Origin of the sequence: Ulvibacter litoralis (assembly GCF_900102055.1) — a bacterium.
Taxonomy (GTDB): Bacteria; Bacteroidota; Bacteroidia; order Flavobacteriales; family Flavobacteriaceae; genus Ulvibacter; species Ulvibacter litoralis.
The window spans coordinates 403,700-865,072 of the sequence record NZ_FNBA01000002.1; the positions used below are offsets into that span (position 1 = coordinate 403,700).

Consider the following 461,373-nt stretch of genomic DNA (forward strand, 5'->3'; position numbering starts at 1 on the left):
GACTTGAAATTCCACCATTTTTTATAGAGTGTGATTACCTTATTTTAGATTATAGAGATAATACAGCATTGGATAATGATCCGAACGAGCGAGATGTTTTACGGACATATGTCAATTTTTTCGATTATCAATTAGTAGTTAGCAATGACCCTTTTTACCACATTGCAAAAATAGAATGTACTGTGTGTACATCTTTTTCATCAAATGTTAGACCCGATTTTTGGACAGATTAATTATGTATAAAAAAAATATATTTATTGCTTTATTTTGTTTCAGTATAGCTGTAACGGCTCAAGTTTCTAAAAAAGAAGTTACAAATCATGCGACTCTTTTTCCGAAGGAAACTACGCAATTGGTAACAAATACTACTGTTTTATTAGCAGGGGAATCCTTATTATACAAAATTGATGCACTTACGGCTGCGAAAGGAACAAGCAACTTGAGTAAGGTTGCCTACGTAACCATGAAGAGTGAAAAAGATTCAGTCGTGTTTTTCCACAAACTGAAACTTGTTGATGGAATGGCAAATGGAGATTTCTTTATTCCTGCAACCTTAAAAACAGGAATCTATCGTTTGATGGGCTATACAAATTTTTCAAGAAATAATGCTGAAAATGCATTTGCTGAAAAAGAAGTGTGTGTAATTAACTCTTTTCAAGCGAACGATGTAACGCCTAAAACGAAGAAGAATCTTGTAACGGTTAAAGCAGATTCAACGGGTTCAGAAATGAACAATACGTCTAATTTTAAAGGAATTTCAATAGCGCCAAGTCAAACCAACTATGGAAAACGTACATCAGTTTCATTAACTGTTAAAAATACAGTTAATACAAGTGGTTATGGAACCTATTCCGTTTCTGTTCGAAAAGTAGACGGAATACAAGTAACAAAAGCTATAAAGAATACTGCAGTAACAGCTACAACTAATACAAACACATTTTTTATTCCTGAGGTACGAGGAGAAATTCTTTCAGGGCGTGTAGTAGCAATTAATACAACAGTTCCCGTAAAAGATGTTACGTTGGGATTAACCATTCCTGGAGAACATTTTATTTATAAAACAGCCACAACAAATGCTTCGGGTCATTTCTTTTTTTCTATAGATGAAGCTTATTCATCTGCAAATTGTGTGCTTCAGATAGATGCTCCTAATAAAGAAGCCTATACAATTGTGCTAGATTCCAAAGAAATTGAAACAGGAGCATCGAATCAAGCTGTAATTCTAGATAAAAGCATTGCCCCTTGGTTGCAAGAACGCAGTATTCAATTACAGATAGAGAATGCTTATTTTAATGCAAATACCCTTCAAATTGTACCTGAGGCACCAAGTGTTCCGTTTTATAATTCATTAGGAACAGAATACGTTTTAGACGATTATACGCGTTTTAAAACCGTAAAAGAAACTTTTATAGAGGTGGTGACACTTGCGGGAGTTAGAAGCGAAGATGGTGTTTCAAAGTTTGTCGTTTTTGATGCGTACGATCCAGATAGAATGGCACAGTTTAGTAGTTTGCCTCCATTGGTTTTAATGGACGGAATGTTAATTCAAGATGCAACCGAGGTGCTAGATTATAGTCCATCTAATATTAAAAGCATTCGTGTGGTTTCTAAGGCGTATCGCTACGGAATGAAACTGTACAGCGGAATTATCGCTATTACAACTACCAAAGGGGATTTTAAACCCCGACTTAAAGGCGACTTTATCACTACATTTCCAATGCAAAGTTTGGAACCTACAAAACAAATAAAAGCTCTAGATTATACGTCTAATTCGTTGCAAAGAATTCCAGATTACAGAAATCAATTGTATTGGGAGCCTTCTCTTACTATTGACTCCGATAGCGTTTCGTCGTCTTTCTACACATCAGATGTTACAGGAACATTTGAAGTGGTGTTAGAAGGGTATTCAAACGAAGGAACCTATGTGTATACAACTAATTACTTTACAGTAGAGTAGTAGCGTTTGGTTTTATTCTTCGGAATGTTTAGTCCACCAGTTTGTATGTGGCGTGTTCTGATGAATCACAATTGCTTCGCCAATAATAGGCGTTGCCAAGTGTACATTTTTTTCTGAAGCCGCTTTCGTAACACGTTTAATGGGATCATCCCAATCGTGCAATGCTAGTTTGAAAGCACCCCAATGAATAGGAAGAAGTAATTTCCCTTGAACGTCTACCGTCGCTTGTGCTGTTTCTTCTGGCATCATGTGTATTAAAGGCCATTGTGCATCGTACTGTCCACATTCCATAATCGCAAGGTCAAAAGGCCCGTATGTAGCGCCAATTTCTTTAAAATGGGTGTCGTAGCCAGAATCACCACTAAAGTAAATGTTGCTGTTTTTTCCTTTAATGACCCACGAACTCCATTGTGTGCTAGATCGATCTGTAAGTCCGCGACCCGAAAAATGACGCGACGGAGTGGCAACAAGTTGAATACCTTCAAACGAAATAGTTTCCCACCAATCGAGTTCTGTTATTTTTTCTGGCGCAACGCCCCACGATTTTAAATGAGCGCCTAATCCTAAAGGCGTGTAAAAATGGGTTACACGGTCTTTAATTTTTTTTATGGTTCCATAATCCAAATGGTCGTAATGATCGTGCGAAAAAATAACTGCATCAAGTGCTGGAATGTCTTCAATTGCTAACGGAAGTGTATCGTTAAAACGGCTGCTTCCTAATAAAGGGTGGGGAGCAGGAACAGATCCTAACATCGGATCTAAGAAAATCTTTTTTCCATCCATTTCTAGGAGTAGGGCAGAGTGTCCAAACCACGTTATTTTAGTGATGGAGTCTTCCGTATTTGCAATGGTTTCTGGGGTAATTTTTTTTACAGGAATACTCCAATTTGGGACTTTATTTCCCTTGGTGAAGTATTCGCCCAAAGTTTTCATGTAGTTTATATCACCTTCGACCTTGGTTTCAGATAGATTGTAAAACTTTCCGTCTTTAAAGTGCTTCGACGTTTGTATTCTTTCTAAATCGGCTCCTTTTGGTTTTGCTCCAAATTCCGAAGAAAAATTGATAAAAAGGAATGCAATCAATACAATCATTCCGATAAGAGAAGCTATTATACCTAGAATCATTTTAAGTGCTTTAAATAATGTTTTCATGTGTTTTAAACATATAATTCGCTAGGATGCTAGCAATTGGCTAAGATACGAATACCCAAAACTGAATATGGGTTAACAAAACTATAAAATTAGTTGCTTGAATTGAAGTGGTGATTTTATTCAAAAACGGCAACAGCTCTTACGGGAGAACCTGTTCCGCCTCTTATTTTTAGGGGCAAAGCGATAAAACGGAAGCGACCACGATTTACTAGAAGGTGAAGATTTACCATGTTTTCGTAGTGTGTAAATCCAAGTTCTCCACAAATTTTATGAACCTCTTTATTTGAAACCTTCGGAACTCCAGGCGACATGGTTTCAACCCCAAAAGCGACAATTTCTTTACTTCCCAACAAACGTGCAGCTTCCGCTGTAATTCCAGGACCATTTCCCCAATTTTCAGTGCCATAGGTTTTTCTGAAGTGATCGGTGCAAAGCAATACGGTATCTCCTTTTTTAATTTCAAGTTGTGCTTTGAGACAGGCTTCTTCAATTTCCGAAGCAGTAATTAATTCTTTAAAACCTTTGTGCGAAAAATCCAAACAAATTCCTTCCGTATAAAACATGCTCAGGGGCATGGTGTCTATCGATTGTCCTTCGTATTCGCGTCCCATGTGATTGATGGCATCAACATGAGTTCCTGTATGTTCGCCTAATTCTAGTTTGTAAACACTAGGTGTAACCGTTGTTGCATCGGGTAAATTTTCCCATTGTTCGTGGGTGGCGTGAATGCTCATTTTTACTTCTGGAAGCCCATTAAACACCGGCATTTCATGATAAATTTCCTGACTTAAATCTATAATTTCTGGCATTGTTATTTGGTTAGAGGTCAATTTCAATTTTATACGAGTCAAGCAAACCGATGACTGACGGAATTGAAAATTTGGCGCCTTTCAGTTTATTTTTTTCTGGGTTGATAGAGTAGTTGAATGCCGTTCTAAAATCTGTTTTTACTAAAATGGACGCATCAAAATTGGCGTTTTGCAAATCACAATTTGAGAACGATGCAGCAGTTAAATCACAGTTTGAAAAATCTACTTCGGAAAGTTTTGAATCTAAAAACTGAGTTTTGGTTAGTTTTACCCCATAAAAGGAGGAATGTTGCAACTGACAGGCTTCAAAGCGTACTGAAAACCCAAAGTCACTACATTTATCAAAAGGAAATCCTAGTAATTTACAGCCTTTAAAAGTAGCGTCTTGAAAAGCTGTTTTTACTACTGTGGTCGAACTAAAATTACAATCTACAAATTCACACTCCATGAAGCGCACTTCAGAAAGATTGCAAGCAGAGAAGTTACAGTTAGTAAACGTACAAAGCTCATAGTCTCCTTTAATAAAGGGTGTTTCTGAAAAATCGATATTATGGAAGGACTCTTCTTCTACGATATGATAACTCATAAATACTGTTTGTTATTTAGCCGTGAATGGTTTCAGAAGTACCGTAGCTTTTTATAATTTCTCCTTCAAATTCGATTAACGCTTTCCAGCGTTTTTCAACATCAATACCTTCGCCATATTTCCGAGCAAACCCTAAAAAAGTAGTGTAATGTCCTGCTTCGCTAATCATTAAATCGCGATAAAATTGAGACAATTCAGGGTCTTTAATCCGTTCTGAAAGTAATTTAAAACGCTCGCAGCTTCTCGCTTCAATCATTGCTGAAAATAATAACCGATCTACCATGGCTTGTTGTCGGTTTCCGCCATTGCGCGTAAATTGAAACAATTGGTTTACGTAATGGTCTTTACGTTCGCGACCCAATTTATAGCCGCGTTTTTTAATAATTTCGTGCACCATTTCAAAATGTTCCAACTCCTCTTGCGCCAATTTTAGTAGATCGGTTACTAAATCTTCGTGCTCAGAATTTAGCGTAATAATTGTGATCGCATTGGTCGCGGCTTTTTGTTCGCACCAAGCGTGATCTGTAAGAATCTCTTCGATGTTCGACTCTACAATGGTTACCCAGCGTGGGTCTGTTGCTAATTTTAATCCGAGCATTGTTTCATTTTTAAGGGTTATAACTCATCGGAGGTTTCTTTCTGTCCGGTCATCATTAAATAGGCTTTCAAAAATCCATCTATAGCACCGTCGAGCATGGCATCTGTGTTTCCTGTTTCGTAACCTGTACGGACATCTTTTACCAATTTATAAGGGTGAAGCACGTAATTACGTATTTGTGATCCCCATTCAATTGCCATTTTACCACTTTCAATTTCGGCACGTTGCGCTTGTTGCTTTCGGAGTTCTATTTCGTAGAGCTGCGATTTAAGCATTTGCATTGCTTTTTCGCGGTTTTCTAGTTGCGAACGTGTTTCGGAGTTGTGAATGACAATTCCGCTCGGCTTGTGCGTTAAAATAGCTTTAGTCTCAACTTTATTTACATTTTGCCCCCCGGCACCGCTACTTCGTGCAAAATCCCAAGAAATATCAGCTGGGTTGATGTCAATTTGTATCGAATCGTCTGCTAATGGGTACACATATACGGAAGCGAAACTTGTGTGTCTTTTCGCATTGCTATCGAAAGGAGAGATGCGTACAAGACGATGCACTCCATTTTCACTTTTTAGCCAACCAAATGCATAATCACCTTCAATTTCTAAGGTAACTGTTTTAATACCAGCGACATCTCCAGATTGAAAGTTGAGTTCTTTAACTTTAAAACCATTTTTTTCGGCCCACATTAAATACATACGCATGAGCATTTGTGCCCAATCGCAGCTTTCAGTACCTCCAGCGCCAGCTGTTATTTGTAGCACAGCACTTAAATCATCACCCTCTTCGCTTAGCATGTTTCTAAACTCCAGTGATTCTGTGGCTTCAGAGGCTTTATTGAAAAGTTTTTCTACTTGTTCGGAGGTTCCTTCACCTTCTTTAAAGAACTCGAACATAATTTCGGCTTCTTCAGTAAGTGTAACTGCCGTTTCGTAGTCTGTAACCCATTTCTTTTTATTCCGAAGTACTTTCATGAAAGCTTCGGCTTCTTGAGGGTTATTCCAGAAGTTAGGATCGAAGGTTTTTTCTTCGTCGTTTGAAATCTCTATTCGCTTCCCGGCAACGTCAAAGATACCTCCTTAACGCGTCCTGGCGATCTTTGAGATCTTTAATTTGATCTTGTGTAATCATATATTTTATTTGTAGCTATTAGTAAACGTTTGTCCTGTAAAAATAAGTGAACTAGTTGCAAGTTGAAAGTGATTTAGCTTCGAATTAAGTTTTTTTTTAAAAGCTTTCTTTCACTTCTTATTGTATATTTGTCTAATAATCTCATTTTGGGTGGTGTATGTGGCTTTTAGAGTTTAGATATACCTTTTTATAAATTCCTGTTTGTTAGGATTTATTTTGTTAGTTTTATTACTCCCCATGAACTGTAATAATTTGTATGAATGAGTGTTGTTTTTTTCGCTTTATTTCGCTTACTAAGGGCGCAAGTACTTCAACTAAATTTTTTTATTGTTCCGTATATTTTAAAGAGTTTTTCTTTTAATAGAATGCCCTTAAGATAAATGTTTGGATTACATTAAAAATAATGCTTACTCTTGATAATTTAATTGCTAATAGCTTTTACTATATTATATTTGTGAAATTTCAAAGACTGTAAACATATAATGAAATCTTTATTATTTAGTATATTCATGTTGGTGAGCGTTTTTTCCTATGCTCAGCACGATGAAGCCTATTTAAATGGTTTGGTTTCTGGTTTTACAAGTAGTCTAAAAAGTAAAAATATTGACACGTATTTAATCTCAAAGCGTTATTGTATCGGTAACATTGAAATCTTTCAATTAGGAGATGGTAGCTTATGTGCTTCTAAAAGCACTTATTTTGAAGTATATCTCTTTTGGCTAGAAGGAGAAGTGGCAAAAATTAAAAAAATAGACAATTGCGGTTTGTACACTACTTTAGAATTGTCTAATTCGAATATTATGGATTTTATGGGTATTTATAAGAATGATATCAAGCAAAATCCTGTAAAGCATTACCAATTTGCTTCTAAAGGCAGTGGTCCTATCCAAAGCACTGAAATTCATTCTTGCTCACGCGTTATTGAATATAGAGATGGAACAGGATTAGAGATTAACCAATTGTATAATCTCTTTGATATTACCAATGATGCCATGGAAGAAAATATAAATTTTGAATATAATAACACTTTGAACATCATTTCGTTAGATGAGATGATGAGCAATGCGATCGAAAAGGTAGAAGATCAATTTAGAAGAGAATAACTCAGATTTTTATGCATATAGATTTACGTAGCGACACTGTTACACGCCCCAGTAAAGAGATGTTAGCAGCAATGATGACTGCTAAAACAGGAGATGATGTTTATAAAGAAGATCCCACTGTAAATGAGTTAGAAAGCCGAGTAGCAAAAATGTTTGGGATGGATACAGCCTTATTTTTTCCATCAGGAAGCATGGCAAATCAAGCGGCAATTAAACTTCACACACAACCTGGAGAACAACTTATTTGTGATAAATGGGCACATGTCTATAATTACGAAGGAGGGGGAGTGTCCTTCAATAGCGGTGTATCATGTAAGTTGGTAGATGGTGACAGAGGGATGATTACAGCAGCGCAAGTAGAAGAAGCTATAAATCCGCCAGATTTTTATCATAGTCCGTTAACGACTTTAGTATGTTTAGAAAACACGACGAATAAAGGAGGGGGCGCTTGTTACGATTTTGCTGAAATTGAAAAGATACGTAAAGTATGTACGGCTAATAACTTAGGGCTACATTTAGATGGAGCGCGACTCTTTAACGCGCTTGTAGCTAAAAATGAAGATGCGAAAGACTACGGAAAGGTTTTCGATACCATTTCTATTTGTTTTAGTAAAGGACTTGGAATTCCGTTAGGAACGGTGTTGGTTGGGAATAATGATATCATGCAAAAAGCAATTCGCGTTCGTAAAGTGTTGGGGGGTGGAATGCGCCAAGTAGGTATTATTGCAGCTGCTGGTTTGTATGCTTTAGATACAAATGTAAATCGTTTGGCTGAAGACCATCGTAAGGCTTCAGAAATAGCTGAAACGCTTCAGAAGCAAACTTATGTAAAAGAGGTAGAGCCTACAGAAACAAATATTGTTATATTCTACTTAACCGATGCTGTTTCCGAAGAAAAATTTATGGACGACCTACTTCAGAAAAATATTAAGATAAGTAATATGGGGCAAGGGAAACTTCGTATTGTAACACATTTAGATTATACAGACCCCATGCATGAGTTGTTTTTGAAAACATTAAATACTTACAAATAAAAAGAAGCTTCTCTACTAGTATGTAAGAGAAGCTTCTTTTTATTTTGAAAATATAACTATACTTCCTTTGTTTCTGCGCCTGGGGCATTCTTCTTTACAGACTCAATACCGTTATTCATACCCGATTCTGAAGCATACATTTGGCTACTTCCTACGATTTGACCGTTGGTAGATGTTATGTTGAAATGGAATTTTCCGTTTTTGGCTGTTTTACGTTCGAAACGAGCATCGTCTGCACAATTTTTCTTTACAGATTCTATACCGTTAGTTGCTGAAGCTTTAGAAGCATACATTTGGCTAGACAATATTACTTGTCCGTTAGAAGCTTTTAATACAAAGTGATATTTATCTTCATTTTTTTTTAATTCAAACATAGGTGCTTTTTTAAATAATTAGACTTGAATTCATCCTATAAATATCGAAAAAAAATACTAGTATTTTGAGATTTTACACAAAAAAAAACTTCCATTTTTAAAAGAACAACGGAGTTTGCACTTCATCCTGTTTTAAGCGCAACTAGTCGAAAACCCTTGGTTGTCAGGGAATTTTGTTGTGAATATTGAGTAAATTGAAGTGTTCATGCATTAATTTTGCAGCATAATCAATAAACCATTTAAACATTCACAAACATGAAAAAAATTATTTTATTAGGTCTTTCCCTGTTAGTTGCGAACGTAGCTTTCTCTCAAGACCTTCCGACAAACCCTGAACCTGGTAAATGTTACGTACGTTGTGTAACACCAGATATTTGGGTAAACCAAGAAGTTACTGTAGAAGTTTCACCATCTTATAAAAAATTAAGTGTTATCCCTGCACAGTATAAAAAGGAAACGATTACTGTTGATTCTAAAGATGCAGGTCAAAGTTTAGAAGTAATTCCAGCACAATACACTACTGAATCATTTAGTGTTGTAACAAAAGAAGCTTCACAGCGCCTTGTGAAAGTTCCTTCTCAAGTTACTACTGAAACAGAAACGGTAACTACTAGTGAAGCAAGCTATAGTTTACGTGTAGTTCCTGCTAAATATGAAAACAGAGATTTTGAAGTTGTTGTTCAACCAGCATACCAAAAAGTTGAAATCATTCCTGCTGTTTATGAAACAAGAGATGTAACAATTACAGTAAAAGAACCATCTCAACGTTTGGAAGTTATTCCAGCTGAATGGGGAACTGAAACATTAACGTACAAAAAGAGAGAGTACGGATCTACTATTAAAACGACTCCAGCAAGATTTAGATCAGATTCTGAAACTATTGAAGTAAAGCCAGTTACTGCTCGTTGGGAAATGAGTGATACTCCAGCTGCAGAATGTGCTTCTAGCGATCCTAACGATTGTAGATACTGGTGTTATAAAGGTGTTCCTGCAGAATATACTACTGTAAGTGTACAGCGTTTAGATTCTGATGCTTCTTTCGTAAGAACATCTGATTGTGATAGTGCAAGTGGAAATAGCAACGACTGTGGAATGGGTACTTATACTAGAACTACATTAGTTAGACCAGCTACTACAAGAGTTATTGATATTCCTGGAGAAACTAAAACAGTAAAAACTACTGTAATGGTAACACCTCCAACAACAAGAGTTATTGAAATTCCAGAAGTAAGAAAAACAATCTCAAAAAGAGTAATGGTAACGCCTCCTACTACTGAGAGAATTGAAATTCCTGCTGAAACTAAAACAGTAAAAAGAACAGTTATCTCTAACGAATCTACTAGAGTTGAAGGTATCGATTCTCAATCTACTACATTCAAGAAAACAGTAATGTCTACACCTCCTACAACAAGAGCAATTGCACTTAAAGGACAAAACAAGACATTAGAAGTAACTAAATTAGTATCTGATGCTAGAGTTGAAGAAACAGTAGTTCCTGCTGTAACTAAAACTGTAACCAAAGAAGTATTGCAAACAAAAGGTGGACTTACAACTTGGAAAGAAGTTGAATGTGCTCTAGTTGAATACCAAGCTCTTCCAATTAACTGGAACTTAGGTAGTGCAACACTTACTCCAGAAGCTAAAAGAATTATCGATACTCGTTTAATGCCAGTTTTACAAGAAAACCAAGGGGTTAAATTAGAAATTGCTTCTCATACAGATTCAAGAGGTGGTGTTACAGCTAACCAAGATCTTTCTGAAAGAAGAGCGCAATCTGTTGCTAGATACCTTGAGTCAAAAGGTGTTAACGGTAGTTTATTAGTAGCAAATGGATACGGTGAAAAGCGTTTGAAAAACAGATGTGCAGACGGTGTTTCTTGTACTGAGCGTGAGCATTCTGTAAACAGAAGAACTGAGTTTAGATTAATTAACAACTAATTAGTTGTCTTAAATAATCATACCTAGATATTTTAAAAGAATTCCCAATTTTTTGGGAATTCTTTTTTTTTTGTACCATCTTTGGCACAAATTATGCTAATTTTCATTTAAATTTACTAGCGTATGAAGCCCTTTCTTGTTATTATTTTTCTAATGTTTTCAGCTTTAAGTTTCGGACAAGAAACTGAGTCAAGTCTTAACTGGCTTACGAACCTTGAAAAAGCAGAAAAAATTTCGCAACAAACAAATAAACCTATTTTGCTATATTTTACTGGGAGTGATTGGTGTCCTCCGTGTAAAGGATTAAAAAAAGATTTTTTTGAAACTGAAGAGTTTGCTGCGAGAGCAGATAAATATGTGTTGGTTTTAATTGATTTACCTCGCAGAATGGATATTGTTTCTGAAGAACAATTAGTTTACAACAAAAAAATAGTGAAGAAGTATAACAAAGACAACTCTTTCCCTAAGTTATTAGTATTAAATCACTCAGGAAAAGAATTGGGTATGCTTTCTGGATATAGCTCTTATAGTACTTATCAAGATACAAGCTATCATTTCGCTTTCGTAGATAAGTTTGCGAGTAGTAACTAATCTATTTGAATAAATCCATTCCAGGAATGTTTGGCATTCCTTCTTTAGCAACTGCAGAAACTTCAGCTTCGTTTATTTGAGTAGCTTTCGCAATAGCCTTATTAAGTGTTAATATTAGATAATCTTCTAATTGCTCTTTATCTTCTAAAAGCGAGTCGTCAATTTGTATTGATTTTATTTCGCGATTAGCAGTTAGAGTTATTTTTAATAAGTTATCGCTACTGTTCTCGTCTATTAAAACTGTGTCCAATCGTTTTTTAGTGGCTTCAACTTTTTCTTGGGTTTCTTTTAGTTTACCCATCATTCCCATTAAATCTCCAAACATAATTTTGTGTTTTTAATTTGTTGCAAATTTACTACTTTGTACGATAACTAATCAATATTTTCAATTATGAAAAATATAGCAGTTGTGTCCATTGTTTCTATTATTTTTGCATCCGCTTGTACAACAAATAAAACTTCAGAAAAAATAATGAACATAACACCCCCTAAAGCCGATAAAATAGCTAAGAATCTAGAAATTCACGGCGATTCACGTGAAGATAATTACTATTGGCTTAATCAGCGTGAAGATGAGGAGGTGATCGATTATCTTGAGAGAGAGAATGATTACTACGATAAGATGACAGCGCATACAAAGAAGTTTAAAGAAGACTTGTTTGAAGAAATGAAGGGGAGAATTAAAGAGGATGATGAATCTGTTCCTTATAAATTAAATGGATATTACTACATCACACGCTACGAAAAAGGAAAAGATTATCCAATTTACACTAGAAAAAAAGGAACCTTAGAGGCGCCTGAAGAGATTATTTTTAATGTAAATGAAATGGCTGAAGGTCATTCGTATTACAATTTAAATGGTTTTAGTGTTAGTGAAAACAATAAGCTGATTTCTTTCGGAGTAGATACAATAAGTCGCAGGAAATACACCATCTATATTAAAAATTTAGAAACAGGTGAGATTTTGCCAGAAAACATTCCGCTTACCACAGGAAGTGCTACTTGGGCAAACGATAATAAAACACTTTTCTACACACGAAAAGATGAGCAAACACTGCGTTCCAACCAAATCTTTAGACATACATTAGGAACCGATCCTAAAGACGATGCCTTAATTTTTACTGAAGAAGATGAAACCTTTGGAACCTACGTTTACAAAACAAAATCAAAAAAGTATCTAGTAATTGGTTGTTATAGTACGCTTACTTCAGAGTTTCAAGTATTGGACGCTAGTACGCCAAACGAACCCTTTACGTTGTTTCAGCCACGTGTACGAGGTTTAGAATATAGTATTTCGCATTACGGAGATAGTTTTTACATACTGACCAATAAAGATGAGGCAATCAATTTTAAATTGATGAAGACTTCAGAAAAAAACACAACCCAAGAGCATTGGGTAGATATGATTCCGCATCGCAAAGATGTGCTACTCGAAGACATTGATATTTTTAAAGATTATTTGGTGGTGAGTGAGCGTACCAACGGTTTAAATATGATTAATGTGAAGCGTTGGGACCAAAAGGAAGATTATTATTTGCCTTTCGACAACGAAACCTATACGGTTGGAACAGGCGGAAATGCAGAATTTGATACAGATATTCTTCGCTATGGGTATAACTCATTAACAACTCCTTCATCAACGATCGATTTCAATATGAAAACGAAAGAGAAGGAGGTGAAAAAAGAAACCAAAGTCTTAGGCGGAAAGTTTAATAAAGAAAATTACGAATCGAAGCGAGTTTGGGCAACCGCTACCGATGGGACTAAAATTCCTATTTCGATGGTGTACCGAAAAGGTATGGAACAGAACGGTAAAAATCCATTTTTGCTATATGCATACGGTTCTTATGGATCAACGGTAGATCCTTATTTTTCATCTGTACGACTAAGCCTGTTAGATAGAGGATTTATTTTTGCTATCGCACATGTTAGAGGAGGGGAGTATTTAGGAAGACAATGGTATGAAGATGGAAAACTTCTCAAGAAAAAAAATACATTTACCGACTTTATCGATGCTTCAAAGTTTTTGATTGCTGAAAATTATACATCTAAAGACCATCTATATGCTTCAGGAGGATCTGCTGGAGGATTATTAATGGGGGCAATAGTGAATATGGCTCCAGAAATATATAACGGTGTAATAGCATCCGTACCTTTTGTAGATGTTGTAACCACGATGTTAGATGATAGTATTCCATTAACAACAGGTGAATATGACGAATGGGGAAATCCTAACGAACCTGAGTATTATGAATATATGAAATCGTACTCACCTTACGATAACGTAGCACCATTAGCGTATCCAAATATGTTGGTAACAACAGGTCTACACGATAGTCAGGTGCAGTATTGGGAGCCAGCCAAATGGGTGGCAAAACTTCGAGAACTTAAAAAAGGAACTTCGGTTTTACTGCTTCAAACTAATATGGAAGCTGGTCATGGAGGGGCTTCGGGGCGTTTTGAAGCCTTAAAAGAAGTCGCGATGGATTATGCCTTTTTATTGGATTTAGAAGGAATAACGGAGTAATAAAAATTAATTATGTATCTTTGTACCGTTTTGAATTAAAGATTTATAACTCAAAATTTGTTGCAAAATTCCCTTTATGAGAGAACAAATACAAGCCCACGATAGTATTTTAGATTTAATCGGTAATACGCCTTTAATAAAATTAAAAACTATCGCAGCTAAGATGAAAGGTAACTACTATGCAAAAGTAGAAGCTTTTAATCCTGGGCATTCTTCAAAAGATCGCATTGCACTTTATATTATAGAGCAAGCAGAAAAAAAAGGCATTTTAAAGCCTGGAGATACAATAATAGAAACAACAAGTGGAAACACAGGTTTTAGCATCGCAATGGTAAGCATCATTAAAGGCTATAAGTGTATTCTAGCTGTAAGCTCTAAATCTTCAAACGATAAGATTGACATGCTTAAAACAATGGGTGCAAAAGTATATGTTTGCCCAGCCCATGTAAGCGCTGACGATCCTCGTTCGTATTATGAGGTTGCAAAACGTCTTCACGAAGAAACAGAAGGTTCGGTATATATTAATCAATATTTCAACGAACTAAATATAGATGCACATTACAGTTCTACGGGACCAGAAATCTGGAACCAAACAAATGGTAAGATTACACATTTGGTAGCTTGTAGTGGTACAGGAGGAACTATTTCTGGAACAGCTCGCTTTCTAAAAGAACAAAATCCCGATATTAAAATTATAGGAATTGATGCTTTTGGATCTGTATTGCAAAAATACCATGAAACAAGAGAGTTTGATTCTAACGAAATTTACCCATACCGAATTGAAGGTTTAGGTAAAAATTTAATACCAACTGCTACCGATTTTGATGCCATTGATGCCTTTGTAAAGGTAACTGATGAGAGTAGTGCGCACACCGCTCGCGAACTAGCTAAAACAGAAGGTTTATTTGTTGGTTATACCAGTGGCGCAGCAATGCAAGGCTTAAAACAATTAGAAGAAGAAGGAGAATTTACAGACGATAGTAATATTGTTGTCATTTTTCCAGATCACGGTTCTCGTTATATGAGTAAAATTTATAGCGACGATTGGATGTCTGAACAAGGATTCTTTGATGCTAAAACAGAAGCATCTGTTGGGATAGAATACATCAAATAATTGTACAAAATATAAAGGTAAAGCTCTTCATTCACGTGAAGAGCTTTTTTTATGTTCATTTCTTCCTTTAAAATGGCATTGTTATGAAAATTAATTTGATTAATTTTGTGCCTTATTCTGAAAAACAGAAGTTTAATGAGAGACTTATTTGATAAAATATATAAAGATAAAGGTCCATTAGGAAAATGGGCAGAACAAGCTGAAGGCTATTTCGTATTTCCAAAACTAGAAGGACCTATCTCTAATAGGATGGGCTTCAAAGGAAAGAAAGTAATTACATGGAGTATTAATGACTATTTAGGATTAGCAAATCATCCTGAAGTTAGAAAAGTAGATGCTGAAGCAGCTGCAGAATATGGTTCGGCATACCCAATGGGAGCTAGAATGATGAGTGGTCATACTGATCTTCACGAGCAGTTACAAACCGAATTGGCTGCCTTTGTACATAAGGAGTCTGCATATCTTTTAAACTTTGGATATCAAGGAATGGTTTCTACCATTGATGCATTGGTGTCTAAAGACGATGTTATTGTATATGATGTAGATGCACACGCTTGTATTATAGACGGAGTTCGTTTGCATTTAGGACAGCGTTTCACGTACAAGCATAACGATATGGAAAGTATCGAGAAAAACTTGCAGCGTGCTACGAAAATGGCTGAGAAAACGGGTGGTGGAATTCTTTTAATTTCTGAAGGAGTTTTCGGTATGCGTGGAGAGCAAGGAAGACTAAAAGAAATTGTAGCACTTAAGAAGAAATATAATTTCCGATTTTTTGTAGATGATGCACATGGTTTTGGAACTCTAGGTAAAACAGGAGCAGGAGCAGGTGAAGAGCAGGGAGTTCAAGATGAAATTGACGTGTATTTTGCAACATTTGCAAAGTCTATGGCAAGTACAGGAGCTTTTATTGCTGGAGATGAAGAAATCATTAATTACCTTAAATACAACTTACGTTCTCAAATGTTTGCTAAATCATTGCAAATGCAATTGGTGGTAGGAGCATTAAAGCGTTTGGATATGTTACGCACGATGCCAGAGTTAAAAGCAAAACTTTGGGAGAATGTAAATGCGTTGCAAAACGGATTAAAGGATAGCGGATTTGATATTGGTACTACACAAAGTTGTGTGACTCCAGTATATCTAAAAGGAAGTATCCCTGAAGCAATGGCTTTAGTAAAAGATTTGCGTGAAAATCACGGAGTATTCTGTTCTATTGTTGTGTATCCAGTAATTCCTAAAGGATTAATATTATTACGTATGATTCCAACGGCATCTCATACAATGGACGATATAAACGAGACCTTAGAGGCTTTCTCTTCTATTAGAGAGCGTTTAGAGAATGGAACTTACAAACGTCTTTCTGCTGCTGTAGCAGCTGCTATGGGCGAATAAAACCAAATACATACTTATCGAAAAAGCCATCAGTTTTAAATTGATGGCTTTTTTTATCTTTAATAATAAGTAGTGATGCCTTATAAATCTTTCTTGTAAGTACTGCGTTCTTTATGTTGTACAGGGCTGTAATCTTTCCAAAGTAACTGAACTGCTGTGTTTTCAATCAGTTCTGGATTGGTTTCTACGGTTTGTATGCCTTTCGCATTAAACAGAAGTTGCATTTCTTCAAAAATAATTGCTGTAACTCCTTTTCCTTGGTATTCTGGATCTATTCCGATTAAATAAAAGGCAGCTTTTTCATTTTTCTTCTGGGCTTTCAGAATATGCATCCATCCAGTGGGAAACAATCTACCATTTGCTTTTTTTAAGGCTTCGGAAAAAGAAGGCATTACCACAGAAAAAGCGATTAATTTTTCATCTTTATCCTTAATGCACGTAATATAATCGGGGTGAATGAAGGAGAAGTACTTTTCTTTGTAATAATCTATTTGGTATTGCTGAATAGGTACAAACGTTTGTAATGTGTTGTAGGTTTTGTTTAATAACCCAAACATGTCATTAACATACGGTAAAATTTCTTTTTTGTTTTTGAAGCGTATCACAGTTAGTTGATAGCGTTCGCGTATAATTCGAGAAAACTTCTTTACTTTTTCAAAAGCTTCATCAGGGATGCTCAATCTGTATTCTACCCAAGTCGCTTGCTTTTCAAATCCTAATTGTTCAAAGTGTTTTTGGTAATAAGGGTAGTGGTACCATGTAATCATAGTGTTTAACTCGTCAAATCCTTTGGTTAGAATCCCGGCCTTTTCCATGTTTGAGAATCCTACAGGTCCTTCAGCATACTCTAAGTTGTGGGCTCTACCCGTTTCATACACCTTTTCAAGCAATGCTTTGGTGACTTCAATATCATCAATCATGTCTAACCATCCGAAGCGAACTTTTTTCTTTCCTACTTCTTCAATTTCTAAATGATTAATAATAACAGCGATTCTACCAACAGTTTTACCCTCTTTGATAGCTAAATAATAATCAGCATCTGCATTCTTAAAAACAGGATTTTTAGACGTATCTAGGGTTTCCATTTCGTCTTTAATTAACGGTGGAACCCAGTATTCGCAATTTTTATACAGTTGAAACGGGAACGTTACAAATTGCTTTAATCCTTTTTTTGATGTAATTTTTTGTAGTGTAATCATAAATAATATAGACTATAGCTTCGTCACGCTTTTACCGCCACCATCATCTTCAAAGCCATCTTTTCTTTTCTTCTTTTTATCTTTTTTGGTGTCTAGGTCTTTTTCTGTCTGCTTATCTTTCTTCAGCTTACGACCCTCTTTTCCTTTTTCTTCAATATATTCATCGGTATCGTGCATGTCGAAACGATACGCAACGCCAACTCTTCCGTAGAGACGGGAAGGAGTATCTTTAAAATTTAATAAGATAGAAGCATCTACGTGAAAATTCTTATTCACCAATGCAGCGGCACCCCCTCTAAATAATTGATCGGCGTAAAAATCACTTTTAAACCCTTGATTTTCTATGAATACTGAAAACCAATCGGTAAGTGTATGTGTTAGTGTAAGAATGTATCCATACGATGGAGTGTCAGTAGTAATACGATCTACCACAATATTGGTAACGAATACAAATCCACCCACCCAATTGTTTTGCGTTGAAAGCACAAATTTTGGACTAATACTACTGTCAGGTTCTAGTGTAAATGGATTGTCGGCAAAATCGAAATTTGCTCCTGCGTAAAATGAAATGGCTGGAACTAAATCTGCCCATTGAAATTTATAATTTGCTTTCCAACTGTATAAATTAGGTCCTTTAAGTTCCATTTTTCGATATGGATCATAAAAAAGGTACTTAGCACCAATGGTATTGCTTCTAAAATTACTTTGTTTGTAGGTATATGAGTTGGCACCGCGATTGTCGGTAACCGATTGTGATTCAAATTCACCAATAATACTTACTTCTAATTCTTCTCTCCAAAAACCATAACGAATCGCATAATCAAAGCCAAAAGCACTAGTTTCTGTTTCTTTTAAGCGATGTTCTTCACTTCCTAACGCAAATCCACCTTCTAGCTGCAACACATTTGTACCCACAGAAAACGCGCCTTGAGATGCACCAGGTCTGTTGTTATTAATGGTTTCGGTGTATTGAGCCATAACAGGACTCAAGGTAAGAAGTAGTATAATGGAAAGACAAAACGGAGTAGTCTTCATAAAGTTTAGGTTTGTTCCAAAGATATAAGATTTTATCATTTATTTAATAGTTCATTTTTTTCTTTTTCTACAGCAATTCTTACTTTTGAAAAAGATATTAATTAGTATGATGACTTTTCTAAAAACGATATTAATAGTCCTTCTGGTATATTACGGGTTAAAGTTTTTACTGAAACTTACAGGGCCTTATTTAATGCGATATGTAACCAAAAAAGCAGGGCAAAAATTTGAACAAGCTTTTGGAGGTGCTCAAAACGGAACCTCTCAGCCTAGAGAAGAAGGAAGTGTTATTATTGATAAAATGCCTTCATCCAAAACTAAAGGTACAAATACAGTTGGAGAATATGTAGATTATGAAGAAATAGACTAGTCTTCGTTATTTTGTGTTGTAACTACCTCTTTCTAGTAGATTTTTTATAATTTCCCCAATTGTTATTTATTCCTTTTCTATGCAATATTCTATAAAGAAATTACTACCTCATTTTATTGTTATACTCCTTTTTGTAGTCGTTGCACTCGCTTACTTTAGTCCTGTTTTACAGGGAAAAATGATTTTTCAAAGTGATATCGCACAACACAATGGTATTGCAAAGCAATTACGAGACTATCGTAAAGAAACAGGGAAAGAAACGTATTGGACAGATACGGCTTTTGGCGGAATGCCAACGTACCAATTAGGTGCAAAATACCCACATAACTATATTAAAAAATTAGATTTAGCACTTCGCTTTTTACCGCGTCCTGCAGATTATCTATTCTTGTATTTTATAGGAATGTACATTCTATTTTTAGTTTTAAAAGTAGATTACAAACTGGCCTTTTTAGGAGCACTCGCCTTTGGGTTTTCCACCTATTTAATTATTATTTTGGGTGTAGGACACAATGCGAAAGCCCATGCGATCGCCTATATGCCTTTGGTGCTTAGCGGAATTGTACTCACATTTCGAGGAAAGTATTTCTACGGATTTTTACTTACCGCTGTCGCAATGGCATTAGAATTGGTTTCAAATCACTTCCAAATGACGTATTACTTACTGTTGCTTGTTCTTTGTTTGGGAGTTGCTTATTTAATAGATGCTTTCAGAAAAAATATGTTGCCTCATTTCGGAAAAGCTATACTCGTATTGCTAGCGGCTGTCATTGTTTCTATTGGTTTGAATGCCACCAATATATTGGCAACCAAAGAATATGCAGATGCCTCTACGCGAGGAAAGAGTGAATTAACAATAAACCCAGATGGAAGTCCGAAAGAAGCCACCAATGGATTGGAGTACGACTATATCACAGAATACAGTTACGGAAAATTAGAGAGTTTTAATCTCTTTATCCCACGATTTATGGGAGGAGGCTCTGGCGATCCATTGCCTGATGATTCGAAAGCCTTTGATGAATTGTTAAAATTAGGTGCTTCACCGCAAGAAGCTGGCGAAATTGTGAGTCAGTTGCCTGTATATTGGGGAGATCAGCCTATCGTTGCTGCACCTGCGTATCTTGGAGCGGTTATTATTTTCTTAGCCGTTTTAGGTTTGTTTTTAGTTAGAGGCCGATTGAAATGGTGGGTTACAGGAGCATTTGTATTAAGTCTTTTATTGTCTTGGGGAAAGAACTTCGACTTTTTAACCGACTTTTTTATTAATTACGTTCCTTTATACAATAAGTTTAGAGCCGTTTCGTCCATTCAGGTTATTATAGAATTAGTGGTGCCTGTTATTGCAATTGTTGGATTGCAACAATGGTTCAATGCTTTTGAAAGAGACGAAGAAAAAAAGAAAGCATTGTTGTATTCTTTAGGAATCGTAGGAGGACTTTCGGTACTTTTTATTCTTTTTAAATCAACATTATTCAGCTTTAGTAGTCCGTATGATGTAATGATTCGTGAGCAATTAGGAACACCTTTAGTAGATGCACTTCGTGATGACAGAGCTAGTTTGTTTACTTCAGACACTTTGCGTTCATTGGCGTTTGTATTAGGAACAGCAGGCGCTTTATGGTTCTTCTTGAAAAATAAGATTTCAGAAAAAATTACTTTTGCATTGCTAGCTGGGTTGATTGTTTGCGATCTTGTTTTGGTAGACCGCCGTTATGTAAATAACGAAGATTTTGTGCAAGCGAGAACGATGGAGCAACCTTTTCAAAAGACAAAGGCTGATGCACAAATTTTAAAAGACGATGGTAATTACCGCGTGTACGATGTTACCGTAAATCCTTTTAATAGTGGTCGCGCTAGTTATTATCACAATGCGCTAGGAGGGTATCATGCTGCAAAACCAAGAAGAATACAAGAACTTAGCGATTTCTATTTGAGTAAAGGAGATCCTGGAATTTTGAATATGATGAATGTAAAATACATCATCACAGAAAATAAAGAGTACGAATCTGTCGTGCAAGAAAATCCATATGCGAATGGAAGTGCTTGGTTTATTCAAAATGTAATACTCGCAGAAGATGCCAATCAAGAGATGTTGCTTTTGGATAGTTTAGATACGAAGACAACAGCTGTAATTCATAAGGATTTTATTGCTGAAATTCCAACCAATAAAGTAACTCGCGATAGCACTGCAAGTATTGACTTGGTTCGTCATGAGCCACAACATATTGTGTATGAAACAGCTTCCACAACAGAACAAATAGCCGTTTTTTCTGAAGTGTATTACCCAGAAGGATGGAATGTATATATAAATGATACACCAGCCACGTATTTTAGAGCCAATTATGTGTTACGAGCAATGCGAATTCCTTCCGGTAATAATAAAATAGAATTTAAGTTCGAACCTACAGTAATACAGACGGGGAGTACTATCAGTCTTGCTAGTAGTATTGTTTTTCTACTCATTTTTGGTGGTGGTCTATGGTATTATTTTAGAAAGAAGGAACAGCCTACTAACTCTTAATTACTGTGAAGCGCGCTCTAATTATTACTTATTATTGGCCTCCCGCTGGCGGTCCTGGCGTGCAACGTTGGCTTCAGTTTGTTCGGTATTTTAATGACTTCGGAATTGAACCCGTAGTATTTGTACCCGAAAATCCACACTATCCCTTACAAGATGCTAGTTTTGAAGCGTTGGTACCTGAAACGACTGAAATTTTAAAATTTCCCGTAAAAGAACCGTATCGCTTGGCAGGATTTCTTTCAAAAAAGAAGACAAAACAAATAAGCAGCGGAATAATCTCTAATAAAGAGCAATCTGTGTTGGAAAAAACGATGCTCTATGTGCGGGGTAACTTTTTTATTCCCGACGCTCGTGTAGGTTGGGTAAAACCTTCCGTGGCATTTTTAAAAAATTATATTTCTGAACATCCCGTAGAAACTATTATTACAAGTGGTCCGCCGCATAGTTTACACTTAATTGGTATGGAACTTCAAAAGGCATTTCAATTAAAATGGATTGCCGATTTTAGGGATCCTTGGACTACCATACATTATCATAAGTCGCTTCGGTTGACAAAAGCTTCAGAAAAAAAACACAAAGATTTAGAAAAAAAAGTACTCAATACAGCAGATGCTATTGTGGTTACGAGTCCGACCACCAAAAAGGAATTTAGCCTTTTAACATCAAAACCAATTCACGTAATTACCAATGGATATGTAGCTTCCGAAGAAATGCATCCTGTTTTGGACACCCAGTTTTCAATGGCGCATATTGGTTCATTATTAAGTGAGCGCAACCCGAAGGTATTGTGGAAGGTTCTCTCTGAAATTGCTTCGGAAACACCCTCGTTTCAAAATAATTTAGAAATTGTTTTAGCAGGAACCATTAGCGACGAAGTATTTGAAAGTATATCTAAATTTGGTTTGAAAGATAATTGCAAACATTTGGGGTACGTTTCTCATGATGAAGCGTTGAAACTACAGCATAATTCGCAAGTCTTGTTGCTTATTGAAATAGATAGTCCAGAAACGCGTGCCATTTTACCAGGAAAGATTTTTGAATACTTGGCTGCTTTTCGTCCCATTTTAGCAGTAGGACCAAAGGGAAGCGATATTGAAGGCATTTTAACGGAAACCAAAAGTGGTGTGTTTTATAATCCTTCGGAAGAAAAGGAGTTGAAAAAACAAATTCTTCAATGGTATGAAGCGTATTTAGACGGAACTCTTTCGGTTGCTTCAGAAGGCGTTGAAGCGTATAGTAGGAGGGAACTTACGCGAAAAATGGCGGCTCTTATAAAACAAGTATAAAAGCGAAATCCCTGCGCTTCATCAAAGATGAATTACAAGGATTTCTAACTAACCAACCAAAAAAATCTTAATGTCTTCTACTTGTTGTAGTACTGCGTGCATTTGAGTTTGTACTACGTTTCGTAGTTGTAGCTCTAGCAGTTGTATTTCTAGTAGCACTTCTCGTGCTAGTTGTTCTTGCTGTTGTAGCTTTTCTAGTGCTACTTGGAGTTACGGAGCTTCTCTTTTGAGGAGTTGCAGTGGTAGCTCTTTTTGTTGTACTTCTTCGTGTTGTTGAAGCATTGTTTTGTCCAGAAGTTCTCGTCGTATTTCGTACAGTCGAACTGTTTTTAGTAGTAGAAGCTCTTTGAGTTGAAACACTTGAATTGTTTCGCTTCGTTGTATTTGCTGTGCTTCTACGTGTTGAACTTGCTGTTTCACTCTTACGAGGTGTTGTTGCTCGTGTCGTTGTAGTATTACTTCTAGTGTTCGCAGTTGTTGCTCTTCTAGTTGTAGCAGTACTTCTTCTAATATCTGTCGCCATCGTATTTCTACGGTTTGCGTTGTATTCTCTATTTACTGCAGTTCTGCCGTTTTTATAATGTACATAACTTCCAGGTCTGTGAAAACTTCTTCGTGCATTTTTATAGGCTACATTCGATCTATTGTAGTAATAGTTTCTATGTACACTATAACTGTATCGTACAGGAGCGTAGTGTGTGCGGTATGGGTAATCGTACACGATGCAACTTGAAAATATTGGTTGCACATAATAGGCATGCCATGGGCGGTAAACGTAAAATCTGTTGTACACGTTAATATATCCTGTATATCCTGCATAATACCCGCGATGGTCATAATTGATGCGTAATCCACCTACACGAACAATACGTCTATCATTGTATTGAATATCTACGTTACCTGCTTGTGTAATACGTCCGTAGCCATCGTAATAAATTGGCACATCTTCAATTTGTATTACAGCACCATAATCGTCATACTGTACATACATTTCGTAATCGCGACCAGAGTTAAAGCTAATATTCACATTGGGAGTGTTTACTTGAACTTGAGTTCCGTTGTTTCGACCTATGTATGCAAAATCGAATTCACCATTTGCGAAAACTGAAAATTCTACACCACCTTCTTCAAAGATGTACACTTTACCATCGTAATTTGTAATGGTGTATGCTTCGGAAACTTCTGAAGTTGCCTTTGCTGTTATTCCTATTAAAAGGAAACTGAGTACTAGTGTTGCTAATTTTTTCATAACTGTAATTTTTAAGTTGTACTTGCTTTGTTTTCTTGGTCAGCCTTGTACGCTTATGTAATTACAACGACCGTGCCAAGAATTTCAACCTTGTGTTATGAACAGTGTTTTAAGGGGTTTAAAGCGTTTTTGTTTTGTAAAGAACTATTTTAGCGAAGCACGTATCTTTCCGAAGTAAACAAAAAAAACCGCCGAAACTTTTAAAAGAATCGACGGCATTTAACTAACCAACCAAAAAATATGATAGAATAATAACTCTTAGTAGCAAGAAATTATTCTAATATGTAGAAAGCAAGCATCGTGCCAAGATTTTAAAAATAGAAAGCTGCTTTAGCTAATTATTTACTAAATTTTCTCTTTCAAATAAGCAGCGGTAAACGATTCCTTTACTTTAACTAATTCTTCAGGAGTTCCTTGCGATAATACTTGTCCGCCAAGTGAACCACCTTCAGGACCTAAGTCAATAATATAATCAGCACATTTAATAAGATCCAGATTATGCTCTACCACAATAACGGTATGACCTTTATCTAGCAACGCATAAAAGGAGGCTAATAATTTTTTAATGTCGTGGAAATGCAACCCAGTAGTAGGTTCGTCAAATATAAAAACAGCCTTTTCTTTCGTAGTTCCTTTCACTAAAAAAGAAGCCAGTTTGATACGTTGTGCTTCCCCGCCCGAAAGGGTAGAAGAGCTTTGTCCTAATTGTACGTAGCCCAAACCAACATCTTGCAGCGGTTTTAGTTTTTTAGTGATTTTAGTTTCATTGTGAAGTTCAAAAAAACCAATAGCATCATCAACCGTCATGGTAAGAACGTCGTCAATGTTTTTATTGTGAAATTTTACTTCAAGTACTTCTTTTTTGAAACGCTTTCCATTACAAGTATCACACACTAAATGTACATCGGCCATAAACTGCATCTCGATAGTAACTTCACCATCTCCTTTACAAGTCTCACAGCGTCCACCATCAACATTAAATGAAAAGTGCTTTGCTTTGTAAGCTCTAATGTCCGAAAGTTTTTGATTGGCAAAAAGGTTTCGAATATCGTCGTATGCTTTTATATAGGTGACAGGATTCGATCTACTAGAGCGACCTATCGGATTTTGATCGATAAACTCAATGCTTTTAATATTTTTAAATTCACCTTCTAAGGCCGTAAACTGACCAGGTTTTTCACCAAAACCACCAATTTCTCTGTGCAATGCTGGATATAGTATCTTTTTTACTAATGTACTTTTTCCACTTCCTGAAACTCCTGTAACTGCTGTAAAAACACCTAAAGGAAAGGTAACATCAATATTTTTTAAATTATTTTGTCTTGCTCCTTTAATATGAATTGCATCTTTCCAGGTTCTTCGTTTCTTCGGAACCTCAATAGAAAGGGTGCCGTTTAAATACCCCGCAGTTAGTGAATCCGATTTTAAAATAGCTTCATAGTTTCCTGTTGCCATAACTTCACCACCAAAAGTTCCTGCTTCTGGTCCGATATCGATAATTTCGTCGGAAGCTTTCATAATATCTTCGTCGTGTTCTACGACAATCACGGTGTTTCCTAAATCACGAAGCGATTTTAATACGTCTATAAGGCGTTCAGTGTCTTTTGGATGCAATCCGATGCTTGGTTCATCTAAAATATACATAGAGCCTACAAGACTACTTCCTAGCGATGTTGCAAGGTTGATGCGTTGTGATTCTCCTCCCGATAACGTATTCGATTTTCGGTTTAAGGTTAAATACCGTAGGCCTACATTCATTAAAAAGCCTAAGCGGTTATTAATTTCAACCAACAGGCGTTTCGCAATTTGTTGGTCGTGTTCTGAAAGTTTTAAATTTTTAAAGAATTCAGCAACTTCATCTAAAGGTAAGCTTACTAACTCCTGAATTGAGGTGTTATTAATTTTCACATATCCAGCTTCAGGGCGTAATCTATTTCCTTTACAGGTTGTACATTTCGTTTTTCCACGATAGCGAGATAACATCACGCGATTCTGAATTTTATAGCTCTTCGCTTCTAAGTCAGCAAAAAAGGAATTTAATCCTTGAAAATATTTATTTCCATCCCAAACTAGTTGTTTTTGTGCTTCTGAAAGTTGAAACCAAGGTTTGTGGATTGGGAAATCAAATTTATAGGCATTGTTTACCAGCTCGTCACGATACCAGCTCATGCTTTCTCCACGCCAAGCGAAAATAGCGTTTTCATATACCGAGAGTCCTGTGTTAGGGATTACTAAATCTGTGTCAATTCCAATTACATCACCGTAGCCTTCACAGGTTGGACATGCGCCAAACGGATTGTTAAAACTGAATAAGTGTACATTGGGTTCAACAAATACAACACCATCGGCTTCAAATCTATTGTTAAATTCGGTGCGTTTTCCTTCTGAAAGTTCTTCAATATACAACTCACCTTTTCCTTCAAAAAAAGCAGTTTGTGTAGCATCGGCTAAGCGATTGTAGAAATCTTCATCATTCTTAGTGATAATTCTATCTACGACTAATTCGATGTTCTTCGGAAGCTTTTGTTCTTTTAATTCATCAATACGTACCACGGTGTCTTTAACTTTAACACGTGCATATCCTTGTTGGGCCAATGCCTGAATTTTATTCTCCATGGTTCTTCCTTCTTCCAAATGAATAGGAGCGAGGAGGAGCAGTTTTTCACCTTCTGGGTATTCTTTTATAAATTTAATAACATCGGTAACGGTGTCTTTTTGTACTTCTTTCCCAGAAATAGGAGAAATGGTCTTACCGATACGCGTAAATAATAATTTAAGATAATCGTAAATTTCGGTAGAGGTTCCTACGGTAGAACGTGGATTGGTTGAGTTTACTTTTTGTTCAATAGCTATTGCTGGAGCAATACCTTTAATAGCGTCCACTTTTGGCTTGTCTAATCGACCTAAAAACTGTCGTGCATAAGACGATAAACTTTCTACATACCTGCGTTGCCCTTCAGCATAAAGTGTGTCGAAAGCGAGGCTAGACTTACCACTACCCGAAAGTCCAGTAATTACCACGAGTTTATTTCGAGGAATTACAACGGTGATATTTTTTAAGTTATGAAGCTTAGCGCCCTGAATTAAAATATTCTTTTTAAGATCTACTGTTTCCGTATTCAATACTTGTATTTTTTAAAGGAATTTTACAAAGATAACACATAGAATTTGTGTTATCTATTTTGCATTAATTATAATTAGATAAAGAAATATTTAACTTTATTTTTGCATTTGTCGATAGTTTGTTGTTATATTTACGGCTCTAACGATATTAATTTAAATTATTGCCTATAGCATATCATTACTTTTTATAATTAAGAACACAGTAGCTAAAGAACCCATTATGGGTTGTTTGTATAAAAAAAAGTATTGATATGAAAAAAAGCACAAACTCAGATGCGCTTTTAGTAAGTGCATATATGCAAGGCGATGAATCTGCACTTAGTGAGTTAATCACAAGACACAAACAACGAATATTCAGTTTTATATACTCTAAGGTATTTGATCGTGATGTATCTGAAGATATTTTTCAGGATACCTTCATAAAGGTTATTAATACACTTAAAAGAGGCGCTTACAATGAAGAAGGTAAATTTCTTCCTTGGGTAATGCGTATTGCTCATAATTTGGTAATCGATCATTTCAGAAAAAATAATAGAATGCCAAAATTTGAGAATAGTGGAGATTTTAATATTTTCTCAGTATTGTCAGATTCTTCTTTAAATGCAGAAAAAAGCATGATAAAAGGGCAAGTTGAAAATGATGTAAGACGTCTAATTGAAGAACTTCCTGAAGATCAAAAAGAAGTGCTAATGATGCGTATTTACAAAGATATGAGCTTTAAAGAAATTAGCGAACAAACAGGGGTAAGTATCAATACTGCCTTAGGTAGAATGCGTTACGCTCTTATAAATTTGCGTAAAGTAATTGAGAAGCATAACATTATATTAACGAACTAATACAATAAAGTATTTTTTGCGGCGTTATTTAGAAACATTAACCTCAAAATAATGTTATATGCAAAAAATGTACTCTGAAACTTCACGTGAGGAGCGCGTGAATGAAAATTTAGCTCCGAAAGAAGGAACGATTCGTTTTCTTCTGGATTATTCTAAGGCTTTAAGTGTTATAGATTATAATAAATTGAAGTTTGAAGCACTTCTAAACTAAACTTTGACCCTCCTTTGTTTTATATAAAGGAGGGTTTTTATGTTTAGAGTCTTAGTTGAAAAAAGATTTATTTTTTCTTCTGAAGATTTTCTGCTATAACCGATTTTCTTCCTATAGTTGATGTGATAATATCTTTTTCAAGATTCCATCCTCTTGCAGGAGAATACTCCCGACCATACCATATTATCTGTAAATGAAGATCGTTCCAAAGTTCTTTTGGAAACAATCTTTTAGCATCCTTTTCTGTCTGAACTACATTTTTTCCATTTGTAAATCCCCAACGGTATAACAATCGATGAATATGCGTATCTACTGGAAATGCAGGAATCCCAAACGCTTGCGACATTACCACACCCGCAGTTTTATGACCCACTGCAGGGAAAGATTCTAACGCCTCAAAACTAGCGGGAACTTCACCGTTATAATCTTCAATTATCATTTTCGACAATCCATAAATTCCTTTCGCTTTCATAGGAGATAGCCCTACAGGTTTAATAATCTCTCGAATTTCTTCTACGGAAAGTTTTACCATATCATACGGGTTGTCGGCTACTTTAAATAGGAGAGGCGTAATCTTATTTACGCGTACATCGGTGCTTTGCGCTGAAAGTAATACGGCAATTAACAGTGTATAAGGGTCTTTGTGGTCTAACGGAATCGGAATTTCCGGATAGAGTTTTTGTAATGTGTTAATTACGAAGTCAACTTTTTCCTGCTTGTTCATTTTTGGTTACTTTTATACAAAAATAAGCGAATGGACACATTAAAAGAAGGAAGTAAGGTACCAAACTTTACAGTAAATGATCAAGACGGAAATCCAATTTCATTAACAGACTATGCAGGAAAGAAATTAGTTGTCTTTTTCTACCCAAAGGCAAGTACTCCTGGTTGTACAAATGAAGCGTGTAATTTACGAGACCATTACAAAGAATTACAAGATGCGGGATATCATTTATTGGGTGTAAGTGCCGATTCTGAAAAAAGACAAGGGAATTTTAAAACGAAATACGAATTTCCATTTCCGCTCTTAGCAGATGTTGATATGGAAGTGATCAATGCATTCGGAGTTTGGGGACCGAAAAAATTTATGGGTAGAGAATACGACGGGATTCACCGTAAAACCTTTATTGTAAATGAAGAAGGTATTGTAGCTCGCGTAATTGATAAGGTTAAAACTACCAATCACGCGGCACAAATATTAGAAGATTAAACAGTCGTTTTCTTTGAATTACAACTGAAGAGTGATTTACTTTTAATTATTTCTGAAACTCCTTCAGGAAGCATTTTTTCCCAGCCTTCCTCACCAGATTCAATCTTAGAAAGAACTTCTCTTGAGAAAATATTAAGTATATCGGGGTTGTAGTTGTCTATATCGACTACTTTCCCGTTGTACTTAAAGAATTTGTACAATTCCTTCATACGTGGGTGAACCTTCAAGTTTTCACTCGTAGTAAATTCTCCGGTTTTAGCATCCTTCATTGGATACAAGTACACTTTTAAGTCTTTAAAGAATAACTTTCCGAAGGCTTCCAAAATACCACCACTTAAATGACGGTAATATTTCTCGTCAAAAACGTCTACAAGGTTGTTCACACCCATCGCGAGACCGATGCGCATTTTTGTATAACGAGAGAAATATTCTACTAGTTTGTAGTATTCTTGGAAATTCGAAATCATTACAGTATGTCCAAGGGAGCATAGCAAACGAGCGCGATCCATGAAATCTTCCTCATCTATTTCTCCCTCTGCACGAAGGTTCGATAAGGTGATCTCAAAAATAACTTCGGTTCTGTCTTTTTCCACCCTGTTTTCTTCCAAAAACATTTCGTACGATTTATTGTACATGTCGATGTTTACTTTGGTTACAGGACGAAAACTACCTCTTAACGCTAGTATGTTTTTTTTATATAAAATTTTTGCTGGCAGAATGTTATGTCCGTCAGGTCCAAACATAACAGCATCAGTCATTCCGTTTTTAATAAGCTGAAGACTCATTAATCGGTTGTCTACATTTTCAAAATTAGGACCAGAAAAGTTAATGGTATCAATTTCAATTTTGTCTTTATCGATGTGATCGTATAAATAACGGAGTAGTTTTTTAGGAGTGTCGTATTTGTAATACGCACCATAAATAAGGTTTACTCCTAGAATCCCTAAGGTAATTTGCTGCAACATGGCGTCGTTTTCGTGAAAACGTACGTGCAATGTTATTTCATTATACTCTTCGTTAGGGTCTATTTGGTACCGAATACCAATCCAACCGTGTCCTTTGTATTTTTTAGCAAAATCGATGGTTGCTACCGTGTTGGCGTAGGCGAAAAATAATTTGGTAGGATGTTTTTCTCGAATAATTCGCTCTTCAATTAAATTGATTTCATGCGAAAGCATTTTTTTAAGGCGAGACTCAGTAACATACCTTCCGTCTTTTTCAATTCCATATATGGCATCACTAAAATCTTTGTCGTATGCAGACATCGTTTTAGCAATGGTTCCAGACGCTCCACCAGCTCTAAAAAAGTTTCGAACAGTTTCCTGTCCCGCACCAATTTCGGCAAAAGTACCGTAGATGTTTTCGTTTAGATTTATTCGTAATGCTTTATTTCTAATGGAGGGAATATCTTCAAATTCTTTATCTCCTGAAATGTGATCTGGCATAGCAACGATGTATTATTTTTTCTTACGAACAAAGGTAGTAAATACAATAGGCAAACAAAAAAAATACTGTTATTTTTGTACAGATGAATTCAAGTATAACCGTTACATTTTTAGGCACAGGAACTTCACAAGGAATCCCTGTAATAGGCAGTGATCATCCTGTCTGTAAAAGCACCAATCCAAAAGATAAAAGACTGCGAGTTTCTGTGATGTTGCAATGGGATTCTGCAACCTATGTAATAGATTGTGGTCCTGATTTCAGACAACAAATGCTTCGTGAAAATGTCTCTAAAGTGGATGGCATCTTGCTTACTCACGAGCATAGCGATCATACAGCAGGTATTGATGATATTCGTCCATTCAATTTTAGACAAGGTAATATTCCTTTCTTTGCTGAAAAGAGGGTGTTTGATGCGTTGAAACAACGTTTTGCTTATATTTTTGAAACTGAAAATAAGTACCCTGGCGCTCCAACAATAGATGAAATAGAAATTGATAAGGATTCTGTTTTTACGCTAGCAGGGAAAGAAGTTATCACAATTGAAGCATTACACAATACATTGCCTGTTTTAGGGTTTAAAGTAGGCGGATTTACGTATTTAACAGATGTAAAAACTATTGCTGAAACTGAAATAGAAAAAATTAAAAACACCGATGTATTGGTGATAAATGCCTTACGAGAAGCACCGCATCAATCACATTTCAACTTAGCGGAAGCATTGGCATTTATTGAAACGGTAGCTCCTAAAAAAGCATATTTAACACATATTAGTCATTTATTGGGTTTTCACGACGAAGTTGAAAAACAATTGCCTAACAACGTACATTTGGCGTACGACACCTTAAAAATTATAGTATAGTTATGAGAAAAAGTATTTTTATGTACTTGTTTTTTTTCGCAGTATTGTTTATCATTTTTCAATACATGAATGAAAAAACCATTTTTGAATCACAGGAAAGACAAATAACAAGTCTTACCGAAAAGGCAGTGAAAGCAGCTGATTCTGTAGAAACATTAAACAATCGAGTGCTTGACCTTAATTACTTCACCTTACAAGGGAATGAAAATGCGGTTTCTTATTTTGAAGGCATAGGATTGGATGCCCAGAAAGTAGAAGCGATGGTGTCAGATATTATCTACGATAAGAATGTAGAAGCAGGAGGGAACTCATTAATTCCAATGGAAGGGATTAATGGCGTAATGCGTATTAACAAACTTAAGTTTTTAAATCATAAATGGATTCTAGCCGATTTTTCAGACGGAACACATTGGGGTGAAGTTGTTATCGAATATTTCTTTGATGAAAAGAATGAGCTTCATTTAAAAACATTGTCTTCTACGCTCTATCCTTCAAAATAAATTTGAAGGATTTACAACACTTTCCGAAGTAAAAAATTAGCAATTCTTTTTAGAAAGCCATTCCTTGAATTCATAAAAATTTTGAGGTGACACACCGTGGCCAACTGGAAATTCAGAATAGGTGCAATCAATCCCTAACTTTGCTAAGAAAGGCTTCGTTTTTTGTGCCCACGCTAACGGAATTACCTGATCTACGGTTCCGTGAGAAGTGTAGATGTTTAATGTACTCAAATCCTTTTCAGCATAGCCGTCTAGCAATAAGTCTTCATTAATATAACCGCTCAAACCAATTACATTCTTTACTTTTTCAGGATAACTTAGCGCTACCGCAAAACTTAAAATGGTTCCTTGACTAAATCCTAAAAGCGTTATATTGTCTTTCTGAATGTTGTACTTTTCAATAATCTCATCGATACATTTCGCAATTAAATCGCGTGATGCAATAGCTTGTTCTGTATCGCTAAACTTTCCGTCGGTGGCATCAAAATAAATGTTGTACCAAGCATTTCCATAAGGCTGCATTGGGATTGGTGCTTTTAACGAAATAATAGTGTAGGTATCTGGAAGTTCAGTTGCAAAGGAGAATAAGTCGTTCTCGTCACTACCAAAACCATGGAGCATAATGATGACTGGAGAGGCTTCAGAAGGGTTTGCAGGTGCTTTGTAGTTGTGTTCTAATAAAAGAGTTTGCTTCATAATTATATATAAATAATGTCGTTAACAGCTAAAATATTCAGCAGCTAACGACATTACAAATTTAGTATAATTTAAGGGTTTATCCTATGCCCTTAAACCAATCTTGAAACTGAGCTCCTAATAAGGGAACTAATTTTTTCTCTCCTTGAACGGCTCCTACAAAACCTAATACCCAAAATACCAAAATGGCTATTTGTATAATCCAGCTTAATATTGCAATACCAACAAAAGAGGCAACTACAGAAAGAGCAATTGCTGTTATAATGATTCCTAAAGATTGTCGAAGATGAAAGGCACCAAGATCTGTCTTGTCTTTATCGTGCATGATGTAAGCGATAATCCAGCCTATAAGCGTGATGTAAGAAATGATAGCAATGGTTTTACCGTCGCTTTTAGAAACTTCTGTCATTGTGAGATTGTTTTAATGGTTACTATTAAAGTATATAAATATACGTTATCTAGTCTAGAAATGTAAACCATTGTTGAAATTTCTCACTTATAAATGGAATCCCTTTTTGCTGATTTGTAATCGCCATGAGTAAAGAATATGCCCAAAGCACAACTGTAATCCAATATACATAAATTCCCATTTCGTAGTTTTGAAGCGCTACAGAAGCAAATAAAAAGATAACCAACCCGAACATGTTTTTAACATGCCAAGTCACAAAAGGATGTTTGTCTTCTCTATTTACAAAAAAGGCAATAAGCATCCCTATAAATGTTAAGTAGGCAATTACGGCGTATTTTTTTCCAAGAGGTGCGTTGCTCATTTAGTTTTGAATTACAAGTTGTTTGTTTGCGTAAATCCCGTACGCTTTTCCTTTTAGTTTGCTGTTTAAAAAAGCTGCGTTTTTTGAAGTAGAAATAATATCATTTTCAGTAAACGTCCAATCACCATTCGGATTGAAAAGTGTGATATTGGCTTCAATTCCTTCTGCAATCGCTTCAGATGGAACTCCGAATGTGGTTTTCAAAGCCGTTAAACGTGAAATCGTTGTTTCTAAATCGATTACACTATTTAAAGCGCCAAAGCAACTCTCCAGACCAATGCTTCCGAAGTGTGCATGATCAAATTCTACTTTTTTGTGCTCAATATCGATAGGATTGTGATCGCTCGTAATTGCATCGATAGTCCCTTCTTTTAGCCCTTTTCGAAGCGCTTTTACATCTTCTATAGTTCGAAGTGGGGGCACTATTTTAAAATTGGTATTGAAACTTTCTAACACAACATCTGTATGGTACACATTCGAAATAGCAACAGTACAGCTAACGTTTAATCCTTTCTTTTTGGCGTCTTTGATAAGTTGCACCGATTTTTTTGTTGAAATAGTCGGAATGTGTAATCGACCTCCCGTATATTCTAAAAGGTATAAATCTCTTGTAATTTGAAGCTCTTCGGAAAGTGCCGGTATTCCTTTTAAGCCCAATTTGGTACTATTAATACCTTCGTTTACCATTCCGTTCCTCGCGACGGAGGCATCAAAAGGAAACGATTGTACGAGTCCGTTGAAGCCTTGCGCATATTGCAATGCAATTTTTAAAAGATTGGCATTGACAATCGGTTTTTTATAATCGTAGAAGGACACAGCGCCTTCGTTTTGCATATCGTATAATTCGGACAAATCGATACCGTTACTTCCCATGGTTAAAGCGCCAATAGGGTAGAGGGATACTGCGTTTCCTGCAGCTTTCGATTTTAAAAACTGAATATTAGCCTTGTTGTCTGTAACAGGAAAACTATTTGCGTTTACAGCAACTTGTGTAAATCCGCTTAAAGCAGCCGTTTTAAGTCCGTTTACAATTGTTTCTCGCTCTTCAAAACCTGGTTCTCCGAACGAAACACTTGTATCAAACCAACCTTGCGAAATGTGTAAATTGGGAAGTGAAACTTCTGTCACCTTTTTAGAGTTGGGAATAGAAGCGGCAATTTTTGAAATCGTTCCATTTTCAATAAGTACATCTCGTTGTTTGAGATGGAATTTGCTTGAGGAATCAACAATCGTAACCGATTTTAGTAAAATATTCATTTTAGTTGGATATGTGTTGATGTATCATTTTTATAGCTAATTCTTTTTAAACTTTAAAATTAGCATTTCTAAGAGCAGAAATAGCAGTGCAAAAATAACAAACCATTTCCAAAAACTGTTGATTGTGTTCTCCTTTGAGATGTTAGTAAACAGCGCGTCTATATTTTTATACGTTGTAACACCATCCCAAGTAGTAGCATCGGCATATTGCAAATGACTCTCGCTGCGATTGTAGTTATAACTTATATTTTCAAGAAACTGCTCTTTGCGTTTTATTTGAAAAATCCCTGCATTCGTAGGCATTTCGGTGGTCGTAATATTAACTTGATTGGCTTTTGTTTGCTGTAAAGGAATAAAACTATTAATACTGTCTTGAAGGGTTAAAATTTCATCTTGAATCAATGCTACGGGAACTGAAAAAGTGTTTTGCTGTCCAATGTTGTAATACAATTTTGGAAGCTTCAAGCTTTGCTGTGCCATATTGTAAAGCGTAGGCACGATTAAAGGTGAATTCTGAAAGTTTGAATTTTCCGAGTTAATCGCAGCAGTACTTATATAGGTGTTTTGCTTCTGAAGAATAAAGGGTTTTCCATCTTCAAACTGAAGCACAGCTGTGGCATTACTACTAGCGTCGTAGTATGAATTTACTTTCGGATATTGAAAATTTACCACTCTTTTTTCGAAAACATCGCGGTATAATGGATGGTCGAATACAATTTGTGTAATTTGTTTTTCTTGTTTTCTTTCTTCGGAAAAATTACCGATTGAGAAGCTGTTTAGAAGTGTATTAAAACTTGTGATATTGGTTTCTTCTGAAGGAATCACAAAAAGGCTTCCGCCATTATCGCTGAACGATTTTAATGCGGTCGTTAAAGAAGTAGGAATGTCTTTTACTTCGTTTACCACGATGAAATTTTGCGTAGCAATATCGTTGTAATTTAGGCTGTTGAACGATTCTTGTTGGTATTCAAACTCTGGCTGATTGAACAAGCGTTGTAAGTAATTTGCGTTTCCTTCATTTATCGATAATACTTTAATCTTCTGAGGGGTATTAATACTAAAATATAAGGTATTGTCGAACGTTAGATTTGGATCGTTAATTTCTAATCTTCCCTTAAAAGTTTCCGAAGTATTGATATCGAAGGTAATGGTGTTTTTGGCCGTTTCACTAAAATCGACAGCAGTTTTAGCGATTAATGTAGCGCCATTATACAACGAAATAGGAACGGTTTGCGTGTTTTTGGCAAGTGACGATACCACAACATTCAGTTTTGTAGTCGTTGTGTTTTTTGTGTCGATATAAGCAGTGTCTATCGCAATATTTGACATTGCATCAGGTTTTAGCTGTACTGCATCTATGGTAAGGTCTTGCGGTGTTTCAGGAAAGGCTTCCTTCAGTTGGAAATCTGAAATATACACTAGACGCTTAAAACTTCCTTTCTCTTTTGAATACAACTGATTTGCTTTCAGTAATACTTCCGAAGGACTTAATTGCTTTTGTGAATACGAAACTTTCAGCAGCTCACTTTTAAAGTCTTGAGGTGCTGCATTTTTTCTTGAAAAATCATTCGTAAACCAGCTTATTTTTTCAGAACCAGTTCGTTCGTATATCTCTTTGATAGCACGTTGTAATAACGGTCCTTGCGACCCTTTGGCTTGCATGCTAAAGGAATTGTCAAGATACAGAACAGTCTCTTTATTAGTGTTTAAAGCCGTTTTTGAAGCGGTAAAAGGTTGTGCAAATGCAAGAATAAGACACGCTAAGGCACCTAAACGCATTAAGAGGGTGAGCCATTTTTTAAGTTGTGAACTTTTTCTGGTCTGAATGGTTACCTTTTTTAAGAAGGCTACATTGGTAAAATCTACTTTTTGGAATCGCCGAAGCTGAAAAAGATGAATAATAATAGGAATGAGTAAGAGAAAAAGGGCGTAAAGAAGTTCTGGGTGTTTAAACTGCATTCCTAAAAATATTTTTCAAATATATAAAATGCTATGTAATTATAGTTACTTCTTTAAGGTAAAGGTAAAAGTACTTCCTTTATTTATTTCAGAATCTAGCCATATTTGTCCGCCAAGTTTTGTAACAAGGCTATACACAGTGGCTAAACCAATTCCGGTGCCTACATTTCCATTTCTATCTTTTGTGCCAGAGGTTTTAAACATTTCAAAAATATCTTCTTGAATGTCTTCATTTACACCAATACCATTGTCTTTTATAATAAATTTATGGAAGGCGGGACTTTCAGAATACGAAATATTCACGATAAGTTGCTCCTTATCGTTGTATTTTAATGCGTTATCTACAAGATTTAAAATTATTTGGGTAAGCGCAGCCTTATTTACATTTTTAATGGTCCCAACATTAGGGTACGTAAAATGTATATTGTCAAGAACAAGCATTTCTTTAATTTCGTTAAACAAGTCTGAAAAAGCAATGTCTTCTTTTTTAATATCTAGTAATTCGCCTGCATTGTAAAAATCTAAAATTCCTGTAATGTAATTTTTTAGCGTCAATGAGGATTCTTCTATGTATTCTAAGTACTGAAGAGAGTCTTCATTTAAGTTGCCTTCATTTTCGTCTCTTAATAAGCGCGTAAGTGAGGTAATATTAGCTAAGGGCGATTTTAAATCGTGAGAAACCAAATGTGCAAATTGGTGTAAACGTTCGTTGCGTTTTTGTTGTTCAATTTGATACTCAAGTAATGCATTGTTTTTTGAATGTAACTCAAATAAATTAACAACCTGCTTTGATAATAAAATAATAGACTTTATTTGTTTGTACGAGAGTTTTCGGGGTTTTGTATCATAGATGCAAAGGGTACCTAGCGGATATCCATTTTTATTAATTAAAGGTGCTCCAGCGTAAAAAACAGTCCCAAATTTTTGGAGAATAGGATTGTCCTTAAAGCGTTCATCTTTTCGTGTGTCTTCAATAATAAAAACTTCTTTTTCTTGTAAAATTGCGTGTGCACAAAGAGATAAATCCCTTGGAGATTCTTTAATTGCTATTCCAAAATGAGATTTTAAAAAATTACGATCAGAATCAAGTAAGGTGATTAATGAAATTGGTACTTCGCAGATGGATGCTAATAACGAAGTTATATTGTCAAAATCCTTTTCAGGTAAAGTGTCCAATAAATTGTACTGTTTTACCTCTGCAAGTCTTTCGATTTCATTTGTGGGCTTTTTTGGGGGAATCATAGGTAATTGGTTATGATTATAAAGATACAATACAATAAAGTCTAGACTTTGTTAAGATTATAATAAAAGTTAGATAACAATCTACTAAATTTTTAATTACTTAAAACGAACGAGAGATATTAGTTAAAATTTTTCAAAAACCCCTAATCCAAACAAGGCAAAATCGTATTTAACAGGATCGTTGGCATCTAATTTCCGAAGAGAAGTATCTAACTCTACTAGTGCTTTTCCATCATTTTGTTTCCGAGTTAACAACTTTAATTTTCGCGCAACGTTTCCAGAATGCACATCTAACGGACAAGATAGTTGCGCACTTGAAATCGAATTCCAAAGTCCAAAATCTACGCCTGTCGTGTCTTTCCGTACCATCCAGCGCAAAAACATATTGATTCTTTTTGCTGCGGAATTTTTTAAAGGATCACTAACGTGTTTTTGGGTTCTAGGAAGGTGTGGTAAACTAAAAAAGGTGTTCTTAAAATGATGAATCGCTGGCTGAAGGCTATCAGCTTCTGCATACTTCGAAAAAACACCTTCTAGTCCGTCGTGGTTTAGATAGATGTTTTGCAATGCTTTCATAAAATAAGCGAGATCTGTTTCATTAAAGGTTCTGTGTACAAAGCCTGAAAGGTGTTCTGTGTCTTTATCTGAAAAATTTAGCACAAAATCATACGGAGAATTCCCCATGATGTCTAACAATCGTTTTCCGTTGTTTATAATGCTTTTTCGGTTTCCCCAAGCAATAGTGGCCACTAAAAAACCTGCGATTTCAATGTCTTCTTTTTCTGAAAAATGATGCGGAATTTGAATCGGATCACTCTCTATAAAATTGGTCGTATTGTATTGTACAACTTTCTCGTCTAGAAACTCTTTAAGCTCGTTTTTTGTCATTTATAAAACAATTCTACCGTCTTGCATCACCAATTTCCGATCTGCCATGGCAGCTAATTCTTCATTGTGTGTAACAATTACAAAGGTTTGTCCAAACTCATCACGTAGTTTAAAAAACAAGTTGTGAAGATTTTCAGCGCTTTCGGTATCTAAATTACCACTTGGCTCGTCGGCCAATATAATGGCTGGATTGTTAATTAACGCTCTTGCTACAGCCACACGTTGTTGCTCTCCTCCCGACAATTCATTCGGTTTGTGTGACTCTCTGTGTGAAAGCCCTAAGAACGATAATAATTCTTTGGCTCTTTTTTCGGCTTCAGACTTAGGGGTGTTTTTAATAAACGCCGGGATACACACATTTTCTAAAGCTGTAAATTCGGGCAATAGTTGATGAAACTGAAAAATGAAACCAAGATTTTCATTTCTAAACTTTGCCAAATTTTTTCTACTAAGTGTCGAAATATCTGTCTGATTAATGGTTAGGGAGCCGCCGTTTGCATCAATAGAGTCTAGGGTACCTAAAATTTGAAGGAGTGTCGTTTTTCCAGCTCCAGACGCACCAACGATCGAAACTATTTCACTCTTTTTTATCTGTAAGTCAACCCCTTTTAACACGTGAAGTGTGTCGTAATATTTATGAAGGTTCTTTGCTATAATCATTCAGAATCGTTTATCGTGTGAAAGTAGTATTTTCGTGGTTATTATCCAATAAATAGGAGCGAAGGCTTTTCAGAAAAGAGGGAATTATTCTTTTTTTTACAATACAACGTACTGGTCTGTAATTTTTCCGAAGAAAAAGGACTGATAAACTGAAAACAATAGTGCTTAATTGCCTATATTTAATTTTAATAAACAATTGCATAAATAGAAAAACATACATGGGATCTTATAAATTCTTTGAAGAATACAATCACGAAGTAACTGACGATTTAAAAAATAATTATTCCGATATTTTAAAAGGTATTGGTGAAGATGTAACTCGCGAAGGGATTGTGAAAACACCCGAACGCGCTGCAAAAGCAATGCAGTTTTTAACCTCTGGGCATTGTCAAGATCCAGCCGAAATATTAAAAAGCGCCATGTTTGCAGAGTCGTATAACGACATGGTTATTATAAAAGATATTGAATTGTATTCCCTTTGCGAGCACCATATTTTGCCATTCTTCGGAAAGGCACATATTGCATACATTCCGAACGGTCATATTGTTGGACTGAGTAAAATACCAAGAGTGGTAGATGTGTTTGCACGTCGATTACAAGTACAAGAACGATTGACACACGATATTTTGGAATGTATAAACGATACTTTAAAACCAAAAGGTGTTGCTGTTGTAATTGAAGCGTCTCACATGTGTATGATGATGCGTGGCGTTCAAAAGCAGAATAGTATGACAACGACTTCAGGTTTTCGCGGACAGTTTGAAAAAATTGAAACTCGAAACGAATTTTTAAAATTAATAAGTTCCGATTTGTCGTAAGGCGTTACTATTTTGGAGGGCTAATTCTTACGAATGAAAATATTTGAAACCGAACGATTAATTATTAAGACTTTAGAGAGTAAAGATCAAAGCCATTTTACAGAATTGTTGTCTGATCCTAAAATTATAGCGCCCATTCCGCAGCCAAAATTTACTGAAGTACAGCTGTTACAAAAATTTCAAGAGAACCTGAATTTAACAGTAAGCGATTTACAAAAAGAAAGAAGTATTTGCGGAATTTTTGAAAAAGGAAATCCTGAAATGATCGGACTTTGTCTTTTTCTAACGAACGACGAAAAAGATAAAGAATTAGGATATCGTTTTAGAGTCCCGTATTGGGGAAAAGGATACGGAACAGAAACTACTAAAGGGATCATTGATTACTATTTCAATACGTTACAGGTAGCTAAAGTTACAGCAGATGTTAATATAGAAAATTTAGGTTCTGTAAACATTTTGAAAAAGTTTATGAAACCTGTGAAGGAGTTTTTTAACGAAAGAGATAATTGCACAGATAGACGCTATGAAATTGAAAAAGAGAATTGGCTTTATTAATAGATAGCAAATAGTGATGAAATTATTTGCAAGGTGCTTTTAAAGAGAGTAACCTTTCAAACACAAATGATTACTCGTTTGAAACCTACTCGATATTGAATAATTTTTGGTATGTTTCTTGCGTTATGATATTGTGTAAACTATAACACAACAACAGAATGGAAAAAGAAAAATATAATTTACTTCGCAAAGGTATATTCTACGATATCGTGGGAATGGTAACGATGGCGATTCCGGTAGTAGGTCCTTTTTTGGATATACTTTGGGCACCATTTGCAGCTAAACAAATGTCAGAAATGTACGATGGTAACGAAGGTAAAATAGCCTCAGTTATTGTTTTTGTTGAAGAAATTCTTCCTATGTCAGATGTAATCCCAACCTTTACGCTTATGTGGTTGTACACATTTGTTTGGAAAAAAGAAAAGCGAGAAACACGCCGTACCATAAAGGTCAAGGCAGATAATTAATAAAAAAAACTCCTTAGCAAATCGCTAAGGAGTTTTTTTTGTTACAAGAATAGCTTCACTGAAGCTTGAATGTTTCGGCCTATGTTTTCTACACCATCTTCCTTTAATCGCGAAAGATGCGACACATAACTCTCATTGGTAAGGTTGGTGACTGTAAGTCCGAGTACGGCACTTGTTTTCCCCATTTCAATCGTACTTCCTACACCTAAACTTAAAAGATTGTACCCTTCCGAGGTGGTTTCAAAATCACTCGGATTTTTCTGATCAAAAGTGTTTTGTAAGGAGATAAAGCCAAACGGTTTTTTCAATAGTTTTCCATCTCTTAATTCTACACGAAATGTATTCCGAAGTGTGTTTGCTGGGATTAATGGTAAATAACCACCATCGTTAAGTTTTCCAGTTACGGTTTCAAAACTACTCTCAAAATGCAACCAATCTAAAGGGTGCGGATGAATATGAACTCCAAACTCTCCTCCGTACAGATTAGCATTGTCTTGTGAATAGTTAAATACAGGAGCATCATCGATAGTTAAATCGGTAGGAGCTATAAAAATATAGTCTTGAATTGCATTGTAAAACCCATTGGCAGAAACTTCAAAGTGTTCGTTTCTAAAAGCTACGGAAAGATCAAGTTGGTAATTTTGCTCGTTGTTTAAATCGGTGTTTCCAATTTCATACCGATTGGTTCCTTCATGAACTCCGTTTGAGGCTAATTCGGCAAGATTAGGCGCTCTAAATCCACTGGCAAGATTCAATCGCCCTGTAATGGTTTCAGAAAAATCAACCTTTGCGCCAATGGCAGCGTTAAAACTGGTAAAATCTCTATCGATGGCAGGAATGTATTCCTGTTCCGAAGCTTCTCCAACAGCTTCACTTTCAATCGCTCTATGGTCAAAACGAATTCCACCTTGCAAATCGATGTTCTCTAAATGGTAGTGGGTGGTTCCCATTACACCAATATCGGTCACAGTTGCATCAGGAATTAACACTTCTTCTCCAAAGTTTTCGTTCTTCTGAAACATCCCTTGAACGCCCACAATAGTTTCAAATTGTCCAAAGTCTGGCAAGTAATACTTTGCATCGTAATTAAAAGTATTTAATTTTAACTGAAGGGCAGGAGTCACTTCTTCTTCAAACTCTCTACGATCATTAAATGTGTAACCTACTTTAACATCCAAACTCGATTTTTCAAAAAAGAGTTTGTTTTCCCAACTTAAAATATGGTTGTCAATCTCTTGATAAGGATCTAACAATTCTTTCGAACTGCTTTGTTCTCCAAGCTCTTCAGGAATTCCAATGTTCGAACGATTGTAATTGTAACGCAAGGTAGATTTTAGCATAGAACCTTGATATTGAAGGCCTGCTTTAAGGTCTTTTTCGTTAAAACGGGTGTTGGTCACCTTGTATTCGCTTCCTGTTTCGTAGTCGCTATGTGCAGCATACGCACCTCTCGCTAAAAATTTAAGCTTTTCTCCAGATGTTTTTACACCAATAGTTGTTGCTGTACCTAATGTATTCGAAAAATACGAACTCTGTACATCGGCATGTGTTTCATTGCGATGTGCAAATTTTTCCGGATTAATATACAAAACGCCTCCTAAGGCATCGCTTCCGTAGAGCAAAGACGCAGGACCTTTAATTACTTCAACACTTTCAATACCTGCTTCGTTAATTCCTAAGCCGTGTTCGTCTCCAAATTGCTGGTTTTCCAATCGGATTCCTTGTGTGTAAGTAAGCACTCTATTCGAGCTAAGTCCTCTAATTACGGGCTTTCCAATCCCAATTCCAGTACTAATACTTGAAACACCAGGAATATTTGTAATTCCGTCGGCCAAAGTAACAGCTCCCTTCGAATTTAAATCATTCACAGCAACACGTTCAACTTTCATTACGTTGTCGCTTTGCAATTTGTGAAAGGGGGTAGAAATGATTACTTCTTCAATTTCTACAGCGCTTTCGGTCATTTGAACATCTAAAGTTGTGGTTTCACTTTCTGAAAATGAAATTTTTTGCGAAAGTGTTGCGTATCCTTGTAATGAATAGACTACGGTATAGGTTCCCTTCGGAATATTGATGATGGAGTAGGTACCGTCAAAATCGGATACGGCTCCTTTTTCTAACTTCGGAAAGTAAACGGTTGCGACTAATGGCTCGTTAGTTTGTTGGTTGGTAATTTTACCAGACAGAATACTTTGTGCGCTTGCTCCTGAAATGCTAAGGCATAATAATAGCAAGAAACATGTATATTTCATATTTTCTTAATTTATATTTTTTAATACTTGTAAATAACTGGGGAATTAAGAAAGTTGAGGCGGTCCTCGTAGGTAGTAGTGATGATGTATGGTATTATTTTCTGAAGCTTCATAAATAGTTACTAACTTCGGAAAGCTTTCAGAAATAATAAAATCGGGAAGGGTAGGGGTGTTAAAGGTGACGACTGAAAAATGAAAGTCACAAAGAGAACAGTCTAACTTTTTTTCATGAAGGTGTGTACTTACCTCGGTGCAAAAGGTATGTTCGTGCTCATCTAACGAGTGAATAAACTGAATAGCAACAGGAAACAGTAATGCTAATGTTAGTAAAACTGAGGCAACCTTATGCGTTATTTGGTCTTTACAATTCACTAGTCTTTAAATAGAAATCCGAGCCCAAATCGTTTGAGCATTTTTTTTTCAAAGGTCCAAAAAAAATGAAACTCTCCAAAGAGCCAACCAAAAAACACTAAAAGAACTTGATAAATTGGGAAAACGATTAAAATACGGATGGTCCAATAGATAAAAGCGCCCACTGCATCCGTAATTCCGATGGCTTCAGTTAGGGGGCCGGCAAGTTTGGCCGACGTGCTTCCAGTAATGGCAAATACAATGAATATTACGATTAGTTGCCAGTTGCTATCAATGCCCCAGCGTTCTTTAAGTTTCTTCAATAGTGTTGTACTATAATTTTTGTTTGTATTTTTTCTGAAAGTATAAGAAGTAATTATACAGCATATAATTTACTTCTAGTCCGTACGAAGTACCTATATTATAATCAATTTCTAGTGGATATAATGCCGTTGAATAATTAAATGGATTTCGTACACGGTTGTTGTATTCACTTACAAAGAATCGGTTTTTATTTTCAAGAAATGTAAGTCCGTAATATCCTTTGGGAGGTTGTGTTTGTATCCAAGAGTTAAAACCTGGTTCAATAATGAGTATTTCGTATTCAAGACTATCATTTGCAATACGAACGGTGTCATTTACAGCAGTTGTAGTATCGGAAGTATTTTTCACCGTCGATTTTCCAGATTCACAACTGTAAATTCCAAAAGCAACAATTAAAAGAGAAACAAGATACTTCATACTTGTGTTTTTTATAAAATTACTAATTTGAAAGCATTAGGATAGCTGTTTTAACTTCCTTTAACAAAAAAGCCATTCACAAGTGCGAATGGCTTTTGTTTTATAATAAAGAGATTCTAGGCTTATTTTCCAAATAATCCTCCAAGAAGACCGCCTAAACCACTTTTTTTCTTTTGTCCGCCTAAAACCATTCCAGCAACATCATCGATAATACTACCGTCGCCATCTGCATCTAATAATGATTCTATAAAGCTTTGATCGTCATTTGATTGACTTCCTCCGCCCATTAAGCCTCCCAATAAGTCTCCAAGACCATTAGAATCACTTACGTTGTTTTGACGTGTTTCTTTTCCTAAAACTCCCATAAGAATAGGAGCCGCTACTTTTAATATTTGTGCTACAGAAGCTGCATCTACACCAGATTTCTGGCTAAGTGCATTTTCTACTTTTGGTTGGCTTCCACCTAAAATGTGACCTAAAATTCCAGCACCGTCTTGTTGTACAGATTCATCTACACCACCACTAAATAAACCACCAAGGTTGTCTAAAATACCACCATCGTGTTTACTATTTAAGGCTCCTAATAATCCAGCAGCTCCATCTGGAGTTGATGCATTTTTCTTCATAGCTCCTAATAAGAATGGCATTGCCATGCTTAATACTGTAGCAGTTTTGTCTGTTGATTGTCCGGTTTGAGCACTTGCGCCGCTAATAAGCTGCTTACCCATGTCACTGTTTAATAAGTCTAAAATTGAAGCCATTTAAAGTTGTTTTTGTTAATAAGATTATAAATATAGTAAAAATGTTAAGCATTTATTAAAATACTTACTATCTGATTAGCAAGTTCTGTGCCAATTCTATCTTGAGCTTCATTTGTTGCCGCTCCAATATGAGGAGTTAGCGATATCTTGGTGTTCATCAGTACTTTAATTGCTGGGATGGGTTCGTTTTCGAAAGTATCTAATCCAGCAAATGATAATTTTCCGCTATCCAAAGCTTCCACAAGCGCAACTTCGTCGATAACACCTCCACGAGCAGCATTGATTAAGGCAGCACCGTCTTTCATTTGTTCAATTTCTTTTTTACCAATTACATATTCCTTTTGCGCCGGAACATGAAGGGTAATAAAATCACTGTGTTTAATTAATTCAGAAACAGGTTCTGTTTTAATTTTAAGCGTTACTTGTTGTCCGTCGTAAAAATCTAAGGTAATATCCGCCTCTCCAACGTGACTATCACTTGCAATTACTTTCATTCCGCAGCCAAGTGCAATTTTAGCTACTTCACGACCAATACGTCCAAAACCAATAATTCCAATGGTTTTACCTCTTAATTCGCTCCCCGCAGCATAATTCTTTTTCAAATCTTTAAAATGACTATCACCATCTAAAGGCATATTTCTGTTCGAATCGTGTAAATAGCGTACTCCTGTAAATAAATGCGCAAATACCAATTCGGCAACAGAAGCTGAAGAAGCTGCTGGAGTGTTAATTACTTGTAGTCCTTTTTCACGTGCGTAGTCAACATCAATATTGTCCATACCAACACCACCACGACCAATTATTTTAAGGCTAGGGCAGGCGTCAATAAGTTCTTTTCGTGCTGTAGTTGCGCTTCGAACTAATAACACATCAATTTGATGTTCATTGATGTAATTTGCTAATTGCTCTTGTGCTACTTTTACGGTAATTACTTCAAAACCTGCTTTTTCAAGGGCTTTTACTCCAGATGTTGAAATTCCGTCGTTTGCTAATACTTTCATGCTAAAGGGTATTTTGTGTATTTTATTATGATTTTTTTTCTAAGTCTTGCATTACATCGACCAATACTTGTACGCTTTCTAATGGCAATGCATTATACATAGAGGCACGGTAGCCACCAACGCTTCTATGACCGTTTAATCCGTTTATTCCAGCAGCCTTCCAAGATGCATCGAAGGTGTCTTTTAGACTGTCGTTTGCTAGTGAAAAAGTAGCATTCATTTTAGAACGATCTTCCGCATTTGCTACAAAACCGTTAAATAATGGGTTTCGGTCAATTTCGGTATAGAGAAGTTTTGCTTTTGCGTTGTTTATTTTTTCTATTTCTGAAATCCCACCGTTTTCTTTTAACCATTCAAGGGTTAACATAGAAACATAGATAGGAAATACAGCAGGCGTATTAAACATACTGTCTTTAGAAATATGTGTTTGATAATCTAACATGGAAGGAATGGTTCTTGAAACTTTTCCAAGAATATCTTCTTTTACAATTACAAGGGTTGTTCCAGAAGGTCCCATGTTTTTTTGTGCTCCTGCATAAATCAAATCAAATTTTGAAAAATCCAGCACACGAGAAAATATATCACTACTCATGTCGCAAACTAGTGGAACATTGGTTTCTGGAAACTCTTGCATTTGAGTTCCAAAAATTGTGTTGTTACTAGTGCAGTGGAAGTAATCAACGTCTGAGGGGATGGTATAGTTTTTAGGTATATAATTAAAATTAGCGTCTTTTGAAGAGCCAACGATGTCGATTTCTCCAAATAGTTTCGCCTCTTTAATCGATTTGTCCGCCCAAGTTCCCGTATTTAAATAGGCTGCTTTTTTCTCTAATAAATTATAGGCAACCATTAAAAACTCTAGACTTGCGCCACCGTGTAAAAACAGCGCTTTATATCCTTGATTTTGAAGGTTTAAATGTTCTAAAACCAGTTCACGTGCATTTTCCATCACATCGACAAAATCTTTACTACGGTGTGAAATTTCGACTAACGAAAGATCTAAACCATTAAAATTGGTAACCGCTTCTGAAGCTTTTTGCAAAACAGATTGTGGTAAAATGCATGGACCAGCACTAAAGTTGTGTTTTTTCATAATAAGATTTGTATAGGTACAAAGATGTAAATTATGCCTTTATTTAAGGTTAATTAAACGATAATTTATTAAGAGAGTTTCAACAATTTAACCTCTTTTAAAAACTTCGTAATCTGAGGGTTAAATTTTATGAAATCTATAAAAATAGCTACAATTCGAGTATAAATTTTAAGGTATCCACACCATCTGCGTAATCCCACAGCTGCGGCGATTGTGCCATACCGAAATCTATTTCATTTTCAATTCCTGTTTGTCCTACAATGCATTGTATCTTTTCAGCTTCAGAAGTAAGAGTCACTTTTAACGAATCTAGGTCTGTGTAATACTCATAAAATAAGACCGAAATAGGGGAAGACATGCCTTCATCTTCTTTCAGTAATAAAAATTCATTGTCTAATATGTTAAACAAGCTCATTAAATAAACGGCCTTGTTATAATCGTAGTTATTAATGTATTTGTTGTTGTCAACCATTTGTTTCCACGAATACATTCCGTTAAAAAATGGATCCATATAGTATCCTTCAGGAAAATATATTTTTGAAACATTACGACATCCTAAACCGAAATAGCGAAATACATCGTGAGCGAGTGCTTCAAGTTGTGCTGGGGTTTCGTTTCCTGTTAAAACGGCTATCGAATTTCTATTTTTTCGAATGATATTGGGGTATTTTCCGAAGTAATAATCAAAATAACGAGATGTATTATCGCTTCCAGTCGCAATTACAGCATCAAAATTTTCTAGTTTTCCTTCTGAAAAAGCAATATACGCTTCAAATCTAGGTTCGATCGCTATAATATACTTAGCGATAAAAGGGAGTAGAAGTTTGTCGTTTTTTGAAAGCTTGGCCAATACCTTATTTCCGCTAATTAGAACAGAAAGAAAGTCGTGAAAGCCCACCAACGGAACATTTCCAGCCATGACAATCGCAATTGTTTTGGGTGTTGTGGTGTTAATCGTGTAAGCAGAAGTCCACTGTTTTAAGTTTGCTTCGGAAAGCGCTTCCGCCCAACTTTTGCAGGCGAATTGAATATTATCTGTTGTAAACCAACCGTTATGATGGTGCGCTGTAGCTATAAGTTGACGCATTGAATCGTAAAAACGATCGTTGTGTTGAAGGTTTTGTTGTTTCGATGCTGTTTCCGAAGAAAATTGATTTAAAAATTTTCCTAATTCAACAAAAGCGTTAATTCTTTCCTGTAATTGCATATTAGTTTGGAGTTGCCCTTTTAAGGCATTAAATTTGCACAAAGTTATAAAAATCAATAGCGATGGCAATTATAATAACAGATGAATGTATTAACTGTGGCGCATGTGAGCCAGAGTGTCCTAATACTGCTATATACGAGGGTGCAGATGATTGGCGTTATGCTGATGGAACAGATTTAAAAGGAAAATTAGTACTTCCTAATGGAAAGTCGGTAGATGCCAATGAAACGCAAGAACCAGTAAGTGATGAAATTTATTACATTGTTGCAGATAAATGTACCGAATGTAAAGGATTTCACGAAGAACCCCAATGTGCGGCTGTGTGTCCTGTAGATTGTTGTGTTCCTGATGATAATCACGTAGAATCTGAAGAGGTTTTACTTGGTAAACAAGCATTTATGCATCACAAATAAGAGTATATTTTAAGGAATAAAAAAAGGCTTCGGAATTTCCGAAGCCTTTTTTATTAGAGGGGTTCACTATATTATAATTTACTCTTCTTCATTATTTTTTTCTCTTTCATTTCTATCTTATAAATAGTCGATGTGATATCATCGGTATCGGCATTATAGCTTTCAACTACGAAATTACCTTCTGTATCAAAGTATCCAAAAGAGCTTTCTCCATTTTGAGATAAAATATAGTATCCATCTCTTGAAGAAGGTCTAACAATCGCGTGATCGTTTTTATCGGTTCCGGTTAACGAAACAATTTTGTATCCGTTGTCTTCATTCTCGAACATATAGCTTTTACCTTCGTTGTTGTAACTTACTTCCGTGTTTGCTATAGTGGGTGTTATTGTAGTGCTAAAGTTGTTTCGATCAACTTGCCCTTCAATGGCAATCGATTGCTTTTCAGTGTTAGTAACAGCCTTTGTTGAAACATCGACTCCTTTACTATTTTTTACTGTTGTTTTAGTAACTGTTGTTTCCTGTTTTTCATTTACATTTTCTTGTGCAAACGTTGTAGAAAACGCTGCCAATGCAAATACAATCATTATCTTTTTCATCTTGGTGTTTTTTAAAATTAGTATGCCACAAATGTAGCGTAAGAAGCTGTTAATAAGCGATAAGGCATTGATAAGACTTTGCTAAAGTTTCATCGTTTTAACTCTTTTTATGATAAAAATTCATAAAATAGACTGTAAAAAACAAAACTCCATCGATTAAGATGGAGCTTTGACAACATAATGATTTGGAAATCAAAAAAATCGTGAGTTAAAAGTTATAATTTATACGACTGTAGAAGTATGCTCCTCCAAAGCCCATTTGAACAGAATCCCAGTATCCACCGCCTTCAGTCCAATCGTCTTGTTGGTCTGGATATACATTGAATAAGTTATTAGCTCCTACGTTTAGTTTTAGATTATCAGATAATTCATATCCTAAATTAAGGTCGGTAACTATTTTAGCTGTGTACGTATCTGTAGCAGCTATAATTTGGTTGTCAAATCCACCGTAATCTGCTGGATCTTCAAAAGCTTGGAAGTCGATTAAAGCGACTTCTGCAAAACGAGTGATGTTAAGACCTGCGTTAAATTTACTACGGTTGTAGTTAATCATTGCGGTAATTTTACTTTCTGGCGCAGAAGCTAGTAAAAAGGCTTTGTCTCTTTCTCCAAAAAACGTTTGCTCGTCTAACGCACCATTTTTCACATCTTTTATAACCATGTTATTGAAGTTGGCTAATAATGATATCCCGATGTGATTGTCATTAAAAGTTTCTTTATACGTAAGTACTAAGTCTAACCCTGTTGTTTCAGTATCGGCTCCATTGGCAAAAAATTGTGCCGAATCTACATTTGGAAGCGAAGGAGCTGCGAAAGTTCCTGTTAATACAATTCTATCTTTCACATCGATATAATATAAATCTGCTGTCGCTGTAAATTTTGAAAAGTTAGCTGTAAAACCCAAACCAGCGTTTAAAGATTTTTCTTCTTGTAACGCACCAATACCAAATGATTTTGTTACGGGACTGTTGTTTGGTGATAATAACTGATCGCTGGCAACACCTCCAATAAAGTTTGTAAAACGAAGGTTGTAGTAAATCTGTGCCAATGAAGGTGCTCTAAATCCAGAGCTCAAAGAACCTCTAAGATTCATATTGTCTGAAACCTTGTAACGCGTTGCTAATTTTCCGTTTAATGTTCCACCAAAATCACTGTAATTCTCGTAACGAGCGGCAACACTAACTAAAAAGGCGTCTGTAAGATCAAATTCACCATCTGCATATAACGAACCATTCGATCTGCTTCTGTCCACTTCGTTTGCTGGGCCATACCCTGGAAATCCTTGAGAACCTCCTGCACGAACATCTCCCGAATCTGGATCGATTGGTTGTGTTTGTGTTGTTGGGTCGGTAATAAGTATTCCGTTTACGTCGTAAGTACCATAAGACCCTTCTTCCCCTGCGAAAATGGTAAAGCGTTCGGTTCTGTATTCTGCTCCAAAGGCAAGGTTCATTCCGCTTAAAACATCGTCATAATATTTAGAAAAATCAGCGTTTAATGTGTTTTGCGAAAGACTGTGTCCTCCAGCGTCGAAGTCGGTAGGAGAAGCCCCTTGTAGCGATGCATTTAGAGTTCCTTTAATGTAATAATGGAAATTGTTTTTACCATAGGTATTGCTAATATCTACATTCCATCCTGAGCCCGTTTTGGTACGAACCCCAGCTGATACTGAGTTATCTAAAATGATAGAAGTAATTCTAGGCGTATAACCGTTTGGATAAATTGAGGTTACTACTCGCGCTCCATCGTTTCTTGTAAATGCATAAGCATCTGTGTCTCTATAGTTTCTTCCTCCGAAGGCATATACTTCCGTGTTATCTGAAACTGGAATACCTACGTTTCCGAAGAAATTAAATCCTTCAATAGCTGCTTCCCCAAATCCTTTTCTAAAATCGAAGGTTGGACGAAGCGTTTTCTTCTTATTAATGTACTCTGTAGTGAAGTTTGCAAAACCACCTTTTTCTCCAATTCCGAAGCCATAATTCGCGCCAAGTTTGAATGAACCACCATCGAAGCTTTTGTCTTCTCCAATCGCATTTCCGTCTTGATGTGTGTCTAACCTGTAGCCGTCGGTATTCCATAACCCGTAGGCGCCATCGGCAAAAGCACTGGTATCAACATCGGCATTGGTGCTGTAAGCTCCGTAGCTAATACTTCCGTTTAATTCGTCTACATCGTCTTTAAGAACAATATTAATTACACCAGCAATGGCATCACTACCGTATTGTGCGGCAGCTCCATCACGAAGTACTTCAATACGTTTGATAGACGTAGCGGGGATAGCGTTTAAATCGGTTCCTGTGTTTCCTCGACCTCTTGTTCCGAAGACATTTATAAGGGATGATTGGTGTCTTCTTTTACCGTTAATTAATACTAGCGTTTGATCGGGACCTAAACCTCTTAACGAAGCTGGGTCAATATGATCGGCACCATCAGAGCCAGATTGTTTGCTGGCGTTGAAAGAAGGTGCTGCGTATTGCAAAAGTTCATTGATTTCTACTTTTCCTAGTTGTACGATGTTGTTTTCAAAATCGATGACATCAATAGGCACAGCGGTATTAATAGCTGTTCTTTTCGGACTTCTAGATCCAACAAGCATAATAGTGCTTAGTTCTTCACCTTCCGAAAGGGTTACTTCTATATAGGATTGACCGTTAATTGGAATTTCTTCAGTAGTATATCCGATGTAACTAAAAACTAAAATAGCATTGTCTGCAACGTTTATTGTAAATGAGCCGTCTTCCGAAGTGATTAGACCATTGCTGGTTCCTTTTTCTATCACGTTTACAAACGCAAGTGGTAAGTCTGAGGTGTCAGTAACAGTACCTGTTACCGTATTTTGCGAAAATGAGATTCCGCAGCATAGTAAAAAAATAAGTTGAGTAATTTTTTTCATAGTGGTTTGTTTAGTTTGTGTTAATTTATTGTAAAGTTTCTATAAAGTTATGATAATTAATTGATACTGTTTATTCTATTGGCTTTTTTATGATCAATCTTTTGGAGACTGTTTTTTGTGCTTAGCGTACGTCAATTAATTTATCTAATTTTAGAAAAAGTACTTTATATGCCTGTTTGGTTACATATTACTCTTATTGTTTTAATTACTTATATAGTAATAAGTGTGCTATTGTATTATTTGCAAGACTATTTTTTATTTAAACCTGAAAAGCTTCCGAAAGATTTTCAGTTTCTGTATGAGAATCAGGTAGTGGAGGAGTATAATATAGAAACCCGTGATGGTGCCATTATTAATGGTTTGCATTTTAAAGTTGAAAATCCGAAGGGAGTTGTGTTGTATTTAAAGGGAAACTCTAAGAGCATCAAGGGGTGGGGAAAATTTGCAGTCGATTTTACACGTCATAACTACGATGTGATTATGGTCGATTATAGAGGCTTCGGAAAGAGTACAGGGAAACGCTCGCAAAAGGCCATTAAAAGAGATTTGCAATTTATTTATAATACCATAAAAGAAGAAGTTTCAGAAAAATATATCATTCTCTACGGAAGGTCACTCGGCTCTGGCTTCGCTACAAAATTGGCGTCTATGAACAATCCGAAACTCTTAATTTTAGATGCTCCTTATTACAGCTTAACCAAAGTGACAAAACGCTATATGCCTTTTATGCCACTATCTTTAATCATCCGATATCCCATGCCGACCTACAAGTGGTTGAAGTATGTAAAATGCCCCATTCGTATTGTTCACGGTACCGACGACAAGTTAATTTCATTTAAAACGAGTATCAAGTTATCGCAAATTAAGCCCAAACAAACACGCTTGTATCCTATTATAGGTGGCGGACATAAAAACCTGAATACATTTGAAGAGTATCACAAAGTGTTGAGTGAGATTATTACAGGGCGAGAAAAACCAATTGATTTAACAACAACGAGCATAGGTGTGAAGCACTCCAAAAAATAGCAGGATGCGGAATATTAAAAAAGTTAGTGTATTTATCCTTTCTATAGTACTTTTGGGCACCATTGGATTGTACTTTATGCAAGAACGCCTTATTTTTCTACCTACCAAATTACCACAGGATTACACCTATCATTTTTCGGAAGCTTTTTCTGAAGTCTTTATTGAAACTGAAGATAATGCACGTTTAAACGCAATTCATTTCACAGTTGAGAATCCGAAGGGGGTTTTGTTGTATTTCCATGGAAACGCAGGCGATTTGTCTCGTTGGGGAGAAATCACTTCCTATTTTACCACGTTACAATACGATGTGTTGGTGATGGATTTTAGGACCTACGGAAAGAGCACGGGAGCCCTTTCTGAAGAAAATCTATACCGCGATTCGCAGTTATGGTACAATTGGCTATTGCAGACGTATGCTGAAGATAAAATAACGGTGTATGGAAGATCATTAGGAACCACATTTGCAACCTACGTGGCTTCTGAAAACAATCCGAAGCAATTGTTGTTAGAAACTCCTTTTTACAACCTTGAAGAAGCTGCTCGAAACAGAATTCCGTTTTTGCCGTTGAAGTATTTGTTAAAATACCACTTTCCTTCCAACGAGTTTATGGAAGCGGTAAGCTGTCCAGTTACTATATTTCACGGTACGTCCGATAGTGTTGTTCCGTTTGAATCGGGAAAAAAACTTTCAGAACTCATTCCAGAAAAGAGACGTACGTTTATTACCATACCCGAAGGCGAACACAATAATTTAAAAAGCTTTCCCGCTTATATTGAAGCAGTTTCCGAAGCATTAAAATAACTTTCCTTAAAAGGTTATTCAAATTTTTTAATCAATTCGTTCACCTTTTTTTCCGTTTCGGCAAATCGTTGTTGTTTTAAAATACGTTTTGGCGCAGCAGCTCTTACTTCACAATCACTAATACTACAGCTTTCACAAGTCACACCCACTCTTTGTTTTGTGAGGCTGTGTTTGGCTAAGAAAGGATACTTTTTCTGCAATGCAGGAGTTAGTAAAATACCAATACTAATACTTCGGTAATGACCATTTTTAAAAGGGTCTGGCGTTGCCGATGAAAAGACTAAGTACTCATTATTGCTGTTTTCGTAGTGTGAAATTTGCGACTGGTATACATGGTCTTTTTTTGTTTCTGAAATTTCTACTAAGGTTTTTAGTGAAATCCAACGTCGGCAATAATGTTCGTTCATTTCGTTGGCATGTGGCTCTTGATGATGCGTTATATGTAGCTCTTTTTTTAAATGAAACTTATCTTCACCTGCTTTGTGAGTAAATCGTAAAAAGAATAGATTTTTAAAATTAAAATCGTTGGGAAGGATATTGGTTAACCGTTGGTAAAAGGATTCTGGAGATGCGTTAAACGAGCTCATCATTTGTGTAAAAGCGGGGTCGGTCCATTCGGGAAGACTTAAAAACTTTTTTACTTCCTTCTGAAGTCTTTTCCTCGGAATACTCAAAGCACCGGCAAAATAGGAAGCATGGAAGTTGTGAAGTACTTCGTCAAAACTTTTGTACTCAATCCAACTGAAGGTGTAAGGGCGAACAGTAATGTTTAAATAGTTGTATCCAATTTCCTTGGCGAAGATGAACGTTTTCTGCGCTTCGTCTATTTGTGATGAAAGCAGGAGTTTTTTAGATTTAGGAACATAGATAGAGCGCAGGCTATCCAGGCCTTTTGTTTGATCTATTGCGTCCAAGACAATAGTGTAACCAAACTCTTCGGTTAAAATTTCTTCCAATTCGGAACTTTCAATGTTTTTTGAAAGATCTATTTGATACGCCTCTGCAAAACGAATGACAGCCGCTTCAATATCTGGAAAAAAATTGTTTTCTGCTTCTTGATGAGAACGTAGCGAGGCCAAGTAAAATCCTTCAATTCCGACGTTGTAGTTTTGGGCAATTTCAATAATGGTACTTATAAACGCATTTACTTTGGCAGGAGCATTCGAAATAATATTAATAAGATCGTTTTCTGCAATACCGAATAAATCTAAAGGAATTTCTTTTAAAATTCCGGACTCTAAAATTTCTCCAATAGGGGCTAAATTCTTATCCATTTTCGTAGAAACCATCTCATCGTAGGTGATTTCTAATTTTTCAGCAAGAATTAAAATTTTGTCCCGCTTCGGATATTTTTTTCCATTCTCAATTTCGTTGAGATATGATTTTGAAAGTCCTGAAAGCTTCGACAAACCAAATAACGACAAGTTTTTCTTGTTTCTAATTTGCTTCAGTTTTAACCCGAAAATAAGCCGAATGTATTCCTCTTTTAATACCATAAAAACAAAGATACTCATTAGTTGCGAATATATTTTAAAATAATTTATTTCAATTTTAGCGAACGTTCGCTTGTTTTGTAAAGTTTTTTGTTTTAGTATTGTAGTGTATTAATTAAATAAGTAGATGTATGTCTTTAGTAATGAATCAACAAAAGCTAGGCTTTAATACTGCCGTTACAAATTATTACCCTGAGATTTTAACCGATGAAGCCATGGAGTTTTTAATTTTGCTCCACGAAAATTTTAATGCACAACGTATTTCTTTATTAGAACGAAGGAAAAAAGAACAGAATTTGTTTAATAAAGGGAAGAAGCCTGGATTTCCAGTTGAAACCAAAGCGATTCGGGAAGGGAATTGGATGGCTGGAAGTATTCCTTCCGATTTAAAAGATAGGCGTGTTGAAATTACAGGGCCTACCGATCGTAAAATGATGATTAATGCACTTAATTCTGGTGCGAAAACCTTCATGGCCGATTTAGAAGATAGTACGTCGCCAACGTGGAGAAATGTGCTTGACGGACAAATAAACTTGCGAGATGCGGTTTCTAGAACAATCTCTTTTAAAAATAATACCAATGGGAAGCGGTATCAATTAAATGAGCAAACAGCTACCTTGTTAGTGCGTCCGAGAGGATGGCATTTAAACGAGAAGCACCTACTAATTAATAAAGAAGAAGCTTCTGCGTCTTTGGTGGATTTCGGATTGTTCTTTTTTCATAATGCGAAGCAATTACTTAAAAATGGGACGGGGCCTTATTTCTACTTACCGAAACTGGAACATTATTTAGAAGCGCGTTTGTGGAATGATGTGTTTGTTTTTGCACAAGACTATTTAGGAATTCCGAAGGGAACCATTAAAGCGACGGTTTTAATAGAAACCATTACCGCTAGTTTTCAGTTGGATGAATTTATTTTTGAGCTGAAAGACCATATCGTTGGTTTAAACTGTGGTCGTTGGGATTATATATTTTCTTATATCAAAAAGCTAAGAGCGCATGACTTGGTGACACCAGATCGCGCTGAAGTTACCATGCAGACTCCTTTTATGAAGGCGTATTCCCTGCGAGTGATTCAAATATGTCACAAACGCGGAATTCATGCCATAGGAGGAATGGCGGCTCAAATTCCTATTAAAGAGGATGATGCAGCAAATAACGCAGCTCTTGAAAAAGTTAGAAGAGATAAGGAGGCAGAAGTGTTAAATGGGCACGACGGAACTTGGGTGGCGCATCCTGCTTTAGTTGCCATTGCAATGGAGGTTTTTAATACACACATGCCAGAAGCCAATCAAATCGAGAAGCAAATTGAAGGACTTACAATTACTGCGGAAGATTTAATAGAGCAGCCTGAAGGACAATGCACAGAAGCTGGAGTACGAAAAAATATCAATGTCGGAATCCTATACCTTTTATCGTGGCTTAACGGAAATGGTGCGGCTGCGTTGTATCATTTAATGGAAGACGCTGCTACGGCAGAGATTTCGAGAGCGCAATTGTGGCAATGGCTGAAGCATAAAGTAGTTTTAGAAGACGGTCGGACGTTAACAAAATCACTTTATACTGAACTACGTACCGAAGAGTTGAAAAAGGTGGAAGCTTATATAACGAAGAGTAAGATGCCAGACACATTGTTGGGAACTGCACTTCAGTTATTTGACGACCTGGTCTTAGCAGATACATTTGAGGACTTCCTTACTACAAAAGCATACGCGTACTTATAAGAAGGAAGTTCCGTAATAACATACATATCATTTTGAATAATTTAAGTCATTCCGAAGAAGGGATGCAGTATACTATTGTCAAATTTTAATTATTAATCTAAACATCGTTACTCATGAAAACAGAAGAAAGAATTCAGAAATTAGTTACAGATTGGACGTTAAACCCACGTTGGAAAGGTGTGGAGCGTCCTTATACTGCTGAAGAAGTTGTTAAGTTGCAAGGAAGCTATGCAATCGAGCATTCGATTTCGAAACTTGGTTCTGAAAAACTTTGGAAAAAATTAAACAGTCAGGATTGGGTGGCAGGATTAGGTGCCTTAACAGGAAATCAGGCTATTCAAGAAGTGGAAGCTGGTTTGGAAGCTATTTATTTAAGTGGTTGGCAAGTGGCTGCCGATGCTAATGTGGCGGGAGAAATGTATCCAGATCAGTCGTTGTACCCTGTAAATAGTGTGCCGCAAGTAGTTAAACGTATAAATAATGCGTTGTTGCGCGCCGATCAGATTCAGTCAGTGAATGGCGTGAAAGATAAAAAGGATTATTTAGTACCTATCGTCGCCGATGCGGAAGCGGGCTTTGGAGGGAATTTGAATGCGTTTGAATTAATGAAGGCGATGATTCAGAGTGGTGCTTCGGGAGTTCATTTTGAAGACCAATTATCATCTGCGAAAAAATGTGGCCATTTAGGAGGAAAAGTGTTGGTGCCAACACAGGAGGCAATTAATAAATTAGTAGCAGCGCGGTTGGCAGCAGATGTAATGGGAGTGCCTGCGTTAATTATTGCACGTACCGACGCAGATGCAGCGAATCTATTGACTTCTGATGTAGATGAAAGAGATCGCAAATTTGTAACAGGTGAGCGTACTGCTGAAGGATTTTTTCATGTTCAAAATGGATTGGCACAGGGGATTGACCGCGGATTGTCCTATGCACCCTATGCAGATTTGATATGGATGGAAACATCGACACCAAACCTTGAACAAGCAAAAGCGTTTGCTGATGCAATTCATGCAGAGTTTCCGGGGAAGCTGTTAGCGTACAATTGTTCTCCTTCGTTTAATTGGGCGTCAAAACTTTCCGTAGCAGAAATGGAAACGTTTAGAGAAGATTTAGCGGCAATGGGGTATAAGTTTCAGTTTATCACCTTGGCAGGTTTTCATGCTTTAAATACAAGTATGTTCGAATTATCTATGGCGTATAAAGAACGAGGTATGGCTGGATATTCAGAATTACAAGAACGTGAGTTTGCATTGCAAGACAAAGGATTTAAAGCGGTAAAACACCAATCGTTTGTAGGGACCACCTATTTTGATGCAGTGCAGAATGTGGTAACAGTCGGAAAAGCATCAACAGTAGCGATGAAAGATTCAACAGAAGAGGCGCAATTTTAAAGTAGTTTGAATAGGTTTCATTAAAAAAAAAAGCCCGTTTCGAAAGAAACGGGCTTTATGGTATTTCAAAAAATTGAAATCTATTGGTTGTCAACTTTTGCTTTCGCTGCTTTTTTAGCTCTAGCCTTTGCTCTAGTTGTTTTTTGTTTTGCTTCTATTTCTTGCTGGTCTGCGCCTACTATAGGTGCTTGTGCTCTTTTTCTTCTAGTTGCAGCATTTGCGGGAGCTTTTTTAGCGTCTGCTTCAGTTGCTGTTTTTGCATCTGCGTCTTGTGAAACTTCAGTTTTTGCTTTTTGAGCTGCTACTACATCTGCGTCTTGTTGCGCATTCATTGTAAACGCCGAAAGAACTATTGCCGCTAAGGCGAATTTTAAATTTTTCATTTAGTATGGTAATTATAGGTTTATTTGTTAAATGTACATAGTTTTTGTTAAAGTTATGTGTTATTCATTAAAATTTATTTTTGCTGCTTCTGAAAAAAACGACTTAAAAAAAGATAGTATGTGTTTGATTGAAACTGTATATTTGCACCTCAAAATTTCGAAATATGAAAGCAGGTATTGTAGGATTGCCAAATGTTGGAAAATCAACTCTTTTTAATTGTTTGTCAAATGCAAAAGCGCAAAGTGCAAACTTTCCCTTTTGTACAATCGAACCGAATATAGGTGTTGTAAACGTTCCAGATTCTAGGTTGTTAAAACTGGAGGAATTAGTAAATCCAGAACGCGTATTGCCTGCTACTGTTGAAATTGTAGATATCGCAGGATTGGTAAAAGGAGCGAGTAAAGGAGAAGGATTGGGAAATCAATTTCTTGGAAATATTCGTGAAACGGATGCTATTCTACACGTTCTACGTTGTTTTGATGATGATAATATTGTGCACGTAGATGGGAGTGTAGATCCTATTCGCGATAAAGAAACAATTGATATCGAGTTGCAATTGAAAGATCTTGAAACAACCGATAAGAAACTTGAAAAAGTAAAACGTGCATCACGTACGGGAAATAAAGATGCTCAGAAAGAAGAAGCGGCTTTATTGAAAGTGAAAGCTGGTTTAGAAGCCGGTGTTTCTGTTCGTGCTATCGATTTGTTAGATTCTGAAAGAGAAGAGTATATAGACCAGATGCAGTATATTACAGATAAGCCTGTAATGTATGTGTGTAATGTAGATGAAGCTGGAGCGGCAAATGGAAATGAATATGTAGAAAAGGTTCGCGCTGCTGTGGCTCCTGAAAACGCAGAAGTAGTTGTGTTGGCAGTAGGAACTGAAGCTGATATCACCGAATTAGAGACTTTTGAAGAACGTCAGATGTTTTTAGAAGACTTAGGCTTAGAAGAGCCAGGTTCTGCTAAATTAATTCGTGGCGCTTATAAATTATTAAACTTACAAACCTATTTTACGGCAGGTGTGAAGGAAGTCCGTGCTTGGACCATTCCTGTAGGTGCAACAGCACCACAAGCTGCAGGGGTTATTCATACCGATTTCGAAAAAGGATTTATTCGTGCCGAAGTCATTCGATATAACGACTTTGTGACGTACGGAAGTGAAGCTAAAGTTAAAGAAGCGGGTAAGATGGGAGTAGAAGGTAAAGAATATGTTGTAAGTGATGGAGATGTAATGCATTTCCGTTTCAACGTATAGTTAAAGCCTCTTGTAGGTTCTATTCCTTTATAGCTTTCTCTTTAACGAGAGACTGTCAATTTTACGTATTTCTTTCCGAAGAAAAAAAGCTAAGTGCGTTACTAACAATAGGTTTTTATTTATTGTTAATTACTTTCCTAGATTTCAGTTTTTAATGTAACACGATAATTTTATATTCGTGCCTACACCCTATACTTTATGGCAGAAAGCGATTACACAGAAGACAATATACGTTCACTGGATTGGAAAGAGCATATTCGTATGCGCCCTGGGATGTATATTGGGAAGTTAGGAGATGGTTCTTCTCCAGATGATGGTATCTATATTTTACTAAAAGAAGTGCTCGATAACTGTATCGATGAGTTCGTGATGGGCGCTGGAAAAACCATCGAGATAAGAATTAAAGATAAAGAAGTGAAGGTTCGTGATTTCGGACGTGGAATTCCGTTAGGGAAAGTTGTGGACGTAGTGTCTAAAATGAATACCGGTGGAAAGTACGACAGTCGTGCCTTTAAAAAATCGGTAGGACTAAACGGTGTAGGTACCAAGGCTGTAAATGCGCTTTCTTCATTTTTTAGAGTAGAGTCGGTTCGTGATAACCAAACGAAATATGCAGAATTCTCTCAAGGGGAGTTAGAAGTAAATTCAGAAATTGAAGAAACTTCAAAACGAAAAGGAACCAAAGTAACTTTTGTTCCCGATGAGGTCATCTTCAAAAATTACAAGTACCGCACAGAGTATATCGCGAAAATGCTTAAGAACTATGTGTATCTTAATCCTGGATTAACGATCGACTTTAATGGGGAAAAGTTTTTTTCTGAAAATGGGCTGAAAGATTTATTAGAAGATAATATTTCTGAAGAGGACATGGTGTATCCTGTTATTCATTTGCGAGGAGACGATATTGAAGTCGCAATCACACATAGTAAAACACAATACAGCGAAGAATACCACAGTTTTGTAAATGGACAGAACACAACGCAGGGAGGGACGCATTTAGCAGCCTTTAGAGAAAGTGTTGTAAAAACCATTCGTGAGTTCTTCGGAAAGAATTACGAAGCGAGTGATGTGCGTAAATCAATCGTATCTGCGATTAGTATAAAAGTAATGGAGCCCGTTTTTGAGAGTCAGACAAAAACGAAACTTGGTTCTACCGATATGGGAGGCGAATTGCCAACCGTACGAACGTATATTAACGATTTTGTTAAAACACAACTGGATAACTTCCTTCATAAAAATCCTGATGCTGCTGAAAAAATGCAACGCAAGATTATGCAAGCAGAGCGGGAGCGTAAGGAACTTTCAGGGATCCGGAAACTGGCGAAAGATCGTGCTAAAAAGGCGAATCTTCACAATAAAAAATTACGCGATTGCCGAATTCACTTAGGAGATACTAAGAAAGAACGGAATCTAGAGTCTACATTGTTTATTACCGAGGGAGATTCGGCAAGTGGGAGTATTACCAAGAGTAGGGATGTAAATACACAAGCCGTTTTTAGTTTGAAAGGAAAGCCGTTAAATAGCTACGGACTTTCAAAAAAGATTGTGTACGAGAATGAAGAGTTTAACCTCTTGCAGGCGGCATTGAACATAGAAGAGTCGATGGAGGATCTTCGGTATAACAATATTGTAATTGCAACCGATGCCGATGTGGATGGAATGCACATACGCTTGTTGTTAATTACGTTCTTCCTTCAGTTTTTCCCAGAATTGATAAAAGAAGGACATTTGTATATATTACAAACGCCTTTGTTTAGAGTTCGTAATAAAAAGAAAACCATTTATTGCTATTCCGAAGAAGAACGAAAGGATGCCATGGAAGAGCTAAAGCCAAAACCTGAAATAACACGATTTAAAGGGCTTGGGGAGATTTCTCCCGATGAGTTTGTTCATTTTATTGGTGCAGACATTCGCTTAGACCCTGTTATGTTAGATAAGGCAATGAGTATTGAAGAGCTGTTGTCGTTTTATATGGGAAAAAATACCCCTGACCGACAAAAATTTATTATTGATAACTTGAAGTTTGAAGTTGATAAAATTGAAAGCTAATGACTGCTAAAACTATAAAAATAGTATTCCTTTTAACGGTTCTGGTTAATTTAGCGGTAAGCTGTGATACAAATAATGATTGTGAAGCGATTTTACCCATAGAGCCTACGGCGAGTTTTAGTGTTGTGGATTCAAATGGTGTTAATTTAATAGGCGAAGAGTTAACATATCAGTTTGAAGATATTCGAATTTATAATGACACCTCAGAGTTGTTTCTTTATTTTGAAAACACGCAAGAAGAAGCGGTTCTTTATTTTGACTATACAGAGATGGTTTCAGGAGAAGCGTATAGCCTTCAGTTGAGTGCCTCAGAAACAGATGCTCTTGTTGTTGATTTTTTTATCCGCGAAGGAGACTGTTTTGATATGAAACTAATTGATAAAGTAACGGTTAATGACAATCAAATCGAATTTGGCACCCAGTCATTTGTAATTGTAAAGTAATCTGTTTTAAATAAAATTTTATAAAACTGTGGACGAAACTCCAAACAACGAAGAAGAAATAAACCAAGGACCAGATTACTTGGGCGAAAACGAGGATACTTCTGGCGATACAATAACGAAGGTTACGGGCATGTACCGTGATTGGTTTTTGGATTACGCCAGTTACGTAATCCTAGAGCGTGCAGTACCTGCTATTGAAGATGGATTTAAGCCGGTACAGCGACGGATTATGCATTCTTTGAAAGATTTGGATGATGGGCGTTACAATAAGGTTGCGAATATTGTAGGGCATACGATGCAGTATCACCCACACGGGGATGCGAGTATTGCAGATGCCATGGTTCAAATCGGACAAAAAGATTTATTGATAGACACGCAAGGAAACTGGGGAAATGTACTTACAGGCGACCGTGCTGCGGCGTCTCGTTATATTGAAGCAAGACTCTCTAAGTTTGCGTTAGACGTCGTTTACAATCCGAAAATTACCGAATGGCAAGCGTCGTATGATGGACGAAGAAAAGAGCCTATCAATCTTCCAGTAATGTTTCCTATGCTTTTGGCACAAGGTGCTGAAGGGATTGCGGTCGGACTCTCAACCAAAGTATTGCCACACAACTTTATCGAGTTAATTGATGCGTCTATCAAGCACTTGCAAGGGAAACGTTTTACCTTGTTGCCGGATTTCCCTACGGGCGGAATTATGGATGCAACTAATTATAACGATGGGTTGCGCGGCGGAAAGATACGTAGTAGAGCGCGTATCAATCAATTAGACAAAAACACCTTGGTGATTACTGAAATTCCTTTTGGGACCAATACATCATCGTTAATCGATTCTATATTGAAGGCCAATGATAAAGGAAAAATTAAAATAAAGAAAATTGAAGATAATACAGCTGCCGATGTGGAAATCTTAATTCATATTCCGGCAGGGATCTCTCCAGACAAAACTATAGATGCGCTATACGCTTTTACAAACTGCGAATCCTCAATTTCACCTTTAGGATGTGTTATTGAAGATAACAAACCACTTTTTGTGGGAGTTTCTGAAATGTTGCGTCGTTCTACAGATCGTACAGTGGAGCTTTTAAAAAGTGAATTGGAAATCCAATTGCACGAATTAGAAGAGCAGTGGCATTATGCTTCCTTAGAACGTATTTTTATTGAAAATAGAATCTATCGTGATATTGAAGAAGAGGAAACTTGGGAAGGTGTAATTAGTGCAATTGATAAGGGATTGCAGCCACACATTCAACATTTAAAGCGTGCTGTAACCGAAGATGATATTGTGCGTTTAACAGAGATTCGTATCAAGCGTATTTCAAAATTCGATATTGATAAAGCGCAGCAAAAAATTGATGCGTTGGACGATAACATCGCTCAAGTAAAGCATCACTTAAACAATTTAATTGAATACTCGATTGATTATTTCAAGCGTTTGAAGAAGGATTATGGAGAAGGGAAAGAGCGTAAAACTGAAATTCGTGTGTTTGACGATATTGAAGCAACAAAGGTTGTTATTAGGAATACAAAGCTATATGTAAACCGAGAAGAAGGTTTTGTGGGTACGAGTTTGCGTCGTGACGAATATGTTACAGATTGTAGTGATATTGACGATATTATAGTTTTTACGGAAAGTGGACGAATGATGGTTACCAAAGTAGATGCGAAAACATTTATTGGTAAAGGAATTGTACATGTCGCTATTTTCAAGAAGAAAGATGCTAGAACAATCTATAATTTAATTTACCGAGACGGACCCAAAGGTGCGACCTATGTAAAACGATTTTCGGTAACTAGTATCACTCGTGATAAAGAATATGATTTAACTGCGGGCACGAAAGGCTCTAAACTACTTTACTTTACGGCTAATCCAAATGGAGAAGCTGAGGTGGTAACGGTATTGCTTCGTCAAAGCGGAAGCATCAAGAAATTAAAATTCGATTTAGATTTTGCCGATTTATTAGTGAAGGGGCGTGGCTCTAAAGGAAATATTGTCACAAAGTATTCTGTAAAACGAATAGAGCTTAAAGAAAAAGGATTGTCTACATTAAAACCGCGTAAAATTTGGTTTGATGAAACTGTGCAGCGTTTAAATGTAGATGCACGAGGCGAGCTTTTGGGTGAATTTAGAAAAGAAGATCGATTATTGATTATTAATCAGAAGGGAATCGCTAAAACGGTAATTCCAGAACTAACACTTCATTTTGATAGTGATATCATAGTTTTGGAGAAATGGGACCCAAAGAAACCTATTTCTGCAATTTATTGGGAAGGTGAAAAGGAATTGTTTTATGTAAAACGATTTTTAATAGAGCATCCAGATCGTGAAGATTTAATTATAACAGAGCATCCTAAATCCTATTTAGATCACTTGTTTACAGATTATAGACCTATGGCTGAGGTTGTATTTGCTAAAACAAGAGGGAAAGATCGACAAGAGAACTTAGAAATCAACCTGGAAGAATTTATTTCTATAAAAGGGATTTCAGCTATGGGGAATCAATTGACAAAAGATAAAGTTTTGGAGATTAACGAATTGGAACCACTTCCGTATGAGCCGCCAACTCCTGTTGCTACTGAAAACTTAGAGGTTGTTGATGAAGAAGACGTTGTTTCGTCTCAAGACGGTTCAGCTTCAGAAAAGCCTGTAAAACCTTCCGAAGGAGAAGAACCTCCTACTGACGATGAAGGACAAACCTTGCTATTTTAGGACGTATTATGAAGAAGTTCTTTTCAGAATTTAAAAATTTCGCAGTAAAAGGAAATATGGTCGATATGGCCATCGGTATTATTATGGGTACCGCCTTTAACAATGTGGTGAATGTATTGGTGAAGAAGATATTTATGCCGCCTTTACTGTACTTCACGAATAAAGTAAGTTTCGAAAATCAAAAATACGTACTTCGTGTAGCAAGTGAAGACAGCAGTGAAATTTCCATTGGTTACGGAGAACTTATTGAGGTGAGTATCGATTTTTTTATTATCGGACTCACAGTTTTCCTAGTGGTAAAAATGATGAATCGATTTAGAAATAAATCTGACGACCCTAAAAATAAGGAAGTAGAGACTCCTAAAAACATTCAGTTATTGTCAAATATTGAAAAACTGATCGAGGAACAAAATAATTTACTAAAGAGAAAAAAAGAGTAATTACTCCTTCAATAACTTCTTAAGACCTGTAAACAAAGCATTTTCTGCAGCGTCATAACCTCCATCGGCTGTAAATAACGCTTTCATTTCATCTATAAGCGCGTCAATCTGTGCTTCGGAAAGATTTAAACGTGCGATAGTCGATTCAATTTTTTGAATACTTTGATAGTCGTTATCGTTTTCAAACTCTTTATGAATGGCTTTATAGTCCGCTCTATCCACTTTAGAGCGAATGAGCTCGATTTCCTCTTCTGTTTCGATATAATCGGCATTTGCACAATATAACAGCAAATAAGCGCTTAATTCCTTTTTAGTCCATTGTGTGGTGAATTCGTTCATGAGTTTATTGTTTTAAATTATTTATCGAGTTCTTTTTCAGGAGTAGTTGTGACAATCCCAGAGGTCCTTTTTCGGTATTTCATATTGATAAATTCAATAAAAAGAGAAAAAGCAATTGTAAAATACAAATATCCTTTCGGAATGACACCTACTTCTGAACCAAAAATTTCAAGATGCGATAGGTGTGCACCTTCAGCAATCAACATAAAACCAATTAGTATTAAGAAGGAAAGTCCTAGCAATTGAACGGTAGGATGCTCATTTACAAAACGTCCTACAGGCGCTGCGAAAATCATCATTATTAGTACCGAAACAATCACTGCGATAACCATAATGATAAGTGCATCGGTGGGTGAGTTTCCGACTCCATTTGTCATTCCAACCGCGGTCAGAATAGAGTCAAAAGAAAAAACGATGTTGATTAAGCAAATTTGAATCACAGCTTTGGAGAGTGTTGTAGCACGTCCTTTTTTTACTTCTCGCTCGTCGTGACCTTTGTCTTCTACTTTTTCATGAATCTCGTTGGTGCTTTTGTATAGTAAAAACAAACCTCCAATAAATAGAATTACTCCTTGTCCGCTAATTCCTGCTTTAACCCAAGGAAGATTGATGTGCCAGAAAGGGGCTTCCATCGCTACGAGCCAAGAAATTCCGAACAATAGGATAATACGAATAATCATCGCCAAGAAAAGACCAATATTTGTGGCTTTTTTTTGATGTTCTTTAGGAAGTTTACTGGCGGCAAGCGATATAAATATAATGTTGTCGATTCCTAATATTATCTCAAGAAACGTAAGGGTTAATAACGCAATGAGTGCGTCTGGAGAGGTTAAAATTTCAAACATAATGGTTAGTCGGTTAATGGTTTGTTTTGAGAAACTTTTTTGGCAGTACCTTTTTGTTTTGTTGATGAGCCAACGGTGTTGTATTCAAAAGTATATTCATTTTCAGCGGTACTGAGTATCTTCATATGAATGGCTTTCTTTTCGGCCTGGTTCTTCGGATTCAGTTTTTGAACAATGTATTCACAATCATTAATCCAACGTACGGATGATGTATCTGCCTTTCCTTTAAAATAATCAATTTCTATCGAATCGTTGCGAACAAAAGTTGTGGTAAGGAGTTCGGTACCTACAAGGGCTTCAAACTCGAAAGTTCCAGATTTGTAGTCGGTACAATTACGTTCTACGTTATAACAGCTTTGTAATAGGAAAAGGGAAAGTACGAGGAGTAAAAATCGCATAGAATTATTTTTATACGAATTTCTGAAAAATTACGGAAACATTTTAATTTTCATACACTTTAAAAGTTCCGTCATTATAAAAAATTACAATACGTTCAATTCCTTTTTCTGAATGCGAAATTTTTGGGTCCGAAAAAATTGGAGGAGGAGTGGTTTTTGGAGTGGAGTCTGAACTTGAGTTGGAATCAAATGAAATGGTTTCTTGTGCAGGTTTTGGTTTTTCAATCTGCGGAATAGTGCTTTTAGGAAAACTTCCTTTTCCATTTAGTAGCCAATATAATTCTACTTCAGGATACTTCTGAAGGACCTTCAAAACAAATTCTAAACTGGGCTTATTTCTACCCGATAGGAGGTGAGAAATTGTGGAACGATTGAACTCAATTTCTTCTGAAAAAGCAGTAGCAGACACCCCGTAATAATCGAGCACTTTTTGTAATCTTTTAGCAAAATCTGAAGTGTTTACCATTGTAAACTGTTGTTTGAGGATTTAACGTTTACAAATGTAAATTATTACTTCAGAACCCACAATGTTTAATGAATATATTTAAAATAAGTATAAATAACCACTTCATATAATAGCACTTAACTAACTGAAATAAAGTATTTTATAATGTATTTGTAGCGTAAGAGTGGTTTTCGGTATAAAGAAATGTTAAAGGTGAGTGTTACTGTTTACAACAATACACAAAAGAAGGTGAAAAACTTGTTTACATTTGTAAACTTATGATTGTTTACATTTGTAATCAAACAAAAAAAGACTATGAATATCACAACTTGGTATGCTTCAAATTACGAGTCTCAATTGCGAGATAGGTATATAGATTTAGCGCACATTTCACCATTGCTTTCTTCGTATAAAAACCAATTTAAAATTGCTTCTATAGGTGTTTCAGAAAACGGAAAAGACATTCCAATGGTCACTATTGGATCGGGAAAAAAGAAGGTTTTAGGGTGGTCGCAAATGCACGGAAATGAAGCAACAACTACCAAAGCAATTTTTGATTTTTTGAAGTTTATTGCTCAAAAGGAATTCTTTCAGAAAGAAATAAATGAGTTTTTAGCGCATTATACTTTTTATATTATTCCAATACTTAATCCAGATGGAGCTTCTTTATATACACGTGTAAATGCAAATAAAGTCGATTTAAATAGAGATGCACAGGAGACAACTCAAAATGAAAGTAGAGTATTGCAATCGGTTTTTAATGAACTTCAACCAGATTTGTGTTTAAACCTTCACGATCAACGTACTATTTACGGATTGGCTACAGGATTACCAGCTACAGTTTCCTTTTTAGCTCCTTCCGCAGATAAAGAACGCAGTATAACACCTGCTAGAATCGTTGCTATGGAGCATATCGTGCGTATGAATAGAGCTTTGCAGCAATACATTCCAGGGCAAGTAGGGCGCTATGACGATGGTTTTAATGCAAATTGTGTGGGTGATACCTTTCAGATGGCTGGAGTGCCTACGATACTCTTTGAAGCGGGACATTATGCATTGGATTATAGTCGTGAAACAACTCGATCGTTTATATTTTATGCCTTTTTAGAGTTGTTTGACATTACAAATCAGTCTGAAACTCCTGTGACTTATGAAGATTATTTTAAAATACCGCAGAATAATCTTACATACAATGATGTTGTTCTTAGAAACGTTCGGGTTGATGCTTATAAGCAGCCAATAGCTGTCGCCATTCAATATGTAGAAGAATTAGAAGGAGATGTCATTAGTTTTAAACCTATTGTCTCTAAAATAGGGGGCTGCGACGAAATAAAAGGGCACAAGGAGATTGATTTAAAAGGGAATGGAATTTTGATAAATTCGCAAGAAAATATTTTTGAAGATTTAATTATTTCGACAATTGTTAGTAAAATGGATAATTCTGTTATAAATATTTTAGTAAAATGACTTTTTATTGAGTTAAGCGTATTATTTTTACATATCTAAAAAATTACTACAAAAAAAAATATGGCAAAATTTAAATTAGATGACACCGATCACCAAATTCTCGATATGTTAATTGAGAATACTCGAACTCCTTTTACAGACATTGCAAAAAAATTACAAATTTCGGCAGGAACCGTACACGTTCGTGTTAAGAAAATGGAAGAAGGAGGTATTATTACAGGTTCTTCGTTACGTCTTAATTATCAAAAACTAGGATACTCATTTATCGCGTATGTTGGTATTTTTCTACATAAAACATCTCAAACGCAATTTGTATTGGAGCGTCTTGCGTCAATACCACATGTAACTGTAGCGCACGTTACAACTGGAAAATTTAATATTTTCTGTAAAATTAGAGCGAAAAATACAAGTCACGCAAAAGACATTATCTATTTAATCGATGATATTGAAGGTGTAACGCGTACTGAAACTATGATTTCATTAGAAGAAAGCATAAATGATAAGAAACGTTTAATGCATTCAATTTTTAAAGAATTTTAATTCCTTCGGAATTCTATCATACTTTAAAACCTCTGTATATACAGAGGTTTTTTTATACTTTTAAGAAAAATTACAGACAATGAAATCACCACAAATACCTTCAAACGAATATGCACCTTACTTTAAAAGGTATATAGATTTAGTTTCCAATGTTTCTTTAGTAGAGGCTTTGCGTAACGGAGAGCAAGCTATACCGGCTTTCTATGCGTCAATTCCGGATTCAAAGTTGCATTTTAAATACGCTGAAGGAAAATGGACGCCGAAAGAAGTTTTATTACATATTATAGATACTGAGCGTGTTTTTTGTTATCGCGCCTTGTATTTTGCGCGTGCCGAAAATGCTTCTCTAGAGGGTTTTGATGAAAATGTATTTGGTGCCAATTGTAAGGCAAATACGCGTAGCATTGATGATTTAATCGAAGAATATAAAACGGTTCGCGCTGCTACCATAAGTTTATTTAGCAGCTTTAATGAAACGACGCTTTTAAAAGGAGGGAAGTCAAATTCTAATTATTCAACGGTTCGTTCGTTAGGTTTTATTGTTTGCGGACATGAAATACACCATCAAAACATTATAAATGAACGCTATTTATAAATAAAAAAAAGAGGCCATTGGCCTCTTTTTTTTATTCTTCTTCGTCAAACTTTTTCTTGTCTGGCATTTCGCTTATTGGCTCGTTGTAATCGTTATCATCATAGTCATCTTCATCAAAATTAGCCATACTAGTTTCTAGTCTTGAGCTTACTTTTACTAAGTAGATAGTATCTTCTGTACGAACTTCAACAGCGTCAACAGTCTCATTTTTAGCGTTTTTAAATCTAATTACATTGTCATCGTCATATCCGTCAGGATACTTTTCAACTAATAGAGATAGGATCTCTGGAGTTAGTTTCTTAAAATCTACTATTATTCGTTTCATCGCTTTTGAGGCTTCTATGATTATGGGGATAAATCTAATTAAAAATTAATAACAATAAATAAAAACAGAATTATTTTTTAGTGATTTTTATAATATTCAAACGCTTTATAAATTAAGTCGTTAGGAACTTCGCAGTTTACTTTGTGTTTTCCGATAGCATGTAAAAGCACAAAAAGAACCTTTCCGTTGCTGTTTTTCTTATCGTAGATGAGCAGTTTTATGATTTCTTCAATGTCATTTTCAGTAAAAGTTACCTTCGGAAAGTGATGTAAAATGGTTGTTGTTATTTCGTTCATTTTTTGCTTCGGAAAGGAAAGTAACTCAACTGAAAGATATGTGGCGAGAATTAAGCCTATCGCAATAGCTTCACCGTGTAACAATGTTTTTTTGTCTGAATGTTCTAAACAATACGATTCTATGGCGTGTCCTAAGGTGTGTCCGTAATTCAGTGTTTTCCGAAGTCCTTGTTCTGTAGGGTCTTCAGTTACTACATTGTTTTTTATGAGTACCGAATCCCAGATTAACGCGTCTGTTTCCGAAGTATTTTCAAAATTAAATGCCCTAGTTCTTTGCCAGTATTCTTCCGAAGTAATTAATCCGTGTTTTAGCATTTCAGCAAAACCAGAAGTAATCTGTTCTTTGGGTAATGTAGTAAGGAAATGAGTGTCGATAATGACACATTTCGGATTTCTAATTATTCCAACTTGATTTTTAATTACTCCTAAATCGACTCCGTTTTTCCCACCTACCGAGGCGTCAACCATTGCTAGTAGTGATGTTGGGATGTTTATAAATTCAATACCACGTTTATAAGTTGAAGCTACAAAACCACCTAAATCGGTAACGACACCACCTCCAAGATTGATTAGTAATGTTTTTCGATCCGCATTTTTTTCTGAAAGCGTTTCCCAAAGTGTTACGCAGGTAGTGATTGTTTTGTGTAATTCTCCTTCAGAAATGGTCAAAACTTCTAGCTGTATTGCAGTTGAAATTTTCTCCTTAAAATATGGCAAACAATAGTTGTGGGTGTTGGTATCCGTAAGTATAAAAACTTTTGAAGGATTAATATTTTCAATTTCTTTTATGAGCGATTCCCAGGTCTCTTTATTGCCATAAACCGAACCTCGCTCTTTGAGAATTTTTTTCATACACTTGAACCTTATTTTGTTTTTAATTAGATGTCAAATCTAACTATATTTGTGAACATTATTTTCACTATATGGTATCAAAAACTCTTTTTAATAATACAGAAACAGCTTTTAGACTTAAAAGCGATTCTGAATTAGAACGCGCGTACTTTCTTTTTAAAATGATTTCGAAAGAACCGTTAGTTCGAATTGGAACTGCGGCTACAAAGTTCGCGTTAAATTTACACTTACCTGTAGAAGGGTTAATTCGTTCTACTGTTTTTGATCATTTCTGTGGAGGTGTAAATGAAGAGGACTGTTTATCGGTGGTTGATAGCTTGTATGGAGCAGGGGTGAGTTCTGTTTTGGATTACTCGGTAGAAGGAAAGGAAGAAGAGGCACAGTTTGATGCTACACGAGACATGATTTTAAAATTAATCCGTTTTGCGGATGAAAAAAAGGCAATGCCTTTTTCTGTTTTTAAACCCACAGGTTTTGGGCGTTTTGCTTTATGGGAAAAAAAATCGGCAGGAAAAGAATTAACTGCTGCTGAAATTTCAGAATGGCAGCGAATAGTAGATCGATACGATATTGTCTGTAAAACAGCACATAGCGCAGGGATTTCACTCTTAATTGATGGAGAAGAATCATGGATGCAAACCGCAGCCGATGATTTATGTGAAGCTATGATGGAGAAATACAATAAGGAAACACCTATCGTTTTTAACACCTTGCAATGCTATCGTTGGGATCGTTTGGATTATTTAAAAGAACAACACGCCAGAGCAAAAGCAAAGGGGTATAAATTGGCCTATAAAGTCGTTCGCGGGGCTTATATGGAAAAAGAAAATGATCGCGCTGAAGAAAAAGGATATCCAACTCCCATTTGTGAGAGTAAACAAGCTACGGATGAAAATTTTGATGCAGTAATGAAATATATAATTGGTAATTTGGATGCTATGTCATTGTTTATAGGAACTCATAATGAAAATAGTAGTTATTTAGGAATGGAATTGTTAGAAGCAAAAGGAATTGCTAAAACAGATTCTAGAGTTTGGTTTGGCCAATTGTACGGAATGAGCGATCATATTAGTTATAATTTAGCAGCAGAAGGTTATAATGTAGCCAAGTATATTCCTTTTGGACCTGTAAAAGACGTAATGCCATACTTAATTCGTCGTGCTGAAGAAAATACATCTGTCGCTGGACAAACAAGTAGAGAGCTTTCATTATTAAAAAAAGAAAAGGAACGAAGAAAACTTTAGTGTTTTCGTTCCTTTTTTTTAATTGGGGAAGTATTTTAAAAACAGCTAAGAGATCTTCACTTGCATCAACTCCCCAGTTAAACTTAGTTCAAAGATCCCTTTCGCTGTTATGTAATTTAATTGACAACACTTCAAACTTCTTAACTATTGAGGTTAAAACCAAATGCTCGTAATCGAGATTCTTGAATTATTGGTCTTTATTCGTGAATTACGACCATAGATATATAGAGGTTTGTAGGTAAATCTGTAAATTATAAAACATAAAAGTATCCCCTTGTAAGTACGAGGTTTATAAGACTTTTATGTTTTTTTATAGTTTTATTTTTTAATTTATATCAATGAGATTATTTTTTCTTTTTTTATTATTGGGTTTGTCGGTTACGGCGCAAGACTATTCTATAGAAAAATTACATGTACTAGACGACGAAGAGTTATTAAGTTTATTTAATAAGGTTAGTAATGATTCAATAAAAGCAGAGCGAATTGCAAGGGTGTATCTTGAGAGAGCCCGTAGTCAAAACGATACAATTAAAATGGCGAGGGGGTATGATCGTTTGGCTAGAATTTTTAACCCTGAAACAAATCTAAAATTTGCAGATAGTGTTATCGAACTCACTAAAAACATAGATAATATAACATATCCAGCGTTGGGTTATATGATTAAAGGGTATATCTATAATCAAATAGGAGATTTAAAACTGGAAGTTAAAAACATAATTATAGCTTATGATTTATCTGTAGATCGTGAGAATACATCGCAACAAGTTTTTCTCTTAAACTCATTGATAAGAACAAAGTCTATTTGGGGCAATAAGTTAGAGGCGCTAAAATTGCAAAAGAAGAGGCATTCTATATTAAATGATAAAAAATATTTAGAAGGAATATTAAATTCAACTAGAAAAGGAGCTGTTGGTTTTGCTAAAGATATTTACCTTGAGAATGAATTGTCTTCTAATCAGAATTTTGTGTTATGTTATTTGGGATTGAAAAAATTAGATTCAGCTTATTTGTACCTTAAAAAGGGACTCAGCAAAGCAGATAGTTATAATGGTTATAATAATAGTAAATCATACTACAAAGAATGGTTCCTTGAAATGTCTATCGAAATTAATTATTATTTAAAAAAATATGAAAAATCAATAAATATTAGTGATGAATTATTGTTCAATGGATATGATTTAAATAACTCATCATTATTAAATATTAATTTGTTTAGAGGTTTAAGCTTAATAAAAACTAATAATTTAGAAAAAGGAATTTTGAATTTAAAAATAGCTGATTCGATAAGTGAATTTGAAAGTATATTGCCGTCACAGAGAATTGTTTATGAAGGGTTGTTTGATTATTATAAAAGCATTGGCGATTCTCAAAAACAAATTGTTTACTTAAATAAGCTACTATATATCGATAGTGTTTTTAATGAAAATTACCAGTATTTTGAACCTAATCTAATTAAGAACTTTGAAACACCTAAACTGTTAAGAGAAAAAGAGGAGTTGATTAGTGATTTAGAAGAAGATAATATTCGATCTAGAAATAACATGTATCTTGGATTGGCGGTTCTTTTCATCTCTTTTATTGCATTAGGGTATTACATTAATAGGCAATTAGTATATAAAAAAAGATTTGAATCCTTAATAGCGAGGCAAAAGGACAATAAGGGGCATTTGAAAGAGAAGAAATCTCTCTCTTCTGAAATATCACAAACAGTGCTCAAAGGTATTCTTGAAGGACTTGATAAATTTGAAAAAGAAAAGAAATACTTGTCTAAAGATGTTTCATTGCGAAGTTTGGCTAATTTATGTGATACAAACCCACGTTACCTATCGAAAGTAGTCAATAATGAAAAAAATAAAAATTTCAGCAAGTATATTAATGATTTGCGTGTAGAATTTGCTTTTAAAGAATTAACGGAGAATCCAACATTTCGAAAATATACTATTAAAGCTATTGCTGCTGACTGCGGTTTTAAAGGAGCAGAGTCTTTTTCAAAGCGATTCTACGAGCGATACAAAGTGTATCCTTCGTATTTTATAAAAAAGCTTGAGGAATAAAATAAAATTAGTCAGCGTTGTATACTTTTAGTACAGTAGCCTGTTCTTCACAGTTTTCAACTCTAATTTTTAAATTAGTATCAGAAATAGTCCCTTCTATCACATATTGTTTGCAGGAGTCAAGTTTGGTATTGCTTTCAGAGAATAAAACGGACCCTTTTCTAAGGAGTGTGGCTATTGCTGAAGTATCTAATCCTTTTTCAGAAAGAGAAATAATACTTTCTTCGGAAAATAAGCGAGGTTTAATTCTAATATTTTTTAATGTTCTTGCTTCTGGGCCATAATCACAAGAAGTCTTTTTGCCTCCTAAAAAGAAAAAAAGAATGATAAGGCCAATGGTAAATCCTCCTAAATAAAATCCTAACCGATAAATAAACTTCATAGAATAAGTAAAATTAGTTTTGTGTTTTTAAATTAGAAAATTAAAAGGTTTAGATCGCTATACGGCATGTCAAACCAATCACCAACAGCTTTATTGGTTAAAATTCCACGGTAAAAGTACAAACCATTCTTCAGACCGCTGTCAAATCTAATCGCATTTTCAATTCCTCCATATTCTGATATGTTTAATAGGTAAGGTGTGAAAATGTTACTGATTGATATAGAGGCAGTTTTAGGGTATCTAGCAGGGATATTAGGTACTCCGTAATGAATAACGCCATTTTTAATAACGGTAGGTTTGTCATGTGTCGTCATTTCCGTAGTTTCGAAACAACCGCCCATATCAACACTAACATCAATAATAACGGCCCCTTTCTTCATGTTTTCAACCATTGTTTTAGAGACAATAACAGGGGAGCGATTATTACCACGTACAGCCCCAATAGCAACATCACAACGTCTAAGGGCTTTTAAGAGATTTTTTGGTTGAATGGTAGAAGTATATATTGTTTGACCTAAGTTGTTTTGAAGCTTTCGGAGTTTTGTTATAGAACTGTCAAACACTTTTACGTTAGCTCCGAGTCCAATAGCTGACCTTGCTGCAAACTGTCCTACTGTTCCGGCACCAATAACAACAACCTCTACAGGGGGGACTCCACTTATATTTCCAAAAAGTAAGCCATTGCCTTTTTCTGCATTAACCATTAATTCTGCTGCTATTAAAACAGCAGCAGTTCCTGCGATTTCACTCAATGCTTTAACGGCCGGATATCCATTGTCTTCATCTTTGATAAATTCAAAAGCCAAGGCGGTAATTTTCTTTTTTGCTAAGGCCTCAAAATAACTTTTTTTCCTTGTTTTAAGTTGAAGCGCGGAAATTATAACCGATTTTGGCTTAATAAGTTTTATTTCTTCAATGGTAGGGGGTTCAACCTTAAGTATAATTGGACAAGCAAATACTTTATCGGTATCGCTTGTTAATAAAGCTCCAGAATCACTATAATTAGCATCGCTAAAACCAGCTTCAATACCAGCTCCTTTTTCTATTAACACACGGTGACCGTTTGAAACTACAGCTGCAACTGCATCTGGTGTTAAACATATCCGTTTTTCTTGAAAATAGGTTTCTTTAGGGATTCCAATGAATAATTCGCCCTTTTCCCTTGCAATTTCGAGGGTTTCTTCTTGCGGAAGTAATTGTGCTTTGGTGAATGGTGATATAGACATGGACTGTTTGTTAACAGAACCAAGTTACATATTTAATCTTAAAAAGTGAAGAGAAATATTTATTGAAATAAATCTTTAATTTGTCCCCAAACTGATTTTTTCTTTGCTAATTCTTCTTCAAATGATTGAAAGTCATTTTCACGTACTTGATTAAATATTTTAGCTCTAATCAGGTAGACAGCTGGCACAAGAATCATCATTAAAGGAAATATATAGACTAACTCTAGTTCATCTAAACTGTTACTTTCATTGATCACGCCCCATAGCTGAAATGAGTACATGGCGATAGGTACTAGAATGATCCAGTGCCACCAGTGCTTACAGGTTAAAAACCAGAGTAATAATAAGTATAGAGGGATGAATTTTCCAGTAAAATACCAAGCATAAGCATAGAAACTTGGGAAACTTGTATTTAATGTAAAAAAAGAAGTTTCCAAAGTCTGAGACTCTGGAAAACTTCTATAAGAATAAAATAAGATTGGTGATAAGGCAATTAATAAAACAATAATACCACCAATGACTAAAGACTTTCTATCCGTTTTGTAATGGCTTAAGTGTTTTGTCGACTTGTTGTTCGGTTTGTCCATTTTCGATGTTCTCTGGAGTGCAGGATGCAAATAATCCAAGTCCAAAAATTGCTACGATAAAAAGGTTTCTTGCTACTTTCATAATATTTGTTTTTGTGAGGTTAATAGTACAAACCTAGCACGAAAAAAGACAAGTATCTGAATTATGTTGTCCGTATCTTTATTAGTTTTTTTTTGGACAATAAAATATCCTTTAAAAATAATGCGATTTGGGGCAGCTATTTAAAAATCAGGAGAGTATGCAAATATGTTATCGTTTCAATTTTATTTCATGGGCTCTAATTTTACGGTCCTACTTCCGTTAGTGTTTTTTATTAATTGAATTTTAGTACTTTTTTCTGGCAATAAATTCGCGATTTTTTCTGGCCATTCAATTAAATTCCAATTATCGGAATCTAAATATTCTTCAATTCCAAAATCAAGCGCTTCTTCTTCTGATGTTATTCGATAACAATCAAAATGGAATAATTTATCGGTTTGTGTTTTGTATTCGTTTACAATTGAGAAGGTTGGGCTACTTAATGTGTCGGTAACACCAATTTTTTTAGCAAGTTCTTTAATAAGTGTCGTCTTACCAACACCCATTTCACCATAAAATAAAATGGTTTTGAATGGTGCACTTAATAATATTTGGTCAGCGATTTGGGGTAAATCCTTGATCATAAATGTTACTTGCATAGGTAAATTTAATTGCGCGTAAATGTAACATATTATTCGGATTATTTGTATAAAAAACCGACGAACTACACTAATGAAAGAATAAACCTACATTTATTTTGGATCTAGTACTACAAAAGGAATAATCATTTCTTCTAATGAAACGCCACCATGCTGGTAAGTATTACGGAAATAACTTACATAATGGTTGTAGTTATTTGGATAAGCGAAAAACATTTCACCTTTAGCAAAAATAAAGGAACTACTCATGTTTATTGAGGGTAAGTGTATGCTGCTAGGGTTTTTAGCTTCTAATACATCTTTCGTTTCATACGTAAGGCTTCGACCTGTTTTATAACGAAGATTTAAGCTTGTGTTTTTGTCTCCAATTACTTTTGATGGATTTTTTACATTTATGGTTCCATGATCTGTAGTAACGATTAATTTAAAGCCTAACTGTGATGCTTGTTGAATAATTTCCATTAAAGGAGAATTCTTAAACCAACTTTGTGTTAATGATCTGTAAGCCTTGTCGGTAGACGCAAGTTCTTTTATAACTTCCATTTCAGTTTTGGAATGCGACAGAATATCCACAAAATTATACACCACAACCGTTAAGTCTTCGTCTTTATGACTTTTAAAGCTATCTACTAATTTTTTTCCTTGTTTTAAACTTGAAATTTTATGATAACTCCAGTTAAGCTCTAGACCAAGGCGTTTTAATTGAAACCTCAAGAACTCTTCTTCGTGTAGATTTTTTCCACCTTCATCAGTATCATTCAGCCATAAGTCTGGATGTTTCTTTTCCATATCGCTAGGCATCAATCCACTAAAAATAGCATTTCTAGCATATTGAGTAGCTGTTGGAAGAATTCCGTAATACATTTCTTCACTATTCTTTTTGTAGTTGTTGGCTAAGAAAGGTTCAAAGGCTTTCCATTGATCGTAACGTAAATTATCAACTACGACCAATAACGTAGGTCTGTTGTCTTTTAACTCAGGAACCACTTTGTCTTTAAACAGGGTGTGAGACATGGTTGGTTTGTCTGCGTTTTTCTCAAACCAGCTTGGGTAATTCTTATCAATAAACTTACAGAATTGCGAATTAGCTTCCGATTTCTGAGATTCTAAAATTTCGAACATTCCAGAATCCTCGATGCCTTCTAGTTCTAATTCCCAATACACCAACTTCTGATACATATCTGCCCACTCTTCATAAGAGTTTACCATCGATAAGTCCATTGCTATTTTACGAAACTCTTGTTGGTAATTAGACGTTGTTTTTTCAGAAATTAATCGAGAGTGGTCCAAGTTTTTCTTCAGACTTAGTAAAATCTGATTTGGATTTACAGGTTTGATAAGGTAATCTGCAATTTTAGAGCCTATGGCTTCTTCCATGATATATTCCTCTTCACTCTTAGTAATCATCACAACAGGAGTAGAGGCTTCGTATTCTTTTAGTTCGGCAAGTGTTTCTAAACCAGTAAGTCCTGGCATATTTTCGTCTAGAAAAATAATGTCAAAATTCTGTTTTTTAACTTCTTCAAGCGCTTCAGTTCCACTTTGTGCTTTCGTCACTTTGTAATTCTTATTTTCTAAGAATAAGATGTGCGGCTTTAATAAATCAATTTCATCATCTACCCAAAGTATTTTTATGTCGCTCATATATGTATATTTGTTTATTAATTTTAGAAAGTGCCACTTTTATAAGAAGCTGCTTACTAGATACCAAAATTAGTTCCGAAGTCGTTCAAAACTCAATCCATCAGTATTAATTAAAAGTTAAAGTTTGAATCCACAAAACAAACTCAAAATAGTAAACGATCCAATCTATGGTTTTATTACCATACCAAGTCCGTTACTATTCGATTTAATAGAGCATCCATACTTTCAGCGGTTACGCCGTATTTCTCAAATGGGAATGTCATATTTGGTATATCCAGGAGCACACCACACTCGATTTCACCATGCGTTGGGAGCTATGCATTTGATGCAAAAAGCAATCTATGTGCTTCGTTTAAAGGGTGTTGAAATTTCAAAAAAGGAGGAGGAAGCCTTGAATATTGCAATTTTATTACACGATATTGGTCACGGACCTTTTTCGCATGCTATGGAGCATAGCATTGTTGAAAATGTGAGTCATGAAGAGATTTCATTGTTGTTTATGGAAGAATTGAATGCTCAGTTTAACAACAGATTAACGTTTGCAATTTCAGTTTTTAAGAATGAATATGAACGTAAGTTCTTACATCAGCTAATTTCGAGTCAGTTGGATATGGATCGGCTGGATTATTTACGACGCGATAGTTTTTACACGGGAGTTTCAGAAGGGTCTGTAAACTCAGAACGGTTAATCACAATGCTTAATGTAAAAAACGATCTGCTTGTTGTTGAAGAAAAAGGCATTTATTCCGTAGAAAAATTTATCGTTGCACGAAGGTTGATGTATTGGCAGGTGTATTTACATAAAACAAGTCTTGTAGCTGAACAGTTGTTGCTTCGAGTTTTAAAACGAGCAAAAGAGTTGACACAACAAGGAGTAGAGCTTCCCGCAAGTGCTGCATTGTCTTTTTTTCTGAAAAATCACGTTACTATTGAAGGTTTTTCAGTCAAGGTATTAGATACCTTTTCTAAGCTTGACGATTACGATATTATTTCGTCCATGAAGTCTTGGGTTTCATCTGAAGATTTTGTGTTACGCAGTCTTTCAGAAATGCTTTTAAATAGAAATTTGTTGAAAGTTAAGATGAAAAGCAAACCGTATGCTTCAGAAAAAATAGAAGAACGTAAAAAAACTTTTCAGAAGAAACACAACCTATCTGCTAATGAAGCATCTTATTTCGTATTCGGTGGTGAAGTGTTTAATCAGGCCTATAATATGGAAACAGAAACAATTAACTTGTTAACCAAAACAGGAAAAGTAGTGGATGTGGCTAAGGCAAGTGACCAATTAAACCTTGAAGCGCTATCAAAAAAAGTGGTAAAATATTATCTATGTTATCCTAAAAGCGATTACTAAACCTTTTTTTCTATTTTTGCAAGAATGAAATGTAGCCAATCACAAATACATATTTCTATTACTCGTTTAATTAGTAAGGATACATTTCAAATCAATACCAACCAATGAAATTTACAGCAGCTCAAATAGCAGGCATTTTAGAAGGTGTAGTGGACGGGAATGAAGAAGTAGAAGTATCTAAACTTGCTAAAATAGAAGAAGGAAGTGAAGGAAGTTTAACCTTTCTCGCTAACCCTAAGTACACACCTTATATCTATACAACAAAAGCATCTATTACAATTGTAGATAAAGACTTTGTTTTAGAGCATCCTATAACTACCACCTTAATACGCGTAGAGAATGCTTATAAATCGTTTTCTAAGTTGTTAGAATACTACAACCAAGTAAAGATGAATAAAACAGGGATTGAAAAACCTGTATTTGTTTCTGAAAGTGCTACCTATGGGGAGAATATCTACTTAGGAGCTTTCGCGTATGTTGGGGATAATGTGACTATTGGAGATAACGTAAAAGTATATCCCAACGCATATATTGGTGACAATGTTAAAATTGGAAATAATGTAACTGTATTTGCAGGGGCTAAAATCTATTCTGAAACAGTAATAGGAGATAACTCTGTAATACATAGTGGAGTGGTAGTAGGAGCTGATGGTTTTGGATTTTCTCCAAACGAAAAAGGGGAATACATAAAAGTACCACAAACAGGAAATGTTATTATTGAAGCCAATGTAGATATAGGTGCAGGAACGACTATAGATCGTGCAACTTTAGGCTCTACTGTGATTAAAAAGGGAGTGAAGCTTGACAATCAAATTCAAATAGCTCACAATGTTGAGATAGGTGAAAATACTGTAATTGCTGCACAAACGGGTATCGCTGGATCTACCAAAATTGGCAAGAATTGTATGATTGGTGGACAAGTAGGAATTGTTGGACATATAACTATAGGTGACAATGTCAAAATTCAGGCGCAAAGTGGAATAGGACGAAATGTGAAAGATAATGAAACATTGCAGGGGTCACCAGCGTTAAGCTATGGCGATTTCAATAAAAGCTATGTTCACTTTAAAAATCTGCCAAAAATAATGGATCGATTTAATACCTTTGAAAAAAAACTGAATAATGAGTAACGCAATGGTAAAACAACGCACTATAAATAAAGAGGTTACTTTAACAGGAGTGGGTTTACACACTGGAAAGGAAGTAACATTAACTTTTAAACCAGCTCCAGAAAATCACGGATATTCTTTTGTTCGAATAGATTTGGAAGGAAGTCCTGCTATTAAAGCGGATGCTAACTATGTTGTAAATACACAACGTGGAACTAATTTAGAAAAAGACGGAGTTAAAATACAAACTTCAGAACATGTTCTTGCAGCATTAGTGGGAATGGAAGTGGATAACTGTATTTTAGAATTAAATGCTTCGGAACCGCCAATTATGGACGGGTCTTCTAAGTTTTTTGTTGAAGCTATTGAAAAAGCAGGAATTGTAGAACAAGCGGCTTGCAGAGAAGAGTATGTTGTAAAAGAAGTTATTTCGTATTTAGATGAAGAAACAGGAAGCGAAATAATTGTAATGCCGTCAGATGAGTACCAAATTACAACAATGGTCGATTTCGGAACGAAGGTTTTAGGAACTCAAAATGCTTCTTTAAAGCATATCTCTGACTTTAAAGATGAGATTTCAGATTCTAGAACATTTAGCTTTTTGCACGAAATTGAAATGTTGTTGGAGCACGGACTTATTAAAGGAGGGGACTTAAACAATGCAATTGTATATGTAGACAAAGAATTGTCTCCTGAAACAATGGAGAAATTACGGTCTGCATTTGGAAAGGATAAAATTTCAGTGAAGCCGAATGGTATTTTAGATAATCTTACGTTGCATCACCCAAATGAAGCCGCACGTCATAAATTATTAGATGTTATTGGCGATTTAGCTTTAATAGGAACTCGTATTCGAGGGAAAATTATTGCGAACAAGCCAGGACATCACGTTAATACACAGTTTGCAAAAAAACTTTCAAAAGTTATAAAACTAGAAAGTAGAAATAAAGCTCCTAAAATAGATCTTTCGGTACCGCCTGTAAAAGATGTGAATCAAATCATGGACATGCTTCCGCATCGTCCACCGTTTTTGTTTGTAGATAAAATTCTAGAAATGTCAGACTCTCACGTGGTGGGGCTTAAGAATGTAACAATGAACGAACCGTTTTTTGTTGGACATTTTCCTGGAGCACCTGTAATGCCTGGTGTTATAATAGTAGAAGCTATGGCGCAAACAGGAGGGATATTAGCGTTAAGTACGGTTCCAGATCCTGAGAACTACCTTACGTATTTTATGAAAATAAACAATGTAAAGTTTAAACAACAGGTAAACCCTGGAGATACGCTTATATTTGATTTAAAATTAATGTCACCTATACGTCGCGGAATTGTTCTTATGAATGGTCAAGCGTATGTAAATGATAAACTAGTCGCTGAGGCAGAATTGATGGCTCAGATAGTAAAAACTAAAAATATATAAATGAATCAGCCTTTAGCATATGTCCATCCGGGCGCGAAGATTGCCAAAAATGTAGTAATAGAGCCATTTACAACTATTCATAACAATGTTGTTATTGGTGAAGGAACCTGGATAGGGTCTAATGTGACTATTATGGAAGGTGCTCGAATTGGTAAAAATTGCAACATATTTCCCGGTGCAGTTATTTCTGCAATTCCGCAAGATTTAAAATTTCAAGACGAAGATACTATTGCCGAAATCGGTGATAATACCACCATTCGTGAGTATGTTACTGTAAATAGAGGTACTGTAGATAGAGGTAAAACGGTTGTTGGTAAAAATTGCTTGATCATGGCGTATTGCCATATTGCACACGATTGCATCGTTGGAGATAATTGTGTGTTTTCTAACAATAGTACATTGGCAGGACATGTAACAGTGGGTGATTTTGTTATTTTAGCTGGAATGACAGCTGTTCATCAGTTTTGTATGATTGGAAATCATGCTTTTGTAACAGGAGGGTCTTTAGTTCGTAAAGATGTGCCGCCGTTTGTTAAGGGAGCTCGTGAGCCACTTTCGTATGTAGGGATTAATTCAATTGGGCTACGCCGAAGAGGGTTTACTCCTGAAAAGATTAGAGAAATTCAGAATATCTATCGTTTGCTGTACCAACGTAACTATAATAATACGCAAGCCGCAGAAATTATTGAAGCTGAAATGGAAGCGACACCAGAAAGAGATGAGATTCTTCAGTTTATAAAAAATTCGAAAAGAGGAATTATGAAAGGGTATTTTAGTAATAACTAAGAAATTAGGTTAAAACGAGTATCTTTCCGAAGAAAATAAATAATAAATAGATAGTTCGACGCAATTATCAAAAACAATAAAGTATAAATGGCAACAAGTTCAGACATTAGAAAAGGATTATGTATTAGGTATAACAATGATATTTATAAAATCATTGAATTTTTACACGTTAAACCAGGAAAAGGACCTGCATTTGTTCGAACTAAACTTAAAAGTGTAACTTCTGGGAAAGTAATTGATAATACTTTTTCTGCAGGACATAAAATTGATGATGTTCGTGTTGAAACACATAAATTTCAATACTTGTATAATGAAGGACCAACCTATCATTTTATGAATACGGAAGATTACTCTCAAATTCAACTTGAAAAGGATGCGTTAGATACTCCTGAGTTGATGAAAGAAGGTGAAGTAGTGACTGTCATTATTAATACTGAAGATAATGCGCCACTTTCAGTTGAAATGCCAGCACATGTTATTTTAGAAGTGACTTCTACAGAGCCTGGTGTAAAAGGAAATACTGCTACTAATGCAACAAAGCCTGCTGTAGTGGAAACTGGAGCAGAGGTAAATGTTCCTTTGTTTATCAATGAAGGTGATAAGATCCGAATTGATACTGAAAAAGGAAATTACCAAGAACGTGTAAAAGAATAATTTAGAAGCGTAGCGTGCGAGTTTATACTGTTATTTCTTTATATTTAAAGCTAATTTTAGCTAATTATGAAATTTAAAAATCCCCAAACATTAGAAGCAATAGCTGCAATAATCAACTGTGATTATGTAGGACATGCCGATTTTTCTGTGTTGGGTATGAACGAAATTCACGTGGTGAGACCAGGTGATATTGTTTTTGTAGATCATCCTAAATACTACGATAAAGCACTCGAATCGCAAGCTACAATTGTTCTCATTAATAAAAAAGTTGACTGTCCTGAAGGTAAAGCACTTTTAATTTCTGACGACCCTTTTCGCGATTTTAATACCTTAACCAATCATTTTAATCCGTTTATAGCAGCGAGAGCTGTTATTGCAGATTCGGCTGTTATTGGTGAGCATACGATTATTCAGCCAAATGTTTTTGTTGGAAACAATGTAACTATTGGTAAAAACTGTTTAATACATGCCAATGTCTCCATTTACGATAATACGGTAATAGGAGATAATGTAACCATACACTCAGGAACAGTACTTGGAGCCGATGCATTCTATTATAAAAATAGACCTGAAAACTTCGATAAGTTAGTAAGTGGAGGAAATGTTGTTATTGAAGATGATGTTGATTTAGGAGCTTTGTGCACTATAGATAGAGGGGTTACGGCTTCTACTATTATTGGTGCAGGTTCTAAGTTAGACAATCAGGTACACGTTGGGCATGATACTGTAATTGGTAAGCGTTGTTTAATAGCTTCGCAAGTAGGAATTGCAGGGTGTGTGCTTATTGAAGATTTTGTAACTATTTGGGGGCAGGTGGGGATTACCAGTGGTGTAACTATTGGTGAGAAAGCAGTAATTTCTGCTCAAAGTGGTGTAAGTAAATCGTTGCCAGGGCATAAATCCTATTTTGGAACTCCTGCTGATGATTTTAGAAAAAAATACAAGGAATTAGCATCTATTCGTTTAATTCCGGATATTATTGATAAGTTAGATAAACTGTAATAATGAAAAGCGCAAAAGATATTATAAAAGACTTTTATAGGTCGGACATTCTAAAAGATGATTCTGTTTTAACAACTTATTTCCACCCAGATTTAGAACTAATTTGGAATAGTAATGATGGGTTAACAGTTATGAATAGAGATGACTTGGCTTCTTTGTTTTCTGAAATTCGTCGCACTTATGACGATATTAGAGCAGAGGTGAGTCATGTTCTTGCGGATGAAAATTTCGTGACAATTCGTTATAAATACTATATAAGAACTATTGAAAACCCTGATGAGGAATTAGGAATAGCTCATTTTATTGCTATTTGGGAAGTAAAAGACGGAAAAATCTACAGAGGACATCAAGTTAGTCAGCCTGCAACAGATAAAGATGATACTAATAAATCTTATCATAAGGTTAAAGTATAAAATAGCGGAAAACTTCCGTAAAAAAAGTATATTTGCAATCAACTTCTAAAGCTAGCGCGGAGGAAGTTTTATTTTTTTAAATTCATTAAAAACGTAGAAAAAGAATGAGTGTTTTAGTTAATAAAGATTCAAAAATAATTGTACAAGGATTTACAGGTAGTGAAGGTACTTTTCACGCTGGGCAAATGATCGAATACGGAACCAATGTTGTAGGAGGTGTAACGCCAGGAAAAGGGGGTCAAACTCATTTAGACAAGCCTGTTTTTAATACAGTAGAAGAAGCTGTTAAACAAGTAGGAGCAGATACAACTATTATTTTTGTACCACCAGCTTTCGCGGCAGATGCAATCATGGAAGCAGCAAATGCTGGAATTAAAGTTATTATAACTATTACAGAAGGAATTCCTGTAGCCGATATGATTAAAGCTGCAGACTACTTAAAAGATAAAGATTGCCGTTTGGTAGGGCCTAACTGTCCAGGTGTAATTACACCAGGAGAAGCTAAAGTTGGTATTATGCCAGGTTTTGTATTCAAAAAAGGAAAAGTAGGTATTGTTTCTAAATCAGGAACACTAACGTATGAAGCTGCAGATCAAGTTGTAAAACAAGGATTAGGAATTACAACTGCGATTGGTATTGGTGGAGATCCAATTATTGGAACCACAACTAAAGAAGCAGTAGAGTTATTAATTAACGATCCTGAAACAGAAGCTGTTGTTATGATTGGTGAAATTGGAGGTCAGTTAGAAGCTGATGCCGCACAATGGTACAAAGCGTCTGGAAGTAAAAAGCCTATCGTTGGTTTTATTGCAGGTGAAACTGCTCCAGCGGGAAGAACAATGGGGCACGCAGGTGCGATTGTTGGTGGAAGTGATGACACTGCACAAGCTAAAAAGAAAATTATGAGAGAATGTGGAATTCACGTTGTAGATTCTCCTGCTGAAATAGGAAAAAGAGTAGCTGAAGTTCTTGGCTAATATTCTTAAAAAATAGAAAAAAAAGCCCTGTTAAATTAGCAGGGCTTTTTTTATGGAGAACACACAGCGATTTATTATATTTGATTTTATTCCAAAGAAATTATCTAAGACTATGAAATTATTAGAAGGGAAAACAGCTATTATTACCGGAGGAAGCCGCGGAATTGGGAAAGGAATTGTAGAAACCTTTGCACAACACGGTGCAAATGTTGCATTTACGTATAGTTCTTCTTCGGAAGCTGCTGAAGCTTTGGCTGCCGAGCTTTCAAAAACTGGCGTGAAGGCTAAAGCATACCAAAGTGATGCTGCAAGTTTTAGCGAATCTGAGCAATTAGCCGCTACCGTTCTTGAAGATTTTGGAAGTATAGATATCTTAGTAAATAATGCCGGAATTACAAAAGACAACCTATTAATGCGTATGTCTGAAGCAGATTTTGATAAGGTTATTGAAGTTAACTTAAAGTCTGTTTTTAATATGACTAAAGCGGTACAACGTACTATGCTTAAACAACGCAAGGGTTCTATTATTAATATGAGTTCGGTAGTAGGCGTAAAGGGAAATGCTGGACAAACTAATTATGCAGCTTCTAAGGCTGGAATTATTGGTTTTTCAAAGTCAGTAGCTTTAGAGCTTGGTTCTCGTGATATTCGTTGCAATGTGATTGCACCAGGTTTTATTGAAACCGAAATGACCGGAAAATTGGACGAAGCAACCGTACAAAGTTGGAGGGATGCTATTCCTTTAAAGCGAGGCGGTTCTCCAGAAGATATTGCAAATGCATGCGTCTTCTTAGCAAGCGATTTATCAGGGTATGTTACCGGTCAAGTTTTGAACGTGGACGGAGGAATGCTTACTTAACAGACAATCCCTTCACTGTTCTAAATTTACAGTAAACACCCTTACCACATTTATGACAGCAGAAACTATTCTTTTTATAGGTATTGCAGGAATTTTTTCCTTGGCAGTTTCTGTATTCATGTATGGCTATAAAACAAAATACAAAGGGATGTTGCGCTGGGTTTTTGGAGTGCTTCGATTTGTAACTTTATTTTCAGTATTGCTATTATTGATTAACCCGAAGTTTAAAACGGAAACGTATACCGTTGAAAAACCGAAACTTCCAATTTTAATTGATAATTCGGCCTCTGTAGTTGCGTTAAATCAAAAAGAGAATGTAGAAGCACTTTTGAAGCAGTTGCAAGAAAATCCTGATCTTAACGATCGTTTTGATCTTTCTTTTTTTTCCTTCGGAAATGATTTTAGAGGCTTAGATAGTTTGTCTTTTTCTGAAAAGAATACGAATATCTCTAAAGCTTTGGCATCTATTAATGAGTTGTTTAAAAATGAAACAGCGCCAACAGTCTTAATTTCTGATGGAAACCAAACCTTAGGAGCGGACTATGCGTTTTCTTCAGCAACATTTAAAAATCAGATCTTTCCCATTGTATTGGGGGATACTACAAAACACACCGACTTAGCTATTGAGCAGCTTAATACCAATAGATATGCTTTTCTGAAGAATCAGTTTCCAATAGAAACGATATTGGTGTATAATGGAACGGGAAGCGCAAACAGTCAGTTTATTGTAAAACAAGGTGCTTCAGTTGTGTACCGTAAGCCAGTTTCATTTTCAGAAACAAACAATACGCAAACAATTTCGTTTACACTTCCTGCTACTAGTGTCGGACTTCAGAAATATACAGCACAGTTAGTTGCTTTGCAAGACGAGAAAAATACGTCTAATAATGTGAAGCAGTTCGCGGTAGAAGTAATTGATCAGGCAACCAATGTATTGATTGTAAGTAGTATTGTTCATCCAGATGTGGGTGCTTTAAAAAAGGCAATTGCTTCAAACGAGCAACGCACAGTACTAATTAAAAAGCCTTCAGAAGCAGCTGCATTGCTTAATGATTATCAGTTAGTGTTGCTGTATCAACCAGATAGAAGCTTTTCAACGGTATATTCAGAAATAGAAAAACTTAAAAAGAACACGTTTGTCATTACAGGACTCGAAACAGATTGGAACTTTTTAAATAACATTCAGAAAAACTATTCCAAAGAAATAACAAATCAGACGGAAGATGTTTCTGGGATTTTAAATGTGAATTACGGAACATTTGCGGTAGACGATTTAGCTTTTGAAGCCATGCGTCCACTTAAAACCTTATTTGGCGCGTTAGAAATCACGGTGCCTCACGAGGTTTTGTTAGAGCAGTCTGTAGATGGTTTTTCTTCTGAAACGCCTATGCTTGCGACCATGGAGCTTAATGGAGTTAGAAATGCGATTTGGGACGGTGAAGGACTTTGGAAATGGCGTGCACAATCCTTTCTGAACGATAATAGCTTTGAAACCTTTGATAATTTTACGGGTAAGTTAGTGCAGTATCTTGCGTCTAACAAACGTAGGAGTAGGTTAGAGGTGAGTAATGAAACGTTTTACTACAATAACAATCCAATTAAGATTTCGGCGCAGTATTTTGATCAAAATTTTGTGTTCGATTCACGTGCTTCCTTGTCGATAAATGTGACAAATTCTGAAACGAAAGAGAGAATTACCTTTCCGTTGCTGTTAAAGAATAACTTTTACGAAGTGGATTTAAATAGTTTAAATGCAGGCTCTTATTTATTTACAGTTTCGGTAAATGATCAAACAGTTGCTCGTAGCGGAAGTTTTACAATTCTAGACTTTAATGTAGAGCAACAGTTTTTAAATGCAGATGTTGCTAAGCTTCAGTACATAGCGAACACTAGTAACGGAGCTACGTATTTTGTATCGCAGGTAGATCAGTTAATGAGCGATTTAACAAAGGATAATAGGTACCAACAAATTCAGAAAAGCGAACAAAAAGTGATACCTTTAATCGATTGGAAGTATTTACTTGCCATTATAGTTCTTTCCTTAACGGCAGAGTGGTTTATGAGGAAATACAATGGATTAATTTAATTTTTAAAAATATACTATGGAGAAATTACCTAAAATTGGAATACCAGTTATTATAATTGCTATTCTTCTTATTATTTTAATAGCAAAATCTGCTATAACGATCGAATCTGGTCAAGCTGGAGTTCTATACAGAACTTTTGACAATGGAGTTGTAACTGACGAGCCACCTCTAGGGGAAGGGTTTCATGTAGTGGCACCTTGGAATAAAGTGTTTGTTTACGAAGTACGTCAGCAAGAGCTTTTTGAGAAATTACGAGTATTGTCTTCTAATGGTTTGGAGATTCAAATTGACGCTTCAGTCTGGTATCAGCCTGTTGTTAGTGATTTAGGGAATTTACACCAAACATTAGGTGAAAACTACCTACAACGTGTGATTCAGCCAGCTATACGAAGTGCTGCAAGAAGTGTGGTAGGGCGTTATACACCTGAACAATTATATTCTAGTAAGCGTGATGCTATTCAAGATGAAATCTTTGAAGAAACGAAAAAGATATTGACGAAGCAATATGTTCAACTAAATGAAATTTTAGTACGTGATGTGACACTTCCAACAACGATAAAAGAAGCAATTGAGCGTAAGCTAAGACAAGAGCAAGAGTCGTTAGAATATGAGTTTAGATTGGTAACAGCTTCTAAGGAGGCAGAGAAAGTGATTATTGAAGCGCAAGGTAAGGCAGAGTCAAACCGTATTCTTAGTGCTTCGTTAACAGATAAGATTCTTCAAGATAAAGGGATCGATGCTACTTTAAAGCTTTCAGAATCACCAAATACAAAAGTAATTGTGATTGGAGCAGGGGATAGTGGACTTCCTTTAATTCTAGGAGATAACTAAAAAGATTCATCAACTATAAAAAAAGCCGCTTCTTAACTGAAGCGGCTTTTTTTATACAATCTTTTTCCAAAGTTTAATTAGTAAGGTAGCACAGATTATGGTGGTAACGGCTAATGCTACGGCGGGAAAAATGTTTCCGTAGATAAAATATCCTGTAGCAAATAAGAAACTATAGGTTCCAATAATCCCGAGGAAGAAGGCTATTATTTTATATCCGATATTGTGAAACTTAGATTCTTTTCCATAAACTAAGTTTTCAAAAGTAGTTATGGTTTTAGTATCGGTTGGCTTTGTAAGAAGCGTCGCTAAAATCCATCCCAAAGTAGTAATCAAAACACCTAGTACTAATTGCCAGTGCCCTTCTAGTTCAAATAAAGGTGTCTCTAGTTTTTTATTAATAAAAAAGAATACTGCGATTAAGAAGGATACAACCATTGCTGTAATCTCACTATATGGGTTGATTCGTTTCCAGAACCATCTTAAAATAAAGAGTAATCCTGTTCCTGCACCAATTTGTAATAATAGATCAAAAACATCTTTCGCAGATTTTATATAAAATGAAAATAAGGCTGCGCAAAGCATTAATAATACGGTTGAAATACGTCCTACCAGTACTTTTTGTTTTTCTGAAGCTTCTTTATTAATAAACCTTCCGTAGAAGTCATTGACAATATAGGAGCTTCCCCAATTGAGTTGTGTGGAGATGGTGCTCATAAAAGCAGCGATTAATGATGTTAAAACAATTCCAATTAGCCCTGCGGGTAAATAGGTCATCATTGCGGCGTACGCAACATCGTGTCCTTGCATTTCAGCATTTAAATTTGGAAATGCTGTAGAAATACTTTCAAGGGTAGGGAATAGTACTAGTGAAGCTAAACCAACTAGTATCCACGGCCATGGACGAATTGCATAATGCGCAAAATTGAAAAATAGGGTTGCCCAAGTAGCATTTTTTTCATCTTTAGCGGCTAGCATTCGTTGTGCAATATATCCGCCTCCTCCAGGTTCTGCTCCTGGATACCAAGTACTCCACCATTGTACAGCAAAAGGGATGATAAATAAAGTAATGAGCATTTCGGTATTTGAAAAATCGGGAAGTATATTTAATTTACCTGAAACATTTTCGTGTGTTAGTAAATTTTGTAATCCGCCAATTTCAGGAATATTTATAATATATATGGTAGCCCATATAGATCCAACCATTGCAATGATAAACTGAATAAGATCGGTGATTAATACTCCTTTTAGTCCTCCTAACGAAGAGTATATCACTACAATAATAGAAGAGTAGAGAAGGGCTTCCTGTTGTGATATACCTAATAAAATGTTTGCAATTTTTGCGCCGGCCAAACAAACTCCAGCCATCGTGATAATGTTAAAAATAACCCCTAAGTAAATGGCTCGAAATCCGCGTAAAAAACTTGCCGATTTACCTGAATAACGAAGTTCATAAAACTCTAAGTCGGTATTAATACCAGAACGGCGCCATAATTTAGCGTAAAAGAAAACAGTTAACATTCCGGTGAGTAGCATTGCCCACCAAACCCAGTTTCCAGAAACACCGCTGGTTCGAACCAATTCTGTTACAAGTCCTGGAGTGTCGGCAGCAAAAGTTGTGGCTACCATGGAAACTCCAAGAAGCCACCATGGCATGTTTCGCCCAGACAGGAAAAACTCTTGGGTGTTTTTCCCCGATTTTTTTGAAACAACAATTCCGATGATAAGGAAAAGAATAAAAAAGGAAATGATTAAAACCCAATCAATAGTTGCTAATTGCATAAGATGTATTGTGGTATTTAGTTTTGGTTTAATGCTTCAGCCTGTCCTACCCAATCGTCACGTTCTATTCTTCCAGGAAAAAAATCAATGAGATCGGTAATAATTCGAATATCAGATTCTTTTAATTTACTTACTTGATCAAAATTATAAATTCCAATCTCGTTAAGTTTTAGTTCTATGTATGGGCCAACTCCTTTAATGCGCGTAAGATTGTCTTTATTGTTTTCATCTCCATAACCAAAGCTTTCAAAATCTAATTCGGGCATTGATCTGTTGTAGGTTACATAATTAGATCGTGTTTTTTCTAAAGTATCTTGATATAAAGAGGTAATGGGCTTTGTAAATGGGTTGTTTCTTTTCGATTCTGGCCTCTGGGATTTAACTTCAGTATAGACAGTGTCTATCCCTTTAATCCTTTTAGAAATAATAGATTCGTTAACTTCTTTTTTTAAGCGTTCAATAAGTCCTTTGTATTTATTTTTTTGAAACCACCAGGCAGAGAAATATCCAATTAAGAAAGTACTTAACATCAATATAAATATCCCGATATAATCGGGTAGAGTATTTATAAAATCTGTAAAATCTGTCATTGTTTTTTAGTAATATACTACAACTACACGCCTGTTCATCGTTCTTCCTGCTTCTGTATTATTTGCTTCAATAGGTTCTGACTCTCCTTTAGAAGAAGATTTAATTTTAGAGTTACGAATTCCTCCTTTAGCAATTAAATACCATTCTACCTGTTTGGCATAGTCCAAGCCCATTTTATAGTTATCTATTTCATTTCCAATGTTGTCTGTGTGTCCAATAAGTTCAATACGTACATCTGGATTGTCTTGCACTACTTGTTTAACTTCAGCTAATAGTTCTTTTAAATTGTCGTTTATGAGTATTCCTGAATTTGAAAAAGTAGGATATACTGTTTTGGTGTCGGGGAGTCTAGTTTTTAATTCCTCAACCCTGTTTTGGTCTAAAGGTTTGAATAAAATAGAAATACTATTATCGAAAAAGCCTTCTTCATTAAATTCGAGTGCTTTAATAATTGGTTTCACCACTATATTTTCATTCGGAATCCCCACACTTAAAAGAACTTCTTTTATTTTTTCTCCTCTTTTGATGCCTAAATTCGGAGATTCAAAATTTTCCGAAGCGCTATAAAGAGAGTTGATGTGTACTTCTGTATCGGGATGCTCTTGTAAGTATTTTTTAGTTTTGTATTTAAATTCAATAATTGCTGCAGGAATAAAAATCTCACTGCTATTTTCTAATATGGATACATTTTCTGAATACATGAAAATGATATCTCCATCGACAGTAACTCCTTTTAGACCAGATATTTTAGTTTCTTTATTCTTGTTGTATTCTTTGATGGCTCGAATGGATTCTGCTTTTTCAATGGAGTCTTTTTCTCTCTTGGTGCTCGTTTTTATAAGCTTTTCTGTCTTTACGGACATCGATTTATCGGTGTTTTGATACGATGAATAGAGCCATAGGCCAAAAAATGACCAAACTAGAAAGACAATAAACATGATTAAAAAATTCTTCATCTACATAAGATTACTGAAAATCAGTAATTTGTATTCAATTGGGTGATTAAAACAAATCTATGAAATTTCTTACTTTTTTCTATTAATAACATCACTTGTTTTTAACATTATTTTGAACAATAAATTGCCCTATTCAAAATAGTATTTTATTCAATCAATTTTTTACCTTTATTTCTAAACAGAAACGTAGAGTACCATGGCAAAACGACGCAAAAAGAGAGTTGCATCTAAAAAATCTAAAAATTTCCAGAATTCTGTCCCTGGAACAGTGGTTTATACGGGTGAAAAAGAAAGCACACACATTTCTTTAGATATTATAGATTACTCTAAGGATCACTTTTTAAATGTTAAAACTGAAAATATAGAAGATGCCTTTAAATACAAGGGTTCTGAAAATATTACATGGATAAATGTAGATGGTCTTAATAACGCTAAAACCATTGAAAAGTTAGGGGCGCATTATAACTTACATCCCTTAATTCAAGAAGATATTGTCACTACAAATCAACGCCCAAAAATCGATGAATATGAAGGCTATCTATTCATTGTTTTTAAAATGCTGCATTACAATGAAAATAATGAATTTGTGAATGAACATGTAAGTCTTGTTTTAGGAGAAGATTATGTGGTTACGTTTCAGGAGTCTGATGGAGATGTTTTTGACGGACTTAGAGATCGTTTAGAAAATGCCAAAGGGCGAATTCGAAACTCGGGGCCAGACTATCTAATGTTTGCGATTATGGATGCTGTTGTGGATAATTACTTTAGTGTAATTGAAACTTTAAGTGCTAAAATTGAAGAAATTGAAGATCAGCTCTTTGAGGATAACGTAGATTCTGGTTTGGTACAGGATATTCAGGAAATTAAAAAAGAAATTTTACGAATACGAAGAGCGGTAATTCCGTTGCGAGAAGTGATTAATAGATTGGAAAAAATAGACTCTCCTCTAATAGAAAACGTGACACAAAATTACATTCGTGATTTATACGATCATATTATTCAAGTAAGTGAAAGTGTCGATATTTATCGAGAAATGATTTGGGGGTTAATGGATATGTACATGTCTACCATAAGTAATAAAATGAACGAAGTAATGAAGGTGCTTACCATTATGGCTTCTATTTTTATCCCTTTAACTTTTATGGCAGGTATTTATGGGATGAACTTTGAATATATTCCCGAATTGCATTTAAAATACGGATACTATTACTTATGGATTGCAATGATTTTGGTGTTCTTAGGAATGCTGTGGTATTTTAAAAGAAAAAAGTGGTTATAGTTATAACTAAAAACACTTCCCAATTACTTTATTCTAGGGAGTGTTTTAGTTTTTCTTGAATTTAAATTAATTAATCCATCCCTTCTGTGTAGCGCCTTTGCTGTAGTAGTATAGAAATATAGCAATCGCTATAATGATGATGGGCATCACAATGCCCATTCCAATTCCGAATACTTTAACAGAATCTGTTGCGAATGTAGAAAACCCCATTTGTATTAAAACAGCAACCAACGATACGGCAAACGTAGCAATGGCAAGTTTCTTTTTTAGAATTAAAAACAAACATCCTAAAGTTCCTGTTATTACTCCAATGCCAAATACAACGTGCATCCACGAAGGACCAGCGTCTAATACTTGGAGCTGTTCTAGGGTGTATTGCGCTCTAAATGATGCGCTATTTGTTACCGTTAGAAAAAAATTATAGACTCCCATGAGATTCCATATGAGTCCGACAATGGCTATAATCCAAAAGCTTGTACCGGGTTTGTTTGCTGTCATACTGTTTTGTTTTTAAGGTTGTTATCTCTAAAAGTACAACTTTTATCGTATTTTTTTAAATGAATTCTATTTGTATAATGCGATTCTAATACTTTTTGTAATTTCATAAATTAAAATCTAACGTTAAAAAGAAGCGCTAATGCCTGTGACTATTCCTAAATCCTCTTTTAATTTTTTATTGAAACTTAAAAAGAATAATCATCGCGATTGGATGCAAGAGCATAAGAGTGATTATTTAGCAAACGAAAAAATGCTTAAAGCTTTTTATGCTTCAATTGAAGAAGAACTCAATAAAACAGACAAGATAGATAAGCTGAAGGTATTCAGAATTAATAGAGATGTGCGTTTCAGTAAAAATAAAACGCCGTATAATGTACATCGAAGTGTTGGTTTTTCTAGAGATGGTGCGCATAGAAGAGGGAGTTATTATTTACGATTAGAGCCTGGAAATTCAGCAATAGCAGGTGGTTTTTTTAATCCGAATCCTGCCGATTTACTACGTATTCGAAAAGAAATTGAATTGGATGCTTCCGAAATTCGTACTATTCTAAACCAAAAAGAATTTAAAAAAGCATTTGGTAATTTTGACCAAGCAAATACAGTTAAAACAGCACCTAAAGGTTTCAGTAAAGAAGATGAAAATATTGATTTGATTCGATTGAAGAACTTTATTGTGGTTCATAAGTTTCCAGATGATGTGGTTTTTTCCGAAGATTTCCAACAAATTGTAGTACAGCACTTTTTATTAATGCGTCCTTTTTTCGATTATATGAGTTCTGTTTTAACGACAGACCTTAATGGAGAGTCTTTGTTGTCATAGTATTTTATAGAGAAAGATTTGATAATTATAAGTCAAATAACTTATAATATTGTTTTATAAGCTAAATAGCTTATATTTGTTTTTTATAGGTTTAAAGGCTTATAGATAAGCAGCGGCTAGTGTTGCTTCGAATTTGATTAATTTTAAGAACTATGAAGAATATAGCGATACTTAGTGGCGATTTAATTAATTCTTCGGAATATGAGTCAACTACACTAAAAGCAGTCGTAACTACTTTAAAGAAAGAGTTCGCTGTCATTGAAGCACAATATCCAGGAGAGCGTATATCGTTTTCTATATACCGTGGCGATAGTTTTCAAGGTGTGGTTGAAAATCCAGTACTAGCATTAACCATTGCACTTCAAATTAAAGCGGCAGTAAACGCAGTAACGAATGCGGAAGTCTCTAAAAGTACGACACCCATAGCGGGAATTCGTATTTCTATAGGAATAGGGGAGGCAACCTATCAAAAAGATGCATTGGCAGAAAGCAATGGAGAGGCTTTTCAGTATTCTGGAAGAACATTGGATATAATGAAGGCTGAAGGAATGAAAATGGCTTTAACAACGGCAAATGCAGATGTAAATTCAGAATTTAAGGTTCAATTAAAGTTTTTGGACGCCACCACAGACCGTTGGTCTATAGCTTCAGCAGAAGTTGTTTATTTTCTACTGAAAGGCTATAAAGAACAAGAAATTGCAACCGAATTGAGTAGAAGTCAGGCAGCAATTAATCTTCGGAAAAAAGCGGCAGGATGGGACGAAATTAAATTATTATTAGAACGCTACACGCAAGTAGCTCAACAGTATTTTGTATGAATCCAGCATTAGTTTTAGTCTTACAACTTGTTTTGGCGCATGTAATAACCGATTTTGTTTTACAGTCGGAAAAACTGATAAAGCAGAAGCGAAAGAAGAAAGCAAAAGCACCCTTTTTATTTATACACGCAGGTATTTCGGGATTGTTAACGTACGTAATTGTTCAGGATTGGAGTATGTGGGGAGTGCCTGTTGTAATTGCGGTGACTCATTTTTTTATAGACTTGTGGAAGCTTCAGAAGGAAGATGATTCGCTTCACTACTTTTTGTTAGATCAATTGCTTCATTTACTCGTTTTGCTAGGAGTATGGTTGTATTTGACGGAAGGTTTTTCAGAAATACTTCCGTTTATCGCTTCCGTATTTACTTCCGAAGAAATCTTACTTATAGGAATAGCATACTTATTGGCTATTTTTCCCGTAGGTTTTATTGTAGGGAAAGCAACACAACGTTGGCAGGAAGAAATTGCTGGCGATGAAGGGAAGTTTCCAAGTTTAAAAAAAGCAGGACGTTATATTGGAATTTTTGAACGCATTTTAGTGCTTACTTTTATACTAACGGGGAATTTTTCTGCAATTGGATTTTTAATTGGTGCTAAATCTATTTTACGATTTAGTGATAAAGGAAAGAGTGGTGCTCGTAAACAGACAGAATATGTGCTAATTGGGACTTTAATGAGTTTCTCGCTTACAATTATTATAGGAATACTTTGTAATTACTTACTTGGAATATAGGCATAAAAAAAGCTCCTTAATTTAAGGAGCTTTTTAAAATATATGTGTGTAAAATTATTTTATTCTGAACGTAACTCTTCTCACTAACTGTCTAGCAGGAGATGAAGTTTTGTCTACTGAATTATCTACACCACCACCTCTAGAGGTAAGTCGGTTTGCAGAAACTCCTGAAGCTACTAAGATATCGTATACCTTTTTCGCTCTTTTTTCAGATAATGTATTGTTGTAAGCTTCTCCGCCAATCTCATCAGCAAATCCAACTAATTCTGCATTAACTGATGGATTTTGCTCCATATATCTAATTAAGTAGTTAATCGCTTCTAATGAATACGTCTCTGGAGTAGTGCTGTTAAACTTAAAGTAAACATTTACATATCCTTTGTCTAAAAGATCTTTGATGCTTAAGCTTCCGTTATTGCTACCTTCAAGAATACCACCTTCACCTTTTTTAGCGTAACGTTGGTCTAATGAATTCTCAATCTCATCTGGAATACCGTTTTTGTTAAGATCTACAGCAATCCCTTTTGAATCTACAGCAACACCAGACATTGTATTTGGCTCACGGTCTAAGTAATCTGGAACACCATCTTGATCTGAATCAATAAGGTCAGTTTCTACTTTAGATAATCTCTCTTCTAAATCAGATACTGTGTCTTCAAATTCTTGTTCTTCAAAATACCAATCAGCATGCTTTTCAGCTTTTCCTAAGTAGTATGTAATTCCGATAGAAGTGTTTACAGCAAAACCATTAACGCCTCTTTCGGTGTTTAATTGAGTACCATCCCACGTACGGTATTGTCTGGTGTTTCCGATTACAGAAACATCACCTGTAAGCACAAGGTTGTTTGTCATTTTAATTTGCGGTGTTATACCTCCCATAATATGTAGCATATTATCGTTATTTAGGTCTAACGGTTCTTTGTAGTCATTCATAGAGAAACCACCACCCGCGTGTAATAACAATCCGAAGGTATTCGTCCAGTCGTTGAAGTTTAAAATGGCTCCTAAATTAGCAACCCCTTGCAATGACCCTCTGTAATTGGCTGTTTTAAACGCTAAAGAGCTGTCGTCATTTTCAATGGTAGCGTATCCACCTTCTAATTTCAAACCAAATTTGTTGTTAAACATGTATCTAACGCCTAAACTTGCTTGTCCAAAACTTGGTGTTTGGGTGTAATATCCTGGTGCAAATTGCCCTGTTGGTTTGTGAACACCAGCGGCAAGTTCAATACTCCATTTGTTGTACTTAGATACTTCTTTTTCTTGCTCCTGATTTTGTTCCTGAGCGTAGGTAATAGAGGTGGTTAATCCTAAAAGGAATACACCTAATAATACTTTTTTCATGTTCATTTTTCTTTTAAAAAATTGCAACGGCAAAAGTACTGCCTTTAGAATTAAGAAAACAACGAATTGTAGGAATTTTACAAAGGTTTAACCTTTACAAATAAAGGGATGCAAGAGTATTTCCTACAAATTTAGTAGGGCGCTGATAAATAGCATATTAGCTAATTATAAAGATGATAAAATGGAGCTTTCAGCAAGCTGTAACAAGTTGTCTTTTAACCGTTCTTTAACAATATTCATCATTCGTTTGTTCAACGCGGACGAATTTTCGGTGTAAATGGTGTATTCATTTAGTGTAAAATGACCAATTATAATCCCTTTTAATGCGTTTCTAAACTTTATATCTTTTTGAACAGCATTTTCGATATATTCCAATTGTTTTTCTACGGAAAGTGTGTGAAATATATTTTTATGTTTCCAAACATAATTTTTAAATACAGCCACCAATAAATCATTTTGTAATTTAATGATTGGACGTAGTGTATTATTTTGAAATGATTCAGCAGAAGTCATCGAAGGAGTTACTTTTGCTGAAGAGATTTGTGGGCGAATATGCTTCAAAACTTCATCACGAGTTTTCATAACTTTGAGTTTTACTAAAATTAGCGATTCTTACACCTTTCTGAAGCGGTATTCTAATTAGTTATAAACATTTGTTTCAACAGTTTTAGGGTTAAAGTCATCTTAAACATTCGCTGTATTTTGCTTCTTTTAAGTACTTTTAAAATAAAAACAATGGCAACAATAACCTCCGTAAATCCTTACACAGGTTCCGAAATTGAAACCTTCACGACACATACTAAAACAGAAATAACTCAATTATTAGAAAAAGCAAACGACCAATTCTACACATGGAGAGAAACCACTTTTTCAGAACGAAAAAAACGGATGATAGCGGCAGCTTCAGAATTGAAAAAAAACAAACAGGAGTATGCGGAAACGATGACGCTTGAAATTGGAAAACCCATTTCTCAATCCATTGCCGAAATCGAAAAATGCGCATGGTTGTGTGAGTATTATGCTGAAAATGCTGAAGAACAGTTAAAGGATGAAGTTATAAAGACAGATGCCTATAAAAGCTACACAAGTTTTGAGCCTTTAGGAGTTGTATTGGCTGTAATGCCATGGAATTACCCGTTTTGGCAAGTATTTCGTTTTGCAGTTCCTGCGTTAATGGCAGGAAATATAGGCGTATTAAAACATGCTTCAAATGTATTTGGAAGTGCATTGAACATTGAAAAAGTGTTTTCAAATGCGGGATTTCCGAAGCATTGTTTTACGACTTTATTAATAGGAAGTAAAGAGGTTGAAGCCATCATTGAAAATCCAATTATAAAAGCGGTCACCCTAACAGGTAGCGGGCCAGCTGGGGCTGCTGTCGCTGCTACTGCAGGCGCACAAATTAAAAAATCGGTGCTAGAGCTAGGAGGGAACAATGCATTGGTTGTTTTTAACGATTGCGATATGGATAAAACCATTGCAACCTGTGTTCAAGCCCGCTATCAAAATACAGGGCAAAGCTGTATTGCAGGGAAACGATTGTTGGTTTCTGAAGCTATTTCTGAAGAATTTATTGAAAAATTATTACTGAAAGTCCGCGAATTGAAAAGTGGCGACCCGATGGATCCAGATACTTTTATTGGTACGTTGGCGCGTGAAGATTTGGCAATAACGATAGAAGAACAAGTTCAAAAATCGTTGAAGCAAGGTGCCAAATTAGAACTAGGAGGGAACCGTCAAGGCGCTTATTTTGAACCGACTGTACTGAGTAATGTTTCTGAAAAAATGGCTGTTTTTGCTGAAGAAACTTTCGGACCCGTATTATCGGTAACTACTTTTAAAGATGTAGATGAAGCCATCGCGTTGTCTAACAATTCACGCTTCGGACTGGGTGTTTCTCTGTTTACTAAAGATATAGAAGCTGCTGAAAAAATGGCATTTTGTTTTGAAGAAGGCGCTGTTTTCATCAATGAATTGGTAAAAAGCGATCCTAGATTGCCTTTTGGTGGTGTGAAAGAAAGTGGCTATGGTAGAGAGCTTAGTGAACACGGTATCAAAGAGTTTCTCAATAAAAAAACAATTTACATTAATAAATAGTTTACTGTTGGTTGATAATATCAGCAATTTTTTCTGAAAAATGAAAAGCTCCTGTAGCGTTTAAATGCCTTCTGTCTTTAAAGTAATCGGGGTTTGAATAGGTATTTGTAAAATCATGATAGTTTGGAAGGTATTTATTTAAAATAGAATGATCACCTTCAGCATTAAAAATAGGTGCGGTAAAAAATGTTACTGGTACATTATTTTCAGTACACATTCTTAGAATATGATTTATCTGAAGGTTCATGGTGTCTTTAAGCTTGAAAGGATACGTTTTAGAAGCTTCTTCACTAGGAATTTCTTCTTCTAATGAGATAAAGCCTGAATCTGCTATGGATTTTAATTTCTGATTGGTGATACCTTTTATAAAATCTCGAATTCCAATTTCAGAATCAAATGATGCATATTTATAAAACGGAATGTGTTTATAATACCAGTATTGCTCGTTTTCGAGTGCATTAAACTGCTCCCAAACAAAGTCTTCTTCAATAAAAGGTAGCCAGTTAAAACTTGAAGTTTTTCCTTCCCGATCGTTATTCCAGCTATCATCCACCTGAATGTACAAATGAGCAGTATTTTTTAGGTTGATAAGTCGTTCCGCAAAAAGTTTGATGTCAAATGCCTGACCGCCATACACCCCTAAGTTTATTCCTTTTTTTCCAGTCTTTTCTTCAATTATTTTGGGGTCAATATTGTTTAAAACACGAGAAGAACCTAATAAAACATAATCGAAAGTATCTGTGCTGTCGAGCGACATTACCCAATCTTCAGAACTTCTAGGCGCATTGTGATAATGTGTGTAAGTGAAAAGTTTTTCAAAAACAAAAGCCGTGATGGCAATGACCAGCAAGTAAAACAGTGTTTTTAGAAGTAGCTTTTTCATAGATTAAAATTGAAAGTATATAAAATCCTCAATAGTCGAAAAACTACCTAATAGTAAAATAGCGACAAGGACCACAATCGTTTTAAACTGGTATTTAGCGCTTTTATAAAGGGGGAACTCTTGGTGTCTAGAAAACCATTCAAAGTAGAGTAGGAGGGCTACAATTGGTAAAAATTCAAACGGAAAGCGGTTGATGTTGATGCGTTCAATACCAATATTGAAATGCGCTATTCTTTCAATATATGCAAAAGCTTCCGTTATCGAATTCGCTCTAAAAAAGATCCAAGCGAAGGTTGTTATTGAAAAGGTTAGTACAATGCCCCACAAATGTTTGAGCGAAGGGAACAGACCATCTTCAGCAACGATATCTAAATGCTTTCTGTTTTGTTTCCGAAGTAATAATGGTAAAAAGTATAGCGCATTTAGAAACCCCCAAATTAAAAAGGTCCAATTTGCACCGTGCCAAAAGCCACTCACCAAAAAAATGACAAAAACATTCCGAATCACTTTCCGTTGCGAAACTTTACTTCCTCCTAGCGGAATGTAGACATAATCTCGAAACCAAGTAGATAATGAAATGTGCCAACGCCTCCAAAATTCGGCAATATCTCTTGAGAAATAGGGATATGAGAAATTTTTCATCAACTTGATGTTAAACAACCTCGCGGTTCCTATAGCAATGTCGGAATACCCTGAAAAGTCTCCATAAATTTGAAAAGCAAAAGCGATAGCTCCTAAAACTAAAGTAACACTGTTGTAATGTTCGTAGTTGTTAAAAATTTCGTTGGCGTAATTTGCACAAGTATCGGCTACTACAATTTTTTTGAAAAGTCCCCAAACTATTTGCCGCAAACCAAGCAGTGCTTCTTCCGATTGAAAGGTTCGTTTTTTTAAGAACTGCGGAATTAAATTTGTAGCTCTTTCTATCGGTCCAGCAACTAATTGTGGAAAGAAGCTCACAAAGGCTGCAAACGCAATGAAATTTGAAGTAGGCTTTAACTTTCCGCGATACACATCGATGCTGTAACTAAGTGTTTGGAAGGTGTAAAAACTAATTCCGACGGGTAAAATAATCGATAAGGAAGGCGCATTAAACGGCATTCCGAAGAAAGAAAAAGTATCGACAAAACTTTCAGTAAAAAAGTTGAAATACTTGAAAAACCCTAGTATTCCTAGGTTCACGAATATACTAACAAAAAGAAATCGCTTTTTTGAAGCCTTAGTGTCTTGTCTCTCAATCGCTAGTCCAATAAAGTAATCTACAATGGTACTACCAAACATCAATAGTAGAAATCGCCAATCCCACCAGCCATAAAACACATAGCTAGCGAGTACTATTAGGATGTTTTGATATTTGTAATTTCCGTTGGTTCCAAACCAATATAGCAGGAAGACAATAGGAAGGAAAATTGCAAAATCGAATGAGTTAAATAACATGTATTGTTGGCGGTATTGTTTTGCCTAGTACAAATAAAAACGAACCATAGAGTTTACACAATAGTATTCCATTTTTTTTCTGAAAGACTTTGGTTTGTTATAAGATCTTTATTTTTTAAGCAGAATGCTTAGTATCTTTACGAAAAGGATTTATTATGAATTTTGGAAAAGTTGATAATCCAGCAATCATTGATTTTACCTTGCCTAAAGATCACATAGACACTAAGAATGTTTTGGCTAAGTATCCTAAGAAAAAAGTGCCAAATTTATATGTTGGTTGTGCAAAATGGAATCGAGCCGATTTAAAAGGGTTTTATCCCAGAGGAACCAAAGATGAGCTCGCTTATTACAGCACGCAGTTTAATAGTATTGAATTGAATGCTACTTTTTATCGAATTTTCCCTTCGGAAACTTTTGCAGGTTGGTACGATAAGACGCCTTCCAATTTTCGATTCTTTCCGAAGCTATTTCAGGGCGTAAGTCATTGGAAACGCTTGGTAGATGCTGAAGCGTATCTAAATGAATACATTCTGAATGCTTCCAATTTGCAAGAAAAGTTAGAAATGCCTTTCTTACAATTGCACAGTAATTTTTCTCCTAAAAGTATGGATCGATTGGTTCCTTTTTTTGAACAAATTCCTAAAGATATGCGCTTAGCAATTGAGTTTCGACACACCGATTGGTTTAACGATCCTGTTGTTGCCAATGAATTGTATCACATTCTTGACGAAAATAATATAACAAACATTGTGGTAGATACCGCAGGGCGTCGTGATTTAATGCACATGCGAATGACGACCGATACTGCTTTTATACGGTACAATGGAGCAAATCATGAAACAGATTACACGCGACTGGACGACTGGATAGATCGTTTGGAAGAATGGATTGCTCAAGGACTTCAAAATATTTACTTTTTTGTACATCAAAATTTAGAGCAAGCATCTCCCTTGCTTTCTGCACATTTTATAAAACAAGCCAACGAACGTTTTGGTACTACTATTCACGTTCCAGAAATGGCTACCCCTAAAACCCTATTTTAATGAGATTTCATACTAGAAAATGGATTAAACCTGAAGATTTAAACCCAAACGAAACCCTTTTTGGAGGTCGTTTGTTAGAATGGATTGATGAAGAAGCAGCGCTGTATGCCATCATTCAATTAGAAAATCAACGTACTGTTACAAAGTTTATCAGTGAGATTAACTTTAAAAGTTCTGCCAAAAAAGGCGACATCATCGAAATTGGTATTGAACCCGTGAGTTTTGGATCTAGCTCATTAACATTGCGTTGTGAGGTTCGAAATAAAATGACACGCGACGTTATTCTTACTATTGAGAAAATTACAATGGTAAGTCTTGGTGACGATGGAAAACCAAAGCCACACGGAAAAAGTGAGATAGAATTTGTTAAAGATCGATTGGAAAATTCCTAATGCATTTTCTCTAAATCTTTACCCGTTGGTAACTCAAAGATTTCTAGTCCGAAATACGGAACAGCAGCCAGTAAATGATCAAAAATATCGGCTTGAATGTGTTCGTAGTTCACCCATGTTTTGTCGTAGCTGTAACAGAATATTTCGATAGGGATTCCCTTGTCGGTAGGCGCTAAGTGCCGAACCATTAAAAACAGGTCTTTGTTAATTGCTTGGTTTTCATTTAAAAATGCATCTGCATACTTTCTGAAAACCCCTAAGTTGGTTTGGTTTCGTCCGTTTATAAGAAGTTCTTTATTGACTTCAAACTTGCTATTATACTTGACAACATCACGTTCTCGGTGCTCTAAATAAGGTTTTATTAACTGGATTTTCTTCAAACCTTCAACATCTTCCGGAGTTAAAAAATGAATAGAACTTTGTTTTATAAAAATGGCTCTTTTAATTCTTCTACCATTAGATTCTTGCATACCGCGCCAATTCTGGAAAGAATCAGAAATCAAACTATAAGTAGGAATGGTGGTAAAGGTGTTGTCAAAATTTTGAACGCGTACCGTTGCTAGGTTAATCGTGGTAACGTAACCATCGGCGCCATATTTACTGAATGTAATCCAATCTCCTATACGAACAATATCGTTTACAGATACTTGAATACTTGCTACAAAACCAAGAATGGTATCTTTAAAAATTAATAATAGCACTGCGGAAGCGGCTCCTAAAGTACCAAGACTTACAAGAGAATATCCTGTAAGCGTGTTGATAATCAGGAATATTCCAATTCCCCAAGCAAAAATCATAAGAAGCTGTACATAGCTTTCTAATGGTTTGTCTTGAAATCTTGGCTTTTCTTGAAGGTAATTTCGTGTGGTCCTAATAATACTTCTGCACACCAATACACTAAGAACAATGATGTAAATATCGATTGTAATTAGTATTAACCGCTTCAGAATTGGATAATCAAAAAATACGATAGGAATGAGCACCCAAGTGATTCCTAAGGGAATAAAGTGTGCAATAAATTTAGGAAAATTACTTTTTACCAAATAATCGTCGAAACTTGTCTTTGTTTTATTACTGAAAGCTTTAAAGGTTTCAATAATAACTTTTCTAAAAAATACATCCAGTACATACGCAACTAACGCGATTACAAAACAGTTAATCAGTAAGTTTAGGATGGAGGCCAAAAAAGGATTCATCCCTAAGGTGTTGAACAAGTTTTCGAACCAACAGCTAATATGTGTAAGAGTTTCTATATACATTATAAGTAATTCTTCTCAACGTAAAAGGGACCAAAAGGAAGTACTGAGCAGAGTACAGCGATGACTAATTTTTTAATAGACCAATTTAGTAATTGCGATACATAAACGGCACCAGCAACGTACAATAAAAAAAGCACACCATGTGCCATTCCAACAATTCGAACCATTTCAGGCAGGTTCCAAATATATTTAAGAGGCATTGCGATACCAAGTAGAACTAAAAAAGAAATAGCTTCTAAAGTGCTTATAATTTTGAAGGTTTTAATCGTTTTTTCCAAGGCGTTATATTTTATTACAAAGATACATATTGAAAATTGCTTCGTTGGAATTTAAGAATAAATTAGGACTTAAAATTAGTCCTCACAAGGTAAGGGAGTATTTAAGGTAGGGTAGCTCCAATTTTTTTTATAGCTGAAGTGCCACCATTCGGTTCGGATGGTTTTAAATCCGAATTTTCGCATTCCTTCAAACAAGAGTTTTCGGTTGGCGAGTATTTCTTCTGAAAAGTTATAGTTGTCGATATGTGCTTCTCTTCCAAAGTAATCGTAATCACTTCCCATGTCTACAAAACAGCCGTCGAGTGTTTCTAATGTCATATCTACTGCAGCTCCTTTGTTGTGAATAGAGCCTTTTCCGTAGGGATTTGCTACATACGTAGGTCTTGGAAACTTGGCCCACATTTTTTTCTGAACGTCTAAAGGTCTGTAACAATCATAAAGTTTAATACGATATCCTTTTTCGCAAAAATACTGGTTCACTTCTGCTAAAGCTTCCGCAACTTCTTTTTGTAAAAGACATGCTGCGCAATCGTACAAAACTTCTCCTATAAAATTATTTGCCGTAGCGTACCGTATTTCAAAAGCGAAGTCGGAAGTAACTTCAGATATATTTATAAGTGTATTCGATTGTGCGTTTGCTTTCGAAGAAAAAAATAAAGAAAAGCTACTTATGAAAATGAGAATTTTGAAATATTTCATAGTTCAAATTTAATACTAAATTAAGAAGAATACTTTATTGGGTTTGTAACTTTGATAAAAAGAAGAAAATCATGGAGAATTTACACAATAAAGTAGCATTAATAACAGGCGGAACCAAAGGAATTGGATATGGTATTGCTGAAAGTTTATTGAAACAAGGAATTTACGTTGCAATTACAGGACGTACGGAAGCTACAGCAAAAGAAGCAGCTTCACAACTCAACGCTGAAGGAAACGACTCGGTACATGCCATAGGACTAGAAGCTGACGTAAGAAGTTTTGAGAGTCAGGAAAAAGCTGTTGCAGCGGTACTCAAAGAATTTGGGAAAATAGACATTGTTATTGCAAATGCGGGTGTTGGACATTTTGCGACAGTAGAAGATTTATCAATTGAAGCATGGCAAGAAACAATAGACATCAATTTAACGGGACCTTTTTTTACTTTAAAAGCTGGGATGGATTCTCTTATTGAAAGTAAAGGGTATTTTATTAGTATTTCGAGTTTGGCGGGAACGAACTTTTTTGCGGGTGGCGCCGCTTATAATGCAAGTAAGTTTGGTTTAACTGGGTTTACGCAAGCGGTGATGTTAGATTTGAGAAAACACGGAATTAAAGTAAGTACTATTATGCCAGGTTCTGTGGCGACACATTTTAACGGAAATAAGCCAAACGAAAAAGACGCCTGGAAAATACAAAAAGAAGATATAGGTGAGCTTGTTGTTGATCTACTAAAAATGAACCCTAGAACATTGCCTAGTAAAATTGAGGTGCGCCCGAGTACGCCACCTACTAAATAATTTAGTTAGAATTTAAAAGGGTGTTTTGTTTTAGAATTCGTTGGTCGCTTTTAAGTTACGACTGTCTTCAAGAGAAAGCGCCCATTTTATGGCATCATCAAGATTGTTGAACTTTTTTAGTCTTGTTTGCGTGAAAATTTTTTCTAAAACGACGTTCATCAAACCTAATTTAGTATAGGCAACAATAGCTAACCCTTCTAGATGGTGTCGCTCTTTATAAAAGTTTAGCCAATCTTGTGGATTAATATTATATGTATTTATTCTATTTGCAATGTAAACTACTTTAATATCTTTTCCATAATGATCATACGCATGATTAATAATTTTTTCAGCAATTGTCCAAGTAAAGTGAGCTCCTTCATTTATTTCGGAAACAATAAAGCGTTCAAAGAAATATAGCTCACCAATCTCAATGGTAATTTTCTTTACATATTTGTCTTTGTAAATTGAGTCTTCAATTCTCATGAATAGCGAAGTGTAGTTGTGATTGTATTAAATGTATGAAAAATATAGATATAAAAAAAGCGACCTTTTAAAGGGTCGCTTTTTTTATAATAGTCTAGACTGTTTAATTAGCAGAAAGTAACGCTAAAAACTTATCTAAGTTAGGCAAGATTACAATTCGTGTTCTTCTGTTAGTCGCTCTTCCTTCTTTGGTATCATTATCGGTAAGCGGTTGGTAACTGCTTCGTCCCGCTGCGATTAGTTTTTCTGGAGCAACGCCATATTTATCTTGTAAGGTTCTAATAACTGCGGTAGCACGCTCAACACTTAATTCCCAGTTGTCTTTAATAGAAGCGCCTGGTTTTACAGTTTGCGAGTCTGTATGACCTTCAATCATTACTTCTAAAGCAGGTTCGCTATTAATTACAGAAGCCAATCGCTCTAATAATGGATTTGCTTTTGAGTTTAAGCGGTAACTTCCAGAGTTGAATAATAACTTATCAGAAATAGTAATCATTACTACGGTATCGTCAATATCTATCTGAATATCGTCATCTTCGCCATCAACAAGTAAGCTATTGTCTAAGCTTTTCTTTAAGTTATATGAAACAATAAGATTCATAGAATCTTTAAGCGTTCTTGCTTGTGCTAGTTCATTTTGATCCACTTTCGCAAGTGCTTCTTTCATTTTTTCTCTGTCGTTAGTAGAGATAACAACATTGTCAATTTGCTGTAAACGTTCGTTACTTAGCTTGTTGAGAGAAATGTTTGAACTAGAAAGTGTTTGAATTTTGGCGTTGTAGTTGGCTACACGTTCTTCAATTTTAGCGTATTTCGCTTCAATTTCTTCTTTTTCAAGTTGTGTTTTAGATAGGGTAGCACTTGTATCGTTATACTTTCCCTCTAATGCAACATACTTCTTTTTTGAAACACATGAAGTTGTCATGAATGTTCCTGCTACTAAAAATACTGCAAATAATTTTTTCATTATTAACTAATTTAATGGTTTGTGTTGCAAATATAGGGCGCTACATCACCAAAAAATTAGTTAACAACTACTATTGTTTTGTTAAATAACCCCAACTGTTGTTAGAAGAAGTTAAAAACGTAAGAATTATCCTAAATATTTTTTAAGGATATGACTTTTGGACTGTTGACGTAATCTACGAATCGCTTTTTCTCTAATTTGACGAACACGCTCACGACTTAAATCGAAGGTATCACCAATTTCTTGAAGAGACATTGCAGGTTGTCCGCTTAATCCGAAACTAAGGCGAACTACATCGGCTTCTCTTGGCGAAAGTGTGTCTAGAGCACGACCAATTTCAATACGTAACGAATCTTGCAATAACCCTTTATCAGGATTAGGAGATTCGCCAGATGTCATAATATCATATAGGTTATTATCATTTTCTCCTTCTTGAAAAGGAGCATCCATTGATAAACTTCTGCTAGAGTTAGTTAAGGCTTGCTTTACATTGCTCACAGACATATCTACTTCTACAGCGATTTCGGCAGCAGAAGGAACACGTTCGTGTACTTGCTCTAAATGAATGGCAGCTTTTCTAATTTTATTGATATCACCAATTTTATTTAGAGGTAAACGCACCACACGTGATTGTTCAGAGATTGCTTGCAGAATTGATTGTCTAATCCACCAAACTGCATAAGAGATAAATTTGAAACCTCTAGTTTCGTCAAATCGCTGTGCAGCTTTTACAAGACCTACGTTCCCTTCATTAATTAAATCTGAAAGTGTTAAACCTTGATTTTGATATTGTTTTGCTACAGAAATTACAAATCGTAAATTTGAACGAGTAAGTTTGTCTAATGCTTGCTGATCCCCTTCACGAATTCGTTGTGCTAATTCAACCTCCTCTTCTGCGGTAATTAGTTCAATCTTACTAACATCCTGCAAATAACTATTTAAAGATTTTGTTTCTCTGTTAGTAACCTGCTTTGTAATCTTGAGTTGTCTCATATATTTTTTATTGTTTTAAAATAACATGGCATAGTAATACTTACAATTAACAAATCCAAATTCTTAACACTATTTGTTAACGTTTTTCTGAAAAAAACTGTATTTTTCTATACTAGTTGACAAAATTAATCCAAATGAATGTAAAAATGACAGTTCTGAGTTTTTTATTATTCACCTTTATGAAGGCGAATAGTCAAATTCCTAAAGATGTACCTCACCCTAATACAAATTCACCTGTAGATTTTAGTAAACCTGAAGATATAGTCTTATTTATTGCTCTTCCATTACTAATTATTGTACTTTTTTTTGTTTGGAGAAAAAAACGAAGAAAAAAATAAAGACATGAATATAGAAATTCCATTAAAAGCTGCAATGTTGCTTATATGTGTGTTGTTTTCTTTTAATGGAAATTCACAACAAATAACGTATAGTAAAGTTGCTGTACAAATAGAAAATCCTTCACAAATTCAGCAATTGATTTCTTTGGGGTTTAATATAGATCATTATGAAGGAGATGTAGAAAATGGAATTTCCTTTTTTGTGACTCCTTCCGAATTAGAAAAACTAGCGACTTCTAATTTTTCTTTTGAGATTACCATTCCAGATTATAATAGGTACTATAAACAATTACAGCTTTTCGATGTAGAAAGTTCCCATAATGTTGTAAAATCACCAACTACTGCCAATGGATTCGATTATGGGACTATGGGTGGATTTTATACCTACGATGAAATTGAAGACAAATTGGACGAGATGCGACAAGATTATCCAAATCTTATCACCGAAAAAGCTAGTATTGGTCTAAGTCATGAAGGTCGCGAAATTTGGATGGTTAAAATTTCTGACAATCCCGACCTAAACGAAGAAGAACCAGCAGCTTATTTTGATAGTTTACATCATGCTCGTGAGCCATTGTCGATGGCAACCAATATAAATTATATGTTTTGGCTTTTGGAAAATTATGCCACCAATCCTCAAGTTCAATACCTTGTTAATAATCGGGAACTTTATTTTGTACCAGTTGTTAATCCAGATGGGTATGTGTATAATGAAGAAACAAACCCCAATGGGGGTGGATTGTGGCGTAAAAATCGAAGTGTAAATAGCGGAGGGTGCTTTGGAGTAGATCTTAACAGGAACTACGGATTTGAATTTGCTCACGATGGTTCCTGCGCTAGTAACGATGAATGTTCAGATATTTATCACGGGACGGGTCCTTTTTCTGAACCTGAAACTATAGCGGTTCGCGATTTTATTACTGCCATACAACCAAAAACAGGATTTTCTCTTCATTCAACAGCAGGAAAGTATTTAATGCCTTATGGATATGACACATCACCACCAGATTTTGAAATTTATTCTGAATGGGCTTCGTCGTTTTTAAATGAAAATGATTATTTATATGGAGTAACATATCAAATGTTGGGGTATACCTCCTGCGGAACTACACGCGATTATTTCCATTCGGAAGGAATTTATGGATGGACACCAGAAATTGACGGTAGTGGTTTTTGGCCAGCGCAAAGTGAAATATTCGATTTAGTAGGCGAAAATGTTCGTCCCATGTTTTATCAGTCTTGGATTGCTGGCGCATATTTGGATGTTCAATCGCACACTCAAATTGGAGACGCTTTGCCAGGAACCTCGTTCGAACTCGTTGTAGAAATTAAAAATGTCGGCGTCAATGAAAATGCTTTAAATTCTGAAGTGATACTAGCTTCAACTTCTTCTGGTATTACAGTTTCACCCCCTTTAAGTTATGGGACTGTTCCTGCGCGATCTCGAGCAAATAATTTAATGACTCCTTTTACCATTACTGTAGCTCCTGCTTTTTCAGAAAGCTCATTTGATTTATCCATTAATACATTACAAAATGGTGTAGTGAATGAAACGTCAGAAATTACTATTTATATAGGCGAAAAAGAGGTGTTATTTTTTGATGATTCTGAAAGTGGTGCGGCTAATTGGACAGCTTCGGGTAATGGTATTCAATGGGGAATTGTAAATGACGATTCGTATAGCGGGGTAAGTTGTTTTGGTGATTCAAACGGAGGTAATGGTTTAAATAATACGCAAAATTATTTTGAACTAAATGAAGTATTCGATTTAACAACAACGTCGTTCCCAATAGTGTCTTTTCTATCGAAACATTCGTTAGGACTAGGAGATTTGGTGCGTTTTCAAGTTTCTGTCGATAGCGGTATTACCTGGGATATTGTCGAAGTTTATTCGTTAAATGATCTTTGGAATCAGAAAATGATAAATCTTTCAGCGTATAAAAACAATAGTGATGTTAGGGTTCGATTTTACCTTACAAACAATAATAACTCTCCAGGGGATGGCTTCTATTTTGATGATTTTGAAGTAGCAGATTATGAATCAAATATTCTAAACATAAATACTTCGGAAAATCTTTCCGAAGTGATAATAACCCCAAATCCGTTTCAAGATAGTTTTGTTATTCAAGGAGTAGCTTTTGAATATAATACTGCGGAAATGTATACAATAAATGGTAGAAAATTAGATCTTGACTATGATAAGGAAGGAATCAGAATGATTTTTAAGAATCTTGACAGATTAACTTCAGGCATCTATTTTTTAAAGATTCAAAACGAATCGGGGAGCCAAATTGTCAAAAAAATGCTAAAAATTTGAAATAATAATTTTTGGTTTGATTATTGACTATATTTCAATAGTTATTAAAAATATGAAAACCAAATTTTATTTAAGTTGCGCACTCTTCGGATTGATGTTCACTACTGCTTCGGCACAATTTGATAATCCTACAAATACTTCTGTTCAATTTGAAGATAAAGAAGCGAATGTTTCAGCTCCAACGGGTTTAGAAATTCCTGCTGCGAAAATTCCAAACCTTTCTCAGAATACGGATCATAAATACAATCCTAATAATACAAAATCTATTGGCGTTGAGAAACCCGATGATTTCTCTATGAATCAAGAGGATGGCTTATTGGAAAATAAATCGGCCAAAGGACCTAAGGCTTTCGTGAAAGACAAGGAAATTAAAGAAGAATACGGAAGAGACCAACAATTAGGGGACTTTAAAACGAAAGCAGTTTTTGTAAATGTGGTATATCGTGACCATCAGTTTGTGGATGGAGATCGAATACGTGTTTATGTAAACGACGATGTGGTACAAAGTGATATTTTATTAGACAGTAGTTTTCGAGGTTTCGATCTTCATTTGGAACAAGGAATTAATAAAATAGATTTTCAAGCGTTAAATCAAGGCGATTCGGGTCCTAACACTGCCGAGCTGCATGTGTATGATGACAACGGCATATTAGTTTCTGCTTACGAGTGGAACCTTCTTACAGGGAATAAAGCCACAGTATTAGTTATTAAGGAGTAACTAATACTTTCAAAAAAAACGAACGATACGCTTTTACTAGCGACCAATTCTTTAAAAACCAATAATGCGTCACCTTGCAAGCCCAACATCAAAAGATAGTAAAAAGCCTAAAGTAAGTTTAGGAAAAGCATTTAAAACCATTATTTGGCCCAAACGAAAGTTAGTTTTTATCGGACTTATACTAATTGTTTTAAGTAGGTTGGCTAGTTTGGTACTGCCATGGAAAAGTAAGGCGTTGCTAGATGATGTGATTCCAAATAAAGACTTTGATCAGTTGTACAGCTTGCTAACCATTGTCGGAATTGCCATATTAGTACAAGCTATTACCTCGTTTTTATTAACTAGAATTTTGAGCGTTCAAGCGCAGTATTTAATTTCAGAATTAAGAGCGCAAGTACAACGAAAAATATTGTCGTTGCCAATTAGTTTTTTCGACAATACTAAATCTGGTGCGCTGGTTTCACGAATTATGAGTGACGTGGAAGGAGTTCGTAATTTAATTGGTACTGGATTGGTGCAATTGGTAGGAGGGACTATCACGGCTGTTATTTCATTAGTGTTGCTTATAAAGATTAGTCTTCCAATGACGTTGTTTGTGCTCGTTCCTGTTTCTATCTTCGGAATTGTTGCCTTAAAAGCATTCAAATATATTCGTCCTATTTTTAGAGCACGTGGTAAAATTAATGCAGAAGTGACGGGACGCTTAACTGAAACTTTGGCAGGTGTGAGAGTGATTAAAGGTTTTAATGCGGAAGAACAAGAAAACAAAGCGTTTGAAGCAGGTGTAGATCAATTGTTTCAGAATGTAAAAAAGAGTTTAACAGCTACTGCAGCTATGACCAGTTCAGCTACGTTTTTATTAGGACTCGCATCTACTGGAATTATGGGAATTGGTGGGTACTATATTATGGAAGGCACCTTAACAACAGGTGATTTTATTTCGTTTACGTTATTATTAGGATTTATGATTGCTCCCATTGTACAAATGAGCAATATTGGAAGTCAGTTAACTGAAGCCCTTGCCGGTTTGGATAGAACCGAAGAGTTAATGAATATGGAACCTGAAGAAGATGCTGAAAAAAGAACCATTCAATTAAATAATATGAAAGGAGCCCTTGTTTTTAACGATGTCTCTTTTGCATATGAAGAAAACAAAGAAGTACTTCACAATATCTCTTTTACAGCGCCCTCAGGATCTGTAACTGCTTTGGTAGGAAGTTCCGGTTCTGGAAAATCTACGATTGCGGGATTGGCAGCGACCTTTTTAAATCCGATATCGGGTGAAATCACCATTGATGGCAACGACATTACGAAAGTGAATTTAAGCAGCTTCAGACAGCATTTAGGTGTTGTATTACAAGACGAATTCCTATTTGAAGGTACCATTCGGGAAAACATTTTATTCCCGAGGCCAAATGCTTCCGAAGCACAACTTCAAAATGCTGTGAAAGCAGGGTATGTAAACGAATTTACCGATCGTTTTGAAAATGGATTAGAAACTGTAATTGGCGAAAGAGGGGTTAAATTATCTGGCGGACAACGACAACGAATTGCTATTGCGAGAGCTATATTGGCAGATCCTAAAATTATTATTTTAGATGAAGCTACCTCTAATTTAGATACTGAAAGTGAAGCGTTAATACAAAAGAGTTTGACCTCTTTAGTGAAAGACAGAACAACCATTGTAATTGCCCACCGACTAAGTACGATTAAAAAAGCCGATCAAATATTAGTGGTGGAAGCGGGCGAAATTGTAGAACGTGGCACCCACGAATCTCTAATAGAGAAAGAAGGCAGATACTACGAATTATATACGTACCAAGCTAAAATTTAATTCGGGAATACCCAAGTCCCAATATGTGATTTTGGTCCAAGACTATATCCAATTTTATAGCCACCATTCCCCATAAATTCAATAATTTTTCCAGGAGCGGCGATAATGTTGTGCTTCAAGAAGAGGGCGTTGTATTTCGAAACCTTTTCTGGAGTTAACGACGCGCCATTTTTAATCATGGTATATCCATTAAGTTCAATAGACACTTTATCGTTTACAGAACGAATGAATCCAACTGTTTTAAGCTCGTTTACAAGTTCGTCTAAACGTATGGGTTCGTTAATAATTACGATATGGTTTTGGGATTTATCAAACGAAAAATAGTTGTTTTTGGCAATTCCATATTTTAAAAATAAAGCACTGTACTTTCGTTCATTTGTTTCTTTCAATTTTTCACCGTTTATATACATTCCAGAAGCGTCTCTAGTAAGATGTACAGTAGCTTCAGAAGTAATTAATTTATCTGAAAGGAGGGAAGTAATCAATTCTTTTTGAACCGTTGGCCAAACCCAAGTTTCTTTGGAAGAAGAACGTACTTCAAGGCGCGTTCTATCTTCGTTTAATAGATTTTTGATGTTACTGCTTACGCCGCCTCTATGACGTGCTTCTTCCGTTAATTGCGCCGCTTCCGAAGTGAGTTTTTTAGCCTCTTGCGTAAAACGTTCTGCGTCTTTTTCGTACACAGAAGTGTGTGATCTATTTAATCGGTCAGCTTCCCGTTGTAGGCGTTCTTCTTCGCGTTTCATTCGGTCAGCTTCGCGTTGCATTCTATCTGCTTCCCGTTTTAACCTGTCAGCTTCCCGTTGTAATTTTTCCGCTTCAATATTTGCTTCACTTTTACCTGTAATAATGGTTTTTGCTGATTTTCCAAGATTCACAATTTTTTCAACCAAACTAGGCGAGGCGCTGTTTTTATCAACTTCCATCGTCAGCTTTCCTTTTCGCAATTCAATTTCATAAACATCTTCATTTCCAGAAGTTAAGCTCCACTTTAATTTTCCATTGGAAGTTGTTAAATTATTGGTTCCCATTTCTTTTATGATGAGTTCTTTCAGCTCTTGGTCTTTTGCGCCAGAATATCGTGCTCTAAAACTGTATGAATGATTCGTGTTACTAACCGACACCGATACATTCTGATTTTGATCTTCTACACCATCTGTAGAAACAGAAGTGTTGTACGAGGTAGACGTCGTTGTTTTACTAGTGTCTGAATGTTGCGATACTTGAACATTTGGTGTTTTAGGTGTTTGTGGCGTTTGTGCGGTTGCTGCGATACTGCATATGTAAATACTAATGCTTAGTACTGCTATTACTATAGTTTTCATAATTTAATTTTTAAGTTGTTAGGTACCCGAAATTTTAAAAGTAAGTCCAACATTACGGGTACTTTCAATTGTAATTGCTGGATCTTGATTGAAATATTTTCGCAACTTGCTTAAAAAGACATCCATGCTTCTACCTGAAAAGAAATCGTCATTTCCCCAAATGTGTAGTAGTAAATCCTCTCTTTTTATAAGCTCATTTTTGTTGCTGAATAAATACTTAATAAGCTGCGCCTCTTTATCAGTAATACGCTGTATGGTTCCATTATAGTGTAATTGATGGTTGATGGGGTCAAATAAATAAGTGCCAATGTGGTAACTCGTTTCTTTTTTAACAGTATGTGTTGTTTTTTGTACTCTTTTTAAAATATTCTGAAGGCGAAGTACTAAAATATCTGCTTCAAAGGGTTTCACGATATAATCGTCAGCACCAAGTTTTAAGCCTTGAATCTTATCTTCTTTCATCTTTTTAGCAGTTAAAAACACAAAAGGAATTTCAGGATTAATTTCAAGTACTTTTTCGGCGAGGGTAAATCCGTCCATTTTGGGCATCATCACATCAAAAACGCAAATATCAAACCGTTGTGTAGCACTTTCCGAAGCCTTTTTAAATAAGGTATACGCTTCTTTTCCATCCAAAGCCCAAGTAACTTCAAAACTGTGAATCTCTAAGTATTGCTTTAAAATACTTCCGAAGTCAAAATCGTCTTCTGCTAATAAAACATGTGTGATTTCCATTAGGTTACAGGTATTTTGATGGTGAATGTAGTTCCTTTATGTGGTTCGCTTTCTACTAAAATAGTGCCATAATGGGCTGTAATTATCTGTTTTGTATAGTATAAACCTAGCCCTAGTCCCTTTACCTTGTGTAGATTGCCTTCGCTAACCCGGTAAAATTTATCGAAGATACTGTCAAGTTCGTGCGACGGAATTCCAATACCATTGTCACTAATTTGTACAGTATACATTCCATTTTTCATGAATGTTTTCATCGTAATGGATGGATTTTCAGAGCCGTATTTCACTGCATTTTCTAGAATATTAAACAAGGCTGTAGTAAAATGAAATTTGTCTATTCGAAGCATCACTTCCGAATTATTTAAATCCAATTCTAGTGAAATATCGGTACGTTGCGTCGATAATTTAAAGTCTTCAATTAATTCTGAAAAATACACTGCATCAGTCACCGACTGCTTTGAGAGTACAATATCTTCACTGCTTAAACTGTTGGTGAGCACTTGATCTATGAGTTGTTGTAGTCGGTTGTTTTGTCGTTCTACGATGTTTAATGTAGTATCAAATTTAGAAGCATCATTGCGAATGGCTTCATTTTTTAAACTTTTTGTAGCAATGCTCAACGTAGCGAGCGGTGTTTTTAATTCGTGGGTAATATTATTGATGAAATCGGTTTTAATTTCTGCTGTTTTTTTCTGTGTGATTAGGTTTTTTATTGAATAATACAGCAAGCCAATTACAAATAGAAAGAGGAGTATTGAAGTAATTAAAAGGGATGCCAATCGTTTCAGCACAATTCTTTTCCAGTCTTTAATTAAAATGAGCTGTTTCGTATTTACTTCAAGACTATAGCTAGTAGTTTTAACTTCGTCAGCAACAGTGCCTATAAATTCATTTTCCGAGAACCAATTAGACTTATTAATGGTTATAGCTTCTTTATTGTCAAAATCTTCACCAAAGAGACGGGTTTCTTTCCCTTTTGAATTTGTCAATATAGTATCTCTTTTGGACCCTTTTAAAATGATAATGGAGGTGATAACCGTTTTATAATTTACATCATACCCGAAATCTAATTTCTTTAATTCTTCTTGATATTGCTTTTTGTAAGCTACATTATTACTGTCCGCTTTGTTTTGAAGTCGTTCAATAACTTCATTTTTTGAAATTCTATGATTCTGATAATCTGCCAAATGATTCTTCAAATCTTCTCCCCAATCATCAAACAAATCGTCAAGTGCCTTTTTGGTATGAATATTCGACATTGCATTGTCTGTTTCAGAAATAAAAGCAGCCTTCTTTAATTGGTACGAATTATATATTAAGTACGTCTGTATGGACGATAACGCTAAAAGCGCTAAAACAGAGGTAAGTATTAGTATGGTTATTTTGTTTTTCATTTTGGTTGGTTCTGCATATCAAAAATATAGATAATGCATAGTCTGCAAGGTGTTTTTTCTATCATTAACCCCCGTTTAACGTTAAAACCGTTGAAAACCGTTGTCTTTATTGAATTTTGACACGTATGTTAATCCGTTCTGTTTTTCTTCGGAAAAATGATTAACGTGTCTTTAACCTCGTGCTTAACCTGAATATGGTCAAGTGGGAAGCACCTTTGTTTACTGAAACAAAACCCACCACTATGATCACTTTACAAAAACACATACTTACTTATTTTACACTCTTTCTTCTGTCTCTTTTTTCTGAAGTGATGGCGCAAAAGACCTTAGTGATTGAACCTATTTCTGAAGCAATAACAATTGATGGAACTTTATCTGAAGCTTTCTGGAAAACACACCTTCAAGAAGGGAATTTTATTCAATCGGCACCTAATAACGGTGAGCCAGCTACTCGAAGCACTCAAGTTGCTATTGGATACGATCATAATTATCTATACGTCGCAGCGGTGTTATTTGTGGCGAATAAAGAAGAAATAAATCACCAACTTACTGCGCGTGATGATAATGGAAATTCCGATTTTTTTGGAATACAATTAGATCCATTTGGAGAGGCGAGAGAAGGGTACGATTTTACTGTAACCGCAGCAGGAGTACAATTAGACGAAAAATTGAGCGCTACAGACGGCTACCGTAACTTTAATGTGGTTTGGCAAAGTGATGTGCAATTGTATGACGATAAATGGATTGTGGAGTTCAAAATTCCGTTTAATAGCATTCGCTTTCCGAAGGAAGACATGACTAATTTCAAAATTAATTTTCAACGTGTAGCTTCTAAACTTAACGAAGAGTCGTTCTGGAATCCTATAAAACCTGAAATTGACGGATTTCTAAACCAATTTGGAAATTTAAAAGGACTTCGGAAAGTAACACCACCATTAAATATTTCGTTGTATCCTTTTGTATCTGGAGTTAGTGAGAAGAGTGCTTCAGGAGAAACGAAAACAAGTTTGAATGGCGGATTAGACTTAAAATACGTGCTTAATAATGCGTATACATTGGATGTTTCGCTTATTCCCGATTTTAGTCAGGCTCCTTCAGACGATCAAATTTTGAACCTTTCTCCATTTGAAATTCAGTACGATGAAAACCGACAGTTTTTTGTAGAAGGCACCGAAATTTTTGACAAAGGAGGCTATTTGTACACCCGTAGAATTGGCGGAACTCCTATTAATTCGCGTTTTACTACTTCGGAAAATGAAGAAATAGTAAGCAATCCTGTCTCTTCAAATATTATAAACTTATTGAAAGTTACAGGGAAATCGAGTAACGGACTCTCCATCGGGCTCCTAAACGGGGTGACCGATAAAAGTGAAGCTGAAGTTTTAAATACGGAAACAGGAACTATTCGAACGGTTGAAACAAATCCTCTTACCAATTACACATCTTTAGTATTGGATCAGAGCTTAAAAAACAACGCTTCTATTACCTTGGTAAATAATTCGGTATTGCGAAATGGACGTGCTTACGACGCGAACCTAACGGCACTTCAATACCAATGGTATAACGCGAAGCGGTCTTTTAGTCTTCGTGCTAAAAAAGGAATATCACAGCAGTATTTTTCCGAAGAAAAAAATAAAATAGGACATGAATATTTTTTATACGCAGGAAAAATTAGTGGAAAATGGACGAGTGGAATTTCAGGAAAGTTATATGACAAAACCTACAATCCGAACGATTTTGGGTATTTGTCAAGAAACAATCAATTGACGCTAACGTGGGATCTTCGTTATTCTGAAAACAATGCTAAAAAAACGTTTTCTAGATATCAATATTTCTTTTTACATCAGCAGCGCTATTATTACAGTTTGTTTAAAAATGAATTGACTTATTACAAGTTAGGAGGGAATGCTACAACTAAGAAAAGCAATCACGCCATCTTTGCCGAATGGACGTATATTCAGAAAGGAAGAAATTTTTATGAAGCGCGCGTAGAAGATCGATATTATAACATTCCGGCACAAACGGAAGCCTTTTTTGAATATCAAACCAATAGTAATAAAAATCTCTCTTTTGCGGGGTATGTTGTGTTGGTAAATTATATGGATACGTCAATTTTTGATCGCGAGTTCATTGCTGGCTACGGAATACGCGCACGGATAGGACAACATTTAAACGCTTATTTTTCACAATCGTATGAGCATAAACCTTCAAATGCGGGCTTTTTAACTTTTGAAGATGACACCATTATTTTTGGACAACGAAGCATTCAAGAATGGGACAATAGTTTGACGCTAAATTTTGCGTTAAACGCCAAGATGAATGTAAGTGCAAGACTGCGACACTATTGGATTCAAGTGGAAAATAAAAAACACTATGAGTTATTAGATTCGGGAGATTTAGTAGTAAGTAACACGAGCATTAATGTGAGCGATTTTGACGATAATTACAACAATGTAACCTTCGATTTTTTGGCGAAATGGCAATTTGCACCGGCAAGTGAATTAAGTTTTGGTTGTAAATTAGGAGCAACGCTTTTTAATACGGATGTACGCTCGTCATATTTTGATAATTTGAAAAATAGTATTGCAGAAAATAGCAATCAGACCCTATCCTTAAAAATGACGTATTTTCTAGATGCAACTACCCTACGATCTATTCAATTTTAACTAATGCTGAAAGGGGAGAAGTGAGCGAACTTCAACTGCTTCTCCAGGAACTAAAGAGTCTAATTGAATTTCGCCAACGCGAACACGAACCAAACGCAGTGTAGGGAAACCCACGGCAGAAGTCATTTTTCGTACTTGTCGAAATTTCCCTTCCTTCAGCGTGATCGAAACCCAAGAAGTGGGGCCGTGACGTTCATCACGTATTTTTTGAGTTCGTGCTTTGAAGTTAGGCGATTCAATTTTACGAGCTTCCCCTGGTTTTGTAATGTATTTTTTGCCGTGTAATCCTATTTCAACGCCATTTTGTAGCAATGTAATGGCTTCCGAAGTAATAATTCCATCAACTTGCGCGTAGTATTCTTTTTCAATTTTTTTACTGTTAATCGTAGCGCTAAGCTTCCCGTTCGTAGTAAGAAGGAGTAAGCCCTCACTTTTTTCGTCCAAACGACCAATCGACATGGTTTCTACGGGGAAATCGTATAATTCGCCAAGAAACTTTTTTTTATGACTTTTTACATCATTGCTAATAAACTGACTAATATAGCCGTAGGGTTTATGTAAAATAAAATGTCTGTGGTTGTTTGCTTCCATATTGATTATGAAACTGTTATTTTTTGGTAATTAAAACAACAAAATTACACGAATATGGTTAGCGATAAAGTAAAATGTTAAAAACTCAACTAAAATATACGTATCTTTGCACTCTAAATAATTAAAAACAAAAAAATTAATGGCAGGATCACAAGAGACCTACGGTAAAAAAGAACGCGAAAAAAAACGTTTAAAGAAACAAGAGGATAAGAAGAAAAAAGCAGCAGAACGCAAAGCTAACTCAAAAGGCGGCGGACTGGAAAATATGCTTGTATATGTTGATGAATTTGGACGTTTTACAGATACTCCTCCAGACCCTTCACAAAAAGTGAAAGTGGATGCAGAAAGTATTGAAATTGGTGTTCCTAAAAGAGAAGCCGAAGAGGAAGTTGATCCAGTACACCAAGGAAGAGTAGATTTTTACGATAGCTCTAAAGGGTTCGGTTTTATTATCGATAAGGTTGATCAAGAACGCTATTTCGTCCACGTGAGTGGAACCACAGAAGACATTACCGAAGGTAACACAGTTAGTTTTGAACTTGAAAAAGGTCAAAAAGGATTGAACGCGGTACGTGTTAAAAAAATCTAGTACAACAAACCCTATATGTCCACATTTTCAACTTTGGGAGTCCGTAAGGACTTTGTAAAATCTTTGAATGAAATTGGTATTAAAGAGCCAACACAAATTCAAGAAATTGCCATCCCAATACTATTAAACTCTGCAACAGATTTAATTGGATTAGCGCAAACCGGAACAGGAAAAACAGCTGCTTTCGGTCTTCCGCTATTGCAAAAAATTGACGCGTCAAATCCTGAGATTCAGGCGTTAATTTTGGCTCCAACAAGAGAATTAGTACAGCAAATTCAAAAACAACTGTTCAAATTCACCAAATACTGTGATACTAAAATTTTTAGTGAAGGTGTGTATGGTGGAGAAAAAATTGACAAGCAAATTGCCGCGTTAAAACGTACCACTCATATTGTGGTTGCTACGCCTGGTCGTTTGTTAGACTTGATTGAACGTAAGGATATCAATATTAAAAACATTTCAACATTAGTGCTCGATGAAGCAGACGAAATGTTGAGCATGGGATTTAAAGAAGATATCAATCGTATTTTAAAATTTACAAGCGGAACTCGAAATACTTGGCTTTTTTCGGCAACCATGCCAGAAGAGATTAAAAAGTTAATCAAAACCTACATGGCAGTCGATGCTCCAAGGGTAGAGGTGAACAAAGAGTCGCTAGTAAATGCAAATATTACGCATCAATACATCACAACTACCATTAAAGACAAGGTTAATTTACTTGAGAAATTATTAGATAGTAGAGCGAAAGATCGCGGAATTATTTTCTGTAGAACCAAAGCGGGAACACAGAATTTAGCTACAGCCCTAAAAGACAAAGGTTTTTCAGTAGAAGCTTTGGAAGGTGATATGCAGCAAAAAGAACGCGACAAAGTTATGCGCGCTTTTAAAAATGGAAGTCTACAGGTTTTAATTTCTACAGATGTTTCGGCACGTGGTATAGATGTCAATAATTTGGCATTCGTAATACACCATCAATTGCCAGATCAAATAGATTATTACACGCACAGAAGTGGAAGAACGGCTCGTGCTGGTAAAACAGGAGTTTCGTTAGCATTTATTATTCCTGGTGAAATTCAGAAAATACATGAACTTCGGAAAGTTTTAGGAATTCAATTTAAAGAAGTTTTCATCTAAGTATTTCTCTCCGGAAGGATTATTTGCTGAGAAGAATATAAATTAAAAAAGCTGAAAGTTAGTCAAATAACTTTCAGCTTTTCTTTTTGATTGATGAAGGGGAGGTGTTAAGACGCATACTGTTTTGTTGTGTAAGCCCAAGGATCGTGGCGGTTATAAATTTGTTCGGCTACATAAAGTAATTCGTCCCGTTTCTGTTGCACTATTTTTTTAGTCTTCTGAAGATTTTTATACGTTTTCATAGCAGTTTGTTTGATTTTGATTGATGTTTTTTACAATACGTTATCTAAAACGTCTTTTCTGATTCCAAGTATATGATTTACTGGTAGCGGTTCTTTCTGTTAACTGATTGGTGTGTAAGGTTCTCATAGTATGTTGTTTTTTGATTGATGAATTGATTTTGATGAATTTTATAAAAATACTTTTGTGCTTAATTTCTATAACGTCTTTTCAGATTCCAAGAATACGCTTTGCTTGTTGTACTTCTTTCTGTAAGTTGATTTGTGTGTAAGGTTCTCATGATATATTCTTTTTTGATTGATACATTGATTTTGATGAATTCTATATATACACTTTCGTGTTTAGTTTCTATAACGTCTTTTCATATTCCAAGCATATGCTTTACTTGTTGTACTTCTTTCTGTTAATTGATTACTGTTTAATGTTCTCATCGTGTTTTTTGTTTTGTGGTTATATCTAATAGACGAGAGTTACTTCTTAATGTTACAGTACTATGTAAAACATAGTAGTAATTTAACAAAGTATTAACAAATAGAGTTGGAGCTACGTATCTTTCCGAAGAAAAAAGAAAAGGGCATCAAACTTAATTGATACCCTTGACTCAACTTAACATAAACTTAGTTATTAACAAACTAAAAACTTTAAAACCCACTAGGCAATGGGGCTACACCAGTTTCTGAATTACCCATATCTACAGTAATACCAGATTGTTCTTTAGTAATGAATCCGTTGCGATATATAATTACATTTAAGTATAAATCGATAGGAGAATCTACATAAGCTGATCCATTATTAGACCTAAAAGTTCCATTATTAATGAAACCTCTTAGAAACCAAGTGTTGGTTGTGGTATTTTTATAGGCATAAATCTGATGCCCTTCAATGTTATTGTTTCTAATATTACTATGCGACATAATATCTGTGTTGCCGGTAATAGCTTCCACAAAATAAAATCCTTGTACGGTTACAATATATTCACTTGTAGCAATTTTTGTATCGTAATCTTGAAGTCCGTTTGTAGAAAGATCTTTAAAAACATATTCAGCATAATTAGTTGGTCCATATTTGCTAACCAACAAGTTGTATTTTAAAACTTCGTCTGTAGTAGATTTAATTAATAATTTTGAATCGCGAATTTGTGTGTACTCTCCTGGATTTTCTAAAAATAAACTTAAGTCAGTTTTTACATTTCCAACGACGTCTAGGGTTGCCGATGGTGATGATGTATTAATACCTACTTGTGCGTAAACAGTTAAATTAACTACAAAAAAGAGTATGTATAAGGTAGTATTTTTCATGATAGAGTAGGTTTAATTTAGGACAGGAACAGATGTTGCAGTTCCGGTATTAGAACCATTTAAGTCTGTTGTAATAGGAGTTAGGTTTCTAAAATACGATTTGTCGTAAACAATTAATGTGATATAGTATTCAACAGTATCGGAATTTCTTAGGTCTAAATCTCGATTTCTAATTTCGATATGCCAAGTTCCGTTACTTTCAAAAACACGCACTACAGAGTTTCCAATTAGTTTGCGATCATCAATTGTTGTTTTTCTTATAGCATCTCCTACATATCGATAGTTAGAAATGGCAACGACATATTTAGAAGTATCATATTGTAAGTCAAGATCTGTTATATTGTCTCTTTTAATGTTTGTAAAATGATAATCTATGGTATTAACAGGAGCTACAGACAAATTATCAGTATCTAGAACGGTTATTTCACCTACAGGAGTTGAATTGGTTGTTCTAGTTAATAATTTAAAATTTTCTTCAGTAGGAGAAACCGTATTTAAACCATTTTGTTGAAAGGTAGATTGAACTAGTAAATCTCCAGCCACATGTAATTCAGCTTGTGGATTCGTTGTTCCGATACCAACTTGCGCTGTTCCTATAGAAAATATTGTTAGGAAAAAGAGTAGTGTAATTTTTTTCATTCTGAGTAGGTCTTAATCAATAATTGGGATAACTGCACTTCCAGTAGTGCCGCCAAGCATAGGAATAGTAATAGTTCCAAAGCGCTTTGATAAATCTTTTGAGAAAATTAAAGTGTTTATTGTCCAAGTTCCAATTTCACTTTCATTATAATTAGAAGCAACAGGGAAATCTGCAATGATGTGCCAAGTTCCGTTTTCAATAAACGTTGAAGTATACGGTAAAGTTCCATTATTTTTAGCATTGTTAATGCTATTTGAAATAACTAATTCTTTATCATAATTCGCAGAAGTCGTTATTAAAACATAATCTGTAGCATCAACTCCAGTGTCAAAATTTAATATCCAGTCCCCTTGAGGGTTCGTAATTATATATTGTTGTATGTATCCTAATGCAGATCCAGTAGGATTACTTACATCCATTGCTTTAATAGTGTTGTCTGTATCCTGAATTAAAAAAGTAGAAGATTCTGAGTCTTTTAGTGGTTTAACAGTACCAATCTCAATACTACCATTTACGTGCATATTTCCACCTACTTCTAATGTTTTACGTGGGTGAGTGGTGTTAATTCCAGTTTGCGAAAATAACGCGTAATTTGCACACATAAAGAGTGTTATAAGGCAAAAAAGGATATTTTTTTTATAGGTAAACATAAACAATAACATTTGGGACTACAAAGTTAGTTATATTTATAGGTTAGAATGTTAATGTGAGTTTCTTAGAGGTGTTTTTAAACGTTTTTAATATGCATTACAACGAATAAATTTATATTTTAATTCAAACACGTAGGAACACGTAGGTTTTTTTATTCAGAATAATCCTACTTTATTAAAGTTTTGCGGTTCATTTATTTTCCATAATAAAAGCGAAATACTTTTTTTTTTGAAAGTTGGTTAATTTTTACAACAAATATGTTTCAAAAGCTCTTAATAGAACCTATCTTTGCACGTCTAAAAAAATTGAATGTCACAGAAAATTTCAGAAACATCTGTCGAGGATAAGAAAAGCGGGAAAGATTTATATAGTTACCAAAAAGGAGCCATTGATAAGATTTTTAAAAGTTTTGATGATTCTCCAGAGGATTATCATCTACTTTATCAATTGCCGACTGGAGGAGGGAAAACAGTAATTTTTTCTGAAATTGTTCGACAGTATTTAAAAAATCATAAAAAGAAAGTACTTGTACTTACGCACCGTATTGAGCTTTGTAAGCAAACATCTTCAATGCTTACCGAATTTGGGGTTCATAATAAAGTGATTAATAGTTCTGCAAATTTAGACGATCAAGCAGACTATAGCTGTTTTGTGGCTATGGTAGAGACACTTAACAATAGATTACAAGAAGATCGTTTGGATATTTCGGATGTCGGCCTTGTTATTATTGATGAGGCACATTACAATTCATTTACAAAACTCTTTAAGTTTTTTGAGAAATCATTCATTCTTGGTGTTACCGCAACACCTTTGAGTTCTAACATAAAACTTCCAATGAATGAGAACTATAATGAGCTTATAGTTGGAGAGTCTATTGAATCGTTAATTGAAAATGAATTCTTGGCCAGAGCAAATGTGTATTCTTATAATGTAGGGTTAACCACATTAGAAGTGGGAGCTAATGGTGATTACACGGTAAAATCATCAGACGACTTATACATGGGAGCCGACATGTTAAGTAGGTTGTTACAAGCTTATAGAGAGCGTTCTAAAGGGAAAAAGACTTTAATTTTCAACAATGGTATCAATACTTCTTTATATGTATATGATGCCTTTAGACATGCTGGATTGCCTATTATGCATTTGGACAATACAGCTACAAAAAAACAACGTAAACAGATTCTTACTTGGTTTAGAAATACACCCGACGCAATTTTAACGTCAGTAAGTATTTTAACAACGGGTTTTGATGAGCCTTCAGTAGAATCGATTATATTAAATAGAGCAACCAAGTCATTAACATTATACTACCAAATGATTGGGCGTGGTTCTCGTATTCTGAAAAATAAGAGTTCTTTTGATGTGATTGACCTCGGAAACAATTTTCATCGTTTTGGACCTTGGGGAGCAGATTTAGATTGGCAACGTATTTTTAAATATCCATTGTCTTATTTAGATAATTTGATGGATGATGATGAAATTGAAAGTTTCTTCAAATATGAAATGCCAGACGAGCTTCGTGCCGAATTCGGAAAATCTAAAGAAGTTTATTTTGATGTTAAAAAAGCATACGTAGATTCTGTTCGAAGTGGAGAGTCTTCAAAAGTAATTTTAGAGCGCTCTATCGAACAACATGCATATATCTGTATCGAAAACAGTGAAGATGTATATGATGCTTTAGGTTTGGCTAAAATGCTTGGAGACGATATTGATTTCAGAATAGAGCGTTATTCCAAATGTATTAGTAAGAGTACCCACAATTTCTTAACGTGGTTAAAAGATGACTACCGTTTAAAACTGCGTTCATATCTAAGAGAAAACTTTGATCGCGTATTTGAAGAAATCCACGGTCATCCACCCGAAGAATAAATATTAAATTTAGTCTCATTTTTCAGTATGAAAAAGAACGATGCCTACGCAGCCTTACGTTACAAAGAGTTTAGAATATTTCTTTTGGTTCGGTTCGCCATGGTGTTTGCTTGGACCATGCAATTTGTCGTTATCGAATGGCAAGTGTACAGTCTTACCAAAGATCCGTTATCATTAGGTATTATCGGGTTGATGGAGGTGATTCCTGCCGTTTTATTAGCACTATTCGCAGGTCATATTGTAGATCAAAAAGAAAAAAAAGGACTCCTTGTAAAGTGTATTTTGGGTTTTTCAGTCGTCAGTTTAGGCTTATTTCTCATTACTTGGCCTTTACTTACAGAAGACCTTTCTCTTAAAGTTATTTTGTACTGTATTTACTTCTTAGTCTTTCTGGGCGGTATGGTTCGTGCCTTTATAGGACCTACAATCTTTTCGCTTTTATCGTTATTAGTTCCCAAAAAATTATATCCTAACGCCGCTACTTGGAGTAGTTCTACGTGGCAAATGGGTGCCGTTGTGGGACCTGCAATTGGTGGTTTTGCCATTCATATAATTGGCGTGCATTGGACGATGCTTCTAATATTTGGATGTTCTCTATTGGCTTTTGTGGCTCTATCACAGATTCCGAAGAAACCAATTTTAAATCCGAATATTGGCGAACCTGTATTAAAAAGTTTGAAAGAAGGAATTCGTTTTGTGTTTAGCACTAAAATTATTCTTGGAGCGCTTACATTAGACATGTTTGCAGTGCTTTTTGGTGGTGCTATGGCGTTACTACCCATTTTTGCGCAAGATATATTACATGTTGGTTCTCAGGGCTTCGGAATTTTACGTGCGGCACCTGCAGTTGGTGCGTTGCTCATAATGTTCACTTCAGCTCATTTCCCTTTAAATAAAAATGCTGGTATGAAGCTACTAGCAGCAATTTTCGGCTTCGGAGTTTGTATGATTGTTTTCGGACTCTCGTCTTGGTTTTGGGTGTCGGTTATCGCATTGTTTTTAAGTGGCGCTACCGATGGTATATCGATGGTAATACGCCAAACCATTTTGCAATTACGAACCCCAGATGCCATGCGTGGCCGCGTTGCTTCTGTGAATTCTATTTTTGTAGGGTCTTCTAACGAATTAGGTGCCTTTGAAAGTGGTGTAACCGCAAAACTTATGGGAACTGTCGTTGCCGTTGTTTTTGGAGGAAGTATGACCTTAATTACAGTGCTTACAATGGGGCTTGTTTCTCCAACGTTCCGAAAATTAGACCTTCGGAAAGATATAGAGACTCATGAAAAATTAGAAGGTTAAGAAGGATTACGAAAACGTCCAAGCAACAATTCTACTTTGCTTGTTTCCTTGTTCCATTTTGATAGTTTGATGCGTAGCCTTCAGTTTATCTAACTGTTTGTAGATTTTTGAAAGATTTTCTTTTTTTGAAACCAAGGTGGTAAACCATCCAACTTGCGTTTTAAAAGAAGCACTTTGTTTGATCATTCGTTTAATAAACAACGCTTCACCACCATTGCACCAAAGTTCATTTGCTTGTCCACCGAAGTTTAACGCAAGGTTCTCTTGTATTTGTTTTAAGGTATCGTCTTTATGAAGATTCTTCAGTTTACGCAATGTTCCTTTAGTTGCAGCTTCTTCCGAAGTGTGAAAAGGAGGGTTGCAAATTGTAAAATGAAAGTATTCTTTTTCAGCAATAATACCTTCAAAAATATTGGCATTTATATGTTGTTGTCTAATGTCAATATGCTTTTCTAAACCTTCCGAAGCATGTACATTTTTTTTAGCGGATGCAATGGCAGCTTCATCACAATCTGCGCCAACCATTTTCCAACCATAGATACGATTTGCCAAAATAGGGTAGATGCAATTCGCACCCACACCAATATCTAACCCTTTTATAGGTTTGGATACGTTATTTTCAGCGAGTAAATCGGCGATATAATGAATATAGTCTGCTCTTCCAGGAATGGGCGGACATAAATATCCCTTAGGAATACTCCAATCGGTAACTTTATAATGTTTTTTTAACAGTGCTTTATTTAACTCTAAAACAGCGTCGCTATCAGCAAAATCGATGGTTTGTGTGTCATATTCATTTACGAATACAAAGGGGGTTAAAGCTGGATGCGTCTTGCAAAGAGCATCAAAATTATACGAGTCATTATGGAGATTGTTTGGATGCACCTTGTTTTGTTTTTTGCAAAGGTAGTTTAATACTCGTTGCATACAGAAAAGCTGCTAAAGTATTTTTTGGTTGTCGATTCATAAATTTCTAACTCTTTGCTAGCTGCAAGGGGGGTATAACGAATATTTACTGCTTAGTTGTATGTAAAATTAATTGTCGTGGTTCCTGAAGAGTCCAGTTTAAACTCTTTTGTTGGAAAGTTTTCATCGTTATATTCAAAAGTTGAAGTATAATCGTAAGCAGTTGTACCTGAAACAACCATACGATATATAAAGTTTTGTGATTTTTTATTTTACATTACTTTTTCTTCTTGAAGAAGTCAAATACCCAATAAAAAATTAAGATTTCATGTTGTAAATTAACGACAGTGAAACTTATGTTGACTTAAATTAAAGTTGTAAAGAAATCAGTATCTTTAAAAAAACACTAAACTGTTAACTATGAAACTTATAACATCTTTCTGTATTATTTTTTTTATAGTTTCCTGTAAGCAACAAAAACCATCTAATGATCTTTTAGGAGTTGTAGATTTTAGAATTAGCGGAAACGAAAATGCCCAGCCTTATTTTGAAAAAGGATTATTACTGCTACATTCTTTTGAGTATGAAGATGCTAGAGACGCTTTTCGAGAAGCACAAAAAGAAGACCCCAAAATGGCGATGGCGTATTGGGGAGAGGCAATGACCTACAATCATAGTTTGTGGCATGAGCAGGATTATGAGGCCGCAACAAGTGTTTTAGCAAAGCTAGACAGCATTCAGCTAGAAAAGAACACCACTAAAATCGAACAAGATCTATTAGAAGCGGTACATATTTTATATCAACCTCAAACAGAAAAAATAGAGCGTGATGTTGCATATTCAAATTTTATGGAAGGTTTGCATAAAAAATATCCCTCCAACCAAGAAGTTGCAGCTTTCTACGCATTGTCTCTTTTGGGCTCAGTGCCAGAAGGAAGAGACGATGTTATTTATGGAAATGGTGCAAAAATTGCGCAAGGTATTTTAGAAGAAAATCCAAACCATCCAGGAGCCCTACATTATTTAATTCATTCTTACGATGACCCGAATCATGCAACATTGGCTTTAAATGCTGCCAATGCGTATTCAGAAGTAGCGCCAGATGCCAGTCATGCACTGCACATGCCTTCTCATATTTATGTAGCAATGGGCATGTGGGATCAAGTTATTTCTTCAAATATTGATTCATACCAAGCGAGTATAACTCGAATGGAAAAGAAACAATTAGACAATGATGCTCGTGGTTATCATGCGTTTCATTGGTTGGAATATGGGTATCTTCAAAAGGGAGATTCCGAAGAAGCGCGTAAAATGGTTTTGGATATGAAAAAGTTCGTGACCGAAAAACCATCAAAAAAGGCACGAGTTCATTTGGTATTTTTAAAAGGAACCTATTTGGCTGAAACGGACGACTGGGATGGGGATATTGCAGATGTAACTATAGATATAAAAGATTTGAATATTTCTGTCCGTTCGCAATATCATTTTTTGGAAGGGATGAAAGCCTACAGTAAAGACAATTCAGAAAAGTTAGACAGTGTACTCGCTACAATAAAACAAGATATTAATCGAGAAACGTTTATTGTAAAAGAAGGGAGTTCGAAGCTATGTTCCAACGTGAGTAGGGATGAAGCCACCCAAACAGATTTAAAAGAAGCACAAATTCGTCAAAACCAACTGTTGGCATTGCAAGCTGAAATGAATCAAAATCAAGCACTTGCTGAACAACATTTTTTAAAGTCCATTGCTATTGAAAACAGCATAAGTTATAGTTACGGACCGCCTGTGATTCAGAAACCTACGCATGAGTTGTATGCAGACTGGTTGCTTTCACAAAAAAGAAATGAAGAGGCACAGCAACAATATACACTGGCTCAAAAAAATGGACCCGATAGATTGCGCATATTGAATGGTTTAGAAAAAGCCAAGCAAGAAATATAATTTGTGTAGAGGAGATATCCCTTATAACTAGAAACAATCTTGAATAAAACACACTATAATTTATAAACACTAGGTTTATTTTAAATTAGTGACTACTAATCTGTTTGCCTGTTTGCAAAATTGTACCTTTGCCAAAAATTTTTTTATATGAGCACTTTCAACGATTTCAAAATATCCAAACAATTGCACAATGCTATTGATGATTTGGGTTTTGTAACGCCAACACCTATTCAGTCTGAAGCATTTTCCGTAGTGCTTTCAGGAAAAGATATGGTGGGTATTGCTCAAACAGGAACTGGAAAAACATTGGCCTATATGTTGCCAATTCTTCAAGATTTAAGTTTTTCGAAAGAGCCTGTGTTGCGTGTCTTGGTTTTAGTACCTACACGTGAATTGGTTTTACAAGTTGTTGAAGAGATTGAAAAATTTTCTAAATACCTTACCCATAAAGTGGTAGGAGTGTACGGGGGAACCAATATAAACACACAAAAAAAGGAATTAGCGGAAGGTGCCGATGTTATTGTAGCAACACCAGGACGTTTTTACGATTTGACATTAAGTCGTATTATTCAGTTGAAAACCGTTCGGAAGTTGGTAATTGATGAAGTAGATGTCATGTTGGATTTAGGTTTCAGATTTCAATTGACTAATATCTTTGATTTACTACCGGACAGACGCCAAAATATTATGTTTTCGGCTACCATGACAGAAGATGTAGATGCCTTAATTAACGATTTCTTTATCAAACCGACCAAAATTTCAATTGCCTTAAGTGGAACACCTCTTGATAATATTAGTCAGCAAGCGTATTGTGTTCCTAACTTTTACACCAAAGTTAATTTGTTAGCCCATTTGCTGAAAGACAAAGAAACCTACAGTAAAGTATTGGTGTTTGTGTCTAATAAACGAAGTGCTGATAGACTTTTTGAAGCTTTAGAAGAATTATACGGTGACGAAAGTTGTGTAATTCACTCTAATAAAACTCAGAACTACAGAATAAGATCTATCAATCAATTTGATGAAGGTAAAAATAGAATTCTAGTTGCGACCGATGTCATGGCACGTGGTTTGGATTTGGATAAGATTACACACGTTGTAAATTTTGACACCCCAGGATATCCTGAAAACTATATGCATCGTATTGGTAGAACAGGACGTGCCGAGCAAAAAGGAGCTTCGTTATTGTTTTATACTGAAAAGGAAGAAGGAGCAAAAGCAGCTATTGAAACATTGATGAGTTATCAAATTCCTTTGCTTGAAATGCCTTCAGAAATAGAAGTCTCTAAGCGACTAACACCTCAGGAACAACCTGAAGTTGTTGAGATTAACAATCCGCATAAACCTGCTGTGTTAGAGACAAAGGGCGCTAGTTTCCACGAAAAAAGTGAGAAAAATAGCAAAGAAAATCTAGGAGGTTCTTACCGACGAAAAATAGAAAGTAAGTATAAAAAACCTAAAACTAGAGGGGATAAAAATTATAACAAACGCAATAAACGTAAGTAGTTTATTTTTTCTCTTTGTTTAGTTCTTCTATAAGTTCGTCGTAATTTACAATATCCGGGAATAATAATCCGCCCAAACTAAAAACAGGTGTTTCCATGGTTTCAATTGCTGGAATAGCCATTTTAAGTTGGTTTTTTATTTCAGGCTTTTCGGCAAGATTATAGCTTGTGAATTTATACTTACTGTCTTGTAAAGGTTTCATAATACTATCGCAGCCTTTGCAATTTTCAGTAATATAAACGGTAATTTGTTTTTTAGGATTGACTTTAATCAAATCAAATTTCTTCCGAAGGGCACGTCTCGATAAGCTATCGGTAACCTTTAATTTATACGTGTATTTTGGATCTTTCCCTTTAATAAGCATCAATCTCGATACATTCACTTTCGATGTTGCAGGAACTCGAATTGCTCTAGGTTTTGCGGTACTTTGCCTAAAGTCAGTACCTTCTACAGTAATGGTTACGTCATAATCAGTGTCAGTTTCATTTACTGCGTATAACATTAGTCTATTGACAACCTTTTCTTCGATAATTTTAATGGGTTCGTCTTGCGCAAATAGAGGAGTTGTGCATGTAATTGTGAGGAGTAAAAGGAATAGTTTTTTCAGCATTTTTTTATGTTTTATGAAACTAAAGTAATAAAATATATTGTTATTTCTACTATAGTTTATGGTTCCTGATATTATTTACCTTTTGAAGCAACTCTTGTTTTGTTCTATTCTGAATTGAAAAAAAGAAAGTTTATCTTAGTAAATGAAATTTTAAGGTGGTTTTTACGACCAACTAAAAGTATTTTACAAATAAGTAATACTGAATAATTTAGAAAGAATTTTTATGATAACTTGGAAAGATGTTATTAATTATAGTATAAACGGAAGCCCAGCTCCCGAACGTCGTGTTGAAAAAACAGATGAAGAATGGCGCGCACAATTAACACCAGAACAATATCGCGTAACGCGTAACAAAGGAACTGAAGCACCTCATAGCGGAGCATTATGTAGTATTCATGAAGAAGGATTGTATAACTGTGTGTGTTGTGATACGCCCTTATTCGATTCTACGATTAAATTTGAATCGGGTACAGGTTGGCCTAGTTTTACGCAGCCCATAAAAGAAAATGCCATAAAATACATTAGAGATATTAGTTTTGGAATGGTTCGTGTTGAAGTTTTATGTAATACTTGCGATGCACATTTAGGACATATATTTCCTGATGGTCCAGAACCTAGTGGTTTGCGGTATTGTATTAATTCAGAATCCATGCAATTAGAAACAGATAAGGAAGCCAAGTAATGGAAACAAAAAAAACAGAACTTTTAACAGTCGGAGCGGGCTGTTTTTGGTGTATTGATGCTATTTTTTCACAAGTCAATGGCGTAGAAAAAATAGTTTCTGGCTATGCGGGTGGAACAGTACCAGGACGACCTACCTATCGAGAAGTGTGTTCTGGATTAACAGGTCACGCCGAAGTGGTACAAGTAACTTTTGATGCTTCAGTTATTTCTTTTGAAGATTTATTGATTATTTTTATGACAAGTCACGATCCAACTACTTTGAACCGACAAGGAGCAGATAGAGGAACGCAGTATAGATCGGTTATATTTTATCATTCCGAAGCTCAAAAACAAAGTGCTGAAGCTGTCGTGAAAGAAATGGCTCCCTATTATGAAGACCCTATAATAACCGAAATTAGCGCGTTGCCTGTATTTTATGAAGCGGAACAGGAACATCAAGATTTCTATGCCAATAATACGACCCAAGGATATTGTACTGTCGTAATTTCACCAAAATTAGCCCGACTTCGGAACATGCACGGGGATAAATTGAAAGAATCAGCTGTATCATAAAAGTAGCTTCCGAAGAAAAGTATTAATTAAAAAGAACCAATGAAAAGCACCAAACTAGAAATTGAAAATTCTAAAGGCCATAAACTTCAAGCGTATTTGGAGTTGCCTGCCAATGAAAAACCAAATAACTATGCAATTTTCGCACATTGTTTTTCATGTTCAAGTACTTTAAATGCTGTAAAAAACATTACAAGAGCATTAACTAAACATGGTTTTGGAGTAGTTCGGTTTGATTTTACAGGTTTAGGAAAAAGTGAAGGAGAATTTGCTGAAAGTTATTTTTCGGCAAACGTGGACGATATTATAGCTGTAAACGATTATATAGAAGAGCATTATCAAGCACCAAAATTGTTGGTGGGTCATTCCTTAGGAGGTGCCGCTGTAATTGTTGCAGCTTCTAAATTAGAAACTATTAAAGCTGTTGCAACCATTGGCGCTCCAGCTTCGGTAAGCCATGTTACCAAACACTTCTCACACCAAGTGGAAGCGATTGAAGCGGAAGGCGATATTGAGGTGAATATAGGAGGAAGACCTTTCAAAATAAATAAAGAGTTTATTGAAGATTTCAGCAAAACAGATTTGCTAGAAGTAACCAAAAATCTTCGAAAACCCTTATTAATATTACACGCGCCCTTAGATGAAATTGTGAGTGTAGATAATGCGCAGCAACTTTATATTAGTGCCATGCATCCTAAAAGTTTTATAAGTTTGGATAATGCCAATCATTTATTAACTGAAAAGGAAGACAGTCTGTATGCTGGGAATATGATTGGATCTTGGGTACAACGTTATATCGATACAAAAGACAATACCATGTTTGCTACGGAAGGTGAACAATTGGTAGCCCATTTAAATCTAAAAGAAGATAATTTCACAACATCCATTCAGACAGCAAAGCATTTTTTAATTGCCGATGAACCTGAAAGTGTTGGAGGAAATGATTTTGGACCCTCACCCTACGATTTTTTAAGTGCCGGACTAGCAGCCTGTACCGTTATGACACTTAAACTATATGCGGAGCGTAAAAAATGGGATTTGCAAGAAGTGTTTGCATACATTACCTATTCTAAAAAACACAGCGACGATTTGGAAATAGATGTTGAGAAGCCTACGCGTTTTGATCACCTTTCGAAACGATTAAAGTTTGTGGGTGATCTAGATGATGCTCAGAAACAAAAACTGAAAGAAATTGCATCCAAATGTCCTGTTCATAGAACGTTACAAAGTGAAATAATTATTGAAACTGAATTAGTATAATGGATATATTACTTGCTTATTTAGATACACGGCAACGATTTAAATACATTACAAAACCGTTAGAAATTGAAGATTACTCGGTACAGCCTGCAGATTTTGTGTCACCTCCAAAGTGGCATTTAGCACATAGTACTTGGTTTTTTGAGCAATTTGTATTGTGTCCTTTTGCTGAAAATTACACCGTTTTTAATGACGACTTTGCCTATTTGTTTAATAGTTATTACAACAATGCAGGACAGCGTGTGTTACGCCCCAATCGCGGATTGATGACACGCCCAACGGTAGCACACGTGTTGAAATATAGAACCTATGTAGACGAACAGATGACTTTGTTTCTGAAAGATAACCCTTCAGAAGAAGCTGTAAATACGGTGAAATTAGGACTACAGCATGAACAACAACACCAAGAGTTATTTTATTACGATATTAAATACATACTAGGAAATCAGCCAACATTTCCTGTAATTCAGAATAGCATCAAACTTTCTGAAATTACAACACCTTCAGAATGGATTTCAATTGAAGAAGGCGTGTACGAAGTAGGGCATCAAGGCGATGAATTTTGCTTCGACAATGAACTAGGGCGACACAAAGTCTATCTAAATGCTTTTGAAATCAGCAATCAGTTAGTAACAAATGCTGAGTATATCGAATTTATTGAAGCTGGAGGGTATCAAGATTTTAATTTGTGGCATGCTGCCGGTTGGGATTTTATTCAGAATAACGAATATAAAGCACCCGAATATTGGCATCAAGTCGATGGAGTTTGGCATAGCTACACCTTACAAGGATTTGGTCCTGTGGCTCCCAATCTTCCTGTACAGCATCTCAGCTTTTATGAAGCTTCCGCCTTTGCCGAATGGAAGAAAATGCGTTTGCCAACCGAGTTTGAGTGGGAAATAGCAGCTTCAAAACTTGAATGGGGACAGTTATGGGAATGGACCAACAGTGCCTACTTGCCATATCCTAATTTTTCTAAAGCTGAAGGTGCTTTAGGAGAGTATAATGGTAAATTCATGGTCAATCAGATGGTATTACGAGGCGCATCTGTAGCCACCGTTAAAAATCACAGCCGACTAACGTATAGAAATTTTTTTCATCCAAACGAACGATGGCTTTTTTCAGGGCTACGATTAGCTAAATAATATGGACAAAACTTTTGCAAAAGATGTAATTGAAGGATTAACATCACATCCAAAATATCTCTCTTCTAAATACTTTTACGACGATGCTGGAAGTCGCATTTTCCAAGAAATAATGGAAATGCCTACCTATTATTTAAGTGATAGTGAGTTGGATATTCTAACCCAGCAATCAAACCAAATAATAACTGAAGCAAATTTCATCGAACCCTTTAATATCATTGAGTTAGGAGCAGGTGATGGATCTAAAATCATTAAGCTTTTAGAGTATTTAGTAGCTTCAGAAATTGACTTTAACTATGTTCCTATTGATATTTCACAAGAGGCGATTACTATTCTTTCAGAAAAAATAAAAAAACAACTTCCTGGAATTTCCATGCAACCCAAAGTGGGCGATTATTTTGAAATATTAAAAGAAACTTCAAAATCGAATATTCCCAATCTATTATTGTTTTTAGGGAGTAATATTGGAAATTATACGGCAGCACAAGCAGAAGAATTGTTGCAGCTCTTTAATACCCACATGAATCCTAACGATAAGTTATTAATCGGAATGGATTTAATGAAAAATCCGAATACGATACGAAGTGCGTATAATGATCCTGAAGGGGTAACGAAGCGTTTTAATATGAATCTACTGAAACGTATTAATACTGAGTTTACAGCCAATTTTGATTTAAATACATTCGATTTTTATTGTACGTATAACCCTATAAATGGTGCTGTTAAAAGCTATTTGGTGAGTTTAGAAGAACAAGAAATAACACTTTCTGCATTAGAGACAACGATTCAATTTCAGAAGAACGAATTAATTTGGACAGAGCTTTCTAAAAAGTACAGTCTGCCAGAAATAGAAGCTTTGGCGTCAAAGACAGGATTTAGCATTCAGAAAAACTTTTTTGATTCCAAATATTATTTCACAGATAGTTTGTGGGTGAAGTAGGCGAGTTTAAATACGTTTACCGACTAAAACAGAACGCTAATCCTTCATACTGCTTCGGTCACTAATTCTAGTTAGTGATTGGGTTGTGTTTGCAATACCTTAGTTATAAAACTAACGTACTATGCAATCTATTACCATAACCTCACTGCTTTATAAGCGCGTCACTTGTTTGTTACTAATACTTGTTACTTCTGGTGTTTGGGCACAAGACAAGCGTATAAAACCTCCTAAACGCGATTCTAACATTGAAAGTGTCGATGGTTTTGTAAATCACACCTTCGATTTGTACAATAAGGTATTTGTGTATGATAGTTTAACGCAAAAAGGCGTTGAAATTCCTGCGGAATATGAAGATGCCATTCTCGAAGATATGGAGAAGAATTTAGATAGCATGTATCAAATACTTCCAGTTGTTATTGAAGATATGGGCGGACAACCTTTTGCTAAAAAAGCGAAAGGAACGCTGAATTTGAATAAAGCGAGACGTGCTTTAACGTTTTCTATCAGAACCGTTAAAGTGTATTTTTTAGGGGAAAGTGAAAAGGAAGAGAACTAGTTAAACGATGATTATGCAGACTAAAAATCTTTTTTATAGTGTGATTTTAGGAGTACTTCCCTTTTTGATGAATGCGCAAGATTATAAATTACAATTTCAAAATGATATTTGTGATTGTATGGTACAAAAAGCTGAAGAAAATAAAATGGGGAAGAATCCTATGTTATTGTATCAGTTGTGCTTTCAAGAAAAGCTACCTACATATGTTCCCAATATTGATGCTGAAATAACGGCAACAGAGCAACGAGAAATATACGCTGAAGGGCAACGGATTAGAGAAGAACTAAAATTTTCTTTTTATTCAGAGCTAATTGGAACTTGTGATTTTTATTACCAAGAAGTGGAAGCAACTCGTGAAACTAATTTTTCAACCTTAAAAAAAATAGGGGAGAACTCAGATTATTATAATCTTGTGAATCAGGCGTTGGCTATGCAACCCACAGCCTCTAATTATGTAAAGCGAGGACAAGTGTATTTTGGAAAGGAGAATTTTTTAAAAGCGAAAGCTGATTTATCAAAAGCATTAACGATAAATGAAAATGAAAGAGGTGCTAAAATATTACTAGCCTGGACGTATGAAAAAATGAATAAATACGCTAGTGCTATAGAGTTACTTGAAACACTTGATGACCAAAAAAGAAATCAGGAAATACAATTGTTAATCGCTATTCAGCAACGGAAAATGGGAGGAAAGCTTCCCATAGTAAAACCAAGTACAACACCTTCAGATGTACCTTCAAAAGCTCCTGAAAAGAAAGATGATTTAAAGAAATTATTCAAGCTAGACTAATCTGTTTCAGTCAAATGAATTTGCAAAACGGATTTTTCCGAAGCAATAAAACTAATATTCTGTTTTATTATTTTTAGTGGTCCATTTTTCAAAAACAACGAGAGCTTCCTCTCTGTTAATTTTTGAAAATTCAATTTTACGATTGCTCATATCTGCATCAATTTCATCATAGATGTATTGATCGTCAAATCCAATGTCTGCAGCATCTTCACGGTTACAGGCGTAAAACACTTTTTTAGGACGTGCCCAATAAATAGCGCCCAAACACATAGGGCAAGGTTCGCAAGAAGTGTACAACACACAGTCGTCTAATTGAAAACTATTTAGTTTTTTACAAGCTTCACGAATGGCAGTTACTTCTGCGTGTGCTGTAGGATCGTTGGTAGAAGTTACTTTATTAAAGCCTTCAGCAATAATTTCATTATTTTTTACAACAACAGCGCCAAAAGGTCCGCCAGCATTACTGTTCATTCCTTCTTCGGCTAATTGTATGGCACGTTGCATAAAGTAACTATCTCTTTCAGTCATTTCGTAGTGTGTTTAAGTTGGCAAATATATAATTATATCACTTCAAAAACATAACCTAAAAGCCAATATAAAATGATAAAAACGACGATGGTTCCAATACATCCACATTTACCACCACCAATTTTTTTCGCGCCCCAAGCAGCTCCAATAATTTGCAATAATTTTTTCATGTGCATTGTGTTTTAGGAATACAAGATATTAATTAGTTTTTATGGGGTCTGTTAAACTTACATTAAAAATGTGTTTGCAATTTTATATCAAATGAAATTGAAGTATCTTAATTAAAAAAGTAACCATGACAGAAATTAAAGCATATGGTGCGGAAACGAATACTTCCGACCTAAAAGAAATGAACATTGAACGCAGGGAAGTATTGCCTACTGATGTGAAAATAAAAATTACCTATTGTGGCGTTTGCCATAGTGATATACATACCGTTAAAAACGATTGGAAAGGTTCTAAGTATCCTGTAGTTCCAGGGCACGAAATAATTGGACGTGTTATTTCTGTAGGGAATAAGGTTACCCATTTAAAAGAAGGAGATTTGGTGGGAGTAGGATGTATGGTCGATTCTTGTCGCGAGTGTAGTGCCTGTAACGACAATTTAGAGCAGTTTTGTGAAAATGGGATGGTGGGAACGTACAATGGAAAAGACAAGCATTCTGGCGGACATACATTTGGAGGGTATTCTGAAAGTATTGTGGTAGATCAACATTTCGTTTTAACGATTCCTGAAAATTTAAATGAAAAAGAAGTAGCGCCACTTTTATGTGCAGGAATCACAACATATTCCCCTTTAGCGCATTGGAAAGTGAAAAAAGGAGATAAGGTAGGCGTTATTGGTTTAGGCGGTCTTGGACACATGGGAATTAAATTTGCACACGCTTTAGGAGCGCATGTAGTGATGATTACACGATCGGAAGGCAAAGAGAAGGATGCAAAAAAATTAGGCGCTGATGAAGTCTTAATTTCAAAAGACGCTGAAGAAATGAACAAACACAAAGGCTCTTTCGATTTTTTATTGAATACCATCCCTGTAAAGCATGATTTAAATCCTTACTTACAATTGCTAAAACGCGATGCTACAATGGTATTGGTAGGTGCTATTGAACCTCTAGAGCCGATGCACGGAGGTAGTTTGATTATTGGTCGTAAAAGTATTGCGGGATCGCTAATTGGCGGTATTAAAGAAACACAAGAAATGCTAGATTTTTGTGGAGCACACAACATTACCAGTGATGTAGAAATGATAGATATTCAGAATATTAATGAAGCGTATGATCGCGTACAAAAATCGGATGTTAAGTATCGTTTCGTAATTGACATGGAGTCGTTACGTTCGTAATTGAAAGCTAGTCCTAATTTAAAAGCCTGTACAAAATGGTACAGGCTTTTTTTTATGGTTAACTTTCTGAAAGAAGATTATGTGTTTTAAATAACTCATTTAAATGTTCTAATAGGGTTTCAGTATCTTTTGAAAGCCCTATTTTTTTACTAATACGATAGCGTTTGCTTTCTATAGAACGTGTAGATCGATTTAAAAAGGTTCCTATTTCTTTGTTTTTAAAGCCAATGCATAAATAATAGCAAATAATAATTTCTGAGTCACTTAAATCTGGATAGGTGTTTTTTAGTTCTTTAAAGAAATCTGCATTTAATTCATTAATCAATTCATAATGTGTTTTTCCTTCATCTAATATATTGGTCGATTTTAACTGAATATTTCGATACAAATCCTTAATCTGCCCGCGTTGACCTTCAGTCGTATCAACAGTAGCAATCATTTTAATTTGTTCTTTTAATTCGCTTATATACGCTTCTAATCCTTGTGTTTTAATTTTTAATTTTTCGTGATTTGTTTTTAAATACGATAAATCATCGATTTGAGTTTTTTTAGAATGTAAGCGTTTCTTTAGCTTTTTATAGCTTAAGAGAAACACTATTAATAATGATGCTAAAACGCCTCCTAAAATGAATAAAAGCTTCTTGTTAAAAAGATTTTCTTCGTTTTCTTGTTGCAACTCATCTCCAATGTTTACAAGCTCTTCATTGGTTGAATAATTAGATTTAATGGCTTCATCAATTATTTTATTATTCAATAAGTTTAAGGAATCTAAGTATGTCTCACTTAGAGTCAGGTTATTCATTCGCTTGTAGGTGTCAGAATATTGCCTGTAAAAATCTTTTTTAAGATTGTTATTCATCTCACTTCTTAATTCTGAAGCTTTGGATAAATAATATAGTGTTTTGTCGTTTTGTTTTTTATCAAAATAATAATGAACAAAACACATTTGTATGCTACAATCGTAATAATTGTAAAGACCTATATCGACGGTTGGATTTTGTTTTAATTTTACAAATTCTGAATAATAGGTCTTTGCAGCATCAATTTTATCAATGTGCAATGCATTTGTCGCAAGCATGAACAAATCGAATAAATAGTAATATCCATCTTCATCGACGACCGCTTTTGAAGCTTCGATATTCGCCAATGTTAAATCATAGCTTTCTTGATATTCGCTATCTATTAACTTTATATACGCAGGCATTTGGTCAACTTCTAGTAATTGTAATGTATTCCCGCTACGTTTAAAAAAATCTCTAGCCGTGCGTAAATAACTATTGGCGCTAGTATCTTTTTGAACGGCATAAACTTGAGAAAAAAGTCCTAAAGCAGCAGTTCCTCCCGAATCATAATCTTTTTCTATTTCGGCATACTTCACCGCTAAAATGTAATATTTATGAGTGTTTGGAATGTCGTCTAAAGACAGTGCAATGAGCCCTTTTTCCAGATAATAGGATGCAAGTTGCCCTTTAAGTGTTTTGGTTAATGGATTCGGAATTGAATCTAAAAATTGAGCTGCAAGCTTCGGTTTTGAGGATGAATAAATTTTTGCTGAATCTAGATATTTACTATAAGCATCCTTTTTTTCGTCCTGTGCATATACATTAACTCCCCAAAAAAACAAGAGGAGGTAAACTAATGTAGTTGGAGTATTTAATAATGAGATTTGGAAATTATAAAACATTTTTACTTCTAAAATGAAACTGCAATTTATTGAAATTTTAATTGTTTATTCTGAAAAACATCAATAAAACAAGCTCGCTAAGTATTTCTGAAAGCAACGTGGTAGCATTCAATTTTTTAGTGTTTTGAAAGTAATGTCGATAAGGTTTAAATAAAAACGGGACGATATGTAGCACGAACGGAATTGATCGAAATTGTAGAGACACATTATATATACTTACCTTAAAAAAGGGGAGACCGAACATTCGCACTATGGTATACAGGTGCTAAAAGACTTATAACCTACAATTAATTTGTGTCTGGTAAGTCTTACCTAACAAGTATTGTTTATTTTTACCCGACTAAATTTAAAGTCATTCTACATGGGTAAAGCACCAAAAACACTCTTTATCGTTCTCGCGTTTTTTTCAATTTATGTTATTTGGGGCTCTACATATTTACTAAATAAAGTTGCTGTTAGTGAGTTGCCACCTTTTATGCTGGCAGGAATGCGTTTTTTAACAGCAGGGATTTTAATTTTTGGTATTTGTAAAGTTTCAAACATTCCATTAAAAATCACGAAAAGACAGTTGTTGAATACTGGTATCGCTGGTTTTTTGTTTCTAACTTTTGGAAACGGTGTTATTGTTTGGGCGCTGAAATATGTGGACAGTGGTTTTGCTGCGCTCGAAGTTTCAGCACAGCCCTTAGTTGTGTTGTTGTTAATGCGGTTTTTACAGGGAAAAAAGATAAAAGCAATGTCGATTATAGGTGTTGTACTAGGAATTATTGGTATCTATTTATTGGTAAGTCAGAAACAACTTATTAGTAAAGAAAACTCAGTATTAGGAATCGTAATGATCTTTTTATGCATGGTGAGTTGGGCGTATAGTAGTTTGTTTGTCGCAAAAGCAAGTTTACCTACCAATTATTTTGTAAACACAGGCTATCAGATGTTTTTGGGAGGAATTATGCTTTTTATTTTAAGTTTACTATTTGGAGAAACGTGGACATTACCAACGACTTGGAGTAGCCCAGTACAGCTATCTATGTTGTTATTAATTGTTTTTGGAAGCATTGTAGCCTTTACCGCATTTAATTATTTACTGAAAGTGGTTTCTCCAGAGAAAGTAGCTACATCTACGTATGTAAATCCGATTATAGCACTAACGCTTGGATGGTATTTTTTAGATGAAGAAATTACAACGCAGTCTATGGTCGCAGCAGCGGTATTATTAACGGGTGTTTATTTTATAAATACGACCAAAAAAATTGCGATATTTAATCGGTTTTCAAACAAATTGGCACGTAAAACTCCCAATGAATAATTATTCTTGTCCTACTGTTCAACGAACCTTTTAGGGAGTTATTCGTGTAATGAAAATTATGATATATTTCTGGGTCATAATTTTTTTTCTTCGGAAAGTACTCCATAAAAGTCGAATTTAGTACACGCTAGATTGTTTTGTATTTCATAATCTACTTATATTTGAGAAGTATTCTTTCCCCAAGTTAGATTTTCTACACATACTAAGCATAAATTTTTGGCGTATTCCATGGAAGAAACAAAGACATCGACTAAAAAAAAGCTTCCAATAATTAATGCACATTCGCATGTGTTTACTTCTAAACATGTACCTCCGTATTTAGCAAGGACTTTTTTGCCTTTTCCATTGTATTGTTTTATTCACTTAGGGAAAATAGTCGCTTTTTATAAGTGGTATGAATCGGTAGAAAACATTAAGTATAAAGGTTGGTATCAACAAATAAGCCGATGGATTACTAAAATTTCACTTACCATTTGGCGGAATCCAATCCTTAATTTTATTCGAAACCTTTTAAGCTATTGGCTAATTTTATTGGCGTTCTATTTTTTATTCGATTGGATAAAACACATTTCAAATACAAATTTTCCGGACGATACTATTCTTGTAATTTACATCGAAAAGCTTCGTGTATTTTTAAGAGAGTATCATCTTTTTCCAGAAGCGCTCGGACTATTTTGGAAGATTACCGTTATCACCTTTATCTTACTATTTGTAAAAACGGGGCGGAATTTCATTTTTTTCATCTTTAAAAAACTATTCACTTTTTTTAAAGTATTACCCGGAAAACACACTCAAGAACTCTTGAAAAGGTATTTACTAATAGCTAAATATTCAAAATACCAATCGCAAATCAATATTTTCAGTAAAATGAAAGATCAGTATCCTCCAGGCTCTGGCTTTGTACTCTTAGCAATGGACATGAAGTATATGGGGGCCGGTTCAGTAAAAGAGTTGTATGCAGATCAATTAAAGGGATTGCTTCAAATTAAAGATTCTCCAACTTTTAAAAAGCAGAAAAATAAAATTTATCCATTCATTGCAATAGATCCAAGACGCATTCGTGAGGATGTTTCAGAAAAAAGAAACGATGGTTCTGCTTTATTTCGATACAAAGTAGTAGAAGGGAAGGTGGTTTTAGAAGATTGTTTGGTAAAAACATACATTGAAGACAATCACTTTAGCGGATTTAAAATCTACCCCGCTTTGGGATTTTATCCTTTTGATAAAGAGCTACTTCCTCTTTGGAAATACGCTCAACAGTACAATATACCTATCACAACACATTGCATTAAAGGAACCATATTTTATCGAGGTAAAAAGGATAAAACCTGGGATGAGCACCCTGTTTTTAGAGATGAAGATGAAAAAAAACAATTGTTTTTACCACAATTAAAAAACATCGATTTTCAATTTAATTTTACACACCCTTTAAATTATCTATGTTTGCTTGAAGAGGTGTTACTACGACGGTTATTGACAACATTTAATGATACTGACTTATTTGATTTATTTGGATATACAAATGAAAATACTCCATTACAGCATCCGCTAACCAATTTGAAAATAAATCTAGCTCATTATGGAGGAGAAGAGCATTGGGAACGCTTCTTAGAATCGGATCGTTATAATTATAGCAATCAAGTGGTAAAAAAGCCAGGTTTCGGTATTACACTTTTTGATGTAGCCAAGGATGGAAATAAAAGTGTAAAAGAAATTAGACTCGCAAAGCTTTGGAAATATGTAGATTGGTATAGTATTATTAGCACAATGATGATGCAATACCCAAACGTGTATGCAGACATAAGTTACATTCTTCACAACGCTTCTATTTTTCCATTGTTGAAAGAAACGTTGCACAAACGAAATAAGCAGTTACCTAAGCGTGTGCTGTACGGAACAGATTTTTATGTGGTACGGAATCATAATTCTGAAAAAAGCTTATTCAGCGCTAGTAATGCAGGTTTAACGGAAGCTGAATTTGATTTAATTGCACGAACCAATACCCATGAATTTTTAAAAAATACCCTTCCGAAGTAATAGAAACAGAATTTATAAAATCTATTCTGCCATCTCTATTTCATCGGCACCATACACTAAATCGATAAAGTCTTGGGTGTCTAAAGCGCCAAAATAATCCTGAATGGTTACTTTTTCGAGCGCTTCTGTAATTTTCTCTTTATCGTACGCGACATCAATTAAAACCTGTTCTAGAGAAGCAACTGGTTCTTTTCCAAAAAAGTCTCCAAAGATTGTAACTTCTTTTATATAGCCCTTTTCAACAAAAATACGAAGGTCTAATTCTCCAATGGCAAAGCGTTTGGTTCGCTGAATATTAAACTTTGGCGAACGCCCAAAATTCCAATCCCAAGTATCGTATTTTTCTTCTTTTAGTTTATGAACACCTTCCCATTCTTCAGGAGTTAGATGGTATACCTCAAAAGGTTCACTTTCGTCGTACAATCCTTTCAGTAAAAGCTCTCTGAAATCTTCAATGGCAATATATTTCTCTAAGAAATCGGAAATATTAGCAACCCGACTACGAACCGATTTGTGTCCTTTCGATTCAATTTTACTCATTTTTACTTGTAATGCATTTACAACCTCACTTAAATCGGTATCTAATAGAAGTGTTCCGTGACTTATCATGCGTTTTCCAGTGGTAAATTGAGCGGTTCCAGAAATCTTCTTATCACCTACAAGGATGTCATTTCTTCCTTTTAGTTCGGCTTCAACTCCTAACTGACTTAACACTTTAATTACAGGAGCTGTGAAATTTTTAAAATTATGAAGACTTTTTATATCGTGATTGTTGATAAAACTAAAGTTTAAATTACCAAAATCGTGATATACAGCGCCACCGCCACTCACTCTTCGTACCACATGAATGTTGTTTTCTTCAACGTATTCGTGGTTAATTTCTTCTAAAGTGTTCTGACTCCTTCCAATAATAATAGAAGGTTCATTTATATAAAACAAAAGATAATCGGAAGCATTGCTGAAGTTACGGAGTATATATTCTTCTAATGCTAAATTTAGACGAGGGTTTGTATTCCCTTCATTTTCTATAAAAATCATATTTTCTCGTACCTGGTTGAAACAAAAATACAAATTGTTAAACAATTTAATTTTACATTTTTTACTCAAAATGAACGAATGATGTTAAATAAATACTAAAGTGCTTAGTATCAAGAAACTTTTGAGGAAATAAGCAGTCTTATAGGTATAAATTAGTTTTTTTATGGTTTTGTTAAGGAAGAAACGCATTGTTTGAAAAAGCAATGCGTTTACTTTTTATGAGCGTTTTATTTTGCTGACTATGAAAAACTTATGTTAGTTTAATATACAAGTAAAAAAGGGCAAAACCTGTTAAAAATACAATTCCAATATAGCTTAAAACCTTCATAAAACGGTTTGGCACAAAGGCTTCGTCCACATATTTTTTAGTTACTAATTTAAAATTTGCAATCGCTATTAAGGGGGCAATTAAGAAAGATATGGTTGTCGCTAAATCGATTAGTGTTTTAAACTGTCCTTTAAAGAAAAAGATAATTGACAATGAGCCTAGTGATAGTATTAAAATAGACGCGATGAGTATTTTTCGTAAACGTTGTTCTTCATTCTTATCAGTTTCAGAAAAAAACAAAATTTTAGAAATGCGTTGTAGTGTTCGGGAGTAGCCATCAAAAACACCAAGACTGGTACCTAGCATGATTGAAAAAGCAGAAATAGCAATTAGAATATAACTCCATTGCCCAATAGTTTCGGCATATAGTTTTATTATTCCATCTGCAAAACCAACACTATCTGAAGGGAGTACGTTTCCTGTTCCATAGAGTAAGTATGCCCCGATGCACAAAAAGCAAATTGATAAAAACACTGAAATCCAATAACCTAAATTAAAATCGAATAAAGATTCTTTAAGCGTTGGGCGGTAGTTGGTGGTTTTCATTTTTTCGACCGACCATAAACTCACCCACGAAGAAATATCTAGTGCGGTAGGCATCCAACCCATTAAAGCTACAATAAATAAAATGCCAACTTCATTAAAAACTTCAGGCTTTTTAAACCCTGCCGCATAAGGCTCTGGACCTTTTATAAGAATGAGGACAAAAACAATTAAAGTAGATATAAATAAAATACCTCCAATTACTTTAATGATGGAGTCGATGAGATTAAATTTCCCAATGAGCAAAACACCAGCACTAATAAGAAATACTAAAACAACAGGGAATAGATTAAATGAAGGCCATAGGGAAGACAATCCGAATAGATTATCCATAAAGCCAGCTGTTACTAATCCAATGGCGGCAGTAACAAAAAACATGGAGGCAAGAATCGCCAAAAAATAACCCCAAATAGCAAATTTCCCCAACCGTTTGTACCCATCGATAAGAGACTCACCCGTTGCGGCAGCATATCGAGCAGCATATTCAAAAAAGGGAAACTTTAAAACATTGGCTAAAATAACAAAAGCGAATAGCGCAAACCCATAATCGGCACCAGCTCGAGTACTTTGTACAAGGTGCGATACTCCAATAGCAGTACTTGCAAATAAAATTCCGGGACCTAATGTTTTTTTAATGCTGTTCCAATTCATGTATGCTCAAATTAATTTTTAAAGATAAAAAACTATCCCACATACAAATTTGATTGGCCTTCTATTTTTTTAGAAGAAATGCCAACTACTTAGGCTTCAATTTTAAAAAGGATTTCAGTCTTCTTTCATAGTTTTAATTGAACCATTGTTGCCATTCATTTAAAAAGCGGGAACATTGGCTTAAAAGCGCTTTATCGCCTTAAACTATTCACTTTCTTCGACGTCCAAAAGGAGAACAGTTAAATAAAAATATTATGAAAAAGATCAGTTTAAAATTAGTCGTAGTAACAGTAGTATTTATGGGTTTCGGAGTCGCAACTTCGAATGCACAATCAAAAGGAGAACGTCCACAGAAACCCCCAACGTTTAGTGAGTTGTTAGAGAAAATGGATTCAGATGAAGATGGAAAACTTGCTAAATCTGAAGTTGAAGGTCCTCTAAAAGATAGTTTTGATACTGTAGATGCCGATGAAGATGGCTTTATTTCCGAAGAAGAATTAAAGAAAGCTCCAAAACCGAAAGGGAGAGGGAAAAAGGAATAAATTAAAAGTAGAGACCTGTTAAACTATTATGGATTAATAAGCTTCGTTCACGTACAGTAGCGGAATTTTTTAATCCATAATTTTTTTTGCAAATAATTAAAAGAACCCACTATGAAGCTATTCAGAAAATTTAGAAGAAAATTGTTGATTTCAGGGAAAGTTAAAAATTACCTGTTGTATAGTCTTGGAGAAATTTTACTAATCGTGATCGGTATTTTAATTGCTTGGAAGATTAACAATTTAAACGAAATTAAAAAAAATAGAATCGTAGAAATAAAGATATATGAAAGCTTGTATAATGAATTGCATACAAATTTAAATGTTTTAGATAGTGCTATTGTTCGCTATACTAACAGCGTATTAACCTTAGAAAATTCTCTTAATTATATTGGTGTTCGTAATAACGCATTGACAGTAGACACGAAAGATTTAATAATACAAATGAAGTTTAGAAACACTAATTTGAGAGACGAAGCATTGAATTCTATTAATAATACAAACAAATTTGAATTCCTTGAAAACCAATCGTTAAAAGGCTTGATTTCAGAATACCCTAACGAAATGAACATCTTTAAAAATCAAGAATCTAAGATTAGGAATATTGTGGAAAATCGATTAAAACCAATTATAGAAAAAAACATTTCATTAATTGATTTACTTCCTAAAGATGATGAAAATTATAATCAGATTAGAACTTTTGGACAACCTTCAAATTATTCAGATTTACTAAATAACAGAGAATATCAAAACAGTGTCATTGATCGATTATTACAAACTCAAATTCAGGTAAGTTATGCTAAAAAACTTCGAAGAAAAACAGAAACACTTGCCATTAAATTAAAACAAGAATTAAAAGGGTAGTGGTTCTTTAATGCGATTACTAGGATTCAATTTCTAACTCCATTTGAATATTACATCTTTTATAAGGAGTAGGAAGCCCAATAATTTTTTTGAATCCTAGTTTTTGATATAAATGTATTGCAGGTTTTAAAATAGTATTACTTTCTAAATAAAGCTTGCTAGCCCCTTCATTTTTAGCCGCTTCAACAATTGCTTTACCTAATAAGTAACCAATGTTTTTTCCTTGGGCTTTGGGTGAAACCGCCATTTTAGCAAGTTCGAAATCATAGACTGAGTGGTCTATTTTTAACAGCGCACACACTCCGAGAGGTTCATCCTTATATAAAGCTACGAATATTTTTCCTCCAGGATCTAAAATGTATTCTTTCGGGTTTTTAAGTGCTTTATGATCGGCTTCTTCCATTTCAAAATAGGAGGTAATCCATTCCTCGTTTAATGTTCTGAATACCGTTTTATATTTCGCTTCATAAGGCACAATTTGAACATTCTTACTTTCACGAATTTTTTTCAACTCTTTTACACGGTCTAACAATGATTTTTGTTCAAGTAAAAATTCCCATTCTTTGATTGCTTCCCAGATGTTGTGTGTAGATGCTTCAATCATATTTTCAATCGCTATTTCAACATCTTGGTACTGATCTTCTAATAGTACTGCTGTTTTTTCTCCTTTCTTGGTAAGACTTACCATATTTTTACGTTTGTCTGTAGTCTCTAAATTTAGTTTCACTAAGCCTGCCGTAGCTAATTCTTTTACAATTTTAGTAACAGAGGGTTGTGAATGCTGAATTTCATTTGCTAGTTGAGTTATAGTTTTTTTTCCTTCTTCTGAAAGAACAAAAAACACCGGAAACCATTTAGGTGAAAAATCAATTTTATAGAGCTTATAAATTTCAGCAGCATTCTCGGTAACTTTTGCCGTGAGTAAGCGCAATCGACTCCCAATGGCCTTTTTGCCTGCGTTGTGAATTGTATTCATATTCTAAAGTATATAACTAGTTATGTAAATATATGCTTTTATTTAAATTTTCTTACAAGTACGAAGATCTCTTCCTTCTTTTGAAGGATAAATGGTAACTTTGTAGTTCACATTTTAAATAAAATTCAGTCACCTTTTATGAAAAAACAAGCCTTATTACAACCGTTAAAAATGGGATCACTCACCTTAAAAAACCGTGTTGTAATGGCTCCTATGACAAGGAGTAGAGCGAATAATACAGAAAATGTTCCTACGTCAGAATTCCACGGTTTGTATTACGAGCAGCGTGCTTCCGCAGGATTAATTATTTCTGAAGGTTCGCAAGTTTCTAAACAAGCAGTAGGATATATTCATACTCCTGGAATTTATTCCGAAGCACAAGTGGAAGGCTGGAAAAAAGTGACAAAAAGAGTTCACGATGCTGGCGGAAAAATTTTCATACAATTGTGGCACGTAGGGCGCATATCGCATCCCGATTTTCACAACGGAACGCTTCCTGTTTCGGCTTCAGCAATCAATCCGAATTCAAAATCATTCACACCGCAAGGATTTAAAGATACTGTAACGCCTAAGGCGATGACTCTAGAAGAGATTAAAAGCACGGTTCAGGATTTTAAAAATGCTGCAAAAAATGCGATGGATGCTGGTTTTGATGGAGTAGAACTACACTCGTCTAATGGGTATTTATTTCATCAATTTTTTAGCGCAACCACGAATGTGCGTACCGATGCTTACGGTGGAAATATCGAAAATAGAACTCGATTTTTGTTTGAAGTTTTAGATGCCTTGAAAGAAGTAATGCCAATGAATAGGGTAGGAATTCGTTTAAATCCGTCAGCACATAATATCTTCGGAATTACTGTAGACGAACAAACCATACCAACGTTCGATTACATTGTAAACAAAGTGAATGAGTACGATTTGGCGTATTTACACCTCTCTGAACCTTTTACAGATGTTTCAGATGAGCCTTTAGCCATTCAAGAAGTTGCCAAGCGTTATCGACCGATGTACAAAGGAACATTGATGATAAATTCAAATTTTGACCAAGAAAAAGGGAATAAAATTATTGAAGATGGCGATGCCGATTTGGTTGCCTTCGGAAAGTTATTTATTTCAAATCCAGATTTAGTCGAGCGATTTTCAAAAGGGAAACCATTAGCACCTTGGGATACAGAAACGTTTTACACTACAGGAACAAAGGGCTACACAGATTATCCAAAAGTGAACGAAGATTAATTTTGAACTAAAACGGTTATCATTTTTTCAATTTTATTTACCATATGTCATTTTATCAAAGTCTGAACGAAATAGGATCTAAGTTTATTAAAAAACACAAACTTTTTAAATACGGTTTCAATCTATCTCCAATGTACAGAAGGAGTACAGCGCGAATTTTAAAGGTTTCCGAAGATTTATTACACATAACCATCAAATTACCGATTAGTTACAAAAACCGAAACTATGTAGGAACCATTTTTGGTGGGAGTTTGTTTTCAGCAGTAGATCCAATTCCGATGGTACAATTAATGGATTTACTCGGAAAAGAGTATGTTGTTTGGGACAAATCTGCCGAAATTTATTTTAAGCGTCCTGCTAAAGAAAATTTATACGCAACATTTACCTATACCTTAGACGAATTGGCTCAAATTAAAAAGCAAGTCATTGAAGACAAAGAAATAGAGATTATAAAGAATACACAGCTAACAGATAAAAGTGAGTCAACTGTTTTTTGTGAAGTTCAAAAAACCATTTATGTTGCCGATAAACAGTTCTATAAGCAGAAGCGAAAAAGGCTAAAATAGAAGAATTGATCGGTTTCGTTGAAGCTAATAGTTTCGAAAAGGGCTATTTCATTGATTTATACTAGAAAAGCATCAAAATTTTAAAATTAGATTTAGTTACTTGAAATAAGTAAGTATTTGATTTAGAATATTTAAGGGTTATTGCCTTTCGTCGACAGTAAATTTTCCTACAAAAATCGTTGTATGGTTGATTATTAACGTTTAAATTCGCAATTTACACGAAATCCCCCTACAAATGAAAACTATTCCCTTTTTATTATTTTTATTTACCTGCACTGTTTTTTCTCAAGTAGGTATCAATACAGATGTACCACATTCTTCTTCTATTTTAGATGTTACAAGTTCAAATAAAGGTGTATTAATGCCTAGAATAAGCTTGGAGTCTACAACAGATACTACAACCATTACAACACCGTTAACTAGTTTACTAATATATAACACAGCAACGGTTGCCGATGTAACACCAGGATACTATTACTGGACTGGATCGGAATGGTCACGGTTAGCAACCTCTGAAACGGTTGATGGCGCATGGAGTATACTAGGTAATTCAGGAACGGATGATACCGTTAATTTTATGGGTACCACCGATGATGAAGATGTAGTTTTTAAACGAAATAATGTACTTGCAGGTATTTTGGATGCTAATAACGCTTCTTTTGGAGTGAATTCATTATCATCTAATACAACAGGTTTTGATAATGCAAGTTTAGGTCTTAACTCGCTTCGTTTTAATACAACGGGATATAGCAATACAGCATTAGGTAAAGATGCTCTTTTATCGAATGCAACAGGAAGCTCTAATACAGCAACAGGTACAGGTTCGTTGTCTGGAAATACATCAGGAACAAGCAATACAGCAACGGGAGCATTTTCTCTGGCGGGTAATACTACAGGAACTAATAATACTGCTGTAGGTTCTTTTTCTCTTAATAAGAATGCTGGAGGAAGTGAAAACACTGCTATAGGGACTAATTCACTTACACAAAATACATCAGGAACACAGAATACGGCAAGTGGTACTTTCTCTCTTTTCGATAATACTACAGGGAGTAATAATACAGCAAGTGGTTATGAAGCTCTTACCTATAACACGATTGGAGCTAATAATACAGCTACTGGTTCAGGATCTCTTCGTTCTAATACAGCGAGTAATAATACGGCTACTGGAACAAATTCATTGTATGCAAATACAACAGGAACAAACAATACAGCCATGGGGGTTAATGCACTCACATCCAATACAACGGCTAGCAATAATACAGCCATCGGTGAAAACGCTCTTACTACTAATACATCAGGAAGTAGTAATACAGCTATTGGAGTATTGTCTCTTTCCACAAATAACGGACATTATAATACAGCAACTGGAGTAAATGCACTTAGTGGTAATACTACAGCAAGTTATAATACAGCGACTGGATTTAATTCACTCTCACAAAATACAACGGGGTCTAGTGGTACAGCTATGGGGGCAAATGCTCTTTATTCTAATTTAACTGGAACAGGAAATACAGCGATTGGTGCAAATACACTTTACACGAACACTTCGGGAGGCAATAACACTGCTTTAGGAAGTGGAAGTCTTAGATTAAATGAAGCAGGAACTAATAATACAGCTACAGGAGCCAATGCCCTTAGTAACAATACAACAGGTGTTAATAATACAACAAATGGAGTGAATTCACTTTTATATAGTACAACTGGATCAGGGAATACAGCGAGTGGTGTAAATTCACTTTTAAATAATACAACAGGGAGTTATAATACCGCTATTGGTCAGGGATCCTTAAGTGCAAATGAGGAAGGATTGCATAATGTAGCTGTGGGAGTAAACACTCTAAATGCTAATAATACAGGAAATTACAATACTGCTTTAGGAGGTGCTTCTCTTGGAAGTAATACAACAGGTACTCGTAATACAGCTTCTGGTTTTAGTTCTTTATCAGGTAATACAATTGGAAATAATAATACGGGATTAGGATATATTGCTCTTAGCTCTAATACAGAAGGGAGTTTTAACTCAGCAGTTGGTTATCAATCTCTTAGGTTGAATACTACTGGAAGTAATAATACTGGAATTGGATATAGAGCCTTAGATAATGTAACAACAGGTAGTAATAATACTGCAATCGGGTACTTCTCTTCAGTGCCTGATGGGGCACTAAGCAATCAAGTTCGTATAGGGAATACTGCTGTAACGTATGCTGGTGTTCAAGTAGCATGGACCTATACTTCCGATAGAAGATGGAAAAACACTATTGAAGATACTGATTTAGGTTTAGATTTTATAAACCAATTAAGACCAGTATCTTATTATAGAAATAATGACGATAGAAATAAGCTAGAATATGGTTTTATAGCGCAAGAATTAAAAGAAGCATTAGAAAATAGCAGTTCAAAAACGAATGGAATTATTAGCGAAGATGCAGAAGGAATGCTAAGTGTTAGATATAACGATTTATTGTCACCTATTGTGAAAGCAATTCAAGAGCAAACAGATCAAATAGAATCCTTAAAATCTGAAAATGAATCGTTGAAACTAAAGCAACAAGCTATTGAAAAAGAACTACAGGAAATAAAAGAACTATTGACTAAAAAATAATTCTTTCTTCTCAAAACTATTTAATTCAGCCCGTTTTATAAAACATAAAACGGGCTGAATTCGTTTATAAACATATATTTTTTTACTATTCTAGAGGCGTAAAGGATCGTTAACAGTTTCGTTTTTAGAAATTTACTTTTTTTCAGATTCACTCCTTGAAAGACTAAATGAAAAAACAGTCTCATTTTATTGGTCGCTATAAAATTTTATTTTATATATTTGACCCTTATGAGTATTCAAAAAAATAAAATAACACCCATCGTGTCTTCTACGCTCCGCCGTAGACGCTGTCTTCGCGCCTAGTTTCTGACAAACAACACCTTGTATTTTATTTTTTTCTTTCAATCTTGCAAAACTTCAATACCATTTTCACATTTAGTTTACCTGTTTTAACAAATAGGCATAACATTGTGCGCTATAGTCGCCGTCGCCCGTAAGGGTGTCTTCTTTTTAGGAACTTAGGTGAGTCCGGTTCTTCTTTCCAAAACATAAATATTCAACTTTTTTAACTTAAAATCAATTGCAATGGAAATTGTTATTGCTAACAAATCGCATCTTGTGTATGCGGCTATTATTTGTGAAACTATTGCCGAATCTGCGAAAGTAAGAGGTACAGGTATCGCCAAACGGACTCCAGAATACGTGAGTACTAAAATGGAAAACGGCAACGCTGTAATCGCTTTAGATGGAGATACGTTCGCAGGTTTTTGTTATATCGAAGCTTGGAGTCACGGAAAATTTGTGGCGAATTCCGGACTTATTGTGCATCCAGACTACAGAGAACAAGGATTGGCAAAAAAAATTAAGCAAAAGGTGTTTGAGCATTCGAAAGCCAAATTCCCTGAAGCTAAAATTTTCAGTATCACCACCGGATTGGCTGTCATGAAAATGAATAGCGAACTAGGCTACAAACCTGTAACCTTTTCAGAATTAACAACAGATCAAACCTTTTGGAATGGCTGTCAGACTTGCAAAAATTACGATGTATTACAACGTACCGAGCAAAAATTATGCTTGTGTACCGGAATGTTATACGATCCTAAAAAAGCTTCCGAAGAGAAAAAACCAATTAAAAGCAAAGTGTTTCAAAGACTGAAACAAATGAAACAAAACATGTTTCTAAAAAAAGAGAAGAAATGAAAAAATTAGTATTAGCCTATAGTGGAGGATTAGACACCTCATATTGCGCCGTAAGTTTATCAAAAGCTGGGTATGAAGTACATGCGGTAAGTGTAAATACCGGTGGTTTTACTGCTGAAGAAATTCAGAATATTGAAAAGAACGCCTATAAAATGGGGGTTTCGACCTATAAAAACATCGATGCCATTGCTTCCTATTACGAGAAGGTAATCAAGTATTTAATCTTCGGAAATGTGCTGAAAAACAACAGCTATCCGTTGTCGGTTAGTGCGGAACGAATTATTCAAGCCATCGAAATCATTGAATACGCCAAAAGTATCGATGCCAAATATATAGCCCACGGAAGCACAGGAGCTGGAAACGATCAAGTACGGTTTGATATGATTTTTCAAACCCTAGCGCCCGAAATTGAAATTATAACGCCCATTCGAGACAACAAACTTTCGCGACAGGAGGAAATTGATTATTTGAAGTCGTACAAAATTGATATGCCTTGGGATAAGGCAAAGTATTCGATTAATAAAGGACTTTGGGGAACCAGTGTTGGGGGTGAAGAAACCTTGACTTCGGAAAAATCCTTACCCGAATCCGCCTATCCGTCACAATTAGAAAATAAAGGGGAAACACAAGTGAAACTAACATTTTTGAAGGGGGAGTTTGTTGTTTTTAACGGTGTTAAAAATTCGCCAGAAAAAAACATAGAATTGCTAAATAATCTAGCGTCATCTTATGCGATTGGAAGAGATATTCACGTGGGAGATACTATTGTCGGAATTAAAGGAAGGGTCGGTTTTGAAGCTGCTGCGGCACTTATTACGATAAAAGCACACCATTTGTTAGAAAAACATACGCTCACAAAATGGCAATTGCAACACAAGGAATATCTGTCTAATTTCTACGGAATGCACTTACACGAAGGACAATATTTAGATCCTGTACTTCGGAATATGGAAGCCTTTTTTGAAAGCAGTCAGGAGAATGTTTCAGGAGATGTAATGGTTACGTTGAAACCGTATCATTTTACATTGAATGGGATTGTTTCAGATCACGATTTAATGAATGCGAAGTTTGGAAGTTATGGCGAAATGAACAAAGGATGGACCGCTGCTGAAGCGAAAGGATTTATAAAAATTATAGGCAATCAAAACAAGATTTATCACCAAGTAAATTCAGAATCATGATTGAAGTCGGAATTATAGGAGGCGCAGGTTATACAGCAGGTGAACTCATTAGAATATTACTACATCATCCAAAAGCAGCACTAAACTTTGTGTACAGCACCTCAAATGCCGGAAATAAAGTAAGCAAGGTGCATCAAGATTTAGTTGGGGATACGGACTTGGTTTTTACAAGTACAATCAATCCGGAAGTAGATGTGTTGTTTTTGTGTTTAGGACACGGAAACTCCAAAGCTTTTTTAGAGCAGCATTCATTTTCAGCTACAACCAAAATCATCGATTTAAGCAATGATTTTCGTTTAAAAGACGCTGCTAGTTTTAACGAGACTCCTTTTGTGTATGGGTTGCCAGAACTACAAAAAGAAGCTATTCAGAAGGCGAAGTATATCGCGAATCCAGGATGTTTTGCAACGGCCATTCAATTGGCATTGTTGCCGTTGGCAGCGTCTAATTTGCTGAAAAATGATGTGCATATTAATGCAGTTACAGGGGCAACTGGAGCAGGAACTTCTTTGTCTGAAACCACACATTTTACATGGCGCGATACTAATTTTTCAAGCTATAAGGTGTTCAATCATCAGCATTTGGACGAAATTTCTGAAACGGTTAAGAATTTACAAACTGATTTTTCTTCGGAATTATTTTTCGTGCCGAATCGCGGGAATTTCTCCAGAGGAATTTTTGCTACGTTGTACACCAATTTTAAAGGAACACTCGCTGAAGCTACCGAATTGTATAATTCTTATTACAAAGACGCTGCGTTTACGTTTGTTTCCGAAGAGGAGATTCATTTGAAGCAAGTGGTAAACACTAATAAATGTTTGCTACACCTTCAAAAACACAACGATATATTAGTAATTACAAGTATCATCGACAATTTATTAAAAGGCGCTTCAGGACAAGCAGTTCAAAATATGAATTTATTATTTGGACTCAATGAACTAGAAGGATTGCAATTGAAAGCGAACTTTTTTTAGGAGTTCTGCTGTTGCGTTAGCGATTACAGTGGCATCCTTTTTATTGGTCTCTTCGAGCGCAGGCGAGAAGTTGTCACATAAAAAGATAGAACGGAAAGCGCGACCCTAGTGGTAACGCCAAAAAAATAAATAAGAATAATAATTTAAAATAGAACTGCTTAGGCGGTCAATAATTATGAAAATAGCCATTATAGGAACCGGAAATCTTGGTAAATCGATTGCAAAAGGATTGATTGCCAACAATGCAATTACCACCTTATACCTCACCAAACGTGCGTTGGAAGGGATTTCAGAATTTGAAGGATATAAAAATGTAACGCTTACTACCGATAATAATGAAGCTGTTCAGAAATCGGACATATTAATTTTTGCCATACAGCCGTCTCATTTTGAAGAGATTTTAATAAGTATAGCTCCCTTTTTAACTGAAAATCATGTGTTGATTTCGACCGTTACAGGATTTACCATTGCTAAAATTGAAAGTATTGTAGGGGAGAATCAGTTCATTATTCGAGCCATGCCCAATACTGCCATTGCTGTGGGTAAATCGATGACGTGTTTGTGTAGTAATACCAAAGGGGAAAAACGAATTAAAGTCGCCGAAGCAATTTTTAACCGATTGGGACATTCGCTGTGCATTCCAGAAACACAAATGCAAGCTGCTACCGTTGTTTGTGCCAGCGGAATTGCCTTTTGGATGCGGCTTATTCGTGCCACCACACAAGCGGCCATTCAGTTGGGGTTTGATGCGAAAGAAGCACAAGAATTGGCGATGTATACGTCGGAAGGGGCTGCCAATTTATTAATCACCAATGGAAATCATCCAGAAGAAGAAATTGACCGAGTAACCACGCCAAAAGGCTGTACCATAGAAGGGTTAAACGAAATGGAACACAAAGGATTGAGTTCTTCCTTAATTCAAGGAATGATCGCTTCATTTAACAAGATTAGTACCATAAAAGAAGAGCAGATATGAGTTTATTTAATGTATATCCCTTGTTTGATATTACGCCAATTCGAGCGAAAGATGTCTATGTATACGATGAAAAGGACATCGAATATTTAGATTTATATGGCGGTCATGCTGTGATTTCTATCGGACATTCACATCCTACTTACGTAAAAGCAATTTCCAATCAGGTTGAAAAGCTTGGATTTTATAGCAATGCGATTCAGAATCCGTTGCAAACAGCCTTAGCGAATACATTAGTAGAAGTTTCAAAATGTGCTGATTATGAGTTGTTTTTATGCAATTCGGGTGCTGAAGCCAATGAAAATGCCTTAAAATTGGCGTCTTTTCAAACGGGGAAGAAGAACATACTCGCTTTTAATAACTCTTTCCACGGAAGAACCTCAGCGGCGGTCGCAGCAACCGATAACCCTAAGATTGTAGCGGCTTTAAACGCACAGCAAGTGGTTAATTTTGTAGCCTTAGGCGATTTAGAAGCTGTAGAAAGCATTTTGAAACAAGAAGAAACGTGTGCGGTGATTATTGAATACATTCAAGGTGTAGGTGGTTTGGACGAAAGCACTACAGAATTCTATCAAGGACTGTCGCAATTGTGCAAAAAGTACAACACCTTATTAATCGCAGACGAAGTACAATCAGGATTTGGACGAACAGGCGATTTCTTTGCCTTTCAGAAACATGGAATTACACCCGATATTATTTCGATGGCAAAAGGGATGGGAAATGGATTTCCTGTGGGCGGAATTTTGATTCACCCGTCCATTAAAGCTTCCTTCGGATTGTTGGGAACCACGTTTGGCGGGAATCACTTGGCGTGTGCGGCTTCATTGGCCGTTTTGGAGGTTCTTGAAAGTGAAAACCTATTAGAAAATACAAAAGAAGTTTCAGCGTATTTTATGAGGAAGGCTGAAAAACTTTCAAAAGTGAAGCAAATTAAAGGTCGCGGTTTGATGTTGGGATTAGAGTTTGAGTTTCCCGTGTCAGAACTTCGGAAAAAATTACTGTTTACCCATCATATTTTTACGGGAAGTTCTAACAATCCAAATTTAATTAGAATCCTTCCGCCATTAACCCTTCAGAAAAAGCATGTTGATGTCTTTTTTGAAGCATTGGAAAAAGAATTATAAGCTAACGTCATTCTGAACTTGCAAGAGAATCACACAATATAACGTCATTCTGAATTTATTTCAGAATCGCGTTAGTTTACAACCAACAACGTACACCAAATGAAAAAATACACAGAAATTAAAGACATATCGAATCTTTCAGAAACCATAAAAGAGGCAATTTCATTAAAGAAAAATCCACATGAATTTGAAACTTTAGGGAAACATAAAACGATACTTCTATTGTTTTTTAATTCCAGTTTACGAACTCGTTTAAGCACTGAAAAGGCAGCTAGAAACCTTGGTTTAGAAGTGATGATTTTGAATGTAAATGACGCTTGGAACCTCGAATTTGAAGACGGAACGATTATGAATGCCAATACTTCAGAACACATTAAAGAAGCTGCAGGTGTTTTGTCGCAATATGCCGATATTATTGCGGTTAGAGCTTTTCCGAGTCTGACCGATAAGGAAAAAGACCAATCAGAATGGGTGCTTTCTAGCTTTGAAAAATACGCTACGGTTCCTATTATCAACATGGAAAGTGCAATGGCGCATCCGTTGCAGGCATTGGCAGATGCGATTACTATTTCAGAATTTGCAAACACACCGAAACCTAAGGTTGTTTTATCCTGGGCCCCGCATCCAAAAGCATTGCCACAAGCGGTGGCCAATTCGTTTGTAGAAATGATGCAGCTTCTCGATGTGGATTTTAGTATTACGCACCCTGAAGGCTATGAATTAGATCCTGAAATCACGAAAAAAACATCCATTAATTACAATCAAGAGGAAGCGTTACAGGATGCCGATTTTGTGTATGTAAAAAATTGGAGCAGTTATTCAGACTACGGAAAGATTTTGAGTCAGGACAAACATTGGATGATGACACAGAAAAAACTGGGAACTGCAAAATTTATGCATTGTTTGCCTGTACGAAGAAATGTGGTGGTTGAAGATGCTGTATTGGATGGAACTAATTCGTTAGTCCTACAACAAGCCAACAATAGAACTTTTGCCGCTCAAGTGGTATTAAAACAAATTCTGGAGGAATTATAATTGTCAGATCGGGCGCAGTCGAGATTTCTCGATAACACTTGATGAATCGCATACATTTTAAAACATGAAAACACTAAAAATTATAAAAATAGGAGGGAACATCATCGATACTGAAGCGGTGTTGTCTTCATTTCTGAAAGATTTTGCCACGATTGAAGGTCCGAAAATACTAGTCCACGGAGGCGGTAAACTAGCAACGTCACTGGCTCAACAACTCAATGTTGACGTGACTATGATTGAAGGAAGACGTATTACAAATGCTGAAACCTTAGATATTATTACCATGGTGTATGCGGGTAAAATCAATAAAAATATTGTTGCAAAATTGCAAGCTCATGGTTGTAATGCAGTGGGGTTTACGGGAGCCGATGGAAACACCATACGTTCAGAAATAAGACCTGTCATTCCAATTGATTATGGTTTTGCGGGCGATGTGGTAAAAGTAGAAACAGCACTATTAGAATTGCTTCTGAATAATAAGAATACACCTGTCTTTTCGGCAATAACACACGATGGCAAAGGGCAATTACTCAACACCAATGCAGACACCATTGCTTCAGAAGTAGCGATTGCATTTGCTTCAACGTATGTAACAGAATTGTATTACTGCTTTGAAAAACAAGGCGTTTTGCGAGATGTTACCGATGCTGATTCAGTCATTGAAACTATCACATCGATGACCTACCAAGAATTAAAAAATTCGGGTGTGATTGTAGCAGGAATGCTTCCGAAGTTAGACAATTGCTTTTATGCACTTCAAAACAAGGTTGCAAAAGTGTGTATTGGAACCCCTGAAATGCTTTTTACTACTGAAACCAAACATACAACTCTTCAAAAATGATAGAAAAACTAACAAAAGAAGCGATAGCATTATTAAAAACGTTGATTGAAACGCCCTCGTTTTCTTCCGAAGAAGATAAAACGGCTTTGCATATTGAACACTGGTTTCAGCAACATGAAATTGATTATAACCGCACCAATAACAATGTTTGGGCGATTAATAAATATTTTGACGAAAGCAAGCCAACCTTGCTCTTAAATTCACATCACGACACAGTGAAACCCAATAATGCATATACCAAAGACCCGTTTAAAGCCATCGTGGAAAAAGGAAAATTGTATGGCCTTGGTAGTAACGATGCCGGCGGTTGTTTGGTGTCATTATTAGCGACATTTGCCTATTTCTACCTTCGGAAAGATATGAAGTACAATTTGGTGCTAGTAGCGTCTGCGGAAGAAGAGAGTAGTGGCCCCAAGGGGCTGAATAGTATGTTGGCGGTGATTCCAAAAGTGGATGTTGCCATTGTGGGCGAACCTACTTTACTGAACCTCGCCGTAGCCGAAAAAGGCTTGGTGGTGTTTGATGCTGAAGTGAAAGGAACGCCGAGTCATGCAGCGCATCCAAATGATGATAATGCGATTTACAATTCGATTTCTGTATTGCAATGGTTTCAAGAGTATCGCTTCAAAAAAACCTCAGCGACGTTGGGTGATGTAAAAATGACGGTCACTCAAATTAACGCTGGTAAACAACATAACGCGGTGCCTTCCGAAGTGAAATTAGTGGTAGATGTTCGGGTAAACGATCAATATACGAATGCAGAAATTGTGGAGATTCTTCAGAAAGAAGCACCTTGTTCTAGCATTGTGCCTAGAAGTATTCGATTGAATTCGTCGTCTATTCCAGTAACGCATCCGTTGGTGGTTTCAGGCATTGAATTAGGACGAGAAACCTACGGTTCGCCCACTTTGTCTGATCAAGCGACATTAACGTGTCCTTCCTTAAAATTAGGTCCTGGTGATAGCACCCGATCGCATTCTGCTGACGAATTTATTTACGTGCACGAAATAGAAGAAGGCATTCAACTATACATAAAATTAATAGAAAAAATACTTTAAAAATAACCGTATGAAACTTTGGGACAAAGGAATTTCGATAGATAAAAAAATAGAACAATTTACCGTTGGAAACGACCGTGAAATAGACATACACATTGCAAAATATGATGTGCAAGCATCGTTGGCGCATGCAAAAATGTTGCATAAAATAGGGATTATTACTGCGGAAGAATTGCAACAATTAACGGAAGGATTGGCCATTTTAAACACACAAATTGAAGAAGGAACCTTTGTGATAGAGGCTCAATTTGAAGATGTACATTCAAAAATAGAATTTGAATTAACTGAACGATATGGCGAAGTTGGAAAGAAAATCCATACCGCACGCTCTAGAAACGATCAGGTTTTAGTGGCGTTACAACTCTTCTACAAAGAAAATTTGATTGAAATAAAAGAACTCACACATATCTTTTTCGCAACTCTTTTAGGACTCGCAGAAACTCATAAAAACAGTCTGTTACCAGGCTATACACACTTGCAAGTTGCCATGCCTTCTTCTTTCGGATTGTGGTTTTCGGCCTATGCAGAGTTGTTAATTGACGATGTACACATGCTGAATGCAACATTAAGAACCGTAAATCAGAATCCGTTGGGATCGGCAGCGGGTTATGGGAGTTCTTTTCCAATTGACAGAGCGTTTACGACTTCAGAATTGGGATTTGAAACCTTAAAATACAATGTGGTTGCTGCGCAACTAAGTAGAGGGAAAAGTGAACGAACAATTGCAGCCACGTTGGGTGGATTGTGCAATACCATGTCTCGATTTGCGATGGATATTTGTTTGTATATGAGTCAGAATTTTGGATTTATTTCGTTCCCAGACGAGTTAACGACTGGTAGTAGCATCATGCCGCATAAGAAGAATCCCGATGTTTTTGAACTCATCAGAGGGAAATGTAATAAGATTCAGGCGCTTCAAACAGAGATGATTATGATTACAAACAACCTGCCAAGTGGGTATCATCGTGACTTTCAGTTGCTGAAAGAAAACATGATTGCTGCCATTGAAACGGTAAAAGATATTCTGATCATTTTCAATTATTCAATTCAGCAAATAGAAGTGAAAGATATAGATCTCACAGATGAAAAATACCAATACTTATTTACGGTAGATAGTATTAATAATTTGGTGGTTGAAGGTGTTTCGTTTCGAGAGGCGTATCAGCAAATAGGAGCACAGGTTCAGGCGGGAACGTATTTGCCGGATATGACTAAAAAACACAGTCATTTGGGGAGTATTCACGAGTTGTGTTTGGAGGAAATTCGATCCAAGTTTGAGTAATGATTATGGTAATCTAGTAATTCATATTTAATAATAAACCCCGTTGGTTTAATTTATTAAAATTTATATTTTAAACATAACCCCTATTTAAAATAGGGGTGGTTTTATAAAAAATGTATATTTTATTAGGGTACCCCTATGTTTTTAAATCAATTTATTTATATATTGCTAAAAATTATACTGCTTTGCATTTTAATTAAAAACATATAAATATGATTATTGGTATTCCTAAAGAGATTAAGAACAACGAAAGTAGAGTGGGTATGACTCCTGCTGGAGTTTTTGAACTAGTAAAAAAGGATCATAAGGTTTATGTACAATCTGGTGCTGGAGAAGGCAGTGGTTTTTTCAATACAGATTATCAAAAAGCAGGTGCGGTTGTTCTAGATTCTATAGCAGAAGTCTATGGTTTAAGTGAGATGATTGTGAAGGTAAAAGAACCTATTGAGGAGGAATATGAATTGATAAAAGAGGGACAGCTATTGTTTACCTATTTTCATTTTGCTTCTAGTGAATCATTAACCAAAGCAATGATTAAGGCAAAAGCCATTTGTATTGCCTATGAGACTGTTGAGGATGCCGATGGTAGTTTACCATTGTTAACACCTATGTCTGAAGTAGCAGGTAGATTGGCAATACAACAAGGAGCAAAATATTTAGAAAAACCTGTAAAAGGCCGTGGGGTACTTTTAGGAGGTGTACCAGGGGTTGCTCCAGGAAAAGTATTGATTTTAGGTGCTGGAGTAGTGGGAATACAAGCTGCAAAAATGGCAGCAGGCTTAGGAGCTCACGTTACCATTATGGATGTGAATATGAAACGCTTACGCTATGTAAACGATGTAATGCCACCACATGTGGTTACCGAGTTCTCAAATGAGTTTAATATTAGAAAACATATTAAAACGCATGATTTAATTATTGGAGGTGTGTTGCTTAAAGGTGCTAAAGCTCCCAACTTAATTACACGAGACATGTTAAAAGAAATGCGTCCAGGAACGGTTATTGTAGATGTAGCAGTAGATCAAGGAGGATGTGTAGAAACGACAAGACCGACAACCCATGAAGACCCTATTTATATTATAGATGATGTTGTACATTATTCTGTAGCAAATATGCCTGGAGCAGTACCATATACTTCTACGGTGGCATTGACTAATGTTACCTTTCCTTACTGTTTAAAATTAGCAAATATGGGTTGGGAAGCTGCTTGCGAACAAGATGCAAGTCTTCAAAAAGGATTGAATATTATTTCAGGCAAAGTAGTTTATGAAGAAATAATAGAGGCATTTGGTTGGGAAAAGGCGTTTGCCTAGATATTACTCTATTTTTAAAAATCCCTTGTTGATTAGTTTTTTGTGGAATTTGTCAGCTTATTATTTTTATAAGCTACAACAAACGCTCTGCAATTTTTAGCCACGTTGAAACGCGCGTATAGCCATTATCTAAGGCGTTATGGGGTGAAGTAAACAATAATGTATCTCCGTCAAATTTATCTAAGTTGTAGGTTCTGTCATCAATTAATAAATCTCCTTTCAGAATAAATTTGTGACCACACATAATGCGATGTTGCCAAGTGATAAATGGAAAATATTGATCTAACCAATCACTTTTTTCTTTTAAAGAATTAGGAAATTGGGTGGCAGCAGTCGCAATATAAACCTCATGTTTGGCATAAAGTGCCTCCATTACAGTTTGGCTATCTTTTATGGGTTTTAAATCCCTAAAAAAGCCAGGTTGATTTGCATGTTCCATGATGCTTCCTTTGTGTATTTCTGGTACGTTTTGCCAGACTTCGCCCGATGTAATTTGAGCTAAAGAAAGCTCTTTTTTATGCTCTTTATTATATAGTTCGATGTGTTTGCTATAGGTATCTGCTAACACATCATCCATATCCACAAAAATTGTCATATCTATTTTTTTACGAAATAATCAATAATAAAGTGAATAATCAAGCCTTTTAACTGTATTTAATAGTTGTTTAAAAATCTCATCGATAGAACAAGGCTTTTTGTATAGGCAATAAGGGCAAACGTCTATTTCAATTTAGTATATAGGTATAAAGATTCACCTTTGAAGTGTTAATTGAAAACACTCTCAAAATGAAATTATATGCCATCATAGCAACCTTTTTAGTGACACAGTTCGCTTTTGCGCAAGATGTAACACCTACTTCTGAAACGAAAGTTTGGTCGTTAGAAGATTGTATTTCGTATGCAATCGATAATAATATTACCGTTAAAAATGCTTCGTTAAGTAAAAATATTGCCGAAGTAGATTACAACAGAGCAAAGTCGGCAAGGCTTCCTAATTTGTTTGGTAATGCTTCCCAAAGTTTTTCTAGCGGAAACACCATCGATCCGATTACGAGTGATTTTGTAACCGATCAAATTAACAGTACCAATGTTGGAATTACGAGTTCAGTAACCTTGTTTCAAGGAAATCAATTGAACAATCAGATTCAGCAGAATAAAATCTTACTTCAGCAAAGTGCTTTTTTAGAAGAAGAAGCAAAAAACAACATTGTTATAAGTCTGTTAGAAACCTACTTACAAACCTTATACAGTAAAGAAGGAATCACGATCGCTGAAAACAATTTAATTGCTTCGGAAAAAGAAGTGTTACGAGCAAAAGCACGGTTAGACGCAGGTTCTATTGCGTTAAGCGACTATACGGAGGCTCAGAGTCAGGCGGCTACCAATAAGTACAATGTTATTTCAGCAAAAAACAACTACCAACAGTATATCATTGCCCTAAAACAATTGTTAGAGTTGCCACCTTCAGAAGACATCGAGATTGAAACTTTAGACGAAACAATGGATTTGATTAAGTTGGAACTTAACAAAAATGATATTTATGCAAAGGCACTTAATTTCTTGCCAGAAATTGAAGTTAGTAATTTAGATATCGCTTCCAAAGAAAAAGAATTAGATATTGTTAAAGGAGGGTATTTACCCACTTTATCTCTAAATGGAAGTATCGGTTCTGGTTATACAAGTATCAATGAAAGCACCTTTAGCGATCAGTTTGACTTTAATTTCAATCAGAAAATCGCACTTTCTTTAAGTATCCCAATTTTCAATAGAAATCAAACCAAATCGGCTGTAAAAACGGCGGGGATACAAATTGAAAAAGCGCAAATTGAAAAACAAACCACAGAGAAAGAGGTGTATTTAAAAGTGGAGACTGCCTACCAAAATGCACTCTCATCGCAAGAGCAATTACTAGCAGCAGAAGCTTCAAGAGCGGCCGCTGAACAGTCGTACAAATTAGCGCAGAAAAAATATGAATTAGGAGGGTTAAGCACTACAGATTTAGTGATTAGCCAGAACACCTATACCAATGCTGAGCAAAACTATTTGCAAGCAAAATATCTAACAGTTTTATACCATCAATTATTACAGTTTTACCAAGGAAACGACATTCAAATTTAAGCATCATGAAAAATAAAAAAAACATCATAATCGGCTCTATCGTATTAGTAGTAGTAGCTTTTGGAGCCTATAGCTTTTTAAAAGGAGATACTAGTGTTGTTATTGAAGCCAAAACAGTTACTGCCAAAAAAGGAAACGTAACCACTATGGTCACAGCAACCGGAACCATTGAGCCTATTACGCAAGTAGAAGTAGGTACACAAGTATCTGGAGTTGTAGAAAAAATATATGTAGACTATAACAGCGTTGTTACCGAAGGGCAATTAATTGCCGAATTGGATAAAACCAATCTGAATGCCGCTAAAACACAAGCACAAGCTGCGTATGATAATGCTGTGAGTCAGAGAAACTACGCTAAAACTATTTACGACCGACAAAAAACATTGTTTGACAATCAAGTCATTAGTAAATCTGATTTTGATGAAGCTGAATATAATTATCAAACTGCAAAGGGAACGGTGACTCAACGGTATTCAGACTTACAGCAAGCCAGAACCAATTTAGAATATGCCAATATCTATTCGCCAATAGATGGAGTGGTATTGTCTAGAGCGATTGATGAAGGGCAAACTGTTGCGGCAAGTTTAAGTACGCCGACCTTATTTACCATTGCTCAAGATTTAAAAGAAATGCAAGTAGAAGCAGATGTAGATGAAGCAGATATAGGACAAGTAAAAGAAGGGCAACGTGTAAGCTTTACCGTAGATGCGTACATAGGTGAAACGTTTGAAGGTTTGGTTACGCAGGTTCGATTAGATCCAACAGTCACTTCAAATGTAGTAACCTACACGGTTGTTATTAAAGCAGACAATCCAGACTTGAAGTTAAAACCAGGATTAACAGCAACCATTTCAATCTATACTTTAGAGTTAAATGATGTGTTAACTGCGGAAGCTAAAGCGATCAACTTTAAGCCAGAACGAGAGATTTTAACTAGTTATAACGCACAGCATCAATTAGAGGCTAGCAATAATAGACCTTCTAGAGAAGAAACGACCCTTTGGGTATTAGGAAGCAATGGAAGCATTACTCCTAAAACAGTCACTTTAGGAGCGAGTGATGGTGTTAATGTACAGGTATTAAGTGGCATTTCAGAAGGGGACAAGTTAGTATATAGCTTAAAAGGCGTTGCTAAATCTGAAGCTAATGCAGCAGCTACCAGCGAAAGTCCATTTATGCCACAACGACCAGGAGGCAACAAAAAAAAATAAGTCATGAGCAAAGAAATCATAAAAATTAAAGACTTAAAACGTGAGTTTAGAATGAGTACTGAAACCGTACACGCGTTAAAGGGGATTTCATTTACCATTAATGAAGGAGAGTTTGTCACCATCATGGGGTCTAGTGGTTCGGGAAAGAGTACCATGTTGAACATCTTAGGATGTTTGGATCAACCCACTTCTGGATTGTATGAAATAGATGGAGTAAAAATGAAGGACTTAAGCAGAAACGAACTTGCGACTATTAGAAATGAAAAGATTGGGTTTATTTTTCAGTCGTATAACTTATTGGCAAGAACTTCTGCTATCGAAAATGTAGAATTGCCTTTATTATACAATAGTAAAGTATCTACGTCAGAACGACGAGAAAGAGCTATTAAAGCATTAGAAATGGTGGGATTAGGAGATCGATTGCATCACACACCTTCACAGCTTTCAGGAGGACAACAACAAAGAGTTGCCATTGCTAGATCGTTGGTTAATAATCCTGTGATGATATTAGCAGATGAAGCCACCGGAAACTTAGATACGCGAACTTCATATGAGATTATGTCTTTGTTTCAGGAATTAAACAAACAAGGCATTACCATCACTTTTGTGACACATGAGCCTGACATCGCAACCTTTAGTAGTAGAACTATTGTCTTAAAAGATGGAACTGTTATTAAAGATTATCAGAATGAGGACATTCAATCGGCAGCCAATGAATTAGCAAAATTACCTAAAGAAGATCATTAATTATGAGACTATTAAATCTATTAAAAATCGCGTTTAAAGCCATTGTTCTTAATAAAATGAGAACACTGCTAACCATGTTGGGTATTATCATTGGTGTCGCTTCTGTAATCGCTATGTTGGCCATTGGAGAGGGGTCTAAGGAAAGTATTCGTACTACCATCTCAGCAATGGGTTCTAATATGATTACCATTAAAGCTGGAGCCGATACTCGTGGAGGGGTTCGACAAGAAGCAAGCGTCATGGAATCGCTTACTTTGAGCGATTATGAGGCGATAAAAAAACAATCTACCTTATTAAGTTATAGTTCTCCAATGGTGGAGGGGAAAGGTCAGGTGATTAACGGTTCTAATAACTGGCCGTCTTCTATCTATGGCGTGAATCCTGATTATTTGAACATCAAAGTAATCGATTTGCAAAGTGGAAGTATGTTCACCGATCAAGAAGTGCAATTGGCTTCTAAAGTGGCTTTAATTGGTCAAACGGTCGTGGACAATGTGTTTCCCGATGGTCAAGACCCTGTAGGACAAATGATTCGTTTTAATAACATTCCGTTTAAAGTGATTGGTGTGTTAGAAGAAAAAGGAGAAAATACCTTTGGACAAGATCAAGACGATGTTGTAATTGCGCCTTATACCACCGTTCAAAAGCGTATTTTGGCTATTGATCATTTAAATCAGATAATTGCGTCGGCTATAAGTGAAGAAGATGCACCAGAAGCTGTGATAGAACTGACTGAAATTTTGCGGACACAGCATAAATTAGCCGATAGTGAAGACGATGATTTTCATGTGCGCTCTATGGAAGAATTGATTTCAACCTTTAGTTCTACCAGCGAAATGCTTACAATTCTATTAGTTGCTGTGGCGAGTATATCCTTACTAATTGGGGGAATTGGTATTATGAATATTATGTATGTTTCAGTAAAAGAACGTACTAAGGAGATTGGATTGCGGATGGCAGTTGGTGGGAAAGGCTCAGATATTTTAATGCAGTTTTTAATTGAAGCGATTTTAATAAGCATTACGGGAGGTCTTTTAGGCGTATTATTGGGCTTAGGAGCCACCGTTTTTATTGAAAAATTCTTACATTGGCCTACCAGTGTAGCCTTGTATTCTATTGTCATATCTTTTGCAGTTTGTGCAGTAACAGGTATCTTCTTTGGATGGTATCCTGCTAGAAAAGCATCAGCTTTAGATCCAATAACTGCTTTACGTTACGAATAAAAAACGATGTATCAGAATAAAAACATAACCGTATTATCACATTTATTAGTTTGGCTCATGCTAGTCTGCTTGCCTTACTTATTATCGTATGGGCAAGAACAAGATGTTAGCAGGCTAGTAGCTCACTTTTGGATTCCATTAATGTTTTCGGCAATCATCTTCTATCTCAATTATTTTGTACTGATAGACCGGTTTTTATTTCCTAAAAAAATGATACAGTTTATCGTTATCAATACTGCGATCATTGCGTTGTTTTTATTTTTGAAAGAAAACATAGAAGATATTTTTTTTAAGGATATCATAAAAAGACGTTCTGAGAATGAGGATGGAGGAGGTCCTCCATTTAAAATGGCGATGTACATACAAGTGTTGTCATATATGGCGCCTTTGTTCTTTTCAATTGCTTTAAAATCAACCAAAAGATGGATTAGAACGGAAGCTGAACGGAAGGAAGCGCTTACTTTTAAGCTTCAATCTGAGTTGCAACATTTGCATTATCAATTGCAACCCCATTTCTTTTTTAACTCATTAAACAACATTTATTCGTTAGTCGATATTTCTCCAGATCAGGCAAAATCGTCGATTCACAGTTTGAGTAAATTGATGCGTTACATGCTCTATGAAACAAACTTGGAGGTTGTTTCTCTTTCAAAAGAAATTGATTTTCTTAAAAAATATATCGATTTAATGAAATTACGGGTGTCTGACAAGACGAAAGTCCATTATAGTTTCCCTTCGGAAGAGACTGGAATTCAAATTGCACCTTTATTGTTTATTTCATTGATAGAAAATGCCTTCAAACATGGCGTATCTTCTACAAAGGAAAGTGAAATTACGATTACGATGACATCTGATGGCAGCACAGTATTATTTTCTGTTGAAAACGATAACTTTCCGAAGAAAACAGACGATAAAAGTGGTTCAGGAATCGGACTTCAAAATTTAAAGAAACGACTTGAATTATTATACTCTGGGAAGCATGAGTTTCATACCATTGAAAAAGACAATCGTTTTATAGTAACCTTAGAAATAGAAACCACTTAAATTATGAGTACTCAAAAAATTACTTGTGTTATTGTTGATGATGAGCCTATGGCGCTTAATTTGGTGGAAAGTTATGTGGAAAAAACACCGTTTTTAAACTTAAAGAAAAAGTGTAGTAGTGCGATTGAAGCGATGGAGTTTTTAAAAGAACAACCTGTAGATCTCCTTTTTTTAGACATACAAATGCCAGATTTAACAGGGATTGAATTTTCAAAAATGCTTCCCAAAAACACACGCGTTATTTTCACCACTGCTTTTGATCAATACGCATTAGAAGGTTTTAAGGTGGAGGCGTTAGATTATTTATTGAAGCCTTTTGATTATGCCGAATTTTTGGCTGCTGCGAACAAGGCGAGCACCTGGTTTTCAATGGTAAATGGAAAAGTGGAAACGACACTTTCCGAACAAAAAGAATTCCTTTTTGTAAAATCTGAATACAAACAATTGCGAATTAAACTCTCCGATGTATTGTATTTTGAAGGATTAAAGGATTATATCAAAATATGGTTAAAGGACAATCCGAAGCCTATTTTAACATTGATGAGTTTAAAATCGCTACAAGAAGAATTGCCAGAAAGCCATTTTATGCGCGTACATCGGTCTTTTATTGTGTCGTTAAAAAATATAGAAGTAATAGAGCGGAGTCAGATTATTATCAATAACCAACGCATCACAGTTTCGGAGCAGTACAAGCCTAAATTTTTAGAATTTGTAGCAAATAATTCGCTCAATTTATAACATATTCATCTATAAAATCACCTAATTAGAAGATGTAACAATGTTGTTCGTCTATTCCCTTCCTTTTAGCCCATAATTTCTTTAAACCATAGCGACATACTGTAGTCAAAGAATTGACAAACAGAAACAGTTTAATTTTAAATTCGAGGAATTATGAAAGCATTTAATAAAGGATATTTAGTAGTAGTTATTTTTTTAGTGGCTTTTTCGTCTCAAGTTTCAGCACAATCTAGAAAAACGACGAAAGAGAAAGTTGTGGTATCAACAACTACAAAAAGAAGTACTGTTAGTAAAAGAGTACCGAGTACAAAGGTGACTTACAAGACACCTAAAAAGAAAGTAGTATCGGTACGAACTGTTCCAAATAGAACGGTGGTGAATCATAATGGACAACAATACTATTATGCAAATAATAAATACTATACACAGTCTAGAGGAAGATATATTGTAATTGCGCCAAAGGTTGGTTTTAGAGTAAAGGTATTGCCAACAAATTATAGAAGAATACAATATAGCACTCACAATTATTACAATGCAAATGGGGTTTTCTATGTTCAAATCAACAATCAATACGAGGTGGTAAATCCTGAAGTGGGTACCCTTGTATATGAACTTCCTGAGGATTATGAAAAAGTGGTTATTGATGGGGAAACCTATTATGAATACGCAACAATTTTATACGAAAAAGTACAGGTTAATGGTACTAGAGCCTATGAAGTCGTTGGTATTATAGAAATGGAATAAAAGTTAATTTTTTGGTTGGTTAGTGTGAAAGGAGGGTAGTCTGTAATAGATTATGCTCCTTTTTTTATGAATAGGCAGAAAGTTTTCTGTGGCATTTTCCGAAGAGAAAGACCACTTTACATCAATCTAAACGTGTAACATATTGTTTATTAGCTACTTCTGAAGAGTTATTTTTGAAGAATTAATGATTTGATTGACATTTAAATTAGGATAGTTTAATTATTTAAGTTAATTTTAAATATCGCAATACATTCTTCCCCAGCGATTTACAAATTATTCTAATAAGTGAATACACCGAAACCAAATAGACTTTTAGGGTTTTTATGTGTTGTTTGTTTCTTGAATTTTGGACAGGTTTTCAGTCAAGATCAAGGACCTAACGATGCAATGGGAGCGGAGTCTATTGCTGAAAAAGATGCTAGAGAAGAAAATGAAATTCGGAATTTGTTTTTTAATGAAGAAAAGGATTCAGTTTCCAGTTCACAAAGTGAAGATGATCGTATTAATGAGAGACTTGAAGCATTAAAAGAGAGCATTAGTCAATTGCTACTTGAGCAAAAACGGATTGAATCATTATTATTGGCAAAAGAAAAACAAGCAACAGAAAGTATAGCACCTAAAAAGTCATCAACCTTACTTATTACTCCAAAAGAAAATAATACGGATACACAAGAACGTACTTTTACTTCCCTAGAAGATTTCACAGAAAAAGAGACTCCCGTTTTATTGATTGGTGAAATTGAAAACGCAGACGATTTGAGTAGAACGCCTTCCTTTTCTGAAGGGGCAGCTAGTATTACCATCGTACCAACTAAAAATACTATTCTGAAAGAAAGGTTAAGTCCGGAAAACCCTAACACTTATTTAGTTAAGGAGACTATTGATACTAGTAGCGTAGGGGCTTTAAAAATACATCGTGTATTTATTGAAAAAATAGGTGAAGCGGAAGCCGATCAAGCATTGAAAAACAAAAAGCAAACAGGAAAATCCTTTAAAGGATTGGAAAGATCTTCAGTGGCAAAAAGTCAGAAAGTATATGCCGATTTTAATGGTGATAGAATTAAATTTAATGCACACATTAGTTCGGTCGATGTTGCTGCGGAATGTACCACGATTAATTTTGATACTAAAAATTGTAAACCGTTAGTCGTTTTTAATACAATAGGTGGTTATCTAACATCGCTTAGTTTACCAGGAAGTGATAGAGATTTTTTATTGTTTTCAGCAACCATAAATAAAGACGAATTTAGAAAATACTTCTTATTTGTACTTCGGAATAATGAATGGGAGTTGGTTATAGACAGTTTTTCCATACATAAAAGCAATCAACAAGAGGTGGAAGTTCCTATTCGTGTTGATCCAAACAATCCAGACAATTTAATGCGTTATTATTCTGTTTTCAATTTAGACAATAACCTAACTACTGTAAATCCGTGGATTTTACGAGAAGAAAGTGTTCCTAAAAAGTCTTGGTGATTTTTTAGCGTATTTCCTATAAAACAAAAATGTTGCTTTCGTATTGAAGCAACATTTTTGTTACGTATCATTTGGTTTGATTTCTTACTTCTGAAAAACCTTTCGTTCCTTATATTTCTTTTTAACCATAGCAAAACAAGACACCAATAGTAAAATTGCTAAAGAAACAACGAGCATTTTTGAAGAGAAATAAGTAGGTTTTGTCTCTGCTGTTTCAATAAATCGATCTGTCGTTATGGCTAGCGTTACAGTATGTTCGTTTGCATTATTTAAAATGAAATGTTCTTTATTAAAACCATCTTTCAATAGGACCAAGGCACTTTGGTTTCTATGAATATCTTTAAAAGCACTATTTTTAATTTCTACGGAAGTTTGTTCCGAAGGGACATTAAAAACTTCAAAAACAACTTTGGTTTCATGGCCTAATCTTACATAACCATCACTTAATGTTGCCATTTGATTTTCATTAAATTGAATAAAAATATTTTTCTTGAAATGTTCTAAAACCATTTGCTGAAACTCCTCTGGTGTTTTATAGGGAGTTTCAGAAAAATGAGTCTTTATTTCTTGCTGAAAAGCTGAAAGTGAAGCACTAATTTGTAGTACCCACGTGTTGTTCTCTTTCTCAACCAGCATCGTTGTAGAAACATCTGGTTGATGTGCCTTTGCTGAAAGAGTAGTTATAATACAAAGTAAAAAAATGATTTTTTTAAACATGAGTTCTTAAGTTTTATTCAGCATAAGCGCCGTACAAACAATCTAAAAAGTTATTGCTTCCAGGAGCATCTGCATGATAGTGATATCCTCTAGTTTCATCATAATGACCTCTACAATCGTCTAAGTCGGTAGGTTCATTACCATCAGCATCTAATTGTGCATAAAATCCGTGACCGTCCATTGCATACCCAATCATAGGTGCATGCGAATCCTCTTGAGCAATTTGTGTAGACACTCCCGTTGTAGCATGATAGTGATATCCAGCATTTAAATTGATATGTCCTCCAGCATCGTCAAAAGGCGCTAGGGTATACGCTCCTAAAATAGCATCGGTTGGTGCAGGAGCGTCAAAAACAACTCCGTTAAAAGCAATTCCACGTTGTGTAGGTCCGTTGCTTTGGCCTGGAGGCCCTCCGAAACTAAAATTAGTCGCAGTACTTTGTTTCACAGGAGTAATTGGAAGCAAATAGGTTTGGGTTAAATCTGCAACATAAGAAGGTAAACATTCGACGCAAAAATTCTCGTATTCTTCACCTACTTCTGGATTTGCTGCATTGGCGCAATCTTCTAATGTTTCAGTAGTATAAATAGCTCCATTCGCATCGTACATATGCCAAGTAGTATCATTATAAAATGAAGCCATATTTTCAATAAAAGCACCATCTACGTCATATACTTGACCATTTTCTAACCAAATTCCTCCTGCAGAGGCGTCGTCAGAAATATTATCAGGACACCAAGGTCCCATCTCGTGATCGGAAGGGGTACTACTTGTAACTATTTGATAGCATTCTGTTACAGTTCCGTCAGACAGGGTGCAAGGCACTGTTGTAATGGTTACTGCGGAAGTGTTTGTTAAAAATTTTGAGGCATCTACATTTACCACAGTACCTTCGTTGGTACTCGTTTCCGTTTCAGTAGTTGAATCGTCACTACTACAAGCAATAAAACAAACAATGATGATTGCTAAAGCTGAAAGTAGGAATCTGATATTATTGAATTTAAATTTCATGGGTTCCTGTTTTAAGTATTGAACCTCAAAAGTGCGTATTAAAATAGTACCAATTTTATGCTTTCAGTGAATGAAGGTTGCAATTCAGTGAACCTTATTTTTTATTCATTAAAGAATTTTATAAATAAAGTATGAGGCTCAAATTGGTCGCTAAAACGGAATAAAACTTTATCAGTATATGATTAGGAAAAAGAGAAGGTGCTGAAAAGTTGTGGAATAGTGTTTTGAAGTATTAAATATATTTTTCCACGATATCTTCAGGTTTGATGACTTTCGTTTTAGCCACAAAGTTCATCAAGAGATATACGGCTAGGATATGACATATAATAGCTATTACTGTAATTGCTTTTGCAAAATATAAAAACTCATTAACAATAATTAATGTCATTTGTATAAATGTAAATATACCTGAAGTAAGTATTATGATACCGTTTTTATAATTATCATTTATATATATAATAGAAGTGGTTACGATATAGATAATTAAGCTAATTGAACAAAGAAATGTAAAATACAATTGATTGTCTGATACGTTAAGTACTAATAAATCAAGTACTGTATATAAAACATAACTAATTAATAAAACACTTAGTAAGACAGATAATGAAAGGATGGATCTTAATTTACTTTTATTTAAATACTTTTTAAGACTTAGGGTATAACAAATTAAACTCGTAGAAGTTAATATTGCTGTCCATGCAAAGTATTTTTCAAAAGAATATAAAGACAATACATCTGAAGCTAACATTGTAAGCAAAGCAAAAATGAAAAGAGGCCTTGCTTTTTTCTTTGTTAAACTTAAGTATTTTATAATAATGATTATAATAGTAAGTGGTAGCACATATAATAATTCTTCTTTATTCATTAAAAGACTAACTATAATAGTCGCTAAAAAAGAAAAATAAAATAGAACATCAATGGTATTTTTCTTATTAAAAAGAGTGCTAAAAAATGATTGTTTTTTAGGCATTAAGAAAGATAGAGTTGGTTTTTTGTGTATATCAAATATAAATAATTTGCACCTAAAATAACGATACAATGTATTTAGATTCAATCTATAATAGTAGTTGTTAAAAATATGATTAGATATAGAACATCATTTAGAAAAAAAACACTTCATTTTCCGAAGAGAAAAAAATAAAATAGCTACGAAAGTAACCTCAAAATACAAACTAGAAGATATGATTTTTAAAATAATTGAAACCCCTGCGTTATGTTTTGGCTATCAATGTTGTACACGTAGTGTAAATGCTAGTAACTTTCCTAAAATTCAATCGAAAATAAGACGTGAGGACCTATTTAAAATAATTAATTGTAAGTATAGTTGGATTCAAAAAATAGATTACATTTACTCAAAATTTTAATAGCGTATCGCGCTCTGAATGAACAAATATATTGTTGTAAATCAACCTGAAAAATGGAATTTTTCAATTGATAATATTACAGTGATTTCCTCCCAAGATTATCTTACAAATCCAAAGTATGCTCTTTTAAAAAATGCACGAATTTTTAATTTGTGTAAAGACTACTCGTATCAATCTAAAGGATATTACGTGTCACTTTTGGCGGAAGCCAGAGGTCATTTACCAATTCCAACCACAAGAAATATTGTGGATCTTAAAGCCTTGAAGCTTGTTCGAATCGTTTCCGACGAGTTTGACGATGTAATCCAACAAAGCTTAAAAAACATTAAATCGCAAGATTTTACGTTGAGTATTTACTTTGGACAAAACGTAGCTCAAAAATACAAAGCCTTGAGTGCGCTATTTTACAAACATTTTCAAGTACCATTTTTACGTGTCAATTTTAATCATACTACAAAATGGAACATTCAAAGCATAAGAGCGATCTCAGAATCTGAAATTTCTGCCGAACATATGCCGAGTGTCCATGAATTTGCCAATCAGTATTTCGCTAAAAAACGATACGATACCGTGAAAGTAGCCAATTACGATTTCGATTTGGCAATTTTGGTGAATCCAAACGATCCTGCGCCCCCAAGCAACCCCAAAGCTTTAAAAAAGTTTGTAGAGGTGGCCGAGAAGATGAATATTTATGTTGAAATTGTTGAACCTAAAGATTTATCACGACTTTCTTCGTTTGACGCGTTATTTATTCGCCAAAGCACCGAAGTAAATAATGAAGCCTACACTTTTGCGCGTAAAGCACAGCAAGAAGGGATTGCTATTGTAGATTATCCAGATGCTATTTTAAAATGCTGCAATAAGGTGTACATGGCCGAAGCTTTACAAAATGCCAACATTAGTACGCCTAAAACCATGATTGTACATTCAAACAATCGCAATGCTGTGTTAGCACAAACGGGCTTACCATGCGTGTTAAAAGCACCAGATTCAACCTTTTCTTTTGGAGTGAAAAAAGCTAAAACCAAAGAAGAATTTGATGTTTTGGTGACTGAAATGCTGAAAGAATCTGATTTAATTATCGCGCAGGAGTTTTGTCCTTCAGACTATGATTGGCGTATTGGAATTTTAGATAACAAGCCTTTTTTCGCATGTAAATACTATATGGCGAAAGGCCATTGGCAGATCTATAATTGGAAAGCTACCGATAAAAATGAACAAGATGGTGATGCCGATTGTTTGCCTATTGAAGACGTTCCAAAAAATGTAATCGATGTAGCGCTGAAATCCGCAAAATTAATGGGATTAGGTCTTTATGGCATCGATATTAAAGTAGTAGACGGTAAATTAATGGTAATTGAGATTAACGACAACCCAAATATTGATTTTGGGGTTGAAGATGCCTATTATGGTGATTTAATTTATACTGAAATTCTTTCAGCCTTAAAAAAACGCTTAACATAAATCATGGCAAAACCATATCACTTATTCGAAGTTTACGGGATTGAACTTGAATACATGCTAGTTAACAATGATAGCTTCAAAGTGGCACCCCAAGTGGATGAACTGCTCATCAAAAAAGCGGGCGAATTAATTCCGGATATTGAAAATGGAGATATTGCTTGGAGTAACGAACTTGTAGCACACGTTATTGAGCTAAAAACCAACGGCCCTGCAAACAGCACAGATGATTTATCGGAGAAATTCCACGCAAATATTTTAGAAATTAATGAACTCTTACAACCCCTAAATTTACAATTATTAGGTTCTGCAGCACATCCTTTAATGAACCCAAATACCGATACACAACTCTGGAAACATAGCTATAGTGAGGTGTATGCACTTTACAACACTATTTTTAATTGTAAAGGTCATGGTTGGAGCAATGTGCAGAGTACACATATCAATTTGCCTTTTTTCGACGATTCAGAATTTGAAAAATTACATGCTGCCATACGTATCATTTTGCCACTTATACCAGGGCTTAGTGCAAGTTCTCCAGTTTTGGAAGGTAAAATAACAGGTTTTAAAGACTCGCGATTGGAGTTTTATAAAACCAACCAAAAGGAAATTCCAGAGTTAACAGGACTTGTTATTCCGGAGCAGCTATTTTCAAAACAAACGTATCATACAGCCATTTTTGAACCTATAAAACGAGCTATTGGTCCTTACGATAAAAATAAAATACTAGATCAATATTTTCTGAATTCTCGAGGTGCTATTGCACGTTTTGATCGTAACGCAATTGAAATACGCCTTATCGATATTCAAGAGTGTCCGAAGGCTGATATTGCTATCTGTGCTTTGATTATTGAAGTTTTGAAAGCGATTGTAAATAAAGAATTTTGTTCCCTTCAAGCTCAAAAGAGTTGGACCGCACAAGATCTGTTTGTAATTTTTGACGCAGCTATAAAACAAGGGGAAGAATTACAAATTGTAAATAAAGACTATTTGAAATTATTCGGAATGAAAACACCTGCAACTGTACAAGATGTATGGAAGCATTTGTATCAAACTGTAAAATCAAACTTGCATCCTTCACATCACGATGCTATTGAGCTCATTTTGGAAGAAGGAACTTTAGCCACTCGATTATTAAAAGCCATTGGTACTGATACTTCTGAAAAACACATTATTTCAGTGTACCGTCAACTTCAAGAATGTTTGAAGACGAATAACTTATTTCAATCGTGAAACTTCTTTTAACCTGTGAGCATGGAGGAAATAAAATTCCGAAAGCCTATAAAAACTTCTTTCATACTCCTGTACTAAAAACCCATCGTGGGTATGATTTAGGAGCTTTAGATCTTTTTCAGTTTTTGAAATCGTTGTCTGATGCTTCATTTTTTAGTACAACATCGCGATTGTTAATAGAACTCAATCGCTCGTTACATCATAGAAATCTTTTTTCAGAATTTTCTTCGGAATTTTCTAAAAAAGAGAAAGCCGAACTTATAACAACGTATTACGTTCCATACCGAGCAGCTGTTGAAAAAAACATCAAAAACGAAATTGAAAATGGTGAATCGGTGCTTCATCTTTCCATTCATAGTTTTACGCCAAAACTTCATGGAGAAAAAAGAAACTGTGACATCGGTTTATTATATGATTCGAAGAAAAAAAAAGAACAAGAATTCTGTAAACAGTTTAAAGAGGGACTTTTGCAACAAGATTCCAGTTTACAGGTACGTTTCAATTATCCGTATTTAGGGTCAGCTGATGGATTTACAACCTATTTAGGAAAGCAGTTTCCGAAGAACTATATAGGCGTTGAAATTGAAGTAAATCAAAAGTTTGCTTCGGAAAATGTGCTAAATCTTGAATTGAAGAAATGCATATTTACTGCTATTGAAAATTTTAAATCAATGAATTACAGTTTTTAATGTTTAATTTTAATTAGAAAATAAATACGATGCTCGTTTCAATACTTTTAGTCTTAATCGGATTTGTATGTTTGATCTTTGGAGCCAACTGGCTTGTAGATGGCGCCGCTTCATTAGCAAGAAAGCATCATATTTCTGATTTGGTAATAGGTTTAACAATTGTTGCTTTTGGTACTTCTGCACCAGAATTGGTTGTGAACTCGGTTGCTTCAGCCAATGGTTTATCTGATCTAGTATTAGGAAATGTAATTGGCAGCAATAACTTTAACTTGTTTATTATATTAGGGATAGCAGGATTGGTGTATCCAATTACAGTACAGTCTTCAACAGCATGGAGAGAAATACCAATCTCACTTATCATTACAATATTCTTTCTAGTACTTGCAACTAATTTTTTTAGCACGCAAGTTTCAGAAATATCTAGACTTGACGGAATTTTATTCCTATCACTATTTATTTTCTTTTTATACTATGTTTTCAGTCAATTAAAAGTCGAAAAAACGGAAACAATTGTCACTATTCCGATGTCAAATGTTAAAATCTGGGGTTTCATTTTGTTAGGATTTGTCGGACTCATACTAGGAGGGAAGCTTGTGGTTGATTACAGTATCGATATTGCCACGGAACTAGGCGTGAGCCAAAAGATTATAGGATTAACCATCATTGCAGCTGGGACTTCCTTGCCCGAATTGGTAACTTCCATCGTGGCAGCCACTAAAAAGAATAGCGACATTGCTATTGGAAACGTGATTGGCTCCAATATTTTCAATATTCTTTTAATTCTTTCTATCAGTTCCTTAATTCACCCTATCACCTTCAATCAGAATTTTAGTCAAGATATCTTCATCTTGATTGGAGGGACAATCTTTCTGATAATCGCAATGTTTACGGGGAAGAGAAAAAAACTGGATCGATGGGAAGCGTTGTTATTATTATGTTTTTATCTCTGCTATACAGTTTATTTAGTTTCAAAAGAACTATAAAAACGTCTTTTTAACGCATCAATTCACGCATGATTTGAAAGAAGCTTTCTTTTTTGTCTCTAGCGATGGACAGTTTTTTACCATCATTCATAATTAGAAACCCTCCGTCCTTTTTGTTGAATTCTTTAATACTATTAATATTCACAATATACGAGCGGTGTGGCCTGTAAAAGTTAGAGTTCTGCGCTAATTGATCTACAAAATACTTGAGCGGTTTGGCAATTAACTCTTTTGAACCGTCTTTTAAATACACATGACTGTACATCGAATCTGCTTCAAAATAGAGAATGTCTTCGTAGTCGATAAAGATAATTCCTCTAGGAACTTCCAATGCCAATTTTCGTTTCGAAAGGTTTTTGAAAGATTCCTTTAGAAGCTTTAAATTTTGCGTGATGTCATTCTTCTTAGAAGCTTCCATAGCTTTTGCTATGGCCTCTTTTAATTCAAATATATCAACGGGTTTTAATAAATAATCTATCGCACTCAATTTAAAAGCATCTACAGCATATTTGTTATAAGCGGTAATAAAGATAATTTGAAAATTAATTTCTTGATTTTCAAAAAACTCTAAGATTTGCAAACCGGAGTGTCTTGGCATTTCAATATCTAGAAAAACCAAGTCAGGCTTTTCTTGCTTGATAATCGCAACACCATCTTCTAGGTTTCCTGCGTTGTAAATCGTTTCAATTTCAGGACAGTTTTCTTCTAGTAAGATTTGAATTAATTTCCTTGCTTTTTGTTCGTCGTCTATAATTAATGCTTTCATGAGGTTCATTTTTGAAGGAGTACGATTATCCTTGTGGTATTTCAATTACAACTTTTGTTCCTGTTGCATCGACTTCTGGGTTCACGTCTAGAATGTCCACTTTAATTTCCGTAGTGCGATTTTTATTGAGTAACGTAACGCGTCGCTCGTTGGCTGAAGTTGCAAATGATTTATGAAGTTGTGGTTGAGAGGTTTTTAATTTTTGACTGGCAATTCTTCCTATGCCGTTGTCTTGCACAATGACTTGCAATAGTTTCGTGGTTTCATTATAAGTGAACGTCAAATCTAACTGTCGTTCGTCTACATGTAATAATCCGTGTTTTAACGCATTTTCTACATAGGGTTGTATAAATAATGAAGGAACATACAAAGAGGCAAGTGGGACGTTAACATTAACATCTATGCGATACTGAAGTTGCTCTTCGAAGCGTACTTTTTCTAGTTCGAGGTAAAGTTTTATGGCTGCTATTTCTTCTTCAAGTGTAATGCTGTTTTCTCTCGATTGGTCTAAATACATGCGAATTAAACGCGAAAACTTCACCAAATACGAACTCGCTAAATGTTTTTCATTATTTACAATATACTCCTGAATACTATTGAGCGCATTAAATATGAAATGTGGATTCATCTGCGAACGTAAATTCTCTAATTGCAATGAGTTCAGTTCATTATCCAAAGCCAACTGAGCCAATTCTTCGTTCTTCTGAATTTCTCTCTTTTTTATTTTTCTTCGGAAATAATACACCACAAAAACAAGCAATGCTACCATTAATCCAAACCACAACCACATCGATTTATAGAAAGGGACAACTACATCAAATTTAATTTCTACCGGACTCATCTCTGAAGTATCCATTCCTTGCGCTCGCAATTGGAAGGTTAATTTTCCTGCGGGTAAATTGGCAAACTGAATTTCGTTAGTACCAGCTTTTAAAGGCGTCCATTCTGTATCGAGTCCTTTCAAGCGATATTCATATTTTCCGCTAGAGAGTCCTCTTAATCCATTAGCGTTAAAAGTGATGCCTACTTTCGCTTCATCTTGTTGTAATTGATACGCATCCTGAAGAGGTTGTAGGTTGTTATTGATACTGACTTTTGTAATGTATAAAGTAGGGGTGGTAAGTTCTTTAAAAGCGTTGTTCTTGTCAATAGAGAATACTGTTTCGTTTGAACTGAAAAAAACGTGATTGCCTATGGTGACTATATCCTTGATGCTATAACTAGGAATCCCATCTCGTTTTTTAAGATTTTTGAAAGTTTTTAGCTTCGTATCATATTGCTGAATCCCCTTATCGGTAGCAATCCATAAAAAAATCCCGTCAGCGGTTATGCTGTTAATTCGGTTCGATAACAATCCGTTGTCTTCAGAAAGACTCCCAACCACTTGTGTTTTATGTATAGCATATACACCATGTTGAAAAGTGGCTGCCCAAACCGTTCCATCTTCAGTAGAAGTGATGGCAGTAGCAAGAATGGCTGAGTTGTTTGGCGTTACTACTTCAGTTTCAGTATAAGAAGCATCCACAGCAATTAGCTCATCCACCATTGCAAAATAACGATATTCAGAAAGGGGATTGTAAAAACAGGTGTAGCCCCTTTTGAATTTAGAATATATTGCATTTTCTTTTGGATACGTATCTTTCAGCGGATACTCTAACTCAAATCCACTATTAGAATTTACGGTAATAATTGTTTTCGCATCAATAAATTCGAGTTCTTTAGTCGTACCTAACTTTATAGGCAAGGCACTCACATTGTTTGGACTCAGGTTTTTTGCTAAATAGCTTTTGGTTTCTTGCATGAAACCGTATTCATTTCTATAGGCATCGTAAAACAGTGTACTTATAGCGCGTCCTTTCGGAAGGTCAAATTCTTTTTTAGTACGTGTTTCAGCAGTGTATTCAATAGCATCTCCAGAGGTTGTTCCAATTAAAACAGAAGATGCAGGTCCTTGAATCATCCGACTTGGTTTTCCAAAATGAGAAGGAATATCAATCGTATCAATATAAATATTCGGAAAAACAAAAAGACCGTCTCGTGTTGTGGTTACCCAATAATTATTGTCTTGATCTCGAGTTACATCGCTCGTAAAAACACCTTTTAAAAAATGGTTACTGAAAGTAAACGCTCCATTTAAATAGGTTCCAGTTAACACACCATCGCTTGTCGTAAACCATACTGTGTCCTCGTAAAATGTAATCTTCGTTACAACAATGCCATTCAAAGCTTCGGGAATTTCAAGAGGGATCCATTGACTGCCATTCCATTCAAAAAAGTGTTTCTTTAATTGACTGTTCTGAAAATAATACAATGTATTTCCGTTGGGTAATTCAATGATTTCTCCTACACCATTCCGCTCTTTACTATGTGCAAATGCTTTAGGTAATTGGTTTATTTGAGTTTCATGTTCACCCTCCATCGAAAAAATAGCACCTTCATTCCCATACCAAAGTTGATCTCCCACCTTTTTAGTGATAATGTGATGGCCTAAGAATTTGCCAGAATCTAACGCCTTAGAATGAATCACTGTCTTCTTTTTTGAAGCAATATCAATCGCAACAATCAATTTATTAGCACTTACATAAATATATCCATTATGATAGATCACGTTTCCGAGCTGGCCTTTTAAAATATCTTTTAAATCGGCAAAAAGCACCAGTGTTTCCCCTTCAGCATAAAAAAGTTGTCCCGAAATATTAATACTCCACACACGCTGCTCTTCATCGAGTACAGGTTCAAACATAGAAAGCCCTCGTTTTTGTGGATGTTCAAACGTTTTATAAGTGGTCCCATCAAATCGTGTGAGTCCTTTGTTTCCCGCCAACCAGATAAATCCTTTGGCATCTTCTAGAATTCCATAAAACTCTTTATCGGGCAATCCTTCTTTTTCAGTGATGTGAATGCTCACAGGATTTTGCGCATACAATTGACAACCTAACACGGAAATCAATAAAAGAAGTAGGAAGCGCATTTTGATCATAAAAACAAAGATTAGCATTTTTTTCTTTTCTGAAATTTTATTTTTCTGAATAACGCTATGGGCTTCTAAAGGATACGCTCGTAATGCACCCTATTTGAGTGAGATACGGTTTAGAAGCGGAAACCGTTCTTCAGAAGAAAAGCATTTTTGAAGCATGGTATTAGATTCATATTTGCCAAGAATTTAGTAACGAATCATAAAAATTAACACAGATGAATACACGAATCAAAATTTCAGCATTGGCATTGATAACATGTTTATGTTTCTCGGCAGATGCAAATGCACAATTCTTAAAAAAGTTAAAAGCAAAAGCAGACAAAGCATTAAACGGCGATGCTAAAAAGGATGCCAAGGAAACGGCCGCTGCAGTAGATACCCATACACACAATCCTTGGCATGCGGAGCACGTTGGCGGAATTATATTTTATGGAAAGCGTTTAGAAAAAACATCTTCTGGAAATGACAGTGCCGCAGGTGTAGTAACCGAACATGTAGTGGGAGGTCCTAATGCTTTGTCTATGCGAGCGTATTTTGATAAAGATTACAAAACGTATTGTGAAGGGTGTGACAATATGGACATTCGATATACCATTGCGGGAGTTTCTTTTTCAACCAGAGATCTTAGAATAGAAAATCCGCCGATTTATCGCAGAATGGCAAGTGCCATTAGCTACTACGATGCTAAAAATTATGCAGTAGGAACCCCTTTAATTTCTGAAAAAGGATATTACGAACAAGATTACACATTACAAGAAGATACATTTAGAATGTTATTAAATAAAGTAAAAGATAAGCTTACTCCAGGAGCAACTCTTGAGATGAAAGTGGAAGTGTTAGCAGAAAAAGATAAATTACCCCAACCTATTGTACTTGCTGAGGGGTCTATCAATTTAAAAATCACGGGTGAGTCTAATACGCTACAAGGTCCAAATTGCCGTTGTGGTAAGCCAGGAATGACCGATGCTAAATTAGAAAAAGATGTGAAAGAGGCATTTATGTTTCAATTTGATGATGTAAAAACAGTACACAAAGTTGTATTATTAGAGCGTAGTTTCAGACAGAATTATGACAACAGTTATCCTACAAAAAATGTGATAGCCAAAGGCATGGATGCAAACATTATTTATGAAGGAAATGACGGTGTCGTTATGAATATTAAGCGATATATATTTTTCAATAAAGAAGGTACTGGGTTTTCTCCAAAAGTGAGTATTGGGCAGCATACATTTTTCCTTCCAGTTTCGCCAACCTGCGTTAAATAAAGAGTTTCAACAACTAACCATTGCTGTAAAGCCCTGTAATTTAATTACGGGGTTTGGTGTTTTTAGCAAGCAGTTTTCTTCGGAACGTGTCGTAAAATAGGGCAGTAGTATTTATGGATAAAACGAACGTGCTATAGCATTTTTATAGATTCATAAAAGTGAATATTTCAGAAGAAAAAGAAATTGAAGTACTGAATTTTCAGAAAAAAGAATCGCTTTAGAAGCTAATACCGTTTTTCAGAAGAAAACAATTTTCAGAAACCTTATAGCTCACATATTTGCAAAGTATAACAATCATTAAATTTTTAAACATGAAATTAATTAAACTAACCGCCTTGGCTTTACTAACGTTGTTTGTTTCTTGCGAACAAGAAATAACTCCAAGTATTGAACATACTGAAGCGAATTTAACCACTTCAACAACTGTTCAAAATAGAGGGGTTACAGGTACTATTATTAGAAATAGAACCAAACTAAAGCAGCGAAAAAATTCACGGTATAGAAGTACCATTGTTGTCAACGATCCAACAAACAATGTTGCCGCGGTTGAGGTGCAAATGTTGCCTATGAATCATGTGTATCCTTCTCCAGCAACCTATACAATGGAGCACACGGGGAACGAAGGAGAAAACAAAAAATTTAAGTTTAATACGTTACATTTTGAAAATGGTGAAGCAAATGGATGGCCTTTTAAACAAGTAGCTACGGCAGTAGATGCAAATGGAGAACCTGTAGGAGATACTTTAGAGCAATGGGTAACAGCGCAAGACAATGACGGTGTAGACAACACTTCTGTTAGTGTTAAAAGAGCAGCCAATCAAGAGGAATTCATTATTCAAGCCACCTATGTAACAGAAAACGAAGGGGATATTACTTCCGCTAGATTTTTCTTTAATGAGATTGAAGGCGTTGAATATTCAATTAAGGAAAAAACGACACCTGTAGAAGCAAGTGTCACTACTAATGGAGAAACAGGAACCACTGAAGTAACCTTAGAAGTACGCGTAACGATTAGTTATGAAACGGCAAATGGTCAAAAACCATTTGTAGACGGACAAGCTGTTGGAGTTAATATTGAAGTTCGAAATGCTGCAGGAGAAGTAATGGATGACGATTTATTTAATGTGGATATTGAAGATGAAGAAGCCTACACTTTTAAAAATTTTAAACATAAAACAACGCCTACAAAAGTATTTCGCATAAGGGGACAAGTGTTACCAGCGCCTACGAGTGGAGCCCCTACAGCTAATGCGGGTCCCGCAAATAATTTAACAATGACAATCCCTGAAAATGTTACAAATCAAGGAGCCTATACAATTGTACTTAATGCGAAGGACGGAACCGATGGGACTGTATTTGTTGGAAGGTTAAAAGGGGTAGAAGAGATTCCTGCAGGAACCACTTATACGTCACTTGTAAAAGCGTTTGATGAGAATGGTAAGGAAGTAGCCTCAAAGGAAATAACTATTACAGTAGAAGCATTTCAACAGCCCGAAGGAATTGAAATTCAAAACCACAGACTTAAAAGAAATGAAGGAGAAGATACCTACACATTGCGAACACGAATTATAGGAGAAAATAGAGCAGATGTTGCAATGGTAGATGTGTTTCTAACGCCACTAGATGGAGGAGCAGAGGCAGACCCTGAAGAATTTGATTCGTATTTAGTAAACACAACGGAATACAATAAAACCTTCAAAAATAAAACTGTGGAGTTTGACGATCCAGATGGTGTTGTAGGAATGCAGTATTCGGTTGAGTATGCATTGATTAATGCCGCAGGAGATGATATTGGATATATAGAAGCGTATTTATATGCTGTAGAATAGTTTTTATTCTGAAAATTATAAGGTTTGTTACCGTGTTGATTGCTATAGTCGGCACGGTTTTTTTTAAATCAAAGAAGGATAAATTGCATTCACAAATTGGAAACTACCTTTTAGAAGCTTAGAATGGCCTGTCAGAAGAAAAAGAAACCTAGCGCGCCAAAAAAGCACAAATTTGCATCATATTATTTGAACAAGTATAGGGTTTGTAAAAACAAACAATCAGGTTTGAAAGATAGGTTCGGTTTATGAATGATAACCGTGGTGCCTTTGGGGAAGGGGACTGCGGTTATTTCTTTTAAAAGGTATCAAATATTATTACTTCTTCACCTTCATAGGCTTCAACTGAATCACTCCAAAAAGATCTAAAACACGAATAATCAAATAGGTTACGTCTATTTCATACCATTTCACCCCAAAATTAGCTCTGCTGGCATGTCTGTGGTGGTTGTTATGATACCCTTCGCCCATCATTAAGAAATCGAAACGAAAAAGGTTTTTACTCGTGTTTTTCATTTTATAGTTTACATAGCCGTAAATATGTCCAAACCAGTTAATAATTACACCGTGAATAGGTGCCATTAAAAAAGTAATTGGTAATAATAACCATTGCCACCATGCGGTTGCGAAATAAGCGAAAAACAGAATGTACAGACTAATCCAAAGTACTCTAGACAATCGAGAACTTGCAAAAACATCAAAATTTTTCCATTGCGGCACGTTTTTAGTAAAACGCTGGTCTATTTCAATACGCTGGTTGTTAATGTCTTGATAGATCGTTTTTGTTTTCCACATCATCGCAAATAAATTAGCATCATGTGAAGGAGAATGCGGATCTTTTTCAGTATCTGTATACGCGTGATGCATCCGGTGCATGATTCCGTAACCATAGGCACTCAAATAACTAGAGCCTTGAAAAATCCAAGTCAGAACGAAAGTAATACGTTCCATTGTTTTTGACATGGTAAAGACTTGATGTGCAGCATATCGGTGTAAAAAGAAAGACTGAAAGAACAGACCTCCATACCAAAGTACTAAAACGAAAATAAGGACTATCATAACTATTTTTTACAAAGATAATTTGATGCAGTAAGCAAAACAATGAACCTAAATCAATTAAATTCAGGTTATAATCGCTTTCTAATCCTACTCAAGGCTTGCGCGGTAACACCAATATAGGAACTGATGTATTTTAATGGAATCACTTTTATTAGCTCGGGACGTTCTTTAAATAGCTTTACGTAACGTTCTTCAGCAGTGAGGTTTAATAGATTTTGTTCCCGCTTAGATTTTATTAAAAATAGACGTTCGGCGGTCAACCTGCCAATAAGGTTTCCAATTTGGGTTGTTTTATACACCGCTTGTAAGTCATCATAGGTAATACTTAACAACGTAGTTTCTGTAAGTGCTTGTAATTGATATGCAGAAGGCGATTTTGTTAAAAATGAGTCGTAGGCACTTATAAACTGATTTTTAAAACTGAAACCGAAAGTGATTTCTTTTTCTGGGTTTTCCTTCGGAATAAATAACCGAACCACACCAGATTCAATAAAGGAAATATTGTTTTCAATTTCATTAAGTTTTAAGAAAATGGTCTTCTTCGGAATTACATGTCGCTGTAATTTAGAAGTGAAAAACTCCCAATCTGATGCAGATATGGTTGCTATTTGATCTAAGTATGCTTTTATCTGTTGCAAATCTTTCAGTCCTAATTATTGAAAGTACAAAGATACAAATTCAAAGCATCGTAGTGGTAGGTAGCTGCCATTTGATTTTTTCTTCTGAAACGCACTCTTTTTTAGGACAATAGAAAAAAACAATCTGTAATTAAATGGGAAAAGAGGGGGTTATGTCGTTTAATGGCACCATCTTTGCCTTATTATTACTATAAATAAATTAAATTACATTACAATGAGTAAAGGAACAGTAAAATTTTTCAACGAGTCAAAAGGTTTTGGATTCATCACTGAAGAAGGAGTTGAAAAAGATCACTTTGTACACATTTCAGGATTAGTAGACGAAGTTCGCGAAGGCGATACCGTTGAATTCGATCTTCAAGAAGGTAACAAAGGATTAAATGCAGTGAACGTAAAAGTTATCTAATACATATACTTCAAGTTTAATAGAAAGCCCATCAGCAATGATGGGCTTTTTTTATTGAAAGAAAAGTAGTGCTCTATTTTAGTAATAATTAGAATAATAAATCAATTGGCGCGATTCCCTATAAAAGTGTCGTTATCTTTGCCGAAAATTATGTTATGTCAAAACCGTTTTCTGATTTAGGTGTTAGCAAGCCTTTACAACAAAGCTTAGCCGATTTACAAATAACTGTTCCTACAGATATTCAGGAAAAAACCATCCCTGTAGTACTTACTCAAAAAGACGATATTGTTGCTTTGGCTAAAACAGGAACGGGTAAAACAGCTGCTTTTGGAGTTCCTTTGTTACAATTAATTGCTCCGGAAGATGCTACTGTACAAACGGTAATATTGGCACCTACACGGGAATTAGGACAACAAATACACGCTAACTTAACTTCTTTTGCTTCTCATAGTCCTGAAATTTCCATTACTGGTGTTTTTGGAGGAATTCCTATAAAACCACAAATAGAGCGTTTAAAGTCGCCAACACATATTGTCGTGGCAACTCCAGGACGTTTGGTAGATTTGATAAAACGTGAAGCGATTAACGTGAAAAACGTGAAGTATTTCGTCTTAGATGAAGCCGATGAAATGGTAAGCGCTTTAAAAGAAGAAGTAGATACCATACTAAAAGAAATTCCGAAGTCGAGAAGAACCTTATTATTTACCGCCACAATGCCTGGTGCAATAAAACAATTGGTTCAAAATTATATGTCGAAACATGTGGTGCAGATTGAAGCAGACATGTCAACAGCTGGACATCAAGGAATCGATCATCATTTTATGGTGGTAGAGCCCATTGAAAAGCTAGAGGTCTTACTTCATTTTCTAAATTCGAAAGAAGGCGAACGAGGGATTATCTTTTGTAAAACCAAAGCAGCAGTTAACAAATTGGCTAAAAACTTAGCCATCAATAAATTTTCTTCAGGAGCCATCCACGGTAGCTTAACACAAGCCATTCGAGATCGTATTATGGGACAATTTAGAGAAGGATTTGTAGATATTTTGGTCGCTACCGATTTAGCAGCTCGTGGAATTGACGTGAAAGATGTATCGTATGTGGTGAATTATCATTTACCAGACACTTACGACGCTTATGTACATAGAAGCGGGCGTACGGCAAGAGCAGGAGCAAAAGGGCTTTCGCTTACAATCCTTCAGCAAGAAGAAGTACTAGAAATTCCCGATTTTCAAGATGAATTAGGAATTGTTTTTAAAGAACTTAAAAAAGCAGATCCACAGAGCATTCAAGAAAATAATGGGTTGGTATGGGCTAAAAAAATATTTAAAACAAAACCCAATCGCGAGGTTTCAGAAGAGTTTAAAGCCAAAATAAAAACAATCTTTCATCATGTAACGAAAGACGAGTTGGTAGATAAAATTTTAGCAAATTATTTAGCACAATCTGGTGCTGATAAGCCGAAAGCTGAAGTTTCAAAAAAGAAGAAAAAGAAATAAATTATGGCAAATAGCATAAAAAGTCAAGAGGATATCTTAGCAAAACTAAATATTCACGTATTGAATCCCATGCAAGAGGAAGCTGTTTCTGTGATTGAAACAACCACCAATACAATATTATTATCTCCCACAGGAACTGGAAAAACATTGGCTTTTTTATTGCCACTTCTGAAAGTCCTAGATCCTGAATCTACCGAAGTACAAGCATTAATAATTGTGCCTTCGAGAGAGCTTGCGCTTCAAATTGAGCAAGTGGTTCGCACTATGGGTTCTGGGTACAAAGTAAATGCAGTGTACGGTGGAAGACCAATGTCTAAAGATAAAATAGAGATTAAGCATACTCCGGCTATTTTAATAGGTACGCCTGGAAGAATATTAGATCATTTTAGTAACGATCGCTTTTCTAGAGACAGTATTAAAACCCTTATTTTAGACGAGTTTGACAAGTCGTTAGAAGATGGTTTTGAAAGTGAAATGCGCGGTATTATCAATCAGTTGCCAAACATTAATAAACGCATTCTAACTTCGGCAACTCAAGCGGTGAAAGTTCCTGGTTTTGTGAGGCTTGAAAACCCTCATGTAATTGATTACTTAAAGGAAAAAGTAGTGAAAAAATTAGCTGTTAAAACAGTAGTTTCACCACTTAAAAACAAATCGAAAACCTTACTAGAGCTAATTCAGCATATTGGGAATGAACCTGGAATTATCTTCTGTAATTTACGAGATACGATTGAGTATTTGAGTGATTTCTTAGATCGTAATAAAGTGAGTCATACTTGCTTTTCAGGAGGAATGGAACAAAAAGATAGAGAGCGTGCTTTAATTAAATTTAGAAATGGAAGTAGTCAATTGTTAGTAGCTACCGATTTAGCGGCTCGTGGAATTGACATTCCTGAAATGAAATACATTATTCATTACGAATTGCCGCATCATGAAGAAGATTTTATTCATAGAAACGGTAGAACGGCTCGAGTGAATTCAAAAGGAACGGCCTATGTTTTAAAATGGGAAAATGAACGTTTGCCAGAATTCATTAAAAATGTAAAAGGGATTGATATTTCTAAGAAAGCGACTTACAAACCTCAATTTTGGGAAACCTTATTTATTTCAGGAGGACGTAAAGACAAAATATCGAAAGGTGATATCGCTGGTTTATTTTTCAAACAAGGAGAAATCACTCAGGATCAATTGGGTACAATCGAACTAAAACCAGATTGTGCATTTGTTGCGGTCCCTTTAGCTATGGCTGACGAGTTGGTTGAAAAATTAAACAATAGTCGATTAAAAAAGAAAAAGGTGCGAGTAACCATACTTTAAGTATATGAGTGATACTTCTCTTCATAAGGATATAGATTTCTGTATCGAAACGTTACAGAAAATTTTGAACGACTCAAATCAACTGTTTGAATTGCCAGAAGAACAGCGAATTGCTCTTCTAAAAGTAGCTGGCGCACTTTCAAGACCGAATCGCGATGAGTTTAAGCGCCGCAAGAAAGACGCTAAAAAAGAATTAAAACGGAAAATGATTGCGCGTGACAAGCACGCTCGAAAGGAAACCGGAATTCGTTCTGCAAGAGAAGCCAGTGTTTTTGTGGCACCTAAGTTATTAGCAGCCAAAGAAACGCTTAAAGACACCCCAGAGTTAGAGTCACCGAGGAATTGCTACGTCTGTAAAGCGGTATTTACCAAATTACACCACTTTTATGATACGATGTGTACAGATTGTGGTGACTTAAACTATGCCAAACGGTTTCAAACGACGGACTTAACAGATCAAGTTGCTGTTATTACGGGTTCACGACTTAAAATCGGGTATCATATTACATTAATGTTGTTGCGTTCGGGAGCGACGGTTGTGGCTACCACGCGTTTTCCAGCCGATTCTGCCATTCGTTTTTCAAAAGAGGACGATTATCATACTTGGAGTGATCGTTTACACATTCACGGATTGGATTTACGTCACATTCCGAGTGTTGAGATATTTTGTAATTATATTGAGCAACAGTATTCGCGATTGGATATTTTAATTAACAATGCCGCGCAGACGGTACGCCGACCTTCGGGGTTTTATTTCCATTTAATGGAAAATGAGAAGTTACCAAAATCAGAATTACCCATTAAAGCACAGCATTTATTAAATAGTCACTTTGAATGTTTGCAAGAGCTTTCAGACTTGAGTGTGCCTACGTCAAAAACAGCGAAAAATAATGTATTGCCAGTAACATGGCACGGTCCAGAGCCTGGAATAGGGTTACGTTCGTCTGCCGAGCTTTCTCAAATACCTTATAGTTTCGACAATGCGTTGCAAACTACGGAAGTATTTCCTGAAGGAAAGTTAGACGCCGATTTACAACAAGTCGATTTACGAAAAACAAACAGTTGGCGTTTGCGATTGGGTGAAATTGAAACCACTGAAATGGTCGAAGTACAACTCGTAAATGCAGTGGCTCCTTTTGTATTGTGCAATCGGTTGTCTCATTTAATGATGAAAGAAAATACAGGTAAGAAACATATTATCAATGTGACGGCCATGGAAGGGAAATTTCATCGTTTTAAAAAGCAAGACCGTCATCCACATACCAATATGGCGAAAGCGGCTTTAAATATGCTTACACATACATCTGCTTCTACGTTTGCCAAGTCTGGTATTTATATGAACGCAGTGGATACAGGTTGGGTAACCGATGAAGATCCGATAGAATTATCTAAAAAGAAGGTAGAAGTACACGATTTTCAACCACCATTAGACATTGTAGATGGTGCCGCTCGTGTGATGGATCCTTTAATTGATGGTATTAATACCGGAAAACATTGGTGTGGAAAATTCTTAAAAGATTACTTTCCTATTGATTGGTAGTTTTTTTTCTTCGGAAAGTTGTTAGATCAGCTACATTTTGAGTTCTTTTTTGAAGTAAAGTAAAGATTACTTGAATAGTATGGTTATTCATTTGATATTATCACGTACTTTCGCGCCCTCAAATAAATTTTGAATATGAAGCGCATCAACGAATACAAAAAACTCTTTGGAGTAGAAAAGGAAATCGAATTAAAGGCCTTGAAAAAGAGCTACCGTAATTTGGTGAAAGAATGGCATCCAGACAAGTTTCAAGATGGTGACGCTTTACAAGAAGAAGCTGAAATTAATAGTCGAAAAATTATCGATGGGTATCATTTCTTGGTAAGTATGGCTCCTGAAACAAAGGAATTAAATTTAGAGGCGTATACAGAGACGATTACCAATTCTCCAATTGCAGATTACAAGCATAAAGGATTGTTGCTAGAAATTACCTTCCTAGACGGAACAAACTACGAATACTTTGGTGTTACAAAACAAGTGTACATCAAAATGATAAATAGTAGTAATTTAAATCGTTTTGCAAAACGAACAATCTATCCTAATTATACCTATAGAAAATCGAAACGTATTCTTGAAAATGAGAACGCATAAGTGTGTGTCCTAGTTTAGGAAATACAATGTTTATCAATTATCTGAAAGAGGCTTCAATGTATTGAAGCCTCTTTTTTATATCTATTAATGCTATCTTTGAGAAAACGAAACTTTTTTTTCTATGAAAAACCTATTCCTTTTCTCATTGTTCTTCTCTGTTTTTATTTCCTGTAAAAACGATACTAAAGATACTACGAATGATACCGCTCAAACAATTACACCAGTGGTTTTTGATGGTGTTGATACTTCCATTAAGCCTGGAGATGATTTCTTTAACCATGTAAATAAAAAATGGTTTGACACGGCTGTCATTGCCGATGATCAAGTAGGAGTAGGGTCGTACCGATTCTTAAACATTCCGCAGCAAGAATTACTTAAAAATATTTTGGAAGAAGTTTCTCAGAAAGAACATCCAAAAGGAAGTGTTGAGCAAATGGTGGGCGATTTTTATGCTTCTGGAATGGATATTGTAAAAATTAATAATTTGGGAAGCATGCCGATTCAACCAATATTAAATCGCATCGATGCGATTGCTTCCATCCCTGCTATTACTGAGTTTGTTGCAACTCAGGTGAAGTCGGGAGATTATTCAATGGTTAGTCCGCATATCTCTCCAGACCAGAAAAACAGTTCCTTGAATATTTTGCATTTTTCACAAACAGGATTGGGGTTGCCAGATCGTGATTATTATTTTGGAGAGAACCCTTCAGTAAAAAGTATTCAAGAAGCCTACAAAACATATGTAACCACATTATTTGAATTAGTGGGAGCTTCGGAAGCAAAAAAGAATGCAGAAATCGTATATGCTATTGAAAAACAACTGGCAGCATCCCATAAAACTCGAATTGAACGAAGAGTAATTAAAGAGAATTACCATAAAATGGCTGTTTCAGAATTAAATGCAAACCATCCAAACATTGGTTGGAACGCACTTCTGAAGAACTTAGGAGCTAATGTAGATTCTGTAGATGTTCGACAGCCTGCGTATTACGATGCTCTAAATAGCATGTTAGGAACGATTACAATAGAAGATTGGAAGCTTTATTTAAAAGCACATTCAATAGCATCTCATGACAACATATTAAGTACTCCTTTTCAAGATGCCTCTTTTGAGTATTCTAAAGTAATTACTGGACAATCGGTACAACAATCGCGTTCCAAACTAATGGTACGTCGTGTAGATCAACAAATTGGTTTTGCGTTAGGACAGTTGTATGTAAAGCGATATTTTAATGAAGATGCAAAAAAAAGAGCATTAGCCTTGGTTAACAATTTTCAGAAAACATTAGAAAAGCGCATTAGCAACCTTGATTGGATGAGTGATAGTACCAAAGTAAAAGCGAAAGAAAAATTATACGCTATTAGTAAAAAAATTGGGTATCCAGATGTTTGGAGAACGTACGATGCTTCTATAGATCGAGATCACTTTTTTGAAAACGTAGTTGCTTTACGTAAAGATGATTATCAGTACGAATTGAAACAATTAAACAAAGCTCCAAATAGAGAAGAATGGCACACGACGCCGTCTACAGTAACAGCTTATTATAACCCTTCGTTAAATGAAATTGTTTTTCCAGCAGGTATTTTACAAGCGCCTTATTTTGATTTGTATGCCGACGATGCTGTAAATTATGGCGGTATCGGAATGGTTATTGGACATGAGTTTACCCACGCTTTCGACGATCAAGGTGCGCAATACGATAAAAATGGAAATGTAACCAATTGGTGGACCGAAGCAGATTATACGAAGTTTAAAGCGAAAACACAACAAGTTATAGATCAATATGATGCATTTACGGTATTGGATAGTGTCCCAATTAAAGGAGCTTTAACGGTGGGAGAAAACACAGCAGACAATGGAGGTATTGCAATCGCTTTCGATGCTTTCAAGTCTACAGCGCAAGGACAAGACACAACTAAAATAGGCGGGCATACCCCCAACCAACGTTTCTTCTTGTCGGTTGCTACTATTTGGCGCGTAAAAACAAGAGATGAATATTTACGTAATTATGTGGCTACAGACCCGCATTCACCTCCAATTTGGCGTGTAAACGGCCCTCTAATGAACTTTACGCCATTTTATGAAGCATTTACCGTTTCGCCAGGAGATGCTAATTATAAGGTCGAAGATGAACGGATTAAGATTTGGTAAGTCTCTTCGGAAACTAATTATAATAAAATCAAAAAAGGCTGTCCATAAGGAACAGCCTTTTTTGATACATAAGCGCTTACATTATTTTAAGCTTTCAAGTAGTTTTTCAGCAACCAACTCAGACGAAGCTGGGTTTTGTCCTGTAATTAAATTACCATCTTGAATTGCATATGCAGCCCAATCTTCTTTTTTAGAATAGATACCGCCGTTTTTGCTAAGCATATCTTCTACTAAAAATGGAACCACATCGGTAAGGCCAACTGCTGCTTCTTCAGAATTTGTAAATCCTGTTACTTTTTTACCTTTTACTAAAGGAGTTCCATCTGTGTTTTTAACTCCTTTTAAGGCTGCCGGTGCGTGACATACGAAGGCAATAGGCTTCTTTTGGCTATTAAATTTTTCAATTAAAGCAATAGAAGTTGCGTCGTTTGCTAAATCCCATAGCGGACCGTGTCCACCTGGATAGAATACGGCATCAAAATCGTCTGGATTTACATCAGATAATTTCTTTGTATTTGCAATTTTTGCTTTTGCTTCAGCATCTTTATCGAAACGTTTGGTTGCTTCTGTTGCTGCGTCTGGAGAATCACTACTTGGATCTATTGGTGCTGCACCTCCTTTTGGTGTCGCAATCGTTATTGTTGCTCCTTTGTCGCGTAAAGTGTAATATGGATTCGCAAATTCTTCCACCCAAAATCCTGTCTTTTTTCCGGTGTCTCCTAATTTATCGTGAGAGGTTACTACAAATAATACATTCATATCGTTTTCTTTTTTTAATTCTGTTTTTTCTTCTGAAACTTTTTCAGAAGGTGTTTGCTTTTTAGCGTCATTACAACTAGCTGCTGCAATGATTGTTAGCGTTAAGACGATTGTTTTTAGCATACTTCTTGATTATTAGTAGGCCATTTTTACAATTTTCTCAACCTTATCGGGTGATAAGGATTGGTGTTCGCCCAATCCTAACCATCCGCGATCTGTAAAGCGTTGCGAGATTTTTTCAGCAGTGCCTTCATAATCTTTCGTGTAATCTGATAGTTTGGTGTCGATCCCTAATTTGTGGAAAAAATCGACTGTTTTTTCGATGGCAGCATAAGCTTTATCGTCTATACTACCTTCCGTTATATTCCAAACACGTTCTCCGTATTGTGCTAATTTTTCTTTTTTAGCTTCAAAATTGAATTTGTAATGACTTGGTGCGATTACCGCTAAGGTACGTGCATGATCAATTCCGAATAAAGCTGTTAACTCGTGTCCAATGGCATGTACAGCCCAATCTGTAGGAACTCCTTGTTGAATTAACCCGTTCAATGCCATCGTACAACTCCACATAAAGTTAGAAGCTGCTTTGTAATCGGTAGGGTCTTTTAGTACTTTTGGAGCCACTTCAACAAGGGTTTGTAAAATACTTTCAGCAAAACGATCTTGTAGCAAAGCTCCAGTAGGATACGTCATGTATTGTTCTAAAACGTGTGTAAAGGCATCTGTTAACCCATTTGCCAATTGACGTTCTGGAATAGATGTGATTACTTGAGGATCTAGAATTGAAAATTGAGGAAATAAACCTGGTCCGCCCATGGCTAGTTTTTCTTTCGTTTCAGCTCTAGTAATTACGGCACCAGAATTCATTTCAGAACCTGTTGCTGGTAAGGTAAGAACAGTTCCAAAAGGAAGTCCTTTTTCAGTTCTAATGTTTTCTTTTAAAATATCCCAAGGAGTATTCCCTTCATATAATGCAGCAGCCGATAAAAATTTGGTTCCATCAATGACAGAGCCTCCACCCACAGCTAATAAATAGGTAATATTTTCAGTTTTAATAACTTCTAAGGCTTTCATTAAAACAGCGTATTCTGGATTTGCAGGGATGCCTCCAAATTCTATAACAGATACGTTCGCCAAAGCAGTTCTTACTTGGTCGTAAATTCCATTTTTCTTGATACTTCCTCCACCGTAAAGCAGTAATACTTTAGCATCTTCAGGAATTTCATTCTTTAATTGCTCGATGGTATCCTTTCCAAATATAATTTTGGTCGGGTTTTTAAAATTAAAATTGTTCATCTTCTTTTTCTTTTGTACTTAAATTTTTACAATCATTTTTCCTTTGTTTTTACCTTCGAATAAGTCGATAAATGCCTTTGGAATGTTATCAAACCCCTCAACGATCGTTTCAGAGTAGGTTAGTTTGTCTTCTGCCAACCAAGTAGCCAGTTGTTTCATGGCTTCCGGAAATTTTTCAGCATAATTAGAGACAATAAAACCTTGCATTAACGCACTGTTTTTCACTAAGAAAGGCTGTACACTAATACTTTTCGGGGTTTCAGTGCTGTTATACACAGAAATGGCGCCACAAATAATAATACGTGCAAAGCGGTTGATGTTGAATAAAACAGCATCAGATATGGGTCCGCCAACATTGTCAAAATAGATATCTACACCATTGGGAGCCGCTTTTTTAATATCGGCGGCAATGTCTTTGCTTGTGTTGTAGTTAATTCCAGCATCGAAACCGAACTTGTTTTTCAACAGCTCAATTTTTTCGTCAGTTCCCGCAATTCCGACAACGTTCAATCCAAGGAGTTTGGCTATTTGTCCAACGACGCTTCCAACAGCACCTGCAGCTCCAGAAACTACGATGGTTTCACCAGCCACTGGTTTTCCTATTTGAGTTAATCCTAAATAGGCTGTAAGTCCAGTCATTCCTAAAATTCCTAAATATGTACTTAAAGGAGCTTTCGAACTGTCAACTTTCAGCAATCCTTCGCCTGTAGAAACTTGCTTCGTTTTCCAATCTAACATTCCAGAAACATACTCGCCTTCTGTAAACGTGTCGTTTTTCGAAGCAATGACTTTCGCTACAACACCCGATTGTACAGGTTTATTTAGTTCAAAAGGAGGTACGTACGATTTAGCATCGCTCATTCTTCCTCTTAAGTAAGGATCTACCGAAACATAAGCAGCTTCTAAAAGAATTTCACCATCATTGATATTCAAATCTTTTTCTTCAGAAATAAATTCAAAGTTTGAAAGTGTAGGCTTTCCTTCGGGTCTGTTGTTTAATACAATTGTCTTAATCATGATCTTTTTTTTTATTCAATTACAGTCACTAAATCTTCCATAGGTTTCCGAACCTTTACAAGATTTACCAACCAATCTTCATCTTCTTTTCTATAACCAATAGGTAACATTACAGCACTACGTAAACCTTTGTCACGTAATCCTAAAATTTCATCTACAGCAGTTGGGTCAAAACCTTCCAATGGTGTTGCATCAACGCCTTCGAAAGCAGCAGCAGTTAAAGCTTCAGCAAAAGCGATATACGCTTGTTTAGCTGCGTGATTAAAGTTTTCTTCAGCATCTTTTTGAGGATACGAGCTTAATAGCATTTGACGGTAATTTTCCCAACCTTCATTTTTAAATCCGCGAATGTCATTAGTTAAATCGAACATATAATTAATTCTGTCTGCTGTGTAAGTGTCCCAAGCAGCGAAAACAAGTAGGTGAGAGCACTCGGTAATTACAGATTGATTCCAAGCAACAGGTTTGATTTTTTCTTTTATTTCTTGATTTTTTACAACAATAATTTCAAAAGGTTGTAATCCACTTGAGGTAGGTGCTAAACGAGCTGCTTCTAAAATACGTTGTATTTTTTCTTCAGCTACTTTTTCACCATTCATTGCTTTAGCAGCGTATCTCCAATTTAATTTGTCTAACAATTCCATAGTTCGATTTTTATTTTCTTTATTTTTTCTGAATAATTTTTATTTACAAGCTTTAATACTGCTCCAAGCAGATTGGTAGGCCTCTTCTAAATGTGTTTTATCTAGCTGAAATGCGCCTCTTTTCTGAATAATCATTAAAAACGACAACGGATTTATTGAGTACGCATATAGTAGGTAGTCGGAGATTGGTTTAATAAGTCCTTCTTTTTTTCCACGTGCCCAAAGGTCGAGTAGGGGTTGTAGGTGTTTAATTCCTTCTTGTCTGCTTGCTTCATCAATCATTGGAGTGTTGTCACATTGTGCTAAAAACATTGCGTTCTCACATTCTTTCAGTTTAAAATCGGCAATACGCTTCCAAATGATTTCAAACCCTTTTTCAACAGACATCGTTTCCGAATAGGTTTCAAAAGCATATTTGGTGTATTCCGCTTTTACTTCGATGTATGTTTTATTGACTAAATCCTGTTTGTTTTCAAAATAGAGATAGATTGTGGCGGGCGACACATTTGCCATTTTGGCTATTTTACTCATAGGCGTCGCATGAAAACCATTGTTGTTTACCAACTCAATCGTTGCTTTTACAAGAGCGTTTCTTTTGTCGATGCTTTTCTGAAGTTTTGCCATATCATTCTTATTTCTGGTACAAAGATATATAAAAATGAATGTTCATTCTTTTTTTTAACAAAGATTTACAATCTTGTTTTATTTGAAGCTTCAATTTGAAAGAGAAGGGGTTAAGCTGAACAGGTAGTTCTTTTTAGTAGTAGGTATTCACCATTGTTTTTAAACTCACGTATAGATTGCCCTACGTAACGCTTGAAGGTTTTGGATAAATGGCTCACATCTGTAAAACCTAATTCGTCTGCGATTTGTGTTAACGTAAAGTCTGAATTTAGCAAACGGATTTCTACCAATTTAAGTTTTGCTTTTATAATGTATTCTCGCAATGGCATGTTGACTTGCTTTTTAAAATACTCACTAACATAAGTTGGAGACATGCTAAAAACCTCTGATAAATTCTCAACCTTTAATAGCTCTGTTTTACTAATGTTTTCATTGATGTAAATCAACATTTTTTTAATTCGGTCGTCAGTGTTCTTAGTCACTTCTAGGTAACTACTCTTTTTGATATTTCTAATAAGAACCTCTAAAATGCTTGTCATTAGGCTTGTTACCAGATTTATGGAGGTTTCCCCATAATTTCTAGACTCTTGTAATATCATATCTATTAAATTTTCGATATGATTTCTGTCTAGATCATTTTTTATGATATCACCTGGCAATTGATTGTAGTTAGAGAGAATGTACGAAGCTTCTTTAAACCATTCGTTCCTGTCGATATCAATTCTGTTTCCATTTTTGAAAAACATATCTGTAAACTTTAAAAAGACAAACTTTGTAGGTTTACTTATACTGAACGAGTGGCACTTTAAAGGTGGAAGTAAAAAGATACTTCCATTTGTAAAAGAGTGTTCATTATAATTAATGCACTGTGTTCCTTCCCCATCTTTAATAAGGACGAGTTCGAAAAAATTGTTTTTTACCGGACGTTGTTTCCATTCAGATAATTCAATTTCTTGTATTTCGAAAGGTTTATAGGCTTCTATTATGTTCATTTCTGTCAATTTCAGTTCAAAATTAGATAATTTAATTGTAAAATTAAGATTAACTTAACGATAAACCTTTATTTATACAAACATCCCCTTTTTTTATACTACAAAATGCTTACAGCTCATTTTACATTTGTATCAGAATTTAAACTTATAAAATAGATACAATGAATACACCAAACGTTGCAAAAGAAGACATATTAAATGCATTTAACTTTAGGCATGCTACCAAAGAATTTGATGCTACTAAAACAGTTTCCGAAGAGGATATTAATTTCATTTTGAAAACAGCAAACTTATCACCTAGTTCTTTTGGTTTCGAACCTTGGCATTTTATAGTTGTTCAGGATAAAGAGTTGCGTGAGTTATTAAAACCTGTAGCTTGGGGAGCTCCTTTAAAATTAGATACAGCAAGTCATTTTGTATTAGGTTTAAGTATGAAAGCATCGATGATAAAACATGACGCAGATTACATTATGCATATGATGAAAGATGTAAAACAATTACCCGCCGATGTTATTGAAATGTATTCAAAATTCTACAGAGAATTTCAAGAAAATGATTTCGATTTAGATACAGATAAAAAACTATTCGATTGGTCTTCAAAACAAACCTATATCGCGCTAGGTAATATGATGACTGCTGCAGCATTAACAGGAATTGATTCTTGCCCTATTGAAGGTTTTCATCAGGAAAAAGCTGAAGCACTATTAAAAGAAAAATTTGGTGTAGATACTGATAAGTACGGTTTGTCTTTTATGGTGGCGTTTGGGTATAGAAAAGCGGATCCAGAATTTGGAAAATCAAGAAGAAACTTTGAAGATGTTGTTACTTGGAAGTAATCAATAAAAAAACAAAAAAATGAAAGCAATAGGATATAAAGAGAATCTTCCCATAGAAGATAAAAACTCATTACAAGACATAGAATTAAACACACCAAAAGCTACTGGAAAAGATATTTTGGTAGAAATTAAAGCCATTTCTGTAAACCCGGCCGATTACAAAGTACGTACGGGAATGCCTGTAGAAGGCGGCGACTGGAAAGTAATTGGTTGGGATGCAACCGGAATTGTAAAAGAAGTTGGTGATGAAGTATCGCTATTTAAAGTTGGTGACGAAGTTTGGTATGCAGGCGATTTTACACGTCAAGGTAGCTATGCGGAATATCAAATTGTAGATGAACGTATTGTAGGTAAAAAACCTTCAAGTTTGTCGTATGCGGAAGCTGCTGCTTTACCATTAACTTCACTTACAGCTTACGAACTATTGTTTGATAGATTGCAAGTTTCAAAAGACGATGCTAACAAATCAATTTTAGTCATTGGTGCTGCTGGCGGTGTAGGCTCTATTTTGGTGCAATTAGCTAAAAAACTAACGAAATTAAACATCATTGCTACTGCTTCAAGAGAAGAAACTACCAGTTGGTTAAAAGAACTTGGTGCTGATACAGTTATTAACCACCGAAATAAATTAAGTGAGGAGTTTGAAACTTACAAGCTTGCTGCTCCAGACTATGTAGTTAGTTTGAACGCTACCGAACAACACGCAGATGAGATCGTGAAACTGATAAAACCTCAAGGTAAATTTGGTTTTATAGACGATCCGAAATTGTTTAACGTGATGCCATTTAAAGCTAAAGCAGTATCAACGCATATCGAATTTATGTTTACACGATCTATGTTTCAAACGGAAGACATGATTGAGCAACACAACATTTTAAATGAAGTCTCTGAATTGATTGACAACGGAACCATTAAAACCACCTTAGGTGAAAATTTCGGACTAATCAATGCTGAAAATTTACGTAAAGCACACGCTTTCTTAGAAACAGGAAAAGCAAAAGGAAAAATAGTTTTAGAAGGATTTTAATATGAAATATAAATCAATCATAGCTGCATTTGCAGTAACAGTATTATTTTTCTGTAATACCGCCAATGCACAAGTAATAACCAAAGATTCTGTAGCTACTTCAAAAGTGCAACATTTTAATTTTGATGACATGGAATCAGAAACTATTGGAGAAGGGATCAAACGTAAATGGTTTCATGGTGAAAAAGGACAGATGACCATTTTCAATTTAGAAAAAGGTGCTCATATTCCTTGGCATCACCATCCAAACGAGCAGATCACCTATATTATGTCTGGTAAAGTAAAAATTAAAACCATTATTGATGGTAAAGAAACGTTTGTAGAAGTTGGAGCAGGAGAAGTTATTGTGTTTCCAGAAAATGTACCTCATGAATTTTGGGCTTTGGAAGAAACTATAGATTTAGATGTGCATGTTCCAGTTCGTGAAGATTGGTTATCTAAAGAGTTGCCAGAATATCTAAAAAAGAGCAAGTAATATGAAAAATATTAAATTCTTATTCGTTTTAATCACATCAGTGATGTCGATACAAGCACAAAACACAATAACTGAAGCCAAACTTTTTACAACTACAGATCAGGCTGTTGGTAATATTACATTTACCAATACTGGAGATTTAGTATACAGTCATCATCCTTTTTTCTCACCAGAAAATAGAGTAATGATCATGGATGCTAAAACAAAAACAAGCAAACCTTTTCCTACTAAAGCTTGGAATACACCAAGAACTACCGACGATAATTTTTTAAGCAATGTGTTAGGGGTTAGAAACGATGAAAACGGCATTGTTTGGATGTTAGACATGGCACAACGAGATAATGTAACACCTAAAATAGTAGGTTGGAACACAAAAACCAATGAGCTAGAGCGTATTTATTATTTGCCTACATCGTCAGTACCAAAGCATTCGCAGCCGAATGATATGGTTGTAGATACTAAACATGGTTATTTTATAATTGCTGATGAAGGTATTGGAAATGGGGGAGACGGAACCCATGCGGCGTTTATAATTGTTGATATGAAAACGGGGAAAACGCGGCGATTATTAGAAGGGACTCGTACCACGTTGCCAGAAAATACACCCACTGTAATTAATGGAAAACATTTAGCGGTTAATAGTAAAGATTTATTGGTAGGAAATGATGGTATTACTGCGGATGCTACTTTTGAATACATTTATTACGGACCGTTAAACGGAACTAAAATTTACAGAATTAAAACGTTAGATTTAGTAAATGAAGCGTTTACGGATACGGAATTAGATCGTAAAATTGAAACCTATTCCGAGAAACCAAACAATGGCGGAATGAGTATTGATATCGCTGGTAATATTTACTTAACAGCATTAGAAACCAATAGTGTAGCGGTAGTTTTAGCAAAAGATAAAAGCGTAAAAACCATGGTGAAAGATGTTAATATGGTTTGGCCAGATGGTGTAAGTTACAATCATGTAGATGGTTATATGTATGTGTCTGCAGCACAAGTAAACAAAGGTGCTGTATTTAATGATGGCAACGATTTATCTACAAAACCATTTTATATGTTCAGATTTAAACCGATTGTAGAAGGTGTTTCTTTCAGATAATTTACTGTTAATTAATAACTCCCCAATTATTGGTTAATAGCAGGAGAAAGCCACTTTAATTTAGGAGTGGCTTTTTTTATTTTCAAATATGTATTTAGAAGTTACCTAACGTAGTTCTTGAAAACTAAAAAAACCTTTCGACTACGCTCAAGGTGACACTCCAATAAAAAAAATAAAAATAGTATGAGTAAAACAATAATAGTAACAGGAAGTACTGACGGTATAGGAAAGTTAACCGCTTTAAGCTTCGCTGAAAAAGGACATACGGTTTATGTACATGGTAGAAGTGAAGCAAAAGTTTCAGCAGTAGTTTCAGAAATCAAAGAAGCTTCAAACAATCAAAATATAAAAGGTTTGGTTGCCGATTTTTCCGATTTAGAGGCAGTTTCAGAATTGGCAAAACAGATCAAAACAGACATTCCGAAGATTGATGGATTAATCAATAATGCAGGAATTTTCAAAACGAAAGAAATTCAGAATAAAGACGGATTAGACATTCGTATGGTAGTAAACTATTTAGCTCCTTATGTGCTGACAAATGCCATTCTTCCAAATATAAAGCAATCCGAAGCACCACGAATCATTAATCTAAGTTCTGCGGCACAAGCTCCAGTTTCCGAAGAAATTTTAAGAGGGAAGACACAAGATTCAGTGAATAGCACCTATGCACAAAGTAAATTAGCCTTGACCATGTGGAGTTTTTATTTAGCCAAACAAGAATCGAAAATTAATGTAATTGCTGTAAATCCAGGTTCGTTGTTAAATACTAAAATGGCCAATGAAGCCTACGGACAGTTTTGGTCTCCCGCAGAAAAAGGAGTAAATATAGTCGTTGATTTGGCGCTTTCCGAAGCATATAAAAATGATTCTGGAATGTATTTCGACAACGATAAAGGTGAAGACAAAGGTTATTTTTCACCAGCACATCCAGATGCTTATGATACTATGAAAACGGAAGAATTATTAAGTATAACAAATCAACTTTTAAGCGGGAAAATGTTTTAAATTTTATAATAATGGTAGCATTTCTTATATTAAGCAATCTAATAAAAGAAAAACAAAAATTGATTTGGTGAAACAGAAGAAATTTAAGTTCTTTCCAGATTGAAAATTTCGGGATAAATGGATAACTTAATTACCTTCTCAATTACTGTATTTACTGGCTTTTTTGCTATAACAAACCCTATCTCAAACATGACGGTTTTTGTCGCCTTAACACAAGGTGCAGATAAAAAAACAAAAGATGATATTAATAAAAGAGCAAATATTATAGCTTTTATAATTGTCACTGTTTTTGTACTTCTAGGGAAATTTATTTTTGAGTTGTTTAATATTAGTATTCCAGCTTTTAAAATCACAGGAGGAATCTTAATCTTTTTTATAGGTTTTGAAATGCTACAATCAAAACAATCGAATGTAAAAAGTCTTAAACACGTCGATATTGATGAAAATATAGCGGTGTCACCACTGGCCATTCCAATTCTGGCTGGGCCTGGAACTATCGTAACAGCTATGAATTTTGTTTCAAATGTTCAACCGATCCATACCGTTTTAGTGATCGCTATATTTGGTTTAATGAGTATATTAGCATATATCACCTTTAGATTGAGTGATCTGATCGTTAAATTAGTGGGTAATAATGTTATCTCTGTAATTGGTAAAATAATGGGACTAATTATAGCAATTATAGGTACGGGTATGATTATACAAGGAATTAAGATTTCTTTTAATTTAATCTCTCAGTAATTTCAACAAATAAAAAGGGTAGCATTTGGTTCTAGTTGAAACGAATCGTATTCAATTTTTTAAACCGACAGAATTTATTTTAATCACAAGAGTACTATGAAAAAAATACTAGTTCTGTTTTCGCATCCTAAATTTGAAAAATCTAGGGCAAATACAATGCTTGTAGATCGAATTAAAGATGTGGAGGGAGTTACATTTCATGATTTATATGAGCGGTATCCAGATTTTCATATCGATGTCCCTGCCGAAAAGGAACTGTTAAACCAACACGATATTATAATTTGGCACCATCCTTTTTATTGGTATAGTTGTCCTCCGCTAATGAAACAGTGGATTGATATGGTTTTAGAATTTGGCTGGGCGTATGGTCCAAATGGAAATGCATTACAAGCGAAAACCTGTTTAAATGTGATTACTACAGGTGGTTCTAGAGACGTTTACTGTTCCGAAGGAACAAATAGTTTTACGGTGAATCAATTTTTACGTCCTTTTGAACAAACGGCTAATTTGTGTGGTATGGCTTATTTGCCTCCATTTGCAGTAATGGGTACTCATAAGTTAAGTGATGAGGAATTAGCTTTACATGTAGATCAATACGGTACCTTAATTACTTTACTTCAGCAAGACTTTTCATTGAAAGACTTTAACGGTTATTTCTTCTTAAATGATATTCCGCAATTACAAGCTCAATAATTTATGACAGGAAGTATACTTTTTCAAGCTATTATTTTTCTAGCAGGCGCTATTATTTGTGTGTCCATTGCTAAGCGATTAGGGTTAAGTTCTGTGATTGGTTATTTACTAGCAGGTGTTTTAATAGGGCCTTACGTATTAGGTTTTATAGGAGAAGAGGGAGATGACATTCTTCATTTTGCAGAATTTGGAGTGGTAGTAATGCTATTTTTAATCGGATTAGAAATTGAACCCAAGAATTTTTGGAACATGCGAAAAACCATCCTTGGTATGGGAGGCTTGCAGGTTGCGGGAACGATGCTGCTTTCGTATTTTCTGTTTTTAATGCTTGGTTTTGATTGGGAAGTATGTCTGGTTATTTCCATGGCGGTTGCCTTATCATCTACCGCAATTGCGTTACAAACCATAAAAGAAAAAGGCCTGATGGATACCACTTTTGGAACTTCATCATTCTCTATATTACTGTTCCAAGATATTATTGTTATTTTCATGCTTGGAGCCTTGCCATTACTGTCTAATTTAGAGAGTATTGCTTCAGCAGATTCTCATGCCGAAACGTCTAATTTATTAGATAGTTTGCCCATAGGTTTTCAAACATTAGCTATTATTTTATCGGTGGTTATAATCATCTTTGCGGGTCGATATCTAATTGTACCTATGTTGCGTAAAGTAGCTAAAACAGGAGTTCGAGAGCTTTTAATAGCTTCTGCTTTTTTAATTGTGTTTGGGATTTCTTTTTTAATGGAATATGTCGGTCTCAGCCCAGCCTTGGGAGCGTTTTTAGGTGGAGTCGTACTATCGAATAGTGAGTTTAAACATGAATTAGAGAGTACGCTAGAGCCTTTTAAAAATCTTCTGCTCGGATTGTTCTTCATGGCGGTAGGAGCTTCTATTAATTTTATCGTCATCGCAAAAAGTCCGCTGACGATTGGTGGACTATTACTCGCCATTATTGTTCTAAAAGCGATTGTTTTATTTATTACAGGACATATTTTTAAATTAAAATTAGATCAAAAGTTATTGTTAACCTTTGGGTTGGCGCAGATTGGTGAATTTGCATTTGTATTGCTGTCGTTTGCTTTTAATTTGAATATTTTATCACAGGATCAAATGGATATGATGCTGGTGATAACAGCGCTAACCATGTCACTTACTCCAATTATAAGTATGATTAACGAACGATTAATTCTTCCTAAAATGGGTACAAAAGAGTCTGTAAAAAGACCCATGGATCATATTGCGAAGTCACAAAAAATCATCTTGCTTGGTTTTGGTCACTTCGGAAGTACAATTGGACGTTTTTTAAGATCGCATGGTGTAGAAGCTACTATTTTAGATCAAGATTCCAATCGTGTAGATTTTCTTCGGAAAATGGGTTTTGAAGTATATTATGGGGATGCCACAAGAATCGATTTGTTAGAGTCGGCGGGCATTGCTGAAGCTAAAATATTAATATGTGCAATCGATAATCCTAGCGTGACCAAAGAAATAACAAAATTAGTAAAAGAGAAATTCCCGCATGTAGAGCTTATGATTCGTGCAAAAAATAGAGATGATGCCTATGATTTAATAAATTTAGGCATGGAAAATATTTATCGTGAATCGTTAGATACTTCCTTAAACCTTGCAAAAGATGTGTTGAGTAAAATGGGTTTCAGAAAATATACCCTAACCAGGCAAGTTCAAAACTTTATTAAATACGATGAAAATAGCTTACGACGACTCGCGCGGGAATCGAAACGTGATGAAAACTATATTTTTAAAGCTAGAAAAGAAATCGAAGAACAGGAAAAACTTTTAAATGAGGACTTTAAAAGAGGTGTTGTAGATTATGACAAACATTGGGATAGCGAGGAAATTAGAAAAGCGTTAGAAAAAACAAACAACAAGTAATCATAGCCAAACGAAAAATAACATAGGTTTATACACAAGTTATAGTTTTCCGAAGTGAAACAAATTCTTGCTATTATTATTTAAATGTTTGAGTCATTTAATTATTCCTGAAAGTTTACATTGAACCATTACATTCAAAATAGTATATTTAATGCTTCGTTTAAATAACAACTTTATTTAAGCGCTTTTAATCAACTAAAACGCGTATCAATGAGACTTCCAATTGCAACATTTATTTTTTGTGGACTCTTTTTTTCTTCTTGTACTACTGAAAATAAGTCAGATGTAGAAGAACAAGAGTTTAAAATAGACTATGAAAAATTCACTTTAGATAACGGTCTTGAAGTTATTCTACATGAGGACCATAGCGACCCAATTGTTGCAGTAGCTACTATGATGCATGTGGGGTCAAATAGAGAGAAGCCAGGAAAAACAGGCTTTGCTCACTTTTTTGAACATATGAGTTTTAATGATTCTGAAAATGTTCCCGTAGGAGCAAATCGGAAAATGATTCCAGAATGGGGTGGAAGTAGAAATGGAGGAACTTGGAGCGATGGAACCGTGTATTATGAAGTAGTTCCTAAAGATGCTTTCGAAAAAATTCTTTGGATTGATTCTGATCGTTTTGGGTATATGATTAATACGGTTACGGAAGCTGCTTTAGAACGCGAAAAACAAGTAGTTAAAAATGAAAAACGCCAACGGGTAGACAATGCTCCGTATGGTTATACAGATGAAATTATTCGGAAAAATTTATATCCTGAAGGACACCCGTACAACTGGACAGTTATTGGCGCCTTACCCGATTTACAAGCAGCAACGATTGACGATGTAAAAGAGTTTTACGCACAGTATTACGGTGCTAAAAATGCTTCTTTAGTGATTGCGGGAGATATCGACATTGCTGAAACTAAAGAATTGGTTAAAAAGTGGTTTGGTGAAATACCAGGTGGTCCGGATATTGAAGAATTACCTGCAATGCCTGTTACTTTAGCTGAAACAAAATCGTTGTATTTTGAAGATAACTTTGCAAAACTTCCAGAGTTGCGAATGATAATTCCAACCATTGAAGAATACCATAAAGACGTATATCCGCTTCAAGTGTTAGGAAATTTATTGAGTGGCAGCAAAAATGCTCCTTTATATCAAGTTATTGTGGAAGAGAAAAAACTAGCTCCAAGCATTAACACGTACCAAAGCAGTAGTGAGTTGGCAGGTGAGTTTGTAATAAGAGCTCGGGCCAATGAAGGAACTGATCTAGACGACTTAAAAGCAGCAATCGATGAAGGATTACAACGTTTTGAAACCAACGGTGTAAGTGCAAACGATTTAAAACGTATCAAAGCTGAAATTGAAACTGAATTGTATCAAGGTGTTAGTACCGTTTTAAACAAAGCGTTTCAGTTGGTTCAAGATAATGAGTTTAATGGTGACCCAAGTTATATCACGAAAGCTGCAAAACTGACTGAAGCTGTAACGGCAGAAGACGTAATGCGTGTTTACAACCAATACATTAAAGGTGCGAACTACGTGATGACGAGTGTTGTTCCAAAAGGTCAATTAGAGCTGGCTGTTTCCGAAGCAAAAGAAGCAACAGTTTGGATTGAAGAGGTAAAGCAAGATGTAGCAAATGAAGAGGTAGCGCAAGGGGAAGAAGCAACCTACGAGAAAACACCGAGTACCTACGATAGAAGTGAACCTGCATTTGGTGAATTGCCTTTATTTAAGTCTCCAGAAGTATGGACCGCTTCTCTCGACAACGGAATGAAAATTTATGGAATTGAAAATGGCGAAGTTCCATTGGTACAATTTGATATCACGATTCCTGGCGGACAATTATTAGATCCTAAAGGAAAAGAAGGGGTTGCCAACTTATTGAGCGATTTAATGATGGAAGGTACTGCGACAAAAACACCTGCGGAACTAGAAGAAGCTATAGGATTGTTGGGAGCTACAATTAATATGTATAGTGCAAATGAAGATTTTCATATTACTGGTTCTTGTCTGACAAAGAATTTTAAAGGAACGATGGCATTGGTAAAAGAAATTTTACTTGAACCACGCTGGGATGCTAAAGAATTTGAAAGATTAAAACAAGCGCTAGAAACTTCTTTAAAAGGACGTGAAGCGAATCCAAATGCTATTGCATCGCTCGTTTCTAATAAGTTGGTTTATGGAGATGATCATATGTTTAGTGTGCCTGGCTCTGGAACCTTAGAGACCATTAAAAATATAACGGTTGCTGATTTAAAAGCATATTATAAAAACTTAGCTGCTGCCAATGCAACATTTCATATTGCTGGCGCTATTTCTAAAGATAAAGCGACACCTATTGTTGGAGTGCTTTCAGAGTTTAGTGGTGAAGCTATAGCGATACCAAAACAAATACTTCCTGCAGAATCTAAAGGTGGTAATCTCTATTTTGTAGATGTACCAGGGTCGAAACAATCGGTAATTATGATTAGCAAATTAGTGCTCTCAGCAACGAATGATGATGCTAATAATTTGAATTTTGCCAATGAAATTTTAGGAGGTGGTTCAAGCGGTCGTTTATTTCAAACGTTACGAATTGAAAAAGGATATACCTATGGCGCCTATTCAGGTTTCAGAAATAGCTTGGAAGTGGCACCATTTACAGTACGTACCAGTGTAAGAGCCAATGCTACGTTTAAATCGTTGACGATTATACAAGAAATGTTACAAAACTATGCTTCCGACTTTACAGAAGCCGATGTAGAACTGACTAGAAATAAATTACTGAAAGCCGATACCAGAGCGTTTGAAAGTTTAGGTGCTAAATTAGGAATGGTTCAACACATGAGTAAGTACAACAGTCCTTCTAATTATACCGAAAAAGATCAAGCTGAATTAGTGTCTATGACGTTGGCCGATTATAAGAAAATAATCGATACTTATATTGATGAAAAAGACATGATTTATTTAGTCGTAGGCGATAAAGAAACGCAGTTTGAAGAAGTAAAGAAATTAGGAAAACCTGTTATTGAGTTGGATATCTACGGCAATGAAATTTAAGACAAGATTTGCTGCGGAAACAGATAGCGGCTTTAGAAAATATTCCGTCTAGATTCAAGCTAGATTCAAGGAGGTGAAACGTTAAGCGCTTTCCATTGTTTGAGTTCGATAGACTCGGACGAGTTTGGAAAGTGTATTGAAACCAACGTAGTATTTAGGAATATTTTCTTCAGCCTAGATTTTTTTGTTTCTTTTTTTAACTATTGAAAAAGAAAAGAAACAACCTTGAATTTTTAAAAAGTTGAGAAGCAGCAAATAGGGACTTATGACGCTAAAACACACACTATATCTGATTGTCTTATTACTCACAATTCCAATGGTTTCTCAAGAGAAGAGTCCTTCGGAAACTTTTTGGGCTACGTTACAATCTCACTGTGGAAATGCCTATGAAGGAACATTAGCATTGCCAGAAGAAGATGAAGCTTTTGGAGGGAAAAGGCTGGTGATGCACCTAAGAGCCTGTAGTGAGAATGAAATTAAAATTCCTTTCTATGTGGGTGATGATAAATCGAGAACATGGATTTTAACCATGAATGAAGGGATCCTTACCCTAAAACACGATCATCGTCACGAGGATGGTACAGAAGATGACATTACACTTTATGGAGGGACTGCAAGTAATGTTGGGAAATCAGATTTTCAGTTTTTTCCTGCCGATGCATATACTCAGAAAATGCTTCCTGCTGCAGCTACAAATGTTTGGTGGATAACGATAGATGAAACCACGTTTACGTATAATTTAAAAAGACTAGGAACCGATCGTGTTTTTAAAGTTGTAATGGATCTTACGAAATCTATTGAAGCACCTGAGGCTCCTTGGGGCTGGAAAAAGTAAGCTGTCTATGTAGGAAACGTATAGCGCTGCTCAGCGGTTGAGGAAGCGTTTAGCAATTGATTAAAGGTGCGAATGGTATTAAAATCTCGTGTAATTGCTTCGGAAACTGCAATCCCAGAAATGCCTGTTTCTAAGATGGCTTTTACCTCAGAAGTTGTAATGCCACCAACGCCAATAATGGGCGTGCCCGTTTTTAATACATCAGTAATAGCAGCATAGCCCACTAAACCTAAAACAGGAGGAAGATTTTCTTTTGTTTTTGTTGTTCTAAAAGGTCCTAAACTAATGTAATTTACTCGTTTGTCAAGTAGCGTTTCGCAATCTTGAAAAGTATTTGCGGTTCCACCAATAAGTTGCCAAGTGTATAAGTGTTTTCTAGCAATGGTAGGACAAGTGTCTGTTGGTCCTAAATGTACGCCATCCGCTTTTACGGTTTTTGCGATTTTGTAGTTATCGTTAATGATTAATCGAGTTTGAAAATGAGCCGTAATTTCTCGAGCTTCTTCCGCAAATTTTAAAAATTTCTTTTCTGAAATATTCTTCAAACGTAATTGCACTAATTCAGCTCCTGAAGTACATGCTTTTTGAAGGTTTTCCAAATGTTCTTTTGGCGAACTTCCTTGAGAAATATAGTGTAGTTTAGGTATCATTGTGATTTTCTAATGATTGAAGCTATTACTCGGTAACAATTTTAGCACGTTCCATAAAAAAGGACTCAAAACGCTCTAATTTCGGATTCATTTTTTCAGCATAAATAACATACTGACTCTTTTTAATACTTTGAGTAATCGACATAAGAGCACTGTAAGCAGATTTTTGAACTAGAAACTCAGCATCATCGATACTAAAAATCTTTAATTCGGCCGTATTTACACCATTTAATAAAAACAACTTATTCATCGACTTAGGAGTGTTGATAAGAATGTCTATCCCTTCAAATATTTCTGATTTTTGTACATCTACGTGAAGTTCTTCATAGCCAACATAAACACGCAGCGAATTGTATTTAGTATAGAACAAAAATTGATCATACAATTGCATTGCTTTTTCTTTATTTTCAACAAGAATAACCGCTCTAGGTGTATTTCCAGTAGCCTCACACTTCAATTTTTGCAAGGTGGTAAGTATAAGCGTCGTAGTTTTTCCACTGTCTTTAGGACCCAGACAATACACATTAGCACCACTTTTTATAACAGGAATGCTATTTATTTGAAGGGGAGTAGGCGTTGTTATTTCTAGTTGTTCTAGTGTCTCTTTTAAATTGGAATTTAATTTTTTGAAAGGCATAGGAATAGTAAGAGATCAGTGTTTAAGTAACTATTAGTAATAAGTATGGCAAATATACTATCTGTAAACGAATAAACAGGTCGTACTTCCTTTTTCTATTGAAATCTCAGTGTAATATGAATAAATACCTACGGAATATAGGTGTTTTTAGAAGGCATTACATTATGAGTAATGTGTTTGTTTCTGAAGAAATTAAGGGAGAGTTAATTGTAAGTGCTCTGTTAGATACTGATTAAATAGTTTTTCTGGAACATTTTTCGATATACATCCATGCTGAATATGTACAATTGAGCTGGTTTTTTTGAAACACCTACTTGTTTTTCGTCCAACGCAATAATGTATTTTTTGTTAATCAGTTTTCTTCTGAAATTTCTATTGTCTATTTCAATACCAAGAATGGATTGATATAAATCTTGAACTTCATTAATGGTGAACTTATCGGGGAGTAATTTAAAAATAATAGGTTCTGATAGGCATTTAACCTTAAGGTCTTCATAGGCTTCTGCAATAATTTTTTCGTGATCAAATCCTAATTCGGGTAAATCGGTCACTGGAAACCATTTTGCCTTATGCTTATTAGCTTTTAAGTCAACATCTTCAGTTTTTAATAGAAAATAATAAGCGATTGTTATGGTTCGCGGATTAAATCCCTCGTTTTCAATCCAAATAAGATCTTTGGGGTTTAACAAACGATCTGGATTACCGAACGCTTTAAATTGTTTTTTGTATTGATTCGTTAAACCAGTTAGTTCCTTCAATACTCTAGAGGCAGTATCTCCTAACGTCTCATTTTTATAAACATGATAGCCTGTTAAAACATAGTCATCGACTAATACTTCCTTTTTAGTAGGTGACTCTAAGAAACGCTTAATTAATAAAACATTTAAAGATTTGGTGTTTATATCATAGCCAAATACGACACAATCGACAGATATATTTAATATTTTTTCTTGTTTCATAGAAATGATAAAAACGATTCTAATCGTTTTTTTTGTTTTTGCTAATATAGTAATTTATTATTAAACGTCACTTTAACATTAAATATACTGTTATCAATAACTAATAATCAGATAGATTTTATTAGTAATTTACACTGATAATTAACAGTATGTATATTTTTTTTAAATAATTTTATGGATTATATAATTTAAAATGATACATTTGAATTATAAACGTTAATATGACGCTTGTAATTTATTAACAGTTTTAACTTTAATGACATGGATAGGAAATTAGAATTGTTGTTGGATAATAATTCAACTGTAAATAAGTGTAAGCAACATAAAATAATAGTATTGACTATAAGTATTTTAGTTTTTTTTGTATTCAATACTTTGAAAGTGGTAGCGCAAAATGAAGAAGTAGAAGATGAATACAATCCTTTTTCCATAGGTGCTCATATAAAAAACATGCATACTTGGCATGGCTTTGTAGTTCATCCTGGAGTGGTCATCGCAACAAATGTTGAGTTCAATTCAAAAAACAAGAAATTTACTTTTGGCCTTTGGGGTGGTGCTAGTTTTTCTACTGTTTCAGTTGAAAATAAAAATACTGGTAAAATGAATAATGCCTACTATAAGGAGGTTTCAATATATACCAAATATCGTTTTACGGATAACTTTTTTATAGAAGCAGTCTCTCATAATAATTATACAGGAGTTGAAGAAAGAGGTGATACACTTCATTATTGGAGTTATGATAAAACTCAAGGATACAATTTTGTAGATATCAATTTTGGGTATAACATTACTCCGAGCACTCTTGTGTATTTGGCCACCATTGTTAATGGAGGTTCTGGAGATTATGAAATACAAGAGGATGCATCATTGCAAAATTCTTGGACACATTATTTAGAAGTTAGTAGCAAGGTGTGGAAGAATCGTAATTCTAGCCTTAGTCTTTTTGCAGGAGGAGCGTGGTCTTTTGTTACAGATAAAACCTTTTACACAGAAAATGCAGGTAACATTGTAAATGTAGGAACCACTTTCAGTAAGAAATTCTCAATAAAAAACTATGACATACCTGTAGCTGTTACTGCAATGTGGAATCCTGAACAAGAAAAAACAGTATTACAATTAGACATTACGTTACTTTAAGATAAAAACAATACATATTACTTTAAATTAATTCAATAAGTATGAAAACTAAAAACTTAAAAACTACTAGAATGAAAGTGATTAGATCACTAATGGTTTTTGTATTAATTAGCACCTTGCTTGGTTGTGTAGAACATTTGGATACGAGTAATACATCTGTAAATGGTGAAGACGAAACCACTGAAATTTATGAAAGTGCTATCGATTTAACAGGGAAAAAAATAGGCTATTGTACGCCTTCATTAAATGCTCCTTATTATCAAGCATTATTACAAAGTATAAAGACTACTACAGAAAAGAATGGAATGGTGTTTTTATCTGCAGATGGCCAAGATGATATTAGCAAACAAATAGCAGCTGTTGAAGATTTAATAACCAAAGGTGTAGATGCTTTGTTGTTAAATCCTAAAGATCCTGATGCCTTAGTAGGGATCACCAAAATTGCAAAAGCAGCAGGGATTCCAGTATTTATTATCGATAGCTCTATAAATCCATCAGCAGAATTTGTAACTACAATTCAATCAAATAATCTCGCTAATGGTGAATTAGCGGGGGCGTGGTTGGCTAAAAAAATGGGAACTAAACAGATGAATATTGCTTTGTTAAGTGGAAATGCAGGAAATCCTGTGGGAAAAACACGTAAGCAAGGATTGTTACAAGGAATCACGGAAGAACAATTACGAACCCAAGGAAAAATTAATCTGAATGTAAAAACACAGGCATATACAGAATGGTCGTATGCAGGAGGCTTAAAAGCGATGGAAGATATTTTAGTGGCTCATCCTGATATTAATGTTGTCATTACTGAATCTGATGTTTGTGTACTCGGCGCTATTAAAGCGATTGAACAAGCAGGAAAAACCGACGATATTTTAATTGTAGCAGGCGCAGATGGTCAAAAAGAAGCCATTAAATACATTATGGAAACAGATTTTTATGGTTGTACTGCGATGAATAGTCCAGTGCAAATAGGAAGAAATGCTGTAAAATATGCAATTCAGTATATGAATGGTAAAAGAGATTTTGAAAAAAAGTCATTTACAACGCCGCTATTAATTACAAAAGAAAATGCGGCTAAATACTACAATCCTTCAGCATTATTTTAACAGCTAAGAACCAATGATATGAAAAATTCTGAAAATGAATATCGTCTTGAAATGATTGGAATATCAAAAAGTTTTGGTGTTGTTTCTGTGCTTGAAAATGTAAATCTAAAAGTAAAGCCAGGAGAGATTCATGCGTTATTGGGCGAAAATGGTGCTGGAAAATCTACCCTAGTAAAGATTCTTAGTGGGGTTCATTATAAAGATGCAGGAAAAGTTTTTTTAAATGGGAAAGAAATAAATCCTAAAAACACTCATGAAGGTCAAGTATTAGGTATTAGTGTTGTTTATCAGGAGTTATCACTAGTGAACGATTTATCAGTCGCTGAAAATATCTACTTACACAAACTAGGTGCTAGTAAATTTTGGATGAACTGGAAAAAAATTACACAAGATGCTCAAGAATTGATCGATTCGTTGGGATTTAAAATAGATGCTTCAGCAAAAGTACGTAGCTTAAGTATTGTTCAAAAGCAAGTTGTTGAAATAGCAAAAGCACTTTCCGAAGACACAAAAATTTTAGTTTTAGACGAACCCACAACTGTTTTTGATCCTACAGACACTAAAAAATTATTTGATAATCTTTTCAGACTTAAAGAAAAGGGGATTTCTATTATCTATATCTCCCACCATTTGGATGAAATTTTTAAAATAGCAGATACAATTACTGTGCTTAGAGATGGTGTTGACACGGGAAGTATGGCAGTTTCAGAAACAGATACTGACGGTGTTATTCGCCTCATGATAGGCCGTGAATTAAAGGACTTGTATCCAACACGAGACATAACCATTGGAAGCACACCTATTTTTGAGGTTAAAAACCTAACGGCTAAAGATACTTTTGTACATGATGTTTCCTTTTCAGTTTTTCCAGGTGAAGTTCTAGGAATTGCAGGGTTAGGAGGAAGTGGAAGAACGGAAACGGCTAAACTTATTTTTGGTGCAGATAAAAAGAAATCGGGAACCTTAACTTTAGATGGGAAAGAAATAAAAACAAAATCTCCTGTTGATGCAGCTGGTTTTCAAATTGGGTTTGTTTCAGAAGATAGAAAAGAAGAAGGAGTGTTTTTGCCTTTGTCAATTCGACGTAATATCAGTGTTACAAGCTTTAAATCTATTTCTGGAAAATTTGGTTTCATCAATATTGAAAATGAATATGAAAAAGTACTAGGATTAATTGAAAAGCTGAATATCAAAACTCTTAATTCTGAAGTAAATGTCAAAAATTTAAGTGGTGGAAACCAACAAAAAGTAGCTTTGGCAAAATGGTTAAGCATTGAAAGTAAGGTTATTTTTATTGATGAACCTACTCGTGGTGTAGATGTGGGAGCCAAAATTGAGATATATAACTTAATCAATGAAGTTGCTAAAAAAGGAGTGGGAGTAGTTGTAATATCTTCAGACATGCCAGAAATAATGGGGATTTCAGATCGTATTCTCGTCATGCATAAAGGAACCGTGTATGGTGAATTGCAAAAAGAAGAATTTTCAGAAGAAAACATACTTCGCTATTCAATTGGAAAACCATTAAAACAATACAATTAAACAATAAAAAATCAGGTTATGGCTTTAGCATTAAAGGAACAATTAAAAAGTCCCGGAGGTATACTTAAGTTTTTAGTTAAGTATAATACGATCTTTATTTTTATTTTGCTGGTTGTATTTTCAGCAATAATTTCGGATGTATTTTTTACCTCCGTAAACCTTTCAAATCTACTAAAACAAGTTTCGGGAATTGGGATTATTAGCATTGGGATGCTCATTGTAATTCTAACTGGCGGAATCGATTTATCGGTAGGTTCTATGGTAGCGCTACTCGCTGTTACCTTCGCCATTTTAATAAATCTAATAATCTTACCGCTCGCCATATTATTTACCATAGCCATTGGTTTTAGTTTAGGAAGTGTGTCTGGCTACCTTGTCGCGTATCAAAAAATGGCGCCTTTTGTAGCGACATTAGCATTGATGACTATCGCTAGAGGTCTCGGTTTTATCTATTCAAAAGGGTCTCCTGTTACTTTTAAAACAGCAGGAGGCGTATTTATGTCAGATTTCGCCAACAACGCCACGTTAGGGATTCCGAATATTGCAATTGTATTTTTCATCATTGTCATTGCAACAATGGTGATGCTACGTTATAACGTCTTTGGGAGACTAATCATCGCGATTGGGAGCAATGAAGAAGCATCGCGGTTATCTGGAATAAAAGTAAATAAATATAAGTTTTTAGTCTATGCTATTTCTGGCGCATTGGCAGCTATTGCAGCTATCATAGTGGCGTCTAGAACAAATTTAGGGTCTCCAAATATGGGCATGGCTTGGGAGCTTGATGCTATTGCTGCGGTAGTTATTGGAGGTGCAAGTTTAAATGGTGGAAAAGGAACAGCTATCAATACATTAATGGGCGTTTTAATTTTAGGCTTAATAGGAAACATATTAAACCTTTTAAACGTCCCTTCATATCCGCAACAAGTTGTAAAAGGAGCTATTATCATATTTGCAGTATTACTTCAGAGGTTTGAGAGCAAATAATTAAAAATATCGAGATGAAAAATTATACATTAAACACAAAGAATCTTTCTTCTATTTCTGAAAGAGTTTCTGTTCCAAAATACGATAGATCTAAAATTAAAACGGGAATTGTACATGTTGGAATAGGGGGCTTTCATAGAGCACATGAAGCATTCTATACAGATCAACTACTACACGATCCATCTCAATCAGATTGGGGGATTTGTGGGGTTGCTTTATTAGAATTCGACACTAAAATTTACCACACATTAAAGAAACAGGATGGTTTGTACACGTTAATTGTGAAGGAACTAGACGGTACACAAACAACGCAAGTTATCGGTTCGATTACGGAATATTTATACGCGCCTGAAAATTCAATGGCAGTGATTGAAAAAATGGCAGATCCCGATATAAAAATCATATCATTGACCATTACTGAAGGTGGGTATAATTATGATGAAGCAAAAAAAGGATTTAATTTTTGTAATCCATTAATTCAACACGATTTAGCACATCCTAAAACACCAAAAACAATTTTCGGTTATGTAACGCAATCTTTAAACCTGAGAAGAAATCGTGGCTTGAAAGGGTGTACCATTCAATCCTGCGATAACATTCAAGAAAATGGGCATATGATTAAAAATATGCTCCTTAGCTATGTGAAAGTGGCCGAACCTACTTTAGTTGAATGGATCGAAAAGAATGTTTCGTTTCCAAACGCGATGGTAGATCGAATTACCCCAGTAACTTCTGAAGCTGATATTCTTAATTTAAAAGAAACCTTCGGAATTGAAGATGCTTGGCCAGTGGTTTGTGAACCTTTTAAACAATGGGTTATAGAAGATAATTTTATTGAAGGACGACCTGCTTGGGAAACTGTGGGAGCACAATTTGTAACAAATGTGGTTCCCTACGAAAAAATGAAACTCAGTTTGTTAAATGCAGGGCATTCGGTTTTAGGGATTTTAGGTGCCTTACTTGGCTATAAAACGATAGACGAAGCTGTAAGAAATCCTAACATTAGTGATTTTTTAATGACGTATATGGATACGGAAGTTACTCCTATTTTAGGAAATTTAGAAGGCATTCACCTTAACGAGTACAAACAATCATTGTTAGAACGCTTCGGGAACGTTAACATTAAAGATCAAATAGACCGTATTTGCTCCGAAAGTTCTGCGAAGATTCCCATTTTTATTTTACCTACAGTTCATGCACAATTAAAACAAAAAGGGTCTGTACAATTAGCTGCGTTTGTAATTGCAGCTTGGGCCATTTATAGTTTAGGAAAAGATGAAAAAGGAACTGTCTTAGAAAGAAAGGATGCATTACAAACACTTTTAAATGAAAAAGCACATGAAGCAATTAATGCCCCAATAACTTTCTTAGAAATTGAATCTGTGTTTGGAAAATTGAAAGAGTCTTCAACTTTTGTAGAAGCTTATACCAACGCCTATAACTCTATTTTAAAGGATGGAGTTGAGCAATCTGTAATAGAAATTAACACGAATAATTTAACACAAAGTAAATGACTCATATAGTTTGTTTTGGCGAAGTATTATGGGATAATTTCCCTACGCATAAAAAAATAGGAGGAGCCCCCTTAAACGTAGCCTTACGACTACAATCGTTACATAATAATGTATCTATTATAAGTCGTATTGGGAATGACAATCAGGGCGTGAAAATTAAAGAATATTGCAACGAACATGGTGTAAATACAGAAAACATACAGGTTAGTAGTACATTAAACACAGGAGAAGTTACCGTAACATTGAATCAAAAAGGATCGGCTTCTTACGATATAAAACACCCAAGAGCATGGGATAATATTCAGTTTAATGAAAATATTAAAACTAAAACCCTTCAATCTGATGCTTTTATCTATGGAAGTTTAGTCGCTAGAGAAGAAATTTCAAGACAAACACTTTACAAACTTTTAGAGGTTGCAAAATATAAAGTTTTCGACGTTAACTTAAGGGCACCTTATTTTACTTCCGAAGTATTAAATCACTTAATGAATAAAGCCGATTTCATTAAGTTTAACGATGAGGAAATTACTGAAATAGCCGCTATGCTCGATTCTGGAACAGTTTCGTTAGAGCAACACATTACGTTTATAGCCAAACACACCAATACAAATACCATTTGTGTTACAAGAGGAAGTCAAGGAGCGATTTTTTATTATCACAATAAGTTTTACTATAATAACGGATACCAAATTGAAGTAAAAGATACTGTGGGTGCTGGCGATTCTTTTTTAGGATCTTTAATTCACAAATTAATAGAAGGAGATACTCCACAAAAAGCAATAGATTTTGCATGTGCCATGGGCGCTATGGTTGCCAGTAGAGAAGGAGCCAACCCAAAGATTACAACAGAAGAAATTAGTACTATAATGAATTTTTAAAGTCGTTTGTAACGCGTCATTTTGCACACTACGATTACTTACTCCCCCCTTAAAGCTAAAAAGTCCGATGCATAGATTTGCATCGGACTTTTAAATAAAATTGAGTTTTTTTTATTTCAATGTAATAGGAAATTCAGCGACAGTAGTATCCCATCCAATTTTTAAATGAACTGTTTTAGGCGCAGCTTCATATAAAGAAATTGATAAATTTTCAATGACATCCTTACTTGAAGTTACAGGAACCGTTACACTTGCAACATCTTTGCTAGCATCGTATCCGTAGTTACCCCAACCATCAAGCTCTGTGTTTAATTTTAGCGTCCATTCTTTTTCCGTAGGAATAACGATAATAGTGTAACGTCCAGCTTTAATCTCTTTTCCACCAAAAACGACATCGTTATTAAATAAGATCTCTGTAGATTCGTTAGCACCCACTCTCCAAGCTTCACCAAATTTTAAAAGCTTTCCAAAAACAACTCTTCCGTTTTTAGCTGGACGAGAATAGGTTACTCTTATTTGAGGTGTTAGGCCCTCTTTTTTAGCTGCATCTTTTTCAAATGTTCTGTGAGGAGCTCCAGCAGGGTAGTACGATCTGTCCATCGGACTCTTGTCCATTTTAGCGAAATCTTGCGCGTTAACAGTAGTTCCAACAAGTGCAATTGCAATAATCAGTAATAGGTTTTTCATAGTTATTTGTTATTTAAATTAAGTATTTGTTCCGTTTCAATTTTAGATAATTCTGTTAATTTTCCTGCTTCATAAAGACTAGGGATGTCTAGTAAAGGCGTGCCTACTTCCACTTTGTAATTTATATAGTCTTGAAATGTAATTCCGTCGATAACGCTTCTATTATATGCACTTCTAAAACGAACACCACCTTTATTTACTTTGTAATTATACGCAAGATAATCTATCTTTTTTGTTTCTGAATTGATCCAATAATGAAATTCATCATCAAAGTCTTCTCCGCCGCCTTCTTGTTTAAAGGTGATTCCTAAAACGGCATAGGTTTGCCCTTTGATAGTCGTCTCACCTAAATATTCTTTAAGTACAGACGCATCATTTAATTTATGAGGAAGGGTTGCAAAATAAATCACAGAGTTAATTGCTCCCGTTGCACTTTTAGTTTTTTTCTCAGAAAGTGTTACAGGTTCGTTATTCACTGTTCTAGAAAACACACCATTCTTTAAAACGTCGATAGTTGTTGAATCTTCTTTTTTAGCCGTTTTTGTGTATTCATAGCTCTGTCCGTCATTTTTAAAAGTATAGGTATTCTCTCTAAAAACAAATGAGTAATTGGCAGTATCGTATAAATCGCCACCATGAGCTTGTATGGCTTCATTTAGAAGTATTTCTGCTTCGGAAAGTTTGGTAGGAGCGACTGTCATTTCTTTTTCTTCGGAAGAAGTAGTTGTTTCAGTCTTTTTGTTATTGCAAGCCAAAAGCGTAGTGATGGTTAGTAGGACTAAAACAGAAGTATGTATTCTCATTCTATAGTGTTGATTTTTTAATAACGAAATTTATTGGTCGTAGGAATCTATAAACCTTTCAGAAAAATAAAACTACAATTTAAAATTTGCCAAAACTCTCCAATTCAAACATGTGGTTAGAAAATTTCATGTTTTAATACCCAATAGACTAGTGGTATAAAAAAGCCCACCGTTACTTGATGGGCTTTTTTTATAAGTAGTCTTTCTGAATAGCTCAAACTATATCATAGAGAGTATTTTTTGTTATTCAGTTTCAGCTGAAAGCACATCGGCCATCTCTAAATCTTCATCCATTCCCAAGTGTACGGGTACAGATTCTTTTAAGGCTGTAAATTTTTTGATGCGTTCTAATTCGTCTTCTTCCCCAGAGAAATAAGGGAACACATCAACAATTGGAGATTCTGAAACCGCAGGAATAGAAAATTCTCCCATTGTGTCTTTCATCACTTCCATTGTATTTTCGAACGCTTCTTTTACGTCATTGGCTTGTACCAAGATGTAAATGTTTGTCTTGCGTTCTTTTCCACTTTCTTCATCCACAGCGATTAACGAAACTTTCGATTTAAACCATCGATCTGAATTTTCAAAAGGGTGAATTTCAGCATAGTTCGCTACTTTAATATTGGTGATTTTAATTTCATCACTATCTGCTAAATAAGCAGACATCTCTTCGGTAATTCTACTTTCAGCTTCCGTATACGAAATCGCATCCACTAAAAACGGTTCCGTTTTTGGCTTTTGTACGCCAGTTGCTGGATCTAGTTTTCTATATTTTACCTTACATTCATACCAGGTTGCACTCATATCTTTTTATTTTTTAAGGATGCCAAATATAAGGGTTCGCTCTAGCTGAAAGTGCCAAAATCGAGAATAAATATTCACAAATTTAAACGGGTGTTTTTAGAGGTTTTAGGGTGAGGAAGTTAGGGGTTAATTAGGTATGATTACCGTTTTTAAAACATCCCAAACATTATTTGCTACAATTTTATGTCCTTCAACCGTAGGGTGAATACCATCGCTCTGATTTAAAGCAGCAACGCCTCCAACATCTTTCAGAATAAAAGGAATCAATTCTACGTTGTTCTCTTTTGCCAAATCGGAGAAGATTGATCTAAATTCAGATGTATAGGCTTGTCCCATATTAGGTGGCAATTCCATCCCTGCCAAAATGATGGTTGTCGTGGGATCTTTTTCAACCACAGCATCGATAATCGCTTGTAAGTTGGCACGAGTTTCGGTTAATGGAACCCCTCGCAATCCATCGTTAGCGCCTAATTCTAAAATAAATACATCGATATCTTGATTGAGAATCCATTCTATTCTGCCGCTTCCACCTGCTGAAGTTTCACCACTTACCCCAGAATTCACCACCGCATACGCTAAACCCAAGGAGTCAATTTTAGATTGAAGTACTCCTGGAAACGCATCGTTGATATCGTCTAAACCATACCCAGCTGTAATACTATCGCCAAAAAACAGGATCGTTTTTTTGGAAGCTACTTCAGAAACAGGCGTTTCTGTCGTTGCTGTCGTTTCTACTTTTTCTTTAGCATCGCCTTTGTTTCCGCAGGAAATCAACACCAAAGCAAAAATAAAATAACAAAACTTTATGAGTTTCAAATTCATTTGATGCCTTGGTTTTAAAAACGAATGTATAATTTTAGCGTTGTTCATGAAAAGTAGAATAAATTTAAATTTATATGCCAAAGATATTAAAGATTAACGGGCTAGAGAAAACATATACAAGCGGTTCAAAAAAATTAACAGTCCTACAAAATATATCTTTCGATGTTGAAAAAGGACAGACATTTTCTATAGTGGGTCCTTCAGGAAGTGGAAAAACTACCTTGTTAGGAATTTGTGCCGGTTTAGATCAGCCCGATGCTGGAAGTGTCGAATTGTGCGGATTTGATTTAAATACGTTGAACGAAGACGAACGTGCTCAATTACGAAATAAAGAAGTGGGGTTCATTTTTCAAAATTTTCAATTACTTCCAACCCTTACAGCTCTTGAAAATGTGAGTGTGCCACTAGAATTACAAGGTGCTAAAGAGGCTGCTACTCATGCAAAAATATTACTAGAAAAAGTAGGACTTAAAGATCGCTTGCATCATTACCCGTCTCAATTATCGGGAGGTGAACAACAGCGTGTTGCCTTGGCAAGGGCTTTTTCAAACAAACCTTCCATTTTATTTGCAGATGAACCTACTGGAAATCTAGACGAAGAAACCGGTGAAAAAGTAATTCAATTACTGTTTGAACTAAATAAAGACGCTGGAACTACCTTAGTTATTATTTCGCACGATTTAGACTTAGCCAATAGAACCCAACAAATATTGAGGCTCAAAGGAGGGCGCATACTAACCAATGAACCGACGGCACATTTTGAGTAATACTAAAATCACATCCAAAGGGAATACTGCTTGGCTTTTCAAAATGGCGTGGCGTGACGCAAAAGCAAGTAAGGTGCGTTTGCTACTTTTTATGGCGTCCATTATTTTGGGAATTGCAGCTGTGGTTTCTATTCAGTTGTTTAGCGAGAACCTTAAAGACAATATTCAGCGCCAATCCAAAGCCTTAATGGGAGCCGATTTTATTATCGATAGCGAGCAAATCCCGAACGAACGAGCGCAAGCGATTATTGATTCCTTAAAGCCCGATGCTTCCGAAGTAAATTTTGTGTCCATGATTAACTTTCCGAAGAATGGCGGCACCAAATTAGTGGTTGTTCGAGGTTTGGAAGGCGGATTCCCATTTTACGGAACCATAGACACACAACCCGTTTCTGCAGCTTCTACCTATCAAGAAGAAGGCGGTGCATTGGTAGATGCAACGTTACTATTACAATTTGACATCAAACCTGGTGATTCTATAAAAATAGGGGAGATTACACTTCCAATATCAGGGGCTTTAAAAGCCATTCCTGGGAGTACTGCGATTTCATCATCGGTAGCGCCACCAATCGTAATTCCGTATCGCTACATTGAAAAAACCAATCTTTTACAGTTTGGAAGTAGGAAAGAATATCAGTTTTTTTATAAAGCACCAACAGTCGATTTAGCCAAATTAGAAAAAGATTTACAGCCTTCCTTAGAAGAAGAAAATGCCGATTTAGATACACATACGAGTACGAGTCAGCGATTGGGGAAACGCTATGAAAATGTAGGAAAGTTTTTAAACCTTGCTGCATTTATCGCACTGTTATTGGGATGCGTCGGAATTGCAAGTTCGGTAAATATCTACATCAAGGAAAAACTAAAAGCCATTGCCGTTTTAAAATGTTTAGGTGCCACACGAAAACAAAGTTTCTTTATTTTTCTGATACAAATTTCGGGAATAGGAATTGTAGGCGGTCTCATAGGAACAGCGATTGGCGCAGGAATTCAGGAGTTATTTCCGTATATTTTAAAAGAATTTTTGCCTTTTGATGTAGACATACAGATCACCGCACAACCTTTAATTATGGGGGTTTTACTCGGGTTCTTTATGTCGGTATTATTTGCGTTATTGCCATTATTACGCACTTGGTACGTATCTCCGCTAGAAGTACTTCGCATCGGAGAAGTGGCTTCAGAAAAACCCAAAAAAGCTACAATTGTAGTTTTTATCGTAATTCTATTATTTCTATTTTCATTTTCTTTTTGGCTGCTGAAAGATGCGTTATTCGCACTCACTTTTGTGCTCGGAATTTTAGTGACGTTCGCCATTCTTACAGGGATTTCGATACTTTCTATGAAGCTTGTAAGAAGGTATTTTCCGAAGCGAGCAGGATTTACGGTACGACAAAGTTTGTTAAACCTATTTCGTCCTAACAATCAAACCGTTGTATTAATCGTAGCGATTGGTTTAGGAACTTTTCTAGTAAGCACCTTGTATTTTACCAAAGACATATTATTATCGAAAACTAGCGTAGGAGAGACTTCTGCAACAGCAAATCTCATCACCTTAGATGTACAAAAAGACCAGCTTACCGATATTGTAAAGACTTTTGAAACTAATGACTTAGAACTTATTAATAATATTCCGTTGGTAACGATGCGGATGCATAGTATTAAAGGGGTGCTTGTAAATACACTACGCACCGATAGTACGAGTCAAGTAAGACGTTGGTTGCTAAATCACGAATTTAGAACGACCTATCGAGATTCCCTTCTTGCTTCTGAAGAACTTGTTGCAGGGGAGTGGACACCCTCACAAAGCGCGAAAGACCCAATCAAAATTTCAATTTCAGATAATATTGCTTCCGATGCGAATCTAACGGTAGGAGATCCTGTTGTTTTCAATGTACAAGGCGTATTGATGGAAACTACAGTTGGTAGCATTCGAAAAGTAGATTGGGGACAATTGCAGCTTAATTTTTCTGTGGTGTTTCCGAAGGGAGTATTAGAAAATGCACCGCAATTTAATGTGTTAACCACCAATGTTCCTACTGCGGAACGCTCTGCAGCGTTGCAACGAGATTTGGTGTCTAAATTTCCAAATGTGACGATTATCGATCTTCGCCAGATGTATACTATTATTGAAGATATTATTGACAAGGTTTCGTGGATTATCAATTTTATGGCCTTCTTTAGTATTGTAACGGGAATTATTGTATTAATAGGCTCTGTACGAAATAGTAAATATCAACGCATTAAGGAAAGTGTGTTGCTACGTACTTTAGGTGCTAAGAATAGTCAGATTTTAAAGATTTCGGCCTTAGAATATTTATTTCTTGGGATGATAGGAAGTTTGGTAGGAATTTTATTGGCATTGGTTAGCAGTTTATTATTAGCACTATTTGTGTTCAAAGAACCTTTTGTGCCTTCAATCATTCCATTTATTGTGTTTTTACCAGGAATTTCAGCTTTGGTATTGGGTATCGGACTGAGTAATATTCGCAGTGTGCTAAGCAGTTCTCCTTTGGAAGTACTTCGGAAAGAGGTGTAATGCATACAATGTTTTATTTTTAAAGAGAAACTTTTCGGGTTTTAGATTTTGGTTTTTTTTTGAAGGGTTTTCCTCTATTTTACCTAAGAATGTCAGCGTTTAGATAAAGAAAACACCTTCCTAAAAGTTCGATTTTTTCAGAAGTAAAACAACAAACAATTCACTTATATTTGACCCAAGCAATGAAACAATGAGTTTTACACTTTTATCTTCGCCTTTGCAAGGTTTTACCGATTTCCGGTTTAGAAATGCACAAAACAAATATTTTGGAGGAATTGATACTTTTTACGCGCCTTATATTCGCTTAAATGGTAAAATGAAAATAAAATCATCGTACGAGCGCGATTTAGATCCAGAACATAATACGACTTTGGAAGTGATTCCTCAGGTGATTACAAATGATGCAGAGGAGTTTTTATTTGTTGCAAAATACGTACAACAACTAGGGTACAAAGAACTCAATTGGAATTTAGGTTGTCCGTATCCGATGGTGACCAATCGTGGAATGGGGTCAGGGTTAATTTGTGATCCAGCAAAAATAGATAGTATTTTACAGCGTGCCCATGATGAAACAGATATTTTGGTGTCCATGAAAATGCGAATGGGCTATGAAAACAGTGAAGAAATACTCCATACGTTTCCTATTTTAGATAAATACCCTCTAAAAAACGTGGCCATACATGCGCGTATTGGAAAACAGTTGTACAAAGGCGGTGTAGATTTAGATGCTTTTCAAAAATGTATCGATGTCGCAAAACACAAATTATATTACAATGGTGATATTACGAGTGTAGCCCAGTTTAAAAACATGCAAGAGCGGTTTCCGAGTATCGATCATTTTATGATAGGTCGTGGTTTAATTGCAGATCCGTTTTTACCGAGCATGATCAAAAACGATACGATGGAGTATCCTAAAAATCGATGGGCATTGTTTGAAGCCTTTCACGATGAAATATACCAACAATACGACGCTGCATTATCGGGGCCGACACCCATAAAAATGAAAATGTTAGGCTTTTGGGAGTATTTTTCACAGTCTTTTTCCAACCCACAAAAGACCTATAAAAAGATAAAGAAAGCCACCAATCCTATTCGATATAAACAGGCTGTGAAAGAAATTCTTTCAGGCGAAAATTAGGTGCAAATTTTATATGAAAAACGTTCAGTTATTATTCGTCATACTATCTTTTATTGGTTGTTCTGAAGGGTATCACTATACGGCTGATGTAACTTTTTACGCGCCAAAATCTAAGGTAGAAGTACGTATTGTTTCTGAAGGTTTTGTGCCGCAAGGAGACGATTTTGGAACGGGAGCAGGAAAAGCTATGCTGACGTTTAAAGAGCATTATACAGATACCTTGTATTTGCAAACGTCTCCTGAAAATATTGATACTATTAGCTACCAACATAAAAAGATTCCTTTTAAATGTACTCAAATGAATAAAGAAGCATTTTTCAATTTTCTCGATTCAGTAGGTTATAAAGGGCTAGATAGAAATGAAATTATGGAACTGAGAGATGCCATCACCTTGATAAATTACGGACCTAAAGCCAGTGTTACTGAAAATCAGACCCAATACATTAAAATAACAGCCGCCAATCGAGCCGTCGATTGAAAGAATTCTTAGTAATACGGTCGTAAAATCTTCTGAATATCGATGTTATTTTTCTGCGGAATGAGATACGCATGTAAATCGTCGGTGTGTTGAATCGACACTTCTTTATCTACAAAGCCATAGCCTAGATATTCTCCTTCTTTAATCATCACAAAAGCGTCTTCATTGGCATGCCTGCCTTTTTCTTTCAGAATAAGATTTACTTTTTGATCGGACATATCGTGAATGGCTTCTAACACTCTATTATTGTAGGTTTCCACAGTTTCTTCGTCTTTACAAATCCCCTTGCAGTCTTTAATTTTGTAATGCGAACATTCAGTAACAGCTTCTTGTAAATGACAATACTTCGGACAAAGTTGATGCTTTTCGCAAACTTTTTCTACATAGGCCCGTAGCTCGCCAATGGTAAAAAACGTGCTGATGGGATTGGATACTAAGCGTCCTTTATTGCTCGCCAAATGAAGTATCCCTTTTCGATCTTCGTATGAAAATACAGCAAACGATTGTATGGTTCGTTTCGCTACTTTATTGTAGACAGGAAAGTGGTGCTTAATAGCGGCATCTTCCATGAGTAAGGCGACTAATTCGCTTCCAGAAACTTCAAAATCGATGTCGCCTGTTTCGCGTACCATTTCCAATGCCTTTTTAGTCTTACTATAAAAGTGACTCAGCACTCTCTTTTTGATATCCTTGGCTTTACCAATGTAAATGATTTTCCCTTTCTTATCTTTAAAATAATAGATTCCTGTTGTATTGGGAAGCGCTTCAAAGGTTTCCTTCGGAAGGTTAGGAGGTAAGGTTGCTTCTCTTGAATTTTTATTTAGAAACTCAGTGAAAACTTCGGAAGCATTGGATTGTTGTAATAATAATTCGAATAGAATCACGGTAGCTTGTACGTCGCCTCTGGCACGATGCCTGTCTACGATATGAATTTTTAATGCAGCACACAGTTTGCCCAAACTATACGAACGATGTCCTGGTAGTAATTTTCTTGACAAACGAACGGTACACAGTTTTTTTCTTGTGAATTCAATTCCGATGCGTTTAAACTCACCCTGAATCACATTATAATCAAAATTGACGTTATGCGCTACAAATATGGTGCCTTCTGTAATATCTAGAATGTCTTGTGCAACTTCCTTAAAAAGAGGAGCATTCGCAACCAATGCATTGTCAATGCCTGTGAGTGCTGTAATGTGAGACGGAATATAGGCTTCAGGGTCTATTAATGTGGTGAACTCATCTACTACAGTCGTTCCATCGTACTTAAAAATAGAAATTTCGGTAATGCGATTGCCTGGTCCCGTTGTTTCAACATCAATAATGGTATATATCATGGAATGCTTTTCCTTTTTATTTTGTCCGTTTCAGGAGGATTTAGTGGTTGATTTTATTCGCTTTAGTAGCGATTGCAAGATACTTATAGATGTTTTAAATAACAGAACATTTTTATTAAAACTCTAGTTTCAGCTTCAGTAAAAAAACTTCATTGATAAGAACCTTTCATTCCCTGTATCTGAACCCAAATTCACAGAAAAGTTAAAAACAAGGAATTCCTTTTTAGTAGTTTTGTTTTTCATCTGAACAAATTAAAGTCTAAAAATGAGATTTATTTCAAATAGAGTGAGAGGTTTTCTTTCCATTATTATAGTGTTAGTGGCAGTAAAAAGTACTGCACAAGAATTAATAGAAAACATCCAAGATCAAGTAGTATATAACAGTTTTATGGATGCTGATAACCTCTATGTACAATTGAGTACCCACGATAAACCTACGATGCTTTCTATGCTGCTCCGTGGATTTTATGTGTATTTTGATGTAAAAGGGAAAAAGAAGAAGAAGGTATCTGTTTTATATCCTTCAGAAGTGACAGCAGTACCAAAAAAATCGGGTACGAGAAACGGAATTGACGAACGATTACAAGAAGAGGACCATAAAGGACCTGATATTTTGACTTTAGTCGCTGAGATGCCAAAAAAGGCAAACTACACAAACCTTGATTTTGAGGAAGAATTTCATTTAGATTTGAATAGTTTGGGAATTTCGATTCATTATACTTTAGAAAATGACCAATTACACTATAAGCTCAAGATGCCAAAACAGCTTATTTCCAATAAAGCTATCGATTTTTCAAAATTCTCCATCGGAGTGGTAACACCAAAAATGGAATCGAAAGAAAGAGAAAATAAACCTAGTATGACTGCAGGTGGTGGCCAACGGGGTAGTTCTGGTGGTGGTCAACGCGGTGGCGGCCGAGGCTCTGGAGGAAAAGGCGGACAAGGTTCTAGACCCGATACATCTTCACAACAAGATGAAAGGCCCAAAGAAATAATGCTAGATATTTGGTTTGAACCAAATGTATTAAAAAAGTAAGCCTACTTCTTTCGCACGCTCAATACATTTCATATTCGTAATTACACCTTCTATTGTAAAAGGCATTATTCCTTTAGTTTTCTATTTTTCAGAAGAAAAACCACGGCAAAGACTATTGTATTCGCAGCGGTTTAAAATTAATAAAGAGCAAGGTGTAAACAAATAATAATGCTAAATACCACGTATTAGCCATTAAATCTAAGTAATCGATACGTCCTTTTGAAAAGCTCAAAATCATTAAAACTTGGGCGCCATACGGCAATAACCCTTGAAAAATACAAGCGAAAATATCTAAAATAGACGCTGTTTTCTTGTTGTCTAAATCGTATTCGTCGTTTATGGTTTTCGCAATAGGTCCTGCAATGATAATAGACACCGTATTGTTCGCAATTGCCAGATTAATGGTACTCACCAATGCGGCAATTCCAAACTGTGCCGATTTCTTGCTTTTAATTCGTTTTTTTATGCTGACCAATATAAAATTGATTCCTCCATTTTTCGCCACCAAGGCTGCCAGTCCGCCAGTAAGTAACGACAGTAGGAAAATCTCTGTCATGTTTGTAAAACCAGTGTAGGCAATTCGCGTGGCTTCAATAAGTGTAAAATCATGATATACAATTCCTAGAAGTCCTGCCGAAATACTTCCTAAAAGTAAGGTGACAAATACATTTACACCCATGATTGAAAGTACAATGACCAACACATACGGGAGAATTTTCACCACAGAATAATTGTAAACTACAGTTTCCATTGCATCCGACTCTAAGCCCAATCCTTGAAATACTAAGATAGCAATGGTAAAAAGCGCTGCAGGAACCGCAATTTTAATATTCTGCTTAAACTTATCACTCATTTTAGTTCCTAATGACTGTGTGGCTGCGATGGTGGTATCTGAAATCACCGATAAATTATCTCCAAACATACTTCCTCCCAACAAAGCGCCACATAAAATAGCCAAATCGGCACTACTTTTATCTGCAAATCCAACCACGATAGGAGCCAAGGCAACAATGGCACCGACGGAGGTTCCTGTAGAAATCGATAAAAAGCTTGCAATACAAAAAATACCCACATAGATGTATTGAATGGCAATATAATCCAACCCGAGGTTTACAATGGCATCCACACTTCCTGTTTCATTGGTAATGGCCGCAAATGCACCCGCTAATAAATAGATAAGGCACATGGTAAGTATTTTATTATCGCCACAACCTTTTAATAAGGTTTTAATTTTAGATTTTATAGATTGTGGGAACAGTAGAAATGCGACAATAATTCCTGCAATCACTGCGATAGGAGCAGGAAGGGCATAGAAATCATTTTGATAGATTCCAGCTCCTAAAAACGTACCTACAAATACAAATAAGGGGATTAATGCTGAAAATTTTGGGGAACTCTTCTTTTTGTTTGCCATGTTCATTAGTCATTCTAAAAAGGAAAAACAACAAGCAAATAAGTAGAAATATGAGTTAACATTTGTTCCAAGTAATTGGCTTATCTATTTAGCACCTTGCTCGTTATTGCAGGTTGCTATCTCCTTTTTGAGATTCTTGATAATTATTTTAAGGCCGCAAAATTAAGGCATAAAATGATATGTAATTCTTAAAAAAAGTTAATTTCTACATAATGTTTCGTAAGGCAGTATAAGTTTCAGTAAATCATCAAGTTATGAGATTTTTTCTTTTTTTTACTTCGGAAAAGCAACAGCTTTGATTCCTGAGGCTTAAAACGGAAGAAAATGTAGTACTGATTACAGTATAGTTGACTATCAAATACCAAACGCTTCTGAAATTTTTCAGCAAAAAAATATTGAAAGGTTGTATTTGTTAAAGAGGGAAAAACCCCTTCAGAAAAAGTTTATTACCTGTAATGTACTATTTTACATTGAGTTACCTTAGCTTTTCAATGCAATAGCAATCTTAAAAGAAGTACTCATGGATTTATCAGAAGTAAGAATAGCAGTCGGTCTCAATGTGGATTTATTCCGCGGAATCATTAATTATTTATACACCAACGAAACCATTCCGCATACCATGGAACTTGGTTTGCTACAAATTAGCATCGATGAACCTATTATGGAAATAAGGGATGCCTCGACAACTCCAAGACTAGGATTACATATTACGGGTGATTATAAAAATGGAGCAGATCCTTTTGTCGGTTTTGATATTTGGGTTCGTTTGCAACCCTTTGTTCGTACTATTTCGGGAGCAACACCAGTTGCGGCACTTTCTGCTGCTGAAGTTGAAGATGCGAGTCCTGAAGGTATTGGCGATTTGGTGGGCATGTTTGCTATTGGACAATTAAACGAGATACTTCAGAATATGGACATTTCAATTTTTGATTCTTTAATCAATGGCTTGGAAGAAGCCGCTTTTGGAGAGGATGTTCCTGAACGTTCTACGTGGAGTACTAATTTTTATTTAGGAAGAACCGCTGAGATTGAATATGTGGAAGTTGGATTTCCTCGAGGGGAACCTCAAAATCCTATGGTTCGAAATAGTGAGCAGTTGGAAACCACCACAGCATTGATTGCAACCTTAGCAATGCCCGGACAATCGGCAAACTTACCCAATAATCCTTCAATTGTTCCTGCTGGTACAGGAATTCAAATTATGATTTCTAGAGCAGCTATGGACTCCGTATTAGCGTTAAACGCTCGAAAACAATTGGAAGAAAATATTGATGGAGCGACTCTTAATTTTTTGAGTATGAGTATGCACGATCTCGGAATTCAAATTGTGGGAAGTGCTGAAAAATCGAATGCGACCATTTCATGGGATGGGATATTATTGCTGTTCTTTAGAAAATTCTATACTGTAAAAGGTTCCAAACGCTGGCATGATGGGTTTACCGATGTGTTTGCGAGTGGGATTAATGTAGATGTTGACATGCCTTGGTATATTAAATTAGCGCGAGGAATCTTAGCTATTTTAGGTCCGATAGGGTGGATTTTGGACGCGAATCTAATAGCACCGAAAGTAGGGGAAGCCAATGAAGAAGCTCCAAACGTAATTAGAGGCGCTTTTAAACAAGAAGTTGGTGCAGCACTGCGGAATATGATTGGAAATGTGGGCGGTTTGTCGGGCGATGATGCTATTCCGTTTATGCAATTTAGTCAGAATTCGTGGGTATTGAACGGGCATTATACCCACAGTTTGCTTGCTTTTGCAGGGTTGAATCGTGATACAATTGCCAATATAGAACACGATGTTTTTAATTTAGAAGGCGCGTACGGGGAATCTGTAGGTATGATTGATTTGGCAAGTGGGTATAATTTGCATCCGCAAGAACTGGGAAGATTGCTTAAAAGTGACATTTTTAGAATTCCGAATGTGCATGGTGTTAAAGCCGATTTCGGATATTATGTTCGCTCCAATCCTAATGATGACACGGCCGATAATTTAGTAGATCCCGCAGAAATTCACACAGAATAAACATAAAACCAATACTTATTGGAAGATACCTCAAACGTTATACATACTGTGCCCTCTTAATAGTCGCAGTTCTATTTTGATTGTATTCAGAACTTTAAAACAACCTTAACATCGTAGCAAATGAAACGTATTCAAGCAATTTTCTTTTTAGTCGTATTTATTTCACTTCCAATGTTTTCTCAAACAGAAGGTATTAATTACAAAGCCATCGTTAAAGATGCTTCCGGAGTTGTAGTAGCGAACGCAAATGTTTCCGTAGCATTTAATATTCTAGCCAGTGTTAATCAGACGTTGGTGTATTCTGAAAACCATTCAACCACAACAGATGCCAATGGGCTTGTTAATTTAATAATTGGGCAAGGAAGTAGCAGCGATGATTTTGATACAATTGAATGGGAACGATTTGAGCATTTTCTAAATGTACAAATAGATACTGGTGCTGGCCTTGTTGATTTGGGGACTGTTCAATTTCAAGCAGTTCCATTAATGCTTTTGTTCTTGATAATGAGCCGGGTGCTAATGGCGGAATTTCAAATATGCCCTTTATTTCATTAGAAAGAGAAAGTAAAACAGATAGAACATTACCTTCAGAAGAAATTTTTAGGATTGAAGGAGTGAATACAGCAACTGATGTTTTTACATCCTTAACCACAACAGTTCCATTCGGATCGGGTCGGGATGTTATAGATACAACTAATTACATCTACTATCTGGAACTTTTTATGTGTGCCAATTGCGATTTTAGAGAAATCACCATCTTGGAGGAGTTATAAAATAGACCCTAAAGTCATCAAAAATCATGTATCTTTAAATTTCAATTTTGAAGCTAAAGTTACACTCGATTTATGAAGTTTTTTCCGTTGTTTTCTTGCCTGTTTGTTCTACTATTCGTTGCTTGCAATGAAGTAAACCCGAAAGGTGAAAAAGAAGTGCGTGCGTTTGTAATCCAATGGAACCAAGACCATACTGTAGTGAGTGCTCCCAACCTAAAGCGGGACTATATGGATGTGGTTACGTATTACGACACAGAACAAACAAGAGTCGAAGTCCTAAAAGATAAAAATAGACTGTTTCAACAGTTTCCAGACTATACACAGCGTATTTTAAACAATGAACTTGTTATTACGAAAGAGGGCGGAAGCTATTTAGTAACGTTTACCAAACAGGTTAGGTACAACGGAATTGAAGCAGATTATCCTTCTTATCTATCGGTGATGATTCGAAATGGGGAATTTAAAATACTGCGAGAAGGCCTTGCTGACACAGCTATAAACCGTGAAGCACCCATTTTTCCAAATGCGCTGGAACGAAATGCAAAGAACGCTAAAAGACAACTGTTTGGCGATTTTAACGGTGATGATCTTTCTGACTATGCGTCTGTAATGGCACCGGAAATAATTGCTACTCCAAAAACAAATACTCCAAAGAGTGAGAAAGTTACCTGCAAAGGCGAATGTAATAGCGTGATCGTGTTTAGTGCTGAAGGTGTAGCGCCTATAACCATTAAAGGAGCCTACCAATCGGAATTAGAAAACCTGAAAGACCTTAATAGCGACGGAGCCGACGAGATTGGCTTTTGGGATATAAAACCCACCACCAAGAGCCTTTATGTATTTGATGCGACAAAAGGAATCCTACTTTGCGATCCTATTGTGATAAATACCGCCGTACATAAAAACCTAAAACTGATAGACGTTTTTAAAAAATCGGGCCGCAATAAAATTACCGTCACACACAGCGCACAAGTAAATGGAAAGTGGTTGTTGCAGAGTGATGTGGTTGTGTTGGATTGAGAGTAAAGCTTAATTTTGATGGGGTTTTATTTTTTCTTTGTAATTCTAGGAGGAAGAGAAGATAAATTTAAGACCTAATATATCTAAACTGTTGGCGTATTCCAGTTGTATTGATTCTGAAATTAACCATCTGTTTACTAGCTGTATAATTTAATATTATTTCTTCTTTGGACATTTGACCGATAGTTAAAGCCCTAAATAAACATTCTCCAAGTGATACTGTACTTGTCAAATGGTTTGGAGAAACTAATGTAATTCCGGTCTAGAAAATTTTATCACATCAACCCTCCAAAAAACACGTGGCACCCTATAAACGCGATTACAGATAAAATAATACCAATTAAAAAAATATTAAACGATTTACGAAGTAACTTAAATTTACGGTCAATCGTTTTTCCTAAATGGTAGGTGTCTTTTGCAATGGTTTTATAAAGCTCGTCACCTTCATTCATTAAGTTGGTAATACTGTTTACGTATTCATCTTCTTCCATGTCGTGAAAGTTTCCATAAAACATTAAATTTTTGGTTTCTGCTTTTCCATGTACTAATTCTGGGCGGGTTGCAAAAATAGCAAACGTAATAGATGCTAGATTGGTGAATAATATCATTACTACTGGAAAAATAAGATGAGGATCTGTGTCTAACTGACTCATAACCGTTCCTATTATTAACGATAAAATTAAGGCATTGATAGAAATCAAAATATTCGATTTTGTATCTATCATTGTATTTAAGGTGTACTGGTTTTTAGACAATAACCGAAACAACGTTTCAACACCTCTTTCAGACCTTGGCGAAATTTTTGCCAGTTTCTTTTTTAATTGTTTTAAGGCGTCTTTATCAATATTTAACTCTTTCATTAAATAGGTGTCTTCTGCCTTTTCTTTGGATTTATCTCCCATAATTAGATATTTATGAATACTGTTTAGTACTCCTGTAGTGAGTACTAAACAGTATTATTTCTGTATTCTAGAAACCTATTGTATGCTTCATTAGCTGTTTTCCAACAAAGCAATTGCCTCATTAAAAAAGGCAACACCTTCAGATTTCGTTATGGTGGCTGCATTGAGCACCGCACCTTTAAAATCGGCAGCTTTCCATTCGCCTGCTTTTAATTTTGGGAATTGCGAAGGGTCTATCGTATTTCCATTTTTGTAGCCAGAAATGTATAAGTAATGTTCCTTGCAAATGGAGTCGGGAATTGCCAAACCTAATCCGATCGTAATTTCAGCATCGGGGAGTGGGCTGTAAATTCCGCTATCAAAGTGATGTGGCCAAACGCGTATCGACGCATTAAGATTGTACTGTGTATTGATTGTTTCAAGAACAGATTGCGCCAACACCCGTAGATTTTTGAGTACCTTCAATTTTCCTAGATCTTCCAATTTGAACGTAAACGCATTGTCAATGTCATACGGTAAATCGTAGTGAAATTGATAGTGATACACTTTGTTTAAAGCGGTTTTTGAAGTGTCTTGGAGCCATGTTAAAACTTCGGCATGTGTGGCACCGTCTAATTTAAACGTTTTCGTTCCTTGCTTCGATTTCCACACCAACGCAAATTTTTCATAATCCAACCCTAATTGATCCTCATTATCAGAAAGGGTATGAGTGTAAAGACTTCCATTTTCGGCGTTAAATCCTAAATTGGTATGACTATCGTCTGGCTTTTTATCTAAAAAGCTGATTCCCGCCGCCGCTAAATACTGCGCTGCTAAATGCATTTGTTTTTCCATAGTATGTTTTATTTTATTCCTGCGTAATTGATTCCTGTAAGTTGATGCATTTCGTAGTCGTAAGTAGAAAGATCCTCTTGATTAAATTTCGAGACACTATCATACCCACAAGCACGTGCTACGACTCTAATTAAATCGTTGGTTGCTTCAAAGTAATTTTTCAATTGTTTTGCTGAAGCATCTATAATCAATCGACTTCGCAACGATTCTTTTTGAGTTGCAATTCCAACAGGACAGTTGTTACTTCCACAAGCGCGCATTCCCAAACAACCAATGGCTTGTAATGCCGAATTGGATACTGCAATGGCATCTGCTCCCAACATTAAAGCTTTTGCAAAATCTTCCGCAACGCGTAACCCCCCTGTAATGATTAAAGTTACATCTGTAGCCCCCACTTTATCCATATAGGCTCTTGCTCTTGCTAATGCCGGAATGGTAGGTACATTGATATGATCTCTTAAAATGGTAGGAGCAGAGCCTGTTCCGCCGCCACGACCATCGAGAATGATATAATCGACCCCCACATCGAGTGCAAATTGAATGTCTTTTTCAATATGACTCGCTGCGATTTTAAATCCGATAGGAATTCCGCCCGTATGAGCTCTTACTTTTTCTGAAAAATCCTTGAAATCTTGAACCGTATGAAAATTTGGGTTTGCAGCGGGTGAAATTGCAGTTTCCCCTTCTTTAAGTCCGCGAACTGCAGCAATTTCAGCACTTACTTTGTTTCCTGGTAGGTGACCACCCGTTCCTGTTTTAGCACCTTGACCGCCTTTAAAATGAAAGGCTTGTACGTTGTCTAATTTATCCCATGAAAAGCCAAATTGCGCGGATGCTAATTCGTAAAAATATTTGGAATTACTCGCTTGCTCTTCGGGTAACATGCCGCCTTCACCAGAACAAATTCCGGTTCCTGCTAATTGTGCGCCTTTCGACAAAGCTATTTTTGCTTCCCGCGATAAGGCTCCAAAACTCATATCACTTACAAAAAGAGGGATGTCTAATGCTAATGGTTTCTTTGCTTTTGGTCCAATCACCACTTTTGTAGCGACTGCTTCATGATCTAATAATGGTCTAGAAGCTAATTGTGCGGGTAAAAACTGAATATCGTTCCATTTGGGAAGCGTATTCCGATCCACACCCATAGAGGCTGAAAATCCGTGGTGCCCAATGTTTTTAAGACCATTTTGTGCCAATTCTTTTATATACCCTGTGTATGGTTCTGTTTCTTCAGGATGTGTATCTGCATAGGCACCTAGATACGCATCGCGATTAAACGGCTGCGGATTATTCACTAAATAGGCGTCAATTTCAAAAGCATCAACCAATAAATTGTCGCCTTCAATTTTAGTAGAGAATTTATGAAGTACTTCTTTATTGTTGTATTCTGAAACACCTGAATCTACCCGGTAATCCCATCCGTGAACCCCGCAAATAAGATTATGCCCATCTACGTGACCGTCGGACATAAGTGCGCCTCTGTGTAAACATCTTCCGTAGAGCACAGAAATAGCATCATCAAATTTGACGATCACTAGATCTAATCCATTTACAAGTGCGTGTTCTGGTTGCTTATTTTCTAAAGTGCTTACTTGAGCGATGACGATTGGTTTTTTCATGGTTTTAGTTATTTTATTAAGTTACAATTAATAAGAGAAACCAAGTACAAAAGAGATGATTCCTCCATCGGCACTTGAATAATATCCTGCATTTAGTGTAAATGTTTCCAAACCACTAATCCAAAAAGATCCTCCAAGACTATTATGCCACTTGTTAGACGTGTCGTTTTCCAACCAAACTCGACCATAATCAAAGCCTGCTGTTACACCGTATTTAGTTGGAATAATACCACTGTTAAAATCACCTATTTGCAATCTTAAGTCAGTACTTTGAAACATTGAATAGTTACCTATAAAACGTTCTTTTCTATATCCGCGAAGGTTTTCTCCTCCTCCTAATTGTGCAGCGTGATACAATTCAAAATCATCTCCAAGAATAGCTTCTCCACCTAATTTTGTTGCAAATACTAAGCTACCACTTTTATTTAACTTATGATTAATGGCAATATGTGGTTTTATATACCCAAAAGAAGCGTCTTCATTACCGCCATCAATAACTGCCTTATATCCAAGTGTAATTCCAGCATCTAATCCCATTGTAGGATACGCAAGATCATTTTTATTTTTAAACGTATAGTTTACTTCACTACCTACATAGGTTTGCTTTTCAAAAAGGGTTGCATTTTCAGGTAAAACATTTACAAATCTATCTACAACGTTTTGAACTTCGAAAGACTCTATTAATGGTTTGAAGTAAAAAGATCCTCCATTTTTGCCTCTCCATATTAATGAAACGGCAGCATTCCATTCTCTAATACTGATTCTATTAAAATCGAGTTCTACTTCATCTTTATCATAGTTTGTTTCGTTTCCGAAGCCAAAGAAATTTTGCGCAAAATTTGGACTTGTATATTTTCCTTCTACACCAAAATTCCATTTATGAAATATATTTGAAAACTCTCCTTTATAAAACATATCATATCCAGAATTTCCTGTATAATATGCTGCACTAATACTATGTCTATAGGTAAAACCGTTTCGCTGTAATCCGAAGTAAGAAAAATTATTTAGAACTCCTAGTTTAACACCATCATCGGGATTTACACCAAATAAAGGTAGTATTTGGCTGAAATTATGTTTAACTTTTTTATGGTCGTAATTGTTTATTTCATAATCATCAACTAGCCACTTTTTAGATTTTTTATTTACAATGGTATTTTTCTTACTCTTATAATCGTAGAGTTTTACTTTTTTGGTGTTTTTAAAATCGTAAGTATCGTTTTTCTTTCCACCAACTATTCTTATTTTAATTAGATTATCTCCTTCGCCGTCTACAACAAAAGTATCTTTTCCATCCAGGCCATAAACCCAAATTTCTTTGGTAACATCATGAGAAAAAGTTCTGTTTAAAAGTCCTATATCTTTACGGTCAATTTTTATAGAAGTCTCACCATTTGGAAGACGTGTGATCGTGAATTTATCGGTCTTTTGAGTTCCAACAATAATTTTGAATTTATTTAAATACTCGTAATACGCTTTTGCTATTTTGACTAGATTAGAGCGTCTTCCTTTCAGTTTTTCTTTTATTTCATTAATAACTTCTCCTCTTATTTCTGGAGGAAAACCTTCAAAAGCTTTTTCTATATCGTCATCGATAAGATTCTCTTGGATGTATTGCGCTTGTTTTTCCCATTCTTCCCAACCTGAAGAGTTAATCAGCATTAAATCTAAATGGTATGGAGAAGAAGCTAACCATTTAACACTTCTAATTTCTTCATCGTACGACTGCATTTTCCGAAGCGCAGGAATGGAACGGGTTAAAAAAGAAATTAATAATCCATCATATTTTGAAAATGCTTGATCCCTATCTCTAGGAATAGGCGTACAATAGGCTGTTCCATCTTCATTATCAAAATATGCCCAACGCCATTGGTCTTCATGTCTGTCCCAATCTCCTAAAAGCATATCAAACAGTCTAGCTTTGATGTATGATGGTTCATCTACTACAGATTTTCCTGATTTATGAATTTCTTGTAAAATATCGGCTGTACTAAGTATTTTCTTAGGATTTCCAAAACTTTTTAAACCAACCTGTGTGCTTCCTACATGCTCTTCTATCATGTATAATTCATCACCAAAATCATCATTAAACGTACCTAACGTTTTTTGCTTCGGAATGTAATACAATACTGGATTAGTATGATTAACTCCTATGGCACTTGATAGTTTCCCAATAGCAAATGCGCCATAAGGGTTTGATGTTGTATAGAAATCTGACAAAAATTTATCTATAGTTGTATCATCAAGTGAGTTATCTATGTAGGTATCAGGAAAAAGATTTGCTTGTAAAAATTTAGTTGTGCTTTTTTTTATAGCTCGCATTACAAATTGCTTCCCATTTTTATCTTCCAATCGAAGAGATTTTGATTGTTGACCACCTCCTTTTTTTATAGGAAAAAGTCCGCCCATTAGCGTATCTAATAATACTACGGGAACATTCACATCTGTACCGTAAAAGTCTCTATAATGCTTTCCCCAAATTGTTTTATAAAAACTACTTTTAGCTACTGCTTCATTCGTATAGATTGAAGCAGATTGCGTTTTTGGAAATTCCTCTTTGAAGATATTACTAGCTTCAGTATCATTTTCGTCCCCTTTAAAAATAGTAGATTTGAAAACTTCCGTAGAAATTCTATTTTCAACAGTATAAAACTTTACCACTACGACACCCTCGTTGCTAATCTCTAACTTTGCATACCCATTTTGTGCCAAGCCAAAATCACCTTCACTACCATTCCTCACATTTTTAGTTTTTCCAACGGCACCACTAATAATCTGAGGTATGCCTTTATCTATGTATTGCAAATTTTCATCTTTCCCTGATATAAAAATGATATTACTTGCAGCTTGAGCAATCGTTTTTAATCTGTTTCTCAGTTTTCTATATTCCTTATTCTGAAAGTCGTCCGAACTAACTCCTCCAACATTACTTAACAAACCTTGTTTGGTGTTTGTTTCAATAGGATGGTGCAATGCGACTAAAATTGTTTTACCGTGGGCCTTCTTTATTCTATTTTCAAATTCTAAAAAGAATAAGGTTCTATTTTTAATTTCACTTTCATCATTTATATAACTATCCTCATCCCAATCTTCTAAAAACCATTGCGTATCTACTGTAATAAGCACTATGTTTTCAGATAAATCTTTATGTTTTATAGCTTCACCATCGTCAGGATAAAATTTTGAAGTGCTATTTTTTTGAATATATTTTTCAATAGATTGAACTCCTTTATATCCATTAATTGCCCATTCATTTTTTCCGGGGATAAAATAAGTTTCGCCAGCAAATAAAGAAAGCTTCTCTAGTTGGGGTTTAATACTTTTTTTAAAATCTTCTTTCTTATCTTTCCCATTTACTGAGTTACCCAACAACAGTAGTATTGAATTCTCCTTTTTTTCTGAATTTTTAACGATTTCATCTAATACTTCGGTATCATTTGTTGTACCTGTATTACCGATTAAGTAAATTGATGTATCATTAGTTTGCCCCAAAACAATGGAAGCGGTTAGTAAGAAAAAAAATAAAATACTCCTTTTAAGATTTTTTAAACTACTCATAATTTGTTTGATTTTGACGGAAAATATTCAGCGGTATTATACTGCTAAAAAGCACTAAAGAATAATAAGACATTGGTGTGTCTGAAGCTTTTTTGGTATTCTACATGATTGAAGCAGGAGACCAATGGTGGCTGCTACTTTTGTATATAAAAAGGCAAACCAATAATTGCTAAGGAATGACCTTTGGTATGATTATTAAATGACACAAATTTGAGAAAGTCATAACTCTTAGAGTATTCTATAATTAAATGTGAATAGTGTAGAATGTATTCATCAAATCCTACTATTATAGAGGAAATAGAATCTGTATGTCCTAAAAGTTTGGGTAATTTCATTTACTTATTGATTGATTGGTTTGAATTCTGTCGAAAACTGTTAAAGTTCCTTTCAAAATAAAAAAAAAGGCATGGAAATGTATAACGAATAATGGCCAACTCAGATTGAAAAAAGGTAGGTGAGGAGTGATATAGAATATCTGTTTTTCAAAGCATTACAAGGCATATTTTTACCTGTTTTTTAATTTATCTAGTGCAATCATGGTCTATACATTGAAAATATTTAATTATCTTTGTATACATGGTAAAGCTATTTTCCATATCATTTTCGTTTCTCATCCTTTTACAAAGTATTGGGCTAAGTTTTGCTGACATTGCTCGAATTGACGAGCTTGTGGAGCACGCACAATACCATAATGAGCAGTTCGGCGATAACATTGCTGTTTTTCTTGCAAAGCATTATGGAGAGTTAAAAGCAGAGCATCACAAAGAACATCATGAAGAAAAAGAGGACCACGAACAATTACCTTTTCAACATCAAACGAATGTTTCTTCTATGGCTTCCTTTGTACTCAATTGTGCCAAAAATGAATTTAAAACACCTGATTTTTCAGAAAGCAGAACGCATAATTTTTTCTACCAAGAACCTTCATCATCACTTCATCTTAAAGGTTTATTTCAGCCGCCACGGCAATCATAAAATAATCGGTTAAAATATTTAGTACTCTTTCACTATCGTGAATTGAGGCTGTTAACATTTATTATTTTATGAAAAATGCTATCATATATTATCAATTTTAGTTTAAAAAACAAGCTCATTGTTTTTTTATTCACGGCCTTTGTTATAGGAATGGGGCTGTATTCATTAACACAAATTCCTATCGGCGCTGTACCCGATGTTACTAACAATCAGGTGCAAGTAATTACCACATCGCGCAATCTCTCAACGCAGGACATGGAGCAATTTATAACCTATCCTGTAGAGCTAGAGATGTCAAACCTGCCTGGTGTTCAGGAAATTCGGTCTATTTCAAAATTTGGCTTATCGGTAGTCACTATCGTCTTTGATGATGATATGGGAACTTATCTTCCTCGTCAGCTTATTGCTGAAAAAATTAAATCGGCTTCCGAAAAAATTCCTGAAGGGTTTGGAACACCAGAAATGGGACCTATTACAACGGGTTTAGGAGAGATTTACCAATATATTTTGGATGTAACGCCAGAATTTAAAGACAACTACGATGCAGGAGATTTAAGAACTATTCAAGACTGGGTGGTAAAACGGCAACTCTCGGGTATTCCCGGAGTAGTTGAAGTAAATACTTGGGGTGGATTCTTAAAACAATATGAAGTAGCCATTGACACCGATAAATTAAACGCAATGAATATCACGGCTAGCGATATTTTTACTGCGTTAGAAATGAATAATAGCATTTCTGGAGGTGGTTATATTGAGAAAGTTAATCAGGCGTTTTTTATACGAGGGGAAGGACTTATTACTTCTTTTGAAGATATCAATAACATTGTTGTGAAAAACGATAATGGGCTGCCTATCTATATAAAAGATGTCGCGACTGTTGGCTTCGGAAGTGCTACGCGTTTTGGAGCCATCACGGGGAATGGTGAAGGAGAGAAAGTACTCGGGCAAGTCATGATGCTGAAAGATGCCAACTCTAAAAAAGTAATTGATGCTGTAAAAGAACGTGTTGAGCTAATTTCTGAGTCTTTACCTGAAGGTGTTTACATCAACGCCTTTTTAGATAGAAGTGAACTCATCGCAAAAACGACGTTTACCGTTTCTGAAAACCTGATTTTAGGGTTCTTGATTGTCATTTTCGTAGTGGTGCTGCTTTTAGGAAACTTACGTTCTGGACTCATCGTAGCTTCCGTGATTCCATTGTGTTTACTTTTTGCCTTATCGTTGATGTACATTTTTGGGGTGGATGCCAATTTAATGAGTCTTGGTGCGATTGACTTTGGGATCATAATTGATGGTGCCGTAATTATAGTAGAATTTATAGCCTTTCAGATTACACAAAAAGCAGATGAGATTAGCGCATTCGCCAAAGCAGATCAGCAATCTTTCAAGGATAAAATCACCTTTACGGGAGCTTCAAAAATGATGAATTCTGCCATTTTCGGACAACTCATTATATTAATCGTATTTATCCCAATTTTATCATTATCAGGGGTAGAAGGTAAAATGTTTAAGCCTATGGCATTGACCTTCAGTTTTGCTTTGATAGGCGCCATGATCTTCTGCTTTACGTATGTTCCCGTTGCGGCTTCACTTTTCTTAAAACCATCGAAACCTTCAAGCAGAAATATATCGGTTCGTTTGATAAAATGGCTAAATAAAATGTACGCCCCCGTAATACATTGGGCGTTGATGAGCAAAAGAGTGGTGCTTATCATTGCAGGTTTATTATTAGCTGTTTCTATCTATTTATTTGCAACCATGGGAGGCGAATTTGTCCCTACACTTGATGAAGGTGATTTTGTAATTCAGCCAGTCTTAAAAACAGGAACATCTTTAAGTAACACGGTCAAAATTACTACGGAAATAGAACAAATATTACTCAGAGAGTTTCCAGAAGTGAAACAAGTAGTCACTCGTATTGGTGCTGCCGAAGTACCTACCGATCCTATGTCTATGGAAGAAAGTGACGTTATTATCGTGTTAAAGCCAAAAAGCGAATGGACTTCTGCTACTTCCAAAGATGAATTGGCCGATAAGTTTAAAGAAGCACTGTCAATTATACCGGGTATGGAAGTAGAATTTACACAACCCATCGAAATGCGCTTTAATGAATTAATTACAGGTGTACGCGCAGATATTGCCATTAAAATTTTTGGAGACAATCTCGATATTTTGGCGAAGAAAGGAAGTGAGATAGGGGCTTTAATTAAAGACGTACCTGGAGCAGCAGATATTTCAGTAGAGAAAATTGCTGGTTTGCCAGAAATGAATGTAAAATTTAATAGAATGAAAATTGCACGATATGGTCTTAACATTCAAGATGTGAATGATATGGTGGCCATGGGATTTGCGGGAAAAACTTCTGGAAGTGTATTTGAAGGGGAAAAACGTTTTGATTTGGTTGTTCGATTGGACAAAGAAAAGCGACAAGACATTGATAACCTAAAAAATCTATACATCGATTTACCGAATGGAGGAAAAATACCATTGAGTGAGCTGGCGGAAATCACCTATCAAAAAGGAGCTGCCAAAATTTCTCGTGATGATACACGACGTAGAATTGTAGTAGGTATAAACGTGCGTAATCGTGATTTACAGTCTGTAGTGGACGATGTTCAAGAACTAATTAATACGAACGTAAAACTGCCTGTAGGATACACCATTACTTATGGCGGACAGTTTGAAAACCTCGAAAGTGCAAAAGCACGATTATTGGTTGCGGTTCCTGTTGCATTGGTATTAATCTTCATCTTATTGTATTTCGCATTCAATTCGGTTAAGGAGGCATTGATCATTTATTCAGCGATTCCACTTGCAGCCGTTGGTGGCGTGCTTTTATTGTGGCTACGTGATTTGCCATTTAGTATTTCCGCAGGCGTTGGATTTATAGCGTTGTTTGGAATTGCTGTCTTAAACGGAATTGTATTAATTGAGCATTTCAAGGAACTTAAAAAAGAGGGCAAATTTGATGATATTAATGAGCTTATTAAGCAAGGAACAAAAGACAGGTTACGAGCTGTATTGTTAACTGCAATGGCAGCAGCACTTGGTTTCCTTCCGATGGCTATATCGACCAATGCTGGGGCTGAAGTTCAGCGTCCGTTAGCAACAGTAGTGATTGGAGGCTTGATTACTGCGACTTTGTTAACATTAATCGTGCTACCCGTATTATATGCCTATTTCAATAGTCCGAAGAAAGAAAAAAATAGCACGGGTAGTAAGAAGATAGCGAGTATGAGTGTGTTACTCCTGCTGTTTTCAATGAGTGCACATGCACAGGAGAAACCATTGAATCTTTCTGAATTAATTCCCTTAGCAATTGAAAATAATGCTGGACTCAGCGGTAACCGATTAAAAGTGGATCAATCGAATGCCCTTGTGAATAGTGCTTTTAGTTTTGATAAAACGCAAGTGTATTATGAGTTTGATGAAAACAATTTGGCAACTAATAACGAGCCATTACGTGTATTCGGAATTCAACAGGATTTTCGATTTCCAACGGTGTATTTTTCAGAAAAAAAACTAAATAAAGCGAACGTTGCCGTTGTTTCTAGTAGCTATGAAATTCAGAAGAAAACAATAGAACGCAAAGTAACTAATGCCTACTATAACTATCAGATAGCGAAAGAAAAACAGCGAGTTTTAAAGACGTTGGATAGTTTGTACTCAAGTTTTGCAACAATTGCTGCTAGACGTTTTGAATTAGGGGAAACCAATTATTTAGAGAAGATTACTGCTGCTTCAAAACAAAAACAAATCAATTTAAAATATCTTGAGGCTCAACAAAATGTTGCAATCGCTTATGGCGGTTTGGTAAAAGTTGTTCAGCCAAAAGATTCGTTGGTAGTTGCGAAAGAATTTGTATTAAAAACACCTCTAAATTCAATGGAGGCAAGAACAAGTGCGGAATTGGATTATTATCAAAATAGAGTTTCGCTATTTCAAGCACAACGTAGTTTTGAGAAGCAACAACTCTTACCAGACATCAGTTTCAATTATTTTCAAGGTACTAATTCAGGTCTAAACAATAGTTTGTATGGGTATCAAGTGGGGATAAAGATTCCGCTCTTATTTGGTGGACATTCGTCAAGAATTAAAGCCACAGGTATTGCAGAACAAATTGCTGTAGAAGAATCTAAGGAGTATTCGATTCAACTAAACGCAAAATTTAATGCGCTCAACACACAATTGAATCAATTAAGAACGGCACTTCTGTATTATGAAGAGGAAGGCACTGCATTATCAGACGAGATTTTAAAAACGGCCAACGGAAGTTTCAGAAATGGAGAAATAGATTTTTACCAATACATACAGAGTTTGGAAAGTGCCTATGAGGTTAAAATAGCCTATCTGGACACATTAAATGAATACAATAACATTGTCATTGACATCAATTACTTAACCCTATAAATTAAGCATTATGCAACGTATTATATATAAAATAGCAATTTTAAGTGCGGTGATAGCACTCTTTAGCTGCGGAAACAAGGAAGTTAATACTAAACAGGCTGACCATGAAAATGAAGCCTCGATAGACGAACGGATTTTCGTTTCAAAAGCACAGTTTGAACACAGTAAGATGACTTTAGGAACCCTAGAAGAAAAATCATTTCCTATCACCGTTACAACTACGGGAATGATTGATGTTCCGCCAGAAAATAGAGCAGTTGTAAATGCAACCATGGGTGGCTACATTAAAACAACATCTTTGTTAATAGGGGATAAGGTGCGTAAAGGACAACCACTTGTTACGATTGAAAACACCGATTTTGTGGCTATTCAGCAAGAATACATGGAAATACATGAACAGCTTACCTACTTGAAATCTGAATTTGAACGTCAGAAAACAATGAGAGCAGAGAATATTACTTCACAAAAAAGTTTTCTTCAAGCTGAAAGCGCCTATAAAACAGCTCTGGCTCGTTACAATGGACTTCGGAAACAATTACAGCTACTTAACATTTCGCCAACTAGCGTTGAAACTGGTACTATAAGTTCCGTTGTTACCATTTATTCACCCATAGCAGGAAGTATTACCAAGATGAATGTAACGCGAGGGACTTATGTTTCGCCAGCAACTGCCATTTTAGAAATTATTAATAATGATCATATTCATTTAGAATTATCGGTATTTGAAAAGGACGTCATGAAATTGAAAAAAGGACAAGTAATCAATTTCAAAATCCCTGAATCTTCAACAGAAATCTATAAAGCTGAAGTTCATTTATTAGGAACTGCCATTGAAGAAAACAGAACCATTAAAGTACACGGACATATAGAGAATGAATCTGAAGCAAATTTTTTAACAGGAATGTTTGTAGAAGCAGAGATTGTAACGGAATCCGAAGATGCGAAAGCCTTGCCAGAAACTGCAATCATAGCTTTTGAAGATTCGAATGTAGTATTAAAATTAGTTGAGTCGACTCCTGATGGATACTATTTTGAGCAAGTTGCGATCAATGTGGGAAGTAGCTATGATGGATATACCGCATTAACCTCATTAGAGAATCTATTGGCCACAGATACCGTTTTAAGCAACGGGGCGTTTAACCTTGTCGCAGATGAATAAAAGTTTGTATAAGTTTATAATAAGTACGTATTGCTTGTTTAGTAATTTATGTCAACTGCACTGGATATTAAAAACAAAAATCATGTCTAAGAATAGTCGATGAAAAAAAAGATAGTATCTAATTATAAATACAATGGAAATATTACAATTCTCACCTAGTGTATTTTTTATATTTTTGTTTTTTCACAAGTTCCATTTATAAACTAAATATACAAGGTAATAGATTGATTAATCAGAAATCTATAGCAATTTTACCATTTGTCAACATAAGTAATGATATTGACAATGATTATTTTTGTGATGGAATTTCAGAAGAAATAATCAATGCTTTAACCAAAGTAAAAGGGTTAAAAGTTACTGCTCGAACTTCTTCATTTGCTTTTAAAAATAAAAATATAGATGTCCGACATATTGGAAATACATTAGGAGTAGCAACAGTTTTAGAAGGAAGCATCCGTATTTATGAAAAGCGAATCCGTATCAATGTTCAATTAATTAGAACAAGCGACGGATTTCATACGTGGTCTCAAAATTTTGATAGAAATTTAAATGACATTTTTGAATTACAAGATGAAATAAGTCTCATTATAGCAGAACAAATTCGTGAGAATTTTGGGCATTTAAACATTTCAGAAAATATTTCTGCTATTGGTACAAATAATCTAGAAGCTTATAAGCTGTATCTAAAGGGAAGGTCGTATCAACTCAATTGGGATCTAGAAGATTACAATAGAGCAATCGAATGTTATCAAAAAAGTTTGGTTTTAGACCCCAACTTTTACGAAGCTTATTTTACAATTAGTAGATCGTATGGGATTCTTGCCAGCTGGGGAGTTATAGATCAAGAAACAGGATTAACAAAAGCGAAGCGTTATTTAGAGCGGGGATTACATATTAATCCATTATCCTATTTGGGGCATTTTTCAAGGGCGTCTATAATTTTTTGGAATAATTGGGATTATGCCAACAGTATTCGCTATTTGAAAAAGGTGCTAAATATAAATTCTAGTTTTGCCATTGCCTACGAAGGAATCGCCGAAGTATATATGGCTACGAATCAACTGGATGAAGCATTGATAAACATTGATAGAGCCTTAGAAATAAGTCCCTTATCTCCCAATCATTACTTTACCAAAGGAAATATATATTTTTTAAAAAAAGATTTCGACGAAGCCATTTTTTATTTGGATGAATGTTTAAAAATTGATCCTAATTTTTCCTTGGCAATAGAAACAAAATTAGCCTGTTATATGTTTTTGAATGATAGAGTTGCATTTAAAAAATACATCGCTACCATGCCTCAATTAATAAGCTCAGAGCTATGTGAACTATTATTCGAATTGATGCATACTAAAACTTCATCTTTAGATTTAAAGCATGAATCTATTACCTTAAATATTGAAGAAAGCTTTAAGGCAGTCTATCCATGGCATTTTTATTTTCTTATATATTCGGGTGATATAGACAAAGCTTTATTAATTTTTAAAGAAAAAATCAATTTAAAAATTGGACAATTAGTAAATTTTAAATTGGATCCATTTTTAGAACCGCTACGAAGTCATAAAATCTATCAAGATATAGAGCGAAGCTTTTTATCAAAACATGACACAAAAACAGTTCGCCAAAAAAAGCAGGTATTAAAATCAACAGTACAACCGGTGTCGGCTAATCAAGTACCCATGTATATTGAACAGCTAAAGAAAAGGATTCAAGAAGAAAAGCTATATCAAAATCCGAACTTTTCATTGAAACAATTAAGTACCGTCATCAATTTACACCCTAATAAATTATCTTGGTTGTTAAACGAACACCTTCAACTTAATTTCAATGAATTTATCAATAAGTATCGTCTAGAGCACTTTAAAAAAGAGGTACTTAAATCTTCAAATTCACATTTAACTTTACTTGGTGTAGCATACGATAGCGGTTTTAATTCTAAAACTGTTTTCAATACATTCTTCAAAAAAGAAACAGGTGTAGCACCTAGACAATGGGTTAAATCTCAACAATAACTTCATTTTAGAATAATAAGAACGTTCTGAATTCCACTTAAAAGGTTCCAAATCATAATGTCGAACGATGCGTGTGATGTTAGTTAGCATTTTTGCAACGTAATAATTAACAACCAATAAAACGACAATTATGAAATCACTATTTAAACCTATCATGCTTATTGCTACGGTCATGATTTTAACTGTAGTCACTTCCTGCTCGAATGATGACGATTCAGGAACAACACTACCACCTCCAAATGAAATTGTTACAGAAGAGGACTTAGCCGCTTATTTATCAAATTTGGTAACTGCGGAAGAAATTCCAGGATTTTCAGTGAGCGTAGCTGCTAGAAATCAACTGCTTTTTCAACAGTCATTTGGGTATGCCAATATCGAAGAGCAAACACCTTATAGCAATACAACTGTGAATAGCATTGCTTCAATTAGCAAAACCTTTATAGCAGCTGCAACGGTGAAAGCTATTTCGCAGGGATACTTCACGTTGGATACCAATATCAAAGATTTGCTTCCAATTGAAATTACAAATCCTAAGCGACCTGAACATGACATAAAAATAAAACATCTAGTCACTCACACTTCAGGAATTGTAGACGTAATTGAAACCTACGTGGCAACTAACTATTACATACTCCCTAATGAAGATATACATACTTCAGTAGCAGAAATAATGATAAATGAATTAGGAATACAACAACGTGAACCTGTTACATTAGAGGCCTATTTAGCTGCATTTTTTGAAGAAGATGGAGAATTCTACAGTTTGGATACTTTTCTGGATGCCGCACCGGGAGAACAATGGCAATACTCTAATATAGGCGCTTCTTTAATGAGTTTTATTATTGAACATGTTACAGGGCAATCTTTTGATGACTATGTAATGGAACACATTCTAAATCCATTGCAAATGACACATTCTACCTATAACCTCTACGATGTGAACTTGTCGAATATGGCTACTCAATACTTAGATGCATCACGACCATTTCCGAGATATGGAAATCACAGTTATGCCGAAGGTAGTATGTACACCACTAATAATGATCTTGGAAACTATCTTTTAGAAATGATGAGAGGAAAAAGAGGAGAAAATGCTTCTTTATTTTCGACAGAATATTTCGATCTATTATTTCAGGAGCGACTGGATACCGGTATGATTCCTATAGAGTTTGCTGAAAATCAAGGGATTTTTTGGTTCACGAACAATGAATCTCTACTTCACGCAGGTAATAGTTTAGGAGTATCATCAGATCTTCAGATAAAAAAAGACGGCAGTTCAGGGTATATCATTGTAACAAATATGGACGGAACCTTTAATCAAAATTATCCCAAATGGGAGAGAACGAAACAATTAATCGCAGATGCAATTCATCAATTTATAAGTAATAATTAAATCAAAATCAAATACGAACAGTTAAAACAATGAATCATGAAAAAAATGAAAAAACAACTTCCATTACTAGTACTACTCTTTGTTACCCTAATAACGGTAGCCCAAACTGAAACAAATGAAAGGAAAGGTTTCTTATTCGAAATCGGAATAGGCGGCGGAATTGTAAGTATAGAAGATAGTGAAGGGATTCAAACTTTCGATGACGTAGAAGGGGCTTTTACGTTTCCAGAAGCAAAAATTGGATATATGCTCAATAATAATTTAGCAATAACCGCAGCCTTGCCAGGCACTATTTATGAATTTCAAGGAAATGACAGGCATTTCGGTGGTTTTATTCCCTCACTTCAATATTGGGTGAAAGATAGATGGTGGATTCACGGCGGAATAGGTCTTGCGATAGACGGACCAGCATTGTATGATATTAATGATGCTAATGAAGATTGGAATTTTGGATGTGCAGTAATGGCTAGCACGGGGTATGAAATTTATAAGAAAAATAACTTTGCGATGAATCTACAATCAAAAGTGGTCTTAGGGCGTGCTTTTCTAGAAAATGATGTTGATAGAGACGCTGTTTCATTTAGTCTAGGAGTAGGTCTAAGCTGGCTTTAATTTTTCAAAATGAAAAAACAGCATAAACAAACCGTTTTACTAGCCGGCGCTACAGGTTATTTGGGAAGCTATATTGCAGAAGCTTTATCTCAAGACCAGATCGCTTGTAAGCTTATCGCTAGAACGCCTAGTAAACTTAAAGAGCTGGAAAGTAAAACGGTTAAAATTATTAGCGCTCAGGTCACAAACCCTAATTCATTGAAAGGGATTTGTGAAGGGGTAACAACGGTAATTTCTACTATTGGAATTACGCGGCAAAAAGATGGTTTAACCTATATGGATGTAGATTATCAGGCCAATATGAATCTACTAAATGAAGCAAAAAAAGCAGGGGTTAGAAAGTTTATTTATGTTTCCGCAATCAATGGAACAAAGTATAGACACTTAAAGATATTTGAAGCGAAAGAGAAGTTTGTAGATGCACTTAAATTATCTGGTTTAACGTATACCGTAATACGTCCGAACGGTTTTTTTTCAGACATGAAGGATTTTTTACAGATGGCAAAAAGGGGGAGGGTGTATCTCTTCGGAAAAGGGGATCAAAAATTTAATCCTATTCACGGTGAAGATTTGGCAACTCTATGCGTACAATCAATCTTTCAACAAAAGAGTGAAATAGTTGTGGGAGGTCCCGATATACTCACCTTAAAAGAGATAAGTGAAATGGCTTTAGATGCATACCAGAAACCGATAAAAATAACGCATCTACCCGATTTTTTACGAAAAATTTTGATTTGGTCTCTACGGAATTTTACATCATCGAAAACCTATGGTCCTATTGAATTTTTTCTAACCCTTATGGCTGAAGATAATATAGCACCGAGATATGGATCTAAAAGACTCAGTCATTTTTTTGAAGTATGTGTACAAACGAATACTAAAAAATAATCTATGTTTAATTTCTATCAGATGAAAAAATATATACTTGCGAGTTTCCTTTGCGCTATTCTATGCTTCATTTTCTTCGGAATATGGGTCGTTAGTTTGTTGCCTTCAGAAAATGAAGAGCTACCCAATACTAAAATAAGTCAATTAGATTATGTTACGCGTGATGTGCCAGATTATCGAGGCAAGATTTTAGCCATAGTGACTAGCACTAAAACTATGGGTGATACCGACAAAAAGACAGGATATGAGTTAACCGAATTGGCTAGAGCTTACTATGTTTTTAAGGCAAATGGCTTTGAGATAGACATTGCGAGTCCGAAAGGAGGAAAGTCACCAGCTGTTTTAGATGATGAGGATATGGGCGCATTCGATTTTGCCTTTTTAAATGATACAATTGCACAGCATAAAATAAATAATACGCTCATAATAGATAGAGTAGATAAAGCAGCTTATAAGGGAGTCTTTTTTGTTGGAGGTAAAGGTGCTATGTACGATTTTCCAAATAATAAAAGCATTCAAGCAATTGTAGAAGAGTACCAAGCCAACGATAAAGTTATAGGTGCTGTATGCCATGGGCCAGCTGCCTTAGTAAATGTAACTTTGGATAATGGAGAACTTTTTTTAAAGAATAGAAAGGTAAGTGCTTTTACAAACGAAGAAGAATTATTATTGATTCCAGACGCTAGCACTATATTTCCTTTTTTATTACAAGATAAATTGGTTTCTCAAGGCGCATTTTTTAACGAAGGATTCATGTATTTAGAAAAAGTTAGTTGGGATACTAATCTAATTACGGGTCAAAATCCTTGGTCTGTATGGAAGGTAGCCGAAACAATGATAATGCAATTGGGTTTTACACCAAAACCGAGGTTGATTACAAGTGAAGAGCAAGCTGTACGTGTGTTACAAAGGTATAAACGCAATGGAATGTCATCAGCTAAAATGATGATTAAAACAATAGCCTTAAGCAAAGAGGAGCCAGTTTCTAGGACATTATTAGTTGAACATAGTGCGATGTCAATTTTAAAAGGAGATCTAAGCAGCTGTTTCGATTATTTAAATTTAGCCTCTTATGCCAATAGATTTGAAACGAATTAAAGATTAAAAAAATGGTAAAAATAATTTCATATCTCATGTTATTGCCTATGAGTATATTCGGGCAATCAGATAGCATTTCAACGCTTTTAAAAACAAAAATAAATCACGAAGGTCAGAATCCTGTTCACAGCATTTTGCTACAAATTGAAAACGACAGTAAAAAATTTAGCTATAAACAGGGTTTTGGATTAGTTGATAAAAATGGAGCTCCTGTTACCAAGGATAGTGCTTTTAAAATAGCTAGTAGTACAAAACTTTTTGTTTCTACGATTGTGCTTCAGTTAGAAGAAGAAGGAAAACTTACTATCAACGATCTCATAGGTCCATATTTACAGTCGATAAATTATCTAAATTTTGATAATTTACATCACTACCAGGGCGCAAAGTATGCTCAAGATATTACCATTGAGCATCTTTTATCGCATCGTTCTGGGTTAGCCGACATATTTACGGATAAACAACATGAATTTTTTGAACTTCTTTTTTCAAACCCTACTGTAAATTACTCTCCTGAATCACTGATAAAACTATACTACCAAATGAATTTAAATAATTTATCTCATTTTGATCCCGATCAAGGTTGGCACTATTCGGATGTCAATTATTTGTTATTGGGGCTACTCATTGAACAAGTAGATAATGTAACATTGGCACAGTCTATAAGAAATCGAATTTTAGAACCTCTCCAAATGGAAGACACTTTTTTCGAGTATTATGAAGCACCCAAAAAAACTCCCCTATTAATAAAACAGTATGTAGGCGCCGTTAATTTTTCAAACATTAATACTTCTTTCGATTGGTCTGGAGGAGGTGTGGTTTCTACAAATAACGACTTAACAACGTTTATTAAAGCATTGTTTGAATTCAAACTGATAAGTGAACAATCCTTAACAAAAATGACAGCTGTACGATTTACGAAAAAAAATGAAAGTCGGTATGGCTTAGGTGTGTATGAGTTCACGTTAGACAATGATACCTATTTTGGACATTTTGGCTTTTACAACACTTTTGTAGGATATTGTCCGACCTCAGGAACAAGTCTTTCGTATAGTATTAGTCAAGCGACCCCCAACTTTAATACCTATCAATTTATAGGAGAACTATTGAGGCAGATCGATATAGAAAATTAATGTATTATGAATCAATATCGTTACTTCTTACTACTATGGTTTCTTGTGAGTTATTCGTCATTTTCACAACATCAAAAACAGTGGATTGAAGATATTGACTACTATTATACAACCTTAGAGCAAAAACATATTGACCTGTACCATACCATTTCCAAAAACGAGTTTACTGCTGAACTTGAGAACTTAAAGACTAAAATTCCTAATTTAAGTGATTTTGAGATTATCGTTGAGTTGATGCGAATTACTCAGAAAGTGGGCGGTGGCAAAAGCGACGGACACACCTCAGTTCCTTTGTGGGGAACGCCAATTTTAAAATTTCCAATAGAGCTAATTGACTTTGATGGAGAAATGAAAGTAATAGCCATCGCAGCAGAATTTCAAAATTATTTGGGACATAATCTAATGGCCATTAATGACATTCCTATTGAAGTTATTACGAGAAAAGTTTCAGAAATTACTCCTTTTACTGAAAACAAATATTCATCTATGGATAGAACTTGTAGTTATATGGTAATTTCAGAAATATTACAAGCTCTTCAGATTACAGAAAATAGCGAAGAAATAACATTCACATTTTCAAACAATAGTGGTGTAGTGGAAGTGGTTACTTTAAAGGCATTGTCGAAAGAAGAATTGGCTTCATTAGCGTTCAAAAAACTATCAATTTCACATCCACTTGTTTCAAAACCTATTAAAACTCGATTCAAAAACCTATGGTTTTACCCCATACAAGATTCTAAAATAGTGTATATTCATTTTGAACAGTATCCTTCAGAAATAGAAATAAAAGAATTCGCCGAACAAGTGTATGATTATATTGAAAAACAGAAATCGGAAGCCTTAATTATCGATTTTAGAGGCAATTATGGCGGTGATTTTTATAAAGGATTGGTATTGAGCGCGTATTTAAACGCTTCAGAATATATTGATTGGAAATCTAAAGTATATGTGTTGGTAAATCGTAAAACATATTCGGCCGCTATGGTAAATGCCCTTCAGTATAAACAATTATTGAATGCTACTATTGTTGGAGAAGGAATGGGAGCCAACCCGAACGGATATCAAGATATGGGACAATTTTACCTTCCCAATTCTAACCTTTTAATTACCTATTCAAAACGAAAATTTCAACTTCAAACTGCTATAGCTGCAAGATTTCAACCCGATATTTTGATTGCTCCCCAAGGGGAAGATTATGAAACAGGAATCGATCAAACGCTACAATGGGTTTTAGATGACCTCCGTCTGAAATAACCTAGGAAATGAGGGATTTATGACCTCTTTATTTTTAAACACTCCGCATTATTGATAATCATAATAAAATTCTTTTTAAAATTATTTTTTTACACACCAATTAATCGTAATATTGCAATGAACAAATAAATATTGCGATAAGCTTCCTTAAAACAGAAAGTTTACCGACGAATAAATTGTAAACAGTAGATTGTTATTAAATAACACAAAAAACTTACGCAGATGATAACAACCAAAGCAGTGCTATTTCAAGGAATAGAAGGTTTAATTAAAAGTCTAAATTTTGAATCCATTTCTGAAGAACGCAAAGCAGCTCTTCAACCACTAATCGATTTTATTCAGTCTAAAGCTTCAGAAAGTTTAGAAATTCGTTTGAATTTTATTTGTACACACAATTCACGAAGAAGTCATTTCTCTCAGGTTTGGGCACAAACAATGGCAACGTATTTCAATATAAAAAATGTGTTTTGTTATTCGGGAGGCACAGAAGCTACAGCACTTTTTCCGATGGTAATTCAAACGTTACAAGAATCAGGTTTTGAAATCAAACCCATTTCAGAAGGAACCAATCCAATTTACAGCATTAAATTTGCTGACAATGAACATCCAATTGTTGGGTTTTCTAAACTCTTGGAAGATGATTTCAATCCAAAATCTGGATTTGCAGCGATTATGACTTGTGACTCAGCAAACGAAGCGTGTCCCTTTGTTCCGGGAGCAGAAAAACGCATTCCAATTACTTTTGAAGATCCAAAAGCATTTGACAACACACCGCTTCAGGCTAAAAAATACAACGAAAGAAGTCTGCAAATAGCAACGGAATTGGGTTACGTATTCTCTCAAATAAATTTATAAAAAATGGCGACAAAAAAATTAAGTTTTCTTGACAGATTCCTTACACTATGGATATTTGTAGCGATGGCTATAGGAGTGGGGCTTGGTTATTTCATTCCTACTTTCCCGAATATTATAAACTCCTTTAGTAGCGGAACGACCAACATTCCCATAGCAATTGGTTTAATATTAATGATGTATCCGCCTTTGGCCAAGGTTAACTATGCGTTGCTGCCTAAAGTGTTTAGAAACACAAAAATTTTATCTATTTCGCTTCTTTTGAATTGGATTGTGGGACCTATTTTAATGTTTATTTTAGCAATTACATTTTTACGTGATTACCCAGAATATATGGTGGGTTTAATTTTAATTGGATTAGCTCGTTGCATCGCTATGGTTTTAGTTTGGAATGATCTAGCTGACGGAAGTAGTGAATATGGAGCAGGGTTGGTTGCATTAAACAGTATTTTTCAAGTGTTTGCCTATAGTTTTTATGCTTGGATCTTTATAACGGTGCTTCCTCCTTATTTTGGATTTGATGGCGCTATTGTTGATATATCTATTGGAACTATTGCTGAAAGTGTGGCCATTTATTTAGGAGTTCCATTTCTAATGGGAATACTAAGTAGATTCGTTTTAGTGAAGCTAAAAGGGGAGGAGTGGTACACAAATACATTCATTCCTACCATCTCTCCAATAACGTTAATTGCACTTTTATTCACAATTGTGGTTATGTTTTCACTAAAAGGAGAATTAATTGTTGAAATACCGATGGATGTGCTCATTATTGCTGTTCCGCTACTCATTTATTTTACATTAATGTTTATTATTGGTTTTTTCGTTACCAAAGCAACAGGAGCAGAATATGATAAAACAGCCGCAGTCGCTTTTACCGCAGCAGGGAACAATTTTGAATTGGCAATTGCAGTTGCAATTGCAGTTTTCGGACTCAATTCAGGGCAAGCATTTACAGGAGTTATTGGACCTTTAGTAGAAGTACCCGCGTTAATTTTATTGGTTCGAGTTTCTTTCTGGTTAAAGAAAAAGTACTATTCATAAACGTTGCCAAAAACGTTATTGTTTCTCACTTAAATATTTCCAATACCGTTTGGGAACATGTTGGATATGAAGTTTCATATTCTTTCTAGACTTGATGTTTGTACTTCTAAAATAGTCTTTCCATAATTGCTGAAATTCTAATTCGATAGGTGCAAAAATAGCTGAAGATGTTTTTGAAGGATCAAAATTAGCATCAAGTTCTAGGCTAATAAGTTCTGTAGTTTGCAAATCATAGTAGATGCCATACTTTCTTTTAAGATCGTAGATGAGCCATTTCTGGTCTGCGTAGCGTTTTTCGAAATGATTTTTGAGTAAGGGTAATACGTTGAAATCTGGTGCTATATTTGCAAAATAAATAACGTCTTTTGTGAGTTTAAATCGAACAAAAGCTTCCATTCGATGCTTTTCTCTCCCTACATTTTTAGTAAGTTTTGAAAGTTCTAAAATATGAACATTTCCAAAATCTGAAGCTACATTTTTTGTTGAGGCAAATACGTATAGAATTGCTTGATAGAGCGTTGTTTCGACCGTAGGATTTTCACTTAGAAAAGCATAATAAAACCGACGTAACTCATTCGAAGACATTTTCTTTTTCAAACCAGCCCAAACACGATTTGCTTTTTCCTGCTCAGTTATAATCACTTCCGAAGTCCCAAATAACGGCTCTTGAAATAGTTTTTCATTTACCATAGAGACTGCTTTTAATTTCATTTCATACGCTGTAAAAACGCAGGTTAAGAAACCATCAAAAGTGCCATCATAAACTAAGGTTGTTTCCATGGAACTGTTATCCAAAAAGATTTAATTGATTGCTGAGCATAGCGGTGTACTTGCTTTTAGAATTTTGCAAAATCAAACCTTTAATTTTTTCCGAAGTAAGGTCACGTCTTTCAAATTGATTGGAAGCACAGACAATAAAGTATTGCGCTCGATTTAAAGCAACGCCAATCGATTTTAAATGGTCCCAATTAAGTTGTCTATATCGTCTTGCATTTAAAATTTTAAAAACCGATTTCATTCCCAAACCGGGAATTCTCGCTAGCATTCTTTTATCAGCCTTATTAATATCGACTGGGAATTCATGCAAATTACGTAGCGCCCACCCCAATTTTGGATCGATATCTAAATCTAGACTCTGGTTTTGCTCGTTTAAAATTTCTTCAATATTAAAACCATAGAAACGCAACAGCCAATCGGTTTGGTAGAGTCTATTCTCTCGTAACATAGGAACAGGAGTTCCTATTTGTGGCAATCGTGTATCGTAACTTATAGGTACATACCCAGAATAATAAACCCGTTTCAGATTGAAATTTTTATAAAAATAATTAGACGTGTACATGATTTGCATATCACTTTCGCCACTTGCACCAACAATCATTTGCGTGCTTTGTCCTGCAGGCGCATATTTAGGAGTGCTTTTAATTAATTTCTTTTCATTTTTATATAGGATGATTTCATTTTTTACCTTTTCCATAGGTTTAATGAAATCTGCTCTATTTTTATCTGGAGCTAAAAGTTTCAATCCCTTTTCTGTCGGAATTTCAATATTAACGCTCAATCTATCCGCATACAAACCAGCTTCTCGCATCAATTCGTCACTCGCTCCAGGAATGGACTTTAAATGAATGTACCCATTAAAGTTTTCTTCTAATCGTAATTTTTTAGCCACAGCTACTAAGCGTTCCATTGTATAATCGGCACTCTTAAAGATACCTGAACTTAAAAATAACCCTTCAATATAATTACGGCGATAAAAATTTATGGTTAAATCGACCACTTCTTGAACTTTAAAAGCCGCTCGTTTAATGTCATTACTTTTTCGAGTAACACAATACGCACAGTCAAAAATACAATGGTTGGTTAACAATATTTTTAATAAAGAAACACAACGACCGTCTTCTGTGTATGTATGACAAATACCAGAAGCTGAAGCATCGCCCAATCCTTTGTTTTTGTTGGTTCGATTACTCCCACTGGAGGAGCAGGAAACATCATATTTGGCTGCATCTGCAAGGATATTTAACTTTTCTTGTACACGTTCAAAAGACATAGGTATCAATTTAATTTAAGCCCTCAAAGATACAATCTAATGAAATAAAAAACTCATAAAATTAACAATATATATATCATATAATGAGATAGTATTATTTAATCGTTTATATTTGTTGATGAATATCAAATGTTTGACGATGAATCGTATTAAAGAAGTATTAGAAGAAAAAGGAATCAAGCAAACTTGGCTCGCCGAAAAGCTTCACAAGAGCTATAATATGGTTAATTCGTATGTTCAAAATAGGCGGCAACCGAGTCTTGAAATGCTCTATGAAATCGCAAATTTATTGCATGTTGAAGCGAGAGAACTATTAGATTCGAATCAGTTTGTTGCTAAGGAGGGAAGTAGTAGCGATACTGTAGAGATTCCATTACTTGGATCTGTATCTTGTGGATTGCCCATTTTGGCAGAAGAGAACATTGAATCTAAAATTTTGATCTCCACAAAATTGGTTAAAAAAGCAAATGATTACTTCCTTTTAAGAGCTTCTGGTGATTCCATGAATAAAAAAGGCATACATAGTGGAGACTTACTTTTAATAAAACAACAACAAGTTGCAAACCACGGGGATCTAGTGCTTGCCTTACTAGATGATGATGCAACGGTAAAAGAGTTTCTCCACAATGACGACACCATTGTTTTAAAACCACATTCTACCAATCTAAAACATCAACCCATCATATTATCTTCCGATTTTAAAATACAAGGTATTGTTGAAAAAGTGATTAAAGTTTAGAGAATGAGTAATATCAAATAGTGACAAATTATATCTTAGTTATTAATGTGATAGCAAGAAAAGGCTGAGGAATCTCTCTTATTACCGCATACGTTTCTATTATAACCGCACCAAATGTTATTCGATAACGTTACTCTGCTGTTGTAGGTTATGCTAAAGAAGCATAGGAGGGAACATCAAGTTTGCTTTAGCTTATCGGTTTGTAGCATTTAAATCTACTAAATTAAATAAATACAAAGCACAAGTCTCTCAATTTCACTACATTTAGTCATTATATATTATAAAAACACTCCAATTTATAAAACAGAGAGAATGAATAATCGTATTGCTAACGTAAAATTACTGGATAACTTATTGCTTCAAAAAAATGATCATTTTGAGCGCATACTCATGAAAGACATCCTTTTTTTTAAAGCAGATGCCGACTATTGTACGGTTTATACAAAATTGGGTCGTTTTGATTATGCTGTAGAACTTACTAAGCTAGAACCGCAATTACCAACAAATCTTTTTATGAGAGTTCATAAAAATTATGTGGTACATGTAAATGCAATTTCAGGCTTTGAAGGTCGTTTTCTTTATATTTCTGAAAATAAAATACCTGTTAGCAAGCAATATCAAGACGATGTGCTTAAGGTTTTTAGAAGCATCTAATATCTTATAAATAACTGACTAGATTCCTCCTATACATAGATACTTAATTTCTAAATAATCATCCATACCATACTTAGAACCTTCACGACCATTTCCACTTTCTTTAATACCACCAAAAGGAGCTACTGTGGTAGATATCATTCCTGTATTAACCCCAACCATTCCATATTCTAGGCCTTCGGAAACTCTCCATACTTTAGCGTAGTCATTCGTGTAGAAATAGGATGCTAATCCAAAAGGTGTATCATTCGCCATACGAATTACTTCAGCTTCATCTTTAAACCTTATAATAGGAGCTATGGATCCAAATATTTCATTTTTAAATATTTCCATAGAACTATTAACGTTACTTAGAATCGTTGGAGGATAAAAATTTCCCATGTCATCAATTTTCTGACCACCAATTATAAGTTCAGCACCTTCATTAACGGCATTTTTAACTAAACCATCAACAAATTCAACCGCTTCTTTATTTATTAATGGACCTACCGCTGTTTCTTCATCGAAGCCCGACCCCATTTTTAATTTGCGAACGGCAACAGTAAACTTATCTACAAAAGTGTTATACACTTTATCATGAACAAAAATTCTATTTGTACAAACACAAGTCTGACCTGCATTTCTAAATTTTGAAGCTATTGCTCCATCAACGGCATTGTCTATGTCAGCATCTTCAAATACAATAAAAGGTGCATTTCCACCGAGCTCCATAGAAACTTTTTTTACAGTATCTGCACACTGACGCATTAGCATTTTTCCAACCTTAGTAGATCCAGTAAAGGATAATTTACGCACTAATGAATTGGATGTAAACTCATTACCTATTTCTTTAGCTGTATCTGAAGTAATTACATTGAAAACTCCTTTAGGAAAACCAGCTTTTTCAACCAAAGCGGCCAAAGCTAAAGCGGATAATGGTGTTTGATGAGCAGGCTTAATAACGACTGTACATCCTGCGGCAAGAGCTGGAGCAATTTTACGGGTGATCATTGCATTTGGAAAATTCCAAGGCGTAATAGCTGCAACTACACCAATGGGCTGTTTAATTGTAATAATTCGTTTATCAACTCCATGAGAAGGAATGGTATCTCCGTATGTCCTTTTAGCTTCTTCTGCAAACCACTCTATAAATGATGCTCCGTATTTAATTTCTCCTCTCGATTCATTTAAAGGTTTTCCTTGTTCAAGTGTTAAAATCTGAGCTAAATCTTCTACGTGATCCATCTGTAACTGATACAGTTTTTTTAGTAGTCTAGAGCGTTCTTCTGCTGTTGTTTTACTCCAAGTTTTAAATGCTTCATTCGCACAATCGATAGCATTTTTAGTTTCCAAACTACCCAAACTCGCAACATTGGCTACAACAGAATTATCAAAAGGATTTGTTACTTCAAATGTGGATTCATTTTCTGAAGAAACCCAAGCTCCATTAATAAAAGATTTATCACGCAATAAACCATTAAATTGTATTTCTTTAGTATTTTTTATATTTATTTTCATTGTTTATTTCTTTTTCTTACTACTAGCTAAAAATCTTTTTCTTGTTCTTTAAAAAATTTAAAACCATAAATTAAAAATGTGAGTAAAATACCTGTCACAAATGCCCAAGCTGCTCCTTTTATAACAAGCACTCCTGCTATTACACCAGCGATACCTAGGTCTTTTTTACTTCTTGCTTCCATGACTCCAATTCTAAAACTGACAAAACCTTGAATTAAGAGCGTTAATGCTAGTGCAATACCTAAAATAGGTTTCACCAAACTAACTACAGGAAGAAACAATAAACCCGTATTTGTACCCCATCGAAATGAACCTGATCCACCAAAAATAGAGTCCATTGATTTTTTTCCTTGTTTATATCGCTCAACAATTACAATATGCATTGCTGACCAAAGCGGACCCGACATGGTTATATCAGGACCAAAAAGACTCATTAGCATATTTCGTCCTCCAAAAATTAAATGAGCGCGATTGGCATTATAATCAATCTTTTCGTCTGCTCTAATCTCATCAGCTTCTTCTAAAATAGCTTTGCTTTGAAGAACATCACCAAATAGAACGATGTAGGCAGCGAAAGCTGTTGGTATAGATGTTAGGAACATTTCAAGAGGAGGGAAGCCTACCCCAAAAATAGTATAGTCACTAAACATGAGTCCAAAATTTGGATTCGTAATACCCCATTCGATTGTTGGCCATGGTGCCTCTCTCAATAGAGGAGCAATTATGACAGCTAATATTACTATGGGGAAAATCCCTAAATTCCCTAAATTTCTCCAAAATTTGCTGCTTTTAGTTAATTTCGCAAAGTGTTTGGAAAAAATTAGATAAAAAGCTAGTCCAACAGCTATACTAATTGACAACGGATACATATCAAAACGCCCACCTTCTTTAAAGACAACCATTATGGCTGCAATACCCGCACCGAGAATAATACCTGATTTTATTGCCTGTGGAATAATTTGGACAACCTTTGAAGCCAAACGTGTTGAACCTAAAAGAACCGCCAAAAGACCGAGTGTCATTTGAAAAGAAATTAATGCATGAACCCTATCGGGGCCCATTGGAAAAATCTCCACATACGCTATTAATAGAGGTATAGCTGGTGTAATCCAACCTGGAACAACTGGATCTCCAAGTAAATGATGTGTTAAGTACAGTAAACCATTTAACATTACAATAGCGATAGCAGCTTCAAACGGCATGCCTAAAAGATCTACCATAAGAGGTATTGCAGCCAAATCAACTGCACACATTAAAAGCCCTTGAAAATAATCAGGTAACTCAAAACGATAATGGACAAATGGTAAGCGTAATTTGAAAGGTCCTAGAGGTGTATATGGAGCTTCTGCTCCATATACATGATTTTTCCACCGATTCATTTTCATATTTTTATGTATTTAATTTTGCAGCTTCATTCACATTCTGCATAAATTGTTAATAAGCAGATTTGTAAATAGCTAAAATATCTTGCTCTGATAATGTTCGAGGGTTATTTCTTAACAAGCGCTCTATCTTTATCGCATCTGCAGCTAATTCGCTCAAAATGGATTCTGGTATATTAAAGGAGCTTATCTTCTTAGGGATTTCAACATCTTTACAAATTTTATGAAGACGTTCAATAACTAAATCAGCTGCTTGCTCATTCGTTTTTTGTGCTATAGGTTCGTCAAATGCTTCAGCAATATCTCTAAAACGTTCCACACAAGCCATCTTATTCCATTCCATTACATAAGGTAATAACAAAGAATTACTAACACCATGTGATATATGAAACCTTCCGCCTAATGGATACGCTAACGCATGAACAGCACCTACTCCCGCATTTCCAAAAGCCATTCCTGCTAACAAACTCCCCATAGCCATATCTTCTCTAGCATCCATATTACTTGGTTGCGCATATGCTTTTGGCAAGCTATTAATGATGAGCTTCATAGCTCTAAGAGCCAGTGCATCTGTTATGTGATTCGCATTGTTAGACAAATACGCTTCAATAGCATGTACCAAGGCATCAATTCCGCTCGCAGCTGTTATTTTTTTAGGACAACTAATAGTCATTATTGGATCTACTATTGCAACATCTACAAGTAAATGATTACTAACTATTCCTTTTTTAACTTGAGCTTCCGTATCTGAAAGAACACCTATATTGGTAACTTCTGATCCAGTTCCTGCCGTTGTAGGAATTACTATTATAGGTGTATTTCTTCCAGGCACTTTTCCTTCTCCAAACAGATTGTCCAAAGGACCATCATAATCAGCATAAACCGCCATGATTTTAGCAGTATCCATTACACTACCACCACCAACAGCTATAATACTATCGTTTTTAGAATTTAAGAATGCTTTTTTACATTCTTCTACAATACTCATTTCGGGTTCTGGAGCTACATTATCATATACGGTATAAGGAATATCTTTTAATAAAGCGGTTACAATTTCAAGAGTTCCTGAGTTTTTAATCCCTTTATCTGTTACGATAAAGGGATTTTTCATACCCAGATTATTCATGTAGTCTTTTAAACCATTTAAAGATTCTCGGCCTATAGCAACTTCATGTGCCGATTTAAATTTTGCTACACTCATATTTTATTTTATTACAATAGGGTTAACAGGTGATCCAGAACCTTTTTCCATTTTTAAAGGAGCTGCAGTGAAAAAGAAGGTGTATTTTTTATCTTTTTTGCAGTCTTCAGAAAGGTCTTCTAACCAATAAATTTCTGTGAGAACCACACCTAAATCACGAATTAAAGCTCCATGTAAAGGAATTACTGCCGTTTCCCCATCAATTTCTTGAACAGATTTTTCAATAGCTAAATTATCAGAAGCTATTACAGGAATTTCCATGTCGTATATCCACTGTACTAGTTCTTTACTGTAACATAAACCAGGCTCTGTTAAAGCATCCCAATTCTCTTTATCATCTTCGTCATAAAAACGTCCCATAGACCCTGTGCGGATGACTAGAATATCTCTTTTTTCAATAGTTACACCTTGTTTTTTTGCAACAGCTTTAAGATCATCTAAAGTGATGCATGTATTGGGTGCTAATCTTCCTTTAGCATCACCTAAAGCAACTCCCACATCTAAAAGTATTCCTCTACCTGTAATCCCTTTTTTTGCCAATTCACCAACACCAACAAAACTATGTCCATCTACGGTATTGTTTGCTGACTTTCCTCCATAAATTTGGTTTCCATACCAAGCATGTCCAAGTGCATCCACATGTGATGTTCCTTGCAAATACATGTACACAACATCATCAGAATATTTCATACCACCAGCTAAAGGGTCTTTTTTCCCACTAGCGAATGTACTTTCATCTTGAGACATAAAATGTTCTACTGGAAGACGTCCTGGAAAAACGGGTCCAATACCATGTGTCATGGGTAATTGTAACGTAAAACGCTTCCCTGTTTTAACTTCTTTTATTCCTCTTAACGTTTGCGCGTTATCTAGATAATTTAAAGCTCCTATCTTATCTTCTGAGCCCCATTTCCCCCAATTAGAAGGCGCATCCTTCTGAATTTTTTCCATTGTAGTTTCCTGTGCGCTTAAAGAAGTACTAAAAAGCAAGAGTAGCATAAAGACACCAGCAGTTGTAGCTACTTTTAACAATGAGGATTTCGTTGTTGAACTTTTCATTTTTTCATTTTTTTTCATCACGTAAAATTTTAATTAGTAAATAGTTGTTTGTAATTCATTATTAATTTTATTCTGAAAATAATTGTATAATCGTTTTATTGAGAATATCAAGTCCTTCATTTAGAATCTCAAATTCTATTGTTAATGGAGGCAATAACCTAATGATATTACCTTCCATTCCGCAGGAGAGAAGGAGTAGACCATTGTTTGATGATTTTTCTATTATTTTTTTAGTACTGTCACTATCTGGTTGATTAAAATTGCCATTGTTTACAATTTCTATAGCAATCATAGCGCCTGAGTTTCTAACACAAGCAATCTTTTCAGGAAACATATCTTTAAGTTTATTTAGCGTATCGCTACATATTTTTCCTATTTCTAAGGCACGCTCACAAAGGTGTTCTTCTTTTATAATATCGATAACAGCCAGTGCAGATTGGCAACCAATAGGCGAACCTCCAAAAGTACCTCCAAGACTTTTCGCTGCATCCATCACCTTTTCTTTACCAACAACTGCAGATAGTGGAATACCATTGGCCAAACCTTTACCAATGGTTATAATGTCTGGTTCTACATCTGTGTGTTCCACAGCAAAAAAAGCACCTGTACGCGCAAATCCAGTTTGAATTTCATCGCAAATAAGTAGGATTCCGTATTGATCACAAAGCATTCTAAGTTCTTTAATAAAACCTTTGGGAGCACTATGAAAGCCTCCTTCACCTTGTACTGGTTCAATAATGATTGCTGCAATTTCAGTAGGGACAACAGTCGTTTTAAATAGACTTTTAAGGGTGTTTAAAGTATCTTCTATAGTTATTCCGTAGTTTTTATTTGGAAAAGGAATGTGATAAATTCCATTAGGAAACGGACCAAACCCTTCTTTGTAAGGAGAATATTTCCCTGTTAACCCTAAACACATATGAGTTCTTCCATGAAACGAACCCACAAAAGAAATAATGTTAGATCTTTTCGTGTACGCTTTGGCTATTTTTATTGCATTTTCTACGGCTTCAGCGCCACTATTTAAAAAAACAGATTTCGCGTGTTTTATGGGCACTAACTCATTTAGTTTTTCTGCTAATTCTATGGCTGATTCGTAAGGGTTAATCATTACACATGTATGTGTAAAATTAGTTAGTTGTTCCTTTATAACAGCCATGACTTTTGGATGCCCATGCCCAACATTTGTGACTGCGATACCAGCACAAAAATCAATATAACGAGTTCCTTCTACATCCCATACTTCAGCATTAATTGCCTTATCAATGTAGATTGGGAATAGGTTTTTTTGACCAGTTGCAATGGCCATTTCTTTTCTTTCTTGAAGTTTCTTATTTTTTTTCATGTTATGTAATACTGTTTGTATCGGTTTTAATACAGTCACATTAGTTTACTACTTCGTTAAAGAGGTTTTTAAAAAAGAAAGAAACCACCCAATGAAAACACATTTGCTTCTGGGGCAAATATCTTGTGTCTTCCTTGAATCGTATATTCCGATTTTGCGACTAAATTTGAGTTGATAGCGTAGGAAATACTATTGGTAAACCTAGTTGCACTATCACTATATTCTAATCGATTATTTATAATATTATCTTTAACTCTACTAGCACCGTAATTTATTCCTAAAGTAATTGGATTCTTAGGTAATTTGTAAGTGATTTGGCCATAATAACCATCAGATTTAACCGTTTCAACTACTGAATTTACAGTAATTGCAGGACCGAACATGATACCGGCATCTCCTATACCATCGGCAGTATAATAATATCCAGAAAGCGTTAAACCTCCAAAACCTACTTTTAAAAATGCATCTATACCAAAACCGTTAAGTCCTAAGTCTTGATTATTATCAGATACTTCCTGAGAAATAAATGAACTACTAAAGTATACATTTGATTTCTCATATGTTTTATTAAAAACAAATTTACCTTGATATCCTAAACCATTAGGGTTATCGGTAACACCGAAGGCATCTCCAAAAGCACCATTAAAATCTGAAGTAGCAAAGGGTTCGTACACACCCAAAGTTAAATTAGATGTATTGTTAAAGAAGGAGGGAGTGGTGTAATTAATTTGAGCAATTTTATCAGCAAATATATAGCCGTAGCCAATACCAGCCAACGTTGTGTTTTGCGGATTATCATACGAATAATTCGCTCCAATACCTAAAATACTTACATCATAGATTAAGGCATCTAAACCAAAACCTCCAAACGTTTTTCCTATTACAAAAGAACCAGACTTGGGTGTTGTTACTTTTATAAAAGCTTGACGAATATCAACGGATGAATACCCAAACCCCGTTACAGCAGGTTCAGATGAATCCACACCATGATTTGTAAGACCAAAAGCTATATCAAAAGTTCCTGAAATAGTACCTCCATTTTTCATAGAGTACACTGGATTAAAAGCTATAGTAGCTTGATTAATTCCATTTTGTATTGAGTTAAAGTTTTCTTTTTCAATTCCGTTTTCTTCATCTTCCTTCTGGGCAGTATTTACATAATACGCATTAATTTGACCAGAAAATTTAATTTTCCAACTATCATTAACCTTCAATTGCAATCCTTCATATACAGGTGCAACTTCCTTATTAGTTTCCTGTGCAGGTTCATCTTCCTGACTATAACTATTCCATCCTATAAAAAAAGAAAAAAACAACATTACACATTTGATAATTCTAAGTAACTTTTTATTCATAATTATTAGTTTTAAGGTGGTTTATTTATCAGTAACACAACAATGATATGCATTTATTTTCATAATCACATCATATTTCTGCAAAATATTTCAATTTGTAATACTTTTATTGCGATATTTGCCAATGTTGCAGTGAGGCCTAAATGTTGTCTAAAGCTTAGTAAAACATAGTTTACTCCTTCTATTGATACTCAAATAAGGGCAAGTGATTTTAGTTAATGAATTATGAATAAGTCACTATTGGAAATAAAATCAACATGTAAAAAGCTTATTATTGTATTTTAAAAACTAATATTGTAGGTACTAGATCTATGTGATTAATTACAATTAAACGATTACAGCTATGGAAAAAACTAAAAAGGAAGACCCACAAATGGAAGTACAGCTTGATGAGTTGGACTATAAAATAATAAAGCACCTTCAACAAGATGGTCGAAAATCTTTCACTGAAATTTCTGATGATTTAAATGTAGCTGTCAGCACTATACGAAATAGATACAATCGAATCATTGATGAAAAAATACTCCGAATAATAGGTCGTGCAGAACCTGAAAAATTAGGACTGAACTCCTATGTTAGAGTTATGTTATCGATAAAACCAGCATCTAAGATGAAAGAAGCCCTAAATCAAATTTCAAAATTTTCTGAAGTTAGTTTTTTGGCAATTACCTCAGGTAAATACAACGTTGAGATTAACTTAATGTGTCATAATAATGAGCATCTTCTAAATATTATTGATGACATTAATAATATTGACGGGATGGATGAATCACGAATTACAATGTATTTAGATGTTCTAAAATGGGGGCAGTAGGGTACTAGTAACTTATAGCATAGTACAATAACTCTAAATAATTACTCCCCAGTTTTATTTCTATAGAATTTTGAAAGTATAACAATCTACGAGAATCTCGTAAAAAAAATCGAACTACAAATCCTCAATTACCAGAATTGTGATAACAATCTAAAAGCAAGCTTTTATTTTGGCTTTGGCCAAGCAATGGATAATTATTCGCCAAATTTCTATTTAAAATTAAGGAGCTCATGAGTGCTATGCATTTGTGTGTAAAATAAATTGGTAGAGTACTTTGATTTTTTTTAACATTCTTCTTATAAAGTAAATGGAAGAATTATTAACTACCCGACGATTTATTTATCCTCTAGAAGCATTATTATTTTTATTTGGTTATAAATTAAAGAAAAGTATTTTTACTTTATGAAAGAAAAACTTCATTTACTAAGACAACATTTTGAAGAAATCGTTTCTTTAACCGATGATGAGTGGGACTTTATACAATCGCACTTTGAATTTAAAAGTCTTAAAAAACACCAATTCTTAATACAAGTTGGGCAACCTGTAGCTTTTGAATATTGGATTATTAAAGGCTTGGTAAAAGCGTATTCCATAGATGAAAAAGGTAAAGAACATATTCTTCAGTTTGCTATGGAAAACTATTGGGTAAGTGATCACTGTGCTTTTCAGCATCAAGAACCTGGGACTATTTTTGTGGATTGTCTTGAAGATTCCGAGTTTTTCTGTTTATCCTTAGAGAACAGAGAAAAGATTTGTTTTGAAGTACCTGCTGTTGCCAACTTCTTCAGAATTAAATCTAACAACGGTTATATAAATCTGCAACAAAGAATCCTTTCATTGCTTACGATGACCGCAGAAAGTAGGTATGAGTACCTATTGAACAAACTTCCAAAATTAATACAACGCGTTCCTAAAAAATTAATCGCTTCCTATTTAGGCGTATCCAGAGAAACTTTAAGTCGCTTTAACAGCTAAAAGTGACCTAAATCACTTTTCAAGATTGATATACATCACAAAAAATCCGTGATGTATGTCCTCGCACACATCTTGGTTTTCATAGAATTTTGTATCGAACAATTAAATACAATGTACTATGAAAACTACAAGAACACTTTTTCTATTATTTACAATTATTGCCATAGGTTTTAGTTCCTATGCGCAAGAAGGCAAAAGACCTTCAATGGGTAACTCTTACGGTATTATCAACATTGATGAATACGTAACGCTACTCCCAAAAAATCATAACGGAATCATTAAAGATATCAAATTAATAGACCGCGAACACGCAGGTGTAAGAATCTTTAGGTTGTATGACGAAGTACCTATGCACTACCACGCAAAATCTGATGCCTACCTCTACATTTTAAATGGCAAAGCAGAATTTTACGTAGCCGATAAAGGTCCTGTTGTTGCAGGAAAAGGCGACTTATTGTTTTGGGGCAAAGGTACAGCACACGGTAACGGAAAAATTATAGAAGGTCCGTTAGACGTGCTCGTTTTTGATGCCATTGCCAGAGACCCAAGCGATGTTATCTGGGTAGACCCATCAACTCAAAAGAAATTTTTAGAGAACTAATTAAATCAATTCAATTTTAAAAACAATAACGATGAAAACAGCAACAATTATAAAAACAGTCTTGTTCGCATTTGTAATGAATTTTACACTATTAGCACAAGCACAATTAGAAACCATAGCAACATTTCCAGAATCTAGACCAGGAAACATAACGGTGTCTAATGACGGAAGAATATTTGTAACAATGAGCGCCTTAAGCGCTTCAAAATATATGGTGAAAGAAATTTTGCCTAATGGAGAAGCCATTCCGTTTGGTGATAAAGAATGGATTGTAAAACCAGAAAACGGAAGCATAAAAGGTATCAATTCAACTATCGGAATTCAAGCCGATGCTAACGGAATCCTTTGGGTGTTGGATATGGGTAACGTAAAACAAAATCAGGTTCCAAAATTGGTGGGTTTTGATTTGGTAACCGGTAATGTAACGAAGGTTTTTCCTATTCCAAATACGGTATTATCAACAAAACCTTTTTTACAGGATTTTGTGATTGATGTGAAAAACAACACTGCTGTAATTGCAGATATGACAGATGCTTTAAATCCGCCAATTGCACCAGCTTTTGTCGTGATAAACTTAGAAACAGGTTATATAAGACGTGTTTTGGAAGGGAATACTTCATTTTTACCTGCTGATGAACCAGTGAAAATTCACGGTAGATTGGTCTCTCACCAAAGAAAAGACGGCACTACTATTCAACCAAGATATCCTTTAAACCCAATTTCTATAGATGACAAAAACAATTACATCTACTATGGTGCAATGGGAAACACCAAGATTTACCGCATACCTTCTGCTGTATTAGCGGATGAAAGTAAGCAAGATAGCGAACTGAATAAATACATTGAGTTCTATGCCAACAAACCAAAATCTGACGGATTTAAAGTAGGTGCAAACGGAAAAGTATATGTAACCGATGTTGAAAATTCAGCCATTGTAGAAAGTACGACTGCTGGAATGAAAACCATTGCGCAATCCAAAAAAGATCTGTCTTGGCCCGATGGTGTTGCGATACACGGAAACTACTTGTATATCGTAGCTAATCAGCTTCACAATTTGCCTTTGTTAAATGAAGGGAAAGATGCTAGTAAACCGCCTTATTTGGTATTAAAAATGAAGCTTCAAGATTAAAAATAAGGTGATGTATGAGCAGTATTAAGTGTGACATACATCACTTTAAAATGGTGATGTACATCCTCGCACACCCCTTGCATTAATCGGAAATTTGTATCAGAAATTAAAAAACATATTAAAATGAAAACAATAGTAAATACTTTAAAAAAAATTGCATTAGCAGCTACATTTATTACTGCTTTAAGTACAAACGCACAACAAGTACCAACGTCACCTTATGGTGCAGACGATGAAATTGGTGCACTTAACCTTTTAAATGAAGAAACGGTTTTAGATGCCGTAAAATTGGTTAAAAAAGGGAAAGTATATCGCCTAGGAATGGTGGTAAATGCACAAACCGCAGCTTTCCGTCACAGATACTTTCATATTGAAACGTTACAACCAGAAACTGCTGCTGCAGGTTCTAACAAATTTACTTACGTAGATGACCAATTAATTGGTTGGACAGGTGTTGGGTCTCAAATTAACGGATTGGCACATTACGGTAGAGACAATGTGCACTACAACGGACATAAAGTTGAAGATTTTTTAACCGTTTCTGGTGTAAAAAAATTAGGGCTAGAAAAATTACCTCCAATTGTAACTAGAGGTATTGTATTGGATATGCGCTCTTACTACAATCAAGATATTGTAAAAGAAGGCACTGTTTTTACAGTAGAAGACATTGAAAAAGTAGCCAAAAAACAAGGTGTTGAAATTCGTAAAGGAGATGTAGTGCTGTTTTACACAGGATGGACAAAATTAATGGGTAAAGATGACAAACGTTACCTAGCTGGCGGACCTGGAATTGGTACTGAAGCTGCACATTACTTAGGTAAAAAAGGAATTGTAGCAGCAGGTGCAGATAACTGGTCTTTTGAGGCTGTACCACACGAAAACAGCGCACTTTCTTTCCCTGTAAATCAAATGATGGCAACAGAATACGGTGTACAAGTATTGGAAAACATTCTTGTAGATGAGTTGGTTGAGGATAAAGCTTGGGAATTTCTTTTTGTATTAGGTCACCCTTTATATGAAGGTTCTACGCAAGTACAAATAAATCCTGTTGCCATTAAATAACAATTACAAAAAATAATTAAAAAATTATGGAAACATCAACAATACATAGAGATACAACGGTAGCCAAAAAGAAAAGTCTACCAGCCGCATTATGGGCATTGACCATAAGTGCATTTGCCATAGGAACAACGGAATTTGTAATTGTAGGTTTATTATCTACCGTTGCAAGTGACTTAGGCACCTCATTAACCTCAGCAGGATTATTAGTTAGTCTGTACGCTATTGGTGTTGCCATTGGTGCACCCATTTTAACTGCCTTAACAGGTAAAATTCCTAGAAAACAATTATTAATGGGTATTATGTTGCTTTTCATCATTGGTAACGGTTTAGCGGCTATCTCACCAAGTTTTGAGTTGTTGCTATTATCAAGAGTCGTAACAGGATTTGCTCACGGTGTATTTTTCTCTATCGGTTCAACCATTGCAGCTAGTTTGGTGCCAAAAGATAAAAGAGCAACTGCAATTTCTATAATGTTTGCAGGTCTTACCGTGGCTATTGTAACCGGTGTGCCTTTAGGAACATACATCGGTCAGAATTTTGGATGGAGAGCTACTTTTATAGGTGTTGCCCTTTTAGGATTAGTAGGAGCAATAGCTAGTTTAGCTTTGGTGCCTAAAAACATAAAACAATCGGCTCCATTACGACTTATAGACCAATTAAAGGTGATTAAAAATCCTTCTATTTTATTGGTGTTAGCCATTACCGCATTTGGTTATGGTGGTACGTTTGTCACCTTTACCTATTTGACGCCATTATTGGAAGAAGTAACCGGTTTCTCTTCAAATATGACCAGTATATTCCTTTTAATTTATGGTATTGCCATCGCGATTGGGAATATCATAGGTGGTAAAGTCTCTAATAATAAACCTGGTAAAGCATTATTGGTCATGTTTGCGTTACAAGCCATAGTGTTGTTTGTTTTATACTTTACCGCTTCTAGTCAGATTTTTGCCATCGTAACCTTATTTTTTATGGGAATACTTGCTTTTTCAAACGTGCCAGCATTACAACTATATGTAGTGAAAATGGCGGAAAAGTACTTGCCAGGAACCGAAGACGTAGCATCTGCCTTAAACATTGCCGCATTTAACGTCGGTATCGCTATTGGTGCTTATGTAGGCGGAATGGTCGTGGAATCGAGCTTAGGTATTGAAGCGACACCCTGGGTAGGAGGTTTGTTAGTCATCGTAGGATTCTTGTTGACCCTAGTTTTATTCAAAAAAGAAAAAATATAAATAATATAATGATGACTACATTAAAATTTAGAAATAACGACGAAATGCCAATTTTAGGCTTAGGGACGTTCCGTTCTGAACCTAATGAAGTGTACAATGCTGTACTTTCCGCAATTAAAATGGGATACAGACATATCGATTGTGCTGCGGCTTACGGAAACGAAAAAGAAGTGGGTAAGGCCATTGCTGAAGCCATAAAACAAGGTTTGGTTACAAGAGAAGATTTATGGGTGACTTCCAAATTATGGAATGCTTCCCACGGTGAAGAGAATGTGATTCCCGCGTTGAATCAAACTTTAAAAGATTTACAACTAGATTATCTAGACCTGTATCTTATTCATTGGCCAGTAGCTCTTAAAAAAGGAACCGAAATGCCAGAAAAAGCATCTGATTTTATTCCACTTTCAGAAGTACCATTAACCAATACTTGGAAAGGGATGGAAGCTGCTTTAGAGCAAGGACTTACAAAGCATATTGGCGTGAGTAATTTCAATGAAAATCATCTTAAAGTAATAATGGCGACTGCAGTACATCAACCAGAGATGAATCAGGTTGAAATACATCCGTTTTTACAGCAGGAAACATTACAATCATTCTGCGTACAAAACGATATTCTGCTCACCGCGTACGCACCTTTAGGTTCGCTTGTAGATGAAAATTCCACACTACGTTTGTTGGAAAATGACACCCTAAAAACCATTGCCGAAGCAAGACATATGTCGCCTGCACAAGTAGCATTGGCATATACAATGCAACGAGGCATTGCGGTAATTCCTAAATCTATTAATGAAGCACGATTACTTCAGAACCTAGAGACGTTAAACCATACGCTTACAGTAGAAGATATGGCGTTGTTGAAGGATTTGGATAAAGGGCACCGCTTTATTGACGGTAAATTTTGGGAAGTTGAAAACGGACCCTACACTGCAGATCGTATCTGGAATGCTTAATCACATTATTCATCAGGTGTCCCGACAGATACCTGATGAATTTAAAAACACACACTATGAATCCATTTGATAAACTATACAAACCAGGTAAAATGACATTGGGTATAGAGTTTCCTTTAGACAATGATTGGTCATCAGAAGGAAATCGCAAACGTTTGGAAGACAACCGACCTTTTGGCGTGCCCGATATTTCCAATCATTTAGCATTGGCACAACAAATTGACGAAGCAGGGTTCGCAGCTTTATGGATGCGAGATGTTCCTGTGTACGACCCTAATTTTGGCGATGGTGCACAATTGTTTGATACGCTTCCATATTTGGGCTATTTAGCTGCAGCGACTAAAAACATTTTGTTGGGTACTGCTGCTATTGTATTACCCTTACAACAGCCAATAAAGTTAGCGAAAGCTGCTGCGACCATCGAAAATTTAAGTGACGGCAGACTTTTGTTAGGGTTAGGTTTGGGCGACAGACCTGTGGAGTTCCCGATGTACAATATCGATTATAAAAAAAGCCCTGAAATCTTTCGAAGTAATCTTGACATTATTAAAGAAGCTTGGAAAACCAATAGCGATTTAAAATCCAAGTATGATTTTTTAAGCAGTGACATAGAAGTGTATCCAAAACCGAAAAATGACATTCCGCTTGTAGTAGCTGGTCATTCCGGACAAAGTATTAATTGGATTGCCAAAAACGCACAAGCTTGGTTCAATTACCCAAGACCGGTAGCAGAAACCTTGGAAAACAGAAAATACTGGTGTAATGCTTTGTATGATGAAGACCAAGCCGCAAAACCTTATATCACGGCTATACATTTAAACCTGTCTAAAGACGACAATGCGACTTTTAAACCACAACGTTTTGGTGGCACCGTGGGCATCAACCATCTCACCAAATATTTAAAAGCATATGAAAATGTGGGGGTTAACCATATGGCCATAAACCTCAGAAAATCTGAAACGCCCGTAAGTGAAGCTATTGCTAAAATTAAAGATGTTGTTTTACCAGAATTTTAAATAACAAATTGAAAACAACCTAAGATCATTTTAGTTCATAGCATATGTATTGTTTTTATAACTCTGTGTAGGTAATCATTTTTTCGGTGCGACAATGAACTAACGAGGCGTAAATATGCTTTTACATAAAAGCTGACGATATAGTCCTGACAGACGATAGCTGCAATTATGTCAAATATCGCCCAAAAGCGCTATTCGCATAGTTACTATAAAATGTTCTATAATGGTCAGCATTATGTTACTTTGCTTTGGTAAAAGCAATAGTTTTATTTGCTGATTTTTCTTTTAAAAGTTTTCTTCTCAAGAGCTTCTTTTACTAAAGTTAATGAAACACTTTTTACACGAAACGACGATAGGAGAGAAGTGGAATGTGTGTGGAATGGTAATTAACTGTTATATAGCTTATTTACATTACTCTTGTAGGTTTGTCCAATAGGAATTCTATGCTCGTTTATTAAAATACGATTACCTTCTATAAGTTTAATTTTATCTATAGCAACAAGAAATGATTTATGAACTCTTAAAAAATTATCTTTATTTAAAATAGATTCGTAGTACGATATTTTTTCGTGGCTAACAATCATTTCATTCTTTAAAAACAGTTTGGTGTAGTTACCATAAGCTTCAATATATTGCAAATCATTCAAATCTATTTGATGGTGTTTTTTATCGCCTTTTACAAAGAATCGCGTAGATGTTTCAGCAACTTCTTTTGTAGTAGTTATTAAAGCAGAGGATTCAGAAACTTTATTTACGGCTTTTACCAGTCTATCAAAACTAAAGGGTTTTAAAAGGTAATCGACCACGTTTAATTCATAACTTTCTAAAGCATATTCCTTATAAGCGGTAGTTATAATCGTTTTTGGTGGCTGGCTCAAGGTTTTTAGGAAGTCGAGACCTTTTAATTTAGGCATGTTAATATCTAAAAACATAAAATCCACCTTGTTTTCATTAAGAAATTGCATAGCTTCCATAGCGTTATAACAATTATGAACCAGTTCTATATGCGGAATCATATTACATAATTCCGTTATTACTTCATGAGCTAAAGGTTCATCGTCAACAATTATAAACTTAAGCATGTGGTGGTATTTTTAAAGTTACTTTATAGGTGTTGAGAGTTGTATTAATTAATAGGGCATAGTTTTTTCCAAACACTAGTTGTAATCGTCTTTTGAGATTCTCCAGACCTATTCCACCGTTGTTAGTATGCGTTCCATCGAAATTATTTTCAATTTCAAATTGTACAAAATTATCAGTATAAGTCAGATATATGTGAATGTATGCGTTGCTTTTAGACCATGATTCAACCCCATGTTTAAATGCATTTTCTAACAAGATAATGAATAGTAAAGGTTTTATTTTTAAATGAGTATCCACATCATAATGAAACAGAATATCAACATCTTTTTTATAACGAATTTTATGTAACTCTATATAATTATTTAAATAAGCTATTTCTTCACCTATGGTAACAAAGTCTTTTTTACCTTCATAAATAGTATAGCGCATCATATCAGACAATTTTAAAATGACTTCTGGCGCCTTCTCCGAGTTTTTAATGGTTAAGGCATATAAATTATTTAAGGTATTGAAAAAGAAATGTGGGTTCATTTGTGCCTGCAGCATGGCTAATTCGGCTTGAGACTTTTCACTTTTCAAATTTTGAAACCATTTCCATTGTTCAAAAACCCAAAGGAAAAACAAAATTGGTATGGGTAAAAAGAAAATATAGAAAGGAAAATCTTCTTTAATTTCTAAATAGGTCTCTAAATCACCAGAAAACAACCTTAAATAAAGAAAATATATAAATAATGGTATATAAATAAGTGCAATAAGTTTCCAGTACTTTTTTATAAATGCAGGAACCAGTAAATACACAACACCTATCCAAAACCCCATTAATAGTATAAAAGTCACTGGATTATCTGGCATATCCATTAAAATATCTATACCTAATGCTACGCTAAAAAGAATAATCAAAACTATTACCTTAAGTATGGTAGCACCTTGACGCTTTAAATAGTTGTAATTATGAATTGGTAATGCTATGGCCAACCACCAAAATAGTGTGATTAATATAACTTCAAGTGGATCATCATTAGGAATAAGTATGACACCAAAATAATCCAACATATAAAATATGGGTACGATAATTAGCGCAATTAAAAAGGCTCTGTATTTTTTGATGTACTCAACCATACAGCAAAAGTAAGTATGTAATCATGCATTAACAAGAAAGTTGATAGACACTATTATAATTAGTACAAACACTATTGTTTTTTACATGAACAGGATTGATACAGTTTTTCATGGTGTATGACCTTAAACGAACACCATACATCATATTAATTATAACCGACTTTCTCTTCATTATATGTTTGTCTCAAATGAAACTAAAACAGGACATCAATTAAAAATCAACAGATATGAACAGATTACAAATCAATAATTTAAGCAAAACCTATCCTAATGGTGTTAAGGCATTAAACGACATTAATTTGGAAATCACCAATGGTATGTTTGGTTTGTTAGGCGCAAATGGTGCTGGCAAGTCTTCCTTAATGCGAACCATTGCATCATTACAAGAGCCAACTTCCGGAACTATTTCTTTTAATGAATCTGACATCATAAAAAAGCCTGAACATATTAGACAGCATTTAGGGTATTTACCTCAAGAGTTTGGTGTATATCCTAAAATTTCAGCAGAAAAATTACTCAATCATTTAGCTATTATAAAAGGTATATTAGATAAAAAACAGCGTAAAGAACAAGTAACAGCCTTGTTGCAACAGGTTAATTTATACCAACACAGAAAAAAGTCGGTCTATACCTTTTCTGGAGGCATGCGTCAGCGTTTTGGTATTGCACAAGCCTTATTAGGAAATCCACAAATAATTATTGTAGATGAACCAACGGCAGGTTTAGACCCTGAAGAAAGCAATCGGTTTTTAAACCTATTAAGTGAAATAGGGGAGAACGTTATTGTTATTTTATCAACACACATTGTTGAAGATGTCAGGAACTTATGTCCTAAAATGGCCATATTATCTAATGGCGAAATTATTTCTGAAGGAAACCCAAAAGATTTAGTGGCGCGTATTGAAGGTAAAATATGGACAAAGATGGTGCCTAAAAAAGACATTGACGTGTATAAAAACACATGTGATGTTATCTCAACAAAATTAGTTGCAGGTGACACTCAAATAAGAGTATTGTCTGATAATAAACCAGAAGAAGGTTTTCAATTAATTACTCCCAATTTAGAAGATTTCTATTTCACGACACTTTTTAATAATCCAACAAAAAAGTAATAAGTTATGTTTACGCAATTATTAAAATTTGAAGTTTTTTATCAAGTAAAACAGCGCGCATTTCCCATATTTGTCATCTTGTTTTTATTCTTGGGAATTTTTGTTGGTAGGCAAGGGTTTGCACCAACAGGCGTTGATTATAATTCAGTTTATCAAGTGTATTTCCATACCAGTTTATTTACATTAGGGAGTGTTTTTATAATTATGTTCTTTGCCGTTAGTGCTATGCTTCGCGATAAGCAGCATAATATGGAATCGCTTATTTACAGTTCTTCAATACAAAAGGCACAGTACTTCTGGAGCCGGTTTTTAGGCACGTTTATATTTAGTGTTTTAGCGTTTACACCATTTATTTTAGGGTATATCTTTGGAAACTATTTTTCGGATTTGGATGCAGAACGTTTAGGTGAGTTTCAATTACTAACCTATGTTCAACCATGGCTGTACATTGTTTTACCTAATTTGTTTATATGTTCAGCTATCATATTTTCTGTAAGTGCCATAACAAAAAGTAGTATAGCAACGTATGTAAGTGCCGTATTTGTTTACATGTTATATTTTGTTTGTTCGCTATTTTTAAACTCGCCTTTATTAGCACAAGCTGTTCCTGCCTCGCCAGAAGCTATGGCTATAGCAGCAGTTGCAGACCCCTTTGGTGTGGCTGCTTTTTTTGAGCAAACACAATATTGGACACCTTTACAAAAAAACTCACAATTACTATCGTTTTCCGGATTGTTTTTATGGAATAGATTGCTTTGGATAGTCGTTGGTTTAGTAATATTACTTGGAACCTACAGCTTATTTTCTTTTCGAAAAATCACTAAAAAAGTAAAGAAAGCAAAAAATTCTATAAGTAAGATCACGCCATCAATAGCTTATAAACCTATACAAACACTACATAATTTTAAAGCGCAGTGTCTAGCATTTTTATCCTTATTAAAAATAGAGTTAACAGGTGTTTTTAAAAGTTTGCCATTTATAGCCGTATTAATAATGTGGTTAGTTATTGTATTTTCAGAATTGTATAGTACCGTTATTAGCGGTGGAGAATATGGTGTGAGTCAATATCCTTTTACAAATCAGCTCATAAGTTTAATAGTAGATCCGTTAACGCTTTTCAGTCTCATTTTAATCATTTTTTACAGTGCTGAAATTGTTTGGAAAGAACGTAGCCTAAACTTTAATCTCATTGTAGATGCGGTGCCCACAAAAAACAGCATGTTCTTTCTCTCAAAGTTCTTTGCCATTTTATTGTTACCAGTTATTCTAATTACCACTGGAATTATAATGTGCATCATATTTCAAATAGGTTTAAACTATAACAATTTCGAATTTAGCCTTTATGCCTCTTTGTATTACCATTACGGCTTGCAACTTGCTGTATTTAGTATGATTGCCTTATTTATTAACAGTTTAGCAAAAAGTAAGTATTTAGGTATGGGAATCTTTGGCTTGATTGTATTGTTAAGTATAAAATCTGATGCATTAGGACTTGAACACCCATTAACAAGCCTTGGGTTTATGCCACGAATTTTCTATACGAATATGAATGGTTTTTATGGTGGTTTAGGTTTATTCAATCATTTAGCTATGTATTGGTTATCCTTTGGATTGTTGTTGGTATTCGTCTCTTTTAAAATTTGGAATAGAGGGGTAGTGGCTAACTTTTCAACGAAACTCAAGCAATTTACAAACGGTTGTACAACGATTCAAAAAGTATCCTTTTCATTTTTAATATTAGTATTTTTAAGCTTCGGAAGTGTGATTTTTTACAATGTAAATATCATTTCAGATTATGTAACAACAGGCAACAGTTTAGAATTTAGAGAACAGTATGAAAAAAAATTCAAACAGTATGGAGATTTAGAGCGACCATATTCCATATCGAGAAAAACAGAAGTTGCTATTTTTCCTGGAGAAAGACGCTATTCCATAAAAGCAGATTATATATTGAAAAACGGAAGTGAAAAACCTTTATCTGAAGTTTTTGTTACTGAACGCCTTCCGTTAGAATCTATAACTATAGAAAATGCAAATTTAATAGTGCATGATACTACTTATGGTGTTTATCTATTTCAATTTAAGAAGCCATTACAGCCCAATGATTCTATACGTTATAGTTATAAATTAAAACATGTGTTGAAAGGTTATGAAGAAAATAAAACTATTGTAAATAATGGTACTTACATAACACACAGAAATTTTGAGCCTATGTTGGGTTATAGTTCTGGCATGGAAATCACTAACAAAGTAGAACGAAAAAAAAGAAATTTACCAAAGCGTGAAGAAGAGATTATTTCAGATGAACATATTGCTCTTGAAGGTTTTAACAATGAAAAAATAAACTTCGAAACCATTGTTTCTACAAGTAGTAATCAAATGGCTTTGAGTTCTGGTAACTTGGTAAAACAATGGTCAGAAAATAATAGAAACTATTTTCACTATAAAACCAAGAATAAAGTCATACCAATGATTGCCTATTTTTCAGCCAACTATAAAACCAAAAAAGTGGAATACAAAGGCATTTCTATTGAGCAGTATTATGATGCAGCACATGCATTTAATATAGAAGAGATTGAAAATAGTGCCAAACAAACCTTAAATTATTGTGAGGAAAACTTTGGAGACTATGCTTTTAACCATGTTAGAATAGCAGAAGTTCCGTCACACTGGTCGTTTGGTGGATTTGCACACCCAGGAGTGATTAGTATGGTTGAAGACCGTTTGTATTTAGCAGATGTTAGAAACGAAGAAACTTTCAATTTGGTTGCTAAAAGGACCATTCATGAAGTTGCACATCAATATTGGGGACATACGTTGTCTGCAAAACCAGTCGCAGGTGGATCTATTTTTGTAGAAGGTTTTGCAAAATATACCGAAGCTGTTGTTATGGAAAAAATGTATGGGAAACGTGCTGTCTATGAATTGAGTGAAAATGCTAGAAGACGTTATTTTTCAGGAAGATCTTTTGCAAGCGACCTAGAACCACCTGTTTATAAAGTACTTGGTCAAGGTTATATTTCTTATGGAAAAGCACTAAACGTTATGCTAGCATTACGAGACCTTATTGGCGAAGAACAAGTAAATCATGTTTTAAAAACAATAACAGATACATATCGAAACAGTAATACTTTGGAAGCAAATACTATTGAATTTTTGGATTTACTTTATAACGTCGCACCAAAAGAACAACATCATTTGATTGACGATTGGTTTAAAAAAGTAATAACGTATAACTTAAGCATTGAGAAGAGTTCTTATAAAGCATTAGAAAATGGTACTTATGAGATTTCAGCAACTATAAAAGCGAAGCGTTTTGAAACGATAGCTAATGGAGAAACAGTCCAAATAGAAATTAACGAGCCTATTAAAATAGGAGTCTTTACAACGCATCCATCATTAGTTAAAGATGATAGTTCTGTTCTGCATTATGAGTCAAATCAAATTAACGACGAAATCACGGAAGTTAAGTTTATAGTAAACGAAATTCCCAATTACATTGCTATTGATCCTTTTGGTACAAGAACTGATCAGAATTTAGTTGATAATATATTTAGGTTTTAACAAAAGAATTCTAAAAACAAATAGGATTTCGATGATAACTTTGGCCTCATAACCCCGATGCTTCGGGGTGGTTAAAACAATAGGAGAAATGAGCGTGTATATTTTAGGGGTTTAGTAATACTGTTTCTGAAGAACTTCAATTATACAAGGGATTTCAAAGTAATCTTAATCTGTTCCAATGTTTACTAAAATATAGCGAATGAGCCGTTAATTGTTTCCAAAGTTTTATGCAGCCCTGCCTGCCGGCAGGCAGGCTTGATTTTTTGTTTAGCTCACGCCTTAATATTTTATTGGAGTTCGTGAATCTCCTTCGTCGATTTCTTTTTTTAACTTGTCTACCGAAGCTTTTTCAGCGAAGGTAGATCAAGGAAAAAAGATAATAATAAACCATTAATAGTCACAATTTCAAATTCTATTTCTAAATGTTATTTAACTGCTCAAATCAAAAAAAGTTGAATAATTGCAGAATTTGAGCAAGTGTACAGAAATTATATCGCAGAGTAATTTTAAGCTCTTGTGGCAATCCATGAGAATCGTCTAAAATTTTTTATGACGTGCATTTTATCGAATACGCGATTTTTAATAAGAGCAAAAAGGCAAGCTTTTATTTTGGCTCTGGCAAAGCGGCTGGTCCCGAAGCTTCGGGAGTGTTTTAAAAATGATTGCATTAGCAATTATATTTTAAAAAAGCAATAAGTGCATTTGGTAGCGGCTATTTTACATAACGGCTAATTATAGCTATCAAATGGATAAACCACTCTTATTGACAAAACAATACATTTGTACTATAATTTATATTATGTAAAATAGAATATTTTAACACTCTACTTCAAAAACTCACTATTTCTAATTAAATACCAATAAATCAAGTTATTACTTCCTTTTATTCTGAGCATAAAAATAAATTTATTGCTTTTTATCGAGAATTAACTACCGTTTACCTATATTTACAAGCAATTTAACATTTCAATTCGTACAAATATTAAAAAAATTAAAACTAAAAGGTTTCCCCCAAGAAATCAAAACTTAACCTAAACTGATTATTTATGCTTATAACCGCCCCTCGCAAGCATCTTAGGATTGCTGTGGCTTGTTTTATTGTATTTTTCGGATTTACATCAAACATGTTAGCGCAATGTCCGCCCATTACAAATCCTAATCCCGTAATCTGTGATGCCGCAGGATTACGAATTATTCATTTAGATACATATGCTACAGACTTAGGTGCCGGACTAGATTGGTACGACGCTCCTACTGGTGGAACCAAATATGTAGATACACAACTTCTTAGAGAAGGTACTTATTATGCAGACAATAGTGCTGGTACTTGTGGTACAAGAAGTTCGTTAGTGGTAGATTTTGTAGTAGATCCTACAGGTCAGAACCTGGACGGTATTTTCTGTGATAATGAAAATCCGACCGTACAAACCTATATTGATGAAGTACTTGCTCCAAACACACCTCCTGGTGGTGCTGCAGTTGTATACACCAATTTAGCGTTGACAAATCAGGCAAATCCAGCGACTGTTTTAACGGGAACCTCCAATTTCTATATTGTTTTTGAAGACCTTGCAGGCTGTAGAAGTCAGATAGAATTTGGTAGTACCGCTACGTTTTCAGCGCCTGCGACACCTACACCTCCATTAGAACAACATTTTTGTAGCGATACAAATCCTACCGTTGCAAACTTAGATCCTGGAACCACACTGGCCTTTAATTGGTATGACGATATCGATACCAATGGCGATCCTATAGATCCTTCGTTAGACGGTACAACTCCTTTAATAGATGGGAATACCTATTATATTCAGGCGGAAGGTATTTTTTGTGACAGTGATTTAGTAGCTGTATTGGTTATTTTAGACGATCCTGTGAATCCTGGAACTAATGCCTCTTTAGAATACTGTGAGAATGCTGTTCCTACAAATGATTTTGATTTGTTTCCATTGTTAGGAAATAATCCAGATACAACAGGCTCATGGACAGGACCGTTACCTACACAAAACGGACACTTAGGAACTGTAAATATCAGCACATTAAATCCTGGTATTCATACTTTTATTTATACTGTTGAAGCTTCAGGCACCTGTCCTTCAGGGATGAGTACTGTAACTATATTGATTTCTGAATTACTTTCATCAGGAACGCCTTCAGGATTAAATCCGGCAACATTTTGTGAAACTGACCTTCCTTCAGACTTCGATTTGTTTACTCTATTAGAAGGGTACGACCTTAATGGTACTTGGACCACGGGTACTACAAGTGGTGGAACAGTAATTACATCACCTATCGATTTAACGGGATATACCGCAGGAACGTATAATTTTACATATACTCAAAATGCAGCTCCAAGTCCTTGCCCAGAAGAAACGACTACGGTTCAAATTATCATTTTACCAGAACCGAATCCAGGAAATGCTATCAATGCTGTTTTCTGTGAAAATGACTTAGCAGCCAACTCCCCTTTCAACTTGTTTGATGCTTTAGACGGTACACAAGATAATGGAGGAGTTTGGACGGATGCTTCAGGAACGGCAGTTACCAATCCAATAGACATTACAACATTTACAGTTGCAGGGAGTCCTTATACCTTTATATATACCCTCAATAATGGTACTTGTGAAGCTTCGGAAACGATTACAATTTCAGTACTTCCGTCTCCAAATTCAGGAGAGGCCTTACCTCCTATTGATATCTGCTTTGACGATCTTTCAGCAAATTCACCGTTCGATTTGTTTACTTTATTAGATGGATCACAAGACATGAACGGTACTTGGTATGAAGGTTCCAATGCATCAGGAACGGCAGTTACCAATCCTATCGACTTAACAACCTTAGCTGTAGGTACACATTTCTTTACGTATTCAGTTCCAAATATCGGAAGCTGTTCAGATGCGCCTACTACGGTTCAAATAAATATTACAGAAGCACCAAATGCAGGAACCGCCATTCCGACCATTTTTTGTGAGAATGATGTAGCAGCCAACTCCCCTTTCGATTTATTTGATGCCTTAGACGGTTCTCAAGATAACAACGGTGGTATTTGGACGGATGCTTCAGGAACGGTAGTTACCAATCCAATAGATATTTCAGGATTTACTGTTGCAGGGAGTCCTTATACATTTACCTATACCATTGTAACGGGAAGTTGTGATGCTTCGGAAACGATTACGATTTCAGTACTTCCTTCTCCAAATTCAGGAGAGGCCTTACCTCCTATTGATATCTGCTTTGACGATCTTTCAGCAAATTCACCGTTCGATTTGTTTACTTTATTAGATGGATCACAAGATATGAACGGTACTTGGTATGAAGGTTCTAATACGTCAGGAACGGCAGTTACCAATCCTATCGACTTAACAACCTTAGCTGTAGGTACACATTTCTTTACGTATTCAGTTCCAAATATCGGAAGCTGTTCAGATGCCCCTACCACGGTTCAAATTACGATTGTTGAAGCACCAAATGCCGGTACTGCAATTCCGACCATTTTCTGTGAAGCAGATTTAGCTGCCAACTCCCCATTCGATTTGTTTGATGCCTTAGACGGTTCTCAAGACAACAACGGTGGTGTTTGGACAGATGCTTCAGGAACGGTAGTTACTAATCCAATAGATATTTCAGGATTTACTGTTGCAGGGAGTCCTTATACATTTACCTATACCATAGTAACGGGAAGTTGTGATGCTTCGGAAACTATTACGATTACAGTAGTAGAATCACCAAATACAGGAGTTGCATTAGATCCATTGCAACTTTGTGAAGATGAAATTGGGGCCAACTCCCCTTTCGATTTGTTCGATTTATTAGATGGATCACAAGATTTAAACGGAACGTGGTACGAAGGAACAAATACTTCGGGTACAGTTGCTACCAACCCAATCGATCTAACAACGCTTGGCTTCGGAACTTTTAATTATACCTATGCTGTTCCAGCAATTGGTAGTTGTTCAGACAGTCCGGTTACAGTTCAAATTGAACTAAACGAATCGCCTGAAACAGGAACAGCAACTCCTTTTGTAGTTTGTGAAGACGATTTAGGCGCAAATTCACCACTCGATTTATTCGGACAGCTTTCTGGAAATGATGCTGGCGGAACATGGAATGACGATGATGCTACAGGAGCTTTAACAGGAAGTATGGTCGATTTAACCGCACTCACTGTTGGAACGTATAATTTTACCTATAGTATTATCTCTTCGGAAGGTTGTGAAAGTGCGACAACGGTTCCAATTACAATTGAAAATGCAGCAAACGCAGGAACAGCGACAAACGTTGCTCTTTGTATGGTTGAAATTCCAAACAACCCAACCATCGACTTGTTTTCACAAATAGCTGGAAACGATACTGGCGGAACATGGAATGACGATGATGCTTCAGGGGCCTTAACGGGAAGTACTGTAGATCTTACAGCCCTAACAGTGGGCGTTTATAATTTCACGTATACCGTTCTTGGAACAGGTACGTGTTCAGACGATGCGGTAACGGTTACAATAACCATTAGCGATAGTGCTGCACCAACCGCGCCATCACCACAAGATTTCTGTGATTCGGCAACGGTTAGCAATTTAGAAGCTACGGGTACTGCCCTACTTTGGTACGACAGTTTAACCGCTTCTATTCCATTGGCAGGAACAACACCTTTAACAACAGATACAACCTATTATGTAACACAAACAACAGCCAACGGATGTGAATCGTCTGTGCGGACTGCTGTTTTAGTTCATATTAATGAATCTCCAAATTCTGGAGTTGCAGTAGTACCTCCAGTAACGGTTTGTACCGATAATACTACGGTAGATTTAAATACAGGCTTGGATGGATCGCAAGATGCTTCAGGTGTGTGGCAAGATACCGACGGAACAGGTGCTTTAACAGCAAACATTTTTGATGCTTCGCAAGTTTCAGCAGGGACGTATACTTTTACTTATTTTGTAGCAGGAACGCCTCCTTGTGTTGATGCTTCTACTACAATTACTGTAACGGTTCAAGATGCAGTTTCCGCAGGAACAAATGCTACACTTGATATTTGTGATACCAACGCTCCTATCGATTTATTTACACTTCTAGGAGCTGCCGATACAGGTGGAACATGGAGTCCAGCTTTAGCGAGTGGAACTTCAGTTTTCGATCCAATTTTAGATGATGAAGGCGTGTATACCTATTCAATTTCAAATACATGTAGCAGCGATAGCAGTACTGTAACAATCGCAGTTACTTCGTCTCCAAACGCCGGAATTAGTACCGCTGCTTCTTTATGTGTGGTAGATGGACCGGTTAATTTATTCGATGTATTAGAAGGAACTCCAGATGCGACAGGAACTTGGTTTCCAGTACTGGCAAGCGGTTCAGGGATATTTGATCCTACCGTAGATACCGCAGGGATTTATACCTATACAGTGCTTGCAACAGCACCTTGTACGGGCGATGCTTCCGCTCAAATTAATATAACGGTAAATAACAGTCCAGAGCCTACTGTAGTGCAAGCGACAATTTCTTTTTGTGCTTCGGAAAATCCTACGGTTGCAGACCTTTTCGGAACTGTTTCAGGAAGCAATATTACATGGTACAATGAACTTGACGATACGACACCATTAGATCTTACAACACCTTTAGTAGATGGAGAAGACTATTTTTCTAGTCAGACCAACAGCTCTGGTTGTGAATCATCGCAACGTTCAGAAGTAACCGTAACTGTTTCAGATGCACCAACACCTACATTAATTGACGAGGGTGTTACATACTGTATCAACGAACGTCCTACCTTGGATACACTTTCAGAAAATGTTATGGAAGCATCCAACCAAGAGTATGTGATTAATTGGTACGACGATGAAACTGAAGGGAACCTATTGACGCTAACAACTGTATTAGAAAATAACACAACTTATTATGCTGCCCTATTAAATGTAGCCTTAGGATGTGAAAGTAGTGTGCGTTTGCCAGTAACCGTAGATCTTACAGGCTGTTTAGGATTTACAGTCCCAGATGGTTTTTCTCCCAACGGAGATGGTACAAACGATACATTCGATATTGACAATCTTGACTTCTTATTTCCAAACTTTACAATGGAGATTTACAATCGCTATGGTAGTTTGGTATATATGGGGAATGCAAATACCTCACGATTTGACGGTACTTCCAATCAATCTGGAGTACTAAACAAGGGGAATTTACCAGTAGGAGTTTACTTCTATATTCTCAATGTAAACGACGGAATAACCGAGCCACAAAGTGGACGCTTATACCTAAGTAGATAATTTTAATAAGACATAAGAAGAAACAAGATGAAACAATTCAATATATATAACAGAACGATTATAACGCTAAGCTTTTTGCTTTGCACCTTTTTAGGCTATAGTCAACAAGACCCTCAGTTTACACAATACATGTATAATATGAGTGTCATAAATCCTGGGTATGCAACCAGCGAACTAGGAATGGTAAACATTGGAGGTTTGTACCGCTCACAATGGGTAGGTTTAGAAGGCGCTCCTAGAACAGGAACCTTCTTTGCACATACCCCTTTAAGCGAAAAAGTAGAAGCAGGTATCTCTTTTACCAATGATAATATTGGAGATATTGTAACAGAAAATAACATCTATGCAGATGTTGCCTATGTACTTCAAGTATCTAAAAACAGTAAATTATCACTAGGTGTAAAAGCGGGTGTTACGTTGTTTAATGCCAACTTTAACGATTTCCAATTGCAATCGGGAGATACTAGTACCGATATCGCTTTTAATGATAACATCAACAAAGCGTTTCCAAACATTGGTGCGGGTGCTTTTTACTTTACCGATCGCTTTTATGCAGGTGTATCGGCGCCAAATTTATTGACATCAACTCATTTAGAGAATGAAAACGGTGTGTCGTCTACAGGAGTTCAAGACATCCACTTTTTCTTAACGAGTGGATATGTATTCGATATTAGTGAAGACGTTAAACTGAAACCAGCCTTTATGCTTAAAGGTGTAAAAGGAGCACCCTTTTCGATGGACCTTACCGCGAATGTGTTAATTCAGAAGCGTGTGGAAGCTGGAATTGGCTACCGATTAGACGATTCATTCTCAGGTCTGGTAAACTTTAGAGTCACACCTCAATTGCGTGTTGGGTATGCCTACGATATGACGACCAGCAATTTAAGCGACTACAATTCTGGGTCGCATGAGATTATGGTATTATTCGATTTCGATTTATTCAACTTACAACGTGGTTACGACAGATCACCTAGATTCTTTTAAAATATGAAACTGATGAAAAAATATATACTAGCAGCCTTGGTTTTTGGAAGTATGGGAACGACGTTGTTTTCACAAAGTAAACTAAGCTTAAAAAAGACCAATCAATTATACGAAATGCGCTCCTATGCAGCAGCTATCGAAGGATTTGAAGCCGAAGAACGCAACGCAGAAAATCTAGAAAAATTAGGAGATTGTTACTACTATACGGGTCAAGTTAAAAAAGCTGCCAGCACCTATGGAGAACTTAACGATACTTATGTAGTAGAACCGGATGATGATGTGTTATTCCGTTACGGACAAGCATTAAAAGGGATTGAAAAATACGATGAAGCCGATAAAATTTTGGCAGCTTACTTCGGAAAAAATCATAATTCGTTCGCGTTTATGGAAGAAGTTCGTAAAACTACGCCACATGTTTTTGAAGTTTCACCGTTAAATAATGCCAACGGGAAAGAAGATTTCGGTTTGTCTTTCTTCGGAAAGGACCGCGTTGCCTTTGCCTCTGCACGTAATACCGACAATCCTATTTACCTATGGAACAATGCTCCGTATTTAGATTTGTACAACGGAATTATCAACGAACAAAATGAGTTGACAGATGTGGTACCCTTTCCGAAGGAAATAAATACCAACTCACATGAAAGTAACGCTACTTTTAATCATGACGGTACTAAAATGTACTTTAACCGAACCAATAAAAAGCGGTTAAAAGAAGGTGACGTAAAAGTGGCAAACATAAAAATTTACCAAGCAGATTTAGTAGAGGGTGTGTGGACCAATGTGCGTCCCCTAGCCTTTACAAGCGATTCATACAATACCGAACACCCAACACTAAGTAAAGATGGTTCTATGCTTTATTTTGCAAGTGATATGCCCGGTAGTTTAGGGAGTTTTGATATTTACAAAGTACCTATTATGGAAGATGGTATAACGGGAGTTCCTGTAAATCTTGGACCTTTAGTAAATACCGAACAACGCGAACAATTTCCTTTTATTAGCGATAACAATACACTTTACTTTTCGTCTGACGGACACCAAGGGTTTGGAGGATTGGATGTGTTTAGAAGTAGCCATGTAAACGGAACTTTTGCGAATCCTATTAACTTAGGCGCGCCTTTAAACAGTCCTTTAGACGATTTTAATTACGTTGTGAAAGAAAATGCAGCGACGGGTTTTGTAAGTTCAAACCGTTCTGGAGAAGATAAAATTTACACCTTAAAAAGGGAAGATAATTTCTTAACAAAATACCTAGTAACAGGAATTGTACAAGATAAAAACAGTCTGGCATTACTTCCAGGATCATTGGTGACGTTGTTTGATGAAAACAAAAAAGTACTTCAAGATACCATTGTAAAAGAAGACGCTACCTACCTGTTTAAAATTGAACCCAACAAAAAATACACGGTTCGCGGAACGCGTAAATTATACATTCCGTTCGATGTAGATTTCTCTACCGACAAGCGTGGTAAAATAATTCATAACATCTTACTAAACCTAGAATCGTATAAAGATGCAGAAGATCGCATTACTGAAAATACACGTGGTGATGTTCAAGTGAATTTAGAGCGAATTTATTTCGATTTCAACAAATGGAACATTCGTGAAGATGCTGCCGTTATTCTAGGAACATTGGTAGGCATCATGAAGAAATATCCAGAAATGGAAATTGAAGTAGCATCACATACCGATGCACGTGGTTCTAACGATTATAACTTAAGCTTATCTAAAAAACGTGCTGCTTCTACCCTAGAGTTTTTAGTAAGTCAAGGAATTGACCGCAACCGTTTACGAAGCATTGGATACGGAGAAGAACAACCTTTAAACCGTTGTGTACGTGAAGGCATCTGTACCGACGATGAGTACGACATCAACCGTCGTAGTGAGTTTACCATTTTAAAGTAAGTCAAAAAAATCCCATCTTAGAAAATAAGGTGGGATTTTTAAATTTTACCTCCTTTTCTATTACCTTCCTTAAACGTTTACAATGTTGCTGAAAAACGGTTCAGAATTAACAAATATTTGTGTTTTACGAAGGAAGCTTCCCACGCAATTATGCAGTATTTTTGCTTAATGCCTACGATTAAACAAAACTCCTCTTCTCAATTTCAATTTATTGCATTAATGGCCGCCCTAATGTCTGTGGCAGCACTTGCTATCGATGCTTTACTTCCAGCATTAGACATTATCGGATTGGCAATTGGTACTGAAAACTCATCAGATAATCAATTATTGGTCATCATGATTTTTCTAGGTCTTGGTGTGGGTCCTCTACTCTTTGGGCCGTTATCGGATAGTTTAGGACGTAAACCCATTGTTTATATGGGATTTGTGCTTTTTATTGTGGCCAGTTTTATTTGTATCAATGCTACGAGCCTCGAAATGATGATTTTAGGACGTGTACTGCAAGGTATCGGACTTTCGGCACCTAGAACCATAAGTATTGCAATTATTCGGGATATGTACAGTGGTGATTATATGGCGCGTATCATGTCGTTTGTTACTGTAGTTTTTATCCTCATTCCTGTAATCGCACCTTTGCTAGGTAAGTTTGTATTAGATCATTACAATTGGCAAGGCATTTTCTATATTCAAGTACTCATTAGCATTTTGGTTTCCTTTTGGTTTTGGCGACAACAACCCGAAACACTGGCAATTGCAGATAGAGTAAAACCAAGCTTTCCTATTTTTAAAAATGGGTTTAAAGAAGTTCTGAAACAGAAAAAAACGATGGGATATACGCTTATCACTGGTTTTGTTTCTGGAGCCTTTTTTGTGTATTTGAGTAGCTCGCAGCAAATTTTCGAAATTCAATACAACTTAAAAGAAGAGTTTCCCTTCATTTTTGCAGGCTTGGCAATTTCTATTGGCGCCGCAATTTTCTTAAACGGATCCCTTGTTTTAAAATACGGAACCGAAAAACTAATCACTTTTTCCCTTTTGGGTTTCTTCGGAATTTCAATCCTGTATAGCATCTTGTTTTTTGGAGGTACCAATCCCCCAGTATCGATTGTTATTTTGTTTTTTGCGATGTTGTTTTTTATGTTGGGTTTTCTCTTCGGAAACCTACGCGCCTTGGCCATGGAGCCTGTAGGTCATATTGCCGGAATGGCTGCAGCGATTACCGGATTTATATCAACAATTATGGCAGTTCCCATTAGTATCTACATTGGTAGTTTTGTTGTAGATTCTGCTTTTCCTTTGTTTGTAGGTTTTGCGATATGCTCATTTATTTCATTATTAATTCTTTTGTTTTTGAAGCGTTCAAAATAATGACCTTATTTTCTTAAAAGAAGTATAATCTTACAAGTAGTTTCCTAGTTCTTTCGTATCTTTAATATATCATCAATAAATACTATATATATGAATATTAATTTCGAGTATCACAACGTAAAAGCAAGTGACAGATTAGAAATACTAGCAGCAAAAAAACTAAGCAAGTTAGAAGATAAATACGATTTTATTATAAGCTCAGACGTCTATTTTAAGAGTGAAAATATGAGTGACGATTCTGGGAAAAAATGTAGTGTTCGCATTAATACGCCAGGCCCTACTCTTTTTGCTGAATCATCATCCACTGGTTTTGAAGCAGCTATCGCAGACGTTATGGACAACCTACAAAGACAATTACAAAAACGAAAAGACAAAATGCAATCGCATTAAGAGGTTTTAATCTGAAAACCGATAATACCCACATTTTAAATAAGTACCCTCTAAAAACGCAACAGGATGATCAACATCGTGTTGCGTTTTTAAGTATGTAGTAAATGTTCTCGATTGTTGTTTCAATACCGTTGCATTGATTTCAAAAAATACATCAGCTGTAATTCGAGACGAACAAGACGCCAAAACCAATATCCCTTTTTTAGCAGTTAATTGAGTCCCTAACTGGGCTAGTTGTGTATATTTCTTTTTTGCAATTTCAATTTCTTTCTGACTTTTCGCAAAGCTCGGCGGATCTATCACCACAACATCAAACGTTTTATGTGCTTTAATCAAAGCTCGCATTTCTTCAAAAGCATCGCCTGTAATGGTTGTATGTGTTCCTGAATAGTCGTTCAACTGTCCATTTTCAAGTGCTATTTCTAGTGCTTGCTTACTGATATCCAAACTTGTAACTTCTTTGGCGCCACCTGCTAGAGCGTGTACCGAAAAACCTCCCGCATACGAAAATACATCGAGCACTTTTTTCCCTTCGGAAAGTTCTCCCACTCGTTTTCTGTTCGCGCGATGGTCTAGAAAGTATCCCGTTTTATGGCCTTTAATCACATTGGCTGAAAAGTTAACTCCGTGTTCTATAAACTGAACAACCTCGTTTTCTAATTTCCCGTAAATAACATGCCCGTCCTTCAGTCCGTACGCTTCTTTTTCTTGTAGTTTTCTACTCAATCGAAGTACAACACACTGAACATTTGAAACGGCTATTAAATGCTTCAGAATTGTTTCAAAATAAGGAAACCAAATGGCCGAATATAGTTTTACAACCAACACATTATCATAGACATCGGCTATAAATCCTGGAAATCCGTCATTTTCACCAAACAACAGTCGGTAACTATTGGTTTTGGTTTCTAACAATTCAGTTCGCAATGCGTAAGCAGCCGTAATTTTTTCAGAAAAGAAATCAGAATCTATGGTCGCTCCTCCTCCATGATGCAACATTTTAATACGAATGGGCGAATCAGGATCGTACAATCCAACGCCAATTGCTTTGTTTTTGGAATGACTAAAAATGATCGCAATATCTCCAGAAGCTCCTTCTTTATTGACTTTTTCGATACTATCGCTAAAAATCCACGGATGACCACTGCGCACATTGCGTTCGCCAGTCACCGATAGTTTTACGGCAAGTCTGTCGGGAGTAATTTCAGGAAATTGTGTGGTAAAAAACATTAAAGAGTTTTGTTTAAATTCTTCTGGTAACGTCCTTGAACAATGTCTACAATCACTAAGACGGCAATCACAAAGTAAAAAGTAGTTTTACTCATTGGAGTTATTTCGTTTCCGAAGAGCTTCATGTGTGCTAAATGTCCCCCTTCGGTAAGTAGCATCACTCCTACTATTAAAAGGATAAAAAGTCCTAAAACTTCATACATTCTGTTCTTTTTCAGAAATTCGGTCACTTTTCCAGCCAACCAAATCATCATCAAACCACCAATAACAATAGCAACTGCCATTACCCAAAATACATCGGTTAATGCAATTGCACCTAATATAGAGTCGAAAGAGAAGACTAAATTCATAATCACGATGGAAGTAATAATCATTCCTATCGATTTGGGTTTTTTATTCCCTTCGGAAGTAACATCTAATGACATCATGTGTAAAATTTCTTTGACAGCGGTGTACATAATAAAAATACCTCCAAACAATACGATAACACTATGTAAATTGAAAGATCCTTCAAAAAAGCTATTCCCATGAATCCCAAAAAAAGGATCTTGAAAAAGGTCTATCAATCGCAATAAAACAAACAACAAGACAATTCGTAATACAATTGCGCCTCCAATTCCGATTTGACGTACCATTTTCTGCTTTTCAATGGGAGCCCGTTTCGATTCTAAAGAGATGTAAAGTAGATTGTCTAGTCCTAAAACCGCTTGTAGCAGTGTTAATAAGATAAGGGTGATAAAATTTTCCGCAGTAAATAATGCTTCCATAAAATTGATAAGGTTACTTAGTGGTTATTTTTTTCTGAATAATAGTAATGGCATCCTGGACAGTATGTAGCTGCTCCATATCTTCATTTGCAAATACAATACTGAAAGTATCCTCTACATCAAGGACGATATCGACAAGATGTGCCGAATTTATATTCAATTCTCCAGTAAGGTCACTTTTCAACTGAATCTCATCAGGAGACACGTCGTCAGGTAGATACAAGGTTATAATCGGTACTAATTGATCAAAAATTTCTTCTGAAGTCATTGAAACTAATTTTTTTTAAAGATAACACACGCATTCACATCACCAAAACCAAAACTAGCTTTTGCTGCAATTTGTATTTTCGTGTCTATTTTCACTCTAGGAATTCGCGACGCAGCTATCAGATTAGTAATCTCTGGATGGATATCGTTACAGTTCACATTTGGAAATACAAAATCATGTTGCATTTGCAAAATCGTTGAAACCGCTTCAATACTACCACTAGCAGCCAAACAATGCCCTACCATTCCCTTTAGCGAATTGATATATGGAAAGTCAGTTCCGCTTCGGTCCAATGCCTTGCACCAGTTTTCAACCTCTAACGCATCTTTTGTAGTGGCTGTTAAGTGTCCGTTTATATAGTCTATTTCTTTTCCTGTAATATTCGCATCTTGTAAAGCAGCTTTTATACAGGCAATAACAGCTTTGCTATTGGGAGCCGTCATACTGCCTTCACCTCTTTGTCCGCCACTATTTACAGCGCCCCCCAATACTTCCGCATAAATAGTAGCGCCACGAGCTTCAGCACTTTCTAACGATTCTAACAATAGCGCACCTGCACCACTTCCGGGTACAAATCCGCTCGCTGTTTCACTCATAGGTCGGGATGCTTCTCGTGGCGTATCGTTGTGTTTATAGGTAGTAACTTTCATGGCGTCAAAACCACCCCAGATATAAGGACCGTCTTCACCCGTGCTTCCGCAGAGCATTTGTTTTGCCTTTCCGGCCACAATACGCTCATACCCCAGTAAAATAGCTTCTGTTCCTGTGGCGCAGGCTGCCGAATTAGTTGTAACGCTATTTCCAGCACCAATCATTCCGCTTAAATAAGCACTCACACCACTTGCCATGGTTTGTGCAACAGCTGTACTTCCAAGACGTCGTACATTGCCTTCGTCCAATTGATAAATGGATTCTCTAAATTTATCCACACCACTTGTTGCGACGCCGAATACGATTCCTAAGTCCCATAAAGGATCTTCCTCTTTTTCTGGAGGGACAATTCCAGCGTTTTGAATGGCTTCCATTCCGGCCAAGACACCATATAAAATTCCATTGCTATTAAAGTTTCGCAATTGCAATGGTGTAAAATATTCTAGTTTCTTTTCTTCGGAAATAAATGGTACTCCACCTACTTGACATGAAAAATGTAAGTCTTTAAGTGTTTGATAAAACTGAACACCCGAAACACCTGTAAATAAGGATTTTGTAAAATTTGAAATTCCTATTCCGTTGGGGGAAATGACACCCAATCCTGTAACAACAACTCTTGGTTTATTCTGCATAGAGGTGATTCATTTATTTTGTTTAATGCATATTTTTAATTCCTTCTGAAGCCTTTCAAATTTATTACAGTTTTACCATTCCGCTGATGTTTCCTTTGCAGACAATCTCGTTTGCTTCATTGTACATGGTAACTTTACATTTCAATTTATTAAATCTAAAATACTCTTTTTCAGAAACCACTCGAACGGTTTCTTCCGGAAAAACGGCTTTGTAAAAATCGACTTGGGTACTGCTTAATGCTAGTTGCGCTTTTTCCGAAGTATTTTTCTGTGTTAGATAGATGCCAAGACACACAACCCCTATTTGCGCCATACATTCGGTTAAAATCACACCTGGCGTTACAGGATTGTTTTTAAAATGTCCTTCATAGAAATACGAATCTTTCGAAAACGTATAGCTACCTTCTGCGCCATTTTCAGAAACAGAATGCAGCGTATTGACAAACAAAAAAGGTTCAGAATACGGTAAGGCGTCTATAATTTGTTGAAAATGGGCTTGCATTCGTTAAAACTCTAATAAGATTCGTTGTGCCGAAAATCCGGGGCCAAAACTCAATAACAATCCTTGTTCTCCTTTCGGAATATCTTTGTTTAAAAATCGCTCTAACACAAACAATACCGTCGCACTGCTCATGTTTCCATACAGTCTTAGTACTTCTTTAGTATCGTCAATATTTTTACCCAAGCTTCCGAAGAGCGCCTCTACTGTTTGCACAATTTTTTTACCACCAGGATGGAATATTAAATGTTCAATATTTTCAATAGATGTATTATTTTTCTCCAAAAAAGGATGTACAATCTTCGGAAAGTGATCTGAAATTTGCTGCGGCACTTCCTTATCTAATATCATCTGAAGCCCTGTATTTACTAATTTAAAGCCCATTAAATCTGTAGCATTGTAAAAATGATACATTTCCTGTCCTAAAATCTCAGGTCCTTTATCATCGTCATGCGACGAAAGTAAGACACAAGCCGCGCCATCTCCAAATATCGCAGCACTCACAATGTTCACCATCGAAAAATCTTCCAATTGAAAAGTAGCGGTAGGTGCTTCAATAGCAACTACGGCAGCTCGTTTTCCGGGATTCGCTTTTAAAAAATTGGTGGCGTAAATCATTCCAGAAACACCTGCTGCACAACCCATTTCGGTCACGGGAAGCCGCACCACATCTTGTCGCATGTTCAAATCGTTGATTAAATAGGCATCTACGGACGGAATCATAATTCCGGTGCAACTTACCGTGATGATGAAATCGATGGCTGTAGCCTCCCAGTTTGCCTTTTGAAGCGCCTTTTCAAGCACCTGCTTTCCTAAATTTTTAACTTCCCGAGTGTAAATGTCGTTTCGGGCTTCAAAACTCGGATTGGTAAATACTTCTATAGGATCCATGATAGAATAACGGCGATCTACCCCTGCTCCTTCAAATATCTTTATCACTTTTCGCTGAAACCGCTCGTCCTGCTCGTGCATCCATTGTTTTACAAACGGAATTATTTCGGAGGTATTCCTCGAATGTGGCGGTAATTGCGTAGCAACTGTTGTTATTTTTACACTCATGTATTTTTTTTGAGAATCCATTGGTAGCGAAATGCCCATTTCCAACGAATTGTAGATGTACTGTTTTTAATAGCTTCGGAACGTTGCACGAGTTCTTTTTTACGGAATCCGCTCGCGACTGAAACCAAGCCATCGTAACGTGCAATCTTTGTTTTTAAAAAGATATGACTAAAAACTGAAAACAACCAAAAAGCAAGGCGGTTTCTTTGAAGGTCGTTTACTACCGTACCTAATGTTGCTTTCGATTGAAGCCTATTGACCAATACTTCTATCTCTGAATTTGAAAAATGATGCAGAAACAGCGTACACAAACAAATATCAAAGGTTACTTCGGAAAGTGCTTCGGAAAACACGTCTAGTTGTTGGTAGCTTATATTCTGAAAGTCTTTAGAGCGTTGTTTGGCTTCTTCTAAAATAAATGCATTGGCATCTACGCCTATTAATTGAAATTGATATCCTTCTGAAGCAGCAAAGCGCGCGCACTGCCGAAGCATTTCACCGTCGCCACAACCCACATCTAAGATTGTAATGGTTTGTGTTTTTGGAATGTTACTTAACAAGGTTTCAATACCCTCCAGTGTTATTTGATTTCCACCGAGCCATTTGTTTACGATTTGTAAATCGGTAAGGAGTCGTTTCATTTCAGTGCCTTGCAGCATGAAATCGTCCATTAATTCTGGTTGTGTCGATCGTTTGGTGGCTGAAAAATAGATCATACAAGTGGCGCTCCGTGCGTTTTTTTAATAATACTTGGTACTATGGAAGGAAACAGTTTTGCTACTGAAAACCCTACGGAAGTAGCCGTTGGATGTAACAATAGTTTCTGTATTTTTCTTCCTGTGTGTAAACGCTTCAGAAAGGTCTGATTCCATAAAAGAGTGTAAGTGTTTTCTAAAGCTTCTCTATCTTTAGTTCCGTTCTTGCGGTGTTTGAGATAAGTTTCAGCAAAAATCTTGGCGCTATGTATCGCCATCGCCATTCCATTGCCACAAAGCGGATGAATTAACCCAGCGCTATCGCCTACCATAAAAATATGATGTTCTACTGGTTGCTTGACTTGAAAAGAGATTTGACTAATGGTTAGCGGTTTTTCAAATAAGGGTGTTGCTGTGTTGTAAAATTGCTTCAAATGTGGATTTTTAGACAAAACAGCCGCTTCAAAATCGGGAATGTTTCCGAAGCGTTTAAAAGATTCATACGTAGTTAAATAGCACGCATTTACCGCGTTTGTTTCCGTTCGTGAGAGTCCGCAGTATCCACCTTTAAAATTATGTAGTCCTACGGTATCATTAGAAAAATCAGCTTTGTAATGGGCTTTTACCGCCAACCAAGGTGACTTCTGTTGCATAAATGGGCGGTGCAATGCAGTATCAATGTTCGATCGCTTTCCGAAGGCGCCTACCACATATTCAGCAGTAAAAACCTGTTTGGTAAGTGTAGAAACTTGAAAATTCGTGTTGAAATCGATATTTTCAACAGTGTCAAATAGGATATCAATATTGGACGAAACCGCTTCGTACAATAGGTTATCCAATGCAAAACGACTCATTCCGAAGCCACCAAGCGGTAATTTAGTGCTAAGCAACGTTCCTGTTTTAGAGCTTATTTCGAAATTGGTGATTTTTTTAGCTCCAAACTGAAATGGATCAATCTCCAAACTATTTAAATACGGAAGGACCTCGTTCGAAACATATTCGCCACAAACCTTATGATGCGGATACGACTGTTTTTCAATAAGTAAGACTTTACAATCGTGTTTCGATAAATGCAAAGCACAGCTAAGACCTGCGAGTCCGCCGCCTACAATTAAAACATCATACGTATTGGTTTGGGTCATACTTTAAAGTACGCAGTAATTATTGATATAAAAAAATCCCGTTATCAAATAGTTTGACAACGGGACTGTAATTTATTAGTTAAAAGAATTAGTTTCCACCAGCTTCTTTTTCTGCTTCTTTCTTCATTTTTTCGTTAGGTACAATCGCGATGTTTACACGACGGTTTTTAGCACGCCCCTCTGGAGTTGAATTGTCAGCTACAGGAGTTTGTTCCCCATACCAGTTCGTAGTAAAACGACTTGCGCTTAGTCCTTTGGTTGCTGTAAAATAGTTTGTTACTGCGTTTGCTCTACGCTCAGACAACAACATGTTAGAAGCATCTTGACCTACGCTATCTGTATGTCCTACGACTAAAACGTTGGTATCTGGATACTCTCTTAAAATATTTGTAAGCTTGTCTAAATTGGCTTGCGAAGCAGCATTAATGTTGTATTTCGCAGTGTCAAAATAAACTCCACTATTCTCATCAAAAGTAATTACGATACCATCGTCTACACGAATCACTTCTGCTCCTGGTAATTCTTCTTCAATTTTTTGAGCCTGCTTGTCCATTTTGTTACCAATAAGAACACCGGCACCACCACCAACAACACCACCAATAACAGCTCCTAATTCACCATTACCACCTTTTCCAATGTTGTTTCCTAAGATAGCCCCTAAAACGGCACCCCCAGCAGCACCAATAACAGCACCTTTTTGTTTATTATTTGCATTTTGAGTTGCTTCACAGCTACTAAATCCTACTAATAAGGTTAGTGCTAATGTTGCTATAGATATTCTTTTAATAAGTGTTTTCATTATTCTATTGTTTTAGAAAAGTTCATAAAAATTGTGAAAGGTTTTCCGTCTAAAGAAACGGTTTGTTGCCATTGCATTGAAGATTCAGTCAATTGCGCTAGTTGTACTCTGAATCCGCTATTGGTATCAGATTTACCTTTCGTATTGGTTGGTTTTAATAAGAAATCATACAATCCTGTTTCCTTATCAATTTCTTGTACTGTAAAGATGAAATTACGATCACCAGTAGCGCAATCGGTATCGTTTACCGTATAAATCCCAGAATTGTTATTAGGGATAAATCGCCACGTAGTACCTTCGAAACAGTCTTTTGTGACATCGTTAAAAATAGTGACATCAAAAGTTCCAGTTTCACTGTACGATATTGCGTCAAGTGTCCAATTTCCTTTCAATACTTTTTTTGATTGAATAACAGTTTTTGGAGTTCCACAGGCTACTAAAAGTAACAGAGCTGTGGAAAATAACAGTAATTTTTTCATAGGGTTATGAGGTTTAATGGTTGTTAAAAATGCATTGATTTATTGCGGGAATGCCGTAACTTAATGTACATATTATACATACATAAAATCAGAAAACCACAGCGCTAAATAAGAATGCAATTTTGATGGTTTATTAATAATTAATAGCACGAAATTACACGTTATTAGTGGTATTACACAAGTATTTGTCTAAAGTTTAACAGCAAATGTTAATACGCTATTAAATCTAATAATGCTTGTTTAAATTTATTCTTCGGAAGGTATTGAGCTTCTAATTGTGCTGCAAATGGAATTGGTGTTTCCAAGCTTGCCACACGTTTTATCGGCGCATCTAACGACTCAAAACAGTTTTCAGAAATCAGTGCTGAAATATCGGAAGCCATACCTCCAAACATTGAATCTTCTTGCAAAATAATTACTTTACCTGTTTTTTGAACAGACGCATAAATAGCTTCAGTATCTAAAGGCGCTAATGTTCTTAAATCGATCAAGTCTGCCGCTACGTCTGAAAGCTCATTTAGCGTTTCTAATGCCCAATGTACTCCAGCACCATACGTAATAATGGTTACCGCTTCCCCTTCTCGCAAAATAGCTGCTTTTCCTAACGGAATTGTAAAGTAGTCGGTAGGTACTTCCTGGCGTATGCTTCTGTACAATGCTTTGTGCTCGAAAAATAATACTGGGTTCGGATCTTCAATAGCTGTAGCTAATAATCCTTTCGCATCATACGGAAATGCTGGATACACCACTTTTAAACCTGGCGTATGAGTAAACCAAGCTTCGTTGGTCTGACTGTGAAAAGGTCCCGCAGCAACACCTGCACCACAAGGCATACGAATTACAACATCGGCTTTTTCATTCCAACGGTAATGTGATTTTGCTAAATAGTTGACAATCGGATTGAAACCAGAAGTAGCAAAATCTGCAAATTGCATTTCCATCACCGCTTTAAAACCGTTAATTGAGAGTCCCATAGCAGCCGAAACAATTGCCGACTCACAGATAGGTGTATTCCGAATACGCTCTTTTCCAAAAGCCTCCACAAAGCCTTCTGTGATTTTAAAAACACCTCCATATTCAGCCACATCTTGCCCCATGATAATAAGGTTGTCATGTCGCTCCATCGATTGCTTTAAACCTTCAGAAATAGAATCAATCAAACGTAACTCTGCTGTTTCTTTATTTTCAGTAACTTCTTTATATTCAAATTCTTGAAACACATCATTTAACTCAATAGTTTCATTGGGTTCTATCATGGGTTCTGAGAAAGCCAAGTCTAAATTTTCGTCTATTTCTTGCTTAATTTCCGCCGTGTATTCTTCAATGATTTTTTCTGAAAGCACTTTTTCTGAAAGCAAGTAATTTTCAAAATTAGATAGCGGATCTTTTTCAGCCCATTCGTCCATTAACTCTTGCGGAACATATTTCGTACCACTCGCCTCCTCATGCCCACGCATTCTGAAAGTTTTAAACTCCAATAGAACAGGTCTTGGATTTTTACGCATACTTTCAACCAAATCATTTAGTTTGGTATATACTTCCAAAATATTATTTCCATCTATGATATGTGATTCCATTCCGTAGCCTTTGCCACGATCTGCAATGTTTTCACAATTGTATTGCTCATTGGTAGGAGTAGAAAGTCCGTAACCATTATTTTCAACACAGAAAAGCACAGGTAATTGCCACACAGAAGCTACATTAAGCGCTTCGTGAATATCTCCTTCACTTGTACCTCCTTCACCTGTAAACACAGCGCAAACCTTGTTATTTCCCTTCAGTTTATTTGCCAAAGCAATTCCGTCAGCAACTCCAAATTGAGGGCCTAAGTGTGAAATCATTCCAATAATGTGGAATTCTTGCGTTCCGAAGTGAAAACTACGATCTCTCCCCTTTGTAAATCCATTTGCTTTTCCTTGCCATTGCGAAAAAAGTCGGAACAAAGGAATCTCTCGAGTCGTAAAAACCGCTAAATTACGGTGCATCGGCAAAATGTATTCGTCTTTTTCGAGCACAGAAGTAACTCCTACCGAAATAGCTTCTTGTCCAATACCACTAAACCACTTGGATACTTTTCCTTGTCGCAGTAAAATGAGCATCTTCTCCTCAATAATACGAGGTTTCAGCATTGCTCGGTACAATGAACGTAATTTCGCATCATCCAAAGACGCACGATTGTAATTAAAATTTATAGCTGTTGTTGTTTGGGTTTTCATTTCAAATATTTAATATATCAAATGTAGAAAAAAAGCGAGTGCCCCAAAGTTTTTCTCTTTCTTTTTTAACGAAGGTTTTCCAAAGCTATTTTGGTATATTTGTATTTTAAAATTCAATTCTTATGAATAACATACCGAGTGTCGATTTAGCCGATTTCCTTTCGGATGATCCCAACAGAAAACAAAAATTTGTTACTGAAATTGGGCAAGCCTACGAAGAAATAGGCTTTGTATCGTTGAAGAACCACTTTTTAAGTGACGATTTAGTAAGCGATTTGTACAAAGAAATTAAATCCTTTTTTGCATTACCATTACCAACAAAAGAATCTTATGAAATTGAAGGTTTGGGTGGACAACGCGGTTATGTTTCCTTCGGAAAAGAACACGCTAAAGGAAAAAAAGAAGGCGATTTAAAAGAATTTTGGCATTTTGGACAAGAACCTTCTGCCGATGCAGACTTACCGGAAGAATACCCTAAAAATGTAATTGTTGAAGAACTTCCAGCTTTTAATGCAACAGGAATGGAAGCGTACAGAATGCTTGAAAAAACAGGTATATATGTGCTTAGAGCATTGTCATTATATATTGGTTTGGACGAATTTTACTTCGATCATTGGGCCACCAATGGAAACAGTATTTTACGTCCTATTCACTACCCTCCTATTACCGAAGAACCTAAAGGAGCGGTTCGCGCAGGTGCTCACGGAGATATCAACTTAATTACCTTATTGATGGGAGCCTCTACGGGAGGTTTACAAGTACTTCGGAAAGATGGTGAATGGATTGATGCCATTCCGGAAGAAGACGAATTGGTAATCAATGTAGGTGACATGCTAGAGCGTCATACCAACAATAAATTACGTTCTACCATACACAGAGTAGTAAATCCACCAAAAGAAGAATGGGGAAATCCTCGCTATTCAATTCCTTTCTTTATGCACCCTCGTGGTGATATGAAGCTTAATTGCTTAGACGAATGTGTCGATGCTGAGCACCCAAAAGCTTTTGACGACATTACCGCTGGTGACTTTTTACACCAACGTTTGGTTGAAATTGGACTGATTAAAAAATAAGATGGATTTACAAGATCAGCTAAAAAATTTATTTCCAGATCACGAACCTTCTGAAGTACCCACTGAAAAGGAAGATACTACCTTGTGGATGCAGGACGAACCCATGATTTGCAAATACGAAAAGCGAAAAGGAAAGCCAATTACAATAATTGAAGGCTATACTGGCGCCGATTCAGACTTTAAACAACTTGCAAAAGAAATTAAGCAATTGCTAAGTGTGGGCGGAAGCTTTAAAAACGAACAAATTATAATTCAAGGAGATTACCGCGATAAAATCATGAAGTTCCTACAAGACAAAGGTTTTAAAACCAAACGTGTAGGCGGATAATCGCTATCAATTCTCTTATATTTCCAACAATTTGAATCAAACTCCCATACAAAATAGCGAACTCGTCCTCAATGAGGATGGCAGCATCTACCATTTAAATCTTAGACCCGAACAACTTGCTACGACTATTATTACTGTAGGCGATCCAGATCGTGTGGCTCATATCTCAAGACACTTCGATACTATTGAAGTGGATGTGCACAAACGAGAGTTTAAAACACATACAGGGACGTATAAAGGCAAACGAATTTCGGTGGTTTCTACTGGAATTGGAACCGATAATATAGACATTGTGTTTAATGAGTTAGATGCCTTGGTAAATATCGATTTTGAAACTCGTCAGGTTAAAGAGAAACTAACAGAGCTTACAATTATTAGAATTGGAACTTCAGGCTCTATTCAGCCAGAAATTCCTATTGACAGTTTTTTATTGAGCGAAGCAGCCATTGGATTTGACAGTTTACTTCATTTCTACGGAAACACAAACTTCTTTGATACTGCACTTTCCGAAGCATTTGTGAAACATACAAATTGGAGCCCTCAAAAGTCGAAACCGTATGTGGTTGCTGCTAGTGAAGAGCTTCTAACACAATTTTCTGGTGAAGGAATGTTTCATGGAATCACCGCAACAAACGTTGGTTTTTACGGTCCGCAAGGCCGTATTTTACGTCTTCAAACAGACGATAACGCCATGAACGATAAGATTGCCTCTTTTTCTTTTGAAGATCGAAAAATCACCAATTTCGAGATGGAAACTTCTGGAATTTACGGAATGGCAAGATTATTGGGACATAGAGCATTGTCATTAAACGCCATTTTAGCCAATAGAGCGAACGGTACTTTTAGTGAAAAACCGCTAGAAACGGTAGATAAATTAATACTGCACACATTAAGCATACTTGTACAATGAAAAAAATACAAATCGGAGGTGTTCCAGAACACTTTAACTTGCCTTGGTACCTAACCTTGCGAGATAAATCGTATACAAAAGAAGGTATCAACTTACGTTGGAAAGATTATCCGGGCGGTACTGGCCAAATGTGCAAAGCACTTCGCGATAAAGAAATTGATATGGCGGTCATCCTTACCGAAGGAATGGTTCGCGACATTGTAAATGGAAACGAGTGTAAAATTGTTCAAGTATTTGTGAAAACACCTCTTATTTGGGGAATTCATGTTGCAAATAATTCAGACTATACCTCAGTTGACGATTTAAAAGGAACACAAGCTGCTATTAGTAGATACGGTTCTGGTTCTCATTTAATGGCGTATGTAAATGCTGAAAACAATGGATGGGATCCCGAAAATGATCTCGATTTTGCGGTAATTAAAAATCTAGACGGTGCTGTAGAAGGATTGCCAAACGGAAACGGTGATTACTTTATGTGGGAAAAATTTATGACCAAGCCGTATGTGGACAACGAAACCTTCCGCTTGTTAGGCGAATGCCCTACTCCGTGGCCGTGTTTTGTCATTGCTGTTCGGAACGATGTTTTGGAAGAAGATCCTGAAAGCATTCAGAAAATAGTAGAGATTATCAATATCACCACTGAAGACTTTAAAGACATCCCAGGAATTGACACCATGATTGCTAATAGATATGGGCAACAACTAGAAGATGTCCAAAAATGGTTGTCTTTAACTGAGTGGAGTCAGGAACAATTAAGTGATAAAGAGCTAGAAAGTATTCAAAATCAATTACTGAAATTAGATTTAATCAAAAGTAAACTTCAGAAAGAGAGCTTGTTACACAATTTTTAAAAAATAAATATACTTTTACGCAACCCTCTTTACATTACTGCATCTTATTGTTATAAAACAGTAAGTATTATGACTACATTTTTAATCATTTTAGGGGCCTTACTAGTTACTAACTTTCTTTTATTAGAATTTAGTTGTAACGACGCAACAGAGCCAGATTCAAGAGAAGACGAATAGAACTTTTTTCCCCAAGTTTCTATTCTTTTTTTTTACCAAGTAATTGGTTTTCTTTTTTTTTCTACTAAATACGCATTCGCTTTGCTAAAATGCTTGTTTCCAAACCAAAAGCCTCTATTGGCACTCATTGGTGAAGGATGCCCACTTTGCAATACCAAATGCTTCGTTGTATCTATTTTCGCTCCTTTCTTTTTTGCATACCCACCCCATAATAGAAACACTAGATGTTCTTTTTCTTCGGAAAGTTTAGCAATGACACTATCTGTAAATTGCTCCCACCCTCTTTTTTGATGACTTCCAGGGCTGTTTTTCTGAACCGTTAGTGTTGCATTTAATAATAATACTCCTTGGGATGCCCAACGAGACAAATCTCCGTTAGTTACAGGAGGCACTCCAAGATCTGCTTCCAATTCTTTAAAAATATTGCGTAACGATGGCGGAATTGTAACTCCGTTAGCAACCGAAAACGCCAATCCATTTGCTTCTCCTTCATTATGATAAGGATCTTGTCCTAAAATAACAACGTTCACATCGTTAAAATCGGTTTTATTAAAGGCTGCAAATACTTCATTTTTAGGAGGAAAACACGTATTTGTTTGATAAGCAGTCGCTACAAAGTCTTTCAAATTTTTAAAATACTCTTTTTCAAATTCAGTTGCTAAAACTGACTTCCATCCTGGCGCATTAATTACATTCATTATTACTACTTTTGTGTAAAATTACAAGATTAAAAGGGAATGATCCGCATTGATAAAAAAACTTTAGAAGACTTAGAATTTCCTGTGGTATTGCAGCAAGTTTCTGACTTTTGTAGCACAGAACCAGGAAAAAAAAAGGTCCTCGAAATTGTTCCTTTTAGCGCTTCGGAAGAAATTGAACCTGAACTCCATCGAGTTAAAGAATTTACTGCTTCTTTTGAAGGAGATAGCCCTATTCCGCACCACGGATTCGATCCTATATTTAAAGAATTACAATTATTAGATATAGAAAACAGTACGCTAGAAGTGTCAGGTTTCAGACGTATATTATCTGTTTCTGAAAGTACTGGGACACTACAACGCTTCTTCAAGAAATATGAAGAGTTTTATATTTATTTAAATGACTTTTCAGAAGAAGTAAACTATACGACAGCTATTTCTGAAGCAGTTCAAAAAATAATTAACAAATACGGAGAGATAAAAGATGAAGCTTCTCCAGAACTAGCTACCATTCGCAGGCGATTGCTAGGAATTAAATCGCAAATAAATTCTTCTTTCACCAAAGCATTGAGTAGGTATTCGCAAGCCGATTATCTAGATGATATTAGAGAAAGTGTTGTTGAAAACAGGCGTGTTTTAGCTGTAAAAGCAATGCACCGTCGGAAAGTAAAAGGCGCTGTTCTTGGAAATTCAAAAACGGGAAGTATTGCTTATATCGAACCGCAAGAAACTCTTGAGTTCACAAACGAGCTTAGTAATTTAATTTATGAAGAGCGCGAAGAAGTAAAACGCATTCTTAAAGAACTCACCGAGTTTGTTCGTCCGTATCGTGAATTGTTAGAAAGCTATCAATCCTATTTAATCACAGTAGATGTATTGTACGCAAAAGCAAAATATGCAGTATATATTTCGGGAGTATTACCAATTATTACGACTAAAAAACACCTTTCGTTACAAGATGCCTTTCACCCTATTCTATTAGTTTCTAATAAAAAAAGGAGAGAAAAAACCTTTCCGCAGAGCATTACTTTAACACCCAACGAACGTATTATTGTTATTTCTGGCCCCAATGCTGGAGGAAAAAGTATTACCTTAAAAACGGTTGGATTGCTTCAAGTAATGTTGCAAAGTGGAATGTTGCTGCCTGTAGATCCGCAGAGTGAAGTTTGTTTCTTCGATCGTGTTTTAACCGATATTGGCGACAATCAATCTATCGAGAATCATTTAAGTACGTATAGTTACCGCTTGAAGAAAATGAATCATTTTTTGAAACGTTGTAATAAAAAGACCCTCTTTTTAATTGATGAATTTGGTACAGGAAGTGACCCAGAATTAGGAGGCGCTTTGGCCGAAACTTTTTTAGAAGTGTTTTACGAGCGAGAAGCCTTTGGAATCATCACAACGCACTATTCCAATTTAAAATTATTGGCAAATGAGCTACCACACGCGATTAATGCCAATATGTTATTTGATAGTAGAACACTCGAACCTTTATACAAACTGCACTTAGGAGAAGCAGGAAGTTCGTTCACATTTGAAGTAGCACAAAAAAATGGAATTCCGTACAGCTTAATTAATCGTTCTAAAAAGAAAATAGAACGCGGTAAAATACGTTTTGATAAGACCATTGCAAACCTTCAGAAAGAACGCTCTAAACTTCGGAAAACGTCTGAGTCGTTAGAATCTTCAGAAAAGAAAGCGAGAGAAGAGAGTAAACAATTGGAAGAAGTCAATACCAAGGTAAAAGAAAAATTAGAAAGCTTTCAAGAATTGTACGATTCCAATCAGAAATTGATTCGATTGGGGAAAAAATTTGATCAGCTTTCTGAAAGGTATTTCAACAACAAACAAAAGAAACAACTCACTGACGAATTAATGAAGTTGGTGATGGTTGAAAATAGCAAACGTAAAAAGCTAGCACCCAAAGTAAAAAAGGTGGTAAAAGCCAAAGAACGTGAGGTAATACAAGAGGTAGAGAAAAAAGTAGAAGTCATTCGAAAACGTAAAAAGAAAGAGAAAGAAGAAGCCAAAAAATTACCGCCACCCAAACCAAAAGTCACCTTAAAAATTGGAGATCGCGTTCGCATGATTGATGGAAAAGCCATTGGTACCATTGATACCATTGAAAAAAGCAAGGCGATTGTGAATTACGGTATTTTTACAACGAATGTTAGTTTAGAAGAGTTAGAAAAAGTTTAAAATAATAGTTTGACAATCACAAGCACACATAAAATCATTCTTTTTGATGGCGTTTGCAATCTTTGCAATAGCTCGGTGCAATTGGTGCTTAAAAATGATGCTAAAGACACGTTTCGGCTTGCTGCTTTGCAAAGTGATGCAGGACAGCAACTCATACAAAAATTCGGAATCGACACATCAGAAACCGATTCTATTATTCTTATCGTCGGCGAAACCTATTACTCAAAATCTACAGCAGCGCTTAAAATTGCCAAACATCTTTCGGGAGCCTTCCCACTACTCTACGCTTTTATGATTGTCCCAAAGTTTATTCGCAATATAGTTTACGACTATATCGCTAAGAATAGATACAAATGGTATGGGAAGCAAGAAAGCTGTATGATTCCTACTACTGAACTGAAATCCAAGTTTTTATAATTTCATTCTTCAATATTATTTCGATCCTTTTTTTAGGTTAACGATAAGTTAACAGAACTCATTTTGCCTTAACTTTAGGACTGAACGTATAAATTTATCCCATGCAATTAAAGTCTAAAGTCTTAATTTTTGCTTCTGTCATAACACTGTTAGCCTTGACAGGAATACAATCGTACCTCATATACAACACGTATGAGTTAAAAAAGAAAGCCTTTGTTGTAGATGCAAAAGCAGAAGTAGGAAAAGTGTATAGAACTCCAACGATTGATTCGTTGATGTGGACATATCGATATCACTTTTTGGACAAAATACAAGAATACAAGTCCAATAAGATTTCAAAAGAAGCTGTTATAGATAGTTTGAAAAAGAAAACGAGCGCAATTAACGGACGGTTTTTAGAGCTTTATAATGAAGGCATGAGTGGAAACTCATTGCAATCGGAAATAAAATTTCGCCAAATGGTCTCTCATATATCTATGGTTGACAATCTTGGTAAAAAAGATAATTTTTTAAACGAAGCAAAAAAAGATTCCATTTTTCTATTTGGAGAAGACTATCGCGCTACAGATGGAGTACGTATCAATAATGCTACATGGACACAGGAACATGAATATGTACTTGACGGAGTGTCAATCCCCTATTTTCTAGAATTTAAAACACACATTTTTATCGATGTTTTAGATGAGAATAAAATCATGTTAAAAGAACTTTCAGGCATTCTGATTGCAGCAGTACTGTTATTTATTTTTGTGGTAAGTCTTTTGTATTATTCGATTCAAAATCTATTCAAGCAAAAACGTCTTGCCGATATTAAAACAGATTTTATAAATAATATCACACACGAGTTAAAAACGCCACTTTCCACCTTATCGCTCGCCACAGAAACATTAACAGGAAGTTTTGTTGAAAACGACACGATATTAGCTAAGGAAACAGTTCAGATAATTAATAGGCAGAACGTTCGGCTTCAGAAATTGATAGACCAAGTGGTAGAAAGCAGCTTAGGATATCGAGAAATTCAGCTTTCAAATGAAGAGTTTAATTGTTCAATCTTTTTAAACGAATTGATTAACGACTACGAATTACCTTTAAATTCTTCCGTAGTAATTTCAAAAAAAATAGACAATACAGGAATTTTAATGGTTGCCGACAAGTTTTTCTTAGGAACCGCAATTATTAATTTACTAAATAACGCCATAAAATACGGAGGTACCGAACTAGAAATAAGCTACACTGTCGATACCAAAAAAGATGCGCATATTATTAATATTAAAGACAATGGAATTGGTATTTCAGAAAAATACCAGAAACACATTTTTCATAAATTTTACAGAGTTAGTGAAAAAGACACCCACAATTACAAGGGATTAGGGCTAGGACTCTACTACACCAGTCAGATTATTAAAGCTCATAATGGAACTATCACGGTACATAGTTCTATAAATAACGGAGCTACATTTAGTATTCAAATACCACTTGCGCAATGAAAAAGATATTACTAGCAGAAGACGATTTGGATTTAGGCGGAATGCTTAAACGGTATTTAGAACTCAATAAATTTAATGTTACTTGGGCTAAAGACGGCGAAGAAGGGTTGACACTTTTTAAAGAAGGTTCTTATGATATCTGCATTTTAGATGTTATGATGCCCAAAATGGATGGATTTACATTGGCCAAAAAAATTGTAGATATCAATCCAGAAGTGCCTTTTCTGTTTCTAACAGCACGGAAAACACAAGATGATAAAGTGAAAGGACTCCGATTGGGTGCTGATGATTATGTGGTTAAACCTTTTGAAGCTGAAGAACTTATCCTGAGACTTAAAAACATTATTAAAAGAACACATCAACAATTTAGTATTCAAGAGCTTCCACAAAAAAACACATTGATTTCAATTGGCGCCTATACATTCGACTTCACCAATTTAGAATTACAATTCAAAAACAAACGGTACAAGCAACTTACAGAAAAAGAGGCACGACTTATCTATTATTTATACTCTAATCGAGATCAACTCATTAGACGAGATGAGATTTTGGCGCATGTGTGGAGCAAAAATGATTTCTTTTCTGGAAGAAGTATGGACGTGTTTATAAGCCGAATTCGAAAATATTTTAAAGAAGATCCTAAAGTTGCAATTACAAGTGTACGCGGTATTGGACTTGAGTTTACAATCAATAATAACCTAAAACCTAAAAAATGAAAACCCTAAAAAAAACACTACTTCTATTTCAGTGTATGCTACTAACTACAGCATGTTTTGCACAGGAATATTTCGGAACAACAACATTTGGCGATAACTCAATAGACATTCCATACCATTCAGCAATGGATAGTAATGGAAATGTGTATAGTGTCGGACTTTATTCTGGGGCTATCACTGTAGGTTCAGAAACAATTACATGGGCAGGTGGAAATGCCGATGGTTATTTAACAAAATACGACAATGACGCCAACCCAATTTGGGTAAAAGGATTTGGTGGCGGATTTGACGATGTCGCTATCGATGTGGCTATTGACGGGAATGACAACATCTATTTAACAGGGTACTTTCAAGGATCCGGAGTAAATTCATTCGATGCCGATCCGGGGCCTGGTGTATATCAATTATCACAACCAGCACCTTTTTTAAGTCGCGATTGTTTTATCATTAAATTAGACAGTAATGGCGACTTTGTATGGGCAAAACAAGTGAGTAATCCTGCAGCAGTAGCAAACGAAGACGCAACCTCGATTATCGTTGATGACGCGGGTAATGTTTATGTAGGTGGATCTTTTAGATATGCCGATTTTGACCCTTCTCCAACGGGCGATGTTACACTTCTCTCTACTGGTGGAGGAGCTTCTCCTGATGGTTTTCTTCTGAAATTAGACACAGATGGAAACTATGTTTGGGTGAAGACTTTTGCATCTACTGGTATTGTTGAAGTTGAAAGTCTTGATTTTGATGACAATGGAAATATTTTGATGGCCGGACGTTTTAGAGACACGGTAGATTTAGATCCAAATGCGGGGGTTGCAGAATTCACTTTCAACGGTGGCGACGATATTTTTATGGCAAAATTAGATGCTGATGGTAATTACATTTGGGGACAAGGCTTTGGAAGCCCAGGATTAGACATTATAAGCTCTATAATTAACCTACCTTCAGGTGTGTATGTAAACGGAATGTTTTCTGAAACAGCAGATTTGGATCCATCAACAGGTGAAAATATTGTAACAGCAGTGGGTCCTTGGGATGCTTTTAGTTCAAGATTTGATACCGATGGGAACTATGAAACTAGTTATGTATTAGGTGGAGAAGGGACTGATTTTGAAAATGTGTACGATGTCAAGGAAGGACCGAATGGAAACCTTTTCCTTACGGGAGCTTTTAATGGAACAACCGATTTTGACAATAGTACTGCTGAAGCTTTAAGTACTACTAATGGAATGTCAGATAATTTCCTTCTGGAACTAACAATGGCGGGGGCTTATTTGAATCACTGGACCATAGGAGGAAATATGCAAGAGTTAAATGCGCAGCTTTATTTTAACGATCAAAACCAAGTTCTTACGTTGGGGGCTTTTAGATCTTCCAATTTAGATTTCAATCCTTTCGATGGCATAGATGTTCATGATACCAATGGACATTATGATAATTACTTTTCAAAATACTATTTATTTAATGTGGCAAACGATGGTTGTGAAGATGCTATTCCACTAGTTTGTGGTGATACGGTTACAGGAGAAACTATTAACGATACTGATTCTGGTGGAAACGCTGCAAATGATGAATTTTTTAGTTTTACTGGAAACGGAACAGCTGAATTAGTTACTATTTCACTTTGTGACGGCGGAACCGATTTTGACACGGTGTTAAGAGTGTTTGAAGATTGTACACTTACCAACGAAATTGCTTTTAATGACGATAGTTGTGGTCTACAATCGGAAGTATCTTTTGGATCGAACGGAACTGATACTTATTACATTATGGTTGAAGGCTTCGGAAGCGCTGCCGGAAACTTTACTCTTTCTGTTAGTTGTATTGATACGGCTGAAAATGATAGTTGTGAAGATGCCTTGCCTATCGCTTGTGGCGAAACTATAACAGGAACAACGACAAATGCAACTTTTGATGCAGATGCTCCTGTTTGTGGCACTACCATTACCGCTCCTGGAGTATGGTACGAGTTTACAGATACTAGTGGTTTTATTTCAGATTACACGGTCTCACTTTGTGATGGCGGAACCGATTTTGATAGTAAAATTTCAATTTATACAGGTGATTGTGGAGCATTGGTTTGTGTAACTGATAATGACGATAGCTGTGGATTACAATCTGAAGCTTCTTTTCAAGGAGATGGAAACACAACGTATTACATATTAGTGCACGGATTTGGAACATCAATTGGAAACTTTTCTTTAAATGTTTCGTGTACGCCTGTACCTCCAGCAAACGATATGATTGCGAATTCAGTCGATATTGATGATTTAGGTTGCCCTTATACAGATATTGCTGTAACAACCCCTACAGCGACGACCGAAGCAGGTTCGCCATCAGGCTGTGATATCAATGGCGTAAATGGTGTTTGGTATAATTACACGCCAGAAGGCAATGGTTTTATAACCCTTACCATTTCAAATCCAGGTGGTTTTAGTTCTGTTACTTTTTACGAAGCACCAAATGAAAATGCCACCGAAAACGACTTAACACTAGTAAACTATTACTTAAATCAATGCTTACCAGGAACAACGGCTACCATACCTGTGGTTGACGGACAAACATACTATGCATTTGTTGCTAATACTGATGCAACTACCGACATTGTATTTGACTGTGATATTTTAGGAGTAAACGACACTACACTCGAAGGGTTCACATATTTCCCGAACCCTGTAACGAATACTTTACATTTAAATGCACAAGACATTATAGAAAATGTAATTGTTTACAACATGATAGGTCAGAAAGTGTTGGAAGAAAAAACAGACCGTATAAATACGGAGCTAAACCTTTCAAACTTACAAACAGGTACGTACATTTTAGAGGTTTCTAGCAAAGGAACAACGGGCGTGTATCGTATTATTAAAGATTAGTTTTTTTTCAAGATTATTAGTTCGGTACTAATAGTTAGTGTTGAAGAGCAGCCTTTCGGGGCTGCTTTTCTATTTTAAATTCTGAAGTATAAAATCAAGCTTTACATTGGTATTCAAATTCGTTTCAAAAGCTTCATTGTTATAACGAATCTCCTTCGCCAAACCTTGGGTTTTCCATTTTGAAACGATAGGTGCATTTTCTAACGATACTTTTCCAGATAACAAAATGTCCAAATCACCTCCCGAAGTATGATAATCGTACACCTTTTTTAACCCTGTTAGGTAAATATAATCTTTGGTAAAGCCACCGCCTCTATGGGCTCTCAGACTTATATTATACGATTCTTCCCTGTTTAGTTTATACTGGTTATGAAGCAAATCAAACGTGCCACAAAAATCAAATCCTTTGCGCAAACTATCGGCAGCAATCACACGATACGCCAGTTCTTTTAAACGGTGCAACGTTAAACAACCACTCATGTATTCGCTATATACTGCCAAGCCTTCTTGAGTTTCGGTATTTGCAGGAAACCCATTATGAAAAATCTTCAAATCTTGATCCATTCCATTAAAGGTCGTTACCAAATGCACTCCAATTTCATGGTTTGCCAATACTTTTAACTGATTGGCGCTAAACAGATGGTTCTTTTTAAGCAATAATGTTTGCGTATTATTCATCACCATCGCAGCCGCAGCCAACTTGGTGGAGTGTTTAATTTTTAAATGAAAATCGTAACGGCTATTAAACGCTTCAAAATAATCGTGTGCCTCATTTACATTGTATTTCGGAGCCATTTCAGGATCGTACGCATCATCGCTAAAATGAAGGATAAATTGAGCATTTTCTACATCTTTCTGTGTGGGTGTTCCAAACGATTTTAGCGCATTGTAATAAAACTTGCGCCCCTGCCCTATGGTTTCAATACATTGTATCAATCCTGAATAATCGTAAATAACATCTTGATAAAAGGCACGCGTATCTTCATCAATAATAGTGTCAATGTCTTGTAAAAACAGTTCTTGCTGCAACTTATGCGCATTAAAATCTATTTTTCTGTATTTTAAATTGGGATTAACATTGTACTTAGAAGCGAAAAAGTTCCGTTTTTCCTGTTCTATGTTTATTGGATTGATGTAGTTAAGTAGTTCTATTTTCTGAACCAGTTTGTGCAATCTACTATCTATTCTGAATAAATTAGGATGCTCTATTTGTATTACTTCGGAATGAATCATTCTTACTTTTTGAAGGCTTTATAAAATGAATTAGCGTGTATTTTTATTTTCTGCTGAAGCTGCATTTCAATTGCTGAAACTACTTCAGGAAATATAACTGCCTGCAATTCATCACAATATATTTTCTTAAATTCGGTAGCCAAAACTAAGGTATTTCTGAAGGTATTGGTGATATATTTCAGAAAATAACCATTTCCTTGAAACGTATCATTAATTTTTGAAGTCGATTCGATGCCATGCGGCAACTCTAATTCAGACAACGACTGTCTCCAATCTTCGATACAGCTTCCGAAGCGATTGTTATCTACATTAGCGGTTCCGAGGTTAATAACAGGAACTTCTCGATTCCATCGTCGCCAATTGTAAGAATGCATATCGTACACCACAACAGCACCAAATTTTTCTTCTAAGGTCGCTATCAATGCATGTACAACTTCATAAAAAGCCGTGTGTTTTGCCAAGCTTTTAGCATGTTGTGCTTTGGCTAAAGACGATTTCCAAAGTTTTTTACCCCAAGCATCTTCGTAAATAGCATTGTCTGGATCACGATTTAAATCGTATTCGAAACGGCTGTCGCAACCTGCAATGACAATAGGATGCGTATGTACAAAAGTTTTGGTACAGGGATCTTCTTCAAACCAACGTTCGTATTCGGTATGTAAGCAATTGTCTAAAAGCTCGGTTCGAAATTGATGACCATCATGTACCGCGCCACAGACATAAGGCACATAGTCATTAATTTTTAATGTAAACGAATAATCTTCAGCAACCGCTTCAAACGTTTCAACCGCTTTAATTTTTTGTATTATTTCAGAAACAGAAAGTCTTTCCATCGCACCTTACATTAAGCTTCATCTACATGTTTCCGTAGTTTCTGTCTTCTTTCAAAAGCAACCACGCGTTCTACAACTTTATCTTCTACAAAATCGATGATTTTTTCCTGTAAACGCGTTTTGTACACTTTATTAATGTACGTGATTCCGCCAGGCGACATAACGTTTACTTCTACCAACATTCCGTTAATCACATCAATACCAACAAAATAGAGTCCGTCTTTTACTAACTTCGGACCAATTCTACGGCACAGTTCTTTTTCTCTTTTAGTTAAGGTGTGTTTTTGAACCGACCCGCCAGCGCTTACATTAGAACGATGATCTTCGTCTCCAGGAACCCGTTTCATGGCGCCTATTGGCTTTCCGTTGAGCATTAAAACACGTACGTCGCCTTCATCTGCACCTTCAATATAATCTTGTAATATCACATAGTTAGACGTTCCGTCCTTGTTGTCAATATAGAAATCGAGCAAGGAGTTTATACTCTTCATCGCACGTTTTTCAATCAAAATAACTCCCGAACCTCCAAAACCATTTAAAGGCTTCAAAATCATTTTATCGGGACCTTCTTTAATGGTGCGCTTTAAGTAATCTTTATTTTTAGTAACGTGTGTACGCGGCAATATTTCGTTTTTATCATCTTCAAAAACAGCGGTGTACAGTTTGTTGTTTGCACGTCTAATTCCGTCCAAATCATTCATAATGAACACATCATCCTTCACCGAATCTAGAAAATTAAGCATGATCATGTCTAAGGGCGGATTGCTGCGTAAAATAATTACATCAAATCCAGCGAGGGGCAACATCTCGTCGTAAAATTCGGCTTTGCCATGAAACGATTTTAAAGAATTTGAAATCTTATCTTTTCGTTTTATCACTTTTGAAAAAGCAAACGCGACACTATCGCGAATGGTAAGATTAGCGGGTGTTGTAATGGCTAGTCCATGACCGCGTTTTACAAATTCATGAATCATAGCAAGGGTAGAATCATTTTCGGGGTCCATGCTTTCCCACGGATACATTATAAAGCAAACATTCATTGGGTTGGTTTTAGAAACTAAATATAGTAATTATCGTAAATAATGCACAATACCCTTAATTATATCTTAATTAAAAATCGGTTTAACCTAACTAGGGTACTCCCTATCGAAAAGGTGCTTTACACTTTTTTTGTTGGACGAACTTTGAATAGTTTTGCAAAAACTTAAAACATAAAAAGAATGGATAAAGCTTCAGAATACATTGAAAAATTTAAAATAATGTTATTGGATTATGGCCCAAAATTACTTGGAGCCATCCTTTTACTTATTGTAGGATTGTGGATTATTAAACTTATTGTAAAAGGTGTTCGGAAAGCCTTTAATACACAAGATGTAGATGCTACTCTTCAAAAGTTCTTGATTAGTTTGATTACATGGATTTTAAAAATCATGCTTTTTCTTGCGGTTTTAGGACAAATAGGAATTGAATCTACATCGTTTATCGCTGTATTAGGTGCCGCTGGTCTTGCCATTGGTTTGGCATTACAAGGATCGCTTGCAAACTTTGCAGGAGGTGTTCTTATTATGCTTTTTAAACCCTTTAAAGTAGGTGATACTATTGAAGCGCAAGGGGAATTAGGAACGGTAAAAGAAATTCAAATTTTCACAACAAAAATGGTAACCCCTCAAAATAGATTGGTTATCATTCCTAATGGTGCGTTGTCTAATGGGAATATTACAAATATCTCTGCGGAAGGTACTTTAAAAATATTTCATGTAATTGGTGTTTCATACGATGCTGACATCAAGAAAACGAAAGAAGTACTAATGAATGTTCTAAACAAGCAGTCTACTATTTTAAAAGACCCTGCACCAATGGTTGAAGTAACCGCGTTGAATGACAGCTCTGTCGATTTTGCAGTACGTGGTACAACCTTAACTGCCGATTACTGGCCAACGTATTTTGCGATCTTAGAAACGGCTAAATACGACTTAGATGCTGCTGGTATTGAAATACCGTACCCACACCAAGTGGAAATTCAGAAACAAGGATAATATTTAGCGTAAAATTTACTCCTATATTTTTTATGAAAGAAGCTGCCCAAAAAGCAGCTTCTTTTTTTATGTATGTGTTTTAGTAATTGCTATTGTTTACAAACCTTGACAACAGACACTTTTAGCGTGCCTAATGCCTTAGAATGACATTTGCAATACTATCCCTCATTACGTTAAGTAGTAACATCAAAAAGCCCCAAGAACATCTTGAGGCTTTTTTCTATAAAGTTTATAAAAGGGAGTTGATAGTTTACGTTCGTATTGCATCTATGCTGTACAAATTAATTAATAGTTTGTCCAGGGTTTATTGTTCCAGGGGAGGCTGTAGCAGGTGCTTGCCAGTTAAAGTCAACATACTCGTCTCCTGGGCCACCTGTTAGTTGTAATGATTCACCAACGGGTGTAGTACCAGTTTCATTTACACCAATGTCTATAGAGTTCATTGTTTGAGCAGGGCCATTGTTAGCTCCAAATGTACCTCCATAACTTAAAAATTGAATTACAGAACTAGTGGCTGTATTGTACAAAGCAATACCATCTGGGTTCCCATTTTGAATTGATGAAATAGGAAACCAAACAGCTCCATGTCCAGTACCCTCATCATCAATAGCGCCAGTTAAGGTTAAAGTATCATATGTGGTTCCAACAGAGCCATTATAGAGTATTAATTGATAATCAGTTAAATCAATCCCTGCCATACCTGCTATTTCAACACCCTCACCTACATCACCACCAGCATTATCGTAGTGTATTTCATTAATCCAAGGGATGTCGTTTGGTGGCACTACAATAGCACCTCCAGTACAATGTATGTTTTCCCAAGCACCACCCGTCCATAGTTGTAAACAACCTGAATTTGCAGGAGTTCCAGATGCTGCATCAACCACAAACACTAGCAATCCAAAATCACCTGGTCCAGGATTTATTAAATTTCGTTGTGTTTCGTTATCAAATCGCGGTGGCATAAAACCTCCATAAACAACATTGTCGGAAGTATTGCTAACTTCTAACATAGAAGCGTTGCTTGGTGTAATGGTACCAATACCTACTTGTGCAAAAAGTGTTGCGCAGGCAAAAATTGTAAAAATAGAAAGTACTAATCTTTTCATAACTATATGGTGTGTTAGGTTCACACATAGTCATAACTAGTTTTTCATTGTAGAATGTGAGGCTATGTAAAAATACTTGGTTACTTAAAGAGTAAAGTTATGAAATTGTTACATTTAAACAAATGTATTTTTTTTATTTTTTATAGGTATCGTCCCAGTCTTTTACATGCGGCTCTCCAAGTTTTCCTTGCGATTTTGCCACCAACATAGAAACCGTAGCATCTCCCGTCACATTTACAACTGTTCTACACATGTCCAAAGGTCTGTCTACTGCGAAAATAAGTGCCAATCCAGCTTCAGGAATTCCTGCGTATCCTAATACGCCTACCAACATGACCATTCCTGCACCTGGTACTGCTGCAGAACCAATAGACGCGAGGGTTGCGGTAGCTATAATTCCTAATTGCGTTCCGAATGACAAGTCAATACCGAAGGCCTGCGCAATAAATACTGCAGCCACTGCTTGGTATAAACTAGTTCCGTCCATATTAATGGTAGCGCCAATCGGCAAGACAAAACTCGATACCTCCTCTTCTACTCCTAAATGTTCTGTAACACGCTCCATTGTAACAGGAAGTGTTGCTGCACTCGAACTTGTTGAAAAAGCTAGTAATTGTGCGGGTGCTATTCCGTTTAAGAAAAAGCTTGGCGATTTTTTTGTGAATACCTTTACTAATGCTACATATACACCAATCATTAAAGCCAATCCTAACACCACACAGAACGCATACATTCCTAAAGCGGCAAATAAATCGGCACTGGGTGCTTCCACCACTAAGGCTGCCAATAATGCAAATACACCATAAGGTGCTGCGAGCATGATTAAATCGACCATTTTTAGAATGACTTCATTAAAGCCATCAAAGAAATCTTTCACTGTCTTACTTTTCTCTTCAGGAATTAAAATGAGTCCTATTCCGAAGAAAACAGAAAAGAAAATTACCTGCAACATATTACTATTACTAGAAGCTGCCGACACGATATTACTGGGTACTAAATCAATTAGTGCTTGCAGGGGTCCTGAATCCTTTTGTTTTTCAGCATCAAGTCGTTTGCTTTCAGCATCACCACCATACGCTTCTACCAATTCGTTACGCGTATCTTCATTAATACTTCCTCCTGGCTTTACAATACTTACTACTGCCAAACCTATAGAAACGGCTAGTACAGTGGTCACGATATAGGTTAAAATGGTACGAATTCCCATTTTTGAAAGACTCGAAATATCTTTTAAGTCGGAAATACCTTTAATTAACGCTGCAAAGATCAACGGAATCGCTATTAACTTTAACGAGTTAATGAAAATAGTTCCGAAGGGTTTTACCCAATCTGCAATTACATCGGGTCCCCAAGAAAAGTTGGTCATTATAAGGGCAAAAACAACCCCTAATGCCATTCCTAGTAAAATTTTCCAATGTAATGCAAGCTTTTTCATAAATGTATGTTCTTAGTTTTTTTGCGTGGACGGTAATATACAGAATATCTGTTAGAGTTTACTTAATTTATTTAGGAGCCAAAAATCGGCAAGCACCAAGGCTGCCATAGCTTCAACAATAGGGACAGCGCGTGGTACCACACATGGGTCGTGACGTCCTCTTCCTTGCATTTCTACTACATTTCCCTGACTATCAATAGTTTCTTGTGCCTTCATAATAGTTGCAACGGGCTTAAAAGCTACTCTAAAATAGATGTCCATTCCATTGCTAATACCGCCTTGAATTCCTCCTGAAAGATTTGTTTTGGTAGTTCCGTCGGGATTGAAAAGATCGTTGTGTTCGCTTCCTTTCATCTTGGTACCACAAAATCCGCTTCCAAATTCAAACCCTTTTACAGCATTAATAGAAAGCATTGCTTTTCCTAACTGCGCGTGTAATTTATCAAAAACAGGTTCTCCTAAACCAATAGGTACATTTTTAAGGACACAGGTAATGGTACCGCCAATAGTATCTCCGTCTTTTTTGATTTCTTTTATTCTGGAAATCATTTTTTCGGCAGTTTCTAAGTCAGGACAACGAACAGGCGTGTCTTCTGTTTTACTGAAATCTAAATCTTGATACGGTTTATTGATGTAAATGTCTCCTACGGAAGATACAAAAGCATTGCATGTGATTCCTTTCAGAAGCTGTTTTGCTATCGCGCCTGCAGCAACTCTAGAAGCTGTTTCGCGGGCAGACGATCTTCCGCCTCCACGGTAATCGCGAAACCCATATTTTTGATCGAATGTATAATCGGCATGCGACGGACGATACGCATCTTGAATGTGCGAATAGTCTTTAGATTTCTGATTCGTGTTTTCAATAACAAAACCGATGGGAGTTCCCGTAGTGACTCCTTCAAAAATTCCGGATAAAAAACGAACCGAATCTGGCTCTTTTCGTTGTGTTACAATGGCAGATTGTCCCGGTTTTCTTCGGTTCATATCAGCTTCAATAGCTTCAAAGTCTAGGGTTAATCCTGCTGGACAACCGTCTATAATACCTCCAATTGCCTCACCATGAGACTCCCCGAAGGTAGTGAGTTTAAAAATGTTTCCGAAGGAATTTCCCGCCATAATACCGTTTTTAACAAATGTAAATCTTACAAACGAATATTAAAAATTTAAGACAATGTTATGTGCATGTTTCCTTCAAAATAGAAATAACATTTTAGACGACTTATCATAACATTTGGATAAACTGAAAAAACACAAATTTCTGCTTCTTTGTAGTATAAAACACACACATTGAAGCGAAAAGTTGAAGTAGTTGTTCTCTCTGATATTCATTTAGGAACTTATGGCTGTCATGCCAAAGAAGTGCTTCGCTACCTTAACTCTATAAAACCCGATAAACTTATTTTAAATGGCGATATTATTGATATATGGCAATTTAGAAAGTCGTATTTTCCAAAAGCGCATTTGCTCGTTTTAAAAAAGATAATAGCGCTTGCAACTAAAGGAACTGCGGTGTATTATATTACTGGAAATCACGATGAGAAATTGCGGAAATTCTCCAATACAAAAATGGGAAACATCGAAATTATAGACAAATTAGTGCTTAATTTAGATGGTAAAAAAGCATGGTTTTTTCATGGCGATGTCTTCGATGCCTCGGTGCAACACGCCAAATGGATTGCAAAACTAGGCGGATGGGGCTATGACTTGCTTATTTTAGTAAATCGTTTGGTAAATCTCTGTTTGGTAAAGCTAAAGCGTGAAAAATATTCGTTTTCCAAAAAGATCAAGGACAGCGTAAAAGGAGCCATTAAATTCATCAATAATTTTGAGCAAACCGCTGCCGAATTAGCCATCGAAAATGATTATGAATATGTGGTTTGCGGACATATTCACCAACCTGTGATTAAACGTATAGACACTTTACAGGGCTCTTGTGTGTATTTAAATAGTGGTGATTGGATTGAAAACTTAACCGCCTTAGAATACAACAACGAACGTTGGATTTTATATTCGTACAACGGCAAAAACAATTTTTTATATCCAGAAACGGATTCCATAGAAGAGGATGACGAAGATGATTTAAAAGGGATGCTTGCTGCCTATCAAGCGAGTTTGTAATTACAGCAACGCTTGTTTTAAAATGGTGATAGGATGCAGTGCCGCCCTCCCCGTTCCGTCTTTTATTTGATGCCTACAACTTGTACCATTTGCTGCAATAATAACTTCTTCGGAAGTTTTTCGAATCGCCGGAAACAGTTTTAAATTACCAATTGCCATACTGGTCGCATAATGTTCTTTTTCGTAGCCAAAACTTCCAGCCATGCCACAACAACCTGATGCAATAATGGTGGGTTTGTAATTTACAGGAAGGTTTAGTACATCGAAAGTCACCTTCTGATTGCTCAAAGCTTTCTGATGGCAGTGCGTATGTATTTTAAGTTGTTTTGCTTCGGAAGTAAACGAAGCTGCCGTAATGTTCCCTTTTTCTATTTCTGAAGCTAAAAATTCTTCCATCAAGTAACTGTTTTTGGCAATTGTTTCAGCTGAAACAGTATCGTCCACCATTCGTAAGTATTCGTCTTTAAACGATAGTATGGCTGAAGGTTCAATTCCCAATAAAGGCATTTCAGAAGAAATGGTATTTTTTAAAAACGCCACATTTTTGGTAGCCGCTACTTTTGCTTCTTCCAAAAATCCTTTCGACAACAAGGCGCGACCACTATCTAACGAATCGATAACCGTGACATCGTAGTGCAAAGCTGTTAATAAATCGTAGGCATCTTCCGCTATAGAAGCGTCCAAATAATTACTGAATTCATCAATAAATAATACTACTTTTTTAATAGTCTTGTTATTTGCAACTACTTGATTTTGTTTCCTTTTAATTCTTTTATTAAAACTTTTACTTGAAATTAAAGGAATGCTTCGTTCTGATGCAATTCCTCCAACTTTCTTTAGTATTGAAGCCGTAAATGGAGTGCTAAAAACAGCGTTTGAAATTTTCGGAAAACGTGCCGCCATTTTGTTATAAGTACTGCTTTTCGCAAACAATTTTGTTGCAAAAGACACGCCATTAGCCTTGTTGTATTGATACAAAAACTCTGCTTTTGCAGTAGCTATATCTACGTTACTCGGACATTCCGTTGCACACGCTTTACAGCTTAAACACAAATCGAAAACCTCTTTCAACTCTGGAGCGTTAAAGGTATTGGTAGCTGTATTTGTTGTCAATACCTCTCGTAATATATTGGCGCGAGCCCGTGTGGTATCTTTTTCATTTTTGGTTGCTTGATAACTCGGACACATCGCTCCACTTGCACTTGCCGACTTCCGACAATCGCCGCTACCGTTACATTTTTCGGCCAAGCGTAAAATTCCGCCAGAATCTTTAAAATCTAAAAACGTTTCTATTTTTGGTTCAGAACGATCCATTTCATACCGCAACGACTCGTCCATTTTATAAGCATCGACAATCTTTCCAGGATTGAATATACCATTGGGATCGAAGGCTGTTTTAATGCGTCGTAGCAATTGGTAGTTGGCCTCTCCTACTAACAAAGGAATAAACTCTGCCCGAACAATACCATCTCCGTGTTCTCCAGAGAACGAACCCTTATATTTCTTGGTTAGTTTCGCCACATCGGTGGTAATCTTCCGAAAATAATCTACCCCTTCTTGTGCTTTCAAATTTAAAATAGGACGCAAATGAAGCTCTCCTGCGCCAGCGTGTGCGTAATACACCGCATCTTGATTGTAGTACTTCATTAAGGCGGTAAACTCGCTGATATACTGCGGCAAATCGCTCAAAGCAACGGCAGTGTCTTCAATACAAGCAACCGCTTTTTTATCACCCACCATATTCCCTAGCAATCCCAAGCCAGCTTTCCGAAGTTCTAATGCCATATCGATTGCTTCGTCTTTCAACACAGGATTGCTATACGATCGTTTTGAAGCTGTTAAAGCTTTCAGCAACGATTCTGTTGCCGCATCGAGAAGTGTTGCCGTAGTGGCCTTTAATTCGAGTAAGAGCAGTGCTTTTGGAGTTCCTTCTACAAAAAAGCGGTACGGTTCGTATTTTTTATTCTTTTTGGTGCAATCTAAAATAACGTCGTCCATCATTTCGCAGGTATGCAAATTATGCTGCATCACCGTTTCAACGTCGTTTAAACAATCTTCCAAAGTATGATAATGCGCTACCACCATCGCAGTGTTTGTAGGTGGTAACAGATCTAATTTTAAAGTGATTTCTGTAGAAAAGGCTAAAGTCCCTTCGCTACCACAAAGCAATGTACATAGATTGATAGGCGCTTCAGAAGTGCCAAAAACATTCGTATCGATCAAACTATCGATTGCGTATCCAGTATTCCGACGGTGAATTTCTGATTTTGGAAACTGTGCTTTAATTTCTTCTCGCACGCCTTCCGCAGCTAATTCAGAATAAAGAACACTATAAATCGAGCCTTCTAAGGAGTTTTGTAAGGTTTTCTCTTTAAATTTTTCTTCGGAAAGTGCCTCAAAAACAACTATTTCTGCGTTCGATAGCACTGTTTTTAGTCGAACTACCTTATCGCGTGTTACACCGTATTGAATGGACGTGGTTCCGCTAGAATTATTTCCAACCATCCCTCCTATCATACATCGATTAGAAGTAGAAGTGTTGGGGCCAAAAAAGAGACCGAAAGGTTTTAGATATTCATTAAGTTCATCACGAATCACTCCTGGCTGCACAGTCACAGTAGCATTTTCAATATCTACCGAAATAATTTCAGTAAAATACTTAGACACATCGACTACAATTCCTTCTCCAACGCATTGTCCTGCTAAAGAAGTTCCCGCAGTTCTTGGAATCAACGATGTTTTGTGCAAGGAAGCAAACTGAACCAATTGCTGAATTCCTTTTTCTGACTTCGGAAAAGCCACTGCTAACGGCATTTTTCGATACACGGAAGCATCGGTTGCGTAAAGAGATTTATAAAAGGAGTCGAAATAAATTTCGCCTTCAAAAGTGTGCTGGAAGTCCTGTAAAGCTTGTTTCATAACTATGTCCCGTAAAAGTAGAGAATGTACCGTACTTCTTTAACAAAATTTATCAAAATTGCATAAAATGTTAGTAACAAATTAACGAAAACCCTATTAAAACTAGGGTGTAACAGTAGTACTTTTACATCAAACAAAAAAAACAACTATGAAAAAGATACTTTTTATTTTTATTGCAGCTATTGGAATTTCGTCACAAGTGAACGCTCAAGACATTGCCGATCATGCGATTGGTGTTCGTTTTGGAGACAGTAGTGGATTTGGAGCTGAAGTAAACTACCAATTGGGACTTTCAGAAAAAAATAGATTAGAATTTGGATTAGGACTTCGTGATGGAAGTAGAAATGAAGCCATTAAAGCAATCGGTCTTTACCACTGGGTATGGAACATTGATGGAGGTTTAAACTGGTATGCAGGTCCAGGTGCCGGGATTGAGTTTATTAATTTTGACGATGATTATTACGACAATCGTGATTCTAAAGCCTATGCAATTATCGCTGGAGATGTTGGTCTTGAATACAATTTTGACTTTCCTTTATTAATTTCAATTGATTTTAGACCTGAAATTGGTTTTGAAGATTACGATGATGACGACATTCGCTTTAATGTTGGATTGAGTGCTCGCTACCAATTCTAGTCTTAGCGCACGATATAACACTTATTTCAAGGGGTTTTACACTAAAATACAGTGTAAAACCCCTTTTTTTTGTAGTGGTTTTTTCTGAATTTTACACTAACTAACCAATTAATAACTATAATGGAAAAGCACTATGTCGATTTACATTGCCATCCATCCCTAAAACCGTATAGCAAAAGTTTTAAATACCAACCTCAGAAACAGAACATTCTAGATGCTGGTCGAAAAAACTCTATTTGGCATTACAGTCCGCCAACCGATTTAGAAAAATTTATCAATAGACTGGTTACGCTTACCAAGTTCACACAGACCGACATGATGTGTCTGGCAAAAGCAAACACAAAAGTTGTAATTGTTAGCCTCTACCCTTTTGAAAAACATTTTTTATCGAAACGCATTTGGGGTTTTAAAGGATTAACCGATGTACTGGTTAATTTGGCCGCAAGTATCAGTCAGTCGCGCATCGATTACGTGCTAAATCATAAAAACTACTTCACAGATCTTTCAGATGAATACGCTTACTACAAGCAGCTTCACAATCAGGTGCAACGTGTTGACGGGAAGATATTCACCTACAAACTAGTGACTAATTTTTCAGAAATAGAAAAAAATAATGCACTAGAAACAGCCGATAAAAAAATCATCAACATCATACTCACCATTGAAGGAGGACACGCCTTTAATAGTGGCTTAGACATGAATGTGGACACCGCGAAACGAACTGAAGTACTCGAAAATGTACAGAAAGTAAAAAGTTGGGAGCACCGACCGTTATTTATCACATTTGCACATCATTTTTACAACGAATTGTGTGGCCATGCACGCAGTATTAGCATTAGCGCTCTCAAAGAAAACCAAAACAGAGGACTCAATTCTGGGATTACTGACCTCGGAATGGAAGTCCTTACCAAGTTGCTAGATAACACAGACCAAAATCGTATTCCGATCGATGTGAAGCACATGAGTACAACTTCACGAAAAACCTACTATAATTTACTAGATACCACCTATGCTGGAGAAACCATTCCTGTGATTTTTAGTCACGGTGCCTGCAATGGTTTGCGATCGTTGGTGCAATTTAATGAAACGGATTATCCAGAACACGCAGCTTGGTTTAGTGATATCGATATTAATGTATACGATGATGAAATCGTGCGAATTGCAACATCAAATGGTATTTTAGGCTTGCAAATGGACGAACGTCGTATTGGAAGTAAGAAAGAGATTAAAAAATCGAAAGTATTGTTTCCGAATAAAGAGAAGCAATTGCGTAAAAAATCGTTATTGGTTTGGCGACAGATAGAACACGTGGCTACAGTACTAGATGACAACAATTTATTTTGCTGGGGAATACAAGCTATAGGAAGTGATTTTGACGGAATAGTAAATCCGTTAAAAGGAATTTGGACTGCTGAAGACATACGTAATTTAGCAGATGCATTAGTGCCCCATGCCAATGCTTTTTTAGATAAACAGTTACTTCACTTAAATGACTATAATCGTATTACTGCTGAGGCAATTATAAATCGAGTTATGCATGTAAATGCTATGGAATTTATCAAACGTTTTTACTAATTACTTCGGAAGCTTTTATTTTTCTGAAAAAGTTCCAGACGCTGTTAAATTAAATGTTTTTGAAAAATTTGTAACGTTAGGCTGTGCGAATTCACCAGTGATGTTTCCATGCTCGTCAAAAGACAACCACTCCTCTTCTACTGAAGTTACTTTCACTTCTGAAAAGTCAGCAGTTGCTTCAAATTCAGATTTAAAAACCATTTGATCATTAAATCTATTAAACACAATTAGATAGTCTTTTTGCGTTCCGTTTGTGCTGAAGGTATTTAATTGAAAGAAGATACCAGGCGTGTTGTTTTCGCCAGAATACTCTACAAAGCTACCTATAAGGATTGTATTTCCTTTAGTTAGTTTGTAAGCTGGAAAATACTCTTTATTCGACATTTTGTACATCCAATTGTCGGCATTGTGTCCTGTTTTGGTATCATTAAAAACTGAAACCGCATGTGGATTTGTTTCAATAAGGTTTTTATTAAGATAGGTTCCTTCGTCATCACTAACTACAAACCCTTCTATTTTTCCTTCCGAAAAAGCTTCAGAATACTCCGGAAGACTTTTTAATAACGCCTTAAAATTAGTGGTTGTTTCGTTTGTGGCAACAGCTTGTTCTTCCGCTAAATCATTAGTGTTGTTATTTTTACAACTAGTAGTTAAAAGAGCTAGTACCGCTATAAATGGCACGAATTTTTGGAATGTAGAAAGCATTTTATTTTTATTTAAAACCATTGTTAAAATTACTAATTTTCAAATATAATACTATAAATGATGATTCAAATAAGAACTTTCAGAAATACAACTGCTCGTTGAAGTTAGGGCGTTTCTTTCTTTGCCATTTCGTAGAGTTCAAGGCACATTTTTTCGTATTCAAAATAAATCATATCGCTAAAGGACTCAAGGTACGTTGTGGGAAAAACCAATTCTGAATAAATGGTTGGAAGTTTTTTAAGTTTCTCATCACGTACAACATAAAAGTCGCCCACGTATTTGTTGGTCACCAAATTGATACTTGTTTTGCCGCTACCATACCTTACTTCTGGACCGTATTTATTGCGGTCGATGTCGTAATCGGTACGTTTTATTTTAACAAGCTGCATTTTTCTGGTTTTACTGTCGTATTTAAATTCGTTTATAAAACCGGAGCGTCCGTAATCATTCCAAAATTCAAAACCGTTGGGAGTTTCTACGAGTGTATTTCCAAAATTCAAGCTTCGAATCTCCTGACTCGCCGTTTTTTTAAAATCATTGATAGAGAGAACGCAAAAGAGTTTATCGAGGTCAGAGTCTATATACACCGTATCTCGGATTCTATCTCCGTCAAAATCTTTTATAATCTCTCTTGTAGATTGTGATATTCCAGCAAATGAAATGAGGAATAGTGCAAGAAACAGGATTGGTTTCATTTTACCTTATACTTAAATATTTTTTTCTAATCGAATACTATTTCTATAATGTAACTGTAAAACAGGTAAAATATACTGTTCCTTAAATGGATTAAAAAAAAGTGTCATGGATATATGAAACGACCAAAACAATAACAATTAAAATCAGGAAACGAAGTATGTTTTGTGATATTTTACTATTTAGTAAGGCCTTATCTTTCAAAAGATACGTATTAACAAGATAGAAAGGTATAAAACTAATGACTCCCACTCGTATGCCGACAATAAAGATGACAAGTTCTTTCAAGAAGTTTACAGACTTAGAGTTAAGCATTTCTATGTATCGATAGAATACAGAGATTAAGATGCTTGCTACTAGCCAAAAAACGATATTTAAATATTTGTTTTTAAACATTTATTCTATTTTTTTTTATAACCTTTATTTACAGGAGTTTCAAAATTCGCTCGTAAGGCCTCTTCAACCTTAGGGAATAATTTTGAATGACTTAAACTATGTGACTTTGTTGCTAAATACACCAAACTACCGGGTTTTACCTCTAATTTTTTATTTTTAAGATCTGTATCGGTCACTAATTTTTTGTTATACTTATTAATTAAGGTTCTGTATTTTTTAAAGTTATCTCTGGCTAATTTTAAAGCTGTATCTAAAGAACCAAAATTTAAAGTAGCTAAGGTGTCTAAAGAATCGATAGCTTCATCTAATTTTTCTAGGTAATCTGGTTCCATTAACTGACTTATAAGGCGCATGGCCACTTCTCTAATGTCGCCTTTATTCTTTTTAACAGCCCCTTCAACTCCCGTAATAAAAGAATCGTAACTAGATTTTTTACCTTTAGAATGGTAGTCGTCTTCAGTTGTTATAGGAACATCTATTATTTCAAATTTACCCTTTACTTGTTTTTCTGGCGACCAAGAAGTATCATCTATTTGATCTACAATTCCAGAAGTATCTGTTTGAGCAATACTATTTAATAATCCTAACAAGTAACTATCTTCTTCCCCTTTATTAATAGCGAATAAAACATTAATAATTCCTAGAATTCCAATTAGGTCGATTTCGTCAAAAAACTCAGACCTACCATAACCTCCGCTTCTAGTCGTTTGGTTAGCCTCAAAAATGGCGCCTCGTGTTGTTGCCCAATCTAATATGTCATTTAAATGCCCTAAGAGGATGCTTTTTTGAGCAGATAAAATTGTTGTAGTTTCAAAGCATTTTACTTTTTTCACTAAGATGGTAAGATATTGTTTAATTCCATCTAATAAAATAACCGTTTGTCCCCATAAGAAAGGGCCTTCTGTATGGTTATTCATAACAATGTCTGATATATGCTCAAAAGCTTTAAAGTCGGTTTCTTTAATTCTTGCTTTTGCTGCTTCGAAATCTTCTTTATTAAAATTGGCGATTAAAACTTCTAGGTTTTTTAATGAGAAATCGGCGACAAAACGTTGCGTAATGTCGTATTCATTATGAACATTAATAATTTTACAATTTGAATGTAATTTAGTATGATTAAGTTGGTGTTGCTCCTTGAAGAAGGGAGTTGAAAGATAGGTTATTGTTCTACATTGCCACTTTTTAGGAAAATTAGGGTCGCTAGCAATAATATTTGTAAACTCGTTAATCACGTTTCCTCCATGAGAATGGCCAATTAAGTGCAGGTAAACCTCTTCATCTAACCAACCTTTATAATATCGTAAAAATAAGTCTAATAAACCTTCTCCTCCCTTGGTTCTATTTTCATTGTTATTATCTCCAGTCCAGCTAAAAGATTTGGCTTCAATATGCAGGTCAATAAATTGAAGTTTTAAATCTTCGACACTCGCTCGAAGGTTTTTAATTCCTTCTTTTTCCATTCTCCAATAATCACTATTAGATTGATGTTTTAGTCCTGTTGAGTTTACTGGATCGGTTGTTCCAGCAACAAACATGATAATATCTTTCGGACTAGAAATTTTAACAGTGGCAGTTTTAGTAGTGCCGTCTTCAAATTGTATTTTAAAAGTATTTTCTGCCATTTAATTTTGAATTTCTTGTGGAACAACTTCTAATTCAATCTTTTCTAGATCACTTCCTATGATATAATCGGATAATGTATCGTTTGCAAGTACTTTTCCATTATACTTAAAATCATGTGTTTTGTCTTCCAAAGAAATAGTCATCGCATCTCCTACACGATTGAGTGTTTCTATATTAAGAATTATTTTTTCTCCGATTTTGTAGCTCTCTAGTTCTTCACCATTCACATCGGTTATGTAATACTTTGTGACCTTTTTTTCTTCCTTCGGAAGTTCGGTCGGAGCTACTTGTGCTACAAAAGGATTGTAAGGATTCCAGGGTTGTTCGTACACCAAGCCCTTCATTCGAATAATTCCCCATGAAATTTCAAGATTTAATTTCATAGGATCAATTCCTTCCGAAGTAAAATGCTCACTTAAGTGCGTGATATGGGCATTTGCAAATTCAATTTTAAAGAGTGTGCTAAAACCGTCTCGTTTGTAAAAAATAATTTCTCCTTCACATAAACTAGTAGGAGAGATTATTTGATCATAAAAGAAGGTGTCAAAACGAGTAGATTCTATGGTAAAAGACAATGGTTTAGCTAAAAGCCTGCTAGTAACCTGTCCACTGTTGTCCGAAAGATATTTAAATAATACACCTGCGTCTAAAATTGTTCGTTCTTCATTATTTATAAATAGTGTTGCCTTAAAGCTCATAGGGATAAAAATGTGTTACTTTTCTACCTAAAATGACAAAAAACGTCCTCCAGATAAAACATTAAAATCAGAAAAATCAGGTTTGTAAATTACACCTCCAAATTACCATAAAAAATGGGAGTGACAAAATAGATTATCTCATCTCCGTACGATTAGATGAAAGAATAAACTCACAAAAGAAAAAAGGGAGCTTCTTTCTTAAATTTTAATTATAAGAGTAGTAAAATGACGGATGAACTTTTATCTTATAACTCTTGTAAATAAGGTTTTTACATGAATAATAAAATTATACTTTCATTTACGCTACTAATTGTATTTCCATTGCAAGCAATCGAATCTATAGTCAATATGACTTTTGAGGAAGTAGCAGTACCTGTGGGGAGAGATTAACTTACTTTGTTTGAAGCTATTCTATACACTTCTTCGTATAAGGGCACAATGTTTTTTGTGTCAAATTTCATAGCAGCTTCACGGGCTTGTTTTTTGTATTTCGCCAATACTTCTGAATCCTTCAAAATAGAAACTGCATTTACAGCCATTTCTTCAACATTTCCTACATCACTAAGATAACCACTAAAGCCATGCTGATTTACTTCTGAAAGTCCTCCAGTATTACTTGATATTACAGGAACACCACATACCATCGCTTCCAAAGCAGCTAATCCGAAGCTCTCTTTTTCCGAAGGCAATAAAAACAAATCACTAAAACATAAAATTTTATCAATCTCATTACTATTCCCTAAGAAAACCACTTTATTTTCGATTCCTTTGGCAATACAAAGTGCTTCTGCTTTTTCTTTTTCAGGACCTTCCCCTACCATTAATAATTTAGAAGGTACTTCTTTCTGAACGCGATCAAATATTTCAATAATATCTGTAATTCGTTTTACCGGGCGGAAATTACTAATATGGGTAATTATACGTTCATTTGGTTTTGCCATCAAATCTCTTTGGCACTCGGTAAAAGGATTGACATGTTTTACCACATCAATAAAATTAGGAACTACATGAATTTCTTTTTTAATATCGAAAAGTCGCAAGGTATCGTCTTTTAAACTTTGCGATACTGAAGTAACAACATCACTATTATTGATACTGAAAGTTACTGCGGGTTTGTAAAATGGATGATTTCCCACTAAAGTAATATCTGTACCGTGTAGTGTAGTCACCATCGGGATATGGATGTTCTCGGAAGCTAACATTTGTTTTGCCATATAACCCGCATAGGCATGTGGAATGGCGTAATGCACGTGCAACAATTCTATTTTGTGCAGCTTTACCATATCGACCAATTTACTAGACAAAGCTAGTTCGTAAGGCTGATAATGAAATAAAGCATAATCTGGAACAGAAACTTCATGAAAATGAACGTTGTGAGACAGTAGTTCTAAACGTACAGGTTGCTTGTATGTAATAAAGTGAATTTCGTGTCCGCGATCTGCTAACGCTATTCCTAATTCGGTGGCTACTACTCCACTTCCTCCAAATGTTGGATAACAAACAATTCCTATTTTCATGTGAGTCGGTATTTTATCTATTGATAGCTTCGTAAATTACTTCTTGAATATTACTCCGTAAATTACTTCCTATTATTTTTCTGTTTTCAGCATTTGGATAGGTTCTATTTGATAAAAATACATACACAAGATCTTCTTCCGGATCTGCCCAGGTAAATGTTCCTGTAAATCCGCTATGACCAAAACTTGTCATAGATACACAACCACAGGTTGGACCAGATTCTCCTAATTGTGGTTTATCAAAACCAACTCCTCTACGCACTTTATCTTCACAATAATAGCACGTATTAAACGCCTGCATTGTTTCTGGACCAAAGTACCTTCTATCGCCATAAAATCCATCCCATAGATACATTTGCATAATTTTTGCAACATCGTTTGCATTGCTAAACAATCCTGCATGGCCACTTACTCCTCCTAACATTGCTGCTCCTTGGTCGTGAACATAGCCATGAACTTTCTGCTTTCTAAAATAATTATCCTCTTCAGTAGGAACGATATCGGCTTTTGAAAATTTTTCTAAGGGCAAATAGGTCGTGTAATTGGCACCTAATGATTCTAATAAATTACGCTGTACGATATTTTCTAGTTTGTTTCCGTAGAATTCTTCGAGGTACTTTTTTAGAATGTAATACGGCAAATCACTATACTTATAACTCAATCTATTTCGCAATTCACTAGTACGGATTTGTTCAAAAATACTATCCTTAAAATCTTTACGCATGTACATATTTTCAGCCACTGGAATATTAAAATCTCCTGTAAATGTTTTTGAATAATACGTACTTGATGGTCCGCCACTCACCGAGTCTAAAGTAGTGGCATAAAAAGGAATCCAAGCTTTAAGACGCGCATAGTGAGACAACATTTCACGAATGGTAATGTGTGCCTTATTAGACGTTTTGTACTCCGGTAAAATTTCTGAAAGTTGCGTATCCATTGTAATTACGTCCCTATCAAAAAGCTCCATAATTAACGGTGTTGTCGCTAAAATCTTTGTTAAAGAAGCGACATCATAAATGTCATTATCTTTTACCGAATTCTTTCTACTTTGTGTGTGGTATCCAAAATTCTTCGAATAAATAACTTTTCCTCTTCTAGCAACTAGAATCTGGGCTCCTGGCATCATATCGCCCCACAAACCAACACGTGCAAGAGAATCAATCTTTTTTAAACCGTAACTACTTACCCCCACACTCTCTGGTGTACCGTATTGAAGTCTTTTTAATAGTTCTGTTTTAAGACCCGTACCTACCGGAAAATCTTCTCCAACAGAAACAGGAAGTGTTCCTTTGGCGGCTCTTGCTCCAAAAATAAGTTGAGCAGAAAGCTCTTGAGTTATTTTACTGTTTTGATACGAAACAATAATTGCTTCAAAATTAGCTGTTGTTTTGAGGTCTAATAATGCATAAGGTCTTGCAAAAACATCTAAAATTACTTTGTTGGTTCGCGCTATTTCATAAATCCAAACAAGTTCTTTTTCTGAAAATTTGTAACTCTTCCAAGGATTGTCGTTCGATTTATGAAACCCAATAATAACACGATCGTAATATTTTAACTTATCGATATAACTATCTAAGCTATTGGCTTTAATCCAATCTACTTTAGCGTACTTATCTAACTGATTCAAAAAGTCTTGTCCAGAGTCATCGCCAAAATTAACGTAGGCTATTTTAGTATCTTGTAGTTGTCGAATGGGTAAAATATCTTCTGTGTTTTTTATCACTGTAAGTGCATTTTCCATTACTTCTTCATACAACACATCATCTAATACTGTATTTAAGTCATCTACAATAAAGCTAGTTATCGTTGGTTTGTAGTTGTTTAATCCAACTTTGTATTTTGCGAATAAAATCTTTTTTACAGAATGTAGTAAGCGATCTTCAGTAATAATCCCTTCTCGGTAGGCATTCACCAATAAATCGTGTGCCTTCGGAATATCTTCAGGAATTAACAATATATCATTACCCGCCAAAAAAGCTGCTAAATCCACTTCACCTGGCTCTTTAAAATCTGCCGCGCCTTTCATATTTAAAGCATCCGTAAATACCAGTCCGTTAAAACCAAGTTTCCCTTTCAAGAGGTTGGTTACAATTTCTTCGGAAAGTGATGATGGGTAATTATGCCTCGGTTCTAACGAAGGAACATTTAAGTGTGCTACCATCACACTTGAAAGACCTTCACGAATCAATCGTTTGTATGGGTAGAGTTCGATACTGTCAATTCGTTCTTTTGAAAAGTTGATAGTAGGTAAGGTTTTATGCGAATCGGTATCGGTATCACCATGTCCCGGAAAATGTTTTGCATTGGCTAAAACCCCCGCGCTTTGCATTCCGCGAATAAAGGCAAGGGATTTTTCGGTAACATTATCTCTATCTTCTCCAAACGATCTATTTCCTATAATTGGGTTTTCAGGATTGGTATTAATATCTACCACAGGCGCAAAATTAATTTGCATTCCCATTCGTTTTGTGTGTTCTCCAATACGGCGCCCCACTTTTTCAACAATACGGTTATCGCTTATAGCTCCAAGTGTCATATTCCAAGGAAACGCATAGGTAGAATCCAAACGCATGGCGAGCCCCCATTCGGCATCCATAGCCATTAGTAAAGGAATTCGAGAGAGTTCTTGATATTCATTACTAAGCTTCGCTTGTTGTTTCGGTCCCCCTTTTGAAAAGATAACTCCACCAATATATTGATTTTGAATAAGCTCTTTAATTTTATCGGTATTGGCTTTGACGTCGTTTGAAAAAATAACAGGCATAAACAGCTGCCCTATTTTTTCTTGAAGCGACATGTTACCATAGATGCTATCAACCCATTTTTGTTGATTTGCGAGGTCGTCTTGTACTAATAACGGATTGATTTGTTGCGAAAAAGTAGTCGCACAAAGAAAGAGTATTAAAAGAGTAGCAACGTTTTTTTTCATATTCCAACTATTACAAAAACTATGCTAGGAAACGATTGTGCCAACTTTCTTTAGCTGGTACTTCCCAATTTTCTAAGTATTCCTCTTTGGTATTTACTAGGTTGTTAAAAACCACTGTATTTGGCGATACAGATCTGGCTTTTGCCATTTTTCTGAAATCTGAAAGAGATTTATGTGCAATGAATTCACCGTTGTAAAAAGTGACATTCATTTTATCCAATAAATCTACTTCTAGTTCTTGTTCTAACGATTGAATAAACCGCACTGAAGCATCAATACTACATCCTGAAGCGGAAGCGTTTACTTGATTCAGTCCGAAAACGATAAAGCGATTGTACTTAATCTCATAACCTGCTTCTAAATCGGTACCATGAGCAGTCCATTGTTCTAAGAAAGCTTCAATTTTTGGAGTAATTGCCGCTACTTCTTCGTCGGATAATTTCCTATTTGATTGGTATACCCAGATTCGAGAATCGTCGGGTAAATTTTTAAATTCGGTCAACATATTTTATAATTCCTCTGCATTAGCAATCATTTCGGCTACATCCATCACTTGTACATCGCCTTCTCTTTCTTTTCCTTTTACTCCATCTGTCATCATTGTATTACAAAATGGACATCCAGCAGCAATAATATCGGGTTTCGTCTCTAAAGCTTCTTCGGTACGTTCAATGTTTATATCTTTTGAACCTGGCTCTGGCTCTTTAAACATCTGTGCACCACCGGCTCCACAACATAAACCACGAGTTTTGCAACGTTTCATTTCAACGAGCTCCACTTCTAATTTTGCAAGTAATTCACGAGGTGCTTCATATTCACCGTTTGCTCTTCCTAAATAACAAGGATCGTGAAATGTAATACGCTTTCCTTTAAATTTTCCACCTTCAACTTTCAAACGACCTTCATTCAGTAAGGTTTTTAAAAATTGCGTATGGTGCATTACTTCATAATTACCCCCTAATTCAGGATATTCATTTTTAATGGTATTGAAACAATGTGGACAAGCAGTAACAATTTTCTTTACTTCGTAGGCATTTAAAACTTCAATGTTCCCCATGGCCTGCATTTGAAATAAAAACTCATTTCCAGCACGTTTTGCAGGATCTCCAGTACAACTTTCTTCAGTACCTAAAACGGCAAACTCTATATTTGCTTTGTGTAATAACTTTACAAAGGCTTTTGTAATTTTTTTTGCTCGATCATCGAAACTTCCTGCACATCCAACCCAGAATAACACTTCTGGTTGTTTTCCTTCTGCCATATATTCGGCCATTGTTGGCACTTTAATCGCTTCACTCATACTTTTAAATTATCCTATTATTAGTGCTGTACTTATTCTTCAAAAACTTGGATGGTCACTTTTTTATCTACTAGGTCGGTAAATTTTCCTTTGTAGCGCGTTGCTTTTACCAAGTGATTGTCTACCCAATGGTAATTACCACCACGTGGTTTTCCCATTAATAAAGAGTGGTATTTAAAACCGCTTTCTTTAAGCCAAGTTTCAGTTACTTCCCTATGAGCTTCGGTACGTGAGGTGAAAAAACATATAATATGTCCTTCGTCATACCATTTATTTAATGTTTTTAATGCATCCGGAAAAGGCTCGCAAGTAACCATGCGTTCAGGCTCTTCATTAGGAACATCTTCGGTAATGGTACCGTCAATATCTATTAAGTAATTTTTGATTCCTTCAGGTAAAACTGGGCTTACGTGTTCACCACTTTCAACTTTGTCGTGTAATATTTTTTCTACTTCTTCTTTTTTCATAATTAAGCTTCGTTTTTCCAATTTAAACGATCCATTTGGTTGAAAGGCCACGGAGCTCCGTTATTTTCAATATTGGTCATTGTTATATTCAATTCGTTTGGTGCTGCAGATTGCTCCATAACTAAGTACTGACGCATTTCCATGATAATAGACAATGGATCTATGCTTACTGGACAAGCTTCTACACAGGCATTACATGTGGTACATGCCCACAATTCTTCGGTAGTAATATAATCGCCTAATAATTGCTTACCATCAGGTTTAAATTCTCCGTTTGCATCAATGTTTTTACCTATCTCTTCGATACGATCTCTCGTATCCATCATGATTTTACGAGGCGATAATTTTTTTCCAGTCTGATTGGCGGGACATTCGCTCGTACAACGTCCGCATTCGGTACAGGTGTAAGCGTTTAGCAATTGTATCTGACTTAAATCTAATGCGTCACTAGCTCCAAATTTTGCGGGCACTTCTGCACCTTCAGCTGGCGCTGCAAAAGGATCGGCATTTGGATCCATCATTAATTTTACCTCGTTTGTTACAGCTTCGTTGTTTTTAAATTTTCCTTTTGGCACCACTTTTCCGAAGTAAACATTAGGAAACGCCAACATAATATGCAAATGCTTCGAGAAGTATAAATAGTTTAAGAAGATTAATATTCCAAGAATATGCAACCACCAAGCAGTACGTTCAATGATAATAAGTGTAGCTTCAGAAAAACCTTCAAAAAGAGGTGAAATAAAGCTACTTATAGGAAACATTCCTGCTTTTGTGTAATGAGCAGCATCTATTGCTTGTAGTTGTTGGTCGGCAGCATTCATGGTTAGAAACAATATCATTAATACCATTTCAATGTATAAGATAATATTACCGTCACTTTTAGGCCATCCTTTCATTTCTGAAGACCAAAAACGCTTTATCTTTTTTACATTTCTTCGAATCCAAAAAACAGTAACTCCAAATAATACTAAGAATGCAAGTACTTCAAAAATTGCGATTAGATAGTCATAGGTCACTCCTAGAAAAGAAAGTACACGATGCGTTCCGAACAGTCCGTCGATGATAATTTCTACAACTTCAATATTAATTATGATAAAACCAACATATACAAAAATGTGCAATATTCCTGAAACAGGACGTACCACCATTTTTGATTGTCCCATTGCAATTCGAATCACATTATTAATACGTTGTTTTTTGTCGCCTAAAGGGCCAATTTCTTGACCAAGTTTGATGTTTCGTATTACCTTACGAATGTTTTTTGTGAAATAGCCTATACCAGCTACTAAGGCGATTAAGAATAGTATGTTAGGAATGTACTGCATATATTATTGGTTGGGATCTTCTGGAGTTGTGTATTCTTTTTGTTTTTTTCCGAAAACTGATATATGAACGTATCGTTTTGGATTCAGTTTTACATCCTGAAGTAGTTGTTCTAGTTGTTTTGAAGCGCCTTCTAAATTATTATAAAGTGCATCATCTTTAAGTAGTTTTCCTACACTTCCCTCTCCATTATCTATACCTGTCGCTATACCGTCAAGTTTTGAAATTACATGTTGTAAGTCGGTAACAAGCTTCCCTGTTTCTAATTGTGCAAGTGAATCTGAAAGTTTAGAGAAATTAGAAGACATGTCGTCTAAATTTGTAAACGTACGATCTAATTTTTCGGTGTTATTAGCTAATAATGTATTCAATTTACTAGATGCCCCATTGAAAGAACTCATTGTTGCATTCAAATTTTTAATGGCGTCTTTAAGATTCACACGTGTTTCTTCATCTAAAATATCTGAAACACCAATTAACACTGTATCTAAAGTAGCTAACGTTACATTTACCTTTTTTTCTAAAGGTCCAAGAGCTTTGGTAACGGCATCTAACATACCGCCTTCAATTTCACCACTAAGGGTATCTCCCGACTTTGCGATATTATTAACGTCGTATTCTGGAAAAATTCCTAATGATTTTCCGCTAATTAATCCGGCACTATAGATACGTACTTTACTATCTCTTGAAAAAACGAAGTCGTCGTCCAACGTAAACTTTACTACAAGTCCACCCGTATTATTGGCAAAATTGATATCATTTACTTTTCCTACGTTTAGTCCGTTTATAGTTACGGGAGCAGATTTTGCAAGGCCTTCTACATTTTTATATTTCACATAAAAATAACGACTATCCTGTAATAGATTAGTCCCTTTTAAAAAGCTATATCCAAAGATGAACAATAGAATTGCTCCTATGGCAAGTATTCCTGTTTTTACTTCTCTTGTGAGTCTCAAAGGGGTCTTGTTTTAGATTCCAACAAATTTAGACATAAATATAGAGAAATCTGAGTTATTTATCTTCAGATTTTAAGACTTCCGAAAGTTTGAGCTGTTCGCCGTTTTTGAAGGCAACCACAAAGCAAGAAGAATATCCTTTTTCTTGTGCAAAAGCTTTCATTAACTGAATTTTATTGTAATCGGAAGTCGCTCCATAATAGTATTTGTATAAGTTTTTTTCTTGTGCTCTACTTATATCTTTTAACCCTTTGAAGTTGTATGGTTTTGTTTCAAGTTTCGAACTACTCGCTGCTAATTGCACTTTAAACGTAACATCCTTATATATCTTTTCTTCAGCAGTTTCAATGGCTTTATCAATTTCATCTTGTGTTATTACAGGATTTTGCGAATCGATAGTCGCTAATTGAATGTTTTTCTTATAAGTTAAAATAGCATCCGATATAGCTTCAGCCATTTCCTTTTGTCCTTTAGTAGAGTCTAAATAAGCGCCTTCTTTTTTATTGGTTAAAAAACCTGTTTCAATCAACACACTAGGCATATAGCTTTGGTGCAATACAATAAAACCTGCTTGTTTTACACTTCGATCTTTACGTTTTAGTTTGTGCACAAAATTATTTTGCACCAAACTAGCTAACATAATACTTTGATCTAAGTATTCTTCTTGCATTAAAGTTAAACCAATAAATGTTTCAGGAGAGTTAGGGTCATACCCTGCATAATTCTCTTTGTAGTTTTCTTCTAATAATATTACCTCATTTTCTTTTTTAGCGACTTCCATATTCCGCTTATTTCCATGAAGTCCTAACACAAAGGTTCCTGCTCCGTATGCTTGCGACGTATGTGAATCGCAATGTACAGACACAAAAAGATCGGCATCTGCCCTATTTGCAATGGCTCCACGTTCAAAAAGCTCTACAAAAACGTCTTTTTTACGTGTATAGATCACTTTTATATTCGGATCTTTCTCTAATACAGCTCCAATTTTCAAAACAATGCTTAAGGCTATATCAGCTTCTTTGTACCCATTTCCTCTATTTCCCGGGTCGTGTCCGCCGTGTCCAGCATCTAACACTACAATAAATGGTTTTGTATTGGTATACGTAGTTGCCTTAATTGAAAATATAGTAGTTGTTAAAAAAAACAATACTAAAAAATGTAATAATCTCGTTTTCATATAGAATAAACGCTAGTTGAAAGTTGATATTTTAAAAAATCGGATTTTAAAAACACAGCCCAAAAAATATGCTTAATTTTGAACTTTCAAAAACTAAGCCAAAACTACAAAATAATCATATCGTAGCATTGCAAACACGAAGGCAATATTTACCGGTTTTTCTTTTTATGTTGCTTTTATGCAATACTATTTTGTATTCGCAAGATCTACCAACAAAAAACGAAGTTACAATCCCTTCCGAAGAAATTCAGGATAGCATTACGGTACCTATAAAACCCATTATTTCTGAAATAAACGAAGCGGTTACAGACACCGTTAAAACAGATAGTATTAAACCGCAAAAAGAGACACTTACAGATGTAGTTGACTATTATGGTGAAGATTACGTGTATATGAATCAAAAGGAAAGGAAAGTGTATATGCGCAATAAAGCGTATGTAATTTATGGCGATATGCGGATTGATGCCGGACTTATTATTTTAGATTACAACAAAAATGAAGTCTATGCAAAAGGAATTGACAGCGCCGGAGTTTATAGTCAAAGTCCAAAATTTAAACAAGGTGCAAACGAGGTGAAACCCGATTCCATCCGATTTAATTTTGACACCGAAAAAGCATTAATTTATAATTCTCGTACCGAACAAAACGGCTTCAATGTGATCGCCGAAATCACCAAAAGAGAGAATGATTCTGTCGTTTATTTGCAAAATGTGAAGTTTACGACCTCCAAAAACATCGACGACCCCGAATATTACTTCTATACTCGAAGAGCGAAATTTGTTCCAAAAAAGAAAATTGTTACCGGACTTACTAATATGTACATCGCAGATGTGCCTACTCCTATCGGGTTGCCTTTTGCCTTTTTTCCGTTAACAGAAGATAGAGCTTCTGGAGTTATCATTCCAACCATTGGTGATAATGGTTCTCGTGGATTCTTTTTTCAAAACGGAGGATACTATTTTGCGGTTAACGACTTTTTAGATTTAACGGTATTAGGTGACTACTATACAAACGGTAGCTACGGACTCCGTGCGGAATCTACCTATGCGGTACGATATAAGTATAGAGGAAATGTAAGTTTGCGCTACGAAAACCTTATTGACAGTGAGCGAGGCTTTGACGATTTTGCACAGAGTACTGTTTACAACATTCGTTGGAGTCATTCGCAAGACACAAAAGCGAGTCCAAATTCGCGTTTTTCAGCTTCTGTTAACCTTGGTAGTAGCCGTTATTTTCAAGAATCTATCAATCAGACCAACAATGCAAGTGCTTTAGTAAATACGTTAAGTTCTTCTGTTTCATATTCTAAAACTTTTGAAGGAGAGCCACAGGTAAACACAGCTATTTCGGCAACACATTCTCAAAACACCAATACACAACAAATCACAATGTCATTACCTAGTGTTACAACTAGTGTTTCAAGAATTTTTCCTTTCGCTCCTAAAGCTGGAGTTAAAAAGGGAATTATAGACAATATTAATTTACAGTACGATTTTACAGGCGACAACCGAATTAACACAGTAGATTCGTTGTTTTTCAAGAAAGAAATGTTTGATAATGCGCTTGTCGGTATGCGCCACAGAATTCCTGTAAGTACCAATTTTAAAGTATTAAAATACCTAAGTGCGTCTGCAAATACAACCTATCAAGAGACATGGACTTTAAAAACCTTCGATAAAAGTTATGATGCTACTGCCAATGATGGTGACGGTGGCGTTGTGACGGACACTATCTCTGGTTTTGATAGCTACCGAACTTATAACTTTTCTACCAGTTTAGGAACTACCGTTTACGGAACCTTTAACTTCGGAAAGAAACGTAAAGTACAAGCAGTACGACATGTAATGCGCCCTAATGTAAGCTACAATATTAATCCAGGTTTTAATCAGTATTACGATGAATATAACATCCCTGTCGTTTCTGCCGATCCTGATATCAATGAAGAAGTCGTTGAATATTCTCGATTTGAAGGAACCTTATACGGAGCTCCTGGACAAACAAGCACTAGTAGTATTGGTTTGTCGTTAAGCAATACACTTGAAGCCAAGGTACGCGATAAAGACACAACGGCAACTGAAGCTAAAAAAGTGGTTTTACTAAACAACTTAAACTTTGGAACAAGCTACAACCTCAGGGGTGATTCATTAAACTGGAGCCCTGTTTCTTTTAGCGGAAGTATTCCTATTATTCCTAAATTAGATTTAAACTTTAGTGGTTCGTTAGATCCGTACGCACTCGATAACAATAATCAGCGTATCGACCAGTTTAATATTGACAATGGCGGAAGTTTGTTTAGACTTACAGGCGCGAATATTAGTGTGAATTACAATTTTTCAAGTAAAGATTTTGAAGGAAAAAAGGAAGATGATTTCGAAAACGACACCTTCAGAAATGGTGGACGCCCCGACGATTTATTTGGAGATGCCACAAACATTAATGACGGCCAGATATTTGCAGACGATTCAGATTCCGAAGTAGATGAAAATAGAGATTGGTATAATTATAGTCTCCCGTGGGATTTACGCGTTGCCTATACCATGTCCTACTCTAACTCCATACGTCAAAATGAAATTTCTTCACAATCGCTAATGTTTAGCTCCAATGTAGAGCTCTCTCCACGATGGAAAGTTGGAATGTCCTCCGGGTACGATTTCAAAAATAAAGGGGTTACACTTACGCAATTCCGTTTTCAGCGCGATTTAGAGAGTTGGCAAATGAGCTTTAATTGGACACCCATTGGTAGTATCAATACTTCTTGGTACTTTTTTGTTGGGATAAAATCGTCTGTATTAAGCGATATTAAATACGACAAACGTAGAGAGCCAGATAAAAACTTTTAGTACTTTTACGATATACTTCGGAAACATTTTCGGTTTAAAAAATGCTTTTACAATGAAAAAAATAATCTACACTTCTAATGCACCAGCGCCTATTGGACCTTACAATCAAGCTGTTTTAAATGGTTCTATGTTGTATACTTCTGGACAAATTGCCATAGATCCTAAGACGGGTGAATTAAACTTAAAAGACATTACTACGGAAACAACTTTGGTAATGGAAAACCTTAAAGCTGTTTTAACTGAAGCAGGAATGACCTTCGAAAATGTATTGAAGACTTCCATTTTTGTGAGTGATATGAAGAATTTTGAAGCAATCAACAAAGTGTATGGTTCTTACTTTAATCCTGAAACTGCTCCGGCAAGAGAAACTGTAGAGGTTGCAAACCTTCCGAAGTATGTAAATGTCGAAATTTCTGCAATTGCTTCTTTGTAAACACTTCTAAAAAATCTTCTACACTTTTTTAAGTGCACTTATTTAATGATAGTTACAGTGAATTTTTCACGCTTTACAAAAGCGCGCTAGATTAGTTGTTACCTTATTGTAAAAAACACGTCAGTTTCAATAGACTACCAAACTTTCCGAAGTAAAGCCCCTACTCCTGCTCTCTGATAGTAGCAGGCGAAATAAAACTGTCAGGCAATGAATTATCGTCTGGCGTTACCGGAAGTTCTTCATCGTCGTCAAGCGTTAGTTTTTTGTTGAATAGCTTATTAACTAGCTCACTAAACGTATCAAAATCGACAGAATACGTAACTCCTGCACCTTGTTCAAAAATTTGATCCTCACCGATAAACTGAAGATCAGCTTGACGGTTAAAGAAATTCATACGTAAACTACCGTCTTCGTTAACCAACCATTGCACTTCAATATCACCTGCAATGGCAGTTTCATTTACACCACCCACAGGAACTCCCACTTTACCATTTATTAAGATACGCTCGTTAATTTGTGTCGAAAGTGTAATTCCGACACGATCGGCAGTTTCTTGATTTGGAGTTCTACTTCCTGTTGAATAATCTAATCCTACTCTAAACTTCCCGTCTTGATCTGCGAAAAGTTCATTTACAATCCCCGAGACACGTTCTACCAATGTTCCTGAAAACGCATTCGAACTTTCATAATTATCGTTTACAAACGAACCTGAGGCTAATAAGAAAAGAGCTTGCTTTTGTTTTTGCTCTTCATTTTGAAGTTTATACTCTAACTCACTTTTAACTGTAGAACTCACTCTTGGAAAGTTTACATTAAAACTTAAGTCTGGATGAATAATTTCTCCTTTTAAATCGACCAAAACTTCTACAGGTATTTTTCGGTTCACAGAAGGGTTGTCTAATAATATAGATGGATTTGCCTCGGTGGCATATTTTGCACTAATATCCAATCGCGCTCTTTCTGGCGATCCATCCCAGTTAATATTCCCTCCAGGAACTACCTGAATGCTTTTCTGAATAACGCCACCATACCTAAAATCATAGGTTCCTTCATACACCTGGAAATCTCCCCACATTTGAAAAGCCCCCAACGTATTGATTCGAATTAACAGTGTTCCTGCTCCTCTTCCTTTTAATGTTGAGTTATTGACTTTATCAACTACCACTTCAACTTCAGCTTTGTTATTGATATCTAAATCAAACTCTAGCTTTAACCCCTTCAACTCTTTAGACACAAACGTCTCTCCGCTAATCCTAGCTTGTTTTTCTTCAGGAGATAAAAATTTAATAAAGGAATCATCACCAATAGATTCTGTATCACTTAACGGAATTTTAAAGGTTGTTCCCTCTTCGGTTGTAGCAATAACATCAATCTCCAATTCATCAATAGGTCCAGAAATACCAGCACTACCACTAATAAATGCGGTTCCGTAGTACAACGCTTCATCGTCTGGAGGTGTATTCAAAACCAATAAACGTTCTGGTGCAGCGATATTTAGATTTAACTCCCAATCCCCAAAGTTTTGATGCGTTGCATTACCTGAAAAAGTACCTTTGGTATTAAACTTTGTATCGGTAATATTGGTAGTTCCAATATCTAATTTGTTTTTAGTAACAACAATTTGCGTGTTATCTTCAATATCAAAATCGGTATTTAACTCAACCACACGCAATCCGCTATTTTGGATTGCAAAACGGCCTAATATATCGGGCGAATTATAATTTCCAGAAACCTTGGCATTTCCTGAAATTTCTCCTCGAATATCTGTGATAACATTTGCCCCAAACGGACTAAAGGCTTGCATATTAAAGTCTTCAAGTGATACGTTCAGATTAATTTGTGGGTTTTTAGACGACACATCAATTCCGCCAATAGCACTTATCGATTTTACGTCGTTATTGGTAAGAGAGGTGTTTATTTTATATTTTGTAAGATCTTCATTTCCAGAGATACTCAGATTTAAATCACCAAATTCGATATCGTTAATTTCAACGTTATCAATGGTAATCGTCGAGTTTGGATAATAGCTTTTATTTTTCTGAACAAAATCAAGCTTTCCATTTATATTTCCTGCCAAGCGTAAACTATCGATTGGCGGAACAAGATTTCCAACATTTACATCGGTAAAACCTATTCGAATATTTTTATAGGTAGAATCCCGCAGCACTCCAGCCATTTGTATCACTTCATTGTTGTGATTTAACATTAATGAATCTACTCGAATGTTCTTAAAGTTATCGTCGAACACAACCTTATTCAAATTGTTATTATGCTCGTTGATGTACCAGACATTCTCTTTATAAGTGATGTCAGACTTCTTTACTCCTACTACCGATTTCCCTTCTGGATTAATCGTATGGTATAACGATAAATTAAATAAATCATCTTTCAGTTTTCCTCCTTTAAATTCGGAACGAACATACATGGTATCATTGAGTGTTTTATTAATGACACTTAAGTCTTTAATATCATACACCCCTGTATATACTGAATCTACTGAAATGTATGTATTATATAATGGATTGTCATTATCTATTTGAACGTTTACCTTTCCTAAGTAATTATTGAAAAGTAATATTTCTGGAGACTTAAAGTTGAGTTTGAATTTAGATTCGTCGGAAGAAACAGAACCTTTTACACGTGTGTTTTCTCCTAACTGAAGTTCTGGCACAAACAGATCTATAATCTTGTTGTAAACCACGAATTCGTAATCAATATATTGGTTGTTCGTCACTTCATTTGGAATAAAATTGGCATAAATATTACCAATTCCATTTCGGAACAAATCAGGGATATCTTCAACTAAAAACTCACCATAAATTTTACCATTTATAATATCTGGCGATTTCACTTCAATGGTGCGAATATCCTCTTGAAATGTGGAAATAATATTAAAATCATCAAAGTAAAAATCGTCGCGTTCGTTTTGATAAAAAGTTTGCGTAAAATTAATAGTACCCTTAACGTTATTTAGGGTGGTACCATCCATATCCATCACAATTTTACCCGCAAATACAGAGACACTATCACGTTTTATAAGGTTTAATTTATTGAGTTCTGCAAAATCTACATTTGCTTCAAAATCGTATTGATTAAAGTCTTTGGAAACATCTACAAGTCCATTAAAATTTAATTTTAAATTGGGATCATCGATGGTTAGCTTCCCATTAAACAATGGATTTTTTAAATTTCCTGAAATTAGGATGTTACGATAGTCATATCCTTCAAAAACAAAAGAAGAAATACTTCCATCGACTGAAGTGTTTACCGTATTCTGTGTAAATCCACGGCCATCGACCATTACATCGGCAGTGACCTTCCCTAAAGAAGTCGTTCCAGCTATTTTCCCCAAATTAAACTGAGTAAGTTTTACGTCTCCACGATAAAAAGCATTGTCAAAATCGCTAATATTCCCCAATGCAATTTTAGCTGTCACCGAACCAATATCTGTTACAATATTACTATCTGTAACTAGATCTTGACTAGAAATACTGGTGTTTCCTCTAAAATTAAATGTCCCAAGAGTTTTTAATTCTACCGGCAAAATACTTCCTAAAACCTTTGGCATCAATCTTCGAAGTTCAAAAAAGCTAGTCGTAATATTGTGGTTTTTAAGAGTAATAGCATAACTGTTATCGCCTCGAAGTAAATCTTTAAATTTAAAATCCCCATACACCCGCATTGATCCTGAATACAATTTGGCGTTATCTAAGGTGAAATCGTTAAGAGTTCCTTTTATATCTCCATTAATCGAAATAATCTGATCGGCACCAAATTCATTGTAAAAGGAATTCAAATCATTTGTAGAAAGTTCAGAATCCTTCAAATTGGCAGTAATCACAACATCGTTGTAAAAATCTGAATAGAGTTTCCCACCGTGATTTAAATCTAAATCACCTATAATTTTTGAATGTTCCGTTTCTAGGATTAAGTTTTTAAGTTCAATTCCGTTGTTAGTATAGGCAAAATCAGATTGTAAATCCTTTATATTAAACAAGGAAGTTTCCGTGAGGGACAAGGATTCTATTTTGGCAGCGACCTCTGGTCCTATCACATTAAAATCTGAAGCCGTGATATTGATATTTTTAATATCTAATATTTCCGGTTTTTCTAAATTCTGATTCATAATACGAACGTGACCATTTTCTAACTCTAAATCATCACTAAAAAGTTTAAATACAGTTCCGCTTGGTGGTTTTCCTGTATTAAATTTTTCAGAAAAAAGAGTCAAGTTGTCTGAAGGTTCGTCTTTATAATGGACAAAATTTAAAGTAGCATTTGAAAGAATAGTGCTTCCGAAGTCAAGCTCACTCGTTAGAAGATTTTTGAAATTCAAAATATTGGTCTGAACTTGCTCTGCAAAAATCAAGGTATCTTGGTGATGATCTGCAATATAAACTTCTCTAATATCTACTTCACCTTTCCAGTTTAATCCTAAACGATGTATGTTAATATCAGTTCCGTACGATTCGTTAAGATAGTCCGTTACACGAAGAGCTACTTTAGTCTGCACAGAAGGAATAGACAAAATAATAACTAATAGCACAATGAGCAAGATGATTATTGCGAAGGTGCGAAGTATTATTTTACTAAGTTTTTTGATACGCTTTTAATGTTTTAATTTTACAACCAATAAATATGCCCTTTTCATTTTGAAAGAAAAAAACTGTTACATTCTTGGTATCGAATCCTCTTGCGACGATACAGCAGCTGCCGTAATTAACAACGGTACTGTATTATCTAATGTTGTTGCCACTCAAAAAATACACGAGGAGTATGGTGGCGTTGTCCCCGAACTTGCTTCACGTGCCCACCAACAAAATATTATCCCTGTGGTGGACCAAGCACTTCGCAAAGCAAATATCGATAAAAATCAGCTAAGTGCCATAGCTTTTACAAGGGGTCCTGGCTTAATGGGTTCTTTATTAGTAGGCACCTCATTTTCAAAGTCTTTAGCACTAGGTTTGGGCATTCCGCTAATCGATGTTCATCACATGCAAGCACATATTTTAGCTCACTTTATTAAGGCGAAAGAACAAACACCTCCAAATTTTCCTTTTTTGGCGTTAACTATTAGTGGTGGTCATACGCAAATTGTAAAAGTGACTGATTATTTTACAATGGAACTTTTAGGGCAAACCATTGACGATGCAGTTGGTGAAGCTTTTGATAAAAGCGCTAAAATTTTAGGTTTTCCTTACCCTGGAGGCCCTTTAATAGATAAATACGCACAATTAGGAAACCCAAAGGCTTATCCGTTTACAAAACCCAAGGTAAGTCCGATGGATTTTAGTTTTAGCGGTTTAAAAACGGCTGTGCTTTATTTTATAGAACGTGAAGTTAAAGCAAACCCCAATTTTATTGCTGAAAACAGAAACGATATTTGTGCCAGTATTCAATACACCATCGTGTCTTATTTAATGGACAAGCTTAAAAATGCTGTGAAACATACCGGAATTAAAGAAATTGCTATTGGTGGTGGCGTTTCAGCTAATAGTGGCATTCGAAAAGCCTTAGCTGAAGCTGAAAAGAAGTACGGATGGACAACACACGTACCTAGATTTGAATATTGTACCGACAACGCTGCTATGATTGCTATTGTAGGTGAATTAAAATATAAGAAAGAGCTGTTTGCCGAAACTAACGTCGTAGCAAATGCTAGAATGAAATTTTAATGCATGGGAACAACTTCGTTAGAGTTAGTAAAAAGAATTCGTGCTGGTGTTACTGCTTGGGGATCTGCTATTACTGAAAAGAAAATGTTTGGCGGCTACTGTACACTTTACAATGGAAAAATGAGTATCGGAGAAATTAAAGGACGTTTGTTGGTTCGCGTTGTTCCTGAAAAAATGGAAACTGTTTTAAAATCACCGTTTGTTACGCCTATGGATTTTACAGGAAAACCCATGAAAGAATTTATTTTTGTTTCTGAAGGAGGTTTTACAACCAATGAAGATTTACAATACTGGATAGAGTTAGGAATTGAGCACGCACAATTAAAAAGTAACTAAGAAAATGCAACTATTTTACAACCCAACTATTTCTGAAACTTCCAAAGAAGTTGTTTTTGACAAGGAAGAAAGCAGACATATTAGCAAAGTGCTTCGGAAAAAGGAAGGTGACATCTTACATTTAACCAACGGGAAAGGCTATTTTTTTGAAGCAAAGCTGCTAAGTATCAACCCTAAGAGGTGTGTCGCTTCGGTATTAACGTCTGAACGTCAAGAACCGCTCTCCTATCATTTACACCTTGCTGTTGCTCCTACCAAATTGAACGATCGTTACGAATGGTTTTTAGAGAAGGCAACCGAAATTGGAATTAGCGAAATAACACCTATTATCTGCGATCGAAGTGAACGAAAGGTTATAAAACCAGAACGTTACGAGAAGATTATTCAAAGTGCCATGAAACAATCGCTAAAAGCGTATCTTCCAAAACTAAATCCAGCCATTTCATTAAAGGAATTTCTTACAAAAGATCATACAGAAAAAATAAAAGGGATTGCACATTGCGAAGATTCAGCTAAAAAATCGCTAAAAGAAACAATTATCCCCAACACTTCAATACTGCTTCTTATCGGGCCAGAAGGCGATTTCACCGAAAAGGAGATAAATTTAGCTTTTTCTGAAGATTTTAAACCTATTACACTAGGAGATAGCAGGTTACGCACAGAAACAGCTGCAATCGTCGCTTGTCACAGTGTGTATTTCAGCTTATATACGTAAAGTTCGTCGAAAATCAAAATTATAATCTAAAGAAAATACTTACATTTGATTTATATTTCATAAAATTGCAGTACCATTCCCCCTTATTGCATCGATAATTAAAATTAAATAAAATGCTTTCTATTAAAGAAAATATTAAAGTTAAAGACACGCTAACTACAGAACGTAAACCTGTTTTAGTCTATAACTCTAGAGTTGATTCTATATTAAATAACATTACTGAAGATGCTGAAAAGAATACCATCACTACTGTAACAGCAGATTGGCTTCTTTTTATGGATGATATTAACTCAAAAATGTTCGATAAAATTTCTTTCTAATTAATTTCTCTTTTTCATTTACTGATTTTGTACTTTTGAAAGCTATGCGTTTAAAAGTATTTTTTTTGCTTCTTATTTTCCCTTTATGCACTCTTACGAGTCAGGAAATTGCCTTGCTACAATATGGTGGCGGTGGAGATTGGTACTCGAACCCTACTGCCCTTCCTAACCTTGTTTCATTTTGCAATCAACAAATACACACAACGTTTCAAGACAAACCGCAAACAGTAACGCCAGGCAGTGTGGAACTATTCGACTATCCTTTGGTTCACATGACAGGGCACGGAAACGTTTTTTTTACTTCGAAAGAAGCCGAAAACCTTCGAAACTACCTGCTAAGCGGAGGATTTTTACATATTGACGACAACTACGGAATGGATCAATACCTTCGGAAAGAACTTGCTAAAGTATTTCCGAATAAAGAGCTTAAAGAGCTTCCTGGAAACCATCCAATTTTCAACGCAGCATTCAAATTCCCGAACGGATTACCAAAAATACACGAGCACGACAATAAGAAACCTCAAGCCTTCGGAATTTACAATGAAGGTCGTCTTGTATTATTATATACTTTCGAAACTGATTTAGGCGATGGCTGGGAAAGTCCGGAAGTACATAACGATCCGCAAGAAGTTCGTCTTAAAGCTTTGCAGATGGGAGCTAATATTGTAAAATATGTGTTTGAAAACTAATGACTTTACAGCATTCTCACGAAAGTACTGACTTTGTAAAAAAGACATTTCCAATTGTTGTGGTTTGCGACGGTCTGGAAAGTCCTGCCAATGTTGGCGCATTGTTTCGCCTCTGTGATGCATTAGGGATTCAAGAAATTATTTTTTGCAATGCTTCATTCAACATTCATTCCAATCGTTTAAAACGTACCTCTAGAAACACTCATACCGAAGTCCGTTATTCATTTGGAGCCGATATTCTTTCAGAATTAGAAAACCTTCAAAAAAAAGAATACCAACTCATCGCTTTAGAGATAACCAAATGCAGTATTCCAATCGATGCACTTTCAGAAAAAAATAAAAAAATAGCGCTCATCATCGGGAATGAACAAAACGGTGTTTCGGAAGCAGCTTTAAAATTTACTAAGATTCACACGCACATTGAAATGTTCGGCGCAAATAGCAGTATGAACGTAATACAGGCGACTGCCATCGCATTACACTCCTTAACAAAACTTTGAGAGAATAATTCTTGTAATATACTATATTTACTAAATGAAGGCTAAAGTATTAAGTTTTGCAATCTTACGAACCATTGGCGTTCTCGCTGGTGTGATTCTGCTTATTTGGTTTTTATTCAAAATACAACCGCTTATCCTTTACATTGGTATTGCCGCAGTAATTTCATTGGTGGGGAGACCAGTAGTTAATTTCTTAAACAAACGCCTTAAATTTAGTCATACTATTGCCGCAATGGTTGCACTTATTTTAGTAATCGTTTCAGTGAGTGTTTTACTTAAAATATTTGTTCCCATTGTTGTAGAGCAAAGCAAAAACATCTCGAACATTGATTTCGATTTGGTAAAAAAAGACTTGAATGAGTTAAGCATGCAAGCCAGTGATTACCTTGGTTTAGAACAAATTGACCTCATAGAAACCATAAAGCAAACTGAATTTGTACAAAACTTTAGTCTAGAACTAATTCCCAGCTTTGTAGACATCTTTTTTAATAAATTAGGACCTTTTGTAATCGGTTTATTCGCCACCCTATTTATTTCTTTTTTCTTGCTGAAAGATGAGGACTTATTTGCCAAAACTGTCGTTGTTTTTGCACACCCCGGCCGTGAAGAACGATTTGTACGTACTCTAAACAAAATTAAAGAACTCTTATCGAGGTATTTTTTAGGACTTTTATTTCAAATACTCATATTAACGCTATTTTACTCCGTATTACTCCTCTTTTTAGATGTTAAGAATGCAGTAGCCATTGCGTTGATCTGTGCTTTTTTAAATCTCGTTCCCTATTTAGGCCCTATCATTGGCGGCGCAGTTATGATGTTAGTCGTGGTTTCTAATAATTTAGGAGCCGATTTTTCTTCGGAATTATTACCGTTGTTATTTTATGTTTTTATTGGCTATTGCATTGCGCAATTGTTTGATAATTTAATAAGTCAGCCCGTTATTTTCGGAAAAAGTGTACGCTCACATCCGCTCGAAATATTTATCGTAATCTTAATTAGCGGTTACGTTTTTGGAATTTCAGGAATGATACTCGCCGTCCCAACTTATACTGCTTTGAAAGTGATTGCAAAAGAGTTTTTATCTGAATATAAGATTGTAAAGCGTCTAACTAAAAACTTATAGTAATACTTTGGATAAAAACATTTTAAATACTACTATTCAGCATTTTATAAAAAATTACACAGAACCCATTTCTCAGTTAGCTTTCAAAGGAAGTCCTTTTTCTGAAGTAACAACACAAGCCCTTATTCAACAAATAGAAAGCTACCAAAAAAGTAAAGATAAGCTTCCTACTTGGCACAAATCAGATGGAATTTATTACCCTCCAAAATTAAACTTAGAACAGACTTCTTCTGAAGTAACTGCGAAATACAAAGCTTCTATTGTTTCAGGAAAAACATTGGCAGATATCACAGGAGGATTTGGAGTTGATTGTTTTTATTTCGCTAAAAAATTCTCAAACGTATACCATTTTGAACACAACGAAGTACTTTCAGAAATAGCAGCACATAACTTTAAAGTGCTAAGGGCAGATAATATACTATGCGAAGCTGGCGACGGACTCGAAAAAGTATTAAATACTAAATTCGATGTAATTTATACAGATCCTTCAAGACGTCATGATAGTAAGGGAAAAGTCTTCTTTCTAAAAGATTGCGAGCCCAATATTCCCGAAAATCTTTCCGAAGTATTAAAAAACTGCGACACCCTATTACTTAAAACATCACCAATGCTTGATATTTCGGCAGGATTAGATGAATTAACAGGTGTTTACCAAATTCACGTCGTAGCAGTAGAAAACGAGGTAAAAGAGCTCTTGTGGCTTTTAAAACAAGGTTTTGAAGGTGCTCCAGAAGTTAAAACAATAAATTTTGCGAAAACCTCTTCGGAAACATTTCATTTTTCAATGAATGCTTCGGAAACGACTTCTTACGGAATACCGCAAGGGTTTTTATACGAACCCAATGCCGCTATTATGAAAAGTGGCGCATTTCAACACCTTTCTGAAGCATTTACAGTAAACAAGCTACATAAGCATACACACTTATATACAAGTGAAACGCTGCAACCGTTTCCTGGAAGAAGTTTCAGTATTGAAAAAATCATTCCGTACGGAAAAAAAACGATTCGTAAAGAGCTTGCATTAAAAAAAGCCAATATTACTACGCGTAATTTCCCTGAGAGTGTTGCAAGTCTTCGTAAAAAATGGAATATTAAAGACGGTGGAGAAGATTATCTATTTTTTACAACCCTTCTAAATGACGAAAAAGTGATTTTAGTATGTAAAAAGGTAGAAATTAAAGACCAATAGGGTAAAAATAGCGCTCATAATTAATTAATTTTAAGGCTTCTAAAAAAAGGTTAAAAAAACCTGTAAATTTATTGCATTATAACAACAGAAAAATATTATATTTGCAACCGCATTTTACGGTGTTAAGTTCATACAGTATTGGAGAGTTGCCAGAGTGGTTAATGGAGCAGTTTGCTAAACTGTCGACGGGTAACTGTCGCGTGGGTTCGAATCCCACACTCTCCGCAAAATTGCTTACAAGCAACAATCTTAACACCTTCGGGGTGTAGCGTAGCCCGGTCATCGCGCCTGCTTTGGGAGCAGGAGGTCGCAGGTTCGAATCCTGCCACCCCGACTTTTGTTTTCGTAGAAACATTAAAACTACGGGCTCTTAGCTCAGCTGGATAGAGCACCTCCCTTCTAAGGAGGCGGTCGAAGGTTCGAATCCTTCAGGGCTCACTTCAAATCCTCTAACCATTTGGTTTTGAGGATTTTTTGTTTCCAACAATTACATACTTCTTTTTATTCTGGATATTCTACACGAAGATGGTAGATATTGTTAAGCTTCTTTTTCAGTACCTTTTTAATTGTTTCAATCTCTTTAAAGGTAATATTTGAGTTTAGAAACTGTCCTTGCTCCATTTGCCCGTCAATAATTTTCTCTACAAAAGCATCAATTTTGGTAGATGTAGGCTCTTTCAAACTTTTGCTAGCGGCTTCTACACTATCAGCCATCATTAAAATAGCTGTCTCTTTCGAAAATGGTACCGGACCAGGATATCTAAAATCATCACTGTTTACGTTCTCATTTAGCTCTTTTTCCTTTTTATAGAAATAATACACCAAACTAGTTCCGTGATGGGTGCGTATAAAATCGATGACACGATCGGGAAGGTTGTTTTTTCTAGCTATTTCAATCCCTTTAATTACGTGACCTATAATAATTTGAGCACTTTCTTTCGGATCTAAATCGTTATGAAGATTGATAGAATTTACTTGATTTTCGGTAAAATAGGTCGGATTGTGCATTTTACCAATATCATGGTACAACGCTCCTACCCTAATAAGCATTGCGTTCGCCCCTATTTCATTCGCAGCAGCTTCTGCTAAATTCGCTACATTTAAAGAGTGGTGAAACGTTCCTGGAGCTTTATTCGACAATTCTTTTAAAAGCTTCGAATTCGTATCACTCAGCTCTAACAAAGAAACATCGGACACCAACCCAAAAATCTTTTCGTAAAAATAAATCAGCGGATGGGCAAACAAAGTAGCCAAACCACATAGAATAAAGTATCCAAAACGCTCTAATTCCATCGATTGAATATTCCCCTCCTGAATTAAGAAAAAAGCAAAATACCCTATAATATAAACGAGTGTTATTTGTCCTACCGAGATAAAGAGGTTCGCTCTTTTGTATAATTCTGAAACCGTTAAGATGGTTACAATCCCTGCGATAAACTGCAAAAACATGTATTCAAAACTATTAGGAACCACAAAACCGAGTAATAATATGGTGAGCACATGCACAAACAATCCTACTCGAGGATCGAAAAACGCTTTCAGAATAAGTGGTAAAATACAAATAGGAACAACATATACATACTTTGCATCCAACTTCACAACAATTGTGGTTAAAAACACCATTAAAAAGATGTTGAAAAAGATAAAGGTCACCTTCGTATTGTTGTGAAATATGTCGGGTCTGTATTTTTTCAGAAATAGAAAAAGCATTAAAAACACTAATGATACTAACAAAGAATAGCCAATTAGCAACCAGTAATAATTAGACGCACTCCAAACTTGTGACTGGTATTCGAGTTTTAGTGAGTTTAGAATCTGAAACTTATCCCCTTCTACAACTTCTCCTTTGGCGATAATTCGGCCGCCTTTTTCTATAATTCCGCGATTCGGATTAATGGCTTTAATTTCTGATTCTTTAGCGGCTTCAGTAAGTTTCGTGTTTAAGGTTACATTCGGTTTTATGGTTCTGAAAAGTGATTTTTCTAATAAGTCCTGAAGTTTTTCAGAAGCATTTTCGGGTAGATTCGCAATAATTCTTTTAGGGATATCCTCTTTTTTGAATAATTGAGAATAGACAATTTCTTCAATCTCATTTCCCTTTTTAAGATACACGATTTTATCTTCGGAATAGGGATAGACACCATCGATAACGCCGTTTTTATAAAGATTCTTTGTGATTGAAAGCCCTAAACGGACTGCCGATTCTTTTGATGTTTTGTACAAACTATCAACAAACACTTCATCCAACAGTCCTTTGAAGTCGCTTTCACTTTGTTTTAAAACTGTAGCATCATAATCAAAATACGGAATTGCATTGGCGAGGATTATTTCTTTTTCCTTTTCAATAGCTTCCGCTTCTTTTTTTATGGTAAAACTAAACGGAGCGTACAAATTTTCGTACTGCCAAGGCTTCCCTTTTTGAAAGTTATATTTAAACTGCCCTCCTTTCGGAAGTAAATAAATAATTAAAAACGTGGAAATTACAAAAAGGAATACTTTATATATTAAAGATTGTTTTTTTGTAAAAAGTGCAAAGAGATTTTTCATAAAATGTTATGCGATACGTAAAGGTATAAATAACCTTTCATTAATCCCACAGTCAAGTATCGCAAAGATTGATATTTTGATTAATAATGTGTAAATTTGCGTAAAATATTCGGAAGCGAATTTTACAAAAGAATAGACCTTTTTAACAGATAAAAGTACAGATTACATGAGTAAAGAAGTTGTTATTGTTGCTGCGGCTAGAACGCCAATTGGAAGTTTTATGGGAAGTTTATCTTCTCTAACTGCAACCCAGTTAGGGTCTGCTGCTATAAAAGGAGCTTTAGACAAGATTCACCTAGACCCTTCATTAGTTCAAGAAGTATTTATGGGTAATGTTGTTCAAGCTGGTGTAGGTCAAGCACCTGCAAGACAAGCAGCATTAGGAGCTGGTATTCCAAATACTGTTCCTTGTTCAACGGTAAATAAAGTATGTGCTTCAGGAATGAAGGCTCTTATGAATGCTGCCCAAACGATTGCTTTAGGAGATGCTGATGTTGTAGTTGCTGGTGGAATGGAAAGCATGAGTAATATTCCACATTATGTACATATGCGAAATGGCGTTAAGTTTGGCCCTGCTACGCTTATTGATGGAATGCAAAAAGACGGCTTGGTAGATGCATACGACCAAAATGCAATGGGAGTTTGTGCAGATGCTTGCGCAACCGAATATAAATTTTCTAGAGAAGATCAAGACGCATTTGCTGTTCAATCGTACGAGCGTTCTGCTAAAGCATGGTCTGAAGGAAAATTTGATGAAGAAGTTGTGCCGGTTTCCGTACCACAACGTCGTGGCGAACCTGTAATCGTTTCTGAAGACGAAGAGTTTAAGAATGTACGTATGGATAAAATTTCTTCATTACGTCCTGCCTTTACAAAAGACGGTACAGCTACTGCTGCAAATTCATCAACTATAAATGACGGCGCTGGTGCCATGGTATTAATGAGTGCTGATAAAGCTGCCGAGTTAGGTTTAACGCCTCTTGCAACTATTTCAAGTTATGCTGATGCAGCTCACGAACCAGAATGGTTTACAACAGCACCTTCAAAAGCACTTCCAAAAGCTTTAGCAAAAGCAGGAATTACACAAGACGCGGTTGACTTTTTTGAATTCAATGAAGCATTTTCTGTAGTTGGCTTGGCTAATATGAAAATTCTAGGTTTAACTGATGCCAATGTAAATGTGAACGGTGGAGCAGTTTCTTTAGGACATCCTCTTGGATGTAGCGGAGTACGAATTGTAATCACTTTGTTAAACGTATTAAAACAAAACAATGCCAAAATTGGTGCCGCAGCTATTTGTAATGGTGGAGGTGGTGCTTCTGCAATGGTTATTGAAAGAAAATAATTAATATCTTTTTTTCAATCTGCCTCAAATGAATTACGGTATTTGTAATCTTAGTATTGTTCCCTTACGCGCTGAACCATCTGACAAAAGAGAATTAGTGAACCAAATCTTATATGGTGAACTTTTCAAGGTGTTAGAAATTCGTTCGAAATGGAGTCGTATTCGTTTGGCTTTTGATAAGTATGAAGGTTGGGTTGACAACAAACAGTACCTTCAAATTACTGAAGAAGAATATACCGAAAACGTAACACAACCCTTACATTTATCTTCAGATTTGGTCGATTTTAGTACCACAACTGAAAATCAATTGCTTTCTATTTGCTTAGGAAGTACGGTAAATACTACCAAATTGCTTCAACATCGTTTTGAAGGTAAAATTCATTCTGAAACTTTTCCGAAGGAACATTTAATAGAATCTGCATTATTGTTTCTGAATTCTCCTTATTTATGGGGCGGAAAAACTCCCTTCGGAATAGATTGCAGTGGATTTACACAAATGGTGTACAAACTGAATGGTTATAAATTATTACGAGATGCGAGTCAGCAAGCGACACAGGGAGAAGCGCTTAGTTTTATTGAAGAAAGTGAGCCTGGCGATTTAGCCTTTTTTGACAATGCTGAAGGACTGATTACCCATGTTGGAATTATTATGAAGGACAATCATATTATTCATGCGCATGGTAAAGTTCGTATTGATGGCTTAGACCACACGGGGATTTTCAATTATGAAACCCGAACTTACACACATCAACTTCGCGTTATTAAACGTATTGTATAAAAAAAAGCCTCTCAAATTGAGAGGCTTTTTTTTATCTAATTTTCACGAATTGAATTAGTTTCCTTCAATCGTTTTAAGTTGCGCTTTCATCGCTTTAAACTTATCGTCTTGTCCTAATTGACTGTAGATATTCATTAAAGTTCTGATAACTTCAACTTTAGAAGTATCATTTTTCTGAACAGCTTCCAAATAAGGAAGAGCTCTATTATACAAAGCGTGCATTTGATCTTTTAGTTCGTCATAACGAGCATTATCAGCTCTAGAAGTACCTAAGTTATTCATTTCATCCACTAAAGCCGCTTCATCTTTTAAGATAGTTGCAGCAATATTGTTTTGTGCTTTTGTGTATCCTGGGTCTAATTCTAATGCTTTTTTATAGTATTTAATAGCATCTTCCGTTTCACCTAATTCAGCACTACTTACTCCTAAATTAAAATATAATTCTGGGTTCGTTGGATCCAAAGCAATTACTTCTTTCATCAAACGACTATAATTAGCCATATCTCCCATTTTATATACCATATCTGCTTCAGCTCTCACTAAGGAAGCATCTTTAGGGTTTTCAGCTCTAGCAGTTTTCATTAATGATTTTGCTTTTTCTTCATCCCCTTTTTCAATATATATTAAGGTCATGTTACGCAAAATATCAGATCTGTCAGATTCAGTAATTTTCTCTTCAGGTTTGATATAATTACCACTACGAAGCATTAAGTCACGAGCTTTTTCATTTTCAAAAGGAACTACTTCACCAGTAACTTTATCTGTAGCTACGTATTCTTTTTTAATCCCAGTGTAACCAAGATCATTCAAAATTTCGTAGTACTTAATTGCCGTATCGTAATCTTTACCGTTTAAAGCATTTCCTGCTGCGTAATATAAATCTGAAGTATCCTTCTTACTTACCATATAACTAGTATATAGTTTTTCTGAAGCGACTGCATATTTCTTAGCATTTTGATCTTGAATTGCGCTATTTACTAAAGACACTCTTAGATTCTGAATACCGTCAGTAATTCTAGTAGAACCAGGATCTAACTCTAATGCTTTCAAATAAGCATCGGCAGATTTTTTAAGTTTACCTAAGTCACCTCCAGCAGATTTTTCGAAAGCCTCTCCTCTAAGAGTATAAAATTGTGTTTGTAATTTAACATCTGCACCAGACATCATTGGTTCAGCAGTGTCTAATAGAGTCATGGCCTCTGTAGTCTCTCCAGAAGTAAGTGCTTTTTCAGCCTTCTTTAATTCTTTTTTCTGGCCAAATGATATAGCAGTCATTAATAATACTCCTGCTACTAAAACTTGTTTTTTCATTTTTGTAAGGTTTAATTTATTCGTTTGTTTCGGTTTGTGTTTCTTCATCAGTATCAAGAGTGGTGCCATTTTCTATAGACCCCTCTTCAACACCTTCTAATTCTACCAATTCTTCATCGTCTTGCATTACTTTAGCAACTGCAGCAATAGAATCTTCTCCTCTTACTTTAATAAGACGAACTCCTTGAGTTGCACGTCCCATTACACGTAAATCTGCTACCGCCATACGAATTGCAATTCCAGATTTATTGATAATCATTAAATCATCTTTATCTGTTACATTCTTTATGGCTACTAATTTACCTGTTTTTTCAGTTACATTAATGGTTTTAACTCCTTTTCCACCTCTGTTAGTGATACGGTAATCTTCTAATGTAGAACGTTTTCCATATCCATTTTCAGAAACAACCAAGATGTTAGACTCTGCATCATCAACAGCAATCATTCCAATTACTTCATCTTTTTCGTGACCTAAAGTAATACCTCTAACTCCTGAAGCATTTCTTCCCATCGGTCTCGTTTTACCTTCTTCAAAACGAATTGCTTTACCAGATTTTAATGCTAACATTACTTGACTATCGCCGGTTGTAAGTTTTGCTTCTAGTAATTCGTCATCGTCCTTAATAGTAATGGCGTTAATACCATTGGTTCTTGGTCTAGAGTATTGCTCTAATGGGGTTTTCTTTACCTGTCCATTCTTAGTCGCCATAATCACAAAATGATTATTGATGTACGCTTCATCTTTTAAATCTTGTGTACAGATAAAAGCTTTCACTTTATCATCTGGCTCAATATTTATTAAGTTTTGAATAGCTCTACCTTTAGATGTCTTGCTTCCTTCAGGAATTTCAAACACACGCATCCAGAAACATTTTCCTTTTTGCGTAAAGAACAACATATATTGGTGGTTTGTTCCTACAAATAGATGTTCTAAGAAGTCTTCATTTCGAGTAGCAGAAGCTTTTTGCCCTACGCCTCCTCTATGTTGAGTTTTATATTCTGAAAGTGACGTTCTCTTAATATAACCAGCGTGAGAAATGGTAAGTACCACTTGCTCATCAGCAATTAAATCTGTAATACTAACATCCCCACCTGCATATTCAATGACAGAACGACGCTCATCACCATATTTCGCTCTAATTTCTTCAAGCTCAGTGGTAATGATTTCCATTCTACGCTCTTTACGTGCAAGAATATCTTGATAATCTTCAATGGTTTTCATTAATTCATCGTACTCAGTACGTAATTTATCTTGCTCTAGTCCTGTTAATTGACGCAAACGCATCTCAACAATCGCTTTGGCTTGAATTTCAGAAAGTTTGAACGCATTTATTAATGCTTCTCTAGCTTCATCAGCATTTGCAGAAGCACGAATTAAACGAATTACTTCGTCTATATTATCGGAAGCAATTATTAACCCTTCAAGAATGTGAGCGCGTTCGTTTGCTTTCCGAAGTAAATATTCCGTACGACGTACTACTACTTCGTGACGATGTTCAACAAAATAATGAATCAATTCTTTCAGATTCAGCATTTGTGGACGCCCTTTTACTAAGGCAATATTATTTACACTAAAACTAGACTGAAGTGCTGTGTACTTATACAACATGTTAAGTACAATATTTGGAATCGCATCACGCTTTAAAATGTAAACGATACGCATACCGTTTCTATCACTCTCATCACGAATGTTTGAGATTCCCTCAATTTTCTTATCGTTTACTAAGTCGGCAGTTTTCTTAATCATGTCTGCCTTATTCACTTGGTAAGGAATTTCGCTAACAACGATACACTCTCTACCAGCAACTTCTTCAAAAACTGCTTTTGCACGCATTACTACACGCCCTCTACCTGTATGAAAGGCTTCTTTTACACCTTCATATCCATAAATAGTTCCTCCCGTAGGAAAATCTGGCGCTTTAATGTGTTGCATTAAACCATCAATGTCGATATCGTTATCTTCGATATACGCGATGGTTCCATTAATAACTTCCGTAAGGTTATGCGGAGGCATATTTGTTGCCATCCCCACAGCAATACCCGAAGCTCCATTAATTAAAAGACCAGGTACTCTTGTTGGAAGTACTTTTGGTTCTTGTAAAGTGTCATCAAAATTCAGTTGGTGATCTACAGTCTCTTTGTCGATATCTGCCAACATATCTTCAGATATCTTTTGCATACGCGCCTCTGTGTAACGCATTGCTGCTGGACTATCTCCATCTACCGATCCAAAGTTACCTTGTCCATCTACCAACATATATCGTAAACTCCACTCTTGAGCCATACGAACCATTGCATCATATACGGATGTATCTCCGTGTGGGTGATACTTACCTAAAACTTCTCCAACAATTCTAGCAGACTTTTTGTGAGCTCCCGTTGCTCTAATTCCAAGTTCATGCATTCCAAACAAGACACGTCTATGAACTGGTTTCATTCCATCGCGAACATCTGGCAATGCACGTGACACAATGACCGACATCGAGTAATCGATGTAAGCCGATTTCATTTCATCTTCAATGTTGATAGGGATTACTTTTTCACCTTCAGCCATAAAATATTTAATTTAATTATTGGTTATAAATCTAATGAAGCAAGATACATTATTCTGAAGGTTTACAGGGGGTTTTTAGCATTCGTTATTCACGATTTTATTAACAAAATAAACACACTAAAACGTTAATAACTATCGTTAGTTATTCTTTGATATCAGTAAGTTTTTTCGTCTTTTTACTACTAAACCTTGAAATAAGGAATAGTTTTTGACTTATTATTGGTAATTTTAATTAATATTAGAAGTTTTTGAACATAGTGTATGGATGATAATTTTTCACCAAGAGTAAAAGACGTAATTGCGTACAGTAAAGAAGAAGCCCTTCGTTTGGGTCACGACTTTATTGGTACTGAGCACTTAATGCTTGGGTTATTACGCGATGGAAATGGTAAAGCTGTAACAATATTAAATGCCTTAGATGTAGATTTAAACCATCTGCGTAGAAAAGTTGAAATATTAAGCCCTGCCAATCCGACAACTGGAGTCAGTGCGAATGATAAAAAAAATCTGCACTTAACTAGGCAAGCTGAGCGTGCCTTAAAAACAACTTTTTTAGAAGCAAAGCTTTTTCAGAGCTCTTCTATCAATACTGCTCATTTGTTGTTGTGCATTCTTCGGAATGAAAACGATCCAACAACAAAATTGTTAAACAAAATGAAGGTGGATTACGATGGCGTAAAAGACCAATTTAAACTTATGATTGCAAACGACGAAGATTATATAGACAGTCCTACATCTGAATCTTTTCCAAATAGTGATGATGATTCGGCTGCAGAAGACAACGATAAAGACAATTTATTTACCAGCGGTGGTGCAAAAACCAGTAAAAAATCTAAAACTCCTGTTTTAGACAACTTTGGTAGAGATTTAACGGTAATGGCCGAAGAAGGGAAATTAGACCCTGTAGTTGGTAGAGAAAAAGAAATACAGCGTGTTTCTCAAATACTTAGCCGTAGAAAGAAAAACAATCCTTTACTAATCGGTGAACCTGGTGTAGGTAAATCTGCGATTGCTGAAGGTCTTGCCCTACGTATTATACAACGTAAAGTTTCTCGAATTTTATACGATAAACGCGTGGTTACATTAGACTTGGCTAGCTTAGTAGCTGGAACCAAATACAGAGGGCAGTTTGAAGAACGTATGAAAGCCGTAATGAACGAACTTGAAAAGAATGATGATATTATTCTTTTTATTGATGAAATTCATACCATAGTAGGTGCCGGTGGCGCTACAGGATCTTTAGATGCTTCAAACATGTTTAAACCTGCATTAGCAAGAGGTGAAATACAATGTATTGGTGCTACTACTTTAGACGAATACAGACAATACATCGAAAAAGATGGTGCCTTAGAGCGTCGTTTTCAGAAAGTATTGGTGGAACCTACTTCTGTAGAAGAAACCATTGAAATTCTTCAGAATATAAAAGATAAATATGAAAGTCATCATAATGTAGATTATACAGATGCAGCCATTGTTGCGTGTGTAAAATTAACCAATCGTTATATGACAGAACGATTCTTGCCAGACAAAGCGATTGATGCCTTAGATGAAGCTGGATCTAGAGTACACATTACAAACATTAATGTGCCACAGCGAATTTTAACAATTGAAACGAAATTAGAAGAAGTTCGTGAGCTTAAAAATTCTGTCGTTAAAAAGCAGAAATATGAAGAAGCTGCCAAATTACGTGATGACGAGAAAAACCTTGAAAAAGAATTGTTAGTCGCTCAAGAAGCTTGGGAAACAGAATCTAAATTAAACAAAGAGGTTGTTTCTGAAGAAGATGTGGCAGAAGTTATTTCTATGATGACAGGTGTTCCTGTTAATAAAATAGCTCAGACTGAAAGCAATAAACTTGCCGAATTGCCAGACCGTATTAAAGGAAAAGTAATTGGCCAAGATGAAGCGGTTTCTAAGGTTGTTAAAGCAATTCAACGTAACAGAGCGGGACTTAAAGACCCTAACAAACCCATTGGCTCGTTTATCTTTTTAGGACAAACCGGTGTTGGTAAAACACAATTAGCAAAAGTACTGGCACGCGAATTATTTGATTCTGAAACTGCTTTGGTTCGAATTGATATGAGTGAGTACATGGAAAAATTCGCAATTTCAAGATTGGTTGGAGCACCTCCAGGATACGTAGGATACGAAGAAGGTGGACAACTTACTGAAAAAATTAGAAGGAAACCATACGCCGTGGTATTGCTTGATGAAATTGAGAAAGCACATCCTGATGTATTTAATATGTTACTGCAAGTGTTAGATGACGGACACTTAACAGATAGTTTAGGTAGAACCATCGATTTTAGAAATACCATTATCATAATGACTTCTAATATCGGGGCTCGAAAACTTAAAGACTTTGGACAAGGTGTTGGTTTTGGAACGTCTGCGAAAGAAAGTCAAGCAGATGCGAACTCTAAAAGTATTATAGAAAATGCACTGAAAAAGGCATTTGCTCCCGAGTTTTTAAATCGTGTTGACGATGTAATGGTGTTTAATGCGTTGGAAAGAGAGGATATCCATAAAATTATTGATATTGAATTAGAAAAACTTTTTGATAGAATTAAAGACCTTGGATACAATCTTACGCTTACTGAAAAAGCAAAAGATTACATTGCCGATAAAGGTTTTGATAAAGAATACGGAGCACGACCTTTAAAAAGAGCTATTCAGAAATATATTGAAGATGCATTGGCCGAAGAGATTATCAATTCAAACCTTCAGGAAGGTGACAGCATCACAATGGACTTGAATGAAAAATCAAATGAATTAACTATAAAAATTAAGAAACAGAAAAAGAAAACTGAATCTTAACAACTTGTAAACACTTTAGAAAAAGCACCTATTTTATTTTTACTAAATAGGTGCTTTTTTATTGTTCCTAATATATTTTCAACATTTCAATTAAATATTTATTATTTATTTCTTAAAAAAAGAATATAAATTAATCGTATACTTGAAATTATTATAAATGTTTAATTACTTTTTACTAAATTATCTTTTATTAAAATTCCCCTATTTATGATTATTAAAGAATACCATTTTGGTAAATTAACTATTTATGATCACTGCGTTGTTTCAGTAATGAATGAAGGTATAACTGTTACACCAAAAGATAATGATGTGCTGAAAGAGATTTCAGAAACTTATTTTAAAGGCAAAACCTTCGGGTATATTTCAAATCGTATAAATTCATATTCTATAGACCCTAGCGTATATATTCAAACTTCAAAAATAGAAAACTTAGTGGCTTTTGCTATTGTTACCACAGATTCTATAGGCCTGTTAAATACTGAAATAGAAAAAATGTTTTTTGATAAACCTTTCGAACATTTCCTACTGTTGGAAGAAGCCATAGAGTGGATAAAAACAACAATAGAAAATCCTAAAAAATTGATTTAAAAAATTAAATCTCCATCTACTTCCAACGTTTTCAGAAATGAAACACTGGCATGAATATCGTCGGCTAAAAGTCGGTCGTTTGTTACAAACGATACTACTTCTCTATAACTCTTCACAAAAGACTCCACAAAAGGAGATGATTTTTTTGGAGCTCTAAAGGCCAATGCTTGTGATGCATTAAACAATTCTATAGCTAAAATAGTTTCAATATTTTCTATAATTCGGTAGCATTTCGTCGCTGCATTCGCTCCCATACTCACGTGATCCTCTTGTCCGTTAGACGATACAATAGAATCTACAGAAGCTGGGGTTGCTAATTGCTTGTTCTGACTCACAATACTGGCTGCTGTGTACTGCGGAATCATAAAACCACTATTTAAACCTGGATTATCAACTAAAAATGCAGGTAATTCTCTAAGTCCGGACACCAATTGATACGTACGTCTTTCAGAAATACTTCCCAATTCTGCCATTGCAATTCCTAAATAATCCAATCCTAATGCTAATGGTTGTCCGTGAAAGTTTCCGCCAGAAATAATTAAATCTTCTCCTACAAAAATATTGGGATTGTCGGTAACTGAATTAATTTCAGTCTTGAACGTTTTTCGAATAAAGTCAATCGTGTCTTTTGTTGCTCCATGTACTTGCGGAATACAACGAAACGAATATGGATCTTGTACATTCACTTTTTCTGAAGCACCAAGTTCACTGTCCTGTAAAAACTCCAACATTTGCTCCGCCGTCTTTACTTGTCCTCTATGAGGTCTTACTAAATGAACCAATGCGTTAAACGGGCTGTAATTACAATTAAAAGCATCTACAGAAACCGCACCTATTAAATCAGCCAAGTACGATAGTTTTGTACTCTTAATCAAACAGTAAATACCATACGCACTCATAAACTGGGTTCCGTTAAGCAAGGCTAATCCTTCCTTCGCTTGTAAGGTAATAGGTTCCCAATTGTGTTTTTTCAAAATTTCTTCGGAAGAAACCATCACATCATCTACATATACCTGTCCCCTACCTAATAAAGGCAACGCCAAATGCGCTAATGGTGCTAAATCGCCTGAAGCTCCTAGACTTCCTTGCGTATAGATTACAGGAAGTATGTCGTTATTATAAAAATCGACCAAACGTTGTACGGTTGCAATTTGAACACCACTATACCCATAACTCAATGATTGTATTTTTAACAATAGCATTAGTTTAATAATAGGTTTTGGAACAAATTCACCAGTACCACAAGCATGCGACATCACTAAATTTTCTTGTAATTTAGAAAGGTTTTCCGTAGAAATTTTCACATCACATAAAGACCCAAACCCAGTGTTAATACCATACACAGGAGTATCATTGTCTTTCATTTTGGCCACTAAATAATCGTGTGCTTTATGAATATTTAATGTAGCTTCTTCAGAAAGTTCAAGTGACTTATGAGTGTCTAGAATATCTTTTATAGTGGGTAAATCCAGAAGGTCTGAACTTATATAATGTACTTCACGCATGTGTTGTTAGTTTTACACAAAAGTACCAATTTCTTGTTAAGATTTTACCAATTTTAATCAACTCATTAAATATCTCTTATTTTTGCATTCTTAAACTATAATCAATGAAAAATATACTCTTAGTATTTAGTGCAATAGCCCTATTTTCTTGTAGCGAACAACCTAAAGACTTCGTTACTTTCTCCGGAAAAATTACAGATAAAAACAGCGACTCAATCGTAATTAGAACACGTGAGTTTTCTAAAACAATTGCAGTACAACAAGATGGAACATTTAGCGACACTTTAAATGTTACCCCAGGAATTTATAATTTTTACGATGGTGGAGAATCGACCAATTTATTCTTGAAAAATGGGTATAACATTCACATGACCTTAGACACCAAACAATTTGATGAATCTGCTACATACACCGGCGAAGGGGCTGAAAGCAGTAATTTTCTAGCTCAAAAATCATTGTTGGAAGAGAAATTAATGGATAAAGATTTTAATGACTTAGATGAAAAAGGGTTGGACACCACTTTTGCTGCTATTAAAACACAACTTGTCGATTTTATCAATTCAGCTAAAAATGTGGATCCAATCGTTACTAGTTCTAGTTTAGAAAGCGTTGATGCGATTATTGAAGGAAATAAAGGGTATTTCGCAAGTATTGTAGCGTTGCGAAAAGAACTTCCGAAAGGATCTCCTGCTCCTACTTTCGAAAATTTTGAAAACTACGATGGTTCTACAACGTCTCTTTCAGATTTAAAAGGAAAATATACGTATATCGATGTTTGGGCTACATGGTGCGGACCTTGTAAAGTTGAAATTCCAGCGTTGAAACAATTAGAGAAAGACTATCACGATAAAAACATCACATTTGTAAGTATGTCGATTGATGATGATAGAAGTCATAAGGGGTCTTGGGATTTAGCTAAAAGTGACTGGAAAGCGATGATTGCGGATGAAAATCTTAGTGGCGTGCAAATATTTGCTCCTGAAGGTTGGAAAACACAGTTTATAAGAGATTTTAGAATTAACGGTATTCCACGTTTTATCTTACTAGATCCAGAAGGAAATATTGTAGACGCAAGTGCTCCAAGACCATCAGATCCAAAACTGAGAACCGTATTAGAAGAGTTGTTGTAACCAACTCTTTCATAAAATGTAATTATAGAATTACATACAATTTTACAAAAGCTTCCCCTTCGGAAGCTTTTGTGTTTTTAACAAACCTTGTAAGCGAAATAGGTGTTCCTTCTGAAAGAACCTTCTTTCAGAAACAAATTTTAAACCGATAAGAATGTGCATAAAATAACGTATTTTTAATACAGCTAACCCACTAACATACAGCTGTATGACTTTGACCTTTATCAAGACCTTTAAGAACATCTATTTGTCTTATTTTAAATTGAAAATTTTCTCTGCAAATCGTTTTAAAAACGTGCTGTTTCTTCTAATCTTTTCATTTTTATCGAGTTGTAGTCAAAAAATAGTTGGACCTACGCTAAATACTGTTATTCCAGAATACCTTCATTCGAACGAGTTTGAGGCTCAAAACGGATTTATTCTGAAAGACAACGACCAAGCATTTGCTTCAAAAATTGATATCATTCAAAAGGCAGAGAAAGAATTACGACTCATTTATTACATTTTCGACTTAGACGAATCTACCGCTTATATGACGAATGAGATTCTGAAAAAAATTGAAAAGGATAAAGATTTCAGCGTAAAATTACTAACAGACTATCAATGGAACTATAAAAATTTAGATTTCTTCAGGTGGTTAGAAAAACAACAACCGCATGGAATTCAGCAAATAGAAATTCGCTTTTACAACCGTCCGAGTATATCTGTTATTAAATTCGCTGAGTTCATGACGTTAGGGTGTGCAAATGCAAAACAAAATGTTGAAAATAACGGATTGGATTGTACTGAAGAGAAACTAAACTATTTAAATAAATATAATCAATTAAGTTTAGCCCAAGCAGAAGAAATGATGAGCGTGGAAGCCAAAATATTCTTAGCAGGCTTTTATGCAAAAGACCCCAATGGTATTTTGTTCGGAACACAACTTGGCTATGGCAGAGATCTTCAAACTATGACGGAAAGTCCTAATGGAACGCCCACTATTGATGAAGCCCAAAAACAGACACTTTTAAAAGTGATGAAACTCTATTGGAGTGCAAAAACAGGAAGTACAGCAGAGAAAATTCAAGCTAAAATTCAGCTTTCCATTGCGGGATTATTCTTCGGAAAAGAACTCAAACCATTTTTAAATGGAGTAGAAACCATACTACCTTTTTCATTAAAAAACTTAGATGGTTCTGCACTAATGACCCATCCTGAAATTGCCTATATCACCGATTATACCCATCACAAATTTATACTTGCAGATACAAAAAATGTACAAGTTGGCGGAAGAAACTGTGCGAATGCCTATCACATGCACCCTAACGAATTGGAAAAGAAATACATCTTTATGGACACCGATGTTTATTTAAATCTGGATCAAAATGGAGGCGCTCTTTTTAAAAATACGTTTGAAGATTTATGGGGTTTTTCAGAAATGGTAGCAACTACTTCAGAAATAGAAAGCCACGCTCCTATCGGTTTCTTATACCTACTAAATCAAGCAAATACACTGGCTGAAACCGAATGTTCAGAAATAACAGATCCACTTCAAAAGGCAGGATGTACAGGTCAAGTATTCTCTAGCTTACTAGATACAGGTTATTCAGAATTAGTACACTCAACACAAAATGAGTGGGGAGAAAAGTTTCATGACTATCTAAGTAAGTATGAAAAAGAGTATTTAGCTAAAATAATTAATGATAAACATTGGACGCAACTCAGCGAACTGTTTGATTCTGAAAATGGTTTTACGCAAAACACAACCTTCAAAAATAGCCTGCATTCTGCCAATGTAATTCCATTGAAAACGCAAGAAATGTACTATGTTGAAAATGTGCCTTACAGTTTAAGTCCTTCCGAAGTAAACCAACCAAAACAACGACATTTTGGTTCTTTGTATGGAGAAGAAATTGAACACGGAAAAATGATTCATAAAGTTTGGGAAGATGCATTTATAGCTGCTTGTGCTAAAAGCGAAAAAACAAACGAGCCTGTTGAAGTGATTATTCATCAAGGATATTTTGCACCCACCGAAAGCGTTGTGCATCAAATGAACAAATTGATGAACGAGAAAATTTGTCCGAATGTGAAACTAAAAATCTACACCAACTCCATTGTTACTACCGATCTTACACCAATTAACTTTATTGGGAGAAGACAACTGCATGCGTTATTTCAGGAAAATAAAAATTTTGACACCCCGAAATTTGAGTATTTCGAATACAACAAGTCAGTACTAGATTCTATTGTAGTAAACAATTTTCCGTTAGAAAATGGCGTTAAAGGAACAGGTTCTTTTTCGCTTCATTCGAAAGTAATTTTATTTGATGATGATATTTATATTGGTTCTTCAAATGCAGAGTTTAGAAGTTATATGATGGATACAAATAATGGCGTATTTTTAAAAGATGTACCAGAAATAGTAGCTTCCTATAAAAAAACCTTAAAAAACTTGGAAGATAACAACATCGTAATAGATGCAAAAAGCAGCTTACAATTTAGAGATTTAACACAATTACGTCAACAAGAAGAAAAAGACGTTGCCGAATTACGTCAACGCTATGCCATGGACGATCGAAGCTTTTTAAAAAGTAGAAAAGCACAATTAGAGTACACTATAACTCAATTATACGAGATTTTAGACCAAGTATCTGTAGAAATGGAACAGAGTTTGAAGCGTAAGAAATTAAAAGGCAAATCGAAGCTAGACGAACTACTTAAAGTTTTTTAATAGCGTCATTAAAATTTACTGTTGAAAAAAAACAAATCCCGTACTACTTTATTACTTGCTCTTGTTGTGTTCCTTTATGGTTCATTTCAGGGATCAAGTCAAACAGCTAATACAAACACTATACAAGAACTTTCAAATAAAGACACTGTATCCAATGAAGAAATACCTATTGAAGGACTAGTTGCCAATTACAAACCTTTAAAAGTGTTAGATTATGAAGCAGCGAGAAAGGTGTTATTTACAGAGATTTATAACGAAAACGACACCATAACCTGTGTTTACACAAATTACAAACTGCCTGTTTCAAAAACTGAAGACAATCCAATTTCAAAATTGATTAAATTAAATCCATTAAAAAGCATCATAGCCGAGCATTCCTATCCTAGAAGCAAAGGTGCGAAAAGCGGCAATGGAAAAAGTGACATGCACCATCTCTTTCCTGTGCGACTTGGTGTTAATGTAGCTCGATACAATCATCCGTTTGCCAATATTCCTGACGACAAATGTATTGCTTGGTATGATGAAGACGAACGGTATCAATCAAAACCCAGCGAGGATGACGGAAATTGTGCTAAGAAAACAAAAGAAGCCTTCGAACCACAGGATAATTTTAAAGGAAACGTCGCAAGGGCTGTCTTTTACTTTTACACCATGTATATGGAAGAAGCTTTGACAGAAGACGAAGCATTTTTCGAATTACAACGAGAAACATTACTACAATGGCATCTCGATGATCCTGTAGATAAAGCTGAACTGAAAAGAACTTATTTAATCGCTGCATATCAATCTAACAGAGCAAACCCTTTCGTGCTTGATAAAACATTAGCCATTAGACTCTATGGTGAATAATGTTTGCGTTATTTATACTTCAGACAAAAATAAAAGAGCAATTCACTGAATGCTAAAATTCAATGAGTTGCTCTTTACTTTCAAAGATGTTAATTTTATAACTATTTCTCTTGTGGTTCTTCCTGCGGTTGTGGTTCTTGCTCAAATAATGCCAAATACGCATTCCCGAGCGCATTGCTTATATCACTTGCCATAACTGCTTCGTAGCTCACTTGTTGCGACACAATATTTCCTGCACTTCCGTGTAGATAAACGCCAAATACAGCCGCGATTAATGGATCATATCCTTGTGACAATAATCCGGCAATAACACCAGAAAGCACATCACCACTTCCTGCAGTCGCCATTCCTGGGTTTCCAGTGGTATTCACATATAGTTTATCACCAAAAACAGTAATTGTATTTGCTCCTTTTATAATGACTATAACATCATTTTTTTTAGAAAAAGCTTTTGTTTTTTCAATTCTATCAAAATCATTTTTTGTAGGCCCCAACAGACGTTCCAATTCTCCTAAATGTGGCGTTAAGATGGAATACTTCGGAAGCACTTTTAACAACTCTTTATTTTCAGAAATACAATTAATGGCATCTGCATCAATAACCATCGGGGCTTTAGTTTCTGAAAAAAGTTTAACCAATGCTGAAACCGTTTTCTTTTCAGTAGCAATTCCCATACCCACAGCAATGGCTGAAGGTTCAAAGTTTAATTGAATATCTGTAATAAAAGTATCTTCTGTATCGGTCAACACCATTGCTTCAGGCAATGCAGTTTGCAAAATACTATATCCACATTTTGGCACAAAAGAAGTTACAAGTCCCGCACCAGCTTTAAAAGCACTTTTTGATGCTAAAATAGCTGCGCCTATCTTTCCGTAGCTCCCTGCAATCACTAAAGCATGACCGTAAGTTCCTTTATGATCAAATTTTTGACGTTGCTTGTAAAACTTTTGCGCTTCCTGCTTGGCTATTAATTCTGCCAAAGGTTCGGTTGTGTGTAAAAATTCGGGATCTAATCCAATCTCTAAAACTTCAAAAAATGGTACATATTTCCCTGTTTCAGGAAGAAAAAACGACAACTTTGGTGCTTGAAACGTGAGGGTATGATTGGCTTGTAAAACTGCTTCAGGATCTTGTAACGGTTCATTTGCATACAACCCTGTTGGCATATCCACAGCTAACTTAAACGCTTTTTCAGCATTCAAATACTGAATAAGTTTCTTGACCCAGCCGTCCAATTTCCGATTCATTCCAATTCCGAAAATGGCATCTATAATGATATCTTCTGGGTTAATTTCAGGAAAATCTTCTTCCGAAGTCATTAAATGAGGCCACGACTTTGTCACATTTTTAATGCGATCGTAATTAATAAGAAAGTTTTTAGACCGTTTATCGCTACAATTTACAACATACATATGCACATTGTATCCGTTTTCAATCAGCAAACGTCCAATTACAAGTCCGTCACCTCCATTGTTTCCGATCCCACAAAATATATGAATAGGCACTTGAGCGCCTTGCATTCGTTGGTGTAACCAATTGAAAATCTGCGTTCCAGCACGCTCCATTAAGTCGGAAGGTGTAATTTGTTGTTTTTCAGTTGTAATTTGATCTGCTTGGTATAATTGTTCCGAAGAAAATATTTTCATAAAAAAGATTATAATTGATAGTGCTCATTTCTGTAAAAATAATACATTTACTGTAACATATTATATGAATTACACATACTTACATAGTATTCTTTCTTTAACCTCTGTTCAAACAGGCAATAGTATTTCTTTTACTATTGGTACCCCGTTGGGGTAATCATATAAACATATCATCCATTCCTATTTTTTTTCATTTCTGAAAAAAAACAAACTCATTTTAGTATTCCAACTACATAATCATTGACCAATGAAAGTTTTAAAATTTGGAGGTACCTCTGTCGGTAGCTTAGAAAACATACAAAAAGTAATCACAATTATTGAAAATCAATCAAAAAACGATTCCATCTGCGTGGTTGTTTCTGCTTTTTCGGGAGTTACAGACCAATTGCTACATGCTGGGAAATTAGCCGCTTCAAAAGATGCTCGTTTTTCTGAAATTTTTCAGCAGTTAAAAACACGCCATCAAGAAGTTGCTACAGGTTTAAACGTTTCAACAGAGAATTCTGTTCAGTTTCAAACCTATTTAGCGCAACTAGAAGATCTTTTAAAAGGGATTTATTACATTAATGAATTGTCTAATCGCACACAAGATCGATTGGCAGCCTTTGGCGAATTATGTTCATCTTCAATCATTACTGAATCCCTACAGCAAAAAGGATTGGCTGCAAAACGTAAAAACGCAGTAGAATTAATTGTCACTAAAAATGGAACGGCAAGAAAATCTGTAAACTACGCAGTTACAAATAAAAATATTGAAACATATTTCCACACAGCTTCAGAAAGAATCACCATTGTTCCTGGATTTGTAGCTGCTTTGGAGAATAATGAAATCACAACGCTGGGACGAGGCGGTTCCGATTTTTCAGCAGCAATCATTGCAGCAGCTTTAGATACTTCCGAATTACAAATTTGGACCGATGTGAGCGGAATGTACACCGCAAATCCGTCGTTAGTAAAACATGCTAAGCCAATTAAAAACATTTCGTACCAAGAGGCGATGGAGTTGTCACATTTTGGAGCAAAGGTGCTCTACCCTCCTACTATTGTTCCTGTGATGCAAAAAAACATCCAAATCGCCATAAAAAATACGTTTGCACCAGAGGATGAAGGAACACTTATCACCAATACTGTTGATCCAAATGAAGAGTCGGTAAAAGGGATTACTAATATTGGAAACATAGCCCTTCTAACGCTTGAAGGAACAGGGTTGGTTGGAATTCCTGGCATCTCAAAACGCCTTTTTGAAACCATTTCACAGCAGTCTATTAATGTGATCCTAATTACGCAAGCGTCCAGTGAGCATAGTATTTGTCTCGGAATTTTAGCCGAGGAAGCAACCAAAGCACAAAACGCGATTGATCTAGAGTTTGAAAATGAAATTGAACTAGGTAAAATGTTCCCTGTTATTGTTGAAGAAGATCTTTCTATCATCGCATTAGTGGGTGACAAAATGAAGAATCATCAAGGAATTAGCGGAAAAATGTTTAGCAAACTCGGAAAAAACAACATAAACATCCGAGCCATTGCACAAGGTGCCAGCGAGAAAAACATTTCCGCAGTCATTGCTAAAAAAGATGTAAAAAAGGCTTTAAACGTTTTGCATGAGCGCTTTTTTGAAGATCAGCGCAAACAAATCAATTTATACATCGCGGGAGTTGGAAATGTTGGCGCCAAATTACTCAATCAAATCGAGCAACAGAAGCAGTATTTAAAAGAGAAATTAAACCTTAACATACGTGTCATCGGAATTACAAATTCTAAAAAAATGTATTTTAATTCGGACGGAATTCCCTTAAAAAAATGGGAAACTCTTTTAGCGGAAGGCGAACCGACAAGTATTGAAGGGTTTCAAAATAAAATCAACACCTACAACAAACGAAATAGTGTTTTTGTAGATGTTACCGCAAATGAAACGGTGGCAAATAGTTACAATACCTTGCTAGAAAAAAGTGTTGCTGTGGTTGCTTGCAATAAGATAGCTTGCTCTGCTGAATATGACAAATACGCCGAATTAAAACACTTGGCAACGCAATACAATGCGCCGTTCTTGTTTGAAACAAATGTTGGTGCAGGTTTACCTATTATAGATACACTGAACAATTTAATTGCTTCTGGAGATCAAGTTATTACTATAAAAGCAGTGCTTTCTGGGAGTCTAAACTTTGTGTTTAATAATTATAAAGAAGGCGTAGCTTTTCATGATGTCGTACAGCAAGCCAAAGCCGAAGGCTATACCGAACCCGACCCGAGAATTGACTTAAGTGGTGTCGATGTAGCGCGAAAAATATTGATTCTAGCACGAGAAAGCGGACTGCAACTCAACCTGGAAGACGTTGTTAATACGCCATTTCTTACTTCGAAAAATTTGGAAAGCACTTCGGTAGATCACTTTTTTGAAACGTTGATTGAAGATGATGCGCATTTTCAAAAATTACTTGCGAGTGCTACAAAAAATAAGGCGCAGTTAAAATATGTAGCACAACTCGTTGACGGTACGTTGCAAGTGGGCCTTGAAGAAATACCTTCGGGACATCCTTTTTACAATTTGGAAGGGAAAGATAATATGGTACTGTTTTACACCAAAAGATACCCAGAACAGCCCTTAATTATTAAAGGAGCGGGTGCTGGTGCCGATGTTACAGCTTCTGGACTATTTTCAGATATCATTCGTTTAAGAACTTTTTAAGATGAAAGAAATACGTGTTTTTTCACCCGCAACAGTCGCCAATGTAAACTGTGGTTTCGATCTTCTAGGTTTTGCTTTGGAAGGAATTGGCGATGAAATTTTACTTCGGAAAGTACCGCAACAAGGAATCAAAATCGTTCGGATTGAAGGTGCCGAACTACCGTTAGAAGCCTCAAAAAATGTAGCTGGAGTTGCCGGAATGGCACTTTTAGAACATATTAAAGCTGATTACGGCTTTGAAATTGAAATCAAAAAAGGAATACCGTTGGGAAGTGGTATTGGCGGAAGTGCCGCAAGTGCTGCTGCTGTTGTTTTTGGAATCAATCAATTTTTAGAAACACCTTTTTCACTGCAAGAATTGGCGTATTTTGGAATGAAAGGAGAAGCAGTCGCTAGCGGAAATGAACATGCCGATAACGTTGCGCCTGCCATCTTTGGAGGTTTTACGCTAATTCCGAGTTACAATCCGTTTACCATTGTTTCAATTCCGGTGCCTGCTAATTTGTATGTCACAATCATCCATCCGCATATTGAGATTAAAACCAAAGAAGCAAGACAATTGCTTCCTAAAAACATCACGTTACAAGATTCTATTACACAAAGTGGAAATCTTGCAGGATTGGTAGCGGCATTATATACAAGTGATTATAAACTTTTGCAGAATAGTTTACACGATGTTTTGGTAGAACCACATCGCAAGGCATTGTTACCTCTTTTCGATACAGCAAAAGAAATAGCGCTTACGAACAGCGCCTTAGGCTTCGGAATTAGTGGCTCTGGCCCTTCTATGTTTTCACTTTGTAACGGAAAAGCTTCCGCAGAAAAAGTGGAAAAAGCTTTGAGCACACTTTATAAAGAACAACACATAACCATTGACAGTCACATTTCTAAAGTGAGTACTGTTGGTAGTAAAATTATACCCTAATGAAGTATTACAGTTTAGAACACAAAGCACCAAACGTATCTTTTAAAGAGGCTGTTATTAACGGAATTGCACCCGATAAAGGCTTGTATTTTCCTGAAAAGATAAGCCCGTTACCGGCTTCTTTTTTTGAAACCATTGAATCATTGTCCAACGAAGAAATTGCGTATCAAGCCATTCGTCAATTTATTGGGGACGAAATTGACGAAAAATCACTTCGTTCAATTATTGCTGAAACTGTTTCGTTCGATTTTCCGTTGGTTTCACTTTCTGAAAACGTAGCAACCCTCGAGCTGTTTCACGGTCCGACTATGGCATTTAAAGATGTGGGTGCACGTTTTATGGCGCGTTGCTTGGGCCATTTTGCTGAAACGACTGAAAAAAAACAAGATGTAACCGTTTTAGTAGCTACAAGTGGAGATACCGGAGGTGCGGTAGCGAGTGGTTTTTTAGGCGTAGAAGGGGTCAAAGTCGTGATTCTCTATCCTAGTGGAAAAGTCAGTGACATTCAAGAAAAACAACTCACAACGCTTGGACAAAACATTGTTGCCTTAGAAGTGGATGGCACTTTTGACGATTGTCAAGCGATGGTAAAAACTGCTTTTTTGGACACCGATATCACACAAAAAAGACAATTAACTTCAGCCAACTCCATCAATGTTGCGAGATGGCTGCCACAGTGTTTTTATTTCCTTTTTGCATACAAACAGGCTAAAAAAGCTTCAAAAGAGTTGGTTTTCTCTGTTCCAAGTGGAAATTTTGGGAATATCTGCGCAGGAATGGTGGCTTACAAATTAGGAATGCCCGTACAACAGTTTATTGCTTCTGTAAATGAAAACGATATTGTTCCTCGTTTTCTAGAAAACGGCAACTACACCCCTAAACCTTCCGTAGCAACCATTTCAAACGCTATGGATGTTGGTGATCCTAGTAATTTTATACGTATTCGAGAGCTTTTCAATAATAATTTTGAAGCACTTTCAGAAATGCTTACCTCCTATTCATATAGTGATACCGAGACACGAACTGCTATGAAAGAGTTGCATACGACTTATAATTATACGGCAGATCCGCACGGAGCGGTGGGGTATTTAGGCTTGAAAAAACACCAAGAAAAAGCACCCCAAACCTTAGGAATCTTTTTAGAAACAGCGCATCCCATCAAGTTTTTAGACGTTGTGGAAGATGCCCTAGCGATTAAAGTTAATATTCCGGAAGTGATTGAAGGTTTAATTCAGAAAAAAAAGGAAGCACTCTTTATAAAAAATTATGCTGAATTCAAAGACTATATGATGCGTAGCTAAGTCATAATTTATACATTTGCACTCGTTAAATTAAAGTACTATAAATTATGAAAAACACCGCACTTACCCACATTCACGAACAATTAGGCGCTAAATTAGTTCCTTTTGCAGGATATAACATGCCCGTTTCTTACGAAGGCGTTAATGCTGAACACGAAACTGTTAGGCAGGGCGTTGGTGTTTTTGACGTGTCGCATATGGGTGAGTTTTTAATCACAGGACCAAATGCATTAGCATTAATTCAGAAAGTAACAACAAACGATGCTTCTAAATTGGTGGACGGTCAGGCGCAATACAGTTGTTTGCCTAACAATGATGGAGGAATTGTAGACGATTTAATTATCTACAGACTAGAAGCTGAAAAATGGTTGTTGGTGGTAAATGCTTCAAACATTGAAAAGGATTGGAATTGGATTAGCTCGCATAATACTATGGGCGCTGAAATGAAAGACCTTTCGGAAGGGTATTCATTATTAGCGATTCAAGGACCAAAAGCCATTGAAGCGATGCAGTCTTTAACTTCTGAAGATTTAGCAGCTATTAAATTCTATACGTTTAAAGTATCTGACTTTGCAGGTATTCCGAATGTAATTATCAGTGCAACAGGATATACTGGAAGCGGTGGTTTTGAAATTTATTGTAAAAACGAAGAAGTAGCACAGGTTTGGGAAAAAGTATTTGAAGCTGGTGCCGATTTTGGTATCAAACCTATTGGTTTGGCTGCTCGTGATACATTGCGTTTGGAAATGGGATACTGTCTTTACGGAAATGATATTAACGACACGACCTCTCCATTTGAAGCTGGTTTGGGTTGGATCACTAAATTTACCAAAGATTTTGTGAATGCTGAAAACCTTAAAAAAGAAAAAGAACACGGTCCAGAAAGAAGACTAATCGCTTTTGAACTAGACGAACGTGGAATTCCAAGACAGGGATACGATATTGTAGACGGAAATGGGAAAACAATTGGTGTTGTCACTAGTGGTACTATGTCTCCTTCATTAGGAAAAGGAATTGGATTAGGGTATGTTCCAACGATATTTAGAGATCCAGGAACACAAATTCATATTCAAATTAGAAAGAATGCAGTTCCAGCAACCGTTGTGAAACTTCCTTTCTACAAAGGGTAATGATGGAGTATCAAGCGATTTTAGATACCATTCAATCCAACTTACAAAAGATTGAAAACACAGGTACTGTCGCTGCTTACATTCCTGAATTAGCAAAAGTTAATAAAGATAATTTCGCCATTTACCTCAATAGAGTGAATGGCGATAATTATGGTGTAGGCCATTGGGATGTTTCGTTTTCAATTCAAAGTATCTCTAAGGTTTTAACGCTATCTAAGGCGCTTCAGCTAATTGGTACCGATGTTTGGGAACGAATGGATGTAGAACCTTCTGGCGACCCTTTTAACCATTTATCGTTGCTCGAATTAGAGAATGGAATTCCGAGAAATCCGTTGATTAACTCTGGAGCCATTGTTATTGCCGATATATTAGTTTCCGAATTAAAAAATCCGAAAGAAGACTTTTTACAATATGTTCGGGACCTTACTAATGATCAAACGATTACGTACAACGAAAACGTAGCGCTTTCAGAAAAAGAAACAGGATTTACAAACTACGCAACGGCCAATTTATTAAAGTCCTTCGGAAACTTAGCGAATGATGTGGACACCGTGTTGGACTTCTATTTTCATCAGTGTGCCATCGAAATGAATTGCCAACAATTATCGAATGCATTTTATTTATTCGCAAATCGCGGAAAATGTATGCGAAATGTAGCACATCTTACGTTATCTCAAGTGAAACGAATTAACGCCATCATGCTTACTTGTGGTTTTTATGATGAAGCTGGTGAATTTGCTTTTGAAGTAGGATTACCAGGGAAAAGTGGTGTTGGCGGGGGAATTGTAGCCTTATTACCCAATAATTTTACCATTGCAACGTGGGCACCAGGCTTGAACCCTAAAGGAAATTCCTTTTTGGGAATGCAAGCTTTAGAACAGTTTACCACAGCCACAGGCGAATCAATTTTTTAAAGAAAGACGTTGAAAAGAATGCAGTTTGAGAAACCCCCTTTAAAAACAAAAATTTTAATTCTTGGCGGTAGTGGTTTTATTGGGCATCATATATTTATGGAGCTTCAATCGTATTTTGAAGTATACGGTACCTATTGCCATTCGATTGGAGATTTTTCAGATAACAAGGTTTTTTACCCATATTGCTGCGAAGAAGATAATCTCCTTGAACTCCTAGAAACTGTAAAACCTACGCATATTATTTCAGCCATACGAGGAGATTTTAAAGCACAGTTTACGGCTCACAAACTATTGTGTGAGTATGTTCAAAACAATCATTTTTGTAAGCTTCTATTTTTATCGTCAGCACAAGTTTTTGATGGAAAGTACGCCCTTCCCTCCTACGAAAATGACAAACCGCTTGCGGAGTCTAACTTCGGAAAGTTTAAAATTGCGATCGAACGTTTGTTATTAGAACAAATTCCGGCACAAACGACCATCTTGCGTTTGCCCATGGTATTAGGAATTCATTCGCCTAGAATTATTCAATTACGCGAAAGCATTAAACATCAAGCAACCTTTGAAGTATATCCAAATTTAACAATAAGCCTTACTACTGCTGATAAAATTGCACAGCAGATTCATTATATTATCAGTAAAAAATTGGATGGTATTTTTCATTTAGCGAGTACCGACATGATTCATCACGAAGAGCTTTTCCGAGAAATCACCACCAAAATGGGCACTAAAACCCCTATCTTTAAAAATGTATATCGCAGCAATGATGATGGGTATTTGGCAATTCTTCCGAAGAAAAACCTATTACCAGAACAATATCAAATTACAGTCGCTGAAGTGATTGCTGATTGCACTTTAAATGAAGAAATACTTACTTTTAAAAATTAGTCTTAACAGACTTATAAATAACCTCTTATATGTACCTTATGAAAGCTTTATCTGAAACCGAAATTCAAGAAAAAATGAGCACGATTGATGGATGGGATTATCAAAACAATGCCATTCACACCACCCTCGAATTTGATAACTTTAAAGATGCTTTTTCAGTAATGACGCGCATTGCTTTTGAAGCTGAAAAAATGAACCACCATCCAGATTGGTCAAATGTGTACAATACACTTACCATCAGCCTATCGACACACGATGTAGATGGTTTGACTGAAAAAGACTTCGAATTGGCAAAAATTATAGATGCGCTTGTGAGTTAAACTTTGCAGTGTAGTCTATTTTTTTACTTTTGTAGTACGAATACCAAAAACTGATTTAAATAACCATAAACTCGTCTCGTTTTCGAGTTTAATATAAAATATAGTAGAAATGGGAAGAGCTTTCGAATTTAGAAAAGCAAGAAAAATGAAACGTTGGTCTGCCATGTCCAAAGCCTTTACTCGTATAGGAAAGGATATTGTAATGGCTGTTAAAGAAGGTGGTCCAGATCCAGACGCTAATTCTAGACTTCGTGCGGTGATTCAAAATGCGAAGGCAGTAAATATGCCTAAGGATAATGTAGAACGCGCCATTAAAAGAGCCAGCGATAAAAGTTTAGGCGATTATAAAGAAGTTTTATTTGAAGGATACGCACAACACGGAATCGCTGTTCTTATTGAAACTGCTACCGATAATAATACGCGTACCGTTGCGAATGTTCGTTCGTACTTTAATAAATGTGATGGTAGTTTAGGAACTTCAGGATCGGTGGTCTTTATGTTTGACCACACCTGTAACTTCCGTATTAACGGAGAAGGAATGGACTTAGAAGAGTTAGAACTTGAATTGATAGACCACGGAATTGAAGAAATTTTTGAAGACGAAGATGGTGTTTTAATCTACGCTCCTTTTGAAAGTTTTGGTGCAATACAATCGTATTTGGAAGAAAATAATATTGAAATTTTATCTTCAGGATTTGAGCGTATTCCGCAAGTAACGAAAAAATTAAGCCCAGAAGAAGCTGCCGATGTAGATAAGCTACTAGAAAAGCTAGAAGAAGATGATGATGTACAAAACGTATATCACACCATGGAAGAAACTGCCGATGATGAATAGTTTAAATAAAACAATTCTATAAAAACAAAAAAAAGCCCTTTTAAAAAAGGGCTTTTTTTATGAATTAATAAATGTTGATCCTACAATTCTGTAACCTGTGCGTACACTGCAGAAGCTCCAGACAACTCTGAGTTTACGGTTGGAGCTATATTTCCACCGACATCAGCATTTGTATACGTTAATACACGTCCGCCACCATTCGCTCTTTCAGCGATAAAAACGGTGTTCGTTTCGCTATCAAAATCGGCAGAAACAGGATTTCCTAAAAATGTTGCACTCCCAGCCACTCGAATCTGATTGTTTGCTACAACTAAGGTTTCACCATTTGCAACAGCATTAAATTTTGTTTCAAAGTCTGAGATAATGTGAAAAGCACCATCAGAGTCTACTGCAGCATCTCCAATATCTGTTAAAATCATCGTATCGTCATCAAAACCTAGACCGTGCGTTCTAACAATACCTTCAATGGCAACACGTTTTGTTGCTGTGATGGTTGCATCGGTTGTATTTTCAGAGGCAAAATTTGTAAACAATGCTACTTCATTGGTTTTGTCAACTACAGCATATAAATTGTTTCCTACGAATTCAATTCCCCATACGGCAAAATTTACTGTAACGGTGTTTCTAAGTGTAAATTGATCTCCTGCTTTGGTGTAAATAAAGAAACGTCCATCTGCGGTTGTTGGGTCTCCATCTACATCAGAATTATCTGATACTACATAAACAGAACCATTAACAGCAATATCTCTCGGACTTACCAAATCGGCACTCCCACTGGCTGCAATATTTAAAGTAATACCATCATTAGATATACCAATGTCTGCATACGAATTTAGTTGCAAAAATGTTCTTGATGCCTGTGTTAATTGATCGGTACTTGCATCGTAATAAACACCTTCAGCATCTGTAGATAGTGTTAAAAATGTTTTCGTTGAAACATTGTTTGGATCACTAGTGTCGTACATGGTAACATTACCATTAGAATTGTTTGACGCGAATACTTGGGTTTGGTAATCGGCTGTCGGTTCATCAGTTGTGTTTGTATCATCGTCATCACTACATGAAATAAGTGCAATTGACAATACAAGTGTTGTTGTTAAAAATTTTAGCTTTCTCATAATTAATAAGTTTGTTTGTTACAGAGATAAAAACAAACTCATAGAATTAATAAGAAAAAGTTTAAAGTTAACTAAGATTTAACTACACAGAACTGATTAACAATACATTAAGTAATAAGGAGCTATTAGGGTTTAACAAATCATTATTTTAATAATCTGTTAATTTTAGGAAATACAATTAGGTGTATTCTGGCACTTTTCCCACCATACCTTTAAAGAAATTACGAAAAAACTTCTCATCCTCTTCGATATTTCCTGTTGGATAAAAAGCTTCTCCAATGTGCATAATCTTTGTAGAATAGTCTAAGCCTATGGGAATAATCGGTACATTGGCAGCTAGTGCAATGTAATAATATCCAGTTTTCCAAGCATCTACCTTTTTTCGTGTTCCTTCTGGCGCAATGGCTAGTCTAAACTCTTCGTGTTCTGCAAATACATTTGCAATAGCTTCGACTTTGTTTTGAGCTTTTTCTCTATTTAGAGGCTCTCCTCCCATCCATTTAAAATACCACCCAAACGGAGCTTTAAAAAGTTCTTTTTTACCTACAAAATTGATTTGAATTTTTAAAATTCTGCGAACTAATATAGAAAGTACAAAATCTACATAACTGGTATGTGGTACGACAATAAGTACCGATTTTTTTATAGAGCGATCAAAATCTCCTTGAAATTTCCATCCAAGGATTTTATGATAAATAAACTTAGTTAACGACATAGAAAACTTTAGGAAGTAGTAAGGTACTACATTTTTAAATATAATGCTTTCAGCTTTTCACGAGTCATTATTGTTTCCCAGTTATCACCTAATGCATTTTCCCAAAGTGGCACAAGACTCAATGCTATATCGATCATTGTTTCTAATTGTTCTTCGGAAAGGTTACTACATAAATTTTTAGGGATTTCTACCTGATGCTTTTTTACCATTTTCTTGAAAAGAATAACATCTTTTGGATAAAATTCTTCTAAATGATCAAATACAATACAGTTTCCTATTCCGTGTTTGGTACCAAGTACGTAAGAAAGTCCGTAGCTCATAGCGTGCGCAACACCGACTTGAGAGTATGCAATACTCATTCCGCCGTGCCATGAAGCCATCATTAATTTTCCTCTAGATTCTTCCTCAGATAATTCTTCACCTACAAAAATCTCCATACACAAATCGTATGCTTTTTCGCCATAACTCTGACTAAATGCATTTAAGAAAGTTCCATTTAACGATTCGACACAATGAATAAAACAATCCATTCCTGTGTAAAACCATTGATTTTTAGGAACCCCTACTGTTAAGTCTGGATCTAAAATAACTTGATCAAAAGGTGTAAAATCACTATTAATACCCAGTTTTTTAACAGGTCCTGTAAGTACGGTCGTTCTAGAAACTTCCGCTCCTGTACCCGAAATTGTTGGAACACCAACGTGATATACCGCTTTGGTTTTCACTAGATCCCAACCTTGGTAATCTGCAGCGCTACCTTTATTGGTAAGCATAATAGAAACAGCTTTTGCCAAATCTAAAATAGTTCCTCCTCCAATACCGATAATTCCTGAAGGCTTAAAGGTGAATTCTGCTTTAATGTCTTTTACGATCTGATCTACTTGTGTGGTTTTAGGCTCTTCTTCCGAAGAAACAAAAATCAGTTTATCATTAAATCGAAGGTTGATACGATCTATTAATGCTTGTTCTTTTTTGAAAACTTTATCTACTAGAAAAATAAAAGGTGCTTTGTCCTTTCGTTGTGGTGCTAGAATTGAAGACAACTGATCGAAACATCCTTGTCCAAAAACAACTTTTGGAACCATCGGAAAATTGCGATACTTATTATTGACAGTTTCTTTTTTACTTTCTTTTAATACTTTATTAGCTCTCACTAAATCTTCTGGAGTATCAATTTCAATTCCTTGCGTGTTTGATATAGCCATTTTAATGTTTTTACCATATTCTAAATACCGAATACATTCAATTTTTTCTACAGCTTCTAATGAGCGCATTGGAAGTCTGTAAAAATCTAAGATTGCTTGTTTACGGAATGCATAAATTCCTTTGTGTTTGTAATACTGCATGGCAGCATTTTTATCTCTAGGGTATGGAATTGGTGAGCGTGAGAAATAGAGTGCGAAACTTTCTTTATCTACAATTACTTTTACGCAATTAGGATCACTAATTTCTTTCCAGTCGTGTATCTCGGTCATTAAGGAAGCCAAATCTATTTTTTCGGCATCAGGTCCATCAAAAACACGTAATACTTGCTCTAAACCTTCTTTGCTTGTAAAAGGCTCATCGCCTTGTACATTTACCACAATATCCACATCCATAAACTCAACAGCTTCGGCGATACGATCGCTTCCGCAGTCATGTTCTTTCTTGCTCATGATTGCTTTTCCACCATTCATTTCAATTTCCTGAAAAATAACATCACTATCTGTTACCACATACACTTCGTCAAACAACTCAGTTTCTTTGGCAGCTTCGTAGGTGCGCACAATTACAGGCTTTCCGCCAAGATCTTGCATTAATTTACCAGGAAAACGAGAGGCGCCGTAACGCGCAGGAATCATTGCTATTATTTTCATATGAGGTTAGAAATTCATTAATTAGATGTACATCCTTCTATAAGGTTGCTTCACTCTTGTTACTTTCTGAAGGTAAAGCTTCCGAAGAAATTTAATTTGGTTACAATGGTTTCAAAAATAGTAAGATTATGTACTTGAAGAACCTTTTTTCTGAAGCTTTTTATAAAATTTATAGATTCCGAAGAAAATGACTAAAACCAACACAAACGCAAGTGGCGCTATAAACACTGACAGTAAGGACATTACCGTAGAAGTCCCCGTTTCTACAGTAGAAACTACAGGATTTGCAAGTCCGCCAGTAGTAGCTGAAGATGTCAATCGAACGGCTGAAACATTTCCTTTAATCGCAGCTGCGGTTCCGCCCCCTGCAATAATAGCTAATGCCCACGTCACTAAAGGACTCAAATCACTTACCGTAGCCATCATTACCGCTGTTCCGGCAACAGCCGCTAAAGGTACTGCTATGGTATCTAGTGCATTATCGAACCACGGAATGAAATAGCCAAATATTTCTACAAGAGTTGCAACCCCTAATGTAATTACTGCGGTAAGACTTCCTGCCCACTCCCAGCTTTCGTTTAAAGGAATTACATCGTAGAAGCCTGCGAGACTTAATACCAAAAGGGGTAAAAAAACACGAAAGCCTGCTGCAGCTGCAAGTCCAACCCCTAAAAAGACACTAAAAAGTATTTCTATTGAATCCATTCTTACGAATCTACAAAAAAGTCATTTTTAAACCCTATTAAGTACAATTTTTCTTTTGCACGAGTGATCGCTGTGTACAACCAACGTAGATAGTCTCTATCGATACCGTTTGGTAAAAACGGTTGTTCTACAAAAACGGTGTTCCATTGTCCCCCTTGCGATTTATGACAGGTGATAGCGTAGGAGAATTTAACTTGCAATGCGTTAAAGTATTTATTCTTCTTAACGGCTAAAAACTTTTTGTATTTAGAAGTTTCAGAAGCATAATCTTCTAACACGGCTTGGTATAATTTATTGGACTCTTCGTAAGGCAACGAGGGAGTTTCCGAAGTAAGTGTATCTAACAATAAAACAGTTTCAAACGGTTTCATTTTAGGATAATCGACCATTTTAACCATTACTTCAGCAAACTTAAAGCCGTACAACTCTCTAAAAGCTAAAATTTCGATGACTTGAACGATATCTCCATTTGCAATAAAACCAGCTTCACTTTCGGTTTTCACCCAGAAATAATTATTCTTCACTACCATCAAGTAATCTCCTGCGGAAAGTTCTTCTTCTTGAAACAAGATTCGGTTTCTAATACTTTGGTTGTATAAATTGGCACGTTTGTTTGAGCGCACAATAATCACAGTCTCTTCGTTTCCAAGAGCTGAATAACTATCACTTATAGCATCCATAATTTCTTGTCCGTCGGCAGGACGGATCACATCAGGGTAATTTAGATCGGTAAATTTAAAGTCATCAAAAAAGCCATCGTCTAAGCGTTCTCTTAATCGTGTGGCATTCACTAAAATTCCGCTATCGGTTTGCTGACGAACAACATCATCTAATTCGAGTTCGATAACTTCTTTGTTGTAATAATTTTCGAGAGTCTTTCGCTCCAACGCAGGACTTATATCCAGCTTCACAGGCGGTAATTGAGCGGTATCTCCTATTAATAGTAATTTACAATTATGTCCACTATATACATATTGCATTAAATCGTCGAGAAGAGAACCGTTTTCAAACAATTTAGAATCCTGATTAATATCTGGAATCATAGAAGCTTCATCTACAATAAAAATAGTATTTCGGTGCTTATTAGTTTGCAAAGTGAAGGAGACTCCACCACCTTTTTCGCTTTTTGGGTAGTAAATTTTCTTATGAATGGTAAAAGCTTCTTTTTGGGAGTAATTGCTAATTACTTTGGCTGCTCGACCCGTAGGTGCCAATAACACAGGACTTTTGCGTACTTTCCACAAGTTTTTAACCAAAGTACCAATAGTGGTTGTTTTTCCTGTACCTGCGTATCCTTTTAACAAAAACACTTCATTTTTCGCTTCAGAAAGCACAAATTTTGCTAATAATTGTAAAGCAATATCTTGTTTAATTGTCGTATTATGAGGGAAATCGGTTTTTAAAAGGCCGTAAAATTCAGAAACATTCATGCATCAAAGGTAATATAAGGGTTAAAGATAGGTATGATTTTTTCAGAATATACTTTTACGAACAAAAAAAAATTGTAGATTTGCGATAGACCTTTTAGAATTTAAAACACTTAAATTATCGTATAATGAAATTAATAATTCAATTACTTCTTTGGCTAGTCATTATCTTCTTAGGATGGAAGCTTTATTCGTCTGTAATCGGACCTGTTGAGTTTAATAAAGTTAAAGAAGCTCGATACACCAAAGTAATTAAAAATTTAAAAGATATTCAAGCGGCTCAATTAGCACACAAAGAGATTACTGGTAAATTTACTGGAAGTTTTGATAGCTTAGTTCGTTTTATTGATACTGCGCAATTTGCTAACATCGAAAGACGTGATACTAGTTATGCAGATGTTGAAAAAAACAAAGCATACAATCTTACGGAAGGATATTTTATTGAAGCAGTTGTAATAGACACGTTAGGTTTTACTCCTGTTAAAGATTCACTTTACGGAAAAACAAATCGTTACAAAACAATGATGAATGTTCCAATTGAAGGAGTTGATGCTAAATTTGAATTAAAAGCTGGAACTATTGAGAAAAGTGGAACTAAATATTCTGTTTTCGAAGCTAAAGTAGCTAAAGATGTTATTCTTAAAGGAATGGACAAAGACCTATTACAACAAGAAAAACAAGTTGTTTCTGTTGAAGGTGTAAATGGACCTGATATTAGAGTAGGATCAATGAATCAAGTTAATACAACTGGTAACTGGCCAAAAATATACGATTCTGCATCTGAACAATAACATAGCACAAAATATAGAGTACAGATTGTCCGTTCAAATTTCTTTGACCGGACTTTCTTTTTTAGTGAAAAATACCGATTCAAACGAAACGCACTTTTTTACTGAAAATAAATTTGATGGCACTCGATCTCCTGAAGAAATAGAACTTGAAATTGACACTATTCTTTCAGAAACAGATGCACTTCAATTACCATTTACAGAGGTTACACTCATCTATACCAATACCATTTACACAACAGTTCCTGCTAGTTTATTTGATGAATCTAAGGCTAGTGAGTATTTAAAATTTAATTCAAAAATACTCGCCAACGACTTTATTGCATTCGATACGGTAGAAACACAAGACCTTGTCGTGGTGTATATTCCTTTTGTAAACATCAATAATTACTTTTTTGATAGGTTTGGTAGTTTTCAATACTTTCATGGCACCTCTATTTTTCTAAAAAAGATATTAAGTGCTGAAAAATATTCTATTGTATCCAAATTTTATATGCACGTTCAAGAGGATCAATTTGACTGTATTAGTATAAAAAATGGAGCCCTTCAATTGTGCAATACGTATTCGTACAAAACGCCTGAAGATTTTATCTATTACACCCTATTCTGTCTCGAACAACTTAAATTAAACCCAGATTCACTTTCCGTATTTATTTGTGGCGAAATAGACGAAAACGACGCAAATTATAAGATGCTGTACACTTATATTAGAAACATTTCTTTTTTGAAAACTGAAAGTGACCTAGTCATAGATGGCGCATCGCAAACAACACACAAGAAGTTTATCATTAAAAATGCACTCTAATGCGAATTATTTCAGGAATATATAAAGGAAAACGTCTTGTAGCACCAAAATCACTTCCTGTAAGACCCACTACCGATTTTGCAAAAGAAGCCCTTTTTAATATATTAAATCACCGCGTAGATTTTCATGAGATTTCCATGTTAGACTTATTCGCAGGTACTGGAAACATTAGCTACGAATTTGCTTCTAGAGGAACAGAAACAATTACTTGTGTAGATGCCGATTTTGGATGTGTAAAATTCATTCAGAAAACAGCAGAGGAATTGTCTTTTCCTATTCAAACCATAAAATCTGACGTTTTTAAATATGCTTCATCAGGATCTGGATCTTTTGATGTGATTTTTGCCGATCCACCCTACGATTTTACGATTGCCCAATTAGATATATTGGTGCAAACTCTTTTTGATAAAAATTTCGTGAAAGAAGACGGAATGATTATTATTGAACACACCAAACACAATGACTTATCAACAGTTTCAAACTTTACTGAAGCACGAAGATATGGTGGTTCGGTATTTAGTTTTTTTGAAAATTAATTTATGAAACCCTCCCCTATTGAAATAATTGATTTAGATTTTACCTATATCGAAATTCACGAGCACTTTCTTATTTCTCAAATTAAAGAAGGTATTGTCTTTGAAAAGAAACACTTAGAAAAATTCTACCAATTATTTGAAACCTATTACACAGACAAACCCTTTGTCTCTATTGCCGATAGAAGATTCGATTACACCATAAAACACAATTTATACCAAGAAGAATACTTCCCTACCTTATTAGGAATTGGAGTAATTTGTTACACAGATGCATCTTATAATATATCTGTCTTTGAAAAAAACTTTTTTAAAGGGAAATTTGAATCCTTTTATAATATTGAAGATTGTAAAACCTGGGCTGAAAAACTGGTAGAACAATATAAAAAAAAGCAGGCCTATAAGCCGGGTTCTGTACTCAAATAAATTCAAGTCCTTATCATTTATCTAGATGTATTGTTACCAATACACTCAATCTGCCTACCCTCCTACAACGGGCGGGAACCCTTAAACGTAGGTTTACGTGACATTTCACCGCATAGAGTTTACCTGGTTTCACTACAGCATTACCTGTACATACTTTCTGCTGCACTTGTCCTACCCTCTTTAACCGAAGCTAAAAAGAGCGACGGCCGTTAGCCGCTATGCTTCCCTATGGTGCCCGGACTTTCCTCTTCTGCTAATGCAGAAACGATAAGGCGGCCTGCTTCTCGCGCAAAAGTAAACCAATGTTAATAAATACCGTAAAATACCAAGGTCTATTTTTTAAAAACTAACTGTACATCTTTATATTTGTTGATAATCTATGGAACATTTTATTGTATCAGCTCGAAAGTACAGACCTACCCAGTTTAAAGACGTGGTGGGACAGCAATCTATTACCAATACATTGCAAAATGCCATAGAAAACAACCATCTGGCACAAGCGTTATTGTTTACCGGTCCTCGTGGAGTGGGAAAAACAACCTGCGCTCGTATTCTAGCCAAAAAGATTAACCAAGATGGTACGCAGAAAGAAGACGAAGATTTTGCCTTTAATATTTTTGAATTAGATGCCGCTTCTAACAACTCGGTAGATGATATTCGAAATTTAATAGATCAAGTTCGTATCCCACCACAAGTTGGAACCTACAAAGTCTATATTATTGACGAGGTACACATGCTTTCTTCTGCCGCTTTTAATGCTTTTCTGAAAACATTAGAAGAGCCACCAAAGCACGCTATTTTTATTTTAGCAACTACCGAAAAGCATAAAATTATACCAACTATCTTATCGCGTTGTCAAATATTCGATTTTAAACGAATTACCGTAACAGATATCAAAGGTCACCTTGCTGAAGTAGCAATTTCTGAAGGAATTGAAGCTGAAGATGATGCATTACATGTAATTGCTCAAAAAGCAGATGGCGCCTTACGTGATGCGCTTTCTATATTTGATCGCGTTGTAAGTTTTTCAGGAAAAACACTAACTCGCGAAGCTGTAACCGAAAACCTTAACGTTTTAGACTATACTTATTACTTCGAAGTTACCGATTTGTTACTTCAAAACGACATTCCGAAGGTATTGGTGGCTTTTAATACCATTTTAGCCAAAGGATTTGACGCACATCATTTTGTAATGGGAATTGCGTCTCATTTTAGAGATTTATTAGTCTGCAAAAACCAAGAGACAATAGCATTGTTAGAAGTTGGTGAGCAAATCAAGACCATGTATTTTGAACAGTCACAAAAAACAAGTCATGCGTTTTTAATTGAAGCGATTGGCTTGGCCAATGAGTGCGATTTAAAATACAAAAGCAGTCGAAATCAACGATTGTTAGTAGAATTGTGCCTGTTACAACTCGCTTCTCTCACGGTTAAGATTGAAAAAAAAAGTCTAGTCGGTTCGTAATACCGCCTTCCCATTTTAAAGCCATTGAAAAATTAATAGCTTCAGAACCTGTTTCTGAAACAATTTCTGCTTCGGAAAGTAACGTATTAACACCGAACAAAGAAACTTCTGCAGCATCTAATCCTGTTGCAAACACTGAGACTTCTTCAGTTCCCGTTCCTACGGAAGCTTCCGAAGAAAAGCCGAAAATTGTAATTGAACGTCCGCAAATATTAGCCGAACGGTCTGCTAAAAAAGTATCGGCTTTATCATTAAAAAGTATTCAGAAAAAACACCAACTAAAGCAAGAACAAGAAGCGATAAAACCCGCTGTCGAAAATCTACCTACCAAAGATTTCACAGAAGAAGCGATGATTGTTGCGTGGAATGAATACACAAAAATTGTGGAAGAGGACGGAAAGTTCAATTTATTGTCGCACCTCTCTATGGGCGTTCCAAGATTGGAAGGAACCATTATCCATTTAGAGTTTCCGAATCACACGATAAAAGTTGAAGTAGAACGCGCTAAATTTGACTTGCTAAATTATTTACGAGAAAAACTTGAAAATTACGATGTTAGTCTTTCTATAGAAGTGAATGAAACTGCTGTAAAACGCTATGCATACACGGCTCGTGAAAAATTTGACAAACTAAAAGAGAAAAATCCTTTAATCGATACCCTTCGGAAAGAATTCGATTTGGACATTTAATTATATCATAACAACACTATGCTAGGTTTAAAATTACCCACTGATCCGCGTTGGGTCAATATTGTGGAAAAAAATATTGAAGAAATCTTAACCGATCACGCGTATTGCGAGCAAAAAGCTGCTTCTACTGCCATTTCACTTATTGTAAGCTTCCCAGAATACACCGAACTAGTACAAGAAATGGTTGCCTTGGTAAAAGAAGAAATCAGTCATTTTAAAATGGTGCATGATAAAATTATAGAGCGCGGATGGACGATGGGACGCGACCGTAAAGACGAGTATGTGTTACAAATCGTGAAGTTTTTTCCTAAAGGCGGAAGTAGAACCATGCAATTGGTACATCGATTGTTGTACGCTGCTTTAATTGAAGCACGGAGTTGCGAACGTTTCCGTTTATTAAGTGAAGAATTGGAAGACAAAACTTTGGCCGAATTTTACCGAAACTTGATGGTGAGTGAGGCTAATCACTACACTATGTTTTTAGGCTTTGCACGACAATATGGAGAACGAAAAGAAGTGGATGCCAAATGGGACGAATTACTCGCTTTTGAAGCAGAAGTAATGAAAAACCTTGGAACCAGCGAAACTATACACGGATAAAAATGATTTTAAAAGAAACGCATACGGTTCCGAATCAAGAAGCTCCCGTGCGATTTCAAGAATACGGAATTTCAATATTTACTTCCGTCACCACGAAAAGCGGTCTAAAGAAGTTAATTAAGAAGCAAGTAATTACAATTGATACTGTTCCTGCGACTACCGCCACTTATATAAAAGGAGGAGAAACCATCTGCCTTTTCGAAGCAGAAACCCCTTTAAAAGCTTCTAATTTAGTATTTCCATTGGAAGTTTGCTATGAGGATGAGCATCTAGCCATTATTAATAAACCCGCAGGAATCTTAGTCAGTGGCAATAAACACAAAACTATCGTGAATGCATTGCCTTCCAATCTTTCAAAAAGTAACGAAGTTGATGCACTATCACATCCAAAACCTGTACATCGATTGGATTTCCCGACAAGTGGCTTACTGTTAATTGCGAAAACGAATACTGCTCTAGTAGCATTAAACAAACTATTTGAAGAGAAGCAAATTTCAAAAATATATCACGCGATAACTACAGGAGCATTACCTAAAGAAGGAACTATTGAAACTCCGATTGCCGATAAAGCATCGCACACCCGTTACAAAGTCCTTGACACAAAAACTTTGGCTAATGATACCCTATTAAACCTCGTTGCGCTATATCCTTCAACGGGCCGGAGACATCAACTTCGTATTCATGTAGCATCTCTTGGAAGTCCGATCCTTGGTGATGCAACCTACAATCTCAAAGAACAGGAACTAAAAGGTCGAGGGCTGTATCTTCAGGCTACTTCACTTCAGTTTACACACCCGATTACTTCAGAAGAAGTGACAATTTCTATCGGTTTACATAAAAAATTTCAGAAATTATTTCAGAAATAAGGAAACCACTCTTTATTTCTGAAATAAAAAAACCACCATTGCATAGCCCTTTATAATTAACTATATTGTGGCCTTTCCAACTTTGAAAGATCATTGTTGTATTTAATTTAAAAAATTTTATGGATTTTACGAACCCATTGGTATATGGAGCTCCTTGTTTTATAGCTTTCATTTTATTGGAACTTACTTATAGTAAAACGCACGATCACAAAGAGCTGTACAACTGGAAAGACCTAACTTCTAGTCTTTCACTCGGTGTTGGTTCTGCCATTTTAGCTCCACTCTTGAAGACTGTTTCTGCTATTATTATATTCAATTTTGTGTATGAAATATTCAATCCAGAAGTGGATGGAGTTCGCATGAATATTATGGGATGGGAATCGTTTGGATATGCTTGGTACGTATGGATAATTTGCCAGTTGTTAGATGATTTTAGTTATTATTGGTTTCACAGACAAAACCATATGGTTCGTTTCTTTTGGGCTGCTCATATCGTTCATCACTCTTCCGATAATTTCAATTTAGGAACAGCAGTTAGAAATGGTTGGTTCACAATTTTATACAAACCCTTTTTTTATGTTTGGATTTGTGCGATTGGTTTTCCACCAGAAATGCTCGTTGTTTGTTTAGGAATTGAAGCACTTTGGCAATTCCAGTTACACACTGTATTTATTCCGAAGATGGGAATCATCGAAAAAGTGTTTAATACCCACACCATGCACCAAGTGCATCACGCACGAAATCTAGAGTACATGGATAAAAACCATGGCGGATTTCTAAATATCTTTGATAAAATATTCGGTACTTGGAAAGAATTAGATGAAGACATTGATATTGAATACGGTGTATCGCACCCACCAAATTCGTATAATATTTGGGTGATTTTAACGCACGAATACAAAGATATTTGGAGAGATATGAAAAAGTCTAAAAACTGGAGACATAAGTTCATGTATGCTTTTGGACCTCCAGGATGGAGTCATGACGGAAGTTCTCTCACTATTAAACAGATGCGTCAAAAGATAAAAGAAGAGCAATTAGCGACTGAAATAGCCTAAAGCTATGCTTGAAGCTGTTCTGCTAACTTCTCATTATAGAGACTCTTAATAATACCATCGGAAAGACCGATTTTTGGGACATAGATATTCTTGGCACCACTCCATTTCATGGCTGACAAGTAAATTCTAGTAGCTGGTACAATTACATCAGCACGATCTGGATTCATATCCATTTCTGTAATACGTTCTTCTTGTGAATACGATTTAATTAATTCGTAAAAGGAAACCAAATAGAAATAACTCAATGGCATTCCCGATTTTTTACCGCTATTTTTAAAAATACTGTTTATATTTCCTCCAGAACCTATAACAGATACCTTCTTAAATGGTTTGGTATTTAGTTTAATCCAATCTTCCATTTGTTGCCACATAGTATCTTCAACCATGTCGTTAATAAGTCGTACAGTTCCAATTTTAAATGAATGAGACGCTACTTTATGACCATTTGCAAAAACAGTAAGTTCGGTACTTCCTCCACCTACATCAACATATAGAAATACTTTATCGTTTTGAATTAACGATTTTAAATCTGTAGAAGCAATTATAGTGGCTTCATCTTCACCGTCGATAATATTGATTTTTATACCACTTTTCTTTCTAATGATTTCAGCAATTTCAGCGCCATTAGAAGCTTCACGCATGGCAGAAGTTGCACACGCTTTGTAGCGTTTAATATTATGAACACTCATTAACAAACTAAAAGCATTCATAGCGTCAATCATTCTATTGGTATTTCGTTCAGAAATTTCTCCCTTCAAAAATACATCGGCGCCCAAACGAATAGGCACACGAACAAGTGATGTTTTTTTAAACAATGTGTTTTTACCTTCTTCTTCAATAACAGTAGCTACGAGTAATCGTATCGCGTTAGAGCCAATATCTACTGCACCATATTTTTCAATGTGTAACAAATTAACTTTTTTGAATTTTATCTAAATAATAATCATACATCTTAAACTGCGATCGAACTTTCGGATTGTTGTTTCTACGATACGCATTATCATTTTTACTAGTAATCTCTCTCGCTTTTACATTATCACTCCAGCCAATCTCGAACGTTTCTAAAATTTCTTTCTTAATTTCTGGATCGTAAATAGGACATGATATTTCTACTCTATTGTCTAAGTTTCTCCCCATAAAATCGGCGGAAGAAATATAGACTTTTTCATTACCAGCATTATCAAATATATACAATCGAGGGTGTTCTAAAAACTTTCCGATAATACTTATCACCTCAATATTTTCACTCATTCCTTTAACTCCAGGGATTAAACAACATATTCCCCTCACAATCAATCTAATTTGAACCCCAGCTCTACTCGCCGCATATAATTTATCGATCATTTTAAAATCGGATAAACTATTTAATTTTAAACGAATTCCGCTAGGAAGGCCTTTTTTATGATTCTCAATTTCAGTCTCAATTAATGTTGAAAGTGCATTACGTGTATAATGTGGAGAGACAATTAAATGATTGTATTTTTTTATTTTGTAGTTTACCTCAAAGAAATCGAACACTTTATTGATCTCTTTGCAAATTTTCTGATTGGAAGTAAAGAGCGTATAATCGGTATAAATACGTGCCGTAGATTCATTAAAATTTCCGGTGCTTACAAGTGCATATCGTTTGATTTTTTTATTCTCCAAACGTTCAATAACACAGGTTTTACAATGTACTTTTAATCCTGAAACACCAAAAATCAAATTCACTCCTTCCCGCTGCATCTGCTCGGCATAGCTAATGTTTGCTTCTTCATCAAAACGAGCTTGCAATTCAATTTGTACCGTAACTTCTTTTCCGTTTTTAACAGCATTGATTAAAGAACTAGCAATATGCGACACCTTTGCCAAACGATAGATTGTAATTTTTATCGTTTTCACTTTCGGATCTAACGCCGCTTCACGTAAAAACTTAATTACGTATGAAAATGTTTGATACGGTGCATGTAATAAATAATCTTTTTCAGCAATTTTATCCAACAAACTTCCTTGTAAACTCAAGCCTGGTATAGGCACTGGCGTTTTGGGAATATATAACAAATCTGGTCGTCCCATACTCGGAAAGTCCATATAATCACGACGGTTGTGATACCTACCTCCCGGAATAAGACTATCCGTTTTATCAATTCCCATTTTGTCTAATAAAAATTTAAGCGTGCTAGCTTCTATCTTTTTATCATACACAAATCGTACAGGATCTCCATTACTTCTATCCTTTACACTCTTTGAGATTTTATCAATAAAACTCTTACTCAAATCACTATCAATATCGAGTTCGGCATCTCTAGTAATCTTAATCATGTGCGCCGTAATACTTTCGTACTTAAAAATACTGAAGAGGTTATTTAAACAATACCGAATCAAGTCATCTAAAATAATAATGTATTGTTTATCACCTTCTTGTGGAAGCACCACAAAACGATCTACAGATTTAGGAATTTCAATAAGGGCATAGTTGTACTTTGTTTCAAAGGTTTCGTCCTCTTTAGACATCACCATCTTAACCGCTAAATAAGCTGCACTGTCTTTTAATGTTGGGAACTTCTCTAATTCTCCAATCATTATTGTAACCATCGCAGGACTCACCTTACGGGTAAAGTAATCGGTAATAAACTTACTCTGCTCTTCTGTTACTTCAGTTTCATCAATGATGAAAATATTTTCTTTTTTAAGTTCTTTACTAATCTCTTTTAAGATTCGAAGACTATTTTTTTGCTGATTGATTACCGTTTGGGTAATTTCTTCCATTAATTCTTTTGCAGAAATTCCTCCCAAAAAGCTTCTACCACCTTTTCCAGCTTCCACAATACGCTTTAAAGTTGCATACCGTACTTTAAAAAATTCGTCTAGATTATTTGAGAAAATACCTATAAATCGCAACCGCTCAATTAACGGAATAGAAGCATCTTCTGCTTCTTGTAAAACACGTGCATTAAACTGTAACCAACTTAACTCTCTATTTCGATATTGGTTATGAATGCCATTTTCTTGTTCAACTTTTTCTGTCATTACTTTACGTCTCTTGGGAATATAGTTCGTACTGTTTTACCTGTCTTAATTTCACTCCAAGTATCGGTGTCAAATTCAATCATAAAAAAGCCACACGTAGGCACATTTTCAATCGGAATACTCCCAAGCATATTTGCTATAGAAGTAAACGCGTGGTTATGGCCAAATAACATCACACGATCTAACGAATTGTCTAAACCTTTTATAATACGCATTACATTTTGACCACTAAAATCGTACAAATCGTGATTGGTGCTAAAATCAGCATCACTAATCTCTAGTGCATCTTTAAAATAATGCGCAGTTGTTAGTGCTCTAACAGCATCACTACTAATCATTTTTTGAGGTGGAATAATGGACGTTTTCACTTCTTCGGAAACTGCCATAGCATCATTTTTTCCTTTATCCTTTAACGGGCGTTGATGATCGATAACATCGTATTCCCACGACGATTTCGCATGCCTAACCATGTATAATGTTTTCATAAGCAATTTACTTTTAAGGTTGTAAACGAGTCATACGCCAATCGTATTCTTCCAACTCATATTTCAACCTGTCGTGTAATCTATTAGGGCGTCCTTGCCAAAATTCAAACGAAACGGGTGTAACTACATACCCACCCCAATTTTCTGGTTTTGGAACCTCTTTGTTTTCGTATTCTATCTCTAACTGTTTTAACCTTTCTTCTAAAACAGTTCTATTTTCAATTTTACTGCTTTGTTGCGATACTACAGCTCCTAACTGACTTCCTTTGGGACGCGAATGAAAGTAATTTGTCGAATCAGCTTCCGAAGTACGAGTTGCAACTCCTTTAATAATAATTTGACGTTCCATATTTGGCCAAAAAAAAGAAAGTGACACCTTGTTATTTTCAGCAATTGATTTTCCTTTTTCACTGTCGTAATTGGTGTAAAAATAGAAGCCAAGTTCATCGTATTTTTTTAACAACACCACTCTCCCCTTCGGAAAACCTTGCAAATCTATAGTTGTTAACGTCATTGCATTTACCTCGTCCACACCACCAGCTTCCTTCGTTTCATAATACCAAGTTCTAAATTGTTGAAACGGATTTTGGGAAACAGTTTCTTCGGAAAGTGCTCCTTTTTCGTACGATTTTCGATATTGATGTAGATTATCCTTCATGCGGTAACTTTATTGCAAGTTACGAGTTTTGGATAAGGTAAGAAATAGCTGCTTATTAAATGTGTATTAAAATTTTAAGAAGAATTTGACTATATGTCAAACGACTTTCCGTCTTCGGCAAGCGCTACATTTTCAAAAACTGTTTGGGCTTCCCTTCTGAAAAATTCATAATTCCCATAACGTCCTGAGTAATGACCTAATAACAAGGTTTTTACAGAAGCTTCCGAAGCAATAGAGGCTGCCTGCTTTGCCGTACTATGCATTGTTAATTCACACAAATGGGCATGTTCTTCTAAAAAAGTAGCTTCGTGATACAAAAGTGTTACATTTTTAATCTGAGGAATAATCTCTGGGGCATACATTGTATCGCTACAAAACGCATAGGATTTTGAAGGTTCTGGATTGAAAGTAACGGCTTCATTTTTAATGAGCCTTCCAGCTTCATTTAACACATCGTGTCCTTGTTTAATCTTGTTGTAATACGTCATTGAAACATTGGCTTCTCGTACCGCATTAATGTCTAATTTACGTTCGTTCGGTTTCTCTCTAAAAAGAAAACCATTGGTGTAAATACGGTGTTTTAAAGGAATTGTTGTTACGGAAACTTTATCGTCGTCAAACAACAATTGCGGTTCTTTACTATCTAGTTCGTGAAAAAACAACGAGAAGTTTGTCCATGATTTCCCTAGTTTCAACTGAAGGACTATCGCTTCCTTAATACCTTTAGGCCCGTACACGTGCAAATCTGCATCACGACCTAGCAATCTGAACGTAGAAATAAGTCCGATCAAACCAAAAAAGTGATCCCCATGTAAATGGGAGATAAAAATATGCTTGATACGGGCAAATTTTACCTTGCAACGGCGTAATTGCACTTGTGTACCTTCGCCGCAATCTATTAAGAACAAATGTCCTTTCACCTCCAATACTTGAGCTGTAGGATGCGCGTCCCAACGAGGGGTCGCTGAATGACAACCAAGAATTGTTAGTTTCATAGCATTTTAGTGTGAGGTTTAAACTGTACAAGCAGCAAATTATGACTTAGTTTAAAATCCTAAATCACGTTCAATTTCTTCCATTTCTACAATATCACCGGCTTCTTCTAGCGTTGGAACCACAATAATCTCTTCTGGAATGTCGTCTATGGAAATGGTATTATTCACAATGACAAACGAATGTTTTGTGGAGCGATGGTAATTGGAAAGTTTCAGAAACAGTAATAATTGTGGCAAGTCTAAAGGATATTTTAGCAAATCGACCACCACATTAGATGTTTCATATTTTTGAGGAATGATCCGTTCTAAATAAGAAGCAAAATTAGCTAAATCGTCACGCTCGTCGGTTAAGACGATGTACGTATCGTGAGTATCAATTTTCATTGTGCTTGATTTTTGATGCTAATAAATAGATAACTGCCATACGCACCGCTACTCCATTTTGAACTTGATCCAAAATAATAGCCTGTTTGCTATCGGCAACATCACTAGTAATTTCTACACCACGATTTATAGGTCCTGGATGCATGACTACAATTTCTTTATTGAGAGAATCGAGTAAGGTTTTTGTGACTCCAAATTGTTGGGTATATTCTCGTGTGGTTGGGAAATAGCTAATGTCCATACGTTCGTTTTGTACACGTAACATATTTGCTACATCGCACCATTCTAACGCAGTACGTAAATCACTTTCCACTCCTACTCCAATATCTGCTATAAATTTAGGTAACAATGTTTTAGGTCCGCACACCTTAACCTCTGCTCCAAGCTTTTGAAGTGCAAATATATTAGACAAAGCCACTCTAGAATGCAAAATATCACCTACAATAACCACTTTTTTTCCCGCTACATCTCCTAGTCGTTCGCGAATAGAATAACAATCTAGCAACGCTTGTGTTGGATGTTCATGTGCTCCATCTCCAGCATTAATAATACTCGCATCTACATGTTGTGATAAAAATACCCCAGCTCCTGGATTTGGATGACGCATTACCACCATATCCACTTTCATTGCTAGAATATTATTTACGGTATCAATAAGCGTTTCCCCTTTTTTTACGGAGGAAGAAGCTGCAGAGAAATTAATTACATCTGCTGAGAGGCGTTTTTCTGCCAGTTCGAAAGAAAGTCGAGTTCTGGTACTGTTTTCAAAAAAAAGATTGGCAATAGTGATGTCTCTAAGTGAAGGAACCTTTTTAATAGGACGATTGATTACTTCCTTAAAATGATCTGCCGTTTCGAAAATAAGTTGAATATCGGCTTCGGTAATGTATTTAATTCCCAGTAAGTGGTTTACACTTAATTCACTCATATCTTGTTGTTATTGTTGTCACACTGAGTTTGTCGAGGTGTGACATAAGTCTTCGACACGCTCAGACTAATACTTAATTATTCACCAAATAAACGGCATCTTCTCCATCTTTCTCTTCCCAACATACTTTCACTTTTTCCTCACCAAAAGCATCAACTTGTCTGCCACGGTAATCGGGCTGAATAGGCAAATGCCTGCTAAAACGGCGATCTATTAATGTAAGTAGTTCAATTTCTAAAGGGCGCCCAAACGATTGAATTGCAGTTAAAGCAGATCGTATGCTACGTCCTGTATACAAAACATCATCAATGAAAACAACCTTCTTATCTTCTACAACACAATTGATCTTCGTTTTATTCGCTTCTAAGGTTTTTCCACTCCTTCTGAAATCGTCACGATAAAAGGTAATATCTAAATATCCTAAGGGCACATCTTTAATCTTATAGTCAGTTTCGAGGATTGTTTTTAGACGTTCGGCCAAATAAATTCCTCTCGGCTGTATGCCAATTAAAACGGTATTACTAAAGGTATCGTGATTTTCAATTAATTGACAAGCCAAGCGTTGAAGTGCGATATGTACTTCGGTTGCGTTTAATAACACTTTTTGGCTCATAGCGTAGTTTCTGAATTACGTTCAGGATACAAATTTAATGTTTTTATTGAAAACCGCACTACGATACTGAAATTGTTGTTTTGAATTGGTTTTCGCTACATAACGACTGAATTTATGAAAGATTAGAGCTTAGCAGTAGGCTTTGAGGTTCATTTTGAATTGTTCATTTTTTTCATTGCTAAAAAACGAACCAAAAAAATCTAGGCTGATGAAACCTTGTCTACATATATCGCTTGCGTTCTAAATTTTAAAAACTCGCTACAACTTTTCAACGTTAATATAAAGATTTAGAGCGCTCAAACAGTTTAAAATTTCACGGAGTCTTCACTTCAAATTTTACGACAAACTTTCAATAGACCATTAAAGTATAAACTCTAATACGTTATGACACTGAAATTGTTGTTTTGAATTATTTTGCGTTAGGGATAGCAGCGGCATCCTTTTAATTTTCTGGAGTTTGAAAATGAACGCTGAAGCATTTAAATTAAAAGATATAGCGAATAGCCCGACCTTTTGTAGTGCAACAAAAAAGGGAACGCCCTAAACACACTACCCCTAAACTATAATGCATAAAAAAAGCCTCTCATTGCTGAGAGGCTTTTCTATTCAAAAGGATGAAAATTATTTCTTTCCGTCCATTTTGTCTTTAAGAGCTTGAAGTGCTGAGTTTGCATCCCCTAATGTAGGTTTTGACTCATCTGCTTGTGCAGCTTGCTTCTTAGCAGCTTGCTTCACAATTTTTGCTTCTTCTTCTTTATGGATTGCCATATGAGAAGCTACCACTTTTTTGAATTCTTTATTGAATTCAATAATTTGGAATTCTGCTTCTTCTCCTTTTACAAGGTTGGTACCGTCTTCTTTTTCTAGGTGACGTGAAGGTACAAATGCAATGATATCGTCGTTAAACTTGATCGTTGCTCCTTTGTCTACCATTTCGTCAATCTTAGCTGTGTGCTTAGATCCTAATCCGAATTCAGCTTCGTATTTATCCCAAGGATTGTCCATTGTTTGTTTGTGACCTAAACTTAATTTACGTCCTTCAACATCCAATTCTAATACAACTACTTCTAAAGTATCACCAATGTTAGTGAATTCACTTGGGTGCTTGATTTTCTTAGTCCAAGAAAGGTCACTAATATAGATAAGACCGTCAATTCCTTCTTCTAATTCAACAAAAACACCAAAGTTTGTGAAGTTACGTACAATACCTTTGTGGTTTGATCCAACTGGGTATTTTTTCGTAATATCAGTCCATGGGTCTGGAGTCATTTGCTTGATACCTAATGACATTTTACGCTCTTCGCGGTCCATTGTCAATACTACAGCTTCAACTTCGTCACCAACATTTACGAAATCTTGAGCGCTACGTAAGTGTGTAGACCAAGACATTTCGCTAACGTGGATAAGACCTTCAACACCTTCAGCAACTTCAATAAATGCACCGTAATCTGCGATTACAACAACTTTACCTTTTACTTTGTCACCAACTTTAAGCTCTTCACCTAAAGCATCCCAAGGATGAGCATTTAATTGTTTAAGACCTAATTGGATACGTGTTTTATCTTCATCGAAATCAAGAATTACAACGTTTAATTTTTGGTCTAATTCAACGATCTCATTTGGATGGTTAATACGAGACCAAGAAAGGTCTGTAATGTGTACTAAACCGTCAACACCACCAAGATCTACGAATACTCCGTATGAAGTAATGTTTTTAACAACACCTTCTAATACTTGACCTTTTTCTAGTTGTCCAATGATTTCTTTCTTTTGCTCTTCAATATCCGCTTCAATAAGCGCTTTATGAGAAACAACAACGTTTTTAAATTCGTGGTTAATCTTAACTACTTTGAATTCCATTGTTTTACCAACGTATACATCGTAATCACGGATTGGCTTCACATCAATTTGTGAACCTGGTAAGAACGCTTCGATACCGAATACGTCTACAATCATACCACCTTTTGTTCTGCATTTAACAAAACCGTTAACAATTGTTGCTTCATCGTGAGCCGCATTTACGCGATCCCAAGCTTTAATTGTTCTTGCTTTACGGTGAGAAAGAATTAATTGACCTGTACTGTCTTCACGTACATCGATTAATACTTCTACCGTATCCCCTACCTTAAGGTCTGGGTTATAACGAAATTCGTTTAATGATACAACACCTTCACTTTTTGCGTTGATGTCGATGATAGCATCTCTATCTGTAAGGAATACTACCTTACCATCTACTACTTCATCATCTAAAGTATCTACGAAATTCTCGGCAACTAGTTTTTCAAATTCTTCTAGTTTACCATCGTCTACAGGGTCAATTCCTTCTTCGTAGTTGTGCCAGTTAAAATCTGTTAAAAATTTCTCTGGGTTACTTTCTTTTAAAGAAACCTCTGCTTTTGGTTTTGCAGTTGTAGTTGCTTCAGTCGCTGCTGCTTCTGTTTTTTCTACTACTACTTCTTCTTTGTTTGCTTTATCAGCCATTCGTTACTTGTATGATTTTTCAGAGTAAATCTCCTCTAAATCAATAATTTGTATTCTGTGTTGTTTCTGAATATTTACTGCAACTGTCCCACAGAAGGGTTCTTAGTATAAATTTTTTAGTTCCTTTTTATTCAGATTCGTCGCTAAAAGGGGTGCAAATTTACTGTTTATTTTTTGATATTCAAATAGTTTCAATCTGTAAAACTTAAATTTATTATAATTTTTTCTGAATGTTTGAACCACTTATTATATTTACCCATCAAAATTGAAGAATATAATGAAAGTAATCACACTCCTTTTTCTAAGTCTTTTTATTGCAAACTCTTGTAATGACACTAAAAAAATGGAATCTAGTACGTTCACGTATTACGTTAATAGTAGTAAAGTTGATTGTGAAGGTGTCGCTAAAATGAAATGCCTTCAAGTTCAGAAGGGAGATGTTCTTGATGCTGCTAATTGGAATTATTTTTACAGCACTATAGAAGACTTCACTTACGAACCTGGATACATCTATAAACTGAAAGTAAAAGAGACTATTTTAAATCCTTCTACAGTTCCGGCCGACGCTTCTTCAGTAAAATACACGTTAGTAGATATACTAGAAAAAACACCCGATGCTACTTTACAGTTACACGATATTTGGGCACTTGAAGCAATGAATGGAATGGCCGTAACTGAAGACAATTTTTCAAATTTCAGCAAACAACCTATTTTGGAGTTATTTATAGCCGACAAGCGTATTGTAGGAAATGATGGATGTAATTCATTCTTTGGCAGTATTGAGTCATTAGACACAGCGCAGATTCGCTTCGGAAAGATGGGAAGTACTAAAATGGCGTGTCCAAATATGGAGCTTTCAAATACTTTTACTAAAGCATTACAAAATACTACAACTTACACACGCGATGGATTAACATTGTCGTTATTTGATGCTTCGGAAACTGAAGTCTTACGTTTTAAGAAGGTAGATTAAGAAATTATTCTTAATTTTAAAACACTAAGCAGCTCTTTTTAAAGAAACTAATAAACAGTCCTGCTATTTACCAATCAAAAAATAGTGTTTTATGACTTCCAACCGACTTGAAGCTTTTAGTGATGGAGTCTTAGCTATCATCATTACGATAATGGTTCTTGAATTAAAAGCACCTTCAGCAGTTACTCTAGAAGCTCTTAGTCATGAAGCTCCTGTATTTTTAAGTTACCTATTTAGTTTTATTTATGTGGGAATCTACTGGAACAATCACCACCATTTATTTCAAATAACTGAAAATGTGAATGGGAAAATATTATGGGCCAACTTGCATCTACTTTTTTGGCTTTCTTTAATTCCTTTTACAACTTCATGGTTGGGAGAAAATTATCTCGCATCAACGCCTGTCGCATTATACGGTTTTAACTTATTGATGTGTGCCATAGCTTATTTTATCTTACAAGAAATTATCATCAAATCACACGGCAGTGATTTTATTTTAAAAAAAGCATTAGGAAGAGATTTAAAAGGAAAATTCTCAGCTTTAATTTATGGCGCAGGCATCGCGACATCTTTTCTCTATACTTGGCTCGCTTTATTTACCTACATTCTTGTAGCCGTTATTTGGATTATTCCAGATCAACGTATTGAAAAAAACGTAAAATAAACCACTCACTTGCCTTTTAAAACAGGTTTTAATAGTCTTTTTCTTTCGTTATTGTTAAAGTAATTATAAAAAGAGTTTATTTTTTTATATGAAACTGTTACGTCTTACATTAGGGCTTTATACGCATTTCAATCCCCACCAATGCCGTACTCCCAAGTGCTACTTATTTTTTTAAAAAAATAAATAAAAAAACAAAACATGAACGTAACAGAATTAGGAGCCCACTCTTTAGAATTAAGCGCTTCAGAACGAAAACATCTTGCTCATAAATTATTGGAAGGAGACTTCCATATATATGACTATGTTCGTTTTGGTAAGTCACACGATGTTGTTGCTTATATTCGATTTTTATTCAATGCTTCTATTACTGTAGATGAATTATTATCTACTAATGGAGAGCAATGGCAAGAAAGATTTCAATTTCAAAACGGAGACCGTCAATGGTATCCAGGTATGAATATTGACGAAGGAAAAGCCATTGGGTTTTATAGACATTCCGACGGAAAGTTTTATCATTCAGCAGTTTCTGTAGGACACGAAACATTAATGAAAAGTGTACATGGCGGCCTACTTGGTAGCGAATGGATGGATGTTGACTTGGACACTGTTCTTACAGATTATAATAAAGAAGATGGCTCTTTCGATTGGGATGGCACTAAACTAGAAGTGTACATTTCCGACTTATAATATAAAACTGAACGTATATAAATAAAAAAAACAGCCTGTTAGGCTGTTTTTTTTATCGTTACATTAGTTAGTACTACTTAATCAATAAGGATACTTCCGCTTCTTGTCAATCCATTTGTTGGGTGCGCCCAGTTAAATGTTCCTGACTCTACAACTGCATCGCAATCTGAAGGATAAAGGTACCCAGAAGGATTTGGAGGAAACACTCCAAGGGTCCATGAAGTAGTACCACCAAATTCAGAATTTTGTGCTCCAGCTAAAATTGAATTTTCTGCAAACTCATTCATAGTGGGAGTATGTGTTGGATTTTCAATACAATCAAAATAGAAGGTTTCCATCATAGTATCTATGTACATTTCGCCATTAAATGTTACAATTACAGATGTAATTTTTTGACTTTCTTCATTAGTACTATTTGGATTCATGATAGTACCATCAGAAATAATATTCCAAGTACCCGTAAAACTTGTGTTTACAGGATCACTAAATGTACCCGTACGTGATAATGCTGCCATTATATTTCTATTTTTTACAACTGATGAAAAATACGGCTGGTTGTTTAAAACTACCTCCGTAACTAGCGGAGCGTTAATATCATTTACATTTACTGTAAATTTTCCAGCAGTACCCAAAAATTGAACTTCCGTTTGGGCATTTATTTGATAGTAATCGTTTTTTAGTACAAAATCATATACATCACCATTTACCATTTCAATAGAGGCATTATAAAGACCATTATTACCTAGGTTGATCCAAATTTTCCCTCTGGATGTGGTTTCACCAGATGCGATAATTCCGTGATAAATACCGCGGGATTCTGTGTCATAGGTTCTATTAGGAATTTGCTCCTTAATTGGTGTTTCAATTTGTAGTGTTAATTCAGTACTATTAGCAACACTATCTTCTTCCTTAGAACAAGAAAACATAACTAAAGAAAATAAGCCAAGGGCTACTAAACGGTTAATTTGTTTCATAATTAAAATTTGAGTTAGAGTGTAATATTATACTAATTAAAGATTAAATACAATATAAATCGATGAAATACATTTTATTGACATAAACACTTTTCGTTTTAAAACAAAAAAACAGCCTGTTAGGCTGTTTTTTTTATTGTTACATTAGAGTTGTTACATTATAAAGGAGGATCAATATAAATTTCTCCATTTCTAGTCAATCCATTTGTTCGATGTCCCCACATAAACCACCCTGATGATATGTCTTTAAAACAATCTGTAATATTTATGTACCCTGTAGGCTTTGCTGGAAATACTCCAAGAGACCACACTGTACGGCCTCCAAATTCAGAAACTTGAGAACCAGCTAAAATTGAACCTTCTCCATGTTCTTCCATAGTTGGAATAGTCTCTTCTTCTCTAGTACAATCAAAATAATAATCCTCCATCATAGTTTCTGTGTACATAACTCCGTTATAGGTTACTACTACAGAAGTAATTGCTTGACCATCATACCCATTTGGACCCATGATAGTACCATCAGAAATAATATTCCAAGTACCCGTAAAACTTGTGTTTACAGGATCTTCAAAAATACCAGTACTTGATATTGCCTCCGACATATTTCTACTTTTTACTACTGATGAAAAATAAGATTGGTTGTTTAAAACGACCTCTGTAACAACAGGTGCGTTAATATCACTCACATTTACAGTAAATTTCCCAGCAGTACCCAGAAATTGAACTTCCGTTTGGGTATTTATTTGATAGTAATCGTTTTTTAGTACAAAATCATATACATCACCATTTACCATTTCAATAGAGGCACTATAAAGACTATTATTTCCGAGATTAATCCAGATTTTTCCTCTCGAGGTTGTTTCACCAGAAGCGATAATTCCATGATAAATTCCGTTGAACTCTGTATCATAAGCTCTATTGGGAACTTGATTTTTAATAGGAATCCCAATTTGTGCAGTTAAGTCACCATTAATATCGATAGTATCTGAGTCTGTATCACAAGAAACTAATAAAAAAGAAAAAAGGGCAAGGGTTAGAAAAGATGTAATATGCTTCATAATTATAATTTGGGTTAGCATTCAAAGCTAGACTATTATTAGGTTTAAATACGTTATAAATTGACAAAGAGTGTCTTTGCATTTAAATTATTACTTAACCTACTACCTATCAGACTTATAAAAACAAAAAAAACAGCCTGTTAGGCTGTTTTTTTTTATAATAAGTAAGATTTCTTAGTCAATAAAAATGGTTCCACTTCTAGTCAACCCATTTGTTGGATGTGCCCAACTAAACGTCCCTGACGATGTTGGTGTACAATCTGCAAGATTAGTATATCCTTGAGGAAAAAACGGTAACACTCCTAGAGCCCATGAAGTACTCCCTCCAAACATAGAATTTTGATCTGCAGCAAAAATTGCATTGAACTCAAACGCATCCATATCTGGAATATATCCAGGTCCTCCAAAACAACCATTATTGAAAACCTCCATTACCGTATCTGTATACATAACACCGTTATAGGTTACTACTACAGAGGTAATAGTTTGACCGCCTTCTCCATTTGGGTTTGTTATACTTCCGTCAGAAATAATATTCCAAGTCCCAGTAAAGCTTGTATTTACGGGATCGCTAAAGGTTCCTGTACGTGATACTGCTGCCATTATATTTCTATTTTTTACAACTGATGAAAAATACGGTTGGTTGTTTAAAACAACTTCCGTAACAACAGGTGCATTAATATCACTCACATTTACAGTAAATTTCCCAGCAGTACCCAGAAATTGAACTTCCGTTTGGGTATTTATTTGATAGTAATCGTTTTTTAGTGCAAAATCATATACATCACCATTTACCATTTCAATAGAGGCATTATAAAGACCATTATTACCAAGGTTGATCCAAATTTTCCCTCTGGATGTGGTTTCACCAGATGCGATAATTCCGTGATAAATACCGCGGGATTCTGTGTCATAGGTTCTATTAGGAACTTGCTCCTTAATTGGTGTTTCAATTTGTAGTGTTAATTCAGCACTATTAGTAACACTATCTTCTTCCTTTGAACAAGATAATAGTACTATAGAGAATACAGCTAGAGGCAATAGTAATTTAATCTTCATAGTATAGTTTTAGTAAGTTTGTTTTCAACAAAATTATTTAATCACTAAATGAAATAACCAAATCATCGATGAAGCACACGCATCTTCCTGTGAAATGTAATAAGGTTCCGTCTAGCTGTTTATTTAGTCTAAAGAAGATAGTGTCTGTCAGACGAACAAACCTTAGTACTTTTATGGTTCTAATTCGTTAACAATAATTTTCTTTTGCAGGTTTAAAAGCATAAAAAAGGTGACTACGAGAGTCACCTTAAAAAAACTGGGGACTATTTTTTTTAAAATTATATTAGATCAATTGCAATAATACCTGCCCTTGTAATTCCTTGTCCGTTATCTAGTGTAAAAAGACCAGAGGTACGAGGTAAACAGTCTGTGTAATTTGTATATACTAAAGTATCAAAGCTTAAACTCCAATTAACAGTACTCATTCCCATTACAGAAACCTGATCATCGCACATTATACCGTTCAAACCAAAAGTACCTACTGCAGGAATTACTTCCGAGTTTAGACAAAGAAAAGGTGAAGTGTACGTTTCAAAAGTAGTGTCTTCAAGGGAGCGACCATTCCATGTTACCATGCACATTGTAATTGCTTGTCCGCCATATCCACTTGGATCTGTTTCTCCATTTGAAAGTATATTCCAAGTTCCTGAAAATAAAGGATTTCCTATTTCTGAAAATACTCCAGTCATTACAGCAGCTCTTTGTAAACTTGTACTCTTTAAAACGTTTGCTAAATATTCTTCATTGTAAAGAGAAGCTTCCGTAATTATTGGTTTTCTTGGGTTTGAAACGTCTAAAATAAAGCCTCCTTCATTTGTTTTAAAATTAAAGGTAGTTGGTCTTTCTTCTAAAGTGATATCGTTCGAATCTAATTCAAAATGGAACACATCACCATTTACCATTTCAATAAGTGCGGTATATCTTGTATTATTTCCAACATTTACCCAAACCTTTCCTCTTGTTTGATTATACCCTGAAGCAATAACTCCATGGTAAATTCCTCTTTCTGAAGTATCATAAATTGCCCTAGGTGCTTGTTCCTTTTCAGAAACATTAATTTGTGCCTTTAAATCAGCTTCTTGATAGACAGTTTCAGTGTCCTTTGAACACGATACAACAAGTAAAGCAATTGCAATAAATAAAGTTAATTTGAAGTTCATAGCGCTTGGTTTTAAGGGTTATAACTCAAAATTAAAAATTAAAAACCGACTAAATACCTAAAAAACAGATGAAGCGCGCTTTTATATCGACCAAATACAGTTTAAATTAGCTTAACATGGAATTAAATCGACTAATTTGCAGTAAGTTAAACTCTTCCTGCAATCCTGTCTTTAGCTAATTGTAGAATGATATGAAATTGATCTTCGAGGTTCATCTCGCTGTTATCAATTTCAATAGCATCTTTCGCTTTACGTAAAGGAGAATCCTCACGAGTGGTATCTATAGTATCTCTTTCTTGAACATTGTGTAAAACTTCAGCATAAGTAACAGCATCACCTCGCTCTATAAGTTCTTTATAGCGACGTGTAGCGCGTTGCTCGGCAGTAGCATTCATAAATATTTTAAGCTCAGCTGTTGGAAACACAACCGTTCCAATATCACGCCCATCCATAACAACACCTTTGCCCTCGCCCATTTTTTGTTGCTGGTCTACGAGTTTACTTCGTACTTCAGAAATAGTGGCAATCGGACTCACAAATTCGGAAACTTGCATGGTCCTAATTTGTTTCTCTACATTTCTACCATTCAGATGCATTTCTGCTTTTCCTTCGGAATTTTTTACAAATGTTAACGATATCTCTGGAAGGTGTTTGATAAGTTTGTCTGAATCGAAAGAAGTTTCAGAAATAAACCCTTTTTCAATAGCGTAGAGGGTAATGGCTCTATACATCGCACCACTGTCTACATACACGTATTCTAACCAGTCGGCCAATTGTTTGGCAACAGTGCTTTTTCCTGTAGATGAATAGCCGTCTATAGCAATCGTAATTTTCCCCATTATTGAAGGTTTATATTAAGTCCGAAATAACTTGACGAAGCTGCCGTACTGTATTTTGAATAAGAATAACTTAATCGTAAATAATTAAATTTGACTGAAAATCCTGCACTAAGTCCAGCAAACGCACGTCTTTCTATAATTCGCAATTCTTCAGCTCTACGTATATTATATCCTAACCGAAGGTTAAAACCACTTTCTGGAAAAATTTCTATTCCCAATACCATGTGTCGAAACGCATTGTCTATAAAATTGATTCGCTCTTCAGTCTCATTTCCTTCTAAATCGATCAATGACCGATTTGGATTGGCGAAAGCAACATTCCATTGCTGCATATTTTCGAGGGTGAAGTGCCAACGAATTGGAATGTTTTGAAGTGTTTGAGAAACTCCAAAAATCAACTCAAAAGGTAATTTTTCTAATTGGGTGTCGTAAGGTGTTAATTGAGTCCCTACGTTTCTTGCGACTCCAGAAATATTCAAATCCCAATCTTCATAAACATACATCACACCTATATCTAAAGCCACTCCAAAAGAAGAATAGCTTTCTAAATGAGACGAGATAAATTTCAGATTTCCTCCAACATGAAAATTGGTAAATGCTATATTTCGGGCATGCCCAACAGACAAAGCGACTTCGCTACCGCTAAAAGTATCGGTTGCGTTCCCACCTTCGTCGTATCCGGCAAACTTTCCGTAGTTAACATAGGTAATACCTGTATGAAGCACTTGCGTACGACGGTCCCACAAATAGGCGTAGGCAGCCGAACCATAACTTACATCTCCTATATAATTATTGTAATTTAAGGACAACTGATTGTCCATTTCAGGATTGATACTCGCTGGGTTGAACAATGCTTGTGTAGGATCGTAATCGTAATTCGTAATAATTTTTCCTCCTAAGGCAGCTTGCCTGGGTGAATTTACAAGGTTTAGAAACTGATATGTTGTTCGTCCTCCCACCTGTGCCATGAGCGTGGTAGTAATAAGTGAGATAAATAAGAATAAAACCTTTTGGTTCATTGAGACGATATACCTTTTCCTGAATTTAAAACGAATGCAAGTATAATTTATTTTCGGCGTACTAAAAAGAGTTTCATTAATTAGTAAACCATATCAATTCCTGCGTTGTAAAAGGGATTAAAAAAAATCCGCTCTCTAATAACGAGAGCGGATGTATCTGTTTAGATTACAGTTTTTTAGCGTTTTTAACTTTCTCTTTAGTGAGCGCTAATGAAAGGACATCGCTCATTTCTTTTACGTAATGAAATTTTAATCCTTTTAAATATTCTGGCTTAATTTCATCGATGTCACGCTTATTGTCTTCGCACAATAAAATTTCTTTAATTCGAGCACGTTTCGCAGCCAATATTTTTTCTTTAATTCCGCCAACAGGCAATACTTTACCACGTAACGTAATCTCTCCTGTCATCGCAATGCTCTTTTTCACTTTGCGTTGCGTAAACAAGGAAACTAATGACGTTAGCATCGTAATACCAGCACTCGGACCATCTTTAGGTGTTGCTCCTTCTGGCACGTGAATGTGTACATTATACTTATCGAACACTTCAGGATCTACTCCTAATAATTCGGCATTCGACTTAATATACTCCATGGCAAGGGTTGCCGACTCTTTCATTACTTTTCCAAGGTTTCCTGTCATGTTCAGCAATCCTTTTCCTTTTGAAAGTGTCGATTCTATAAATAAGATGTCACCTCCTACTCGTGTCCAAGCCAGTCCTGTAACCACACCTGCTACATCATTATTTTCATATTTATCGCGTTCCAATCGTGGTGCGCCTAATACTTCCACAATAATATCGTTGGTTATTTTTACGGTGTACTCTTCTTCCATTGCAATGTTCATAGCCGCATACCGCACCATTTTGGCAATTTGCTTCTCTAAACTACGCACACCGCTCTCACGCGTATATCCTTCCACGATTTTTTCTAACTGTGGCTTCGGAATTTGTAAGTGTTCTTTCTTTAAACCGTGTTCTTCTAATTGCTTCGGAAGTAAATGTCGTTTTGCTATTTCTACTTTCTCTTCAATCGTATATCCTGAAACATTAATAATTTCCATTCGGTCTCGCAATGCTGGTTGAATGGTACTTAAACTATTTGAAGTTGCGATAAACATTACTTTAGAAAGGTCGAAACCTAGCTCTAAAAAGTTATCGTAAAAAGCATTGTTTTGTTCTGGATCTAATACTTCTAACATGGCTGAAGAAGGATCTCCCTGACTTCCCACAGAAAGCTTATCAATTTCATCCAATACAAAAACTGGATTGCTAGTTTTTACTTTCTTTAAACTTTTAATGATACGTCCAGGCATAGCTCCAATATACGTTTTACGATGTCCGCGGATTTCTGCTTCATCACGTAAACCTCCTAAGGAAATACGTACATACTTTCTGCCTAAAGCTTCGGCTATAGACTTTCCTAACGATGTTTTACCCACCCCTGGAGGTCCGTACAAACAAAGTATAGGTGACTTCATGTCATTTCGAAGTTTCAATACTGCCAAATATTCGATGATTCGTTTTTTAACATCATCCAATCCAAAATGATCTCTGTCAAGAATTTTACGAGCGCGTTTCAAGTCAAATTTATCAACACTAAACTCATTCCATGGTAAGTCTAAAATCAAATCTAAGTAGCTTCGTTGAATGCTATATTCGGCTACTTGCGGATTCATACGTTGTAACTTTGCTAGCTCTTTATCGAAATGCTCACCAACTTCTTTGTTCCAGCTTTTAGATTTTGCACGTACACGCATGGCTTCTATTTCCTCTTCGGAAGAAGACCCACCCAATTCTTCTTGAATGGTTTTCATTTGTTGGTGCAAGAAGTATTCACGCTGTTGTTGGTTGATATCGCTATGAACCTTTGAATGAATATCATTGCGTAATGATAACTTCTGAAGCTCTAAGTTCATGTACTTAAGCGTTTCCATGGCACGATCCATCAAACTGCTTATTTCTAACAACTCTTGTTTTTCCTTTACTGAAATATTCAAGTTAGAAGACACAAAGTTGATTAAGAAAGCATCGCTTTTAATGTTCTTGATGGCGAATGAAGCTTCCGTAGGTATCGTCGGACTGTCCTTAATAATGTCTAATGCAAGTTTCCGAATCGATTTAATCACCTCTTTAAACTCGGCGCTATCCTTTGCAGGCTTCGCTTCGGCTACATCTGTAATCGTTGCCGTTATATACGGCTCACTGGTAAGTACTTCCGAAACCTTAAAACGTTTGGTTCCTTGAATAATAACCGTTGTATTTCCGTCAGGCATTTTTAAAACCCGTAGAATTTTTGCAACGGTTCCCGTAGTATTAATATCTTCAATACCTGGTTCTTCTTTTTCTTCTTCTTTTTGCGAAACAACCCCAATAATCTTACTTCCTTTATTGGTTTCATTAATCAGTTTGATCGATTTATCACGTCCCGCAGTAATTGGAATAATAACTCCTGGGAATAATACGGTGTTACGCAAAGGTAAAATAGGAAGTACCTCTGGCAATTCTTCTTTGTCCATAGCATCTTCATCTTCATTTGTCATTAAGGGAATAAAATCTGCATCACCTTGTAAGTCTTGAAATGACAAACTGTCTATTGATGTTAATTTTGATTTAGTCATATAGTAGATTGAGACATTGTGTCACAAATACGAGCAACACAATGGTATGATTTAAAATTTTCTTTTTCTTTTTCTTTCAATATTGCTGAAAAACAGTAGGTTTTCTACCCTTCTTCCCTACTATGATTCAAGAGTTGTGCCATACCCTGTCAAGCCAAGAAGCGCTTTTGTAACGAAACATTTTTATAAGGTCGTTATGATTTCAGAAGCCATTAAATTTCTATAATCAACAACAACTTCTGAAGGATAAAACGTTCCGAAGTAATAAAAATAATACACAGACAAACAGTAGTTTACAAACTATTTTCAAAAATAAAGCAACACAAGTGTAACAATCTTTCACTTCTGCTATCTTTATAACAAACCATACCAATTCATTTTTTGACACTAACCAAACAAAATATAGAATCACTGCTCGTTCTTTGTAAAAAAGGGAATCAATTGGCACAACTGGAGGTCTATAATCGCTATCAAGGAGCCATGTATAATGTAGCCCTACGTATTGTAAAAGATACTGCGGAAGCGGAAGATATTATGCAAGAATCTTTTTTAACGGCTTTTAATAAGCTAGATACATTTAAAGGTAATGCCGCATTTGGAGCTTGGTTGAAACGAATTGTAATTAATAATGCAATTACTCAGTATAAAAAATCACAACGTTTTGTGACAATTCCAGACCAAGGATTGGCAGACGAAGCGGTTGAAGAATCTTACGATGGGATTTCTGAAGAAGATTATACGCAGGTAAAAGCAACCGAAGCGCTTCGGTGTTTAAATTCGTTACACGATAATTACCGTCGGGTATTGACCTTGCATTTAATTGAAGGATTTGATTACGAGGAAATATGTGAAATCTTACAAATTAGTTATGCCAATTGTAGAACATTGATTTCACGAGGAAAAGAAAGTTTACGAAACAAATTAAAAGTTACACAATGAAAAAAGATGCCATAGACAAATTGTTTGGAGATTTGGAGGGTAGTTTCGATGTACACGAAACCCCTACTGGACATCAAAAACGATTTTTAGATCGGTTAAATGAAGTTGAAAAACCTTCAGAAAAAAAGCGAGGATGGTGGAAACCCCTTTCTATAGCGGCTTCTATCGCAGTTCTAATTGCTATTGGAAGTACTTCTTTGAAAACAATACCTTCAGAAAAAGACCTTGCAAGTGTATCGCCAGAAATGATGCAAACACAATCTTTTTTTACCACCACCATTACTGAAGAATTACAAAAACTGAAAAAGATTACAGCGCCAGAAACGCAACAACTCGTGAACGACGCGTTGAAACAAATGGACATTCTTGAAAAAGAGTACAAAATACTTAAAACTGATCTTGCCGTAAGCGGTAACGACAAACGCGTCATCTATGCGATGATTTCAAATTTTCAGAATCGTATCAACCTCTTACAACAAGTAGTAGAAAAAATAGAAGAAATTAAAACACTTAAAGCCTATCGAAATGAAATTACACTATAAAACACTTATACTCCTTCTTTGCATTCCTTTTATGGTTGCTGCAAATCACACTAAGTTTGGAGGCAAATACACCAAAGAAAAAACGGTAAAGAAAGACTTTACGGTAAACAAAGACGCGCTGTTGAAAGTGCAAAACAGTTATGGGAACATTGATATTGTTACGTGGACTGAAAACAGAATTGCTATAGAAGTGCAAATTAAAACCAACTCCGATAACGAAGCAAAAGCACAACAAAAGCTAGATGAAATTTCAATTAGCTTTTCTGGAAGCCCTTCTCAAGTTACGGCTGTAACAGAGTTTAACAAGAAAAAAAGCACGTCTTGGAGCTTTTGGGGCGATAGCAACAACAATAATGTGGCTATGGAAATTAACTACATAATTAAAATGCCTATCAGTAATCTTGTAAACCTTAGTAACGATTATGGAGCTATTAGCATAGACAAATTAGAAGGAACTGCCATTATTAAATGTGATTACGGACAATTGATTTTAGGTGAACTTCGAGGAGAAAACAACCTTCTAACCTTTGATTACACGAGCAAATCGAGTATTGGGTATATGAAAAGTGGAAAGATAAATGCGGACTACTCAGGATTCACCTTAGAGAAAGCAGGAACTGTAGATCTAATAGCCGATTACACGCAGTCTGAAATTATAAAAGCTAGAGATATTACATTTAACTGTGATTATGGTAAAATAGAAATTGGAGAAGCGGTACATATTGATGGACGTGGCGATTATGTTACCAATCGTATCGGTACCGTTTCAGGATCATTACAATTAAATGCCGATTATGGTTCTATTAAAGTGGAACGGTTAACAGAAACGGCTAAAAACGTAAATATTATTGGAGATTACACCGGAATTAAACTTGGTTTTGCTCCAAACTACCACTTCAACTTTTTGGTAGAACTTAGCTATGCAAGTCTTAACGAAGATGCTAGTGTTACTATTTTAAATTCGATAAATGAACATAGTACAAAACGCTATTCTGGTTTCCACGGAAAAAAAGATTCGGGGAATACGATTAAAATCACATCAGATTACGGAGGTGTTACCTTTACAGAAAAATAATTAAATCAACATCAATCATAGAAGTCGGCTGACTTCAAAACTAAAACAATCCACTATGAAAACATTAGTAAAAATCACCTTAGCAGTAGGTATTACACTTTTTAGCATTTCTGAAAGCTATGCGCAATTTGGAAATAAAAAGATAAAAGGAAACGGAAACGTAACCACTAAAACTGTCAACACTCAAGATTATGACGAAATTAGAGTCATTGGGTCTTTAGACGTTCATTTAGAACGGGGAAATGAAGGAAGCATCACAGTTACGACAGATTCGAACATTCAAGAATACATTGTGGTTGAAGTGGAGAACAATTCATTAAAAATTAGAGTCCAAAAAAATATAAATGTATCTACAAATAAGGGAATTCATGTTACAGTTCCATTTGAAACAATTTCTAGTGTTTCCCTTACAGGTTCTGGTGATGTGAACACAAAAGACACTATTAAAACCGATTCTTTCAATGCGTCTGTTACAGGATCGGGCGATGTTACTTTAGACGTTACTAGTACCAATATTGATGCGAAAGTAATAGGCTCTGGCGACTTAACCATTTCAGGAAAAACAAAATCTTTAGAAGTAAAAGTTACCGGAAGTGGTGATTTTAAGGGAAAAGGACTAAAAGCAGAAAACACACAAGCCTATGTTTCTGGTTCTGGTGACATTGTTGTGTTAGCTTCAAAAAGTATTAAAGCACGTGTCAATGGATCGGGCGATATTGAATACTCAGGAAATCCAGATACGGCAGACACCAAAGTATTAGGATCGGGTTCTATATCTCCTCGTTAGCAATCTGTTTTCTTCGGAAATAAAAAAAGCCCTCTTACTGTGTGTAAGAGGGCTTTTTTTTATATAGTTTTTAATAAATGTTACGGATTGATAACCGCTTCAAAACTACCGTTTGTAATTTCGTATGTTGTTGGATCTGCTCCTGAAACATCTATCGCTGTATATGTGAACGTTCCTTCAATCTCTCCAGTGGTTAGATCGTAACTTGTAATCGTTAACGTTCCTGGATCTGAAGCAAATTCAGAAGCACCACCATTCGGACTGTAGATTCCAATTTTTTCATCCCCTGTAGCAAGCACAGAACTCATAGGGTACGACCCTACTTCAATATCGATTGGGAAAGCCAATGAAAGTGTTTCTCCACCTGCACTAGATTCAATAGAAACGATTTCTGTTCCACTAAACAAGGTATAGTTTAATACAATTGTTTCAGACTCATACTCAACACCATCTATTTCTGCAGAAAAAGGATTTGGACCACTTCCTGGAATTCCAGGAAAATGGACAGTAAAAGCACCTTCAGTAACAGAAACAACAGTTGGATCAACTCCTAATGGGTCTGTAGCTGTAAATGAGAATGTCGCTTCTATAATACCTTCTTCCGTATCAAATTCGGTAATTGTAATCGTTCCAGGATTCGAAGTTAAGTTCTCCCCTCCTGTGTTTGAGTTGTACAATGCTATTACGTCTGTTCCATCTGAAATATTTTCCATATCGAAAGTTCCTTCGCCTAAAAACAATGGTAAATCAATACGAATAGTTGCGTTATCTGAAGTTCTCGCTATAATTTTCACCATATCAACTCCTCCAACCATAGATAAAGTTGTTGTAATTGTATCTTCTACAAACTCATTCATTTCAACAAGCGCGTAGAATTCGTCTACAGGATCACCTGTACCTGTTCCACCACCACCTGAACCAGTATCATCAATTGTATAAGGAATAGTGTTAAACGCACCCGGTGTTACTGAAATAGTTTCAATCACAGGATCTCCGTTTCCATCCAATACTGGCTGACCTGTAGCATCAAGTTGAACTCGTTTTCCGATAAAACTAAAAGTACCAGAGATTGTTAAGTCAACAGTATTTAAGTCAGTAAGTGTTAATTGTCCCGATCCTCCTAAGTCTCCAGAAGAAACATACGGATTGGTTGTTGCTTCAACGTCGAAGTAACGTGCAGCATTTATAGTTGCTGGTCCAGCGATTAGATTAAAAGGACCTACTGCTGTAACATCTTCAGCAGATAATGTAATACTCTCTCCTGTACTCTCAATTAAACCTGTAATTACAAGAACATTTTCAGTGGTTAAAGTGGCCCCAGCAATACTCGCTACAAACTCTTCACCATCTATTTGGGCCAAAAATTGACCTTCTTCAGCCAGTCCTGGATCTCCTTGTTGTGGAAATGTGCCTTCTAATGGCTCGTCTGTACAAGCTGTAAAATTAAGTGCTAAAAGGGCAACTAAAGCCCAATTAAAGAGTATAAATTTCTTCATAAGTAGTTGTTTGCTTTTCTTATAACGCAAACTTAAAGAAAAATTGTTTATTAATTCATTTTTCTTGGTACTCTCAATAGTAAAATGACACCAATAACAAAAAATAAAACGAAAAATAATATCGCGTATCGAATACTACCCGTAAGTTGGGCGACATATCCATAGCTTAACATTCCTATTACAATTCCTATTTTTTCTGAAACATCATAAAAACTAAAATAAGAGGCTGTATCGATTGCATCTTCAGGAAGAAACTTTGAATACGTAGATCTTGACAAAGATTGAATTCCTCCCATTACGAGTCCTACAAAGGCTGCGGTTATGTAAAATTCATTCGGAGTTGTAATGGTATAAGCAAACACACAAATGCAAATCCAAATGATATTTAAAACGATAAGCACTTTTATGTTTCCGAATTTTGCGGAAGAGCGAGATGTAATAAAAGCACCTAGAACCGCTACCAATTGTATTAGCAATATGCTTACTATTAATCCTGTTGTTGCATTTGTATCTCCCCAATCTAATTCTTCAATCCCGAAATAAGTCGCCACCAACATAATAGTTTGTACCGCCATACTATACACGAAAAAAGCCCCTAAATATCGTTTAAGAGGTATGTTTTGCTTGATTTTATTCCAAATAAGTTTTAACTCTTTAAATCCATTAAACAACACGTTTTTAGTGAATTTTTCTTTTTTGTTTCCCTTCGGAAGGTGATAATAGGTGTATTGACTAAAACCAATCCACCACAAACCTGTAAGCACAAATGAAAATCGCGTTGGAAAGTTTTCACTTTCAAAACCAAATAACTCATACTTCATAATCATTACCAAACAGATTATTAGTAATACAACACTCCCAATATATCCTAAAGAATATCCCTTTGCACTAATTTTATCTTGTTGTTCTTTAAAAGCAATGTCTGGCAGGTATGAATTGTAAAACACCAAACTTTCCCAAAAACCGATTAATGCAAAGAAATAACACAACAAGCCAAACCATAAAAATTCCATAGAGAACCAATAGAGTCCGATACAGGAAGAAGCGCCTAAGTAGCAGAAAAACTTCATAAACATTTTCTTATTCCCAACGTAATCGGCAATACCACTTAACAGCGGACTTAAAATTGAAACGACTAAAAAGGCAGCAGCTGTTACAAAACTAATTAATGTGTCATTATTAAAGTCGAACCCCAAAAAAGACACCGTATCATTTATAATTGTACCCTTTTCATCTTTTAAGATAGTTAAAGCACCATAAAAAATGGGAAATATAGCAGAAGCTATAACCAAACTATATACGGAGTTTGCCCAATCATAAAACGCCCAAGCATTCAGTAATTTTTTACTTCCCTTTGGTAAAATTTGACTCATAATAGTACAGTATTGATTTAAAAGAGGATACAAAAAAATCCCGCTTTTGCGGGATTCTAAAGTACTAAAAATATATTGAGTATTATTTTTTAAACGTAGTAACACCAAATTTTCTTGCTTCTGCTTTAGCTTCTGGTGCCCATTCTGTAATATTTACAATTCTAGTTTGGTTAGAAGGGTGTGTACTTAATATTTCTGGAGGTGCTTCTCCACCTGCTTGACTCATACGCTCCCATAATTGAGCTCCTACAATAGGATCATATCCAGCTATAGCCATTAAAGTAAGTCCTATTCTATCTGCTTCCGTTTCGTGACTTCTACTAAATGGTAACATAACACCTAATTGACTTCCGATACCATACGCTTGATTAAATATACTTTGATTTTTTGGGTCATTACTTAAAGCAACATTTCCTGCCACAGCACCTATTTGTTGTAACTGTCCTGCACTCATACGTTGCTGACCATGATTTGCCAAAGCATGTGCCACTTCGTGTCCCATAACAGCAGCTACTCCAGCTTCACCTTGTGTAATTGGTAGGATTCCTGTATAAAATACAATTTTGCCTCCTGGCATACACCAAGCATTTACGGCAGGATCATCCACTAAGTTATATTCCCACTCATAATCTGTTAAGTATCCTGCATATCCATTCGCTGTTAAATAGCGTTCTGCAGCAGCAGATATTTTCTGCCCCACATTTTTAATCATGTTTGCGTCCGCAGTTCCAGTAACCACTTTGTTTTCAGTCAAGAATTGATCGTATTCTTGAAAAGCCATTGGTAAAATTTGAGAATTTGGCACCAATGCTAATGTTTGTTTTCCAGTAAAAGGATTTGTTGTACAAGCAACCAATACTATGGATGCAAGTAAAATGGAGAGGTTTGTTTTAAGTTTCATTGGTATTCAGGTTTAATTATCATTCAAAAATAAGGATATATCTTTTCATTTTAGAAGTTAATAGTTAAAAACCGTTTTTTTACCCTAGTATTTTCGTTGAACGAAACAATAATTAAGATAAAAACTTTATCAAAGCTTTAATATATTTTAAAAAGTCAACCCAATACCTTTGTAAAGTATGGAATGGCTTTTGCTACTATCATAAAAAAATAATCATTATGAAAAATATATTTTTATTCTTAGCTGTTTCTGCAGCATTCGTATTTACTTCTTGTGAAGGTCCAGAAGGTCCTCCAGGTGAACCAGGTGGTTTGGTATATGGACAAGTTTTTGAAACTACTGAAAATCTTCAGTATGATAGCGCTTCTGCCACCTATACATCCCCTTTTATATCATTTCCAGTTGAAGTGTTTGAAAGCGATGTAATTTTAGCATATCGCTATGAAGGATCTGAAGTTGTAAATGGAACATCGGTTGACATTTGGAACCCACTTCCTAGAAGTTATTTCTATCAAGACGGAACAAGTGATATTTTCGAATATAGCTTTAACCATACTTTTTTTGATATCCAATTTGTAATTGATGGGAATTTTGATTTAACAATCATAGAACCTGAATTTACAACCAATCAAACGTTCCGTATTGCAGTTGTTCCTGCTGAATTTGCTACTGCTAATTTAACAATGGACGATTTAATGCAAGGTTTACAAATTGATGCGACTGATATAGAACAAATTTCAAAATAATTATGAAAAACATACTTTTAATAGTATTTAGTCTTGTTCTTTTTAGTTGTAATTCTTCCGCTCAAAATAAAAAAAATGCGAAAGAAACACACGACTTTGCCGTTGTAAAAACGGAAGCGGAATGGAAAGCTGAACTAACTCCATTACAGTACAATGTATTGCGAGAAGCAGGTACAGAACGTCCGTTTTCAAGTCCGTTAAACAAAACATACGAAGCCGGAACCTATGTTTGTGCTGCTTGTAACACTCCTCTTTTTGAAGGAAAACACAAATTTGATAGTGGTACAGGATGGCCAAGCTTTGATCGTGAGGTAACAGGAAACGTTGTGTTCGATACCGATCATAAAATTGGGTATGAACGTACTGAAGAATTGTGCGGAACCTGCGGTGGTCACTTAGGACACGTTTTTAATGACGGCCCAAGAGAAACTACTGGTAAAAGACACTGTGTAAATGGTGCCGCGTTAAAATTTATTCCAAAAGAATAAACACTTCGCTTATAAAAATCTAAAAGTTCTTTTTAGGAACGAAACACCTTCAGTAGGTACTCGTTTTTAGAAAGAACTTTTTTTTATACCCTATTCTTGTTCTTCTTTTCTATAAAAAAGAAGCAGCATCTCCCCTCTTTCCGAAGAAAATTAAATTAAAATGAAAAATACTGCCTGTTTTTTGATGCTTTTTTATTTCGTTCCACATACATTTCGTAATTTCGTGTCTTTAAATTAAAGATACAATTCAGCGAAATGAGTAAATACGATGTTATAGTTTTAGGAAGTGGTCCAGGCGGATATGTAACTGCTATTAGGGCTTCACAATTGGGGCTTAAAACGGCCATTATTGAAAAAGAAAGTTTAGGAGGCGTTTGCCTTAATTGGGGTTGTATCCCAACCAAAGCACTGCTTAAAAGTGCACAAGTATTCGATTACTTAAAGCATGCAGAAGACTACGGTCTTACTGTAAAAGAATACGATAAAGATTTTGACAAAGTGGTGGCTCGTAGTCGTGGGGTTGCTGATGGAATGAGCAAAGGAGTTCAATTTTTATTGAAGAAAAATAAAATTGACGTGATCAATGGCTTCGGAAAAATTAAGCCAGGCAAAAAAGTTGACGTTGATGGAAAAGAATATTCAGCAGACCACATCATCATTGCTACTGGAGCTCGTTCTCGCGAGTTGCCAAACCTTCCTCAAGATGGTAAAAAGGTGATTGGATATCGTGAAGCAATGACATTAAAGAAACAACCTAAAAGCATGATTGTGGTAGGTAGTGGAGCTATTGGAGTTGAATTTGCACACTTTTACAACGCAATGGGAACTGACGTAACTATTGTAGAGTTTTTACCAAACTTAGTACCGCTAGAAGACGAAGATGTTTCAAAACAATTTGAGCGTTCTTTCAAAAAGGCAGGTATTAAAGTAATGACTAATTCTTCTGTAGAAAAAGTGGATACTTCAGGAAAAACAGTAAAAGCAACTGTAAAAACGAAAAAAGGAGAAGAAATTCTTGAAGCTGACATCGTTCTTTCAGCAGTAGGGATTGCTTCAAACCTTGAAAATATTGGTTTAGAAGATGTTGGTATTGTCACCGACAAAAATAAAATCATGGTAAACGATTGGTACCAAACAAACATCCCTGGCTATTACGCTATTGGTGATGTAGTTCCTGGTCCTGCTTTAGCACACGTTGCTTCTGCGGAAGGAATTACGTGTGTGGAGAAAATCGCTGGTTTACACGTAGAAGCTATTGACTACGGAAATATTCCAGGGTGTACGTATGCGACTCCTGAAATTGCAAGTGTAGGAATGACTGAAAAACAAGCAAAAGAAGCTGGATACGAATTGAAAGTTGGGAAATTCCCGTTTTCAGCAAGTGGAAAAGCAAGTGCTTCTGGTGCTAAAGATGGTTTCGTAAAAGTAATTTTTGATGCGAAATACGGCGAATGGCTAGGTTGTCATATGATTGGTGCAGGTGTTACCGATATGATTGCTGAAGCTGTTTTAGGTAGAAAACTTGAAACAACAGGACACGAAGTGTTAAAAACAATTCACCCACACCCTACCATGAGTGAGGCTGTAATGGAAGCTGTTGCAGATGCATACGGTGAAGTAATTCACTTATAAGTTTCAAAATAGAACAACTAAAAAGTGCCTTGATACATTCAAGGCGCTTTTTTTATATACTAGTTTCTGTAATTCTCAATCTGTCGATTGATTCAAATTATTGATTGTGAAATAGGTCTCGACTGCGCTCCACTAAACAAGTAAAGAGTTTTTTTTAATCAATTGTAGCTTTCGTTACTCTGTAGCTAAAAAACTCTGCAACGCCAACTCATAGCTTTGCAAACCAAATCCAAGAATCACTCCTTTTGCATTGGGAGAGATAAATGAGGTATGTCGAAACTCTTCTCTCGAAAACGTATTTGAAATATGAACTTCTACAACAGGTGTGCTAATTGCTTTTACAACATCGCCAATAGCAACCGATGTGTGCGTATACGCTGCTGCATTTAAAATAATCCCTTCGTAAGAGTAGCCTACTTCTTGAATTTTATCGATCAATTCACCTTCAATATTAGATTGAAAGTGTTCTAATTCTATTTGTGGAAATTTCTTCTGAAGTTTTTCATAAAACTCCATGAAAGTTTCATCTCCATAAATGTTGTTTTCACGTTTACCTAGGAGATTTAAATTTGGGCCGTTGACAATGATAATTTTCATTGCATAAAGATATAAAATAAAAAAGCGGAAGCTTTCGCAACCGCTTATAATTCTATGAATTTTATGACTTAAAACGTATATCCTGCTGAAACTTGAAATACGTTATTTTGATTTTTATAATTAAAATCTGGATCGTCATTGATATCTGTAACACCTTTATTATAGCGTAAACTTCCAAAGAAGCCCATTGGCAAACGATAGGTTGCCCCTATGCCCACACCAATATCGACACTTTTATATAAATCTTTAAGATCTACAGAATCGCCATCATTAGTATCGCTTTCTGCTTTTACTAAAACACCAATTACAGGCCCTAGCTCTCCACTTAACCCTTCAATGATATGATATTTACCAAGAATTGGAATGTTAAGATAATCGAGTTTAATTTTAAAATCATTTACTTCATCAAATAGAAATCCATAGTTTCCTTTTGATCCTTGAGACGAATATAAAATTTCTGGCTGTACCGAAATTTTATCAGTAATAGGAACTTCTATCAAACCACCAATATGAAAGCTTACTCTAGAATCTAATCCTCCGATCCCATCATAATCTCCGCCAATGGAGGCTAAATTGAGTCCTGCTTTGGCACCCATACGGAACTCTCCTTGCGCAAAACTGTTTGTGATAAAAAATATTGCTACTGCTGTAATTAAAAATAGTTTTCTCATAATTTGCTAATTGTAAGGTTATTGTATCGTAAATCTACTAAAATAAAATAAATACACACAATAGGCTTTTCCCCCTATTTAATACCCACAAACCCCTGCTTTAAACAAAAAAAAAGCCATCTGAATAAACAGATGGCTTTTAAAATTATGTGTTAAAACTTATAAAAAAGAATATCCTAGTGCTAAAGAAACAACACTGTTTTTATTGCTTTCAGTTCCTCCGTCGATAATATCACTTAGTCCAAAGTTGTAACGTGCGTCAATACGAAGTCCCATAGGTAAATCGTATCCAGCGCCTACTACTGCCGTTAAATCGAAGCTTTCTGCTTTGACAGCCCCTTCAATATCTCCATAAATTTCTTTTATATTATCATCAACGATAAAACCAAATTGTGGTCCCGCTTGAATGTTTAATCCTTGTACTAAATAGTATTTTAAAACAACAGGTACAATAGCATAGTTTAAATCAAATTCGCCAGCATCAAATTCGGCTCCTTGTTGTGAGTATAGTAAATCCACTTGTACCCCAACTTTATCGCTAAATTTTATTCCAGCAAAAGCTCCAGCTAAGAATCCTGTTTTATTCGATACTTCAGACGCATCTGTAATACTAGCGAAATTGGCTCCGGCTTTAATACCTAAATCAATTTCTTGCCCAAAACTTATTGAACTTACTAAAATTGCAATTGCTAAAACAACTAATTTTTTCATATCATTTATTTTTGTTAGTAATTATATCAAAGATAGTAAAACGTTAAAATACGTGAGTTATTCTATCCATTCTTTTTATATTGAATCTATTTATGTACTATAGCCTATGCAGTGGAAACAAGCAATTATTGACTATCAACACTATTTGAAAATTGAACGTGGACTTTCAGATAATTCCATATTCAATTACTCGCTCGATATTAGGAAACTTGTGGTATGGTTAGAAAGCAACGAGATAAACGTTTCACCTGTAGTAATTTCCGAAGAAAAAATTCAAGAATTTATTTATCACATTGCAAAAACTGTAAATCCACGTTCGCAAAGTAGAATTATATCTGGATTGCGTGGTTTTTTTAATTACCTCATTTTTGAAGATTACCGAAATACCAATCCAATGGAGTTAATTGAGAGTCCGAAGTTAGGAAGGAAACTTCCCGACACTCTTTCTATTGAAGAAATTGACCAATTAATTAATGCCATCGATTTAAGCTCACCACAAGGAGAACGAAATAGAGCCATTTTAGAAACCTTATATGGTTGCGGATTGCGTGTTTCAGAATTGGTTTCCTTAAAAATATCGGATCTCTTTTTTGACGAAGGCTTTATCAAAGTGACTGGAAAAGGAGACAAACAACGCTTGGTTCCTATTGGGGGTGCTACCGAAAAATACATTACTATTTATAGAAAAGAAATACGGGTACATCAAATTATTGCCCCTACTGCCAAAGACACCTTATTCTTAAATCGAAGAGGAAAACCACTTACACGCGCCATGATTTTTACCATTGTAAAACAATTGGCTGAAAAAGCAGGCATTGAAAAAGTGATTAGTCCACATACCTTCCGTCATTCCTTTGCAACACATTTACTAGAAAATGGTGCCGATTTGCGAGCCATTCAGCAAATGCTAGGACATGAAAGTATTACTACCACTGAAATCTACACACATATCGATAAAAAACAGCTTACCGCAGTTATCAATTCTTTCCATCCTCGAAAATAAACTTCAATTAGCTATTGTTGCTTTTTAAATCAAATGTGAAAAAAGTGTTTAAATAGTATGGTTTCGGGTTAAATAAACGCTAAACTGGGTTTGTTTTTTTCTGAAACTAGCCTTGTTTTGTACATTAATAATTCTATATATAGAGTAACATTTTTGAATTTTCAGAAACAAAAAAAGAAATACTATGAAAACATTAAAATTCAGCAATAAAGATTCCATGCATACCATTGGTCTTGGAACATGGAAAGCAAGTGGAAATGAAGTGAAAAATGCAGTAAAAGAAGCACTCAATATAGGCTTTAGACATATCGATACTGCAGCTGTTTATGGAAATGAGACTGAAATTGGAGAAGCATTAGCCGAAGTGTTTGCTGAAGGAAAAATAAAAAGAGAAGATGTTTTTATTACGTCTAAATTATGGAACGATTCTCATAAAGAAGGATATATAATTCCTGCGTTACAAGAAACGCTTAAAAAACTTCAACTAGAATATTTAGACCTTTATTTAATTCATTGGCCAGTGGCATTTAAACCTGGAGTAGGACAACCTAAAAAACCATCCGATTACCTTTCCCTTGAAGAAGCTCCAATTATTGATACATGGAGAGGCATGGAAAAAGCAAAAGAAGGAAGATTGGCAAGACATATCGGAGTATCAAATTTTAGCAAAAAGAAATTAAAAGCCCTTATTGAACAAGCAACCATTAAACCAGAAGTAAATCAAGTTGAATTACATCCCTTATTACAACAAAACGAATTATTAGCATACTGTAAAAGTGAAGGCATTTTTGTAATTGCATACTCACCTTTAGGATCAGGAGATCGCTCTGAAGGGATGAAAGGGGAAAACGAACCGAATTTAATGGAAATTGAAACCATACGGGAAATTGCAAAGAAAGCAAATGCTACGGCAGCGCAAGTACTAATTGCTTGGCATGCGCATAGAGGTTGTGCCGCGATACCTAAGTCTACAAGTAAAGATCATATCGAAGCAAACTTCCAAGCAGCAAACGTAACGCTTGATGATGCGGATATGGAAAAAATTGCAGCCTTAGACAAACACTACAGATTTATAACAGGAAAATTCTTTGAAGAACCTTCCAAAGGATACGAAAATATTTACGACGAATAAAAAAGTATAAATGAGTGTGCGTTTGTAAAGCACATAAAAACAAATTAATAAAAAAGGCCTCCAATAATGGAAGCCTTTTTTTATAGATAGAATGAACTAAAATTACTTTGCAATATTCACAGCTCTAGTTTCACGTATTACCGTTACTTTAACTTGTCCTGGATACGTCATATCTGTTTGAATTTTCTGAGAAATCTCGAACGAAAGTTGTGCTGCTTTTTCATCACTCACTTTTTCGCTTTCTACCATGACACGTAACTCACGTCCTGCCTGAATAGCATATGCTTTGTTTACACCTCCAAATCCGAAGGCAATTTCCTCAAGATCTTTTAAACGTTGAATGTACGAATCTAGCACTTGACGTCTTGCGCCAGGTCTAGCTCCACTAATAGCATCACAAACCTGTACAATTGGAGACAACAAACTTGTCATTTCAATTTCGTCGTGGTGAGCACCAATGGCATTACATACTTCAGGTTTTTCACCATATTTCTCTGCCCATTGCATTCCTAAGATTGCGTGAGGCACTTCTGTTTCTGTTTCTGGCACTTTACCAATATCGTGTAATAATCCGGCGCGTTTTGCTAGTTTCGGATTTAACCCTAGTTCAGAAGCCATTACACCACAAAGCTTAGCCACTTCACGCGAGTGTTGTAGTAAGTTTTGTCCGTAAGATGAACGATACTTCATACGTCCTACCGCTTTAATTAATTCGGGTTGTAATCCATGAATTCCTAAATCGATGATGGTACGTTTTCCAACCTCAATAATTTCTTCTTCAATTTGTTTGGTTGTTTTCTTTACGATCTCTTCAATACGTGCTGGGTGAATACGACCGTCGGTTACTAATTTGTGCAATGACAAACGAGCAATTTCTCTTCGAACTGAGTCGAAACAAGAAAGGATTATCGCGTCTGGGGTATCATCTACAATAATCTCTACCCCTGTAGCTGCTTCAATAGCTCGTATATTTCGTCCTTCACGACCAATAATACGTCCTTTTACATCGTCACTTTCAAGGTTAAATACAGAAACGCAATTTTCTACAGCTTCTTCTGTACCGATACGTTGTATGGTGGTAATAATAATTTTCTTCGCTTCTTGCTGCGCTGTCATTTTCGCTTCTTCAATCGAATTTTGAACATACGCCATAGCACTCGTTTTCGCTTCTTCTTTTAAGCTTTGCATCAACTGATTTTTAGCATCTTCCGCAGAAAGACTAGAAATCACTTCTAATTGCTCTATTTGACTACGGTGCATTTTATCAATCTCACTTTGTTTTTTATCCAAATAGGCTAGTTTGTCGTTGTAGCTTTTTTGCTTTCCTTCTATTTCAGCATTAGCTTTCTTAGATTTTGCTAATTCGCTAGAAACTTGTGATTCTTTGTCGCGGGTGCGCTTTTCTGCATCTGCGATTTTCTTTTCACGACTTAAAATTACTTTTTCGTGTTCTGATTTAAGTTCAATGAATTTTTCTTTGGCTTGTAGTATTTTGTCTTTTTTAATCGATTCTGCTTCTGCATTTGCTCCTTTTAAGATGGAAGCGGCATTCTTTTTTGCAGATTTTGTAAGCTGTGAAGCATTATTTTTTTCTAAGTACTTTGCTATTGCGAATCCTATTCCAATACCAACAATACCGATGATGATTAGTGTAACTATATTGTCCATTTTTTAGTTGAAATTAATGTATAAAAAAAGCCTACATTAATAGTGATTGTTGAATAAACTCCTTAAAAACAAGTTTAGGGCTAATATGCTGGTCAAGTATCCGTTCGAAGACGGCTCGCTTTTGCAACAGTAACTCACCCTTTTTAAAGATGTAACGTTGAGTTTACCAAAAAATATACTAATGTAGGCAGTAACCTTATTTTATTTAAAGAACGTCTTATGATAAATGATCCTGCAATAATTGATTTAAAGCGGTAAGCTTATCCTCTATTTCTTGCGAATCTGTATCTTTATCAATGCTTTTTTGCTCCACCTGAGCTGCAAATTGCAAAGCACACATGGCTAATACATCCTGCTTATCTCGTACGGCGTAATTTTGTTCAAACCTTTTAATCATTTCTTCTATCTTCTTAGCCGCTAGCCTAAGTCCTTCTTCTTGCGAAGGATTGATTGTTAAAGGATAGACCCTATCTGCAATCGATAATTTTATTTTTAATTGGTCTGACATTATTTATTTTATTCGGAAAGTTGGGTAATACACTGATCAATTTCCCGAACAAGAGCATTTATCTTGAGTTTTGTATCTCGTTTGTATTCGTCGCTGCCAAGCATTGAATTTGCTAATTTTAATGAATTACATTTTTCTTGCCAATCTGCTATTTCACTTTGAAAATCCTGTTGTTGTGATTTCAAAGTAGCAACTTCATCCTCTAAATTAGTCTTAATTTGCTTCAGTTTTTGATGACTGTGGAGCAATTTGCTTATCCTATTTTCAAGAGAATCAACAATTTCTGAAATATGGCTCATTAAAATTTATTTCAATACTACTCTTACAAAGTTAACATACCAACGGTAATAACCCAACTGTTTTCTATTATTTTTTGTATTATTGATAATCGGACACAATAAATCTTCATCTCTCCCCTTTATTACACACTGTATTATTATTTTTGCTTTATGAAGAAGATTATTTTCGCACTGTTTTTATTGGGAGTAACAGCCAACAGCCAGAACAACATACCTACCGACTATTTTAGCAACCCGTTAGAAATACCTCTTATCCTTTCTGGAAGTTTTGGTGAGCTACGTAGCAATCATTTTCATAGTGGATTGGATATTAAAACACAACAACGGGAAGGTATTCCAATTTATGCACCTGCAGATGGATATGTGAAACGTATTAAAGTGGGGCATTATGGCTACGGAAAGGCCTTATACATACAACATCCTAACGGCTACACCACCGTATATGCGCACTTAAGAGAATATGCTGGTGCGATTGATGCGTATGTAAAAAAGAATCAATACGATAAAGAAACTTACGAAATTGAACTGTTTCCAGACAATACAACTCTCAATATTGCAAAAGGAGACATTATTGCATACACTGGAAACTCAGGAAGTAGCGGTGGCCCACACTTACATTACGAAATAAGAGATGCTTCTTCTCGCCCTATGAATCCTATGCTATTTGGTGTTGATATTCCCGACACGAAGAAACCATTGGTGAATACTGTCATGGTATATCCCATCAGTGATGATGCACAAATAAATCAATCTCAAAACCCAATCAAACTTCGATTAATTCATCAAAAAGACGGTTCCTTTAAAGCTGAAAAGATTACAGCCTTTGGTAAAATTGGCTTCGGAATAAATACAAATGACCAGCAAGATGGCGCTTCAAACAAAAACGGCGTTTACGACATTAAAACCACTTTTAATGGGGTTGAAAAATATAACATTCAGTTTAAGAAGTTCTCTTTTGACGAAACACGATACCTAAATAGATATATTGATTATAGCTATTTTATGAAGAATAGAAATAGGGTTCAGAAATTATTCCGCGAAAGCAACAATCCGCTGAGCCTTATTACTGAAGTTGACGATAATGGGTACATCACGATTGAAGAAGGCTTTACCTCTACCTACACTATTGAAATCACCGATTTTAAAGGTAATAAAACACTTGTCTCAATTCCTGTGGAAGGAAAGCAAGAAGAAATTTTAAAGCCAAAAGCGACCGCAGAAACCCCAGATTTTATACATGCAAATCAGGCAACATCGCTTACAAAAGGAAAGTTCAACGTATTTATTCCTGCAAATAGCTTGTATGAAGATGCGTACTTGGATATTTCAACACAAGGTGACACAATTCATTTACACGAAGACACCATTCCGATTCATAAAAACATTACGCTTTCAATAGACGTGTCAAATTATAAAGGTCCCGACAAAGACAAATTGTATTTAGGTCGCCTGAACTACAAAGGAGATCCGTACTACAACAGTACTTATCGCAAGGGAGACAAACTTTCAGCAAGAACAAGAACCTTCGGAACCTACACTTTAGTGCTCGACACAACACCACCAACCATAAAACCTGTTAATTTCGCTGCCAATAAGTGGATTACTAAAAATAAAACACTTAAAATAAAGATTGATGACGACTTAAGTGGTATTAACACCTATAGAGCTACCATTAATGGAAAGTTCATTTTAATGGAATATAATTACAAAACTGACGTTCTAACTTATGATTTTGATGACAAAGTCATAGACGAATCTGAAAACAATTTGAAAGTAATTGTTGTAGATAATGTAGGAAATAGTGCTACATTTGAAGCAACCTTTTTCAGGAAAAATATATAAAAAAAGCCTTTGAAAACTACAACTTTACCCTTCTTACTCTTCTTTTTAATCTCATCAAGTATTTTAGTTGCACAAAATGCAACCATAAGAGGAGTCCTTTTAGACACATCGAACACCCCTATTTCTGGCGCTAATATCACGTATGGTTCCGAAGGAGTTTTATCAGACTTAAATGGATACTACTTACTCGAAATACCTTCCAATCAAAAAATAACGGTTACGTATTCGTATGTGGGTCTTAAAAATGTGGAACTTTCAATTACTTTAAAACCGAATGCCAATTACGAGTTCAATCCGGTGTTAAAAACAGACGAAATACAAATTGGAGTTGTAGAACTTTCAGCAAAAAGAAACAAACGTATAGAAGGTGTTGTAACAATTAGCCCAGAAGCAATCCGAAAAATACCTGGAGCAAACGCGGGTGTAGAAAATTTATTAAAATCATTGCCTGGTGTAAACGGAAACGATGAATTAAGTACTCAATACGCGGTTCGTGGTGGTAACTACGACGAAAATCTAGTGTATGTAAATGAAGTGGAAGTGTACCGTCCTTTCTTAATTCGAAGCGGACAACAAGAAGGTTTAAGTTTTGTAAACAGTGACCTTACTTCAAACGTAGATTTCTCAGCCGGTGGTTTTCAAGCAAAATATGGAGATAAACTATCGTCTGTATTAGATATCACCTATCGTCAGCCCGTAGATTTTGGCGCCAGTTTAGATCTTAGTTTATTAGGAGCAAGCGCTTCAGTTGAAGGAATTTCTAACGACGGAAAACTTACTGGTATTCTAGGACTTCGCTACCGTGACAATAGCTTGTTTGTAAACTCTAAACAAACAGAAACCAACTACAAACCTACTTTCGCAGACGCGCAAACTTATTTTACCTACAAATTCAATAATAAATTTGAATTGAGCTTTTTAGGAAACGTATCTATAAACGATTATCAATACGAACCGTTAACGCGTCAAACGAACTTCGGAACACTTACCGATCCTATTGCGCTATTGGTTTTTTATGAAGGTCAAGAAGTAGATCGTTACAACACGTATTTTGGTGCTTTAAAAGGAACCTATGTGCTTTCAGATAATTACACAGCGAAAGTTATCGGATCCATTTACCAAACACAAGAACAAGAACACTTTGATATTTTAGCACAATACCGTTTAGGAGAAGTAAACACTAATATTGGAGATGAAAACCTTGGAGAAGTTGAATTTACGGAAGGAATTGGTTCTCAACTCACTCATGCTCGTAACGATCTTGATGCCTTAATTTTAAATTTAGAACACAAAGGGAACATTAATATTGAAGATAATAATATTGAATACGGTATTAAATACACCCACGAAGACATTCGCGATCGTGTGCAGGAATATGAAATTATAGATTCGGCAGGTTTTTCTATTCGTCCGCCACTTCCAGATTTCGCAAACAACCAACCGTATTCACCCTACACCTCTCCTATTGTTCCTTATACAGAAATACGCGCTAAAAACGACGTTCAAATTGACCGTATCTCTGGATACGCACAATACAGTCGTCAATACGATTTAGACAACAGCGAGCTATGGGTAAATGCAGGTGTACGAGCCCATAATTGGACAGTGAGCGGTCAAAACATCACAAGTACCACACAAACTACATTTAGTCCGAGAGCACAAGTAACATTGAAGCCGAAATGGGACATGGACATGTTATTTCGTCTTTCGGGAGGATTATACCACCAACCGCCATTTTATCGTGAATTGAGAGATTCTACAGGAACTGTTCGTCCAGATGTAAAAGCACAACAGTCGGTTCATATTGTACTTGGAAATGATTATAGTTTTAAATTATGGGACCGTCCGTTTACACTTAATTCTGAAGCCTATTACAAGAAACTAAGTGATGTAAACCCATATACCTTAGAAAACGTTCGAATTAGATACAGAGCTAATAACAATGCGGAAGCTTATGCCTACGGATTAGATGTGCGCATGGCGGGTGAGTTTGTTATCGGAACTGAAAGTTGGATAAGCTTTGGGTATTTAAAAACAGAAGAAAACATAGACGATCGTGGTTATATCTTTAGACCCACAGATCAACGCTTAAAGTTTGGTGCGTTAATACAAGACTACGTAAAAGTAGTTCCTAACCTAAAAGGATACTTAAACTTAACGTACAACACAGGATTGCCAGGCGGATCGCCAAGTTATGCAGACCCATACGACTATCAAGTGCGTTTACCAGATTACAAACGTGCCGATTTAGGGGTATCGTACGTAATTGTAGACAAAGACAATCTTCGTGAAAATGGTTGGTTACGTGTCTTTAAAGAATTCACTGTTGGAGCCGAGATATTCAATATATTCGATGTACAGAACTCTATTACCAATACGTTTGTACGTGATATATACACCAAAGTACAGTATTCCATCCCGAATTACTTAACGCCAAGAGTATTCAACGTTAGAGCAACTATGAAGTTTTAAGTAAAGAATTAAACTTGCTTTATTGTTTAGTCTTCTTTTACAAAATCTTTTAAGAAAGCCACAACGTAATCTACCTCTTCTTTGGTATTAAACATACTAAAAGAAAAGCGTACCGATGGTTTTTGAAGATCTTCTTCGGAAAGTATTTCGTTTAAAACATGCGATCCTTTAGAACTACCACTTTGGCAAGCACTACCTCTAGAGCAAGCAATTCCATTTAAATCTAAATGAAACAGTAGCATAAGTCCCTTTTCAGGAGACATAGGAAAACAAATGTTTAAAACAGTATAGGTGCTTTTTGAAGCATCGTCGCAAGCGCCATTAAACTTCACGCCAGGAATCGCTTCAGAAATCTGATTTTTGAAATACTCTTTAACTTCTATGATGTGAGCTCTTTCTGACTCTAAATTTTGATACGCAATTTTTAACGCTTCCGCCATACCTGCAATGGCGTAAACAGCTTCAGTTCCTGCTCGTAAGCCTCGCTCCTGTTCACCTCCAAAGATTAAAGGTTGCACACGATTACTTTTCCGAACAAATGCAAAACCAGCGCCTTTTGGTCCGTGAAACTTATGTGCTGCTGCAGTTGCAAAATCGATTGGAATATCCGAAAAATCTAGTTCGTAATGCCCCACAGATTGTACGGTGTCGCTATGAAACAAAGCATCGTATTGTTTGCAAAGAAGTGCCGTTCTTTTAAGATCTAACAAACACCCAATTTCATTATTAACATGCATTAAACTCACTAAGGTTTTATGCGTTTTATCTTGTAATAAAGTCTCTAAATGATCGTAATCAACGCGACCAAAAGCATCAAGTTTTACGTAAGCAGCTTCAATTTGATGGGTTCGCACCAATTCGTTTACCGTGTAAAGAACAGCATGGTGCTCAATTTTACTTGTAATAATTCGAGTCACTCCAAGGTCACGAACACAGCTATTTAAAATCAAATTATCTGCTTCAGTCCCACCAGAGGTAAAAATTATTTCTGAAGCCGACACTTTTAAATGCGCCGAAATTTCCTTTCGAGCATTCTCAAGTAACGATTTAGATGATCGCCCGTAAGAGTGTGTTGATGAGGGATTTCCGTATTCGGTTTTTAACACTTCGGTTATGCTACGAATTACCTCACTTCTTAATTGTGTCGTAGCCGCACTATCAAAATAAACTTTTTTCATAGACTACAAAAATACGGATTAAAATAAGTTTGGAAGCAGTTTCGTTATAAAGAATTGTGTTACTTTGTATCACTTTAAATATTTCAGAAATAAAAAATGAAAAAATTACTAACACTCCTATTTGTATCTTCCTTATTTTTAGCCTGTAACGATGGGGACATTATTATTACTTCTTTCGATTTTGAAGATTCAGATTTAGAAAACTGTGGAGAAATAGGAAACTATGTGTTTTTTAAAATTAATAATAACGCTCAAGAAAGCATCTCGCTTAAATTAAATACAACCGATAGTCTTTTCTGGAAAACGAAAACCAACACCTATACATTAGACGGAACTACAAAATTTGTGAATTATAGAAAGTATGATGCTGATTTAACTTCTGCCTATTTTTGTAATAGCGTTCCTCCTATTGCTCCATTAGTAACCGTAGAATATTTAGGTACTTCTGGGACCGCGACAATTATCACTACTGTAACGAGAGAAGATAATGATGGAGTGGAAGAAACCAATCTTACTTTAGATACAGATGGCGACGGTATACCTAATTACTATGACGATGATGATGATGGTGACAACATTCCAACAGCTGCTGAGTTAGGTGATGATCCTACCAACCCTAAGGATACTGATGGAGATTCAATTCCTGATTATTTAGATGAAGACGATGACAACGACCTTATATTAACCCGCAATGAAGATCTAAATGGAAATTTAAATCCGTTAGACGATGTCACAGCACCTTCAGAAATACCGAATTATTTAAATCCAGACGTAACTACTGAAACAGTTATTAATGAATACAGAAGTCACACCTACGATTTAAGTAGCGACATTATAGTGCAAGTGTTAAATGTGGTTTTAATAAATTCCGAAGAACAAATAAATCAGGAAGTTTTAGATTTTGGGGATAAAACAGATGTATTAAACACGACAGTTACAAAAACACCTGTTTTTCAATAATTAAGGCTTTTTATTCTGAAAGATATATATTTCAGTAGCACCTCTACCATATTTTTGATAGTCGGCATCGTTATATTGTATGTTTTCATATTGTCGAAATAAGTATTCAAGTTCTGCACGAAGCACTCCTTCTCCTACGCCATGAATGAAAACGACACGTTGTATTTTCTTTTTAATAGCAAAATCTAATTGTCGTTTTGCAGTGTCTAATTGTATGGTAAGCATCTCATAATTACTTAAATACTTACTTTTAGGCACCAATTGATGAATATGCAAATCTACTTCCATAGGAGGCAGACTACGTTCTTTAGGTTTTACACGTTTTGAATTTTTATTCTTTTTTATTTCTTTTTCTGAAAGCACTTCGGAAAGATTTTCAGGAAGAAACTCTTTTTTAGATAATACCTTGTCTAAAACAAGCAATTCTTCCTTCTGAAAGCCGATTTCAAAATCATCTTCAGTGAGAACAAAAATGGTAATTCCTTCAACTTTTGAAACCACTCCAGAAATATCATCGTCAATCACTAAAACTTTATCTCCTACTTTCATATTTTTCAAATTTATTACTATATTGCTCTAACCAATATAAAGACAAGTAGTTAAAATCTTTAAAACAAGAGTTTTCCTACATTTTTTTTGCGGTTATCAAATATATTTGTACCTTTATCGCGGAAATATAATATTTCTACCCAAATATATGATGTTTTATACACTTTAAAATTATGAAAAACCTACTACTTACAACAGCTTCTCTGTTATTTTCCCTCGCAGCGGTAGCACAACTTTATGTAGAGCCAAATGGCGGAACCGATTCCTATATCTATGTAAAAGATCAAGTTTTATTTGTTACGGACGATGTATCACTTGTTAAAAACCCCACAGTTAACTCTGAACCAAGTATTTATTTACGCGAAGAAGCGCAACTAATACAAGGAAGCGGAACTACTGAAAATAGTGGAAATGGAACCATCTCTGTATATCAAGATAATCCAGGATCAGATTCATACGATTATACGTATTGGGCCTCTCCTGTTGGGGATGAAACTGTTTCAGGTACTGGAAACAAAGCTTTTGGAATTAGAAAGTATAATGATGTTGTAAGTGAAAGAGAATCTACTCCTGCTGGATTCACTTCATCAGTAAATGGTATCGCGTCTCCTAGTTTAACAATTTCTAACAGATGGATTTATACCTATCATGATGGATGGACGTACGTAGGAGATGGAACTGGAATTCCAGCAGGTCGTGGTTTCTCTATGAAAGGTGTTGGTCTTGCAAATGTAGGTCAAACATACGATTTTAGAGGTCGTCCTAATAATGGGGATATTGTTGTTCCTGTATCTGCAGGAAGTGTCGCAAACTCAGGAACTCTTTCTGGAAACCCTTATCCTTCTGGATTGGACTTAAACAAATTATTTTATGAATCAGGAAATGAAGAAATTGAAAACTTTTGGTATTGGGATGAAGATCGCAGTGTAGATTCACATTTTTATGTAGATAATAAAGGGGGGTATGGTACATGGATTCCAGGACCAGAAGACCCAACAGGTACTCTTCCTGGCACGTACACCCAACCAATGTTTTATAATTATGATAACAGTGGAACTGCTGGAGCATCAACTGGAGTATCTGGAGCTTTATTAGACAGACGTATTGCACCTATCGGACAAGGATTTGTAATTGTAGGTCAAAATACTTTACCAGGGGGTTCTGATGGATTCATAACTATTAAAAACAGCCATAGAGTCTATCGAAAAGAAGGAGACCTTTCTGTTTTTCACCGTACTGCTGGAAGAGCTTCTTCTACAATTGACAGCAATAATACTATAGGATATAACAACGGTACTTCAATAAGTACTGGAACAACGACAACAACGACTACTACTACTCAAGGACAGGAAGTTTTATCTGCAGCAAATACAGACACTAGAATGCCGCATTTACGTTTGAATACTTATTTTAACGAAACTCATATGAGACAGTTAGTTTTAAACTTCTATGATGAGGCAACAGATGGATATGATCGTGGTTTAGATGGATTGAGTCCAATGGATGCTACGTCTGAAGCGTATTTCCCAATTGGAGGAGATACACCTAATCCTTATGTTATTCAAACGGTTCCTTTTGAAATGGAAAAACAAATTCCTTTCGCATTCAATATAGCTACTGAAACAAGAGTTGTACTTACAGCAATTGAAGAAGTAAGAGTTAATAATGAAGCATACCTTTACGATAGCGCTACAGATACGTACGATCAAATTACTGGAGATCGAACAGCTAGTGTTTTACTTCCTGCGGGTGAATATTTAGACCGTTTCTTTATTGTATTTAGAGACATGAGAAGAGAGGCTACAGCTCAAAACGAAGAAACTGCTACTCGTATGCAACAAAACGTTGACTTCTTCCAAAACAACTCAGCGCAACAATTAGAAGTTTCAAATCCTGAAGGATACAATATTGCAAAAGCAAATATTTTTGCAATGACGGGTCAGTTAGTTTACAAAGCAACAGATTTAGGAAATAATTCTAGATTTACCTTCCCTACTGGAAACTTAAGTGATGGTATTTACTTAGTAATGCTTACAACTACAGACAACCTTGCTGTTAATTACAAGATTACAGTAAAAAATAACTAATACGTTTCTGATAATAGTAGAATACCATATTTAAAAGTGTAAAAAGCGGTTCTCACGAACCGCTTTTTTTTTGCGCATATATCGTACTTAAAAATTTCATTCTATCAAATTAAACAAAGCGAAAGCCTTTCAGAAAAAACACCTACCCTATCTATTATTACGAGAAAGAGTTTTAAAGGGTGTACCTTACTAAATAAAGAAGAAACTAGCATTTATATCACACATCCTTATTTCCATTGATAGAATCACTTACAAGAGTTTATTCAAAGAAAAAGTCCTCTTACTATACAACAAGAGGACTTTTTAATACTATTAAGTTTCTTTATTTAATTTAACGTTACAGTTCCGCTTCTCCCCTTCCACGACCATGTACCAGCATCTTGTGCTACACAATTTGAATTGTAATAAACACCTCCTTGTATTTTTGAAAAATTAAAGTCCCAAGTGGCAATTTCTCCTAACCATGTTGAAGTTTGTGTAGAGGCTGCATATTCGTTAATTTCAACTGAAAAAATACCACCCACTAAAATAGTTACATCTCCTGAAAAGAAAGGTACCTGACTTCCGGAAGGTAAGGTAGTACCACACCCTGCACCAGGGGTAAATTGCTCCATTGTTGTATCTGTAAACATAGTACCGTTTTTAGTTACAACAAGCTCAGAGATCACATGAACTGTTACAGCTTCAAATGATCCCGGAGGAGCTGGTGCTGGTAAGGGCACATTTATAACTTGTGTGTTTGTGCTTAAAAAATCCCAGGTCCCTGTAAAACTAGAATCTGAACTGTCTACAAAAGTTCCTAAACTAGCGACTACCTTATTTTGAGAGGTCTCCTTTAGCACTCTTGCCTGTGCATTTTGATTGTTGATGTAAGCATTTTCAATTATTGGGTTTTCGAAATCAGATACATTTAATGAAAATCCTGTTCCTGCACCTCTAAATTCTATTTGATTTGTGACGCTAGATACGGTATTATTAGTGCGTATAAAACCAACTCTTTGATGGTCTCCGTATTCTAAAACAGCATTGTATTTGGCATCATTACCCAAATTAATCGTTAAAACTCCGTGGTACAACATATCATCGGATGCAAACACTCCTTTATAGATACCATTTGACGTAGCATCAAATTGAGGAGCCGCCTTTGCTGTATCTGGATTAATAATTTGTGTAAGATCTACAGCTTCAGAAACAACTGTATCATTTTGTTCAGGACTACAACCTATAAAGATTGCCAAGGCCAAATTAAGTACAAGTACTTTTTTCATAGTGAAATTTTAATTTGTGTTAGTTTTTGTATGAGTAAAATGTGATATTAAATCTAAGTATCAATAGGTACATAAAAAATCCACCAATGCTATAACACCGGTGGATTTTTCAATAAAAAGTAAGGTTTATAGTCCTGATGGATTTGCTGTATATTTAGTCATTGTAGCAGTTTCAACAAGAGGAGATGTAACTACTGGCGTTAAACCTGAAGTATCGATATTAATAAACCCTCCACCAATATATGCTGTTCCTTCCGGATTAATGATTACATAATATCCATTCGCATCTACCCATGTACATGCTGATGTTTCGATAGTACCTCCAAATAAAATAGAATTCATCAATTCTGGGTAAAGTACACCATCTGTATAAGGAATTGTATTGGCATCCATTATATTTTTAGAAAACCCAAGGTCATATAAGATAGTCATTCCACTAGGTAAGGTCCAAATTTGTCCAACCGCATACATTTCAAATAAATTAGCTGCAGGATCTAAATCTTGAAAGAAAAATGGAGGTTCAGCACCATAACAACCTGTGTCACCCACTTCCATATCGGCAGCAAAATCAATACTCATGGTTCCTGAAGCTGAAGTTACAATAACTTCTGTCATATAAGCTGTTGCAGGATCTACAAGAAAATCGAACGTTCCTGTCCAACCTAAATCTGGAAGCAATAAATCATCAAAAGTTCCTAATACTGCTTGTACTTTAGCTGCATTTGTTTCTTTAATAACTCTAGCATTTCCAGAAGTTTGGTCAATACTAACATTTGAGACAACTACGTCTCTATAGTTCGTTACATCTACATCAAAAGAACCTCTCTCACTTTCAAAATGATAAACATTTCCATTTTGAGAAGCTATTTCAAAAGTGATTTCTTCATTATTTGTTTTCACTAAAGCACTTACATTCGAGTCATTTCCTATATTAACCCACAATTTCCCATGAAATTGAGCTTCATTAGCAACAATAACACCTGCATACATTCCCTTATCTGAAGTGTCATATGATTTTTGTGGCAACATAACGCTTAAATCAGCAGACATTGAAGTGTCTACAGCACTAACTTCATCTTTTGTACAAGAAGCCAACAAAAGAGCTCCTATTGCTACGTAAAGTATTTTTTTCATTATTAAAAGTTTTAAATTTTGGTTAGTAAAATTTCAATTTCTTTAACAATATATAGGAATGAATACCAATTAAGGAACAAATTCGATATAGTGAGTGAAAATTCGTCAAGAAGTATAACCCTAGTAAAATCAACGAATTAGACTACAAAGCATGTAGTTTTTTACCTACAAAAAAAGCCGAAGATTCTTGTTTCCAGAATCTTCGGCTAAATATATAATTTTAAGAAGTTTTCTACTTCTCGAACGTTTTTAATGTTTTAACAATAATAGATACACAATCTAGTAATTGTGCTTGATTCATTACCAATGGAGGTGCAAAACGAATAATATTTCCGTGGGTAGGTTTTGCTAACAATCCATTGTCGCGAAGCTTCAAACAAATATTCCAAGCGGTATCGCTGTCTTCAGAATCGTTAATAACAATTGCATTCAACATTCCTTTTCCGCGAACTAGTGAAACTAAATCTGTTGTTTCAATATATTTGTTTATTTCACTTCGGAACAATTGACCAAGTGTTTCAGCATTTTCAGCTAATTTTTCATCACGAACAACTTCTAACGCTGCCATCGCAACAGCTGCTGCGACTGGATTTCCACCAAACGTAGATCCGTGGTTTCCTGGTTTGATAACATCCATAATAGTATTGTTTGCCAATACTGCTGAAATTGGATACGCTCCTCCACTCAATGCTTTTCCTAAAATTAAAACATCTGGCTTTACATTTTCGTGATCTACCGCTAACAACCTTCCCGTACGTGCAATTCCTGTTTGTACTTCATCAGCAATAAACAATACATTGTATTTTTCACACAATGCTTTTGCTTTGCTTAAATAACCTTCCGTAGGAACATATACACCAGCTTCTCCTTGAATTGGTTCAACAAGAAATCCTGCAATGTTTTTATTCGCTGAAAGTGTTGCTTCTAACGCTTCAAGATTGTTGTACTCAATTTTAATAAAACCATTGGTATAAGGTCCAAAGTTTTTACGAGCTACAGGATCGTTAGAAAATGAAATGATTGTTGTTGTTCTTCCGTGGAAATTATTCTCGCAAACAACAATCTCTGCTTGATTTTCATCAATACCTTTTACTTCATACGCCCATTTTCTACAAAGCTTTAATGCTGTTTCTACTGCTTCAGCTCCTGTATTCATTGGCAATAACTTGTCGAAACCGAAAAATTCGCAAGCAAATTTTTCATAAACTCCTAACATGTCGTTATGAAAAGCTCTAGATGTAAGAGCTAATGTTGCAGATTGTTTATTGACTGCCGCTACAATTTTTGGATGACAGTGTCCTTGATTTACTGCAGAATAAGCTGAAAGAAAATCATAATATTTTTTACCTTCTACATCCCAAACATATACTCCTTCTCCTTTGTTTAATACAACAGGAAGTGGATGATAGTTGTGAGCTCCATACTTGTTTTCTAAATCGATTGCTTTTTGTGATGCTGTTTGTTCTAAAACTGACATTCTTTTGAAATTTAATAGGTAATACTAGTTGATTCCTACTTTTCGGAGAGAAATCATCCGTAGGTTGTAAAATTACAAATTAAATATCACACTTTTTGAAGGTTGGCACTGAATTATAACCGCTATTTATAGTATTTTTGCGGCTATGGGAAGAAGAAAAACCAATCGAGTAATTCTCGAAAACCTGAATGTAATAGACGCTGGAGCTAAAGGAAAATCAATAGCCAAGGCTGCCGATGGCAAAGTTGTATTTATTAGTAATGCTGTTCCTGGCGATGTAGCAACCATTCAAACTACAAAAAAGAGAAAAGCATATTATGAAGGGAATGCAATTTCTTTTTCTACCTATTCAGACAAACGAGTAGATCCCGTATGTGAGCATTTTGGGGTGTGTGGTGGTTGCAAGTGGCAAGCCATGGGATACGAGCACCAATTATTCTACAAACAAAAAGAAGTTGAAAACAACCTGCTTCGTATCGGAAAAATTGAATTACCTAAAATTACACCTATCTTAGGAGCTCCTGAACAATACTTTTATCGCAATAAAATGGAATTCTCATTTAGCGATAACAAATGGCTTACTTTAGAGCAAATTAAAAGCGACG

General features: G+C 35.6%; 407 protein-coding genes, 3 tRNA genes, 2 other RNA genes, 4 pseudogenes and 1 riboswitch (2 of these 417 only partly in view). Of the genes and pseudogenes, 229 read left to right on the forward strand and 187 right to left on the reverse strand.

Going from position 1 to position 461,373, the window contains the following annotated elements; all coding sequences use genetic code 11:
• Both BLQ00_RS07900 and BLQ00_RS07905 read left to right on the forward strand, forming a co-directional pair.
• Window positions 1-233, forward strand: the 3' end of a protein-coding gene (locus tag BLQ00_RS07900; protein ID WP_093142820.1) for a DUF4249 domain-containing protein. 964 nt of this gene lie to the left of the window's left edge; the window shows 233 of its 1,197 coding nt (coding positions 965-1,197); its start codon lies off the left edge, out of view; the stop codon is at window positions 231-233.
• A 2-nt stretch (window positions 234-235) separates the two neighbouring features.
• Window positions 236-1,957: a hypothetical protein gene (locus tag BLQ00_RS07905; protein ID WP_093142822.1), complete on the forward strand. Its 1,722-nt coding sequence runs from the start codon at window positions 236-238 to the stop codon at window positions 1,955-1,957.
• A gap of 12 nt (window positions 1,958-1,969) precedes the next feature.
• Here BLQ00_RS07905 and BLQ00_RS07910 read toward each other — a convergent pair whose 3' ends face one another.
• The 5 genes from BLQ00_RS07910 to prfB form a co-directional block, all read right to left on the reverse strand.
• Window positions 1,970-3,109, reverse strand: a complete 1,140-nt coding sequence (locus BLQ00_RS07910; RefSeq protein WP_229792606.1) for an MBL fold metallo-hydrolase — start codon at window positions 3,107-3,109, stop codon at window positions 1,970-1,972.
• A gap of 116 nt (window positions 3,110-3,225) precedes the next feature.
• Window positions 3,226-3,918 (reverse strand): cyclase family protein, encoded by a 693-nt coding sequence (locus BLQ00_RS07915; protein WP_093143934.1) that lies wholly within the window; start codon window positions 3,916-3,918, stop codon window positions 3,226-3,228.
• A gap of 10 nt (window positions 3,919-3,928) precedes the next feature.
• Window positions 3,929-4,504 carry a pentapeptide repeat-containing protein gene (locus BLQ00_RS07920; RefSeq protein ID WP_093142825.1) on the reverse strand — a complete coding sequence of 192 codons (576 nt, stop codon included), beginning with the start codon at window positions 4,502-4,504 and terminating at the stop codon, window positions 3,929-3,931.
• 16 nt (window positions 4,505-4,520) lie between these two features.
• The gene (locus BLQ00_RS07925; protein WP_093142827.1) at window positions 4,521-5,102 is read right to left on the reverse strand and encodes a MiaE family protein; all 582 of its coding nucleotides are present in this window, start codon (window positions 5,100-5,102) and stop codon (window positions 4,521-4,523) included.
• Between the two features lie 17 nt (window positions 5,103-5,119).
• Window positions 5,120-6,227, reverse strand: a protein-coding gene (prfB, locus tag BLQ00_RS07930; protein ID WP_139149374.1) for a peptide chain release factor 2 whose coding sequence is annotated in 2 segments (ribosomal slippage) — window positions 5,120-6,163 and window positions 6,165-6,227 — 1,107 coding nt in all. Because the reading frame shifts where the segments join, the coding sequence is not laid out codon by codon here.
• Between the two features lie 482 nt (window positions 6,228-6,709).
• On the opposite strand from prfB, the gene BLQ00_RS07935 reads away from it, so the two are divergent.
• Both BLQ00_RS07935 and BLQ00_RS07940 read left to right on the forward strand, forming a co-directional pair.
• Window positions 6,710-7,330 (forward strand): hypothetical protein, encoded by a 621-nt coding sequence (locus tag BLQ00_RS07935; RefSeq protein WP_093142832.1) that lies wholly within the window; start codon window positions 6,710-6,712, stop codon window positions 7,328-7,330.
• Window positions 7,331-7,341: 11 nt separating this feature from the next.
• Window positions 7,342-8,364: a threonine aldolase family protein gene (locus BLQ00_RS07940; protein WP_093142835.1), complete on the forward strand. Its 1,023-nt coding sequence runs from the start codon at window positions 7,342-7,344 to the stop codon at window positions 8,362-8,364.
• Between the two features lie 56 nt (window positions 8,365-8,420).
• Here the strand turns inward: BLQ00_RS07940 and BLQ00_RS07945 are convergent, their stop codons facing one another.
• A complete protein-coding gene (locus BLQ00_RS07945) occupies window positions 8,421-8,738 on the reverse strand; it encodes a YegP family protein (protein ID WP_093142837.1) in 318 nt (105 codons plus the stop codon).
• A 1,482-nt stretch (window positions 8,739-10,220) separates the two neighbouring features.
• On the opposite strand from BLQ00_RS07945, the pseudogene BLQ00_RS17915 reads away from it, so the two are divergent.
• Together BLQ00_RS17915 and BLQ00_RS07955 are read left to right on the forward strand one after the other, a co-directional pair.
• A pseudogene (locus BLQ00_RS17915) lies at window positions 10,221-10,676 on the forward strand (OmpA family protein); the annotation flags it as partial.
• A gap of 123 nt (window positions 10,677-10,799) precedes the next feature.
• Window positions 10,800-11,267, forward strand: a complete 468-nt coding sequence (locus BLQ00_RS07955; RefSeq protein WP_093142842.1) for a thioredoxin family protein — start codon at window positions 10,800-10,802, stop codon at window positions 11,265-11,267.
• 1 nt (window position 11,268) lies between these two features.
• Here BLQ00_RS07955 and BLQ00_RS07960 read toward each other — a convergent pair whose 3' ends face one another.
• On the reverse strand, window positions 11,269-11,592 hold the full coding sequence (locus tag BLQ00_RS07960; RefSeq protein WP_093142845.1) for a YbaB/EbfC family nucleoid-associated protein: 324 nt from the start codon (window positions 11,590-11,592) through the stop codon (window positions 11,269-11,271).
• A gap of 66 nt (window positions 11,593-11,658) precedes the next feature.
• On the opposite strand from BLQ00_RS07960, the gene BLQ00_RS07965 reads away from it, so the two are divergent.
• The 3 genes from BLQ00_RS07965 to capB all read left to right on the forward strand — a co-directional run bounded on the left by BLQ00_RS07965 (window position 11,659) and on the right by capB (window position 16,303).
• Entirely contained in the window at window positions 11,659-13,794 is a 2,136-nt protein-coding gene (locus BLQ00_RS07965) for a S9 family peptidase (RefSeq protein WP_093142847.1), read from the forward strand.
• 76 nt (window positions 13,795-13,870) lie between these two features.
• Window positions 13,871-14,908: a cysteate synthase gene (capA, locus tag BLQ00_RS07970; RefSeq protein ID WP_093142850.1), complete on the forward strand. Its 1,038-nt coding sequence runs from the start codon at window positions 13,871-13,873 to the stop codon at window positions 14,906-14,908.
• Window positions 14,909-15,043: 135 nt separating this feature from the next.
• Window positions 15,044-16,303, forward strand: coding sequence for a cysteate-C-fatty acyltransferase (gene capB, locus BLQ00_RS07975; protein ID WP_093142852.1), 1,260 nt, complete (start codon window positions 15,044-15,046; stop codon window positions 16,301-16,303).
• Window positions 16,304-16,383: 80 nt separating this feature from the next.
• Here the strand turns inward: capB and BLQ00_RS07980 are convergent, their stop codons facing one another.
• Window positions 16,384-17,502 carry a GTP cyclohydrolase gene (locus BLQ00_RS07980; protein ID WP_093142856.1) on the reverse strand — a complete coding sequence of 373 codons (1,119 nt, stop codon included), beginning with the start codon at window positions 17,500-17,502 and terminating at the stop codon, window positions 16,384-16,386.
• 12 nt (window positions 17,503-17,514) lie between these two features.
• On the reverse strand, window positions 17,515-18,537 hold the full coding sequence (locus BLQ00_RS07985; protein ID WP_093142859.1) for a transporter: 1,023 nt from the start codon (window positions 18,535-18,537) through the stop codon (window positions 17,515-17,517).
• A gap of 106 nt (window positions 18,538-18,643) precedes the next feature.
• On the opposite strand from BLQ00_RS07985, the gene BLQ00_RS07990 reads away from it, so the two are divergent.
• The 3 genes from BLQ00_RS07990 to BLQ00_RS08000 all read left to right on the forward strand — a co-directional run bounded on the left by BLQ00_RS07990 (window position 18,644) and on the right by BLQ00_RS08000 (window position 22,714).
• On the forward strand, window positions 18,644-18,907 hold the full coding sequence (locus BLQ00_RS07990) for a DUF4834 family protein (protein ID WP_308425270.1): 264 nt from the start codon (window positions 18,644-18,646) through the stop codon (window positions 18,905-18,907).
• Window positions 18,908-18,986: 79 nt separating this feature from the next.
• Window positions 18,987-21,428 (forward strand): YfhO family protein, encoded by a 2,442-nt coding sequence (locus tag BLQ00_RS07995; protein ID WP_093142866.1) that lies wholly within the window; start codon window positions 18,987-18,989, stop codon window positions 21,426-21,428.
• Window positions 21,429-21,433: 5 nt separating this feature from the next.
• A complete protein-coding gene (locus BLQ00_RS08000; protein ID WP_093142868.1) occupies window positions 21,434-22,714 on the forward strand; it encodes a glycosyltransferase family 4 protein in 1,281 nt (426 codons plus the stop codon).
• 67 nt (window positions 22,715-22,781) lie between these two features.
• Here the strand turns inward: BLQ00_RS08000 and BLQ00_RS08005 are convergent, their stop codons facing one another.
• On the reverse strand, window positions 22,782-23,963 hold the full coding sequence (locus tag BLQ00_RS08005; RefSeq protein WP_093142871.1) for a hypothetical protein: 1,182 nt from the start codon (window positions 23,961-23,963) through the stop codon (window positions 22,782-22,784).
• Between the two features lie 345 nt (window positions 23,964-24,308).
• Window positions 24,309-27,086, reverse strand: a complete 2,778-nt coding sequence (gene uvrA, locus BLQ00_RS08010; protein ID WP_093142873.1) for an excinuclease ABC subunit UvrA — start codon at window positions 27,084-27,086, stop codon at window positions 24,309-24,311.
• 251 nt (window positions 27,087-27,337) lie between these two features.
• Here uvrA and BLQ00_RS08015 point away from each other — a divergent pair, with 251 nt between their 5' ends.
• Window positions 27,338-27,922, forward strand: coding sequence for an RNA polymerase sigma factor (locus BLQ00_RS08015; RefSeq protein WP_093142876.1), 585 nt, complete (start codon window positions 27,338-27,340; stop codon window positions 27,920-27,922).
• A 58-nt stretch (window positions 27,923-27,980) separates the two neighbouring features.
• Complete coding sequence (locus tag BLQ00_RS17570; protein ID WP_175445425.1) at window positions 27,981-28,133, forward strand: hypothetical protein; 153 nt, start codon at window positions 27,981-27,983, stop codon at window positions 28,131-28,133.
• Window positions 28,134-28,200: 67 nt separating this feature from the next.
• Here the strand turns inward: BLQ00_RS17570 and BLQ00_RS08020 are convergent, their stop codons facing one another.
• The gene (locus BLQ00_RS08020) at window positions 28,201-28,857 is read right to left on the reverse strand and encodes an endonuclease III domain-containing protein (RefSeq protein ID WP_093142878.1); all 657 of its coding nucleotides are present in this window, start codon (window positions 28,855-28,857) and stop codon (window positions 28,201-28,203) included.
• A gap of 30 nt (window positions 28,858-28,887) precedes the next feature.
• Between BLQ00_RS08020 and bcp the strand changes: the two genes are divergently transcribed.
• On the forward strand, window positions 28,888-29,343 hold the full coding sequence (bcp, locus tag BLQ00_RS08025; RefSeq protein WP_093142881.1) for a thioredoxin-dependent thiol peroxidase: 456 nt from the start codon (window positions 28,888-28,890) through the stop codon (window positions 29,341-29,343).
• Here the strand turns inward: bcp and BLQ00_RS08030 are convergent.
• Window positions 29,340-30,788: a nicotinate-nucleotide adenylyltransferase gene (locus BLQ00_RS08030; RefSeq protein ID WP_093142883.1), complete on the reverse strand. Its 1,449-nt coding sequence runs from the start codon at window positions 30,786-30,788 to the stop codon at window positions 29,340-29,342. The genes bcp and BLQ00_RS08030 overlap by 4 nt on opposite strands.
• Window positions 30,789-30,871: 83 nt before the next feature.
• Between BLQ00_RS08030 and BLQ00_RS08035 the strand changes: the two genes are divergently transcribed.
• Together BLQ00_RS08035 and BLQ00_RS08040 are read left to right on the forward strand one after the other, a co-directional pair.
• Entirely contained in the window at window positions 30,872-31,648 is a 777-nt protein-coding gene (locus tag BLQ00_RS08035) for an MBL fold metallo-hydrolase (protein WP_093142886.1), read from the forward strand.
• A gap of 20 nt (window positions 31,649-31,668) precedes the next feature.
• Entirely contained in the window at window positions 31,669-32,148 is a 480-nt protein-coding gene (locus BLQ00_RS08040; RefSeq protein ID WP_217629426.1) for a hypothetical protein, read from the forward strand.
• A gap of 36 nt (window positions 32,149-32,184) precedes the next feature.
• Here BLQ00_RS08040 and BLQ00_RS08045 read toward each other — a convergent pair whose 3' ends face one another.
• The 8 genes from BLQ00_RS08045 to BLQ00_RS08080 all read right to left on the reverse strand — a co-directional run bounded on the left by BLQ00_RS08045 (window position 32,185) and on the right by BLQ00_RS08080 (window position 39,620).
• Complete coding sequence (locus BLQ00_RS08045; RefSeq protein WP_093142891.1) at window positions 32,185-32,844, reverse strand: alpha/beta hydrolase; 660 nt, start codon at window positions 32,842-32,844, stop codon at window positions 32,185-32,187.
• A gap of 79 nt (window positions 32,845-32,923) precedes the next feature.
• Window positions 32,924-33,253 (reverse strand): DUF4870 domain-containing protein, encoded by a 330-nt coding sequence (locus tag BLQ00_RS08050; protein ID WP_093142893.1) that lies wholly within the window; start codon window positions 33,251-33,253, stop codon window positions 32,924-32,926.
• A 49-nt stretch (window positions 33,254-33,302) separates the two neighbouring features.
• Window positions 33,303-33,614: a hypothetical protein gene (locus BLQ00_RS08055; RefSeq protein ID WP_093142895.1), complete on the reverse strand. Its 312-nt coding sequence runs from the start codon at window positions 33,612-33,614 to the stop codon at window positions 33,303-33,305.
• Complete coding sequence (locus BLQ00_RS08060; RefSeq protein WP_093142897.1) at window positions 33,615-34,871, reverse strand: dihydroorotase; 1,257 nt, start codon at window positions 34,869-34,871, stop codon at window positions 33,615-33,617.
• Between the two features lie 36 nt (window positions 34,872-34,907).
• The gene (locus BLQ00_RS08065) at window positions 34,908-36,830 is read right to left on the reverse strand and encodes a BatA domain-containing protein (protein WP_093142900.1); all 1,923 of its coding nucleotides are present in this window, start codon (window positions 36,828-36,830) and stop codon (window positions 34,908-34,910) included.
• Window positions 36,831-36,875: 45 nt separating this feature from the next.
• Window positions 36,876-38,072 carry a GAF domain-containing sensor histidine kinase gene (locus tag BLQ00_RS08070; protein ID WP_093142903.1) on the reverse strand — a complete coding sequence of 399 codons (1,197 nt, stop codon included), beginning with the start codon at window positions 38,070-38,072 and terminating at the stop codon, window positions 36,876-36,878.
• A 123-nt stretch (window positions 38,073-38,195) separates the two neighbouring features.
• A complete protein-coding gene (locus tag BLQ00_RS08075; protein WP_093142905.1) occupies window positions 38,196-38,960 on the reverse strand; it encodes a TIGR02757 family protein in 765 nt (254 codons plus the stop codon).
• Window positions 38,961-39,620: an ABC transporter ATP-binding protein gene (locus BLQ00_RS08080; RefSeq protein ID WP_093142908.1), complete on the reverse strand. Its 660-nt coding sequence runs from the start codon at window positions 39,618-39,620 to the stop codon at window positions 38,961-38,963.
• A gap of 218 nt (window positions 39,621-39,838) precedes the next feature.
• Between BLQ00_RS08080 and folE the strand changes: the two genes are divergently transcribed.
• From folE to BLQ00_RS08095, 3 genes are all read left to right on the forward strand, one after another.
• Complete coding sequence (gene folE / locus BLQ00_RS08085) at window positions 39,839-40,438, forward strand: GTP cyclohydrolase I FolE (RefSeq protein WP_093142910.1); 600 nt, start codon at window positions 39,839-39,841, stop codon at window positions 40,436-40,438.
• 33 nt (window positions 40,439-40,471) lie between these two features.
• A complete protein-coding gene (locus BLQ00_RS08090; protein WP_093142913.1) occupies window positions 40,472-40,993 on the forward strand; it encodes a GNAT family N-acetyltransferase in 522 nt (173 codons plus the stop codon).
• A gap of 158 nt (window positions 40,994-41,151) precedes the next feature.
• Window positions 41,152-41,460 (forward strand): hypothetical protein, encoded by a 309-nt coding sequence (locus tag BLQ00_RS08095; RefSeq protein ID WP_093142915.1) that lies wholly within the window; start codon window positions 41,152-41,154, stop codon window positions 41,458-41,460.
• A gap of 41 nt (window positions 41,461-41,501) precedes the next feature.
• Here the strand turns inward: BLQ00_RS08095 and BLQ00_RS08100 are convergent, their stop codons facing one another.
• The 8 genes from BLQ00_RS08100 to BLQ00_RS08135 form a co-directional block, all read right to left on the reverse strand.
• On the reverse strand, window positions 41,502-43,712 hold the full coding sequence (locus BLQ00_RS08100; protein WP_093142918.1) for a TonB-dependent receptor: 2,211 nt from the start codon (window positions 43,710-43,712) through the stop codon (window positions 41,502-41,504).
• 45 nt (window positions 43,713-43,757) lie between these two features.
• Window positions 43,758-44,084 (reverse strand): hypothetical protein, encoded by a 327-nt coding sequence (locus BLQ00_RS08105; protein WP_093142921.1) that lies wholly within the window; start codon window positions 44,082-44,084, stop codon window positions 43,758-43,760.
• Complete coding sequence (locus tag BLQ00_RS08110) at window positions 44,084-44,386, reverse strand: DUF6787 family protein (RefSeq protein ID WP_093142923.1); 303 nt, start codon at window positions 44,384-44,386, stop codon at window positions 44,084-44,086. The genes BLQ00_RS08105 and BLQ00_RS08110 overlap by 1 nt, the downstream gene beginning before the upstream one ends.
• Before the next feature lie 10 nt (window positions 44,387-44,396).
• The gene (locus tag BLQ00_RS08115; protein WP_093142926.1) at window positions 44,397-44,804 is read right to left on the reverse strand and encodes a DUF6146 family protein; all 408 of its coding nucleotides are present in this window, start codon (window positions 44,802-44,804) and stop codon (window positions 44,397-44,399) included.
• Window positions 44,805-44,926: 122 nt separating this feature from the next.
• Window positions 44,927-45,565 (reverse strand): DUF937 domain-containing protein, encoded by a 639-nt coding sequence (locus tag BLQ00_RS08120; RefSeq protein WP_093142928.1) that lies wholly within the window; start codon window positions 45,563-45,565, stop codon window positions 44,927-44,929.
• Between the two features lie 44 nt (window positions 45,566-45,609).
• Entirely contained in the window at window positions 45,610-46,566 is a 957-nt protein-coding gene (locus BLQ00_RS08125; protein WP_093142931.1) for a D-2-hydroxyacid dehydrogenase, read from the reverse strand.
• Between the two features lie 25 nt (window positions 46,567-46,591).
• The gene (serC, locus tag BLQ00_RS08130; protein WP_093142934.1) at window positions 46,592-47,659 is read right to left on the reverse strand and encodes a 3-phosphoserine/phosphohydroxythreonine transaminase; all 1,068 of its coding nucleotides are present in this window, start codon (window positions 47,657-47,659) and stop codon (window positions 46,592-46,594) included.
• 148 nt (window positions 47,660-47,807) lie between these two features.
• Window positions 47,808-48,866, reverse strand: coding sequence for an acyl-CoA reductase (locus BLQ00_RS08135; protein ID WP_093142936.1), 1,059 nt, complete (start codon window positions 48,864-48,866; stop codon window positions 47,808-47,810).
• 62 nt (window positions 48,867-48,928) lie between these two features.
• Between BLQ00_RS08135 and BLQ00_RS08140 the strand changes: the two genes are divergently transcribed.
• Window positions 48,929-49,279, forward strand: coding sequence for a 4Fe-4S dicluster domain-containing protein (locus BLQ00_RS08140; protein ID WP_093142939.1), 351 nt, complete (start codon window positions 48,929-48,931; stop codon window positions 49,277-49,279).
• A gap of 71 nt (window positions 49,280-49,350) precedes the next feature.
• Here BLQ00_RS08140 and BLQ00_RS08145 read toward each other — a convergent pair whose 3' ends face one another.
• Window positions 49,351-49,875 (reverse strand): hypothetical protein, encoded by a 525-nt coding sequence (locus tag BLQ00_RS08145; protein WP_093142941.1) that lies wholly within the window; start codon window positions 49,873-49,875, stop codon window positions 49,351-49,353.
• Between the two features lie 208 nt (window positions 49,876-50,083).
• Window positions 50,084-52,771 (reverse strand): TonB-dependent receptor, encoded by a 2,688-nt coding sequence (locus BLQ00_RS08150; protein ID WP_093142944.1) that lies wholly within the window; start codon window positions 52,769-52,771, stop codon window positions 50,084-50,086.
• A gap of 168 nt (window positions 52,772-52,939) precedes the next feature.
• On the opposite strand from BLQ00_RS08150, the gene BLQ00_RS08155 reads away from it, so the two are divergent.
• The gene (locus tag BLQ00_RS08155; protein WP_093143937.1) at window positions 52,940-53,797 is read left to right on the forward strand and encodes an alpha/beta hydrolase; all 858 of its coding nucleotides are present in this window, start codon (window positions 52,940-52,942) and stop codon (window positions 53,795-53,797) included.
• A gap of 4 nt (window positions 53,798-53,801) precedes the next feature.
• The gene (locus BLQ00_RS08160) at window positions 53,802-54,599 is read left to right on the forward strand and encodes an alpha/beta hydrolase (protein WP_093142946.1); all 798 of its coding nucleotides are present in this window, start codon (window positions 53,802-53,804) and stop codon (window positions 54,597-54,599) included.
• 14 nt (window positions 54,600-54,613) lie between these two features.
• Here BLQ00_RS08160 and BLQ00_RS08165 read toward each other — a convergent pair whose 3' ends face one another.
• On the reverse strand, window positions 54,614-56,113 hold the full coding sequence (locus BLQ00_RS08165) for a helix-turn-helix domain-containing protein (protein WP_229792605.1): 1,500 nt from the start codon (window positions 56,111-56,113) through the stop codon (window positions 54,614-54,616).
• 110 nt (window positions 56,114-56,223) lie between these two features.
• Between BLQ00_RS08165 and aceB the strand changes: the two genes are divergently transcribed.
• Window positions 56,224-57,816: a malate synthase A gene (gene aceB, locus BLQ00_RS08170; protein ID WP_093142952.1), complete on the forward strand. Its 1,593-nt coding sequence runs from the start codon at window positions 56,224-56,226 to the stop codon at window positions 57,814-57,816.
• A gap of 113 nt (window positions 57,817-57,929) precedes the next feature.
• Window positions 57,930-59,207, forward strand: a complete 1,278-nt coding sequence (gene aceA, locus BLQ00_RS08175; protein ID WP_093142954.1) for an isocitrate lyase — start codon at window positions 57,930-57,932, stop codon at window positions 59,205-59,207.
• 80 nt (window positions 59,208-59,287) lie between these two features.
• Here aceA and BLQ00_RS08180 read toward each other — a convergent pair whose 3' ends face one another.
• Entirely contained in the window at window positions 59,288-59,590 is a 303-nt protein-coding gene (locus BLQ00_RS08180; RefSeq protein ID WP_093142957.1) for a hypothetical protein, read from the reverse strand.
• Between the two features lie 164 nt (window positions 59,591-59,754).
• Here BLQ00_RS08180 and ychF point away from each other — a divergent pair, with 164 nt between their 5' ends.
• From ychF to mscL, 5 genes are all read left to right on the forward strand, one after another.
• Window positions 59,755-60,849 carry a redox-regulated ATPase YchF gene (ychF, locus tag BLQ00_RS08185; protein ID WP_093142959.1) on the forward strand — a complete coding sequence of 365 codons (1,095 nt, stop codon included), beginning with the start codon at window positions 59,755-59,757 and terminating at the stop codon, window positions 60,847-60,849.
• Window positions 60,850-61,047: 198 nt separating this feature from the next.
• Window positions 61,048-62,898 carry a DNA topoisomerase IV subunit B gene (locus tag BLQ00_RS08190; RefSeq protein ID WP_093142962.1) on the forward strand — a complete coding sequence of 617 codons (1,851 nt, stop codon included), beginning with the start codon at window positions 61,048-61,050 and terminating at the stop codon, window positions 62,896-62,898.
• Entirely contained in the window at window positions 62,898-63,341 is a 444-nt protein-coding gene (locus BLQ00_RS08195; protein ID WP_093142964.1) for a hypothetical protein, read from the forward strand. The genes BLQ00_RS08190 and BLQ00_RS08195 overlap by 1 nt, the downstream gene beginning before the upstream one ends.
• A 58-nt stretch (window positions 63,342-63,399) precedes the next feature.
• Window positions 63,400-66,054 (forward strand): DNA gyrase/topoisomerase IV subunit A, encoded by a 2,655-nt coding sequence (locus tag BLQ00_RS08200; RefSeq protein ID WP_229792622.1) that lies wholly within the window; start codon window positions 63,400-63,402, stop codon window positions 66,052-66,054.
• 8 nt (window positions 66,055-66,062) lie between these two features.
• On the forward strand, window positions 66,063-66,494 hold the full coding sequence (mscL, locus tag BLQ00_RS08205) for a large conductance mechanosensitive channel protein MscL (protein ID WP_093142970.1): 432 nt from the start codon (window positions 66,063-66,065) through the stop codon (window positions 66,492-66,494).
• On the opposite strand, the gene BLQ00_RS08210 is transcribed toward mscL, so the two are convergent.
• The 4 genes from BLQ00_RS08210 to BLQ00_RS08225 are packed head-to-tail and all read right to left on the reverse strand — an operon-like array spanning window position 66,495 to window position 68,542.
• Entirely contained in the window at window positions 66,495-66,833 is a 339-nt protein-coding gene (locus BLQ00_RS08210) for a hypothetical protein (RefSeq protein ID WP_093142972.1), read from the reverse strand.
• 17 nt (window positions 66,834-66,850) lie between these two features.
• Window positions 66,851-67,678: a TerC family protein gene (locus BLQ00_RS08215; protein ID WP_093142975.1), complete on the reverse strand. Its 828-nt coding sequence runs from the start codon at window positions 67,676-67,678 to the stop codon at window positions 66,851-66,853.
• Window positions 67,679-67,683: 5 nt separating this feature from the next.
• Window positions 67,684-68,076, reverse strand: a complete 393-nt coding sequence (locus tag BLQ00_RS08220; RefSeq protein ID WP_093142977.1) for a DNA topoisomerase IV — start codon at window positions 68,074-68,076, stop codon at window positions 67,684-67,686.
• 43 nt (window positions 68,077-68,119) lie between these two features.
• Window positions 68,120-68,542, reverse strand: coding sequence for a helix-turn-helix domain-containing protein (locus tag BLQ00_RS08225; RefSeq protein WP_093142979.1), 423 nt, complete (start codon window positions 68,540-68,542; stop codon window positions 68,120-68,122).
• Between the two features lie 294 nt (window positions 68,543-68,836).
• Here BLQ00_RS08225 and BLQ00_RS08230 point away from each other — a divergent pair, with 294 nt between their 5' ends.
• The 3 genes from BLQ00_RS08230 to BLQ00_RS08240 all read left to right on the forward strand — a co-directional run bounded on the left by BLQ00_RS08230 (window position 68,837) and on the right by BLQ00_RS08240 (window position 71,123).
• Window positions 68,837-69,988: a M14 family zinc carboxypeptidase gene (locus BLQ00_RS08230; RefSeq protein WP_093142982.1), complete on the forward strand. Its 1,152-nt coding sequence runs from the start codon at window positions 68,837-68,839 to the stop codon at window positions 69,986-69,988.
• A 60-nt stretch (window positions 69,989-70,048) separates the two neighbouring features.
• Window positions 70,049-70,528 carry an Lrp/AsnC family transcriptional regulator gene (locus tag BLQ00_RS08235; protein ID WP_093142984.1) on the forward strand — a complete coding sequence of 160 codons (480 nt, stop codon included), beginning with the start codon at window positions 70,049-70,051 and terminating at the stop codon, window positions 70,526-70,528.
• Between the two features lie 79 nt (window positions 70,529-70,607).
• Window positions 70,608-71,123 carry a DinB family protein gene (locus BLQ00_RS08240; protein ID WP_093142986.1) on the forward strand — a complete coding sequence of 172 codons (516 nt, stop codon included), beginning with the start codon at window positions 70,608-70,610 and terminating at the stop codon, window positions 71,121-71,123.
• A gap of 31 nt (window positions 71,124-71,154) precedes the next feature.
• Here BLQ00_RS08240 and BLQ00_RS08245 read toward each other — a convergent pair whose 3' ends face one another.
• Together BLQ00_RS08245 and aroB are read right to left on the reverse strand one after the other, a co-directional pair.
• A complete protein-coding gene (locus tag BLQ00_RS08245; protein WP_093142988.1) occupies window positions 71,155-71,448 on the reverse strand; it encodes a hypothetical protein in 294 nt (97 codons plus the stop codon).
• A gap of 77 nt (window positions 71,449-71,525) precedes the next feature.
• Window positions 71,526-72,596, reverse strand: coding sequence for a 3-dehydroquinate synthase (gene aroB, locus BLQ00_RS08250; protein WP_093142991.1), 1,071 nt, complete (start codon window positions 72,594-72,596; stop codon window positions 71,526-71,528).
• A 71-nt stretch (window positions 72,597-72,667) separates the two neighbouring features.
• Here aroB and BLQ00_RS08255 point away from each other — a divergent pair, with 71 nt between their 5' ends.
• Entirely contained in the window at window positions 72,668-73,840 is a 1,173-nt protein-coding gene (locus BLQ00_RS08255) for a proline dehydrogenase family protein (protein ID WP_093142993.1), read from the forward strand.
• A 338-nt stretch (window positions 73,841-74,178) separates the two neighbouring features.
• Complete coding sequence (locus BLQ00_RS08260; RefSeq protein ID WP_093142996.1) at window positions 74,179-75,894, forward strand: helix-turn-helix domain-containing protein; 1,716 nt, start codon at window positions 74,179-74,181, stop codon at window positions 75,892-75,894.
• A 7-nt stretch (window positions 75,895-75,901) separates the two neighbouring features.
• On the opposite strand, the gene BLQ00_RS08265 is transcribed toward BLQ00_RS08260, so the two are convergent.
• The 6 genes from BLQ00_RS08265 to porX form a co-directional block, all read right to left on the reverse strand.
• Window positions 75,902-76,276: a DUF4258 domain-containing protein gene (locus BLQ00_RS08265; RefSeq protein ID WP_093142998.1), complete on the reverse strand. Its 375-nt coding sequence runs from the start codon at window positions 76,274-76,276 to the stop codon at window positions 75,902-75,904.
• Between the two features lie 32 nt (window positions 76,277-76,308).
• Entirely contained in the window at window positions 76,309-77,502 is a 1,194-nt protein-coding gene (locus BLQ00_RS08270) for an alanine dehydrogenase (protein WP_093143001.1), read from the reverse strand.
• A gap of 59 nt (window positions 77,503-77,561) precedes the next feature.
• On the reverse strand, window positions 77,562-78,089 hold the full coding sequence (locus BLQ00_RS08275) for a hypothetical protein (RefSeq protein WP_139149375.1): 528 nt from the start codon (window positions 78,087-78,089) through the stop codon (window positions 77,562-77,564).
• Window positions 78,034-78,171 (reverse strand): hypothetical protein, encoded by a 138-nt coding sequence (locus BLQ00_RS17575; protein ID WP_175445426.1) that lies wholly within the window; start codon window positions 78,169-78,171, stop codon window positions 78,034-78,036. Before BLQ00_RS17575 ends, BLQ00_RS08275 begins: the two co-directional genes overlap by 56 nt.
• Before the next feature lie 182 nt (window positions 78,172-78,353).
• Complete coding sequence (gene tsaE / locus BLQ00_RS08280; RefSeq protein WP_093143007.1) at window positions 78,354-78,767, reverse strand: tRNA (adenosine(37)-N6)-threonylcarbamoyltransferase complex ATPase subunit type 1 TsaE; 414 nt, start codon at window positions 78,765-78,767, stop codon at window positions 78,354-78,356.
• 93 nt (window positions 78,768-78,860) lie between these two features.
• Window positions 78,861-80,411, reverse strand: coding sequence for a T9SS response regulator signal transducer PorX (gene porX / locus BLQ00_RS08285; RefSeq protein ID WP_093143009.1), 1,551 nt, complete (start codon window positions 80,409-80,411; stop codon window positions 78,861-78,863).
• 124 nt (window positions 80,412-80,535) lie between these two features.
• Here porX and BLQ00_RS08290 point away from each other — a divergent pair, with 124 nt between their 5' ends.
• From BLQ00_RS08290 to BLQ00_RS08340, 11 genes are all read left to right on the forward strand, one after another.
• Window positions 80,536-81,765: an HD domain-containing protein gene (locus BLQ00_RS08290; RefSeq protein WP_093143011.1), complete on the forward strand. Its 1,230-nt coding sequence runs from the start codon at window positions 80,536-80,538 to the stop codon at window positions 81,763-81,765.
• A gap of 104 nt (window positions 81,766-81,869) precedes the next feature.
• Window positions 81,870-82,895, forward strand: a complete 1,026-nt coding sequence (lpxD, locus tag BLQ00_RS08295) for a UDP-3-O-(3-hydroxymyristoyl)glucosamine N-acyltransferase (RefSeq protein WP_093143014.1) — start codon at window positions 81,870-81,872, stop codon at window positions 82,893-82,895.
• The gene (locus BLQ00_RS08300) at window positions 82,888-84,294 is read left to right on the forward strand and encodes a bifunctional UDP-3-O-[3-hydroxymyristoyl] N-acetylglucosamine deacetylase/3-hydroxyacyl-ACP dehydratase (RefSeq protein WP_093143017.1); all 1,407 of its coding nucleotides are present in this window, start codon (window positions 82,888-82,890) and stop codon (window positions 84,292-84,294) included. The genes lpxD and BLQ00_RS08300 overlap by 8 nt, the downstream gene beginning before the upstream one ends.
• Window positions 84,295-85,080 (forward strand): acyl-ACP--UDP-N-acetylglucosamine O-acyltransferase, encoded by a 786-nt coding sequence (gene lpxA / locus BLQ00_RS08305; protein ID WP_093143019.1) that lies wholly within the window; start codon window positions 84,295-84,297, stop codon window positions 85,078-85,080.
• Window positions 85,081-85,167: 87 nt separating this feature from the next.
• A complete protein-coding gene (efp, locus tag BLQ00_RS08310) occupies window positions 85,168-85,734 on the forward strand; it encodes an elongation factor P (RefSeq protein WP_093143022.1) in 567 nt (188 codons plus the stop codon).
• A gap of 66 nt (window positions 85,735-85,800) precedes the next feature.
• Window positions 85,801-86,736 carry a UDP-3-O-(3-hydroxymyristoyl)glucosamine N-acyltransferase gene (locus tag BLQ00_RS08315; RefSeq protein WP_093143024.1) on the forward strand — a complete coding sequence of 312 codons (936 nt, stop codon included), beginning with the start codon at window positions 85,801-85,803 and terminating at the stop codon, window positions 86,734-86,736.
• A gap of 2 nt (window positions 86,737-86,738) precedes the next feature.
• Window positions 86,739-87,149, forward strand: coding sequence for a nuclear transport factor 2 family protein (locus tag BLQ00_RS08320; RefSeq protein ID WP_229792604.1), 411 nt, complete (start codon window positions 86,739-86,741; stop codon window positions 87,147-87,149).
• Window positions 87,150-87,253: 104 nt separating this feature from the next.
• A complete protein-coding gene (gene sucD, locus BLQ00_RS08325) occupies window positions 87,254-88,126 on the forward strand; it encodes a succinate--CoA ligase subunit alpha (RefSeq protein ID WP_093143030.1) in 873 nt (290 codons plus the stop codon).
• Window positions 88,127-88,238: 112 nt separating this feature from the next.
• Window positions 88,239-88,985 (forward strand): 3-oxoacyl-[acyl-carrier-protein] reductase, encoded by a 747-nt coding sequence (fabG, locus tag BLQ00_RS08330; protein WP_093143940.1) that lies wholly within the window; start codon window positions 88,239-88,241, stop codon window positions 88,983-88,985.
• Window positions 88,986-89,037: 52 nt separating this feature from the next.
• Window positions 89,038-91,071, forward strand: coding sequence for a vWA domain-containing protein (locus tag BLQ00_RS08335; protein WP_093143033.1), 2,034 nt, complete (start codon window positions 89,038-89,040; stop codon window positions 91,069-91,071).
• Window positions 91,072-91,087: 16 nt separating this feature from the next.
• Complete coding sequence (locus BLQ00_RS08340; RefSeq protein ID WP_093143035.1) at window positions 91,088-91,903, forward strand: prohibitin family protein; 816 nt, start codon at window positions 91,088-91,090, stop codon at window positions 91,901-91,903.
• Between the two features lie 51 nt (window positions 91,904-91,954).
• Here BLQ00_RS08340 and BLQ00_RS08345 read toward each other — a convergent pair whose 3' ends face one another.
• Genes BLQ00_RS08345 through BLQ00_RS08355 form a run of 3 tightly spaced genes read right to left on the reverse strand, consistent with a single transcriptional unit; the run spans window position 91,955 to window position 95,229 of the window.
• Window positions 91,955-93,682, reverse strand: a complete 1,728-nt coding sequence (locus tag BLQ00_RS08345) for a sodium:solute symporter family protein (RefSeq protein ID WP_093143038.1) — start codon at window positions 93,680-93,682, stop codon at window positions 91,955-91,957.
• 17 nt (window positions 93,683-93,699) lie between these two features.
• On the reverse strand, window positions 93,700-94,272 hold the full coding sequence (locus BLQ00_RS08350) for a hypothetical protein (RefSeq protein ID WP_139149376.1): 573 nt from the start codon (window positions 94,270-94,272) through the stop codon (window positions 93,700-93,702).
• 6 nt (window positions 94,273-94,278) lie between these two features.
• On the reverse strand, window positions 94,279-95,229 hold the full coding sequence (locus tag BLQ00_RS08355; protein WP_093143044.1) for an OmpA family protein: 951 nt from the start codon (window positions 95,227-95,229) through the stop codon (window positions 94,279-94,281).
• 196 nt (window positions 95,230-95,425) lie between these two features.
• Here BLQ00_RS08355 and corA point away from each other — a divergent pair, with 196 nt between their 5' ends.
• Entirely contained in the window at window positions 95,426-96,508 is a 1,083-nt protein-coding gene (gene corA, locus BLQ00_RS08360) for a magnesium/cobalt transporter CorA (protein ID WP_093143047.1), read from the forward strand.
• Window positions 96,509-96,574: 66 nt separating this feature from the next.
• On the opposite strand, the gene BLQ00_RS08365 is transcribed toward corA, so the two are convergent.
• Window positions 96,575-97,006 carry a hypothetical protein gene (locus BLQ00_RS08365; protein WP_093143050.1) on the reverse strand — a complete coding sequence of 144 codons (432 nt, stop codon included), beginning with the start codon at window positions 97,004-97,006 and terminating at the stop codon, window positions 96,575-96,577.
• A gap of 139 nt (window positions 97,007-97,145) precedes the next feature.
• Between BLQ00_RS08365 and BLQ00_RS08370 the strand changes: the two genes are divergently transcribed.
• The 3 genes from BLQ00_RS08370 to BLQ00_RS08380 all read left to right on the forward strand — a co-directional run bounded on the left by BLQ00_RS08370 (window position 97,146) and on the right by BLQ00_RS08380 (window position 99,378).
• Window positions 97,146-97,826 (forward strand): DUF2461 domain-containing protein, encoded by a 681-nt coding sequence (locus BLQ00_RS08370; protein WP_093143053.1) that lies wholly within the window; start codon window positions 97,146-97,148, stop codon window positions 97,824-97,826.
• A gap of 152 nt (window positions 97,827-97,978) precedes the next feature.
• A complete protein-coding gene (locus BLQ00_RS08375; protein WP_093143055.1) occupies window positions 97,979-98,644 on the forward strand; it encodes a hypothetical protein in 666 nt (221 codons plus the stop codon).
• Complete coding sequence (locus BLQ00_RS08380) at window positions 98,641-99,378, forward strand: DUF3307 domain-containing protein (RefSeq protein ID WP_093143057.1); 738 nt, start codon at window positions 98,641-98,643, stop codon at window positions 99,376-99,378. Before BLQ00_RS08375 ends, BLQ00_RS08380 begins: the two co-directional genes overlap by 4 nt.
• A 54-nt stretch (window positions 99,379-99,432) precedes the next feature.
• Here the strand turns inward: BLQ00_RS08380 and BLQ00_RS08385 are convergent, their stop codons facing one another.
• On the reverse strand, window positions 99,433-100,722 hold the full coding sequence (locus BLQ00_RS08385; RefSeq protein ID WP_093143942.1) for an OmpA family protein: 1,290 nt from the start codon (window positions 100,720-100,722) through the stop codon (window positions 99,433-99,435).
• Window positions 100,723-100,887: 165 nt separating this feature from the next.
• Window positions 100,888-101,304, reverse strand: a complete 417-nt coding sequence (locus tag BLQ00_RS08390) for a glyoxalase (RefSeq protein WP_093143059.1) — start codon at window positions 101,302-101,304, stop codon at window positions 100,888-100,890.
• 153 nt (window positions 101,305-101,457) lie between these two features.
• Between BLQ00_RS08390 and BLQ00_RS08395 the strand changes: the two genes are divergently transcribed.
• A complete protein-coding gene (locus tag BLQ00_RS08395) occupies window positions 101,458-102,819 on the forward strand; it encodes an NAD-dependent succinate-semialdehyde dehydrogenase (protein WP_093143061.1) in 1,362 nt (453 codons plus the stop codon).
• 1 nt (window position 102,820) lies between these two features.
• Here the strand turns inward: BLQ00_RS08395 and BLQ00_RS08400 are convergent, their stop codons facing one another.
• Window positions 102,821-103,702: a hypothetical protein gene (locus BLQ00_RS08400; RefSeq protein WP_093143063.1), complete on the reverse strand. Its 882-nt coding sequence runs from the start codon at window positions 103,700-103,702 to the stop codon at window positions 102,821-102,823.
• Between the two features lie 3 nt (window positions 103,703-103,705).
• Window positions 103,706-105,139 (reverse strand): MBOAT family O-acyltransferase, encoded by a 1,434-nt coding sequence (locus tag BLQ00_RS08405; RefSeq protein ID WP_093143066.1) that lies wholly within the window; start codon window positions 105,137-105,139, stop codon window positions 103,706-103,708.
• A 155-nt stretch (window positions 105,140-105,294) separates the two neighbouring features.
• Between BLQ00_RS08405 and BLQ00_RS08410 the strand changes: the two genes are divergently transcribed.
• Together BLQ00_RS08410 and BLQ00_RS08415 are read left to right on the forward strand one after the other, a co-directional pair.
• Window positions 105,295-106,182 (forward strand): DUF72 domain-containing protein, encoded by an 888-nt coding sequence (locus BLQ00_RS08410; protein ID WP_093143068.1) that lies wholly within the window; start codon window positions 105,295-105,297, stop codon window positions 106,180-106,182.
• Window positions 106,182-106,574 (forward strand): acyl-CoA thioesterase, encoded by a 393-nt coding sequence (locus tag BLQ00_RS08415; protein WP_093143072.1) that lies wholly within the window; start codon window positions 106,182-106,184, stop codon window positions 106,572-106,574. The genes BLQ00_RS08410 and BLQ00_RS08415 overlap by 1 nt, the downstream gene beginning before the upstream one ends.
• On the opposite strand, the gene BLQ00_RS08420 is transcribed toward BLQ00_RS08415, so the two are convergent.
• The 3 genes from BLQ00_RS08420 to BLQ00_RS08430 form a co-directional block, all read right to left on the reverse strand.
• Complete coding sequence (locus BLQ00_RS08420) at window positions 106,571-107,833, reverse strand: mechanosensitive ion channel family protein (RefSeq protein ID WP_093143075.1); 1,263 nt, start codon at window positions 107,831-107,833, stop codon at window positions 106,571-106,573. The genes BLQ00_RS08415 and BLQ00_RS08420 overlap by 4 nt on opposite strands.
• Window positions 107,833-108,111, reverse strand: coding sequence for a DUF3817 domain-containing protein (locus tag BLQ00_RS08425; protein WP_093143077.1), 279 nt, complete (start codon window positions 108,109-108,111; stop codon window positions 107,833-107,835). The genes BLQ00_RS08420 and BLQ00_RS08425 overlap by 1 nt, the downstream gene beginning before the upstream one ends.
• A gap of 75 nt (window positions 108,112-108,186) precedes the next feature.
• On the reverse strand, window positions 108,187-108,810 hold the full coding sequence (locus BLQ00_RS08430; protein WP_093143080.1) for a M15 family metallopeptidase: 624 nt from the start codon (window positions 108,808-108,810) through the stop codon (window positions 108,187-108,189).
• 71 nt (window positions 108,811-108,881) lie between these two features.
• Between BLQ00_RS08430 and BLQ00_RS08435 the strand changes: the two genes are divergently transcribed.
• Complete coding sequence (locus BLQ00_RS08435; protein WP_093143082.1) at window positions 108,882-109,607, forward strand: SDR family oxidoreductase; 726 nt, start codon at window positions 108,882-108,884, stop codon at window positions 109,605-109,607.
• Between the two features lie 30 nt (window positions 109,608-109,637).
• Here the strand turns inward: BLQ00_RS08435 and BLQ00_RS08440 are convergent, their stop codons facing one another.
• The 3 genes from BLQ00_RS08440 to BLQ00_RS08450 all read right to left on the reverse strand — a co-directional run bounded on the left by BLQ00_RS08440 (window position 109,638) and on the right by BLQ00_RS08450 (window position 112,032).
• A complete protein-coding gene (locus tag BLQ00_RS08440; protein ID WP_093143085.1) occupies window positions 109,638-110,072 on the reverse strand; it encodes a hypothetical protein in 435 nt (144 codons plus the stop codon).
• Between the two features lie 103 nt (window positions 110,073-110,175).
• Window positions 110,176-111,039, reverse strand: coding sequence for an OmpA/MotB family protein (locus BLQ00_RS08445; protein ID WP_093143087.1), 864 nt, complete (start codon window positions 111,037-111,039; stop codon window positions 110,176-110,178).
• Window positions 111,040-111,165: 126 nt separating this feature from the next.
• Window positions 111,166-112,032 carry a sigma-70 family RNA polymerase sigma factor gene (locus BLQ00_RS08450; protein ID WP_093143090.1) on the reverse strand — a complete coding sequence of 289 codons (867 nt, stop codon included), beginning with the start codon at window positions 112,030-112,032 and terminating at the stop codon, window positions 111,166-111,168.
• A 342-nt stretch (window positions 112,033-112,374) separates the two neighbouring features.
• Here BLQ00_RS08450 and BLQ00_RS08460 point away from each other — a divergent pair, with 342 nt between their 5' ends.
• The 3 genes from BLQ00_RS08460 (at window position 112,375) to BLQ00_RS08470 (ending at window position 117,239) form a co-directional block, all read left to right on the forward strand.
• Window positions 112,375-114,687, forward strand: coding sequence for a M14 family metallopeptidase (locus BLQ00_RS08460; protein WP_139149377.1), 2,313 nt, complete (start codon window positions 112,375-112,377; stop codon window positions 114,685-114,687).
• Between the two features lie 52 nt (window positions 114,688-114,739).
• Window positions 114,740-115,405: a hypothetical protein gene (locus BLQ00_RS08465; RefSeq protein WP_093143097.1), complete on the forward strand. Its 666-nt coding sequence runs from the start codon at window positions 114,740-114,742 to the stop codon at window positions 115,403-115,405.
• A gap of 64 nt (window positions 115,406-115,469) precedes the next feature.
• Window positions 115,470-117,239: an ABC transporter ATP-binding protein gene (locus BLQ00_RS08470; protein WP_093143100.1), complete on the forward strand. Its 1,770-nt coding sequence runs from the start codon at window positions 115,470-115,472 to the stop codon at window positions 117,237-117,239.
• Here BLQ00_RS08470 and BLQ00_RS08475 read toward each other — a convergent pair.
• Genes BLQ00_RS08475 through BLQ00_RS08485 form a run of 3 tightly spaced genes read right to left on the reverse strand, consistent with a single transcriptional unit; the run spans window position 117,236 to window position 120,693 of the window.
• Complete coding sequence (locus BLQ00_RS08475) at window positions 117,236-118,564, reverse strand: DivIVA domain-containing protein (RefSeq protein WP_093143102.1); 1,329 nt, start codon at window positions 118,562-118,564, stop codon at window positions 117,236-117,238. The two genes, BLQ00_RS08470 and BLQ00_RS08475, sit on opposite strands and share 4 nt — an antisense overlap.
• Window positions 118,565-118,582: 18 nt before the next feature.
• On the reverse strand, window positions 118,583-119,299 hold the full coding sequence (locus BLQ00_RS08480) for a response regulator transcription factor (protein WP_093143105.1): 717 nt from the start codon (window positions 119,297-119,299) through the stop codon (window positions 118,583-118,585).
• Entirely contained in the window at window positions 119,299-120,693 is a 1,395-nt protein-coding gene (locus BLQ00_RS08485) for a sensor histidine kinase (RefSeq protein ID WP_093143106.1), read from the reverse strand. Before BLQ00_RS08485 ends, BLQ00_RS08480 begins: the two co-directional genes overlap by 1 nt.
• A 242-nt stretch (window positions 120,694-120,935) precedes the next feature.
• Between BLQ00_RS08485 and BLQ00_RS08490 the strand changes: the two genes are divergently transcribed.
• Entirely contained in the window at window positions 120,936-123,359 is a 2,424-nt protein-coding gene (locus tag BLQ00_RS08490) for a DUF5916 domain-containing protein (protein WP_139149378.1), read from the forward strand.
• On the opposite strand, the gene BLQ00_RS08495 is transcribed toward BLQ00_RS08490, so the two are convergent.
• Window positions 123,360-123,950, reverse strand: coding sequence for a pseudouridine synthase (locus BLQ00_RS08495; protein WP_093143111.1), 591 nt, complete (start codon window positions 123,948-123,950; stop codon window positions 123,360-123,362).
• 139 nt (window positions 123,951-124,089) lie between these two features.
• On the opposite strand from BLQ00_RS08495, the gene BLQ00_RS08500 reads away from it, so the two are divergent.
• Window positions 124,090-124,539, forward strand: a complete 450-nt coding sequence (locus tag BLQ00_RS08500) for a cold-shock protein (RefSeq protein WP_093143114.1) — start codon at window positions 124,090-124,092, stop codon at window positions 124,537-124,539.
• Between the two features lie 15 nt (window positions 124,540-124,554).
• Window positions 124,555-125,673, forward strand: coding sequence for a DEAD/DEAH box helicase (locus tag BLQ00_RS08505; RefSeq protein WP_093143115.1), 1,119 nt, complete (start codon window positions 124,555-124,557; stop codon window positions 125,671-125,673).
• A gap of 107 nt (window positions 125,674-125,780) precedes the next feature.
• On the opposite strand, the gene BLQ00_RS17850 is transcribed toward BLQ00_RS08505, so the two are convergent.
• The 4 genes from BLQ00_RS17850 to BLQ00_RS08520 form a co-directional block, all read right to left on the reverse strand.
• Window positions 125,781-125,915: a hypothetical protein gene (locus tag BLQ00_RS17850; protein WP_262891365.1), complete on the reverse strand. Its 135-nt coding sequence runs from the start codon at window positions 125,913-125,915 to the stop codon at window positions 125,781-125,783.
• A gap of 639 nt (window positions 125,916-126,554) precedes the next feature.
• Entirely contained in the window at window positions 126,555-127,211 is a 657-nt protein-coding gene (locus tag BLQ00_RS08510) for a hypothetical protein (protein WP_093143118.1), read from the reverse strand.
• Between the two features lie 12 nt (window positions 127,212-127,223).
• Window positions 127,224-127,850, reverse strand: a complete 627-nt coding sequence (locus tag BLQ00_RS08515) for a hypothetical protein (protein ID WP_093143120.1) — start codon at window positions 127,848-127,850, stop codon at window positions 127,224-127,226.
• Between the two features lie 12 nt (window positions 127,851-127,862).
• Window positions 127,863-128,453 carry a hypothetical protein gene (locus BLQ00_RS08520; protein ID WP_139149379.1) on the reverse strand — a complete coding sequence of 197 codons (591 nt, stop codon included), beginning with the start codon at window positions 128,451-128,453 and terminating at the stop codon, window positions 127,863-127,865.
• 358 nt (window positions 128,454-128,811) lie between these two features.
• Between BLQ00_RS08520 and BLQ00_RS08525 the strand changes: the two genes are divergently transcribed.
• Window positions 128,812-130,371: a DEAD/DEAH box helicase gene (locus tag BLQ00_RS08525; RefSeq protein ID WP_093143124.1), complete on the forward strand. Its 1,560-nt coding sequence runs from the start codon at window positions 128,812-128,814 to the stop codon at window positions 130,369-130,371.
• A gap of 27 nt (window positions 130,372-130,398) precedes the next feature.
• Window positions 130,399-131,670, forward strand: a complete 1,272-nt coding sequence (locus BLQ00_RS08530) for an MFS transporter (RefSeq protein WP_093143126.1) — start codon at window positions 130,399-130,401, stop codon at window positions 131,668-131,670.
• A gap of 6 nt (window positions 131,671-131,676) precedes the next feature.
• On the opposite strand, the gene rlmF is transcribed toward BLQ00_RS08530, so the two are convergent.
• Window positions 131,677-132,597: a 23S rRNA (adenine(1618)-N(6))-methyltransferase RlmF gene (gene rlmF / locus BLQ00_RS08535; protein ID WP_229792603.1), complete on the reverse strand. Its 921-nt coding sequence runs from the start codon at window positions 132,595-132,597 to the stop codon at window positions 131,677-131,679.
• A 92-nt stretch (window positions 132,598-132,689) separates the two neighbouring features.
• On the reverse strand, window positions 132,690-132,818 hold the full coding sequence (locus tag BLQ00_RS17855; RefSeq protein WP_262891364.1) for a hypothetical protein: 129 nt from the start codon (window positions 132,816-132,818) through the stop codon (window positions 132,690-132,692).
• Between the two features lie 178 nt (window positions 132,819-132,996).
• Here BLQ00_RS17855 and BLQ00_RS08540 point away from each other — a divergent pair, with 178 nt between their 5' ends.
• Complete coding sequence (locus BLQ00_RS08540) at window positions 132,997-134,517, forward strand: tetratricopeptide repeat protein (protein WP_093143129.1); 1,521 nt, start codon at window positions 132,997-132,999, stop codon at window positions 134,515-134,517.
• 147 nt (window positions 134,518-134,664) lie between these two features.
• Window positions 134,665-136,020 carry a DEAD/DEAH box helicase gene (locus BLQ00_RS08545; RefSeq protein ID WP_093143132.1) on the forward strand — a complete coding sequence of 452 codons (1,356 nt, stop codon included), beginning with the start codon at window positions 134,665-134,667 and terminating at the stop codon, window positions 136,018-136,020.
• Between the two features lies 1 nt (window position 136,021).
• Here the strand turns inward: BLQ00_RS08545 and BLQ00_RS08550 are convergent, their stop codons facing one another.
• Entirely contained in the window at window positions 136,022-136,630 is a 609-nt protein-coding gene (locus BLQ00_RS08550; protein WP_093143135.1) for a hypothetical protein, read from the reverse strand.
• 223 nt (window positions 136,631-136,853) lie between these two features.
• Between BLQ00_RS08550 and msrB (BLQ00_RS08555) the strand changes: the two genes are divergently transcribed.
• The 7 genes from msrB (BLQ00_RS08555) (at window position 136,854) to BLQ00_RS08585 (ending at window position 142,554) form a co-directional block, all read left to right on the forward strand.
• On the forward strand, window positions 136,854-137,312 hold the full coding sequence (gene msrB, locus BLQ00_RS08555) for a peptide-methionine (R)-S-oxide reductase MsrB (RefSeq protein WP_093143138.1): 459 nt from the start codon (window positions 136,854-136,856) through the stop codon (window positions 137,310-137,312).
• The gene (gene msrA / locus BLQ00_RS08560; protein WP_093143140.1) at window positions 137,312-137,866 is read left to right on the forward strand and encodes a peptide-methionine (S)-S-oxide reductase MsrA; all 555 of its coding nucleotides are present in this window, start codon (window positions 137,312-137,314) and stop codon (window positions 137,864-137,866) included. The genes msrB (BLQ00_RS08555) and msrA overlap by 1 nt, the downstream gene beginning before the upstream one ends.
• Window positions 137,867-137,905: 39 nt before the next feature.
• The gene (locus BLQ00_RS08565; RefSeq protein ID WP_093143143.1) at window positions 137,906-139,123 is read left to right on the forward strand and encodes a bifunctional alpha/beta hydrolase/OsmC family protein; all 1,218 of its coding nucleotides are present in this window, start codon (window positions 137,906-137,908) and stop codon (window positions 139,121-139,123) included.
• Window positions 139,123-140,268 (forward strand): ergothioneine biosynthesis protein EgtB, encoded by a 1,146-nt coding sequence (gene egtB, locus BLQ00_RS08570; RefSeq protein ID WP_093143146.1) that lies wholly within the window; start codon window positions 139,123-139,125, stop codon window positions 140,266-140,268. Before BLQ00_RS08565 ends, egtB begins: the two co-directional genes overlap by 1 nt.
• 1 nt (window position 140,269) lies before the next feature.
• Complete coding sequence (locus tag BLQ00_RS08575) at window positions 140,270-141,208, forward strand: L-histidine N(alpha)-methyltransferase (RefSeq protein WP_093143148.1); 939 nt, start codon at window positions 140,270-140,272, stop codon at window positions 141,206-141,208.
• Between the two features lie 121 nt (window positions 141,209-141,329).
• A complete protein-coding gene (locus BLQ00_RS08580; RefSeq protein ID WP_093143151.1) occupies window positions 141,330-141,764 on the forward strand; it encodes a hypothetical protein in 435 nt (144 codons plus the stop codon).
• A 13-nt stretch (window positions 141,765-141,777) separates the two neighbouring features.
• Window positions 141,778-142,554: a tetratricopeptide repeat protein gene (locus tag BLQ00_RS08585; RefSeq protein ID WP_175445427.1), complete on the forward strand. Its 777-nt coding sequence runs from the start codon at window positions 141,778-141,780 to the stop codon at window positions 142,552-142,554.
• 51 nt (window positions 142,555-142,605) lie between these two features.
• On the opposite strand, the gene BLQ00_RS08590 is transcribed toward BLQ00_RS08585, so the two are convergent.
• Together BLQ00_RS08590 and BLQ00_RS17580 are read right to left on the reverse strand one after the other, a co-directional pair.
• Complete coding sequence (locus BLQ00_RS08590) at window positions 142,606-143,082, reverse strand: nucleoside deaminase (RefSeq protein ID WP_093143156.1); 477 nt, start codon at window positions 143,080-143,082, stop codon at window positions 142,606-142,608.
• A 32-nt stretch (window positions 143,083-143,114) separates the two neighbouring features.
• Entirely contained in the window at window positions 143,115-143,252 is a 138-nt protein-coding gene (locus BLQ00_RS17580; RefSeq protein WP_175445428.1) for a hypothetical protein, read from the reverse strand.
• A gap of 125 nt (window positions 143,253-143,377) precedes the next feature.
• Between BLQ00_RS17580 and BLQ00_RS08595 the strand changes: the two genes are divergently transcribed.
• Entirely contained in the window at window positions 143,378-144,427 is a 1,050-nt protein-coding gene (locus BLQ00_RS08595; protein ID WP_093143159.1) for an NAD(P)-dependent alcohol dehydrogenase, read from the forward strand.
• 58 nt (window positions 144,428-144,485) lie between these two features.
• Here the strand turns inward: BLQ00_RS08595 and BLQ00_RS08600 are convergent, their stop codons facing one another.
• Window positions 144,486-146,111, reverse strand: coding sequence for a helix-turn-helix transcriptional regulator (locus tag BLQ00_RS08600; RefSeq protein ID WP_093143162.1), 1,626 nt, complete (start codon window positions 146,109-146,111; stop codon window positions 144,486-144,488).
• Between the two features lie 361 nt (window positions 146,112-146,472).
• On the opposite strand from BLQ00_RS08600, the gene BLQ00_RS08605 reads away from it, so the two are divergent.
• Window positions 146,473-147,417 carry an EamA family transporter gene (locus BLQ00_RS08605; RefSeq protein ID WP_093143164.1) on the forward strand — a complete coding sequence of 315 codons (945 nt, stop codon included), beginning with the start codon at window positions 146,473-146,475 and terminating at the stop codon, window positions 147,415-147,417.
• 228 nt (window positions 147,418-147,645) lie between these two features.
• Window positions 147,646-149,454, forward strand: coding sequence for an amidohydrolase family protein (locus BLQ00_RS08610; protein WP_093143167.1), 1,809 nt, complete (start codon window positions 147,646-147,648; stop codon window positions 149,452-149,454).
• A 21-nt stretch (window positions 149,455-149,475) separates the two neighbouring features.
• On the opposite strand, the gene lplA is transcribed toward BLQ00_RS08610, so the two are convergent.
• Together lplA and BLQ00_RS08620 are read right to left on the reverse strand one after the other, a co-directional pair.
• Window positions 149,476-150,492 carry a lipoate--protein ligase gene (gene lplA, locus BLQ00_RS08615; RefSeq protein ID WP_093143169.1) on the reverse strand — a complete coding sequence of 339 codons (1,017 nt, stop codon included), beginning with the start codon at window positions 150,490-150,492 and terminating at the stop codon, window positions 149,476-149,478.
• 250 nt (window positions 150,493-150,742) lie between these two features.
• Window positions 150,743-152,014, reverse strand: a complete 1,272-nt coding sequence (locus BLQ00_RS08620; protein ID WP_093143172.1) for an NRAMP family divalent metal transporter — start codon at window positions 152,012-152,014, stop codon at window positions 150,743-150,745.
• Between the two features lie 254 nt (window positions 152,015-152,268).
• On the opposite strand from BLQ00_RS08620, the gene BLQ00_RS08625 reads away from it, so the two are divergent.
• Together BLQ00_RS08625 and BLQ00_RS08630 are read left to right on the forward strand one after the other, a co-directional pair.
• Window positions 152,269-152,556: an EF-hand domain-containing protein gene (locus BLQ00_RS08625; protein ID WP_093143174.1), complete on the forward strand. Its 288-nt coding sequence runs from the start codon at window positions 152,269-152,271 to the stop codon at window positions 152,554-152,556.
• 111 nt (window positions 152,557-152,667) lie between these two features.
• Window positions 152,668-153,417, forward strand: a complete 750-nt coding sequence (locus BLQ00_RS08630; protein ID WP_093143175.1) for a hypothetical protein — start codon at window positions 152,668-152,670, stop codon at window positions 153,415-153,417.
• A 19-nt stretch (window positions 153,418-153,436) separates the two neighbouring features.
• Here the strand turns inward: BLQ00_RS08630 and BLQ00_RS08635 are convergent, their stop codons facing one another.
• Window positions 153,437-154,393: a bifunctional helix-turn-helix transcriptional regulator/GNAT family N-acetyltransferase gene (locus tag BLQ00_RS08635; protein ID WP_093143178.1), complete on the reverse strand. Its 957-nt coding sequence runs from the start codon at window positions 154,391-154,393 to the stop codon at window positions 153,437-153,439.
• Window positions 154,394-154,531: 138 nt separating this feature from the next.
• On the opposite strand from BLQ00_RS08635, the gene BLQ00_RS08640 reads away from it, so the two are divergent.
• The 13 genes from BLQ00_RS08640 to ald all read left to right on the forward strand — a co-directional run bounded on the left by BLQ00_RS08640 (window position 154,532) and on the right by ald (window position 169,724).
• Entirely contained in the window at window positions 154,532-155,632 is a 1,101-nt protein-coding gene (locus BLQ00_RS08640; RefSeq protein ID WP_093143180.1) for an alkene reductase, read from the forward strand.
• A 44-nt stretch (window positions 155,633-155,676) separates the two neighbouring features.
• Entirely contained in the window at window positions 155,677-156,198 is a 522-nt protein-coding gene (locus tag BLQ00_RS08645) for a DUF4442 domain-containing protein (RefSeq protein ID WP_093143183.1), read from the forward strand.
• Window positions 156,199-156,433: 235 nt separating this feature from the next.
• A complete protein-coding gene (locus BLQ00_RS08650; RefSeq protein ID WP_093143185.1) occupies window positions 156,434-158,803 on the forward strand; it encodes a tail fiber domain-containing protein in 2,370 nt (789 codons plus the stop codon).
• Window positions 158,804-159,328: 525 nt separating this feature from the next.
• On the forward strand, window positions 159,329-159,943 hold the full coding sequence (locus BLQ00_RS08655) for a GNAT family N-acetyltransferase (RefSeq protein WP_093143188.1): 615 nt from the start codon (window positions 159,329-159,331) through the stop codon (window positions 159,941-159,943).
• On the forward strand, window positions 159,940-161,124 hold the full coding sequence (locus BLQ00_RS08660; RefSeq protein ID WP_093143190.1) for an argininosuccinate synthase: 1,185 nt from the start codon (window positions 159,940-159,942) through the stop codon (window positions 161,122-161,124). The genes BLQ00_RS08655 and BLQ00_RS08660 overlap by 4 nt, the downstream gene beginning before the upstream one ends.
• Window positions 161,121-162,098, forward strand: a complete 978-nt coding sequence (gene argC / locus BLQ00_RS08665) for an N-acetyl-gamma-glutamyl-phosphate reductase (protein ID WP_093143192.1) — start codon at window positions 161,121-161,123, stop codon at window positions 162,096-162,098. Before BLQ00_RS08660 ends, argC begins: the two co-directional genes overlap by 4 nt.
• Before the next feature lie 175 nt (window positions 162,099-162,273).
• The gene (proC, locus tag BLQ00_RS08670; protein ID WP_093143194.1) at window positions 162,274-163,074 is read left to right on the forward strand and encodes a pyrroline-5-carboxylate reductase; all 801 of its coding nucleotides are present in this window, start codon (window positions 162,274-162,276) and stop codon (window positions 163,072-163,074) included.
• The gene (locus BLQ00_RS08675; protein ID WP_093143197.1) at window positions 163,071-164,195 is read left to right on the forward strand and encodes an aspartate aminotransferase family protein; all 1,125 of its coding nucleotides are present in this window, start codon (window positions 163,071-163,073) and stop codon (window positions 164,193-164,195) included. The genes proC and BLQ00_RS08675 overlap by 4 nt, the downstream gene beginning before the upstream one ends.
• Before the next feature lie 99 nt (window positions 164,196-164,294).
• Window positions 164,295-165,230 carry an N-acetylornithine carbamoyltransferase gene (locus BLQ00_RS08680; RefSeq protein WP_093143199.1) on the forward strand — a complete coding sequence of 312 codons (936 nt, stop codon included), beginning with the start codon at window positions 164,295-164,297 and terminating at the stop codon, window positions 165,228-165,230.
• Between the two features lie 64 nt (window positions 165,231-165,294).
• Entirely contained in the window at window positions 165,295-166,071 is a 777-nt protein-coding gene (argB, locus tag BLQ00_RS08685) for an acetylglutamate kinase (protein WP_093143202.1), read from the forward strand.
• Window positions 166,068-167,129 carry a M20 family metallo-hydrolase gene (locus tag BLQ00_RS08690; protein WP_093143205.1) on the forward strand — a complete coding sequence of 354 codons (1,062 nt, stop codon included), beginning with the start codon at window positions 166,068-166,070 and terminating at the stop codon, window positions 167,127-167,129. The genes argB and BLQ00_RS08690 overlap by 4 nt, the downstream gene beginning before the upstream one ends.
• A 10-nt stretch (window positions 167,130-167,139) precedes the next feature.
• Window positions 167,140-168,411 carry an argininosuccinate lyase gene (gene argH, locus BLQ00_RS08695; protein ID WP_093143207.1) on the forward strand — a complete coding sequence of 424 codons (1,272 nt, stop codon included), beginning with the start codon at window positions 167,140-167,142 and terminating at the stop codon, window positions 168,409-168,411.
• Between the two features lie 212 nt (window positions 168,412-168,623).
• Window positions 168,624-169,724, forward strand: a complete 1,101-nt coding sequence (gene ald / locus BLQ00_RS08700) for an alanine dehydrogenase (protein WP_093143210.1) — start codon at window positions 168,624-168,626, stop codon at window positions 169,722-169,724.
• A 73-nt stretch (window positions 169,725-169,797) separates the two neighbouring features.
• On the opposite strand, the gene BLQ00_RS08705 is transcribed toward ald, so the two are convergent.
• Window positions 169,798-170,319 carry a 5' nucleotidase, NT5C type gene (locus tag BLQ00_RS08705; protein ID WP_093143212.1) on the reverse strand — a complete coding sequence of 174 codons (522 nt, stop codon included), beginning with the start codon at window positions 170,317-170,319 and terminating at the stop codon, window positions 169,798-169,800.
• Window positions 170,320-170,510: 191 nt separating this feature from the next.
• Between BLQ00_RS08705 and BLQ00_RS08710 the strand changes: the two genes are divergently transcribed.
• From BLQ00_RS08710 to BLQ00_RS08745, 8 genes are all read left to right on the forward strand, one after another.
• A complete protein-coding gene (locus BLQ00_RS08710) occupies window positions 170,511-171,842 on the forward strand; it encodes a TolC family protein (protein WP_093143215.1) in 1,332 nt (443 codons plus the stop codon).
• A 5-nt stretch (window positions 171,843-171,847) separates the two neighbouring features.
• On the forward strand, window positions 171,848-173,053 hold the full coding sequence (locus BLQ00_RS08715; protein WP_229792602.1) for an efflux RND transporter periplasmic adaptor subunit: 1,206 nt from the start codon (window positions 171,848-171,850) through the stop codon (window positions 173,051-173,053).
• Window positions 173,054-173,056: 3 nt separating this feature from the next.
• Window positions 173,057-173,800 carry an ABC transporter ATP-binding protein gene (locus BLQ00_RS08720; RefSeq protein ID WP_093143219.1) on the forward strand — a complete coding sequence of 248 codons (744 nt, stop codon included), beginning with the start codon at window positions 173,057-173,059 and terminating at the stop codon, window positions 173,798-173,800.
• A gap of 2 nt (window positions 173,801-173,802) precedes the next feature.
• Entirely contained in the window at window positions 173,803-175,023 is a 1,221-nt protein-coding gene (locus BLQ00_RS08725) for an ABC transporter permease (protein ID WP_093143222.1), read from the forward strand.
• A gap of 6 nt (window positions 175,024-175,029) precedes the next feature.
• Window positions 175,030-176,067, forward strand: a complete 1,038-nt coding sequence (locus BLQ00_RS08730; protein ID WP_093143224.1) for a sensor histidine kinase — start codon at window positions 175,030-175,032, stop codon at window positions 176,065-176,067.
• 3 nt (window positions 176,068-176,070) lie between these two features.
• Window positions 176,071-176,805 carry a LytR/AlgR family response regulator transcription factor gene (locus BLQ00_RS08735; protein WP_093143227.1) on the forward strand — a complete coding sequence of 245 codons (735 nt, stop codon included), beginning with the start codon at window positions 176,071-176,073 and terminating at the stop codon, window positions 176,803-176,805.
• Between the two features lie 153 nt (window positions 176,806-176,958).
• A complete protein-coding gene (locus BLQ00_RS08740) occupies window positions 176,959-177,549 on the forward strand; it encodes a DUF6515 family protein (RefSeq protein ID WP_093143229.1) in 591 nt (196 codons plus the stop codon).
• A 285-nt stretch (window positions 177,550-177,834) separates the two neighbouring features.
• Window positions 177,835-179,025 (forward strand): hypothetical protein, encoded by a 1,191-nt coding sequence (locus BLQ00_RS08745; protein WP_139149380.1) that lies wholly within the window; start codon window positions 177,835-177,837, stop codon window positions 179,023-179,025.
• Between the two features lie 84 nt (window positions 179,026-179,109).
• Here BLQ00_RS08745 and BLQ00_RS08750 read toward each other — a convergent pair whose 3' ends face one another.
• From BLQ00_RS08750 to BLQ00_RS08760, 3 genes are all read right to left on the reverse strand, one after another.
• Window positions 179,110-179,742: a DUF6702 family protein gene (locus BLQ00_RS08750; protein WP_093143234.1), complete on the reverse strand. Its 633-nt coding sequence runs from the start codon at window positions 179,740-179,742 to the stop codon at window positions 179,110-179,112.
• A gap of 13 nt (window positions 179,743-179,755) precedes the next feature.
• Window positions 179,756-180,754 carry a YHYH protein gene (locus BLQ00_RS08755; RefSeq protein WP_093143237.1) on the reverse strand — a complete coding sequence of 333 codons (999 nt, stop codon included), beginning with the start codon at window positions 180,752-180,754 and terminating at the stop codon, window positions 179,756-179,758.
• Between the two features lie 232 nt (window positions 180,755-180,986).
• The gene (locus BLQ00_RS08760) at window positions 180,987-181,724 is read right to left on the reverse strand and encodes a hypothetical protein (protein ID WP_093143239.1); all 738 of its coding nucleotides are present in this window, start codon (window positions 181,722-181,724) and stop codon (window positions 180,987-180,989) included.
• Between the two features lie 412 nt (window positions 181,725-182,136).
• On the opposite strand from BLQ00_RS08760, the gene BLQ00_RS08765 reads away from it, so the two are divergent.
• The 4 genes from BLQ00_RS08765 to BLQ00_RS08780 are packed head-to-tail and all read left to right on the forward strand — an operon-like array spanning window position 182,137 to window position 186,484.
• On the forward strand, window positions 182,137-183,582 hold the full coding sequence (locus BLQ00_RS08765) for a RimK family protein (RefSeq protein ID WP_093143242.1): 1,446 nt from the start codon (window positions 182,137-182,139) through the stop codon (window positions 183,580-183,582).
• 3 nt (window positions 183,583-183,585) lie between these two features.
• Entirely contained in the window at window positions 183,586-184,812 is a 1,227-nt protein-coding gene (locus BLQ00_RS08770) for a glutamate-cysteine ligase family protein (protein WP_093143244.1), read from the forward strand.
• Complete coding sequence (locus BLQ00_RS08775) at window positions 184,809-185,501, forward strand: N-formylglutamate amidohydrolase (RefSeq protein WP_093143247.1); 693 nt, start codon at window positions 184,809-184,811, stop codon at window positions 185,499-185,501. Before BLQ00_RS08770 ends, BLQ00_RS08775 begins: the two co-directional genes overlap by 4 nt.
• Before the next feature lie 29 nt (window positions 185,502-185,530).
• Window positions 185,531-186,484, forward strand: coding sequence for a calcium/sodium antiporter (locus tag BLQ00_RS08780; RefSeq protein ID WP_093143249.1), 954 nt, complete (start codon window positions 185,531-185,533; stop codon window positions 186,482-186,484).
• 10 nt (window positions 186,485-186,494) lie between these two features.
• Here the strand turns inward: BLQ00_RS08780 and BLQ00_RS08785 are convergent, their stop codons facing one another.
• Entirely contained in the window at window positions 186,495-187,250 is a 756-nt protein-coding gene (locus BLQ00_RS08785) for a LytR/AlgR family response regulator transcription factor (RefSeq protein WP_093143948.1), read from the reverse strand.
• A gap of 25 nt (window positions 187,251-187,275) precedes the next feature.
• The gene (locus tag BLQ00_RS08790; RefSeq protein ID WP_093143252.1) at window positions 187,276-190,248 is read right to left on the reverse strand and encodes a sensor histidine kinase; all 2,973 of its coding nucleotides are present in this window, start codon (window positions 190,246-190,248) and stop codon (window positions 187,276-187,278) included.
• A 194-nt stretch (window positions 190,249-190,442) separates the two neighbouring features.
• Between BLQ00_RS08790 and BLQ00_RS08795 the strand changes: the two genes are divergently transcribed.
• Both BLQ00_RS08795 and BLQ00_RS08800 read left to right on the forward strand, forming a co-directional pair.
• Window positions 190,443-191,492 (forward strand): hypothetical protein, encoded by a 1,050-nt coding sequence (locus tag BLQ00_RS08795; RefSeq protein ID WP_093143254.1) that lies wholly within the window; start codon window positions 190,443-190,445, stop codon window positions 191,490-191,492.
• A gap of 311 nt (window positions 191,493-191,803) precedes the next feature.
• Window positions 191,804-193,321: a hypothetical protein gene (locus BLQ00_RS08800; RefSeq protein ID WP_093143257.1), complete on the forward strand. Its 1,518-nt coding sequence runs from the start codon at window positions 191,804-191,806 to the stop codon at window positions 193,319-193,321.
• A 315-nt stretch (window positions 193,322-193,636) separates the two neighbouring features.
• Here the strand turns inward: BLQ00_RS08800 and BLQ00_RS08805 are convergent, their stop codons facing one another.
• Both BLQ00_RS08805 and BLQ00_RS08810 read right to left on the reverse strand, forming a co-directional pair.
• Window positions 193,637-194,377 carry an acyl-CoA desaturase gene (locus BLQ00_RS08805; protein ID WP_093143259.1) on the reverse strand — a complete coding sequence of 247 codons (741 nt, stop codon included), beginning with the start codon at window positions 194,375-194,377 and terminating at the stop codon, window positions 193,637-193,639.
• Window positions 194,378-194,445: 68 nt separating this feature from the next.
• Window positions 194,446-195,015, reverse strand: a complete 570-nt coding sequence (locus BLQ00_RS08810; protein ID WP_093143262.1) for a Crp/Fnr family transcriptional regulator — start codon at window positions 195,013-195,015, stop codon at window positions 194,446-194,448.
• A 214-nt stretch (window positions 195,016-195,229) separates the two neighbouring features.
• Here BLQ00_RS08810 and BLQ00_RS08815 point away from each other — a divergent pair, with 214 nt between their 5' ends.
• The 6 genes from BLQ00_RS08815 (at window position 195,230) to BLQ00_RS08840 (ending at window position 202,517) form a co-directional block, all read left to right on the forward strand.
• The gene (locus BLQ00_RS08815; RefSeq protein WP_093143264.1) at window positions 195,230-195,421 is read left to right on the forward strand and encodes a cold-shock protein; all 192 of its coding nucleotides are present in this window, start codon (window positions 195,230-195,232) and stop codon (window positions 195,419-195,421) included.
• Window positions 195,422-195,576: 155 nt separating this feature from the next.
• Window positions 195,577-196,917, forward strand: a complete 1,341-nt coding sequence (locus BLQ00_RS08820) for a DEAD/DEAH box helicase (protein WP_093143267.1) — start codon at window positions 195,577-195,579, stop codon at window positions 196,915-196,917.
• A 3-nt stretch (window positions 196,918-196,920) separates the two neighbouring features.
• A complete protein-coding gene (locus BLQ00_RS08825; protein ID WP_093143269.1) occupies window positions 196,921-198,234 on the forward strand; it encodes a DEAD/DEAH box helicase in 1,314 nt (437 codons plus the stop codon).
• A gap of 4 nt (window positions 198,235-198,238) precedes the next feature.
• Window positions 198,239-199,774, forward strand: a complete 1,536-nt coding sequence (locus BLQ00_RS08830) for an SDR family NAD(P)-dependent oxidoreductase (RefSeq protein WP_093143272.1) — start codon at window positions 198,239-198,241, stop codon at window positions 199,772-199,774.
• A gap of 135 nt (window positions 199,775-199,909) precedes the next feature.
• Window positions 199,910-200,365: a KTSC domain-containing protein gene (locus BLQ00_RS08835; RefSeq protein WP_093143275.1), complete on the forward strand. Its 456-nt coding sequence runs from the start codon at window positions 199,910-199,912 to the stop codon at window positions 200,363-200,365.
• Between the two features lie 121 nt (window positions 200,366-200,486).
• Window positions 200,487-202,517, forward strand: coding sequence for a M13 family metallopeptidase (locus tag BLQ00_RS08840; protein WP_093143277.1), 2,031 nt, complete (start codon window positions 200,487-200,489; stop codon window positions 202,515-202,517).
• 81 nt (window positions 202,518-202,598) lie between these two features.
• Here the strand turns inward: BLQ00_RS08840 and BLQ00_RS08845 are convergent, their stop codons facing one another.
• The 6 genes from BLQ00_RS08845 to BLQ00_RS08870 all read right to left on the reverse strand — a co-directional run bounded on the left by BLQ00_RS08845 (window position 202,599) and on the right by BLQ00_RS08870 (window position 207,849).
• Complete coding sequence (locus BLQ00_RS08845) at window positions 202,599-203,399, reverse strand: type 1 glutamine amidotransferase domain-containing protein (protein ID WP_175445429.1); 801 nt, start codon at window positions 203,397-203,399, stop codon at window positions 202,599-202,601.
• Window positions 203,400-203,411: 12 nt separating this feature from the next.
• The gene (locus BLQ00_RS08850) at window positions 203,412-204,572 is read right to left on the reverse strand and encodes an iron-containing alcohol dehydrogenase (RefSeq protein ID WP_093143280.1); all 1,161 of its coding nucleotides are present in this window, start codon (window positions 204,570-204,572) and stop codon (window positions 203,412-203,414) included.
• A gap of 18 nt (window positions 204,573-204,590) precedes the next feature.
• Window positions 204,591-205,589, reverse strand: a complete 999-nt coding sequence (locus tag BLQ00_RS08855) for an NADP-dependent oxidoreductase (protein ID WP_093143283.1) — start codon at window positions 205,587-205,589, stop codon at window positions 204,591-204,593.
• Between the two features lie 11 nt (window positions 205,590-205,600).
• Window positions 205,601-206,233 carry a nitroreductase family protein gene (locus BLQ00_RS08860; protein WP_093143285.1) on the reverse strand — a complete coding sequence of 211 codons (633 nt, stop codon included), beginning with the start codon at window positions 206,231-206,233 and terminating at the stop codon, window positions 205,601-205,603.
• 39 nt (window positions 206,234-206,272) lie between these two features.
• Entirely contained in the window at window positions 206,273-206,857 is a 585-nt protein-coding gene (locus BLQ00_RS08865; protein ID WP_093143288.1) for a TetR/AcrR family transcriptional regulator, read from the reverse strand.
• 110 nt (window positions 206,858-206,967) lie between these two features.
• Entirely contained in the window at window positions 206,968-207,849 is an 882-nt protein-coding gene (locus tag BLQ00_RS08870) for an AraC family transcriptional regulator (RefSeq protein WP_093143290.1), read from the reverse strand.
• Window positions 207,850-208,010: 161 nt separating this feature from the next.
• Between BLQ00_RS08870 and BLQ00_RS08875 the strand changes: the two genes are divergently transcribed.
• The 10 genes from BLQ00_RS08875 to BLQ00_RS08920 all read left to right on the forward strand — a co-directional run bounded on the left by BLQ00_RS08875 (window position 208,011) and on the right by BLQ00_RS08920 (window position 219,495).
• The gene (locus BLQ00_RS08875) at window positions 208,011-208,685 is read left to right on the forward strand and encodes an NAD(P)H-dependent oxidoreductase (protein WP_093143293.1); all 675 of its coding nucleotides are present in this window, start codon (window positions 208,011-208,013) and stop codon (window positions 208,683-208,685) included.
• A 19-nt stretch (window positions 208,686-208,704) separates the two neighbouring features.
• Window positions 208,705-209,712: a zinc-binding alcohol dehydrogenase family protein gene (locus BLQ00_RS08880; protein ID WP_093143295.1), complete on the forward strand. Its 1,008-nt coding sequence runs from the start codon at window positions 208,705-208,707 to the stop codon at window positions 209,710-209,712.
• 1 nt (window position 209,713) lies between these two features.
• On the forward strand, window positions 209,714-210,187 hold the full coding sequence (locus tag BLQ00_RS08885) for a cupin domain-containing protein (RefSeq protein ID WP_093143298.1): 474 nt from the start codon (window positions 209,714-209,716) through the stop codon (window positions 210,185-210,187).
• 1 nt (window position 210,188) lies between these two features.
• Window positions 210,189-211,295, forward strand: a complete 1,107-nt coding sequence (locus tag BLQ00_RS08890) for an L-dopachrome tautomerase-related protein (protein ID WP_229792601.1) — start codon at window positions 210,189-210,191, stop codon at window positions 211,293-211,295.
• Between the two features lie 183 nt (window positions 211,296-211,478).
• Window positions 211,479-212,300, forward strand: coding sequence for an SDR family NAD(P)-dependent oxidoreductase (locus BLQ00_RS08895; RefSeq protein WP_093143301.1), 822 nt, complete (start codon window positions 211,479-211,481; stop codon window positions 212,298-212,300).
• Between the two features lie 117 nt (window positions 212,301-212,417).
• Window positions 212,418-213,041, forward strand: coding sequence for a MarC family protein (locus BLQ00_RS08900; RefSeq protein WP_093143303.1), 624 nt, complete (start codon window positions 212,418-212,420; stop codon window positions 213,039-213,041).
• 96 nt (window positions 213,042-213,137) lie between these two features.
• Window positions 213,138-213,734, forward strand: coding sequence for a glutathione-regulated potassium-efflux system oxidoreductase KefF (kefF, locus tag BLQ00_RS08905; RefSeq protein WP_093143306.1), 597 nt, complete (start codon window positions 213,138-213,140; stop codon window positions 213,732-213,734).
• Between the two features lie 3 nt (window positions 213,735-213,737).
• The gene (locus tag BLQ00_RS08910) at window positions 213,738-215,627 is read left to right on the forward strand and encodes a monovalent cation:proton antiporter-2 (CPA2) family protein (RefSeq protein WP_093143308.1); all 1,890 of its coding nucleotides are present in this window, start codon (window positions 213,738-213,740) and stop codon (window positions 215,625-215,627) included.
• Window positions 215,628-215,837: 210 nt separating this feature from the next.
• The gene (locus BLQ00_RS08915) at window positions 215,838-218,660 is read left to right on the forward strand and encodes a M16 family metallopeptidase (protein ID WP_093143311.1); all 2,823 of its coding nucleotides are present in this window, start codon (window positions 215,838-215,840) and stop codon (window positions 218,658-218,660) included.
• Between the two features lie 265 nt (window positions 218,661-218,925).
• The gene (locus BLQ00_RS08920) at window positions 218,926-219,495 is read left to right on the forward strand and encodes a hypothetical protein (protein WP_093143313.1); all 570 of its coding nucleotides are present in this window, start codon (window positions 218,926-218,928) and stop codon (window positions 219,493-219,495) included.
• 5 nt (window positions 219,496-219,500) lie between these two features.
• Here the strand turns inward: BLQ00_RS08920 and BLQ00_RS08925 are convergent, their stop codons facing one another.
• The 3 genes from BLQ00_RS08925 to BLQ00_RS08935 form a co-directional block, all read right to left on the reverse strand.
• Window positions 219,501-220,145 carry a thiamine phosphate synthase gene (locus BLQ00_RS08925; protein ID WP_093143317.1) on the reverse strand — a complete coding sequence of 215 codons (645 nt, stop codon included), beginning with the start codon at window positions 220,143-220,145 and terminating at the stop codon, window positions 219,501-219,503.
• A gap of 25 nt (window positions 220,146-220,170) precedes the next feature.
• Window positions 220,171-220,782, reverse strand: a complete 612-nt coding sequence (locus BLQ00_RS08930) for a DEAD/DEAH box helicase (RefSeq protein WP_093143320.1) — start codon at window positions 220,780-220,782, stop codon at window positions 220,171-220,173.
• Between the two features lie 221 nt (window positions 220,783-221,003).
• A complete protein-coding gene (locus BLQ00_RS08935) occupies window positions 221,004-221,741 on the reverse strand; it encodes an NUDIX hydrolase (RefSeq protein WP_093143323.1) in 738 nt (245 codons plus the stop codon).
• 381 nt (window positions 221,742-222,122) lie between these two features.
• Between BLQ00_RS08935 and BLQ00_RS08940 the strand changes: the two genes are divergently transcribed.
• From BLQ00_RS08940 to BLQ00_RS08965, 6 genes are read left to right on the forward strand one after another with little or no spacing between them, the layout of a single operon-like run.
• Window positions 222,123-222,878, forward strand: coding sequence for a hypothetical protein (locus tag BLQ00_RS08940; protein ID WP_229792620.1), 756 nt, complete (start codon window positions 222,123-222,125; stop codon window positions 222,876-222,878).
• Between the two features lie 41 nt (window positions 222,879-222,919).
• On the forward strand, window positions 222,920-223,984 hold the full coding sequence (locus tag BLQ00_RS08945) for a substrate-binding domain-containing protein (RefSeq protein ID WP_093143329.1): 1,065 nt from the start codon (window positions 222,920-222,922) through the stop codon (window positions 223,982-223,984).
• An 18-nt stretch (window positions 223,985-224,002) separates the two neighbouring features.
• Window positions 224,003-225,526, forward strand: a complete 1,524-nt coding sequence (locus BLQ00_RS08950; RefSeq protein WP_093143331.1) for a sugar ABC transporter ATP-binding protein — start codon at window positions 224,003-224,005, stop codon at window positions 225,524-225,526.
• A gap of 18 nt (window positions 225,527-225,544) precedes the next feature.
• Window positions 225,545-226,513, forward strand: a complete 969-nt coding sequence (locus BLQ00_RS08955) for an ABC transporter permease (RefSeq protein ID WP_093143334.1) — start codon at window positions 225,545-225,547, stop codon at window positions 226,511-226,513.
• Between the two features lie 14 nt (window positions 226,514-226,527).
• On the forward strand, window positions 226,528-228,027 hold the full coding sequence (locus tag BLQ00_RS08960; protein WP_093143336.1) for a mannitol dehydrogenase family protein: 1,500 nt from the start codon (window positions 226,528-226,530) through the stop codon (window positions 228,025-228,027).
• Window positions 228,024-228,905, forward strand: a complete 882-nt coding sequence (locus BLQ00_RS08965; RefSeq protein WP_093143339.1) for a carbohydrate kinase family protein — start codon at window positions 228,024-228,026, stop codon at window positions 228,903-228,905. Before BLQ00_RS08960 ends, BLQ00_RS08965 begins: the two co-directional genes overlap by 4 nt.
• Window positions 228,906-229,016: 111 nt before the next feature.
• On the opposite strand, the gene BLQ00_RS08970 is transcribed toward BLQ00_RS08965, so the two are convergent.
• The 4 genes from BLQ00_RS08970 to BLQ00_RS08985 all read right to left on the reverse strand — a co-directional run bounded on the left by BLQ00_RS08970 (window position 229,017) and on the right by BLQ00_RS08985 (window position 232,021).
• On the reverse strand, window positions 229,017-229,592 hold the full coding sequence (locus BLQ00_RS08970) for a DUF2911 domain-containing protein (RefSeq protein ID WP_093143341.1): 576 nt from the start codon (window positions 229,590-229,592) through the stop codon (window positions 229,017-229,019).
• A 2-nt stretch (window positions 229,593-229,594) separates the two neighbouring features.
• Complete coding sequence (locus BLQ00_RS08975) at window positions 229,595-230,395, reverse strand: DUF6503 family protein (RefSeq protein WP_093143344.1); 801 nt, start codon at window positions 230,393-230,395, stop codon at window positions 229,595-229,597.
• Window positions 230,396-230,638: 243 nt separating this feature from the next.
• Window positions 230,639-231,199: a DUF4494 domain-containing protein gene (locus tag BLQ00_RS08980; protein ID WP_093143346.1), complete on the reverse strand. Its 561-nt coding sequence runs from the start codon at window positions 231,197-231,199 to the stop codon at window positions 230,639-230,641.
• A 126-nt stretch (window positions 231,200-231,325) separates the two neighbouring features.
• Window positions 231,326-232,021, reverse strand: coding sequence for an arylesterase (locus BLQ00_RS08985; RefSeq protein WP_229792600.1), 696 nt, complete (start codon window positions 232,019-232,021; stop codon window positions 231,326-231,328).
• A 74-nt stretch (window positions 232,022-232,095) separates the two neighbouring features.
• On the opposite strand from BLQ00_RS08985, the gene BLQ00_RS08990 reads away from it, so the two are divergent.
• The 4 genes from BLQ00_RS08990 to BLQ00_RS09005 all read left to right on the forward strand — a co-directional run bounded on the left by BLQ00_RS08990 (window position 232,096) and on the right by BLQ00_RS09005 (window position 236,940).
• On the forward strand, window positions 232,096-232,788 hold the full coding sequence (locus BLQ00_RS08990; protein ID WP_093143352.1) for an ABC transporter ATP-binding protein: 693 nt from the start codon (window positions 232,096-232,098) through the stop codon (window positions 232,786-232,788).
• A gap of 43 nt (window positions 232,789-232,831) precedes the next feature.
• Complete coding sequence (locus BLQ00_RS08995) at window positions 232,832-235,324, forward strand: ABC transporter permease (protein ID WP_093143354.1); 2,493 nt, start codon at window positions 232,832-232,834, stop codon at window positions 235,322-235,324.
• A 190-nt stretch (window positions 235,325-235,514) separates the two neighbouring features.
• A complete protein-coding gene (locus BLQ00_RS09000; RefSeq protein WP_093143357.1) occupies window positions 235,515-236,462 on the forward strand; it encodes a tRNA dihydrouridine synthase in 948 nt (315 codons plus the stop codon).
• Window positions 236,463-236,475: 13 nt separating this feature from the next.
• A complete protein-coding gene (locus tag BLQ00_RS09005; RefSeq protein WP_093143359.1) occupies window positions 236,476-236,940 on the forward strand; it encodes a hypothetical protein in 465 nt (154 codons plus the stop codon).
• 8 nt (window positions 236,941-236,948) lie between these two features.
• Here BLQ00_RS09005 and BLQ00_RS09010 read toward each other — a convergent pair whose 3' ends face one another.
• Complete coding sequence (locus BLQ00_RS09010; protein ID WP_093143361.1) at window positions 236,949-238,277, reverse strand: exonuclease domain-containing protein; 1,329 nt, start codon at window positions 238,275-238,277, stop codon at window positions 236,949-236,951.
• A gap of 265 nt (window positions 238,278-238,542) precedes the next feature.
• Between BLQ00_RS09010 and BLQ00_RS09015 the strand changes: the two genes are divergently transcribed.
• Window positions 238,543-239,313 carry a hypothetical protein gene (locus BLQ00_RS09015; RefSeq protein WP_093143363.1) on the forward strand — a complete coding sequence of 257 codons (771 nt, stop codon included), beginning with the start codon at window positions 238,543-238,545 and terminating at the stop codon, window positions 239,311-239,313.
• A 112-nt stretch (window positions 239,314-239,425) separates the two neighbouring features.
• Here BLQ00_RS09015 and BLQ00_RS09020 read toward each other — a convergent pair whose 3' ends face one another.
• A complete protein-coding gene (locus BLQ00_RS09020) occupies window positions 239,426-240,727 on the reverse strand; it encodes a Na+/H+ antiporter NhaC family protein (RefSeq protein ID WP_093143955.1) in 1,302 nt (433 codons plus the stop codon).
• Window positions 240,728-240,778: 51 nt separating this feature from the next.
• A riboswitch (SAM-I-IV-variant riboswitch) is annotated at window positions 240,779-240,875 on the reverse strand.
• 372 nt (window positions 240,876-241,247) lie between these two features.
• Here BLQ00_RS09020 and BLQ00_RS09025 point away from each other — a divergent pair.
• From BLQ00_RS09025 to BLQ00_RS09040, 4 genes are all read left to right on the forward strand, one after another.
• Window positions 241,248-242,750: a hypothetical protein gene (locus BLQ00_RS09025; protein WP_093143366.1), complete on the forward strand. Its 1,503-nt coding sequence runs from the start codon at window positions 241,248-241,250 to the stop codon at window positions 242,748-242,750.
• Between the two features lie 120 nt (window positions 242,751-242,870).
• On the forward strand, window positions 242,871-243,305 hold the full coding sequence (locus BLQ00_RS09030; protein WP_093143368.1) for a hypothetical protein: 435 nt from the start codon (window positions 242,871-242,873) through the stop codon (window positions 243,303-243,305).
• On the forward strand, window positions 243,287-243,523 hold the full coding sequence (locus BLQ00_RS09035) for a hypothetical protein (RefSeq protein ID WP_093143371.1): 237 nt from the start codon (window positions 243,287-243,289) through the stop codon (window positions 243,521-243,523). The genes BLQ00_RS09030 and BLQ00_RS09035 overlap by 19 nt, the downstream gene beginning before the upstream one ends.
• Window positions 243,524-243,595: 72 nt before the next feature.
• Window positions 243,596-244,543 (forward strand): hypothetical protein, encoded by a 948-nt coding sequence (locus tag BLQ00_RS09040; RefSeq protein ID WP_093143373.1) that lies wholly within the window; start codon window positions 243,596-243,598, stop codon window positions 244,541-244,543.
• Window positions 244,544-244,818: 275 nt separating this feature from the next.
• Here BLQ00_RS09040 and BLQ00_RS09045 read toward each other — a convergent pair whose 3' ends face one another.
• From BLQ00_RS09045 to BLQ00_RS09060, 4 genes are all read right to left on the reverse strand, one after another.
• Complete coding sequence (locus BLQ00_RS09045) at window positions 244,819-245,445, reverse strand: Pycsar system effector family protein (RefSeq protein ID WP_093143376.1); 627 nt, start codon at window positions 245,443-245,445, stop codon at window positions 244,819-244,821.
• Between the two features lie 90 nt (window positions 245,446-245,535).
• Window positions 245,536-246,279 carry a hypothetical protein gene (locus tag BLQ00_RS09050; RefSeq protein WP_093143378.1) on the reverse strand — a complete coding sequence of 248 codons (744 nt, stop codon included), beginning with the start codon at window positions 246,277-246,279 and terminating at the stop codon, window positions 245,536-245,538.
• 8 nt (window positions 246,280-246,287) lie between these two features.
• Window positions 246,288-247,898 (reverse strand): glutamate synthase-related protein, encoded by a 1,611-nt coding sequence (locus BLQ00_RS09055; protein WP_093143381.1) that lies wholly within the window; start codon window positions 247,896-247,898, stop codon window positions 246,288-246,290.
• A 27-nt stretch (window positions 247,899-247,925) separates the two neighbouring features.
• On the reverse strand, window positions 247,926-251,456 hold the full coding sequence (locus BLQ00_RS09060) for a bifunctional metallophosphoesterase/BamA family protein (RefSeq protein ID WP_093143383.1): 3,531 nt from the start codon (window positions 251,454-251,456) through the stop codon (window positions 247,926-247,928).
• 576 nt (window positions 251,457-252,032) lie between these two features.
• Here BLQ00_RS09060 and BLQ00_RS09065 point away from each other — a divergent pair.
• The 12 genes from BLQ00_RS09065 (at window position 252,033) to arsB (ending at window position 268,280) form a co-directional block, all read left to right on the forward strand.
• Window positions 252,033-252,431 carry a hypothetical protein gene (locus tag BLQ00_RS09065; RefSeq protein ID WP_093143386.1) on the forward strand — a complete coding sequence of 133 codons (399 nt, stop codon included), beginning with the start codon at window positions 252,033-252,035 and terminating at the stop codon, window positions 252,429-252,431.
• Between the two features lie 75 nt (window positions 252,432-252,506).
• Window positions 252,507-256,841, forward strand: a complete 4,335-nt coding sequence (locus BLQ00_RS09070; protein WP_093143388.1) for a CusA/CzcA family heavy metal efflux RND transporter — start codon at window positions 252,507-252,509, stop codon at window positions 256,839-256,841.
• 10 nt (window positions 256,842-256,851) lie between these two features.
• Window positions 256,852-258,000, forward strand: coding sequence for an efflux RND transporter periplasmic adaptor subunit (locus BLQ00_RS09075; RefSeq protein WP_093143391.1), 1,149 nt, complete (start codon window positions 256,852-256,854; stop codon window positions 257,998-258,000).
• A gap of 224 nt (window positions 258,001-258,224) precedes the next feature.
• Window positions 258,225-260,012, forward strand: coding sequence for a tetratricopeptide repeat protein (locus BLQ00_RS09080; RefSeq protein ID WP_093143394.1), 1,788 nt, complete (start codon window positions 258,225-258,227; stop codon window positions 260,010-260,012).
• 130 nt (window positions 260,013-260,142) lie between these two features.
• Window positions 260,143-261,405: a serine hydrolase domain-containing protein gene (locus BLQ00_RS09085; protein ID WP_093143396.1), complete on the forward strand. Its 1,263-nt coding sequence runs from the start codon at window positions 260,143-260,145 to the stop codon at window positions 261,403-261,405.
• Window positions 261,406-261,441: 36 nt separating this feature from the next.
• Complete coding sequence (locus tag BLQ00_RS09090) at window positions 261,442-262,017, forward strand: hypothetical protein (protein WP_093143399.1); 576 nt, start codon at window positions 261,442-261,444, stop codon at window positions 262,015-262,017.
• A gap of 9 nt (window positions 262,018-262,026) precedes the next feature.
• A complete protein-coding gene (locus tag BLQ00_RS09095; RefSeq protein WP_093143401.1) occupies window positions 262,027-262,905 on the forward strand; it encodes an SDR family oxidoreductase in 879 nt (292 codons plus the stop codon).
• A 21-nt stretch (window positions 262,906-262,926) separates the two neighbouring features.
• Complete coding sequence (locus tag BLQ00_RS09100; protein ID WP_229792599.1) at window positions 262,927-264,003, forward strand: type 1 glutamine amidotransferase domain-containing protein; 1,077 nt, start codon at window positions 262,927-262,929, stop codon at window positions 264,001-264,003.
• 11 nt (window positions 264,004-264,014) lie between these two features.
• Window positions 264,015-265,133, forward strand: a complete 1,119-nt coding sequence (locus tag BLQ00_RS09105) for a serine hydrolase domain-containing protein (protein ID WP_093143406.1) — start codon at window positions 264,015-264,017, stop codon at window positions 265,131-265,133.
• Window positions 265,134-265,139: 6 nt separating this feature from the next.
• Entirely contained in the window at window positions 265,140-266,387 is a 1,248-nt protein-coding gene (locus BLQ00_RS09110; protein ID WP_093143408.1) for a S41 family peptidase, read from the forward strand.
• Window positions 266,388-266,609: 222 nt separating this feature from the next.
• Window positions 266,610-267,242 (forward strand): low molecular weight phosphatase family protein, encoded by a 633-nt coding sequence (locus BLQ00_RS09115; protein WP_093143411.1) that lies wholly within the window; start codon window positions 266,610-266,612, stop codon window positions 267,240-267,242.
• A 3-nt stretch (window positions 267,243-267,245) separates the two neighbouring features.
• Window positions 267,246-268,280 (forward strand): ACR3 family arsenite efflux transporter, encoded by a 1,035-nt coding sequence (gene arsB, locus BLQ00_RS09120; RefSeq protein ID WP_093143414.1) that lies wholly within the window; start codon window positions 267,246-267,248, stop codon window positions 268,278-268,280.
• A 15-nt stretch (window positions 268,281-268,295) separates the two neighbouring features.
• Here arsB and BLQ00_RS09125 read toward each other — a convergent pair whose 3' ends face one another.
• Both BLQ00_RS09125 and BLQ00_RS09130 read right to left on the reverse strand, forming a co-directional pair.
• Window positions 268,296-269,060 (reverse strand): TIGR03915 family putative DNA repair protein, encoded by a 765-nt coding sequence (locus tag BLQ00_RS09125; RefSeq protein WP_093143417.1) that lies wholly within the window; start codon window positions 269,058-269,060, stop codon window positions 268,296-268,298.
• 7 nt (window positions 269,061-269,067) lie between these two features.
• Window positions 269,068-270,330 (reverse strand): putative DNA modification/repair radical SAM protein, encoded by a 1,263-nt coding sequence (locus tag BLQ00_RS09130; protein WP_093143421.1) that lies wholly within the window; start codon window positions 270,328-270,330, stop codon window positions 269,068-269,070.
• A 139-nt stretch (window positions 270,331-270,469) separates the two neighbouring features.
• Here BLQ00_RS09130 and BLQ00_RS17770 point away from each other — a divergent pair.
• From BLQ00_RS17770 to BLQ00_RS09140, 3 genes and pseudogenes are all read left to right on the forward strand, one after another.
• Window positions 270,470-270,649, forward strand: a pseudogene (locus BLQ00_RS17770) (helix-turn-helix domain-containing protein); the annotation flags it as partial.
• Window positions 270,650-270,712: 63 nt separating this feature from the next.
• Window positions 270,713-271,069: pseudogene (locus BLQ00_RS17775) on the forward strand (LexA family protein); the annotation flags it as partial.
• A gap of 312 nt (window positions 271,070-271,381) precedes the next feature.
• Window positions 271,382-271,723: a LytR/AlgR family response regulator transcription factor gene (locus tag BLQ00_RS09140; RefSeq protein WP_093143427.1), complete on the forward strand. Its 342-nt coding sequence runs from the start codon at window positions 271,382-271,384 to the stop codon at window positions 271,721-271,723.
• A gap of 18 nt (window positions 271,724-271,741) precedes the next feature.
• On the opposite strand, the gene BLQ00_RS09145 is transcribed toward BLQ00_RS09140, so the two are convergent.
• The 6 genes from BLQ00_RS09145 to BLQ00_RS09170 form a co-directional block, all read right to left on the reverse strand.
• Window positions 271,742-273,220 (reverse strand): NAD-dependent succinate-semialdehyde dehydrogenase, encoded by a 1,479-nt coding sequence (locus tag BLQ00_RS09145; RefSeq protein ID WP_093143429.1) that lies wholly within the window; start codon window positions 273,218-273,220, stop codon window positions 271,742-271,744.
• A 26-nt stretch (window positions 273,221-273,246) separates the two neighbouring features.
• The gene (locus BLQ00_RS09150; RefSeq protein WP_093143957.1) at window positions 273,247-274,599 is read right to left on the reverse strand and encodes a hypothetical protein; all 1,353 of its coding nucleotides are present in this window, start codon (window positions 274,597-274,599) and stop codon (window positions 273,247-273,249) included.
• A gap of 55 nt (window positions 274,600-274,654) precedes the next feature.
• Window positions 274,655-275,803 (reverse strand): iron-containing alcohol dehydrogenase, encoded by a 1,149-nt coding sequence (locus BLQ00_RS09155; protein ID WP_093143432.1) that lies wholly within the window; start codon window positions 275,801-275,803, stop codon window positions 274,655-274,657.
• A 3-nt stretch (window positions 275,804-275,806) separates the two neighbouring features.
• Window positions 275,807-276,862: a cyclase family protein gene (locus tag BLQ00_RS09160; RefSeq protein ID WP_217629427.1), complete on the reverse strand. Its 1,056-nt coding sequence runs from the start codon at window positions 276,860-276,862 to the stop codon at window positions 275,807-275,809.
• A gap of 67 nt (window positions 276,863-276,929) precedes the next feature.
• A complete protein-coding gene (gene gabT / locus BLQ00_RS09165; RefSeq protein WP_093143963.1) occupies window positions 276,930-278,207 on the reverse strand; it encodes a 4-aminobutyrate--2-oxoglutarate transaminase in 1,278 nt (425 codons plus the stop codon).
• A gap of 68 nt (window positions 278,208-278,275) precedes the next feature.
• On the reverse strand, window positions 278,276-279,562 hold the full coding sequence (locus tag BLQ00_RS09170; protein WP_139149381.1) for a hypothetical protein: 1,287 nt from the start codon (window positions 279,560-279,562) through the stop codon (window positions 278,276-278,278).
• A 343-nt stretch (window positions 279,563-279,905) separates the two neighbouring features.
• On the opposite strand from BLQ00_RS09170, the gene BLQ00_RS09175 reads away from it, so the two are divergent.
• The 8 genes from BLQ00_RS09175 (at window position 279,906) to BLQ00_RS09210 (ending at window position 287,344) form a co-directional block, all read left to right on the forward strand.
• Window positions 279,906-280,376, forward strand: a complete 471-nt coding sequence (locus BLQ00_RS09175; RefSeq protein ID WP_093143436.1) for an Lrp/AsnC family transcriptional regulator — start codon at window positions 279,906-279,908, stop codon at window positions 280,374-280,376.
• Between the two features lie 402 nt (window positions 280,377-280,778).
• Window positions 280,779-281,351 carry a Crp/Fnr family transcriptional regulator gene (locus tag BLQ00_RS09180; RefSeq protein ID WP_093143437.1) on the forward strand — a complete coding sequence of 191 codons (573 nt, stop codon included), beginning with the start codon at window positions 280,779-280,781 and terminating at the stop codon, window positions 281,349-281,351.
• A 118-nt stretch (window positions 281,352-281,469) separates the two neighbouring features.
• Window positions 281,470-281,952: a cupin domain-containing protein gene (locus tag BLQ00_RS09185; RefSeq protein WP_093143438.1), complete on the forward strand. Its 483-nt coding sequence runs from the start codon at window positions 281,470-281,472 to the stop codon at window positions 281,950-281,952.
• A 31-nt stretch (window positions 281,953-281,983) separates the two neighbouring features.
• A complete protein-coding gene (locus BLQ00_RS09190) occupies window positions 281,984-283,081 on the forward strand; it encodes an L-dopachrome tautomerase-related protein (RefSeq protein WP_093143439.1) in 1,098 nt (365 codons plus the stop codon).
• A 123-nt stretch (window positions 283,082-283,204) separates the two neighbouring features.
• Window positions 283,205-284,143 carry a cyclase family protein gene (locus BLQ00_RS09195; RefSeq protein WP_093143440.1) on the forward strand — a complete coding sequence of 313 codons (939 nt, stop codon included), beginning with the start codon at window positions 283,205-283,207 and terminating at the stop codon, window positions 284,141-284,143.
• Window positions 284,144-284,169: 26 nt separating this feature from the next.
• A complete protein-coding gene (locus tag BLQ00_RS09200; protein WP_093143441.1) occupies window positions 284,170-285,378 on the forward strand; it encodes an MFS transporter in 1,209 nt (402 codons plus the stop codon).
• Between the two features lie 8 nt (window positions 285,379-285,386).
• A complete protein-coding gene (locus BLQ00_RS09205) occupies window positions 285,387-286,328 on the forward strand; it encodes an aldo/keto reductase (protein WP_308425265.1) in 942 nt (313 codons plus the stop codon).
• Window positions 286,329-286,384: 56 nt separating this feature from the next.
• Window positions 286,385-287,344: a TIGR03571 family LLM class oxidoreductase gene (locus BLQ00_RS09210; RefSeq protein WP_175445431.1), complete on the forward strand. Its 960-nt coding sequence runs from the start codon at window positions 286,385-286,387 to the stop codon at window positions 287,342-287,344.
• Between the two features lie 386 nt (window positions 287,345-287,730).
• On the opposite strand, the gene BLQ00_RS09215 is transcribed toward BLQ00_RS09210, so the two are convergent.
• Together BLQ00_RS09215 and BLQ00_RS09220 are read right to left on the reverse strand one after the other, a co-directional pair.
• Window positions 287,731-288,426, reverse strand: a complete 696-nt coding sequence (locus BLQ00_RS09215; RefSeq protein WP_093143444.1) for a LytR/AlgR family response regulator transcription factor — start codon at window positions 288,424-288,426, stop codon at window positions 287,731-287,733.
• Window positions 288,419-289,546, reverse strand: coding sequence for a sensor histidine kinase (locus BLQ00_RS09220; protein ID WP_093143448.1), 1,128 nt, complete (start codon window positions 289,544-289,546; stop codon window positions 288,419-288,421). The genes BLQ00_RS09215 and BLQ00_RS09220 overlap by 8 nt, the downstream gene beginning before the upstream one ends.
• 227 nt (window positions 289,547-289,773) lie before the next feature.
• Here BLQ00_RS09220 and BLQ00_RS09225 point away from each other — a divergent pair, with 227 nt between their 5' ends.
• The 7 genes from BLQ00_RS09225 (at window position 289,774) to hpf (ending at window position 305,126) form a co-directional block, all read left to right on the forward strand.
• Window positions 289,774-290,658, forward strand: a complete 885-nt coding sequence (locus tag BLQ00_RS09225) for an ABC transporter ATP-binding protein (RefSeq protein ID WP_093143451.1) — start codon at window positions 289,774-289,776, stop codon at window positions 290,656-290,658.
• 6 nt (window positions 290,659-290,664) lie between these two features.
• On the forward strand, window positions 290,665-294,222 hold the full coding sequence (locus BLQ00_RS09230; RefSeq protein ID WP_093143453.1) for an ABC transporter permease/M1 family aminopeptidase: 3,558 nt from the start codon (window positions 290,665-290,667) through the stop codon (window positions 294,220-294,222).
• A gap of 1,046 nt (window positions 294,223-295,268) precedes the next feature.
• The gene (locus tag BLQ00_RS09235) at window positions 295,269-300,482 is read left to right on the forward strand and encodes an Ig-like domain-containing protein (protein WP_093143455.1); all 5,214 of its coding nucleotides are present in this window, start codon (window positions 295,269-295,271) and stop codon (window positions 300,480-300,482) included.
• A gap of 27 nt (window positions 300,483-300,509) precedes the next feature.
• Window positions 300,510-301,466: a PorP/SprF family type IX secretion system membrane protein gene (locus BLQ00_RS09240; protein WP_093143456.1), complete on the forward strand. Its 957-nt coding sequence runs from the start codon at window positions 300,510-300,512 to the stop codon at window positions 301,464-301,466.
• A gap of 12 nt (window positions 301,467-301,478) precedes the next feature.
• The gene (locus tag BLQ00_RS09245) at window positions 301,479-303,368 is read left to right on the forward strand and encodes an OmpA family protein (protein WP_093143458.1); all 1,890 of its coding nucleotides are present in this window, start codon (window positions 301,479-301,481) and stop codon (window positions 303,366-303,368) included.
• A 168-nt stretch (window positions 303,369-303,536) separates the two neighbouring features.
• Window positions 303,537-304,736: a multidrug effflux MFS transporter gene (locus BLQ00_RS09250; RefSeq protein WP_229792598.1), complete on the forward strand. Its 1,200-nt coding sequence runs from the start codon at window positions 303,537-303,539 to the stop codon at window positions 304,734-304,736.
• 90 nt (window positions 304,737-304,826) lie between these two features.
• Window positions 304,827-305,126: a ribosome hibernation-promoting factor, HPF/YfiA family gene (gene hpf, locus BLQ00_RS09255; RefSeq protein ID WP_093143473.1), complete on the forward strand. Its 300-nt coding sequence runs from the start codon at window positions 304,827-304,829 to the stop codon at window positions 305,124-305,126.
• 6 nt (window positions 305,127-305,132) lie between these two features.
• Here the strand turns inward: hpf and BLQ00_RS09260 are convergent, their stop codons facing one another.
• The 11 genes from BLQ00_RS09260 to BLQ00_RS09310 form a co-directional block, all read right to left on the reverse strand.
• Complete coding sequence (locus BLQ00_RS09260) at window positions 305,133-306,356, reverse strand: class I SAM-dependent rRNA methyltransferase (RefSeq protein ID WP_093143483.1); 1,224 nt, start codon at window positions 306,354-306,356, stop codon at window positions 305,133-305,135.
• The gene (locus BLQ00_RS09265; protein ID WP_093143484.1) at window positions 306,356-307,123 is read right to left on the reverse strand and encodes a TerC family protein; all 768 of its coding nucleotides are present in this window, start codon (window positions 307,121-307,123) and stop codon (window positions 306,356-306,358) included. Before BLQ00_RS09265 ends, BLQ00_RS09260 begins: the two co-directional genes overlap by 1 nt.
• 13 nt (window positions 307,124-307,136) lie before the next feature.
• Entirely contained in the window at window positions 307,137-307,391 is a 255-nt protein-coding gene (locus tag BLQ00_RS09270; RefSeq protein ID WP_093143485.1) for an acyl carrier protein, read from the reverse strand.
• 5 nt (window positions 307,392-307,396) lie between these two features.
• On the reverse strand, window positions 307,397-308,674 hold the full coding sequence (locus BLQ00_RS09275) for a beta-ketoacyl-[acyl-carrier-protein] synthase family protein (RefSeq protein ID WP_175445432.1): 1,278 nt from the start codon (window positions 308,672-308,674) through the stop codon (window positions 307,397-307,399).
• A gap of 64 nt (window positions 308,675-308,738) precedes the next feature.
• Window positions 308,739-309,176 (reverse strand): 3-hydroxyacyl-ACP dehydratase FabZ family protein, encoded by a 438-nt coding sequence (locus BLQ00_RS09280; protein WP_093143487.1) that lies wholly within the window; start codon window positions 309,174-309,176, stop codon window positions 308,739-308,741.
• A gap of 3 nt (window positions 309,177-309,179) precedes the next feature.
• Complete coding sequence (locus BLQ00_RS09285) at window positions 309,180-310,232, reverse strand: type III polyketide synthase (protein WP_093143965.1); 1,053 nt, start codon at window positions 310,230-310,232, stop codon at window positions 309,180-309,182.
• Window positions 310,229-310,948, reverse strand: a complete 720-nt coding sequence (locus tag BLQ00_RS09290) for a methyltransferase domain-containing protein (protein ID WP_093143491.1) — start codon at window positions 310,946-310,948, stop codon at window positions 310,229-310,231. The genes BLQ00_RS09285 and BLQ00_RS09290 overlap by 4 nt, the downstream gene beginning before the upstream one ends.
• On the reverse strand, window positions 310,945-312,069 hold the full coding sequence (locus BLQ00_RS09295; protein WP_093143494.1) for an NAD(P)/FAD-dependent oxidoreductase: 1,125 nt from the start codon (window positions 312,067-312,069) through the stop codon (window positions 310,945-310,947). Before BLQ00_RS09295 ends, BLQ00_RS09290 begins: the two co-directional genes overlap by 4 nt.
• 88 nt (window positions 312,070-312,157) lie before the next feature.
• Complete coding sequence (locus tag BLQ00_RS09300; protein ID WP_093143496.1) at window positions 312,158-312,868, reverse strand: YiaD family glycine zipper/OmpA-like lipoprotein; 711 nt, start codon at window positions 312,866-312,868, stop codon at window positions 312,158-312,160.
• Window positions 312,868-313,347: a lipocalin family protein gene (locus BLQ00_RS09305; RefSeq protein WP_093143498.1), complete on the reverse strand. Its 480-nt coding sequence runs from the start codon at window positions 313,345-313,347 to the stop codon at window positions 312,868-312,870. The genes BLQ00_RS09300 and BLQ00_RS09305 overlap by 1 nt, the downstream gene beginning before the upstream one ends.
• Window positions 313,348-313,556: 209 nt before the next feature.
• Entirely contained in the window at window positions 313,557-315,563 is a 2,007-nt protein-coding gene (locus tag BLQ00_RS09310) for an alpha-ketoacid dehydrogenase subunit alpha/beta (protein WP_093143499.1), read from the reverse strand.
• Window positions 315,564-315,685: 122 nt separating this feature from the next.
• On the opposite strand from BLQ00_RS09310, the gene BLQ00_RS09315 reads away from it, so the two are divergent.
• The 4 genes from BLQ00_RS09315 to BLQ00_RS09330 are packed head-to-tail and all read left to right on the forward strand — an operon-like array spanning window position 315,686 to window position 318,725.
• Window positions 315,686-316,636: an isopenicillin N synthase family dioxygenase gene (locus tag BLQ00_RS09315; RefSeq protein ID WP_093143501.1), complete on the forward strand. Its 951-nt coding sequence runs from the start codon at window positions 315,686-315,688 to the stop codon at window positions 316,634-316,636.
• A 1-nt stretch (window position 316,637) separates the two neighbouring features.
• Window positions 316,638-316,964 (forward strand): translation initiation factor, encoded by a 327-nt coding sequence (locus BLQ00_RS09320; protein ID WP_093143503.1) that lies wholly within the window; start codon window positions 316,638-316,640, stop codon window positions 316,962-316,964.
• A 31-nt stretch (window positions 316,965-316,995) separates the two neighbouring features.
• On the forward strand, window positions 316,996-317,874 hold the full coding sequence (locus BLQ00_RS09325) for a nucleoside phosphorylase (RefSeq protein WP_093143505.1): 879 nt from the start codon (window positions 316,996-316,998) through the stop codon (window positions 317,872-317,874).
• Window positions 317,871-318,725 carry a substrate-binding domain-containing protein gene (locus BLQ00_RS09330; RefSeq protein WP_093143508.1) on the forward strand — a complete coding sequence of 285 codons (855 nt, stop codon included), beginning with the start codon at window positions 317,871-317,873 and terminating at the stop codon, window positions 318,723-318,725. Before BLQ00_RS09325 ends, BLQ00_RS09330 begins: the two co-directional genes overlap by 4 nt.
• A 209-nt stretch (window positions 318,726-318,934) precedes the next feature.
• Here the strand turns inward: BLQ00_RS09330 and ung are convergent, their stop codons facing one another.
• Entirely contained in the window at window positions 318,935-319,600 is a 666-nt protein-coding gene (gene ung, locus BLQ00_RS09335; RefSeq protein ID WP_093143511.1) for a uracil-DNA glycosylase, read from the reverse strand.
• Window positions 319,601-319,639: 39 nt separating this feature from the next.
• Between ung and BLQ00_RS09340 the strand changes: the two genes are divergently transcribed.
• From BLQ00_RS09340 to BLQ00_RS09360, 5 genes are all read left to right on the forward strand, one after another.
• Window positions 319,640-321,799, forward strand: a complete 2,160-nt coding sequence (locus BLQ00_RS09340; protein WP_093143513.1) for an endonuclease MutS2 — start codon at window positions 319,640-319,642, stop codon at window positions 321,797-321,799.
• Window positions 321,800-321,814: 15 nt separating this feature from the next.
• Window positions 321,815-322,216, forward strand: coding sequence for a thiol-disulfide oxidoreductase DCC family protein (locus BLQ00_RS09345; RefSeq protein WP_093143968.1), 402 nt, complete (start codon window positions 321,815-321,817; stop codon window positions 322,214-322,216).
• Between the two features lie 101 nt (window positions 322,217-322,317).
• On the forward strand, window positions 322,318-323,703 hold the full coding sequence (locus BLQ00_RS09350) for a sensor histidine kinase (RefSeq protein ID WP_093143516.1): 1,386 nt from the start codon (window positions 322,318-322,320) through the stop codon (window positions 323,701-323,703).
• Window positions 323,700-324,419 carry a response regulator transcription factor gene (locus tag BLQ00_RS09355; RefSeq protein ID WP_093143519.1) on the forward strand — a complete coding sequence of 240 codons (720 nt, stop codon included), beginning with the start codon at window positions 323,700-323,702 and terminating at the stop codon, window positions 324,417-324,419. The genes BLQ00_RS09350 and BLQ00_RS09355 overlap by 4 nt, the downstream gene beginning before the upstream one ends.
• The gene (locus tag BLQ00_RS09360) at window positions 324,416-327,295 is read left to right on the forward strand and encodes a T9SS type A sorting domain-containing protein (RefSeq protein WP_093143521.1); all 2,880 of its coding nucleotides are present in this window, start codon (window positions 324,416-324,418) and stop codon (window positions 327,293-327,295) included. Before BLQ00_RS09355 ends, BLQ00_RS09360 begins: the two co-directional genes overlap by 4 nt.
• Before the next feature lie 69 nt (window positions 327,296-327,364).
• On the opposite strand, the gene BLQ00_RS09365 is transcribed toward BLQ00_RS09360, so the two are convergent.
• The 3 genes from BLQ00_RS09365 to gshB are packed head-to-tail and all read right to left on the reverse strand — an operon-like array spanning window position 327,365 to window position 330,401.
• Window positions 327,365-328,528 carry a peptidase MATCAP family protein gene (locus BLQ00_RS09365; protein WP_093143522.1) on the reverse strand — a complete coding sequence of 388 codons (1,164 nt, stop codon included), beginning with the start codon at window positions 328,526-328,528 and terminating at the stop codon, window positions 327,365-327,367.
• 2 nt (window positions 328,529-328,530) lie between these two features.
• Window positions 328,531-329,361, reverse strand: coding sequence for an N-formylglutamate amidohydrolase (locus tag BLQ00_RS09370; RefSeq protein WP_093143524.1), 831 nt, complete (start codon window positions 329,359-329,361; stop codon window positions 328,531-328,533).
• Window positions 329,362-329,372: 11 nt separating this feature from the next.
• Window positions 329,373-330,401, reverse strand: coding sequence for a glutathione synthase (gene gshB / locus BLQ00_RS09375; protein WP_093143525.1), 1,029 nt, complete (start codon window positions 330,399-330,401; stop codon window positions 329,373-329,375).
• Between the two features lie 180 nt (window positions 330,402-330,581).
• On the opposite strand from gshB, the gene BLQ00_RS09380 reads away from it, so the two are divergent.
• Window positions 330,582-331,397 (forward strand): mechanosensitive ion channel family protein, encoded by an 816-nt coding sequence (locus BLQ00_RS09380; RefSeq protein ID WP_093143527.1) that lies wholly within the window; start codon window positions 330,582-330,584, stop codon window positions 331,395-331,397.
• 281 nt (window positions 331,398-331,678) lie between these two features.
• Here BLQ00_RS09380 and BLQ00_RS09385 read toward each other — a convergent pair whose 3' ends face one another.
• The 3 genes from BLQ00_RS09385 to aroC all read right to left on the reverse strand — a co-directional run bounded on the left by BLQ00_RS09385 (window position 331,679) and on the right by aroC (window position 335,057).
• Window positions 331,679-332,506, reverse strand: a complete 828-nt coding sequence (locus BLQ00_RS09385; protein ID WP_093143528.1) for a lamin tail domain-containing protein — start codon at window positions 332,504-332,506, stop codon at window positions 331,679-331,681.
• Window positions 332,507-332,639: 133 nt separating this feature from the next.
• Window positions 332,640-333,941, reverse strand: coding sequence for a dicarboxylate/amino acid:cation symporter (locus BLQ00_RS09390; RefSeq protein ID WP_093143529.1), 1,302 nt, complete (start codon window positions 333,939-333,941; stop codon window positions 332,640-332,642).
• 51 nt (window positions 333,942-333,992) lie between these two features.
• Window positions 333,993-335,057 (reverse strand): chorismate synthase, encoded by a 1,065-nt coding sequence (gene aroC / locus BLQ00_RS09395; protein WP_093143530.1) that lies wholly within the window; start codon window positions 335,055-335,057, stop codon window positions 333,993-333,995.
• 171 nt (window positions 335,058-335,228) lie between these two features.
• Between aroC and BLQ00_RS09400 the strand changes: the two genes are divergently transcribed.
• The gene (locus tag BLQ00_RS09400) at window positions 335,229-336,059 is read left to right on the forward strand and encodes a UDP-2,3-diacylglucosamine diphosphatase (RefSeq protein WP_093143531.1); all 831 of its coding nucleotides are present in this window, start codon (window positions 335,229-335,231) and stop codon (window positions 336,057-336,059) included.
• On the opposite strand, the gene BLQ00_RS09405 is transcribed toward BLQ00_RS09400, so the two are convergent.
• Entirely contained in the window at window positions 336,060-338,978 is a 2,919-nt protein-coding gene (locus tag BLQ00_RS09405) for an FAD-binding and (Fe-S)-binding domain-containing protein (RefSeq protein WP_093143532.1), read from the reverse strand. It lies immediately after the preceding gene.
• 148 nt (window positions 338,979-339,126) lie between these two features.
• On the opposite strand from BLQ00_RS09405, the gene BLQ00_RS09410 reads away from it, so the two are divergent.
• Complete coding sequence (locus BLQ00_RS09410) at window positions 339,127-339,615, forward strand: hypothetical protein (RefSeq protein ID WP_093143533.1); 489 nt, start codon at window positions 339,127-339,129, stop codon at window positions 339,613-339,615.
• A 120-nt stretch (window positions 339,616-339,735) separates the two neighbouring features.
• Window positions 339,736-341,190 carry an amidohydrolase family protein gene (locus tag BLQ00_RS09415; RefSeq protein WP_093143534.1) on the forward strand — a complete coding sequence of 485 codons (1,455 nt, stop codon included), beginning with the start codon at window positions 339,736-339,738 and terminating at the stop codon, window positions 341,188-341,190.
• 15 nt (window positions 341,191-341,205) lie between these two features.
• Here the strand turns inward: BLQ00_RS09415 and BLQ00_RS09420 are convergent, their stop codons facing one another.
• The 12 genes from BLQ00_RS09420 to BLQ00_RS09475 form a co-directional block, all read right to left on the reverse strand.
• Window positions 341,206-341,895, reverse strand: coding sequence for a hypothetical protein (locus BLQ00_RS09420; protein WP_139149382.1), 690 nt, complete (start codon window positions 341,893-341,895; stop codon window positions 341,206-341,208).
• Between the two features lie 104 nt (window positions 341,896-341,999).
• Window positions 342,000-342,590: a hypothetical protein gene (locus BLQ00_RS09425; protein WP_093143541.1), complete on the reverse strand. Its 591-nt coding sequence runs from the start codon at window positions 342,588-342,590 to the stop codon at window positions 342,000-342,002.
• 399 nt (window positions 342,591-342,989) lie between these two features.
• Window positions 342,990-344,606 (reverse strand): hypothetical protein, encoded by a 1,617-nt coding sequence (locus tag BLQ00_RS09430; protein ID WP_093143543.1) that lies wholly within the window; start codon window positions 344,604-344,606, stop codon window positions 342,990-342,992.
• The gene (tssD, locus tag BLQ00_RS09435; protein ID WP_093143544.1) at window positions 344,607-345,305 is read right to left on the reverse strand and encodes a type VI secretion system tube protein TssD; all 699 of its coding nucleotides are present in this window, start codon (window positions 345,303-345,305) and stop codon (window positions 344,607-344,609) included.
• Between the two features lie 386 nt (window positions 345,306-345,691).
• Window positions 345,692-346,822 (reverse strand): N-acetyl-alpha-D-glucosaminyl L-malate synthase BshA, encoded by a 1,131-nt coding sequence (gene bshA / locus BLQ00_RS09440; protein WP_093143547.1) that lies wholly within the window; start codon window positions 346,820-346,822, stop codon window positions 345,692-345,694.
• Window positions 346,823-346,835: 13 nt separating this feature from the next.
• Window positions 346,836-349,754 carry a serine hydrolase domain-containing protein gene (locus BLQ00_RS09445; protein WP_093143550.1) on the reverse strand — a complete coding sequence of 973 codons (2,919 nt, stop codon included), beginning with the start codon at window positions 349,752-349,754 and terminating at the stop codon, window positions 346,836-346,838.
• A 19-nt stretch (window positions 349,755-349,773) separates the two neighbouring features.
• Window positions 349,774-350,259 (reverse strand): ABC transporter ATPase, encoded by a 486-nt coding sequence (locus BLQ00_RS09450; protein ID WP_093143552.1) that lies wholly within the window; start codon window positions 350,257-350,259, stop codon window positions 349,774-349,776.
• Between the two features lie 3 nt (window positions 350,260-350,262).
• On the reverse strand, window positions 350,263-351,054 hold the full coding sequence (locus BLQ00_RS09455; protein WP_093143561.1) for a (Fe-S)-binding protein: 792 nt from the start codon (window positions 351,052-351,054) through the stop codon (window positions 350,263-350,265).
• Between the two features lie 32 nt (window positions 351,055-351,086).
• Complete coding sequence (locus BLQ00_RS09460; RefSeq protein ID WP_093143562.1) at window positions 351,087-351,521, reverse strand: LNS2 domain-containing protein; 435 nt, start codon at window positions 351,519-351,521, stop codon at window positions 351,087-351,089.
• 2 nt (window positions 351,522-351,523) lie between these two features.
• A complete protein-coding gene (locus BLQ00_RS09465; RefSeq protein WP_093143564.1) occupies window positions 351,524-352,846 on the reverse strand; it encodes a 4Fe-4S dicluster domain-containing protein in 1,323 nt (440 codons plus the stop codon).
• Window positions 352,847-352,849: 3 nt separating this feature from the next.
• Complete coding sequence (locus BLQ00_RS09470; protein ID WP_093143565.1) at window positions 352,850-353,800, reverse strand: MlaD family protein; 951 nt, start codon at window positions 353,798-353,800, stop codon at window positions 352,850-352,852.
• A gap of 55 nt (window positions 353,801-353,855) precedes the next feature.
• Window positions 353,856-354,977: an N-acetylmuramoyl-L-alanine amidase family protein gene (locus BLQ00_RS09475; RefSeq protein ID WP_093143567.1), complete on the reverse strand. Its 1,122-nt coding sequence runs from the start codon at window positions 354,975-354,977 to the stop codon at window positions 353,856-353,858.
• Between the two features lie 68 nt (window positions 354,978-355,045).
• Between BLQ00_RS09475 and BLQ00_RS09480 the strand changes: the two genes are divergently transcribed.
• Together BLQ00_RS09480 and BLQ00_RS09485 are read left to right on the forward strand one after the other, a co-directional pair.
• Window positions 355,046-357,817, forward strand: coding sequence for a putative LPS assembly protein LptD (locus BLQ00_RS09480; protein WP_093143568.1), 2,772 nt, complete (start codon window positions 355,046-355,048; stop codon window positions 357,815-357,817).
• 52 nt (window positions 357,818-357,869) lie between these two features.
• Complete coding sequence (locus BLQ00_RS09485; RefSeq protein WP_093143569.1) at window positions 357,870-358,250, forward strand: Rid family detoxifying hydrolase; 381 nt, start codon at window positions 357,870-357,872, stop codon at window positions 358,248-358,250.
• A 160-nt stretch (window positions 358,251-358,410) separates the two neighbouring features.
• Here BLQ00_RS09485 and BLQ00_RS09490 read toward each other — a convergent pair whose 3' ends face one another.
• Complete coding sequence (locus BLQ00_RS09490; RefSeq protein ID WP_229792596.1) at window positions 358,411-362,796, reverse strand: translocation/assembly module TamB domain-containing protein; 4,386 nt, start codon at window positions 362,794-362,796, stop codon at window positions 358,411-358,413.
• A 106-nt stretch (window positions 362,797-362,902) separates the two neighbouring features.
• Here BLQ00_RS09490 and tsaD point away from each other — a divergent pair, with 106 nt between their 5' ends.
• From tsaD to BLQ00_RS09545, 11 genes are all read left to right on the forward strand, one after another.
• Window positions 362,903-363,925: a tRNA (adenosine(37)-N6)-threonylcarbamoyltransferase complex transferase subunit TsaD gene (gene tsaD, locus BLQ00_RS09495; RefSeq protein WP_093143571.1), complete on the forward strand. Its 1,023-nt coding sequence runs from the start codon at window positions 362,903-362,905 to the stop codon at window positions 363,923-363,925.
• Between the two features lie 3 nt (window positions 363,926-363,928).
• Window positions 363,929-364,261: a TfoX/Sxy family protein gene (locus tag BLQ00_RS09500; RefSeq protein ID WP_093143572.1), complete on the forward strand. Its 333-nt coding sequence runs from the start codon at window positions 363,929-363,931 to the stop codon at window positions 364,259-364,261.
• Between the two features lie 4 nt (window positions 364,262-364,265).
• Complete coding sequence (locus BLQ00_RS09505; RefSeq protein WP_093143574.1) at window positions 364,266-364,976, forward strand: 16S rRNA (uracil(1498)-N(3))-methyltransferase; 711 nt, start codon at window positions 364,266-364,268, stop codon at window positions 364,974-364,976.
• 113 nt (window positions 364,977-365,089) lie between these two features.
• Window positions 365,090-365,296: a hypothetical protein gene (locus BLQ00_RS09510; protein ID WP_093143577.1), complete on the forward strand. Its 207-nt coding sequence runs from the start codon at window positions 365,090-365,092 to the stop codon at window positions 365,294-365,296.
• 44 nt (window positions 365,297-365,340) lie between these two features.
• Window positions 365,341-365,985 carry a DUF4159 domain-containing protein gene (locus tag BLQ00_RS09515; protein ID WP_093143580.1) on the forward strand — a complete coding sequence of 215 codons (645 nt, stop codon included), beginning with the start codon at window positions 365,341-365,343 and terminating at the stop codon, window positions 365,983-365,985.
• On the forward strand, window positions 365,985-366,485 hold the full coding sequence (locus BLQ00_RS09520) for a TrmH family RNA methyltransferase (RefSeq protein ID WP_093143583.1): 501 nt from the start codon (window positions 365,985-365,987) through the stop codon (window positions 366,483-366,485). Before BLQ00_RS09515 ends, BLQ00_RS09520 begins: the two co-directional genes overlap by 1 nt.
• A gap of 34 nt (window positions 366,486-366,519) precedes the next feature.
• On the forward strand, window positions 366,520-367,608 hold the full coding sequence (locus BLQ00_RS09525) for an AI-2E family transporter (protein ID WP_093143586.1): 1,089 nt from the start codon (window positions 366,520-366,522) through the stop codon (window positions 367,606-367,608).
• Between the two features lie 7 nt (window positions 367,609-367,615).
• Complete coding sequence (locus BLQ00_RS09530) at window positions 367,616-368,797, forward strand: THUMP-like domain-containing protein (protein WP_093143588.1); 1,182 nt, start codon at window positions 367,616-367,618, stop codon at window positions 368,795-368,797.
• Window positions 368,798-368,937: 140 nt separating this feature from the next.
• A tRNA-Ser gene (locus BLQ00_RS09535) sits at window positions 368,938-369,022 on the forward strand.
• Window positions 369,023-369,056: 34 nt separating this feature from the next.
• Window positions 369,057-369,131, forward strand: a tRNA-Pro gene (locus tag BLQ00_RS09540).
• Between the two features lie 30 nt (window positions 369,132-369,161).
• Window positions 369,162-369,235, forward strand: a tRNA-Arg gene (locus BLQ00_RS09545).
• Between the two features lie 63 nt (window positions 369,236-369,298).
• Here BLQ00_RS09545 and BLQ00_RS09550 read toward each other — a convergent pair.
• Window positions 369,299-371,344 (reverse strand): HD family phosphohydrolase, encoded by a 2,046-nt coding sequence (locus BLQ00_RS09550; protein ID WP_093143590.1) that lies wholly within the window; start codon window positions 371,342-371,344, stop codon window positions 369,299-369,301.
• Between the two features lie 166 nt (window positions 371,345-371,510).
• Between BLQ00_RS09550 and BLQ00_RS09555 the strand changes: the two genes are divergently transcribed.
• Both BLQ00_RS09555 and BLQ00_RS09560 read left to right on the forward strand, forming a co-directional pair.
• On the forward strand, window positions 371,511-372,689 hold the full coding sequence (locus BLQ00_RS09555; RefSeq protein WP_093143592.1) for an acetyl-CoA C-acyltransferase: 1,179 nt from the start codon (window positions 371,511-371,513) through the stop codon (window positions 372,687-372,689).
• A gap of 28 nt (window positions 372,690-372,717) precedes the next feature.
• On the forward strand, window positions 372,718-373,467 hold the full coding sequence (locus BLQ00_RS09560) for a C40 family peptidase (RefSeq protein ID WP_093143602.1): 750 nt from the start codon (window positions 372,718-372,720) through the stop codon (window positions 373,465-373,467).
• A gap of 54 nt (window positions 373,468-373,521) precedes the next feature.
• Here BLQ00_RS09560 and BLQ00_RS09565 read toward each other — a convergent pair whose 3' ends face one another.
• Window positions 373,522-374,778, reverse strand: coding sequence for a tetratricopeptide repeat protein (locus tag BLQ00_RS09565; RefSeq protein ID WP_175445433.1), 1,257 nt, complete (start codon window positions 374,776-374,778; stop codon window positions 373,522-373,524).
• Window positions 374,779-374,794: 16 nt separating this feature from the next.
• Complete coding sequence (gene gyrA / locus BLQ00_RS09570; RefSeq protein ID WP_093143606.1) at window positions 374,795-377,332, reverse strand: DNA gyrase subunit A; 2,538 nt, start codon at window positions 377,330-377,332, stop codon at window positions 374,795-374,797.
• A gap of 261 nt (window positions 377,333-377,593) precedes the next feature.
• Between gyrA and BLQ00_RS09575 the strand changes: the two genes are divergently transcribed.
• A complete protein-coding gene (locus tag BLQ00_RS09575) occupies window positions 377,594-380,149 on the forward strand; it encodes an ATP-dependent Clp protease ATP-binding subunit (protein ID WP_093143608.1) in 2,556 nt (851 codons plus the stop codon).
• 207 nt (window positions 380,150-380,356) lie between these two features.
• Window positions 380,357-380,737, forward strand: a complete 381-nt coding sequence (locus tag BLQ00_RS09580) for a hypothetical protein (protein WP_093143610.1) — start codon at window positions 380,357-380,359, stop codon at window positions 380,735-380,737.
• Here BLQ00_RS09580 and hutH read toward each other — a convergent pair.
• Window positions 380,734-382,242, reverse strand: coding sequence for a histidine ammonia-lyase (hutH, locus tag BLQ00_RS09585; protein ID WP_093143613.1), 1,509 nt, complete (start codon window positions 382,240-382,242; stop codon window positions 380,734-380,736). The two genes, BLQ00_RS09580 and hutH, sit on opposite strands and share 4 nt — an antisense overlap.
• A gap of 104 nt (window positions 382,243-382,346) precedes the next feature.
• Between hutH and BLQ00_RS09590 the strand changes: the two genes are divergently transcribed.
• The 3 genes from BLQ00_RS09590 to BLQ00_RS09605 all read left to right on the forward strand — a co-directional run bounded on the left by BLQ00_RS09590 (window position 382,347) and on the right by BLQ00_RS09605 (window position 386,937).
• Window positions 382,347-383,372, forward strand: a complete 1,026-nt coding sequence (locus tag BLQ00_RS09590) for a TlpA family protein disulfide reductase (protein WP_093143615.1) — start codon at window positions 382,347-382,349, stop codon at window positions 383,370-383,372.
• 208 nt (window positions 383,373-383,580) lie between these two features.
• Complete coding sequence (locus BLQ00_RS09600; protein ID WP_139149383.1) at window positions 383,581-386,088, forward strand: phospholipase D-like domain-containing protein; 2,508 nt, start codon at window positions 383,581-383,583, stop codon at window positions 386,086-386,088.
• Window positions 386,089-386,109: 21 nt separating this feature from the next.
• Window positions 386,110-386,937 (forward strand): endonuclease, encoded by an 828-nt coding sequence (locus BLQ00_RS09605; RefSeq protein WP_175445434.1) that lies wholly within the window; start codon window positions 386,110-386,112, stop codon window positions 386,935-386,937.
• 101 nt (window positions 386,938-387,038) lie between these two features.
• On the opposite strand, the gene BLQ00_RS09610 is transcribed toward BLQ00_RS09605, so the two are convergent.
• Entirely contained in the window at window positions 387,039-388,583 is a 1,545-nt protein-coding gene (locus tag BLQ00_RS09610) for an NAD(P)H-hydrate dehydratase (RefSeq protein WP_093143622.1), read from the reverse strand.
• A 247-nt stretch (window positions 388,584-388,830) separates the two neighbouring features.
• Between BLQ00_RS09610 and thrA the strand changes: the two genes are divergently transcribed.
• From thrA to BLQ00_RS09650, 8 genes are all read left to right on the forward strand, one after another.
• Window positions 388,831-391,269, forward strand: coding sequence for a bifunctional aspartate kinase/homoserine dehydrogenase I (gene thrA / locus BLQ00_RS09615; RefSeq protein WP_093143624.1), 2,439 nt, complete (start codon window positions 388,831-388,833; stop codon window positions 391,267-391,269).
• A gap of 1 nt (window position 391,270) precedes the next feature.
• Window positions 391,271-392,194: a homoserine kinase gene (locus BLQ00_RS09620; protein ID WP_093143625.1), complete on the forward strand. Its 924-nt coding sequence runs from the start codon at window positions 391,271-391,273 to the stop codon at window positions 392,192-392,194.
• A complete protein-coding gene (gene thrC, locus BLQ00_RS09625) occupies window positions 392,194-393,495 on the forward strand; it encodes a threonine synthase (protein ID WP_093143627.1) in 1,302 nt (433 codons plus the stop codon). The genes BLQ00_RS09620 and thrC overlap by 1 nt, the downstream gene beginning before the upstream one ends.
• Before the next feature lie 47 nt (window positions 393,496-393,542).
• Window positions 393,543-394,625, forward strand: coding sequence for a glycine cleavage system aminomethyltransferase GcvT (gene gcvT / locus BLQ00_RS09630; RefSeq protein WP_093143628.1), 1,083 nt, complete (start codon window positions 393,543-393,545; stop codon window positions 394,623-394,625).
• On the forward strand, window positions 394,625-395,539 hold the full coding sequence (locus BLQ00_RS09635) for a glutaminase (protein WP_093143630.1): 915 nt from the start codon (window positions 394,625-394,627) through the stop codon (window positions 395,537-395,539). The genes gcvT and BLQ00_RS09635 overlap by 1 nt, the downstream gene beginning before the upstream one ends.
• Before the next feature lie 18 nt (window positions 395,540-395,557).
• Complete coding sequence (locus BLQ00_RS09640; RefSeq protein ID WP_093143632.1) at window positions 395,558-396,424, forward strand: sugar nucleotide-binding protein; 867 nt, start codon at window positions 395,558-395,560, stop codon at window positions 396,422-396,424.
• Window positions 396,425-396,462: 38 nt separating this feature from the next.
• The gene (locus tag BLQ00_RS09645; protein WP_093143970.1) at window positions 396,463-396,744 is read left to right on the forward strand and encodes a 4a-hydroxytetrahydrobiopterin dehydratase; all 282 of its coding nucleotides are present in this window, start codon (window positions 396,463-396,465) and stop codon (window positions 396,742-396,744) included.
• A 109-nt stretch (window positions 396,745-396,853) separates the two neighbouring features.
• The gene (locus BLQ00_RS09650; protein ID WP_093143635.1) at window positions 396,854-397,579 is read left to right on the forward strand and encodes a YebC/PmpR family DNA-binding transcriptional regulator; all 726 of its coding nucleotides are present in this window, start codon (window positions 396,854-396,856) and stop codon (window positions 397,577-397,579) included.
• Window positions 397,580-397,659: 80 nt separating this feature from the next.
• Here BLQ00_RS09650 and BLQ00_RS09655 read toward each other — a convergent pair whose 3' ends face one another.
• The 5 genes from BLQ00_RS09655 to BLQ00_RS09675 form a co-directional block, all read right to left on the reverse strand.
• On the reverse strand, window positions 397,660-398,697 hold the full coding sequence (locus BLQ00_RS09655) for a hypothetical protein (RefSeq protein WP_093143637.1): 1,038 nt from the start codon (window positions 398,695-398,697) through the stop codon (window positions 397,660-397,662).
• Window positions 398,698-398,875: 178 nt separating this feature from the next.
• Window positions 398,876-399,412 carry a 1-acyl-sn-glycerol-3-phosphate acyltransferase gene (locus BLQ00_RS09660; RefSeq protein ID WP_093143646.1) on the reverse strand — a complete coding sequence of 179 codons (537 nt, stop codon included), beginning with the start codon at window positions 399,410-399,412 and terminating at the stop codon, window positions 398,876-398,878.
• Between the two features lie 26 nt (window positions 399,413-399,438).
• A complete protein-coding gene (kdsB, locus tag BLQ00_RS17920) occupies window positions 399,439-401,268 on the reverse strand; it encodes a 3-deoxy-manno-octulosonate cytidylyltransferase (protein ID WP_373287758.1) in 1,830 nt (609 codons plus the stop codon).
• A 126-nt stretch (window positions 401,269-401,394) separates the two neighbouring features.
• Window positions 401,395-401,973: a DUF4126 domain-containing protein gene (locus BLQ00_RS09670; RefSeq protein ID WP_093143648.1), complete on the reverse strand. Its 579-nt coding sequence runs from the start codon at window positions 401,971-401,973 to the stop codon at window positions 401,395-401,397.
• Window positions 401,974-401,975: 2 nt separating this feature from the next.
• Window positions 401,976-403,403 (reverse strand): ATP-dependent DNA helicase, encoded by a 1,428-nt coding sequence (locus BLQ00_RS09675; RefSeq protein ID WP_093143649.1) that lies wholly within the window; start codon window positions 403,401-403,403, stop codon window positions 401,976-401,978.
• A 125-nt stretch (window positions 403,404-403,528) separates the two neighbouring features.
• Here BLQ00_RS09675 and BLQ00_RS09680 point away from each other — a divergent pair, with 125 nt between their 5' ends.
• Genes BLQ00_RS09680 through BLQ00_RS09690 form a run of 3 tightly spaced genes read left to right on the forward strand, consistent with a single transcriptional unit; the run spans window position 403,529 to window position 405,529 of the window.
• A complete protein-coding gene (locus BLQ00_RS09680; protein ID WP_093143650.1) occupies window positions 403,529-404,191 on the forward strand; it encodes a hypothetical protein in 663 nt (220 codons plus the stop codon).
• Window positions 404,192-404,216: 25 nt separating this feature from the next.
• Complete coding sequence (locus BLQ00_RS09685; protein WP_175445435.1) at window positions 404,217-404,993, forward strand: DUF3822 family protein; 777 nt, start codon at window positions 404,217-404,219, stop codon at window positions 404,991-404,993.
• A complete protein-coding gene (locus BLQ00_RS09690) occupies window positions 404,993-405,529 on the forward strand; it encodes an RsmD family RNA methyltransferase (protein WP_093143652.1) in 537 nt (178 codons plus the stop codon). The genes BLQ00_RS09685 and BLQ00_RS09690 overlap by 1 nt, the downstream gene beginning before the upstream one ends.
• A gap of 382 nt (window positions 405,530-405,911) precedes the next feature.
• On the opposite strand, the gene rnpB is transcribed toward BLQ00_RS09690, so the two are convergent.
• Window positions 405,912-406,236: RNase P RNA component class A (rnpB, locus tag BLQ00_RS09695), an RNA gene on the reverse strand.
• A 95-nt stretch (window positions 406,237-406,331) separates the two neighbouring features.
• On the opposite strand from rnpB, the pseudogene BLQ00_RS09700 reads away from it, so the two are divergent.
• The 4 genes and pseudogenes from BLQ00_RS09700 (at window position 406,332) to BLQ00_RS09715 (ending at window position 410,630) form a co-directional block, all read left to right on the forward strand.
• Window positions 406,332-408,106, forward strand: a pseudogene (locus BLQ00_RS09700) (DNA polymerase III subunit gamma/tau).
• Between the two features lie 18 nt (window positions 408,107-408,124).
• Window positions 408,125-408,706, forward strand: a complete 582-nt coding sequence (locus tag BLQ00_RS09705) for a MiaE family protein (protein WP_093143653.1) — start codon at window positions 408,125-408,127, stop codon at window positions 408,704-408,706.
• A gap of 2 nt (window positions 408,707-408,708) precedes the next feature.
• Entirely contained in the window at window positions 408,709-409,572 is an 864-nt protein-coding gene (locus tag BLQ00_RS09710) for an RluA family pseudouridine synthase (protein ID WP_093143669.1), read from the forward strand.
• Window positions 409,573-409,691: 119 nt separating this feature from the next.
• Window positions 409,692-410,630, forward strand: a complete 939-nt coding sequence (locus tag BLQ00_RS09715; RefSeq protein ID WP_093143671.1) for a sterol desaturase family protein — start codon at window positions 409,692-409,694, stop codon at window positions 410,628-410,630.
• A 2-nt stretch (window positions 410,631-410,632) separates the two neighbouring features.
• Here BLQ00_RS09715 and BLQ00_RS09720 read toward each other — a convergent pair whose 3' ends face one another.
• The 9 genes from BLQ00_RS09720 to rpsA form a co-directional block, all read right to left on the reverse strand.
• Window positions 410,633-411,541, reverse strand: a complete 909-nt coding sequence (locus tag BLQ00_RS09720; protein WP_093143673.1) for a Ppx/GppA phosphatase family protein — start codon at window positions 411,539-411,541, stop codon at window positions 410,633-410,635.
• 1 nt (window position 411,542) lies between these two features.
• Entirely contained in the window at window positions 411,543-413,639 is a 2,097-nt protein-coding gene (gene ppk1 / locus BLQ00_RS09725) for a polyphosphate kinase 1 (protein ID WP_093143675.1), read from the reverse strand.
• Window positions 413,639-414,124 (reverse strand): SixA phosphatase family protein, encoded by a 486-nt coding sequence (locus BLQ00_RS09730; protein WP_093143690.1) that lies wholly within the window; start codon window positions 414,122-414,124, stop codon window positions 413,639-413,641. The genes ppk1 and BLQ00_RS09730 overlap by 1 nt, the downstream gene beginning before the upstream one ends.
• A gap of 13 nt (window positions 414,125-414,137) precedes the next feature.
• Entirely contained in the window at window positions 414,138-414,782 is a 645-nt protein-coding gene (gene pdxH / locus BLQ00_RS09735; RefSeq protein WP_093143692.1) for a pyridoxamine 5'-phosphate oxidase, read from the reverse strand.
• Between the two features lie 89 nt (window positions 414,783-414,871).
• On the reverse strand, window positions 414,872-415,777 hold the full coding sequence (locus tag BLQ00_RS09740; protein ID WP_093143694.1) for a ribonuclease Z: 906 nt from the start codon (window positions 415,775-415,777) through the stop codon (window positions 414,872-414,874).
• Window positions 415,778-415,828: 51 nt separating this feature from the next.
• The gene (locus BLQ00_RS09745) at window positions 415,829-416,161 is read right to left on the reverse strand and encodes a ribonuclease Z (RefSeq protein WP_093143696.1); all 333 of its coding nucleotides are present in this window, start codon (window positions 416,159-416,161) and stop codon (window positions 415,829-415,831) included.
• Window positions 416,151-417,089: an aspartate carbamoyltransferase catalytic subunit gene (locus BLQ00_RS09750; RefSeq protein WP_093143698.1), complete on the reverse strand. Its 939-nt coding sequence runs from the start codon at window positions 417,087-417,089 to the stop codon at window positions 416,151-416,153. Before BLQ00_RS09750 ends, BLQ00_RS09745 begins: the two co-directional genes overlap by 11 nt.
• A gap of 73 nt (window positions 417,090-417,162) precedes the next feature.
• Complete coding sequence (gene pyrR / locus BLQ00_RS09755) at window positions 417,163-417,702, reverse strand: bifunctional pyr operon transcriptional regulator/uracil phosphoribosyltransferase PyrR (RefSeq protein WP_093143700.1); 540 nt, start codon at window positions 417,700-417,702, stop codon at window positions 417,163-417,165.
• A 621-nt stretch (window positions 417,703-418,323) separates the two neighbouring features.
• Window positions 418,324-420,183 carry a 30S ribosomal protein S1 gene (gene rpsA, locus BLQ00_RS09760; protein WP_093143704.1) on the reverse strand — a complete coding sequence of 620 codons (1,860 nt, stop codon included), beginning with the start codon at window positions 420,181-420,183 and terminating at the stop codon, window positions 418,324-418,326.
• Between the two features lie 277 nt (window positions 420,184-420,460).
• On the opposite strand from rpsA, the gene BLQ00_RS09765 reads away from it, so the two are divergent.
• The 3 genes from BLQ00_RS09765 (at window position 420,461) to BLQ00_RS09775 (ending at window position 422,507) form a co-directional block, all read left to right on the forward strand.
• On the forward strand, window positions 420,461-421,156 hold the full coding sequence (locus BLQ00_RS09765) for a DUF4377 domain-containing protein (RefSeq protein WP_093143706.1): 696 nt from the start codon (window positions 420,461-420,463) through the stop codon (window positions 421,154-421,156).
• A 91-nt stretch (window positions 421,157-421,247) separates the two neighbouring features.
• Complete coding sequence (locus tag BLQ00_RS09770; protein WP_093143708.1) at window positions 421,248-421,820, forward strand: TMEM175 family protein; 573 nt, start codon at window positions 421,248-421,250, stop codon at window positions 421,818-421,820.
• Window positions 421,821-422,018: 198 nt separating this feature from the next.
• Window positions 422,019-422,507: a hypothetical protein gene (locus BLQ00_RS09775; protein WP_093143710.1), complete on the forward strand. Its 489-nt coding sequence runs from the start codon at window positions 422,019-422,021 to the stop codon at window positions 422,505-422,507.
• Window positions 422,508-422,584: 77 nt separating this feature from the next.
• Here BLQ00_RS09775 and BLQ00_RS09780 read toward each other — a convergent pair whose 3' ends face one another.
• The 7 genes from BLQ00_RS09780 to lon form a co-directional block, all read right to left on the reverse strand.
• Window positions 422,585-423,481: a hypothetical protein gene (locus BLQ00_RS09780; RefSeq protein ID WP_093143712.1), complete on the reverse strand. Its 897-nt coding sequence runs from the start codon at window positions 423,479-423,481 to the stop codon at window positions 422,585-422,587.
• A 158-nt stretch (window positions 423,482-423,639) separates the two neighbouring features.
• On the reverse strand, window positions 423,640-424,539 hold the full coding sequence (locus BLQ00_RS09785) for a hypothetical protein (protein WP_093143714.1): 900 nt from the start codon (window positions 424,537-424,539) through the stop codon (window positions 423,640-423,642).
• A 174-nt stretch (window positions 424,540-424,713) separates the two neighbouring features.
• On the reverse strand, window positions 424,714-425,598 hold the full coding sequence (locus BLQ00_RS09790) for a hypothetical protein (protein ID WP_093143716.1): 885 nt from the start codon (window positions 425,596-425,598) through the stop codon (window positions 424,714-424,716).
• A gap of 278 nt (window positions 425,599-425,876) precedes the next feature.
• Complete coding sequence (locus tag BLQ00_RS09795; RefSeq protein ID WP_093143723.1) at window positions 425,877-426,758, reverse strand: hypothetical protein; 882 nt, start codon at window positions 426,756-426,758, stop codon at window positions 425,877-425,879.
• 146 nt (window positions 426,759-426,904) lie between these two features.
• Complete coding sequence (gene cmk, locus BLQ00_RS09800) at window positions 426,905-427,597, reverse strand: (d)CMP kinase (protein WP_093143725.1); 693 nt, start codon at window positions 427,595-427,597, stop codon at window positions 426,905-426,907.
• Window positions 427,597-428,616 carry a type IX secretion system protein PorQ gene (gene porQ, locus BLQ00_RS09805; protein ID WP_093143726.1) on the reverse strand — a complete coding sequence of 340 codons (1,020 nt, stop codon included), beginning with the start codon at window positions 428,614-428,616 and terminating at the stop codon, window positions 427,597-427,599. Before porQ ends, cmk begins: the two co-directional genes overlap by 1 nt.
• Before the next feature lie 166 nt (window positions 428,617-428,782).
• Window positions 428,783-431,233, reverse strand: coding sequence for an endopeptidase La (lon, locus tag BLQ00_RS09810; RefSeq protein WP_093143728.1), 2,451 nt, complete (start codon window positions 431,231-431,233; stop codon window positions 428,783-428,785).
• Between the two features lie 381 nt (window positions 431,234-431,614).
• Between lon and BLQ00_RS09815 the strand changes: the two genes are divergently transcribed.
• From BLQ00_RS09815 to BLQ00_RS09830, 4 genes are read left to right on the forward strand one after another with little or no spacing between them, the layout of a single operon-like run.
• Complete coding sequence (locus BLQ00_RS09815; protein ID WP_093143729.1) at window positions 431,615-432,172, forward strand: RNA polymerase sigma factor; 558 nt, start codon at window positions 431,615-431,617, stop codon at window positions 432,170-432,172.
• Window positions 432,169-432,714, forward strand: a complete 546-nt coding sequence (locus BLQ00_RS09820; RefSeq protein ID WP_093143730.1) for a hypothetical protein — start codon at window positions 432,169-432,171, stop codon at window positions 432,712-432,714. The genes BLQ00_RS09815 and BLQ00_RS09820 overlap by 4 nt, the downstream gene beginning before the upstream one ends.
• A complete protein-coding gene (locus tag BLQ00_RS09825) occupies window positions 432,698-433,789 on the forward strand; it encodes a hypothetical protein (protein ID WP_093143731.1) in 1,092 nt (363 codons plus the stop codon). The genes BLQ00_RS09820 and BLQ00_RS09825 overlap by 17 nt, the downstream gene beginning before the upstream one ends.
• A gap of 55 nt (window positions 433,790-433,844) precedes the next feature.
• Window positions 433,845-434,576: a head GIN domain-containing protein gene (locus tag BLQ00_RS09830; protein ID WP_093143748.1), complete on the forward strand. Its 732-nt coding sequence runs from the start codon at window positions 433,845-433,847 to the stop codon at window positions 434,574-434,576.
• Window positions 434,577-434,656: 80 nt separating this feature from the next.
• On the opposite strand, the gene BLQ00_RS09835 is transcribed toward BLQ00_RS09830, so the two are convergent.
• The 3 genes from BLQ00_RS09835 to BLQ00_RS09845 form a co-directional block, all read right to left on the reverse strand.
• The gene (locus BLQ00_RS09835) at window positions 434,657-436,072 is read right to left on the reverse strand and encodes a DUF6252 domain-containing protein (RefSeq protein ID WP_093143751.1); all 1,416 of its coding nucleotides are present in this window, start codon (window positions 436,070-436,072) and stop codon (window positions 434,657-434,659) included.
• A 50-nt stretch (window positions 436,073-436,122) separates the two neighbouring features.
• On the reverse strand, window positions 436,123-437,445 hold the full coding sequence (locus BLQ00_RS09840) for an MFS transporter (RefSeq protein WP_093143754.1): 1,323 nt from the start codon (window positions 437,443-437,445) through the stop codon (window positions 436,123-436,125).
• A gap of 82 nt (window positions 437,446-437,527) precedes the next feature.
• Window positions 437,528-438,346, reverse strand: a complete 819-nt coding sequence (locus BLQ00_RS09845; protein ID WP_093143757.1) for a M48 family metallopeptidase — start codon at window positions 438,344-438,346, stop codon at window positions 437,528-437,530.
• A 218-nt stretch (window positions 438,347-438,564) separates the two neighbouring features.
• Here BLQ00_RS09845 and BLQ00_RS09850 point away from each other — a divergent pair, with 218 nt between their 5' ends.
• The 3 genes from BLQ00_RS09850 (at window position 438,565) to lpdA (ending at window position 441,212) form a co-directional block, all read left to right on the forward strand.
• Window positions 438,565-439,092, forward strand: a complete 528-nt coding sequence (locus tag BLQ00_RS09850; protein WP_093143760.1) for a hypothetical protein — start codon at window positions 438,565-438,567, stop codon at window positions 439,090-439,092.
• Window positions 439,093-439,094: 2 nt separating this feature from the next.
• Window positions 439,095-439,580 (forward strand): peptide-methionine (R)-S-oxide reductase MsrB, encoded by a 486-nt coding sequence (msrB, locus tag BLQ00_RS09855; protein ID WP_093143763.1) that lies wholly within the window; start codon window positions 439,095-439,097, stop codon window positions 439,578-439,580.
• Window positions 439,581-439,835: 255 nt separating this feature from the next.
• Window positions 439,836-441,212 (forward strand): dihydrolipoyl dehydrogenase, encoded by a 1,377-nt coding sequence (lpdA, locus tag BLQ00_RS09860; RefSeq protein WP_093143766.1) that lies wholly within the window; start codon window positions 439,836-439,838, stop codon window positions 441,210-441,212.
• Window positions 441,213-441,386: 174 nt separating this feature from the next.
• On the opposite strand, the gene aroQ is transcribed toward lpdA, so the two are convergent.
• From aroQ to BLQ00_RS09875, 3 genes are all read right to left on the reverse strand, one after another.
• Window positions 441,387-441,809 (reverse strand): type II 3-dehydroquinate dehydratase, encoded by a 423-nt coding sequence (gene aroQ / locus BLQ00_RS09865; RefSeq protein WP_093143769.1) that lies wholly within the window; start codon window positions 441,807-441,809, stop codon window positions 441,387-441,389.
• A 68-nt stretch (window positions 441,810-441,877) separates the two neighbouring features.
• Window positions 441,878-442,480 carry a porin family protein gene (locus BLQ00_RS09870; RefSeq protein ID WP_093143771.1) on the reverse strand — a complete coding sequence of 201 codons (603 nt, stop codon included), beginning with the start codon at window positions 442,478-442,480 and terminating at the stop codon, window positions 441,878-441,880.
• A gap of 159 nt (window positions 442,481-442,639) precedes the next feature.
• Window positions 442,640-443,191 carry a porin family protein gene (locus tag BLQ00_RS09875; RefSeq protein WP_093143774.1) on the reverse strand — a complete coding sequence of 184 codons (552 nt, stop codon included), beginning with the start codon at window positions 443,189-443,191 and terminating at the stop codon, window positions 442,640-442,642.
• A 106-nt stretch (window positions 443,192-443,297) separates the two neighbouring features.
• Between BLQ00_RS09875 and xerD the strand changes: the two genes are divergently transcribed.
• On the forward strand, window positions 443,298-444,194 hold the full coding sequence (gene xerD / locus BLQ00_RS09880) for a site-specific tyrosine recombinase XerD (protein ID WP_093143777.1): 897 nt from the start codon (window positions 443,298-443,300) through the stop codon (window positions 444,192-444,194).
• 184 nt (window positions 444,195-444,378) lie between these two features.
• Complete coding sequence (locus tag BLQ00_RS09885) at window positions 444,379-445,326, forward strand: aldo/keto reductase (protein ID WP_093143780.1); 948 nt, start codon at window positions 444,379-444,381, stop codon at window positions 445,324-445,326.
• Window positions 445,327-445,428: 102 nt separating this feature from the next.
• Here the strand turns inward: BLQ00_RS09885 and rny are convergent, their stop codons facing one another.
• The 4 genes from rny to BLQ00_RS09905 all read right to left on the reverse strand — a co-directional run bounded on the left by rny (window position 445,429) and on the right by BLQ00_RS09905 (window position 447,801).
• Window positions 445,429-446,994, reverse strand: a complete 1,566-nt coding sequence (rny, locus tag BLQ00_RS09890) for a ribonuclease Y (RefSeq protein ID WP_093143805.1) — start codon at window positions 446,992-446,994, stop codon at window positions 445,429-445,431.
• Between the two features lie 55 nt (window positions 446,995-447,049).
• Window positions 447,050-447,157, reverse strand: a non-coding RNA gene (ssrS, locus tag BLQ00_RS09895) — 6S RNA.
• 54 nt (window positions 447,158-447,211) lie between these two features.
• Complete coding sequence (locus BLQ00_RS09900) at window positions 447,212-447,502, reverse strand: cell division protein ZapA (RefSeq protein WP_093143808.1); 291 nt, start codon at window positions 447,500-447,502, stop codon at window positions 447,212-447,214.
• 8 nt (window positions 447,503-447,510) lie between these two features.
• Window positions 447,511-447,801: a hypothetical protein gene (locus tag BLQ00_RS09905; protein ID WP_093143811.1), complete on the reverse strand. Its 291-nt coding sequence runs from the start codon at window positions 447,799-447,801 to the stop codon at window positions 447,511-447,513.
• Between the two features lie 150 nt (window positions 447,802-447,951).
• Between BLQ00_RS09905 and BLQ00_RS09910 the strand changes: the two genes are divergently transcribed.
• Both BLQ00_RS09910 and BLQ00_RS09915 read left to right on the forward strand, forming a co-directional pair.
• The gene (locus BLQ00_RS09910; protein WP_093143814.1) at window positions 447,952-449,643 is read left to right on the forward strand and encodes a M23 family metallopeptidase; all 1,692 of its coding nucleotides are present in this window, start codon (window positions 447,952-447,954) and stop codon (window positions 449,641-449,643) included.
• 9 nt (window positions 449,644-449,652) lie between these two features.
• A complete protein-coding gene (locus tag BLQ00_RS09915; RefSeq protein ID WP_093143817.1) occupies window positions 449,653-452,115 on the forward strand; it encodes a TonB-dependent receptor in 2,463 nt (820 codons plus the stop codon).
• A 26-nt stretch (window positions 452,116-452,141) separates the two neighbouring features.
• On the opposite strand, the gene BLQ00_RS09920 is transcribed toward BLQ00_RS09915, so the two are convergent.
• Window positions 452,142-453,293, reverse strand: a complete 1,152-nt coding sequence (locus tag BLQ00_RS09920) for a cysteine desulfurase family protein (RefSeq protein ID WP_093143820.1) — start codon at window positions 453,291-453,293, stop codon at window positions 452,142-452,144.
• Window positions 453,294-453,389: 96 nt separating this feature from the next.
• On the opposite strand from BLQ00_RS09920, the gene BLQ00_RS09925 reads away from it, so the two are divergent.
• Entirely contained in the window at window positions 453,390-454,253 is an 864-nt protein-coding gene (locus BLQ00_RS09925) for a hypothetical protein (RefSeq protein WP_093143823.1), read from the forward strand.
• Here BLQ00_RS09925 and BLQ00_RS09930 read toward each other — a convergent pair whose 3' ends face one another.
• Window positions 454,254-454,802, reverse strand: a complete 549-nt coding sequence (locus BLQ00_RS09930) for a Smr/MutS family protein (RefSeq protein WP_093143827.1) — start codon at window positions 454,800-454,802, stop codon at window positions 454,254-454,256.
• A 173-nt stretch (window positions 454,803-454,975) separates the two neighbouring features.
• On the opposite strand from BLQ00_RS09930, the gene BLQ00_RS09935 reads away from it, so the two are divergent.
• Entirely contained in the window at window positions 454,976-456,889 is a 1,914-nt protein-coding gene (locus tag BLQ00_RS09935) for a T9SS type A sorting domain-containing protein (RefSeq protein WP_093143830.1), read from the forward strand.
• Between the two features lie 326 nt (window positions 456,890-457,215).
• Here BLQ00_RS09935 and BLQ00_RS09940 read toward each other — a convergent pair whose 3' ends face one another.
• The 3 genes from BLQ00_RS09940 to rocD form a co-directional block, all read right to left on the reverse strand.
• Entirely contained in the window at window positions 457,216-458,157 is a 942-nt protein-coding gene (locus tag BLQ00_RS09940) for a hypothetical protein (RefSeq protein WP_093143833.1), read from the reverse strand.
• Between the two features lie 126 nt (window positions 458,158-458,283).
• Entirely contained in the window at window positions 458,284-459,291 is a 1,008-nt protein-coding gene (locus tag BLQ00_RS09945) for a hypothetical protein (protein ID WP_093143835.1), read from the reverse strand.
• Between the two features lie 232 nt (window positions 459,292-459,523).
• Window positions 459,524-460,768, reverse strand: a complete 1,245-nt coding sequence (gene rocD / locus BLQ00_RS09950) for an ornithine--oxo-acid transaminase (RefSeq protein WP_093143837.1) — start codon at window positions 460,766-460,768, stop codon at window positions 459,524-459,526.
• Window positions 460,769-460,913: 145 nt separating this feature from the next.
• On the opposite strand from rocD, the gene rlmD reads away from it, so the two are divergent.
• Window positions 460,914-461,373, forward strand: the 5' portion of a protein-coding gene (gene rlmD / locus BLQ00_RS09955; RefSeq protein WP_093143840.1) for a 23S rRNA (uracil(1939)-C(5))-methyltransferase RlmD. 953 nt of this gene lie beyond the right edge of the window; only the first 460 of its 1,413 coding nucleotides appear in the window; the start codon lies at window positions 460,914-460,916; the stop codon falls past the right edge of the window.

Bases quoted from the DNA above. Each gene is read 5' to 3' on its own strand.
- BLQ00_RS08710 (WP_093143215.1), top strand. From the start codon at position 170,511: ATGAAATTATATGCCATCATAGCAACCTTTTTAGTGACACAGTTCGCT.
- BLQ00_RS08265 (WP_093142998.1), bottom strand. From the start codon at position 76,276: ATGAAGTTTATTTATCGGTTAGGATTTTATTTAGGAGGATTTACCATT.
- argH (WP_093143207.1), top strand. From the start codon at position 167,140: ATGAAACTTTGGGACAAAGGAATTTCGATAGATAAAAAAATAGAACAA.
- BLQ00_RS08965 (WP_093143339.1), top strand. From the start codon at position 228,024: ATGACTCATATAGTTTGTTTTGGCGAAGTATTATGGGATAATTTCCCT.
- BLQ00_RS09220 (WP_093143448.1), bottom strand. From the start codon at position 289,546: ATGGTTGAGTACATCAAAAAATACAGAGCCTTTTTAATTGCGCTAATT.
- BLQ00_RS09925 (WP_093143823.1), top strand. From the start codon at position 453,390: ATGAAAAAATTACTAACACTCCTATTTGTATCTTCCTTATTTTTAGCC.
- BLQ00_RS09500 (WP_093143572.1), top strand. From the start codon at position 363,929: ATGGGAACAACTTCGTTAGAGTTAGTAAAAAGAATTCGTGCTGGTGTT.
- BLQ00_RS08005 (WP_093142871.1), bottom strand. From the start codon at position 23,963: ATGAAAAAATTAGCAACACTAGTACTCAGTTTCCTTTTAATAGGAATA.
- BLQ00_RS17850 (WP_262891365.1), bottom strand. From the start codon at position 125,915: ATGAAAACGTATAAAAATCTTCAGAAGACTAAAAAAATAGTGCAACAG.
- BLQ00_RS08050 (WP_093142893.1), bottom strand. From the start codon at position 33,253: ATGACAGAAGTTTCTAAAAGCGACGGTAAAACCATTGCTATCATTTCT.
- BLQ00_RS09200 (WP_093143441.1), top strand. From the start codon at position 284,170: ATGGAAACATCAACAATACATAGAGATACAACGGTAGCCAAAAAGAAA.
- BLQ00_RS09455 (WP_093143561.1), bottom strand. From the start codon at position 351,054: ATGAGTGAAGCGATTAAAGTGCCAACAATGGCCGAATATATGGCAGAA.
- BLQ00_RS09510 (WP_093143577.1), top strand. From the start codon at position 365,090: ATGCTTTCTATTAAAGAAAATATTAAAGTTAAAGACACGCTAACTACA.
- BLQ00_RS08460 (WP_139149377.1), top strand. From the start codon at position 112,375: ATGAATATAGAAATTCCATTAAAAGCTGCAATGTTGCTTATATGTGTG.
- rny (WP_093143805.1), bottom strand. From the start codon at position 446,994: ATGGACAATATAGTTACACTAATCATCATCGGTATTGTTGGTATTGGA.
- BLQ00_RS09350 (WP_093143516.1), top strand. From the start codon at position 322,318: ATGCAATTAAAGTCTAAAGTCTTAATTTTTGCTTCTGTCATAACACTG.
- corA (WP_093143047.1), top strand. From the start codon at position 95,426: ATGGCAAAACGACGCAAAAAGAGAGTTGCATCTAAAAAATCTAAAAAT.
- BLQ00_RS08215 (WP_093142975.1), bottom strand. From the start codon at position 67,678: ATGTTTGAAATTTTAACCTCTCCAGACGCACTCATTGCGTTATTAACC.
- BLQ00_RS08495 (WP_093143111.1), bottom strand. From the start codon at position 123,950: ATGGAAGCAAACAACCACAGACATTTTATTTTACATAAACCCTACGGC.
- lpxD (WP_093143014.1), top strand. From the start codon at position 81,870: ATGAAATTTACAGCAGCTCAAATAGCAGGCATTTTAGAAGGTGTAGTG.
- BLQ00_RS09445 (WP_093143550.1), bottom strand. From the start codon at position 349,754: ATGAAAAAAAACGTTGCTACTCTTTTAATACTCTTTCTTTGTGCGACT.
- BLQ00_RS08485 (WP_093143106.1), bottom strand. From the start codon at position 120,693: ATGAAAAACAAAATAACCATACTAATACTTACCTCTGTTTTAGCGCTT.
- BLQ00_RS07960 (WP_093142845.1), bottom strand. From the start codon at position 11,592: ATGTTTGGAGATTTAATGGGAATGATGGGTAAACTAAAAGAAACCCAA.
- BLQ00_RS09555 (WP_093143592.1), top strand. From the start codon at position 371,511: ATGAGTAAAGAAGTTGTTATTGTTGCTGCGGCTAGAACGCCAATTGGA.
- BLQ00_RS09935 (WP_093143830.1), top strand. From the start codon at position 454,976: ATGAAAAACCTACTACTTACAACAGCTTCTCTGTTATTTTCCCTCGCA.
- BLQ00_RS08860 (WP_093143285.1), bottom strand. From the start codon at position 206,233: ATGGAATTGTTAGACAAATTAAATTGGAGATACGCTGCTAAAGCAATG.
- BLQ00_RS08515 (WP_093143120.1), bottom strand. From the start codon at position 127,850: ATGAAAAAAATTACACTACTCTTTTTCCTAACAATATTTTCTATAGGA.
- BLQ00_RS09705 (WP_093143653.1), top strand. From the start codon at position 408,125: ATGCTAGGTTTAAAATTACCCACTGATCCGCGTTGGGTCAATATTGTG.
- BLQ00_RS07935 (WP_093142832.1), top strand. From the start codon at position 6,710: ATGAAATCTTTATTATTTAGTATATTCATGTTGGTGAGCGTTTTTTCC.
- BLQ00_RS08645 (WP_093143183.1), top strand. From the start codon at position 155,677: ATGTCATTTTATCAAAGTCTGAACGAAATAGGATCTAAGTTTATTAAA.
- BLQ00_RS08540 (WP_093143129.1), top strand. From the start codon at position 132,997: ATGAAACTTATAACATCTTTCTGTATTATTTTTTTTATAGTTTCCTGT.
- kefF (WP_093143306.1), top strand. From the start codon at position 213,138: ATGAAAAAAATACTAGTTCTGTTTTCGCATCCTAAATTTGAAAAATCT.
- BLQ00_RS08140 (WP_093142939.1), top strand. From the start codon at position 48,929: ATGGCAATTATAATAACAGATGAATGTATTAACTGTGGCGCATGTGAG.
- BLQ00_RS08755 (WP_093143237.1), bottom strand. From the start codon at position 180,754: ATGAAATTTAAATTCAATAATATCAGATTCCTACTTTCAGCTTTAGCA.
- thrA (WP_093143624.1), top strand. From the start codon at position 388,831: ATGAAAGTTTTAAAATTTGGAGGTACCTCTGTCGGTAGCTTAGAAAAC.
- BLQ00_RS09305 (WP_093143498.1), bottom strand. From the start codon at position 313,347: ATGAAAAAATTACTGTTATTTTCCACAGCTCTGTTACTTTTAGTAGCC.
- pdxH (WP_093143692.1), bottom strand. From the start codon at position 414,782: ATGAAGGATAATCTACATCAATATCGAAAATCGTACGAAAAAGGAGCA.
- BLQ00_RS08120 (WP_093142928.1), bottom strand. From the start codon at position 45,565: ATGGCTTCAATTTTAGACTTATTAAACAGTGACATGGGTAAGCAGCTT.
- gyrA (WP_093143606.1), bottom strand. From the start codon at position 377,332: ATGGCTGAAGGTGAAAAAGTAATCCCTATCAACATTGAAGATGAAATG.
- capA (WP_093142850.1), top strand. From the start codon at position 13,871: ATGAGAGAACAAATACAAGCCCACGATAGTATTTTAGATTTAATCGGT.
- BLQ00_RS09560 (WP_093143602.1), top strand. From the start codon at position 372,718: ATGAATTACGGTATTTGTAATCTTAGTATTGTTCCCTTACGCGCTGAA.
- BLQ00_RS09580 (WP_093143610.1), top strand. From the start codon at position 380,357: ATGATTATTAAAGAATACCATTTTGGTAAATTAACTATTTATGATCAC.
- BLQ00_RS09870 (WP_093143771.1), bottom strand. From the start codon at position 442,480: ATGAGAAAACTATTTTTAATTACAGCAGTAGCAATATTTTTTATCACA.
- BLQ00_RS09740 (WP_093143694.1), bottom strand. From the start codon at position 415,777: ATGAAACTAACAATTCTTGGTTGTCATTCAGCGACCCCTCGTTGGGAC.
- hutH (WP_093143613.1), bottom strand. From the start codon at position 382,242: ATGCGTGAAGTACATTATATAAGTTCAGACCTTCTGGATTTACCCACT.
- BLQ00_RS07905 (WP_093142822.1), top strand. From the start codon at position 236: ATGTATAAAAAAAATATATTTATTGCTTTATTTTGTTTCAGTATAGCT.
- rpsA (WP_093143704.1), bottom strand. From the start codon at position 420,183: ATGGCTGATAAAGCAAACAAAGAAGAAGTAGTAGTAGAAAAAACAGAA.
- gcvT (WP_093143628.1), top strand. From the start codon at position 393,543: ATGAAAAACACCGCACTTACCCACATTCACGAACAATTAGGCGCTAAA.
- BLQ00_RS09875 (WP_093143774.1), bottom strand. From the start codon at position 443,191: ATGAAAAAATTAGTTGTTTTAGCAATTGCAATTTTAGTAAGTTCAATA.
- BLQ00_RS08970 (WP_093143341.1), bottom strand. From the start codon at position 229,592: ATGAAAAACCTATTACTGATTATTGCAATTGCACTTGTTGGAACTACT.
- BLQ00_RS09100 (WP_229792599.1), top strand. From the start codon at position 262,927: ATGAAAAAATATATACTTGCGAGTTTCCTTTGCGCTATTCTATGCTTC.
- BLQ00_RS09125 (WP_093143417.1), bottom strand. From the start codon at position 269,060: ATGGAAACAACCTTAGTTTATGATGGCACTTTTGATGGTTTCTTAACC.
- BLQ00_RS08420 (WP_093143075.1), bottom strand. From the start codon at position 107,833: ATGTATATAGAAACTCTTACACATATTAGCTGTTGGTTCGAAAACTTG.
- BLQ00_RS08055 (WP_093142895.1), bottom strand. From the start codon at position 33,614: ATGAGCAACGCACCTCTTGGAAAAAAATACGCCGTAATTGCCTACTTA.
- tsaE (WP_093143007.1), bottom strand. From the start codon at position 78,767: ATGCAAGTAACATTTATGATCAAGGATTTACCCCAAATCGCTGACCAA.
- argB (WP_093143202.1), top strand. From the start codon at position 165,295: ATGAAAACACTAAAAATTATAAAAATAGGAGGGAACATCATCGATACT.
- BLQ00_RS17855 (WP_262891364.1), bottom strand. From the start codon at position 132,818: ATGGTTGTTTCAGGTACAACTGCTTACGATTATACTTCAACTTTTGAA.
- BLQ00_RS09610 (WP_093143622.1), bottom strand. From the start codon at position 388,583: ATGAAAATATTTTCTTCGGAACAATTATACCAAGCAGATCAAATTACA.
- BLQ00_RS08445 (WP_093143087.1), bottom strand. From the start codon at position 111,039: ATGAAAAAATTATTTGCAGTATTTTTAGTAGCAGGAACATTCATGACA.
- BLQ00_RS09940 (WP_093143833.1), bottom strand. From the start codon at position 458,157: ATGAAAAAAGTACTTGTACTTAATTTGGCCTTGGCAATCTTTATAGGT.
- BLQ00_RS08640 (WP_093143180.1), top strand. From the start codon at position 154,532: ATGAAAAAACAAGCCTTATTACAACCGTTAAAAATGGGATCACTCACC.
- BLQ00_RS09285 (WP_093143965.1), bottom strand. From the start codon at position 310,232: ATGAGTGTAAAAATAACAACAGTTGCTACGCAATTACCGCCACATTCG.
- rocD (WP_093143837.1), bottom strand. From the start codon at position 460,768: ATGTCAGTTTTAGAACAAACAGCATCACAAAAAGCAATCGATTTAGAA.
- BLQ00_RS08020 (WP_093142878.1), bottom strand. From the start codon at position 28,857: ATGAACAAGCAGGAAAAAGTTGACTTCGTAATTAACACATTACAAAAA.
- BLQ00_RS08320 (WP_229792604.1), top strand. From the start codon at position 86,739: ATGAAAAGCGCAAAAGATATTATAAAAGACTTTTATAGGTCGGACATT.
- capB (WP_093142852.1), top strand. From the start codon at position 15,044: ATGAGAGACTTATTTGATAAAATATATAAAGATAAAGGTCCATTAGGA.
- BLQ00_RS09475 (WP_093143567.1), bottom strand. From the start codon at position 354,977: ATGAAAACGAGATTATTACATTTTTTAGTATTGTTTTTTTTAACAACT.
- BLQ00_RS08995 (WP_093143354.1), top strand. From the start codon at position 232,832: ATGGCGTGGCGTGACGCAAAAGCAAGTAAGGTGCGTTTGCTACTTTTT.
- BLQ00_RS08405 (WP_093143066.1), bottom strand. From the start codon at position 105,139: ATGTTATTTAACTCATTCGATTTTGCAATTTTCCTTCCTATTGTCTTC.
- BLQ00_RS08045 (WP_093142891.1), bottom strand. From the start codon at position 32,844: ATGAAGCAAACTCTTTTATTAGAACACAACTACAAAGCACCTGCAAAC.
- BLQ00_RS09840 (WP_093143754.1), bottom strand. From the start codon at position 437,445: ATGAGTCAAATTTTACCAAAGGGAAGTAAAAAATTACTGAATGCTTGG.
- BLQ00_RS09750 (WP_093143698.1), bottom strand. From the start codon at position 417,089: ATGAGTGAATTAAGTGTAAACCACTTACTGGGAATTAAATACATTACC.
- BLQ00_RS09010 (WP_093143361.1), bottom strand. From the start codon at position 238,277: ATGATATATACCATTATTGATGTTGAAACAACGGGACCAGGCAATCGC.
- BLQ00_RS09105 (WP_093143406.1), top strand. From the start codon at position 264,015: ATGGTAAAAATAATTTCATATCTCATGTTATTGCCTATGAGTATATTC.
- cmk (WP_093143725.1), bottom strand. From the start codon at position 427,597: ATGGGGAAAATTACGATTGCTATAGACGGCTATTCATCTACAGGAAAA.
- proC (WP_093143194.1), top strand. From the start codon at position 162,274: ATGAAAATAGCCATTATAGGAACCGGAAATCTTGGTAAATCGATTGCA.
- BLQ00_RS08920 (WP_093143313.1), top strand. From the start codon at position 218,926: ATGACGCTAAAACACACACTATATCTGATTGTCTTATTACTCACAATT.
- BLQ00_RS08580 (WP_093143151.1), top strand. From the start codon at position 141,330: ATGCAATCTATTACCATAACCTCACTGCTTTATAAGCGCGTCACTTGT.
- BLQ00_RS09065 (WP_093143386.1), top strand. From the start codon at position 252,033: ATGGTAAAGCTATTTTCCATATCATTTTCGTTTCTCATCCTTTTACAA.
- BLQ00_RS08630 (WP_093143175.1), top strand. From the start codon at position 152,668: ATGAAGCTATTCAGAAAATTTAGAAGAAAATTGTTGATTTCAGGGAAA.
- msrB (WP_093143138.1), top strand. From the start codon at position 136,854: ATGATAACTTGGAAAGATGTTATTAATTATAGTATAAACGGAAGCCCA.
- BLQ00_RS08355 (WP_093143044.1), bottom strand. From the start codon at position 95,229: ATGAAGAATTTTTTAATCATGTTTATTGTCTTTCTAGTTTGGTCATTT.
- BLQ00_RS08835 (WP_093143275.1), top strand. From the start codon at position 199,910: ATGAAGCGCATCAACGAATACAAAAAACTCTTTGGAGTAGAAAAGGAA.
- BLQ00_RS08370 (WP_093143053.1), top strand. From the start codon at position 97,146: ATGCCTGTGACTATTCCTAAATCCTCTTTTAATTTTTTATTGAAACTT.
- BLQ00_RS08690 (WP_093143205.1), top strand. From the start codon at position 166,068: ATGATAGAAAAACTAACAAAAGAAGCGATAGCATTATTAAAAACGTTG.
- BLQ00_RS09180 (WP_093143437.1), top strand. From the start codon at position 280,779: ATGAAAGAAAAACTTCATTTACTAAGACAACATTTTGAAGAAATCGTT.
- BLQ00_RS09095 (WP_093143401.1), top strand. From the start codon at position 262,027: ATGAAAAAACAGCATAAACAAACCGTTTTACTAGCCGGCGCTACAGGT.
- hpf (WP_093143473.1), top strand. From the start codon at position 304,827: ATGAATATTAATTTCGAGTATCACAACGTAAAAGCAAGTGACAGATTA.
- BLQ00_RS08100 (WP_093142918.1), bottom strand. From the start codon at position 43,712: ATGAAATATACATGTTTCTTGCTATTATTATGCCTTAGCATTTCAGGA.
- BLQ00_RS09910 (WP_093143814.1), top strand. From the start codon at position 447,952: ATGAAGAAGATTATTTTCGCACTGTTTTTATTGGGAGTAACAGCCAAC.
- BLQ00_RS08590 (WP_093143156.1), bottom strand. From the start codon at position 143,082: ATGACTGAAAGAGATAGTTACTTTATGCAACGTGCCATACAATTAGCC.
- BLQ00_RS08585 (WP_175445427.1), top strand. From the start codon at position 141,778: ATGCAGACTAAAAATCTTTTTTATAGTGTGATTTTAGGAGTACTTCCC.
- tssD (WP_093143544.1), bottom strand. From the start codon at position 345,305: ATGAGCTTTAAGGCAACACTATTTATAAATAATGAAGAACGAACAATT.
- BLQ00_RS08150 (WP_093142944.1), bottom strand. From the start codon at position 52,771: ATGAAAAAAATTACTCAACTTATTTTTTTACTATGCTGCGGAATCTCA.
- BLQ00_RS08245 (WP_093142988.1), bottom strand. From the start codon at position 71,448: ATGAAACGAATAATAGTAGATTTTAAGAAACTAACTCCAGAGATCCTA.
- fabG (WP_093143940.1), top strand. From the start codon at position 88,239: ATGAAATTATTAGAAGGGAAAACAGCTATTATTACCGGAGGAAGCCGC.
- BLQ00_RS08760 (WP_093143239.1), bottom strand. From the start codon at position 181,724: ATGCCTAAAAAACAATCATTTTTTAGCACTCTTTTTAATAAGAAAAAT.
- BLQ00_RS09485 (WP_093143569.1), top strand. From the start codon at position 357,870: ATGAAAAAAATAATCTACACTTCTAATGCACCAGCGCCTATTGGACCT.
- BLQ00_RS09170 (WP_139149381.1), bottom strand. From the start codon at position 279,562: ATGAATAAAAAGTTACTTAGAATTATCAAATGTGTAATGTTGTTTTTT.
- BLQ00_RS08315 (WP_093143024.1), top strand. From the start codon at position 85,801: ATGAAATTTAAAAATCCCCAAACATTAGAAGCAATAGCTGCAATAATC.
- BLQ00_RS08750 (WP_093143234.1), bottom strand. From the start codon at position 179,742: ATGTTTAAAAAAATCATTTTTTTACTTTGTATTATAACTACTCTTTCA.
- BLQ00_RS08955 (WP_093143334.1), top strand. From the start codon at position 225,545: ATGGCTTTAGCATTAAAGGAACAATTAAAAAGTCCCGGAGGTATACTT.
- BLQ00_RS08125 (WP_093142931.1), bottom strand. From the start codon at position 46,566: ATGAAAGTATTAGCAAACGACGGAATTTCAACATCTGGAGTAAAAGCC.
- BLQ00_RS09405 (WP_093143532.1), bottom strand. From the start codon at position 338,978: ATGAAACAAGCTTTACAGGACTTCCAGCACACTTTTGAAGGCGAAATT.
- BLQ00_RS09480 (WP_093143568.1), top strand. From the start codon at position 355,046: ATGCTTAATTTTGAACTTTCAAAAACTAAGCCAAAACTACAAAATAAT.
- kdsB (WP_373287758.1), bottom strand. From the start codon at position 401,268: ATGAAAATAATAGCAATGATTCCTGCGCGTTACGGCGCCTCTCGTTTT.
- BLQ00_RS08575 (WP_093143148.1), top strand. From the start codon at position 140,270: ATGGACAAAACTTTTGCAAAAGATGTAATTGAAGGATTAACATCACAT.
- BLQ00_RS09660 (WP_093143646.1), bottom strand. From the start codon at position 399,412: ATGTCGTTAACTAAGTTTATTTATCATAAAATCCTTGGATGGAAATTT.
- folE (WP_093142910.1), top strand. From the start codon at position 39,839: ATGGGATCTTATAAATTCTTTGAAGAATACAATCACGAAGTAACTGAC.
- BLQ00_RS09900 (WP_093143808.1), bottom strand. From the start codon at position 447,502: ATGTCAGACCAATTAAAAATAAAATTATCGATTGCAGATAGGGTCTAT.
- BLQ00_RS08930 (WP_093143320.1), bottom strand. From the start codon at position 220,782: ATGCCTTTCAAAAAATTAAATTCCAATTTAAAAGAGACACTAGAACAA.
- BLQ00_RS08260 (WP_093142996.1), top strand. From the start codon at position 74,179: ATGAGATTATTTTTTCTTTTTTTATTATTGGGTTTGTCGGTTACGGCG.
- msrB (WP_093143763.1), top strand. From the start codon at position 439,095: ATGAAAAACATACTTTTAATAGTATTTAGTCTTGTTCTTTTTAGTTGT.
- BLQ00_RS09710 (WP_093143669.1), top strand. From the start codon at position 408,709: ATGATTTTAAAAGAAACGCATACGGTTCCGAATCAAGAAGCTCCCGTG.
- BLQ00_RS09290 (WP_093143491.1), bottom strand. From the start codon at position 310,948: ATGATCTATTTTTCAGCCACCAAACGATCGACACAACCAGAATTAATG.
- BLQ00_RS08975 (WP_093143344.1), bottom strand. From the start codon at position 230,395: ATGAGAATACATACTTCTGTTTTAGTCCTACTAACCATCACTACGCTT.
- BLQ00_RS08840 (WP_093143277.1), top strand. From the start codon at position 200,487: ATGAAAAACCTATTCCTTTTCTCATTGTTCTTCTCTGTTTTTATTTCC.
- BLQ00_RS09020 (WP_093143955.1), bottom strand. From the start codon at position 240,727: ATGGCAAACAAAAAGAAGAGTTCCCCAAAATTTTCAGCATTAATCCCC.
- BLQ00_RS08960 (WP_093143336.1), top strand. From the start codon at position 226,528: ATGAAAAATTATACATTAAACACAAAGAATCTTTCTTCTATTTCTGAA.
- BLQ00_RS09385 (WP_093143528.1), bottom strand. From the start codon at position 332,506: ATGAAAAGATTAGTACTTTCTATTTTTACAATTTTTGCCTGCGCAACA.
- BLQ00_RS08490 (WP_139149378.1), top strand. From the start codon at position 120,936: ATGATCACTTTACAAAAACACATACTTACTTATTTTACACTCTTTCTT.
- efp (WP_093143022.1), top strand. From the start codon at position 85,168: ATGGCAACAAGTTCAGACATTAGAAAAGGATTATGTATTAGGTATAAC.
- BLQ00_RS09050 (WP_093143378.1), bottom strand. From the start codon at position 246,279: ATGGAAAAACAAATGCATTTAGCAGCGCAGTATTTAGCGGCGGCGGGA.
- BLQ00_RS09380 (WP_093143527.1), top strand. From the start codon at position 330,582: ATGGATAAAGCTTCAGAATACATTGAAAAATTTAAAATAATGTTATTG.
- BLQ00_RS09820 (WP_093143730.1), top strand. From the start codon at position 432,169: ATGAAAAAAGATGCCATAGACAAATTGTTTGGAGATTTGGAGGGTAGT.
- BLQ00_RS08610 (WP_093143167.1), top strand. From the start codon at position 147,646: ATGGAAGAAACAAAGACATCGACTAAAAAAAAGCTTCCAATAATTAAT.
- BLQ00_RS09635 (WP_093143630.1), top strand. From the start codon at position 394,625: ATGATGGAGTATCAAGCGATTTTAGATACCATTCAATCCAACTTACAA.
- BLQ00_RS09415 (WP_093143534.1), top strand. From the start codon at position 339,736: ATGGAAAAGCACTATGTCGATTTACATTGCCATCCATCCCTAAAACCG.
- BLQ00_RS08410 (WP_093143068.1), top strand. From the start codon at position 105,295: ATGAATTTTGGAAAAGTTGATAATCCAGCAATCATTGATTTTACCTTG.
- lpdA (WP_093143766.1), top strand. From the start codon at position 439,836: ATGAGTAAATACGATGTTATAGTTTTAGGAAGTGGTCCAGGCGGATAT.
- BLQ00_RS08015 (WP_093142876.1), top strand. From the start codon at position 27,338: ATGAAAAAAAGCACAAACTCAGATGCGCTTTTAGTAAGTGCATATATG.
- BLQ00_RS08980 (WP_093143346.1), bottom strand. From the start codon at position 231,199: ATGAGTGCAACCTGGTATGAATGTAAGGTAAAATATAGAAAACTAGAT.
- ald (WP_093143210.1), top strand. From the start codon at position 168,624: ATGATTATTGGTATTCCTAAAGAGATTAAGAACAACGAAAGTAGAGTG.
- BLQ00_RS09310 (WP_093143499.1), bottom strand. From the start codon at position 315,563: ATGAAAACCCAAACAACAACAGCTATAAATTTTAATTACAATCGTGCG.
- BLQ00_RS08910 (WP_093143308.1), top strand. From the start codon at position 213,738: ATGACAGGAAGTATACTTTTTCAAGCTATTATTTTTCTAGCAGGCGCT.
- BLQ00_RS09030 (WP_093143368.1), top strand. From the start codon at position 242,871: ATGAAACGTATTCAAGCAATTTTCTTTTTAGTCGTATTTATTTCACTT.
- BLQ00_RS08475 (WP_093143102.1), bottom strand. From the start codon at position 118,564: ATGAAAACTATAGTAATAGCAGTACTAAGCATTAGTATTTACATATGC.
- BLQ00_RS09845 (WP_093143757.1), bottom strand. From the start codon at position 438,346: ATGAAACTTAAAACAAACCTCTCCATTTTACTTGCATCCATAGTATTG.
- BLQ00_RS09550 (WP_093143590.1), bottom strand. From the start codon at position 371,344: ATGAAAAATCTCTTTGCACTTTTTACAAAAAAACAATCTTTAATATAT.
- aroQ (WP_093143769.1), bottom strand. From the start codon at position 441,809: ATGAAAATTATCATTGTCAACGGCCCAAATTTAAATCTCCTAGGTAAA.
- BLQ00_RS09465 (WP_093143564.1), bottom strand. From the start codon at position 352,846: ATGCAGTACATTCCTAACATACTATTCTTAATCGCCTTAGTAGCTGGT.
- BLQ00_RS09675 (WP_093143649.1), bottom strand. From the start codon at position 403,403: ATGAATGTTTCTGAATTTTACGGCCTTTTAAAAACCGATTTCCCTCAT.
- porQ (WP_093143726.1), bottom strand. From the start codon at position 428,616: ATGAACCAAAAGGTTTTATTCTTATTTATCTCACTTATTACTACCACG.
- BLQ00_RS09655 (WP_093143637.1), bottom strand. From the start codon at position 398,697: ATGAGAAAGCTAAAATTTTTAACAACAACACTTGTATTGTCAATTGCA.
- BLQ00_RS08135 (WP_093142936.1), bottom strand. From the start codon at position 48,866: ATGCAATTACAGGAAAGAATTAACGCTTTTGTTGAATTAGGAAAATTT.
- BLQ00_RS08500 (WP_093143114.1), top strand. From the start codon at position 124,090: ATGGCAGGATCACAAGAGACCTACGGTAAAAAAGAACGCGAAAAAAAA.
- BLQ00_RS09155 (WP_093143432.1), bottom strand. From the start codon at position 275,803: ATGAGTGTAGCAAAATTTAAATCGGCACATGAAGTTGCTATAGGCCGA.
- BLQ00_RS08080 (WP_093142908.1), bottom strand. From the start codon at position 39,620: ATGATTATAGCAAAGAACCTTCATAAATATTACGACACACTTCACGTG.
- BLQ00_RS09410 (WP_093143533.1), top strand. From the start codon at position 339,127: ATGAAAAAGATACTTTTTATTTTTATTGCAGCTATTGGAATTTCGTCA.
- gshB (WP_093143525.1), bottom strand. From the start codon at position 330,401: ATGAATGTTTGCTTTATAATGTATCCGTGGGAAAGCATGGACCCCGAA.
- BLQ00_RS09240 (WP_093143456.1), top strand. From the start codon at position 300,510: ATGAAACAATTCAATATATATAACAGAACGATTATAACGCTAAGCTTT.
- BLQ00_RS09300 (WP_093143496.1), bottom strand. From the start codon at position 312,868: ATGAAAACACTTATTAAAAGAATATCTATAGCAACATTAGCACTAACC.
- BLQ00_RS08065 (WP_093142900.1), bottom strand. From the start codon at position 36,830: ATGCAGTTTAAACACCCAGAACTTCTTTACGCCCTTTTTCTCTTACTC.
- BLQ00_RS08275 (WP_139149375.1), bottom strand. From the start codon at position 78,089: ATGGACAAACCGAACAACAAGTCGACAAAACACTTAAGCCATTACAAA.
- BLQ00_RS09085 (WP_093143396.1), top strand. From the start codon at position 260,143: ATGAAATCACTATTTAAACCTATCATGCTTATTGCTACGGTCATGATT.
- BLQ00_RS08395 (WP_093143061.1), top strand. From the start codon at position 101,458: ATGGCAACAATAACCTCCGTAAATCCTTACACAGGTTCCGAAATTGAA.
- BLQ00_RS08945 (WP_093143329.1), top strand. From the start codon at position 222,920: ATGAAAACTAAAAACTTAAAAACTACTAGAATGAAAGTGATTAGATCA.
- BLQ00_RS09390 (WP_093143529.1), bottom strand. From the start codon at position 333,941: ATGAAAAAGCTTGCATTACATTGGAAAATTTTACTAGGAATGGCATTA.
- BLQ00_RS08480 (WP_093143105.1), bottom strand. From the start codon at position 119,299: ATGGAAATCACACATGTTTTATTAGCAGAAGACGATTTTGACTTCGGA.
- BLQ00_RS09850 (WP_093143760.1), top strand. From the start codon at position 438,565: ATGAAAAATATATTTTTATTCTTAGCTGTTTCTGCAGCATTCGTATTT.
- sucD (WP_093143030.1), top strand. From the start codon at position 87,254: ATGAGTGTTTTAGTTAATAAAGATTCAAAAATAATTGTACAAGGATTT.
- bshA (WP_093143547.1), bottom strand. From the start codon at position 346,822: ATGAAAATAGGAATTGTTTGTTATCCAACATTTGGAGGAAGTGGAGTA.
- BLQ00_RS08705 (WP_093143212.1), bottom strand. From the start codon at position 170,319: ATGACAATTTTTGTGGATATGGATGATGTGTTAGCAGATACCTATAGC.
- BLQ00_RS08145 (WP_093142941.1), bottom strand. From the start codon at position 49,875: ATGAAAAAGATAATGATTGTATTTGCATTGGCAGCGTTTTCTACAACG.
- BLQ00_RS07945 (WP_093142837.1), bottom strand. From the start codon at position 8,738: ATGTTTGAATTAAAAAAAAATGAAGATAAATATCACTTTGTATTAAAA.
- BLQ00_RS08770 (WP_093143244.1), top strand. From the start codon at position 183,586: ATGGCAAAACCATATCACTTATTCGAAGTTTACGGGATTGAACTTGAA.
- BLQ00_RS09730 (WP_093143690.1), bottom strand. From the start codon at position 414,124: ATGAAAACATTATACATGGTTAGGCATGCGAAATCGTCGTGGGAATAC.
- BLQ00_RS08030 (WP_093142883.1), bottom strand. From the start codon at position 30,788: ATGCCAGATCACATTTCAGGAGATAAAGAATTTGAAGATATTCCCTCC.
- BLQ00_RS09520 (WP_093143583.1), top strand. From the start codon at position 365,985: ATGACTTTACAGCATTCTCACGAAAGTACTGACTTTGTAAAAAAGACA.
- BLQ00_RS09920 (WP_093143820.1), bottom strand. From the start codon at position 453,293: ATGAAAAAAGTTTATTTTGATAGTGCGGCTACGACACAATTAAGAAGT.
- BLQ00_RS08270 (WP_093143001.1), bottom strand. From the start codon at position 77,502: ATGTCTATATCACCATTCACCAAAGCACAATTACTTCCGCAAGAAGAA.
- BLQ00_RS09235 (WP_093143455.1), top strand. From the start codon at position 295,269: ATGCTTATAACCGCCCCTCGCAAGCATCTTAGGATTGCTGTGGCTTGT.
- BLQ00_RS09365 (WP_093143522.1), bottom strand. From the start codon at position 328,528: ATGATTCATTCCGAAGTAATACAAATAGAGCATCCTAATTTATTCAGA.
- BLQ00_RS08385 (WP_093143942.1), bottom strand. From the start codon at position 100,722: ATGAAAAAAGTATTATTAGGTGTATTCCTTTTAGGATTAACCACCTCT.
- BLQ00_RS09450 (WP_093143552.1), bottom strand. From the start codon at position 350,259: ATGTTGACCGAATTTAAAAATTTACCCGACGATTCTCGAATCTGGGTA.
- BLQ00_RS09070 (WP_093143388.1), top strand. From the start codon at position 252,507: ATGCTATCATATATTATCAATTTTAGTTTAAAAAACAAGCTCATTGTT.
- BLQ00_RS09785 (WP_093143714.1), bottom strand. From the start codon at position 424,539: ATGAAGCATATTACATCTTTTCTAACCCTTGCCCTTTTTTCTTTTTTA.
- BLQ00_RS09115 (WP_093143411.1), top strand. From the start codon at position 266,610: ATGATAACAACCAAAGCAGTGCTATTTCAAGGAATAGAAGGTTTAATT.
- BLQ00_RS08230 (WP_093142982.1), top strand. From the start codon at position 68,837: ATGAATATCACAACTTGGTATGCTTCAAATTACGAGTCTCAATTGCGA.
- BLQ00_RS07940 (WP_093142835.1), top strand. From the start codon at position 7,342: ATGCATATAGATTTACGTAGCGACACTGTTACACGCCCCAGTAAAGAG.
- BLQ00_RS09040 (WP_093143373.1), top strand. From the start codon at position 243,596: ATGAAGTTTTTTCCGTTGTTTTCTTGCCTGTTTGTTCTACTATTCGTT.
- BLQ00_RS09645 (WP_093143970.1), top strand. From the start codon at position 396,463: ATGAAAGCTTTATCTGAAACCGAAATTCAAGAAAAAATGAGCACGATT.
- BLQ00_RS08720 (WP_093143219.1), top strand. From the start codon at position 173,057: ATGAGCAAAGAAATCATAAAAATTAAAGACTTAAAACGTGAGTTTAGA.
- BLQ00_RS08210 (WP_093142972.1), bottom strand. From the start codon at position 66,833: ATGAACGAATTCACCACACAATGGACTAAAAAGGAATTAAGCGCTTAT.
- BLQ00_RS09000 (WP_093143357.1), top strand. From the start codon at position 235,515: ATGAGTTTTACACTTTTATCTTCGCCTTTGCAAGGTTTTACCGATTTC.
- BLQ00_RS09090 (WP_093143399.1), top strand. From the start codon at position 261,442: ATGAAAAAAATGAAAAAACAACTTCCATTACTAGTACTACTCTTTGTT.
- BLQ00_RS09360 (WP_093143521.1), top strand. From the start codon at position 324,416: ATGAAAACCCTAAAAAAAACACTACTTCTATTTCAGTGTATGCTACTA.
- BLQ00_RS08820 (WP_093143267.1), top strand. From the start codon at position 195,577: ATGTCAAAACCGTTTTCTGATTTAGGTGTTAGCAAGCCTTTACAACAA.
- BLQ00_RS09215 (WP_093143444.1), bottom strand. From the start codon at position 288,426: ATGCTTAAGTTTATAATTGTTGACGATGAACCTTTAGCTCATGAAGTA.
- BLQ00_RS09225 (WP_093143451.1), top strand. From the start codon at position 289,774: ATGAACAGATTACAAATCAATAATTTAAGCAAAACCTATCCTAATGGT.
- BLQ00_RS08825 (WP_093143269.1), top strand. From the start codon at position 196,921: ATGGCAAATAGCATAAAAAGTCAAGAGGATATCTTAGCAAAACTAAAT.
- BLQ00_RS08990 (WP_093143352.1), top strand. From the start codon at position 232,096: ATGCCAAAGATATTAAAGATTAACGGGCTAGAGAAAACATATACAAGC.
- BLQ00_RS09340 (WP_093143513.1), top strand. From the start codon at position 319,640: ATGATCCGCATTGATAAAAAAACTTTAGAAGACTTAGAATTTCCTGTG.
- BLQ00_RS09190 (WP_093143439.1), top strand. From the start codon at position 281,984: ATGAAAACAGCAACAATTATAAAAACAGTCTTGTTCGCATTTGTAATG.
- BLQ00_RS09420 (WP_139149382.1), bottom strand. From the start codon at position 341,895: ATGCTTTCTACATTCCAAAAATTCGTGCCATTTATAGCGGTACTAGCT.
- BLQ00_RS08155 (WP_093143937.1), top strand. From the start codon at position 52,940: ATGCCTGTTTGGTTACATATTACTCTTATTGTTTTAATTACTTATATA.
- BLQ00_RS08450 (WP_093143090.1), bottom strand. From the start codon at position 112,032: ATGAGACAACTCAAGATTACAAAGCAGGTTACTAACAGAGAAACAAAA.
- BLQ00_RS09280 (WP_093143487.1), bottom strand. From the start codon at position 309,176: ATGCAAGCCCATTTTCAACAAATTATAGACGCCTTACCGTATTCTGAA.
- BLQ00_RS08190 (WP_093142962.1), top strand. From the start codon at position 61,048: ATGGCAGAAAGCGATTACACAGAAGACAATATACGTTCACTGGATTGG.
- lplA (WP_093143169.1), bottom strand. From the start codon at position 150,492: ATGATTTTTATAGAAAATGAAGGGAATACAAACCCTCGTCTAAATTTA.
- BLQ00_RS09035 (WP_093143371.1), top strand. From the start codon at position 243,287: ATGCCCTTTATTTCATTAGAAAGAGAAAGTAAAACAGATAGAACATTA.
- BLQ00_RS08345 (WP_093143038.1), bottom strand. From the start codon at position 93,682: ATGCAATTAGCAACTATTGATTGGGTTTTAATCATTTCCTTTTTTATT.
- BLQ00_RS09210 (WP_175445431.1), top strand. From the start codon at position 286,385: ATGAATCCATTTGATAAACTATACAAACCAGGTAAAATGACATTGGGT.
- BLQ00_RS09045 (WP_093143376.1), bottom strand. From the start codon at position 245,445: ATGGGAGATAAATCCAAAGAAAAGGCAGAAGACACCTATTTAATGAAA.
- BLQ00_RS08660 (WP_093143190.1), top strand. From the start codon at position 159,940: ATGAAAAAATTAGTATTAGCCTATAGTGGAGGATTAGACACCTCATAT.
- egtB (WP_093143146.1), top strand. From the start codon at position 139,123: ATGGATATATTACTTGCTTATTTAGATACACGGCAACGATTTAAATAC.
- mscL (WP_093142970.1), top strand. From the start codon at position 66,063: ATGAAGAAGTTCTTTTCAGAATTTAAAAATTTCGCAGTAAAAGGAAAT.
- BLQ00_RS08505 (WP_093143115.1), top strand. From the start codon at position 124,555: ATGTCCACATTTTCAACTTTGGGAGTCCGTAAGGACTTTGTAAAATCT.
- BLQ00_RS08655 (WP_093143188.1), top strand. From the start codon at position 159,329: ATGGAAATTGTTATTGCTAACAAATCGCATCTTGTGTATGCGGCTATT.
- BLQ00_RS09515 (WP_093143580.1), top strand. From the start codon at position 365,341: ATGCGTTTAAAAGTATTTTTTTTGCTTCTTATTTTCCCTTTATGCACT.
- BLQ00_RS08895 (WP_093143301.1), top strand. From the start codon at position 211,479: ATGAGTAAAACAATAATAGTAACAGGAAGTACTGACGGTATAGGAAAG.
- BLQ00_RS08090 (WP_093142913.1), top strand. From the start codon at position 40,472: ATGAAAATATTTGAAACCGAACGATTAATTATTAAGACTTTAGAGAGT.
- BLQ00_RS08240 (WP_093142986.1), top strand. From the start codon at position 70,608: ATGAAATCACCACAAATACCTTCAAACGAATATGCACCTTACTTTAAA.
- BLQ00_RS09590 (WP_093143615.1), top strand. From the start codon at position 382,347: ATGAAAAATATACTCTTAGTATTTAGTGCAATAGCCCTATTTTCTTGT.
- BLQ00_RS09140 (WP_093143427.1), top strand. From the start codon at position 271,382: ATGAATAATCGTATTGCTAACGTAAAATTACTGGATAACTTATTGCTT.
- BLQ00_RS17570 (WP_175445425.1), top strand. From the start codon at position 27,981: ATGCAAAAAATGTACTCTGAAACTTCACGTGAGGAGCGCGTGAATGAA.
- BLQ00_RS07995 (WP_093142866.1), top strand. From the start codon at position 18,987: ATGCAATATTCTATAAAGAAATTACTACCTCATTTTATTGTTATACTC.
- BLQ00_RS09260 (WP_093143483.1), bottom strand. From the start codon at position 306,356: ATGTTTTTTACCACACAATTTCCTGAAATTACTCCCGACAGACTTGCC.
- BLQ00_RS09670 (WP_093143648.1), bottom strand. From the start codon at position 401,973: ATGGATTCAATAGAAATACTTTTTAGTGTCTTTTTAGGGGTTGGACTT.
- BLQ00_RS08780 (WP_093143249.1), top strand. From the start codon at position 185,531: ATGCTCGTTTCAATACTTTTAGTCTTAATCGGATTTGTATGTTTGATC.
- BLQ00_RS09055 (WP_093143381.1), bottom strand. From the start codon at position 247,898: ATGAAAAAACCAATCGTCATCGCTCAAGTAAGCACTTTAGAAAATAAG.
- argC (WP_093143192.1), top strand. From the start codon at position 161,121: ATGATTGAAGTCGGAATTATAGGAGGCGCAGGTTATACAGCAGGTGAA.
- BLQ00_RS09430 (WP_093143543.1), bottom strand. From the start codon at position 344,606: ATGGCAGAAAATACTTTTAAAATACAATTTGAAGACGGCACTACTAAA.
- BLQ00_RS09830 (WP_093143748.1), top strand. From the start codon at position 433,845: ATGAAAACATTAGTAAAAATCACCTTAGCAGTAGGTATTACACTTTTT.
- BLQ00_RS09205 (WP_308425265.1), top strand. From the start codon at position 285,387: ATGATGACTACATTAAAATTTAGAAATAACGACGAAATGCCAATTTTA.
- BLQ00_RS08350 (WP_139149376.1), bottom strand. From the start codon at position 94,272: ATGACAGATTTTACAGATTTTATAAATACTCTACCCGATTATATCGGG.
- BLQ00_RS09565 (WP_175445433.1), bottom strand. From the start codon at position 374,778: ATGAAAAAACAAGTTTTAGTAGCAGGAGTATTATTAATGACTGCTATA.
- BLQ00_RS07985 (WP_093142859.1), bottom strand. From the start codon at position 18,537: ATGAAGACTACTCCGTTTTGTCTTTCCATTATACTACTTCTTACCTTG.
- ppk1 (WP_093143675.1), bottom strand. From the start codon at position 413,639: ATGACAGAAAAAGTTGAACAAGAAAATGGCATTCATAACCAATATCGA.
- BLQ00_RS08870 (WP_093143290.1), bottom strand. From the start codon at position 207,849: ATGAACATAATAGAAGCCTATAAACCTTTCGAAATACAAGAAATTGAA.
- BLQ00_RS08530 (WP_093143126.1), top strand. From the start codon at position 130,399: ATGAAAAAGAACGATGCCTACGCAGCCTTACGTTACAAAGAGTTTAGA.
- BLQ00_RS09355 (WP_093143519.1), top strand. From the start codon at position 323,700: ATGAAAAAGATATTACTAGCAGAAGACGATTTGGATTTAGGCGGAATG.
- BLQ00_RS07910 (WP_229792606.1), bottom strand. From the start codon at position 3,109: ATGAAAACATTATTTAAAGCACTTAAAATGATTCTAGGTATAATAGCT.
- BLQ00_RS17580 (WP_175445428.1), bottom strand. From the start codon at position 143,252: ATGAAAAAATTATTGCAAATTATTGGAGCTGCTTGGGGCGCGAAAAAA.
- BLQ00_RS08070 (WP_093142903.1), bottom strand. From the start codon at position 38,072: ATGATTCCCCCAAAAAAGCCCACAAATGAAATCGAAAGACTTGCAGAG.
- BLQ00_RS08300 (WP_093143017.1), top strand. From the start codon at position 82,888: ATGAGTAACGCAATGGTAAAACAACGCACTATAAATAAAGAGGTTACT.
- BLQ00_RS09505 (WP_093143574.1), top strand. From the start codon at position 364,266: ATGCAACTATTTTACAACCCAACTATTTCTGAAACTTCCAAAGAAGTT.
- aceB (WP_093142952.1), top strand. From the start codon at position 56,224: ATGTCTTTAGTAATGAATCAACAAAAGCTAGGCTTTAATACTGCCGTT.
- BLQ00_RS08845 (WP_175445429.1), bottom strand. From the start codon at position 203,399: ATGCTAAAAACAATCGTCTTAACGCTAACAATCATTGCAGCAGCTAGT.
- BLQ00_RS09230 (WP_093143453.1), top strand. From the start codon at position 290,665: ATGTTTACGCAATTATTAAAATTTGAAGTTTTTTATCAAGTAAAACAG.
- BLQ00_RS09525 (WP_093143586.1), top strand. From the start codon at position 366,520: ATGAAGGCTAAAGTATTAAGTTTTGCAATCTTACGAACCATTGGCGTT.
- BLQ00_RS08925 (WP_093143317.1), bottom strand. From the start codon at position 220,145: ATGATACCTAAACTACACTATATTTCTCAAGGAAGTTCGCCAAAAGAA.
- BLQ00_RS08650 (WP_093143185.1), top strand. From the start codon at position 156,434: ATGAAAACTATTCCCTTTTTATTATTTTTATTTACCTGCACTGTTTTT.
- BLQ00_RS07965 (WP_093142847.1), top strand. From the start codon at position 11,659: ATGAAAAATATAGCAGTTGTGTCCATTGTTTCTATTATTTTTGCATCC.
- BLQ00_RS09775 (WP_093143710.1), top strand. From the start codon at position 422,019: ATGAACGTAACAGAATTAGGAGCCCACTCTTTAGAATTAAGCGCTTCA.
- BLQ00_RS07915 (WP_093143934.1), bottom strand. From the start codon at position 3,918: ATGCCAGAAATTATAGATTTAAGTCAGGAAATTTATCATGAAATGCCG.
- BLQ00_RS07955 (WP_093142842.1), top strand. From the start codon at position 10,800: ATGAAGCCCTTTCTTGTTATTATTTTTCTAATGTTTTCAGCTTTAAGT.
- BLQ00_RS08635 (WP_093143178.1), bottom strand. From the start codon at position 154,393: ATGAATACAATTCACAACGCAGGCAAAAAGGCCATTGGGAGTCGATTG.
- BLQ00_RS09620 (WP_093143625.1), top strand. From the start codon at position 391,271: ATGAAAGAAATACGTGTTTTTTCACCCGCAACAGTCGCCAATGTAAAC.
- BLQ00_RS08470 (WP_093143100.1), top strand. From the start codon at position 115,470: ATGCGTCACCTTGCAAGCCCAACATCAAAAGATAGTAAAAAGCCTAAA.
- BLQ00_RS08725 (WP_093143222.1), top strand. From the start codon at position 173,803: ATGAGACTATTAAATCTATTAAAAATCGCGTTTAAAGCCATTGTTCTT.
- BLQ00_RS08340 (WP_093143035.1), top strand. From the start codon at position 91,088: ATGGAGAAATTACCTAAAATTGGAATACCAGTTATTATAATTGCTATT.
- BLQ00_RS08565 (WP_093143143.1), top strand. From the start codon at position 137,906: ATGAAAAGCACCAAACTAGAAATTGAAAATTCTAAAGGCCATAAACTT.
- BLQ00_RS09195 (WP_093143440.1), top strand. From the start codon at position 283,205: ATGAAAACAATAGTAAATACTTTAAAAAAAATTGCATTAGCAGCTACA.
- BLQ00_RS09600 (WP_139149383.1), top strand. From the start codon at position 383,581: ATGACTTTGACCTTTATCAAGACCTTTAAGAACATCTATTTGTCTTAT.
- BLQ00_RS09885 (WP_093143780.1), top strand. From the start codon at position 444,379: ATGAAAACATTAAAATTCAGCAATAAAGATTCCATGCATACCATTGGT.
- BLQ00_RS08550 (WP_093143135.1), bottom strand. From the start codon at position 136,630: ATGCTGAAAAAACTATTCCTTTTACTCCTCACAATTACATGCACAACT.
- BLQ00_RS08035 (WP_093142886.1), top strand. From the start codon at position 30,872: ATGAATTCAAGTATAACCGTTACATTTTTAGGCACAGGAACTTCACAA.
- BLQ00_RS08935 (WP_093143323.1), bottom strand. From the start codon at position 221,741: ATGAAACAAGAAAAAATATTAAATATATCTGTCGATTGTGTCGTATTT.
- BLQ00_RS08075 (WP_093142905.1), bottom strand. From the start codon at position 38,960: ATGACAAAAAACGAGCTTAAAGAGTTTCTAGACGAGAAAGTTGTACAA.
- BLQ00_RS08890 (WP_229792601.1), top strand. From the start codon at position 210,189: ATGAAAAATATTAAATTCTTATTCGTTTTAATCACATCAGTGATGTCG.
- BLQ00_RS09265 (WP_093143484.1), bottom strand. From the start codon at position 307,123: ATGGAAGCATTATTTACTGCGGAAAATTTTATCACCCTTATCTTATTA.
- BLQ00_RS08440 (WP_093143085.1), bottom strand. From the start codon at position 110,072: ATGAGAATTGAAGACTCAATTTACAAAGACAAATATGTAAAGAAAATT.
- BLQ00_RS08115 (WP_093142926.1), bottom strand. From the start codon at position 44,804: ATGAAGTATCTTGTTTCTCTTTTAATTGTTGCTTTTGGAATTTACAGT.
- BLQ00_RS09110 (WP_093143408.1), top strand. From the start codon at position 265,140: ATGAATCAATATCGTTACTTCTTACTACTATGGTTTCTTGTGAGTTAT.
- msrA (WP_093143140.1), top strand. From the start codon at position 137,312: ATGGAAACAAAAAAAACAGAACTTTTAACAGTCGGAGCGGGCTGTTTT.
- BLQ00_RS08880 (WP_093143295.1), top strand. From the start codon at position 208,705: ATGAAAGCAATAGGATATAAAGAGAATCTTCCCATAGAAGATAAAAAC.
- BLQ00_RS09005 (WP_093143359.1), top strand. From the start codon at position 236,476: ATGAAAAACGTTCAGTTATTATTCGTCATACTATCTTTTATTGGTTGT.
- BLQ00_RS08915 (WP_093143311.1), top strand. From the start codon at position 215,838: ATGAGACTTCCAATTGCAACATTTATTTTTTGTGGACTCTTTTTTTCT.
- BLQ00_RS08465 (WP_093143097.1), top strand. From the start codon at position 114,740: ATGAAAACCAAATTTTATTTAAGTTGCGCACTCTTCGGATTGATGTTC.
- BLQ00_RS08365 (WP_093143050.1), bottom strand. From the start codon at position 97,006: ATGACAGCAAACAAACCCGGTACAAGCTTTTGGATTATAGCCATTGTC.
- BLQ00_RS07925 (WP_093142827.1), bottom strand. From the start codon at position 5,102: ATGCTCGGATTAAAATTAGCAACAGACCCACGCTGGGTAACCATTGTA.
- BLQ00_RS09790 (WP_093143716.1), bottom strand. From the start codon at position 425,598: ATGAAGATTAAATTACTATTGCCTCTAGCTGTATTCTCTATAGTACTA.
- BLQ00_RS09905 (WP_093143811.1), bottom strand. From the start codon at position 447,801: ATGAGCCATATTTCAGAAATTGTTGATTCTCTTGAAAATAGGATAAGC.
- BLQ00_RS09835 (WP_093143751.1), bottom strand. From the start codon at position 436,072: ATGAAGAAATTTATACTCTTTAATTGGGCTTTAGTTGCCCTTTTAGCA.
- BLQ00_RS08400 (WP_093143063.1), bottom strand. From the start codon at position 103,702: ATGAAAAAGCTACTTCTAAAAACACTGTTTTACTTGCTGGTCATTGCC.
- BLQ00_RS08885 (WP_093143298.1), top strand. From the start codon at position 209,714: ATGAAATATAAATCAATCATAGCTGCATTTGCAGTAACAGTATTATTT.
- BLQ00_RS08785 (WP_093143948.1), bottom strand. From the start codon at position 187,250: ATGAAAGCATTAATTATAGACGACGAACAAAAAGCAAGGAAATTAATT.
- BLQ00_RS08790 (WP_093143252.1), bottom strand. From the start codon at position 190,248: ATGCTAATCTTTGTTTTTATGATCAAAATGCGCTTCCTACTTCTTTTA.
- BLQ00_RS08430 (WP_093143080.1), bottom strand. From the start codon at position 108,810: ATGAAATATTTCAAAATTCTCATTTTCATAAGTAGCTTTTCTTTATTT.
- BLQ00_RS08435 (WP_093143082.1), top strand. From the start codon at position 108,882: ATGGAGAATTTACACAATAAAGTAGCATTAATAACAGGCGGAACCAAA.
- BLQ00_RS08735 (WP_093143227.1), top strand. From the start codon at position 176,071: ATGAGTACTCAAAAAATTACTTGTGTTATTGTTGATGATGAGCCTATG.
- bcp (WP_093142881.1), top strand. From the start codon at position 28,888: ATGGACACATTAAAAGAAGGAAGTAAGGTACCAAACTTTACAGTAAAT.
- BLQ00_RS08380 (WP_093143057.1), top strand. From the start codon at position 98,641: ATGAATCCAGCATTAGTTTTAGTCTTACAACTTGTTTTGGCGCATGTA.
- BLQ00_RS08675 (WP_093143197.1), top strand. From the start codon at position 163,071: ATGAGTTTATTTAATGTATATCCCTTGTTTGATATTACGCCAATTCGA.
- lon (WP_093143728.1), bottom strand. From the start codon at position 431,233: ATGACTAAATCAAAATTAACATCAATAGACAGTTTGTCATTTCAAGAC.
- BLQ00_RS07990 (WP_308425270.1), top strand. From the start codon at position 18,644: ATGATGACTTTTCTAAAAACGATATTAATAGTCCTTCTGGTATATTAC.
- BLQ00_RS08390 (WP_093143059.1), bottom strand. From the start codon at position 101,304: ATGAAAACTCGTGATGAAGTTTTGAAGCATATTCGCCCACAAATCTCT.
- BLQ00_RS17575 (WP_175445426.1), bottom strand. From the start codon at position 78,171: ATGAAAGTAGCAAGAAACCTTTTTATCGTAGCAATTTTTGGACTTGGA.
- BLQ00_RS07920 (WP_093142825.1), bottom strand. From the start codon at position 4,504: ATGAGTTATCATATCGTAGAAGAAGAGTCCTTCCATAATATCGATTTT.
- BLQ00_RS09460 (WP_093143562.1), bottom strand. From the start codon at position 351,521: ATGAAAAAAGAAGAAGTAGAAAAAATATTACACGACAAAGTTGAAAGT.
- thrC (WP_093143627.1), top strand. From the start codon at position 392,194: ATGAAGTATTACAGTTTAGAACACAAAGCACCAAACGTATCTTTTAAA.
- BLQ00_RS08985 (WP_229792600.1), bottom strand. From the start codon at position 232,021: ATGAATTTGAAACTCATAAAGTTTTGTTATTTTATTTTTGCTTTGGTG.
- ychF (WP_093142959.1), top strand. From the start codon at position 59,755: ATGAAAGCAGGTATTGTAGGATTGCCAAATGTTGGAAAATCAACTCTT.
- BLQ00_RS09425 (WP_093143541.1), bottom strand. From the start codon at position 342,590: ATGAAACCAATCCTGTTTCTTGCACTATTCCTCATTTCATTTGCTGGA.
- BLQ00_RS08620 (WP_093143172.1), bottom strand. From the start codon at position 152,014: ATGAATTGGAACAGCATTAAAAAAACATTAGGTCCCGGAATTTTATTT.
- BLQ00_RS08060 (WP_093142897.1), bottom strand. From the start codon at position 34,871: ATGAATATTTTACTAAAATCGGTTACGATTGTTGATTCCTCAAGCAAA.
- BLQ00_RS09745 (WP_093143696.1), bottom strand. From the start codon at position 416,161: ATGAAAATTGATACTCACGATACGTACATCGTCTTAACCGACGAGCGT.
- BLQ00_RS09025 (WP_093143366.1), top strand. From the start codon at position 241,248: ATGGATTTATCAGAAGTAAGAATAGCAGTCGGTCTCAATGTGGATTTA.
- BLQ00_RS08830 (WP_093143272.1), top strand. From the start codon at position 198,239: ATGAGTGATACTTCTCTTCATAAGGATATAGATTTCTGTATCGAAACG.
- BLQ00_RS07980 (WP_093142856.1), bottom strand. From the start codon at position 17,502: ATGATTACACTACAAAAAATTACATCAAAAAAAGGATTAAAGCAATTT.
- BLQ00_RS09320 (WP_093143503.1), top strand. From the start codon at position 316,638: ATGGATTTACAAGATCAGCTAAAAAATTTATTTCCAGATCACGAACCT.
- BLQ00_RS09075 (WP_093143391.1), top strand. From the start codon at position 256,852: ATGCAACGTATTATATATAAAATAGCAATTTTAAGTGCGGTGATAGCA.
- BLQ00_RS09370 (WP_093143524.1), bottom strand. From the start codon at position 329,361: ATGGAAAGACTTTCTGTTTCTGAAATAATACAAAAAATTAAAGCGGTT.
- gabT (WP_093143963.1), bottom strand. From the start codon at position 278,207: ATGAAAAAAAATAAGAAACTTCAAGAAAGAAAAGAAATGGCCATTGCA.
- BLQ00_RS08850 (WP_093143280.1), bottom strand. From the start codon at position 204,572: ATGAACAATTTTAATTTTAAAAACCCGACCAAAATTATATTTGGAAAG.
- BLQ00_RS08195 (WP_093142964.1), top strand. From the start codon at position 62,898: ATGACTGCTAAAACTATAAAAATAGTATTCCTTTTAACGGTTCTGGTT.
- ung (WP_093143511.1), bottom strand. From the start codon at position 319,600: ATGAATGTAATTAATGCGCCAGGATGGAAGTCAGTTTTAGCAACTGAA.
- serC (WP_093142934.1), bottom strand. From the start codon at position 47,659: ATGAAAAAACACAACTTTAGTGCTGGTCCATGCATTTTACCACAATCT.
- BLQ00_RS09780 (WP_093143712.1), bottom strand. From the start codon at position 423,481: ATGAAACAAATTAACCGTTTAGTAGCCCTTGGCTTATTTTCTTTAGTT.
- BLQ00_RS08855 (WP_093143283.1), bottom strand. From the start codon at position 205,589: ATGATTAAGACAATTGTATTAAACAACAGACCCGAAGGAAAGCCTACA.
- aroB (WP_093142991.1), bottom strand. From the start codon at position 72,596: ATGAAAAAAATTCTCAAAGAGCGAGGTTCGGTTTATGGCAATAAAGAG.
- BLQ00_RS09945 (WP_093143835.1), bottom strand. From the start codon at position 459,291: ATGAAAAAAATACTTTACGTAGCAATAGGAGCTCTTTTGTTGGCTTCT.
- BLQ00_RS09275 (WP_175445432.1), bottom strand. From the start codon at position 308,674: ATGCAGAATAAACCAAGAGTTGTTGTTACAGGATTGGGTGTCATTTCC.
- BLQ00_RS09150 (WP_093143957.1), bottom strand. From the start codon at position 274,599: ATGAATCGGTGGAAAAATCATGTATATGGAGCAGAAGCTCCATATACA.
- BLQ00_RS08520 (WP_139149379.1), bottom strand. From the start codon at position 128,453: ATGTGTGCAAATTACGCGTTATTTTCGCAAACTGGAATTAACACCACT.
- BLQ00_RS09715 (WP_093143671.1), top strand. From the start codon at position 409,692: ATGGATTTTACGAACCCATTGGTATATGGAGCTCCTTGTTTTATAGCT.
- BLQ00_RS08875 (WP_093143293.1), top strand. From the start codon at position 208,011: ATGAATACACCAAACGTTGCAAAAGAAGACATATTAAATGCATTTAAC.
- BLQ00_RS09130 (WP_093143421.1), bottom strand. From the start codon at position 270,330: ATGTCTTTTGAACGTGTACAAGAAAAGTTAAATATCCTTGCAGATGCA.
- BLQ00_RS08095 (WP_093142915.1), top strand. From the start codon at position 41,152: ATGGAAAAAGAAAAATATAATTTACTTCGCAAAGGTATATTCTACGAT.
- BLQ00_RS08605 (WP_093143164.1), top strand. From the start codon at position 146,473: ATGGGTAAAGCACCAAAAACACTCTTTATCGTTCTCGCGTTTTTTTCA.
- BLQ00_RS08335 (WP_093143033.1), top strand. From the start codon at position 89,038: ATGACAGCAGAAACTATTCTTTTTATAGGTATTGCAGGAATTTTTTCC.
- BLQ00_RS08680 (WP_093143199.1), top strand. From the start codon at position 164,295: ATGAAAAAATACACAGAAATTAAAGACATATCGAATCTTTCAGAAACC.
- BLQ00_RS08225 (WP_093142979.1), bottom strand. From the start codon at position 68,542: ATGGTAAACACTTCAGATTTTGCTAAAAGATTACAAAAAGTGCTCGAT.
- BLQ00_RS08415 (WP_093143072.1), top strand. From the start codon at position 106,182: ATGAGATTTCATACTAGAAAATGGATTAAACCTGAAGATTTAAACCCA.
- BLQ00_RS08900 (WP_093143303.1), top strand. From the start codon at position 212,418: ATGGATAACTTAATTACCTTCTCAATTACTGTATTTACTGGCTTTTTT.
- BLQ00_RS08165 (WP_229792605.1), bottom strand. From the start codon at position 56,113: ATGAGTATCTTTGTTTTTATGGTATTAAAAGAGGAATACATTCGGCTT.
- BLQ00_RS09770 (WP_093143708.1), top strand. From the start codon at position 421,248: ATGACTTCCAACCGACTTGAAGCTTTTAGTGATGGAGTCTTAGCTATC.
- BLQ00_RS08040 (WP_217629426.1), top strand. From the start codon at position 31,669: ATGTACTTGTTTTTTTTCGCAGTATTGTTTATCATTTTTCAATACATG.
- rlmF (WP_229792603.1), bottom strand. From the start codon at position 132,597: ATGCAACGAGTATTAAACTACCTTTGCAAAAAACAAAACAAGGTGCAT.
- BLQ00_RS08510 (WP_093143118.1), bottom strand. From the start codon at position 127,211: ATGAAAAATACTACCTTATACATACTCTTTTTTGTAGTTAATTTAACT.
- xerD (WP_093143777.1), top strand. From the start codon at position 443,298: ATGCAGTGGAAACAAGCAATTATTGACTATCAACACTATTTGAAAATT.
- BLQ00_RS09295 (WP_093143494.1), bottom strand. From the start codon at position 312,069: ATGACCCAAACCAATACGTATGATGTTTTAATTGTAGGCGGCGGACTC.
- BLQ00_RS08220 (WP_093142977.1), bottom strand. From the start codon at position 68,076: ATGCGATTTTTACTCCTCGTACTTTCCCTTTTCCTATTACAAAGCTGT.
- BLQ00_RS08375 (WP_093143055.1), top strand. From the start codon at position 97,979: ATGAAGAATATAGCGATACTTAGTGGCGATTTAATTAATTCTTCGGAA.
- BLQ00_RS08800 (WP_093143257.1), top strand. From the start codon at position 191,804: ATGAAATTAATTAAACTAACCGCCTTGGCTTTACTAACGTTGTTTGTT.
- pyrR (WP_093143700.1), bottom strand. From the start codon at position 417,702: ATGAGCCAAAAAGTGTTATTAAACGCAACCGAAGTACATATCGCACTT.
- BLQ00_RS09640 (WP_093143632.1), top strand. From the start codon at position 395,558: ATGCAGTTTGAGAAACCCCCTTTAAAAACAAAAATTTTAATTCTTGGC.
- BLQ00_RS08235 (WP_093142984.1), top strand. From the start codon at position 70,049: ATGGCAAAATTTAAATTAGATGACACCGATCACCAAATTCTCGATATG.
- BLQ00_RS09060 (WP_093143383.1), bottom strand. From the start codon at position 251,456: ATGAGTAGTTTAAAAAATCTTAAAAGGAGTATTTTATTTTTTTTCTTA.
- BLQ00_RS08740 (WP_093143229.1), top strand. From the start codon at position 176,959: ATGAAAGCATTTAATAAAGGATATTTAGTAGTAGTTATTTTTTTAGTG.
- BLQ00_RS08160 (WP_093142946.1), top strand. From the start codon at position 53,802: ATGCGGAATATTAAAAAAGTTAGTGTATTTATCCTTTCTATAGTACTT.
- BLQ00_RS08950 (WP_093143331.1), top strand. From the start codon at position 224,003: ATGAAAAATTCTGAAAATGAATATCGTCTTGAAATGATTGGAATATCA.
- BLQ00_RS09680 (WP_093143650.1), top strand. From the start codon at position 403,529: ATGAAATTAATAATTCAATTACTTCTTTGGCTAGTCATTATCTTCTTA.
- BLQ00_RS09250 (WP_229792598.1), top strand. From the start codon at position 303,537: ATGCCTACGATTAAACAAAACTCCTCTTCTCAATTTCAATTTATTGCA.
- BLQ00_RS08730 (WP_093143224.1), top strand. From the start codon at position 175,030: ATGTATCAGAATAAAAACATAACCGTATTATCACATTTATTAGTTTGG.
- BLQ00_RS08600 (WP_093143162.1), bottom strand. From the start codon at position 146,111: ATGTTTTATAATTTCCAAATCTCATTATTAAATACTCCAACTACATTA.
- BLQ00_RS09930 (WP_093143827.1), bottom strand. From the start codon at position 454,802: ATGAAAGTAGGAGATAAAGTTTTAGTGATTGACGATGATATTTCTGGA.
- BLQ00_RS09315 (WP_093143501.1), top strand. From the start codon at position 315,686: ATGAATAACATACCGAGTGTCGATTTAGCCGATTTCCTTTCGGATGAT.
- BLQ00_RS09015 (WP_093143363.1), top strand. From the start codon at position 238,543: ATGAGATTTATTTCAAATAGAGTGAGAGGTTTTCTTTCCATTATTATA.
- BLQ00_RS09795 (WP_093143723.1), bottom strand. From the start codon at position 426,758: ATGAACTTCAAATTAACTTTATTTATTGCAATTGCTTTACTTGTTGTA.
- BLQ00_RS09825 (WP_093143731.1), top strand. From the start codon at position 432,698: ATGAAATTACACTATAAAACACTTATACTCCTTCTTTGCATTCCTTTT.
- BLQ00_RS09765 (WP_093143706.1), top strand. From the start codon at position 420,461: ATGAAAGTAATCACACTCCTTTTTCTAAGTCTTTTTATTGCAAACTCT.
- BLQ00_RS09175 (WP_093143436.1), top strand. From the start codon at position 279,906: ATGGAAAAAACTAAAAAGGAAGACCCACAAATGGAAGTACAGCTTGAT.
- BLQ00_RS09245 (WP_093143458.1), top strand. From the start codon at position 301,479: ATGAAAAAATATATACTAGCAGCCTTGGTTTTTGGAAGTATGGGAACG.
- BLQ00_RS08180 (WP_093142957.1), bottom strand. From the start codon at position 59,590: ATGAAAAATTTAAAATTCGCCTTAGCGGCAATAGTTCTTTCGGCGTTT.
- BLQ00_RS09690 (WP_093143652.1), top strand. From the start codon at position 404,993: ATGCGAATTATTTCAGGAATATATAAAGGAAAACGTCTTGTAGCACCA.
- BLQ00_RS08815 (WP_093143264.1), top strand. From the start codon at position 195,230: ATGAGTAAAGGAACAGTAAAATTTTTCAACGAGTCAAAAGGTTTTGGA.
- BLQ00_RS09145 (WP_093143429.1), bottom strand. From the start codon at position 273,220: ATGAAAATAAATATAAAAAATACTAAAGAAATACAATTTAATGGTTTA.
- porX (WP_093143009.1), bottom strand. From the start codon at position 80,411: ATGAGCGACATAAAAATACTTTGGGTAGATGATGAAATTGATTTATTA.
- aceA (WP_093142954.1), top strand. From the start codon at position 57,930: ATGAAAACAGAAGAAAGAATTCAGAAATTAGTTACAGATTGGACGTTA.
- BLQ00_RS09575 (WP_093143608.1), top strand. From the start codon at position 377,594: ATGGATGATAATTTTTCACCAAGAGTAAAAGACGTAATTGCGTACAGT.
- BLQ00_RS08715 (WP_229792602.1), top strand. From the start codon at position 171,848: ATGAAAAATAAAAAAAACATCATAATCGGCTCTATCGTATTAGTAGTA.
- BLQ00_RS08525 (WP_093143124.1), top strand. From the start codon at position 128,812: ATGTCACAGAAAATTTCAGAAACATCTGTCGAGGATAAGAAAAGCGGG.
- aroC (WP_093143530.1), bottom strand. From the start codon at position 335,057: ATGGCGGGAAATTCCTTCGGAAACATTTTTAAACTCACTACCTTCGGG.
- BLQ00_RS08595 (WP_093143159.1), top strand. From the start codon at position 143,378: ATGACAGAAATTAAAGCATATGGTGCGGAAACGAATACTTCCGACCTA.
- BLQ00_RS08625 (WP_093143174.1), top strand. From the start codon at position 152,269: ATGAAAAAGATCAGTTTAAAATTAGTCGTAGTAACAGTAGTATTTATG.
- BLQ00_RS09185 (WP_093143438.1), top strand. From the start codon at position 281,470: ATGAAAACTACAAGAACACTTTTTCTATTATTTACAATTATTGCCATA.
- BLQ00_RS09160 (WP_217629427.1), bottom strand. From the start codon at position 276,862: ATGAAAAGTTCAACAACGAAATCCTCATTGTTAAAAGTAGCTACAACT.
- BLQ00_RS09330 (WP_093143508.1), top strand. From the start codon at position 317,871: ATGAAAAAAATACAAATCGGAGGTGTTCCAGAACACTTTAACTTGCCT.
- BLQ00_RS09650 (WP_093143635.1), top strand. From the start codon at position 396,854: ATGGGAAGAGCTTTCGAATTTAGAAAAGCAAGAAAAATGAAACGTTGG.
- BLQ00_RS08255 (WP_093142993.1), top strand. From the start codon at position 72,668: ATGGTATCAAAAACTCTTTTTAATAATACAGAAACAGCTTTTAGACTT.
- lpxA (WP_093143019.1), top strand. From the start codon at position 84,295: ATGAATCAGCCTTTAGCATATGTCCATCCGGGCGCGAAGATTGCCAAA.
- BLQ00_RS08805 (WP_093143259.1), bottom strand. From the start codon at position 194,377: ATGATAGTCCTTATTTTCGTTTTAGTACTTTGGTATGGAGGTCTGTTC.
- arsB (WP_093143414.1), top strand. From the start codon at position 267,246: ATGGCGACAAAAAAATTAAGTTTTCTTGACAGATTCCTTACACTATGG.
- BLQ00_RS08865 (WP_093143288.1), bottom strand. From the start codon at position 206,857: ATGGCAAAACTTCAGAAAAGCATCGACAAAAGAAACGCTCTTGTAAAA.
- BLQ00_RS08795 (WP_093143254.1), top strand. From the start codon at position 190,443: ATGAATACACGAATCAAAATTTCAGCATTGGCATTGATAACATGTTTA.
- BLQ00_RS08545 (WP_093143132.1), top strand. From the start codon at position 134,665: ATGAGCACTTTCAACGATTTCAAAATATCCAAACAATTGCACAATGCT.
- BLQ00_RS08765 (WP_093143242.1), top strand. From the start codon at position 182,137: ATGAACAAATATATTGTTGTAAATCAACCTGAAAAATGGAATTTTTCA.
- BLQ00_RS09270 (WP_093143485.1), bottom strand. From the start codon at position 307,391: ATGACTTCAGAAGAAATTTTTGATCAATTAGTACCGATTATAACCTTG.